The following is a 461,373-nucleotide window of genomic DNA, read 5'->3' on the forward strand; positions in this document are numbered from 1 at the left end:
ACAGGAGTCCGGCCTGCGTGACGAACATCGCGAGGACCACGACCAGGACCCAGCCCAGGATGTGCTCCAGGATGCCGGGTCCGTCGTCGGGACCGCCCGTGCGGGTGCGGGTACGGGTGCGGCCGGCGGTGGCGGAGGTCGAGGTCATGGCAGCTCGCTTGACGTCGTACGGCAGTGGACATCCCCCCGGTGATCTGTCCACCTTGCCACCGAAAAGTCCTCCTCAGGGCGCCTTACGGGCGAGACATCGGTCACGCGCCAGGGCACGCACCACGGAGGGCTCAGCGCACGCCCACCGCGGCCAGCGCCCTCACCTGCTGCGGGGTCGGCCGGGCCGGGAAGTACAGGTAGCAGACGCCGCCGGTACCGGAGACCACCTTGCCGGTGGAGTTGTACCGCTTCGCCCTCAGCCAGATATTTTCCCACTCGCGCCTGTCGTAGACGCGCCGTACCGCCTCGTCGCTCGGCGACGCCGGATCGTTGGCGATCACGTCGCCGTCGGCGGTGAAGCCGATCACCGTCATCAGATGCCCCGACGTGCCGTAACCGGCCCCCGTGAGCTCCTCCTTCAGGAACGACTGCGAGGTGATCGCCGGGATCCCCGCGCCGATCAGCGTCTCCAGGTCGGTCAGCGAGCCGAGCCGGGTGACGACGCCCTGCAGGTCCTTGTACGTCGCCGCGTAGGCCGCGTTGAACGGCCAGTTGCCGCAGCCCTCGTACTGGTAGTCGTACGTGAATCGCGCCGCGTGGCACACCTGCGGGTCGGCGTAGGAGGGGTCGACCCAGGCGAGGTCCTCGGCCGTCGGCTTCCGGCCCCAGTATTCGATGATCATCTGCGAGGAGGTGGGGCTGCACCAGGCCTCGCCGCCGTTGTCGTACTCGGGGTACTGACCGGCGTGAATGCTCTGCGAGTACCGCGGAACGATCAGCTCCCTGGCCGACCCGGGCGTCGAGGCGGGGACGGTGAAGCGGTCCGGGATGTCGGAGCCCATCGCGCCAAGTCGCCACACCGTGGGCGTGGCCTTGCTGCCGGGCGTGCGGTAGAGCGTGAGGCGCAGCCGGTACGAGACGAGGCGGAGCCCGGACGCCGGGTCGTCGATCGCGAAGGTGTCCGTCCAGATGCTGCTCTTGCCGTCGCCCTGGTCGTCGACCGAGGTGCGCTTGATGTCCTGGTCACCGGAGGCCCAGCGCCCCATCACGTACCAGGGGGTGTCCGTGCCGTCGGTGTAGGTGCCCTTCAGTTCGACCTGGAGCCAGGTGCCGGCGGGCGTGTGCGCGTTCCAGGAGGCGATGGCCTCGGTCGAGGGCACGGAGAGACGGTGGACGGGCGAGGTCCACTCGGCGTACTCCCAGGTCGCGGTCTGCCCGGTGTGGGGGTCGGTGTAGTCGATGGTGCCCGCGGGCCGGCCGATCACCACGCCGGGGCGTGCCCCGGCGACCACTCGACTGCCTGCGGATGTGCCGCTGCGCCAGTCCGTGTACGAGGTCCAGGCGCGGTTGTCGACCAGGGACGTGGCGGCGGTGGCCTGGGTGCCCCCGGCGAAGGCGGACACGTCGGCGGTGGCGGCGGACGCACTGCCGGTGCCGCCGGCCGCCGCGGCGGCGATCGCGGCGGTGAGCACGGTCCTGCGGGACATCGGGTGGGATCTGGTCATGGACGGGATTCCCCCAGTGGCGTCGGATCCGGAAGAGGTAGGTCAGGTTCACGACAGTGGCCCAACTATGGCCGGTGCCAAGCGTGTTCTGCCAGCACATCGGAGGCCGCCACGCCCACCAATATTGGCCTTGACCTCTGAACATTCCGGCGCGGGGCGGCCAGTAGCTCACCAATCGGATTGGCTATCCGTAGCAATCCCATGGCAGAGTGTCACTCGCACGCCCGGCGCCCAGGCGACGTCGGGCGCCCTCCTCGGTCGGGTCATGCGGCTTGGCCGACCAGCGTCCGGAGGGACGTGCCACGCGGGCTGACGGCTCCTGCCGTTCAGTACCAGGGCACGAAGGCGATTGGCTCACATCTCTGAGCAACACTGGGGATCACTAAGCCAATCAGAGACGCTTGAGGCGATGACCATGCAAACGCCGCTTCTCCGACTCGCCCGGACCCTTCAGGGGCTACCCCCTTCGTGTGGTCCGGTCCGGCTGGTCGGGGTGGACGGGCACGCGGGGTCCGGCAAGTCCACGTTCGCCGTGCGGCTGTCCCAGGCGCTGGGCGGAGCCCCGGTGCTCCGTCTCGACGACATCGCGACGCACGAGGAGCTGTTCAGCTGGACGGAGCGGCTCGGCGAGCAGGTGATCGAGCCGCTGTCGAGGGGCGAGACCGCGCGCTACCTCCCCTACGACTGGCACGCCCGCCGCTTCGGAGCCGCACTCCCCCTGGAGCCCGCTCCGGTGGTCCTGGTCGAGGGCGTCGGCGTGGGCCGCCGGGCGCTGCGGCCGATGCTGGCACTTCTGCTGTGGATGGAGCACCCGGCGGACGAGTCATGGGACAGGGGCCGCCGCCGGGACGGTCCGGAGCAGAGTGAGTTCTGGGCAGGATGGGTCGCCGCCGAGCGGAAGCACTTCGCCGAGGACCCGTCCCGGCCCTTCGCCGACCTTCTGGTACGACAGTGCCCTGAGGGATACAAGGTGCTGCCGGGACCTGCTGCGACCGCGGAATCCACCCGCGCCGTAACGCTTCGTGATGGCCCGTCTGCGGTGCGCTGAAGCCGCCGAAAGCCGCTTCCACGAGTTTCCGAGAGTGTCCTCAACTCGGCTTGACCGACACGTCGTACAGGACTTACGTTCTCAATGTGCGGCCTTCCGAGGCCGCCCCACAGACGCGAAGCCCCCGGTTGTTCCCCCGTGATCGGGGGCTTCGTTCTGCCCTCTTCACCCTTCGGCGCCTGCGCCGAGCCGTGATTCGATCACCCTCGGTCACCGTTCTGGTGTGCGCCCTCTCTGCTCCCACCTGCCCGATCCTCCGTTGCGCCACCCTTCGGCCCGCGATCCCCCGCAGGTACGATGCCTCTCGGTGCGACCTTCGGACGGCTGCTCATCGCACCGGGTCAACTCCCGTCCACGGCAATGCGGTTCGACGAGGGCTGTCGGCGGGCAACGGCCCGGCGGCACCACGGGGGCACGGTATGTGGGGGACGTGATGGACTTCGGTACGCAGGGGTCACCGGGCCCGGCGGACCTCGCCTGGCTGCGCGGGGTCGATGCCTACACGATGGGCGCGTATCCGCAGGCGGAGGAGGAGTTCCGGGACGCCGTACGGATGGACCCGGGCATGGCCGACAGCTGGCTCGGACTGCACGCGCTGCGCATCGACACGACGACGGCGCTGCTGCGGATGTTCCGGCACCGCGACCGCTTCGGCGAACAGCGCGCCAGGCACCGCCGGGCACTGAACTCCTGGTACTGGCTGGGCTGGTGGGTGCAGCCCGTCCTGGAGTCGCCGCGCGACCTGCTGCTGGCGCACGCCTCGCACTGGCTGGACGGCCGCCATGTGCCCGAACTGGACCGGGCCCTGGCCGGGCTGCCGCCGGTCGACGCCGATCCGCAGGTGCGCTTCCTGCACGCGTGCCGCGCCTATCTGGTCAAGGACTGGGAGCAACTGGTCCGGCACACCGACCCGCTGATCGACGACCCCATCCTGGGCATCGAGGCGGGCCTGTTCGCGGGCATGGCGCGGGTCCGGCTCGAGACGTACGCCCAGGCCGAACCGCTGCTGTCCTCCGCGCTGATGCGCTGCCGCAGCGAGCAGCCGCAGCGCAAGGAGCTGCGCTACTGGCTGGCGCGGGCGCACGAGGGCACGGGGCGCAGCGCGGCGGCGCTCCCGCTGTACCGGGCGGTGCACCGGGTCGACCCCGCCTTCATGGACACCTCGGCGCGGCTCGCGGCCATCGCGGAGGGGGACGGCTACGACGAGGCCGCCGACCTCGCGTCGATCACCCTGACCGGCCTCGGACAGGACACCGTGGACGGACCCGAAGGCACCGATTCGTTCATCGGTGGGGAGGGCCGCGACCTCAAGGTGAGCGAACCCGATCTGCCGCCGCCAGCCGGGGCGGTGCCGTCGGCCCCGTCCACGGTGCAGGACACCGACGCGGTGCGCGAGAAGGCGGTGGTGCCGGTGCAGCCCGGGCCACCGCAGCTGCCGACCGGACCCGCCGACTCCGCGCTGCTCGAGGAAGCGCTCGCCGAGCTGGAGCGCATGGTGGGTCTCGAGCCGGTGAAGCGCCAGGTGAAGGCGTTGTCGGCCCAGTTGAACATGGCGCGGCTGCGTGCCGGTAAGGGCTTGCCGGTCCAGCCTCCGAAACGGCACTTCGTCTTCTCGGGCCCCTCGGGCACCGGCAAGACCACGGTGGCCCGCATCTTAGGCAGGGTCTTCTACGCGCTCGGGCTGCTCGGCGGTGACCATCTGGTCGAGGCCCAACGCGCCGATCTGGTCGGCGAGTACCTGGGCCAGACCGCCGTGAAGGCCAACGAGCTGATCGACTCGGCGATCGGCGGCGTCCTCTTCGTCGACGAGGCGTACGCCCTGTCCAACTCGGGCTACGGCAAGGGCGACGCGTACGGCGACGAGGCCCTGCAGGTGCTCCTCAAGCGGGCCGAGGACAACCGCGACCATCTCGTCGTCATACTCGCGGGCTACCCCGAGGGCATGGACCGCCTGCTCGCCGCCAACCCAGGGCTGAGCTCCCGCTTCACCACCCGCGTCGACTTCCCGTCGTACCGCCCGCTCGAACTGACCTCCATCGGTGAGGTCCTTGCTGCCGAGAACGGCGACGTGTGGGACGAGGAGGCGCTGGAGGAGCTGCGCTCCATCAGCGGACACGTCGTCGATCAGGGCTGGATCGACGAGCTCGGCAACGGCCGCTTTCTGCGCACGCTCTACGAGAAGAGCTGCGCGTACCGGGATCTGCGGCTGTCGGGGTACGCGGCGACGCCTACCCGCGACGACCTGGCGACGCTGCGGCTGCCGGATCTTATGCAGGCGTACGGGGAGGTTCTGTCGGGCCGCGGTCCGGGCGGCCCGACAGGGGTGTGAGTCTGCGGGCCATCGGTCGGTCTGTGCCCACCCGTTCCTCCCCCAGTGCCTTAAAGGCCTGGGGGGACTCCCACCGGAACGCCTGCCCACAAACCGACCGACGGCCTACGTCAGCCCGCCAGCGCCCCCTCCGGAGCCCCCGTCCGCGGCTCCGTGACCCGGGGCGCGGGCGCCGCCTCGGCGACCGCTCTGTGCGCCGGATCCCGCACCTCGCCGACGAGCAACTCCAGTACGTCCTCGAGCGCCACAAGCCCCAGCACACGCCCCGACGCGTCGGCGACCTGCGCCAGATGCGTCGCGGCGCGCCGCATCACGGTCAGGGCGTCGTCGAGCGGCAGCTCCGCACGGAGTGTCGTCATGGGCCGCCAGATCTGCTGCGGCACGGCCCGGTCGCTGTCCTCCAGATCGAGTACGTCCTTCACATGGAGGTAGCCCATGAAGGCGCCCCCCTCCGCGACCACCGGGAAACGGGAGTAGCCGGTGGAGGCGGTGAGTGCGACGACCTGGCCGGGGGTGACCGACGGGCCCACGGTCACCAGCGAGGCGCGGTCCAGCAGAACGTCCGTCACCGGGCGAGAGCCCAGCTCCAGGGCGTCCTCCAGGCGCTCCTGCTCCTCGGGGTCGAGCAGGCCCGCCTGGCCGGCGTCCTCCACGAGCCGGCCCAGCTGCACGCTGGTGAAAACGGCCTCGACCTCGTCCCTGGGCTCGACCCGGAAGAGCTTGAGGACGAGCCGGGCGCAGGCGCCGAGGCCCACGGTGACCGGCCCGCACAGCCGAGCGAAGGCGACCAGGCCGGGGCTCAGCCACAGCGCGGTCTTCTCGGGGGCCGCCATGGCGAGGTTCTTCGGGACCATCTCGCCGATGACGAGGTGCAGGAAGACGACCACGGCGAGCGCGATGACGTAGCCGAGGGGGTGGATCATGCCCTCTGGCAGATGGATCGTCTCGAAGGCCGGTTCGAGCAGATGTGCCACGGTCGGCTCGGCGACCGCGCCCAGCGTCAGCGAGCAGATGGTGATGCCGAACTGGGCGGCCGCCATCATCTGCGGCAGATTCTCCAGGCCGTAGAGGACCTGGCGGGCCCGTGTGGACTCCAGGGGCTCGATCTGGCTCCGGCGTACGGAGACCAGCGCGAACTCGGCGCCTACGAAGAAGCCGTTGGCGAGCACGAGCAGGAGGGCGAACAGGAGTTGGAGCAGGCTCATCGGGCGGCCTCCGCCCCCGCGGCCGCGACGGACTCGGCGTCCGCGACGGACTCGGGGTCCCCGGTCCTGACGATGCGGACGCGCTCGGCGCGGTAGTGGCCGACCTGCCGCACCGACAGCCGCCAGCCGGGGAGCTCGGTGCGGTCACCGGGTACGGGGATCCGGCCGAGCAGATCGGCGACGAGTCCGGCGACGGTCTCGTACGGGCCCTCGGGGACGTCGAGTCCTATGCGCTGCAGGGTGTCGACGCGGCAGCTGCCGTCGGCGTCCCAGGCGGGGCGGCCGTCCTCGGGCGGGGCCGCGGCGAGTTCGGGCAGGTCGTGTCCGTCGTGCTCGTCGCGCACCTCGCCGACGAGCTCCTCGATGATGTCCTCGAGCGTGACGACGCCGGCCGTGCCGCCGTACTCGTCGACCACTATGGCTATCGGCTGCTCGCTGCGCAGCCGCTCCAGGAGGGGCTGCACGGGCAGGGTCTCGGGGACGAGCAGCGGTGCCTGCGCGATGCTGACCACGGGCGTGCGCCGCCGGTCGGCGGACGGCACGGCGAGGGCGTCCTTGAGGTGCACCATGCCGATGATCTCGTCGATCCGCTCGCGGTAGACCGGGAAGCGGGACAGGCCCGTGGCACGGGTGAGGTTGACCACATCCTCGGCGGTCGCGGAGGACTGCAGCGCGCTGACCTTCACGCGGGGCGTCATCACGTGCTGGGCGGTCAGGTCGGCGAGGGAGAGCGTGCGTACGAAGAGGTCGGCGGTGTCCTGTTCGAGCGCGCCTGCCTGTGCGGAGTGCCGGGCGAGGGAGACCAGTTCGTCGGGGGTGCGGGCGGAGGCCAGTTCGTCGGCGGGCTCGACGCCCAGGGCGCGCACGAGCCGGTTGGCCACCGCGTTCAGCCCGGCGATGACCGGCCTGAACAGCCGCGAGAAGACGTGCTGCGGGCCGGCGACGAACCGCGCGACCTGCAGGGGCCGTGAAACCGCCCAGTTCTTCGGTACGAGTTCGCCGATCACCATCTGCACGGCGGAGGCCAGCAGCATGCCGACGACCACGGAAACGCCGGAGACGGCACTCTCGGGCACGCCGAGGGCCGTGAACGGTCCGGAGAGGAGCTCCGCCAGGGCCGGTTCGGCGAGCATGCCGACCACCAGTGAGGTGATGGTGATGCCGAGCTGGGTGCCGGAGAGCTGGAAGGAGAGCTCCCGGAGGGCGTTCACGACGCTGTGGGCCCGTCGGTCGCCGGCGGCCGCTGCCTGCTCGGCGTCCGGCCGCTCCACGGTGACGAGGCCGAACTCGGCCGCGACGAAGAATCCGTTGGCGAGAATCAGGAGGAAGGCCGCCGCAAGGAGCAGCAGGGGGATGGTCATGCCACCGCCTCCGGACCGACGCGGACGGGGTCCGCGGGGGGTCGGGAGGGGGCGGCGCAGGTACTACAGGACGAACCGTCCATCGCCGGAGAGGGTCACTCCTCGGATAGCAGGAGCCCCCACGCGGGCCGGGCGGCCGGCGGAGGGGCAGGGCGGCATGCAGCACACCCCGTCAACAGATTAATCAAGACACGCCCCGGTACGTCAGGGTGAACCCCCCGAGTCGGCACTGATGTTCCTCACGCCACGTGTTCCCGACGCCCACCAGGGCGTCATTTTGGGCGCTTTGTCCGAATTGTCGCTACTGCTGCGAGTCGCCGACAGCCCGCGTCTCGACGAGTGCCCGCAGGGCGCGGGCGTCGCGGATCGCGTGCTCCCTGGCGATGCCCGGCTGGATGCCGAGGGCCGGCAGGCTGGTGCCGTCGCTGAGGTCGATGAACACCCAGGGGTCGCCAACCCGGAGGTTGACGTGCAGGATCTCGGCCCAGTCGAGGCGCCGCCGGGTGACGATGTTGACGACGGTGACGCCGGACTCGTCGGCGACGACCTTGGGCCTGCTGAGCAGGACCAGGACACCCGAGAGCAGCGCGGCGGTGAGGACGAAGCTGAGCCGCTCCCCCGGGCCGAGCTTCGGCAGCATCAGCGCGATCACCGTGAGGACCACGAAGATCGCGAGCGCTGCGGTCAGCAGGACGGCCCGGGTGCGGGACGGCCGGAAGGTGACGGGCAGCGCGGGCACGGCGGGCCCGGCAGGCGCATCCGGCGTGGCCGGCACATCCCGCATCTCTGTCATGGCTGTCGGGTCCTTCAGAGGCGGCAGGCGTGGATGGCCGTCGTGAGGATCGCCCGCGCCCCGAGTGCGTACAGGTCGTCCATGATCCGCTGCGCCTCCTTGGCGGGGACCATGGCGCGGACAGCGACCCAGCCCTCGTTGTGCAGCGGGGAGATGGTCGGCGATTCGAGGCCGGGGGTGAGGGCGACGGCCTTCTCCAGGTGCTCGGCGCGGCAGTCGTAGTCCATCATCACGTACGTCCGTGCGACGAGGACGCCCTGGAGGCGGCGCAGGAACTGCTGGACCTTCGGCTCGTCGGCGTCCGCGCCGGTGCGGCGGATGACGACGGCCTCCGACTTCATGATCGGCTCACCGATGACGGTGAGACCGGCGTTGCGCAGCGACGTCCCGGTCTCCACGACGTCGGCGATGACCTGTGCGACGCCGAGCTCGATGGCGGTCTCGACGGCGCCGTCCAGGTGGACCACCGATGCGTCGACGCCGTTGTCCGCGAGGTGCTTGGCGACGATTCCCTCGTACGAGGTGGCGATCGTCATGTCGCCCAGGTCCTCGACGCCCTTCGCCGTGCCCGGCTTGGTGGCGTAGCGGAAGGTGGAGCGGGCGAAGCCGAGCGGCAGGATCTCCTCGGCGCTGGCGCCGGAGTCGATCAGCAGATCACGGCCGGTGATGCCGATGTCGAGGCGGCCGGACGACACGTAGATCGCGATGTCGCGCGGGCGCAGATAGAAGAACTCGACCTCGTTGTCCGGGTCGACGATCACCAGCTCCTTGGAGTCCCTGCGCTGCTGGTATCCGGCCTCATGCAGCATCTCCGCCGCAGGGCCGGACAGTGAACCCTTGTTGGGGACGGCGATGCGCAGCATGAGGTCGGATTCCTTTGGTGCGAAGGGGCGTTCGGTACGGAGCTGGGGTGCGGGTCTGCTGGTGCTGGGTGTCTGCGGGCTACAGGTAGGCGTAGACGTCGTCGAGGGAGATACCGCGGGCGACCATCATCACCTGCACGTGGTACAGGAGCTGCGAGATCTCCTCGGCGGCCGCCTCCTTGCCCTCGTACTCGGCGGCCATCCACACTTCGGCCGCCTCCTCGACGACCTTCTTGCCGATGGCATGGACACCCTTGCCGACCAGCTCGGCGGTGCGGGAGGTGGCGGGATCGCCGTTGGCGGCCTTGTGCTGGAGCTCGGTGAAGAGCTCCTCGAACGTCTTCTTGGACATGGTGGTGCCTACTCTACGCGGCCGCGCGCTCGCCCTAGCGCCAGGGCTCGGAGACGGTACGCAGCGTCATCGCCGTGGCGACGGCAGCGGTGACCGCCTCGTGGCCCTTGTCCTCGTTGGAGCCCTCGACGCCCGCACGGTCGAGCGCCTGCTCCTCGGTGTCGCAGGTCAGCACGCCGAAGCCGACGGGCACGCCGGTGTCGATCGACACCTGTGTGAGGCCCTGGGTGACGCCCTGGCACACGTACTCGAAGTGCGGGGTACCGCCGCGGATGACCACGCCGAGCGCGACGACGGCGTCGTAGCCGCGCGAGGCGAGGACCTTGGCGACGACCGGAAGCTCGAAACTGCCCGGCACGCGCAGCAGGGTGGGCTCGTCGATGCCGAGCTCGTGCAGGGCGCGCAGGGCGCCGTCGACGAGCCCGTCCATGACCTTCTCGTGCCACTGGGCGGCGATGACCGCGACCCGCAGGTCGCTGCAGTTCTTCACGCTCAGTTCTGGTGCGCCCTTGCCGCTCACGCGCTGCTCCTCGTAGGTGTCGTAAGTGTCGATGTGGGTGTGACTGGGTGGTGCGGGATCACTGGCTGCCGCAGGGCGACGACGCCGTGGCGGTGTCGAGCCAGGGCAGGTCGTGGCCCATGCGGTCGCGCTTGGTGCGCAGATAGCGGAGGTTGTGCTCGCCGGCCTGGACGGGCATCGGCTCGCGGCCGGTGACCTTGAGCCCGTGGCGGACGAGCGCGTCGGTCTTGTCGGGGTTGTTGGTCATCAGCCGCAGGCCCCGTACGCCGAGGTCCTGGAGGATCTGCGCGCTTGCGCCGTAGTCGCGGGCGTCCGCGGGGAGGCCGAGTTCCAGGTTGGCGTCGAGCGTGTCGCTGCCGCGCTCCTGGAGCTCGTAGGCGCGCAGCTTGGACATCAGGCCGATGCCGCGGCCCTCGTGCCCGCGCAGATAGACCACGACACCGCGGCCCTCGGCTGTGATGCGCTGCATGGAGGACTGAAGCTGGGGGCCGCAGTCGCAGCGCAGCGAGTGGAAGACGTCGCCCGTGAGGCACTCGGAGTGGACGCGGACCAGGACGTCCTCGCCGTCGCCGATGTCGCCGTGGACGAGCGCGATGTGCTCGACTCCGTCGACCGTGGAGCGGTAGCCGTACGCCGTGAAGTCGCCGAAGGCGGTGGGGAGCTGGACCTCCGCCTCGCGGCGGACCGTCGGCTCGGAGCTGCGGCGGTAGGCGATCAGGTCCTCGATGGAGATGATCGACAGGCCGTGCTTGCGGGCGAACGGGATCAGTTCGGGCAGGCGCAGCATGGTGCCGTCCTCGCCGGCGATCTCGACGATCGCTCCGGCGGGGCGCAGTCCGGCGAGGCGTGCGAGGTCGACGGCGGCCTCGGTGTGGCCGTTGCGGACGAGGACGCCGCCCGGCTTGGCGCGCAGCGGGAAGATGTGCCCGGGGCGCACGAAGTCGGCCGGGCCGGCCACGCCGCCCGCCAGCAGCTGGAGGGTGGTGGCGCGGTCCGCCGCAGAGATGCCGGTCGAGACCCCGTGCGCGGCAGACGCGTCGACGGAGACCGTGAAGGCCGTCCGCATCGACTCGGTGTTGTGCTCGACCATCTGCGGCAGCTCGAGGCGGTCCAGCTCGTCGCCCTCCATGGGGGCGCAGATCAGGCCGCGGCACTCGCTCATCATGAACGCGACGATCTCGGGCGTGGCCTTCTCGGCGGCGATCACGAGGTCGCCCTCGTTCTCCCGGTCCTCGTCGTCGACGACGACGACCGGGCGGCCTGCCGCGATGTCGGCGATGGCCTTCTCGACGGGGTCGAGCGCGAAGTCCTCGACATTGTCCGTGCTGTACCAGAGAGTCGATGTCATGCCGGAGCTCCTTCCGGGATGGGCCGGCCGGCCTGACGGGAGCGCAGCCACCAGTCGCGCATGCCCCACAGGACGAGTGCGCCGTAGACGATGTAGACGAAGCCGGAGAAGGCGAAGCCGTTGGCGAAGTTGAGCGGGACGCCCACGACGTCGACGAGCAGCCAGGCGAACCAGAACTCGACCATGCCGCGCGCCTGGGCGTACATGGCGACGATCGTGCCGACGAAGATGTACGCGTCGGGCCACGGGTCCCACGACAGCGCAGGGAAGGCGGTGAAGAGGCCGCCGACCGCCAGGGTGCCGAGCGCGGCGCCGCCGGCCAGATATCCGCGCTCACGCCAGGTGGCGAACCGCACGGCGATCGAGCCGTCCTGCGCCTGCTGCTTGCCGCGGCTCCACTGCAGCCAACCGAACACGGCCACCACGATGACGACCAGCTGCTTGCCGGCGCTTCCCGAGAGGTGGGCGGAGGCGAAGGCCGCGAGGAGGATGACGCCGGACAGGAGTTGGGCGGGCCAGGTCCATATGGAGCGGCGCCAGCCGAGCGCCAGGGCGATGAGGCCGACCGTGTTGCCGATCATGTCGGACCACTTGATGTGCTGGCCGAGCACGGTGAACGCCTCGGAGTTCAGCCAGTTCACTGAGCGCGCTCCTTGCTCTCGGCGTTCTCGCCGTTCTCTGAGTCCGTGGCGTCCGTGGTGTCCTTGGCGGCCAGCAGCCGCTCGACGTACTTGGCGATGACGTCCACCTCGAGGTTGACCGGGTCGCCGGGCTGCTTGATGCCGAGCGTCGTCAGGGCGAGCGTGGTGGGGATCAGGCTGATGGTGAAGTAGTCGGGGCCGGCGTCGACGACGGTGAGGCTCACGCCGTCGACGGTGATGGAGCCCTTCTCGACGACGTACCGGGAGAGGTCCGCGGGCAGCGAGATCTTGATGATCTCCCAGTTCTCGGAGGGCTTGCGCTCGAGGATCTGCCCGGTGCCGTCGACGTGGCCCTGCACGATGTGCCCGCCGAGGCGCGCGCCGACCGCGGTGGGCCGCTCCAGGTTGACCCGGGAGCCGACGGCGAGGGCGCCGAGGCTCGACCGGTTCAGCGTCTCCGCCATCACGTCCGCGGTGAACGCGTCGCCCTCGTGCTCCACGACCGTCAGACAGACGCCGTTGACGGCGATGGAGTCGCCGTGGTTGGCGCCTTCGGTGACGACGGGGCCGCGCAGCCGGAAGCGGGAGGCGTCGCCGAGATTCTCGACGGCGGTGACCTCTCCCAGCTCTTCGACGATTCCGGTGAACACGTTCAGTGCTCCTTCGTTGCGAGGGTGGCGGTGATGCGCAGATCGGGCCCGATGCGCACGGTCTCGGTCATGTCGAGCCGCAACGCGTCGGTGATGGTGGTGATTCCGGCGGCGGCGAGGGCCGCGCTGCCCTCGCCGAGAAGTACGGGCGCGAGGTAGCCGACGATCCGGTCGACGGCGCCCGCCGCGACGAAGGCTCCGGCGAGCGTCGGGCCGCCTTCGAGGAGCACGGACCGGACGCCGCGCAGGTGCAGGTTCGTGAGCAGGTCGTGCACGCCGAGGCGCCCGTCGTGCAGGGGCAGCCGGAGCAGTTCGACGCCTGGCAGATGGCGCGTGTCGGCGTCCTCGGCGACGACGACCAGCGTGGGTGCCGCGTCATCGAGGACGCGGGCGGTCGGCAGGATCGTGGCGTGGGTGTCGAGGACGACGCGCAGCGGCTGTACGACCCCGTCGATGCCGCGCACCGCGAGGTGCGGGTCGTCGGCGCGGGAGGTCCCCGAGCCGACGACGACCGCGTCGCACTCGGCGCGCAGCCGGTGCACGTCGGCGCGGGACTCCGCGGAGGTGATCCAGCGGCTGGTGCCGTCGGCGGCGGCGATCCGGCCGTCGAGCGTGGCCGCGTACTTCCAGGTGACGTGGGGGCGGCCGAGGCGTACGGAGGTGAGCCAGGCGATGTTGCCCGCCTCCGCCTCGTCGGCGAGGAGGCCGCCTTCGACGTCGATGCCGGCGCGGCGCAGGGTCTCCGCGCCGCCCGTCGCCGAGGGGTTGGGGTCGCCGACCGCGTAGACGACGCGGGCGATCCCCGCGTCGATGAGGGCCTGGGCGCAGGGGCCCGTACGGCCCGTGTGGTTGCAGGGTTCAAGGGTGACGACGGCGGTGCCACCGCGGGCCCTGTCACCGGCCGCGCGCAGGGCGTGGATCTCGGCGTGCGGGCCGCCGGCCCGCTGGTGGAAGCCCTCGCCGACGATGTCGCCCGAGGCGTCGAGGATGACGGAGCCCACGACGGGGTTGGGGCTGGTGGAGCCGAGTCCGCGCGCGGCGAGCGCGATGGCGCGATGCATCGCTGCTGCTTCGGCTGCGGTGGGGGCCACCGGGTCCTCCTGCCTCTTCGGGCACGGACTCCGGGGCTGTCGATGACGACAGAATGTACGAGCGTGACTCCACGGGATCGCCGGACGCGGCCGTCTCGGTGGACGGACCGTCGGCGGCGTACACGTGGATGTGTTCGCCCGCCGCGCACTGCCTCCCATCCGGACTTTAACCGTCGGTCCAGGAATTTCACCTGGTCAACCGGCCACTGGATGCGGCCGGGTCGCGGACTTTAACCGCCGGTTCGGACTTTCACCGACCCCGGAGTGCGCTGCTTCTGGTACACGGACAGTGTGCCACGGCTGATCGTCGCTCATGCGATCGGTTCGCTGTGGACTGGCTCACAGCGGCGCCGCTATGGACAGTCGTGCCGCTGGGGCGGCACGGGTGGGCACAGCGGCACCCCGACGGCGGGCAACGCCTCTCACCGTCGGCAACCCCGACGCGGGGCGGCCGTACGGCCCAAGGGAACCCGCCGTCGTGGGTTGTGCCCACCCTCCCCCAGCTACCGCTGGGAGGTGCCCTAGCCCTACGGAACGCCTGCCCACAACGGTGATGCGGAACGTCTGCCCACAACGGTCACCCCGGGAACAGCTCATCCTGGGCCGCCTCCCGGGCCTTGAGGAGGGCGCCCCGCAGCACCGCCGCGCCGCCGAGCGTGCTTGCCCGCACCTCCGTGGGCAGGGGCGACATCGAGGCGAGCCGGTCCGCGACCCGGGCGGCCAGGACTTCGCCGCCCCCGTGCCCGACCTCGCCGCCAAGGACGACGCAGCCGGGGTCGAGGACGGCCGTCACCGAGGCCACGCCGATGGCGAGCCGGTCGGCGAGAGCGTCGAGGAACGCATGCTCCCGGCCGCCCGCCGCCGCCGAGGCCGCCTGCCGTACAAGTGCCGCGGCGGGTGGCTCGTGCGACACCTGGGGCGTCAACAGACCATGTGACAAGGCCAGTTCCGCGATGGCCGCCGCCCCGGCCAGCGAGTGGAAACCGCCGTCGCAGGCGGTCGCGGACGGCAGACCGGCCGTGCCGGGTACCGGCAGGAAGCCGATCTCGCCGGTGCCGCCCGAGGCGCCGCGGCGCAGGGCCCCGTCGAGCACGACGGCGGCACCGACGCCATGGCCGAGCCAGAGCAGGACGAAGGTGTCGCGGTCGGCGGCGGCGCCGTCGCGCTGTTCGGCCAGGGCGGCGAGGTTGGTCTCGTTCTCCACGAGGACGCGCGCCGCGAGCCGTTCATGGAGGGCGCCGGCGAGTCGGCGGTGCCAGGCGGGCAGCCCGGAGGAGTCGCGGAGTTCGCCGGTCGCCGGGTCGATCAGGCCGGGCGCGCCGACGCCGATGCTGTGCAGCCGCTCCGCGCCGGCCTCCTTGGCGGTGCGCTCGACGAGGGCGACGGCCTGCTCGACGGCGGGCCCGGTGCCGGTATCCCCGCCGATCGGTACGGACGCCTCGGCCAGCACGGTGCCGAGCAGGTCGGCCACGACGACGGTGAGTCCGTCGGTGCGTACGTCGAGGGCCGCGAGATGCGCGCGGTCGGCGACGATGCCGTAGAGCCGTGCGTTCGGCCCCCGGCGCTCCGCGCCCGCCTCGCCGACCACCGTGATCAGCGCGGCGCTCTGCAGCCGCTCGACGAGGTCGGCGACCGTGGGCCTGGACAGGCCGGTCAACTGTTTCAACTGACCTGCCGTGAGCGGGCCTTGCTGCTGCAGCAGGCGGAGCGCGAGCCGGTCGTTGATGGCCCGGGCGGTGCTCGGTGATGCGGGCATGCCGGGATCCTTCCAGATCACTGTTGCCTTGCCGCCGTGCGCGGGGCTTCCCTTGCCCTTAATTATCAGGCAGGGTCCCTGATAGTTCTGTTAGCTTACTGCGCGCGCCAGGCATCGAGCCGCGAGCGGGTAAACGGGGAATCGGGAACCGGGGAGGAACGACCGCATGAGTGAAGTGCTCTACGAAAAGCGCGAAGTGAGTCGCGCCCGGTACGCAGTGGCGGCCGTCTTCGCCGTGCACGGCGCGGTCACGGGCTCCTTCGCGACCCGTGTGCCGTGGATCCAGGACCATGCGTCGGTGAGCGCGGGCCAGCTCGGTGTGGCCCTCGCCTTCCCGGCGTTCGGCGCGGCCGTGGCGATGCCCGTGGCCGGCTGGGTGAGCCACCGCTTCGGCGCCCGTACCGCCCTGCGCGCCCTGCTCACGCTCTGGACGCTCGCGCTCGTGCTGCCCTCGCTCGCTCCCAACCTGCTCACGCTGTGCGTGGCCCTCTTCGTGTACGGCGCCACGGCGGGCATGGCCGACGTGGCGATGAACGCGCTGGGCGTCGAGATCGAGAACCGGCTCGGCAAGTCGATCATGTCGGGGCTCCACGGCATGTGGAGCGCGGGCGCCCTGATCGGCTCCGCGGCGGGCACGCTCGCCGCGCACCTGGGATCCGACGCCCGCGTCCACCACCTGCTGGCCGCGGCGGTCCTGACGGCGGTCGGGCTGATCGCCTGCCAGGGCGTACTGGATCTGCGGCCCGCGGAGGACGAGGAGCCGCCGCCGCGGTTCACGCTGCCGCCGAAGTCGGCGCTGCTGATCGGCGCGGTGGGGTTCTGCGCGGTGTTCGCGGAGGGCGCGAGCCTCGACTGGTCCGCGGTCTATCTGCGCGACGTGCTCGACACGTCGGCGGGTCTGGCGGCCGCGTCCACCACGGGCTTCACGCTCACCATGGCGCTCGCCCGGATCGCGGGCGACGGGGTGGTGAACCGGTTCGGCGCGGTACGCACCGTGCGCGTCGGCGGGGTGCTGGCCACGCTCGGCGGTCTGCTGGTCGTCATGGCCTCGCATCCGGCGGTGGCGATGGCCGGGTTCGGGCTGCTGGGCCTCGGCATCGCGGTCGTCGTACCGCTGGCCTTCGCCGCGGCCGGGCGCAGCGGCCCCAGCCCCAGCCAGGCCATCGCGGGCGTCGCCACCATCACGTACACGTCGGGCCTGATCGCGCCGTCGGCGATCGGTTCGCTCGCCCAGGCGACCAGCCTCGTGGTGTCCTTCGGGCTGGTGACGGTGCTGGCGCTCGGTCTGGTCGCGTTCGCGGGCGTGCTGCGTACGGGAGGCAGGGAGAGTACGCGGGCAGGTGCACCGACGAGTACGACGGCACCTGATCCGCGGCCCTGAGCGGACCCGGACCCGGCGGGCGCCTCGCGGAGACGGCGCCCCGCCACTGCGGGAGTCCCCGCTCCCCGCGCGCTGAGACGGCTCTCCCCCGCCGCGGGGAGAAGCACTACGCATGCCGCATTAGCATTGCACTGTTTGTCTCGGCGTACAGAAAGCGAAAACTCACCATGGATCTCGGCGTGCGCTGGAGGCTGCACGGCGACGGGCGGACCCCCGCTCCCGGAGCCGTCGTCCGACCCGACGAGCGGCTGTCCTGGCCGCGCACGGTCGGGCTCGGCGCCCAGCACGTGGTCGCCATGTTCGGCGCGTCGTTCGTGGCGCCCGTCCTGATGGGTCTCGACCCGAACCTCGCGATCATGATGTCGGGCGTCGCGACGGTCATCTTCCTGCTGGCCACGCGCGGCCGGGTGCCCAGCTACCTGGGCTGTTCGCTGTCCTTCGTGGGCGTGGCGGCGGTGATCAGGGCGCAGGGCGGTACGAGCGCCGTGGTGACGGGTGCGGTCTTCGTGGTCGGCATCGTGCTGTTCCTCGCCGGTCTCGCGGTGCAGCGGTTCGGGGCGCGGATCATCCACGCCACCATGCCGCCGATCGTCACCGGCGCGGTGGTCATGCTGATCGGCTTCAACCTGGCGCCGGTGACCGCCGCGACGTACTGGCCGCAGGACCAGTGGACGGCGCTGCTGGTGATGCTGTTCACCGGTTTGGCCGTGGTCTGCCTGCGCGGTTTCTGGTCGCGCATCGCGATCTTCCTGGGGCTGATCTTCGGATACGGCATCTCGTGGGTGTTCGACCGCGTCTTCGGCAAGATCCACTCGGTGAACGGCGGCGCCGAGGCCGTCGACCACTGGCGACTGGACCTCTCGGGCGTCGGCAAGGCCGACTGGATCGGGCTGCCGTCCTTCCACGCGCCGAGCTTCGAGTGGTCGGCGATCCTCGTCGCGCTGCCCGTCGTGATCGCCCTGATCGCGGAGAACGCGGGCCACGTCAAGGCCGTCGGCGAGATGACCGGCGACCCGCTGGACGACAAGCTCGGCACCGCGATCGCCGCCGACGGCGCCGCGTCGATACTCTCCACCGCGGTCGGCGGCCCGCCCAACACCACGTACTCCGAGAACATCGGCGTCATGGCCGCAACGCGCGTCTACTCGACGGCCGCGTACTGGGCCGCCGCGGGCTTCGCCCTCCTCTTCGGTCTCTGCCCGAAGTTCGGCGCGGTCGTGGCCGCCATCCCGGGCGGCGTCCTCGGCGGCATCACGGTCATCCTCTACGGCATGATCGGCCTGCTCGGCGCCCAGATCTGGATCAACGCCAAGGTGGATCTGCGCAATCCGCTGAACCTCGTCCCCGCGGCAGCGGGCATCATCATCGGCGTCGGCGGCGTCTCGCTGAAGTTCACCGACACCTTCTCGCTGAGCGGCATCGCCCTCGGCACGCTCGTCGTGATCACCGGCTACCACGCGCTGCGCGCCATGGCCCCCGCCCACCTCAAGGTGCAGGAGCCGCTGCTCGACGCCGGCACCTCCACGTACGACAAGGACGCGGAGCAGGAAGCCACCGGCCAGGAATCGGCTGGTCAGGAGGCGGGCGATGAAGCGTCGAAGGGTCAGCCGCCCGTCACCAGGTCGTAGGCGTAGTCCGGGGTGAAGGTGCCCGGCGCGCCCTTACAGCCGTCGGACTCCCCGGGGAGTTTGACCCAGAGGTAGGCGTCGATGCGGGCCTGTCCGGTGCGTAACGTCGGCGCCTGGCCGAGCTTGCGGCCCGCCGGGTCGCACCACTCGCCGTCGGCCGGGGCGCCGTTGCCGTTCCGGCTGGTGTCGATGACGGCGCCCAGGCTCGAGGGGCCGCCCAGCGCCGACAGGACCTGGCGGGCGTAGGCCGCTTCCTGGGTGGTTCGGTGGAAGTTCGAGACGTTGGTGAAGATGCCGTCGGACGAGGCGGCCGACGCCGCGCCCGCCTGCCGCAGCCTGGCCGCCTGCGTGGCGGCCGGGTTCCAGTCGGAGTGGCCCGCGTCGTAGTAGACCCTGACCCGCGAGTCCGCCGCCTTGAGGACGCGGCCCGCGCGCGCCAGCGAGGCGTACCGCCTTGCCTTGTCACCCGCCGAAAGGCAGTCGATCTGCGCGAGAGAGTCGGGTTCCAGGATCACGATGACCTCGCCGGCGCCGAGCCCGGCGGCGAACTTGTCGATCCATGCGTCGTACGCGTCGAAGTCGGGCGCCCCGCCCTGAGACGCGCCCCCGCAGTCGCGCTGCGGAATCGCGTACGGCACGACGACGGGCACCTGTCCGCTCCCGGCGGCTCTCGAAGTGACGGCACGCACGCGTGAAGTGATCGTCGCCGGCGTGTAGTCGGCGAACCACACCGCGGCAGGCTGGTCGGCGATGCGGGACTCGATGAGCGGGCGCCGCGGATCGCTGCGGTTGGCCCGGACCCACTCGAGCACCTGCGAGTCGTTGTGCCGGTACAGCCGGGTCGACACGGCGGGCGCGGCCGCAGCGGACGTCGTCGGCGCCTTGGTGGTGGCCTTGGCCTTGGGCGACGGCTTGGCCGAGGACTTGGAGGGCGACGGCGAGGCCGAGGTGGTGGACGGGGACGCGCTGGGCACCGCGGGCAGCGGCTGCAGACTCGGTGACGTGGTCACCCTCGGCCGCGCCTCGTCCGTTCCGCCGCCCTGGTCAAGGGCGTTGACCAAGCCCGTGACGGTTCCGACGGCGACCACGACCGATGCCGCCGTGGCCATGGCACCGCGGCCGGTGCGCCCGCGCCGCCTCCTGCGTTCCGCCAGGCGCTGCGCGCGTGGGCCTGACACGTGCTGTTCCCCCTTCTCCGTGGCGCTCCCCTGCGCCACGGCTTGGTCCGGCGGTCCCCTGCGCCGTGGTCGGTCGTGTCTGCCGGTGCCGGTGGCGTTCCCCCGTTCTGGGGAAGCCCGCGGCCCGGCGACACCCGCGCCAGCCTATGGCTGGGACCCTGCCCCCATGGCGCAGTTGGAGCAGTTCACACATTCGCCACCGCACGGGGTCGACGCGGTGGTGGCGCGGATGCGCGCGTTCGGCGCGGTCTGGCCGGCCCATGACGGCGTAGCGGTCTTCAACCGCGTCTACCTGGCCGTCACGGAGGAGGTCGACCGGCGCATCGACTCAGGTGGGTTCCCGGACCCGCGTGCCGCCGCCACGCTGGACGTTCGGTTCGCCGAGCGCTATCTGGCGGCGGTCGAGTCGGTGGCCGAAGAACGCCGCCCACCGTCGTGCTGGCGGCCACTGTTCGAGTACCGGCGCCATCCCGGAGTACGTCCGATGCAGTTTGCACTCGCGGGCATCAATGCGCACATCGGGCACGACCTGGCGCTCGCCGTCGTGGACACCTGTCGTACGCTCGGCTGCGAACCGGCCGAGCTGGAGGACGAGTTCGACCGCGTGGGCGACCTCCTCGTGTCGCTGGAGGAGCGCATCCGCGAAGATCTGATGCCCGGCCCCGATCTTCTGCAGATCGCCGATCCGCTGACGCATCTCCTCGGCTCCTGGAGTCTGGAACGCGCGCGGGACGGCGCATGGGCGGCGGCCCGGGCGCTGTGGGCACTGCGCGGACTCCCGGAAGTCGTCGAGGAGTTCACACAGCGGCTCGACGCGGGCGTGGGGCTGGTGGGCCGCATGCTGCTCACTCCACTGCCCAGCTGACGGGGTATCCCGGCGGGCCGCCACCGCACCGATCCGGCTGTGACGTACGTACAGATCCGGCCATGACGGATCGTCAACGCCAGGAATTCCTGTGTGTCCGCTGTACGTTGACCAGCCGGACATCGATGCGAAGGAGCGCAGGCATGGCGATTCCACTCGGACTGGCACTCCCGCAGATGAAGCAGTACGACGTCGGACGCGACGTGCCCGCGGTGGCGAAGGCCGCCGAGGACACCGGATACGAGAGCCTGTGGGTGTTCGAGCGGATCCTGTTCCCCGAGCCCGCGACGCAGGGCCTCTACGGGATTCCGGGCCTGCCCTGGCCCGACCAGTACCGCTCGGTGGCCGACCCCCTGGTGACGCTGACGCTCGCCGCGGCCGTCACCGAGCGCGCGCGGCTGGGCACCAGCGTGCTGATCGCACCGCTGCACGTGCCCTTCCAGCTGGCGCGCTCCCTCGCCACGCTGGACGCCGCGAGCGGCGGTCGGGTGGTGGCCGGGCTCGGCACGGGCTGGTCACGCGACGAGTACGCGGCCGCGTCGGTGGCCCCGTTCGAGCAGCGCGGCAAGGTCCTCGACGAACTCCTCGACGTGTGCCGCGCGGTCTGGGGCCCGGACCCCGTGTCGTACGAGGGAGCACTGACGCGTATCGCGCCGTCGGAGGTGGGGCCCAAGCCGGCCCGGCCGATTCCGGTCCTGCTCCCGGCGAACAGTCCGCGCGCGCTGCGCCGGCTCGTGGAACGCGCCGACGGCTGGATGCCGGTCGGCATGGGCGCCGGCCAGCTCGCCGAGCAGTGGCGTCAGGTGCAGGACCTGGCAGTGGAGAAGGGCCGCACGGAGCCGATTCAGAGCGCCCTCCGGGTGAACGCCCGGTACTCGGCCAAGGCGTACGAAGGCGAGGACCGCGCGCCCTTCCAGGGCAACGTCGAGCAGATCGTCGAGGATCTCGCGGCGCACGCCGAGGTCGGTCTCGACGAGATCTTCGTCGACCTCGGTGGCTCCGCCCGGGACGCGGAGGAGCTCAAGGACGTGGCGGCGGAGGTGTACGAGGCGGCGCGGGCGGCCGGGGTCTGAGTCGCGGGGCCAGGCCTGTCGGGACACCCCGGTTCAAGGAGGGCCCGGCAGATGACCCTGCTGGGGACACTCCGGCAGGTGACCGGGGTGGGATCCACAGATGCCACAGGCTCCGCGGGTTCCGCGGTTCCCGCCCCTGCTGCCCGTCAGTCCTCCGGCAGTTCGACCGGCGCGATCTCGTCGTACACGTCGCCCGGCCCGGGGTTCGTGGGATCGGTCGCCCCGCCCAGCTGGTGCATGACGCCCCACACGGCGTTGAGCGCGGTCTGGACGGCGCCCTCGGCCCAGCCCGCCGTCCAGGAGATGTCGTCACCGGCGAGGAAGATGCCGCGCTTGCCCTCGGGGAGGCGGTCCTGCATGAAGTGGGTGAACAGGCGCCGCTGGTAGCGGTAGTGGCCGGGCAGGTTGGCCTTGAACGCGCCCATGAAGTACGGCTCGTTCTCCCAGGACACGGTCACCGGGTTGCCGATGATGTGCTTCCTGATGTCGACCTTCGGATAGATCTCGCCGAGCGACTTGAGCATGACCTCCATACGCTCGTTCGCCGACAGCGGCAGCCACTTCAGGCTGTCGTCGCACCAGGTGTAGGAGAGGCAGATCACGGCGGGCTTGTCGGGACCGTTGTCGAGCAGGTACGTCCCGCGCGTCATACGGTCGGTGAGCGTCATCGACATGACGTCCCGCCCGGTCTCCTCGTCCTTGTCCAGCCAGAAGGGCCGGTCGACGGGCACGAAGAGCTTGCTGGACTCCATGTAGTGGGTGCGCTCGATCGCCGTCCAGTGGTCGATCGGGAACAGCTCGTCGTCGCACGCGATCTTGGAAAGGAGCATCCAGGACTGGGCGGTGAAGATCACGGCTCGGTAGGAGCGGATGTCGCCGGAGGCGTCCGTGACGGTGATGCGGTTGCCGGCGGTGCGGTGCAGCCGGGTCACGGCCGGACGGGGCTCGCCGTTGACGTGCAGGGACTTCAGCGAGGTGCCGTAGGGCCAGTGCACGATCTTCTCGGGCTCGCGCTCCCACAGCCGCAGCGGAAGCTGCTGGCTGCCGCCGACGATGCCGCGGTGGTGGTCGTCGGCCTCGGTGTAGACGACGCGCAGGATCTCCAGGATGGAGTTGGGGAAGTCGGTGTCCCAGCCGCCGGTGCCGAAGCCGACCTGGCCGAAGATCTCGCGGTGCCGGAACGACTTGAAGGCCTCCGAGTCGCAGAGGAAGCCGTAGAAGGTCTGGTTGTCGAGCTTCTCGACGAGCCGGGACCAGATCTCACGGATGTGCGGGACGTCGCGCTCACGCAGGGCCCGGTTCATGTCGGAGAAGTCGGCGCCCTCCTCCAGACAGGCGTTCCACGCGTTCGCCACGTCACGGTAGACCTGCGGCAGATCGTCGAGGGTCTCGGCGTAGTGCGACTCGCCCTTGAGGTCGACGACCGTGGACGGGGTGGCCTCCGCCAGCGGGTTCGGGAAGGGCTGGGTCTCCAGGCCCACCAGGTCGATGTAGTGCTGCAGCGCCGTCGAGGACGGCGGGAAGCGCATGGCTCCCATCTCGGCGGTGAGCGAGAGGTCGCAGCCGTCGAAGCCCACGGTCCGCAGCCGCCCGCCGATCCGGTCGGCCTCGTAGACGACGGGCTTGAGGCCCATTTTCATCAGCTCGTACGCCGCCACGATGCCGGACAGCCCGCCGCCGACGACGGCGACCTCGGTGCCGTGCTCGGTCGCCGGTATCTGGCCCAGGCCCGCGGGGTGCGCGAGGAAGTCGTCGTACGCGTACGGGAAGTCCGGCCCGAACATGGTGATCGGCGGCTGCGCGCCGTCGGTGTGCTGGACGGCGTTGGGCACCGTGGACGTCATGGGGTACGGACTCCTTGCGTGAAAAGAACTCGGGGGAAGGCTTGGGCGCTCAGACGAGGGACCCGTAGAGGCCGGGGCGCCGGTCCTTCAGATACGGGTTGGCTTCGCGTGAGGCCGCGAGGAAGGCGGGGTCGGCGTCGGCGAAGACGAGTTCCTCACCGCGTCCGGCGCGGGTGCGGGCGACCCCGTCGGGCCCGGCCAGCGTGGAGAGCCCGACGAAGTCGAACTCCCCTTCCGGGCCGACCCGGTTGACGTACGCGACGTACATCTGGTTCTCGAAGGCCCGCACCGGGACCACGCACTCGGCAACGAACTGGAACGGGTGCATCTGGGCCGTCGGCACCACGAGCAGGTCCGTGCCCGCGAGCGCGTGGGCACGGACGTTCTCCGGGAACTCCACGTCGTAGCAGATCATCAGGCCGACGCGGAGGCCGTTCAGCTCCGCCTGCACCACCGGCTGCTCCCCCGGCGTGAAATGGTCGCGCTCGAAGCAGCCGAAGAGGTGGGTCTTGCGGTAGTCGGCCAGGCGCGTTCCGTCGGCGGCGATGAGCTGGGCGGAGTTGAAGACCTGGTCCCCTGACCGCTCGGGGTAGCCGTAGGCGATCGCGAGGCCGTGCCGTCCGGCGACCTCCGCGACCGCGTCGGCGGAGTCGCCGTCGGCGGGCTCGGCGAGCCGGCCGATGTCGTCGCCGATCGCGTACCCGGTCAGGAACATCTCCGGCGCCACCAGCAGCCCTGCTCCCGCGGCCGCCGCCCGGCCCGCGGCCTCGTCGAGGACCTTGAGGTTCTCGACGACCGAACCGGGCCGGCCGGAGCTCTGGAGCAGGGCGGTGCGCATGCGTGATTCCTCACCGTGGGACGGGGATTGGGGGGCCGGATAGACGGTACGGGCGGCGGACCGGGCCGGACAAGCAGGAGCCGTTGCGCACCGGTGAACGAATCGTTGCGTCGTGCACGGGTCCGGCGGCGATTCGTTGCGCTAGCAGGAGCCGCAGGTCACGGACGTGCTCGGGCCGCCAGCAGCAGCGCCGTGACCAGGTACGGCACCGCGAACACCGCGAAGACGGTGCCGTGCGCGGCCGTCGATCCGATCACCGCGTACGCGCCGTACACGGCGACCGTGGTCAGGTCCGTGCCCACCCCGGCCACCGAGGTCAGGGTGGCCCGGCCGGCCCCCTCGATGCGCTGCTGGAGCCGGGCGTCGGCCAGGACGCTCACCAATTGGAAACCGCCGAAGGCGAGGGCCACCAGCGCGATGCCGGACGGGGTCCGCGCCACCGCACCCGCGGCCAGCACCAGCGCGGAGCCGGCGAGCAGCCCGGCGAGTCCGCCGGTGCCCAGCCGCCGTCCCACGCCGGCCAGCAGACCGCCGACCGTTGCCCCGGCATAGATCAGCAGCAGCAACTGCGGTACTGCGTCTTCGGATACGCCGGTGTCGCGCACGAGCAGCGGCGTGTACTCGTCGAGCGCGCCCCACACGGCGGTGACGGCTGGGACGAGCAGCAAGGCACCGCGTACGGACCGGTCGCCGCGGACCTCGGCAAGACCGGCCCGCAGGGTCCGGACCCAGCCGTCGCCGGGCTCGCCGTCCGCGGGCCCGCCCTCCGCGGACTCGCCGTCCGCGGCCTCGTGCACGGCGGTCGAGGCTGTCGGGGCCCGGTGCTCCGGGAACAGGTACGCGGCGAACGCGGCCAGCAGACAGGCCAGCAGGCTCGCGAGCCCCACCGCGGGATAGCCGCCGGCCGCGAACACCGGCCCTGCCAGCCCCATCGCCGCCATCACGGCCACCAGCCCAGCCGCCCGGGCCCGGCCCATGACGCGCGCGTACCGGTCGGCCGCGCCGAGCCGGTCGAGTTCCTCGTACACCAGCGCCTCCAGCGCGCCGGAGCTCAGCGCTCCCTTGGCGCCCCAGAGCATGAAGCCCAGGGCGAACGCCCAGTACGACGGTGTGAGCACCCACAGGGCGAAGCCGGCGGCGGTGAGCAGCGGCCCGAGCCACAGCAATACGCGCCGCGACACGGCGTCGGCCCAGGCACCGGAGGGGACCTCCAGCAGGACACCGGTCAGCGACCACAGGGCGAACAGTGAGGAGATCTGCCAGACCGTCAGACCGGTGTCGTGGAACAGCAGCGCGTACACCGGGTAGAGCAGGACGAAGTCGTCGAGGAACGCGTAGCCGTACAGCGTGGCCGTCAGCCGCCGGACACCGGTGCCGGACACACGCGCAGGTGAAAGAGTCATGAGGCCTTCCCGCAGGGACGTTTCGGACGCCGGAGGTACGGAGTCCGAGGCGGCCCTCGGGAGGCACGGCTGGTGGATCAATGTCGCCAGGTCATGGGACCGATGCTAGACGGGCTCGCCCGTCCGGCCCAGACGGCGCCCTGCGGAGCCTCTGGCTCCTACGCCGGCGAACCCGACGAGAACCGGCGCACCAGCGGCGACAGCACCAGCACGGACTTGGTGCGCTCGACGAACGGCTCGCCCGCGATCCTTTCCAGGACCCGCTCGAAGTGCCGCATGTCGGAGGCGAACACCTGCACGACGGCGTCCGCCTCACCCGTGACGGTGGAGGCGGCCACGACCTCCTGATAGCGCTCGAGACCGCGCTGGATGGTCTCGGGCGAGGTGTTGCGCCGGCAGTAGAGCTCGACGAACCCCTCGGTCTCCCAGCCGAGGGCGGCCGGGTCGACGCGCACCGTGAAGCCGGTGATGGCGCCGATGGCACGCAGCCGGTCCACGCGCCGCTTCACCGCGGGCGCGGACAGACCGACCAGCTGCCCGATGTCGGCGTAGGAGCGGCGGGCGTCCTCGGCGAGGGCGTGCACGATGCGTTCGTCGAGATCGTTCAGCACTGCGGGTGGATCACTTTTCCGGGAGAGGTCGGTCCGGCGGCCGGGTCGGTCGCGAGACGGAAGCGGAGGGACCGTACGTACAGGAGCTCAAGTAGAACACGGGCCGACGGCCCCACGGTCGGGCCGTGGGGCCGTCGCGGCATGCGCCGTGGAGAGCCGTCGGGGCGCGCCGCGGCTCAGTTCCAGCTGGCGTGCAGCGGCTTGCCCTCCGCGTAGCCCGCGGCGCTCTGGATGCCGACGATGGCCTTCTCGGCGAACTCCTCGAGCGAGTTCGCGCCCGCGTAGGTGCAGGAGGAGCGGACGCCCGCGATGATCGAGTCGATCAGGTCCTCGACGCCCGGGCGGACCGGGTCCAGGAACATGCGGGACGTCGAGATGCCCTCCTCGAAGAGCGCCTTGCGGGCGCGGTCGTACGCGGACTCCTCGCTCGTACGGTTGCGGACGGCACGCGCGGACGCCATGCCGAAGGACTCCTTGTAGAGCCGCCCGTCGGCGTCCTGCTGCAGGTCCCCGGGCGACTCGTACGTGCCCGCGAACCACGAGCCGACCATCACGTTCGACGCGCCGGCGGCCAGCGCCATCGCGACGTCGCGCGGGTGCCGCACACCGCCGTCGGCCCACACGTGCTTGCCGTACTTCCTGGCCTCCGCGGCGCACTCGAGAACGGCGGAGAACTGGGGGCGGCCGACACCGGTCATCATGCGGGTGGTGCACATGGCGCCCGGGCCCACACCCACCTTGACGATGTCCGCACCGGCCTCGATCAGGTCCCTGACGCCCTCGGCCGCGACGACGTTGCCCGCGACGACCGGCACCTGCGGGTCGAGCGCCCGCACGGCCTTGAGCGCGGTGATCATCGACTCCTGGTGGCCGTGCGCGGTGTCGACGATGAGTGTGTCGACGCCCGCGTCGAGCAGCTGCTTCGCCTTGCCCGCCACATCGCCGTTGATGCCGACGGCGGCGGCGATGCGCAGCCTGCCCTGCGTGTCCACGGCGGGCTTGTAGAGGGTCGCGCGGAGGGCGCCCTTGCGGGTCAGGATGCCGGCGAGACGGCCGTCGCCGTCCACGGCAGGGGCGTAGCGGCGGTTGGCGCCGTCCAGCGTGGTGAAGGCCTGGCGCGGCTCGATGTCGGCGTCGAGGAGGAACAGGTCCTTCGACATGACCTCGGTGAGCTGCGTGAAGCGGTCGACGCCGCTCAGGTCGGCATCGGTGACCACGCCGATGGGCTTGTGGCCGTCGTCCACCACGACACCGGCGTCGTGCGCCCGCTTGTGCAGCAGCGCCAGCGCGTCGGCGACGGTCTGGTGCGGGGCCAGCACGATCGGGGTGTCCAGCACGAGATGGCGCTGCTTGACCCAGGAGACGACCTCGGTGACGACCTCGATCGGGATGTCCTGGGGGATGACGACGAGTCCGCCGCGACGGGCCACGGTCTCGGCCATCCGGCGGCCCGCGATCGCGGTCATGTTGGCGACGACCAGTGGGATCGTCGTGCCCGAGCCGTCCAGCGATGCGAGGTCGACGTCCTGCCGCGAGCCGACCGCGGAGCGGCTGGGCACCATGAAGACGTCGTCGTACGTCAGGTCGTACGGGGGCTGGATGTCGTTGAGGAAACGCACGTGCTGCACATCCCAGTCGATCAGAGTGGCCCCCGGGCAGGTCAGCCGAGGGGAAGAAGCACGTACTTCATTGTCCCATGGGAGGGCTGCACAGCGGGCGGGACAATCATCCAGTCATGTCGGTGGAGGGCTGGTCGGATCCTCCGAGCGCCAGCACCACCGAGAGGGCCGGACCCCGCTCCCGCATATGGTCCACGGCCTCCGCGAAGACCTCCTGCGCGATGGCCCACTCCCCCGGCCGTGCCGTGGCGTACCCCTGCCAGCCCGTGACGACGACCCGCAGGCCGCGTTCGGCGGCGGACGGCCATACGGTGACGTCGGTGAGGCTGTCGGCGAGCGCGTCCCAGTTCCGCCCGAACCACTCCGGCAGCTCCAGCGCCCGCGCGCACCGGTCCATGAACTCCGCCTTCTCCTCGACCCCGGTGAGGTCGAGGAGGACGGTGGCCCAGTCGTGCTCGGTCATCTCAGCACCGTCCCGAGAATCTCAGCCCGTCCGGCGATCGAGGACCGGGGGTCCAGGGGGCTGGCCCCCTGGCTACGGGAACTGGTGGGGTGGGGGAACAGGCCCAAGGTCACGGCCCGTCCGGATCCGCCCGATCCAGGGCCGGCCGCGGCGTGGACCCCGCCGCCATCAGATAGTCCGCAGCCGCGGTGTCCGTAACGAGACTGGTGACCAGCCCCGACCGCAACACCGCGTCGATCGCCGGCGCCTTTCGCTGACCACCCGCGATGGCGACCACCTCGGGGATCCGCCGCAACCGGTCGGCCTCGACGGTGATGCACCGCTCGCCCAGATCCCGGCCGACCCGCCGCCCCTCGGCATCGAAGAGGTGCGCCGACATCTCGGCGGCGACCCCCAGCGACGCGTAGTGGGCGCGCTCCTCGTCGCTGAGCATGTCGTGGACCGTGGAGATGCCCGCCTCCCAGGAGCCGATGGACACGCAGGCCACGGTGACCTTGTCGAAGTACTCGAAGGCGCGGGCGATGCCGGTCTGGTTGCGCAGCGCCGCGGCCGTGGCCTCGTCGGGCAGCAGCATCGGCGCGTAGATCGGGTGCGCGTCCCCGCCGGACACCTGCGCGGCCCGCCGGACTGCCTCCACCGAGCCGCGCTCGGCGGTCCCGGCGTCGTACACGCCCGTGAGCTGCACGACGGTGCAGGGCGGCAGCCGGTCGAGGGCCGCCGCCATGTGGATCGTCGAGCGGCCCCAGGCGAGGCCGAGGACATCGCCCTCGTGGACGAGCTCGCCGAGTAGGTCCGCCGCGACCTCGCCGAGGTTCTCGGGGTCGGGCGACTCTTCGGCCTCCGCCGGGGACTCGACGACCACGGCGTGCCGCAGGCCGTACCGGGAGCGCAGCGCGTCGGAACGCTCGGCGTCCAGCTCGGCCGGCACCCGGATCTCGATCCGTACGAGGTCGCGCTCGAGCGCCGTCTCCAGAACCCGGGCCACCTTGAACCGGCTGACGCCGAACTCCTCGGCGATCTGGATCTTGGACTTGCCCTCGAGGTAGAAGCGACGGGCCATGGCCGCCGCCTGCACCAGCTCAGCGGGTCCCATCCGCAGGGCTGGCCGTCCCGCCGACATGCCAGTCACGGCGCTCTCCTCACTGCTGTTCACACTCTGGATTCGCCGTTCATCCTTGCAGATCCGGCGTGCTTGATCAGCCCTGATGGGCGGCGTTCACGTACTCGTCGGTCAGTGGTTGCACGCCCAACCGGCGGTGGCGGTCGCCGCCTCCGCCTGGGTGCGTAGTGCACGTACCGCCTCGGCCGGGTCGTCGGCTCCGTACACCGCGGAACCGGCGACGAAGACGTCCGCGCCGGCCTCGGCGCAACGCTCGATGGTGGAGGCCGAGACACCTCCGTCGACCTGCAGCCACAGCTCCAGGCCGTGCTTGCCGATCAGCTCACGGGTGCGGCGGATCTTCGGCAGCATGATGTCGAGGAACGCCTGCCCGCCGAAGCCCGGCTCGACGGTCATGACCAGCAGCATGTCCAGCTCGGGGAGCAGGTCCTCGTACGGCTCGATGGGCGTGGCCGGCTTGAGGGCCATGGCGGCCCGGGCGCCCTTCGCGCGGATCTCGCGGGCCAGGCGCACGGGTGCGGCCGCCGCCTCGACGTGGAAGGTGACCGAGCCGGCACCCGCTTCGACGTACTGCGGAGCCCAGCGGTCGGGATCCTCGATCATCAAATGGCAGTCCAGCGGGGTGTCCGTGGCACGGCTCAGGGACTCCACGATCGGCACCCCGAGGGTGAGGTTCGGGACGAAGTGGTTGTCCATCACGTCGACGTGGAGCCAGTCGGCGCCTTCGACCGCACGCGCCTCGTCGGCGAGGCGGGCGAAGTCTGCGGACAGGATGCTGGGGTTGATCTGCACGGCCATGCCCCAAGCCTGCCATGTCCTGCGCCGGTTGCTCTCCTCGGTCCGTACCTGAGTACGACCGGGACCGGCCGAGGGCGGCCGACTGCGACGGACGGGGCGCTCGCGGCGGCCGTGGCGAGGATCGCCCGCCGTCAGGCCGTGCGCCGCAGCAGCGCCAGGTACATCGCGTCCGTGCCGTGCAGATGCGGCCACAGCTGTACGTCCGGTCCCTCGCCCAGCGCCGGTACGCCCGGCAGCAGCGGGCGTGCGTCGATCAGCTCTGCGCCGCCGTCGTGCTTGAGCACGTCGTCGACCACCGCGCGGGTCTCGGCGAGGTGCGGCGAGCAGGTCGCGTAGCCGACGACACCGCCGACGCGGACCGAGGCGAGCGCGGTGCGCAGCAGTGCGCGCTGCAGGGGTGCGAAGCCGTCCAGGTCGTCCGGGCGGCGCCGCCACCGGGCCTCCGGGCGGCGGCGCAGGGCACCGAGCCCGGTGCAGGGCACGTCCATCAGGACGCGGTCGAAGGTGCCCGGGAGCCACGGCGGGCGCGTGCCGTCCGCGGCGATGACCTGGTACGGGCCGGGGTTGCCCGCGAGCGCCTTGGCGACGAGTCCGGCGCGGTGCGGCTGCTTCTCGGAGGCGAGGAGCACGGCGCCGCGCTGCGCGGCGAGACCAGCGAGCATCGCGGCCTTGCCGCCGGGGCCCGCGCACCCGTCGAGCCATGCCCGGTCGGGCCCGTCGAGGGGCGCGTTCGCGAGGGCGAGCGCGACGAGCTGGCTGCCCTCGTCCTGGACGCCCGCACGCCCCTCGCGGACGGCGTCCAGCGAGCCGGGATCGCCGCCCTCGGTGAGCCGTACCGCGTAGGGGGACCAGCGTCCCGGCAGGGCCGCCTCCTCGCCCAGGCCGCCGAGCAGGTCCTCGGCGGTCGAGCGGCCCGGCCGCGCGACGAGCGTGACCTCGGGCCGCTCGTTGTCGGCCTCCAGCAGGTCCTCGATCCCGGCCCGTCCCCCGCCCAGCGCGTCCCAGAGCGCCGAGACGATCCACCGCGGATGCGAGTGCACGACGGCCAGATGGTCCTCGGGGTCCTCGTCGTAGGGCGGCGCGACCCGCTCCAGCCAGCCGTCCAGATCGGTCTGCGCGACCTTGCGCAGCACGGCGTTGACGAACTTGGCGCGCCCGTCGCCGAGGACGACGCGCGCCAGTTCCACGGTCGCGGAGACCGCCGCGTGCGACGGGATACGCGTGCCGAGCAGCTGGTGCGCGCCGAGGCTGAGCACGTCCAGGACCGGCGGGTCCACCTCGCGCAGCGGCCGGTCGATGCAGGCCGCGATGATCGCGTCGTACGTCCCCTGCCGGCGCAGCGTCCCGTACACCAGCTCGGTGGCGAGCGCCGCGTCCCGCCCGTCGAAGCCGTCCTTCTCGCGGGCCTTCCGCAGCAGCGGGGGCAGGACGAGGTTGGCGTACGCATCGCGCTCGTCGACGGCGCGCAGCGCCTCGAAGGCGAGCATGCGGACGGGGTCCTTCTTGGGACGGCGGTACGGCTTGGCCCCCGGACGGGGACGACGAGGTGACTCGCTCACGAAAAAGGTGCTCCGGATCCTGGATGACGTACCTGTCAAGGGTACGTGCCCCGCGTCCTGGATCGCGGGCCGGGACTGCCCCCTCGCGGTACCGCGAGAGCTACCGCTGTCCGTGTCCCCCGAGCAGCTCGCCGGCGGGGATTCGGACCCCGCGGGCCCAGTCCGCGGCCTTCATCGGCTTCTTGCCCTGGGCCTGCACCCACAGCAGTTCCACGGCGTGCGACCCGGTTCCGACGTACACGTTGTTCTTGCCGGCGGACAGCTCCCCCGGCGCGAGGTCCTGCCGGTCGGGGGTGAGCGCGACCTGGACGAGCTTGAGCCGCTCGCCTCGGAAGACGGTCCACGCGCCGGGGGCCGGCGTGCAGCCGCGCACCACGCGGTCCACGCGCAGAGCGGGCGCCGCCCAGTCGATCTGTGCGTCCTCGACGGTGATCTTCGGCGCGATTGTGACGCCCTCGGTGGGCTGCGGAACGGCCTTCAGGGTGCCGTCCTCGATGCCGTCCATCGTCGCGGCGAGCAGCCCGGCACCCGCGAAGGCGAGCCGGGTGAGCAGATCGCCGCTGGTGTCGGTGGGGCGCACCTGCTCCGTCACGGTGCCGTAGACGGGCCCAGAGTCGAGGCCCTCCTCGATGAGGAAGGTGGACGCGCCGGTGATCTCGTCGCCCGCCATGAGGGCGTGCTGCACGGGGGCGGCGCCGCGCCAGGCGGGCAGCAGCGAGAAGTGCAGGTTGACCCAGCCGTGGACCGGGATGTCGAGCGCGGCCTTGGGCAGCAGCGCCCCGTATGCGACGACCGGGCAGCAGTCGGGCGCGATCTCCCGCAGCCGCGCCAGGAAGTCCTCGTCGCGCGGCTTCGCGGGCTTGAGCACCTCGATGCCGGCCTCCTCGGCGCGTACGGCGACCGGGCTGGCGACCAGGTGGCGGCCGCGCCCGGCGGGTGCGTCCGGCCGGGTGACGACGGCGGCCACCTCGTGCCGTCCGGAGGCGATCAGGGCGTCCAGAGCGGGAACGGCGACCTCGGGGGTGCCCGCGAAGACCAGCTTCACTCGGAAATACCTCGCATCTCTCGTGCAGGCCCACAGGTTTCCGGCCGGGGGCCGGGGTCTGTGACGGCAGCGCACCAGTCTATGGTCCGCGGGCGGGCCGGCGCGTGGCCCGGTCGGTGACGCCGGGCAGGCACGCTCCGACGTCGGGCAGGAACCGCGGGGGCGTACGCGCAGATGTGCGCCCTGCGCATATGCCCTTACGCCCTTTCAGCGTGACCACACACCGTTCGGCGCGTTGGTCAAGAGAGAGTTGACCACATGGGCCGCCGACACGGCCCGATCCCTTTCAACGCCGGTTCGAGAGGCTTGTTCATGGCCGACCATGCAACCCACGACGCCCAGGCTCGGGCCAGCCTGCACCTGCTGGTGCGGGACATCGAGCGGGTCCGCCGGCAGGTGGACGCATTGCGCACCCTCACCGCCCAGTTGGGCAACGTCTACCGCCCGCGCCGCTCCGGCCCCTCCACGGGCTTCGTCGTCTACGGACGGGCACCCGCGCCGACGGTCCGTCTCGCCCAGGAGCTGCGGGACAGCGTCGAGACCCTGGTCACGGCCGCTGTGGACTTCGACCGCTCACTGGGCTTCTCGTGGGACGCGGTGGGCTCGGCGCTCGGAGTGACGAAGCAGGCTGTGCACCGGCGGTACGGCGCCCGGCGGGCCGCGGCCCAGGCGGCGGCCAACGCCGAGCGCGCGGCGGAGCCGTCGAGCGCCCGGGCCGTGCCCCTGGGCACGGCGCTCCCGACCGTCCCCGCCGTCCCGGCCGTCCCGGCCGCACGATCCATGCCCACCCAGCCGACGGCGGGCAGCCTCGGACTCCGCGACGAAGCGCGTCCTGGGGCCTTCCCCGGCCCGCGCAACGGCTGACTCCGGCGTCTGCCTCCCGGCCAAGCGCGCCGACCGCGCGCGGGGCGGGAGGCAGACGCATGTCGCGCACGCCCGCCTGCGTGCTCGCGGACCACATAGCGCGCACGCCGCCGCTCGCTGTGGGCAGTCGTTCCTCCCCCAGTGCCTGGAGGGCCTGGGAGGTACCCCCGGGCGACGGGGGGCCGGCTCAAGGGCAGCCGAGCGCTTGGCGGAAGGTGGACACAGCGCCTCCGCAGCGCCAGGCTGCCGCATCCATCCCGGACCGCCACGGCGCGCTCCTCCCTCCGGATGCGCACCCTCCCGCCCAAGACTTCACCCGATATCCGGCGGATCGATCCGAATCCGCACCGGTTCCCCACCGCCGCGCGCCATGCGCGCAGCCTGGGCATTCTTCAGTGCGGACGCCAGTGCCGCTCCGCGGCCGGGCGGCACGCGGACAAGCGCGCGCTCCCAGTGCTCGCCGGGCGGTGGCGCGCCCGGGCGGCGCGAAGGACCGGGGCCCGTCACCGGCAGCGGCACGGGACCCAACACCTCGGCCGCAGCAGGCAGTTCGGCCCCGGCGAGGAAGGACGCCAGGGCGTCCGGCGTCCCCGACACCGATGCCATCCGGGACACCGGAGGAAAGCCCAGCTCCGCCCGCTCGGCGAGCTCGCGCGCCGCATGTCCGACGGGGTCCCACCGCACCAGCGCCTGGACGGGCCGCAGCGTCGGCTCGGCGACGACCACGACCGTCCCGCCCGCGCCCTGGTCACGTACGAGCGCTGCAGCCCCGATCCACCGGCGCAGCGCCTCCTCGCCGGCCCGCAGGTCGGGCCGCCCCAGCATCGCCCAGCCGTCGAGCAGCAGCGCCGCCGCGTAGCCGCCTTCGGCGACGGGCTCTGCGCCCGGCGTACTCACCACCAGGGCAGGGGCCGCCGGCACCGTGTCCAGCACGTGTTCGCGCCCGGACGTGCGCACCGGCACGGCGGGAAACGCGCGTCCCAGCTCCTCCGCGGTGCGCCGGGCGCCGACTATCCGGGCCCGGAGCCCGAACCCCCCGCACTCGGGGCAGTGCCAGGCGGTCTCGTCCCGCCAGCACCACGCGCACCGCAGCGGCCCGGCGTCCTTGGCCTCCAGCGGCCCGGCGCAGTGCCGGCAGCGGGCAGGCGCCCTGCACTGCGTGCACGACAGCCTCGGCACATAGCCGCGCCGCGGCACCTGCACGAGCACGGGCCCGCGCCCCAGCGCGTCCCTGACGACCTGCCAGGCGAGCGTGGGCAGACGGGCAGTCCGCGCCGCCTCGTCCCGCGCGAGGTCGGCGTCCCCCACCGTGCGTACGAGCGGAGCCGCGCGCCGTATCTGCTCGCGGTCAGCGACGAGGGGCAGTGCCCACCCGCTGTTCACCAGCTGCGCGGCCTCGACGGTGGAGCTCCAACCGCCGAGCAGGAACGCGCACTTGGTGTGCGCGGCGCGCAGCAGCAGCACCTCGCGTGCATGGGGCTGTGGCGCATGGGGCTCGCTGTGGCTGCTGTCCCCGTCGTCCCAGATCGCGACGAGCCCCAGATCGCGGACGGGAGCGAACATCGCCGCGCGCGTCCCTACGACGGCCCGCACGGACCCGCGCCGAACCGCGAGCCACTGCCGGTACCGCTTCTCGGGCCCGGCATCGGCGGTGAGGACCGCGTGCCGTCCCGTGCCGAGCAGCGCGGTCAGCGCGGCGTCGACCCGGGCGACCGCCCGGCCGTCCGGTACCACAACCAGGGCTCCGCGTCCCGAGGCGAGCGTGGCGGCGACGGCCCGCGCCAGCTCGTCGGCCCACTCCTGCCCCGGCAGGGCGTTCCACACAGCCCGCGGAGAGGCCCCCTTGGCGAGCGCGTCCACAAACCCCGGACCCTGCGCGTACCGCTCCCACGATCCGGGCTCGGGCGCCGATGGCGGCGGCAGCGGCTCCGGCGAGGGCTTGGCCTCCGCCCGTGCGTTGCGCGGCGGTACGGCTAGCTGCAGCACATCGGCGACGCTCCCCGCGTACCGGTCGGCGACGGCCCGCGTGAGCCCGAGCAGTTCCTCGCTCAGCACCGGCTCGGTGGACACGACCTGGGCAAGTGCGGCCAGCGGCCCGGAGTAGTCCGACTCGGCGACCCGTTCGACGAGGAACCCGTCGACGAGTCCGCCGCCCTCGCGCCGCCCCTCACGCACACGATGCCGCCCGGCCCCGAACCGCACCCGGACCCGCACCCCCGGCTGCGCCTGCTCGTCCAGCTCCTCCGGCACCGCATAGTCGAAGTACCGGTCGAGGTGCAGCACGCCCTTGTCGACGAGCACCCGCGCCACCGGCCGCTCCTTGGCCAGCGCGGCCCCCCGCCAGGTCCGCGGCTTGGCTCGCGGCGCCTTGGCCTTGCGCACACTCTCGCGAATCAGCGCGAGCTGCTCCGGCGGCACGCCCCCCGCGCCCGCACCCTGCCCGTTGTCGCTGCTCACAGCAGCATTCCTACCAGACCCCACCGACAACCGGCCCGGGCCGAGCTCCCGGCCGGAGGATGAGCCGGCCGCCGCCGGAAACGGCGCGAGGCCCGGCCCCCTGCTGGGGGTCCGGGCCTCGCGGCGTACTCGGTCTTGCGGGTCTGGTGGGCCTTACAGCCCCGCCGCCTTGCGCAGCGCGTCCACGCGGTCCGTCCGCTCCCAGGTGAAGTCCGGCAGGGCACGGCCGAAGTGGCCGTACGCCGCGGTCTGGGCGTAGATCGGACGCAGCAGGTCCAGGTCGCGGATGATCGCGGCCGGCCGGAGGTCGAACACGGCGCTGATGGCCGACTCGATCTTGTCCTGGTCCACGGTGTTGGTGCCGAAGGTCTCCACGAAGAGGCCCACGGGCTCGGCCTTGCCGATCGCGTAGGCGACCTGCACCTCGCAGCGGGCCGCGAGGCCCGCTGCGACGACGTTCTTGGCGACCCACCGCATCGCGTACGCGGCGGAGCGGTCGACCTTGGACGGGTCCTTGCCGGAGAAGGCACCGCCGCCGTGGCGGGCCATGCCGCCGTACGTGTCGATGATGATCTTGCGGCCGGTCAGGCCGGCGTCACCCATCGGGCCGCCGATCTCGAAGCGGCCGGTCGGGTTGACCAGCAGGCGGTAGCCCTCGGTCTCCAGCTTGATGCCGTCGTCGACCAGGGCCTTCAGCTCCGGCTCGACCACGAACTCGCGGATGTCGGGGGCGAGGAGCGAGTCCAGGTCGATGTCGCTCGCGTGCTGCGAGGAGACGACCACGGTGTCCAGACGGACCGCCTTGTCACCGTCGTACTCGATGGTGACCTGGGTCTTGCCGTCGGGGCGCAGGTAGGGGATGGTCCCGTTCTTGCGCACCTCGGTCAGCCGACGTGAGAGCCGGTGGGCGAGGTAGATCGGGAGGGGCATCAGCTCGGGCGTCTCGTCGCAGGCGTAGCCGAACATCAGGCCCTGGTCGCCCGCGCCCTGCTTGTCCAGCTCGTCGTCGTCACCCTCGACACGGGTCTCGTACGCCGTGTCGACGCCCTGTGCGATGTCCGGCGACTGCGAGCCGATGGAGACGGAGACACCACAGGAGGCGCCGTCGAAGCCCTTCTTCGAGGAGTCGTACCCGATCTCGAGGATCTTGTTGCGCACCAGCGTCGCGATGTCCGCGTACGCCTTGGTGGTGACCTCGCCGGCCACGTGCACCAGGCCGGTGGTGATCAGCGTCTCCACGGCGACCCGGGAGGTCGGGTCCTCGCGGAGAAGCGCGTCGAGAATGGTGTCGCTGATCTGGTCAGCGATCTTGTCGGGGTGACCCTCGGTGACAGACTCCGAGGTGAACAGGCGACGGGACACAACGCTCCCTGTGGTTGCAGCGGCTGCTGGCTGATCATTGACGGACCGGCCGGAGGCTGCGCCCGGCGTCGTCCGAGACCAGTTTATCGGTCGTGCCCGGCCGCCGGACCACGTGTCTCGACACATGGAAGCCCTGTGACCTGGGGCACTGGCATTCTGCGGTGCGGCGATCGGCCCGCACCAGGGCTGCGGACCCCGAAATCACGGGGTCCGCGACGTGCGGTGGAACAGTAGCGCTGTTCACCTGAACCGCAACTCGGGTCGCCGTTCGAGTGAACGATGACACGGTCGGCCGTCGGCCTTTCGGCGTGTCGCGTCACCGCACGGCGACCGCCCAGGGCAGGTGCCGCCCGGTCAGGCGAGGCGGTCTGCGACGAGGTCCCACACCGTGTCCGCGAGCGCCTCCTTGGGACCGTACGGCACGGGGGTCTCGCTGCCGTCGGCGCTGAGCACCACGGCTTCGTTCTCCTCGGAGCCGAAGGTCTTGCGCTCCCCGACCTCGTTCACGACGAGGAGGTCGCAGCCCTTGCGCTGCAGCTTGGTGCGGCCGTTCGCCAGTACGTCGTCGGTCTCGGCGGCGAACCCGACGATCACCTGGCCGGGGCGGGGCCGGTCGGCGGAGATCTCGGCGAGGATGTCCGGGTTGCGGACCAGAGCGATGGGCTCCGGGTCCTCGCCGTCCTTCTTCTTGATCTTGCCGGTGGCGTACGCCGCCGGGCGGAAGTCGGCCACGGCGGCGGCCATCACGACCGCGTCGGCATGGGCCGCGGCCTTGATCACGGCCTCGCGGAGCTGGACGGCAGTCCCCACGGGGACGACCTCCACGCCCGCCGGGTCGGGCAGCCCGGTGGTGTTGGCGGCGACGAGCGTGACGCGGGCCCCGCGCGCCGCCGCGGTACGGGCCAGGGCGTACCCCTGCTTGCCGGAGGACCGGTTTCCGAGGAAGCGGACGGGGTCGAGCGGTTCGCGGGTGCCGCCCGCGCTGACGACGACGTGGCGGCCGGCGAGGTCCGTCGCGTGCGTGCCGCGGGCCAGTGTCCGGCGGCAGACCTCGAAGATCTCCACGGGGTCCGGGAAGCGGCCCTTGCCGGTGTCGACGCCGGTGAGGCGGCCGACGGCGGGCTCGATGACGACGGCCCCGCGGCGCCGCAGCGTCGCGACGTTCTCCTGGGTGGCGGGGTGCTCCCACATCTCGGTGTGCATGGCCGGGGCGAAGATCACCGGACAGCGGGCCGTGAGCAGCGTGTTCGTGAGCAGGTCGTCGGCGAGGCCGTGGGCGGCCTTGGCGAGGATGTCCGCGGTGGCGGGCGCGACGACGACGAGGTCGGCGGTCTGCCCGATCCGTACGTGCGGGACCTCCTGCACGTCCGACCAGACCTCGGTCGCCGCGGGATGGCCGGAGAGCGCCGACCACGTGGCGGCGCCGACGAAGTGCAGCGCGGACTCGGTGGGCACGACGCGTACGTCGTGCCCCGACTCGGTCAGCTGCCGCAGCAGCTCGCATGCCTTGTAGGCGGCGATGCCACCACTGACGCCCAGAACGACCTTCGGCTTGTCCACCGTCTGCTCTTCTCCCTGCCGGCTGCCGGCCCGCTGACCTGCTGGCTGACCTGCGGACCCGGTGACGAACGCGTACCCACTCATGACACACCACAGGCCCGGCAGTCGAGCTGCCGGGCCTGTGGTGCTGCGAAACGCCCCCTTGGGCGCTTCGGAAAACGCCTTACTGCGCCGGGCCCTCGACGGCCTCGGAGGTCAGCAGTCCCGCGTTGATCTCGCGCAGGGCGATCGAGAGCGGCTTCTCGTGCACGTGCGTGTCCACGAGGGGACCCACGTACTCGAGGAGGCCCTCGCCGAGCTGCGAGTAGTACGCATTGATCTGGCGAGCACGCTTGGCCGCGTAGATCACGAGGCTGTACTTCGAGTCGGTGGCCTCGAGGAGCTCGTCGATCGGCGGGTTGATGATGCCCTCGGGCGTGGTGATGGAAGAGGACACGCTCTACCTTCCGATGGATGGGAAAAACGAGAAAGATCAAACACTGGGTCCGGGGATCCCGGGATCCGGGGTTGTTCCCCGCCGGGGCTCGTTGCCCCGCTGAGGGGCGTTCCCCGCCGGGAGTGGATCCCTATTCCCCAGAAGACACCGCCATCAAGGCTAGCAGCTCACGTGCCACGTCCTCGACGGAGGTGTTGACCAGGGTGGTGTCGAACTCGGACTCGGCCGCCAGCTCGACTTTGGCTGCTTCCAGACGGCGCTCGATGACCTCGGGCGGCTCGGTGCCCCGTCCGGTCAGCCGGCGTACCAGCTCCTCCCAGGAGGGAGGAGCCAGGAACACCAGCAGGGCGTCCGGCATGGACTCCCTGACCTGACGCGCGCCCTGGAGGTCGATCTCCAGGAGGACGGGCTCGCCGGCCTCCAGCTTCTCGAGCACGGCGCGGCGCGGGGTGCCGTAGCGGTTGCCCGCGAACTCGGCCCACTCCAGCAGCTCGCCGTTGGCGATCAGCTTGTCGAACTCCTCGTCGGTGACGAAAAAGTAGTGGACGCCGTGCCGCTCGCCGGGGCGCGGCTTGCGGGTCGTCGCCGACACCGAGAGCCACACCTCGGGGTGCTTTGCGCGCATATGAGCGACGACCGTGCTCTTGCCGACCCCGGAGGGGCCGGAGAGCACGGTCAGCCGCGGACGTACGTCCGGGGGTACGGGGGTCGCCCCCCGGGTTGTTGCAGCCATGCAGTGATTATCCAGGTTCTCAGGGGTGCCCGAGAACGTCAGGCGGCACCGCCGCCGAACTCGCGTTCAAGCGACGCGATCTGGTTGGAGCCGAGGCCGCGCACCCGACGGCTCTCGGAGATCCCGAGTCGCTCCATGATCTGCTTGGCGCGGACCTTGCCCACGCCCGGCAGGGACTCGAGGAGAGCGGAGACCTTCATCTTGCCGATGACGTCGTTCTCCTGGCCCTGCTTGATGACCTCGTGAAGGGAGGCGCCGGAGTGCTTGAGTCGATTCTTGACCTCGGCCCGCTCCCGGCGAGCCGCGGCGGCCTTTTCGAGCGCGGCTGCGCGCTGTTCGGGGGTAAGGGGCGGAAGAGCCACGCCTACGTCACCTCGGATGTCGAACTGTCGGATACGGACCGGTGAGGAACCTAGTCGCCCCACACCTGGGGAGCAACGAGCAACGCTTTGCCCGTGCGCTCTCGACGGAGACTAGCGGCCAAGTCCGCCGGAGTCAGCGAGAACAGACGAAAAGTCCTGGTCAGCCTCCATTGAACCCGACATATCGGGCATATTGCCCCGGATTTGAGGGTGTATTCGCCTCGAGCGCGGGCGGCTAGGCCCTGTGACGAGGGGCTTGGGCACCCTGCGCGGCGCATGGGAAGACCGTGGAGGAGCTAGAAGAAACGCTTCCGCGCCGCCCCGGCGCGTCGCGGGTGGGACGGGGCGGGACGGTGGCGGAGGCCTTCCGCCGGGGTGGGAGATCGCGCCACCACCGGGCGGCGGGTCACGGGCGAGGGGCCGGCGTCGGTGCCGCGCCTCAGTCGCGGGACGAGCGGCAAGCGCCCGGCCCACGGCGCGCCTGTCAGCGAGGCGCAGCACGGGAGCGCACCGCCGCCGGAGCCATGGACCGGTGCCGTGCGATGCCCGGTGCCGCGGCTTATTTCCGCGAGCGGCCTGCCAGCGCGTGGCCGATGCGGGTCAGTACCGGGAGGGGATACAGGCCGTAGTGGTAGAAGTCGACGGCGTCGGCGGTCGTGGCGAGCGCCTGTAGCTTCTCGGCGAGGTGGGTGTCCGTCGAGGTGTCGGGACGGCCTGGGCGCAGGACCGCCCGTAGCGCCGGGCCGTCGCCGACGGCGGCTCGGTAGGCGGTGAGGTCCTGGGCGATCCTGGCCGGGTCGCGGGCGTATGCCAGCACCGCGTAACCGGCGGCCGAGGCGGCCACGGCCGCCGGGTCCACGCCGCACCGCCAGGCGTCGTCCACGGCGGGACCGTCGGCAGGCAGGCCGTCCGCGTATCCCTTGGCTGCCCCGGTGAGGTCGATGAAGACCAGCCGTGAGCCCTCGTCCGCCACGGCCGACGCCACCGTCGCGACGAGCGAGCTGACCGTTTCCCGGCGGCCTGTCGCGTAGTCGGCCACAGAGCGTCCCACCTGCTCGGCCAGCGCCTCCGGGCTGAGCGGCCCGGGCAGCGGGGTCGCGCCGTCAAGCACCCGCTGCACCGCGCGGGCGGCCTCGGCGCGGGCCGATCCGGCGTCGGCGTCCGCCGCCTCCGTGCGCCGGCGGCAGTGGACGCAGAAGCACAGGCCGAGCAGGAAGTCCTCCACCGGACCGAGCCCGACGAAGTCGCGCTCGTGGTGGTAGCCGTGCCCGAACAGGCCGAAGTGGAGCGACTCGGCGACGACCGCGTCCACGCCCGTGCGTGCGACGGCGCGGGCGAGCGCCGTGGCATAGGCCCGTACGTCCGGGTGTGCGGGACACAGGTCGGCTGGGGCCGCTCGGTCGCCGAAACAGTTCTCCTGGGTGGTCTCCGGGTGGGCGAGCCCGAGCGTGGTGTTGTGCAGGAACACCGTCCAGCCGGACAGCCCGGCGCCCCGCTCGGCGGTGAGGCGGCGCACCGCCCGCAGCGGCTCCTCCTCGGCGCCATCCTGGACCGGTGGCTGGAGCCGCAGCCCGTCGAAGAGATCCGCGGGAGGGATGAAGTGGACCCCGTCCCGGCGCAGAGTCACCCGTGACGAGCCGTGCGGCGTGACGTCACGTGCCCGGTGGTAGGCGGCGGCGACGGTCAGGCCGTCACAGCCGTACTCACCGAGTACGCGGTCCAGCACCTTCTCCGGCCCCTCGCCCCGAAGATCCTCGACGAATGCGTAGAGGGATGACTCCATGTGACTTCTCCATGACTCTGGACATCGAAAAATCGATGAATCGACCAAGCGACGAGAACGGGGCACTCGATGACTCACTGAGGTGACTCGTTGACTCGAGGAGTGCAGGCGGTCACGGGGCGATGCGCTCGTCCCCGTACCGCCCACCCGTAGGGGGAAAGCGGTTCAGTGGCGTGTGTCCCGCCCCCGCGAGGAACCGAGGGCGTGAGAGATCTCGAGCCCGGTCCTCGCCACGACGGGGGCGACCTCCCGGACTCGCGACGGCGTCATCCGGGTGGTCAGTCCCGAGACGCTCAGGGCGCCCGCCACGCCGTCGGTGTGGTCGAAGATCGGCGCAGCGACGCACCGTACCTCGGGTTCGTTCTCGCGGTCGTCGATGGCGTAGCCCTGCCGCCGTATGCGTTCCAGCTCGGTTCGCAGCCGCACCGGGTCGGTGACGGTGTTCTCGGTGACGGACGGCATGCCCGCCGCCACCACCAGGCGGAATGCCTCCTCGTCCAGCCACGCGAGGATCGTCTTGCCCACGGCCGTGCGGTACGCAGGGACCCGGCTGCCCACGCGGGAGGCCATCCGTACGTTGGTCTCGTTCTCGACCTTGTCGATGTAGACGACGTCCGGGGGCTCGTAGACGACCAGATGGCAGGTCTCGCCCACGGCCTGCTGGAGCAGCCGGAGAGGTTCGGCGGCGACGGTGCGCAGGTCGAGGGAGGACAGATAGGCCTGGCCCAGCCGCAGGGTGCCATGGCCGAGCCGGAACCAGCCGGTGTCCCGGTCGCGGACCAGGAGGTCGGCCTCCACGAGGGGCGTGGCCAGGCGCAGCACGGTGCTCTTGTTGATGCCGAGGTCCTCTGCGATGCGGGTCAGGGGTATGCCCCGGCCGGATCCGGCGTGGTCGCGGACGTACGCGAGGAGGGTGAGCGCTCGGCGGAGCGACGAGGACTGGTTGCGGGGAGCCGCCGGTGTGGTGGTCATGTCGTACTCCTCGGCAGAAGGCCGTGGGCCACGGTGGCCCCCGCAGCCTGGAGGTGCCGCCCCGCACGGGCCAGGGAGATCTCGTGGTGGCCGGGGAAGAGCGCGTCGATGTCGAGCGTCGCGAGCCGCGTGAGGCTGGCTGCGTACTCCGGGACCCTGCAGTCGTGCAGGTTCTGCAGGGAGATCCGGCCGCCGGTGAAGACGCAGTCCCCGGAGAACAGGGCCCGGTGGCCGGGTGCCGTCAGCAGATAGCACAGGTGCCCGTCGGCGTGGCCTGGCGTGGCCAGCGCGCGGAGCACCACGTCGCCGCCGAGGTCGATCTCCTCGCCGTCCGCCAGCGGCGCGGCGACCGGGCAGGGCGCGAAGGTGTAGTCGGGCGGGTACACGCCGGCCGCCTTGCCCCGGTCGAGGCTGAGTCGTGTCTCGTCCCCCTCGGCGATCCACGCATGGGCCGGCGTCCCAGCCAGCACGCGCAGTGCGGGCAGCCGTGCGGCCAGCGCCGCGGCGCCGCCGGCGTGATCGGCGTGGCCGTGCGTGAGCAGCAGGTACTCCGGCTCGGGAGCTCCGGCGTCCGCCGCGTTGCGGAGGATGCCGTCGGCGGAGCGGCCGGCGCCCGCGTCGATCAGGGCGGCGCGCTGCGCTCCGCGGACGAGGTAGACGTGGCAGTCCAGCGGATCGGTGAGATCGAACCCGGCGGCCCCACTGCCCACCAGCGTCACGTACTCGTTCAGCCGCACGGCGCCCCGGGCTTGGCGGCGGCCCACCGGGTGGCGGGAACCGCCACGTGCCGGGCCGCCGCCGCTCGAGTCACCGGCCGCATCGCCGTCTGCGGCGCCGCTGCCGGCCGGGCGAGGGCCTCTACCGCCCTGGCTACCGTTGGCGGGCGCCGCAGGGTCGGTGGCGCTGTCGGCCGGGCGAGGAACCATGCCGCCGTCAGCCGTACCGCCCGTGCTGCCATCGGCCGACGCACGGCCGATGGCGCTGCCGGCCGGGCGAGGAACCATGCCGCCGTCAGCCGTACCGCCCGTGCTGCCATCGGCCGACGCACGGCCGATGGCGCTGCCGGCCGGGCGAGAGACCATGCCGCCGTCAGCCGGCGCACGGCCGGTGGCGCTGTCTGCTGTGGCAGGCGGCGTGCCGCGGCTGGCTGGGCCAGGGACCCTGCAGCCGTCAGCCGTCAGGACGGTGCCGCCGCAGGTCGGACCGGGGGCCGTACTGCCGTGGGCCCGGGCAGGGCCCGTGGCGCCCTCGGCCGGGCCCCGGGTCGCGCCGGCATCGGGCGCCGGACCGGCTTGCGGCCCAGCGCTTGGGGCGGTCCAGTGTTCCGCGTCATCCGGCTCAGTGCGGGGTCGTGCGACCGCCTCCGTGAACGCGGCCGTGCCGTCGTCCGGCTGCTCCTGCGTCGGGGCGAGGCGTCGTACCGTCGCTGCCACGATGTGGGACGCGAGGGTCACGTCGGCCAGGGCTACGGATTCGGCGGCCGAGTGGGCGTCCGTGACCGAGCCCGGGCCGAAGACCACAGACGGTATGCCCGCGCGGGCGATCTTGCTGGCGTCGGTGCCGAAGGGCATGCCGGTCGCGGTGGGCGGCAGGCCGTGGTCGGCGAGGACCCGGCACAGCGCGGCGACGACCGGGCTGGTGGGCGGGGTGTCGAGGGCGTGGTCGACGGTGAACGGGGCATCCACCTCGAGCGGGCCGCCGAGGGCCGTCAGCTCCGCGCGGTCCTGCCGCCACACCTCCATCGGCTCCTCGCCGGGCAGGGTCCGCCGGTCCACGTCGACCTCGCAGATGCCCGGGACGGTGTTCGGCCCGGTGCCGCCGCGGATCCGGGTCACGCACCGCGTGGCCGCGCCCAGCATCCGATGCGGCGGCGTGCCGGGGGCCGTGGCGTCGATGTGGGCGATCACCGGGGCCATCAGCGATACCGCGTTGGCGGCGTCCTCGGGCCGGGAGCTGTGGCCGGCCTGGCCCGTCGTACGCACGGTGTAGCGCACGACGCCCTTGTGCGCGGTCACCGGGGCCAGCCCGGTGGGCTCGCCCACGATCGCGCCGACGACCTTCCGCCCGCCCAGCTGCTCCAGCAGGCCGAGGACGCCGCGGTAGGCGTGCTCCTCGTCGCAGACCCCGGCGAGCACCACGCTGTACGCGGGTGGCTCGCCGCGCGCGAGCTCGGCGGCGGCCAGCATCAGCGCGGCGAGCGGCCCCTTGGCGTCACACGCGCCGCGCCCGTACAGGCGGCCGTCGCGCACCTCACCGGCGTACGGTTCGACGGTCATGCCGTCGGTCTCGACCGTGTCCAGGTGCGATTCGAGCAGGACCGCACGTTCGTCGCGTCCCGGAACGACGGCGACCACGTTGCACCTGCCCGGCAGCACCTCCTCCAGAGTCGCCTGTACGCCCCGCCGGGCCAGCCAGTCGCGGACGAACCGCGCGACCGCCGTCTCACCACCCTCGTCGCGGGCTCCCGCCCCGTCGTCCTCGCCCTGGGCGGACGCACCACCCACCCCCTGAGTGACCGGCGCGCCCTCGCCCTGCACGCCCGGCCCGCCGTCCCCTGTCCCGCCCCGCTCCTCCTGCCCGTCCCGGGGGTTCACGCTGGGGATCGCCACCAGGGCACGAAGCAGCGCCTCGGCGTCCTCCTCGGTGGCCGTCGAGCCCCGCGCCGTCATGCCCTGCGCTCCCTCGCGTAGACCAGCAGCAAGGCGATGATCAGCACCCCCAGGACGACCTGCCGGAGGCCCTCGGACATGTTCCAGGAGGTCAGCAGCGCGGTGAGGAGCGTCAGCAGCAGCGCCCCCGCCACGGTGCCGAGGACGTGGCCGCGCCCGCCGAGGATGGACGTGCCGCCGAGCACCACCGACGCGATGGACAGCAGTTGGTACGGGCTGCCCATGGTGAGAGAGCTGGTGCCGGTGAACCCGAGCAGCACGAGGCCGGCCACCCCGGCGAGGAGCGCGCACGCCGGGTAGGCGATGAACGTCGTCGCAGCGAGCGGCACGCCGGAGGCGCGGGAGGCCGGCTCGCTGGTGCCGAGCGCGAAGACGTACCGGCCCGTACGCGACAGATGCAGTACCCACCCGGCGACGGAGGTGATCAGCAGCCACAGGACGAAGGCCAGCGGCACGCCGAGAACCCTGCCGTTGGCGAGCGAATCGAGCAGCGGGACCTTCGCCGAGCTGGGCGAGCCGTCGGTGTAGACGAGAAGTGCGCCCGAGATGATCGTGCCCGTCGCCAGCGTCATCACCATGGGCGGCACCCGCAGCCACACCACCCCGGCGGCGTTCACGGCACCGACGAGGGCGCTGAGGGCCAGGGCCGCCGTGATGCCCGCCGCGTCGCCCGGTCCCGAGCCTGAGGCCACCTTGGCGCACACGACCGCCGACAGGGCCACCACGCCCGACACGGACAGGTCGATTCCGCTCATCATGACGACGAGTGTCTGGCCGACCGCCACGATGCCGAGGAAGGACGACGTCTGGACGAGGAAGCGGAAGCTGGAGGCGGTGTCGAAACCGGATGCGAACAGGACGGCCGCGATCCAGGTGAGAGCGAGCACGGCGAAGGCCAGTCCCGCGCGGGAGTCACGCAGCGCCGTGAGGAGGCGTGGTGCCGTGATGCCCGTGGGCGATGACGACGCGCTCATGCCAGGGCCTCCTTGTCCCTTGTGTTCCTCGTCAGAAGCGTCTTCAGGGCCAGGGCCACGATGAGGACCACGCCCTGGAGGATGAGCTGGTAGAAGGGCGAGAGCCCGGTGAACAGCAGCAGGTTGGTGAGCAGTCCGATCACCAGGGCACCGAGTACGGTGCCGCGCATCCGGCCCACGCCGCCGAAGAAGCCGATTCCGCCGAGCACGGACGCGGCGATGGAGTTCAGCGTGTACGGCGCCCCGATCGTGGGGTCGGCGGAGCCGGTCTGGATGGCCAGGCCGATCCCGGCGAACCCGGCGAACGCACCGCCCAGCGCGTATCCGGCGATCCTCACGCCTCGCGTGTGGATCCCGCTGGCGTACGCGCCGTGCTCGTTGCCGCCCACGGCGTACAGGGCAAGGCCGTGCCGGGTCGTACGGAGGAGGCGCCACAGCGCCAGGGCGACGGCGATCGCGACAGCGGGGAGCGCGATGCCGTTCCAGCCGTTGTTGTAGGCGTCCACCAGGCCCGACGGCACGCTGCCGCCGGGCTGCGGAAGGATCACCAGGGTCACGCCGGCCCAGAGGAACGACGCCGCCAGGGTGACGATGATGGGCGGTAGTCCGGCGTACGCGACCAGCACGCCGTTGACCGCGCCCGCCACGACGGCCGCGCCCAGGGCGATGACCGCGGCGGTGGCGACGGCTCCGGCGCTGTGGGCGTCGGACACGGCGAACACGGCCATGGCGATGCCGAGCACCGCACCCAGCGAAAGGTCGATGCCGCCGAGGAGCATCACTGTGGTCTGGCCCGCCGCGGCAAGGATGAGCGGCAGGAACTGGGCCGAGAGGATGGTGATGGACGCGGGGGTGAGCAGGCTGCTGTCGTAGCGCTGGTACGCGACGAGCAGGACGAGCAGCAGCCCGACCAGCGCGAGGATGTCCGTGTTGCCCCGGGCGACGGTACCTATACGGTCACGCACTGGCCACGCTCCCGGGTGCGCCCGTGGTGCGCTCGGCGGCCCCGGCCGGGGCACCGGCCGAGGGCGGGCCGGCGGGCGCCACCGCATGGGGGACGTCCGCGGCCTCCGGAGCGTCGACGGCGTCCGGCCCGTCGGCACCGTCGGCGCGACCCGCAGCCTGCAGGACGTCAACGGCGTCCGCACCCCGGGCACCACCATCGCCACCCGCGGCCCCTGGGGCGTCGACGGCGTCCGCACCATCGGCACCATCCGCGCCGTCCGAGGCCGCTAGGACGTCAACGACGTCCGCACCACCGGCACCACCCGCGTCGCCCACGGCCTCGGGAGCGACTACAGCGTCCGCGCCGCCCGAGGAGCCGTCCGCGGCCTCCACACCGTCCAGGGCATCCGCCCCAGTCCCCTGCGCGGCGCCGGCGCCCCCCGTGACAGACGCCCGAACCAGGCTCTCCTCCGTCAACTCACCGCCGGCGAGCCGCTCGACGATCGAACCCTCGTACATCACCGCGACCTCGTCGCAGAGGCCGACCAGTTCCATGGTGTCTCCCGAGGTCACGAGCACCGCCACGCCGTCGTCGGCGAGGCGGCGCAGCAGGTGGTAGATCTCCCGTTTGGTGCCCACGTCGATGCCGCGCGTCGGTTCGGCAAGCAGCAACACCCGGGGCTCGGTGGGCAGCCACTTGGCCAGGGCGACCTTCTGCTGGTTGCCGCCGGACAGGCGGCGGGCCTCCTGGTCCGGCGATGACGCCTTGATGCGCATGGTGCCGATGAGTTCGGCCACCAGCCTGGCCTCCGCGCCGCGGACGACGGTGGACAGTCGCCTCGCCGGGGCCAGTTGGCGCAGGTTGGTGAGGGCTAGGTTCGCCCGGACGCTCTGCGCGACGTGCAGGCCCTCGGTCTTGCGGTCCTCGGGCACGTACGCGATGCGGTGGCGGATCGCCTCACGCGGCGAGGCGATCCTGCAGGGCCGGCCGTCGATTTCCAGCTGCCCGGTATGGCGTTCCAGACCGAACAGGGCGCGCAGCACCTCGCGTTGGCCCTGACCCTGGAGACCGCCGAGGCCGAGGATCCGTCCGGGGCTGAGTTCGAGGTCGATGTCCGAGCAGGCGCGGGGCACGCTCAGCCCGCGTACCCGCAGGAGAGGATCCCCGGGCCTCGTCGCGGCCGCCTTCCCGGGGAAGAGGTCGGACAGCTCGCGCCCCACCATGAGCCGCACGATGTCGTCGTGGTCCGTGCGGTCACGCTTCCGCGTGGCCATGACCTCGCCGTCCTTCAGGACGGTCAGCCGGTCGCTCACCGCGAAGAGCTCGGCCATCCGGTGGCTGACGAAGACCACGGAACCGCCCTGGTCACGTAGTTCACGCACCACCCGGAAGACGGCCTGCACCTGGTCCTCGTCGAGCGCCGAGGTGGCCTCGTCGAGGATCAGCAGCCGCGGCTCGCCCGCCAGCGCCTTGGCCAGTTCGACCAGTTGCTGACGGCCCAGTGGGAGCCGCCCGACCCTGGTGCCAGGGTCGACGTCCAGGCCCACGCGCTCGAGGAGCGGCCGGGCGCGGGCCGCCAGGTCCCGGGCCCGCACCAGGCCCCGGCGGCTCGGCCAGGCGCCGAGGAACACGTTCTCCGCGACCGTCTGGTGCGGATTGAGACTCAACTCCTGGTGCACGGAGCTGATTCCGGCGGCCCGGGCGCGGTGCGGCGACCACGCCCGGACCGGTTCGCCGTCGTACACGATCCGGCCCGAGTCGGGAGAGAGCAGGCCCGTGATGAGCGAGAGCACGGTGCTCTTGCCGGCCCCGTTCTCCCCGACCAGGGCCAGCACCTCCCCCGGCCGGACGTCGAAGCTCACCTCGCGGAGGACGCGGTTCCCGGCGAACGACTTCGACACCTGATCCACGTTCAGCACTGTCACGGCTGCACTCCTCGGGGCCGGTTACTTGCCGATGAGCTTGTCGATCTCGGACTGCGGCAGTGCAGTGATCGGGTACGAGTCGTCCGGCTGGTCCGGCTTCACGTACTGGCTGAGGTTGCTGTCGTTGATCTCCGGCAGCGGGACCGTGATGTCCGACGGCACGTCCGTGCCCTCCCGCTTGGCGACGGCCGCCTCCAGGGCGATCACCGAGAGGTAGTTGGGCTGTGCCGTGGCCAGAGAGGAGAAACCTTCCTTCTGCTTGGACTGCCAGAGCTTGAGGAAGCCGTTGTAGTTCTCGCCGGTGATCGGGATCAGCTTCTTGTCCTGCTTGACCAGCGTCTGCAGGGCCGCCGCCGACAACGCGCCGCCCTGGGAGAAGACGCCGTCGATGTCGGGGTGCGCGGAGTAGGCGGAGGCGAACGCCTGCGCGGCGGGGGCGAGGTTGTACTCACTGTGCACATTGCTGACGATCTTGATCTTGGGGTACTTCTTGAAGACCGCCTCAGCTCCGGCCCACCGGTCCTCGCTGACGGCCACGCCCGCGGGGCCGTTCATGGCGATGATGCTGCCCTTGCCGCCGAGCTTGTCGGCGAGCCACTGGGCCATCATCCCGCCCCACTTCTTCTGGTCCGTACCGACCTTGACGACCTTGCTGCTCGTCACGAGCGAGTCGAACGACACCACCGTGATCCCGGCCGCGACTGCCTGCTCCAGCGCCGGGTTCAGAGCGGTGGACGAACCGGCGTCGACGAGTATGACGTCGTACTTCTGCTGGATCATCGCGCGGATCTGGGAAATCTGCTGCGATGTGTCGCCGTTGGCGTTGAACGTCTTGAACGAGGCCACCGTGCCCTTGGACTTCAGCTTGGAGACGTCGTCCTCCAGCATTTTCAGCGTCTGCTGCATCCACGACGGCGTCAGATAGATCGTGGACCAGCCGACTTTGAGGTCCTTCACCGATCCGGCGCTGCTGCCGGCGGTGGCGCCGGCGCTCTTGGAATCGTCCTTGGACTGAACGTTGCATGCGGTGGCGGTGGCCAGTGCGCTCAGCACAGCGACCGCCGCGATCCGACGTCTGAATCGTGCGCTCATCGAAGCTCCTCGGGGGAAAGGGTGCCCGACTCCGGGACAGGAACCGGCGCATGAGGGGAACTCCAGGGCGTTCCGGACGAATGGAGGCCGGACCCGTTGAAAGGGGAAGGTAGAAGGTGGCCGTCGCGCCGCGCCACGGATGCAACACAGAATTTTGTATTGCACAACAGGACCGGTCGGGGCGGGCGAAGGAACCAACGGAGAGGGGAGCGCGGCTCCCAGCGTCAGGTCGGCAGGTGTGGGCGGAAACGGAACGCGGCCCGGTCGACGAGAGACTTGCTCACGTCGACCGGGCCGCAGCAGGCCACGGCCACGGGCAGGTGCAGGCCACGGACTCGGAGGTCACCGCCCCGCCATGTGCGTCCGGCGTCTTACGCGCCCTCCACCGCCTCGCGTACCTCGTCCGCGAAACGGGCCGCAGCGTCGCGCAGAGCGGCCGCGGAGGGGCCGGCCTTCAGGACGGCCCGGCTGACGTTCGGGACGACATTGCGTACGGACTCGCCGAAGACCCGCGGAAGGTCGGCAGGGGTCGCGCCCTGGGCGCCGATGCCGGGGGCCAGGAGCGGGCCGTTGATGGCGAGATCGTACGACGAGAGGTCGCCCAGCGTCGCGCCGACGACCGCGCCGAAGGAGCCGAGCGGTTCGGCGCCCGCGTTGTCGTCGGCGAGGTGCGCGAGCATGGTCGCGCCGACGGTGCGGCCGTCCGCGCGCACCGCTTGCTGGACCTCGGCCCCCTCCGGGTTGGAGGTGAGAGCGAGGACGAAGAGCCCGGCGCCGCTCTCCCGCGCGAGATCGACGGCCGGCTTCAGCGATCCGTATCCGAGGTACGGGGAGACGGTCAGCGCGTCCGAGAACAGCGGCGCGTCCTTGCGGAGGTACGTCTCCGCGTACGCGGCCATGGTGGAGCCGATGTCGCCGCGCTTGGCGTCCATGACGACGAGGCCGCCCGCGTCGCGCAGGTCCGCCACCGCCTTCTCCAGGACGGCGATCCCGCGCGAGCCGAAGCGCTCGAAGAAGGCCGACTGCGGCTTGAAGACGGCGACCTGGTCCGCCAGGGCGTCGACCACGGTACGGGTGAAGGTCTCCAGGCCCTGGATGTCGTCGTTCAGGCCCCAGCCGGCGAGCAGCGACGCGTGCGGGTCGATGCCGACGCACAGCGGCCCGCGGGTGTCCATGGCGTGGCGCAGACGCGCGCCGAAGGGTTCCAGGGGGCTCATGCGGATGCCTTTCGGGTGTCGGCGCCGACGGCCTCGGCGAGGGTGGCGTACGGGCTGGTGCGCAGCCGCGCGGCCAGGCCCTTGTGGATGGCGCGCGCCCAGGACGGGCCCTCGTAGATGAAGGCGCTGTACCCCTGTACGAGCGTCGCGCCCGCGAGGATCCGCTGCCAGGCGTCCTCGGCGTTCTCGATGCCGCCGACGCCCACGAGGGTGATCCGGTCCCCCACGCGCGCGTAGAGGCGCCCCAGGACCTCCAGAGAGCGCTCCTTGAGGGGCGCGCCGGACAGGCCGCCGGTCTCCTTCACCAGAGTGGGGTCGGAGGCCAGGCCGAGCCCGTCGCGCGCGATGGTCGTGTTCGTCGCGATGATGCCGTCCAGACCGAGCTCGACGGCGAGGTCGGCGACGGCGTCGATGTCGTCGTCGGCCAGGTCGGGAGCGATCTTGACGAGCAGGGGTACGCGGCGGTCCGGCACGCTGCGGTCGGCGGCCTCGCGTACGGCGCTGAGCAGAGGCCGCAGCTGGTCGACGGCCTGGAGGTTGCGCAGGCCGGGAGTGTTCGGCGACGACACGTTCACCACGAGGTAGTCGGCGTGGCGGGCGAGCCGCTCGGTCGACTTCACGTAGTCGCCGACGGCCTCGGCCTCGGGCACGACCTTGGTCTTGCCGATGTTGACGCCCACGGTGGTCTTGAAGACCGGCACGCGGGAGGCGAGGCGCGCGGCGACGGCGGCCGAGCCGTCGTTGTTGAAGCCCATGCGGTTGATCAGGGCGCGGTCGGGCACCAGCCGGAACAGCCGCTTCTTCGGGTTCCCCGGCTGCGGCTCGCCCGTGACGGTGCCGATCTCGATGTGGTCGAAGCCGAGCATCGACATGCCGTCGATCGCGACGGCGTTCTTGTCGAAGCCCGCGGCGAGCCCGAACGGGCCGTGCATCCGCAGCCCGAGGGCCTCGGTGCGCAGCTCCTTGTAGCGGGGCGCGAGCGCGGCTGCGACGAAGGTGCGCAGCACCGGGATGCGGACGGCGAGGCGAATCCAGCGGAAGGCCAGGTGGTGGGCCTTCTCGGCGTCCATCCCCTGGAAGACCAGCCGGAAGAAAAACTTGTACATGGTCATGTCCTCATGAAGGGCCTCGTGAAGCCTCGTGAAGAGGCCTCACGAAGAGGGGGACACCGTTTCCGGTGTCCCCCTCCTGGGCTGCTAGTCGCGGGCCGCGGTCAGATGCTCCGCGTGTTCCTGGAGCGAGCGCACTCCCACGCCTCCGTGGTTGAGTGCGTCGATGCCCTGGACGGCCGCGGCGAGCGCCTGGACCGTCGTCAGGCACGGGACCGACCGCGCCACGGCGGCCGTACGGATGTCGTAGCCGTCGAGGCGGCCTCCCGTGCCGTACGGGGTGTTGACGATCAGGTCGACCTCGCCGTCGTGGATCATCTGGACGATGGTCTTCTCGCCGTTCGGGCCCTCGCCCTCGCTCTGCTTGCGCACGATCGTGGCGTTGATGCCGTTGCGCTTGAGGACCTCGGCCGTACCGGAGGTGGCGAGCAGTTCGAAGCCGTGGGCGACGAGTTCACGCGCCGGGAAGATCATCGAGCGCTTGTCACGGTTGGCGACGGAGATGAACGCCCGGCCCTTGGTCGGCAGCGGCCCGTACGCGCCCGCCTGCGACTTGGCGTAGGCCGTGCCGAAGACGGAGTCGATGCCCATGACCTCGCCGGTGGAGCGCATCTCCGGGCCGAGGACGGTGTCGACGCCGCGGCCGTGGATGTCGCGGAAGCGCGACCACGGCATGACGGCCTCCTTGACGGAGATCGGCGCGTCGAGCGGGAGCTCGCCGCCGTCGCCGTTCGCCGGGAGCAGGCCCTCGGCCCGCAGCTCGGCGATGGTCGCGCCCAGCGAGATACGGGCGGCGGCCTTCGCCAGCGGCACCGCGGTCGCCTTCGAGGTGAAGGGGACGGTGCGCGAGGCGCGCGGGTTGGCCTCCAGGACGTACAGGATGTCGCCCGCCAGCGCGAACTGGATGTTGATCAGTCCGCGCACGCCGACACCGCGGGCGATGGCCTCCGTGGAGGCGCGCAGCCGCTTGATGTCGAAGCCGCCGAGCGTGATCGGGGGCAGCGCGCACGCCGAGTCGCCGGAGTGGATGCCGGCCTCCTCGATGTGCTCCATGACGCCGCCGAGGTACAGCTCCTCGCCGTCGTACAGGGCGTCCACGTCGATCTCGATGGCGTCGTCGAGGAAGCGGTCGACGAGGACCGGCCGGGTCGGGCTGATCTCGGTCGACTCGGCGATGTACGCGGACAGCCGCGCCTCGTCGTAGACGATCTCCATGCCGCGCCCGCCGAGCACGTACGAGGGCCGTACGAGGACGGGGTAGCCGATCTCGTCGGCGATGGCCTTGGCCTCGGCGAAGGTGGTGGCGGTGCCGTGCTTGGGCGCCGGGAGGCCCGCCTCCGCGAGCACGCGGCCGAAGGCGCCGCGGTCCTCGGCCGCGTGGATGGCCTCCGGCGAGGTGCCCACGATCGGCACGCCGTTGTCCTTGAGCGCCTGCGACAGGCCCAGCGGGGTCTGGCCGCCGAGCTGGACGACGACGCCCGCGACCGGGCCGGCGAGCGACTCGGCGTGGACGATCTCCAGCACGTCCTCGAGCGTCAGCGGCTCGAAGTACAGGCGGTCGGAGGTGTCGTAGTCCGTCGAGACGGTCTCGGGGTTGCAGTTGACCATCACGGTCTCGTAGCCCGCGTCGCTCAGCGCGAACGAGGCGTGGACGCACGAGTAGTCGAACTCGATGCCCTGGCCGATGCGGTTCGGGCCGGAGCCCAGGATGATCACCGCGGGCTTGGTCCGGGGCGCGACCTCGGACTCCTCGTCGTAGGAGGAGTAGAAGTACGGCGTCTTCGCGGCGAACTCGGCGGCGCAGGTGTCGACCGTCTTGTAGACCGGGCGGACGCCCAGGGCGTGCCGGACCTCGCGGACGACGTCCTCGCGCAGGCCGCGGATCTCGGCGATCTGGGCATCGGAGAAGCCGTGGCGCTTGGCGTCGGCGAGCAGCTCGGGGTCGAGCCGCTCGGCGGCGGCCAGTTCGTCCGCGATCTCCTTGATCAGGAAGAGCTGGTCGACGAACCACGGGTCGATCTTCGTCGCCTCGAAGACCTCCTCGGGGGTCGCCCCGGCGCGGATGGCCTGCATGACGCAGTTGATGCGGCCGTCGGTCGGGCGGACCGCCTCGCGCAGCAGCTCGGCCTTGTCACCGGGCTCGCCGACGAACGTGAACTGGCTGCCCTTCTTCTCCAGCGAGCGCAGCGCCTTCTGCAGCGCCTCGGTGAAGTTGCGGCCGATCGCCATGGCCTCACCGACCGACTTCATGGTCGTGGTCAGCGTGGAGTCGGCGGACGGGAACTTCTCGAACGCGAATCGCGGGGCCTTCACCACGACGTAGTCGAGCGTCGGCTCGAAGGAGGCCGGGGTCTGCTCGGTGATGTCGTTGGGGATCTCGTCGAGCGTGTAGCCGACGGCCAGCTTGGCGGCGATCTTCGCGATCGGGAAGCCGGTGGCCTTGGACGCCAGAGCCGAGGACCGGGACACGCGCGGGTTCATCTCGATGACGATCACGCGACCGTCCTCGGGATTCACCGCGAACTGGATGTTGCAGCCGCCGGTGTCGACGCCGACCTCGCGGATCACGGCGATGCCGATGTCGCGCAGGATCTGGTACTCGCGGTCGGTGAGCGTCATCGCGGGCGCGACGGTGATCGAGTCACCGGTGTGCACGCCCATCGGGTCGAAGTTCTCGATGGAGCAGACGACCACGACGTTGTCGTTCTTGTCGCGCATCAGCTCCAGCTCGTACTCCTTCCAGCCGAGGATGGACTCCTCCAGGAGCACCTCGGTGGTCGGGGAGAGCGTGAGGCCCTGGCCCGCGATGCGGCGCAGCTCCTCCTCGTCGTGCGCGAAGCCGGAGCCAGCGCCGCCCATGGTGAAGGAGGGGCGGACGACGACGGGGTAGCCGCCGAGCGTCTCGACGCCCTTGAGGACGTCGTCCATCGAGTGGCAGATGACCGAACGGGCGGACTCGCCGTGCCCGATCTTGGCGTTGACGGCCTCCACGACCTCCTTGAAGAGCTCGCGGTCCTCGCCCTTGTTGATCGCCTCGACGTTGGCGCCGATGAGCTCGACGCCGTACTTCTCGAGCGTGCCCGCCTCGTGCAGGGAGATGGCCGTGTTGAGGGCCGTCTGGCCGCCCAGCGTCGGCAGAAGCGCGTCGGGGCGCTCCTTGGCGATGATCTTCTCGACGAACTCGGGAGTGATCGGCTCGACGTACGTGGCGTCGGCGATCTCCGGGTCGGTCATGATCGTCGCCGGGTTGGAGTTGACGAGGATGACCCGCAGGCCCTCGGCCCGCAGGATGCGGCACGCCTGGGTGCCGGAGTAGTCGAACTCGGCGGCCTGGCCGATGACGATCGGGCCGGAGCCGATGACCAGGACGGACTGGATATCGGTGCGCTTAGGCACGCTGGCCCTCCATCAGGGATACGAAGCGGTCGAACAGGTAGGCGGCGTCGTGCGGACCGGCTGCCGCTTCGGGGTGGTACTGGACGCTGAACGCCGGGCGGTCGAGGAGCTGCAGCCCCTCCACCACGTTGTCGTTGAGGCACACGTGGGAGACCTCGGCCCGGCCGTAGGGGGTGTCGGAGACCTTGTCGAGCGGGGCGTCGACGGCGAATCCGTGGTTGTGCGCGGTGACCTCGACCTTGCCGGTCGTACGGTCCTGCACGGGCTGGTTGATGCCGCGGTGGCCGTACTTCAGCTTGTAGGTGCCGAAGCCGAGGGCGCGGCCCAGGATCTGGTTGCCGAAGCAGATGCCGAAGAGCGGGGTACCGCGCTCCAGGACGCCCTGCATGACCGAGACGGGGTGGTCGGCGGTGGCCGGGTCGCCCGGCCCGTTGGAGAAGAACACGCCGTCGGGGCTGACCGCGTACACGTCGTCAAGCGTGGCCGTGGCGGGCAGCACATGCACCTCGATGCCGCGCTCGGCCATGCGGTGCGGGGTCATGCCCTTGATGCCGAGGTCGACCGCGGCGACGGTGAATCGCTTCTCCCCGATGGCCGGGACGACGTACGGCTCCTTGGTGGCGACCTCGGCGGAAAGGTTCGCGCCCTTCATCTCAGCGGCCTGGCGCACCTCGGCGAGCATCGTGCCCTCGTCGGGCAGAGCATTACCGGAGAAGATGCCGACGCGCATGGCGCCGCGCTCGCGCAGGTGGCGGGTGAGCGCGCGGGTGTCGATGCCAGAGATCCCGACGACGCCCTGCGCGGCGAGCTCCTCGTCCAGCGAGCGCTTGGCGCGCCAGTTGGACGGCACCCGCGCGGGGTCGCGTACGACGTAGCCGGAGACCCAGATCTTCTTCGACTCGGGGTCCTCGTCGTTGACGCCGGTGTTGCCGACGTGGGGGGCGGTCATCACGACGACCTGGCGGTGGTACGACGGGTCGGTGAGGGTCTCCTGGTAGCCGGTCATGCCGGTGGAGAACACCGCTTCGCCGAAGGTCTCCCCCACGGCCCCGTAGGCACGGCCGCGGAAGATCCGGCCGTCCTCCAGGACGAGTACGGCGGGAACCTTCGAGGCTCCCCTTGTGGAGGTGGTCATCGTGCGCCTTCCGTTTGCTTGATCATCTGGTTCAGGGTGTCGACCCACTCGGTGTGCTCGGCAGCGTGGTCGGAGCGGAATCCGGAGTCGAGCAGCTTGTCGCCGTGGGCCCAGGTGACGACGAGCAGTCCGCCCTCGGTGAGGACCTTGCCGGCGATGCCCTTGTCGAGCCTGGCCTCGCGCAGCTGCGCGGCGGGGACGAAGAAGTCGGTCGCTCCGGGGCGTACGACGTCCAGTCCCGCGTCCGTCAGCGTGAGCTCGACCCGGCTGCGGGTGCCCAGGCCGTGCGCCACGATGCGGTCGAGCCACTGTCCGGCGGTGGTGGAGCCGTGGTAGCGGCCGCTCATCGTCAGTTTCGCCGGGCCGGGCTCGGCGGGCGCGCCGGGCAGCTCGGGCAGGTCGCCCTGGAGCGTGCCGCGCCACTTCCAGCCCTCGCGCATCAGCCAGTAGACGAGGGCGATGAAGAGCAGCAGCCCGACCACCCAGCCGATGCGGGCGGCCCAGTCGGTCACTTCCGCCGACTTCTGCTCTGCGGCGGTGTACGCCGCAGAGGCGTGCGTCAGAGTTGTCAGAGCTGTCACGCGAGCTTCCCGTCGACGAGCGTGGCCCGGCCCCGCAGCCACGTGTGGGTGACGCGTCCCGGCAGCTCACGGCCCTCGTAGGGGGTGTTGCGGCTGCGGGAGGCGAAGCCCGCGGGGTCCACAGGTCCACGGTATGCGGTATCGACCAGCGTGAGGTTGGCGGGCTCACCAGCCGAGACGGGCCGGCCATGGCTCTCGGCGCGACCGATCCGCGCGGGCTTGAAGGACATCCGCTCGGCGACGCCGGCCCAGTCGAGGAGGCCCGTCTCGACCATCGTGTGCTGGACGACGGAGAGCGCGGTCTCCAGGCCGACCATGCCCATGGCGGCCGCGGCCCACTCGCAGTCCTTGTCCTCGTGCGGGTGCGGGGCGTGGTCGGTGGCGACGATGTCGATCGTGCCGTCCGCCAGGGCCTCGCGCAGCGCCATCACGTCGCGCTCGGTGCGCAGCGGCGGGTTGACCTTGTAGACCGGGTTGTACGTGCGCACCAGCTCGTCGGTGAGGAGCAGGTGGTGCGGAGTGACCTCGGCGGTCACGTCGATGCCGCGGGACTTGGCCCAGCGGACGATCTCGACCGAGCCGGCGGTCGACAGGTGGCAGATGTGCACGCGCGAGCCGACGTGCTCGGCGAGGAGGACGTCACGCGCGATGATCGACTCCTCGGCGACGGCCGGCCAGCCACCCAGGCCCAGCTCGGCGGAGACGACGCCTTCGTTCATCTCGGCGCCCTCGGTGAGCCGCGGCTCCTGCGCGTGCTGCGCGACCACGCCGCCGAACGCCTTCACGTACTCCAGCGCCCGCCGCATGATCACCGCGTCGTGGACGCACTTGCCGTCGTCCGAGAAGACCGTGACGCCGGCGGCCGACTCGTGCATCGCGCCCAGCTCTGCGAGCTTCTGGCCCTCCAGGCCGACGGTGACCGCGCCGATCGGCTGCACGTCGCAGTAGCCGTGCTCCTGGCCGAGCCGGTAGACCTGCTCGACGACACCGGCGGTGTCGGCTACGGGGAAGGTGTTGGCCATGGCGAACACCGCGGTGTAGCCGCCGCTCGCGGCGGCCCGCGTGCCGGTCAGGACGGTCTCGGAGTCCTCGCGGCCGGGCTCGCGCAGATGGGTGTGCAGGTCGACGAGGCCCGGCAGCAGCACCTGGCCGTCAGCTTCGACGACCTCGGCGCCCTCGGCGCTGAGCCCGGTGCCGACCTCCGCGATCGTCTCGCCGTCGATCAGCACGTCCTGCGGCTCGCCGCCGAGCACCTTCGCACCACGGATCAGGATCTTGCTCATCGTTCTTACTTCTCCTCGGTGCGGGTGTGGGTGACGGCGGGTTCGTTGCCGCCGAGCAGCAGGTACAGGACGGCCATGCGGATGGAGACGCCGTTGGCGACCTGCTCGACGACGGTGCAGCGCTCGGAGTCGGCCACCTCGGCGGTGATCTCCATGCCGCGGACCATCGGTCCTGGGTGCATCACGATGGCGTGCTCGGGCATCTTCGCCATGCGCTCGCCGTCGAGCCCGTACCGCCGCGAGTACTCGCGCTCGGTCGGGAAGAAGGCGGCGTTCATGCGCTCGCGCTGCACGCGCAGCATCATCACCGCGTCGGACTTGGGCAGCACGCTGTCGAGGTCGTACGCCACCTCGCACGGCCAGTGGTCGACGCCGACCGGCAGCAGCGTGGGCGGGGCGACCAGGGTGACCTCGGCGCCGAGGGTGTGCAGCAGGTCGACGTTGGAGCGGGCGACCCGGCTGTGCAGGATGTCGCCGACGATCGTGATGCGCTTGCCGCTCAGGTCCTGGCCGAGGCCGGCGTCGCGGCCGATGAGGCGGCGCCGCATGGTGAACGCGTCGAGCAGCGCCTGCGTGGGGTGCTGGTGTGTGCCGTCACCGGCGTTGATCACGGCGGCGTCGATCCAGCCGGAGGTGGCGAGCCGGTAGGGGGCGCCGGAGGCGCTGTGCCGGATGACGACGGCGTCGACACCCATGGCCTCCAGGGTCTGGGCGGTGTCCTTGAGGGACTCGCCCTTGGACACGCTCGACCCCTTGGCGGAGAAGTTGATGACGTCGGCGGAGAGCCGCTTCTCGGCGGCCTCGAAGGAGATACGGGTGCGGGTCGAGTCCTCGAAGAAGAGGTTGACGACGGTGCGGCCGCGCAGCGTCGGCAGCTTCTTGATCGGCCGGTCGGCGACGCGGGCCATCTCCTCGGCGGTGTCGAGGATGCGTACGGCGTCGTCGCGCGTGAGATCGGCGGCCGAGATGAGGTGTCGCTTCATCTTGGGAAGGCTCCGTAAGGCGGTTCAGGAGAGCGGGGCCCGGGGTGTATCCCCGGACGCGGGCATGCGGGCGCGCAGGAGCGCACTCGGCGCGGAGAGCCGAGTGCCGCTACTGCCGGCCGGCCGGGGAGGTCTGCTTGGCACCGAGCAGCACGGCGTCGCGGCCGTCCTCCTCGGCGAGCTGGACCTTGACGGTCTCCCGCAGCGACGTGGGCAGGTTCTTGCCGACGTAGTCGGCGCGGATGGGGAGTTCGCGGTGGCCGCGGTCGACGAGGACCGCGAGCTGGACCGCGCGCGGACGGCCGATGTCGTTCAGCGCGTCGAGGGCGGCGCGGATGGTGCGGCCCGAGAAGAGCACGTCGTCGAGGAGGATCACCAGGCGGCCGTCGATGCCGTCACCCGGGATCTCCGTACGGGCCAGCGCCCGCGGCGGCTGCAGGCGCAGGTCGTCGCGGTACATCGTGATGTCCAGGGAGCCGACCGGGACCTTGCGGCCGGTGATCTCCTCGAGCTTGGCGGCGAGCCGCTGGGCGAGGAACACGCCGCGGGTCGGAATGCCGAGGAGCACCACGTCGTCGGCGCCCTTGGCGCGTTCGACGATCTCGTGGGCGATGCGGGTCAGCACCCGCGCGATGTCCGGACCCTCCAGAACGGGGCGCGCGGCATCGGAGTCGACAGCGGGGCCGCTGTCGGGGGTCTTTGCGTCCATACGAAACGGACCTCCTTCTCCGCCTCACGGGACGGACCTTAAAGGACGTCGGATTTGCGCCATCAACGGTACCAGGCCGCCCAACGTCGCTGATCACACCCCCACCCCCGGCTCGAACCCCTGATGACCTGCCACACGGAAGTGTCGGTCGGGACCGTTCGGCTTGACGGAGGCCCGTAACGCTGCGTAACCTCACAGTGAGTTACCAGTCTGCGTCCGGGGAGCTATATGTCCAGCGAATACGCCAAGCAGCTCGGGGCCAAGCTCCGGGCCATCCGCACCCAGCAGGGCCTTTCCCTCCACGGTGTCGAGGAGAAGTCCCAGGGACGCTGGAAGGCGGTCGTGGTCGGGTCGTACGAGCGCGGCGACCGCGCCGTCACCGTGCAGCGCCTCGCCGAGCTGGCCGACTTCTACGGCGTGCCGGTGCAGGAGCTGCTGCCCGGCACGACCCCCGGCGGTGCCGCCGAGCCCCCGCCGAAGCTCGTCCTGGACCTGGAGCGCCTCGCCCATGTCCCGGCCGAGAAGGCAGGGCCCCTCCAGCGGTATGCCGCCACCATCCAGTCACAGCGTGGCGACTACAACGGCAAGGTGCTGTCGATCCGCCAGGACGATCTGCGCACCCTCGCCGTCATCTACGACCAGTCCCCCTCGGTCCTCACCGAGCAGCTGATCAGCTGGGGCGTGCTCGACGCGGACGCGCGCCGCGCCGTTGCCCACGAGGAAAGCTGACCCCCTGCAGAAACGTGCCGTCGGGGCGTCCGGGACCATGGACTGGTCTTGGACGCCCCGACGGCGTTTCGGCTCACCGGCGGCCGCCGCGTTCTCGGCCGCGATGGCCGCCTTTCCACTCGTGCGGACGTGCATCCGGCGCGATCTGCCTGCGGTCGGACGGTCAGCACACCCCATCCGCCCGGTAGAGCCGCCCGATCACCTCCGGCAGCAGTCTCTCGCTCAGCGCGGTCGGCAGGGCCTGGAGCACCGCGAGCACCGGGGCCATGCGCTCGGGCAGCGCGCCGTCGTCGCCGACTCCCGCCAGGGCCAGCGCTCCAGACACCTCCTCAGGCGTCAGCGCATCGAGGTCCAGGAGTCCGGCCAGGGCCACGAGTTCCGGATCCACCGACGTGGGGCCGACGGCGCGGGCGCGGGCCACGGCCTTCTCCAGCTCGGTCAGCAGCAGACGTACTGTCTCGTCGTCCGCGACCGCCGCTGTGACCGTCAGATGCAGATTCGCCGGGGAGCCGGCGAAGGCGGGCTGCGGCTGGAGGAACCAGCCCCGGAACCGCATCTCGTCGGAGACCACCAGAGGGTCCACGTCCGGATCGTCGGAGGCGACCGCGATCAGCGAGGACTCGGGCCGCCCGAGCACGCGCAGCCCATCGATCGCCGCGATGCCCTCGACCACCCCGGTCGTCGCCCGGTGCACGCGCCGCGACAGCTCGGTGTAGCCGTTGGTGCCGATGCGTTCGATGACCGCCCAGGCGGCGGCGAGCGGTGCTGCCGACTTGGTGCCCTGTAGCGTCGCGTTGACGACGGGGTAGCCGGGCCAGCCCGCGTGCGCGAACCAGCCGTGCCGCCGCAGCTCCGCGTCCCGGAACAGCAGCACCGAGGCGCCCTTGGCCGTGTACGCGTACTTGTGCAGGTCCACGGAGAGCGATGTGACGCCGGGCACCGACAGGTCGAAGTCGGGGATCGCGAGGGCGTCGTCGGCCAGCCGGAGGTGGCCCAGGTACCAGCCGCCGATGCAGGCATCCACATGGCACGGCACCCCGCGGTCGCCGGCCACCTGTGCCACCTCGGCGACCGGGTCGATGACTCCGTGTGCGTACGAGGGCGCGGAGACGACCACGAGCGCGGTGCGGTCCGTCACGGCCGCCGCGACGTCCTTGGCGCGGACCCGGTACGTCTCCGTGTCCACGGGGACGCTCACCACCCGCAGCCCGAACAGGGCGGCCGCCTTGTGGAAGGCGGCGTGCGCGGTGCTGGGCAGCACCAGCTCGAGGCCGTCCGTCAGGCCCCTGGTGCGACGGGCGTACTCCCGGGCCGTCAGCACCGCGAGCAGGCAGCTCTCCGTGCCGCCGCTGGTGAAGGTGCCCGCGGTCCGCGCGTCCCCGCCGAGCAGCCGCGCCGCGCGCGCCACGATGTCGTTCTCCAGGGCCACGACGCTGGGGAACGCCGTCATGTCGAGCCCGTTGACGCCCGCGAAGCGGGCCCCTGCCGCGGCGGCCAGCTCCTCGATGCCGTCCAGGCCGGAGTCGTAGACGTAGGCCATGGTGCGCCCGCCCCGCACGGGCAGGTCGCCCGCGCGCAGTGCGTCGAGCCTGCTGAGGATGTCGTCGTTCACCTGGCCTCCAGGGGCGATGCGGCGGCCGCGTCCCGCAGCCGGTTCAGGCGTTCCTCGGTGAGGTCGTACCGGGCGAGGAGCGGAAGGCTGAGCAGGAGCAGCAGGGCGGGAAGTGCCCCGAAGCCGGCCACGATCGCGGTCAGCGCCGAGTCCGGCTGATCGACGCGGTGGTCCGCGTCCGACGAGACGAACGAGCCGACGGCGAGCACCAGCCCGTAGAGGCCGGGTCCGATCGCCAGGCCCAGGGTCTCGCCCGCGGTCCACAGGCCGGTGAAGACTCCGGCCCGGCGGCGGCCTGAGGTGAAGGCGTCGGCGGCGATGGTGTCGCCGAGCATCGCCAGCGGCAGCATCTGCATGCCCGCGTATCCGATGCCCGCGAGTGCCACGGCGCCGTACGCGGTGGCCGGCGGCAGAGCCCGTGCGAGGGCGACCACGAGTGCGCCGGCCAGGAAGCACGCCGACGCGGTGATCGCCGCGCGCTTCTTGCCGAGGCATCGGCCCGCGGCCAGCCACAGCGGCATCGCGGCCAGTGAGGGCACGATCAGGCAGGCGAAGAGGATCGTCGTGGCGCTCGGCCGGTCCAGGATGTACGTCGCGAAGTACTGGGTGCCCGCGAGCATCAGCCCGGTCGCCGCGGCCTGCACGACGAACGCGGCGAGCAGCCAGGCGAAGGGCCGGTTGCCGCGGGCCGCGCGGAGCTGGGCGGACAGGCCGGCCTCGCTGGTGGTGTGCACGGCGCTGCGCACTCCGGCCGTCGCGGCGAAGGCGGCGAGCATGCCGGCGCACAGCACCGCGCCGATCACGACGCCCATGAGCCGATAGCCCTGGGGTGTGCCGTGGTCGTCGCCCGACGCCCCGGCCAGCAGGGGCGCGGTGGCGCCGGAGAGCAGAATCGCGGCGCCCAGGAAAGCGACGCGCCACGACATGATCCGGGCGCGTTCGTCGGCGTCCGCAGTGAGTTCGGCGGGCAGGGCGACGTACGGGACCTGGAAACACGCGTAGGCCGTCGCAGTCAGCAGGAACAGCAGGGCGACGTAGAGGGCGGCCCAGCCTCGTTCGACTCCGGGCGCGGCGAACATGGCGGCGAAGCACAGCGGCATGACGAGTGCGCCGAGCAGCATCCAGGGCCGGCGCGGGCCCCAGCGGTGCTCGGTGCGGTCGGAGCGGCTGCCTATCCAGGGATTGAGCAGCACGTCCCACGCCTTGGGCAAGAAGACGAGGAGTCCCGCGAGGCCCGCGGCGACGCCGAGGATGTCGGTGAGGTAGTAGAGCAGCAGTAGTCCGGGCACCGTGCCGAAGGTGCCGGTGGCGAAGGAGCCGAGGCCGTAGCCGACGCGGACCCGGGCAGGCAGGGAGTGGCCCTGGCCGGGGCCGTGCTCTGACATGTGCAGAACCTAAAGCACGCCCCGGGGACGCACCAGGCCCGAAGCTGAAGGAGATTCAGCTTCGGGCCTGAAGGTATATGACCGCGCGGCGCGGCAGGGACGGGTGGCCGGATCGGCTCCGGCTACTCCGCCCTGCGCAGCGTCGGCTTGAGGTCCTTGAGCCGGCCGAGCAGACCGTTGACGAACGCCGGGGACTCGTCGGTGGAGAACTCCTTGGCGAGCTCCACAGCCTCGTCCAGCACCACGGCGTCCGGCGTCCCGTCGACCCAGATCAGCTCGTACGCGCCGAGCCGCAGGATGTTGCGGTCGACGACCGGCATCCGGTCGAGCGTCCAGCCCACCGCGTACTGCGCGATCAGCTCGTCGATGCGGGCCGCCTTCTTCGCGTACCCCTCGACCAGCTCCATCGTGTACTCGCTGACCGGCGGCTGCCGGGTGTCGGTCCGGGAGTGCCGGATCCAGTCCGCGAGGACCGTGAGGACGTCGGCGTCGCGCTGGTCGCCCTCGAAGAGGATCTGGAAGGCGCGCTTGCGGGCCGTGTTACGGGCAGCCACGGTTAGCTGCTCACCCGGCCGAGGTAGTCGCTCGTGCGCGTGTCGACCTTGATCTTCTCGCCGGTTGTGATGAAGAGCGGAACCTGGATCTGGTGGCCGGTCTCCAGCGTCGCGGGCTTGGTGCCGCCGGTGGAGCGGTCGCCCTGGACGCCCGGCTCGGTCTCGGCGATGGTCAGCTCGACAGCAGCCGGCAGGTCGACGAAGAGAACCTCGCCCTCGTGCTGCGCGACGGTGGCCGTGAAGCCCTCGATGAGGAAGTTGGCGGCGTCACCGACGGCCTTGCGGTCGACGTGCAGCTGGTCGTAGGTCTCCATGTCCATGAAGACGAAGTAATCGCCGTCCATGTACGAGAACTGCATGTCGCGCTTGTCGACGGTGGCCGTCTCGACCTTGACACCGGCGTTGAACGTCTTGTCGACGACCTTGCCGGAAAGCACGTTCTTGAGCTTGGTGCGCACGAAGGCCGGGCCCTTGCCGGGCTTGACGTGCTGGAACTCGACGACGGACCAGAGCTGGCCGCCTTCGAGCTTGAGCACCATGCCGTTCTTGAGGTCGTTCGTGGAAGCCACGGTTGCGGAATCTCCTGGACTGACGTGACGACCAGGGGACACGCGCAGCTAAAGCGCGAGCAGCTCCTTGGTCGTGATGGTGAGTAGCTCGGGTCCGCCATCCGCCTCAGGGCGGACGACGAGCGTGTCATCGATCCGGACACCACCCCGGCCCGGGAGGTGGACCCCCGGTTCGACAGTGACCGGCACGCAAGCGTCCAGTTTACCCATGGCCGCGGGGGCCAGCTGCGGGTCCTCTTCGTTTTCGAGCCCCACACCGTGCCCCGTGAGGGGCGCGAGGCCCTCGGCGTAGCCGGCGGAGTCCAGCACCTGGCGGACCGCGCGGTCCACGTCACGGCAGGCCGCGCCCGGTGCCAGCATCTCCCGGCCCGCCCGCTGAGCGGCGAAGACCAGGTCGTACAGCTCGATCTGCCAGTCCGCCGGCGAGGTGCCGATCACGAACGTACGGCCGATCTCGCAGCAGTAGCCGCGGTAGGCGGCGCCGAGGCAGACGGAGAGGAAATCTCCCTCCTCGACGCGCCGGTCGGTGGGCCGGTGACCGCCGCGGCCGGAGTTCGGGCCGGTGCCGACGGAGGTAGGGAAGGCCGGCCCGTCGGCGCCGTGGTCGACCAGGCGGCGCTCCAGTTCGAGCGCGAGATGGCGTTCCGTACGGCCGACGAGGATGGACTCGAGGAGCTCGCTCAGGGCCTGGTCGGCGATCTCGGCGGCGATCCGCAGACAGCCGATCTCCTCCTCGTCCTTGACCAGGCGCAGCTGCTCGACCGCTCCGCCGAGGTCCGTGAGCCGCAGCCGGGGCGCGACGGATCCGATCGCGCGGTGCCGGGCGACGGTCAGATGGTGTTCCTCGAGGGCGAGGGAATCGACACCGTGGGACGCGGCGAGATCAGCGGCGGCCACCGCCGGGTCGCCGTCCGTGCCCGGCAGCACCTGCGTGGGCAGCGCCTCGTCCGGCCGCTCGTCCTCGGGACGGCCGGGGGGCAGGCCGGCGTACAGCAGGACGTCCGCGTCCCTGCCGAGCAGGAGCACGGCGCCGTGCGGCGCCGCGCCCGCGAGATAGCGGACGTTGGCGGGACGCGACACGAGCGCGGCCGCGCTGCCCCCCGCAGCACACCACTCCCGTAGCCGCTCCCGGCGGGCCGCGTAGACCTCTGACATACCTCGAGCGTACGAGCGGGAGCGGGCGGCGGCCCGGTGTGCGCGGCCGTCCGGGTCGACGGGGCGGTCGTCTGCGCGTCAGCTCCGGTGCGCCACCTGTCGGTGGGTGGCTCGGGGCCGCGCCGGGATGTACGTCCTCGGTCTGCGCCCCCCTTGGGCCGGAGGGCGGCTGCGGGTCAGTCCCTACCGTTGTGGGCAGGTGTTCCGCAGGGCGGAACGGGTGGGCACAACCCACGACGTACGGTCCCTGAAGCCGTGGTCCAACCCCCGGTACGGAACGGGCACCGGCCGGGGCGCCCGAGGCTAGGGCCGGCTCACCACGTCGGCGGGCTCGCTATCGAGCGGGCCAGGACGTCGTCCAGTACGCGAGCCGTCGCCGGCACGTCGAGCTGCGAGTTGTCGATGATCGGCAGCCCCGACCCGTACCAGCCGGCCATCCGCCCGTGGATGCGGGCCACCTCCTCGTCCGTGAGGCGCCGATTGCCGGTGCGCTCGGCGTTGCGCTCCAGGACGACGTCCAGGCCCGGCAGGAGCACCACCGGGAGCAGCCCGGGGCCGACGTGCCGCTTCCACCCGCCGAGGCCGACGACCGGACGGTCGGGGAAGACGGCGTCGTCGAGGATGCACGAGATGCCGTTGGCCAGGTAGTTGCGTGCGGCGAAGCCGCAGGTGCGGCGGGCCAGGCGGTACTGGGCCTCGGAGTTGTCGTTCCACCCGGACTGGGGGTTCGCGAAGCCGGAGCGGACCCATTCGCGCACGTCGTCGAGGCTGATGTGCGCGGTGGGGACGCGGCGCTGGTCCGCCCAGTAGCGGGCGACGCTCGTCTTGCCCGCGCCGGCGGGGCCGATGAGCAGCACCGCGAGCGTGATGGAGGTGGGGTCGGCGGCGCCCTGGGCGGGCGGCGCGCTCGGCATGCCCACGGGTCCGCCGGGCGGCAGCTGGACATGTCCCGTGGTGTCCGGCGTGGGAGGCACCGGGGCACGCTGAGGGGCCGCATGGTGATGCGGTGCGGGGGCGTGTGGTTGGCCCGGGGCCCCCGGCACGGGACGCCTCTGCGGATGCGCGACCGGGCCCTGGGACACGGGGGCGCCCGGCGCGGCCCGCCCGGACGGGGGCGGTACGGCCGGTCCCTGAGGTGCACGGGCCTGCGGTGCGGGCGGGGACGGTGTGGCCACCGGGCGGGCGTGGGGCGGCTGCGGGGCCGCCGGACCGATCGGCGCGGCGGCGAAGCCCGGCGGGGTGGCCGGTGGACCCGCGGGGACGGGGCCCGCAGGCGGCCCCGGCTGCTGTGCTGCCGGCGGCCGGCCGTCGGCGGGGCCCTGCCCCGGCCGGTAGGTCGGCGGCAGCGGAGCCCCCGCTGGATGCTGCATCCGGTGCCACTCCGTCTCGTACAGGCAACTGGTGCGGGCGAGCGGGGTCTTGCGGGCCCCCTCGCTACCGAACGGTACCTTCCCCGGCCGCCGTTGTGTGAACGGCCGGGGACGACACGGAGTGCCCGGGCGTACTACCCATACGCCACTGGACGGACAACTCGCTTGCTCAGCCCGCGACTTCGCCGTACGCGGCGAGCAGCACGGCCGGGTCGGGCCCCTCCAGGACAGTGGGCTTGGCGAGGCCGTCGAGGACGATGAAGCGCAGCACGTTCCCGCGGGACTTCTTGTCGACCTTCATCGTCTCGAGAAGCTTGGGCCACTGGTCGTAGCGGTAGCTGAGCGGCAGCCCCACCGATTCCAGGATGGTGCGGTGCCGGTCGGCGGTGGCGTCGTCCAACCGGCCCGCCAGACGGCCGAGTTCGGCGGCGAAGTGCATGCCGACGGAGACGGCCGCGCCGTGCCGCCACTTGTAGCGCTCGTTCTTCTCGATGGCGTGCGCCAGCGTGTGCCCGTAGTTGAGGATCTCCCGCAGGCCCGACTCCTTGAGGTCGCCGGAGACCACCTCGGCCTTGACCTTGATGGAGCGTTCGATGAGCTCGGCGGTGTGCGGTCCTGCCGGGGTGCGGGCTGCCCCCGGGTCTTCCTCGATGAGGTCGAGGATCACCGGGTCGGCGATGAAGCCGGCCTTGATGATCTCGGCGAGGCCCGACACGAAGTCGTTGACCGGCAGCGAGTCCAGCGCGGCCAGATCGCACAGCACGCCCGCGGGCGGGTGGAAGGCGCCGACGAGGTTCTTGCCCTCGGCGGTGTTGATGCCGGTCTTGCCTCCGACCGCGGCGTCGACCATGCCGAGCACGGTCGTCGGTACGGCGATCCAGCGCACCCCACGCAGCCAGGTCGCGGCCACGAACCCGGCCAGGTCCGTGGTGGCGCCGCCACCCACACCGACGATGACGTCGGTACGCGTGAACCCGGACTGCCCGAGCGCCTTCCAGCAGTACGCGGCGACCTCGGCGGTCTTGGCCTCCTCGGCGTTCGGCACCTGGATGGCGACGGCCTCGAAGCCCTGCTCGGCCAGGTCGGCGCGGAGCGCATCGCCGGTCTCGCTGAGTGCTTCGGGGTGGATGACCGCGACGCGCTGCGCCTTCGTGCCGACGAGCCCGCCGAGCTCACCCAGCAACTGCCGCCCGACGAGCACCTCGTACGGTTCGGTGCCCGCCGTGCCGCCGACCTGGATGCGCGTCACTGCCTGGTCCGTCATGCTTCTTTCAACTCCAGTGCGTCGAGGACCGCCTGGGCGACCTCTTCGGGGGTACGGCCGTCGGTGGGCACGACGGCGTCGGCGACTTCGGTGTACAGATGGCGGCGTGCCTCCATCAGCTCGCGCCACTGGCGGCGCGGGTTGACCGCCAGCAGCGGGCGCGCGGTGTTCAGGCCGGTGCGCTTGACGGCCTCCTCGACGTCCATCGACAGGTACACGACGCGGTGCGGCGCGAGCAGCCCGCGAGTGTCGGGGTCGAGGATCGCGCCGCCGCCGAGCGCCAGCACACCGTCGTGTCCGCCGATCGCGGCGTGCACCGCGCGCTTCTCGATCGCGCGGAAGTGGGGCTCGCCCTCGTCCACGAAGATGTCGGCGATCGACCTGCCCTCGGCGGCAACGATGTCGTCGTCGGTGTCCCGGTAGCCGCAGCCCAGCCGCTCGGCCAGCAACTGGCCGACCGTGGACTTGCCGACACCCATGGGACCGACCAGGACGATGACCGGCCGCCCGTTCACCGCGCTCACCGGATCTTCAGGTTCTCGAGGTACGAGGTGACGTTGCGGCGGGTCTCGCCCACGCTGTCGCCACCGAACTTCTCCGCCACCGCGTCCGCCAGGACCAGCGCGACCATGGCCTCGGCCACGATGCCGGCCGCCGGGACTGCACACACGTCCGAGCGCTGGTGGTGCGCCTTGGTGGCCTCGCCGGTGACCACGTCGATGGTGGCCAGCGCCCGCGGCACGGTCGCGATCGGCTTCATCGCGGCGCGGACACGCAGCAGCTCGCCCGTGGACAGACCGCCCTCGGTGCCGCCGGAACGGCCCGACGCGCGCCTGATGCCGTCCTCGGTGGCCACGATCTCGTCGTGCGCCTTCGAGCCCGGCACCCGCGCCAGGTCGAAGCCGTCGCCCACCTCGACGCCCTTGATGGCCTGGATGCCCATGAGCGCGGCGGCAAGCCGCGCGTCGAGACGGCGGTCCCAGTGCACGTGCGAGCCGAGGCCCACCGGCACCCCGTACGCCAGGACCTCCACGACACCACCGAGGGTGTCGCCGTCCTTGTGGGCCTGGTCGATCTCGGCGACCATCGCCTTCGACGCGTCCGCGTCCAGGCAGCGCACCGGGTCCGCGTCCAGCTTCTCGACGTCCGACGGCTTGGGGTACACGCCGTACGGAGCCTTGGCCGCGGCCAGCTCCACGACGTGCGAGACGATCTCGATGCCGGCCGTCTCCTTCAGGTACGAGCGGGCGACCGCGCCCAGCGCGACGCGGGCCGCCGTCTCGCGTGCGGAGGCGCGCTCCAGGATCGGACGGGCCTCGTCGAAGTCGTACTTCTGCATGCCCGCGAGGTCCGCGTGGCCCGGCCGCGGCCGGGTCAGGGGCGCGTTGCGGGCCAGCTCGGCGAGCTCGGCCGGGTCGACCGGGTCGGCCGACATGACCTGCTCCCACTTGGGCCACTCGGTGTTGCCGACCATGATCGCGACCGGGGAGCCGAGGGTGAGGCCGTGGCGGACGCCGCCGAGGAAGGTGACCTCGTCACGCTCGAACTTCATCCGCGCGCCGCGTCCATAGCCGAGGCGCCGCCGGGCCAGGTGGTCCGCCACCATCTCCGTGGTGATCGGCACGCCGGCGGGAAGTCCCTCCAGCGTCGCGACGAGTGCGGGTCCGTGCGACTCCCCCGCGGTCAGCCAGCGCAACCTGCTCAACGGTGCTCCTCATACTCGCGCCTGGAACTGCGTTCTGCGACGGCGCGACCGGGTGCGCGGCCCTGGCCCGCCACCCCGATCCTCCCACGTCGGGCGGCGGACCCGGCCCTCGGTCCATCAGACGGACGGCCCGGCGGCCTGAGGCGGCCGCCGGGCCGTGTCCTCTAGCGGGCCGCCATCGCCTCTTCGCCGGCCTTCCTCATGACGTCGACCGGCGCCGGCACGTGCCCGGTCATCTGCTCGACTTGGAGCACCGCCTGGTGCACGAGCAGGTCGAGCCCGCTGACGACCGCTCCGCCGTACGCCGACCAGCGGGCCGCGAGGTTGGTGGGCCACGGCTCGTACAGCACGTCGAAGAGCGTGGCCGGCCGCTCGGGGACGGCAGAGGCGAGAGCGTCCGTGGTGCCCGCCGGGGTCGTGGCGATCACCAGCGGGGCGCGCAGGGCCTCTGCCGCGTCGGCCCAGTCCCGGGTGCGCACCTCTACGTCCAGACGCTCGCCCCACTCCCTCATCTCGGCGGCACGCGCCTCGCTGCGGACGTAGGCGACGACCTCGCCCTCGCAGATCCGCGAGAGCGCGGCCAGCGCGGACGACGCGGTGGCGCCCGCGCCGAGGATGGCCGCGGACTCCACGCGATCAATGCCGCGCTCGCGCAGGGCCTCGACCATGCCGGGGATGTCGGTGTTGTCCCCGAGGCGCCGGCCGCCCTCGGTGAACACGACCGTGTTGACCGCCTCGATGGATGCCGCGGTGTCGCTGATCTCGTCGAGCAGCGGGATCACCGCGCGCTTGAGCGGCATGGTCAGCGAGAGCCCGGCCCACTCCGGCCCGAGCTTCTCGAGGAATCCGGGCAGCGCCGCCTCGTCGACCTCGAACCGGTCGTACGTCCAGTCGCCCAGGTGAAGCGCCTCGTACGCCGCGCGGTGCAGCACCGGCGAGAGGGAGTGGGCGATGGGAGAGCCGAGCACCGCGGCTCGGCACTTTTTCTCGGTGACGCTCATTGCCCGTTCTTCTGCTGTTGCTCGAGGTATTTCTGGCGGTTGCGGTTCTGCTCTTCGTTCGTCTCGGCGAACAGCGTTTCGTCCTCGCTGATCGAGACGAAGTAGTACCAGTTTCCCTTGGCGGGATCGAGTGCGGCCTTCAGTGCCACTTCACCCGGATTGTCGATCGGTCCGGGCGGCAGGCCCTTGATCTTGTAGGTGTTGTACGGATCGTCGATCTTCCGCAGCTCGTTGACCGAACCCGTGGCCAGCTTGGACTGCCCCCGCAGGTAGTTCACGGTCGAGTCGAAGTCGAGCAGGCCCCATGTCTCGGTGTTGTTCGGCTTCAGGCGGTTGTAGACGACGGTCGCGACCTTTTCGAAGTCGTGCTTGTACTTTCCTTCGGCCTGGACGAGGCTCGCCACCGTGAGGACCTGGAGCGGGTTGTCGAGGTTCAGGTCGTCGGCCTTCTCCTTGAGGCCGAGTTCCTCGTACTTCTCCGTGGCCTGCTTGACCATGCCCTTCAGTACGACTTCGGGCTTCATGCCCTTGGCGACCGGATAGGCGGACGGATAGAGGAAGCCCTCGAGGGGATCCTTGATGTCCTTGTTGTCGTTCGCCCAGTCCGGAAGTCCCAGGCTCTTCCATTCCTTCTTGGCGACGCTCGCCGTGGTGCCCTTCTTGAGCTCCAGCCGTTCGTCGATCTGCGCATAGACCCAGGAATTCCGCTGGCCCTCGGGAATGATCAGGTTGTTACGGCTCTTCGGGCTCAGCATGAGCTCGACCGCGGCCGCCGCCGACATCTTGCTGTTGAGCGTGTAGACGCCCGCCTGGATGGTGTTCCCGTTCGTATTCTCGGCCTGGGCCGCCACAAAGGCGTCCACGCTCTTGACGACGCCCGCCCTCTTCAGCGCCTGACCGATCTCGTAACCACCGGCGCCCTTGGGGATCTCGATCGTCACCTTGTCGCCGGTCCCGTTACCCGCGTAGTCCGGAGCCGGGCCGAAACGGTCCTGGTAGAACTGGTAGCCGAAATAACCGACACCGCCGATGCCGCCGCCGAATACCAGCACCACGACCAGGCACGCGCAGCCACTGCGCCGTTTCTTCGTCCCGCCACCGCGGCCGCGCCGGTCGCCGCGTCCCCTGCGGCCGGGCGCGTCGTCATCCCGGTCGTCGTCATCGTCGCCGCCCGCGAAGAAGGCGTGCTCACCTTGGTCCGGGCCCGGGTCCCAGTCGGTCTCGGGTTCGGCCGCGGGGCGCCGGCGGGCAGGCGGCTCGGGCGGAGGGTAGGCGTCGGACGTGCGGTAGTAGTCCTGCTGCTCACCGCCGTAGGCCCCGCCCTGACCACCGTACGGGTCGGTCGGATCCGCGTACGGGACTTGGCCGTGCTGACCCGTGTCCCAGCCACCGCCGTACTGCTGTCCGTCGTAGCCACCGGGGTGCTGCGCGCCGTAGCCACCCTGCTGCTGCCGGGGGTCATAGCCGGCGGACTGCTGCTGAGGCCCGCCGTAGCCAGGCTGCTGGCCGGTGCCCCAGTCGCCGTACTGCTGGTGCTGCTGCGGCTGCTGCGGATAATGCCCCGGCTGGCCGCCGTAAGGGGACTGGCCGGCGTCTGCCTGCTGTCCTCCCCATCCGCCGTCCCCGTACAACGGGTCCTCCGGATGCCACGGTTCGGAGCCTGGGCCCCGGCCATACTCAGTCATCGATCCCCTAGAGCCGCGAGGCGACGGCTGCTCGGCGCTTGTGGCACGGCTCCGGTCCCGCCTCTCTGCTGTGCGGCAGCTGTTCGAACGCTGACGCATCGCGCGGAACGTTACCGTATCGCGATCAGATGACCACTTCGACGCCCTCGCCCGGAGCTTTACCTGACGCCCGTTCGGTCTCCAGTGCGTTCTGGAGGATGATGACCGCCGCCGCCTGGTCGATGACAGAGCGACCCTTTTTGGATGTCACACCCGAGGCGCGCAGTCCCTGACTGGCGGTCACTGTGGTCATCCTCTCATCCACGAGTCTGACCGGGACGGGCGTGATCCCGCGGGCCAACTCCTGGGCGAAGGCCCGGATCTTGGCCGCGGCCGGGCCCTCGCCGCCGCGGAGGGAGCGCGGAAGGCCCACGACGACCTCGATCGGCTCGTACTCCTCGACGAGTTGGCGCAGCCGCCGGTGGGCGGCCGGGACGTCGCGTCCCGGCACGGTCTCCACCGGCGTCGCGAGGATCCCGTCGGGGTCGCACGAGGCGACCCCGATGCGGGCGTCCCCGACGTCGATCGCGAGACGACGGCCGCGGCGCATGTCCGTCGTCACGCCGTCTCGGCGACGAGGCGTTCGACGGCGGCGACGGCCTCGCCGATGGCGGCCGGGTTCTGACCGCCGCCCTGGGCGACGTCCGGCTTGCCGCCGCCACCGCCGCCGAGGGTCTTGGCGGCCGTACGGACCAGCTCGCCGGCCTTGAGGCCGCGCTCGCGGGCGGCCTCGTTGGTGGCGATGACCGTCAGCGGCTTGCCGTTCACCGTGGTGAACAGGGCCACGACGGCCGGGCGGTCACCGGGGATGCGGCCGCGTACGTCGAGGACCAGCTTGCGCAGGTCGTCGGCGGTGGTGCCGTCGGGGACCTGGCCGGTCACGAGAGCCACACCGCGTACGTCCTGGGCGCCCTGGGCGAGACCGGCGGCGGCCTGGAGGACCTTCTCCGCGCGGAACTTCTCGATCTCCTTCTCGGCGTCCTTCAGCTTGCCGAGCATGGCGGCGATCTTCTCCGGCAGCTCCTCGGCGCGGCCCTTGACCAGCTCCTGGAGCTGGGCGACGACCGTGTGCTCGCGGGCCAGGAAGTTGTAGGCGTCCACGCCGACGAGGGCCTCGATACGGCGCACGCCCGAGCCGATCGACGATTCGCCGAGCAGCTTCACCAGGCCCAGCTGGGCGGTGTTGTGGACGTGCGTACCGCCGCAGAGCTCCTTGGAGAAGTCGCCGATGGTGACGACCCGCACCCGCTCGCCGTACTTCTCGCCGAACTCGGCGATGGCGCCCTGCTTCTTGGCGTCGTCGATGCTCATCACGTCGGCCCGGACGTCCAGGTCGCGGGCGAGCACCTCGTTGATCTTCTGCTCGACGTCGGTCATCACGGCCGTCGGTACGGCGGACGGGGAGCCGAAGTCGAAGCGGAAGCGGCCGGGCTGGTTCTCGGAACCGGCCTGGGCGGCCGTCGGGCCGAGGGCGTCGCGCAGCGCCTGGTGGGTGAGGTGCGTGGCGGAGTGGGCGCGGGCGATGGCCTTGCGGCGGCGAACGTCGATGATGGCCTGGGCGGAGGCGCCGACGGTCACCTCGCCGACCTGGACGACGCCCTTGTGCACGTACACGCCGGGGACCGGCTTCTGGCAGTCGCGGACCTCGATGACGGCGCCGTTGTCGATCTTGATACGGCCGGTGTCGCCGATCTGGCCGCCGCCCTCGGCGTAGAACGGGGTGCGGTCGAGGACGATCTCGACCTCGTCGCCCTCGGTGGCGGCGGGCGAGGAGACGCCGTCGACGAGGATGCCGACGACGGTGGACTCGCCCTCGGTGTCCGAGTAGCCGATGAAGTCGGTCTCGCCGGAGGCGTCGGCGATCTCCCGGTAGGCGCCGAGGTCGGCGTGGCCGGTCTTCTTGGCCTGGGCGTCGGCCTTGGCGCGCTCCCGCTGCTCCTTCATCAGGCGGCGGAAGCCGTCCTCGTCCACGGAGAGGCCCTGCTCGGCGGCCATCTCGAGGGTGAGGTCGATCGGGAAGCCCCAGGTGTCGTGGAGCAGGAAGGCCTTGTCGCCGGCGAGCACGGCGGAGCCGGCGGACTTGGCCTCGGTCACGGCGGTGTCGAGGACGTTGGTGCCGGCCTTGAGTGTCTTGAGGAAGCGCTCCTCCTCGGCGAGGGCGACGCTCTCGATGCGCTTACGGTCCTGGACGAGCTCCGGGTACTGCTGGCCCATCGTGTTGATGACGACGTCGATGAGGTCGCCGACGACCGGCCCGGTGGCGCCGAGCAGGCGCATGTTGCGGATGGCACGGCGCATGATGCGGCGCAGGACGTAGCCGCGGCCCTCGTTGCCGGGCGTGACGCCGTCGCCGATGAGCATGACCGACGTACGGATGTGGTCGGTGACGACGCGCAGCGACACGTCGCTGCTGTGGGCCTCGCCGTAGCGGACGCCGGTGAGCTCGGTGGCCTTGTCGATCACGACACGGGAGGTGTCGATCTCGTACATGTTCTGCACGCCCTGCAGGATCATGGCGAGGCGTTCCATGCCGAGACCGGTGTCGATGTTCTTGCTCGGCAGGTCGCCGAGGATCTCGAAGTCCTCCTTGGAGGTGCCCTCGCCGCGCTCGTACTGCATGAAGACCAGGTTCCAGATCTCCACATACCGCTCGTCGTTGACGGCGGGGCCGCCCTCGACGCCGAACTCGGGGCCGCGGTCGTAGTTGATCTCGGAGCACGGTCCGCACGGGCCCGGGACGCCCATGGACCAGTAGTTGTCCTTCTTGCCCAGGCGCTGGATGCGCTCGGCCGGAACCCCGACGACGTCGCGCCAGATGCGCTCGGCCTCGTCGTCCTCAAGGTAGACGGTGATCCAGAGCTTCTCCGGCTCGAGGCCGTAGCCGCCCTGGTCCTGGGGCGTGGTGAGCAGCTCCCAGGCGTACTTGATGGCGCCTTCCTTGAAGTAGTCGCCGAAGGAGAAGTTGCCGCACATCTGGAAGAACGTGCCGTGCCGGGTGGTCTTGCCGACCTCTTCGATGTCCGGCGTGCGCACGCACTTCTGCACGCTGGTGGCGCGCGGGGCGGGCGGGGCGACCTCACCGAGGAAGTACGGCTTGAAGGGGACCATGCCCGCGTTGACGAGCAGCAGGGTCGGGTCGTCCGCGATCAGCGACGCCGACGGCACGACGGTGTGCCCGCGCTCTTCGAAGAAGCGCAACCAGCGGCGGCGGATTTCAGCCGACTCCATCAGTGGTCCTCATTCCGGTTGTACGAGTACGCCGTCCTGTCGGTGTACTTCGGGTTGTTGCGGTTTTCGATGGCGGCGATGCGCCTGGATGGGGGTACCCCCTGCTCGAGCGAAGCCGAGAGCTTGGGGGAGGGTAGTCCGGAGTCGGTCTCGGCGTTCAGCCCGAGCGCCTCGTCGAGTTCGGCTTCCCGCTGGGCCATTCCGTCGCGGACATCGAGGGCGAAGTCCTTGAGCCGGTGGCCCGCCTCGATCGCCTTGTTCGCGGCCTGCGCCGCGAGGCTCTCGGGGGTCAGCTGCCTCAGCTTGCGGTTGACCTTGGTGGTGGCCCACACACCGGCGGCTGCGCCCGCGGTGAACCAGAACGTACGGCGGAACATCGCTGCGTCAGTCCTTCTTCCGCTTTCCCCGTCGCGCGGACGGGAGGGTGCGGCCCACGATCACGGTACGCCGCGCGCGCCCGGGGGTCACCTGCGTTTCGGCGGGGCCGGTCCTGCGGCCGATGGCCCGGCGCACGCCGTAGCCGAACGCCGCGACCTTGACCAGGGGGCCGCCGAAGGTGGACGCGACGGTGGTGGAGAGCGCCGACGCGTTCGACGTGACTTCCTGGACGTCCGACGCGATGGCGTCGACCCGGTCGATCTGGGTCTGTGCGGAGTGCACCGCCGCGGAGGCGTCGGCCAGCAGCGGGACGGCCTGCTCGGTCACATCCGCCACGAGCTTGGTGGTCGCTCTGAGCGTCTGGGCCAGCCTCGCCAGCGCCACGGCGAGGAAGGAGACCAGGATCGCCCAGAAGACGGCCACCAGGATCCCGGCAACCTCTCCACCGGACACTGTGCACCGCTCTCTGATCGTCGTGCGTGAACATCCAAAAGTCGTCCCCCGAGCCTATCGCGCCGGTGGTGCCGCTCCGTACCGCATTACCGCCCAAGGCACGGCCGCCCCGGGTCCGGAAGGACCGGCGGGAGTTGTGTGAAGCGATTGTACGGACCGCGCATGCCTGAGTACGCTGCGTCCGCATGCGGCACTTAGAGCGCTTCGGCCCCGGTCCGGGCGACTCCGGCCCAAGATCATCCAAACCCGGCAATCTCGCCATCGAACTCAGCACGTTCGTGGGCCGCGCGGCCGAACTCGAGGAGCTGACGGGCGCGCTGGAGGCGGATCGGCTGGTCACCGTGACGGGGGTGGGCGGAGTCGGCAAGTCCCGACTGGCGGCGCGGGCCGCGGCGCTTGCCGAGCCGCGCGACGGCGTCTGGATGGTGGAGCTGGCCTCGCTGCAGGAGGCCGAGCTCGTCGAGTACGCGGTCGCGGAGGCGCTGGAGCTGACGGACCACACGTCCCGGCCACCCCGCCAGGTGCTCCTCGACCATCTCGCGGAGCGCCAACTCCTGCTCGTACTGGACGGGTTCGAGCACCTCGTCGACGCGAGCGGGTCTCTGGTGCGGGACCTGCTGGGCCGGGCGCCCGGACTGCGGGTGCTGGCCGCGGGACGCAGGCCGCTGGGCGTCGAGGGCGAACGGCTGTTTCCTCTGTGCCCGATGGCGGACGACGAGGCCGCCGAGCTGTTCGCGGACCGTGCTGCGACCGTGCTGCCGGATTTCGCGCTGGACGCCGGCAGCCTCCCCGACGTCCTGGAAGTGTGCCGGCGCCTGGACGGGATTCCACTCGCCGTCGAGCTGGCCGTGGGCAGGCTGCGGGCCCTGTCCCCGGCGCAGTTGCTGTCCCGCCTCGACGACCGGTTCGGGCTGCTGACCGGTGGCGGGAGCGGTGCTCTGCCGCGCCATCAGACCATGCGTACCGCCATCGGCTGGAGCCATGAGCTGTGCACGCCGGACGAGCGGCTGCTGTGGGCGCGGCTCTCCGTGTTCTCCGGGCATTTCGATCTCGAGGCGGCCGAATACGTCTGCGGTGGCCACGGGCTGTCCGACGACGCGGTGCTCGACGTGCTGGGCAGGCTGCTCGCACAGTCCCTGGTGGCCCGCGAGGAGACACCGGCCGGAGTGCGCTACCGGATGCTGGACACCGTCAGGGCATACGGCGCCGACTGGCTGGAGGCGATGGGCGACGCCGACAGGCTTCGGCGCCGTCACCGCGACTGGTACATGGGGCTGGCCACCTGGTGCGAGCTGGACTGGTTCTCACCACGGCAGCCGGAGGTCGCGGCGCGCATCGAGGCGGACCTGCCGAATCTGCGGATCGCGCTGGACCACTGCCTGTCGGAGCCGGACGGGGCGCATGTCGGCCAGTATCTGGCGGGCACTCTGTGGTTCTGCTGGGTGGGCTGCGGACGGCTGGCCGAGGGCCGGCACTGGCTGGAGCGGAGCCTCGAGCTGGGCGCCGGCCACCCGGAGTCGAGGCTGAAGGCCCTGTGGGTGCTCGCCTATGTGGCGATCCTGCAGGGCGACATGGCACCCGCCCTGGCCGCGCTGCACGAGTGCCGGGAAGGGGCGGAGTACAGCGGTCATGCGACGGCTGCCGCCTGTGCGATACACCGGACCGGCTGCCTGGCGCTGGTAACGGACGACATGCCGCGCGCGGAGCAGCTGCTGCGCGAGGCCCTCGACCGGTACCACGAGATCGGCGAGCTCAACAGCTATGTGCTGATGTGCCAGGTCGAGCTGGCGATGGCGATGGCCTTCCAGGGGAATCTGCCGGCCGCCGTCGAGCTGTGCGAGGACGTGCGGCTGGTGTGCGAGGACCATGGCGAACGCTGGGCCCGGGCGTATGCGCTGTTCGTACTGGCGTACGCGGCCTGGGCGGACGGGCGCCCGGACCGGGCGCGGGAACTGCTCGAACAGTCGCTCGCCATCCACTACGGCTTCCAGGATCTGCTGGGCACGGTGCTGACGATCGAGTTGCTCGCCCTGGTCACGGTGGCGGAGGGGGATCCCGCCGAGGCCGCCGTGCTGCAGGGGGTTGCGGGCCGGATGTGGCCTTCGGTCGGGCTGCCGCTGTTCGGCTCGAGCCACTTCAACGCGCCGCACCAGCTGTGCGAGGAGCTGGTGCGTGAGGAGCTCGGTGCCGATCGGTACGAGGCGTGCCTCGGCGCCGGGGCGCGGCTCGGTGCGGATGCCGCGGTGGCCCGTGTACTGAGCGGGCAGCGCACGGACCTGCGCGGGCTGCTGCCACAGCAGCGTGAGCCGATGCCGGACGAAGACGCCTCCGGTGACGCCCCGGACATGCGAAAGCCCGCCGCTTCCCCCACCCAGCAGGGCGGAGAGGCGGCGGGCTGAATCGCGGTGTCTACGACCGGATCAGGCGGGGCTGATCAGCGGGCGTAGTACTCGACGACGAGCTGCTCGTCGCAGATCACCGGGATCTCCTTGCGGTTCGGGTCCCGGTCCAGGCGGAACGCCAGAGCCTTCAGGTTGACCTGCAGGTAGCGCGGGGTCTCGCCGTCGAGGGCGTAGCCACCCTCACGGGCGACCTGGAAGGGGTGCTTCTCGCGGGAGCGCTCGCGGACCATCACGACGTCGTCGGGGCGGACGCGGAAGGACGGCTTGTCGACCTTCTTGCCGTTGACCTCGATGTGGCCGTGGACGACCATCTGACGGGCCTGGTAGATGGTGCGGGCGATGCCGGAGCGGAGCACCAGGGCGTCGAGACGGCGCTCGAGCTCGATGATCAGGGCCTCACCGGTCTTGCCCTGGACCTTGCTGGCACGCTCGTAGGCGCGGACCAGCTGACGCTCGGAAACGTCGTACTGCGCACGCAGACGCTGCTTCTCGAGCAGACGGACCTTGTAGTCCGAGTTCTGCTTGCGGCCACGGCCGTGCTCACCCGGCGGGTAGGGGCGGGCCTCGAAGTACTTGACGGCCTTCGGGGTCAGCGCGATACCGAGTGCACGCGACTTCTTGACCTTGGGGCGGGACTGGTTCGCCACGAACCAAACCTCTCTATCTATGTGAAATCGGCTTCACCAGGGTTAGGGGAGGTCGCATCCGCAGCCGGGGAAACCCGTCGGGGCCTGCCGGGAATCGTGGTGATCCCGGTGGACTCGGCGGGCAGCCGCTCCCTGGTCTGGGCACATACGTGCAGCACGCGAGTGGCCCACCGACCGCCGTTTTACCGGGGTGGTGGGCTGCCCGCGACACCGTTCGACGGTGCGCGACGCTCCTGGAGATCCCCGCCCGAGGGCATTGGGGGCTCCGGCTGCCTGTCCCGCTCTGGTGGTGCCAGCCGAAACCGGACACGGGACGCAGCGCTTCTGCGAAGTCTACTAGGTCACCGGGAGTGCTGCGGACCGCGGCCGTACCGCTCAGCCGTCCGCTGCCCCCACCTCTTTGCCCGCTCCGGGTGCCGCGCTTTGCTGGTCGCCCCTGAGGCGCTCGCGGACCCGCTCGACCACGTCCGCGTACCGCGCCTCCGCGCCGTACCGCGTGGGCCTGTAGTACTGCCTGCCGTCGATGGCATCCGGGGCGTACTGCTGGTGGGCGATGCCGCCCGGCACGTCGTGCGGGTACACATAGCCCTGTGCGTGGCCGAGCTTGGCCGCGCCCTTGTAGTGGCCGTCGCGCAGGTGCGGCGGGACTGGCCCTGCGAGGCCCTTGCGTACGTCTTCCATGGCCGCGCCTATCGCCAGGGTCGCCGCGTTCGACTTGGGGGCGAGGGCGAGCGCGATGGTCGCGTGGCTCAGCGTCAGCGCGGCCTCCGGGAAGCCGATCATGGCGACCGCCTGGGCGGCGGCGACCGCCGTCGGCAGGGCGGTCGGGTCGGCGAGGCCGATGTCCTCGCTGGCGGAGATCATCAGCCGACGGGCGATGAACCGGGGGTCCTCCCCCGCCTCGATCATCCGCGCCAGGTAGTGCAGCGCCGCATCGACGTCGGAGCCGCGGATGGACTTGATCAGGGCGCTCGCCACGTCGTAGTGCTGGTCGCCGTCGCGGTCGTACCTCACCGCCGCGCGGTCGACCGAGTCCTCGAGGGTCTGGAGCGTGATCTCCTGCTCGCCCTTGGCGAGGGCTGACCCGGCGCCCGCCTCCAGGGCGGTGAGGGCACGCCGCGCGTCACCGCCGGCGATGCGCAGCAGATGGGCCTCGGAGTCCTCGGGCAGGCTCACGGCTTCGCCGAGCCCACGCTCGTCGGCCAGCGCGCGGCGTAGCAGGCCCCGGATGTCGTCGTCCGTGAGCGGTTCGAGCGTGAGGAGCAGGGAGCGGGACAGCAGGGGTGAGATCACCGAGAAGTACGGGTTCTCGGTGGTGGCCGCGATCAGGGTCACCCAGCGGTTCTCCACGGCGGGCAGCAGCGAGTCCTGCTGGGCCTTGCTGAAGCGGTGGATCTCGTCGAGGAAGAGGACGGTCTCCTTGCCGAAACCGCCCGTGGCGCGACGGGCGCCGTCGATGACCGCGCGCACTTCCTTCACTCCCGCGGTGATCGCGGAAAGCTCGACGAAACGCTTGTTCGTGGCCTTGGAGACGACATACGCGAGGGTCGTCTTGCCCGTGCCAGGCGGGCCCCAGAGGATCACCGAGGAGGGTCCGGCGGGGCCTCCGCCGCCCTCGCCGACGAGTCGGCGCAGGGGCGATCCGGGCTTCAGCAGATGCCGCTGCCCCACGACTTCGTCGAGCGTGCGCGGACGCATCCGCACGGCCAGGGGGCTGCTTGCCGGGTCCTTCTCCTGGCGGGCTTCTGCGGCGGCGGTGAACAGGTCGGGCTCCACGCAGTGAACCCTATGTCACGCCACTGACAGTCCCTCCGCGGCCTTGCGCCGCAAGGCCACGGAGGGTTCGCGGGCCCTCAGGTCAGCTGGTCCAGAAGTCCCACCAGCGGGTCAGGATCAGCATCCCGATGATCCCGATGTGCAGCACCGGCACGACCCAGGTGAACTCGTCGAAGAAGCCGCGCAGCCAGCCCGGTGCGGGCAGCAGGCCGTTGCGGATGTTGAACGACGTCACGTACCAGAACATGACGATCGTGGCGACCCAGGCGAGGGAGCACCACAGGCAGAGCGCGTTGATGTTGTACAGCGACTGGTACTGCAGCCAGGTGCAGAAGCCGACGCCGAAGAGCGTCCCGGCGTTGAACGTGAGCCAGTACCAGCGCGGGAAGCGGGCCCGGCCCAGCAGGCTCATGCCGACGCAGATCACGATGCCGTACGCGACGAGGCCCAGCATCGGGTTGGGGAACCCGAAGGCCGCGGCCTGCTTGCTCTCCATCACGCTGCCGCAGGAGACGACTGGGTTCAGGCTGCAGCCCGGCGTGAAGGTCTTCCCCTCGACCTTGGCCTCGAGCAGCTTGAACTTGTCGATGGTGATGACCCAGGCCGCGAGGAGCCCCGCCGCGCCCGTGATCACCAGCAGCAGCGCGAACGCGCGGCTCCCGCCGACCGTCCGCGGGCCCTCGGGCCGGTTCTGGCCGGCGGAATCGGAGGAGGAGACGCCGTCCCTTGCTGTCATCGTCTTGCTCATCACGCCGTTCCGTCGGTCGAGTGGGGGCCTGCGGGCACCGTCATTGTGCCGCACGCGCGTGTGTATCCACCGTTCGATGGACACAATCGAGAACGACCGAGGGGCCCGGAACGTTCGGTTCGGGGGGACGCTCGTCGGCATGACTGCACACGCGAACGAAATCGCGGTGCACGTACGGGGGCTGCGCAAGCAGTACGGCGACGTGACCGCGGTCGACGGCATCGATCTCACCATCCGCCACGGGGAGGTCTTCGGCATCCTCGGACCCAATGGCGCGGGCAAGAGCACCACGGTCGAGATCCTTCAGGGCAACCGGACCCGGGACGGGGGCGAGGTCTCCGTACTCGGCGCCGACCCCGGATCCGCCACGCGCGCGTGGCGCTCCCGCGTCGGCATCGTCTGGCAGGACGAATCGGCGCCGGCCGAGCTGACGGTCCGCGAGACGGTGCGGCACTTCGCCCGGTACTACCCGAAGCCGCGCGACCCGGACGAGGTCATCGCCCTCGTCGGTCTGGAGGCGAAGGCCCGCAGCCGGATCAAGGCCCTCTCGGGCGGCCAGCGGCGCCGGCTGGATGTGGCGCTCGGCGTGATCGGCGGACCCGACCTGCTGCTCCTGGACGAGCCGACGACAGGCTTCGACCCGGCGGCCCGCCGCCAGTTCTGGGACCTCATCCGGCAGCTCGCCCACGAGGGCACCACCATCGTCCTCACGACGCACTACCTGGAGGAGGCCGAGGCGCTCGCGCACCGGCTCGCGGTGATCGCGGCCGGGAAGGTCGTCGCCGAGGGCGAGGCCGGGGCCCTGCGCGAGCAGTACGGGGCGGAGGCCACCGTCGCCTGGACGGAGCCCGACGGTTCCCCGCGCAGCGAGACCACGGGGACCCCGACGCGTACCGTCGCCGAGCTCATGCGCCGCTTCGACGGCGAGATCCCCGGGCTCCGGGTCAGCCGCCCCACTCTGGAGGACGTCTATCTGCGGCTCACCGGCCAGCTCACCCAGGACGAGCCCACCAGGAACCAGCCCGACCAGCCCGACCAGGGCCGGCCCACCCGAGAGGAGACCGGGCGATGAGCACGGCCACGGCGACCGAAGCCCGTTCCGTCGACAACCGCGGCGCCCATCGGCTTCCCGGGGCCTGGGGTCTGGGGCTCCACCAGGGCGCGATGGAGCTGCGCCAGTTCTTCCGCCAGCGCGACCAGGTGGTCTTCACCTTCGCGTTCCCCATCGTCTTCCTGTGCCTGTTCGCGTCGATCTTCAGCGACGACGTGGAGGGCGCGGGCATCTCCGCCTCGCAGCTGTACGTGCCCGCGATGATCGCCGCGGGCGTCATGTCCACCAGCTTCCAGTCCCTCGGCATCTCGATCGCCATCGAGCGGGACGAGAAGGTGCTGCGCCGGCTGAGCGGCACTCCGATGCCTCCGGCCTCGTACTTCCTCGGGAAGGTGTGGCTCGTCCTGGTCACGGGCCTACTGGAGACGGCGGCGCTGCTGCTGGTCGGCGCGACGCTGTTCGACGTCGATCTACCGTCGAGCGCCGGGAAGTGGCTGACCTTCGGCTGGATCTTCGTCCTCGGCCTCAGCGGCTGCGCGCTGCTCGGCATCGCGATCAGTTCCGTCCCGAAGACGGGCCGGAGCGCCTCCTCGGTGGTCGTCCTGCCGTTCCTGGTGCTGCAGTTCATCTCCGGGGTCTACATCTCTATCGACACCCTCCCCGACTGGATGCTGAACATCGGCGCACTCTTCCCGCTGAAGTGGATGTGCCAGGGATTCCGGGGTGTGTTCCTGCCCGAGTCCGCCAAGGTGCTGGAGCAGGCCGGGAGTTGGGAGTACGGACGTATCGCGCTGGTGCTCGGCGCCTGGTGCGTCGGAGGATTGCTGCTGTGTCTGCTGACCTTCCGGTGGAAGAACCGGCGAGACGGATGACCGATCCGGCGGGCCCCCGCGACTCCGACGTCTGGGACCGCACCTTCCGGCTCTGGGACTCCTACTTCGCGGTCGTGTGGGTGGCCACCCTGGTGTTCGTGCTCGGCACGGACTTCCCCGGGTGGCCCGTCCGCGCCGCCGCCGGCGGACTGCTCGTCCTGCTGATCCCCTGGTACGTGGGGGTGGGGCGCCCGATCCTCATGAGCGAGGGCGAGGACGAACGCCGGAGCCTCGCCTATGTCGCCGGGACGATCCTGCTCTTCCTGCCACCCGGCATCCTGGTCGGCGAGACGCGGCTGATCACCTTCGCTCTCGTCCCGCAGTGCTTCATGGCGCTGCGCATGCGCCCTGCGCTGACGGCCGTCGCCGTGATCAACATCGCGCCGGTCGTGGGGTGGGCGGTGCTGTGGCGGCCCGATTCCCACGACGTCTTCTTCAACTCGGTATTTGCGGTGGTCACCCTGGTCTTCTCCGCGGCCTTCGGCACCTGGATCATCCGCGTGATCGAGCAGAGCGCGGAACGGGCCGCGCTCATCGCCGAGTTGGACGCCAGCCGTGAGGAGGTCGCCCGGCTGTCCGCCGAACGCGGGGCACTGGCCGAGCGGGAGCGCATGTCACGCGAGATCCACGACACCCTGGCGCAGGGATTCACGAGCCTGCTCATGCTCATCCAGGCGGTCGACGCCGAACTGGAACGCGATGCACCGCAGGCCCGCCGGCACCTGGAGCTGATGGCGGAGACAGCCCGGCAGAACCTCGCGGAGGCGCGGGCCCTGGTCGCCGGAGGAGCACCCGCCGATCTGGACGGGAGTTCGCTGCCGGACGCCGTGCGCAGGCTGGCCACCCGGCATGGAACGGGCGTTTCGGTCGAGGTCACGGGTACCGCGGGGCCACTGCCCCCGGGCATCGAGGTCGTGGCCCTGCGCTCCTGCCAAGAGGCCCTCGCCAACGTACGCAAGCACGCGGGGCTCGAGGCCGCCGTGAACCTCAGCCTCCGCTATGCGCCGGGCGCCCTCACCGTCACGGTGTGCGACACGGGGCGCGGCTTCCACGCCGGCGTACCTCACCAGGGGTACGGGCTGCGCGGCCTGCGCGCCCGGGCCGCTGAAGTCGGGGGCACGGCCGAGGTCCGCAGCGCCCCCGGTGAGGGCACCACCGTCACCGTCCGGCTTCCCGTTCCCGAAGGACTTGAGAGGACATCCGCGTGATCCGCATCCTGCTGGCCGACGACCACCCCGTCGTACGGGAAGGGCTGCGCGCCATGCTGAGCGCCGAGCCCGACCTGGACGTCGTGGCCGAGGCGTCCAGTGGGCCGCAGGCGGAGGCCCTGGCCGCCGACGTGCGGCCGGACATCGTCCTGATGGATCTGCGGATGCCCGGCGGCGACGGCGTGGAGGCGATCGTACGGATGGCCGCCGCGGGCCTGCCGTGCCGGGTGATCGTACTGACGACGTACGAGACGGACCGGGACATCCTGAGAGCCGTCGAGGCGGGTGCCGCGGGCTATCTGCTCAAGGACCTGGCGCGGGCGGAACTGGCGGACGCGGTGCGCGCGGCGGCGCGCGGCGAGACCGTGCTGGCGCCGTCGGTCGCCGCCCGGCTGGTCGACCAGCTGCGCACGAAGCCCGAGCGCCCGCGCCTGTCGGAGCGCGAGACGGCGGTCCTGCGTCTGGTCGCGGAAGGCTGCACCAACGCGGAGATCGGCCGGCGCCTGTACATCGGCGAGTCGACCGTGAAGACGCACCTGCTGCGCGTCTTCGCCAAACTCGGCGTGGACGACCGCACGGCGGCGGTGACCAGCGCACTTCGGCACGGGTTGCTCGAGCCATGACCCCTACCGGCCAGCCCTGACCCGTGACCCACGAGTGACCGGTCAGAGCGGTCGGGAGTGCCGTGCCTCCCGACCGCCGTCGCGCGTCAGGCGAGCCGCGAGGTCAGCTTCTCGACGATCGCGTCGAGCGCGACCGCGTCCTGCTCCCCGGACTCCATGTCCTTGAGCTGGACGACGCCCTCGGCGAGGTCGCGCTCACCGGCGACGACCGTGTACCGGGCGCCCGACCGGTTGGCCGACTTCATCGCGCCCTTGAGGCCCCGGCCGCCGTACGCGAAGTCGGCTGCGACACCGGCCTTGCGCAGCTCGGTGACCACGCCGAAGAGGACCCTCCTGGCCTCCTCGCCGAGCGGCACCGCGTACACGCTGGTGCCGGCCGGGATGTCGAGCTCGATGCCCTCCGCCTGCAGCGCCAGCACGGTGCGGTCCACGCCGAGCGCCCAGCCGACCGACGGCAGGGAGGGGCCGCCGATCATCTCGGACAGGCCGTCGTAGCGCCCGCCGCCGCCCACCGCGGACTGCGAGCCGAGCCCGTCGTGCACGAACTCGAAGGTGGTGCGCGTGTAGTAGTCGAGGCCGCGCACGAGCTTCGGGTCGTCCTCGTACGCGACGCCCGCGGCCGTGATCAGCTCGCGGACCTCCGCGTGGTACGCCTTGCAGGAGTCGCACAGGTAGTCACCGAGGAGCGGTGCGCCCACGAGCTGCTTCTGCACCTCGTCGCGCTTGTCGTCGAGGACCCGAAGCGGGTTGATGTCGATGCGGCGCCGGGTGTCCTCGTCCAGGTCGAGGCCGCGCAGGAACTCCTGCAGCGCGGCCCGGTAGACGGGACGGCACTCCTTGTCGCCGAGGCTGTTCAGCAGGATGCGGAAGTTGCTGAGACCCAGCGAGCGGTACGCCTGGTCGGCCAGGATGATCAGCTCCGCGTCGAGCGCCGGGTCCTCGGCTCCGATGGCCTCGGCGCCGACCTGCGAGAAGTGGCGGTAGCGGCCCTTCTGCGGGCGCTCGTAGCGGTAGTACGAGCCGGAGTACCAGAGCTTGACGGGGAGGTTGCCCGCCTTGTGCAGGTTCGCCTCCAGCGCGGCGCGCAGCACGGACGCGGTGCCCTCGGGGCGCAGCGCCAGCTCGTCGCCGCCCTTGGTCGTGAAGGCGTACATCTCCTTGGTCACGATGTCGGTGGACTCGCCGACACCGCGGGCGAACAGCTCGACGTTCTCGAAGCCGGGCGTCTCGATGTAGCCGTAGCCGGAGTTCTTCAGGGGCGCCGCGATGGCCTCGCGCACGGCGAGGTAGGTCGCGCTGTCCGGCGGAATCAGGTCGTACGTGCCCTTGGGGGCCTTGAAGGTGCTCACAGAAAAAGTCTCGTCACATTCCTCGTCGGGGTGCCGCCTCGGGTGCGGCGCCCTGGCCGGCGGCCACCTGCCGCAGATACGGGTTGGTGGCGCGCTCCTGGCCGATGGTGGTCTGGGGGCCGTGGCCGGAGAGCACCACGGTCGAGTCGTCGAGCGGCAGGCACACACGGGCCAGCGACGCGAGCATCTCGTCCATGGAGCCACCGGGCAGGTCGGTGCGTCCGATGGAGCCGGCGAAGAGCAGATCGCCCGAGAAGAAGACCGACGGGATCTCGGCGGTCTCGGGCATCCGGAAGGTCACCGACCCCTTGGTATGGCCGGGCGCATGCGCGACGGAGAAATCCAGGCCCGCCAGGGTCAGCTCCGCGCCGTCGGACAGCTCCCGCACGTCGTCGGGCTCCCCCACGGTCAGCTCGCCGAGGAGCGGCATCCCGATGGAACGGCCGAGCGCCTTCCCCGGGTCGCTCATCATGTACCGGTCCCCGGGGTGGATCCAGGCCGGTACGTCATGCGCTCCGCAGACCGGGACGACCGAGGCGACATGGTCGATATGGCCATGGGTGAGGATGACCGCCACGGGCTTGAGCCGATGCTTCTTCAGTGCGTCCTCGACTCCCTGCGTGGCCTGATGGCCCGGGTCGATGATCACGCACTCCTCGCCTGCGGCGGGGGCGACCAGGTAGCAGTTGGTGCCCCAGGCTCCGGCGGGAAACCCGGCAATGAGCACGATCGTCCTTCGTTCATCTCGTCCGGCGGGAGGGCCGCCGCACCCTCCCGTACGGCTCCGGCGGATGGTCCGGAACTCTCCGGCGGGGGATGCAGCAGATCAGAGCCTACCGGCGCTGCCGATTCCACAGCGAACCCATATACGGTACGGGACACAACGAAAGGCCATTGACTCACGACGCAGGCGCCCCACAGGACGCAGGCGTCCCACCCCGACGTATGAGACGCACGAGGAGAGAACACCGGTGGTCAGCCAGGAACAGCGGCGGCGGCAGCTCGCCCGGGAGAAGTTCTTGCGGCAGCAGGAGCGACGCAGGTCCACACGGCGCAAGGCCCGCGCGCGTAACGCGGTGATCGCATCGGTGCTCGGCGTGATCCTGGTGGGCAGCGTCGTCTCGTACGCGACCGGCGTGTTCAAGAACGACGACTCGAAGGACACGGCGGCCGCCGAGGCGACCCCGAGCGCCTCCGCCGCCAGCAAGGCCCCGGACCCGTGCGAGAAGGCCGCCGCGGGCAAGGTGAAGTCGCTGAGCTACAAGAAGGAGCCGGCGATGACCATCGACACGTCGGCCAAGTACACGATGACGCTGCACACGACCTGCGGCGACATCGACATCGCGCTGAAGGCCGCCGCGGCCCCGCACACGGTGAACTCCTTCAACTTCCTGCTGAACAAGGGCTACTTGGACCACACCAAGTGCCACCGGCTCACCACCATGGGCATCTACGTGCTCCAGTGCGGCGACCCGCAGGGCACCGGCATGGGCGGCCCCGGCTACACGATCCCGGACGAGAACCTGAAGGACAAAAGCCTGAAGGGCAACGTGTACCCGGCGGGCACGGTCGCGATGGCCAACCAGTACAACTCCTCGACGAAGGAGGGCCGCGACACCGGCGGCAGCCAGTTCTTCCTCGTGTACCAGGACAGTCAGCTTCCGCCCGACTACACACCGTTCGGGACCATTTCCGATTCGGGAATGAAGGTGCTGAAGAAGATCGCGGCGGCCGGCGAGAACACCGGCCAGGGCGACGGCACCCCGAACGCAACAGTCGTGATCAACAAGGCGACCGTCAGCAAATCCTGAGGCCCGACTGCCTAATTTCGGTCGCGCGGGATGCGGACAGCCGCCCCGCCGGTCGCCTATGTTGGCCGTGACGAAACTGTGGACGATGCCCGGGGGCCGTGGAGCCCGCCGCGAGCATCATGTGGAGGAGGCGCTGTGAGCAGCGACCCGTGGGGCCGCGTCGACGAGACGGGGACCGTGTACGTGCGTACGGCCGATGGCGAGCAGGTCGTCGGCTCCTGGCAGGCCGGTTCGCCCGACGAGGCCCTGGCCTATTTCAAGCGCAAGTACGAGGGCCTGGTTGTCGAGATCGGCCTCCTCGAGCGTCGGGTGAGGACCACCGACCTGTCCGCGAAGGACGCCCAGATCGCGATCGACCATCTGCGCGAGCAGGTGGACGCGCACCACGCGGTCGGCGATCTGGACGCGCTGCGGGCCCGGCTGGACAAGCTCGTCGAGGCGGTCGACGCGCGCCGTGAGGAGCGCAAGGCGCAGAAGGCCAAGCAGTCCGACGAGGCCCGGCACGCCAAGGAGTCGCTGGTCGTCGAGGCCGAGGAGCTGGCGCAGAGTGAGCAGTGGCGGGCGGCCGGTGAGCGGCTGCGGGCCCTGGTGGACACCTGGAAGGGCCTGCCCAGGCTCGACCGGAAGTCCGACGACGAGCTGTGGCACCGCTTCTCGCACGCGCGCTCGGCGTTCTCCAAGCGGCGCAAGGCGCACTTCGCGGCGCTCGACGCGCAGCGCGAGGAGGCCCGCAAGACCAAGGAGAAGCTGGTCGCGGAGGCCGAGGCGCTGTCCGGGTCGACGGACTGGGGTCCGACGGCCGCTCGCTACCGCGACCTGATGACGGAGTGGAAGGCCGCGGGCCGCGCGCAGCGCGAGCACGAGGACGACCTGTGGAACCGCTTCCGCGGCGCCCAGGACGTCTTCTTCGCGGCCCGCAGCTCGGTCTTCGCCGAGCGGGACGCCGAGCAGTCGGAGAACCTCAAGCTCAAGGAGGAGCTGGCCGAGGAGGCCGAGAAGCTTCTGCCGGTGACGGATCTGAAGGCGGCCCGTGCGGCCTTCCGGTCCATCAACGAGCGCTGGGAGGCCATCGGCCACGTGCCGCGCGACGCCCGGCCGAGGGTCGAGGGCCGGATGCACGCGGTGGAGCGGGCCATCCAGGAGTCCGAGGAAGCCGAGTGGCGGCGGACGAACCCGGAGGCACGCGCGCGTGCCGCGGGGCTCACCGGCCAGCTCCAGGCGGCCGTCGACAAGCTGCGCGACCAGATCGACGCGGCGCGCGCGGCGGGCAACGACGCCAAGGCCGACAAGCTCCAGAAGGAGCTCGAGGGCCGCCAGGCGCTGCTTGACCAGGCGCTGAAGGGCCTGCAGGAGTTCGGCGGCTGACACCCTCGCCGGATACGTCGAAGGGGCTCCCGTACGCGATGTACGGGAGCCCCTTCCGCGTGGTGCCGGTCGGTCAGGGCCTGCGCGCCGACGTCACCCGGTACACGTCGTAGACGCCCTCCACTCCCCTGACCGCCTTCAGGACGTGTCCGAGGTGCTTGGGGTCGCCCATCTCGAAGGTGAAGCGGGAGGTCGCGACGCGGTCGCGGGAGGTCTGGACGGCCGCCGACAGGATGTTCACGTGCTGGTCGGACAGGACGCGCGTGACGTCCGAGAGGAGCCGCGAGCGGTCCAGCGCCTCGACCTGAATGGCCACCAGGAACACCGACGACTGGGTGGGCGCCCACTCGACGTCGAGGATCCGCTCGGGCTCCCTGGACAGCGACTCGATGTTGACGCAGTCGCTGCGGTGAACCGATACGCCGCTGCCGCGCGTGACGAAGCCGATGATCGGGTCGCCCGGCACCGGCGTACAGCAGCGGGCCAGCTTGACCCACACGTCGTCGACGCCCTTGACCACGACGCCCGGGTCCGCGCTGGAGCGGCGCTTGCGGCCGCGCCCGCGGGTCGGCGGTGCGCTCTCGGCGATGTCCTCGGTTGCGGCCTCCTCGCCGCCGAGCGCCTGGACGAGCTTCTGCACGACGTTCTGCGCGGCCACATGGCCCTCGCCGATCGCCGCGTACAGGGACGAGATGTCCGGGTAGCGCATCTCGTGGGCGAGCGTGACCAGCGAGTCGCCGGTGAGGATGCGCTGGATCGGCAGGTTCTGCTTGCGCATGGCGCGCGCGATGGCGTCCTTGCCCTGCTCGATCGCCTCGTCGCGGCGCTCCTTGGAGAACCAGGCGCGGATCTTGTTCCTGGCCCGCGGCGACTTGACGAAGCCCAGCCAGTCGCGCGACGGCCCGGCACCGGCCGCCTTGGAGGTGAAGACCTCCACCAGGTCGCCGTTGTCCAGGGTCGACTCGAGCGGTACGAGGCGGCCGTTGACGCGGGCGCCGATGGTGCGATGGCCGACCTCGGTGTGCACGGCGTACGCGAAGTCGACGGGGGTCGCGCCCGCGGGGAGCGCTATGACGTCGCCCTTCGGCGTGAACACGAAGACCTCGTTGCGCGACAGGTCGAAGCGCAGGGACTCGAGGAACTCGCTCGGGTCCTCGGTCTCCTTCTGCCAGTCGAGCAGCTGGCGCAGCCACGCCATGTCGTTGACGGCTGCGCTGTCCTTGCCGGACCTGCCGGCACCGCTCTTCGGGGTGTCGGTGCGCACCTTGGAGGCGCCCGCGACGGCTTCCTGCTTGTACTTCCAGTGCGCCGCGATGCCGTACTCGGCGCGGCGGTGCATGTCGAACGTACGGATCTGGAGTTCGACCGGCTTGCCGTTGGGGCCGATGACCGTCGTGTGCAGCGACTGGTACATGTTGAACTTCGGCATCGCGATGTAGTCCTTGAACCGGCCGGGGACCGGGTTCCATCGCGCATGTACGGTGCCGAGCGCCGCGTAGCAGTCGCGGACCGTGTCGACCAGGACACGGATGCCCACCAGGTCGTAGATCTCCGCGAAGTCACGGCCGCGGACGATCATCTTCTGGTAGACGCTGTAGTAGTGCTTCGGCCGACCGGTGACGGTGGCCTTGATTCGGGCGGCACGCAGGTCGGACTGGACCTCGTCGGTGACTATGGCGAGGTACTCGTCGCGCTTGGGGGCGCGCTCGGCGACGAGACGGACGATCTCGTCGTACATCTTCGGGTAGAGGATCGCGAAGGCGAGGTCCTCGAGCTCCCACTTGATGGTGTTCATGCCCAGCCGGTGCGCCAGCGGGGCGTAGATCTCCAGGGTCTCGCGGGCCTTCTTCTCCTGCTTCTCGCGCTTCAGGTAGCGCATGGTGCGCATGTTGTGCAGGCGGTCGGCGAGCTTGATGACCAGGACTCGCGGGTCCTTGGCCATGGCGACGACCATCTTGCGCACGGTCTCGGCCTGCGCGGCCTCGCCGAACTTGACCTTGTCCAGCTTGGTGACGCCGTCGACGAGCAGGGCGACCTGGTCGCCGAAGTCGCGGCGCAGCGCGTCCAGGCCGTACTCGGTGTCCTCGACCGTGTCGTGCAGCAGGCCCGCCATCAGCGTGGCCGGGTCCATGCCGAGCTCGGCGAGGATCGTCGTCACCGCGAGCGGGTGCGTGATGTACGGGTCGCCGCTCTTGCGCTTCTGGCCGCGGTGCCAGCGCTCGGCGACCTGGTAGGCGCGCTCGATCTGGCGGAGAGTCGACGTCTCGATCTTGGGGTCGTTGCTGCGGACTATACGCAGCAGCGGCTCCAGGACCGGGTTGTAGGGGTTGGACCGCTGGACGCCGAGGCGTGCGAGACGGGCGCGTACGCGGTTGGAGGAGCCGGAGCGAGCCGGCGGGCCGGCCGGCCGGGCCGCGGGCGGCGGGGTGGGGGCGGGGCGTTCAGCCGCCGGCTTGGGGCGCGGCTGTTCCGCCGGGGGCTTGGGTCGCGCCGATTCGGCCTCCCGGCCGCTCTGCGCGGCCCCAGGCCCCTGGGCGGCAGCCGGCTTCGCGTGCTCTGCGGACGCCCGGTCCTGAGCGGTGCTCCCGGTCTTCGCGGGCAAGGCTGAGGCCGCCGTGGCCTGGCCCGGCTGCGTCTGGTCGGCCTTGGCGGCTGGGGGTGCCCCCAGGCGTTCGGCACTGGGGGAGAGTGGCTGGGCCTCGTCTGGCAAGAGGGCTCCTCGTGCGCGTTCCGGGTCCCCCGGTCAGGCCCCGGAAGCCCATGGTATCGATCCCCGGCTTCCGGTTCGTCCTCGGCCGGTGAGACGGCCTCGTAGCTGTGAAACGCGAGAGGCGGGTCCCGGATTCCTCCGAGGCCCGCCCCTCCCTGCGACGACCAGGTCGACCAGGTGTTCAGACGATGAGCAGCGACTCCAGCGGTGCACCGTCCAGGGCGCTCTCCAGGCGCGCGCGGCCGCCGAGGAAGCCCAGCTCCATCAGCATGATCACGCCGGCGACCTCGGCCCCGGCGCGACGGATGAGCTGCAGCGACGCCTCGGCGGTGCCGCCGGTGGCGAGCACGTCGTCGATGACCATGACGCGGTCGCCCGCGACCAGGTCCTCGGCGTGCACCTCGATCTCGGCCGAGCCGTACTCCAGGTCGTACGCCTGGCGGAGCGTCGCGCCGGGGAGCTTGCCTGCCTTGCGCACGGGGATGAAGCCGATGCCGGCACGGACCGCTGCCGGGGCGGCCAGGATGAATCCGCGGGCCTCCAGACCGACCACCTTCGTGGCGCCGTTCTCCACGCAGAACTCGGCCAGCGTGTCGGTGAGCGCGGTGAACGCCTTCGGGTCGGCCAGGAGCGGCGTGATGTCCTTGAACATCACGCCCGGCTTCGGGTAGTCCGCCACGTCCCGGATACGACTGAGCAGCAGTTCCTTGAGTGCGGTGTTCTCGCTCATCGGCGCTTCCCCGAGGGTCGGCCGCGGCCGCGACTGCGGGAGACGGGCTGGGTGCGGGGGCCGACGACCGCGTGGGCCGCGTCCTCCGGCTCGGCGTCTCCGGGCTCCGTGGCGCCGGGCGCCGCGGCTTCCGGCGTCTCGCCCTTCTCGGCGGCCGCCTCGCGCTTGGCGAGCACCCGCTTCTTCAGGGCCTTCATCTGCGGCTCGCGCTCCTTGAGCTCGGCGACGAGCGGCGTGGCGATGAAGATCGACGAGTACGCACCGGCGGCGAGGCCGACGAACAGCGACAGCGAGATGTCGTTGAGCATGCCCGCGCCGAGGACGCCGCCGCCGATGAACAGCAGGCCCCCGACGGGCAGCAGGGCGACCACCGTGGTGTTGATGGAACGCACCAGCGTGGCGTTGATGGAGCGGTTGGCGACCTCGCTGTACGTCCAGCGGGTCTGCTTGGTGATGTCCTTCGAGCTCTCCTTCAGGGAGTCGAAGACGACGACCGTGTCGTAGAGCGAGTAACCGAGGATCGTCAGCAGACCGATCACGGTGCCCGGGGTCACCTCGAAGCCGACCAGGGCGTAGATCCCGACCGTGATGGTGATGTCGTGGATCAGCGCGACCAGTGCGGCCACGGCCATGCGCCATTCGAAGGCGATCGCCAGATAGATCACCACGAGGACCATGAAGATCCCGAGGCCGGTCCAGGCCTTGTTGGCGATCTGCTCACCCCAACTGGGGCCCACGAGGTCGGCGTTGATGTCGTCCGACTTGAGGTCGAGCTCCTTGGCGAGCTCCGCCTTGATCGCGTCGGACTTGGCGGTGTCCACGCCGCTGATCTGGATGCGCAGACCGCCGGTGCCGAGCTCCTGGACGATGGCGTCGTGCCCGGCGGCCTCCTCCGCCTTCTGCTCGGCCTGGGAGGCGGAGACGCTCGTCTTCGGGGTGGTGAAGACGGCGCCGCCCTGGAACTCGATGCCCATGTTGAGCCCCTTCACCGTGAGGCCGAGGATGGCCGCAACGGTGATCAGGAGCGAGATGCCGTACCAGATCTTGCGCTTGCCGACGAAGTCGTAGCCGACCTCGCCGCGGTGGAGCCTGGCGCCGAGAGTGCCGAGTCGCGACATCTCAGGCCTCCTTGGGGTCGACGGGGGCGGATACGCGGCGGGTGCGGCGCAGCGGGGGCTTGGCGCCGAGCCGCTTCGGGTCCAGGCCGGACCACGTGTGGCCGCTGCCGAAGAACTTGCTGCGGGCGAGGATCGTCATCAGCGGCTTGGTGAAGAGGAAGACGACGACCACGTCGAGCAGGGTGGTCAGGCCGAGCGTGAACGCGAAGCCCTGCACCTTGCCGACGGTGACGATGAAGAGCACCGCGGCGGCGAGGAACGACACGAAGTCGGAGACCAGGATGGTGCGCCGGGCGCGCGGCCAGGCCCGCTCGACGGCGGGTCGCAGCGTGCGGCCCTCGCGGATCTCGTCCCTGATGCGCTCGAAGTACACGATGAACGAGTCCGCTGTGATGCCGATCGCGACGATGGCACCGCAGACCGCCGGCAGGTTGAGCGCGAAGCCGATGGTGGGGCCGAGCAGAGCCATGAGCGTGTACGTCAGTGCGGCCGAGACCAGCAGCGACGCGATGGCGATGAGCGACAGACCGCGGTAGTAGACCACCAGGTAGATGATGACCAGCGCGAGGCCGATGGCACCGGCGATCAGGCCCGCGTGCAGCTGCTCGCCGCCGAGGGCGGCGGTGACGGTGGTGACGCTCTGCTCCTCGAAGGAGAGCGGCAGGGCACCGTAGGAAAGCACGTTGGCCAGGCTCTCCGCGGACTCCTGGTTGAAGTTGCCGGAGATCTCGGCGCTGCCGCCGGTCAGTGCCTGGCTGACGTACGGGTCGGAGACGACCTCGCCGTCGAGCACGATGGCGAACTGGTTCTGCGGGGACTGGTTCTGCGCGAGCTTGCCCGTGATGGCCGCGAACTTCTTGGCGCCCGCGTCGGTGAACTCCATCGTGACTTTCCAGCCCGCGGCGTTCTGCGTGTCGTAGACGGCCTTGGCGTCGTCCACGTCGGTGCCCTCGACCTCGGCGGGGCCGAGGACGTACTTCTGCCACTGGCCCTGCGAGTTCGTGCCGCAGGCCACGGTCGACTCGGACGGCTTGACGCCGTCACCGGCCTTGGCGCGCTGCGCGGGGTCGGTGCAGTCGAGCTTGGCGTACTGCTGCTGCAGGTCGCTGGAGGTGTCCGAGGTGCTGGTCGCGGACGGAGAGGCGCTGGCGCTTGCCGCGGCTGATGCGCTGCCGGACGGCGAGCCGCTCGCGCTCGGCGACGCGGTGGAGTCCGCCTTGAGCGCGTCGGTGACCGGGCGTCCCTGGGAGGTGGCGGCGGCCGAGGGGGTCGCGGAGGACGAGGGGCTGGCGGAGGAGTCGGACGAGGTCGCCTTGTCCTGGTCGGCCGACGGGGAAGCGCTGCCGGACGCGCTCGGCGAGGGGCTGGCCGACGCTTCGGCGCCGCTGACCTCGGTCGCGAGAACGGGGCGGAAGTAGAGCTGGGCGGTGGTGCCGACCTGCTCGCGCGCCTGCTTCTCGTTGGTGCCCCGGGGGATGTTGACGATGATGTTGTCGTTGCCCTGGGTCTGCACCTCGGCCTCGGAGACACCGAGACCGTTGACACGGCGCTCGATGATGCCCACGGCCGTGTTCATGTTGGTCTGGTTGACCGCGTTCTCCTGACCCGGCTCACTCTTCGCCTTGAGCGTGATGCTGGTGCCGCCGGCGAGGTCGATGCCGAGACGCGGAGTGGTGTGCCCGGAAAGGAACATTCCCCCGGTGAGCGCCGCGATGGCGATCAGGATGAGAACCAGCGAGCGGCCCGGCCTGCTCTGGGCGCTCGTTCTCCGGCCCTTCTTCGGTGCTGCCACCTTCTCGTTCTTCCTCTCCAACCGTCCTGCGCGCGAATCTACGCGCATACGGCCATGACATGGTGTCGAGACGTGCCGAATCCGCACGCCCCGGGGACCGCGGTGCGCAGGCGGGCGCTCCGCGGTCCCCGGTCGTGGCTACTTCGTGTCGGACTCGCCGTCGGTCTTCTTCGGCTCGGCGTCGTCGGCCTCGGCGGCCTCGTCCTTCTTGCCGAGGTCGATGCGCGAGTCGTCGGAAGCGTCGGCGGGCTCGTCGGTCTCGGTGAGGGAGGAAGCGTCGTCGGGGACGACGGGGGTGTCGACCTTCAGGTCGTCGCCGGTGCCGTGGACGATGCGGTTGTACTCGTCGTCATCGAGGACGGCGCCGATCGCGTTCTTCGCGAAGACGAGGTGGACACCGGGGGCAGCCTCGAGGAGGACGGTGTCGGTGTTGACCTCCTTGACCGTGGCGTACATGCCGCCGATCGTGCGGATGCCGGTACCGGGCTGCATCTGGTCGCGCATGTTGGCGGCCTGCTGCTGCTTCTTCTTGGCAGAGCGGGTCATCAGGAACATGGCCCCGATGAGCACGATGAACGGGAGGAGGGTCACGATATTCACGGGACGGAATTTCCTTCGCACGACCGCGCTGGTGGGGCGGCCTGATGGATGGGGGTGGGCCTGCCGCCCGCAGAGGCGGCATCGGCGGAGTCTAGGCGAGTCCGCACGGATGGAACAACGCTCAGCATGGCAGCGTAGTTCCTGACCGGCTCAGTGCCCGCGTCGTCACGCCCCGAACAGGTCCTGTTGTCCGTTTCCGCCGGTCGCCTGGCGTGGCGGGGTGAGGCCGAGATGGGCCCATGCCGCGGGCGTCGCCACCCGGCCGCGCGGTGTCCGGGCCAGCAGCCCCTCACGAACGAGGAATGGTTCGGCCACTTCTTCGACTGTCTCGCGCTCCTCCCCCACGGCCACCGCGAGGGTGGACAGGCCGACCGGTCCGCCGGCGAAAAGCTTGAGCAAAGCCTGTAGAACGGCGCGGTCGAGGCGGTCGAGGCCCCGGGCGTCGACCTCGTAGACGGCGAGGGCCGCGGCAGCGATGTCGCGGCTGATCACGCCGTCGGCCTTGACCTGGGCGTAGTCGCGGACGCGGCGCAGCAGCCGGTTGGCGATACGGGGCGTGCCACGCGAGCGGCCCGCGATCTCGGAAGCCCCGTCGGCCTCGATCTCGACGTTCAGCAGGCTCGCGGAGCGGTGGATGACGCGCTCCAGCTCGACGGGTTCGTAGAACTCCATGTGCGCGGTGAAGCCGAAGCGGTCGCGCAACGGGGGCGGCAGCAGGCCCGCGCGCGTGGTGGCGCCGACCAGGGTGAAGGGCGGCAGCTCGAGCGGGATGGCGGTGGCGCCCGGGCCCTTGCCGACGATGACGTCGACGCGGAAGTCCTCCATCGCCATGTAGAGCATCTCCTCGGCGGGCCGCGACATGCGGTGGATCTCGTCGAGGAAGAGGACCTCTCCCTCCTGGAGGGAGGAGAGGATCGCCGCGAGGTCGCCCGCGTGCTGGATGGCCGGGCCGCTGGTGATGCGGATCGGGGCGCCCATCTCCGCCGCGATGATCATGGAGAGCGTGGTCTTGCCGAGGCCCGGCGCGCCCGAGAGCAGGACGTGGTCGGCTGTGGCGCCACGCTGCCGCGCCGCCTTCAGCACGAGGTCCAGCTGCTCCCGGACCCGTTCCTGGCCGACGAACTCGCCCAGCGACTTCGGCCGCAGCGCCGCCTCGACGGCCTGGTCCTCACCGTCGGCCGCGGCTCCGACCAGTCGGCCGGCCTGGGTGTCGTCGGTGACGGGTGACGTGTCGTCCCAGTTCACGGGTGATCGCCTCACGGGTTGGTGGCGGGCATGCCGCCTGTTGTACGGGTGGTGGGGACGCACGAGGTGCGGCGGCGCGGGGAAGCGCTGGGGTCCGCAGCCGCGGGCAGGGGGCTGGGATGCGGCCGGTGCCGTTGGTGCGTGTACGGCTCCGGGACGTCGGCGGCTGAGCAGCGGTGGGGGCCGGACGACCCGTCGGCGGTGTCCAGCCCCGGGATGTGGGTGGCTGCGGGGCGGTGGGGGCCGGACGCCGCGCCGGCCACCCCGCCGGTTTTGTGTGCCGCCGTGGTGGCTCGGCGCCGGTGAAGCGGCGGGCCCACCGGGCCGCCCACGGTGTCTGCCCGGCTCATCGAGTGCGGTTCAGTGTCTGCAGCGCGGCCTTCAGCAACATGCCCACCTGCGGGTTGCCCCCGGCCGCCTCGGCCTGCGGAGTGACGGCCGTGACCGCTTCGTCGGCCTCACGCGTGGCGTAGCCGAGACCGACCAGCGCCGCGTGCAGCTGGTCGCGCCAGCCGGACGTGACGGGGGCGCCGACCCCCGTGCCCGTGCCGATGGGCTCGCCGAGGCGATCCCTGAACTCCAGGAGAAGCTTCTGGGCGCCCTTCTTGCCGATGCCCGGGACGGCGGTGAGGGCCTTCTCGTCACCGGTCGCGACGGCGCGGCGCAGCGCGTCCGGGCTGTGCACGGCGAGCATGGCCTGCGCGAGACGCGGTCCCACGCCGCTGGCCGTCTGCAGGAGCTCGAAGGTCTGACGCTCGTCGTCGTCCGCGAAGCCGTAGAGCGTGAGCGAGTCCTCCCGGACGACGAGGGAGGTGGCCAGCTTCGTCTGCTGGCCGATGCGCAGGGTGGAGAGGGTGTTCGGCGTGCACTGGACGGCCATCCCGATGCCGCCGACCTCGACCACCGCGGCGTCCGGAGCGAGGGCGGCGACCGGGCCGCTGACGAAGGCGATCATCGGGTGACCTTCCGTGCGAGTGTCTGTGCCTGTGCTTGTGCCTGTGCTTGTGCCTGGGCCCGTGTCTGCGCCTGGGCCCGGCGGGCGTCCGCGTGCGCCTGCTGGAGGCGGTTCATCGCGGGCGCGCGCCAGATGTGGCAGATGGCGAGGGCGAGGGCGTCCGCCGCGTCGGCGGGCTTCGGGGGTGCGGCGAGCCGCAGGAGGCGGGTGACCATGGCGCCGACCTGCGCCTTGTCGGCGCGGCCTGTGCCGGTGACGGCGGCCTTCACCTCGCTGGGCGTGTGCAGCGCGACGGGCAGTCCGCGGCGGGACGCGCAGAGCATGGCGACCGCGCTGGCCTGGGCGGTGCCCATGACCGTACGCACGTTGTGCTGGCTGAACACGCGCTCCACGGCGACGCATTCGGGCTGGTGCTCGTCCAGCCACTGCTCTATGCCCTGCTCGATGGCGACCAGGCGGTGGCCGATGTCGGCGTCCGCGGGCGTACGCACCACGCCGACGCCCAGCATCGTCAGCGGGCGGCCCGCGACGCCTTCCACGACGCCCACGCCGCACCGGGTCAGCCCCGGGTCCACGCCGAGTACGCGCATCGCGTATGCCCCTCCCCCTCGCGTCTGTCGGCTCTGCCGGCCATCTCTGCCTGCGTTGTTGCAGGCTAGCGGGTGGCACTGACAACGCGACGGGCCGACGGGTGGTGTCCCGTCGGCCCGTGCACGTCGGCAGTTGCGGCCGCCCGTCGGCCCTTCCGGCCGTCAGGCCTCGACCTTCTCCATGATGTCGTCGGAGACGTCGAAGTTGGCGAAGACGTTCTGCACGTCGTCGCTGTCCTCGAGCGTGTCGATCAGCTTGAAGATCTTCTTGGCGCCCTCCTCGTCCAGCTCGACCTGCATGGTCGGGACGAAGTTGGCGTCGGCGGAGTCGTAGTCGATCCCGGCGTCCTGGAGGGCGGTGCGGACCGCGACCAGGTCGGTCGCCTCGCTGATCACCTCGAAGGACTCGCCGAGGTCGTTGACCTCCTCGGCGCCCGCGTCGAGCACGGCACCCAGAACGTCGTCCTCGGTGAGGTCGCCCTTGGGGACGATCACGACGCCCTTGCGGTTGAACAGGTACGAGACGGATCCCGGGTCGGCCATGGAGCCGCCGTTGCGGGTCATGGCGACGCGGACGTCCGATGCGGCGCGGTTGCGGTTGTCGGTGAGGCACTCGATGAGCACCGCGACGCCGTTCGGGCCGTAGCCCTCGTACATGATCGTCTCGTAGTCGGCGCCGCCGGCCTCGAGACCGCCACCGCGCTTGATCGCGGAGTCGATGTTCTTGTTCGGAACCGACTGCTTCTTCGCCTTCTGTACGGCGTCGAAGAGCGTCGGGTTGCCCTCCAGGTCGACGCCGCCCATGCGGGCCGCGACCTCGATGTTCTTGATGAGCTTCGCGAAGAGCTTGCCGCGCTTGGCGTCGATCACGGCTTTCTTGTGCTTCGTCGTGGCCCATTTAGAGTGGCCGGACATCTGCCTGTCTCCTTCGCGTAACCCATCTCTGAAAACGAACTCCAGAGATCCTACAAGGCCCCGGGGTTCCGATTCTCGTGCACCATGTCCACGAACAGGGCGTGCACACGGTGGTCGCCGGTCAGTTCCGGGTGGAAGGACGTGGCGAGCGCGTTGCCCTGGCGTACGGCGACGATGTGGCCCTCGTGCTCGGCGAGCACCTCGGCGCGGGCGCCGACGGACTCCACCCAGGGGGCGCGGATGAAGACGCCCTCCACGGGGCCTCCCTCGATGCCCGCGATGTCGACCGCGGCCTCGAAGGACTCGTTCTGCCGGCCGAAGGCGTTGCGGCGCACGATCATGTCGATGCCGCCGACGGTCTCCTGGCCCGAGCGCGGGTCGAGGATCTTGTCGGCGAGCATGATCATGCCGGCGCAGGTGCCGTAGACGGGCATTCCGGCCTGCACGCGCGCGCGGAGGGGCTCCATCACGCCGAACAGGACGGCCAGCTTGGAGATGGTGGTGGACTCGCCGCCGGGGACGACCAGGCCGTCGATCTCGGCGAGCTCCTCGGGGCGCCGGACCGGCCTGGCCACGGCGTCGGCCGCGGCCAGGGCGATCAGGTGCTCCCGTACGTCGCCCTGGAGCGCCAGGACGCCGATGACAGGTGTGCCGCTCATGTGGTTACCAGCCGCGGTTCGCGTAGCGCTCGGCCTCGGGGAGGGTGTCGCAGTTGATGCCGACCATGGCCTCGCCCAGGTTGCGGGACGCGTCCGCGATGATCTTCGGGTCGTCGTAGAAGGTGGTGGCCTTCACGATGGCGGCGGCCCGCTTGGCCGGGTCGCCCGACTTGAAGATGCCGGAGCCGACGAAGACGCCCTCGGCGCCGAGCTGGCGCATCAACGCGGCGTCGGCCGGGGTGGCGACACCGCCGGCGGAGAACAGCACGACCGGCAGCTTGCCGAGCTCGGCGACCTCCTTGACCAGCTCGTACGGGGCGCGCAGCTCCTTGGCGGCGGCGTACAGCTCGTGGTTGTCGTAGCCACGGAGCCGGGCGATCTCGTTCTTGATCTGGCGCAGGTGGCGGACGGCCTCGACGACGTTGCCGGTGCCGGCCTCGCCCTTGGAGCGGATCATGGCCGCGCCCTCGGCGATACGGCGCAGGGCCTCGCCCAGGTTGGTGGCACCGCAGACGAAGGGGGTGGTGAAGGCCCACTTGTCGGAGTGGTTGACCTCGTCGGCCGGGGTGAGGACCTCGGACTCGTCGATGTAGTCCACGCCGAGGGACTGCAGGACCTGGGCCTCCACGAAGTGGCCGATACGGGACTTCGCCATGACCGGGATCGAGACGGCGTCGATGATGCCCTCGATCATGTCCGGGTCGGACATGCGGGCCACGCCGCCGTCCTTGCGGATGTCGGCCGGGACCCGCTCCAGGGCCATGACGGCGACGGCGCCCGCGTCCTCGGCGATCTTCGCCTGCTCCGGGGTGACGACGTCCATGATCACGCCACCCTTGAGCTGCTCGGCCATACCGCGCTTCACGCGCGCGGTGCCGGTCGCCGGGGTGGTGTCGGAGCCGGGCTGGGTGGTGCTGGGGAGCGTGCTGGACACGGGTGACCTCACTCGATGAAGAGAGTTTCTGCATCGTCGAGGAAACCGTCGCGATGCAGGCCACATCAAGGGCCAATGGTGACGCGGTGGCTCATTTTTCCCTTACCACTGTGGGGCAGGCGTACCGCCCGAAGCCGCGCCGCCCTAAGAAGCCGCGCGATCCGCCAGTGCCACCGGTGGCTCGTCGTCCATCTCGAAGGCCATCGGGAACGGCGCGTGACCCGCGAGCCGGAACCATCTCACCTTGCGGTGCCGGCGCAGTGCGCGAGCCGCCCGCACGGAGTCGTTGTGGAAGCGCCTGGCCATCGGGACCCGGCGTACCGCCTGGGCCAGCTCTCGGGCGGCCTCCTCGCCACCGGGCGCCTCCCGAACCGCCTCGACCTGCTCGGGCTCGCCGAAGATGGCCCGCAGCGCCTGGCTGAGCTCGCTCTCGGCCACCTCGCGCTGCTCCTCCTCCGCCTGCCGGGCCGCGTGCGCCGCCTCGTAGAGCACGATCGAGGCGGCCGGGTCGAGTACGCCCGAGGTGGCCAGCTCCTGCGCGACCGACGCACGGCGCAGCAACTGCGCGTCGAGCGCGGCACGCGCCGCGTCGATTCGCGCGTGCAGCCTGTCGAGACGGCCCGCGGTCCAGCTCAGGTAGAGGCCGACCACGACGAGGGCGACGACGATCCAGATCAGAGTGGAGGTCACGGGCGGCAAGGCTACCGGGGCGGTGGCACGCCGATCGGCGCGGGCGTCCGGGCCCGGGGCGACCTGTGCGACACGCGGCGTGGCAGTGAGTGGCAGTGAAGGGTCTGCGCGTCAGCTCACCGCGACCGCACCGCACCCGCGGAGCGGGAAGCACGCGCGCGTGCGCGCCGTGCTCCCGCCGCTCAGTCCCGCGCCAGCCCGAACCGCGCCCGCAGCCCGGTGCGTTCGTCGGCGGCCACTGAGGCGGCGCCGTCCGCGACCGTCTCGTAGACCGCGAGGATGTCCGCGCCGACCGTCGACCAGTCGAAGCGGCGCACGTGCGTGCTGCCGCGCTCCCGGAGTTCTGCGCGGCGTTCGGCGTCGCCGAGGAGGCGTACGGCCGATGCCGCCAGCGCGTCCGCGTCCTCGTTGGTGAAGAGCTCGCCCGCCTTGCCACGGTCCAGTACCTGGGCGAACGCGTCGAGGTCGGAGGCGAGGACGGGCGCGCCCGCGGACATCGCCTCGACCAGGATGATCCCGAAGCTCTCACCGCCGGTGTTGGGCGCGACGTACAGGTCGACGCTGCGCAGCAGGCGGGCCTTGTCCTCGTCGCTGACCATGCCGAGGAACTCGACGCGGTCGCGCATCCGCGCGGGCAGTGTCTCGACAGCCTCCTCCTCGTCGCCGCGCCCGGCGACGAGGAGCCGGGTCTCCGGCCGCTCCGCGAGGATCTTCGGCAGGGCCTTCATCAGCACCGGAAGCCCCTTCCGGGGCTCGTCGATACGGCCGATGAAGCCGATGGTCTGCCCCTGCCACTCGGCCTTGGGCTGCGCGTCGGCGAAGAAGTCGACGTCCACGCCGTTGGGGATGACCACCGCGTCGCCGCCGAGGTGTTCGACGAGGGTCCGGCGGGCGTACTCGCTCACCGCGATCCGCGCGCTGATCTTCTCCAGCGCCGGCTGCAGGATCGGATACGCCGCGATCATCGCCCGGGACCGCGGGTTGGACGTGTGGAAGGTGGCGACGATGGGCCCCTGCGCGGCCCAGCAGGTGAGCAGCCCCAGCGAGGGCGACGTCGGCTCGTGGATGTGGATGACGTCGAAGGTGCCGTCGTGCAGCCAGCGCCGCACCCGCGCCGCGGAGAGAAAACCGAAGTTGAGCCGCGCGACCGAGCCGTTGTACGGCACGGGGACCGCCCGGCCCGCCGACACGACGTACCCCGGGAGGGGGGTGTCGTCGTCCGCGGGGGCGAGGACGGACACCTCGTGCCCGAGTCGGATGAGGTGCTCGGCCAGGTCGCGGATGTGGAACTGGACGCCGCCCGGCACGTCCCAGGAGTACGGGCAGACGATGCCGATCCTCACGCCGGCGCCCCCGGATCCGCGGCCTTCGGCCCCTTCCCGGGCTCCAGGTCCGCGAGCCACAAACGCTGCAGCATGTGCCAGTCCTCCGGATGCTCGGCGATCCCCGTGGCGAAGGCGTCTGCCAGCGCCTGTGTCATGACAGACGTCTTCTCGGCCCGGGTACCTGTTTCCGGCACCGTAATGGGCCGGTGGACGCATCCCTTCATGGCGGTCGAGTCGTCGTACCAGAGGGTGGCCGGCAGCAGCAGCGCACCGGTCTGCTGGGCGAGCATCGCCGGGCCCGCCGGCATCCGCGCGGTGTCGCCGAAGAACCGGACCTCGACGCCCGACGCCGACAGGTCCCGGTCGGCGACGAGGCACACCAGGCCGCCGGCGCGCAGCCGCCGCGCCAGCGTGCCGAAGGCGGCGCCGCCGGTGTGGGGCAGCACCTCCATGCCGAGGCTCTCGCGGTAGGCGACGAACCGGTCGTACAGCGTCTCCGGCTTCAGCCGCTCCGCGACGGTCGTGAACGGGACGCCGAGGTGCGTGGTGACCCAGGCGCCCGCGAGGTCCCAGTTGGCCAGGTGGGGCAGGGCGAGTATGACGCCCCGGCCTTCGGCGAGGCCGTCCGTCAGGTAGTGGATGTCCTTCGCGTCGAAGGCGGCGCTCACGCGCTCCTTGCTCCAGGCAGGGAGGCGGAAGGACTCCATCCAGTAGCGCAGGTAGGAACGCATGCCCGCCTTGGAGAGCTCGGCGAGGCGCTCGGGTCCCGCGTCGGGCACCACGCGCGCGAGGTTGGCCTCGAGCCGCTGCACGCCCTTGCCGCGGCGCTTCCACGCGATGTCTGCGATGGCCCGGCCGAGCCGCACGGCGACGGGCTCGGGGAGTTGCTTGACGGTGGCCCAGCCCAGTCCGTACAGGGCGTCCGTAAGCCGCTCCTGGACAGGGCTCATGAGGCGGCCCCGCTCTCCTGCGAGTCCTGTGACGACGCGGATTCCTCGGCCTCCGCGGACTCCCTGCGGACGGTCACCACGCGCTGGATGAGAGTGACGAGGCTGCCCACGGCCACGATCCACAGGGCGATCGGCAGCAGCACCTGGATACCCGGCACACCGAACGTGTGCAGGCCCGCGAGACCGGCCGCGACCAGTGAGATCACCAGCCGCTCGGCGCGCTCGACGAGACCGTTGACCGCGACCGGCAGGCCGATCGATTCTCCACGTGCCTTGGTGTACGACACGACCTGGCCGCTGGCCAGGCAGAAGATGGCGACGGCGCAGAGGACGTTGTCGTTGCCGGTGCCCGCGTACCAGAGCGCGAAGCCACCGAAGATGGCGCCGTCGGCGACGCGGTCGAGGGTCGAGTCGAGGAAGGCTCCCCAGCGGCTGGAGCGGCCCAGCTGGCGCGCCATGTTGCCGTCGACCAGGTCCGAGAAGACGAACAGCGTGATGACGACGGTGCCCCAGAAGAACTCGCCCCGGGGGTAGAAGACCAGCGCACCCGCCACCACGCCGGCCGTACCGATGAGCGTGACCGTGTCGGGGCTCACCCCTCGGCGGATGAGAAACGCGGCGAACGGTGTGAGGACACGCGTGAAGAATGCACGCGCGTACTTGTTCAGCATGGCCTTCCAGACGGTCGGTGCGCCGCGTGGCCCCTGCTGACCACCGGCTGGCCCATCGTAGCCACGCGCGCGTGGCCGCGAGTGCCGAGCGTCGAGGCCGGGTGATCTCGTACGACGTATGGACGCACCGTTACGGGAGTGCAAAGCTCGAAAACATCGGGGCGTCGCCGGAGCCGCCACCGCTGGGGTGCCCCCGGCCCATGGCTGGAGGAAGGAAAGCCGCAGGTCCACGCCCTGACAGACCTCACCGTGCACGAAACCGGGAGGCAGGAAAATGGGCGACAAGGCGAATGCACACTCCGGAGCCGCCGGCAGGGCAGCGACGGCCGACCACCCCTCGTCCGTACGGAATGTGGTTCTGGTCGGCCACAGCGGATCGGGCAAGACGACTCTGGTGGAGGCCCTCGCGCTGACCGCGGGGGCGGTGAACCGGGCGGGCCGCGTGGAGGACGGCGGCACCGTCTCCGACTACGACGAGATCGAGCACCGCCAGCAGCGCTCGGTGCAGCTCTCGCTGGTTCCCGTCGAATGGGACGGATACAAGATCAACATCCTGGACACCCCGGGATACGCCGATTTCGTCGGGGAGTTGAGGGCCGGTCTGCGAGCGGCGGACGCGGCCCTTTTCGTCGTCTCGGCGGCCGACGGCGTCGACGGCTCGACCCGCATGGTGTGGGAGGAGTGCGCCGCGGTCGGCATGCCGCGGGCGATCGTGATCACGCACCTGGAGGCGGCGCGGGCCGACTTCGAGGAGATGACGCGTAACTGCGCTGAGACGTTCGGCGGGGACGACCCCGACGCCGTGCTGCCGCTGTACCTGCCGCTGCGCGGCGAGCCGGGACCGGACGGGCACGCGCCCGTGACGGGCCTGATCGGCCTGCTGACCCAGCGGCTGTTCGACTACTCATCCGGCGAGCGCAAGGAGTCCGAACCGGGCCCCGACCAGCTCCCGCTCATCGATGAGGCACGCAACCGGCTGATCGAGGGGGTTATCGCCGAGAGCGAGGACGAGACCCTCATGGACCGCTATCTCGGCGGCGAGGAGATCGACGTCAAGACGCTGATCGAGGACCTGGAGCGCGCCATCGCGCGCGGCAGCTTCCATCCCGTGCTGGCCGCCGCGCCCGCCGCCGATGGCGCCCGGCAGGGCCTGGGCACCGTCGAGCTCCTGGAGCTGATCACCCGCGGTTTCCCGACGCCGATGGAGCACGAGTGCCCGGCGGTCACGACACTGGACGGCAAGTCACGGGCGGAGGTCACGTGTGATCCGGACGGGCCGCTGGTGGCGGAGGTCGTCAAGACGGCATCCGATCCGTACGTCGGCCGGGTGTCCCTGGTACGCATCTTCTCGGGCACCCTGCACCCCGACCTGACCGTGCACGTCTCGGGGCACGGTCTCGCCGACCGCGGGCACGAGGATCACGACGTCGACGAACGCATCGGCGCCCTGTCGGCGCCGTTCGGCAAGCAGCAGCGGACCCTCTCGCAGGCCATCGCGGGCGATCTCGCGTGCGTCGCGAAGCTCGGCCGTGCCGAGACGGGCGACACCCTGTCGGCCAAGGACGACCCCCTGCTGATGGAGCCGTGGGACATGCCCGATCCGCTGCTGCCGGTGGCCATCCAGGCACACAGCAAGGCGGACGAGGACAAGCTCTCCCAGGGCCTCGCCCGGCTCGTCGCGGAGGACCCGACGCTGCGCCTCGAGCAGAACCAGGACACCCACCAGGTGGTGCTGTGGTGCCTGGGCGAGGCGCACGCGGACGTCGTCCTGGAGCGGCTGCGCGGGCGCTACGGCGTGCAGGTCGACGTCGTACCGCACAGGGTCTCCCTACGGGAGACGTTCGGGAGCAAGGCCTCCGCACGCGGCCGCCATGTGAAGCAGTCGGGCGGTCACGGTCAGTACGCGATCTGCGAGATCGAGGTGGAGCCGCTGCCGGGCGGCTCGGGCATCGAGTTCGTGGACAAGGTCGTCGGCGGCGCGGTGCCGCGGCAGTTCATCCCGTCGGTCGAGAAGGGCGTGCGCGCCCAGGCCGCCAAGGGGGTCGCCGCCGGCTATCCGCTCATCGACGTCCGGGTCACGCTCCTCGACGGCAAGGCGCACTCGGTGGATTCCTCCGACGCCGCGTTCCAGACGGCGGGCGCCCTCGCACTGCGGGAGGCGGCATCGGATGTGCGGATCCATCTGCTGGAACCGGTCGCCGAGGTCCAGGTGCTCGTCGGCGACGACTACGTCGGCCCGGTGATGAGCGATCTGTCGGGACGGCGCGGCCGGGTGGTCGGCACCGAGCAGGCGCCCGGCGGGCGCACGCTCGTACGGGCCGAGGTCCCCGAGATCGAGATCGACCGTTACGCGGTGGACCTGCGTTCGATCTCGCACGGCACCGCGCGGTTCAGCCGCCGGTACGCACGGCACGAACCGATGCCGCCGCAGATCGCCGACAAGGTCCGCGAACAGGCCCGCGAGGCCGCCTAGTTCCAGCAGTCCGATCAATCACACGTCCCGGCCGGGTCTCACACCGAGGCCCGGCCGGGCGGTCCGATGGCCGGGGCCATCCGCCCAATCCCCTTCTGGGCGGGCGGCCTTGGGCCTGCTCGCGCCGCACATGCCTGGCGGCCTTCGGCCTGCTCGCGCCGCACATGCCTGGCGGCCTTCGCCCTGCTCGCGCTGCACACGCCGCACTTGACGTGCTGCGTGTGCGCCCCCGTAAGCCCACTGCCGGATGTCGGTGCTCCCCGATACGCTGATGACCTGATCAAGCTGATGGGCGATCAAGCCGATGAGCCGATCAACAGGTGTGCGGGGCAAGGAAGTCGGGAAGGGCCGCAGCATCGAAGCGCGGCGGCGATGGGGGCGGCAGTGGCGGACGACGTATTCGATTTCAGGCCCGGGGCCCAGGTGCCGCTGTCGGGCTCAGCGGGCCAGACGGCGGCGACGCAGGCGCTCGCCTCGGCCGCGTACCGGGACAACGACGTCAAAGAGATCCTCAAGGCCAACAGCGACTGGCACAAGTGCGAGGTGAAGGAGGGCCTGTGGTGGGACCTCTTCAAACCGAACCTCGGCGAGGCCTTCGCGCGGGCCGTCCAGGTCCGGATGCTCGGGGGCGCCCGCAAGCCGCTGATCCAGTCCTTCGGGACCGAACCGCAGGCTGTCGTGGAGCACTGCCTCGCCGCGAACCGCCTCCGCCGTGAGCGCGACAGCTGGCTCACGGCAGTGACGGTGCTGTCCGGGCTGCTTTTCCTGCCGGGACTCGCGGTGTGGCTGCTGGTCTTCCAGATCAGAAGGACGGTCGCCAAGACCGAGGACAAACGCGCGTCCGTACTCGCAACCGCCGTCCTGTTCGCCGTGGGCGTGCTGGCCGTGATCTTCCTTCTCCGGCTGCCGTTCGACGGCTTCTGGGCCTGGTACACGCGCGCTGCGATCGTCGCTCCCGTGGCGGGCTGGTTCTGGGCGAGGCAGATATGCGAGCGCACCGCCAAGGACATGCGCGAGCGCTGGGACAGCCTGCTGGCCGGTGGGGGCGTCGGCGCCAAGATCCCCGAGGCGGTGCCGGGCAGTCCCGGCGAGACGGCGGCCGAGCGGCTCCGCCAGGGCCTGGCCCGGCTGACCGCCGAGCAGCAGTCCAACACCGTCTTCTACGCCGGGCCGAAGGGCATCCTGGGGATGGGCACCCGCTGGGGCAGCTGGCAGCTGGCCGAGGAGCTCGTGCCGCGCGAGAAGGGCACCGAGATCCACCCCTTCCGCAGCTGGGACGTCATCCGGTCCATCCACGACCAGCTGCGCATGCTGGAGCGCGGCCCGCTGCACACCGGCGGCTTCCCCACTCCCTCCATGCGGCACTGGATCGTCTCGCCCATCGGTGAGAAAGCCGACGAGGTGTCCCGGCCGACCGGCACGGACGTGGAGGCCTTCCAGATCAGGCCGCACGAGGTCCAGCGCATCTGCAACGAGCAGCAGTTCGGCGGCGGTGACCGCCACTATCTGGGCGTGCAGTTCACGCTCTGGGACGGCCAGCTGGTGATCACCATGCTGATCACCGTGACGGTGCTGCACGAGACGTTGCGCATCGAGGTCACCGGGCACGCACTGGGGCCTGTGCACTCCCTCTTCACCACGAAGCCGAAGGCGAAGGTGAAGGAGGTCGCCAAGCCGATCAGGTTCTGGGAGGTCCAGGAGAAGAAGCTGCCCCTCGTCGAGCCCGACGAGGTGGTCCGCCTCGCGGTGCGCGCCCCCTTCACCTGGTATCCGCCCCTGCTCGACTTCCTGGGCGGCAAGATCAAGCTCCCCGAGCCGTTCGGCCTGCGGCACGCCTGGGCGGACAAGCCCTGGCGCCACCGCTTCATGGCCGACGACGCACTGCGCACCGCCACACCCGTACTGCGCGTGGTGCACGCCGCGGCGATCAAGGTCCTCGCCGAGAACGGCGTCGACACGGAGAAGTTCGGCACCCGCTCGCTGCTACTGAGCAACCTGATCCAGGACCCGACGCCTACGGCAGCGGACGTGTACGAGGCGTAAACCCTCCGGGGGCGCGGAGCCCTGGCCCGTCGGCTACGCCGCAGGCCAGGCGTCCGCGATCATCTTCCGCGTATCGGCCAGCAACTGCGGCAGCACCTTCGTGTGGCCGACAACCGGCATGAAGTTCGTGTCGCCACCCCACCGCGGCACGATGTGCTGATGCAGGTGGGCCGCGATGCCGGCCCCCGCCACCGTGCCCTGGTTCATGCCGATGTTGAACCCGTGCGCCCCGGAGGCGCTGCGCAGCGCCGTCATGGCCTGCTTGGTGAGCTCGGCGAGCTCGGCGGTCTCCGGCCCGGTCAGGTCCGTGTAGTCGGCCACGTGGCGGTAGGGCACGACCATCAGGTGGCCGCCGTTGTACGGGTACAGGTTGAGCACCGCGTACACGTGCTCGCCGCGTGCGACGACGAGCCCGTCCTCGTCGGACTTGCCGGGAATCGAGCAGAAGGGGCAGCCGTCGTCCGCTCCCGGACCGGTCGGCTTGTTCTCGCCCTGGATGTAGGCCATCCGGTGGGGGGTCCACAAACGCTGGAACGCGTCCTGCGTCCCCACTCCGATCTGCTGCTCCGGCTCACTCGTCATGCTGTGCAGCATATGGCTTCGCCCGTTCGGAACGTGTCGCCGGGGCGGCCCTGCACCGCACCCCGCCAAGCTGGCCGGATGGACCACCACAGCCGCTCGTCACACACCGAGAGCAGGCAGGCACGCTGGGAGCAACGCACGGAGATCCCGCTCGGTGTGGCGTCGCTGGCGTATCTCGCCGCCTACGCGGTGTGGGTGCTCGGTGAGTCCCTGCCCGAGGACTGGCGCGACGCCTGCCTCGCAGTGACCATGGCCTCCTGGGCACTGTTCGTCGTGGACTATGCGGTGCTGTGGCGGATGAGCGGCCAAGGCCTGCGGTTCGTACGGAAGCACTGGCTGGACACCATCGTGCTCCTGCTGCCCCTGCTCCGGCCGCTGCGCTTCGTACGGCTCTACGAGGCGATGCAGCGGCGGCGCCATGAACCACGTCTGGCCGTGTACGCGCGCGTGATGGCCTACGCGAGCATGTCGGTGGTCCTGCTCGGCTTCACGGGGGCCCTCGCCGTCTACCACGCGGAACACACGGCAGCGGGCGCCAGCATCCGTACCTTCGGGGAGGCCGTCTGGTGGACGTGCTCGACGCTCGCGACCGTCGGATACGGCGACGTGGTGCCCGTGACACCCATGGGGCGTCTGGTCGCGGTGGGGCTGATGTGCTGCGGTCTGGCGCTGCTCGCCGCCGTGACGGGCTCGTTCTCGTCGTGGCTCATCCAGGTGTTCACGCGGGAGGACCAGGCACGCGCCCGAGGTACCGAGGCGCGCGTCCACGGAGAAAGGGCCCCGGGGAAGTCCCCGGGGCCCTGAACCCACGTAAGCGGGCGGCGCTCAGACCTGGATCCTGCGCTCCACCACGTCGACGATCTTGTCGAGCGCCTCGTCGCGCGGGATGCCGTTCTCCTGCGAACCGTCCCGGTAGCGGAAGGAGACCGTCCCGGCCTGCATGTCGTCGTCACCGACGATGATCATGAACGGGACCTTCTGCTTCTGCTGGTTCCGGATCTTCTTCTGCATGCGGTCCGATGAGGCGTCGACCTCCACCCGCAGGCCCCGCTTCTTCGCCTCGGCCGCGAACTCCTGGAGGTACGGCACGTGGGTGTCGCCGACGGGGATGCCGACGGCCTGCACGGGCGCCAGCCACGCCGGGAACGCACCCGCGTAGTGCTCGAGGAGCACCGCGAAGAAACGCTCGATCGAGCCGAACAGCGCGCGGTGGATCATGACCGGCCGCTGCTTGGAGCCGTCGGGCCCGGTGTACTCGAGGTTGAAGCGCTCCGGCAGGTTGAAGTCCAGCTGCACGGTGGACATCTGCCAGGTGCGGCCGATGGCGTCCTTCGCCTGGACGGAGATCTTCGGGCCGTAGAAGGCCGCGCCGCCCGGGTCCGGGACCAGCGGGAGGCCCTGCTTCTCGGCCACCTTGCGCAGCGTCTCGGTCGCCTCCTCCCAGACCTCGTCGGAGCCGACGAACTTCTCCGGGTCCTTGGTGGAAAGCTCCAAGTAGAAGTCGGTCAGACCGTAGTCGCGCAGCAGGTTCAGCACGAAGGTGAGCGTCGAGTCGAGCTCGTCCGCCATCTGCTCCTTGGTGCAGTAGATGTGCGCGTCGTCCTGGGTGAAGCCGCGGGCGCGGGTGAGGCCGTGCACGACGCCCGACTTCTCGTACCGGTACACGGTCCCGAACTCGAAGAGGCGCAGCGGCAGTTCACGGTACGAGCGGCCGCGCGCGTCGAAGATCAGGTTGTGCATCGGGCAGTTCATGGGCTTGAGGTAGTAGTCCACGCCCTCGTCGAGCTGCATGGGCGGGTACATGCCGTCGGCGTACCAGTCCAGGTGGCCCGAGGTCTCGAAGAGCTTCCCTTTGGTGGCGTGCGGGGTGTAGACGAACTCGTAGCCCTCTTCCTCGTGGCGCCGCCGCGAGTAGTCCTCCATGGTGCGGCGGATGATGCCGCCCTTGGGGTGGAAGACCGCGAGGCCGGAGCCGATCTGGTCGGGGATGGAGAACAGGTCGAGCTCGCTGCCCAGCTTGCGGTGGTCGCGCTTCTCGGCCTCGGCGAGGAAGTCGAGGTGCGCCTTCAGCGCGTCCTTGGACGGCCAGGCGGTGCCGTAGATGCGCTGCAGCATGGGGTTCTTCTCGCTGCCGCGCCAGTACGCCGCCGCGTTCCGCATCAGCTTGAACGCCGGGATGTTCCGGGTGGTGGGCAGGTGCGGGCCTCGGCAGAGGTCCTTCCAGCACAGGTCGCCGGTCTTGGCGTCGAGGTTGTCGTAGATGGTCAGCTCGCCCGCGCCGACCTCGACGTCCGCCCCGTCGTCCGAGGACGCGGAGCCCTTGAGGCCGATGAGCTCCAGCTTGTACGGCTCCGACGCCAGCTCCTCGCGTGCGGCCTCGTCGGTGACGACGCGGCGCGAGAAGCGCTGCCCGCGCTTCTGGATCTCCTGCATCTTCTTTTCGATGGCCTTGAGATCCTCGGGGGTGAACGGCCGCTCGACGTCGAAGTCGTAGTAGAAGCCGTCCCTGACCGGCGGGCCGATGCCCAGCTTGGCCTCGGGGAACAGCTCCTGCACGGCCTGCGCCATGACGTGCGCGGTCGAGTGGCGCAGGATGTTCAGGCCGTCCTCGGAGGAGATCTCGACGGGCTCGACCTTCTCGCCGTCCTTGATCGCGTACGCGAGGTCCTTGAGCTGGCCGTCCACGCGGGCCGCGACGATGGTGCGCTCACCGGCGAAGAGGTCGGCGGCCGTAGTGCCCGTCGTCACCACGCGCTCTTCCCGCTCGGAATCGCGATGGATGATCACACGGACGTCTGACACCGGTCTCTCCTGCCTGAAGGTGGATTTCGCACGCCACGAGATAAGCGACGCACTAACGGATCGTACCGACTCGCCGGGCCCGCTCGCGAAACGGTTTCCCGGGACCGCCGTCAGCGGGCCGCCCGGCGCCCTTCGCCCTAGGGTGAGCCGCATGGCACTCGACTGGAACACGCTCCTCGCCGACCAGCTCGACTGGCACTGGCAGCACCAGCTGCGACCGCGCCTGGCGGGTCTGACCGACGACGAGTACTTCTGGGAGCCGGTCCCTGACTGCTGGAACGTGCGCAGGCGCGGCACGAGCACCGCGCCGGTCGCGGCCGGCTCCGGCGACTTCACCATCGACTACGCGTACCCGGAGCCGCAGCCCGCGCCGGTGACGACGATCGCCTGGCGCCTGGGCCACATCCTCGTCGGCGTACTGGGAGCCCGTAACGCCTCGCACTTCGGGGCGGAGCCTGTGGACTACATGACGTACGCCTATCCCAGCACGGCGTCGGCGGCGCTCGACCGGCTGGACGCGGCGTACGCGGAGTGGACGGCGGGGGTGCGCGGCCTGGGCGAGAGCGGCCTCGCCGACCCGTGCGGCCCGGCCGAGGGACCGTACGCGAAGGAGCCCATGGCCGCGCTCGTCCTGCACATCAACCGCGAGATGCTGCACCACGGCGCGGAGATCGCGCTCCTGCGGGACCTGTACGCCCACCGTCCGGCGGCCTGACGCCCGGCACCGCCGGGGCGCTGGGGGTCAGTCGTCGGCGCCGCACGCCTCCTCGAGGAAGTCGAGATTCTCCTGGAGCGACTTCATCAGCCGGTCCCGCTCCGCGTCGTCCACCTGTACCGGCGCAACGCCGGACGCCCCGGTCAGCCGCCGGAAGCCGCCGCGGCTCTCCAGCCTCCCGTGCACCCGGATCGGCAGCCCGACGAGATGCGCATGCCCGGCTATCCGGTACGCCTCCTCGTCCAGCGTCAGCCGTACGTGCGGCACCTCCGCGCCCGCGATGACACGCAGCCGCACCGTACCGTCACCGCGCGGCCCCGACCTGCGCATACGCACCACGGTGCCGGTCAGACGCACCGGAACCGACGGCTCCACGCGCATGTAGCGCGCGCTCGCCTCACGCAGGACGGACAGGTCGCCGGGCGAGAACTCCACCGGCTCCGCCGGCGTCGCGCCCCCCTCGGGGACCCCGGCGGCGGGCGCCCACTCCACGGCGATGCGCGCGCCCTGTGAGCCGCGCACGAGGGCGATCAGCGCCTCCGTCAGCTCGTGGCTGACGCCCGCCTCGACGGCTCCGTCGAAGGCGTCCATGCCGCCGGTGGCCCGCCGGTAGTCGATGGCCTCGCGGGCCGCGTACAGCGCCTGGTGCAGCCGTACGGCGAGGGGGCGCACCGGGGTGACGGGCACGAACGCGGTCAGTTGCCGTCCGCCCGGTGCCGGTCCCACGAGGACGTTCTCGAGGGACGCCGCTGCAGGGCGACGGTGGCGGGCCCCGTAGTACCCGGCGCGCCCGCGCACCGCCAGGGCGGCAGCCAGAAGCATCTGCCGCGCGGCAGTCCGCAGCTCTTCCTCCGCCGTCCAGGCGGCGGCGCCCGCGGGCCCGGTCGGCACGTCGCGCCACCAGCGGATCTCGTCGCTGGGCACGGCGAGCCCGACCAGCACCTCACGGGCGGCGGGCGTGCCGCTGCGGCTCAGCGCGACCAGGGCCTCGCCGAGCAGGTCGTCGCTGTCGGGGAAAGCGCGGCTCTCCGGTACGAGCAGGCTCGTACGGCTGCTGCCCGGGCCCGGCGGGGTCCAGCGCGCGTACCGCCCGGCGGCGCCGCCGCGACGCTGCCAGCCGTGCCGGTGGAGCAGCGCGCTGAGCACCGCGGGGTCGACCTGGGCGGGCTCGGGCGGCTGCGCGCCGAGCGCCGCGGCGTCGGCGGGGTGCGGCCGCATGGCGCCGAGGGGGCGCAGGGGCTCGTCGATCGGGCGGTGCGTCACGGTTTCCCTCCCGTCCCGACCCGCGTCATGATCTCGCAGAGCGCCCGGTCGTCGAAAATGCGCGAGGTCGGTATGCGCACGGTGGTCCTGCGACGGCCGGTGATGGGGTGCCCGGCGAGGTTGATCCAGTAGCAGCAGTGCCGCAGGTCGAGCCGGTCGTGGCCGGCGCGCAGCCACTCGTCCTGTGACCTGGGCACGATCATCACGACGAGGATCTTGTGCACCGAGACCGGGGTGCGGGCGAGCTTCGCCAGGTGCGCGTTGTCGAGCGTGAAGGAGAACGCGGGCCCCGGCGGGTTCGGCGGGATCTGGTACGTGGCCTTGAGCTGCACCTTGATGGTCACCTCGTCGTCGACCGTGTGCCCGGGGGTGCTGTGGCTGACGTGCCAGTCGATGCCGTTGTCCGGAAAGGGCTGCGACAGCGAGCAGCCCGCGGCGGCCGCGACGGCATGCAGATAGCCCACCTGAAGCGTCTCCATACAGGCGGTGGTGGCGAGCGAGCCGCGCGGCGGAGCCATCCGCTCGGGCAGCAGCCCGCCCCTTTCGGGCTGCGCGAGCGCCATCTCCAACAAGCCTTCCGCAGTGGTGGATCCCCGTGACGGGCCCTGAAGTGGCATGACCCGTATCTGTGTTGTCTCCCCCCTGCGTACGCCGCAAACGGCCGGGTATCACCAGGTCGGGGCAGGGGACGCACGTCAACTGCCGAAGGGTGAACGAGGAGTTGTGTACACATGACGTGCTGGTACGAGGGACCCCTGGTTGCATTCGACACCGAGACCACCGGCGTGGACGTCGAGACCGACCGGATCGTGTCCGCCGCCGTCGTCGTGCAGGACGCCGCGGGGCTCCGCGCGCGCGTGACCCGCTGGCTGGTGAATCCGGGGGTCCCGGTGCCCGAAGCGGCCACGGCGATACACGGTCTGACGGAGGATCATCTGCAACGCAACGGCCGCTGGCCGGCCCCCGTGATGGAGGAGGTGGCCAGGACGCTCGCCGAGCATGTGGCGGCGGGCCGCCCGCTCGTGGTGATGAACGCGCCGTTCGATCTGACGATCCTTGACCGGGAGTTGAGGCGGCATCGCGCCTCCTCGCTCTCCCACTACTTGGAGAGCTCCCCGCTGTGTGTGCTCGACCCGCGGGTCCTCGACAAGCACCTGGACCGCTACCGCAAGGGCCGTCGCACGCTCACGGATCTGTGCGAGCACTACGGCGTGGTGCTGGACGGCGCCCATGACGCGGCGGCCGACGCGCTGGCCGCCCTGGATGTCGTACGGGCGATAGGCCGGCGTTTCGCAGCCCGGCTGGAGCGGCTCTCGCCGGCCGAGCTGCACACGCTGCAAGCGGTGTGGCATGCGGCACAGGCGCGCGGGCTGCAGGCCTGGTTCGCCCGGAGCGGCTCGCAGGAGGCGGTGGACCCGGCGTGGCCGTTGCGTCCGGAGCTTCCGGCGGCGGCCTGAGCACAACAGGACCCTGGCCACAACGGGAACCTGGGCACAACAGAAAACCGGTCCGCCTGCTGGCGGACCGGCCTCTCCGGGTGGGCGATACTGGGTTCGAACCAGTGACCTCTTCGGTGTGAACGAAGCGCTCTCCCACTGAGCTAATCGCCCGGGAACGCACTGAACCATACAGGCCCCGGGGGGCTCGCTTCAAACCGCATTCAGCAGGGCGGTCAGCCCTCGGCGGCCACCGCGCATCATCAGCGCGTGGTTGGCCCGGAACAGACCACGCGCGGGCACGGCGAGGCGCCGCATGACCGGCTTGCGCACCTCGACCTCCTGGTCGTAGCACGCGCGCGTGCCCCTCCCATCTGGGGCCTGTGCGAGCGTCCAGCGGGCCCAGCCCTCCAGATCACCGGACATCTCGATCTCCAGGACCCCGGCTGCCGGGTCCCGCCGCCGCTCGTGGGCGGTGACGACGAGGTCGTACGGCAGGACGGAGCGGAAGCGGGCCACGCCGACCCGGTCGCCGAGGGGCGTCACCGCGCGCACCTGCGGCCACCAGCGCGGATACTCCTCGGCCCGCTCCAGCACGGCGTACACCTCGGCCGGCTGAGCAGGCAGGTTCCAGACGCTGCGGAAGCGGTAACGGCACCAGTCCACGTACCGAGTCTGCCCGTGCGGAGCCTTCCCGTGCGCGGGATCAGTGCGTTCTGAGTACTCACACTCATGCTGAGTACCCACACTCATGCCGTACGACGTGACGGGGACCACACTCCGAGGCATGACACACATCCCGCCCCCGGCTGAAGAGCTGCGGCTCATCGACGCCGAGCTGCGGCAACTTGATGCCCGCCGGGTCCAGTTGCTGGCCCGGCGCGCCTGGCTGGTCGCCGCGCTGCAGCGGCAGCAGGTACCGCAGGCACCCGTCGAGCCCCGCCCCGAGGCCACCGCGCCGCGCGTCCAGAACGTGCTCCTCGTGCTCGGCGGCGTCCTGCTCACCGTCGCCGCGGCGGCGTTCACGCTGGTCAGCTGGGGACACCTCGGGATCGCCGGGCGGGCCCTGGTGCTCGGCTCGGTCACGCTGGCCGTGCTCGCCGCGCCGGTGCCGCTGCTGAAGCGCGGGCTGCGCTCGACGGCCGAGTCGGTGGCGGGGCTCGGACTCGCGCTGACGGTTCTCGACGCCTACGCGCTGCACGAGGCCGCGCTCGCGGCCGTGGACGGCACGGGGTACGCGGCGGTCGCGTCGGCGGTGCTGGCGGGGGTGTGGGCGGCGTACGGCCGGGGGCTCGGGCTGCTGCCCGACCTGACCTCCCCCGCCTCGGACCACCCTGCGCGGGAGGGGGTCCAACGCCTCCCGCTCCGTCTGCCTCTGCCCGCTGCTCTGGCCGCTGCCCAACTCCCCCTGCTTCTCTGGGCGATCGCGGTCGCCGCTGGTCCGTACTGGATCACGGCCGCGCTGCTGGTGACAGCCGGGTTCGACACGATCGTGGCGCTCCGGAGCACCGCCAGGTCCGTGCGTGTCGTCGCCGCCGTCGGCGCGTACGGCATGGGCGGCTCGGGCGTACTGGCTGCCGGCTGGCTCTCCTGGGACGCGGGTGGCCCGAGCACCGCCGCCCGTGCGTCGGCGCTCCTCGCCCTCGCGGCGGCCATCGGGCTGGGCGCCGCACTGCAGCTGCCGAAGCCGGGTAATGCCCTGGGCACCGCGCTCGCCGGCGGGCTCCTCCTGGTCGCGGCGTTCGGCGGGATCCTGCGCGTGGTCCTGCCCGGCGACTGGACGGTCCTCGGTTATCTGGCGGGCGGTGTCGCGCTGCTGGCGGCGGTACGCGGGCGGCTTGCCGAGCCGGTGCGCCGTGGCCTCGCGTGGGCCTCAGGCACGGTCCAGGCGCTGGCGCTGCTCTGGGCCCTGCCGCTCGTCGCGGTCGCGCTCCTCGGCCCGGTCGGCTGGGCGGCGCGGCCCTGGACCGGCGTGCCGTCGGACGCCCGCGCGGCAGTGACGGTCGACGTTCCGTGGCCGCCGCACGCGGCATCGGCCGCCGTCGTCCTGGCCGTCGTCGCCGCTGTGCTGGCAGCGATCCGGAACGCGACCTGGCGCCCGCGGGCCCTGACCGGCGTGCTGGTTCTGGCCTGGGCGACCGCGCTCGTCCTCCCGGCGGTGCTCGAACTCCCTTACGGTGTCGGTCTCCTGGCCCAGGGCATCACGACGGTGGGCGCCCTCGCGGCAGCGGCGGCTGCCGCCCAGTCCCCGGGCAGTTCGCAGCCGGTTGGTCTACTCTCGCTCGCGGCTTCTTTCGGTCGGCCGCCCGTGCAGACGACCGCCACCGTCCTCTCGCTGGTCACCTCCCTCTCCTTGGCGTTCCTCTCCCTCGCATCCGAGAGCGCGACGCTGGCGGTGCTCGTCGCCCTGACCGTGGTGTTCGCGGCGGCCTCGTGGGTCGCGCGTCTGGCTCCCGTCACGGCCCCTGCCGCGCTCGCGTACGCCGCCGCGTTGGCCTGCGCGACGGGCGCTTCCGCGGGCTGGCGGCCGGAGCACACGGCCCTGCTCGTCCTTGCGGTGCCCGTGGCCGCGGCCCTGCTCGCCTCGCGGCTCGGCGGCTCCCCGGCGACCGTGCCGGTCGAGGTGACGGGCGCCGTCGCCGGACTGCTCGCCGTCACACTGACCGTCGCCAACCCGCCTATGCTCGCCCTGGTGCTGGCCCTGTGCGGCGTGATCGCCGCAGGCACCGCGGTCCGTTCCGACCGCCGCGCCGTCGGTTACGCGGCGGCCGCCCTGTTCGTCCTGGCCACCTGGGTACGGTTGGCCTCCTGGGACGTGGATACCCCGGAGGCGTACACGCTGCCAGTGACCGTCCCGGCGCTGTTCGTCGGCGCCCTGCGTAGGCGCCGTGACCCCCAGGCCTCGTCGTGGACGGCATACGGCGCCGGACTCGCCGCCACGCTCGTGCCCAGCCTAGTCGCGGCCTGGGGCGATCCGCACTGGCTGCGTCCGCTGCTGCTCGGCGCGGCGGCGCTGCTGGTCACTCTGCTGGGCGCCCGGCACCGTCTCCAGGCGCCGCTGCTCATCGGCGGCACCGTGCTCGCCCTGGACGCGCTGCACGAACTCGCCCCGTACCTCGTCCAGATAGCGGGGGCGCTGCCCCGCTGGGTACCTCCCGCGCTCGCCGGGCTCCTGCTGCTCGCGGTCGGTGCGACGTACGAGCAGCGGATCCGGGACGCCCGGCGGGTGCGGGAGGTGCTGGACAAGATGGACTAGCCGCCGGCTACGGCATCTTGTCGCCGAGGAGCGCCAGGTTCTCGATGGCGGCGAGGCCGTACAGCGCCGTGTCGTTGGTGTAGACCCAGTTGGCCTCGCTGCCGGGCACCAGGGTGACCGGTCCGCTCACCTTCTCCGTCTTCCAGGGGGCCGATTCCTTGTAGCCGTCGGAGTTGTAGAACTTGTCCCACGCGCGCTTGGCGAGCTTCTCGTCGCCTGTCTGGACGGCCGCATAGGCGTCCAGGCGCGAGTGGCCCTGGAAGAGCAGCAGGGAGCCGAAGTTGGAGCCGTAGCGTGCCGCCTGTTCGGCCTTGGTGGCGTTGAAGTAGCGGCAGTAGTCGAAATAGGCCTCGTTGAACTTCGGCATGTCGACCAGGTCGATCAGCTCGGCGCACAGCTCGTTCAGGCCGAAGACCGCCGACAGGTGCGAGACGCCGACGACGGGCGTCTCGGCGATCGCGAACTTGCCGGTGTCGAGGTCGTACAGGCCGCTGCCCTGGACGAAGCCGTTGGGCTGGGCGGCGATGGTCTCCATGGTGGAGAGCACGCGTGCCTTGGCCTTCTCCCACTTGGGGCCCTTGCGCTCCCACTCGGTGAGCCAGGCCGACACCAGACCGCTCCAGTCGGTGCCGAAGCCGATCGACAGGGCGTGCCGGTCGGGTGTGTACGGCTCGGTGCGGATCTTCCGGATCGGGTCGAGGACGAGGAACGTCTCGTCGGAGTCGACGTTGGCGTGCATGAGGTCGCCGACCCGCTCGTCGCCGGTGAGGAAGTAGTAGTAGCGGCGGTACGTGGTGTTGGCGATGCGCTGCTGCTTGGCGCTGTCCGCGTAGTGCTGCACACCGTGGCGGGTGCCGAGGCCGGCCCACTCGCCCAGGTGGTAGACGTCGACCTCGCCGGTGTGCCGGGTCATGGCCTCGGCGAAGCGGAAGATGTCCGCCCGGCCGCTGCGCAGGTACGCGAACCAGAGCCACAGGTCGGGCGAGAGCTCGGAGTTGTCCCAGGCATAGCCGCCGACGTCGTAGCGCCACTGGTGGCGGGCCGGGTCGTACGAGTGCATGACGTCGCCGTAGTCCCAGAAGCCGTACCACCGGCGCATGTCCACCTGATCCTTGTAATAGGTGAACAGGAAGTCCAGGTGGTCCTCGATCTTCGCCTTGGCGTCCGTGGAGCGGTCGGGCTCGGAGAAGAGGCCGCCGAAGACCTTGGCCTTGATGAGGTGCTTGGGCGGCGCGGCGAGCTGCGGGAGGGTGCGGACGGCGGTGACCTGCTGGGCGAGGGTCTCGGGACTGGGCGTGGAGTCGTTGGCCCAGAACAGGAGTTCGCTGGTGCGGGCGATGCCGTAGGGGGTGCCGAAGCCCGGCTCGTAGTCCTCGTAGGTGATGTTGAGGCCCTCGAGCTGCTCGGCGTAGGTGTCCTGGCCGAGGCCGTCGTGGTAGAAGCGCAGGTCCATGGGCTGCGCCTCGGGCGACCAGAGCCAGAGCGTGACCTCGGCCTCGTCGGTGTGGGCGTCCCGGATGTCGAGCTGCGCCGGGAACTTCTCCCAGAAGTCCCGGATCCCGAAGGAGAGTCCGCCGCTCGCGCCTCCGACGTATCCGAAGCCGCTCGCCCTGCGGCCGCCGCCCGCGGCGATCCAGCCGTGGCCCGCCTTGGTGCGCTTGCGCAGCGTGAAGCCGTCGGCGGAGAGCTGCGAGAGCGTGTAGTCGCCCCAGGTGGGGATGAGGTGGAGGCGGGTGGTGACGCGCTGGTCCCAAGTGGAGGGGTCGGGAAGCTTCTTGCCCTCGAACTGGGCCGCCTGCACGGCCGCGCCGGGGTCGCGGCGCAGACCGGTGATGCCCTTGACGGCCTCGCGCAGCAGTCCGGTGTCGTCGCCGCCGATACGGATGTGCCGGTCGTACGCCTCGTCGCGCATCGGCACCGTGAAGCGCACACCGAGGCCGCGGATGAAGTCGCCGCTGGCCTTTCCGGGCTCCTGGGTGCCGTCGAAAGTGATGGTGTGCACCATGCGGAACGATTCGGCGCCCGCGTAGAAGTAGAGCCGGATGGAGAAGGGCAGCCAGGCGCGGTCGCCGCGGCGGTGCTTGCCGTCGATGCGGACGACGGCACGGACCGGGCCGTCCTGCTCGACCTCGACCTCCGAGATCGCGCTCTCGAATCGCTCGTACTTCTGCTGGCCCTGGTCGCCGTCCTCGAGTTCGCCCTGGCGCAGCAGGACGAGGCGTCCGCTCTTGGCGATCTCGGTCGAGCCGCGGGTGACGGACTTGACGAGGGTGGAGCCGCTCTTGCCGATCTTGGCGGTGATGACACCGGTCGATATGTCGATGGTGCCGCCGCTCTTGTCGACCGTGATCTTCTTCTCGGGCGCGGCGGGCGCCCCGGCGGTGAGCGTGAACTTGTCGGCGGTCGTCTGGGGACCGATGGCGTGCGCGGTCCACTTCAGCGAACCGTCGGGCCAGTACGCGAGGGGCCAGCTCTGGACGGGCACCTCCTTGCCGTCGGCGGTCGCCAGCGCGAAGGTCTGGTCCTTGTCGTACGCGCCCTTGGGCCAGGGCACGCCGACGGTGGAGCCGGGGGCGGCGCCCAGGCCGCCGTCCTCGAGCCAGTTCAGCGTCACCGGATCCGGTTCAGCAGCCGCGGCCTCGGCTCTCGTCGCGGCGGACGCGTCCTGCGTGCCCAACGCCCAGCTGAACTGGGCGGCGGCACCGGCGACGGCGGCCGCCTTGAGAAGGGACCTGCGGGGGATGGGAGACATGGCCTTTCCTTTCCGTTCGACGTGCGGGTAGGTCAGGAAGCGGGGAGGTCAGGGGCATGACAGATGAGCGGCGCGGCGCCTGGGGCGCCGGCCTGCGAAGACTCCGGTGGCCGGCCGGCGGCGACGCGGACACCAGGTGGGCCCGCCGGCCGGCGACGCAGACTCCGGGTGGGCGGTTCAGCGGCGCCGGTACCGCTCCTCGACGGCGACGGCGGCCGCCGCGACGGCCCCCAGCACGGGGACCGCGAGCGGCGGCGTGACCCAGGCGGACACGGCCACCACGACCAGTCCGCCGACGAGCAGGAAGGATCCGGCGGGGTCCAGCACGGTGCGGCGCCCGGCGGTCGCGAGGAGGGCCCGCCAGGACGCTCCGGGCTCCCAGACCGCCGCAGCGCGCATGCCCGCGACGGCCAGTCCGATCAGGGCGAAGATCCCGACGGCGGCCACGAGGCGGCCGCCGGGCAGCCCGGCGCGTACGGCCTGGACGTCCACCCAGACGACGGCCGCCGCGGCCCACCCGGCGAGACCGGCGAGCCAGCCGCGGCGCACCGCGTGGCGGAAGTCGGCCGCGAACTCCCGCAAGCCGCCGCCCTCGTGGGCGATCCGCCGGCGCAGATGCCGCGCCCCCGCGGCGAACGCGGCCGGGTACGTGACCAGCGGCAGCGCGGCCACCGCGATCCACACCCCGGTGAGCAGGCATTCGGCGAACAGCCCGAATCGCTCGGCGAAAACGGACTCGTGGGCAGCCTTACGGGGCGTACGGGCCTTACCGGCCTTGCGGGCCTGCCGGGCCGTCATCCGGCCTGCATCGGTACGGAACGCCATTGGCGTCTCAGCCCTTCAGTCCGGAGGTCGCCATGCCGTCGATCAGATAGCGCTGGAAGGCGAGGAAGAAGGCGAGCACCGGTATGAGCGCCGCCATCGCCATGGCGATCATGCCGCCGTAGTCGGAGATGCCCTGCTGGTCGCGGAACATCATGAGGGCCAGTGAGACCGTGGCCCGGTCCGGGTTGTTGAGGTAGATCAGCGGCCCCATGAAGTCGTTCCAGGCGTTGATGAAGGTGAAGATCGCCGTGGTGATGATCGCGGGCCGGGTCAGCGGCAGCACCACCGACCAGTAGATCCGCACATGGCCGCATCCGTCCAGCCGGGCCGCCTCGTCCAGCTCACGCGGCAGAGCGCGCATGAACTGCACCATCAGGAAGACGAAGAAGGCTTCCGTGGCGAGGAACTTGCCGGCCAGCAGCGGCACGTAGGTGTCGGTGAGCTGGAGCTTCTGGAACATCACGTACTGCGGGATGAGCAGTACGTGGTAGGGGAGCAGCAGCGTCCCGATCATCAGCGTGAAGAGCAGGTTCCGCCCCTTGAAGCGGATCTTCGCGAAGGCGTACGCGGTGAGCGAACTGGAGACGACCACGCCGGCCACGGCGAGCCCCGCGTACATCAACGAGTTGAGGAAGAAGGTGGAGATGGGGATGTTGGCCATGCCGTCCGCGAGCCCGGAGAAGTTGGACAGGATCGGATCGGCGGGGAACAGGTCCAGCGAGCCGATGATGTCCTCACCGGGCTTGAACGAGGCCCCGACCACCCACAGCACCGGGTAGAGGACGACGGCCAGGACCGCGACGGCGGAGACGTGCCAGACGACGGAGCCGGTGCGGCGGCGCGAACCAGTCGTACGGACGGTGGCGTTGGCGGTGCTCACTTGGCGCCCTCCTCGTAGTGCACCCACTTCTTCTGCGACCAGAACAGCACCGCGGTGACCAGCGCCACCGCGAGCAGCAGCATCCAGGCCATCGCCGACGCGAAGCCCATCTGCGTCTCCTTGAACGCCTTCTGGTACAGGTAGCAGGTGTAGACGAGCGTGCCGTCCGCCGGACCGCAGGAGGTGTCGGAGACGACGTACGCGGAGCCGAAGATCTGGAACGAGTGGATGGTCTCCAGCAGGACGTTGAAGAACAGCACCGGGGAGATCATCGGGAGCGTGATGCTCCAGAACCTGCGGAACGGGCCCGCGCCGTCCACCTCGGCCGCCTCGTACAGCTCGCGCGGGACCTGCTTGAGGCCGGCCAGGAAGATGACCATGGGGGCGCCGAACTGCCAGACGGTGAGCGCCACCAGGGAGTAGAGCACGAGGTCCGGGTCGCCGATCCAGCCGCCCAGGTTCCAGCCGAAGGCCTTCAGACCGCTGTCGACGATCGCGTTGTCGGAGAACAGCGCCCGCCACACGAAGCCGACCGAGACGCTCGCGCCGATCAGCGACGGCATGTAGAACGCCGCCCGGTACAGGGCCTGGCCGCGCCGGCTCTGCGCCAGCAGCAGCGCCACGCCGAGCGCAAGGAGCAGCTTCAACGGGGTGCCGATCACCACGTACTTCAGGGTGACCTCGACCGACTTGCGCCAGCGGGGGTCGTCGAACATCGCGGTGAAGTTGTCGAAGCCCACCCACTGTGGCGAGGTGAACAGGTTGTAGCTGGTGAAGGCGTAGTAGAACGACGCCACCATCGGACCGGCCGTGAGCAGCAGGAAGCCTGCCAGCCACGGCGACATGAACAGATAGCCGGCGAGGCTCTCCCGCCGGCCCCGCCGCTTGGCTGCGGCGGGGCCGGCGGAGCGCTCGCTCCGGGCCAGGACGGGGGCGTCCTTGACGAGCGTCATGGTGCGATGTCCCCTCAGGCCGCGAAGGCGGCCTTCGCCTCGTTGAAGAACTGCTTCACGGCGGCGTTCACCTTGGTCTTGCCCTGGCCGATGTCGCCCGCGATGCGCAGGAAGGCGGCCTCGGCGACGTCGGCGCCGGACGGGTGCGGGGTGATCTTGCCCAGCACGCCCTCCTTCTTGCACTCCTCCTCGAACGCGGCGATCGCCTTGTTCTGGTCGTCGGACGGCGTGAAGGCCTCGTACTGCTCGTCGGTGGGCAGGATGCCGCGGTCGTACCCCATGATCTTGCCGACCTCGGGGTCGTGGACCATGAAGTTCACGAACTGGGCGGCTTCCTTGGGGTGCTTGGTCTTGTTGGATATCGACAGCATCAGGGAGCCGAGGTACTGGCCGGTGTCCTTGCCGTCCACGCTCGGGATCGGCGCGAGGCCGATGTTGGGGTGGCCCTCGCCGGCGTAGCGGACGGAGAAGTTGTCCCACGTGAACTCGGACGCCGCGAGCCCGGCCGACAGCGCGGACTTGGGCGCGACCTGGGCGACCTTCTTCGGGTCGCAGATCACACCGGACTTGACGCGCTTGTAGCCGTCCTCCCACCACGGGATGAGGTCGTCCTCGGTGAACCCGAGGCCGGTGTCGGTGAAGAACGCCTTGCCGTTCTGACGCAGGTACAGGTCGTAGAGGTACATGATCCCGAAGTAGCCGGTGTCTCCGGCGATCTTCTGGGTGTCCTTGATGTGCTGGAGCGCGTCGAAGTACTCGTCCCAGGTCCAGCCGAACTCCGGCTTGATTCCGGCCTTCTCGAAGACCTTGTTGTCGATGACGAGCGACATGGTGTTGGCACCGACCGGGATGCCGAGCTGCTTGCCGTCCACCTGGCCGTTGGCCTCCACGCCGTTGCGGAAGCCGTCGAGGCTCAGGTTCCCGGCCTTGATCTGGGAGTTGAGGTCCATCAGCACGCCGCGCTTGTCGTACTTACGCAGGAATCCGACGGCGTTCTGGAAGACGTCCGGCGGGTTGCCGCCGGCGGCCTGGGTCTGGAACTTCTCCCAGAACGCGGCGTAGTCGGTGAACTCCGGCTGAATCTTGATCTTCGGGTACTTCTTCTCGAACAGGGCGATGCACTTCTTGATCGCCACCGCCCGCGGCTCGCCGCCCCACCAGGCGTGGCGGAGGGTGACGGTCCCGCCGCCGCCCGAGCCGCTCTCTCCCCCGCAGCCGGCTGCCATCAGCCCCACCGTGGCCAAGGAAGCACCCCCCGCCTTGAGGAGCTTCCGCCTCCCAATAGACTCGTCGGCACGCACAGTTGGGCCTCCCCGCCACATCATGACTTGTCGTGAATCGTTTCAAGCAAGCGCTTGCTGGCACAAGGTACGGAGAGGGTGAGGCCCCGTCAACGATTCGGACAGGATTTACTCGAAGCGTTTCAATAACGGCGAGCGCTTCGGAACACCGCGCCTGGTGGGGGCCCTTGGTGGGGTGGGGCGGGGATGCGGCGCCGTCGCGGGATGGTTGGGCCTGGTACGGCCGTGGGGTGCGCGGATCGGGCGGACTGTCAGGCATGCGGGCGCGGGGGCCGCGGGTCGTGTGCCGTACCCCCTGCCCCTGCCCCTGTCCTGTGTCCGTGGACATGGCTGGGACGGTCAGGCCGAGCCGGGCACCGTGCTCGTCGCCATAGGTCGTCGTCCGTGGACACGACTGCGGCCCGGAGGCTGGGAGCCTCCGGGCCGCAGATCCGGGGTGGGCGATACTGGGTTCGAACCAGTGACCTCTTCGGTGTGAACGAAGCGCTCTCCCACTGAGCTAATCGCCCGGGCGCACAGAGAACATTACCGCATGTCAGGAGGTGCCTCCGACCAGGCGGCCGGCCGTGGAGGCTGCGATAGGGGGCGCCGCCGTGAGAGCCGCAGCCGGGCCGAGCCGGTGCGGCGGCCGCCGAGCGGCTGGGCGGCTCGGCGTCGGCCCGATGGCCGGGGGCGCCCACGGGCAGACCGAGGGTCGGAGGCAGCGTCAGGGGGCAGGCCGCGGGTCGTACGCGGTGCGCCGAACGGAGGCAGATCCCGGGCCATACGGGCGCCGAGGCAGCAGGCCCCGTCGGAGGACCGGATTCAGGCAGGGATCTTCCGTGAGCCGCCTCCTGGCCCGAGCCGATGCAGCGTCCGCGGGCACACCGCCAGGCGGCACCGAGTCGGCGCGACCGAGGGCCGGGGCGCCGAACGGAGGCCGACCGCGGGCCGTACGCGCGGACAGGGCCGCTGGCGCAGCCTGAGGACCGGACACAGCCACGGACGCCCCGCGAGCCGCCCCCCGGCCCGGCACGGTGCAGCGTCCGCCGGCACGCGCCCCGGCGGCACGCAGTCGACCCGGAGGACCGGAGGGGCAGGGCCGCCCAGCGGGCAGGTCGGGGGCGGGCGCACGGCGCCGCAGGGGGCACGTCGGCGGCCACACCCGCACCGAGGGCCGCGGGCCCGGGAGGAGCCGGAGGGGGCCAGCCGCGCGCCACAGGTGGACGCGGGCGGGCCCGCCCGCGGTCACCTTCCGCCGGTCACTGCTCGATGTTCCACGGCATCTCGAGGCCGAACTTCCAGGCGTAGATCCCGCCCAGCACGGCGATGATCACCAGCCCGACGGTCGTCAGGATGATGTTGCGGCGCCGGACGCTCGGGTCGAGCGCACGCTGTGCCGCCTCGGTGACCTTGCGTTTCGTCCAGCGCAGCACCAGCTGGGCCCAGACGAACTCGGTCGCCCAGACCGCCATGCCGCCGAAGATCACCAGCCAGCCCGGTCCCGGCAGGGGAAGCATGACCACGCCCGCCACGACCACCGCGAGCCCCACGACGAAGACGCCGACCTGCCAGCTCAGGTGCAGCGCGCGGCGCGCCTTGATGAATTCCGGCGCCTTCGAGCCCAGCTCGGGCTCGTGGGACTCCGCCCCTGCGTCGGCTACCACGGCGACCTCCCCCGGTTCGTCACTCCCCGTATTCATACGGCCAAACCCTACCGGACGGGAAACGTCAATCACCGGAATGGCTCTTGCCGACGAACTCATACTCGGCCGGACGAGCTACCTAAACACACGCAAAACACTCAGAGGGGTTTACAACGGCACCGTAGGTGGCATGTCGATTTCGCCGACGTGCGAATCCCCGAGCGCACACTGAGCGAAAGGCCCTGGCGCTTATGAACACCACGGTCAGCTGCGAGCTGCACCTGCGCCTCGTTGTGTCGAGCGAGTCCTCACTGCCTGTTCCCGCAGGACTGCGGTATGACACGGCCGATCCGTATGCCGTGCACGCCACCTTCCACACCGGTGCCGAGGAGACCGTCGAGTGGGTGTTCGCCCGCGACCTCCTCGCCGAGGGCCTGCACAGGCCCACGGGCACCGGCGACGTCCGTGTCTGGCCGTCGCGCAGCCACGGTCAGGGCGTCGTCTGCATCGCCCTGAGCTCGCCGGAGGGCGAGGCCCTGCTCGAGGCCCCGGCGCGGGCCCTGGAGTCCTTCCTGAAGCGAACGGACGCCGCGGTTCCGCCTGGCACGGAGCATCGCCATTTCGATCTCGACACAGAGCTCTCTCACATCCTGGCGGAGAGTTAGCGAGGCCAGGCCCAGAGCAGCCCGGCGCCGTCCACTCGGGGAGACGGCTCGGGCCACGACAACCGCATAGGGCAGGCGCCGGCGCCGCTGCCGTGGGGTTCCGCGGGGCGGCGCCGACGCGTACGCGGGTGCGCGATGCGGGCGGGGCCCCGCCCCCGGGTCGGGCCTGGTCCGGGGCGACCCCCGTGCCGGGTCACCCCCCGTGTCTGGTCATGGCCCCCGTGTCTGGTCGGGCCCCATGCCGGGGCCAGGCGCCGCCCCTCCCTCGCCACCATGCCGTCCCGTCTGCCCCGCTCGGTGGCGCCGGCGGGCCGTTGGTTGCGCCAGCCTGCGCGCTGCACCGTGGGCCGCGCGTCGGGCCAATGCCCTCGCCCACTACGTCGGGCCGGAGACTGCCGGTCGCCTCAAACGGAGTGGGCGGGCGGCGGCACCGGGCCGCGGCCGGTCGGGCCCGTACGGGACTAGGCGGCGGGCCGACCGGCGCCAGATGGCCTGCGCCCGGGTACGGCCTCGGCGTCCCGGAGCGACTGTCCGCAACAGGGAGCCGCTAGCATCGGCCTGCATCGGCGGGCTCTGCCCGATCCCCCCAGGCCAGGGAGCGACTCGTGCTGATCACCCACGACACCCGGTGTGCCCTCGATACCGTGGTCGATCTGGTGAACACCGCACCGGAGAACGACGAGGCCGACGGGCTCGCGGACGTCGCGGCCCTGGCCGATTTCGTACGGAAGCACGAGATCAGCGACGTCGGGGTCCTGACCGATCACGACCTGGCCGCCGTGCGGCGCGTACGAGCCCGCTTCGCGGGGATCTTCGCCGCCGACGACGCCCGTACCGCCGCCGGCGTGATCAACGAGCTGGTCGCCGCGGCAGGCACGACCCCTCGGCTCACCGATCACGACGGCTACGACTGGCATGTGCACTACTTCGCGCCCGGCGCGTCCGTCGCGGACCATCTGGCGGCCGACTGCGGCATGGCCCTCGCCTTCTTCGTCGTGGCCGGGGAGCAGGACCGGCTGCGCCGCTGCGAGGCGCCCGACTGCCGGCACGCGTTCGTGGACCTGTCCCGGAACCGCTCACGCCGCTACTGCGACAGCCGCACCTGCGGCAACCGGCTGCACGTCGCGGCGTACCGGGCACGCCGCAAGGAAGCCGCACGCTGAGACACCCTGCGACGCCGCCAGGACATCCTGTTCAGGGACGGTCCCGCCCGCCATCGCCGCGTCACAGCAGAAACAGATCATGCACCGATGCCATGAGCAGCAGAATGCCGATCACCGCCAAGAAGATCATCAGGGGCGGCTGGGAGAGCGCGAAGAGGCACCCGCGACGCTCCTCGGCCGGAGTCGGAGGGGCGGCATCGCCCTGTGATGTGTCCAGCATCTCGGGGCGATGATGACGCAGCCCACGCCTGCTACGCGATCAACACGCCCAAATGAAGCGGTAGTTCGCCGAAATCCTTGACTTGGAGGAGGTAGCGGCTTCCCTGACGGCCGATGTCAGATGCCGTGCTTCTTCAGGATGGCTTCGATGTCGCTGAAGTCGTCCGTGGCGTCGGCGCCGCCGGACCTGGTCCCGGGCCGGACGGCCGGGGGTGCACCCTGGCCGAGGGACGGGGCCGAAGCCGCCGGGGCCACGGCTGCTCCCCGTGCGGCGGTCTTCGCCGCCTTGCGCTCCTTACGGGTTCCACCGCCGCGCCGCTCGACCGCGCGGGTCGTCATGAACAGCAGCCAGGCGCAGCCGAGCACCCCGAAGCCCGCCCAGGACACCGGGCTGAACGCGGTGTGCACCATCCACTGCACGGCACCGGTCATGACCAGACCGATCGGAACCAGCGAGTACGCAGCGATGCGGGCCGCCGCCAGGAAGCGCTTGCGGTACGCGGTGATCGCGGCAATGCCCAGGCCGGCCGCGGAGACGGCGGAACAGACGGTCTCGGCAATCATCCGGGCCTCCAGGCATGGCAGGGAGTCGGGCTGGGACGATTCGTCCCCTCCATCGTGCACCGCTCCGAGCCCCAGGGCCACGGTGTGTCCGGACCTCAGGGACATCTCCGGGTACGGCATCCTTCCCAGGTCCCAGACAAGCCCACTCCAGGTCCCAGAGAAGCCCCGCTCCAGGTCTCAGACCAGGCCTCCGGTTGGGGCGGCCTGCGCCCGGCTGGGAGACTGGACCCATGAGCGACTCCTCCCCCGCCGGCACCACGGCCCGCCCCGTCCTTGACGTCTGGTGCGAGCTTCAGTGCCCCGACTGCCGCAGCGCCCTCGACGACCTCCGCGCACTCCGCGCCCGTTACGGCGATCGCCTGGAGCTGCGGCTGCGGCACTTCCCCCTCGAGAAGCACAAGTACGCGTTCGCCGGCGCCCAGGCGGCCGAGGAGGCCGCGGTACAGGGCCAGGGCTGGGCCTACGTGGAAGCCGTGCTCGGCCGGGTCGAGGAGCTGGAGCGCAAGGGCGATCCGTTCCTGGTGGAGGTCGCGCATGAACTGGGTCTGGACGCCGAGGAGTTCGACACCGCCCTGATCGACGGCAGGCACATCCTGATCGTCGACGCCGACCAGGCGGAGGGCAAGGCGATCGGTGTGACGGGAACGCCCACGTACGTCATCGGCGACGAGCGCCTGGACGGCGGCAAGAGCCAGGCAGGGCTGCGCGAGCGCATCGAGGAGATCGCCGACCGGTTGCTGGGCGAGCGGGAAGCGTAGCCTTCCGGCGATTCCCTCCCCGCGGTGCCTTCCGCCCTGCGCCCCTGCCGGAGCTGCGCGTCCCTTACTGCAGCTGCTTGTACATGGCGTACACCGTCGGTGCGTACCCCAGTGACTCGTAGAGCCGCTCGGCGGGCGTGTTGCCCGCGAAGACGTTGAGGGCGATGCGGGGCTTTCCGGCGGCGATGGCCTGCGCCTCGGCCAGCAGCATCAGGGAGCGGCCGTGGCCCCGGCCGCGGTACCGCTCGTCGGCCTGCACGTCGAACACGTACGCACCCTCGTCACGCAGCGCCACCCACAGGGTGCCGACGACGGTGCCCTGGTGTTCCAGGACGCTCAGGAGCATGTCCGGGGTTGCCGGGCCGTCGGGCAGGAGGGCCGCATGGTCCTTCTCGGACTTGGCCCGGGCCTCGGTCTCGGTGACGCCCCGTCGGATCCAGCTCTGCGCGTACTGCGCCTTGCCGTGCTCCAGCCACGGACCGTATTCGGCCTCCGTCATGGGCCGGCCCAGGCTGCCCTCGGGCAGTTCGGGCGGGGCGGTGCCGAGCGGTTTCTCCATGCCGCGGTTGCGCTGGACGTAGCCGAGCGCCGTGACCAGCCGGAGTGCCGCCTCGGCGTCGGCGGGCACCGAGACCTCCATGCGCCTGCAGCCCCAGCCGCGCGCCACCTCCTCCGCCGCGAGTCCGGCGACGGTTCCCCGGCCTCGCCTACGGTCGCGCTCGTCGATGTGCAGCTCACGGATCTCGGCCGCGCCGGGTCCGAAGACGGGATGCGTCCCGAGATGTACCGCGCCCACGGGGCGGCTGTTCACACACACTTGGTAGCGGCGTGAACGCGCACCGTCGGCATCGTGCTGGAGCGGCTCGATCGGCCGCAGGGTCGTCGTCATCGTGGCTGTTCTACCCGCCTCCGGGCCCCGGTTCATCCGAATTCCGGCGCCGACCAGGACACCGCCGAGAGCCCGGGGCCAGGAGGCAAGGGACCTACGGGTCGAGGTCGTCCCCCGCCCGCTCGTCGAAGATCCGCATCGCCTTCGCGGTCACCGGGCCGGGTCCGCCCAGGAGTTCGCGGCCGCCGACGCGGTGGACGGCCTGCACGTCGCGCAGCGTGGACGTCAGGAAGACCTCGTCCGCGCGGTCCAGGACGTCGAGCGGCAGATCGGTCTCGTGGGCGCCCGTCCACTCGACCGTCAACGCGCGCGTGATGCCCGCCAGGCATCCGGAGGCGACCGGAGGCGTGTGGATCTCACCGTCCAGGACGACGAACACGTTCGATCCCGTGCCCTCGCACAGCTGCCCCACCGTGTTGCCGAACAGCGCCTCGGAAGCGCCCTGTTCATGGGCGCGGGCGAGGGCCACGACGTTCTCGGCGTAGGAGGTGGTCTTGAGTCCGGCGAGCGCGCCGCGCTCGTTGCGGGTCCAGGGGACGGTGATCACGGCCGTCGTGTCCGGGCGCCGGGCCGCCTCGCCGAGGGCCACGACCAGGGTCGGGCCGCGGTCGCCGCGGTCCGAGCCGAGCGGTGACAGGCCACCGGTGTACGTGATGCGGAGCCGGCCCAGCGGCATGGGATTGGCCTCGAGTACGGCGGCGCAGGCCCTGCGCACCTCGTCCAGATCCGGGTCCGGCAGCCCGAGGCCGCGCGCCGAGCGGGCGAGCCGGTCGAGGTGGCGGGTCAGCGCGAAGGGCCGCCCGTCGACCGACTTCACCGTCTCGAAGATGCCGTCGCCGACCGTCAGACCGTGATCGAACACGGAGACGCGGGCGGCATCGTGGTCCTGCAGCCCTCCGTCGAGCCAGATCTTCACGTGGGTCTTCCTCCGCTCGCCTCGTACGTCTGTGCGTACGTCCCACATCCCCGGACTACACGCCCGGGTACTCCCCCGACGCTACCGCGAGCAGCCGTGACGCCTTCAGTTCGGTCTCCCGCCACTCGTGCTCGGGGTCCGAGCCCCACGTGATGCCCGCGCCGGTGCCGAAGCGGAGGACGCCCTCCGCGCGGTCGATCCAGAAGGTCCGGATGCCCACGGCGAGCTCGCCGGTGCGCCGGTCGGCGTCGATCCAGCCGATGCCCCCGCAGTACGGTCCGCGCGGAGCCGTCTCCAGCGCATCGATGATCCGCAGGGCGCTGGACTTGGGGGCGCCCGTGACCGAACCGGGCGGGAAGGTCGCGGCCAGCAGCTCCGGCCAGCCGGCATCCTCGCGCAGTTCGCCCCGGACGGTGGAGACGAGATGGACGAGACCGGGGTGCTTCTCGACCACGCAGAGCTCCGGAACGCTCACGGAACCGGTCTCGCAGACGCGCCCGAGATCGTTCCGGACGAGATCCACGATCATCACGTTCTCGGCGTGGTCCTTCTCGAGCAGATCCGCCTCCGTGCGGCCGGTGCCCTTGATCGGCCCCGACTCGACGACACGGCCGTTGCGGCGGAGGAAGAGCTCGGGCGAGGCGCTGGCGATCTCGACGCCGTGTCCGGGCAGCCGGATCGTTCCGGCATACGGAGCGGGGTTGCCGCGCGCCAGCAGCGAGGTGAGCGCGTCCACGTCGGCGTCCGGCGCGACGGGCGCGGACAGGACGCGGCAGAGATTGGCCTGGTACACCTCCCCGGCCGCGATGTACTCGCGGATACGACGCACACCCGCCGTGTACGCGTCATGGTCGAGCGACGACGTCCAGTCGCCGGTCGCCGGGCCGCGCCATGCCCCCGGCACCGGTGCGGGCACGGCCTCCCTGCGTACGTCCCCGAAGCGGGCGCAGACGAGCCGTCCCTCGAAGTCGGCGGTCACGGCCCAGAAGCCGGTGGAGTCCAGCGCCGCTGGGTCGCTGGTGACATCGAGCAGACCGCGGGCGACGAGGCCGCCGAAGCGAGCCATCGGCGCCGTCGAGGCCGTCGGGGAGGAAGGCGGAGGCGGGCTTTGCACGGCTGAGAGTCTAGGTCGGGCGCCATGGGGCGGTGGCGCGGGAATGCCTTGACCCACGCCTGGTGGGCGCCCTGCGCCGACCATGCAGATGCTCTCGCGGACGCCCTTCCGGTGCCCTGTGACCGCGTCGGGGGCGCCACGGCGCAGCACGCTGCGCAAACGCGTTTTTGTGCTGGCCCAGGAATCCGCTAAAGTTCAACACGTCGCCGGGACGCGAGAGCGGACCGAAACGACAGGCGGACGTAGCTCAGTTGGTAGAGCGCAACCTTGCCAAGGTTGAGGTCGCGAGTTCGAGCCTCGTCGTCCGCTCGAAGTGGAGGGTCTTCCCGACCCCCTACACTCCAGGTGGAGTGGCCGAGAGGCGAGGCAACGGCCTGCAAAGCCGTCTACACGGGTTCAAATCCCGTCTCCACCTCCAAGGACGATTAGCTCAGCGGGAGAGCGCTTCCCTGACACGGAAGAGGTCACTGGTTCAATCCCAGTATCGTCCACTGGTCTGCAAGGACTTGATCCGCGAGGATCGGTCTCCGACGACCTGATCCCATGGATCTTGACGGATCCGTACGGATCTTCCCGCGCGATTAGCTCAGCGGGAGAGCGCTTCCCTGACACGGAAGAGGTCACTGGTTCAATCCCAGTATCGCGCACGCAGTGCACACGGCCCCGGCCGTGATCCCGGACGATTAGCTCAGCGGGAGAGCGCTTCCCTGACACGGAAGAGGTCACTGGTTCAATCCCAGTATCGTCCACACCCCCCGAAGCCCCCGGTCATGCGACCGGGGGCTTCGTCGTGCTTCTCTGGGCTCAGGAAGAAAAGAGCATGTGGCCGAAGCTCTTGTTCCGGTGGTGCCCGTAGTGACCGTGGCCGCCGTGACCACCGTGACCACCGTGCGGGGCGCCCCAGGCGGGCGCGGCCGGCGGATACGCCTGGGGAGCGGCCGGGGGCGGCGGGGCCGGCTGCGACCACTGGGACTCGAGGCGGGTCAGAGCCTCCAGCTCGCCGTAGTCGAGAAATATCCCGCGGCAACCGCTGCACTGCTCGATCTGGACGCCATTGCGGTTGTAGGTGTGCATCGGTGCATGGCACTTCGGACACTGCATGGTCGGCTCAACTCCTCGCCGGTCGGTACGGCTTCGCCGGAACACTGCCCGGCTTCGGTCGATTGCACCCTACTTGGCGTCGCCCGGCTTCAACTGCGGCGGTACCGCCGCCATTCGATCACACGCGTCGACGACGGCCTGCTGCACCTCGTCGAGCGGGCGATCAGCGGCTACGGACTTCGCGATGGCCAGGGCAGCGGTCTGAACGGTCAGCGCGCGGGCCGGGACGTCGAGCGCCGCCCACGGGTCGCCTTCTGGCGGGACCGCGGGGCCGCCTACCTGCTGGTAGGCGGTCAGGAAGCGGGTCCACTCGTCCGGCGGAAGGAGGCCGCAGGCGTACCAGGCGGCCGGGCGGGCGAGGTCCCAGGCGGGCACGCCCAGACCCATGTCGTCCACATCGATGAGCAGCCAGGGCCCTTCGAGAGCCGGGTGGCGTACGAGCTGGCCGAGATGCAGATCACCGTGGCACAGGGCCCCGGCGCCCGGCATCGGTGCCTCGGCTCGGGCCCAGGCGGGAAGGCCGGACCAGGCGCGGAGCACCGGGGCGGCGGCGGGATGCGGGCCCGCCGCCCGGAGTCTGGCGATGGCGCGGGCCGCCTTGGCGGGGCCCCGCATCGGCGGGAGCCCGGCCGGGAGCGTGGACGGCGGGGTCGTGTGGAGGCGGGCCAGGAGCGTGGCGGCCGCTTCCCACGGGGCGTCTTCGGGGACCTCGGGGTCCACCGGGGTGCCGTACGGCCAGCAGGTGACCAGGCGGCCGTGCAGGTCGACGGGCGTCGGGCTGAGCGGGGGCAGGAGGACGCCGCTCAGGTCCGCGTGCGCGGCGACTGCCAGGCGACGTGAGAGCTCGACGGGGTCCGTGCCCGGGGCGTGGGCCTTGGCCACGGTGCCGCCGTGGCGGACAACCGTGCCGTCGGGTCGGTCGGCCAGCACCCTGTCCGGGGTTGCGCAGGTGCAGACGGCGCTCGGCGGGTGGGTCGCGGCTCGCGCCCTGACGGTCAGCGCGGGGAGTACGTCTGCGGGCAACGGTTCCTCTTGGTGTGCGGTGATCGGGCTGCTGGCATGAGCGTACGCAGGCCCTGCGTCGGACGAGTGGGCAATCTTGGCCCAAGACCACCGCAACCATCAATTGCGGAACCACAGCGGCGATCAACCACGTCCGCGAGAGCGGCGCCGGCTTAGGCGCAAAAAAGGGCGCAACCAGCTACGCGAGAGCGGCGCCGATTTAGGCGCAAAAAAGAGTGCCCGCGCAGCTCCCCAGCTGCGCGGGCATCTGTGCCGTCCGCCGCACCCCCGTCCCCACGGGGTTTCATGGCCGGATGTCCCCGCCCGGACCGCTCTTCCGGGCCTGGGGCGCCTCTCAACGCCCCAGCATCACGCCCACGGACGACGCCTGTGTGACCACCGCCTCCCAGCCGCCGAAGACGACCACGAGGAGGGTCGCCAGGGGAAGGACCATGGCGGTCGCCACCAGCGGGTGGCGCCGGCCGGACCGGCTGGTGCCGAACGCGGCGAGATACGCCCTGCGCCCCTGCCTGCGGATCATGGTCCGCGGTGCCGTGTCCGCCATGGTCCCTCCCCTGACCAAATCTGTGTGAGCCGCAGTGTCACCGACTCTCGTGCCTGGCAGCGGCGGGTGCTTGACCTCGGGGGACGAGTGCTGCACCCGCCGCTTGACCTCAAATCTAGGCGCGCGGGCGACGCCTGGCGTCATGCCCTCGTACCGATTGCCGGGCCTCCCGCAGGATGAGCGGTCCCCGGCCGCATACTCCCCTGGGTGGAGACGCGGACCTAGGACTCCGGGTCTTCCCGGAGGGAACGCCCTGTCTGCTCCGAACTGTCCTCCCTCGGCACGGGCTGCTCGACCAGGGCCAGCACTCGATTCGCCATGAACCGGGCCGTACGGACCACTGAACCGTTGCGCGTCACCTCGCTCACCTCGACCACGCCCCGGCGCACAGCCGTCTCCACGCGGCGGCCTGCACGGCTTGCCACCACCTCGTATGTACGCGTCGTGTCCCCCGCGTCCACGACTATCTCCACGCGATCACCCTTCACCGGTCCAATCCCCCTTCGACGACGGACGGTTGGGTATCCGGGCGGTGCCGAGCGGCCCGGATCCCCCTTCCCCTGGCCACTCTTCAAGTCTCCCACCCGGCACTGACAATCGATCGGGCCGTGAAGGCGCGGCCTGTGAGCGCACTCGGCCGCGGAAACGTAAGCTGTGGCTCGTCAGACGGACCGGCAGCGGGGATGGACATGGCGATGATGCGCCTGAGGCGCGAGGACCCGCGTGTCGTCGGCTCGTTCAGGCTGCACAGGCGGCTCGGTGCCGGCGGGATGGGTGTGGTCTATCTCGGTTCCGACCGGCGTGGCCAGCGGGTCGCGCTCAAGGTGATCCGGCCCGATCTGGCCGAGGACCAGGAGTTCCGCTCGCGGTTCGCGCGCGAGGTGTCGGCCGCGCGCCGCATCCGCGGCGGCTGCACCGCGCGGCTCGTCGCCGCCGATCTCGAGGCGGACCGGCCGTGGTTCGCCACGCAGTACGTTCCGGGGCCGTCGCTGCACGACAAGGTCGCCGAGGAGGGTCCGCTGACGGCCGCCGACGTGGCCGCCATCGGCGCCGCCCTCTCGGAGGGGCTGGTCGCCGTGCACGAGGCGGGTGTCGTGCACCGGGACCTCAAGCCCTCCAACATCCTGCTGTCCCCCAAGGGGCCGCGGATCATCGACTTCGGCATCGCCTGGGCGACGGGCGCGAGCACGCTCACACACGTCGGTACGGCGGTGGGGTCGCCGGGCTTCCTCGCGCCCGAGCAGGTGCGGGGCGCGGCCGTCACGCCCGCCACGGACGTCTTCGCTCTGGGTGCCACCCTCGCGTACGCGGCGACCGCCGACTCGCCCTTCGGGCATGGCAGTTCGGAGGTCATGCTCTACCGGGTGGTGCACGAGGAGCCGCAGCTCGACGGGGTGCACGATGCGCTGGCCCCGCTGGTCCGGGCGTGCCTCGCGAAGGACCCGGAGGAGCGCCCGAGCACGCTGCAGCTGTCGCTGAGGCTCAAGGAGATCGCGGCCAGGGAGGCCCAGAGTCTTACGGACACCCGGTCGCCGGCGCCGCGCGGGGCGGGCGACCGGCCGACGGGCCGGCTCACCGAGCAGTACACGGAACAGCGCACCGAGCGGGGTGTCCAGGGCGCTCCGCCGCAGGGCTCCAACGGCGGTTCACGCTCCGGGGGCCGCCCCTCCTCGGCGCGGAACACTCCTTCGCCTCGGAATACTCCGGCGTCCCGGAACACTCCGGCGTCCCGCAGCACCGCGTCGCGCAATGCCTCCTCCCGGAGCACCGCGCCCAGGCCCACGCCGTCCCGCAGCGCGACCCGCTCCGGGAGCCGTCCGGCGCCGCGCAGTGGTGCCGGACGGCCGGCGCCGAGGACGACGGGGACCGGTCGCCGGCCGGCCAATCCGCGGCTGCTCAGGCAGCGGCTCTTCGTGTTCGTGGTCGTGACGCTGCTGGTGGCGCTCGGTATCGCCGCGGCGCAGGGCTGCCAGGGGCCGGACCGCGGGCTCGGCGGCGTGGGTGACGTGCCGCACGGGGCGTCGCAGGCCCTGGCCGCCGGAGGGACGGGAGGCACCGGAGGTGCCGGAGCCGACGGAGCTGATGCAGGCGGCGCAGCTGCCGGAGGCGGCGCAGCTGCCGGAGGCGGCAACGCGCCGCACTAGTCCGTGCGGCTCCCGGTCGTCGCGGCGCCCGGACCCGGCGGATCTCAGTCCTGAGGGCGCCCCGTCGCCACCGCATAGAAGGCGACGGCGGCGGCCGCGCCCACGTTGAGCGAGTCGACGCCGTGGGCCATCGGGATGCGGACCCATTCGTCGGCGGCCACGAGCGCCTGCGTGGACAGGCCGTCGCCCTCCGCGCCGAGCATCAGGGCCACACGCTCCATCCGGTGCGGCGCGGCCTCGTCCAGGCTCTTCGCCTTCTCGCTGGGGGTGAGTGCGAGGAGGTTGAAGCCCGCCTCGCGGACCGCCTCCAGGCCCTTGGGCCAGGATTCGAGCCGCGCGTAGGGGACCGAGAAGACGGCACCCATGGATACCTTCACCGAGCGGCGGTAGAGCGGGTCCGCGCAGTCGGGCGACAGCAGCACCGCGTCCATGCCGAGAGCCGCGGCGGAGCGGAAGATCGCGCCGATGTTGGTGTGGTCGTTGACCGACTCCATGACGACGACCCGGCGGGCCGTCTGAAGGAGTTCCTCGGCCGTCGGCAGCGGCTTGCGCTGCATCGAGGCCAGCGCGCCGCGGTGCACGTGGTAGCCCGTGACCTGCTCGGCGAGGTCCGGGCTGACCGCGTAGACCGGGGCCGGGACCTCGTCGATGACGTCACGCATGACGTCGACCCACTTCGCGGACAGCAGCATCGAGCGCATCTCGTAACCCGCGTGCCTGGCGCGCCGGATGACCTTCTCGCCCTCGGCGATGAACAGGCCTTCGGCGGGCTCGCGCTTGCGGCGCAGCTCGACGTCGGTCAGGCCCGTGTAGTCGCGCAGGCGCGGATCGGCGGGATCCTCAACGGTGATGAGATCGGCCACAGGGTGATACTGCCTTGTCCTGGGAGTGGTGCCAACGGCTTGGAACGACTTCTGTTACCCGGGGTTACTCGGCCCCGCCCGGCGCCCTGCCGTCCGAGACCTTCACGACCTCGCCGATGACGATCACGGCCGGGGGCTTCACCTCGTGGGTCCGTACGGTCTCGGCGACCGTGGCGAGCGTGGCGTCGACCCGGCGCTGCGCGGCCGTCGTGCCCTCCTGGACCAGGGCGACCGGCGTGTCCGCGGGCTTGCCGTGCGCCACCAGCGTCTCGGCGATCCTGCCGATCTTGTCGACGCCCATCAGGACGACGAGGGTGCCGCGCAGCTTCGCGAGCGCCGCCCAGTCGACCAGCGACCGCTCGTCGTCCGGCGCGACATGCCCGCTGACGACGGTGAACTCGTGAGCGACTCCGCGGTGCGTGACCGGGATGCCCGCGGCACCGGGCACGGAGATCGAGCTGGAGATGCCGGGCACGACGGTGTACGGGATGCCCGCCTCGACGAGCGCCTGAGCCTCCTCCATGCCGCGCCCGAAGACGAACGGGTCGCCGCCCTTGAGCCGTACGACCGACTTGCCGGCCTTGGCGTGCTCGATGAGGGCGTTGTTGATGGCCTCCTGGGCCATGTAGCGGCCGTACGGGATCTTTGCCGCGTCGATGACCTCGACGTGCGGCGGGAGTTCGGCGAGCAGGTCGCGCGGGCCGAGCCGGTCGGCGATCACCACGTCGGCCTCGGCGAGCAGCCGGCGGCCGCGCACCGTGATCAGGTCCGGGTCGCCCGGGCCGCCGCCGACGAGGGCCACGCCCGGGGTGCGCGTGCGGTGGTGCGGGGCGACCAGCGTGCCGTCGCGCAGTCCCTCGACCACGGCGTCGCGGATGGCGGCCGTGTGGCGCGGGTCGCGGCCCTGGGCGTCCGTGGTGAGCACGGCGACGGTGACGCCTTCGCTGCGGCCCGTCGCGGGGGTCCAGGCGGTGGCGGCGTCGGCGTTGTCGGAGCGGACGCACCAGACACGGTGGGCTTCCGCCTCGGCTGATGCGGCGGTGTTCGCCTCGGTGTCGCCGGTGGCGATCAGCGCGTACCAGGCTGCGGCCAGGTCTCCGTCCTCGTACCGGCGGCGGTGCCAGGTGATCTCGCCCGCGTCTGCCATCGCCTCCACGGAGGGGGTCGCTTCCGGGGATACCAGGTGGACGTCTGCGCCGGCCGCGATGAGCGCCGGGAGGCGGCGCTGGGCCACCTGGCCGCCGCCCAGGACGACGACTCGGCGACCGGTCAGGCGGAGGCCTACGGGGTAGGCGGGGTTTTCGGCCATGGGAGGTGCGGCTCCTCTTGCGGGCGGCGGTGCGAGGGGGGCGCTGCGGCTTTGGAGCGGCCCTTGACGTGCGGATTTTAGGTGCGGGTCCACGATACGGCGGGGGCGGGGCGGTTTTCTTTCCCCAAGCCCGCCCCTTCCCGAGACCGGGGGCACCCGCCCCCGGACCCCCCACCCGCCGGTGCGGGTACGTCGGTGGGGCTGTGCCCACCCGTTCCTCCCCCCAGTGCCCTTAAAAGGCCTGGGGGACCCCCAGCGGAACGCCTGCCCACAGCCGCAGAACGCTACTTTTCGGTGACCCCCGCCGAGTCGAACGTCGCCACCTCGTGCATTGCTCTTGCTGCGCTCTGGACCAGGGGGAGGGCCAGGAGGGCGCCTGTGCCCTCGCCGAGGCGGAGGTCGAGGTCGACCAGGGGGCGGAGGCCCAGTTTGTTGAGGGCTGCCATGTGGCCGGGCTCGGCGCTGCGGTGGCCCGCGATGCAGGCGGCCAGCACCTCGGGGGCGATGGCCCGGGCCACCAGGGCGGCGGCGCCCGCGCTCACGCCGTCGAGGATGACGGGCGTACGCAGTGACGCGCCGCCGAGCAACAGGCCTGCCATCGCGGCGTGTTCGAGTCCGCCGACCTCCGCGAGGACGCCGATCGGGTCGGTGGGGTCGGGCTGGTGGAGCTCCAGCGCGCGACGGACGACCTCGGTCTTGCGGGCCAGCGTCTCATCGTTGATGCCGGTGCCGCGGCCGGTCACCTCGGCCGGGTCGGCGCCCGTGAAGACCGAGATCAGCGCGGCGGACGCCGTGGTGTTGGCGATGCCCATCTCGCCGGTGAGCAGCGCCTTGTTACCGGCGGCCACCAGGTCGCGAGCCGTCTCGATGCCCACCTCGATGGCCGCCTTGACCTCCTCGCGGGTCAGCGCGGGGCCTGTCGTCATGTCGGCGGTGCCGGCGCGCACCTTGCGGGGCAGCAGACCGGGCGTCGAGGGCAGGTCGGATGCGACGCCCACGTCGATGACGCAGACCTCGGCGCCCACCTGGTTGGCGAAGGCGTTGCAGACCGCACCGCCACCCAGGAAGTTGGCCACCATCTGGCCGGTGACCTCCTGCGGCCAGGGGGTGACGCCCTGGGCGTGCACGCCGTGGTCGCCGGCGAAGATCGCGACGGCTGCGGGCTCCGGGATCGGCGGCGGGCACATCCGGGACAGACCGCACAGCTGGGCGGAGATGATCTCCAGCATGCCGAGCGCGCCCGCGGGCTTCGTCATGCGCTTCTGGCGCTCCCACGCCTCGCCGAGCGCCTTGGCGTCCAGCGGACGGATGCCCGCGACGGTCTCCGCGAGCAGGTCGTGCGGCTGCTCACCGGGCAGGGCGCGACGGCCGTACGTCTCCTCGTGGACGACCCACGACAGCGGGCGGCGCTTGGACCAGCCGGCCTGCATCAACTCCGGCTCCTCCGGGAACTCCTCGACGTATCCGACACAGAGGTACGCGACGACCTCCAGGTGTTCGGGCAGATCCAGCGCCCGCACCATTTCGCGCTCGTCGAAGAAGCTGACCCAGCCGACTCCGAGGCCCTCGGCCCGCGCGGCCAGCCACAGGTTCTCGACGGCGAGTGCCGAGGAGTACGGGGCCATCTGCGGTTGCGTGTGGCGGCCGAGGGTGTGGCGGCCGCCACGGGTCGGGTCGGCGGTGACGACGATGTTCACCGGGGTCTCGAGGATGGCCTCGATCTTCAGTTCCTTGAACTGCTTGGCGCGGCCCTTGGGCAGCGACTTCGCGTACGCCTCGCGCTGGCGCATGGCCAGTTCGTGCATCGCCTGCCGGGTCTCGGCGGAGCGGATGACGACGAAGTCCCAGGGCTGGGAGTGGCCGACGGACGGCGCGGTGTGCGCCGCTTCCAGGACGCGGAGCAGCACCTCGTGCGGGATGGGGTCGCTACGGAAGCCGTTGCGGATGTCGCGGCGCTCGCGCATGACGCGCAGGACCGCCTCGCGTTCGGCCTCGTCGTATCCGGGGGCCGGGGGGCCGGCCTGCTGCCCGGGGATCCCCGCCGGGGCGGCGGTCTCTGCCGCGGCCTCGGGGGCCTCCTGTGTGTCGAGGCTGTCCGCGTTCTGCGCGACGAGTGGCTCGGGGTCCTGGACGTCCCTGTCCGGCACGGGTGCTGCCTCCGCGGTGGGAACGGGTGTGGGCTGTTGGCCGTCGCGCGGCGCGGGCACGATGCCGACGGGCTCGTGGTCGGATACGACCGGGGCGCTGACCGGGGCGGTCCCCTGTTCGGGGACCGGTACGACGTCAGGCGCGGGCTCGGACTCGGCGTCGGAGTCGGACTCGGGTGCCGGTGAAGGCGCTTCTGTGGCGACCTCGCCGGCGGGCACGGCCACGGCGTCCTCAACCGGTGCGGCAGGGGTCTCCGCCGAGGCGATGGTCGTCTCGCCGCCCTGCGGTGCCACCGGCGTGTCCGGGGCCGATGCGACCTGCGCGTCCCCAGCCAGGGCGGCGGGAATCTCCTCGGCTGGTCCAGCAGGGATCTCCTCCACCGGTGCGGCAGGGATCTCCTCCGCCGGTGCGGCGACGGTGCCGTCCGCTTCCTGCACGGCGGACGGCGCTTCTACGGTGACGACGGCGGACTCATCCACCGGCACGGCGGCGGGGCCACCGTCCTGGATGCCCACCGTGACGGCGGTGGGCCCGGCGATGGGCTCCACCGCCTCGGCGACCGGCTGCGATGCCTCCTCGGCGGGCTCCGCCGCCTCGGCGTTCGCGACAGCGGCGGCCTCGGCCTGCTCATCGAGCGGCGGCACCGGCGGTACGTGCAGTGCGTGCGGAGGCGTGGGCGCCAGGTGCGGCGTGGTCGGCACCGACCCCTCGACCGGCACGAACTGGCCGATCGGCTGGGCGCCCTGGTCCTCGAGGGCCGACGCGACCGGCACCTCGCCGAAGCCGTCGGGCAGTACGCCAGATCCATCGGGCAGAGCAACGCCGGCCCCGTCGGGCAGAACAGCGCCACTCCCGTCGGGCAGCGCAACGCCGGTCCCGTCCGGCAGTGCAACGCCGGTCCCGTCCGGCAGCGTGCCGGACGTCTCCAGCTGCGTGCTGGCGCCCTCGGCGTGCGGGGCGACGCCGGTCGGTGCGGCAGGGGTCTCGGCGGCCGTCTGGACATCGGCGGCCTCGGGCGCGAGTCCCGCCTGGCCGGCGTCGTCCGCGGTCGGAACCTGCTGAGCCTGCTCGACGTAGCCCAGCGGATCACCGTCAGCCACCGGCGCGGCGTCGTTCACCGGCGTTCCCGGATACGACTGCCCATCAGCGCCGGAGAAGCCGGCGGGCTGCTCCGCCTGCGCCGCGTCCGAGGCGAACCCCGGTGCCGGGATCTGCGCCTCGTGCAATGCGTGCAGCGGCTCCGCGTCGTGCGTGAGGTCGAGGGAGAACTGCTCACCGACGGACGGCGGGCCCGTCGGGGCGGACTCGTCCGCGTACACGAACTGGCCGGATTCCGCGGTCGGTACGGGGGCCGACGGCGGCGCCGTGACGGGGAACGCGTGCGCCCCGGCATCCGGAGCGGGCGCCTGGCCCGGCTGGTATGCATCCCCCGCGTGCGCGAACTGGGCGGGGTCCGCGGCCTGCTGAGCGACGTACCCGTCGTGTGCGGCCACGCCCGCGTGCTGCCCCTGCACGGCCTCTACGCCGTGCTGAGCGTGCGCGAACTCTGCGGCGCCCTGCTGCACATGTGCGGCGTCTCCGCCCTGCAGCGCCTCCATCGCCTCTGCACCGCGCTGGAACTGCCCCGCCATGTGCTGGATCAGCCCCGCATCGGCGCCAGGAGCAAGCGGCCCGGCGTCCATGGTGTGCGCCGGCTGCCCGGCGTCCGCTGCGGACGGGGCGAGGACCCCGTCCGCGGGATCCGGCGCAGGCTGCGCGGCAGCGTCCGGACCGACCGTTTCTGCGGAGGTTCCATGGATGGCCGCAAATGCCTCTGAATGAGGCTGGGGCGCCCACGCGGTAGCGGCGCCCGGCGTGGTCTCGCCGGTTCCCGCCGCCACGGAGGAGTCCGCATCGCCACGCGGAATGTCGAGGTATTCGGGGCCGCTCGTCGGCGGACCCGCGTGCCGTACGTACACCGGGTTCGGCGGCGTACTGGCCGGGCCCCGGTCGGCGAGCGAACGCACAGGGCTCGCGCTGCTGTCCGGCACGGGCGGGCCGAGGTGCAGCGGGCGGCGCACCGGCGCGGGCGAGGGTGCCGGGACGCGGACGCCGCTCAGGTCGACCGAGCCGCTGTCTCTGCCCGCCATCTCGTGCGGCCCTGGCTCGTGGGCGACGGCGGCGGGCACAGCGGTCTGCCCCTCGCTCCACGCGCCCTGGGCACCCGGCATCAGCAGCAGGTCGTCGTCATCGGCGGGGTTCTCGGAGGGGTCGAGGTAGGTGTACGCACCGGGCGCGGGGACGCCCGGCTGCTCCACCATGCCTGCGCTCTCCGGCAGTCCCTCGCCCGGGCCCTGGCCGGTGTCGGTCATGCGTAACCCCTCGCCCATCGGTTAGTGCTTCTTCGACCGGTCCCGGCCTTCGGCCGGGGCGGCCCCTGTGCCCGGAGCGGCGCACCGACCGCCCGTCATGAGAACGAGCGTGCGCGCCACGCGGCACGAACGGGCCGCCGGCAATGCCGTAACCGGCATTGTTCCGGTCAGACCGCCACCGCGGCAGCTGGATGCGTCCACGGCCCGCTGTGGACTGCGCCACGTCGCGCGCCCTCCGGTCCTGCCGTACCACACACACCCCCAAAACGGGCGCGCTTTCCGGACATTGACCAACGAAACATCAGCCACCCGAGTGCAGTACAACGATCGGCCAGCCTACCGCGCACCGTGTGGCGGCAGGTTCACGGGGCGCCCGTTCGGCCCCATCCGTCACAAGACCGACACTCTTCAGCGAGGCGGTTCGATTCGCCCTTCCCGGACTCCCGCGAGCAGGAAGGCAACGGTCCGTTTCTTCTCGGTCCATGCACGTGTGTCGAGTTCGACGGACTGCAGGAGGGCGCACTCGACGGCGTATCCGTGCTCCGTCAGGTCACGGCCGATGAGTTCGGCCTCGTCGCGGGTCGCGGCGTGTGTGACGATCCGCTCGGGGCGGCGGTCGGCGACGGCGGAGACCACCGCCACTCCCCCGCCTCCGACGCGTACGACGTCGGGTTCGGGGAGGTCCTCCAGGATGTGCGGGGCGGTGCCGTGCACGATCTGCAGCTGGACGCCGAAGCGGCGGGCGGCGGCGAGGGTGCGGGCGCATGCGTCGCTGTCTCGGTCGACGGCGATGACGGCTGCGCCGAAGCGTGCGGCCTCCGTGGCGAAGGCGCCGCTGCCGGAGCCGATGTCCCAGACGAGGTCTCCGACGCGCGGTCCGAGGCGGGCGAGTTGGGCGGCGCGCATACGGTCCGTCTCGCCCTCGTCGGGCTCGCTGCCGTACTCCTCGGCGGGCAGCGCCCAGCCTCGCGACGGGGGTCCACCGTGGCCCTCGGCTGCGGGGACGGCCGTCTGGTCGCGTCCGGCGATCCAGCCGCCGTTCTCCGGCGCGGCGACGGGGCCGCCGATGACGATGACGACGTTGGGGTCGCGCCAGGTGTGGTCGGCGGCCTTGTCGGAGGTGACGACGGTGACCTGTTCGCGGCCGGTGCCGAGCTCCTCGCAGATGACGAAGGTGCGGTGGACGCCTTCGAGGAGGAGGCCGAGTTCGGCGGGGCCCGCTCCGGGGGAGGTGAGGACGGCGACCTTGCTGTGGGCGCGGCACACGTTCACGGCGCGCCGCAGGGTGCGGGGGTGGGCGACCACGATCTGCGCGTCGTCCCAGGGCATCCCGGCGCGGGCGAACGCAGTGGCCACGGAGGAGACGGCGGGCACCACTTCCACCTCGAGGCCGAACTCGGGGGCCCGCAGGGTGCGTACGACGCCGAAGAAGCCCGGGTCGCCGTCGGCCAGTACGACGGCGGTGCCGCGGTGGGCGGCGATACGGCGGGCGGCGAGGGAGACGCTGCCGAGACGGATACGCTCGGCGGCCGCGGGCACTTCGGGCAGCGCCAGATGGTGTCCCGCGCCGGCCACGAGCGTGGTCGCCGCGAGCGCGGAGCGCGCCGCGTCGGTCAGCGGCGAACCGTCCCAGCCGATCACCGTGACCCGGTCGGCCATCGTCGTCAGTCTCCCGAGGGTTCTCGCAGGTCGTCAGGGGGCGCACGCGGCGCCCGAGGGCACCGTGAGCGTACCTGGTGAACCTGGCCGGCGGCTCCTCGGAGGTGGCGCCCGCGACTCTGGGCGGTTGTCGCCCTCCCTCATCGCCCAGCATGGGGGAGGAACGATTGCCCACGACGCGAGCGGCGACGCCCCGGGTCAGGACCAGTCGGAGAACGCCGTGAAGCCGCTGCTTTCGGAGAGCTGGTCGATGACGCCGTCGAGGTCCTCGGGGAGCAGGCTCCACACGATGAAGTCGGTGCGTACGTCGGTCCAGGTGCCGTCCTCCGCCCGGACGTGCGCTATGCACGCGTTGCGCAGGACGCCCTCGCTGATGCAGCCGATCTTCTGGGCGACCTGCTGGGAGGCGGTGTTGTCGGCGGCCGTGCGCAGCTCGATGCGTTCGAACTTCTGGTCGCTGAACAGCCATTGGGCGGTGGCGAGCGCTGCCTCGGCGGCGTAGCCCTCGCCGCGGGCCCAGGGGGCGATGACGTACGACAGTTCGGTGGCCCGAACGTGCCAGTTGGTCTTGGTCAGCTGGACGATGCCGACCAGGCGCTGGGTGAGGAACTCCGTGACGGCGAGGTCCAGCCCGCGGCCCGCCGCGCGTTCGGTGGGGGCGTACTCGGTGATCCAGGTGCGGGCCCCGTCCTCGGTGTAGGGCTGCGGGACGTCGGTCCAGGCGCCGACCTGCTCGTCGTTCATCATCTCGGCCAGGGCGGGCACGTCGTCCTCGTCGAGGGGACGCAGCACCAACCGCTCCGTGCTGATGGAGATGTTGGGGAAGGTGCTAGTCATGCGCTGCTCCGTAACCGTCAGGAACCGTAAGCCCGGCAGGCCATAAGGCCGGTGGACCGTAAGGCCGGTGGCCCGTAAGCCCTGTTGACCGTAAGCCCAGGTGTGAATGCCCCAGCATGCAGCATCGCGGCGCGGAACTGCACCATGGGGTCCGCTCCTGTTCGCGAGCGGACCCCATGGCGGCCGAAAGGGTGTCAGGCGCCGGTGACCGGCAGGACCGAGCCCTTGTACTTGTCCTCGATGAACTTCTTCACCTCGGACGACTGGAGGAGCTTGACCAGCTTCTCGACCCGCGGGTCGTCCTCGTTGCCCTTCTTGACGGCGAGGATGTTGGCGTACGGGTTGTTCTTCGCGGACTCCAGGTGGATGGCGTCCTCGGTGGGGCTGAGGCCCGCGTCCTGGGCGAAGTTGTTGTTGATGACGGACGCGCCGACGTCGTCCAGGGAGCGGGGCAGCTGGGCCGGCTCCAGCTCCTTGATGACGAGCTTCTTGGGGTTCGACACGATGTCCGCCGGCGATGCGTCGGCCCCCGCGTCCTTCTTGAGCTCGATGACGCCCTGGGCGGCGAGGAGCTTCAGCGCCCGGCCCTCGTTGGTCGTGTCGTTGGGCACGGTGACGGTGGCGCCTTCGGGGAGGCCGGCGACGTCCTTGACCTTCTTGGAGTACACGCCCATGGGGGGCAGGTATGCCTGCACGACGGGGACCAGGTCCGTGCCCTTGGACTTGTTGAAGTCGTCCAGGAACGGCTTGTTCTGGTACAGGTTGGCGTCGAGCGAGCCCTCGTTGAGCGCGGTGTTCGGCAGGACGTAGTCCGTGAACTCCTTGATCTCCAGGTCGAGGCCGGCCTTCTCCGCGAGGTTGTCCTTGACGTACGTGAGGACCTCGCCGGCCGGGACCGCGGTGGCGCCGACGATCAGCGTGCCCTCGTCGTCACCGCCCGCGGACGAGGAGCCCGAGCCGCAGGCCGTCAGGCCCAGGGCCAGAGCGATCCCTGCGGCCGCGGTGGATATGGCTGTCTTGCGCATGGTGCGACTGTCTCCGTTGCTCGGGCCGGCTCAGAACGACGGGATGACGGAGCCGTCGTACTTGTCCTCGATGAACTTCTTCACCTCGTCGGACGTGAGCAGCTTGGCGAGCTTCTTCACGCGCGGGTCGTCCTCGTTGCCGTCCTTGACGGCGAGGAAGTTGCCGTACGGGCTGTTGTCCGCGGACTCCAGCACCAGGGCGTCCTCGGAGGGCTTGAGGTCCGCCTCGATGGCGTAGTTGCCGTTGACCACCGCGGCGTCGACGTCGTCCAGGGAGCGCGGGGTCTGGGCCGCCTCCAGCTCCTTGAACTGCAGGTTCTTCGGGTTCTTGGCGATGTCCTTGGGGGTCGCCTCGCTGCCCACGCCGTCCTTGAGCGTGATGATCCCGTTGGCGTCGAGGAGCTTGAGCGCCCGCGCCTCGTTGACCGTGTCGTTCGGGACGGCGATGGTGGCACCGCTCTTGAGGTCGTCGGCCGACTTGATCTTGTTCGAGTAGAGGCCGAGCGGCTCCAGGTGGACCGTCACGACGGGCACGATGTGGGTGCCGTTCTTCTTGTTGAAGTCGTCGAGGTACGGCTTGTTCTGGAAGTAGTTGGCGTCGACAGACCCGTCCTCGGTCGCCGTGTTCGGCGTGACGTAGTCGGTGAACTCCTTGACCTCGAGGTTGAGGCCCGCGTCCTTCGCCAGGTTGTCCTTGACGTAGTTCAGGATCGCGGCGTGCGGGGTCGGGCTCGCGGCGACGACCAGCGGGTCGGAGGCGTCGGCCTTGGCGCCCGAGCCGGAGTCCGAACCGCAGGCGGTCAGCCCGAAGGTGAGGGCTCCGGCGGCGAGGACGGCGGTGGTGATCTTGGCGGTGTTACGCACGAAAAGTGCCTTTCTCCATGGGTGGTGCGACCCCGTCGTGGGTGGGCGGGGAGATTCGGGGAGGAATGCGTGTCCGGGTCCGGGACTCAGGGGACCTTGGTCACCTCGGCGGCCGGGGCCCTGCCGGCCTCCGTGGCCTGGGCGGGGATGGTGCCGGTCCCGGCAGCGGTGTCGGCGCCGGACGCGGCCTCGGCCTTGAGGAACCTCAGCTTCGGTGCGGCTCCGGAGCGACCGCCCCGCCGGTGCAGTCCGCGTGCGGCGTAGTCGCCGGCGAACTGGATGACGGAGATGACCACGGCGAGGATCGCCACGGTGATCCACATCAGACCGGTCTCGAACCGCTGGTAGCCGTAGCGGATGGCGATGTCGCCGAGGCCGCCCGCGCCGACGGTGCCCGCCATCGCCGAGTACCCGATGAGCGCGACGATGGTCGTGGTGGCGCTGGAGATCAGCGACGGCAGTGATTCGGGGACGAGGACCTTGCGTACGACGGTCCAGGTGTTGCCGCCCATCGCCTGCACGGCCTCGACGAGGCCGCCGTCCACCTCGCGGACGGCCGTTTCGACGAGCCGCGCGAAGAACGGGATCGCGCCGATCGCGAGCGGCACGATCGCGGCCTCGCGACCGATGGTGGTGCCGGTGATCCAGCGGGTGAAGCTCATCAGAGCCACCATCAGGATGATGAACGGCAGCGAGCGGGCGACGTTCACGATCTGCCCGATCACCTTGTTCAGGACGGTGTTCTGCAGCAGCCCGCCCCGGTCCGTGAGGACCAGCAGGATGCCGAGCGGCAGACCGCCGACGACCGCGATGAGGGTCGACCAGCCGACCATGTAGAGCGTGTCCCAACACGCCTGGGACAGCAGCGGCTGCATCTCCGACCAGGTCACTTGGCACCTTCCTTCAGCAGCACGGGCTCCTGGCCCAGGACGTCGATCTGCAGCCCCTGTTCGCGCAGGAAGCCGATGGGCACGACGTTCTCCTCGTAGCGGCCGGGCAGTTCGATGCGCATACGGCCGACCTGCTTGCCCGCGACGGTGTCCATCGCGGCGCCGAGGATCGAGATGTCGATGTTGTACGTGCGGGAGAGCTGCGAGATCACGGGCTGGGTCGCGGCCTCGCCGTGGAAGGTCACGTCGACGACGGTGCGGTCGTCACCGGAGGCGTCGCCGCTCACCGGGAAGAGGGCCGCGGCCAGCTCCGAGCCGGGGGTGGCCAGGAGCTCGGTGACGGTGCCGGACTCGACGATCCGGCCCTTCTCCATGAGGGCGGCCGAGTCGCAGATGGTCTTGACAACGTCCATCTCGTGCGTGATGAGCAGGACGGTCAGGCCGAGCTGCTGGTTGAGGTCGCGCAGCAGCTGGAGGATGGAGCGGGTGGTCTCGGGGTCGAGGGCGCTGGTGGCCTCGTCCGAGAGCAGCACCTTCGGGTCGCCGGCGAGGGCGCGGGCGATGCCGACGCGCTGCTTCTGGCCGCCGGAGAGCTGGGCCGGGTAGGCCTTCGACTTGTCGGAGAGGCCGACCAGGTCGAGGAGTTCCAGGGCCTTGCGCGAGCGCTCCTTGCCGGAGACGCCGAGGATCTCCAGGGGCAGCTCGACGTTGGCCTGGACGGTGCGCGACGACAGCAGGTTGAAGTGCTGGAAGACCATGCCGATGCGGCTGCGGGCCTCGCGCAGCTCCCTGCCGGCGCGCGGGCCGCTTCCGGCCAGGGCGGTGAGGTCCTGGCCGCCGACGGTCACGGTGCCGGCGGTGGGGCGCTCCAGGAGGTTGATGCAGCGGATCAGCGAGGACTTTCCGGCGCCGCTCTGGCCGATGACGCCGTACACCTCGCCTTCGCGGACGTGGAGGTCGACGCCGTCGAGGGCGGTCACCTCGCGGCCGCGCGAGCGGTAGACCTTGGTCAGGCCCGATGTGGTGATCACGTGTGTTTCCGTCACTGTCGAGTGCGCGGCGCGAATGGCGGCCGGCACGGGGCATTCATGGTCGGAACGCGGCACGGTTCTCGCTCATGGCGATGGGAACCGGGGAGAAGCGTGTGCGCGGGGCAGGCTCAGTCCGTGCGTGGTGGGCAGGCAGCTGTCAGGACGTGCGGATCAGCGTGTGCAGTCACCTACGGACATGGCTGGGCAAGTCTCGCTTCGGGGCGCGAGTCTCTTGGCGGTACTGGGGCCCTCAGAAGGCGCACATTCGACACATACAACGAGCACCGGGCGTCGTGATCGCCTCGGTCGCGGATACGCGGTAGCTCGTCGTGGTCATGCATCAAGTAAAGCAGACGTCATGTCGGACCCAGCCACCCGCTGTCCGAATACCGGACACTCCTGGACGCCACCTCGCCCGGCAACGTTCCCCTGGCCCCTCGTATGACCTGCACGGACGGACAGGAGGATCGTTCGCGGAGAAGTCCCCAACCCGGCTTGAAGCGCCCTGTGCTGTGGCCAATGCCACGGCGGTCGCGACCGACGTCCCGGCCGTACGGGACGAACGCCCTGGCCACCGAGGGCGTGAACGGCCCGGCACCGGGGCCGGACGGCCCGGGTCCTTTGGCCCGTATTAGGGTCTCAGCATGCTTGATGCCCTGACGGTCGCGACCAGCGTCGCCGCGCTCGTGCTGGCCGCTTGGTGCGGTTTCGCCGCCTACCGTGACCAGCCGACGAAGGACTGGCACTTCATCGGCATGGCCGTGGTGTCGCTGCTCGTCGTGGTCCAGCTGGTGGTCGGCATCGTCCAGCTGGCGCGCGGCGAGAAGCCGGAGCAGGGCACGGCGATCTTCGTGGCGTATCTGCTGGGTGCCTTCGCCTGCATTCCGGCCGTGGGTTTCATGTCGCTGGCGGAGCGCACCCGCTGGGGTTCGGTGACGGTCGCGGCGGGCGGCGTGGTGCTGGCCGTGCTCGAGGTGCGGCTCTACGACATCTGGGGAGGCTGAGGTGGCCGTGTCCGAGGAGAACGGGACCGTGACCGGTCAGCGCAGGCCCCGCACCCGGCTGATCAGCGGTCCGGGCATGCTGCTGGTGTGGCTGTACGGCGTGATGGTGGTCGGCGCCGTGTCGCGCTCGATCGTCCAGATCGCGACCGAGTTCGACCACGCCCCGCTCGCCTACTCGCTGTCCGCGGTCGCGGGCGTCGTGTACGGCTTCATCACGTACTCGCTCGTACGGGGTGGGGAGACGGCCCGCAGGGCGGCGCTGGTGTGCTGCGCCGCCGAGCTCGCGGGCGTGCTGATCGTGGGGACGTGGACGCTGGCGGAGCCGTCCGCCTTCCCGGACGCCACGGTCTGGTCGGACTACGGCATGGGCTATCTGTTCATCCCGGTGATCCTGCCGGTGACCGCGATGTTCTGGCTGCGCAGGGCCCGCGGGGCTACGGCCGCCGAAGGCTAGCCGCCTCGCGGGCTTCCCGCGGGTCGGCCTCGGCGCGATGGTCGTCACGGTGCCGCGGCAGCGGGCCGGGCTCTCTGCGGAACCCGGCCCACCCGTGATCAGCGAGACGAATTGTCAGGCGCTGGCGACGAAGGCATTCGCCTCGGCGTCCTTGGACAGGGTCACCATCGTGAGCCGGTCATGGACGCGTTCGGTGCCGACGGTGGCGTATCCATGCTTGCGGTACAGCCGCAGGTTGCCCTCGCTGCGGTGGCCGGTGAAGAGCTCGAAGCGCCGCGCCGTGCCCTCCGCGCCAAGCCGTTCCTCTATGGCGTTCAGCAACCGCCCGCCCAGGCCGTGCCGCTGCATCCGCGGATGGACGATCAGCTTGTTGATGCGGGCCGTGCCGTCGGAGGTCACGGTGCCGCGCACCGATGCCACCACCTCGTCGCCGAGCCGCGCCACCAGCACGCTGCCGCCGCGCAGTTCGGCCTTGATGGAATCGAGGGGCTGGGTGAGCGGCTCGATGGAGTAGTCGCCGTACAGCTCGGCCTCGCCCTGATAGCACAGGTACTGCAGTTTGAGGATCTGTTCGGCGTCCTGCTCGGTCGCCTCCGAGATGGTCACACTCATGCCCATGTGTGCATGCCTCCCGCTCACCTGCTCCGCCGGTTGTCCCTCACTCTTTTCCCTGAGCGCTGTGAGCTGCAACCTCCGCGGCGAGCAATCTCCGCAGACATCCCAGACATCGAGAACGTTCCGGGCCAAGACTGCCCTGTGAGATACCCAACTCCGCCGCTATCTCCCGGTACGTGAGGTCCCGGGGCGACAGCAGCGCCGCGACCAGTCGCGCGCAGCGGCCGGGCAGTCCCCGCGCGGCTGCGTGCAGCGCCCGGCGCCGGGTGGCGGTCAGGGCGAGTTGTTCGGGGCCGGCTGTGTCGTCGGCCGGCTCGGCGGTGTACGGGAGTTCGTACCGGGTCGCGCGCCGCAGCCGACGCGCCTCGGCGCGGACGGCGTCGACCAGCCAGGACGCGGGGTTCCCGGGCGGGCCTTCGCTGTGCACGTGCTCCAGCAGGCGCAGCCACACGGCCTGTTCGAGGTCGCCGGGCTCGGTACCGGCACCGGCCTCAGCCGATACCTCGGCGGCCAGCAGGGGGCGGAGGGCGCCGACCATGTCGTACGGCGTGCTGGGGATCACGTCGGGCAGAACGCGCCCGCCCCGGCGCGAGGTTGCCGGGGCGGGCGTCTGTCACCCCATCCGGGGCGGCGGCTTCAGCCGTTGACGAAGTCGGCGCGGGCCAGCAGGCCGGTGTCGGCGTTGTCGGTGAAGACCCCGTCGATGCCGGTGGCGAAGTAGGTCTTGAAGGCGCCGAAGGCGTCGCCGTAGGCCGTCGGGTCGGTGCCCTTCCTGAAGTCCGCGGGCAGGAAGGGGTTCTCGTTGCGCATCGTGTACGGGTGGAGGATCAGCCCCGCCGCGTGTGCGTCCGCCACCAGGGTGGTCGGCGTGGTGAGCTTGCCGCTCGCGTCCTTCGGGATGACCAGGTCGAGGGTCGGGCCGATGCCCTGAGCGTAGGAGGCGATCCACTTCAGGCCCTCGGGCTTGACCAGGTCGGCGACCGTGCGCGGGTCGCCCGCCTCGACGAAGTCCCAGGGGCGGCTGTTCGCCGAGGACAGCAGCACGACGAGCGGGTTGTCGACGAGCTTGTTCAGGCGCTGGATGCTGCTCGGCTCGAAGGACTGGAGGATGACCGGCGAGTTCTTCTTGTCCTTGCCGTACTTGCGCAGCAGCTTGGCGACCCGCTCCTCCAGGCCGAGGCCGAGCTTGCGGAAGTAGGTGGGGTGCTTGGTCTCGGGGTAGATCCAGACCTGCCTGCCGCGCTTGCGGGTCTGCTCGTCCTGCCACTGGAGCACCTCTTCGAAGGTGGGGATCTCCCAGCGGCCGTTGTACAGGGTGTTGTGCGGGCGGTTGGCCGGGATGCGCTCGATCGCGCGCAGGGTCTTCAGCTCGGCGAGCGTGAAGTCCTCGGTGAACCAGCCGGTGGTGGAGACGCCGTCGAGCACCTTGGTGGTCTTGCGGTCGGCGAACTCGGGGTGGTCCGCGACGTCCGTGGTGCCGCCGATCTCCGGCTCGTGGCGGCAGACGATGTGGCCGTCCTTGGTGGGCACGAGGTCGCCCGCCTCGACGACGTGGGCGCCCAGGTCGAGGGCCAGCTCGTACGAGCCGAAGGTGTGCTCCGGGCGGTAACCGCTGGCGCCGCGGTGCCCGATGATGGTGGGCACCGGCAGGTCCTTGTAGCCCCTGCCGCCGTACTGTTCGGCGGCTTGTTCTGCGGCGGCAGCCGTGCCGGGCAGTCCGATGACGGCTCCGCCCGCGCCGAGGACCGCGGCCCCCAGTACGGCGCGCCGGCCAAGGCTCGCTCCCGGCCGCTGCTCTTCCGACCCCTGCGTCCGCTGCGTCGCCATTGAGCGCTCCTCCCGTTGTGGTGCCCTGCACCTGTCAAACCGGGACTGATCGTAGGTGTCCTCAAGTGACGGGTGGGAGACCTTGGACGGAACACACGGGTGATGCTGGATGTCGTACGAGGGCTGCCAGTTGACGGAGGGTCGGGTGGCGGAGGCGGGAGCCGCTATGCCGACCGCAGCGTGTCGTCCGGATGTCGGCCGTGCAACGGCACGCCACTCCAGGTAAACATGGGTCAACAGTGAGTATCCAGTCGGTGAACCCGGTGTGCAACCACCCGGGGCCCGCGAGTATCGTCCTCACCTGCAGAGACTCACCCTCGACCCTTGACACCGGAGGACCCGTTGTCCCGCTTCGCGCTCATCAAGGCAGTGCTCGGACCGATCATGCGCCTGATGTTCCGCCCACGGGTCGAGGGCGCCGAGCACATCCCCGGCACCGGCCCGGTCATCCTCGCCGGGAACCACCTCACCTTCATCGACTCGATCGTCCTGCCGCTGGTCTGCGACCGCCAGGTCGTCTTCATCGGCAAGGACGAGTACGTCACCGGCAAGGGCCTCAAGGGCCGCCTGATGGCCTGGTTCTTCACCGGCGTCGGCATGATTCCTGTGGACCGGGACGGCGCGAACGGCGGCGTCGCGGCGCTGATGACCGGCCGACGCGTACTCGAGGAGGGCAGGATCTTCGGCATCTACCCGGAGGGCACCCGCTCCCCCGACGGCCGGCTCTACCGCGGCCGTACGGGTATCGCGCGGCTGACCCTGATGACCGGCGCGCCGGTGGTGCCGTTCGCGATGATCGGCACGGATAAGCTGCAGCCGGGGGGTGCGGGGATGCCGCGGCCGGGGCGGGTGACGGTCCGGTTCGGTGAGGCCATGGAGTTCTCGCGGTACGAGGGCATGGACCGGGATCGGTACGTCCTGCGGGCTGTGACGGACTCGGTGATGGCTGAGGTCATGCGGCTTTCGGGGCAGGAGTACGTGGACATGTACGCCACCAAGGCGAAGGCGGCGTAGCGCCTGCGGCGGGGTTCGGCTCGGCCTCGTCTTTGGGTGCTGTACGACGGGGGCGGGCTTCGCTCGACCAGGGGGACCCACATCGCCCGTGCGGAACGCCTGCCCACAGCGAGGCACGCGGGGATGCTGGTTCCATGAAGCCGTTGCTCTTCGTGGATATCGACGGGCCGCTTAATCCGTACATGGCGCTGCTTGGGCCCGTGCCCGAGGGGTATGCGGTGCATCTGACGCGGCCGGAGGGGTGGACTGCGTCGCCGTATCTGCCCGTGCTGCTGCATGCCGGGCATGGTGCGGAGCTGCTCAAGCTGTCCGGGGCGTACGACCTGATCTGGGCGACCACGTGGATGGACGAGGCCAACGAGTGGATCGGCCCTCATCTGGGGCTGCCCCGGCTGCCGTACGTTGACTGGGGCGATCTGCACGGCGGTTCGCCGGACGGCACGTACTGGAAGACGCGGGACATCGTGGCGTACGCGGCGGGGCGGCCCTTCGCCTGGGTCGACGACGAGGTCACGGACGCTGACCGGGACTGGATCGAGCGCCATCACCCGGCGGCCGCGATGCTGCTGTGGATCGACCCGCGGACCGGCCTGGCCCGCAAGGACTTCACCGCGCTGGCCTCCTGGGCGGAGGCCCTCACGGCGTGACCGGGCACCCCGGGGCCGTCAGCTCCAGGGCAGCCCGGCCCTGTGCTGCCAGTACGTCTCGGGGTCCTCTGCCAGCTCGTCGAGCCTGGCCGTCTGGTCCGTATCCAGGTCGACGGCCGCGGCGTGCAGGTTCGAGGCGAGCTGGTTCGTCGTGGCCGCTCCCGAGAGGACGACTCCGGCCCAGGGCTGCTGAAGGATGAGCGCGAGGGCGACCGCGTCGGGGCCGAGGCCCGTCTCCTCAGAGATCGCGCGCAGGGCCGCGGGGGCGTGCGGACCTGCCAGGCGTCCGTTGGCCATGCCCTCCTTGATGATCACCGTGAGCCCCGCCTCGTGCGCCTCGGCGAGTGCGGGACCGGCCGAGGTCTCCAGCGCGTTGTACGTCGCCTGGACGGTGCGGAAGAGCGGCTCGCCGTCGTACTCGACCGCGAGGGCCGCGCGGATGGCCTCCGCCTGGGCCGGGCCGCTGGTGGACAGGCCCACCGTCACGCCCTCGGCGGCCAGCTCGGCCAGGCGCGCGTGCAGCTCCTTGTCCTCGAGGGCCGGGCTGTCCGGGGTCACCGAATGGATCTGGTAGAGGTCGAGCCGGCCGCCGAGCAGTGCGGCGGTCTCGGCGCGCTGCCGGTCGTACGTGGCGACGCTGTGGTCCTTGACCTCGTGTGCCTCGGCGTCGGTGCGCCAGCCCGCCGTGTACGTGTAGCCCCACTTGCTGCCGACGACGACGTCCGTGATGTCGGGGCGGGCCAGCAGCCAGTCGGCGAGGAACTCCTCGGAGCGGCCGTAGGACCGGGCCGCGTCGAAGTAGCGGACGCCCTGTGCGTAGGCGGCGTCGAGGAGTTCGTGGGTGCGGGCGCGCATCGCGTCGACGCTGCGTACGGGCGGGAGGTCCTGGTCGCGGCCGAGGTTGATGTAGCCCGGGCGGCCGACGGCGGCGAGGCCGAGGCCGATGTGGCAGGTGGGAGTCGTCGCTGCGGCCAGACGGGAAATGGGCATCGCGGGCTCCGTTCGGTCGGCTCCTTGCGGCTGTCGACCAACGTAACCCGCGATGCCCTTGCGGCTCCCGGATGGGTTCTTCGGTACCCCGTACGGCCTACTTGCGGGCGGCGGCCCACTCCTGCTGCGCGGCCACGTCGGCCTTGATCTCGGCGAGCTGGACGGCGACCGCGGAGGGGGCGGTGCCGCCGCGGCCGTTGCGGGACGCCAGCGCGCCCGGCACGTTCAGCACGGTCCGCACCTCGGGGGTCAGATGCGGGGAGATCTTGGCGAACTGCTCGTCGGTGAGCTGGTCGAGCTCGATGGCGCCCGCCTCGCACTCCTTGACGCACTCACCGGCGACCTCGTGTGCGACACGGAACGGCACACCCTGCTTGACCAGCCACTCGGCGATGTCGGTGGCGAGCGAGAAACCGGCCGGGGCCAGTTCCTCCATGCGCTCCCGGTTGACGGTGAGGGTCGCCATCATGCCGGTGAAGGCGGGCAGCAGGACCGCGAGCTGGTCGCAGGAGTCGAAGACCGGCTCCTTGTCCTCCTGCAGGTCGCGGTTGTACGCGAGGGGCAGGGCCTTCAGGGTCGCGAGGAGGCCCGTGAGGTTGCCGATGAGGCGGCCGGACTTGCCGCGCGCGAGCTCGGCGATGTCCGGGTTCTTCTTCTGCGGCATGATCGACGAGCCGGTGGAGAAGGAGTCGTGGAGCGTGACGAAGGAGAACTCCTTCGTGTTCCAGATGATGACCTCCTCCGCGATCCGGGAGAGGTTGACCCCGATCATCGCGGTGATGAACACGAACTCGGCGACGAAGTCGCGCGAGGCCGTGCCGTCGATGGAGTTGGCGACGGAACCGTGCTCGAAGCCGAGGTCCTTCGCCACCGCCTCCGGGTCGAGGCCCAGCGAGGAGCCGGCGAGCGCGCCCGAGCCGTACGGGGACACGGCGGTCCGGTCGTCCCACTGGCGAAGCCGCTCGGCGTCCCGCGAGAGCGACTGCACGTGGGCGAGCACATGGTGCGCGAAGAGCACCGGCTGGGCGTGCTGGAGGTGCGTACGGCCCGGCATGGCGACGTCCGGGTGGGCCTCGGCCAGGCCGATCAGCGCCTCCTGGAGGTCGGCGATCAGGCCGCCGATGATCCGGGCGTGGTCGCGCAGGTACATCCGGAAGAGGGTCGCCACCTGGTCGTTGCGGGACCGGCCGGCGCGCAGCTTGCCGCCGAGGTCCGGGCCGAGACGCTCCAGCAGGCCGCGCTCGAGGGCGGTGTGGACGTCCTCGTCGGCGATGGTGCCCACGAAGTCGCCGGAGGCCACGTCCGCCTCGAGCTGGTCGAGGCCCGCGATCATACGCTCCAGCTCGTCGGCTGTGAGCAGCCCCGCCTTGTGCAGCACGCGCGCGTGGGCGCGCGAACCGGCGATGTCGTAGGGCGCGAGCCGCCAGTCGAAGTGGACGGACGCGGACAGCTTGGCGAGGGCCTCGGCGGGGCCGTCGGCGAAACGGGCGCCCCAGAGCCGGACGTCACCGGTGTTGCTGCTCACTTGCTGTGCTCCTCGGAGATGGTCGATGTGCGACCGCCTCCCTGCCGACCGGCGGTCAGGGAGGCGGTCATCACGCTACTGCTTAGGCACGGTCCACGTCGGGCTACGCCCGCAGATGACGCTGTGCGGCGATCTTCGACGACAGGCTGTAGATGTCGATGAAGCCCTTGGCCGCGGCCTGGTCGAACGTGTCGCCCGTGTCGTAGGTGGCGAGGTTGAAGTCGTACAGCGACGACTCGGAGCGCCGGCCGGTGACGACGGCGCGGCCGCCGTGCAGGGTCATCCGGATGTCGCCGTTGACGTGCTGGTTGGCCTCGTTGATGAAGCCGTCCAGAGCGCTCTTGAGCGGGGAGAACCACTGGCCGTCGTAGACGAGCTCGCCCCAGCGCTGCTCGACCTGCCGCTTGTAGCGGGCCAGCTCGCGCTCGACGGTGACGTTCTCGAGCTCCTGGTGAGCGGTGATCAGTGCGATCGCGCCCGGGGCCTCGTAGACCTCGCGAGACTTGATGCCGACCAGGCGGTCCTCGACCATGTCGATCCGGCCGATGCCCTGGGCGCCGGCGCGCTCGTTGAGCTGCTGGATCGCCTGGAGGACGGTGACGGGCTTGCCGTCGACGGCGACCGGGACGCCCTCCTTGAAGGAGATGATCACCTCGTCGGCCTCGCGGGGCGTGGCCGGGTTCTGGGTGTACTCGTAGATGTCCTCGATCGGCGCGTTCCAGATGTCCTCGAGGAAGCCGGTCTCGACGGCGCGGCCGAAGACGTTCTGGTCGATGGAGTACGGGGACTTCTTGCTGGTCGCGATCGGGAGGTTCTTCTCCTCGCAGAACGCGATGGCCTTGTCACGGGTCATCGCGTAGTCACGGACCGGGGCGATGCACTTGAGGTCGGGGGCGAGGGCGACGATGCCGGCCTCGAACCGCACCTGGTCGTTGCCCTTGCCGGTGCAGCCGTGGGCGACCGTGGTGGCGCCGTGCTTCTTGGCGGCGGCCACGAGGTGCTTCACGATCGTCGGCCGGGAGAGGGCGGAGACCAGCGGGTAGCGGTCCATGTAGAGGGCGTTGGCCTTGATCGCCGGGAGGCAGTACTCGTCGGCGAACTCGTCCTTGGCGTCGGCGACCTCGGCCTCGACGGCACCGCAGGCGAGCGCGCGCTTGCGGATGACGTCCAGGTCCTCGCCGCCCTGGCCGACGTCCACGGCGACGGCGATGACCTCGGCGCCCGTCTCCTCGGCGATCCAGCCGATGGCGACGGAGGTGTCCAGACCGCCCGAGTAGGCGAGTACGACGCGCTCGGTCACGGGTTTCTCCTCACAGTGCATTCGCTGACATGCATGAGTATGCACTGCTCCGTATGTTTCGTCAATCGGCCTCCTTCAAGGTTTGCCTCCAGGCGCTCGACCAGGGCCTCAGTCGCTCATCGCCTCGACGATCACCGGGAGGTGGCTGAGCAGAAGCTCCTTCGTCGACGACAGGAGGGTCACCGGGCCGGACGCCGCCAGGTCCCGCAGCCGCTCCAGGGCAGCGGTTCGCTCGGGGTCCGCGAGCTCGGCCCGGTAGCGCTCGACGAACTCCTCGTGCAGGCCGGGATCGTGCCCGTACCACTTCCGGAGCTCGTCGGAGGGGGCCACCTCCTTGAGCCAGGCGTCGAGCCGGGCCGCATCCTTCGACAGACCGCGGGGCCAGAGCCGGTCGACCAGGACCCGGGTGCCGTCGTCGGCCTCGACGGGGTCGTAGACGCGTCGCATCCGCACCGCGCCGGACTTGCTGGATTTCCGCACCATGTCTCCATCGTCCAGGTGCGGGCAGCCATCGCGAGCCGAAACGGAGCCTCTCATTTCGTTAGACACTCGAAGTATCCAGGACGATACTCACTGGGTATGGGAAAGACCTATGACCGCATCGACGGCAGGCTCCGCTCCTTCATAGAGGCTCAGCCTCTGTTCTTCACCGCGACCGCTCCGCTCTCGGGCGACGGCACGGTCAACCTCTCCCCCAAGGGCCTCACCGGTTCCCTCGCCGTGATCGACGAACGGACCGTGGCGTATCTCGACTTCGCGGGCAGCGGCGCCGAGACCATCGCCCACCTCCGCGAGAACGGCCGCATCACCCTCATGTGGTGCGCCTTCCAGGGACCGCCGAACATCGTCCGGGTGCACGGCCGCGGCGAGGCCGTGTTCCGCGACGACCCGCGCTTCCCCGAACTGCTCACGCACTTCCCCGACATCGATCACGGACAGCACGGGCTGCGCGCGATCATCGTGGTGACGGCGGACCTCGTCCGCGACTCGTGCGGATTCGCAGTGCCCCTCATGACGTACGACGCCGACCGCGAGCTGCACGGCAAGCGCTTCGCGCGCGAGGACGACGCATCGCTCAGCGAGTACTTCGCGAAGAAGGACCATGTGACGACTAGTCTGGACGGCCTACCAGGGCTGCCGTTGCCCTTGCCGCCCAGTACGGTCTGAGGCATGCGCCCCGGTGTCGTCGCTCTCGCGTCCGCTGCCCTGCTCACCCTCGTCGCCATCGGCGCAACGCCGCGCGGCGGTGGTGCCGTGCCTCTTCCCGAGCGGATGGCGGACACGGGCGGCGGCACCCAGCTGATCACCGCCCAGGCCGCACGCACCGGCTCGACGACCGGGACCGTCATCTGGTGGGAGCGGCGCAACGGGCGCTGGGTGCAGGCCGGTTCCGCTCCGGCCCGGTTCGGAGCGAAGGGCCTGGCCGAGGGCACCTCGCGCAGGCAGGGCACTTACACCACGCCCACCGGCCTGTACGGCCTGCCGTACGCCTTCGGGATCAGGAGCGCGCCCGTCGGCACCACCACCGCGTACCGCCGTGTGCGCCAGAACTCCTGGTGGTGCCAGGACAACGGGTCGCGGTCCTACAACCGCTGGACCGAGCCGCGTGCCGCCGACTGCCGCGCCGCGGAGGCGGAGCACCTCATCGAGTACGACCCGGAGTACGCGTACGCGCTCGTCATCGGGTTCAACTACGACCGGCCGGTGCGCGGGCGCGGCGCGGGGATCTTCCTGCACGTCAACGGGCGTGGCGCGACGGCTGGTTGTGTGTCCGTCCCCACGGATGCGATGCGCCGGATCCTGGACTGGGCCGAGCCGGCGCGCCGGCCGCACATCGCGATCGGGACGGAGAGCGGGCCGACCGCGATCACTCGCTACTAAGGGTGACACGCTAGCTGCTAGGGCGACTCGCTGCTCGCGGGCAGCCGAACCGTGAACGTCGTCGATCCCGGGGTGCTGTCGAGCGTGACGCTTCCGCCGTGGGCCTCGGCCACCGCCGCCACGATCGACAGTCCGAGGCCGGCGCCGCCGCCCGCGCCCTCGGTGCGGCGGCGGTCCGCACGCGTGAAGCGTTCGAAGACTCCGGGCTGGACCTCCGCGGCGACGCCGGGGCCGTCGTCGTGGACCTTCAGTACGGCCGTCCCCTTGTCGGACCCCTCGGACCCCTCGGACTCCTCGGATTCCAGGGAGACGGTCACCGTGGTGCCGGCGGGTGTGTGCAGACGTGCGTTGGCCAGCAGGTTGGCCAGGACCTGCTGGAGCCGGTGGGCGTCGCCCACCACCGTCACCGGCTCCTCGGAGAGCTCCAGCGTCCAGCGGTGTCCGCGTCCCGCGGCCTGCGCGTCCGTGACCGCGTCCAGGACCAGGCGGGTGAGGTCGACGGGGAGACGTTCCAGGGGGCGGCCCGCGTCGAGGCGGGCGAGGAGCAGCAGGTCGTCGACCATCTCGCCCATACGGGCCGACTCGGCCGCGATGCGCTCCAGGGCCCGCACCACCTTCGGGGGCACCTCGCCCGGGTGCAGCAGCGCCAGTTCGGCGTGGCCGCGGACCGACGCCACCGGTGTGCGCAGCTCATGGCTGGCGTCGGCGGCGAAACTGCGCAGCCGCTCCTCGCTCGCGTGCCGTTTGGTCAGCGCGTCCTCGACATGGCCGAGCATCCGGTTGAAGGCGCCGGCGACTCGGCCCACTTCGCTGCGCGGGTCGGGCTCGGGGGCGCGCGGGGGAAGGGCCACCTCACCGCTGGCGAGCGGCAGTTCGCTGACGCGGGTCGCGGTCGCGGCCACCCTGCTGAGCGGCCGCAGCGACCATCGCACCCACAGGGCTCCGGCGACGCCGGTGATGGCGAGTGCCGCGCCGAAGACGACCCCGGCGACGAGTTCCAGGCGGTGGACGGTGGCCTCGACGGGCTCCATCGGCAGTCCGGTGATCAGAACGTCGCCGTCCTTGCCCTCGACCGCCATCAGGCGGTAGGCGCCGAGCGACGACAGGTCGACGGTGTGACCTTGGCCGTCGGTCTGCACCGCGGCGAGCTCCTTCTTGTCCCCGGCGTTCAGCGGAGCGGACAGATCGCCCGTGCCGCTGCTGGAGCCCACCACCGCGGCTTGGGTGACCGTGTCGCGGAGCAGCCGGGCGCCGAAGGTGCCGGCGGCCTGCCGGCGGGTGTCGGCGTGCTCGTCGCCGTCGTGGTCCGACTGCAGGCGCCCACCGTGCTCCAGGCTCGCCGGGAACCGTACGCCGACGTCGCGCAGCTGCTGGTCGAGGCGGCCGGTGAGGAAGCCGTCCAGCTCGACCACCGCTGCAACGCCGACGGCCGCGCAGCTGACCGCGAGCAGCACGACGAGGCCAGCGGTGAGCCGCGCCCGGAGCGTGTGGGGCCAGGACAGGGCCGACAGCCGGCGGGGCAGACGCGACAGCCGACGCCGCAGGCCCGTGCTCACGGGACCACGGGTTCTCACGGGACCACCGGCTTGAGCACGTACCCGGCGCCCCGCACCGTGTGGATCATGGGCGCGCGGCCCGCGTCCACCTTTTTGCGCAGGTAGGAGATGTACAGCTCGACGACATGCGCCTGGCCGCCGAAGTCGTACGACCACACGCGGTCGAGTATCTGCGCCTTGCTGAGCACGCGCCGCGGGTTGCGCATGAGGAAGCGCAGCAGCTCGAACTCGGTCGGGGACAGCTCGATGAGCTCGCCGCCGCGGGTGACCTCGCGGGCCTCCTCGTCCATGACCAGGTCGCCGACGGTCAGCCGCGGCCCGTCCTCCTGCTGCCGGGCCATGCCGGCGCGGCGCAGCAGTCCGCGCAGCCGGGCGACGACCTCCTCCAGGCTGAACGGTTTCGTCACGTAGTCGTCGCCGCCCGCCGTGATCCCCGCGATGCGGTCCTCGACGGCGTCCCGTGCGGTCAGGAAGAGAACGCACACATCGGGCCGCACGGTGTGCAGCGAGCGCAGCACGGCGAAGCCGTCGGTGTCCGGGAGCATCACGTCGAGGACGACGGCGTCGGGGAGCAGCTCGCGCGCCTCGGTGACGGCCGAGGCGCCGTCACCGGCCGTCCGCACCTCCCAGCCCTCGTAGCGCAGGGCGCCGGACAGGACCTCGGCCAGGTCGGGGTCGTCGTCGACGACGAGGACGCGGAGGGGGGTGCCGTCGGGTCGGGTGAGGGCGGGGCGGCCGGTGCCGCGGGAGCGGGGAGTGTTCATCGCACGTACCAGGATGCGGCCTCTCCGGGCCGGGGTCTGCCGCCTCGGGCTCTGAGTTTCCTCTGAGTCCGCCGTGCCGCCGATCCGGCGGCACGGCGGCACGGCGGCCCGCCGATCCGGCCTTTCCGGGCCGCGCCACCCCGTCCGACCTGCGGCGAAGGCTGTGCCGCCCGCCGTGAGCTCAGAGCTTGCTCAGAGGTTCCCTCGGCACAGTTGCATCCCGGACGGCCGCGGGGTGCGTCCCGGACAGCCGAGAGGACGAGCAGATGACGACGGTGTACGAGCAGCGGACGGTGGCCCTTGCGCCTCCCGAGCCCCGGCGCTCCCCCGCCGGCCCGGTGCTCGCCATCCTGTGGGGCGGTGCCGCCGCGGTGGTCGCTTTGTGGTGGCAGGACACAGGGTCGGTCGTGGGCACGGCGGGCTGGCTGACCGGGGCCGGGCGGATCGCGGGGCTGCTCTGCGGCTACGCCTGCGCCGTACTCGTCGGGCTGATGGCCCGCGTCCCGCTCCTCGAGCGGCGGATCGGCTCCGACCGGGTGGCGCGCTGGCACGCGATGGGGGGCCGCTACACGATCTGCCTGCTGGTCGCCCACGTCGTACTGATCCTCTTCGGGTACGCCGCCCAGGACGGCTCCTCGGTCGTGCACGAGACGCTCACGGTGGTCCTGGACTACCCGGAGATGCTCAAGGCCACCGCCGGCACGGTGATCCTGCTCGCGGTCGGGATCACCTCGGCCCGCGCCGTGCGCCGCCGGGTCAGCCACGAGTTCTGGTACTACGTGCACCTACTCACGTACGCCGCGGTCTTCCTCGCCTTCGGCCACCAGCTCGCCCTGGGATCCGACTTCACCGGCAACGGGGCGGCGCAGGCGGCCTGGTACGCGCTGTACCTGGGTGTCGCCGCCCTGGTGGTGTGGTTCCGGGTCCTCGCGCCGGTGCGGCTGAACCTGCGTCACCGGCTGCGGGTCGAGTCCGTACACCGGGAGGCGCCGGGCGTGTACTCGGTCGTCATGCGCGGCCGGCGGCTGCACGAGATGGGTGCGCAACCGGGGCAGTTCTTCCGCTGGCGGTTCCTCACGGACAGCATGCGCTGGACCTCCACGCCGTACTCCCTGTCCGCGCCGCCCCGCCAGGACCTGCTGCGGATCACGATCAAGGCGCTCGGCGACCACAGCGCCGCCGTACCCATGCTGCGGCCCGGCACGCGGGTGTGGGCGGAGGGGCCCTACGGGTCGCTGACCGCCGACCGGAGCACCGCGCACAAGTCCCTGCTGATCGCGGGCGGTGTCGGCATCACCCCGCTGCGGGCCCTGTTCGAGACGCTGCCCGGCGAGGTCACCCTCCTCTACCGGGCGCGCACGGCCGAGGACCTCGCGCTGGGCGGGGAACTGGAGGCCATCGCGCGGTGGCGCGGGGCGAAGGTGCTGTACGCGCTCAACGGTCCGCACGGGCAGCGCCCCAGCTTCACGGCCGAGTCCCTGCGCACGGCCGTGCCCGACCTCGCCGGGCACGACGTGTACCTGTGCGGGCCGCACGGCTTCGCCCAGGACCTGTACGAGGCGCTGCGCGCCGCCGGGGTCCCGGACCGTCGCATCCACCACGAGTCGTTCGAACTGTGAGGCCGTAGAAGTGCACGCGTTGAAGAAGAACCGTCCGCTGCGCCGCATCGTGCTGGCGAGCGCCGCCACCGTCTCCGGGATGGTGCTGCTGCTGTCGCTGAAGCCGCACACGACGCCGAGCGTGGCCTTGGGCGCGACGTCTCCCGCCCCGTCCAGCAGCGCGAGCGCATCGAGCGGATCGAGCGGCTCGACCACGGGCACGAAGACCGTCACCGGGGACTCGGTCCAGACCCGCTGGGGCCCCGTCCAGGTCCGCGTCACGCTGAAGAACGGCAAGATCACCGACGTCACCGCGGTCACGTACCCCCAGGAGAACCCGAAGGACCAGCAGATCAACAGCTACGCGATACCCCAGCTGACGAGGGAGGCGCTGGCCGCGCAGAGCGCCGACATCGACACGGTCTCCGGAGCCACGTACACCAGCGACGGGTACCGCCAGTCGCTCCAGTCCGCACTGGACTCCGCCGGCAACTGAACGCACAGCGCTCCGCGGACGACTGAACGCACGGCACTTCGCGGATCACTGAACGCTCGGCGGTCGCGGCGCGTATGAGTGAGCCAAGGGCCCCGTCCCCACGGAGGAACCGTGACCACCACGATCGCAGGCGGTCGTGCCGCCCGGCGCCAGACGATGCGCCGTATCCGCCCGCGCCGCTCCCCGGCCGTACCGCTACTGGTCGCCGTCGGGGCGGGCGCGGCGGGCGTGTTGTGGTTGTGGTGGCACAACACCCCGTCCATCGCGGACGACAACAGCAGGATCCTCAACGCGGGCCGGATCACCGGCCTGCTCGCCGGGTACATGATGGCGCTCGTCGTACTGCAGATGGCCCGGGTGCCCGCCCTGGAGCGACGCGTGGGCTCGGACCGTGTCGCGCGCTGGCACGCGATGAGCGGCCGCTACACGCTCTGCCTGGTCGTCGCCCACCTGTTCCTCACCATGTGGGGCTACGCCCTGCAGGCCGGCAAGGGCCTCGGCGACATCGTCCAGCAGACGATCGACTCCATCAACCAACTGCCGGACATGGGCAAGGCCGCCATCGGCGCCGGTCTGCTGCTGCTCGTCGGGCTGGTCTCGATCGGCGGGATCCGCCGCAGATTGCCGTACGACACCTGGTACCACGTGCACCTGCTCACGTACGCGGCGGTGTTCCTGACGTTCTGGCACCAGCTTTCCACCGGCAACGACTTCGCCGTCGAGCCCACCGCGAAGACCGCCTGGTACGGGCTGTACGGGTCGGTGACCGCGCTGGTGATCTGGTACCGGATCCTCACCCCCGTCCGGCTGAACCTGCGGCACCGAATGCGGGTCGAGGCGGTGGTCGAGGAGACGCCCGGCATCGTGTCGGTGCTGATCCGCGGGCGGAAGCTGCACCGCATGGGCGCGGAGGCCGGCCAGTTCTTCCGCTGGCGGTTCCTGGCGCAGGGGATGCGGTTCAGCTCCCACCCGTACTCGCTGTCGGCGGCGCCCCGCCCGGACATGCTGCGCATCACGGTGAAGGCGATCGGCGACCACAGCGCCGCACTGCGCGACCTCGAGCCGGGAACGCGCGTGTGGGCCGAGGGCCCGTACGGGGCGCTCACGGCGTCCCGGCGCAGCCGCGGCAAGGTGCTGCTGGTGGCCGGTGGCGTCGGGATCACGCCGATGCGGGCGCTGTTCGAGACGCTGCCCGGCGCGGGCGGCGACCTGACACTGCTCTACCGGGCCGACAGCACCCAGGACCTCGCCCTCTGGGACGAGCTGTCGGACATCGCCGAGGAGCGGGGCGCCCGACTGATGTACGCGGTCAACAGCCCGGACGGCGAGCGCCCGGACATCTCGGCGGAGACGCTGCGCCGGAAGCTGCCGGACATCGACCGCCACGACGTCTTCCTGTGCGGGCCGCCCGGCTTCGCGCGGTCGGTCTACGAAGCACTGCGCGGCGCGGGGGTGCCCGCCCGCCGCATCCATCACGAGTCGTTCGAGATGTGAGCGACGGGAGATCAGGAGCCCAGGAACGATGAGGAAGAGCCACCCCGTTCGGCGTGTGGTGCTCGCCACCGCCGCCACCGTGTCCGGGATCGTGCTGCTGCTGTCGCTGAAGCCGGCGTCCGATCCGGCCGCCGCCTCGGCGCAGGGGGCTGCGCCGCCGTCTCAGGTCGCCGTCGCGCCTACGGCATCGGGCGGTCCGTCGGCGGCCGGTGGCGCATCAGCGACCGCCGATCCGTCCGCGGGCTCCTCAGCCCCCGGTTCGGCGCCGGGCGCCTCAAAGCCGGGCGCCTCGAAGCCGGGCGCCTCGAAGCCGGGCGCCTCCGCTCAGGGCGCGGCGCCGACCGCCTCCTCCGAGCCGGGCAGCGCCGCCTCCTCCCGTACGGCCCGCACGGTCACCGGCAGCGTGGCGGACACCCCGTACGGACCGGTCCAGGTGCGGATCACGGTCACAAGCGGTCGCATCACCGCGGCCCAAGCCGTGCAGTCGCCGAGCGGCGGACGAAGCTCCCAGATCTCCGGCGACGCGGTGCCCAAGCTCAACCAGGCCGCTGTGGCCGCCCAGAGCGCGGACATCGACACCGTCTCGGGCGCCAGCTACACGAGCAAGGGCTACCGCACGTCCTTGCAGTCCGCCCTGGACCAGGCCGATGGCTGAGCCGTGGCGGCATGTCGAGGAGGCCATGGGCACGGTCTTCTCCTTCGATATCCGCGGCGGCCGGCCGAGCGGTGTCCGGGAAGCGCTGGATGCGGCGGTGGCCGAACTCCACCGCGTGGACGAGGTGTTCAGCACCTACCGCGAAGGCAGCCAGGTTTCCCGGCTGGCGCGCGGCGAGCTGACCGCGGCGGACTGCGATCCGGAGGTCGGCGCGGTGCTGGCGCTGTGCGGGGAGGCGGAGCGGCTCAGCGGGGGCTGGTTCAGCGCGACGTACGCGGGGTCGGTCGACCCGACGGGCCTGGTGAAGGGGTGGGCGACCGAGCATGCGGCACGGCGGATCGCCGAGGCGGGTGTGGAGGGCGTGAGCGTGAACGGGGGCGGCGATGCGCAGCTGTACGGCATGCCGGGACGGGACCGGCCATGGCGGATCGGGGTGGCCGACCCGCTGCGGTCCGGCCGTCTGGCGGCGGTCGTCTCGGGCTCGGGCGAGGTGGCCGTGGCGTCGTCCGGGACGGCCGAGCGCGGCCGTCACATCGTGGATCCGCACACAGGTCTGGCCGCCGAGACGGACCTCGCCGCCGTCACCGTGGTGGGCCCGAGCCTGACCTGGGCGGACACGTGGGCGACTGCGGCCTTCGCGATGGGGTCGGAACGGGCTCTGCCGTGGCTGGAGTCGCTGGACGGCATGGAGGCGCTGCTGATCCTCGAGAACGGAGCAGTGCGGTGCACCAAGGGGCTCGGGGTGTACCTCCGGTAGAGCCGACGCACCTGTGGATGGTCCCTGTCCGGGGTGGCCGTGCAGTCCGGGAAGCGAACAGGCCTGCTCACATCGCGAGACGGTGTTGCAGCCCCCGCACCCCCGACGTTTGCATAACTCGGTGCATACTGAACATGTCATGACCGCGGACGCCTCCGGCGCCGATCGTGCCGCCCGGCGGGCCGTCACCGTCTTCCCCGTACTCGTGCTGCTCGCCGGTGCCATCGGCCTCGCCGTGCCCGACGCCCTCGCCGGCTGGAAGACGAACGTGCCGTACCTCCTCGGTGTCGTCATGTTCTGCATGGGCCTGACGATGTCGGTCGCCGACTTCCAGGGTGTCGCGAAGCGGCCGTGGGCGGTGGCGCTCGGCCTGGTGGCGCACTACGTGATCATGCCGGGCCTCGGATGGCTGATCGCCCACGCACTCGACCTCTCCCCGCAGCTGGCCGCCGGCGTGATCCTGGTCGGCTGCGCGCCGAGCGGCACCGCGTCCAATGTGGTGGCCTATCTGGCCCGCGGCGACGTGGCCCTGTCGGTGTCCGTCGCCACCGTCTCGACCTTGGTCGCCCCGCTGGTCACGCCTCCGCTGACGCTGCTGCTCGCGGGCGAGTACCTGCCGGTGGAGGCGGGTGCGATGGTCACCGACATCCTGAAGACGGTGCTCCTGCCGGTGCTCGGCGGTCTCGTCGTGCGGCTGCTGCTCGGCCGGTACGTGAACCGGGTGCTCGGCCTGCTGCCGTGGCTGTCGGCCGCGACGGTCGCGCTGATCGTGGCAGTCGTCGTGGCGGGCAGCGCGGCGGCGATCAAGTCGGCGGCGCTGGTGGTGTTCGCGGCCGTCGTGCTCCACAACGGCCTGGGTCTGGCGCTCGGTTACGGCGCCGGGAAGCTCGCCCGGCTCGGCGCGCCCGCCTCGCGGGCCATGGCCTTCGAGGTCGGCATGCAGAACTCCGGCCTCGCCGCGTCCCTCGCCACCGCCCACTTCACCCCGCTGGCCGCACTGCCCGCCGCGGTGTTCTCCGTGTGGCACAACGTCTCGGGCGCGCTCGTCGCGGCCTGGATGTCGCACCGGGCGCGGCGGGCCGAGCGGGTGTGACGGCGAGGCCGTGGCGCTGAGCCACCACGACGAGGGGCCGGCGGTCTGCGAAGACCGCCGGCCCCTGCTTTCCGACCGAAAACCGCCCCACCGGGCCTAGTGATGGTTCTGCGCGAGCCGCAGCAGATGGTCCGCCAGCGCCTGACCACCCGTCGGATTACGGCTGATCAAGAGCAGCGTGTCGTCACCCGCGATGGTGCCCAGGATGTCGTGGAGCTCGGCCTGGTCGATGGCCGAGGCCAGGAACTGGGCGGCGCCCGGCGGGGTGCGCAGGACGACGAGGTTGGCCGAGGCCTCCGCGGAGATCAGCAGCTCAGCGGAGAGCCGCCGCATCCGCTCCTCCTTCGCCGACTCGCCCAGCGGAGCCCGCGGGGTGCGGAAACCGCCCTCGCTGGGCACCGCGTAGATGAGGTCGCCGTCGGTGTTGCGGATCTTCACCGCGTTGAGCTCGTCCAGATCGCGGGAGAGCGTCGCCTGAGTGACGCTCAGCCCGTCGTCGGCGAGGAGCTTCGCCAACTGGCTCTGGGAACGCACCGGTTGCCGGTTGAGGATGTCCACGATCCGGCGGTGGCGGGCGGTGCGCGTCTGCGGCACGGCAGGCCCGGCCTGGGGCTCGTTGTCCTGTGCCTGACTCATCGTCGTCTCATTCTCCGGATCGTCCGTCCCCGTAAACGTCGTCGAGGACACCGGGCAGCGCCCGCAGGAAGGCGTCCACTTCGTCATCGCCGAGGTTCAGCGGCGGCATGAGCCGTACGACGTTGGGAGCGGGCGCGTTCACCAGGAGGCCGGCGTCCTGAGCCGCCTGCTGCACCTTCGGCGCAAGCGGCTCGGAGAGCACGATACCCAGCAGCAGCCCCGCACCCCTGACATGTTCGATCAACGGGTGGCGAGAACCGCCCTCGGCGCCCTCGATTCCTTCGCGCAGCTTCTCGCCCGCCCGCTTCACGTTCTCAAGGAGGCCCTCGGAGGCGATCGTGTCGAGCACGGCGAGTCCGGCGGCGCACGCCACCGGGTTGCCGCCGAAGGTCGTGCCGTGGTGGCCCGGCTTCAGCAGCTCGGCGGTCTCGCCGAAGGCGACGGTCGCGCCGAGGGCCAGACCACCGCCGAGCCCCTTCGCGAGTGTGACGATGTCGGGCTCGACGCCCTCGTGCGCCTGGTACGCGAACCAGTGCCCGGTCCGGCCGATGCCGGTCTGCACCTCGTCGAGGACGAGGAGCGTCCCGGTGGCCCGGGTGATCTCGCGAGCCGCCTTCAGATAGCCGGCGGGCGGCACGACGACACCGTTCTCACCCTGGATGGGCTCGATGATCACGAGCGCCGTCTCCTCGGTGACGGCGGCCCGCAGGGCTTCCACATCGCCGTACGGCACGTGCGTGACGTCGCCGGGCAGCGGCAGGAAGGGCTCCTGCTTGCCGGGCTGGCCGGTCAGCGCCAGGGCGCCCATGGTGCGGCCGTGGAAGCCGCCCTGCGTGGCGACCATGTGCTTGCGACCGGTCAGCCGCCCGATCTTGAAGGCGCCCTCGTTGGCCTCGGCCCCGGAGTTGCAGAAGTACACGCGGCCCTTGCGCCCGAAGAGCTGCAGCAGCCGTTCGGCGAGCGCGACGGGCGGCTCGGCGATGAAGAGGTTGGAGACATGGCCGAGGGACGCGATCTGCTTGCTGACGGCCTCGACGATCGCGGGATGGGCGTGGCCCAGCGCGTTCACCGCGATGCCACCGACGAAGTCCAGGTACTCCTTGCCGTCGGCGTCCCACAGCCGGGTGCCCTCGCCGCGGACCAGGGGCAGCCGCGGCGTGCCGTAGTTGTCCATGAGCGCGCCCTGCCAGCGCTGGGTCAACTCCTGGTTGTGCGTCACTGCTCCCCCTCGGTTGACGTATCCGCTTCGTCGGGCACGACCATCGTGCCGATGCCCTCGTCGGTGAAGATCTCCAGCAGGATCGAGTGCTGGACACGGCCGTCGATGACACGGGCGGTGTGGACGCCGTTGCGTACGGCGTGCAGACAGCCCTCCATCTTCGGCACCATGCCGCTGGACAGGTCCGGCAGCAGCTTCTCCAGCTCGCTCGCGGTGAGCCGGCTGATGACCTCGTCGGAGTTGGGCCAGTCCTCGTAGAGGCCCTCGACGTCGGTCAGGACCATCAGGGTCTCGGCACCCAGCGCCGCAGCGAGAGCCGCAGCCGCCGTATCAGCATTGACGTTGTAGACATGTCCGTCGTCCTGGGAGCGGGCGATCGAAGAGATGACGGGGATGCGGCCGTCGGCCAGCAGCGCCTCGATCGCGCCAGTGTCGATCTCGGTGATCTCGCCGACCCGCCCGATGTCGACGAGCTCGCCGTCGATCTCGGGCAGGTGCTTGGTGGCGGTGATGGTGTGCGCGTCCTCGCCGGTCATGCCGACCGCGAACGGCCCGTGCTGGTTGAGCAGCCCCACGAGCTCGCGCTGGACCTGGCCGGCGAGGACCATGCGTACGACGTCCATCGCCTCGGGCGTCGTGACCCGCAGCCCGGCCTTGAACTCGCTGACCAGGCCGTGTCTGTCGAGCTGGGCGCTGATCTGCGGGCCGCCACCGTGCACGACGACCGGCTTGAGCCCGGCGTGCCGCAGGAAGACGACGTCCTGGGCGAAGGCCGCCTTCAGGTCCTCGTTCACCATCGCGTTGCCGCCGAACTTGATGACGACGGTCTTGCCGTGGTGCCGGGTCAGCCAGGGCAGCGCCTCGATGAGGATCTGCGCCTTGGGGAGTGCGGTGTGCTTCCGCGTCGTATTGGTCATGACGAGTAGGCGCTGTTCTCGTGGACGTAGTCGGCCGTCAGGTCGTTCGTCCAGATCGTCGCGGACTCCGACCCGGCGGCCAGGTCTGCGGTGACGACGACCTCCCGGTAGCGCATGTCGACGAGCTCACGGTCCTCGCCGACGCCGCCGTTCTTGCAGACCCAGACGCCGTTGATGGCGACGTTCAGCTGGTCCGGCTCGAAGGCCGCCTTGGTCGTGCCGATGGCGGAGAGGACACGGCCCCAGTTGGGGTCCTCGCCGTGGATGGCGCACTTGAGGAGGTTGTTGCGGGCGATGGAGCGGCCCACCTCGACGGCGTCGTCCTCGGTCGCCGCGTTGATCACCTCGACCTTGATGTCCTTGCTGGCGCCCTCGGCGTCGCCAATCAGCTGCCGGCCGAGGTCGTCGCAGACCTTCCGTACGGCCTCGGCGAACTCGTCGTACTCCGGGGTGACGCCGGAGGCGCCCGAGGCGAGCAGCAGGACGGTGTCGTTGGTGGACATGCAGCCGTCGGAGTCGACCCGGTCGAAGGTGACCTTCGTGGCGGCGCGCAGCGCCTTGTCGAGGGTCTCGCTGTCCAGGTCGACGTCCGTGGTGAGGACGACGAGCATGGTGGCGAGGCCCGGGGCGAGCATGCCCGCGCCCTTGGCCATGCCGCCGACGGTCCAGCCCTCGCCGCCGGCGACGGAGGTCTTGTGGACGGTGTCGGTGGTCTTGATGGCGATGGCGGCCTTCTCACCGCCGTGCTCGCTCAGCGCCGCGGCGGCCTGCTCGACGCCGGGCAGCAGCTTGTCCATGGGCAGCAGTACGCCGATGAGGCCGGTCGAGCAGACAGCGACCTCGCCCGCGCTGTGCGCTTCGAGGACCTCGGCGACCTTCTCGGCGGTGGCGTGCGTGTCCTGGAAGCCCTTCGGGCCCGTACAGGCGTTGGCGCCACCGGAGTTGAGGATGACGGCGGACACCTGCCCGCCCTTGAGGACCTGCTCGGACCACAGCACCGGGGCGGCCTTGACGCGGTTGGAGGTGAAGACGCCCGCGGCGGTCAGGCGGGGCCCGTTGTTGACCACGAGGGCCAGGTCCGGGTTGCCGTTCTGCTTGATCCCGGCAGCGACGCCCGCCGCCGTGAATCCCTTTGCTGCCGTGACACTCACGGTGCGACTCCGATCGTGGAAAGACCCGTTTCCTCGGCGAACCCGAGGGCGATGTTCATGCTCTGGACGGCACCGCCGGCGGTGCCCTTGGCGAGATTGTCGATGGCGCAGATGGCGATCACGCGCCCTGCCGCCTCGTCGTACGCGACCTGCACCTGAACGGCGTTCGAGCCGTACACGGAGGCGGTCGCGGGCCACTGCCCCTCGGGCAGCAGGTAGACGAACGGCTCGTCGGCGTAGACCTTCTCGTACGCGGCCCGGACGGACTCGGCGGTCGTGCCCGGCTTCGCCTTGGCGGTGCACGTGGCGAGGATGCCGCGGGGCATGGGCGCGAGGGTCGGCGTGAAGGAGACGGTGACCGGCTCGCCCGCGGCCGCGCTGAGGTTCTGGATCATCTCGGGGGTGTGCCGGTGGACACCGCCCACGCCGTAGGGCGACATGGAGCCCATGACCTCGGAGCCGAGCAGATGCGGCTTGGGCGCCTTGCCTGCGCCGGAGGTGCCGGAGGCGGCGACGACCACCGCGTCGGGTTCGGCGAGCCCCGCCGCGTACGCCGGGAAGAGCGCGAGCGAGGCGGCCGTGGGGTAGCAACCGGGCACCGCGATGCGCTTGGACCCCTCCAGCGCTGCGCGGGCGCCCGGCAGTTCGGGGAGGCCGTAGGGCCAGGTCCCGGCGTGCGCGGAGCCGTAGAACTTCTCCCAGTCGGCCGCGTTCTTCAGCCGGAAGTCGGCGCCCATGTCCACGACGAGCACGTCCGGGCCGAGCTGCTCGGCGACGGCGGCGGACTGGCCGTGCGGCAGGGCGAGGAAGACCACGTCGTGACCTGCGAGGACCTCGGCAGTCGTCGGCTCCAGGACCCGGTCGGCGAGCGGGAGCAGGTGCGGCTGCAGCGCACCGAGCCGCTGACCGGCGTTGGAGTTGCCGGTCAGGGCGCCGATCTCCACTTCCGGGTGCACGAGAAGCAGACGCAGCAGTTCCCCGCCCGCGTATCCACTCGCTCCTGCCACTGCTGCGCGTACCGCCATGGAACCCTCCTCTTGGATGGCATGACTATACGCTGCGCTGCACTTTTATGCAATCAGATCAGGGTGGCGGTGGGCCCTGGCTGCGGATACGGAACCGCCCCGGCTGGTCCGAGGAACCAGCCGGGGCGATGGGGGTACCTCCCATGCCCTTAAGGCAATGGGGGAGGGTGCGAACAGAGGGCCGTCGTCAGGCGAGCGACGCGACCGCCTCATTGAAGGTCGTCGACGGACGCATGACCGCCGAGGCCTTGGCCGGGTCGGGCTGGTAGTAGCCGCCGATGTCGGCCGGCTTGCCCTGGACGGCGTTCAGCTCGTCGACGATCGTCTGCTCCTGCGCGGTCAGCGTCTCGGCGAGCGGGGCGAAGGCCTTGGCCAGGTCCGCGTCGTCGGTCTGCTTGGCCAGCTCCTGCGCCCAGTACAGGGCCAGGTAGAAGTGGCTGCCGCGGTTGTCGATGCCGCCGACGCGACGGGTCGGGGACTTGTCCTCGTTGAGGAAGGTCGCCGTGGCGCGGTCGAGGGTGTCGGCGAGGACCTGGGCGCGCGCGTTGCCGGTGGTCTTCGCGTACTGCTCGAACGACGGAACGAGGGCGAAGAACTCACCCAGGCTGTCCCAGCGCAGGTAGTTCTCCTTGACCAGCTGCTGGACGTGCTTCGGGGCGGAGCCGCCGGCGCCCGTCTCGAAGAGGCCGCCGCCCGCCATCAGCGGGACGACCGACAGCATCTTGGCGCTGGTGCCCAGCTCCAGGATCGGGAACAGGTCGGTCAGGTAGTCACGCAGGACGTTGCCGGTGACGGAGATGGTGTTCTCGCCGCGGCGGATGCGCTCCACCGACAGCTTGGTCGCCTCGACCGGGGACAGGACACGGATGTCCAGGCCCTCGGTGTCGTGCTCCGGCAGGTACTGCTTGACCTTGGCGATCAGGTTGGCGTCGTGGGCGCGGGTCTCGTCCAGCCAGAACACGGCCGGGTCGCCGGTGGCGCGGGCGCGGGTGACGGCCAGCTTCACCCAGTCCTTGATCGGGGCGTCCTTGGTCTGGCAGGCGCGGAAGATGTCGCCGGCGGAGACGGTCTGCTCCAGGACGACGTTGCCGGCCTGGTCGACGAGGCGGACGGTACCCGTGGTCGGGATCTCGAAGGTCTTGTCGTGGCTGCCGTACTCCTCGGCCTTCTGCGCCATGAGGCCGACGTTCGGGACGGAGCCCATGGTCGACGGGTCGTAGGCGCCGTTGGCGCGGCAGTCGTCGATGGCGGCCTGGTAGACGCCCGCGTAGCTGCTGTCCGGCAGGACCGCGAGGGTGTCGGCCTCCTGGCCGTCCGGGCCCCACATGTGGCCGGAGGTGCGGATCATCGCCGGCATGGAGGCGTCGACGATCACGTCGGACGGGACGTGCAGGTTGGTGATGCCCTTGTCGGAGTCGACCATCGCCAGGGCCGGGCCCTCGGCGAGCTCGGCGTCGAAGGACGCCTTGATCTCGGCGCCCTCGGGCAGGGACTCGAGGCCCTTGAAGATGCCGCCGAGGCCGTCGTTCGGGGTCAGGCCGGCCGCCGCGAAGACCTCGCCGTACTTGGCGAACGTCTTCGGGAAGAAGGCGCGCACGACGTGGCCGAAGACGATCGGGTCGGAGACCTTCATCATCGTGGCCTTGAGGTGCACGGAGAAGAGGACGCCCTCCTCCTTGGCACGGGCGACCTGCGCGGCGAGGAACTCGCGCAGCGCGGCCACGCGCATGACGGACGCGTCGACGACCTCGCCCTCGAGGACCGGTACGGACTCGCGCAGGACGGTGGTGGAGCCGTCGTCGCCCTTCAGCTCGATACGGAGCGCGCCGGCCTCCGAGATCACCGTGGACTTCTCGGTGGAACGGAAGTCGTCCACGCCCATCGTCGCGACGTTCGTCTTGGACTCGGAAGTCCAGGCGCCCATGCGGTGCGGGTGGGTCTTGGCGTAGTTCTTGACCGAGGCGGGGGCGCGGCGGTCGGAGTTGCCCTCACGCAGGACCGGGTTCACGGCGGAACCCTTGATCTTGTCGTAGCGGGCGCGGATCTCGCGCTCCTCGTCGGTCTTCGGGTCGTCCGGGTACTCCGGCAGCGCGTAGCCCTGGCCCTGGAGCTCGGCGATCGCGGCCTTGAGCTGCGGGATGGACGCCGAGATGTTCGGCAGCTTGATGATGTTGGCCTCGGGCGTCTTGGCGAGCTCGCCGAGCTCCGCGAGGGCGTCCGGGATGCGCTGGTCCTCGGTCAGGTACTCCGGGAACACGGCGATGATGCGGCCGGCCAGCGAGATGTCACGGGTCTCCACAGTGACACCGGCCTGCGAGGCGTACGCCTGGATCACCGGCAGGAACGAATACGTCGCCAGGGCCGGGGCCTCGTCAGTGTGCGTATAGATGATGGTCGAGTCAGTCACCGGGTGCTCCGCTCCACGTCTGCAACATTGCTCGACATCAAGATATCTCGTGAGCGGGTTCCTGCCGAAAGGGCCCTGTCTCCGCTGGCGGCGGAAATCACACCATGGGGCGGGACGGGCCGGTCCCGCCCTGCCTTCGCAGCGCGGGACCGGCCCTCCTCGATCCTCGGAGATCAGCCCTCCTTGATCCTCAGAAAGGTGATCGAGTTGGCCGGGAAGGTGTACGTGAACTTGTCGGCGACCCCGTCGAAGGTGGACCTGACGGGCGCGACCGGCGTGGCCGTCTCGGTGTTCACGGCGTCGGGCGCGGCCTGCAGCGTGGTGACGGCCGCCTTGCTGCCGACCTTGGCCCCGCCGAGGTCGATCGCGGTGCGGGCGTCGGCGGACTGGGCGTTGACGACCTTGACGATCAGGTCGCCGGTCTTCGCGTCGCGCGTGACGACCTGGCGGAACGGCTCGGCGGGCTTGTCGTCGGTGAAGCTGCCCCACTCCTGGCCGTCGAGGTACAGGGTGACCTGGCGGCCGCGCACCTTGACGTGGACGTCGTAGGTGCGGCCCGTCTCGATCGACCCGGCCTTCGAGATCAGCGTGGACTTGCCGCCGTCCACGGCCTGCTCGACCGCCGAGGAGGTGTTGTTCCAGCCGCCCAGGTTCCACCAGTAGTAGTTGCCGGTGTCCTTCACACCGAAGGCGACGAGGAAGCCCTCCTTGCCGGACTTCTTGGTGGCCTTCACGTTCAGGTCGTAGTCGTGCCAGGCCGTGTCGCCCGCGGAGACCATGGTGTTCTCGGCGGCCACGTCGGTCTGCACGTACTGCCCGTCCTGGATGCTCCAGCTTCCGCCACCCGTGTGGGTCCACTTCGAGGCGTCGCCCGAGAAGTCGTCGCTGAGCAGCGTGGCGCCGTCCTCCCCGGTGACCTTGACGTCGTCGTACGCGGCGGTGGTCGCCCAGGTCGAGAGGCCGACGGCACCCGAGATGGGGCCGCTGACGTTCGGCGTGGTGGTGGACGTGCTGGGCACGACGCGGTCACCGACGTTGTTCATGAAGAGCTTCTGGACCTCGTAGTTCGCCGAACCCCAGGAGGCGTGGTTGTTGAACCAGACCAGGTCCGGCCGCCACTGCACGTAGTCCTCGTTGGCGAACAGCGGGGCGTACGAGGCCAGCTTGACGACGTCCGCGTTGCGCTCCAGGCCCGTCATGTACGCGGCTTCGGCGAGGCCGTTCTTGAAGGCGTTGCCCCCGGAGGCGTACTCGCCGAGGAAGACCTTGGGGCCATTCCTGTCGTACGAGTCGTAGCGGTCGTTGTTCTGCAGGAACCACTGCGGGCTGTTGTAGTAGTGCTCGTCGACCATGGCGACGTTGGCGTCGCGGTTGAGCTTCCAGGCCGTGTCGAAGGTGGTGCCCGCGTCATCGGGGCCGGAGTTCGAGATCACCGTGATGCCGGGGTACTTGGCCTCGATCGCGGCGCGGAACTGCTTGAAGCGGGCGAAGAACTCGTTCGGCAGGTTCTCCTCGTTGCCGACCTCGATGTGCGTGAGGTGGAAGGGCTTCGGGTGGCCCATCTGCGCCCGCTTCTTGCCCCACTCGCTCGTCACGGGCCCGTTGGCGAACTCGATCAGGTCGAGGGTGTCCTGGATGTGCCGCTTGAGCAGCGCGTCGTCGTCGACGGCCTTGTTCTGCCCGCAGCCGGTCACCAGGGCCGGGACGACGGGCAACGGCATCGCGCCGATGTCCTCGGAGAACTGGAAGTACTCGTAGTAGCCGAGACCGTAACTCTGGTTGTAGCCCCAGAAGTTGGAGTTGGTCGCGCGCTGCTCGACCGGGCCGATGGTGTCCTTCCACTGGTACGAGCGCTTGCGTTCGTAGCCCGACGCCTCGTCGTACCCCTTCATGCTCCCCGTGTTGACCAGGCAGCCGCCGGGGAAGCGGACGAAGCCCGGGTGCAGGGCGGCGACCTTCTCGGCCAGGTCTTTGCGCAGGCCGTTCGGGCGGCCCTTGTAGGTGTCGCGCGGGAAGAGCGAGACCATGTCGAGGCGGGCGGTGCCGCTGCCGTGCGCGGTGACGGCGAGGCGGCCGGCGGTGCTGTCGGTGACCGCGGTCACCGTGCCCGTGTACTTCGCCCAGGTGTCGCCCTTGGCGGTGAGCTGGAGGGAGGGGGCCAGCGTGGTGCCGTCGCTGCTCGCGAGGGACACGGTGAGGGGAGTTCCGTCGGCACTGTCGGTGCGGGCCCACACGGAGAAGTCGTACTTCTTGCCCTTCTCGACCCTGATGCCGGTGTTGTAGCCGGAGTTGACGACGCCCGTGCCGGCGGCCGAGCCGTCGAGGTCCAGGCGGAGGTAGTTGCGGTTCCGCTCGTTCAGCCGGCCGTCGTCGTCGACGACCTGCGCAGTGCCCGAACCGGCGGTCTTCCAGGAGGTCAGCGGCGTGTAGGAGCCGTTGTCCGCGGTGCTGTACTCAAAGGACCGATTCTGCACGAGCTCTGCGTAGAGCCCGCCGTCCGCTGCTCGGTTGATGTCCTCGAAGAAGACTCCGTACATCGTGTCGTCGATCTTCGCGCCCGAGCCCTTCGGGTCGACGGTGATCGAGTAGTCGGTGGCGTCGGCGGCGTTGACGGTGGGGGCCGGGACGACGGCGGTGGCGGTCAGGAGAGCGGTGGCCGTGAGGCCGAGTCTCCAGCGGTTGCGGGTGTGGGTGCGGCTGGGTGACATGGATACTCCGCGGCTCGTTTGTTCGGAATATCGGACGATGGTCAATAGCTCGAACGGCAAGATAGGGAGGGGGCGGGGGTGCGTCAATGGTTCGCGCAGGGACTGTTGTGGCGGAGGACGGCCCCAAGTCTGGGTTGACAGACCTGGATTGACCGGACGTCATGGCCACCTCGGCAGCGGCCTGACCTGCCTGAATCCGGCGCAGGTAGGCTCGGAGCCGGTCCAGCTGACAGGGAGGCGGCAGGCGATGGGCGACTTCTGGCCGGTGCCGGACGTACTGGCCTACCTGGCCGGGAGCTGGGAGGTCGACCGAACCGTACGGGACCTCGCGAGCGGCGCCGAGGGCACCTTCAGCGGTACGACCGTGTTCGGGCCACTGGAGAGCGGCGGCCACGACGGAAACCCCGAGGGCGGCCTGCACCACGCGGACGACGGGCTGCTGCACCACGAGTCGGGCACCTTCGTCTGGCAGGGCACGCCCCGCCCCGCCGAACGCACCCTCCGGTTCCTCCCCGGCCGCCCGCCCGGCACGGCCCTGGTCCAGTTCTCGGACGGCCGCCCGTTCCACGACCTGGACCTGACCTCGGGCCACCATGCGGCGGACCACCCGTGCTCCGCGGACTTCTACCGGGGCGAGTTCACCGTGCAGGGCCCTGATCGGTGGCGGACGGTGTGGCGGGTGACCGGTCCTGCGAAGGATCTGTTCCTCGTCACGGAGTACACCCGGCGGTAGCTGCCAGACGACGCCGAGGCGGGAACCGTGGTCAGGCCCCGCCCCGCATCACCCGCGAAAGCCCCAGCGCAGCCGTCCGCACCGCCGGCGCGAGCTGGGCGGGGCGGTACCGGGCCCTCGGCACGGCCACCGACAGCGCGGCGACGGCCACGGCTCCGTCGAAGACGGGGGCGGCGATGCAGCTGACCCCGAGGGCGGCCTCCTGCTCCTCGTATGCCAGGCCCGACACCTGGGCCTGCTCGATCGCCGTGCGCAGGCGGGCCGGGTCGGTGATCGAGTACGGGGTGAGGCTGGGCAGGGGCTGGGCGAGCACTTCCTCGGTGAGTTCGGTGCCGGAGAAGGCCAGCAGTGCCTTGCCCACGCCAGTGCAGGTGAGCGGGAGCCGGCCGCCGATGCGGGAGGGCAGCGGCAGCACGTCGTGCCCGTGGATCCGCTCGACGTAGACGACCTCGTGGCCCTCGCGGACGCCGAGATGCACGGTCTCGCGGGTGGCCTCGAAGAGGTCCTGCAGGAACGGCAGCGCCGCATCGCGGAGGTCCTGCCTGCGCGGCACCAGCGAGCCGAGTTCGAAGAGCTTCCCGCCGAGCCGGTAGCTGTCGCCCGTGCGCTCCAGGAGACCTAGCCGTACAAGGTCCGCGGCGAGCCGGAAGGCGGTGGTCTTGGTCAGGCCGGTGCGCTCGGCGAGTTCCGTCAGGCGGTACGTCCCGCCGTCCGGACGGAAGGATTCGAGGATAGTGGCGGCCTTGTCCAACATGCTGCCGCCCGAGCTGTTCCGTGTCACGGAACAAACTTTGGCGCATGAACGGCGCCCCGTCTATACCGGAGGTGTCGCAGGGCACGTGCCGCCACCCCGGCTGCCGTATCCCGCACTCGTATCCCGCACCCGTTCCGTCCCCGGAGGTGTCGCATGTCAGCGCCCCGCACCACGTCCAGCACCCCCCGGCGGTGCTCATGAGCGCCGGCGCCGTCTCCCCGGCGGTGACCAAGGCCGCCGACGCTCTGGTGGAAGCCACCCGGACGGGCGTCGCGTGCCCGCCGCTGCGCACCCTCTTCGCCGACGGCGACGTCGAGTCCGCCTACGCCGTGCAGCGGCTGAACGTCGAGCGCGGTGTGGCCGCCGGCCGCCGTATCGTCGGCCGCAAGATCGGCCTGACCTCGCCGGCCGTCCAGGCCCAGCTCGGCGTCGGCCAGCCGGACTTCGGCGCGCTGTTCGCGGACATGGCCGTCGCCGACGGCGGCACGGTCGAGGCCGGGCGGCTGCTGCAGCCCAAGGTGGAGGCCGAGGTCGCCCTCGTCCTCGGCGCGGACCTGCCGCACCGCGACTGCACCGTCGCCGACGTGCTGCGCGCGACCGACTTCGCACTGCCGGCCCTGGAGCTCGTCGACAGCCGTATCGCGGGCTGGGACATCACCATCGTCGACACCGTCGCCGACAACGCCTCGTCGGGCCTGTTCGTGCTCGGCGGCACGCCCGTACCGCTGACGCAGGTGGACCTGCGCGGCGTCCGGATGTCGATGACCAGCGGCGACAAGGTGGTCTCGGAGGGCACCGGCGCCGACTGCCTGGGCGGCCCGCTCAACGCCGCCGTGTGGCTCGCCTCCACGCTCGCGGCCATGGGCGACCCGCTGCGCGCAGGCGACGTCGTCCTGACCGGTGCGCTCGGCCCGATGGCCGTCGCGGCTCCCGGCGACGCGTTCGAGGCTTCCATCTCCGGCCTGGGCACGGTCCAGGTCGCGTTCGCCCCCGAAGGAGACAACCGGTGAGCACCACCACACCCAGCGCCCGCACCAAGGTGGCCGTCATCGGCTCGGGCAACATCGGCACCGACCTGATGATCAAGGTGCTGCGCCTGTCCGAGACCCTCGAGATGGGCGTGATGGTCGGTATCGACCCCGAGTCCGACGGTCTGGCCCGCGCCCGCCGCTTCAAGGTGGCCACCACCCACGAGGGCGTCGACGGGCTGGTGAAGATGGACGAGTTCGCCGATGTGGAGATCGTCTTCGACGCCACGTCGGCCGGTGCCCACCGCTACAACGACAAGGTGCTGCGCGACCTCGGCCGCACCGTCATCGACCTCACCCCGGCCGCCATCGGCCCGTACGTGGTGCCGCCGGTGAACCTCGAGGACAACCTGGACGCCGCCAACGTCAACATGGTCACCTGCGGCGGGCAGGCCACCATCCCGATCGTCGCCGCCATCTCGGCCGTGACCCCCGTGCACTACGGCGAGATCGTCGCCTCCATCTCGTCCCGCTCCGCGGGTCCCGGCACGCGCGCCAACATCGACGAGTTCACCGAGACCACCTCCTCGGCCATCGAGAAGGTCGGCGGCGCCGCCCGCGGCAAGGCGATCATCATCCTCAACCCGGCCGAGCCGCCGCTGATCATGCGCGACACCGTGCACTGCCTGGTCTCGCAGTGCGACCAGGAGGCGGTCACCGCCTCCATCGAGGAGATGGTCGGCCGCGTCCAGGGCTATGTGCCCGGCTACCGCCTAAAGCAGAAGGTGCAGTTCGACCGCGTCCCGGCCGACGACCCGCTGCGCGGACTGCTGCCCGCCGACGCCGCCGGCACGGACGCGGTGAAGGTGTCGGTGTTCCTCGAGGTCGAGGGCGCCGCCCACTACCTGCCGTCGTACGCCGGAAACCTCGACATCATGACCTCGGCCGCGCTGCGCACCGCGGAGCGCATGGCCGCACACAGCAAGGTGGCAACCCGATGACCGCGACCGACACCACCGCCCCCGCCCTGTACATCCAGGACGTGACCCTGCGCGACGGCATGCACGCCGTCCGGCACCGCTACACCGTCGAGCAGGCCCGTACGATCGCCGCCGCCCTGGACGCCGCGGGCGTCGCGGCCATCGAGATCGCCCACGGTGACGGCCTGTCCGGCTCGAGCATCAACTACGGTGTCGGCGCCCACACCGACTGGGAGTGGATCGAGGCCGTCGCCGACGTCTCTCGCAGCGCGATCCCCACCACCCTGCTGCTGCCCGGCATCGGCACCCTGCACGACCTCAAGCAGGCCCACGCGCTCGGCATCCGCTCGGTGCGCGTCGCCACCCACTGCACCGAGGCCGACATCTCCGCCCAGCACATCGCCGCCGCCCGCGAGCTGGGCATGGACGTCGCCGGGTTCCTGATGATGTCCCACATGGCCGACCCGGCCGAGCTGGCCCGTCAGGCCAAGCTCATGGAGTCCTACGGCGCGAACTGCGTGTACGTCACCGACTCCGGCGGCCGCCTGACCATGGACGGCGTTCGCGAGCGCTTCCAGGCCTACCGCGACGTACTGGACCCGGCCACCGAGCTGGGCATCCACGCCCACCACAACCTGGCCCTCGGCGTGGCCAACAGCGTGGTCGCCGTGGAGAACGGCTGCACGCGTGTCGACGCTTCGCTGGCCGGCCAGGGCGCGGGCGCGGGCAACTGCCCGCTGGAGGCGTTCATCGCCGTCGCCGACCTCATGGGCTGGAAGCACGGCTGCGAGCTGTTCCCGCTGATGGACGCGGCCGACGACATCGTCCGCCCGCTGCAGGACCGCGAGGTCCGCGTGGACCGCGAGACGCTGAGCCTCGGCTACGCCGGCGTGTACTCCAGCTTCCTGCGCCACGCCGAGGCCGCGGCCGCCCGCTACGGTCTCGACACCCGCGCCATCCTGGTCGAGATCGGCCGGCGCGGCATGGTCGGCGGCCAGGAGGACATGATCACGGACGTCGCGCTCGACCTGGCTGCGCGCCAGACCGCGCAGGTCTGACCCGGCAGGTCCGATCCGTTGGGCGGGCCGGTGGACGTCATGGCGTCCACCGGCCCGCCGTCGTGTTCAGGCCTGCCCGCTCTCGCGGTCCAGTCGCAGGTTCCACCGCCCGGCGCGGCCGGTGAGCGTGGCCGTCGACAGCGGGCGGACGTCGATGTTCCAGTACGTCGACGGGGGCGCCTTCAGCGCGTAGACGAGGGCCGCGCGGACGACCGCGGGCTCGGCCACCGCGACGATTCTGCCGCCGTCGTCCGCGGGCCGGGTGTCCAGCCAGCGGCCCACACGGGAGATGAACGCGAGAAGGGACTCGCCGCCGTGCGGTGCGGAGCGCGGGTCGGCGAGCCATGCGTCGACGGCGACCGGTTCCCGCGCCGTCACCTCGGAGAGGGTGAGACCGCGCCATCTGCCCATGTCGCAGTCGCGCAGTGCGGGCTGGGCCAGTGGCGTGAGGCCGAGGACGTCGCCCGTGGTCCGGCTGCGTGGGGTCGGTGAGCAGTACCGCAGCTCCGCCGCCGCTAGCGGCATCAAGGCGGGAGCGGCGCGCTGCACCTCGTACCAGCCCTCCCGGTCGAGCGGCCGGTCGTCGTCGAAGCGCTCCGCGAGCAGCGCGGAACTGCGTGCGGCAGCGATGAGCGTGACCCGAACCTGCATGCGGTGATCGTGGTGGGCCGGAATCCCCAGGTCAAGGCTTTACTTTCCGTGCGCACCCGTGCGCCCGCCGGTACACCCGCTCGCGCCTCCCACCGGGTCGCGCGCTGTTCTACCGCAGTTGGAGCACCATCGCTCTACGGCAGCCCGAGCGCCATCCACTTCTCCGGCTTGTCCAGCGCCGCGAAGCCGACCCTTTCGTATACGGCGTGTGCGTCCTGCGTGATGAGCAGGATCCGCCGCAGCCCGTGCGGCCGGAGGTGGTCGCGGACGGCGGCGACGAGTGCCGTGCCCAGGCCCTTGCCGCGGACGGACGGGCGACGTACACGTCGCAGAGCCACGCGAAGGTCGCCTCGTCGGTCACCACGCGCGCGTACGCCACCTGTATCCCCGACACCGCGTCGTACACGCCGAAGTTGAGCGAGCCCGCGACCGCCCCGCTCGTGCTTCTCGAACTCGTAGCCGTCGGGCAGGCCGGGCGCGGCGGGGTTGTCTGTCATGGCGGGAGATTCACAGGCCGGGAACCGCCATGTCGAATCGTTTTGCTGCGTAAACCTGGTGAAGCGCCGTTCGGGGTAAGGGCCGGTGTCGCGGAGAGGGTCCCCGAGGCGCGGCTCGTACCTTCGGCTGGCATGACGCACGTATCGAGTGATCATCCATCCGGCCCCGGCCGCCGCACCGCGCTGGCCGGGCTCGTCGGCACGGCGGGTGCCGTGCTGGCCGCCGGGTGCACGCCCTCGGGCGCGTCGCCCGCGAATGCGCCCACTCCCAGTCCGACGGCGTCGGGCTCCGTCCCGGCGGGCGGTCCAACGCCCGGCGCGATGACGCTCTTCAAGGACCCGGCCTTCAACTTCAGCGGGCTCCTCGCGCTCGGTGGGTCCGGTTACGGCGCCGGTGAGGTGGGCGAGGTACTCACTGCCGTGAACGCGATCAACAAGGCCGGCCTGTCCGAGCAGACGTACACCGAGACGTTCAGGAACCTCGGCGACCAGCTGATGGAGGCGCCCCAGGGCAGCAAGCCCGGGAAAGAGACCAGGCGCTTCCGTGCGCTGCGGGCCGCCCAGTACTACGGCCAGGCGCTGTTCTTCGTTCTCGGCTCCGACGACCCCGGCAGCGAGGAGCAGTTGTACAAGGCCGGGCGCGGCGCCTGGGACAGGTTCTGCGAGCTGTGCGACCCGGCACCGGTGACCGCGGACGTCCCGTACGGCAGGACCCCGCTGCCCGTGTGGTTCTTCCGGCCGGACACCTCGGGCGAGCGGCGCCCCACCGTGATCCTCACGAACGGCAGCGACGGGCAGAACGTCGACATGTGGACCTACGGCGTCCAGGCCGCTCTGGAGCGCGGCTGGAACGCACTCGTGTACGACGGCCCCGGCCAGGGACAACTCCTCTTCGTGGACCGGGTGGTCTTCACACCGCGCTGGGAGACGGTGGTCACGCCGCTCGTCGACTGGCTGGCCGCCCGCTCAGACGTCGACACCGGCAAGATCGCCCTGACCGGGCTGAGCATGGGCGGGTGCCTGGCCCCGAGGGCCGCCGCCTTCGAGAACAGGATCGCCGCCCTGGTGGCGATGCCCGGCGTGCTCGCGCCGTGGCTGGGCTTTCCTCCGGAGATCCGTAAGATCCTCACCCCCGACAAGGCGGAGACCAACGACATCTGGAACAAGGACGTCGTACCCGAGCTGCCTCCGTCCGCGGCCGCGACGCTGAAGAAGCGCATCGAGCCCTTCTCGGCGCCGGCGATGCTCGACGCCCGCGAGGGCAAGATGTTCACCGACTTCTACACCCCCGCCAGACTCATCGAGTCGCTCGACGTCACGAGCGTCGTGGGCCGCATCAAATCGTCCACGCTGGTCCTCGACTACGACGACGAGCAGTTCTATCCGGGCCAGCCGCGCCAGTTGTTCGACAAGCTGACGGCTCCGAAGGACTATGTGAAGCTCACCGCGGCCACCGGGGCCCAGCTGCACTGCTCCCCGATGGCCCCGCAGCAGCACTGCGAGGTCGTGTTCGACTGGCTGCAGGAGAAGCTGTCAGGCAGCTGACCCCTGCGGCGGCCTCGCGGCCTTGAGCTCGCGGTGCACTAGAGCACCTCGTCACAGGCGGTCCGCAGCCTACGCACCCCCTCGGTGATCTCCGCCGTCCCCGCGACGCCCGCGAAGCTCAACCGCAGGTGGGCGGCGGGGGGTTCGGCGCAGAAGTAGGGGCGGCCGGGCGTGACGGCGACGCCCGCGCGGAGGGCTCCCGCGACCAGGGCGGCCTCGTCCGTGCCGTCGGGCAGGCGGAGCCACAGGTGGTAGCCGCCGGACGGGATGTGCGGCACGGCGAGTTCGGGCAGGTGCAGGCGCAGCGCGGCGGTCATCGTGTCGCGGCGGCTCTTCAGCTCGGCGGCCACGGACCGCAGATGACGGGGCCACGCGGGCGAGCCGACGAGCTCCAGCGCCGCCTCCTGCATCGGGCCCGGTACGAAGAACGTGTCGACGACCTGGATGGCGCGCAGCCGCTCCAGGACCGGGCCCCGGGCGGCGAGGGCGCTGACGCGGAAGCTCGGCGAGGTGGCCTTGGTCAGCGAACAGACGTGCACGACGACTCCGTCCGGATCGTCTGCGGCCAGCGGCCGGGGCAGCGGTCCCGCGTCCTCGTGGACGAGGCGGCGTGCGAAGTCGTCCTCGACGACGAACGCGCCCGCGTCCCGGGCGATGCGCAGCACCTCGCCGCGCCGTTCGGGGGCGAGCACCGCGCCCGTCGGGTTCTGGAACAGCGGCTGGCAGACGAACACGCGCGCGCCCGTCGCCCGGAACGCATCGGCGAGCAGCCGCGGCTTCACACCGCCGGAGTCCACCGGGACCGGCACCGGCCGCAGTCCGGCCGCGCGGGCGATGGCCAGCATGCCGGGGTAGGTGGGCGACTCCACGAGGACCGGTGCGCCGGGTGGGGCGAGCGCCCGCAGTGCGGTGGTCAGCGCGGACTGCCCGCCCGCGGTGATCAGTACGTCGGCCGCGCCGACGGCGCCTCCTATGCCGCGCGCGAACCATTCCCGCAGCTCGGCGATGCCGTCGACGGGCGGCCGGCTCCACACCCCGGGCCGCCGCCCGGCCCGCGCCAGTGCCGCCGCCATCGCCCGCTCGGGCTGCAGGGATGCGTGCAGATAGCCGCCAGTGAACTCGACGACTCCGGACGGCTGCGCGGCAAGGCTGACGAGGACGCCCGAGGCGTCGACAGTACGCGGTACCGCTTCGGCGGTCGCGTCGGCGCTGAGCGACACCTCCTGCCAGGACGTGTCGCCGACGGATGCGGGGGCGGTGCGGGGTTGTGCGCGGAAGGCGCCAGCTCCCGGGCGGGTGACGACCAGCCCCTCGGCTGCCAGCTGCGCCAGAGCACGGGACACGGTCACCGGGCTCACACGGAACCGCTCGACGAGTACGCGACTCGACGGCAGCTTTCCACCTGGAGAGTAGCGGTCAAGCTCCTCCCGCAGCCGTTTCGCCAGTTCACCCACACTGCTACGCTCATGCATGAGAGCACACGATAGCGCTACTGCGGCATCCTCGATAGCGGTGGACGGTGGCGTCCCGGAACATCCGGGCCCCGGACCCGGACTTGCTCAGGCTGCCTCCGGACCGCGTACCGGCACAGGTCCGCGTACGAACGGCCCCCGGAGCGCCACCCGTTCGGCCCGCCGCGCCGGAACCCTGCAGGCCGCGCTCGGCGTCACCGCCTTCTCGCTGACCTTCCCCGCCACCGCCTGGGGCCTGGAAGGCTTCGGCCCCTGGTCGCTGGTGACCGTGCGCAGCGTACTGGCGGCCCTGATCGCGGGCGGCTGTCTGCTGGCCCTGCGCATCCCGCTGCCCGAGCGGCGGCACTGGCCGGGACTCGCCGTCGTCGCCGCCGGTGTCGTCCTCGGGTTCCCCCTGCTCACCACGCTTGCCCTGGAGACGTCCACCACCTCCCACGCGGCCGTCGTCGTAGGACTGCTGCCGCTGACGACGGCCCTGTTCTCGGCACTGCGGACCGGCGCTCGACCGTCCCGCAGCTTCTGGGTGGCCGCCCTCGCGGGTGCCGCCGCGGTGATCGCGTTCACCGTGCAGCAGAGCGGCGGCGCACTCACCACCGCCGACCTGTATCTCTTCGGGGCCCTGCTGATCTGCGCCGCCGGCTACACCGAGGGCGGCCGTCTGGCCGGCGTCATGCCCGGCTGGCAGGTCATCGGCTGGGCGCTGATCCTCTGCCTGCCGCTCGCCGTGCCCGGCGCGCTGGCCGCGCTGGCGTACGAGCCCGTCCACCTCACGGCCCACAGCGTGGCAGGGGTGCTGTGGGTGGCGGCCGGATCGCAGTTCGTCGGCCTGGTGGTCTGGTACCGGGGCATGGCGGCGATCGGCATCCCCAAGGCCAGCCAGCTGCAGCTCGCGCAGCCGCTGCTCACCCTCGTCTGGTCGGTGTTCCTGCTCGGCGAGGCGCTCACACCGGCCGCCCCGCTCACGGCTGTCGCCGTACTCGTGTGCATCGCCGTCACTCAATGGGCCCCTGCTCGAGAGGTCCAAGCGCCGCCACCGGTCGTAGACTGACGACCACGGACACGCCACGGAACGCTGGCCCCGGACGGGACACTCGACGGGCCGCCCGGCTTTCGACGGGCCGCCCGAGGGGGTTCCCGACGGGACAAGGAGGTCACTCCTATGCGCGCAACTCAGGGCGACCATCTGCTGGTGCACGGCAGGATCGTCGGCCAGCACGACAAAGTCGCGGAGATTGTCGAAGTACTGGGCACGGACGGCAACCCGCCCTTCCGTGTCCGGTTCGAGGACGGGCACGAGGCCGTGATGTCGCCGGGCCCCGACTCCGTCGTACAGCACAAGGACCCGAACAAGCAGTAGCGCCGGGCTCGGCACTGCGCAGGACCCGGCGCGGTGGCTCAGCGCGGTGCGCGGGCCCGCGTGGGGTAGTGGTCGCGGACGACGCGCGCCATGGCGCCGATCCTGTCCACGGCCACTCCCTTCGCCGAGAAGAAGACGTGCCCGCCCACCTCGCGGAAGCCGTTGGCGAAGGTCACGTGCCGGGAGAGTTCCGCCGGGTCCTGCCATGCCGCGGGCTGCGCCGGGTCACCCGCCTTGTACAGGGCCTCCCCCAGGTACAGCCGTACGCCCGTGCCGCGGACCACCGAGGCCCACCACGGCACCAGCTTGGCGTAGTCGGCGGCGGCGAAGCCGATGTGCCAGTACAGCTGGGGGCAGATGTAGTCGATCCAGCCGCTGCGCACCCATTTCCGGGTGTCCGCGTGCAGATCGTCGTACGTCTGGATACCCGCCCGGGTGTCCGAGCCGAGCCGGTCGGTGCTGCGGTTGCGCCACACCCCGAACGGGCTGATCCCGAAGCGCACACCCGGCCGGACCTGCTTGATCCGAGCCGCCATCCCGCGGACGAGCTGGTCGGTGTTGTCGCGCCGCCAGGCCGCACGGTTGGGGAAACCGGAGCCGTAGCGCCGGTACGCCGCGGCGTCGTCGAAGACCTCACCGGCCACCGGATACGGGTAGAAGTAGTCGTCCCAGTGCACGGCGTCGACGGGGTAGCGGCGTACGGCGTCGAGCATCGCGGTCTGGACGAAGTCCCGGACCTCGGGCAGCCCCGGGTTGTAGACGAGCTTCCCGCCGTACTTCACGACCCACTCGGGGTGCCGGCGCGCGGGGTGCCTCGAGGACAGGCGGGACAGGTCCCCGTGATTCGCCACCCGGTAGGGGTTGAACCAGGCGTGCAGCTCGAGGCCGCGCCGGTGCGCCTCCGTGACGGCGGTGCCGAGCGGGTCCCAGCCGGGGTGCCTGCCCTGGATGCCGGTGAGGGATGCGGACCAGGGCTCGTACGGCGACGGCCAGAAGGCGTCCGCGGTGGGCCGCACCTGGAGGATCACGGTGTTGAGCTGGCGGCTCACGGCCCTGTCGAGATGCCTCAGCAGCTCGGTACGCTGCTGGGCGGCGCTGAGGCCGGGGCGCGAGGGCCAGTCGATGTTCGCGATCGTCGCCAGCCACATGCCCCGCATCTCGGCGGACGCCTGCGCCGACGAACCCGGCGCCGCCGCCGCGTCCCCCGCGGTCCCCGCCACGTCCCCCGCGGTCGCCAGACCCGTGAGAGCCGCCGCGGCACCGGCCGCGAATCCTCTGCGTGTCATACGTCGCATCTGCCCGCCCTCTGTGCAGTGTGTCGGCCGTCCCGCTGGTCCACCCGGCCCGGGGCCCGGACCCCGGCCCGCCGGGCAGCGGCGGATCCGGAGTAACGTGCATGGCCGAGGCAGGCCCCAAAGTATGGAGGCGCTGCCGCCCGAAGATGAGCGAAAGGCACAAGGTGACGGACCCTATGGGGGATATTGCACGCGTCGGTGTGGTGGGCTGCGGCCAGATGGGGGCGGGCATCGCCGAGGTGTGCGCGCGCGCCGGGCTGGACGTCAAGGTCGCGGAGACCACGGGCGAGGCCCTCGAGATCGGCCGCACCCGGCTGTACAACTCGCTCTCCAAGGCGGCCGAGCGCGGCAAGATCACCGAGGAGGAGCGGGACGCCACCCAGGCGCGGCTGAGCTTCACCACGGACCTCGGCGAGTTCGCCGACCGGGACCTGGTGATCGAGGCGGTCGTCGAGAACGAGCAGGTGAAGACGGAGATCTTCCAGGTGCTCGACCAGGTGGTGACCCGCCAGGACGCCATCCTCGCGTCCAACACCTCGTCGATCCCGCTGGTCAAGCTGGCCGTCGCGACCTCGCGGCCCGACCAGGTCGTCGGCATCCACTTCTTCAACCCGGCACCCGTGCAGCAGCTCGTCGAGCTGATCCCCGCGCTCACCACCTCCGAGGGCACCCTCAGCCGGGCGCAGGTCCTGGTCGAGAAGGTGCTGGGCAAGCACGCGATCCGCGCCCAGGACCGCTCGGGCTTCGTGGTGAACGCCCTGCTCATCCCGTATCTGCTCTCCGCGATCCGGATGTTCGAGTCGGGCATCGCCAGCCGTGAGGACATCGACAACGGCATGGAGCTGGGCTGCGCCCACCCCATGGGCCCGCTCAAGCTCTCCGATCTGATCGGCCTCGACACCGTGGCCTCGGTGGCCGATTCGATGTACGAGGAGTACAAGGAGCCGCTGTACGCCGCTCCCCCGCTGCTGCAGCGGATGGTCGACGCGGGCCGGCTGGGGCGCAAGACGGGGTCGGGCTTCTACCAGTACTGACCGTCATGTGCGCATGATCACCATGCCACAGCGTTACTTTCACGCTCCGTAACGATTTCGGGCCCGGCACTCTTCGGAGTGCCGGGCCCGAACCGTTCACACACCGTGTGCGCACCGGGCCCGCATATGCCGCTCGCACACTCTCCCGCCGCGTCCACCAGGCCGGTTGACTTTCCGTGCGCTTGCAAGGGATGTGCCGACTATGGAAAGGAGCGCACTCGTGACCACCGACCCCGAGCATCTCGTGGTCCCGGAAGAACTCGCGGAGTTACGCCGCAGCCTCGAGGTGGGCCTGGCCCGCATCGATGGCGGACTGGCGTTGCTCACGCAGCGTGACGAACAGAGCGCCAAGGATATGGACGACCTGGCCGCCCGGGTCGCCGCCCTCGAACACGCCCGCTGGCCCGTGCCCGCCGTCGCCGCCCTCGCCGCGGTCGCGGCAGTGGCCGTGGCGGTCTGGCAGGCCCTCGGCCACTAGGACCTGTCCCGGCTGTCCCGGCGGTCCCGGGGCACATGGGGTGGACCGTCCTGACCGAGCCTGAGGTGGTGCAGGAGCATCAGCGCCGCCGCCATGTTGGCGGCCGGGACCTCGCCGCGGGCGACCATGTCGGGGACGAGTTTGAGCGGGACCCATTCACGCCGGTCCGACTCGAAGGCGTCCACGGGATGCCCGGTGTACTCGCCCTCGTCGGCCCAGTAGACGTGGTGCACGGCGTCGGTGAGCCCGTTGGAGGGCTCGACGCTCATCAGGTGCCGCAACGGGCCCGGCCGCCACCCGGTCTCCTCCTCGAGTTCGCGGGCGGCCGCGTGGGCGATGTCCTCGCCGTCCTCGACGACGCCCGCGGCGAGTTCCCACCCCCAGCTGTCGGTGATGAAGCGGTGCCGCCACAGTAAAAGGACCTCGTTGGCCTCGTTGACGACCGTGGCCACGGCCACGGGCCGCAGCCGGATCAGGAAGTGGTCGAGGTGCCGACCGTCCGGCAGCTCGACATCCGCGAGATTGACCCTGAACCATGGGTTTTCATAGACAGTCTGTTCGCTCTGTTTCGTCCACTGCACGGTTCTGCCACCTTCCGCCGAGTAGATGGCAATATCGCAGCAGGAGCGTGCTCACAGCAGGTGCTCACAGCAGGGCCGATGGAGCGCTCCTTGGGGCGGCACGCGCGCCGGTGAGGCCGCGCCTAGAGCGGTACGCGCAGTGCGCCGTCGATGAGTTCGGCTGCTTCGGCGGTGCCCGCGCAGCCGCTGCTCATCAACTGTTCGCGTACCGCGCGGAGTCTGTCGCGCAGCCGCTGGGACTCCATTCCCCTGGCCCGTTCGGCCATTTCCACCGCTGTGGCGGCCGCCCGGTCGGCGTTGCCCTGGCGCAGTTCGATGTGGCTCAGCATGGCCAGCCGGTGGACCCGACCGCGGTCGTGGGCGGGGTTCTCGACCGCGGCCGCCGCGTGCTCCCACGCCGCGGCGATGTCACCGAGGCTGAGGAGCGCCTCCGCCACCTGTACGTTGACCAGCCCCGGCTGGACGTAGCCGGTCTCGTCCGGCTCGTGGCCGCGGTGGATGCGTTCGGCCGCAGATTCGGCACGACGGATGCAGGCCAGCGCGCTGCTGCCGTCGCCGAGGTGGGCGTACGCCTTGGCCTGCATCGCATACAGGTCGGATGCGAGCGCCGGGGTGATGTGCCGGCCCGCCGCGCGCAGCGCGGCCTCCGCGAAGGCCACGGCCTGGCGGTACTCGCGCATGAACAGCGACTGGTTGACGAGCAGGGCGATCACATAGGCGCCGAGCCCCCGGTCCCCGCTCGCCTTCGCAAGACGCAGGGCCTGGTGGAAGTAGCGCTGGGCGAGACCGTGCGCATCCGAGTCGTAGGCACAGATGCCCGCGATCGCCACCAACCCGCCGGTGGCGCGGTGCAGTTGGCGCCCGGTGGCGTCCGTGTACCTGCCGCGCAGCAGCGGCGCGGCCTCGGCGTTGAGGAAGCCGACGATACGGGCGCGGGTCGCGACGCCGCCCGCCTTGCGGTACATCTGCTCGTAGTGCGCCCGGGCCGCGCGCAGCATCTCGATGTCGGCCGTGCTGACCGGGTGCATGCCGCCCCTGGAGACGTCGACGTCCTCGGGCGGGTTCTCCCATTCCCATACGGGCATGACCGCGGGCGTGCCGGTGACGGCGGGCGCGCCGAGTATGTGCGGCCGCTGCTGTTCGTCGGAGCGCCACAGGGCGGTGGCCCGCTCGACGAACCCGGAGAGCGTGGTGCCGTTCACCGCGGCCGGTCTGCCCGGTACGCCGAGCCCGATGTCGTCGAGGGTGACAGGGCGCCGCAGCCGGGCCGCGAGGACCTCGCAGATCAGGTCGGGCACCTGGCCGCGCGGTCGCTGGCCCTTCAACCAGCGGGCGACGGCGGTGTGTTCGTATCGCAGGGCGATGCCGCGCGCCTTGCCCGCCTGGTTGACGTGGGCGGCGAGCCCCGCATGGGAGATGCCGGCCTCGTCGAGAATCGCGTCGAGCAGGGTGTTGGGCTGCATCGATGCCCTCCGGTGGCTCGGTGCCGACAGCGCTGCGTCTGCCCGGGGAGCCCGTCACCGGCGGCGCGCCGCGGGCCCCGGACCCCCCAGCCCGACAGCAGGGCGTCCGTCTTGCGTCCGTCTTGCACGGCAGGTTAGCGCGCTGCCGCCGTTCGTGACCCGGGCGGAGTCCGGACTCGGTCCCCGGACTTCACACGGGGTGTGAACGGAGTGCCCGCATCCGGGGTGATGCGCGCTCTGTTCCGGCCACTTTCCACTCGCTTGACTGGAATGCCTCGAAAGAGGCCGGCCGGGCCGCCGGCTCCCCCTCGTACAGTGCGGCGGCCCGCCTTCGCGCCGTCCGCCCGTGCCGACTGCCCGACACTCCGCGGCAGGGCGGACGGCGCGCGCCGTGCCAGACGGCCCTCGGCCCGTGGCGCACGGCACGGGTGCGTGGCGGCGGCTGTTCGGCGTCTTACGCCTCTCACCTGGCGGGGCCCGCATGGGCGCGGCTCCCGGCAGAGCGGCCGGGCCGGGGCGTGCCTGAAGGGCCTTCCTCGGAAGCGGGTGCGCAGGGGGCCCGCTCGCCGGAGACGCCTGCGCCCGAGGCCGATGAGTCGGAAGCAGCTTCGCGGAGAGCACCCGCACCGGGAAGGCGGCGACCGGGGGACGGCTCGCCGGAACGGCCTGCGCCGGGAGCCGATTCGCCGGAACGGCCTGCCCCCGGAGCCGATTCGCCCGAACGGCCTGCCCCCGGAGCCGGTTCGCCCGAACGGCCTGCCCCCGGAGCCGGTTCGCCCGAGGCGGCTTCCCCAAAAGCCTCGTCCTCCGAGGCCGAGTGACCGGAAGCAGCTACGCGGAGAGCGCCCGCGCCAGGAAGGAGACGACCGGAAGACCCGTCGCCGGAACGGCCTGCCCCAGGAGCCCCTTCGTCCGAGGCCGACCGGCCGGAAGCCTCGTCCTCCGAGGCCGAGCGGCCGGAACCAGCTCCGCGGAGAACGCCCACGCCAGGAAGAAGACGACCGGAAGACTGCTCGCCGGAACGGCCTGCCTCAGGAGCCGCTTCGCCCGCGGCCGAGTGCCCGGAAGACTGCTCGCCGGAACGGCCTCCCCCGGGAGCCGGTTCGCCCGCGGCCGACCGGCCCGAGGCCGCTTCCCCGGAAGCCGCGTCCTCCGAGGCCGAGTGGCCGGAGGCCTCGCGGCCGGGAGCGCTGCGGCCCGATGTCGGGCTGCCGCACGCAGGCCGGCCCGAGGCAGGCCGGCCCGGGGCCGGATGCCCGGGCGCCCGGCCGCGCTCGTTGCGTACCACCAGAAACGCCGCGTCGTCGGCCGGTCCCCCTCGTGTGTACTGCAGCAGCCGCGTGTACACCGAGCGGATCACGGCCTGCGGCGAGACCTGGCCCGCCTGCACGGCTTCGGTGAGCACGGTCCGCAGGGGGAAGAACCGGCCGGCGGCGTCGCGTGCGTCCTCCACACCGTCGGTGTGCAGGAACAACATTTCGCCCTGCAGCAGCCGTCCGCAGCGCTGCAAGGGCAGCTCGTCGGGCAGCGGGAACGGCCCGAGCGGCGGCATCGGCTCCCCACCGACGACGAGTTCCACGCAGTTGCCGGCTCCGCCGACGAGCTCCACACAACCCCCCGCGCCGACGCCATGTTCCGGGGAGCGGCCCGTCGCGCCCGCCGCCGTTCCCTCGGAGTCGCACGCCGCTTCCGAGTGCGCGACATGGCCGGATTCGGCCCGGAGGTCGTTCCCGGCCCCCGCCCGCCCGGCCGGACCCGGTCCGGCAGGCGTCGGCGCGGTCGCGGACGCCGCCTCCGCGCATGTCTTCTCCGTCTCCGCCCCGCATGCATGCTCGCCCCCGGCCCCCTGATCCCCGCTCCGCAGCAGATACGGCCATGGATGGCCGCAGTTGAGGGCGAGGATCTCGCCGTCCCGGCCGATCTCCAGGAGCAGCACGGTGACGAACTCCTCGGCGGCCGGGCCGTCCGGCTCCATCGCGCCGGGGGTGCCGAAGCCCGGGGCTGCGGTGGGCCCGGACGAGGGGTGTTCGGCCCGCGCCCGCTCGCGCAGGTGCCGGGCCATCGCCCGTTCCAGGCGGCGCAGTACGGAGGCGAGTTCGGGCTCGTCGTGCGCCGCCTCACGGAAGCTGCCGAGCAGCGCGGCGACGGTTCCGATCGCGCCAAGGCCGTGTCCTCGTACGTCGCCCATGATGACCCGGACTCCGTGCTCGGTCGCCATGACCTCGTACAGGTCGCCGCCGATCATGGCGCCGCGGTCCGCGCAGAGCCGGCCTGCCGCGAGGGCGAGGCCGTCGATACGGGGCGGCAGGGGGCGCAGCAGCACGTTCTGCGCGGCACCCGCCACCTTGCGGACCTGGCGCAACTCGCGCACCAGTGCGCGGCGGACGTGCGCAATCAGCGCGGTGCCGATGGTGAAGAACACGGCGCTGGAGACGATCCGCGCTCCCAGGCCGCTCTGTTGGGCGAGCGGGCAGGTGAGTTTGTACAGGATCGCGAGAGTGCCCCACATCATCGGCAGCCCGAGCGTGAGGGTCCGGCGGCACCAGTGCGGGCAGCCGTGCGGCAGGCAGGCCCGGCTCTTGGCCCAGGAGACCGCCAGGGGCCTTGCCGCGGAGGGAGCTCCAGCCTTGACACGGATCATGGCGCCCCCTAGGCCTAGGACCTTGTTCCCGCGGTCTGCCTCACGATGACCTGCCGTGCCCCGGAGGCGGCACGTCTGTGCGCTCGGCCCGGGGATCGCCTGGGAAGAGCGCAGCAGCGAGCAGGTCGTCTCCGCGGCCGGACAGATTCTTTCGACCGGCCGCCGGGATCGAGACCCATCGCCCCGACTTCCCACCCGAATGAGTGAGGGGCACATCCAGTCTCTGGATGCGCCCCTCACCAGGGACTATGCACGTGGCACTGCCCACGTGCGCAGTGCCTACGCCCCGCGCAGCACCGCCCCGGTGCGCTCGGCCGCCAGCACGACCGCCGCGTCGCGGGCCGCGGAGGCCTCCTCGACGGTCAGCGTGCGGTCGGCGGCGCGGAAGCGCAGCGCGTATGCCAGGGACTTCTTGCCCTCGCCGATCTGCTCGCCGGTGAAGACGTCGAACAGCCGGATGGACTCGAGGAGTTCGCCCGCGCCCTCGCGCAGCGTCTTCTCGACCTCGGCAGCCGGGACGGACTGGTCGACAACGAGAGCGACGTCCTGCGTGGCGACCGGGAAGGTGGAGATGCTCGGCCCGCGCACCGGACCGGTGCCCGCCGCCTCCAGGGCGTCCAGGTCGATCTCCATCGCGCAGGTACGCGCGGGCAGGCCCAGGGTCTTCAGGACGCCCGGGTGCAGCTCGCCCGCGTATCCGACGACGCGCTCGGCGCCGTCGATGACGACGGCGAGCTCGGCGCAGCGACCCGGGTGCCACGGCCCGTACTGACCATTGCGGACGATGAGGTCGGCGCCGGCCTGACGGGCCACCGTGCGGGCGGCCTCGACGGCGTCGGCCCACTCGGCCGGACGGCCCTTGCCCCACCAGCCGGCCTGCTCACGGGCGCCCGCGAGCACCACGGCGACGTGCCGCGGCTGGACGGGGAGGGCGCCGGTCAGGCCCGCGATCTCCTCGTCGGTGGGGCGCCGGTGCACGGCGAGCCGTACCGCCACGCTCTGCTCGTCGCGCGGGTGGAAGACCAGGCCGGTCTCGAACAGCGCGAGGTCGTGCGAGCCACGGCCGTCGTTACGGCGCAGCGCGCCGAGCAGGCCCGGCAGCAGCGTCGTACGGAGCGCGGGCTCCTCGTCGGAGAGCGGGTTGACGAGCTTGACGACGCGGCGCTTCGGGTCGTCCGCCGCAAGGCCCAGTTGGTCGAAGACGTGCTCGCCGACGAACGGGTAGTTCGGCGCCTCGACGTACCCGGCACCGGCCAGCGCGCGGCCGACTCGACGATGCAGCCGCTGGCGCTCGGTGAGGCCGCGGCCGGACGGGGGCTTCGGCAGGGTCGAGGGCAGGTTCTCGTAACCCTCGAGCCGGATGACCTCTTCGGCCAGGTCGTTCGGGTCGGCCAGGTCGGGCCGCCAGGACGGCACGGTGACGACCAGCTCGTCCTGCCCGTACACATCGCAGCCGACCTCCTGCAGGCGGCGTACGACGGTCTCGCGGCCGTAGGTCACGCCCGCGACCTTGTCCGGGTGGTCGGCCGGGATGGTGATGGTGCGGGGCGCAGCGGGCGCGACGACCTCGGTGACGCCGGCCTCGGCGGTGCCGCCGGCGAGCAGCACGAGGAGGTCGACGGTGCGCTGTGCCGCGGCGGACGCGGCCAGCGGGTCGACGCCGCGCTCGAAGCGCTTGGACGCCTCGGAGGCCAGCTTGTGGCGGCGCGCGGTGCGGGCGATGGAGATGGCGTCGAAGTGAGCGGCCTCGATGACCACATCGGTGGTGCCCTGGACCTCACCGGTCTCGGGGTCCCGGACCGAGTCGGCGATCTCGGTGTTGGCGCCGCCCATGACGCCCGCGAGGCCGATGGGGCCGCGGTCGTCCGTGATGACGAGGTCACCGGCGTCGAGCACGCGGTTCACGCCGTCGAGGGTGGTGAACTTCTCACCCTGCTCGGCCCGGCGCACGCCGATGGTGCCCTGGACGCGGGAGCGGTCGTACGCGTGCAGCGGCTGACCCAGCTCCAGCATCACGTAGTTGGTGATGTCGACGGCGAGCGAGACCGGGCGCATCCCGGCCTTCTGCAGGCGGCGCTTGAGCCAGATCGGCGACACGGCCTCCGGGTCGAGACCGGTGACAGTGCGGGCGGTGAAGCGGTCGCAGCCAGTGGGGTCGGCGACCTGGACCGGGTAGCCGAAGGCGTTCGGGCCCGGGACGTCGAGCAGCGCCGGGTCACGCAGCGGCAGGCCGTACGCGGTGGCGGCCTCGCGGGCCACGCCGCGCAGGGACAGGCAGTAGCCGCGGTCGGGCGTGACGGCGATGTCGAGGACCTCGTCGACCAGCTCGAGCAGCTCGACGGCGTCCTTGCCGATCTCGGTCTCGGGCGGCAGCACGATGATGCCCTTGCTGCCGTCGTCGCCCATGTTCAGCTCGTCGCTGGAGCAGATCATGCCGCGCGACATCCGGCCGTACGTCTTGCGCTCGGCGATCTGGAAGTCGCCGGGCAGCACGGCGCCCGGGAGGGCCACGACGACCTTGTCGCCCTCGGCGAAGTTGCGGGCGCCGCAGATGATCTCCTGGGGCTCGCCGGTGCCGTTGGCCTGGCCGACGTCGACGGTGCAGTGGCGGATGGGCTTCTTGAACTCGGTCAGCTCCTCGATGGTGAGGACCTGGCCGACGACCAGCGGGCCCTTGAGGTCGGCGCCGAGCTGCTCGACGGTCTCGACCTCGAGGCCGGCCGAAATCAGCTTGGCCTGCACCTCACGGCCGGTCTCGGTGGCGGGGAGGTCGACATACTCCCGCAGCCAGGAAAGCGGGACCCGCATCAGATCTCCATCCCGAAAGGCCGGGTGAAGCGGACGTCACCCTCGACCATGTCTCGCATGTCTTCGACGTTGTGGCGGAACATCAGCATCCGCTCGATGCCGAACCCGAAGGCGAAGCCGCTGTACTTCTCCGGGTCGACGCCGCAGGCGGTCAGCACCTTGGGGTTGACCATGCCGCAGCCGCCGAGCTCGATCCAGCCCTCGCTGGAACAGGTGCGGCAGGGCCGGTCGGGGTTGCCCACGGACTCGCCCTTGCACACGTAGCAGAGCATGTCCATCTCGGCGGACGGCTCGGTGAAGGGGAAGTAGTTGGGGCGCAGCCGGGTCTTCATGTCCGGGCCGAAGAGCGCCTGGACCATGTGGTCGAGGGTGCCCTTGAGGTCGGCCATGGTCAGGCCCTCGTCGACGGCCAGCAGCTCGATCTGGTGGAAGACCGGGGTGTGCGTGGCATCCAGCTCGTCGGTGCGGTACACGCGGCCGGGGGCGACGACGTAGACGGGCAGCTCGCGGTCGAGCATCGCGCGGGCCTGCACCGGCGAGGTGTGCGTGCGCAGGACGACACCGGAGTCGACGCCCTCGAAGCCCTTGGGGCCCTGGACGAAGAAGGTGTCCTGCATCTGCCGGGCAGGGTGGTCGGGCGTGAAGTTGAGCGCGTCGAAGTTGAACCACTCGGCCTCGACCTCGGGGCCCTCGGCGATCTCGTAGCCCATGGCGACGAAGACGTCCGCTACACGGTCCATGAAGGTCGTCAGCGGGTGGCGGGCGCCGGCCGGTACGCGGTCGTAGGGCAGCGTGACGTCCACGGCCTCCTCGACCAGCACGCGCGCGTCGCGCTCGGCCTCGAGCTCGGCCTGGCGGGCGGTGAGCGCCTTGCTGACGGCGCCGCGGGCCTGCCCGACGCGCTTGCCGGCGTCGGCCTTGGCGTGCGGGGGAAGCGCGCCGATCTCGCGGTTGGCGAGGGCCAGCGGGGAGGTGCCGCCGGTGTGGGCGACCTTGGCCTCCTGGAGCTGCTCGAGGTCGCCGGCGGCCGCGAAGGCGGCGAGCGCCTCGTCCCGCATGCGCTCGATCTCTTCCGGTTTCAGTGCCTCGACCTCGACTGGGTCGTACGACTTGTTCGGTGCCGACATCTCTTCCCGTGCTTCCGATTGGCTGGCTGAGGTCCCGTCCCGACTCGGGGGACGAATCGTCCCAGGAACGCGGACACAAACGTGCCAATGGCCGAGTCTAACGGGGGTGAGGTGTGCGAATGAGCCCGCGGGCGGCTGGATCCGGCTCAGGTGAGATAGGCCGGGGCGCCCACGGGCAACGTAAATCGGAACTCGGCGCCGCCGCCGGGCGCGCGCCCGACCGTGATGGTCCCGCCGTGGACCTCGACGATGCCCTTGACGATGTACAGGCCCAGGCCGGTCCCGCCGCGCTTGCTGCCCCGCCAGAAGCGGGTGAAGACGCGGCCCATCGACTCCTCGGGGATGCCGGGACCTTCGTCGCTCACGGTGACTGCCGTTCCTGCCGACTGGTTCTTGAGGGGCGCGGACGCCACCTCGATGGTGACGGTTCCCTCCCCGTGCCGCACCGCATTTTCCAGCAGGTTGCTGAGCACTTGGTCGATCTTATCGGGGTCGGCCCACAGATCGGGCAGCGGGTGTTCGATCCGTACGAGGAAGCGGTCGGCGGACTGCCCGGCTGCCACGTGCGACTGGATGTGGCGGGCCACCGCCGCCCCGATGTCGACGGGCTGCCGACGCAGCTCCATCCGGCCGGAGTCGATACGGGAGATGTCGAGGAGTTCGGCGATCAGCCGGGTGACGCGGTTGGCGTCGGCGTCGACGGTCTCCAGCATCAGCCGCTTCTGGTCGTCCGTGAACCGTTCCCACTTGGCGAGGAGGGTCGCCGTGAAGCCCTTCACGGAGGTGAGCGGCGAGCGCAGCTCGTGGGCGACGGTCGCTATCAGCTCGGCGTGGCTGCGCTCGGTGCGGCGGCGGGCCTCGGTGTCGCGCAGCGAGACGACGACGCGGCGCACGGGTCCGGTGGGCGCGGTGCGCACGTACCGCGCGCAGACCAGGACCTCGCGGCCGCCCGGCAGCAGCAGGTTGCGCTCGGGTTGTCCGACGCGGGTGGCGAGGCCGCCGTACGGATCGGTGAGCTGCCACCAGCGGCGGCCTTTGAGGTCCTCCAGCGGGAGGACACGCTCGAGGGGGCGGCCGATGGCATCGGAGCGGCGGACTGCGGTGATACGGGACGCGGCGCGGTTGAAGCAGATGACGCGGCCGTTCTCGTCGGCGACGACCAAGCCGTCGGGCAGGTCGTCGGGGGCGATACCCAGGTTCTCCAGGTCGTCCAGATTGTGCAGGTCGTCCGGGCCGCCCGGGCCGCACGAAGGAGGGGCGAAGGCACTGCCTGCCTCCGCGGTCCTGCCTGTGCCGACAACCATCCCCGTACCCCACCTCTCGAACCGGCAGTGGGCCCCCGAGTGCGTCACCCTACTAGGCGTCGGTTACGCGGCGACACCCTGTGAGGGCGCGCCGTGCGGTCGAGTCGCCGGCGCACCGTTCCTCACTGGCCGGGTGCCGTGGCGCGGCACCCTCCGGCGGCCCGCTGGGCACGGGCGGAGGCGTAGAGACATACGGCGGCGGCGGTCGCCAGGTTCAGGCTCTCGGCCTTTCCGTGGATCGGCACACGTACGACGGCGTCGGCGAGGGCGCGGGTCTCCTCCGGCAGGCCCCAGGCCTCGTTGCCGAAGACCCAGGCGGTGGGCCCGCCCATCGTGCCGTGGTCGAGCTCGGTGTCGAGGTCGTGCTCGCCTGCGCCATCGGCGGCGAGGATGCGTACGCCTGCGTCCTTGAGGCCCTGGACGGCCCGGTCGACGGGGACGCCGACCGCGACGGGCAGATGGAACAGCGAACCGACCGAGGCTCGCACCGCCTTGGGGTTGTACAGGTCCACGGAGGCGTCGGTCAGGATCACGGCGTCGGCTCCGGCGGCGTCGGCGCACCGCAGCACGGTGCCGGCGTTGCCGGGGTCGCGGACGTGCGCGAGAACGGCGACCAGGCGGGGACGGGCCGCGAGGATGTCGTCGAAGTCCGTGTCGAGGAACCGGCACACGCCTACGAGGCCCTGCGGGGTGACCGTCGTCGAGATCTCGCCGATCACCTCGTCGGCGGCCAGATGCACCCGGGCCCCGGCGGCCTGGGCGTCGGCGACGATGTCGGCGTACCGCTCGGCGGCCTCGACGGTCGCGAAGAGCTCGACGAGCGTGCCCTCACCGCCGCCCCGATACCGCACGGCCTCCCTGACCGCCTGTGGCCCCTCGGCGAGAAACCGGCGCTCCTTCCCACGGAAGTTGCGCCTCGCCAGCCGCTTGGCAGCGGCGACACGCGGCGAACGCGGGGAGATCAGCTCGGCGGCGGACATGGACTCACTTTCGCGTACGGAATCTGTGGATACCGTTGTGGGCAATCGTTCCGCTGGGGCGGAACGGGTGGGCACAACCCACGACGGACGGTGGCCCTCATAGTTGGGCGACCCCGTCGCGCTGACGGGCGGGCGTGGCCCGGACACGCACGGACCCGCAGGCCCAAGGCCTGCGGGTCCGTTAGAGCGCTGGGCTCGGCGAGCCGTCAGGCCGCCGTCTTCGGCGCGTTGACGTCACTCGGCAGCGCCTTCTGCGCAACCTCGACGAGCGCGGCGAACGCACCGGCGTCGTTGACGGCCAGCTCGGCGAGGATCTTGCGGTCCACCTCGACGCCGGCGGCCTTCAGGCCCTGGATGAAGCGGTTGTAGGTGATGCCGTTGGCGCGGGCAGCGGCGTTGATGCGCTGGATCCACAGCTGACGGAAGTCGCCCTTGCGCTTCTTGCGGTCGTTGTAGTTGTAGACGAGGGAGTGGGTGACCTGCTCCTTCGCCTTGCGGTAGAGGCGCGAACGCTGACCGCGGTAGCCGCTGGCCTGCTCGAGGATCGCCCGGCGCTTCTTGTGGGCGTTCACTGCCCGCTTGACGCGTGCCACTTTTTAACTCCTTGTAGCGGGGCCGTGGTGTGTCGTCACACGGCCCGGTATCGAATGGGTCCCGGTCCTGGCGTCATACGGCCCCCGGTCATCGGGGGCCACGACGTCACTTGCCGAGAAGCTTCTTGATCTTCTTGGCGTCGCCCGGGGCCATCTCGGCGTTGCCGGTGAGGCGACGCGTCAGACGGGACGTCTTGTGCTCGAGATAGTGGCGCTTGCCGGCGCGCTCACGGAGCACCTTGCCGGAGCCGGTGACCTTGAAGCGCTTGCTGGCACCGCTGTGCGACTTGTTCTTCGGCATAGCGCCGTTCTCTCCTCGTCAGTGGCGCTCCGATGCCCGGTCTTTCAACCGGGCATACGGGAGCGTCAGATGTATCGGTTGACATCCCTGGACTTGCGTCCCGGGACCCTTGGACCCCCGGGACTGGCGTCCTGGGATCAGGCCTCGGCGGGAGCCTCGGCCGGGGCCTCGGCGGTCTCCTCGGCTGCGTTCTGCGAACGACCGGGGTGAGCCTTCGCCTCCGCCTTGCGGGCCGCCTGGGCCTCACGGGCCTCGGCCATCGCCTCGGTCTTCTTCTTGTGCGGACCGAGGACCATGATCATGTTGCGGCCGTCCTGCTTCGGGTTCGACTCGACGAAACCGAGGTCCTGGACGTCCTCCGCGAGCCGCTGCAGCAGCCGGTAGCCCAGCTCCGGCCGGGACTGCTCGCGACCACGGAACATGATCGTGATCTTGACCTTGTCGCCCTGCTTGAGGAACCGGACGACGTGACCCTTCTTGGTGTCATAGTCGTGCGGGTCGATCTTCGGCCGGAGCTTCATCTCCTTGATGACCGTGTGCGCCTGGTTCTTGCGCGCCTCACGGGCCTTCATGGCCGACTCGTACTTGAACTTCCCGTAGTCCATGAGCTTGCACACGGGCGGACGGGCGTTCGCCGCGACCTCGACCAGGTCCAGGTCGTACTCCTGCGCAAGCTCCAGGGCCTTGGCAAGCGGGACAATCCCGACCTGCTCGCCACTGGGACCGACAAGTCGCACCTCGGGAACGCGAATCCGGTCGTTGATGCGGGGCTCGGCGCTGATGGATCCTCCTCGGTAGCACCGCGCGGCGGTCTGGCGGACAGCCGCGTAACGTCTGTGTTCGTTGGACCTAACCGCGCCGGTGCATGAAAAATGCCCCGGACGATCACATGCGGGGCTCCTTGCACTACCGGAGCACCGTCGCGAGACCGCGGGGCGCATCGGACGGACATCGCCTCTGGGGCGAACCGTCTGACCGGTGACCCGCCGCCCCGCTGGGGCGGTCAGGTGGGAGTTCGGAGCCTCCACTTGTGGGCCGGACACGTCGATGTCCGACCGGTCATTACGCAAGGCTAGCAGCTCTCCGGGTACGGGGCTAATCACCGCGCACCGGACTTCCGCGGACGCACTCCAGGCGCCCGCGGATCTCACTGTGGGCTTCCGCGGTCTCACCGTGGGCTCCCCCGGACTGGGGCCGGCGCGGCTGGGCCTATCGTGTGGGGCATGAACGACGCGACCCCCACGACCGAGACGCCCGACTTCGACGCCATGACCCGCGACATCGCGGAGGTTCCCGCGGTCGAGGTGATCGTGACGGTCGCGGTCAACCTGATGAGCGCCGCCGCCGTGAAGCTCGGCCTGACCGAGGACGGCGACGAGCACAAGGACCTGGACGAGGCCCGCAAGCTGGTGCACGCGCTGGCCGGTCTGCTCGACGCGAGCGCGACGGAGATCAGCTCCTTCCACGCGGCTCCGCTGCGTGACGGGCTGAAGTCGCTGCAGCTGGCGTTCCGCGAGGCGTCGCTGGTGCCGGACGAGCCGGGCCAGGGCCCTGGCGAGAAGTACACGGGCCCGGTCTTCGGCTGAGTCGTCGTTGGTACGGGGCACTCGGCGCGCGGAGGTCCGCGCGCCGAGTGCCCCGTAAGACGGGCACGTCAGACACAACCACGCATACGCGCGTCAGGAACGCACGAAGAGGGGCTCGCCCGGTGGCGTCGTCCCGGTCGGCAGCACTGCCAGATCGAGGCCGCGGACCAGGCGGGCCCTCAGTGTGTCGTCGGCTGCCATGCGCTCGGCGACGCGCCGGACCGCCTCGGCCGGGGTGTCGGAGGGATCGAGGACGAGGGCGAGGGTGCCGTCGGCGCTGCCGGGGCCGAGGTGGGCGCGGAGGACCGCGGGCTCGGCGGCGACGGCGGTGCGCACCGCTTCGGTGACGGCGGGGTCGGTGAGCGGATCGGTGCTGGTGCGGCCCTCGGCGAGGGCGAGCAGGGCGGCTCCGGTGAGCTCGTACGGTACGGGCCCTGCGAGGTCCAGCACGAGCGTGTCGGCCTTCTCGTGGGCCGCGGCCTGGAGCGCCTGGTGCAGGGGGACGGCGACGGGGCGGGCGGCCGGGTCCCATCGGGCCAGGGACTCGGTGGACGTGAAGGCGGGCAGCGCGGTGCGCGCGCCCGCCTTGAGCGTGGGCACGGCCATGTCGCTGGTCTTCTCGCGGCGCAGCCCGTTCTCGTCCTCCTCGACCTCACCGAGAACGGCGACGACGGGGACCAGCAGCCGGGCGCCCTTGAGCGCCGCCAGCACCGGCTGCTCGGCCGTCCGGTCCTCGGCCCAGGCGGCGAGCGCGGCGCTCAGCGCGGGGTCGGCCGAGCCGTCGTCGTCGGAGAAGCCGGGGTCCGGGATGTTCTTGTTCGCCACAATCACCGACCCTATCGAGCCGTCGGACGACACCAGCAGGCGGCATGTCGCCGGCCTCCTCTGCGTCGGCAGACGATCTTCCAGGCGGTCCTCCAGGCGGTCTTCATGGTCTTCTCAGTGCACGCTGAGACTCGTCTTACCGTCCGCACAGGACGACCGCAGAGCATCCGGGCATGCATCGGCACATACGCATGGTCTGCGCCATCACCGTCCTGGTCGGATCGCTGGCGGGCTGCAGCTCGGTACTCGACGCGGTCGGCGTCGCGCACTCCGTGGCTGTCACGTCGTCGGCGACGGCGACCGCGACCAGGACGGCGTCGGCTGATCCTTCGCCGTCGGACACCCCGACCGAGGAGGCCACCGTCGACCCCGACGACAGGCTCGCCGAGGCGCTCGCGGACGTGCTGCCGGACCCGGACGGGGACGCGCGGCTGTCCGTCGCCGTCTTCGCGCTGGACAGCGGCGACGCCCAGGTGTCGCAGGACGACGACGATGACGCCGGCAGCGGCACGGGCAGCAGTACCGCTGTGTACGGGAACGGCTCGACGTTCGACACCGCGAGCATCGTCAAGGTCGACATTCTGGCGGCGCTGCTGCTGCAGGCGCAGGACGAGGGGCGGCACCTGACGGCGCAGGAGCGCACGTACGCGACGGCGATGATCGAGAACAGCGACAACGCGTCGGCGACGGCACTGTGGCAGGCGATCGGCGGCGCCGACGGTCTGAACGCGGCGAACGAGCGACTGGGACTGACCTCGACGGAGGCCGGGGAAAACGGCCGCTGGGGTCTTACGCAGACGACGGCCGAGGACCAACTGACGCTGCTGCGGGCGGTGTTCGGGACGACGGAGTCGACGTCGTCCGGCGACACCTCGTCAGGTTCCTCGTCGGAGCTGACCGAGTCGTCACGCGCGTATATCCAGGAGCTGATGGGGCACATCGCCACGGATCAGGACTGGGGCGTCTCGGCCGCGGCCGGCTCCGGGTGGGCGCTGAAGAACGGCTGGCTGCAGCGCAGCACGACCGCGCTGTGGGACATCAACAGCATCGGGCGGGTCACGGTGGACGGCCGGCAGTACTTGGTCGCTGTCCTCTCCGGCGGCAACGCGTCCAAGGAGAAGGGCGTCTCCCTGGTCGAACGGGCGGCAAAGGCGGCGGTTTCGGCGCTCGCGCAGCTGGACGCATAGCGCCTGCGGCCCGCCTGCCCCAACGGCGGAGTACCCGCGGCATGACCGGCCCAGCCGCGAGGCGCATGCGGCGGTTGCGGGCCCAGCCGCAAAAGACCCGGTACGCCTGGCCCAACTGAAAGGCGCACGCGGCATGCCCGGGGCTGCCGGGCGCACGCATGGCGCGGCGGGTCAGCCGACCGCCCTGCCGCCCTGCCGCCCGGGCTCAGCTGATGGGCGCACGCAGGCCCCCGCACTGGCGGCATGCCCCCGACAAGCCCGGCCCAGCTGCCGGGCGCACGCACGTGCAGGGGGTCGTCAGCCGGACACCCTGCGGCCCGGGCGGACGCCTCCCCGTCCCCGCCACAGCACCACCGCTGCCGCCAGCAGCACGGCGCCCAGGCCGCCTGCGAGCGGGCCGACCCAGTCAGACGAGTCGGCGCCGGAGTCGGAGTTGGTCGGGCCCGGGCCGAAGTACTTGCTGCCGTAGGCCGCCGCGCGCAGGTCGTCCTGCGGGACGTCGGCGCCCTTGCGGATGGCGACTGCGGGGTCGACGAGGCCGAAGCCGCGGGAGTCGTCGCGGCCGCCGGCCGGGGAGTTGCGGGCGGTGTCCTCGAGGAGCTGTTTGATCTGGGCGGGGTCGAGTCCGGGGTGGGCGGCGCGGACGAGCGCGACGGCGCCGGAGACGAAGGCCGACGCGGCGCTCGTGCCCCAGCCGTTGTAGTAGTCGCGGTCCGGGTTGGCGATGACGACGTCCACGCCGGGCGCGCTGACGGTCGCGTACCAGCGGCGGGTGGAGAAGGACGCGCGCGTCCCATACCGGTCGACAGCGGTCACGGCGATCACGCCGGGGTAGGCGGCGGGATACGAGATGTGGTCGCCCTCCTCGCCGCCGTTGCCGGCTGAGGCGACGACGACGGCACCCTTCTTCAGCGCGTACTGGACGGCGGCGTCCTCGGCGGGCTCCGGGTGGGCCGACCTGGAGTCGTCGCCGAGCGAGAGGTTGATGACGTCGGCGCCGTGGTCGGCGGCCCAGCGTATGCCCTCGGCGAGGGCGTTGCCGCGGGTGGCGCGGGCCCTCTTCCGGGCCGGGTCGCCGTCCTCCAGGATCACCCGGACCGGAAGGATCTTGGCCTCCGGAGCGACGCCGAGCACGCCGTCGGCGTTACCCGCGCCGTGTCCGTGGCCTGCGATGATCCCGGCCATGGCGGTGCCGTGCTGCGCCCAGGACTTGTCGCCTCGCTGTGCGCCGAAGCCGACCAGGTCCTTTCCCTTCAGGACGTTCCCCGCGAGGTCGGGGTGGGTGGCGTCCACACCGGTGTCCAGTACGGCGACGGTGATGCCCTTGCCCTTCGTCGTACGCCATGCCTGCTGGGTGTGGAGCGCGTCCAGGCCCCACTGCTGTGCGCGGATGGCGTCGGCGTGGGCCGCGGTGGCGGGGAGCAGGGCGAGCACGAAGGCAAGGGGGGCGGCCAGGAGGGTGGCGGCGAGGCGGGCGGGTCCCGTCACGCTCCTGGGCGCGATGCGCTTCATGAGGGTTTCTCCGTGGCCGCGGTGACGGTTTTGCGCAGGCTCCGCTCGATACGGTCGGCGAGGCCCTTCGCCTCGTAGCCGAGGCCTGCCTGGGCGGGGGCGGTGGTGGCGCCGGCCTTCATGGCGTCGGCGGCGGGCTGCGGTTCCTCGACGGTGCGGCCGTCGGCGAAGCCGGAGACCGCGTAGACGACGACCGGGGCGTCGGTGAGCACCGAGACGGTCCAGGACGCCCGCTGGTCGTCGCCGAAGTCGTCGGCGACGGTGCCCTTCGCCCCGTACGGCCGGGGCATCAGGTCCTCGCGCCGGTCGAGCCCCTCGTCCTCGAAACGGGTGTGCAGCGCGCGCATGCCGTCGGCGTCGGCCTTGGTGAACAGCAGGCCGACGGTCGTGACATCGCTGCGGGTGGCGTCCGTGTACGTGGCGCGCAGCAGGCGCAGACAGCCGACGGGGGCGAGCGCCTTGCGCAGCAGCGGGTCGAAGGCGGTCTTGCAGCCGGTGTCCGGGGCGACGGCGATCCGCGTCCAGACGCGGTCGGCTCCGCCCGGGCCCGCGCCGTCGCCCTTGACGACGGGCGGGAAGAGCCGGTCGACGGGGACGCTGTGCCACAGGTCGCCGGCCGCCGCGAAGGAGTTCTCGCTGCCGGCCGCCGCCGAGCTGTCGCCGGTCAGCCAGCTCCCCGTCACGGCACCGCCTATGAGCCCGAGACCGAGCACGGCGCAGACCGCGGCGGCCGCGGCCCTCGGCCGGCTCCGCGCCCTGATCGGCCGCAGCCGCGTGGTGTCGTCGTCGTACACGTCCGGGTGGTACGCGTCGTGGTTGTACGCGTCGTGCTGAGCGAAGCCCGTGAACGGCCGGCCGGCTCCCGGCCCCGGCGTCCGATCGACGGTGTGGGTGGCGGTTGCAGCGGTACTGGTGGTCCCGGTGGGACCCGGGAACGCGGCGATGGGCACACCGGCGGCCGGCGTCATGGCCGAGGACGCGGCCGCCCTGGCCGGGCCGCTCCCCGGGCGGCTGTCGTCCTTGATGGGGCGCAGACGGGCGGTGGTCTCGGCGGGCCGCTCCTCGCAGACCGCGGACGGCCCCGAACCGGGCGACCCACCCGTCGGCCCGTCTGCCCCGGACATGGGGCCTGGCGTGACAGGTCCGGCCACGTCGTCCCCCGCGCGGCCGGGCAGCACAGGCCGATCCAGCGGCCCGGGCCGAGCAGACGGCCGGGCCGGAGGAACCGGAGGCGGAGGAACCGCCGGACGCACAGGCGGAGTTGACGGCGGGCACCGCGGGGGCGGGGGAACGGCTGCGTCCCGGGCACCGGCGCTCGGGGGTGCGGCGGGCTGCGGCGGTACGACGGGGCGTACGCCGGCGGCGGGCGCCGCGCCGTCGGCCCCAACGGGGGCGCTCCACTCGGCGGCCCGCGGGGCGACAGCCGGTCGCGGCGGAACCACGGGACCGGCGGCGTCAGGGGGCTGCACCGAACCGGCCGGGGCGGACGCCGCCTCCGGAAGGCGCGCTGATCCGGTCGGCGCGGGCGCGGCATCCGGAAGCCGCACGGAACCCGCTGACGCTGACGGCGCATCCGGAAGGCCCACCGAACCGGTCGACGCGGACGCCGCCTCCGGAGGGCGCAACGATGCCGCCGACCCAGACGACGCATCCGGAAGCCGTACCGAACCCGTCGGTTCCGGCGGTGCGTCGGGAAAGCGCGCCGAGGCCGCCGGGGGCGGCGGCCCCGCAGGTGCGGTCCCCTCCCATACGGCTGAGGTGGGCAGCGGTCGCGGCAAGCGGGCTCCGGCTCGCGCCGACTGCGCCTGCTCGCCACTGCGCCCGGCCGCCTGGCCGCCCTCGTCGGCGTGCGTCACGGGGGCGCGGCGGGCGGCCGGGAGGCTGCCGGAAGCGGACGCGGCCGCCCACGCACCCTCCGCGAGGCCGCCGGCCAGCTGTCCCTGCCCACCGCTACGCACCGCCTGTGGATCGGTCACAGGGCCGTCCGAACCAGACGCGGACGCCGCAGCGCCCGCCTCCACCAAGCGCCCGCCGGCCGTCGAACCCTGCCCCTCGGCCGGAGGCCGGTCCGCAGCGGCCGCCCGGGACCGGCCCGTCTCCGATGCCCAGGCCTCGCCCCGCACCAGATGGTCGTCCGAAGCGTCCGAAGCCCAGGAACCGACACCGTCCCGGCCCCCCTGCGACGCTCGCGGCCCGCCCTGCCCCGGCACCCCCGGCACCACAGGCAACCGGTCAGTGTCCTGCGCCGAACCTCGCTCCGCCGCCTGCTCAGGTATCCGGCCCGGGTCCTCCTCCACCGGACTCCGGCCTATGCCGCGTCCCGAAGACCGGTCCAGGTCGTCCAGGTCCGGTTCCTGCCTCGTCTCCGCCTCTCGGGTGCGGTCCTCGGCCACGCGCGGAACCGGTTCACCGGCGGCCTTCCTCTGCAGGCGTTCGCCGCCGTCCGGGCGTTCGGTCAAAGGCGTCGAAGGCCGGGGGCTGCCCTCGTCCAGAGCCCGCGCCAGGCGGCCCGCCGCCGTCCGTTCCTCGCCTCCGGCAGGCGCACTCGTCGACCTCGGCGTCGGCGTCGGCGTCGGCGTCGGCGTCGGAAAACCGTTATCCGTGGCACGCGACGGAGACGGGCCGCTCGCCAGGGGCGCCGCGTCCGCGGCGGACCCTGTGCCCTCCGGAGGCGATGCGTCCGCCGGAGACGTCGCGTCGTCCGCGAACGTACGGGGAGGTGTCGTCGGGCGTGGCGGGGTAGGGGCGCGTCGTGGTTCGGCGCTCATGCACCCCCCGTTTCCTGGTGCCCGGCCACGGTGCCCGGGCGGACCGGCCGGGGGCCGGCCTGTCGCCCCTCAGGCACAGGCGCGTCGCGTTCTTTCCTGCGTTCGCGTCACTCTACGGGCTGACGCGGCTCGAACGGGAACCAGTCCACAGGCCGGGGTGATCTGCCCGGAACAGGCCGGGGCGATCTGCCCGGAACATCCCCCTACCCTGCGGTAATTCAGTCTGGCAGGCTTCGGCCATGACTGCCCGCGCCACCGACCGAGCCCGGTACGACCGGGCCACAGCCCACCTCGAGGCCCCTCTCGCGATCGTGGACCTGGACGCCTTCGACGCCAACGCCGCGGATCTCGTACGCCGGGCGGGAGGCAAGCCGATCCGGGTCGCCAGCAAGTCCGTTCGCTGCCGGGCCCTGCTCGAACGCGTGCTGGCCCGCGAGGGGTTCGCCGGGATCATGTCGTTCACGCTCGCCGAGTCGCTCTGGCTCGCGCGTTCCGGGTTCGACGACGTCCTGCTCGCCTACCCGTCCGCTGACCGGAAGGCGTTCGCCGAGCTGACGAGCGACCCCAAGCTCGCGGCCGCCGTGACCGTGATGATCGACGACCCGGCGCAGCTCCACCTCATCGACGACGCCCGGGACGGCGGCCGCGAGGAGGTGCGGGTGTGTCTGGAACTGGACACATCGCTGCGGCTGCTCGGCGGACGGATACGAGTCGGAGCGCGGCGCTCACCCCTGCACTCCCCCGCCCAACTCGCCGAACTGGCACGCGTGGTGGCCCGTCGGCCGGGGTTCAGGCTGGTCGGCGTGATGGGCTACGAAGGCCATATCGCGGGCGTCGGCGACTCCGTCGCCGGACGGCCGCTGCGGTCGCGCGCGGTCCGGCTGATGCAGGCGGCGGGCCGCCGTGAGCTCGCCGAGCGCCGTGCCGAGGCGATACGCGCCGTGCGCGCCGTGGCGCCCGACCTGGAGTTCGTGAACGGCGGCGGCACGGGCAGCGTGCAGCACACCGCGGCCGAGGACGCGGTCACGGAGATCGCCGCCGGCTCGGGCCTCTACGTGCCACGGCTCTTCGACAACTACACGTCGTTCAGCGGGCGTCCGGCCGCGCTCTTCGCGCAGCCCGTGGTCCGCAGGCCGGGTGTGGGTGTGGTGACCGTGCTGGGCGGCGGCTACCCGGCGTCGGGGGTCGCGGGCGCAGACCGGCTGCCGGTGCCGTATCTGCCGGAGGGCCTGCGGTACGACCCCCAGGAAGGGCCCGGCGAGGTGCAGACCCCGCTGCTGGGCGGGCCCGCGGACGATCTGCTGATCGGCGACAAGGTGTGGTTCCGGCACGCCAAGGCCGGCGAGCTGTGCGAACGGTTCGACGAGCTGCACCTGGTCCAGGGGGAGACCGTGACGGCGACCGCCCCGACGTACCGGGGCGAGGGGCGCACGTTCCTCTGAGCCACGAGGCACCCTGCCGACGACTCGCCCTCGCCGTCGCCCTCGCCCTCGCCCTCGCCCTCGTCGGCTAACGACCCGATCGCCGCCCCTGCGGCCCAGGCACCGGCACGGTCACTGCGTCGGGCCGATGCTGCTCCCGACGCCGCCGCCCGTGTCGGCGTCGTTGATGGGCCGGATCCCCTTGGTGATCCTGTCCATGTCGCCGAGCGGCGGCCCGTCCTCACCCGCGTCGAAGGCGAAGCGGACGATGACCATGGACTCGGACCCGACGCTCGACGGGAACGCCAGCGACTGGACGTACCCGCCGGGCCCCACCTCGGTCCTGACCCGCCACCGCACGAAGTACCCGGTGCGGCCCGCGACCGCGACCGGTCCGGCCTTGACCTGCTGGTGCGACACGATGCCGTTGAACGGCCTGCTGTTGACCGCGTCCCGGTCGTAGGCACGGTCCGCGGCGTCGTCGATGTCCTCCTTGGCCAGCGCTTCGGGGGACTTCTCGTCGTTCGCGGTCACCGTGCGGGACACGACGGTGCCGTGGCGGCAGACGCCGCTGTCGCCCGGGCAGTCGTATGTGCCGTCCGTCGTCATGACGACGTCGTCGTCGACGGTGTACTGCGGCCGTACCCAGCCGTCGAGCAGGGGGAACGTGATGCCGTTGAGCTCGTCCACGACCATGGACGGGTCGTCGGCGGACGGCTCGGACGCGGACTCGGACGGGGTACCGGAGGGTGTCCCACCGGACTCCTCGGCCGAGTGCGCGGATCCCGAGGCCGTCGGTGAGACCGCGGCCTCCGGGTCGCCGTCGCCCGTGCCTAGGACGACGACGCCCGTGACGATCGCCGCGATGAGGACGGCCCCGGCCACGATGATCGCCAGAGCCTTGGCCCGGGGGCCACCGGAGCCGCCCTGGTCAGACGTCCCGTTCTGGAGTACCGGTGGGCCGAACCCCTGCTGGGCCGGGGCTCCTTGGGGTGTGCTGGGCCAGAACCCCGATTGCTCCGGGACCGCTTGGGGAAGCTGGGCCGCACGCCGGTGGTCGGTCCACGCGGTCCCGTCCCACCAGCGCTCGGTGTACGGGTCCGAAGGATCGCGGTACCAGCCGGGCGGAGGCGTCATGCTCATCCCGGAACTGTAGGACGTGGCGCGAACGCCAGTACACCGCGCCCGCCGCCCGTCCTGCGAAGCCCTTCCCCCAGGCACCCGGCGCCCGGCACCCTGCACAGACGCCAGAGCTCCCCGCGGGGACTAGAGAGGCGTGACGTACGCCCCCGAAATCCCCCCGTCGACAAGGAAGTCCGTGGCGTTGACGAACGACGAGTCGTCGCTCGCCAGGAAAGCCACGGCGGCCGCGATCTCGTCCGCCTCGGCGAACCGGCCCACCGGGATGTGGACGAGGCGGCGCGCGGCACGCTCCGGGTCCTTTGCGAACAGCTCCTGCAGCAGCGGGGTGTTGACCGGCCCCGGGCAGAGCGCGTTGACGCGGATGCCCTCCCGGGCGAACTGCACGCCGAGCTCGCGCGACATCGCGAGCACGCCGCCCTTGGACGCGGTGTACGAGATCTGCGAGGTCGCCGCGCCCATCCTGGCCACGAACGACGCGGTGTTGATGATGGAGCCCCTGCCCTGGCGCCGCATGTAGGGGATGGCGGCCTTGCAGCACAGGTAGACGGAGGTGAGGTTGACCTCCTGGACCCGCTTCCACGCCTCCAGTCCGGTCTCCAGGATGGAGTCGTCGTCGGGGGGTGAGATGCCCGCGTTGTTGAAGGCGACGTCGACGCTGCCGTAGGTGTCGTACGCGGTCTTGAAGAGCGCCTCGACCTGCTCGGGGTCGGTGACGTCGACCTTTACGAAGGTTCCGCCGACTTCCTCGGCGGCGGCCTTGCCGCGCTGCTCGTCGACGTCGCCGCAGACGACGTTCGCGCCCTCGGAGGCGAGCCGGCGCGCGGTGGCGAGGCCGATGCCGCTGCCGGCTCCGGTGATGACGGCGGTACGGCCGACGAGGCGGCGGCAGATGGGCTGCTCGGTCTGCTCGGTCATGAGTGGCTCAGGCCTCCGTGCTGATGAAGACGTTCTTGGTCTCGGTGAAGGCGGTGAGGGCGTCGGGTCCGAGCTCGCGGCCGAGCCCCGACTGCTTGTAGCCGCCGAAGGGGGTCCAGTAGCGGACGCTGGAGTGGGAGTTGACGGACAGGTTGCCTGCCCGCACCGCCTGGGAGACGCGGAGCGCCCTGCCCACGTCGCGCGTCCAGATCGAGCCCGAGAGGCCGTACTCGGTGGCGTTGGCGAGCCGGATCGCGTCATCCTCGTCCTCGAAGGGCAGGACGACCGCGACGGGCCCGAAGACCTCCTCGACGGCCACGCGCGCGTGCGGGTCGACATCGGTGAGGACGGTGGGCGGGAACCAGAAGCCAGGGCCTTGGGGCGCGGTGCCTCGGATTCCGGGCGCGTCCCCAGCGACGTACGAGGTGACCCGCTCCAGCTGGGCCTTGGAGATCAGCGGGCCCATCTGCGTCTTCTCGTCGGCGGGGTCACCGACCACGACGGACTCGACGGCCGGGGCGAGGAGTTCCAGGAAGCGGTCGTACGCGGTGCGCTGGACGAGGATGCGGGTGCGGGCGCAGCAGTCCTGGCCGGAGTTGTCGAGGAACGACATCGGCGCGCTGAGGGCGGCCGCCTCGATGTCCGCGTCGGCGAAGACGATGTTGGGGCTCTTGCCGCCGAGTTCGAGGGTCACGCGCTTCACTCGGTCGGCGCACTTCGCCATGATCTGCTTGCCCACCCGCGTCGATCCGGTGAAGACGATCTTCGCGACTCCCGGGTGTTCGACGAGGGCGTTCCCGGCCACCGGGCCGTCCCCCGGCAGCACCTGGAAGAGGTGCTCGGGAAGTCCCGCCTCCAGGCCGAGTTCGGCCAGCCGGAGCGCGGTCAGGGGCGTGGTCTCGGCGGGCTTGAGTATGACCGCGTTGCCCGCCGCGAGCGCGGGGGCGGTGCCCCAGGCGGCGATCGGCATCGGGAAGTTCCAGGGCGCGATGACGCCGACCACGCCGAGCGGCTCGAGGAGCGTGACGTCGAGCCCGCCGGGGACGGGGATCTGGCGGCCGTTCAGCCGCTCCACTCCCCCGGCCGCGTAGTCCAGCAGATCGCGGACGTTGCCCGCCTCCCAGCGAGCGTTGCCGATGGTGTGGCCCGCCTCGATGACCTCCAACCGGGCCAGTTCTTCGAGGTGTTCGTCGACGACGACGGCGAAGCGGCGCAGCGCACGCGCCCGGTCGGCGGGAGCGAGGGCGGCCCACCGCGACTGGGCTGCCGTGGCGCGTACCACCGCCGCGTCCACGTCCTGAGCGGTGGCCGCCGGGACGGTCGCGACGGTCTCCTCGGTGGCCGGATTGAGTACCTGGAGCTCGTAGGACTCGTACGACAAGAAGGGCCTCACATGCGTTCGAAGGAGCGGCGGAGCTCCCAGTCGGTCACCGCGGCGTCAAAGGCGTCCAGCTCGACGCGCGCCATGTTGCGGTAGTGCGCGACCACCTCGTCGCCGAAGGCGGCCTTGGCGATGGGGCTGGTCTCCCAGAGCTCGGCGGCCTCGCGGAGGGTGGTGGGGACGTGCTCGTAGTCGGAGGCGTACGCGTTCCCGGCGCAGGGCTCGGGCAGCTCCAGCTTCTGTTCGATGCCGTACAGGCCGGCCGCTACCAGGCCCGCGACGGCGAGGTGCGGGTTGACGTCGCCGCCCGGCAGCCGGTTCTCGAAGCGCATCGAGCGGCCGTGGCCGACTACGCGCAGGGCGCAGGTGCGGTTGTCGTAACCCCAGGCGACGGCGGTGGGCGCGAAGGAGCCCGGCTGGAACCGCTTGTACGAGTTGATGTTGGGGGCGTAGAGCAACGAGAAGTCGCGCAGGGCGGCCAGCTGCCCGGCGAGGAAGTGGCGCATGACCTCGGACATGCCGCCAGGACCGGCACCGGCCATGACGTTGGTTCCGTCAGCATCGGCGAGCGAGAGGTGGATGTGGCAGGAGTTGCCCTCGCGCTCGTTGTACTTGGCCATGAAGGTGAGCGAGACGCCCTCCTGGGCGGCGATCTCCTTGGCGCCGGTCTTGTAGATGGCGTGCTGGTCGCAGGTGACCAGGGCCTCGTCGTACTTGAACGCGATCTCGTGCTGGCCGGGATTGCACTCGCCCTTGGCGGACTCGACGGTCAGGCCCGCGCCCGCCATGTCGTTGCGGATCCGGCGCAGCAGGGGCTCGATGCGGCCCGTGCCGAGCACCGAGTAGTCGATGTTGTACTGGTTGGCCGGGGTCAGGCCGCGGTAGTTCGCGTCCCAGGCTTGCTCGTACGTGTCCTTGAAGACGATGAACTCGAGTTCGGTGCCGACCTGGGCGGTGAAGCCGTGCTCGGCGAGCCGCTCGAGCTGGCGGCGGAGGATCTGCCGGGGTGCGGCGACCACCGGCGCGCCGTCGTTCCAGGCCAGGTCGGCGATGAGCATCGCCGTGCCCTCGTTCCAGGGAACGCGGCGCAGCGTGGCCAGGTCCGGGTGCATGGCGAAGTCGCCGTAGCCGCGGTCCCAGGAGGACATGTCGTAGCCGTCGACCGTGTTCATCTCCGTGTCGACCGCGAGGAGGTAGTTGCAGCCCTCGGTGCCGTGGTCGAGTACCTCGTCGAGGAAGAAGCGGGCCGCGAACCGCTTGCCCTGGAGTCGGCCCTGCATGTCGGGGAAGGCCAGGACGACGGTGTCGATCTCGCCGCTCGCGACGAGGGCGTGCAGCTCCTCGACGCTGAGCGGGGGTGTGCGGTTTGCTGTGCCGTCTGCCACGGAAGGGCCTCCTTCGGTCAGCCGAGGCCACTTAAGGTATTACTGAGAACCATTGCTTGGGAAGGGCTCGGGAAGGGGGTACGCCCGTATGTCAGGGGCCGATGCCGACGACCGGCTGACACCGGTGCTCCGGCCGGTGCGGGCCGGCAACGGCTTCGAGGAGGCACTGGAGCAGATCCTCCAGGTGGTCCGGCTCGGCCTGGTGCCCGGCGGCGGACGGCTGCCCGCGGAGCGCGAGCTGGCCGACCGGCTCGGCATCAGCCGGGTGACGCTGCGGGAGGTGCTGAAGGTCCTGCAGGACGAGGGCCTGGTGGAGTCCCGGCGCGGGCGCTACGGCGGCACGTTCGTCGTGGCGCGGACCGGCGTACCCGGCGAGGACGAGCTGCGGCGGCGCATCGAGAAGACCGACGTCGAGGACGTGCTGCGGTTCCGCGAGGTGCTGGAGGTCGGGGCCGCCGGGCTGTGCGCGGCGCACGGACTGACGGGCGAACAGGCCCGGCGGCTGCGGGACGCCCTCGCCGGGACCCACGACGCAGCGCTGGCCGACTACCGGCGGCGCGACACCCTGTTCCACCTGACGCTGGCGGAGCTGTGCGGCTCGCCGTCACTGTCCGCCCAGTACGCGGGCGTACGCGCGCAGGTCAACGATCTCCTGGACTGCATTCCGCTGCTGGTACGAAACCTCGAGCACTCGCAGCGCCAGCACACCGCGCTGGTGGAGGCCGTGCTCGACGGGGACGCCGACGGGGCGCGCGAGATCATGCGCGAGCACTGCGCGGGCACGGCGGCTCTGCTCCGGGGCTTTCTGACGTGAGGTTGCGCGTGTCGTGAGGCGGGGTTGATTTCGACGGCACGGCCCAGCAAAGGTATGACTCTGTTCCATTGGACGCGCCAGGGTCGGCACCAAGGCGCCGCGTACGTCGAAGGGGTGCATGGTGAGCAGCAGGCCGCTGATCGGTGTCAGTACGTATCTGGAGTCCGGGGCCCGCTGGGGTGCCTGGGAGCTGGACGCGGCGCTGCTGCCGGTCGGCTATCCGCGGCTCGTGCAGGCCGCGGGCGGTCTCGCCGCGATGCTGCCGCCGGACGACCCGGCACACGCCGAATCGGCGCTCGCACGGCTGGACGGGCTCGTCATCGCGGGCGGTCCGGACGTCGAGCCGGTGCGGTACGGGGCGGAACGCGACGCGCGCACCGGGCCGCCCGCCCGCGAACGGGACGCGTGGGAACTCGCCCTGATCGACGCGGCCTTGGCGTCCGGGACGCCGGTGCTCGGCATCTGCCGCGGTATGCAGTTGCTCAACGTGGCGCTCGGCGGCACCCTCGTCCAGCACCTCGAAGGACACACCAAGGACGTGGGCGTGTTCGGGCGGCACCCGGTTACGCCGGTGCCGGGCACGCGGTACGCGGACGCCGTCCCGGAGGAGACGTCCGTGCCCACGTACCACCACCAGGCGGTGGACCGGCTCGGCGAGGGCCTGCGGGTCTGCGCGCACGCCCAGGACGGCACCGTCGAGGCCGTGGAGCTCCCCGGTCCGCACTGGGTGCTGGGCGTGCAGTGGCATCCGGAGATGGGCGAGGACCTGCGGGTGATGCGGGCGCTGGTCAGCGCTGCGGCTTCCGCTGCATAGCGCTTCGGCTTCCGCTGCCTTAGCGCTGTTTCCTCCGCCTCTTCCGCAGGCGCTTCCTGAGCCACTCGAGGGCCGCGGCGCCCTGCGCGTACTGGAAGGCCCTGATCGTCGGCAGCCCGGCCGGGGCGGGCCTGCGCGCGTTCTGCACGAAGAAGCCGGCGAGGGCCGCGAGCACCGAGGTGACGCCCCTCGGGTCGGCGTCCCGGCCCAGCGGATGGCTGGTGAACACGTCCTCGGGGTCCGGGCCGCCCTGGGCGCGTACGCACGGCAGCATGACGAGGAGGTCGAACCACGGCGCGGCGAGCGACGCGTGGGGCCAGTCGACGAAGACGACGCGGTCGTCGGCCGTGAGCAACATGTTGTCCGCGCGCAGATCGCCGTGCGCGAGGGTGTCGCCCGCGGCGAAGTCGACCCAGGGAGCGGCCAGTTCGGCGAGCTCGTGCAGATGGCGGCGGGCCCACGGGTCGAGGGCGTGGGTGTCCCCCGCCGCGATCAGCTGCTCCCAGCCCCGGAAGGCCTCCGCCTCCCGCTCGGCGACGGTCGGGGCCTCGAAGGGCGACGGGCTCAGGGCGTGCGCGAGGTCGTGCACCGCGTCGAGGACCCGTCGCAACTCGTCCTCGCGCCAGGGCACGTGGGGCTGGTGTCCGACGATGTCCTCGTAGACGAGGGCCACCCAGGTGCCGTCGTCGTACGAGCCGAGGAGGCGGGGCGCCGCTATCGTCTCGGGCAGGGCGGCGGCGTTCCGGGCCTCGGTGCGGTGCATCTCGGGGCTGTCGGGGTTGGCCTCGGCGCTCACCGCCTTCACGAAGGCGCGGCGGCCGTCGGCGAGGCGGACGCGGGCGGCGACGCCCGGCGAGAAGCCGCCGCGCTGGGTGGCCGCGTCGATCACGGGGGCGCCGAGCACGTTGGCGACGGCGCCGCGCACGTGGACCGGGAGGTGCTCCCAGGGGGTGCGGACTCCGCCGGCCGGAGGGGCGGTGAGAGTCATGTCCGCCATGATTCGCGCCCTTCTGGTCGCGCGCTACCTCATTTTCGCCCGCGGGGCGGCGCTTGGCGGCCGCGTGGTCGGCGGCCGCCGGGGGCTGCGAGGGCCTTTGCGCGGCGGGGCCGTCCGGCCGGGCGGTTACGCCGTTAGGGGTACTGGACGGCGAGGGGCCGCCCGCCGTCGTGGGCTGTGCCCACCCTCCCCCAAGCTCTTGGCTTCGCGCGAGCAGGGGGACCCCCATCGCCCTGCGGAACGATTGCCCACAGCGGTCAGGGCACGGTACTGACGGCGGGAGCGGCACGGTGACCGCGGCGATAGCGGTGCGGTACCCGCAGCGGGAGAGACGCGATACCCACCAGCGGGAGCGGCGCGGTGCCCACGGCGGGAGCGGCCCGGTGCCCGCGCCGGGAGCACGCTGCCCACGGCGCGAGCGGGCGCAGTCCCCACGGCGACAGCGGCACCCACCCCACGGACACAGCGGCACGGTCCCGACCATCTGGAGCAGCACGCACCCCACGGCGGCAGCGCGCGGTGCCCACGGCCGGAGCGGCACGCTGGTCGCAGCGGTAGCGGGCGTGGTGCCCGCCGGCGGATGCCTCGGCGGTCGGCTCCACGCTGCCGCAGGCGGCCCCGTACGTCTCCGGCGGAGGCACCCGGCACCGCGCGCCACGGACCGCGGAGACCAGCGGCTCCATGCCGATCGGTCGGCCGCGGGGCGGGCATGACCACCCCGCTTGGTCCACTCCATCGGATGACGGCATCCGGTCCTCCGGAGAGGACCGGATGAACCGGTCAGCGGCGCGGGTCCTCCGCTGCCTCGATGTACTCCGCGACCGAGACGACGAGCACGCGCGTGTCCGGGACGGTGGCCCGCCAGCGGTGCCTGGCGCCGCCGGTCAGATACAGGGTGTCGCCGCGGCCGAGCCGGTAGGCCCTGCCTTCCGCCTCTACCTCGACCGCACCGTCAGCCACGTACATCAACTTGTCGTTGCGGTGATGGAACTCCCGGCCGGCGTCGTGGTCGCCGGTGAACTCCAGGGCGTGCATCTGGTGGCGGCCGGTCACCAGGGGACGTACGGCGGCCTCGCCCGCGGGCCCGGGTGCCCCCTCGGCCCGTACGACGGCGACGCTGCGCGCCGGGTCGGCGGCAGCGAGCAGCTCCACGGCTGTGGTGCCCAGCGCGTCCGCGACCCGCTGGAGGGAGCGCATGCTGGGGCGCGCACGCTCGTTCTCCACCTGGCTCAGGAACGGCACAGAGAGACCGCTGCGCTCGGCCACGACGGCGAGGGTGAGCTCCAGTGCCCTGCGCCGCCGCCGGACGGCCGCGCCTACCCGAAGGGTCTCTTTGCTGTCGTCCATCGCTTCGGCTCCCTCCTGTGCATCGTCATGGTCGGGCCTTTCAGGGCCTTCGGGCACCGGCGGATTCTCCGAGCCGGCCCGGGTGGCCCCACGAGCCCGGTGCAGACTCCGGGCCCTGTTGAGTTCTCTGCACCCTACGCACGTTCGGCAAACGGTTTCATCTGCCCGTCACATCCTTGTCAACACAATGGCGGGTCGTTCCCACTCGCCCTGCCGTCGACCGAGGCCTCAGAGGGCGCGCCAGTACAGCAGCTGGCCCGACTCGCCGGGCGCCGCTCCCTCCCGAGGAACGAACAAGCTCATCAGCAGTGCCGGACGGCCGTTCGGAGCAGTGAGCAGGGTCGCCGAGGGATTGGCGAAGGCGCGGCTGCCTCCGTGGGTGCGGATGGCGAGCCGGTCGGCGCGGCCGGTGACGGGATCGTATGCAAAGGTTCCCCAGCTCGCGAAGTCGTTCCGCCACCTCTGTCCCTCTATGAGCACCACGCGCATGCCATGGAGCCGCAGCAGGGCGCGGTCGCCTATGTTCCCGGTGTTGCCCCACGACTGGACGGCACGGTCCAGGCGGTGGTCGGGCTCGGCGTGCCAGCGGCTGAAACCCGTCAGCGTGGCGCGCAGTTGGCGGTCGGTGTCGCAGTTCGCCCGGTAGTGCCCGGTGAGCCGGATCGTGTCGCCCTCGACGGCGGTGATGCTCGGCGTGCCCTCGGCGCAGCGCGAAAGGGTGCGGGGCGCGTCGTACGCCCGGTCGGCCCGCCCGGCGAGCAGCGCGGAGAGGTCCTCATAACCCCGTATCGCGATGTGGTTGGCCGGGTCCTTCTCGTAGGCGAGGACGTAGCCGCCCGTGCCGTCGTGGGCGAGCGAGGCCTGGTGGGTGCCGGGGCCGAAGTCGTGGCGGCGGTGCCAGTGCAGCAGGTCCGTGGAGGTGGCGACGGACGCGTGGAAGCGCCCGTCGCCGAGGAGCGTGTGGTAGACGGCGAGGTAGGTGCCGTCGGGCGCCTGCAGGATCTGCGCGGCGTCCATGGAGCGGCCGGTGTCGTCGGCCAGGCCGTAGCGGTACCCGTCCGCGGTCCGTACGTCCCCGGCCAGCTGCGCGAGGCGGGCGGTGGCGACGGAGGCGGGCGCCGCGCTGGCCTGGGGTATCTGCGCCAGCAGCAGCACCACGGCGACGATGACGGCCACTGCGGCGGCGAGGCGCACGGGCCGGAGGGGGCTGCGGGCAGCGGCGGTCACGGATGTCGTCTTACGGTCGGCGGGACGGGGTGGGCTGGGACTCACGGGGCTGATGAGGCGCGACTATCGAGCGTACGAACGACCGAGGGGCCGCGGGAACGCCGTGAGGGGTGGGCTTCGCCACAAAAGCGAAGCCCACCCCTCACACGAGGTCCACCAGGTTCGGCCGGACTACTGCGGAGCCATCCGCTCCACGATCCCCGGGTTCTCCTTCACCCAGGCGGCGACCGCCTCTTCCTCATGGCCATTGCCGCGCTTCTTGATCTCGTTCTCCAGGCCGGCGAGTTCCTTCTCGGTCATCCTGAAGTTCTTGATCCACTTCGTGAGCTGCGGGTACTGCTGCGGGAACGCCTTGCTGGCGACGGTGCGGATCGTGTCACCCTTGCCGAACAGGCCCTTGTCGTCCTTGAGCTTGGTCAGGTCGTACTCGCTGTACGCCCAGTGCGGCGTCCAGAGCATGACCGCGATCGGCTCCTTCTTGGCGTACGCGCGCTTCAGCTCGGCCAGCATGCCGGGCGTGGAGCCGTCGACGACCTCGTACTCCTTGTCCAGGCCGTAGCCGGGCAGCACCTTGGTCTTGAGCAGGTTCATCGTGCCCGTGCCGGGCTCAATGCCGATGATCTTGCCGTTGAAGGTGTCGCCCTTGCCCTTGAGGTCCTCGAGGGTCTTCACGTCCTTGACGTACGAGGGGACGGCGATCTCCAGTGACGTCGGCGAGTACCAGGTACCGAGGTCGGTCAGATCCTTGCCGTACTTGTCCCAGTACGACTTCTGCGTGTACGGCAGCCAGCCGTCGAACTGGACGTCCAGCTGGCCCTGGGACAGGGCCGTGTACATGGGGCCGATGGCGAACTGCTTGAGGTTCATCGTGTAGCCGCGGTCCTCGAGGACGTGCTTCCACAGGTAAGTGACGGCGATGTCCTCCTCCCACGGGAACCAGGCGACGTTCAGCGGCCGGGCCGCCTCGCCCTGACCCTTCGCGCCCTTGGCGGACTTCGCGACCGGGGCCCACTTGTCGACCAGGCCCGGGTTCTTCTTCAGCCAGGTCTGAACGGCCTGCTGCTCCTTGCCCTTGCCGGCCTTCTGGATCTGCGCCTCGAGACCGGTGAGCTGCTCCTCGGTCATCTTGAAGTCACTGAGCCACTTGCCGACCTCGGGGTTCTCCGAGGCGAAGCCCTTGCGGGCGATTGTATGCACGCCGTCGCCCTCGCCCCAGGCGCCCTTCGGGTCCTTGAGCTTCTTCAGGTCGTAGTCGCTGTAGGCCCAGTGGGGCGACCACAGCGTGACGACGATGGGCTCCTTCTTGGCGTACGCGCGCTTGAGCTCGGCGAGCATCGCGGGCGTGGAGCCGTCCACGACCTCGTACTCGCCCTCCAGGCCGTACTCCTTCAGGACCTTGTCCTTGAGCAGGCCCATCATTCCGGCGCTGGGCTCGATACCGATGATCTTGCCCTTGAACTCGCCGCTCTTGCCCTTGAGGTCGTCGAGGGAGTCGATGCCCTTCATGTACGAGGGCACGGTGAGCTCCAGCGAGGTGGGGCCGTACCACTTGCCCAGGTCGTCGAGCTTGTTGCCGTACTTCTTCCAGTACTCGGCGTGCGTCGTCGGCAGCCAGGAGTCGGTCTGGAAGTCGATCTGCCCCTGGGCGAGGCCGGTGTAGAGGGGCCCGGCCGCGTACTGCTTGGTTTCGACCTCGAAGCCGCGCTGCTCGAGGATCTCCTGCCACAGGTACGTGGAGGCGATGCCCTCGTCCCACGGGATGTAGCCGATGCTGACCTGCTTGCCCTTGCCGACGTCCGTGGACGCCGAGGCGGTGTCGGTGCCCGAGCCGGAGCCGAAGACGCCCATGCCGCCCGCGACGAGCGCGAGGACGACGACGCCGACGACCGCTACCGCGGGGCGCGGGCGGTGGTCCCAGATCTTCAGGCCGCCCACGGCGACGCGCGCCTTGGCGGCGGTGCGGCGGCCCAGCGGTGAGAGCTGACGGCCGAGGGCGCCGGTCATGCGGTCCAGGTAGATCGCCAGGATGACGATGCCGATGCCCGCCTCGAAGCCGAGACCGACGTCGAGGTTGCCGATCGCCTCGTTGACGGCGCCGCCGAGGCCGCCGGTGCCGACCATGCCCGCGATGACCACCATCGACAGGCCCAGCATGATCACCTGGTTCACGCCGGCCATGATCGTGGGCAGCGCGAGCGGCAGCTGGACGCGCAGCAGGGTGTTGCGCGGCGTGGTGCCGAAGGCGTCCGCCGCCTCCACGAGCTCCTTGTCGACCTGGCGAATGCCGAGCTCGGTCATCCGTACGCCCGGAGCCAGCGCGAAGATCAGCGTGGCGACGATGCCGGAGGGCACGCCCATGCCGAAGAAGAGGATGGCGGGAATGAGGTAGACCATCGCCGGCATCGTCTGCATAAGGTCCAGGACGGGCCGTACGAGGGCGCTGACGGTATTGGAGCGAGCCGCCCAGATGCCCACCGGCACCGAGATGACCAGCGCGATGATGGTCGCCACCAGCACGAGCGACAGGGTCGACATGGCGTCGTCCCACAGCTCGAGCGAGTCGATCAACGCGAAGCCGGCGAAGGTGAGAATGCCCGGCACGAGGCCGCGCAGCCACCAGGCGATCACCGCGAGGATGCCCACGAGCAGCAGCGGCTCGGGCGCGGACAGGACGGCGTTGATGCCGTCGTACATGCCGTCGACGACCGCCTTGATCGCGTCGAACAGCCAGGCCATGTGGTTCACGAGCCAGTCGACGCCGTCGTTGACCCAGTCGCCGAGACGGATCCTAGGCACTGGCGATCACCTTGCCCTCGGCGTCGTCGCCGACCGGGGCGGGGGCGGGGACAGCCTCCCGCGCCTGGTCGGCGGGCGTCATCGGCTCGCCGAGCACGGCGAGCAGCCGCGCCCGCGGTACGACGCCGACGAGCTCGCCGTCATCGTCGACGACTGCGACCGCCACGCCGCTCGTGGAGCAGGGCGTGAAGAGCTCGATGACCGGGGTGTCCTCGGAGACGATGGCGGGCGCCGCGTCGATCACCTCCTGTGCGGTGCGCAGCTCCGTGCCGTCGGGCGTCTTCGTGCCGTACGCGGTCTCCGGGTCGGCCATGATGGCGCCCGCGGTCAGGACGCGGGAGCGGTCGACGTCCTGGGTGAACGCGGCGACGTAGTCGTTGGCCGGGGTGACCAGGATGTCCTCGGCCGTGCCGATCTGGACGATGCGGCCGTCGCGCATGACGGCGATCCGGTCGCCGAGGCGCATGGCCTCGTTGAGGTCGTGGGTGATGAAGACGATGGTCTTCTTCAGGGTCTTCTGCAGCTGGAGGAGCTGGTCCTGCATGTCACGGCGGATCAGCGGGTCGAGCGCACTGAACGACTCGTCCATGAGCAGCAGGTCGGCGTCCGTGGCGAGCGCGCGGGCGAGGCCCACACGCTGCTGCATACCGCCGGACAGCTCGTCGGGCCAGGACTGCTCCCAGCCGTTGAGGCCCGCGAGCTCCAGCGCCTCGGTGGCGCGCTTCTCGCGCTCCGCGCGCGGGACCCCCTGCACCTCCAGGCCGTAAGCGGCGTTGTCGAGGACGCTGCGGTGGGGGAACAGCGCGAAGTGCTGGAAGACCATGCTGATCTTCTTGGAGCGGACCTCGCGCAGCTCGCGCGCGCTCAGCCCGGTGAGGTCCTGGCCGTCGAAGCGCACCTGTCCGGCCGTCGGCTCCAGGAGCCCGTTGAGCATGCGCAGCAGCGTGGACTTCCCGGATCCCGACAGACCCATGACTACGAAGATCTGGCCGGGTTCGACCGTGAAGGACGCGTCGATGACCGCGGCGGTCGTGCCGTCGGCACGCAGCTCCTCACGGTCGGCTCCCTGGCGGAGCCTCTCCACCGCGGCATCGGGTCGTCTGCCGAACACTTTGTACAGGTGCTCTGCTTGCAGCCTGGACACATAAACCTCTCGCGTAGAACGAACACGGCCCGCCTCCCCCGCCGGCGGGCCGTGGAGCGGCGCGGGGTCCGCCCGCCTGACCGATCAAGTTCGACCGAGTTGGTTGAAAATGTGACCGGGTCCGCTCCGGCTGCGCGCCTGCCCGGATCGGTGCAGGCCAAACGCAGGAGTGGCTCAGTTCACAGTCGGTTCACTTCTGCGATGCGGAAGTCTGCGATGCCGAAGCAAACCCGATGGCACCGGCGCACGTCGTGACTGTCAGTGCCCTGCGGCATGATGCGAACGTGACTCAGCGAACGCGACGGCTCATGCTCCTCGACACCGCATCCCTGTACTTCCGGGCCTATTTCGGGGTCCCGGACTCGGTGAAGGCCCCGGACGGCACACCGGTGAACGCCGTGCGCGGCCTGCTCGACTTCATCGACCGCCTGGTCCGCGACCATCAGCCGGACGACCTGGTGGCCTGCATGGACGCGGACTGGCGCCCGCAGTGGCGCGTCGAGCTCATCCCCTCGTACAAGGCGCATCGCGTCGCGGAGGAGGTCGAGGTCGGCCCGGACGTGGAGGAGGTGCCGGACACGCTCTCGCCGCAGGTGCCGGTCATCGAGGCCGTCCTGGACGCACTGGGCATCGCGCGCGCGGGCGTCGAGGGGTACGAGGCGGACGACGTGATCGGCACCTACGCCACGCATGCCCCCGGCCCCGTCGACATCGTCACCGGCGACCGCGACCTCTATCAGCTCGTCGACGACAAGCGCGGGGTGCGCGTGCTGTATCCGCTGAAGGGCGTCGGCACCCTGCAGGCCACGGACGAGGCGTGGCTGCGCGAGAAGTACGGCGTGGACGGCCCCGGGTACGCGGATCTGGCGCTGCTGCGCGGGGACCCCAGCGACGGGCTGCCCGGCGTGCCCGGGGTCGGCGAGAAGACAGCCGCGAAGCTGCTCGCGCAGTACGGCGACCTCGCCGGGATCATGGCCGCGGTCGACGACCCGCGGTCGGCACTCACCCCGGCGCAGCGCAAGAGGCTGGACGAGGCACGGCCGTATCTCGCCGTGGCACCGACGGTCGTCCGGGTCGCCGCGGACGTCCCGCTGCCCGATGTGCCGGTCGCGCTGCCGCGCGTCCCCCGCGACCCGTCCGGGCTGGACGCACTCGCGGCGCGATGGGGTCTTGGCGGTTCGTTGCAGCGGCTGCTGTCGACCTTGCAGGAGGGCCCTGAGGACTGAGAAACAACAAAGGTGAGAGCGAAGTCGTGGCGCACGACGTGGGCAAATCCCGGGACGGGGTGTTAACTTAGGCTAGCCTAAGCACGTCATTTTGGAGGCCGTCATGGCAGAGCGTCCGGCACGCCGGGCCCCGAAGCCCCACTCCGCCCGCGTGGTCCGCACCGAGCGGCTGACCCCGCACATGCAGCGTGTGGTGCTCGGCGGCGAAGGGCTGGCCGGGTTCACGGCGGGCACCTGTACCGACCACTACGTGAAGCTGCTGTTCGGGCCCGAGGGCGTGACGTACCCGGAGCCCTTCGACATGGAGCGGATCCGCGCCGAGTTCCCGCGCGACCAGTGGCCGGTGACGCGTACGTACACGGTGCGCGCATGGGACCCGGAGCACCGCGAGCTGACGCTCGACTTCGTGATCCACGGCGACGAGGGGCTTGCCGGGCCCTGGGCCATGCGCGCCCAGCCGGGCGAGCTCGTGCGTTTCCTCGGCCCGGGCGGCGCGTACGCACCGGACGAGGCCGCGGACTGGCATCTGCTGGTGGGCGACGAGAGCGCGCTGCCCGCGATCGCCGCCGCCCTCGAGGCTCTGCCCGAGGGCACCGACACCCGCGCGTTCCTGGAGGTCGCGGGCCCGGAGGAGGAGCAGAAGATCGCCACCGACGTGGAGGTCGTCTGGCTGCACCGCGGGGACCGCCCCGTCGGCGAGGCGCTGGTCGAGGCCGTACGGGAGCTGGAGTTCCCGGAGGGCCGGATGCATGCCTTCGTGCACGGGGAGGCGGCCTTCGTGAAGGAACTGCGCCGTCTGCTGCGGGTCGAGCGCGCCATCCCGCGCGAGGACCTGTCGATCTCCGGTTACTGGCGGCTCGGCCACAACGAGGACGGCTGGCAGGCCTCCAAGCGCGAGTGGAACGCCCGCATCGAGGCCGAGCAGGAGTCGGCCGGAACGGCCGCCTCCTGAGGGAGCCCACGCGCCGGGTCCGGGCTTGAGCCATGGGTTCTGAGAAACAACCCTCGGGGTGCTGAGCAACGATCTCCGATGTTCAGCACGGTCAGTGCAGGATCTTCTCCTTGGCCCGGCGGAACTCCTCGTCGGAGATGTCGCCCCTGGCGCGGATCTCCGAGAGTTTCGCCAGTTCTTCGACCTCGCTGGTTCGTCCTGCACCCCGGGCGGTCTCACGCACGTAGGTGTCGAACGCCTGCTGCTGGGCCCGGGCCTGCTCCATCTCGCGCTTCCCCATGCCCTTGCCGCGGGCGAGGACGTACACGAAGACGCCGAGGAACGGAACAACGACCACGAGGACGAGCCACCCGGCCTTGCCCCAGCCGCTCATGGTGTCGTCGCGGAAGATGTCGGCGATGATCCGGAAGAGCAGGACGAGCCACAGGATCCACAGGAAGATCCACATCATGGTCCAGAATGCGCCCAGAACCGGATAGTCGTACGCCATGTACGCGGAACTGTCCATTGCCTTCTCCCATCCATGCCGTCCCCCGGCGGTGTCCGACTGTGCGCGCTACGAGGGCTGGATGCTTCACCCGGCGCGGGTGAGCTTCCCTGACGCGCCCCGGGCGACGTGACCGACGCGGTCCGCTGCCGCCACGGGGGGCCGCCGGCTCTCGCGGCGCCTGCGCCGCCATCCTCGGAGCCTGGGCGCGGCCTGTCGGCCATGCGGCGAGCCGGTGCCGTAATCAGTCAGTGTTGTGAGCGGCCCGTTCGCGCCGTCAGTGAGCCGGTCCTGGAGGTGCTGTCTGCGTACGAAGTCGCGGGCGACAGTCGGGACCGAGAACTTCGCGGCAAGGAGCGGGTCCCCGGACGGATCCAGCGCTGCTCCGGCCGCGCCGAAGGACGAAACGACGGTTTTCTCGCCGCGCTCTGCGGCTGAGGCACGGGCTGGAAGCATGCGCACCTCCCCCAGGAGGCGATGGACGGCTCGCCGGGCACGGACTCCGGTCCCGCCGCTGCGTGAGCCGGGCCGTGTCGGGGACCCACCATCCCCATGGTCATGTGCTCCGCCGTTGATCGCCACGCGACAGCCCGGGGACGCGTCGCCCGCGCCGGGTGATGCGCTTCGCCTGCCGGGCACCTGCAATGGAAGGTGGGGGCGGCGGCATCGACGGGAGGTGCGATCGCGTGAAAAGGCGCTGGGCCGCTCGCCTGGCACTGACGGCGGCGACGGCGGCGATTGTGGTCCTGCTGGTGGTCGCCGGGCTTCGGAGCGTCGCCCTGGTGGGGGTGGGTGCGGCCGGGCTGGCCGTCACGGCGGCCGGCGTCTGGTGGGTGCTGGCGCGCGAAGGTGCGGCCAGGGCGCTCGCTCTCATGCTGGCGACAGCCGCACCGGTCGCCGTCCTGGCGCTCTACGCGCTCGCCGGGCTGCTGTGGGTGGTGCTCGTCTCGCTCGCCCTGTGGGCGCTGGCTGTCTCCCTGGGCAGAACAGCACTGGCACAGGACACGGGCCCGGCACACGTGCCGGAACGCCCGGCCGCGCCTCCGCGACGCCCCTTCCTGATCATGAACCCGCGCTCGGGCGGCGGGAAGGTCGGGAGGTTCCACTTGGCGGACAAGGCCAGGGCCGTCGGCGCCGAGGTCGTGGTACTGGACCCCGCGCATCCGCAGGACGTGGCCGAGCTGGCGAGGCGGGCCGTCGACGACGGCGCCGACCTGCTCGGTGTCGCGGGCGGCGACGGTACGCAGGCCCTGGTCGCGGACGTGGCGGCGGAGCACGGCGTTCCGTTCGTCGTCATCTGCGCAGGGACCCGCAACCATTTCGCCATGGACCTCGGGCTCGACCGCGAGGACCCCTCGGCGTGCCTTGAGGCGCTCACCGACGGCGTCGAGCTGCGCGTCGACCTCGGATTCATAGGCTCTGGGGTGTCCCCGGCAGAAGGCCGGGGGCGCGTCTTCGTCAACAACGCCTCATTCGGCGCGTACGCGGCCGTGGTACAGAGCCCGGCCTATCGCGGCGACAAGGCCCGTACGACCCTTCAGATGCTGCCGGACCTGCTGACCCACCACAGCGGCCCGCGCCTGAAGGTGCGCGCTGGTTCCGTGACCATCGACGCGCCCCAAGCCGTCCTGGTGAGCAACAACCCCTACCGGATGGGAGATCCCGCGGGCCTGGGGCGCCGGGAGCGGCTGGACTCAGGCGTCCTGGGCGTGCTCGGTGTCAAGGTCGACAACGCGGTCCAGGCGGCCTCGATGCTTCGCGGCAGGCACGGGCCCGGGCTGACCTCGGCCAGCGCCCAGGAGGTCGTCATCGACGCGGACGCACCCGTCATCCCGGCGGGTGTCGACGGCGAGGCCCTCAGCTTGGCCGCCCCCGTACGCTGCCGGATCGAACCGGGTGCCCTGCGCGTACGGCTGCCCCGCCACCGTCCCGGCGTGCCGCGCGGCAAGCCGCCGATGAACTGGCGCAGGGTGCGCAGACTGGCCCTGACGGTGGGACGGGCCGCGGCGGGGCGGGACACCGGCTGATCGGCGTCGACCGCTTCCGCCCGCCGCCGCACGGCGAGCCTGCTGATCACGCGGCGTGACCATGCGAAGCGCGGCCTGCTCGGCGAACCTGGGGGTGTGACACATCGGAGCCGCGCGCAGAACTCGGGGACTCGGCCGCCGACCGGTGCGGCTCACGTCGACTACAGCGGCGCGGTGTACGGCTCTCTGCTCGCCGCATCCGTAGTGGTCGGCGCCGGAGCACTCGGCTCGTTTCCGCGGGTGGAGCTCGTTCTGCTGCTGCTCTGCACCGGTGTGGTGTTCTGGGCCGCGCACGTCTTCTCGCGTCTCTTCGGGGCCCAGATGGTGCACCAGCGCCTGAGCTGGGAGGAAGTTCGCCGCGTGTGCGCCGACGAGCGGCCGATCCTCGAGGCGGCCGTCCCACCGGCGGTTGCGGTGGCGATCGGTCCGCTCTTCGGACTGGGAGTCCGGGGGTCGGCATGGCTGGCGCTCATCGTCGCGCTGGCGGGGCAGGTCGGCTGGGCGACTCTGGCCGCCTTCCGCGCCGGTGCCTCACGCCGTCTGATCCTGGTCGCAGGCGCGGTCAACCTGCTCCTCGGGTTGGTCATCGTGGCCTTCAAGGCCGCGCTCCAGCACTGACGCAGACCGCGCGCCGGCACGTACGCAGACCGCGCTCCAGCCAGCACTGACGCAGACTGAGCGGCTAACCTTCGCGATCAGCGTCGGACCGAGCGGTGAGCCGGCGGGTCGCCGACCGCAGGGCGAACGCCATCGCCAACTCGACAACGCCCAGCAGGACGAGCCACAGGCCCAGCAGCCGGGCCAGCGCCACCGCCGACTCCACGGGATAGGCGAGGACCACGACCCCGGCCACGACGGCGAGCGCGCCGCCGGCGAAGGCCAGACCCCGGTGGGTGAGGTCACGGTCCGCGATCGCGGCGAACACGGTCAGCAGGCCCGACACCAGCCAGCAGACCCCGACGATCAAGGACAGAGCGGCGATCGTCTGCAGCGGATGCCGCAGAGACAGCACCCCCGCCAGGACGAACACGACCGCGACGAGCACTGCGGCCACCCTGCCGCCGCCGCGATCACCGTCCCGGGAGAAGGCCGTCACAAAACGGAACGCTCCCGCCGCCAGCAGCTGCAGCCCGACGATGACGGCCAGCACGTGCAGCGTCTCGTCGGGCCAGACCAGCACCAGGATGCCCGGCAGCAGAGTCGCCAGGGCGAAGCCGAGTGCCCAGAGCCATGAGCCGCCGATACCGGCGAGGATCTCCTGGGGATCAGCGGGCTCGCGCGCCGGTGCGGGACCGGAAGGTACGGCCATTGCGCCTCCTTCGAAACGGGCGGGCACCGGGCTTGCGCGGACACGAACGCCGAGCAGTAGACCCTTCCGCGGTGGCGGCCCCTGACTGCAGGCGTTCAGCAGACCGGTCGTCGCGTGCGGCACCCGTACGGGTGACTCGACGCCACCGAGGACGCCAAATGCCCCGTACAGGACAAATCTATCTCCGGGGACTTGATGCCGCTCCCGGCCGGTGAGGCCCCGCGGAGCAGGGAGGAGACATGAACGACCCAGGTCCAGCCCGCAACGACGCCGCAGGCGACGAGGCCACGAGCCCCCGGGCAGCCCGGCATCGCGTGCCACTGCGCGCAGCCGTCCGGCCGCTCCTCACCGCGACCGGACTCGTCGTGGCGTACTACCTGCTGCCCATGGACGAACGGGTCACCGGCGGCATGCTCGCGGGCCTCGTCGGGGGCCTGGCGGCCGTAGTGGTGCTCCTCGCCCTGCAGATCCGGTCGATCCTCCGTTCTCCCCACCCGCGTCTGCGGGCCGTCGAAGCACTCGCGACCACCGTCCCGCTGTTCCTGCTGCTCTTCGCGGCGGCCTATTACCTCCTCGAACGCGCCGCTCCCGGAAGCTTCACGGAACCGCTCACCCGGACCGACGCGCTGTACTTCACGCTCACCGTGTTCAGCACCGTCGGCTTCGGCGACATCACCGCTCGAACCGAGCCCGCCCGCATCGTGACGATGACGCAGATGACCGCCAACGTCCTCCTCGTCGGCGTGGCGGCCCGGATCGTGGTCGGCGCCGTCCAGGCCGCCCTCCGTCGGCAGCCGGCCGATGGCGCACCCCCACCAAGGCGACACCCTGGAAGACCGTAGGGAATGCCAGGCCCTGCCCCGTCGGCCGCAACGCGTGGCGCGTGCCGGGAGCCGTAGGCACTGGTTGCGCGCTGCCGGGAGCCCTGGGCACTGGGCGGCGTGAGGAGTTCGGCCCCCAGCAGATACGGCTGCGTCACGCCCGTGAAACAGGCCGTCCCTAATTTCTGTCACCCGACAGGAATTGATGCAGGCCGACAGGAACGTCGCCGTACGGAATGGCGCCCGCCCCGGCCGGCCCTCGACCGGGATGTCGCCCGACAGAACTCCCGGGCCGCCTCCGCGAAAGCAGGTTGCCGCCATGACAAGCTCCGCCCCTGCCGACCTCCGTCCCGATCCGCCGGCGCCCACGGACGCCGGCGGCGACTCCTCCCTCGCCGAGTTCGGCTACCGCCAGGAGCTGCACCGCAGCCTCGGCCGCTACGCCTCGTTCGCCGCCGGGTTCTCCTTCATCTCCGTGCTGACCACTGTCTTCCAGTTCTTCGCGTTCGGCTACGCCTTCGGCGGCCCCGTCTTCTTCTGGACCTGGCCGGCAGTCCTGCTCGGCCAGCTGATGGTGGCCGCGTGCTTCGCCGAACTCGCCGCCCGCTACCCCATCTCGGGCGCGATCTACCAGTGGTCCTCGCGCCTGTCGACGCTGACCTTCGGCTGGTTCGCCGGCTGGATCATGGTGATCGGGCAGATCGTGGTGGTCGCGGCGGCGGCGCTCGCCCTGCAGATGGTGATGCCGGCGATCTGGTCCGGCTTCCAGCTGGTGGGCGGCGACCCCGCGCCCACCTCGCCCACCGGTGCGGCGAACGCGGCGGTGCTCGGTGTGATCCTGCTGGCCCTCACCACGCTCGTGAACATCGTCGACAACCGCGTGATGTCCGTGGTCAACCGGGTCGGCGTCACCGCCGAGATCATCGGGGCCGTCCTCATCATCGTGCTGCTGCTGACCCACTCCGAGCGCTCGCCGGGCATCACGTTCCACACAGGTGATGGCGCCCAGGGCGGGTTGTTGGGTGCCCTGCTCGTGGGGTCCTTCATGGCGGCGTACGTGATGATCGGTTTCGACAGCGCGGGCGAGATGAGCGAGGAGACCCGCAACCCGCGGCGCACCGCGCCCCGCACGATCCTCACGGCGCTCGGTGCCGCGGGCCTCCTCGGGGGCCTGATCGTCCTCGGTGGTCTGCTCGCCGCGCCCAGCCTCACGGACGGGCACCTGGCCGTCGACGGCCTGAGCTACGTCCTGACCAGCAGCCTGGGCGACGGCGTCGGCCGGTTCCTGCTCGCCGACGTGGTGGTGGCCATCGCGGTGGCGACCCTCGCGATCCAGACAGCGGCCTGCCGCATGCTCTTCTCGATGGCTCGCGACGGACAGCTCCCCGGTTCGAGGCTGCTGTCCAAGGTCAATTCGCGCACAGGCATGCCGAGCGCGCCCGCACTCGTCGTTGGCATCCTCGCCGCGGCCCTGCTCCTGCTCAACTTCGCGTCGCCCGATGCGTTCCTGGCGATCGGCACCACCTGCATCGTGATGCTGTACCTCGCGTACGCCATGGTCACCGGTCCACTGCTGGTACGACGGCTGCGCGGACAGTTCCCCGGCGCCGCGGCCGACGCGGTGGACGAGGCGGGCCGGCCGCTGTTCTCCCTCGGCCGCTGGGGCGTACCGGTCAACGGACTCGCCCTCGTCTACGGCCTGTTCATGACGGTCAACCTGGCGTGGCCCCGCGCGGACGTGTACGACCCGGCGGGCGGGCACTGGTACTTCCAGTGGTTCACCGTGCTGTTCCTCGGCGTGACGCTCGCCGCCGGTGCGGGCTACCGGCTCTACCGGAGCCGCGCCGGCCGGCGGACGCCCGCCGCGGAGCCCCAGCCGGCCGCCGCGACGTCGGGCGCCTAGGAGGGCCGGCCGGCGAGTACGGGGGCCGGGTCGCCCTGGATGCGTGCGTGCAGGTGCATGTCGTGCCAGCCGTCGGCGTGCAGCGCCGCGCTGCGCTTCGTACCCTCCAGGGCGAAACCGGTCTTGTTCGCCACTCGGCAGGAGGCCTGGTTGCCGGTGGCGTGGGTGAGCTCGAGGCGGTGGATGCCGATCTCGTCGAACGCCCAGCGGGTTAGTGCGGTGACGGCGCGCGCGGCGACACCGCGGCCGCGTGCCTTCGGCAGCGTCCAGTACGCGATCTCGGCGGTGCCGTCGGCGAGCTCGATGCAGCGGAGGGCCACCCGGCCCAGCAACTCGTCGGTGTCCGCGTCGGCCACCGCCCAGAACGCGTTCCGCTCCTCCCACCATGCCGTGCGCCATTCCTCTATCCAGGCGGTGGTTTCGGCGGTCGAGTCTGCGCTGCGGGCGTGCCACTGGTGGATGGCGGGGTCCTGGAACGCCGTGAGCACGGCGGGCGCGTCCCGTTCCGCCCAGGGGCGGATGGTCAGGCCGCCTACCGCTGGCAGCGTCGGCTGCGGGCGTCCGGCCAGGGTTCCTGGGGCCACCACGTCGTGGATCAGGGAGGGCATGGGGGCATCCTCCCAACCGGGCTGCCGCCCGCCCACCGAATTTCTGACGCAGGCACCCGCCGTCGCGGGTTGTGCCCACCCTTCCCCACTGCCTTGAGGGCGTGGGAGGTGCCCCGGCCCAGCGGAACGATTGCCCGCAACAGTTACGCTCGAGCTGATGAGACGCAGGCCCCGCATTCCCTCCGCCCCCCTGCCCCAGCGCGACGGAGTCGACCCCGTTCGGGTTCGGTTGCCCATGGATGGGAGCTGGGGCACCGTGCGGGATCATCTCGTGGAGCGGCTGGCGGCCGGGCCTGGGGTGATCGACCGGATGCTGCACGACGGGCTGATCGTCGGGGCGGACGGGCGTGCCGTGGCGCACGACGCGCCGTACGAGCCCGGGCTGTTCGTCTGGTTCCACCGGGAGCTCGAAGCCGAGGTACCCGTGCCCTTCGACGTCGACGTCGTGTACCGCGACGAGCACATCGTCATCGCCGACAAACCGCACTTTCTCGCCACCACCCCGCGCGGCAGCCACGTCTCCGAGACGGCGCTGGCACGGCTCCGACGCGACCTGGGGATCCCCCCTCTCGGCGCCGCTCACCGGCTGGACCGTCTGACGGCCGGTCTCGTGCTGTTCACGGTGCGGCCGCAGGAGCGCGGCGCGTATCAGACGCTGTTCCGCGACAAGCGAGTGCACAAGGAGTACGAGGCCGTGGCCGCGTACGATCCGGGGCTCGCACTGCCCCGTACCGTCCGCAGCCGTATCGAGAAGGAGCGCGGGGTCATGGCCGCCCGCGAGGTGGCGGGCGAGCCAAACGCCGAGAGCCGGGTCGAGCTCGTGGAGCACCGGGACGGGCTCGGACGGTACCGGCTGGTGCCGACGACCGGCCGCACCCATCAGCTACGGGTGCACATGAACGCACTGGGGGTGCCGATCCTCGGCGATCCCGTCTATCCGGTGGTGGCCGACCCCGTGCCGGACGGTGACTTCCGGCGGCCGTTGCAACTCCTGGCCCGGTTGCTGGAGTTCACGGATCCGGTCACGGGGCGGTCGCACCGGTTCGTCAGCGAGCGTGTCCTGGGGGCATGGTCGGACCCCGACGCCTGGTGTAGCGGACTGGCCGGTCAGAACACGGGCGACGGCCGGTCGCAGCCCGGTCGGTAGGCGCTGGGCGACCACGGAACGATGGGCCACCCAGTCACCCTTCGCGGAACGCCCGAGCCACCCCTCAGGCCCCCCGCCACCACCGAAGCAGGCGTTGCAGCGCGCCCTTGGGCTGCTCCCCCTGGTCTGCGGGCGAGGTCGGCGGCGTCGGCACCGGCCGCTGCTCGGACCGGTCCGACGCCGAGGCCTGCGCCGGGACACCGACGGCCGGGCGCTCGGCCTGGTCCCGCGGCGGCGGGGACGACACCTCCCACTCCGTGCGCGGCGCGGGCACCCTGCCCATGGTGGGCCGGAGCATCACGTCCTGCGGGGGGCGCGGCGTGAACGTCACCGGCAGGTCGACGAGGTGCCGGGCCGGGATCGTCTGCCGCCAGCGCAGCTCCTTCTCGTCCACGGCGAGCTCCGCATCGGGCAGGCGCATCAGCAGGGCGTCGACGCCGACGTCCGCGATGGCTCGGGCGATGTCCTGGCCAGGGCACTCGTGGGCCCCGCTGCCGAAGGAGAGATGGGCGCGGTTGCCCGCCATGCTGGCCTTGAGGTCGGGACGGACCACCGGATCGACGTTGCCTGCCGCGGCGACGAAGATGAGCGCGTCGCCGGCCTTGATCTGCTGCCCACCCAACTCTGCGTCCTGAGTGGCGGCGTAGCCCAGCTGGGCGCTGAACGGAGGTTCGTCCCACAGGGACTGCTCGATCGCCTCCGGCACCGTCATCTGACCGCCGTTGAGCTGGGCCCGGAAGCGAGGGTCGGTGAGCACCATGCGCAGCACGTTGGCCATGAGGTTGGCGGTTCCCTCGTACGCCGCGATGAGCACGACCCGCAGGTTCTGGGCGACCTCGTCGTCGCTGAGCTGCGCGGGATGGGCGAGGAGCCGGCTGGTGAAGTCCTCCTCGGGCTGGGCCCGGCGCCGTGCCGTGTGCCGGTACAGAACCGACACGACGTACTCGTTGCTCTCGACCGCCGTTTCGGTGCCCTTGGTCATGTCGCGACCGGCCTGGACCAGGCGCTCGTTGCACTCGTCGGGCATGCCGAGGACTTCGCACATCACCGCCATCGGCAGATGCTCGGCGAACTGGCTGACCAGGTCGGCCGTGCCCGTCTCGCAGAACTCGTTGACCAGGCGCTGGCTGCTGCGGTGGATGAAGCGCCTGAGGCCGCGGTCGTCGATGGTCGCCAGGGCGTCGGTGATCGCACCGCGCACCCTCTGGTGTTCGGCGCCTTCGGCAAAGGAGATGAGAGGCGCCCACGCCATCACCGGCGCCAGTGGATTGTCAGGCCCGAGCGTGCCGTCCTGCACCACGCGCAGCCGGCGCGAGTCACGCGTGAAGTGCGAGCCGGTGCGGAGCATGTGGAGCGCCTCGGTATGGCCGATGACCGCCCACATGGGTACGTCGTCGTGCACCAGGGCAGGCGCGACCGAGCCGTGTTCGGCGCGCAGTTTCTCGTAGATGCCCGCGAGGTCGCTGTCGGCCTCGGGTCCGTACAGACGGCGCAGGCCGCCGGGGCCGAGGCCGTGGGCCGGGCAGCCCGGTGGCGGGGAGATCGGTTCGTCCGCGCCGCGAGGGAAGTGGGATGGGGTCGTCACGGTGTCGCTTTCGGATCGGTCGGGTCAGGCGGGGGACATGGTCAGGGAGTGCAGGTAGCGCATCAGGGTCATCAGGACGTCCCGGCTGGAGGCCCTGCGGCGGGCGTCGCACTTGATCATCGGCACCTCCGGGCGGAGGTCGAGTGCGGTGCGCAGGTCGTCCATCGGATAGCGGGGCGCGTCGGGGAAGTCGTTGATCGCGACCACGAAGGGCACGCCGCGCTCTTCCAGGCGCCCCATCACGTCGAAACTGACTTCCAGACGCCGGGTGTCGACGAGCACGACGGCGCCCAGAGCACCCTCGAAGAGGCCGTTCCAGAGGAACCAGAACCGCTCCTGCCCGGGCGTGCCGAACAGGTAGAGCACCAGCTCGTCCGTGATGCTGATACGGCCGAAGTCCATGGCGACGGTGGTGGCCGTCTTCGTCTCCGAGCCGTAGTTGTCGTCGACTCCGACACCGGCCTGGGTCATCGTCTCCTCGGTGGTGAGCGGCCGGATCTCACTCACCGACCCCACCATCGTGGTCTTGCCGACCCCGAAGCCACCGACGATCACGATCTTGACCGCGGTCGTGGCCGTGTCCGGCAGATGGTCCTCGGCGCGTGGGCCCACGATCGTGTCAGAGTTTTTGAAGTCCATGCATCACCGCTTCGAGGAGGGAACGTTCGGGGAGTGCGGAGCGGACGACCGGAGCGCGGGACTCCACCAGGTCGGCCGCCAGGAGCTCGGTCACCAGCACGGTGACCACGCTGAACGGCAGGCCGAGATAGGCCGAGATCTCGGCGACGGACAGGGGCGTCCTGCACAGCCGCAGCAGTGCGGTCTGCTCCGGCGGGGCGGTGGGCGGCGCTTCCGACCGGGCGACGATCAGGGCCACCAGGTCGAGTGGCGCCCGCTGGCTTCCGTCGGTGCCGCCCGTGATGACATAGAGCCGTCCCGGGTCCTGCTCCGTTCCTGCCTGTGGTGCGCGTCGTTCGCGTTGCGGAGGAGTCATACGGCCTGCCCGTCGCGCCGTGGCGGACTTGTCAGATGGGCCCCGATGCGGACGACGAGGTCGCGCATGCGGCTGCTCAGGAGCCCCGCGTCCACGGTCTCGCCCGCGAGCACCGCCAGGTAGGCGTTGGGCCCGGCGGCCATCATGTAGAAGAAGCCTCCTCGGACTTCGATGATGACCATGCGCATCTGGCCGTCGCTGTCGGGGATTTCGGTGGCCACTGCGCCGGCCAGACTCTGCAGACCGGCGCAGGCCGCCGCGAGCCGGTCGGCGGCGTCCGCGTCGCCGCCGTGGCGGGCGATGCGCAGCCCGTCCGCGGAGAGCACGACGATCTGCCGGATCCCCCCTACGCCGTCGGCCAGGTCCTTGAGCATCCAGTCGAAATTGGCCCGTTGCTGAATCACTTAGAGGTCCCCCTCGTCCTCGGTGCTGTCGTCGTCCGCCCGGGCCTTCGACTCGACTGCGCCGGGCGTGCCCTGCTGGTCGCCGCCGCCCTTGAGGCCGTTCATGAACGCCTCGACCCAGAGACCGGGCGCGGGCTCCTCCTTCTCCGGCTCGCGCGGCGGCGGCGCCTGCCGCTGGCCGGGGATGGCGGCCTTGGCCTCGGCGGCCCGTGCCGCTTCGGCCTCCCGTTCCTTGGCGGCGCGGGCCTCGGCGTACCGCTCGGCCAGCGGCGTCTTGACCCGGCTGCGGCGCTGCGGCAGGCCGGTGGCCGTCCACTCGGTGACGACGGGGATGTCGTCTTCCAGGGCGGAGAGAGGAGTCGGCGGGCCCGAGGTCGGGCGGCGCTTCTTGGGTGCGCGCTCAAGCTCCTCGATGGGCTTGCCGTCGTTGTCCACCCGGGGCACGGCGGATGCGCCGATGCCGTGCGCGAGGGCCGGTGCGGGGGCGGTGGTCAGCATGTTGCGCGGGACGATCAGTACCGCTCGTACGCCGCCGTACGCGGACTGCCGCAGGGAGACCTGCATGCCGTACATCGCCGAGAGGCGGCCGACGACGGCCAGGCCGAGCCTCGGGGTCTCGTTGAGGCTGTTGAGGTCCATGCCCTCCTGTGCCTCGGCGAGCATGGTCTCGGCCCGCTTCCTGGCCTCCTCGCTGAGGCTGACGCCACCGTCCTCGATCTCGATGGCGATGCCGGTCTGCACCTCGACGGCGGTGACATGGACGTGTGTCTGCGGCGGCGAGTAACGCGTGGCGTTGTCGAGCAGTTCGGCGCAGGCGTGGATGACCGGTTCGACGGAGACGCCGTTGACGGCGACCTTGGCGATCGAGTCCAGGTCGATGCGGTGGTAGTCGAGGATGCGGGACATCGCGCCCCGCAGAACGCTGTACAGCTGGACCGGCTTGGGCCACTGACGGCCCGGGCGGGAACCGCCGAGCACCGCGACGCTGTCGGAGAGCCGGCCGATCAGCGCGGTGCCGTGGTCGAGGCGGAGCAGGTCGTCGAAGACCTCGGGCGTGCGGCCGTGGTCCTCCTCCATCTCGCGGAGTTCGACGGACTGCTGGTGGACGATGGCCTGGACGCGCCGTGCGATGTGGACGAAGGCGCTCGCCGTCGCGTCGCGCATGGCTTCGCCGCGGTCCAGGATCTGCAGCACGGCGTGCAGCAGCTTGCGCTGGGCCTGGGGGAGGTCGCGGTAGTCGGGGTCCTCGTCGATGACGACGCGCATGGCCTCCGCGGGGGACTCGCCCTGCCGCACCCGGTAGAGCGTGTCCGGCAGGAGCTGCTTGCCCAGGTGTTCGGTCTGCGCGTCGTACAGGGCGACGCGCCGCTCGAGGTACGCGAGCCGGTCCGTGTACTGCCGGTGCAGCCGCTTGACGGTACGCCCGCGGCGGACCGCCTCGAGGGCGACACCGAGCACCATGAGGGCCCCGATCCCGCCGCACCAGCCGACGGCCATCCGGGCCGGTTCCGGCACGGCGGCGACGGCGGCCCCGGTCGCCGCGGCCATGAGTATGGCGGGCAGCAACAGCACGCGCGCGTAGGGGACTTCTCGGCCACCGGGAGGCGATTGAACACTCACCATGTATGCCCTCTAAAAACAGTCGACTCAGAGTGGTCTGTACAGACTTGCCATGAGTTGCGGCGGATTACGGAGACACCTGGGGTGATATTCGAACTACCAGGAATCTTTGGGAACAAGCGCACGAATACGCCGCAACTCGGTGCGCTGTGGGCGAGCTTAGTCCGACCGGATCATCGCCATGTCATATTCCGCAAGCACCTGAAACGCCCTGCCGCACGGGCATACACTCGATCCCATTTGCACGCTGGGCAGCCATTCAAACACGTGCCGTAATCATGGGCCGGTATGCGAATTACGCACCCTCATAGGGCGAAGGCGGACCGTTTCTGCAGGCTGAGGGCCACATGGGGCGCCCGGGCCCCGGCCGGCGGTCAGACTCCGGCGATGCGCAGTGCCGCGTCCGCAGTCGCCTCGGCGAAGGCCGACACGGGCCGTTCGGGATCGGAGCGGTGGATCAGGATGACACCTTCGATCAACCCGAAGAGCAGATCGGTGCGGAGTGCGAGCTCACTCTTTCCGAGGGTTTTCCCGAACTCCGTGGCGGCAAGCAACTGCCGGTAGGCGTCCTTGAGTTCGGCTCGCACCGCATGGAATCCGGCGAACCGTTCGGACCGCACCTCGGGCAGGAGGTAGAGCCCCCCGAGATTGTGCGGGCCGCCGCACAGCAGCTCCACGTCGGAGCGGCACAGCCCCCACAGCCGGCGCTCGGCGGGAGCCGCGTCGTCCGCGAGGAGCCGGCGGGCGAGGGTCAGCGAGGGCGTGACGGTGGACTCGAGGAGCTCGGCGAGGAGGTCCTCCTTGCCGGACACGTAGTGGTACATGGTCGCCTGGCGCATGCCCGCGCGCTCGGCGACGGCACGGGTGGTCGTGGCGGCGTATCCACGGGTGGTGAACAACTCGGCCGCCGCCGCGAGGAGTTCGTCGCGCGCGGACAGCCCGCTGTCCGGCCGCTGAGCGGCGCGCGGCCTGCCGACCCGTCCCCGTGATCCTCCCGTGGTGCCCATGGCGTCGATCGTCGCACACCGCCGTACAACCCCAGCAAGGCCGGTTCGCGTGAGGGATCGGTAACCGGGGCGCAACAGTCGGGCAATCGCCGTGACGCCTCCCGCTCGTAATTTCTGTCGCGCGACAGAAACACTTAGGCCGAGCCGGAAGGTCCCGCGATGGCGACAGCGACCACTTACGGAGCCCGCGACCATGCCCGCGCCCAGGAGGGCGCCCACGCCGACGCCATGCCCGTCGTGCCCGCGAGCGCCTGGCCCGCACCGCCCTGTGAGGCGGGACATCTGGTGTGGGCGGAGACGGTGGCGGGCGGCAACTACACCCACCGGGTGCTGGCCCGCGGCACCGAGCTGCGCCTCACCGACCTGGCGGGCGAGGCCTGCGCCCACCTCCTGCTGTATGCGGCGGACCGGCCGTGGGAGCGGCTGAACGTCGCCGACACGGTCAAGGTCCAGTGGAACGCCTACCTCGGCGAGGGACAGCTGCTCCTGTCCGACCAGGGCCGGGTCCTCGCCTCGATCACCGCGGACACCTCCGGGCGGCACGACGCCCTGTGCGGTACCTCCACGCTCGTACGGAACACGGAGCGGTACGGAGACGGGACGCCGCAGTCGGCGTCGCCCGCGGGCCGTGAGCTGTTCAAGCTGGCCGCCGCGAAGAACGGCCTGTCCGCGCGGGACCTGCCGCCGTCCCTCTCCTTCTTCCAGGGCGTGGAGGTCCGCGAGGACGGCGCGCTCGACTTCACGGGGTCCGTCGGCCCCGGCGCCGGCGTGACGCTCCGCACTGAGCAGGACGTCACCGTGCTGATCGCGAACGTGCCGCACCCCGCCGACCCGCGCGAGACGTACACCAGCAGCCCGCTGGAGGTGCTCGCCTGGCGGGCCGCCCCGACACAGCCGGGCGACCCGCTCTGGGACGCGACCCCCGAGGGCCGCCGCGCCTTCCTCAACACCGCCGAATTCCTTGCCGCGAGGGGGCTCGCATGACCCACAGCACCGTTGTCCCGGCCCGGTCCGCCTGGTCGGCCGTGCTCGCCCCGGGCGAGACGCTCACGATCACCGATCTGCACGGCAACCAGGCCGTGGACTTCCTCGTCTACGACGCCCAGGACACGTCCGTCCGCTACAGCGCCCCCGACACCATCCACGCGCAGGGCAACATCTTCCTGACCACGGGCAGCGTGCTGATGTCGAACGAGCACACCGCGCTGATGACGGTGGTGGACGACGAGGTCGGCCGCCACGACACGGTCGGCGGCGCCTGCTCCAAGGAGTCCAACACGCTCCGCTACGGGCACCACACCTGGTCTCAGCACGCGTGCGTGGAGAACTTCCTCGCCGAGGGCCACAAGTACGGCCTCGGTAAGCGCGATCTGGTCTCCAACGTCAACTGGTACATGAATGTGCCGGTGGAGAAGGACGGCACCCTCGGCATCGTCGACGGCATCTCCGCACCCGGCCTGAAGCTGACGCTGCGCGCCGAGCGCGAGGTGATCGTGCTCGTCTCCAACTGCCCCCAGATCAACAACCCGTGCAACGGTTTCGAGCCGACGGCGGTCGAGATGACGATCGGGGATCCGGGAACCCCCGGCGGGGCGGGCGCCGCATGAGCTTCGACGCCCTGCTGGTCGCCAACCGCGGCGAGATCGCGGTCCGCATCATCCGCACGGCCAGGGAGCTGGGCCTGCGCACGGTCGCGGTCTACTCCGACCCGGACCGCGGCGCGCCCCACGTCCGGCTCGCCGACGAGGCCGTACGCCTGGGTCCCGCGCCCGCCAAGGAGTCGTACCTCGACGCGGACCTCGTCCTGAAGGCGGCCAAGGACTCGGGCGCGGGCGCGATCCATCCCGGGTACGGGTTCCTGTCCGAGGACGCCGAGTTCGCGCGGCGGTGCGAGGACGCCGGGATCGCCTTCGTCGGGCCGACGCCCGCGCAGCTGGAGCTGTTCGGCGCCAAGCACACCGCGCGGGCGGCGGCCGAGGCGGCGGGCGTGCCGCTGGCGCCCGGGACGGGCCTGCTCGCGGATCTCGCGGAGGCCCTGCAGGAGGCCGAGCGCATCGGCTATCCGGTCATGCTGAAGGCGACCGGCGGCGGGGGCGGCATCGGCATGTCGGCCTGCCGCTCGGCAGCCGAGCTGACCGACGCGTGGGAGCGGGTGCAGCGGGTGGCCGCGGCCTCGTTCTCGTCCGCGGGAGTGTTCCTGGAGCGGCTCGTCGAGCGCGCCCGCCATGTCGAGGTGCAGGTGTTCGGCGACGGCGAGGGCCGCGTCGTGACCTTCGGCGACCGTGACTGCTCGCTTCAGCGCCGCAACCAGAAGGTGGTGGAGGAGGCCCCGGCACCGGGCCTGCCCGAGCGGGTGCGTGAGCAACTGGCCGCCTCCGCCCGGGACTTGTGCGCGAGCGTCGGCTACCGATCCGCGGGCACCGTGGAGTTCGTCTACGACGCCGCTCGCGAGGAGGCGTACTTCCTGGAGGTCAACACCCGTCTCCAGGTCGAACACCCGGTCACCGAGGAGATCTACGGCGCCGATCTGGTCGCCTGGATGCTGCGCCTCGCGCAGGGTGAGACCGGCGTCGTCCAGGAGCCGGGTCCGCCGCGCGGCCACGCCGTGGAGGCCCGCGTCTATGCCGAGGACCCCTCGCGCGACCACCGGCCGAGCTCCGGCCTCCTCACGCGCGTGTCGTTCCCCGAGGGCGTACGCGTGGACGGCTGGATCGAGACGGGCACGGAGGTCACCACCTCGTACGACCCGATGCTCGCCAAGGTCATCGCGTACGGCGACGACCGGGCGGACGCGCTCGCCAAGCTGGACGCCGCGCTGACGGCCAGCCGCGTCGACGGCATCGAGACGAATCTCGGTCTTGTGCGGGCCGCGCTGGCCGAGGACTCCTTCCGGTCGGCCACTCACTCGACGGCGACGCTTGCGGGGGTGAGCGACCCGACGCCGCGGACCGAGGTGGTGTCCGGCGGCACGCTCACCACCGTCCAGGACTGGCCGGGCCGCACCGGCTACTGGCAGGTGGGTGTGCCTCCGTGCGGCCCGATGGACGACCTGTCGTTCCGGCTGGGCAACCGGGCACTGGGAAACGAGGAGGGCGCGCCGGGCCTGGAGTGCACTCTCCAGGGGCCCTCGCTGCGGTTCACGCACGCGACGACGGTGTGCGTCACGGGCGCACCGGCACCGGTGACCGTGGACGGCGAGCCGGTCGCGCAGTGGGAGCCGGTGACCGTGCCGGGCGGGGCCCTCCTTGAGATCGGGGCGCCGACGGAGCACGGCCTGCGGACGTACGTGCTGTTCGCGGGCGGCGGCCTGGACGTGCCGGACTTCCTCGGCAGCGCGTCGACGTTCACGCTGGGCCGCTTCGGCGGGCACGGCGGCCGGGCGCTGCGCACGGGGGATGTACTGCACGGCGGTACGGTCACGACCGCCGGCGCACCGGTGGCGCCGGCCGAGCGCCCGGTCTTCGGGTCCGAGTGGCGCATCGGCGCCGTCGAGGGCCCACATGCTGCGCCCGAGTTCTTCACCGAGGACGACATCCACGACTTCTACGCCGCCGGCTGGAAGGTCCACTTCAACTCGGCACGCACCGGCGTACGGCTGGTCGGCCCGAAGCCGCGCTGGGCGCGCACGGACGGCGGCGAGGCGGGCCTGCACCCGTCCAACATCCACGACACGCCCTACTCGGTCGGTGCCGTCGACTACACCGGTGACATGCCGGTGCTGCTCGGCCCCGACGGCCCGTCGCTCGGTGGGTTCGTCTGCCCGGCCACGGTGGCGAAGGGGCAGCGCTGGAAGCTGGGGCAGCTCCGGCCGGGGGACGTGGTGCACTTCGTGCCGGTGACGGTCGAGACGGCGGCACGCCTTCGCCGGACGCCTGCGCTCGCCCCGGTCGCGGACCGCGCGGCGATCACCGACGGCGGCGTCCTGGCCCGGCACGGCGACGTGACGTACCGCCGCAGCGGCGACGACAACCTGCTCGTCGAGTTCGGCCCGATGCAGCTGGATCTCGCGCTGCGGATGCGGGTGCACGCGCTGATGGAGGCGGTGGTCGCGGCCGGTCTGCGCGGCATCATGGACATCACGCCCGGCATCCGCTCGCTCCAGATCCAGACGGATCCGGACGTGCTGCCCCAGAACGAACTGCTCGAGAAGGTACGGGAGATCGAGTCCGCGCTCCCGCCCGCCGACGAGCTGGTCGTCCCGTCCAGGACCGTGCACCTTCCCCTCTCCTGGGACGACCCGGCGACCCGCGAGGCCATCGCCCGCTATATGGCGGGCGTCCGCGACGACGCCCCCTGGTGCCCCTGGAACATCGAGTTCATCCGCCGCGTCAACGGCCTGGACTCGGTCGACGACGTGTACCGGACGGTCTTCGACGCGGAGTACCTGGTCATGGGCCTGGGCGACGTGTACTTGGGCGCGCCGGTGGCGACCCCGCTGGACCCCCGCCACCGCCTGGTCACGACCAAGTACAACCCGGCCCGCACCTGGACGGCGGAGAACTCCGTCGGCATCGGCGGCGCATACCTGTGCATCTACGGCATGGAGGGACCGGGCGGCTACCAGTTCGTGGGCCGTACGACGCAAGTGTGGTCGGGCTGGCAGCAGCGCGGCGCCTTCGAGCCCGGCTCGCCGTGGCTGCTGCGCTTCTTCGACCGCATCAAGTGGTACCCGGTCGAGGCGGACGAGCTGCTGGACCTCCGCGCGGACATCGCCTCGGGCCGCTTCGTACCGCGGATCGAGGAGGGCGTCTTCTCGCTCGCGGAGTACGAGCGGTTCCTCGCCGACAACGCCGACTCCATCGCCGAGTTCCGCACCCGCCAGGGCGCCGCCTTCGCCGCGGAACGGGACGCCTGGGAGGCCGCGGGCGAGTTCACCCGCGCCGAGGCGGCAGCGGCCCCGGCCGCGGCACCCGCGGAGGTGACGGTTCCCGAGGGCGGCCGCCTAGTTGAGGCCGAATTCGCCGCGTCGGTATGGCAGGTGCACGTACAGCCGGGCGACGAGGTGACAGCCGGCCAGCCCCTGCTGGCCCTGGAGGCAATGAAGATGGAGTCCCGAGTGCACTCCCCCATGGAGGGCGTGATCCTGGAGCTGCTGGCAAAGCCGGGAGACCAGGTGGAGGCGGGAACGGCCTTGGTGGTCGTAGGCCCAGCGAGTTCAACGGGACGCTGAACGTTCCGCGGGTTGTGGGCAGGCGTTCCGCAGGGCTGGGGGCACCTCCCACGCCCTTAAGGCAGTGGGGGGCACAAACCGCCCACGGCCCGCACCCGACAACCCACCTCAGCGCAAGGAGCACAGATGTCGTCCCCAACCGTGACGAGAGTCCGCGCGGCCTACGCCCGCATAGAGGCGGTGGACCGCCCGGAGGTCTGGATCGACCTACGCACCCAGGCGGAGGTCGAACAGGAAGCCCACGCGCTGGACGCCCGAGCCGCCGCAGGCGAACACCTCCCCCTCGCGGGGAGGCTGTTCGCGGTGAAGGGCAACATCGACGTCGAGGGCCTCCCAACGACGGCAGGCTGCCCCTCATACGCGTACAACCCCCCGGCGGACGCCCCCGCGGTAGCCCGCCTCCGCGCAGCAGGCGCGATCGTCCTGGGCACGACGAACCTGGACCAGTTCGCCACAGGCCTGGTAGGCACCCGCTCCCCCTACGGCGCCGTGCGCAACGCCCACGCCCCGGAACGGGTGAGCGGCGGCTCCAGCGCCGGCTCAGCCGTAGCGGTAGCCCTCGGCATCGCGGACTTCGCCCTCGGCACGGACACCGCCGGCTCAGGCCGCGTCCCCGCGGCCTTCAACGGCATCGTCGGCCTCAAGCCGACCCGCGGCCTCGTCCCCACTGACGGCGTCGTCCCGGCCTGCGCCTCGCTCGACTGCGTCACCGTCTTCGCCCCTACGCTCCCGGAGGCCGAGCAGGCCCTCGCATACATGGCATCGCCCTCCGCCCGCGACCTGCCTCCCCTCCCGCAACGCCCGCCGGGCCCGTGGCGCATCGCCGTCCCAGACCGCGCCCAACTCGGCGAGCTGGACCCGGGCTGGGCCGAGGCATACGAAGCCGCAGCCGCCCAACTTGCCGAAGCGGGAGCCGAACTACGACCCGTCGACCTCACGCCGTTCACCGAGGCAGCCGCGATGCTCTACGAGGGCGCCTTCGTAGCCGAGCGCTACACGGCCGTGGGGAGCTTTATCGACAAGTCCACAGACGCAGGAGCGGACGACCTCGACCCGACGGTCGCGGGCATCATCACCCGCGCCCGCGACATCCCCGCCCACCGCCTCTACGCCGACCAGGAGCGGCTCGCCGCACTGCATACGAAGGCGCAGGCCTCCCTGGGTGACACCGACGCCCTGCTGCTGCCGACGACCCCCGGCCACCCCACGCTCGCCGAGGTCGCCGCGGACCCGCTCGGCGCCAACGCCCGCCTCGGCCGGTTCACCAACTCCACGAACCTCTTCGACCTCGCGGCCGTCGCGGTCCCGGCCGGCGAGGTGAGCGGCCTGCCGTTCGGAGTCATGCTGATCGGCCCGGCGTTCACGGACGAACGGCTGGCGCGGATCGCGCGTCTCCTCACCCCGCCGGCGCGTGTGGCCGTCGTCGGCGCCCATCTGTCGGGCCAGCCGCTCAACCCCCAACTCCTCACTCTGGGCGCACAGTTGGAGCGTACGACCGCGACGGCGCCCGTCTACCGGCTGCACGCCCTGCGGACCACCCCGCCCAAACCGGGCCTCGTCCACGTCGGCGAGGGCGGCGCCACCATCGAGACGGAGGTGTGGCGGATGCCGGCCGAGGGCCTCGGCCACCTGCTCGCCGCCTTGCCCCGGCCCATGACCCTGGGCCGCGTGGAACTCGCCGACGGCACCTCCGTACCGGGCTTCCTGTGTGAACCCGGCGCGCTCGACGGGGCATCGGACATCACGGAATACGGCGGCTGGCGAGCGTATCTTTCGGGGGCCGCCGACTGACACAGACGCCGAAACAGCCAGCGTCTGGCCGGGCGCCGACAGGACCGAGGCACCTGTCGGCGCAGCCGCCGCTTTAGCCACCTCCCCGACGATCGTTCCCGGTTCGCGAACCGTGCCGTCAGGGAGGACAGGTCCGATGACAGCGCCGAACACCTCAGCGCCGCAGACATCGACGTCACCAGCACATGAGGAATCACCACCACATGGGGAAGGGGAACCGCGCACCCGGGGGCGCTGGGCCCGGGTCGTCACATCACGGCCGCGGCTGACGCTCGTGTTCGTCCTGCTGCTGACGGCGGCCGCCGTCCTGCTCGGCAGCGGCGTCGCCGACCGCATGAGCAGCGGCGGCTCGCAGATCCCGGGTTCCGAATCGTCGTACGCCACGAAGGAGCTGGAGAAGCGATGGCCCGCATCGCAGCCGAATCTGCTGCTCCTGGTGTCGCCGTCGAAGACGTCGGGACCATCGGACGGTGAGCGGTCCCGGAGCATCGACGACCCCGCGGTCGCGGCCGAGGCCCGTGCACTCGCACGGCGGCTGGCGAACGAGTCCACCGTGCGGGGCGTCGTCTCGTACTGGGACACCAGGGATGCGGCGCTGCGCGCGCGGGACGGGCGCGAGGCGCTGATCACCGCGCACATCCGGGGCGACGAGGACGCCGTGGATGCGGCACTGGAGCGGCTGGAGGCGAAGTACCGGGGCGAACAGGGCACCATCGACGTGCAGTTCGGCGGGCCCGCCGCCGTGCGGCATGCCTCGCAACAGGTGATCGCCGACGACCTGGTGCGGGCCGAGGCCATCGCGCTGCCGGTGACGCTCGTGCTGCTCGTGGTCGTCTTCGGCAGTGCCGTCGCCGCGCTGCTGCCGCTGCTGGTGGGCATCGTCGCGATCGTCGGTACGAACGCGGTGCTGCGAGTGATCACCGAGTTCACCGATGTGTCGGTGTACGCGCAGAACCTGACGACGGCACTGGGCCTCGGACTCGCCATCGACTACGCCCTGTTCATCGTGCGCCGCCACCGCGAGGAGCTCGCCGCGGGCCGGGAGCCGCGGGCCGCCGTCGCGGCGACGTTGCGTACGGCGGGGCGCACGGTGCTCTTCTCGGCGCTCACCGTCGCGGTGTCCCTGGCGTCGATGTTCGTGTTCGAGCAGTACTTCCTGCGGTCGTTCGCGTACGCCGGAATCGCCGTCGTACTCATTGCGGCCGCGGCCTCGCTGATCGCGCTGCCCGCCGCCCTCGTCCTGCTCGGTCATCGGGTCGACGCGCTGCGGCTGCCCCTGCGCAGGCGCGCCGGCACCGCACGGGACCCGGGCGCGGGCTGGGCGCGCCTCGCCGGTGTGGTGATGCGGCGCGCACCGCTGTTCGTAGTGGGCACCGTGGCAGTGCTGGTCGCTCTTGGACTGCCCTTCAAGGACGTGCAGTTCGGCACGGCGGACGACCGTCAGCTGCCCGCCTCGGCCGAGCCGCGGGTGGTGCAGCAGCACCTGCGCGACGAGTTCCCCGGCAGCCCGGGCAGCTCGCTCGCCGTGCTCGTCGAGGGCCAGGCGACACGGCAGGACCTGGCCGCGTACAGCGGGTCCGTGTCGAGGCTTCCGCACGTCGTACAGGTCACCGGGCCCACCGGACGGTACGTGCACGGGCAGCGGGTCGGCGCGGGGATGCCGGCCGGGGCGAGCTATCTCACCGTGCTCCACTCCGGCGAGTCCACGTCACGCTCGAGCCTGGACCTGGTGAGCGGAATCCGGTCACTGTCGGCCCCCTTCCACACATCCGTCACAGGACCCGCCGCCGTGCTCGCCGACACCCAGCACGGCACGGCACAACGCCTGCCGTGGGCGCTGGGCATCATCGCGGGAGCCACACTCGTACTGGTCTTCCTGTTCACCGGAAGTGTGCTGCTGCCGGTCCTCGCGGTGCTGGTCAACGCCCTGAGCCTGACCGCGATGTTCGGTGCGATGGTGTGGGTCTTCCAGGAGGGCCATCTCGCCGGCGTGCTGGGCTTCACGCCCACCGGTGACATCGAGACGGCTCTGCCCGTGCTGATGTTCTGCGTCGCGTTCGGACTGTCCATGGACTACGGGGTGTTCCTGATATCCCGCATCAAGGAGGAGTACGAGCGCAGCGGCGACCACCTCGCCGCGGTCGTGCTCGGCATACGGCGCACCGGCGGACTGATCACCGCGGCCGCCCTGATCCTGGCGGTGGTGATGGCGGCGATCGGTACGTCACGGGTCACGAACATCAAGATGCTGGGCCTCGGCGTGGGGCTCGCGGTGCTGATGGACGCCATGGTCGTGCGAAGCCTGCTGGTGCCTGCGGTACTGCGGCTCACCGGGCGTGCAACGTGGTGGGCTCCGGGTCCGCTACGACGGCTGCAGCAGCGAGCGGGTCTGCACGAGGCCCGGCCGGACTCCTCGTTCCAGCCATCGCGTCGCACCGAACGCCCGGTCAGTGGCCGAACATGATCGCTCGGTGACCCTCCGCCACACACTCCTCACATTTGAGTCATTTGACGTGGCTACACTCCCGCCACGTGGAACGGCGGATCTTCGGTCCGTGTGAAGTGTGGGGGCGGGTTGATACGGATTCTGCTGGCCGAGGACGTCTCGATGGTCCGCGGCGCGCTCGTGGCGCTGCTCAACCTCGAGGAGGACCTCGAGGTTGTGGCTGAGGTGGCCAGCGGGGACGCGATCGTGACGGCAGCGCTCGACCTCCGGCCGGACGTCGCGATCATCGACATCGACCTTCCCCGTATGGACGGGATCACCGCCGCCGCCGAGCTGCACGAGCGGATGCCCGAGTGCCGCACCGTGATCCTCACCAGCCTCGGCAGCCCTGGCACGTTACGGCGGGCGCTGGCACACCAGGTCACCTGCTTCGTACTGAAGGACTCGCCCGCGGCCCACCTCGCCGAGGTGGTGCGCAGGGCCGCCGCGGGCGAGCGGGTCTTCGACCAGCAGCTGGCCCTGGCGGCGTTCGCGGACGGCGGTTCACCGCTCACCGACCGCGAGACGGACATCCTCCAGCGCGCGGCCCTGGGCGCGGACGCGCCGGAGATCGCCGAGGCGCTGCATCTGTCGGTCGGCACCGTGCGGAACTATCTGACCTCCGTCGTCACGAAGTTGAACGCTCGCAACCGGGTGGATGCGATACGGATCGCGAAGGAGTCCGGCTGGCTGGCCTGAGGACAGCCGGCAGGGGCGCGGCAGGCGCCTCGCGGTCAACTCGGAGAGTCCGGGGCCTCGGCCACGACGCGGTACCAGCCGCGTTCGTCCCTGTCGACGGTGAGGCGGCCGCCCACCGCTTCCATGCGTTCGGCGAGGTTGACCAGGCCCGCGCCCCCGCCCTGGCAGAGCCTCGGCTGCTCTGTGCGGATGCCGTCGTTGGCCAGGGTGAGCCGGACGAAGCCGCCTTCCGCGCGACGTATCTCGATGCGGCACTCGGTGGCCTTGCTGTGCCGGATCAAATTGGTGACCCCTTCACGGAGCACCGTGGCAAGCACGGTGCCGACCGAGCCCGAGCACTCGTGGCGTATGTCGACGACCGCGCGGACGTCGGCGGCGGCCAGCACGGAGCGGGCAGACTCCGCTTCGCCGGTGAGCGACAGTGTGCTGTATCCGTGTGCCACCGCTCGTACGTCCGTGAGCGCTGCCCGGGCGACGCCGAGGAGGCCGTCGAGCTCCTCGCGGGTCCGCTCCGGATGGACGTGCACCAGCCGCTGTGCGAGATCGCCCTTGAGCGAGATCGCGGAGAGGCTGTAGCCGAGCAGGTCGTGCAGGTCGCGGGCGTAGCGACGACGCTCCTGGTCGACCGCCTTCCAGGCGAGGGTCTCCCGCTGATGGTGGGCGCGCGCCACGAGCTCGGCGAGACGCGCGACCCCGTACACCGCGAGCGCCATCACACCGGTGGCGCCGCCCGCGTACAGCGAGCGCGTCCAGGGGTCGCCGCGCCCGAGCCCTGCCGCGCTCACCCCGGCCGCGGTGAGGGCGGCCAATATCCGGCCGCTCGTACCGCGCACCATCAGCAGCAGCGAACCGGCGAAGTAGCCCGCCATACCCGGCCAGACGATCCCCGCCAGGGGCACGGGCAGGAACCCGAGCACGCCCTGCGCGGCGAGCGTCCACCCGCGCCAGCGCTCTCGCGACCACCTCAGCGCGGGAAGGCTGTGCAGCACATGCAGCCCAAAGGTGCCGAGGAACGCGGCAACCGACGTTGCCGCGGCCATCGGGCGCGGATGCCCTGCAGCGATCGCCACGACACCCAGCGGCACGAAGCCGACGGTGACCGCGACCGCGATCCCGACGGCACGCCGCGTGACCGTCGTGGCGTCGTAGCTCTGGCCGGCAACGCCGTTGAACTGGCGTGCCCACAGTAGGGACTGCCGCTCATCCACACCGGACATCGAATCCCCCAGTACTCCTCGGTGCCCGTTCCCGGATGCTAGGCGCTGGCGGACCGCGGCGGACAGAGGGCCTTGCGGGCGGCGCCTAGGACAGACCGCTGGATTCCGGACGTGACGGATTCATATTGACTTCGTGGCCACATCACTGGTGCCGGTGCACCGCGGGCTGTCAGGGTCGTCATGGATTCAAGTACCGCACCGGCAGGGGGCAAGTGATGGAGATTGCCGTACTCGGGCCGCTGAGCGCGCGGGTGGGGCAGGCATCCGTGGTGCCCAGCGCCGCCAAACCGCGGCAGGTTCTGGCGCTGCTGGCGCTCAACTGCGGTCACCCCGTGAGCGTTTCGTCGCTGGTGGACGAGTTGTGGGGGGACAGGCCGCCACGGTCCGCCGAGGCCACGCTGCACACCTACGTCAAACAACTACGCCGGATGATCGGGGCCGCGCTGGCCCCGGATGATCCGCGGGGCCCGCGCGACGTGCTGCGCCGGGTCCACACCGGCTACCGGCTGGACGGCGCGGCGGGCGGTACGGACGCCGCGCAGTTCGAACGGCTCACCCTGGCGGGCCGTTCGGCGCTGGAACGGGGCGCCGAAGCCGCCGCCTCGACCCTGTTGATCCGTGCGCTGGGGCTGTGGCGCGGCCCGGTCCTCGCCGACGTGGCGCTGGGTCCCGTGCTGCGCGCTGAAGCGTTACGGCTTGAGGAGCTGCGCCTCATGGCCCTGGAGGAACGTTTCGGCGCGGAGCTTCGGCGCGGCCGCCACCGGACGCTCATCGGCGAACTGGCCGCGCTCACCTCACGGTTCCCGTTGCACGAGAATCTGCACGCCCAGCTGATGCTGGCGCTGTACCGCAGCGGCCGGACCGGACAGGCCCTCGAGGTGTACCGCCGGCTGCGTCACGTCCTGGCCGACGAACTCGGCCTCGAACCGTCCACCCAGGTACGCCGACTGCACGAGGCCCTACTGCGCGGGGACCCGGTCCTGGACAGCCCGGCGGCCGCCCCCCGGGGTGACCTCGCGCCACCGGCCGGGCCCGGGCGAGGACGGGAGGACGTGCCCATGCCGACCGTGCCGGGCTCGCCCCTTCCGGTGGCCGCCCGATGACGGCGTATCTGCCGCGTCCGCCGCAACCGGGCGCCCGGGTCCGCCTGGTGTGCTTCCCGTACGCCGGCGGGGGCGCCTCGGCGTACGCGCGATGGCAGCGGGGGCTGACCGACCGGGGTGCCGCGGTGGACGTCCTGCCGATACGGCTGCCGGGCCGTGAGGGTCGCGCCGGCGAGCCGCGGATCACCGAACTGGCCGCACTGACGGCGGAGCTGGACGAGAGCCTCAGCGAGGTGCTCGACCGGCCGCACCTGCTGTACGGACACAGCATGGGCGCGCTCATCGCGTACGAGCTGATACGCCGCCGTCAGCAGCGCGGCGCTCGTCTGCCCCGCGCGGCGCTGCTGGCCGCCTACCGCGCACCGCACCTGCCACCGCCCCGCATCGGCACGACGGTCGCCGGGGACGTGGACGGGGGCGGGAACACGGACGCGGAACTGGCTCAGGCGCTGGCAGACCTCGGCGGGCTGCCACCGCTACTGCTCGACCATCCGGAGTGGCTGCGGGCCCTGCTGCCCGTGGTGCGGGACGACCTGGCGCTCTGCGCGGGCCCTGTGAGCCGCCCGGTCCCTGTGCCCGTACCGCTGCATCTGTTCGCCGGACGGGACGACGAGTTGGCCGGGGAGGCGGAGGTCGGGGCCTGGCGCAGATACGGCGCCCGCGGCTGCGAGCTGCGCACCGTGCCGGGCGGTCACTTCTTCCTGCGCACGCACGAGGAGGCGCTGCTCGACGAGGTGGCGCGGGTGGTACGCCGCTACGAGGCCGAGGAGCACACAGCGCACCCGAGCCGCACGGCACCGTGCAGCGCACCCGCCGCGACGCGGGCGTAGGCGAAGGCTCCATTCCGGCCTCACCAGCGCCGGCGTGAACCCCTGGCCCGCCCGACGCGTCGGGCGGGCCCAGCTGCCGGCGCAGGAGCCGCGGCACAACCGGTCGCTCTGCGACGCTCGCTGCGCCCGGCTCCCCGGGTCACGCCGCCGCGTCCCGCGGCTCCGCGTCACGCGGTACCGGTCCGGGAACGGTCTGCGGCTTCCGTACGTGCACGTGCCGCTGGGCGCGCAGCCGGCGCACCGTCGTGAGGCCGCCGGCGGCCGTCGGCGGAATGGTGGCCCACAGGGCCCAGCGCCAGTCGGGGCCCGTGAGGACGGCCCCGGCCGTCAGACCCGCGCCGAGGCCGGCGAGGACGACCGCGTCCCAGCCGAGGAGCAGCCGGTCCGAGCGCACGGGGACGAGGGCGAGCGCCACGGCGGTGAGCGCGGCGCCGCCTGTGCCCTGCACGCCGCGCAGGACCAGGAAAGCGACCTGCCCAGGGACGACGGTGCAGGCCACCGAGGCCTGCACGAACAGCCACAGTCCTGCGATGAGCACCGCGAGCGGACCCGTACGGCGGATCAGCCGCCGCAGCGGCAGCACGAGGCCGCCCAGTGGAAGCAGGTAGGCCAGCACTGCCCACGGCAGCCATGCGGGTGGCAGCCCGTGGGCGGCGTGCAGCGCGGGCCCCATCGGGGCCACGACGCCTGCGGCCGCCGCCACGGCGAACTGGTTCAGGCCCAGCGCGCCGAGCAGGAGGCGCGGCGCCTCGCCCGGCGCACTGCCGCGCGGACCATCGTGCCGCCGTGGCTCCCGCGGATCGCCGTCCTGGAGAGCCTCCCGCGGACTGCCGTCCTGCCGAGGCTCCCGCAGACCACCGTCCCGGCGGGAAGCCCGCAGACCACCGCCCCGCCAAAACCCCCGCGGACCACCGTCCCGCCACCTCCCACGCTCCCGCGGAGCGCCCTCTCCACCCATGCCGTCAACCCCGCGCATCCCGCTGCACCTCGGCCACCCGCTCCCCCGGCTGCTGAAGCTGGAAGTACGCCCCGGCCAGCACCCGCTGGGTGAGGAACTCGCTGCGGTTCACCGCACGATAGAGCGTCCTGCGCCAGGACCCGCCCACGCGGCCGCCGAGGGCGAACAGCCGCTCCTGGCGCAGTTGCAGGGCTCGGGAGCGAGCCACGGAGGGCTCGCGGGTGCGTTGGAACTCCGCGGTCGCGGCCCCCAGCGCGGACGTGCCGCCGCCGTCGCGCAGCGCCTGCTCGACGAGCGGCGCCAGGGTGACGGCGTCGATGATCGCGTGGTTGACGCCCTGCCCGAGTATGGGCGTGAGGGTGTGCGCGGCGTCCCCCATCAGGACGAGGCCGGGCGCCGACCAGCGCGGCACGACGGTCGTGAAGATGTCCAGCATCGAGGTGTCGGCCCAGCCCCGGACATGCTCGCGCACGGTCTTGGACAGCTCGGGGGCAAGCTGGTCGAGGCGCTCGTACAGCAGGGGCAGACCCTGGCTACGCATCTCCTTGAGTCCGCCCTTGGGAATGTTGAACCCGACGCGGACGCTGTCGGGCCGGGTCGGGATGAACAGCCCGTGCTGGTCGCCGCGGATCCGGATGCGATACGTCCGGTCGTCCCAGTCGGCATACGGGAAGGGCAGCTTGAGCCAGATGACGTCCCGGTTCAGCGGCAGTGTCCGGTACGGCAGCCCCGACATCTCGCGGACCTTGCTGAACCGCCCGTCGGCGGCGACGGTGAGCGCGGCGCGGATCTCCCGCGTTCCTTCGGCGGTACGGGCCCGCACCCCCGTCACCTGGCCCGTGTCGTCGCGCAGCAGACCGGTGGCGGAAGCGCCCTGGAGCAGCGTGAAGCCGGGGTACTGAGCGCCGGTTTCGGCGAGCGCGGAGAGCAGGGCGGGCTGCGGCAGTTCGACCGGGAAGGGGTGCGGATAGCGGAACCGGTCGAAGTCGGCGGCCAGCACGGTGTGTCCCGAGTCGTTGATCTCCATCCGGTGCATCTGGACGCATTCACCGTCCAGCCGCTGCAGCAGGCCGAGCCGGTCGAGGAGCCATACCGAGTCGGGCGAGACGGACTCACCGCGGAACGACCGGTTGAAGTGGCGGCTCGCCTCCACCACGACCACCCGCACGGATCGCCGGGCGAGCTCCACGGCGAGGGTGAGCCCCGCCGGTCCCCCGCCCACCACACACACCTGGGTCGATACGTCGGGAACGTCCATCGTCCTGCCTCCCGGGCACTCGCGCAGAGGGGCCCGCACGCACAGCTGTCCGCACGGTCGCCCCAGGCTCTGAGCGTGTCCTTAAGCGCGGCTTGCGGCGGTGCGGGCCGCACAAGCGACCGTTAAGGCAGCTGCCACACGCTGCCCGTCATGACCACCGAGACGACGGCGGCGACCGGTCCACTCGACCGGCTGCGCCTGATGCACTCCGACGGCACCCTGGCGGAGCAGTGGCCCGCACTGCCGGGGCTGCTGGCCGAGCTCACCGCGGGCGACAACCCCTTGTCCGCGCTGCAGTCGGCAGGGCGGCTGCTGGCCCGGATCGATCCCGGGGCGCTCCCGGACGCCGAGCAGGTCACCGTCGCGGTGTGCGGCAGCTCCACCCTGGACGGGCTGGTGCCCTCGCTCACCGCGGAGCTGGCCCGGCACCGTCTGCTGCTGCGCCCGCGCATGGCCGACTTCGGCTCCTGGGAGCGTGAGCTGCTGGACACGAAAAGCCTGGTGTACGCGTCCGGGACGCGGCTCGCCCTCTGTGTGCTCGACGCCTCGGTGGTCTTCGACGCCCTGTCCCCGCCGTGGACGGTCGCGGACGCCGGGGACGCCGCGGACGCGCTGCTCGCCCGCCTCGACCGGCTCGCCGCGCACCACGCCGAGCACGGCCACGCCACTCTCGTACTGAACACGCTCCCGCTGCTGCGCGAGCACACGCACCAGCTCGTGGACCACCGCTCACGCACCGAACTGGGCGCTCTGTGGCGGGACTTCAACGCCCGGCTGCTGCGCCTCGGGCTGCGCCATCCGCGCACGCACGTCGTCGACCTGGAGCCGCTCGTCGCGGCCGGCGGCCCGGTGCGCGACGCGCGCCTCGCCGCCTACGCCCAGGCCCGCCTGGGCACGGGACTGCTCGCCGCGTACGCGCGCGAGGTGGCCCATCTGACCCGCACCCTGCACGGACGTACGAAAAAGGTGCTGGTCCTGGACGCCGACAACACCTTGTGGGACGGGGTGCTCGGCGACCTGGGCGCCGAGGGCGTCGCTGCGGCATCCACGTACCGAGGTGAGGCCTTCGGGCGCTTCCAGCGCGTCGTCAAGCAGCTGGGCGCGCAGGGCGTGCTGCTCGCGGTGTGCTCCAAGAACGATCCCGAGCCGCTGCTCGACGTGTTGCGCACACACCCCGACATGGCGCTGCGCGAGGAGGACTTCGTCGCGGTGCATGCCGGCTGGGGCCCGAAGGACGCCGCGCTGCGGGACCTCGCGAAGCGGCTGGACCTCGGCGAGGACAGCTTCGTCTTCGCCGACGACTCGTCTTTCGAGCGTGCTCAGGTGGCCGGGGCACTGCCCGGCGTGGACCTGGTGGCGCTGGACGACGAACCGGCGCTGCACGGCGAACGGCTGCTGGCCGAGGGCTGGTTCGACGTGCCGGAGCTGACGGACGCGGACCGGCGGCGGGCCGCCCAGTACCGCAGCGAGGGCGAGCGCAGGCAGCTGCGGGAGAGCGCCGAGTCGTACGAGGAGTTCCTCGCAGGGCTGGACGTCACGGTGGAGCTCGCCCCGGCACGGCCGCACGAAATGGCGCGGGTCGCCCAACTCACCCAGCGGACCAACCAGTTCAACCTCACCACGCGCCGGATGTCGGCCGACGAGGTGCGTCAGGCCGCCGACCGGGGCCTGGTGCTGACCGTCGCGGTGCGCGACAGGTTCGGCGACAGCGGCCTGGTGGGCGCGGTGTTCGTGAGGGCCGACGACACGGACTGGCACATCGACAACGCCCTGCTGAGCTGCCGTGTCTTCGGGCGCGGCATCGAGCAGGCGGTGTTCGCGGCGCTCCTGGCGCACGCCCGCGACACGGGCACCGGGGCGGTGCACGGCCGCTTCCGGGCGACGGCGAAGAACCAGCGGTTCCGGGACCTTTATCCGTCGCTGGGCTTCGAGCGCACGCAGGCCCTGCCGGACGGGTCGGTGGCGTACCGGCACCTGCTGCGCGGCGTGCCGGAGTCACCGGCGCACATCACGGTCACCGGCGGCCCCGGTGCCATCGACAGCAGCGGCCCCGCCGCGGGAACTCTCACAGGGGGACGGCCTTGACCAGCGCACTCGCCAAGACCCGCACCGGCACCTTCACGGAGGTCGTCCTGGAGCGCACCGCGGCGCACGCGGAGCGGGACGCGTTCGTGTTCCTTCCGGACGACTCGGCCGGTTCGGCACCCGTGCACCTGACGTATGCAGGGCTCGACTCCCGGGCCCGGCGCATCGCGTCCTGGCTCCAGGAGCACGGGGCGGCCGGACGGCCCGTGCTCCTGCTGCATCCGCCGGGCACCGCGTTCGTCGCCGCCTTCGCGGGCTGTCTGTACGCGGGCGCGGTGGCTGTGCCCGCGCCGCTGCCCACCGATCAGGGGGAGCAACTGGCGCGCGTGGCCGGCATCCTGCGGGACTCGCACGCGGTGGCCGTACTCACCACGACGGACCATGTGCCGCCCCTTGAAGCCTGGCTGGACTCCGTCTCATTGCCCCAGGTGCGCTGTCTGGCCACCGACCGCGACGACTTCGGTGACCCCGCACAGTGGCGTCCGCCCGCCACCGGCCCGGACGACCTGGCATTTCTCCAGTACACCTCGGGTTCGACGAGCGAGCCCAAGGGCGTCATGGTGACCCATGCCAACCTCGTCGCGAACGAGGCCGCGATCCAGCGCTGGGCGGGTACCTCTGAGGGCATGGTGGTGGGCGGCTGGCTGCCGCACTACCACGACCTGGGGCTCATCGGGCATGTGCTGCACCCCTTGTACGTCGGCGGGGTCGCGGTGCAGATGTCCCCGCTGTCGTTCCTGAAGCGGCCGCGCCGTTGGCTGGAGATGATCGGCACCTATCGGGTCGAGGGCTCGGGGGCGCCCGACTTCGCCTTCGACCTGTGCACGCGTCGCATCACCGACGAGCAGCTGGCGCAGCTCGACCTGTCCAGCTGGCGGGTCGCGCCGAACGGCGCCGAGCCGGTGCGGGCCGACACCCTGCGCGCCTTCGCCGAGCGGTTCGCCCCGGCGGGGTTCCGCGCGGAGGCGTTCACCCCCTGCTACGGCCTCGCGGAGACGACACTGCTGGTGACCGGCACGGACGCGGCGGCCCCGCCCACCGTGCGCAGCATCGACGCCGACGCCCTGGAACAGGGCACGCTGGCACCGCCGTCCACGACGGAGGGCGCCCGGACGCTGGCGGGCAGCGGCACCCCCCGGGACACCGAGATACGGATCACCGACCCCGGCACGGGCGAGGAGCTGCCGGACGGACGGGTCGGCGAGGTCTGGGTGCGCGGGCCGAGCGTGGCGCTCGGCTACTACGGCAACCCGACGGCCACCGCCGCGTGCTTCCGCCCCGACGGCTGGCTGCGCACCGGGGACCTGGGCGTGCTGGACGGCGGCGAACTCTTCGTCACCGGGCGGATCAAGGAGGTCGTCGTCCTGGCCGGGCGCAATCTCTACCCCCACGACGTGGAGCAGGCCGCACAGTCCGCCGACCCCTCGCTCACCCGGGGCGCCGGCGCAGCGTTCGCCGTGCAGACGGACCGCGAACACCTGGTGCTCGTCCAGGAGGTGCGGCCGGCCGCCGTGCGCGACGGCGACCTGCGGGCGGTGGCGACGGCGGCACAGCGGGAGATCGGGCGTCGGTTCGCGGTGCCCGCGGGCAATGTGGTCCTGGTCCGTGCCGGCACCGTGCGGCGCACGACGAGTGGCAAGGTCCGGCGCACCACGATGCGCGATCTGTTCCTGCGGGGCGCGGTGACCCCGCTGTACGAGGCTCTGGAACCGGCAGTGAGGGCGCTGGTGAGTGAGGCGGCGGACCGGGCAGCGGACACGGACGGCAGGGGCGCACCGGTGGCAGTTCCGGCCCAGGCACCGGCCGCACCGGCCGCACCGGCATCGTCTCCGGCGACCGCTCCGGAAGGGACGGCGCCCCGATGACCAGGGAACACTCCCCCTACCGGCTCGCCGAAGAGCTCGAGCACGCGCTCGGCGACCCCGCGGACGCCCGCACCCCCTTCTCGTACGCGGCCTGTCTGGAGCTCGATGCGCGCGAGGAGTTTCCGGCCGCTGTCTGCCGGATTCTCGACGACTGGGGCCTGCCCGACTACTACGTGCCGGTGCGGCACGGCGGGCGGCTGCGTGACTACGAGCACGCGCTGCACCTCGTACGGACGGTGGCCCGGCGCGATCTGACGGTCGCGGTGGCGCACGGCAAGACGTATCTGGGCGGCGTGTGCGTGTGGGTCGCGGGCACCGCGGAGCAGGCGGCGCGGCTGGGTTCGGACATCCGGGCCGGTGTGCCGGTGGCGCTGGCACTCACGGAACGGGCGCACGGCAGCGACCTGCTCGCGGGCGAGGTCGAGGCGGTACCGGACACGGGCCATGCAGCCGCCGGATCCCCCGGCTTCCGCCTCAGCGGCGAGAAGTGGCTGATCAACAACGCCACGCGGGGTGCCGTCCTGTCGCTGCTGGCCCGCACCGACCCGGCGGGCGGCCCGCGCGCCTTCTCTGTGCTGCTGACCGACAAACGGGAGCTGGCGCCCGGGAGTTGGCGCTCCTTGCCCAAGGTGTCGACACACGGTATCCGCGGCGCAGACATCTCCGGGATCGCCCTCGACGGCGCCCGGGTGCCGCGTTCGGCGCTCGTCGGACCGGAGGGCTCCGGCATCGAGACGGTGCTCAAGGCGCTGCAGCTCACCCGCACGATGTGCGCCGCGCTCTCGCTGGGCGCCGCCGACCACGGGTTGCGCATCGCACTGGACTTCGCCTGGGAGAGGCGGTTGTACGGGCGTCGGCTCGCCGAGCTGCCGCAGGCGCGCCGGATCCTGGCGGAGGCGGCAGCGGATGTACTGACGCACGAGGCGCTGGCGCTCGTGGCCTCCCGCATGGTGCACACGGCTACGGGGGAATTGTCGGTCGTCGCGGCGGTCACCAAGTATCTGCTGCCGACCGGCACCGAGGCCGTGCTCGACGCTCTCGCCGGACTGCTGGGGGCTCGGGCCTTCCTCGTGGCGGGGCAGGGCGTCGGCGCGTACGGGATGTTCCAGAAGGTGGAACGCGACCACCGGATCGTGGGGCTCTTCGACGGCAACACGCTGGTGAACCTGAACTCGCTGATCCTCCAGTTCCGTTCGCTGGTCCGGCACTGGCGTCGCGGCCGTACGGACACGGCAGGGGCGCGGGCGGCCTGCGATCTTGCGGAGCCGCTGCAGGAGTTCGCGCCGGAGCGGCTGTCGCTGGTCGCCCGGCACGGCAGCTCCCTCACCGCCGCGCTGCCGGAGTGGACGGCGGCCGTGCGGGCCCATGCCGACGCGGACCCGGCGCTGAAGGGCGCGGCGGAGGCGGCGGAACGGCTGCTGGCCGTGACCGAGCGGGTGCACGAGGAGATGGCGGGTTTCGCCGACGTCGTCGCGGACGTTCCGGAGGACGCGTTCGACGTGGCGCGCCGCTACTGCCTGTGCTGCGCGGGTGCGGCCTGTCTGGGCCTGTGGGTACAGGCCCGCACCGGGTCGGTCGAGGGCTTGTGGCGGGACGGGTTGTGGCTGCGTGCCGCCCTGGACCGCCTGCTGGAGCGGCTCGGCGAGCCGTCCGCGGGCGATGCCTACGAGGAGTTCCTGGAGGAGGCGTTCGCGCTGCGCGAGCAGGGGCGGTTGTTCTCGTTGCTGCGGCTCGATCTGGCAGGAAGCGACGACCTGGCAGGAAGCAGCGACGCGAGGGAGGGGGGACCACGATGACACGGGCGCGGGCGGCTGTGACGGACAGCGATATGACCGGAGCGGGTGGCACGCCGTCAGGCGGTGGCCGGGCTGGTGGCGCGCGAGCCTGGGCCGCCGGGCCGGACGCGGCACAGGCAGAGGCGGTACATGCAGAAGCGGCGCAGCCCGGCACAGCAGCCGACGCCGCCGCCCGGGCCGCCGAACTCTCCCGCGCTTTCGGCGCCCCGGACGACCCCGACAACCCCCTGGGCTCCGCCCGGCTGCTGGAAGCCGACGAGCGCGGCGTCCTCAGCGCGGACGGGGAGGCGCTGCTGGACGGATTCGGGCTGGGCGCCGAGTATGTCCCGGCCGAGCTGGGTGGGCGACTGACGCGCCTGGACGACCTGGTGCGCGTCGCCCGCGAGGTGTTCCGCCGGGACGTGGGACTGGGGCTCGGGCACGGCATCACCTCGTTCATGGCTGCGGTCAACGTGTGGACGGCGGGCTCCGCCGCACAGCGTCGGCGTCTGGCGGACATCCTGCTGGACGGGGGCAAGGTCTCGGTCGCGTACCACGAACTGGCACACGGGAACGACTTCCTGCGCAACGAGTTCGCGGCCCACCCGGCGCCCGGCGGCTATCGGCTCGACGGCGCCAAGCACGTCATCAACAACGCCGACCGGGCCCGCGCCTGGGTGCTGTTCGCGCGCACGGATCCCCGCCCGGGCAGCCGCAGCCACTCCGTCCTGCTGGCCGCCCCCGGCGACGTACCCGCCGACCACTGGCAGCCGCTGCCCCGCTATCGCACAGCGGGGGTGCGCGGCTGCCGCCTCACCGGCCTCGCCTTCCACGACTGCCCCCTGCCCGCGTCGGCGCTCGTCGGCGCGGAGGGGCGGGGCGGCGAGGTGGCACTGCGGTCGTTCCAGGTGACGCGCAGCGCGCTGCCCGGCATGGCGGTCGGCACGGTGGACCACTGCCTTCGTACGGTTCTGCGCTTCGCGCTGGAGCGGCGGCTGTACCGGCGCCAGGTGGTGGAACTGCCGCATGCGGCAGCCGTGCTGACCGGTGCGTTCGCCGATCTGCTGCTGTGCGACAGCATGTCGCTCGCGGCCGCACGCACCGTGCAGATCCTGCCCGAGCAGGCGAGTGTGACAGCGGCCGCCGTCAAGTACCTGGTGCCCCGGCTGCTCGCACAGAGTGTGCGCGAGCAGTCCGTGGTGCTGGGCGCCCGCTTCTACGTACGCGAGGGCGACCACGCCGTCTTCGGCAAGCATCTGCGGGACCTGCCGGTGCTCAGCCTCGGCCATGCCGGCCCGACGGCCTGCCTGGCCACGCTGGTGCCCCAGCTACGGCGGCTGTCGTCCGCGCATCAACTTCCGCCGCCTCAGGACCTCTTCACACCGGGGACGGACACCCTGCCGGATCTGGCGCTCGACCGGCTGACGCTCGCCGCGACGGGAGACCCGCTGAGTGGTGCGCTCACCGAGGCGGCGGCCCGTGCCAACGACATCCCCGATCCCCTCCTGGGCTCCCTGTTGCGCGATCTCGCCGCCGACCTCGAGGACGTACGCCGCCGGGGCCGCACCCTGCCGCCCGCCGACCGCACGCCACTGGCCTCCCCCGGCGCCTTCGCGCTCGCCGGGCGGTACGCGCACCTGCTGGCCGCGTCGGCGGCCGTCGGAGTGTGGCGGTCCGCGGTCGGCGGTTTCCTCGCCGACCCGGCGTGGCTGGTCGCCGCCCTGCACCGCACCGCACGCCGCCTGGGCCTGCGCACGACCGGCGTTCCGGAACCGTATGCGACCCGGCTGGGCACCGAACTGCTCGCCCGCTACGAGGAGTCGCGCCCCTTCGACCTGTACGGCCACGTGTAAGACCGCGAGAGAGACAGGAACCGACATGTCCGTGCCGACCGTCCCCACCGAACAGTCGCTGACCGCCTGGCTCACCGACCGCGTCGCCGAGTACCTGAGGCGTCCGGCGTCCGACATCGACCCGGGCGTGCCCCTCGCCGAGTACGGCCTGGACTCGGTGGCCGCTCTGAGCCTGTGCGGCGATGTCGAGGACCACTTCGGCCTGGCCGTCGATCCCACAGCCGCGTGGGACTTCCCCACCGTGCGGGCGCTGGCCGGGCATTTGCTCACCGAGCTGGCCGCGCAGCCGCCCATAACCGAGAACCAGGAGGGTGAGGCGTGAGTGCGGACGCGGTCGCCATCACGGGACTCGACTGCCGGTTCCCTGCCGCCCGGGACGCACACGGGTTCTGGGAGCTGCTGACGCGATCCGGGGACGGCATCGGTCCCGTACCGCCGCAGCGCTGGGACCCTCAGGTCTCGGGCGGCCCCGCCGAGGGGGGATTCCTCTCGGACGCGGACGCCTTCGACAACGGCTTCTTCACCGTCTCTCCGCGCGAGGCCGCCTCGATGGACCCGCAGCAGCGGCTGATGCTCCAGTCCGCGTGGCGGGCCGTCGAGGACGCGGGCACCGCGCCGCACCGCCTCGCCGGGTCGGCAACGGGCGTGTTCGTCGGGGTGATGGGCAGCGAATGGGCGCAGTTGACGATGACGGATCTGCCCGGTATCACCCCGCAGATCGGCTCGGGCAACGGATACTGCATGATCGCCAACCGGATCTCGTACCACCTCGATCTGAAGGGCCCGTGCCTGGCCGTCGACACGGCGTGCTCGTCGTCACTGGTCGCCGTGCATCTGGCCGCGAACGCGCTGCTGTCGGGCGAATGCGACCGGGCGATCGCGGGCGGCATCAACATCGCGCTGACGCCGGCGCTCGGCTTGTTCTACGAGCGGGCCGGTCTGGCCGCGCCGGACGGGCGCTGCAAGCCGTTCAGCGCGGGCGCCGACGGGATCGGGCGCGGCGAAGGCGTGGGCACGGTCGTGCTGCGGCGCCTCGCGGACGCGGTCGCGGAGGGTGAGCCGGTGTACGCGGTGATCCGGGGCACGGCGGTCAACCAGGACGGCCGCAGCAACGGCATCACGGCTCCCAGCCGCTGGTCTCAGCAGGAGGTGCTGGCGGCGGCGTACCGGAGGGCCGGTGTCGAGCCGTTCGATGTGGCCTTCACGGAGGGGCACGGCACCGGCACGGCACTGGGCGACATGATCGAGGTCAAGGCGCTGGGCCGACTGCACGCCGGCCGGGCCCGGCCCATGGCTCTCGGATCCGTCAAGGGCAACATCGGCCACACGGAGGGCGCGGCCGGCATCGCGGGCCTGATCAAGGTGGCGCTGTCCCTGCACCACCGGACAGTCCCGGTGAGCCGCTTCGCCGCCCGTGAGAACGCCCGGCTCCGCCTCGCCGAGCACGGCGTGAGACTCCTCAAAGCTCCGCTGCGACTACCTGCCGGGCAGCCGGTGCTCGCGGGCCTGAGCAGCTTCGGCATGGGTGGCACGAACGCCCATGCGGTGCTGGAGTCGGCACCCGCACGCCGGCCGTCGGACCGGCGCACTCCACGTCCGGCCGACGTCACGTCACGTCCGGCCGACGTCACGTCACGTCCGGCCGACGTCACGTCACGTCCGGCCGACGTCACTTCACATCCGGCCGACGTCACTTCACATCCGGCCGACGTCACTTCACATCCGGCCGATGTCACTTCACATCCGGTCGACGCCACGTCGGACCCCGGCTTCCCGGGGACCGGCCTCGGTGCCCCCGTCTTCGTCCTCACCGCGCCCGACGGGCCTGCTCTGCGCCGCAACCTGCTCGCGCAGGCCGAGGCGATCGGGCGGCGCCCGCTGCCCATAGGGCCGCTGTGCCGGGCCTCGCACCGAGTGAAGGACGGGCACGCACACCGCGGCGCGATCGTCGCCGCCGACAGCGCGGAACTGGCCGCGCGCCTTCGGGAGGAGGCGGCACGCCTTCCCCGGACAGCTCTGTCACCGGCAGATCTCTCGCCGACAGGTACGCCGCAAGTGGAGCTGCCGCAGACAGGTATGCCGCGGGTGGATCTCCGGACAGGTACGCCGCAGGTGGACCTGCCGCAGACGGTTCTCTCCGAGGCCGAGGCGGCCAAGGGCCCCGCGGCGCCCCGCTCCGGGGCCCCCGGCGAAGCGCGGGTCACCGCCTGGCTGTTCACCGGCCAGGGCTCCCAGTACCCGAAGATGGGCGCACGCCTGTACCGCGAGTCGTCGCTGTTCCGCCGCCACCTGGACGCCGCCGATGCGGCTCTGGCCCCCCACACCGGGGGCTCCGTGCGCGACCTACTGCTCGGCGGCGACGCGGCCGTCCACCGGACCGGCTGGGCCCAGCCGGCCCTGTTCGCCGTGGGCCACGCGCTGGGCGCCACGCTGACCGAAGTCGGTATACGTCCCGGGCTGCTGCTCGGCCACAGCGTGGGCGAGTACGCGGCCGCGGTGCTGGCGGGCGCGCTGTCCCTGGAGAATGCGGCACGCCTGGTCGCCGCACGCGGGGCGTTGATGGAACAACTCCCCGACGGTGGCGGCATGCTCGCCGTCCAGGCACCGGCGGCCCGCCTGCGGGAGCTGGTCGAGCGGGAACCCCTGGTCGGCTTCGCTGCGCTCAACGGCCCGGCGGCCACAGTGCTCTCGGGAGATCTGGGCGCCCTGGGACGCATCGCCGCGTCCCCCGCGCTCGACGGCATACGCACGCGCCGGCTGCCGGTGTCCCACGCCTTCCACTCGCCGCTCATGCAGCCCGTACTGGAACCGTTCCGGCGCATCGCCGAGGAGTGCGCCGGCCATGCACCCACCCTGCCGTTCTACTCGACGCTGCGTGGCAAGCGGCTGGAGTCCGAACCACTGGACGCCGCGTACTGGACGGAACACATCAGCGCCCCCGTGCTGTTCGCCGACGCCGCGGCCCAGCTGCTGGACGAGCGGCCCGGACAGCTGCTGGAGCTGGGCCCAGGCCCGGTCCTGACCGGGCTCGTCCGGCGCCTCGGCGACCGGCCGACCGGCGCCGAAGCCCTGCACCCGCTGCCGGGTGAACACGGGGGCGGGCGTGAGCTGGCAGAGGTGGTGGCCGCGCTCTACCGCTCGGGCGCCGAGGTCGACTGGGCGGCCGCCCACCCGGCAGACGACGCCCCCGCCGTGCGGCTCGCCCCGTACGCCTTCTCGACCGAGACGCGCTACTGGCGCAGCGGCGGCCCGCGGCCCTCGGCGGCGGATCCCCGGACCACCGCATCGGCCTCTGCCACACAGCCCGCCCGACGGGCTGCGCAGGACACGGAACCCGTCCCACCGGCAGTCCAGGATCGCGACGCGCCACCCCTCGTACCGGAGACGGGGCCTCTTGCTGCTTCTCGGCCCGCGGACCGCGCCGAGCCCGAAGCCACGGACGGGCCCGGCCTCGGTCCCGCCCCGGGCTCCGGCTCCGGCCCCGATCCCGACCCTGGGCAGGATGCGGTGTCGTCCGCCGTCCTGGAAGCCGTCGCCCATGTCGGAGGCTTCGCGGCCGGCGACCTGTCCGAGCGGTCCCGGTTCCACGAGGATCTCGGCCTCGATTCGGTGGCGCTGATCGAGCTCAAGGCCCGCCTGGAGGAGCGACTCCCGGCCCTGGCCCATGTCCCGGTGCAGGACCTGCTCCCGCGCCTGACGTCCGTCGGCGAACTCATCAGTTATCTGCGGCAGGAGACAGCCCTGTGAACGTCCCCGTGAGCGCACCCGTCCATATCACCGCCGCGGGATCCGCGCTGCCCGGCGAACCGGTCGACAACGCGACGCTGTCCCACGCCCTCGGAGTCAACGCGGAGTGGATCGACGTCTTCATCGGCACCCGCACCCGCCACTTCGCCCGTGATCTGACGACCGGCGAAGTGCGCTGGTCCCTGGCCGACCTGTGCGCCCGGGCCGCGGCGGACGCGCTGGAGGCCGGCGGGACCGATCCGGCCGAGGTGGAGTTCCTGGTGCTCGGCACCGCCACCCCCGACCATCTGATGCCGGCCACCGTGAACCAGGTCGCCGACCGGCTCGGCCTCGACCATCTGCCCACGTACCAGCTGCAGTCGGGCTGTGCGGGCGCCGTACAGGCGCTGTCGGTGGCTCGGCATCTGATCGGCAGTGGCGAGTTCACCACCGGCCTCGCGATCGGCGGCGACGTGTGCACCAAGCACCTGGATCTGCGCCGCAACCTCGCCGAGGCGGCGCCCGGCGACCTCGTCAACTGCGTGCTGTTCGGAGACGGTGCGGGCGCCGCCGTCCTCAGCTCGCAGCCACGCGAGGAGGCCGTGGCGCTGCGCAGCGTCCTCAACCGATGCACGGGGCTGGGCCGCGAACCGGGCCAGATCATCGACTGGTTCGGGCTCGCCGATCGCCACGAATCGCGCCAGGCCCTCACCGAGGACTACAAGGCCATCGAGGAATCAGTCCCGGTGATGGCCGTGGAGATCCTGTGGGAGCTGCTCGACGACCTGCGCTGGTCGCCGGACGACCTGGACTTTCTGCTGCCGCCGCAGCTGTCGGGACGTATGACACAGCTGATCACCGAGCAGCTGGGGGTGCCCGGCGCCCGCGAGATCTCCTGCGTGGCGGACACCGGCAACAACGGCAACGCTCTGCCGTTCCTGCAGGTCGAGCAGTTGCTCAAGGAGATCACGAGCGGGCAGAAGGCGCTCGCCGTCGCGGTCGAGTCCAGTAAGTGGATCAAAGCCGGTTTCGCACTGGAGAGGCTCTGACATGCTCCAAGACACCTTCCCCCTCGCCGAGTTCGCGCGACTGGTCAGGGACGAGACCGGCCTGCCGCTCCCGGACGGCACGACCCACCTCGACACGGACTTCGACGATCTCCCGGAGTGGGACTCGCTGTACCTCCTGAAGCTGGTGACCGCGCTGGAGCAGGCACTCGGCCGCACGGTGCCCGTCGGCCGGGTGCTGGAGGCACGCAGCCTGCGGCAGATCTACGACCTGGTGGTGAGCCCGTGACCGGCACACGCATCGACACCAACACCGGCACCGGCACACAGCCCGTACGCGACCGTCGTCACACCCTGTACTTCCTGGAGTACGCGGCCAGGCAGCGGCCCGTCCACCTGGACACCGAGATCGACATGAGCGCCATCCATGCTCATCGGGACTCCGTCGGTGGTGACCGTGCCCGCCGCTACTCCACGGTGACGTACGTCCTGCACGCCGCGGGCCGCGTACTGCACCGGCACCCGGAAGCGAATGCCGTCCTGGCGCGAGGATGGCCGCGCCTGCTGCGGCGGCCCCGGATCGTGCGGTTTCCCTCGGTCACCGGCAAGCTGGCGCTGGACGCGACAGGGCCGCACGGACAGCGGATCGTGCTGTCGGCCCTCGTACCGGAGCTGGAGACGGCGTCGCTGGACGACATCCAGGATCAGGTGGACCGCTACCGCACCCGAAGCGATCGCGGGGCCGACCCGCGCACCCGCAGCGTCGGCGATGCGAACACCCGAGGCGACGCCCGCGTGACGGACGGCGTCAGTGAGGCCGGAGGAGCGGCCCCCATCCCCGACGGCTCGACCCCGCCCTCCGTCGCCGGACTCCCCGAGTTCCGGGGTGTCCGTATGCTCACCCGGCTCCCCGTCTGGCTGGGCCGCCTCGCGTTCGCCGCCGCGCTGCGCGACGCCCGGCGCCGGCCCGCAGTGCTCGGCACGGTGTCCGTCAGTTCGCTCGGCCACCGGCCCGTCGACGGGTTCCACTCCGTCGGCGGCACCGCCGTCACGCTCACCTGCGGACGCACCGTGCCGCGCCCCGTCGTGCGCGAGGACGGCCGGATCGAGGCGGCCCCGCTGATGCGGCTCGGCCTGACCTTCGACCATCGCGTCCTGGACGGCGCGGCGGCGGCAGACGTGCTCGGCGACCTCAAGTACGCGCTGGAGCAGGGTTGTTGGAACGACGAGACGGATCGGCCGGACGACGAGGCGGGACAGGCGGACCATCAGGATGGCAACGCACATGACGACGCCACCACAACCGGCGCAGGCGCGGACGCAACCGGCGCGGAGCTGTGGCGCACCCCTGCGGATCGGCGGGCCGTCCGGCCCGTGGCAGCTGATCAGGGATGAGCTCGCGGCACACGGCGCCGTACTGGTGCACTCCCGGGTGCCGGACTGGCCGTGCGGGGCCCCCGGCGGCCCCGGCACGCTGCCGGATCTGCTGGGCGAGGACGCGGCGCGGTACGACGCGCTCGTCCACCCTGCCGCGCGGGCCAGGTTCGCCGCGTCACGCGCGCTCCTCAAGTACACGGTCGCTGCCGCCCTCGGCCCCGCCGTACCGCCGCACAGCGTCGAACTCGGCTACCGGCGCGGCGGCCGCCCCTTCGTGCGGGGGCCGGGCGGACGCTACACGGTCAGCCTCAGTCACACCGAGAACGAACTGCTGGTCGGGATCTGCGAACGGAGCGCTGACGCGCAGGTGATCGGCGTCGACGTGGAGCGCGCCGACCGCGAGTTGTACGGCGCGGGGCTGGCCCGCCTGATGTGTACACCCGGCGAGCTGGCACGGCTCGAGCGCACGGCGCCCGCGTCCCGCAATCCGCTGCTGGTGCGCTGGTGGACGCGCAAGGAGGCGTACAGCAAGGCGATCGGGCAGGGGCTGGGACTGCGCTTCACCGGGTTCGACGCGGACGCGCCCGCGCACACCGGCTGGCTCTGCCGCACGTTCACGCTCACGGGCAACCCGGGAGCCCCCACGTACACCGCCGCCGTGGCCATCGGCTTCGATCAGGAAGGCACACGATGACACAGCACCACCCCACCCGTCTGAACGACCGGGACCACCCCGCTCGTCCCGGCCCTCCGGATCAGCCGCGCCACCTGGACCACCTGGCCGAGCTGAAGGAGTACGCCCGGCTGCACGCACGCAACCAGGGCCTGAGTGCCCGGGACACCGCGCGCGTCCTGAGCCGGATCGGCAGCGACACGCCGGACGCAGACGACTCCTGGGCGCGGGTCTGGGAGCTGCGCGGGGACCGACTGGCCGGACGCGGCAAGCTCCTGGACGCCTGCCGCCACTACACGCTGGCCCGCTTCCCGTATCCGGCGGACGCCCCTCGGCAGCGTGCTCAGGAGGCTGCTGTTGCCGTGTTCGACCGCTGGCGCCGGGGACACGGCGGCATCGACCGGCTCGAACTCGCGCACCCCGAGGGTGCGTTCCGTTGCTGGGCCGCCGGGCTCGACCGGGATCGCCCGTTGCTGGTGGTGATGGGCGGCATCGTCAGCGTCAAGGAGCAGTGGGCACCGCTGCTGCCCCGGCTCGCCCGCCTCGGCCACGCCGTCGTGGTCACCGAACTGCCCGGCGTCGGCGAGAACACGCAGCGCTACACGGCCGAGTCCTGGCGGCTGATCCCCTGGCTCCTCGACGAGCTGTCCGGCCGGGCCCGCACAGATGCGGCCTCCCTGCTGTGTCTGAGCTTCAGCGGGCACATGGCGCTGCGTGCCGCCGCCGAGGATCCGCGGATACGCCGGGTGCTGACGGTCGGCGCGCCCGTCGCCGACTTCTTCACGGACCCCCGGTGGTGGGAAGGCCTGCCAGGCATCACCACGGACACGCTGCGCCGCCTGACAGGAAGCGCCGACGACTCCGAACTCCGAGCAGTGCTCAAGGACTTCGCCCTCTCCCCCGACCAGCTGCGCGCGATCCGGGCCGGCGTGCGCTGTGTGGCGAGCGCCCGCGACGAGATCATCCCGCCGGGCGACCCCGAACTGCTGCGCAGCGCCGTACCGGACGTCCGCGTCAAGCTGATCGACGATGTGCACGGCTCGCCAGGGCATCCGGGGACGGTGCGGCGCTGGCTCGCCTGGAATCTGCGCGGTAATCCCCTCGGGGGCGCCCGGGGCGGGGCCGGGCGGCGGGCGGCTGCCCGCTGAGTATGCGGGCGTGGACGCGGGCGATGGCCGGGCCCGGCACGACTCCGAGTTCGTCGTGGAGCGAACGGCGTACGGTGCGGTAGGCACGCAGCGCGTCCGCGGTCCGCCCTGCACGGCGCAGCGCCTCCATGAGGTGACCGTGCAGTTGCTCGCGCAGCGGGTGCGCGCGTGCCAGCTCCATCAGTTCACCGGTGACCTCCTGGTGCCGGCCGAGCCGCAGATCGGCCTCGATGCGCAGCTCCAGTGCTTCGAGGCGCAGTTCGTCGAGGCGTACGGCAGTCGCCGCCAGTACCTCGCCGTGTTCGACCCCGGACAGCGCGGGTCCCGTCCACAGGTCGAGGGCCTGGCTCAGCAGCACGGATGCGGAGGGGAAGTCGCCCTGTGCGCAGGCCGCTCGGCCCTGCCCGTGCAGCTCGTCGAAGCGGTGCATGTCGAGTTCACCGGCGGCCACCTGCAGCAGGTAGCCGGGCGACCGGGTCACCAGCGGCGCCGCCTGCCCGGCGCTCCCTTCGGCGAGCGCCTTGCGCAGATGCGATACGTACACCTGCAGGGTGGTCGGCGCGGTGCGAGGCGGCCCGTCGGGCCACAGTTCGTCGTAGAGCGTGGACGCGGGCACGACTGTCCCCGCGCGGACGAGCAAGGTGGCCAGCACAGCGCGCTGTTTGGATGCCGAGGGCGTACGGGGTGCGAGGCGGACGGGACCGAGCAGACGGAAGCGCATGACGGCGGCAACTCCTCTCACTCACCTGTGGCCCGTAAGAGTGCCGCAGCACGTGGGTGCGCGACGGGAGGACCGCTGCGGCAGCACGGGACAGCGCCTGGAGCGGCAGGGAACTGTCCCTGACTTCGCACTGGAGCCCCGCTGGAGCCGGTGCGCGGAGGAGCGGCCCGAGCAAGAACGGGTCCCCGACCGCCGGCGTTGAACGCCGCCGCTCGCTCTCCACGCCCGGGCCTTGCTCGCGCCGACGGCACATGCGACGGCGCCGACACGTACGACAACTCCGAGAGGGTCGAAGCCAGGGACCGGGCGTCACCCCACCGACGAGTACGCCACGACACCCCGCAGCAACGCGTCCACCGCCTTGCGCGCGTTCTTCGGCACCGTCGACCCCTCGACCGGTGCTGCGGCCGAGATCTGGCCCAGTACGTCGATGACCTGCTTGCACCAGCGCACGAAGTCGCCGGCCGGCATCTCCGCTTCGCTCAGCACCTCGTCGAGGCCCTTGCCGGAGGCCCACATGTACGCGGCCCAGGCGAAGCCGAGGTCGGGCTCGCGCTGGCCGACACCTTCGGTCTGGTTGATCCGGAAGTCCTCCTCCAGGGCGTCGAGCCGACCCCAGATGCGGACCATCTCGCCGAGCGCCGCCTTGGCCTTCCCTGACGGCAGCTTGGGAGCGAGCGCGTCGTCACTGACCCGCGCCTCATACACCAACGCCGAGACACATGCGGCCAGTTCTGCCGGGTCCAGTCCCTCCCACACGCCTTCGCGCAGGCATTCGCTCGCCAGCAGGTCCAGCTCGCCGTAGAGCCGTGCGAGGCGCTTGCCGTGCTCGGTGACCTCGTCGCCGCGCAGGTAGTCGAGCTCGGTGAGCAGGGCGACGATGCGGTCGAAGGTCCGCGCGATGGTGTTCGTACGGCCTTCTATCCGCCGCTCGAGCTGCTTGGTGTCCCGCAGCAGCCGGTGGTAGCGCTCGGCCCAGCGGGCGTGGTCCTCGCGCTCGTCGCAGCCGTGGCACGGGTGCGCGCGGAGCTCGGTGCGCAGACGGGCTATTTCCCGGTCGTCCGCGGCCGCCGACCGCTTCTTGCGGTGGCGGTCCGGCACGATGTGCCCGGCCTTCGTGCGGAGCGCCGACGCGAGGTCGCGGCGGGACTGGGGGCTGCGCGGGTTGAACGACTTGGGGATGCGCATCCGCTCCAGCGCCTCGACGGGCACCGGGAAATCAATCGTCGCGAGCCGCTTGACCTGCCGCTCGGCGGTGAGCACGAGCGGGCGCGGCCCGTCGTGGTGCTCGAAGCCGCGGTGGCCGTTGGTCCGCCCGGCGGGCAGGCCGGGGTCCAGGACGAGCGCAAGGCCGGCGAACTTGCCGGTCGGGACGTGGATGACGTCACCGGGCTTGAGCTTCTCCAGCGCGACCGCCGCCTCGGCCCGGCGCTGCGAGGCGCCTTGCTTGGCCAGCTCGGTCTCGCGGTCCTTCAGCTCGCGGCGCAGGCGCGCGTACTCCTCGAAGTCGCCGAGGTGGCAGGTCATCGAGGCCTTGTAGCCCTCCAGGCCCTCCTCGTTGCGCTGCACCTGGCGTGAGATGCCCACGACCGACTTGTCGGCCTGGAACTGCGCGAACGACGTCTCGAGGAGTTCGCGCGAGGTGTGCCGGCCGAACTGCTCGACCAGGTTGACCGCCATGTTGTACGACGGCTTGAAGCTGGACCGCAGCGGATACGTGCGCGTGCCGGCGAGGCCCGCGACCTGCTCGGGGTTCATGCCGCGCTGCCAGAGCACCACGGCGTGGCCCTCGACGTCGATGCCGCGGCGTCCCGCACGGCCCGTCAACTGCGTGTACTCACCGGGCGTGATGTCGGCGTGCTGCTCGCCGTTCCACTTGACGAGCTTCTCCAACACCACCGACCTGGCAGGCATGTTGATGCCCAGGGCGAGTGTCTCCGTGGCGAACACGGCCTTCACAAGGCCGCGTACGAACAGCTCCTCGACGACCTCCTTGAAGGTGGGCAGCATGCCCGCGTGGTGCGCCGCGATGCCGCGCTCGAGGCCCTCCAGCCACTCGTAGTAGCCCAGGACGTGCAGGTCCTCGCCGGGGATGGAGGCGGTGCGCTCCTCGACGATCTCGCGGACCTTGGCCCGCGCCTCCTCGTCGTTGAGTCGCAGCCCCGCGTACAGGCACTGCTGGACGGCCGCCTCGCACGCGGCGCGGCTGAAGATGAACGTGATGGCGGGCAGCAGCCCTTCGGCGTCGAGCCGCTCGATGACCTCGGGCCGGCCCGGTGTCCAGATCCGCGACCTCTGCCGCCGCTCCCGCTCACGGTCGGCCTCGCGCATGTTGTTCCGCCCGCGGCGCCGGTCACGTCCGAAGGACTGGCGGCTGTCCTCCATGCGCGCCATACGCGTCAGATCGGGGTTGACGGCCTTCTTGTGGCCCTCGCCCTCCTCGAAGAGGTCGTACATCCGGCGCCCGGCCAGGACGTGCTGGAACAGCGGCACGGGACGGTGCTCGGAGACGATCACCTCGGTGTCGCCGCGCACGGTGTCGAGCCAGTCGCCGAACTCCTCCGCGTTCGACACGGTGGCCGACAGTGACACCAGCGTCACCGACTCGGGGAGGTGGATGATCACTTCCTCCCAGACGGCGCCGCGGAATCGGTCCGAGAGGTAGTGCACCTCGTCCATCACGACATAGCCGAGGCCGCGGAGCGACTGCGAGCCCGAGTACAGCATGTTGCGCAGCACCTCGGTGGTCATGACCACGATCGGTGCGTCGGAGTTGATGCTGTTGTCGCCGGTCAGCAGGCCGACCTTGCCGGGGCCGTAGCGCTTGGTCAGGTCGGTGTACTTCTGGTTGGAGAGCGCCTTGATGGGCGTCGTGTAGAAGCACTTCTTGCCCTGCTGGAGCGCGAGGTGCACGGCGAACTCGCCGACGACTGTCTTGCCGGAGCCGGTCGGCGCGGCTACCAGCACACCCTTGCCCGCCTCGAGCGCCTGGCAGGCCTCTATCTGGTAGGGATCGAGGCCGAAGTCGTACATCTCGCGGAAGGAGGCGAGCGCGGTGGCCTGCTCGGCAGCGCGCTTACGTGCTGCCGCGTACCGCTCGGCCGGTGAGAGGTCCTCTGTCATCGTGCTTTCGAGACTACCGGGACGCACTGACAACCGACGATCATTAACCGTATCGTCACGTAACCGCTGGTCAGCGCGGGGAGCTTCATGGTCCGACGGTTAGCCCACGGACCGTCATGGTCCGAGGACGCGGGCGGCCCCCGCCACGCACTCGGCGGCAAGCGGCAGCGGTCCCAGCGGCTCCCCGTCCGCGTACCCCGTGACACCCTCCGCCACCAGCTCGACCCGGGCGGCCCGGTGCACGGTGACCTTGGGATGCTCGAGGTGCGTGCCCTTGTACACACGCGGAAAGACCCGCAGCAGCGTCCTGCGGCTGCAGTCCCCCACCACCGTGACGTCGAAGAGCCCGTCGGTCAGGTCGGCCCCGGCGCAGATCTTCATGCCCCCGCCGTACGAGGACCCGTTCCCGACGGCGACGAGGGTCGCCTCGACCTCGTGGACGGCCCCGCCGTCCAGCGTGATCTTGTACGGGACGGGCCGGAAGGCGGCGAGTTCGGCGACCATCGCGAGGTCGTACTTGAAGCGCCCGGCCGGCAGCCGCATCCGGTTGCCCCGGTCGTTCACCCGCGAGTCGAAGCCGGAGGCTAGCACGGTGCCGAACCAGGTCCCGTCGACCCGCCCCAGGTCGATGTCGCGCACCCGGTTCTCCTTGAGTGCCTCCGCGACGACCCGGCCCGCGGCCGCGGGGTCGCGCACGGGCAGCCCCAGGGCCCGCGCGAAGTCGTTGCCGGTGCCCACGGCGACAATCCCGAGTGGTGTCCGCGTCCCGGCAACGGCCTGCAGGGCGAGGTTCGCCATGCCGTCGCCGCCGACGGCTATCAGCGCGCCGGTGCCGTCGTCGACGGCTTCCCGGGCCCTGTGCAGCCCGTCGGCGGCGTCCGCGCCGAGGATCGTACGCACGGAGAAGCCGGCCGTACGCAAAGCCGAAGCGGCCGGCTGCGCTGCATGAGCGCCCCGGCCGCGTCCCGCGGTGGGATTGACGAAGAGGGTGATCTCGCTGGTCACCGGGGGACCCTACAGCGAGCCACCCTCCTCACGTCAGGTGACGTCGTCGAACCCGTTGATCCGCTCCCGGTCCGAGCTGGCCTGCTCGGGCAGGGCAGGGGTGGCGGAGACGGCTTCGATCTCGCCGACGTCCTCGGGGGTGAGATCCAGATCGGAGGCCTCGTCGTCGTCAGGGCCCTCGGCCGCGATCTTCGCCCGGCGCCGGTCGTTCAGCAGCGAGAAGGCAGTCGCCACGAAGTACAGCACCCAGATCGGTCCGGCGAGCGCCAGCATCGTCAGCGGGTCGGTGCTCGGCGTGGCGACGGCCGCGAAGACCGTGATGCCCATGATCATGCCGCGCCACCAGCCGAGCATGCGCTTGCCGCTGATCGCCCCGGTGAGGTTGAGCATCACCAGCAGCAGCGGCAGCTCGAAGGAGAGCCCGAAGACGACCACCATGCGCGTGATCAGATCGAGCAGGTCGTCGAGCGGCAGCTGGTTGTCGAGATCCGCGGGCGAGAACTCGATCAACACGGTCGCCATGGTGGGCAGCGTCTTGTACGCGAAGAATGCACCGCCGAGGAAGAGCGGGGCGCCGGTGGCCACGAACCACACGGCGTACTTCTTCTCGTGCCGGTGCAGGCCCGGGGCCACGAAGCCCCACAGCTGGTACAGCCAGATCGGAGAGGCCAGCACCAAGCCGGACATGAGCGACACCTTGAGCGCGAGCGTGAACGGTGTCAGCAGACCGTTCAGCACGATGCGGGCGCAATTGCCGCTCTCCTGCTGGGCCAGCTCCGAGAAGGTGGAATCGCACCCGATCGCTTGCAGGATCGGGTTCGTGAAGAACTCGATGATGTCCTTGTAGAAGAAGGCAGCGGCGATCGTGACGACGACGATGGCCAGCATCGCCTTCGCGAGCCGGTTGCGGAGCTCACGCAGGTGTTCCGCGAGGGGCATCCGCCCCTCGGGATCCTTCTCCTCTTGGCGGGCAGACTTGAGCAACCCACGTCCTCATCTCGTGCGGCAGGCCGACCATCGTCGGCCCTGTGTCAGCGCTTGGTCGAGTCCGTCGGCTCGGTGACCGGCCGGGAGCTGGTCACATCGCCGGGCGCGGCCTGGATGGTGCGCTGAGCCGGGGGCTGCTCGTCGTTCGGCGGGTCGGCCGGGGCCGTCTGCTGCCCTTCCGACTTCATCGCCTTGGCCTCGCTCTTGAGGATGCGCGCGGACTTGCCGAGGGAGCGAGCCATGTCCGGAAGCTTCTTCGCGCCGAACAGCAGGATGATGACGACGAGGATGAGAATGATCTCGGGTGCGCCGAGCCTTCCGAACATATGCGTTTACCTTCTCACCGAGGCGGCAGGGGCGGGGTTGCTGCCCGACTGGTCGGACAGCTGTCCGACCACCGTGCTGGCAGCGATCGTAACGCTCAGGGGTGAACGCGGGGCAATCCCTGTGCGTACTCCCGGTCTGCGGCCCACGCCTCGTTCTCCGGGCCGCGATTCAGCAGCGTACCTGTCGAACCTGGGAAGTAGACAGGGAGAAGCTGTCCGAGAAGCTTTCGAAAAGTCAAAGAACATCCCTGGTCGTGCGCGCGGCACCGACCGCCGCGCGCTCCAGGTCCTCGGCGGCGCGATGGATACGACGTGCGGAATCGGTGACCTGGCGCCCCAGCCGCTGGGCCTCGATGAAGACCCGGACGGCCAGTACTCCGAGGACAGCAAGCCCACAGAAACCCACAGCAATCGCCAGCATCGGCCAGAACATGTCGGTCAGCCTAGACGGTCGAGTGGAGGCGCAACGTCCGCACTCCACCGCCGGTGAGGAGTTCCACAATGCGTTCACCCGCGGGCTTGCGCACCGCAGCTCCGCATTCTGGGCAGGTGAACGAGTAGAAGGTGGTGCGGCGGCTGGCACCGATGGCGAGCCGCAGCGCACCGGCGGCGAGCTCGAAGCGGGCGCGACAGTCGGGGCATGCGGCCCGGAAGACCACAGGAGCCTGACCGGGCGCCGCGGCTATGGCCGACGCCCCCTGCATTTCGGACGTCGCCGAACTGCTCACAGCGCATGCTCCTGCCTGTCGTAGGGCCGGTCTGCGGAGGCCGTCGGGTGCCCGGCCGATGCAGCCGCCCGGGCGTCCGGGCCTCCGGCCGAGGCATCGGCCGCCCCTCCATCCCGCCCGCCCGGCAGCTGCCCACCCGGCGTGTCGGCGCGCCCAGCGCGCGGCACGCGCGGCGCTTCGGTCCGTCCACCGGTGGGCTCGCCGGCAGGCGGACGCGGCTGGTGCGGGCCCGGGCCTGTGCCGACCGGCTCGTCATAGGCCGCGAGCGCCTCGCGTGCCGCCCGCTGGGCGCTCTCCGCGAGGTCCTGCGGGGACACGATCCGGCCATCCCGCCCGAGCCGCAGCGCGAGCCGGCGCAGGCTGGCGGGGTCGGGCGTGCGCAGTGTGATGCGCAGGCCGCCCTCGGGCAGCTCCTCGGCGCTGTCGTGCGGGTAGTACTCGGCGACCCAGCGGCCGCCCGGCCCGACCTCGACGACCACCTCGGGATCCTCGGCAGCGGGCTGCACCAAGCCCTCGGAGAGGTCGCGCAGCTCGACCTCGGGTGGCGCGGACGGCTCGTCGAGGATCCGGATCTCCGCGACCCGGTCGAGCCGGAAGGTCCGCCGGGCCTCGGAGCGGCGGCACCACGCCTCCACGTACGTGTGCCCGACGCTCACCAGCCGGATGGGGTCGATCTCCCGCTCGGTGAGTTCGTCGCGGGAGGGCGAGTAGTAGCGGATCCACAGCCGTCGCCGCTCGGAGATCGCCCGGTCGACGTCCGCGAAGACACCGCCCTCGGACTCGAAGGTGACCGAGAGCCGGGAGCTGGCGCCGGCCGCCTCGCCCGCCGCGGCCTCCAGCTTCGCGGTGGCGCGCAGCAGCGCCTGCCGGTCGCTCTCGCGTAGCCCCGGCAGCGTCGCGACGGCACGCGCGGCGACCAGCAGCGCGGTGGCCTCGTCGGCGGCGATCCGCAGCGGCTCGGCAGCTTCTGCGGCGAGGGCGCCTGGGTTGCGCCACCAGATCCGCTCGCCGTCGGTGTCGATGTCGAGCAGGTCGCCGCCGCGGAAGCTCGTCCCGCACAGCGGCAGCACGTCGAGGTCGGAGATCAGCTCGTCCTCGGTGATCCCGAAGGCGCGGGCGACGTCGGCGACGCGCGCGCCGGGGCGCTCGCGGAGATACGTCACCAGGGAGAGCATCCGCCGGGTCTGGTCGATGGCGTTGGCTGCCATTTCGGTTACGTCCCTCTCAGCCCTTGGCCACGGCGCGCAGCCGGTCCACGACGTCCGCCCGCAGCTCGGCGGGCTCTAGGACCACCACGTCGGGCCCGAACTCCACCAGCCAGGCGTCCAGGCCGTGCCCGTACGGAATCTCCAACTCGTCCCAGCCGTCGCCGAGTTCCCGTACGGAGACGGCCTTGGCGCGCAGCGGGTAGCCCGCGCCCGCCCGCAGTCTGATCAGGGCGCTGCGGTCGGCGGTCTCGCCTGCCCAGCTCGCGACGGTCTCGCGGACGGTGACGACGTCGGGCACGGCGGCGGTGAACTTCCCGGGGCGGTTGCGCACCTTCCCGGTGATCCGGGAGAGGCGGAAGACGCGCTCGGCGCCGCGCTCGCGGTCCCAGCCGGCCAGGTACCAGTGGCCGCGCCAGCACTCCAGCGCCCAGGGCTCGACCTGGCGCAGCTCGGGGCGGGCAGCGGTTGCCTTGCGGTACTCGAAGGCGACGGGGCGGCGGTCGCGGCAGGCGAGCATCAGCGGTTCGAAGGCCGCCTCGTGGACGGGGATGTGCGGCTCCAGCGCGCCATGGGCCTCGTACGGGTCGACGTTCTCGGGGAGGCCCGCGGCGCGCAGCTTCTGCAGGGCGCCGCTGGCGGCTCCGGCGAGCCGCGCCTGCTGCCAGACCTTGGCGGCGAGGCCGAGGGCGGCGGCTTCCTCGGCGTCGAGCGTGATAGGCGGCAGCCGGTTGCTGTCGCGGCGGGCCAGGTAGCCCACCTCGCCGTCGAGGTTCTCCACGGTCTCGATGACCAGGCCGAGCTCACGCAGATCGTCCTTGTCCCGCTCGAACATGCGGTTGAAGGAGTCGTCGGAGCCGGCTTCCAGGTAGGCCTCGATGGAGCCGCGCAGCTCGCGCTTGCTGAGCGGCCGCCGCGTCCCGAGCAGACACAGCGCCAGATTCATCAGCCGCTCGGCCTTGGAGATGGCCATCGACGCCCTTCCCTATGATGCTTCGATCGTCGACCGTACCGCTCCGCGGTGTCGCGGCAAAAGCCGAGGGCCCATGCCAGAAGGCATGGGCCCCACTCCTGACCGGTTGTGATCAGGGCTGCTGACCGGATGTGATCAGCACTCCCGACTCACCGGATGTGATCAGTCAGGTGTTCCGACCAGTCGGCCAGGGCGTCGACTCAGACCCCGACCAGGTCGCAGACGAAGATCAGGGTCTCGCCCGGCTTGATGCGGCCGCCGCCGGCGCCGCGGTCGCCGTAGGCGAGGTGCGCCGGGATGGTCAGCTGGCGGCGCCCGCCGACCTTCATGCCCTGCACGCCCCGGTCCCATCCGGCGATGACCTGGCCGACGCCCAGCTGGAACTGCAGCGGCGTGCCGCGGTTCCAGGACGCGTCGAACTCCTCACCGGTGGAGAAGGCCACGCCCACGTAGTGGACCGAGACGGTGTCGCCCGCCTTGGCCTCCGGGCCGTCGCCCTCCCAGATGTCCTTGATCTCGAGGTCCGCCGGCGGCTCGCCGCCCGGGAAGTCGATCTCGGGCTTCTCGATGCTCACGTCTATTGCTCCTGCTTGGTACGGATGGGCAACGCGGACAGTCTTACATCTTCGCCAGGATGTCGACGGAGAAGACCAGCGTGGAGTCCTTCTTGATGTCGCTGCCGCTCGGCGGGTTGTCGCCGTAGCCCAGGGCCGGCGGGACGACGACGAGGACACGGCTGCCGACCTTCTTGCCGGTCAGCCCCTGCGACCAGCCCTTGACGACCTGCTGCAGCGAGAATGAGGCGAGCTGGCCGCGCGAGTACGTGGAGTCGAACTCCTTCCCACCGTCCCACAGCACACCCTTGTACTGCACCAGGAGACTGTCGGTGGCCTTCACCTCCTCGCCGTCGCCCTCGATCACGTAGTTCGACACAAGGTCCTTCGGAGCGTCCTTCTTGGGGACGTCGATGGACGGGGCGTTGCCGTCGGTGTTCGTGCCGACCTTCGGCAGGTCGATGTTGTCCTGCGCGACGACCTTGCCCTTCGCGGAGCTCTTGGGGCCGAACGCGTTCACGATGTCGACGACGAAGACGAGGGTGTCCGTCCCCTTGATGCCTGCCTGCGCGTTGCCCTCCGAGCCATAGCCCATGGACGGCGGAATGGCCAGCTCCACGCGGCTGCCGACCTTCTTGCCGACCAGCGCCTGGTCCCATCCGGGAATGACCTGGCCGACCCCGATCGGGAACGCCGAGGGCGCACCGCGGTCGTAGGAGTTGTCGAAGACCTTGGCCGTGCTCCAGATCTGGCCGAGGTAGTTGGCCTGCAGATAGTCGCCCTTGGCAACCTCCGCGCCCGTGCCCTCGATCAGGACCTTCACCGCGAGGTCCTTCGACGGCTCACCCGAGCCCTTGGCGACGGTCGGCTTCTGGCCGAACTCCGTACCCGCCGTGACCGCGGGCACCGGCCCGGACACGATCTTCGCGGTGGGCTCCGCCGAGGCGGAAGGAGACGGGCTGGACTCGGCCTTGTCGGCCTTCTTGTCGTCACCACAGCCGGCAAGCGTGAGTAGGCCGGCGGGAACGGCAAGGAGCAGGGAACGTCGGCGCACGGTGGGGGCCTCGTATCGGTCGATCTTGTAGTTGACGTGCGCGCAACTCTACGGGCAGACGAGGGCGCCGTACGAGGAACGTACGGCGCCCCGCGTTGCGTACTGCTGTTCCCGGTCACATACCGGCGATCAGCTTCTCCACCCTGTCGTCGACCGAACGGAACGGGTCCTTGCACAGCACGGTGCGCTGCGCCTGGTCGTTGAGCTTGAGGTGCACCCAGTCCACCGTGAAGTCCCGGCGCTGCTCCTGGGCGCGGCGGATGAAGTCGCCGCGCAGCCGGGCACGAGTGGTCTGCGGGGGCACCGACTTGCCCTCGAAGATCTTCAAGTCGTTGCAGATACGGGCGGCTTGTCCCTTCTTCTCGAGCAGGTAGTACAGGCCCCGGCGGCGGTGGATGTCGTGATACGCGAGGTCTATCTGCGCGACCCGCGGATGCGACATCGTCATGTTGTGCTTGGCCCGGTACCGCTCGATGAGCTTGTACTTCATCACCCAGTCGATCTCGGTGCCGATCCGGTCGAGGTCCTCCTGCTCGATCGCGTCCAGCGTGCGGCCCCACAGCTCCAGGACCTGCGCGACCGTGCCCGTGCGGATGCCGCGGCGCTCGCAGAAGTCCAGGGCCTTCTCGTAGTACTCCCGCTGCACCTCGAGCGCGGAGGCCTCCCGGCCGCTGGCCAGCCGCACCTTGCGGCGGCCCGTGATGTCGTGGCTGACCTCGCGGATCGCCCGGATGGGGTTCTCCAGCGTGAGGTCCCGCATGACCGTGCCCGCCTCGATCATGCGCAGCACCAGGTCGGTGGCGCCGACCTTCAGCAGCATCGTCGTCTCGGACATGTTCGAGTCGCCGACGATGACGTGCAGCCTGCGGTAGCGCTCGGCGTCCGCGTGCGGCTCGTCGCGGGTGTTGATGATGGGCCGGGAGCGGGTCGTGGCGGAGCTGACGCCCTCCCAGATGTGCTCGGCACGCTGACTCACGCAGTACACGGCGCCGCGCGGCGTCTGCAGCACCTTGCCCGCACCACACAGCAGCTGCCTGGTGACCAGGAACGGAATGAGGATGTCCGCGAGCCGGGAGAACTCCCCGTGCCGTGCCACCAGATAGTTCTCATGGCAGCCGTAGGAGTTGCCCGCCGAGTCGGTGTTGTTCTTGAAGAGATAGACGTCGCCCGCGATTCCCTCCTCGTGCAGGCGGCGTTCGGCGTCCACGAGCAGGCCTTCCAGAATGCGCTCGCCTGCCTTGTCGTGCGTGACAAGTTCGGTCACATTGTCACATTCCGGAGTTGCATATTCCGGATGTGATCCGACGTCGAGATAGAGGCGGGCGCCGTTGCGCAGAAACACATTGCTGCTGCGGCCCCATGACACGACACGGCGGAAGAGGTACCGCGCCACCTCGTCGGGAGACAGGCGGCGCTGTCCCCTGAACGTACACGTGACGCCGTACTCGTTCTCCAGCCCGAAAATGCGGCGGTCCATGAGTGAACATTACGCCTGATGCCCAGCAGTGAAACCGGGTTCGACAGCACCGTTTCGATCATTTTCCGAAGTGCCCGCCAACTTCCTGGTGCCGCCGGGAGCTGCGAGGACGCGCCCACCGGCCAGCAGAACAAGCAGCGCGGCGCCCGCCACGGCCCCCGGAACCGCGAACCCCCACACCGCTCCGCCCCACTCGACGACCGGCCCCGCGGCGGCAGTTCCCACCGACGCACCGACCGTGAACGTGGTCACCAGCCACGAGAACGCCTCTGTCACCGTGCCGCTCGGCGCATGCCGGTCCACGATGATGAACGCACACGCGATGCACGGCGCGAGGAACACACCCGCAAGGGCCGTCAGCGCCGTCATCGCGACGGGACCGGGCATCATTATCAGCGGCAGATAAAACAGCGCGAGCAGCGCCACCAGGCCGCGCAGCCGCCTCTCGGGCGCCCCACTCCACTGCCGCGCACCGTACACGGCACCACCGGCCAGGGCACCCAGCCCGATCGCCGCCATCAGCCAGCCGTACACCGCATCGCCCCCGTGCCCATCGGCGTACGACACCGCGGCCACCGTGATGGAGCCGAGCGCCATACCCACGAAGAGAAGCGAGGCCAGCAGGACCAGAAGCCCCGGCGAGCGCAGTGCGCCCAGCCAGTGCGCCTCCCGAGGCGCCGAACGCCACGTGCGCGACGGCTCGGACACCACCACGGACAGCGCGCCGAACAGCCCGACGGCATTGACGATCAGCAGCGCGGCCTGCGCGGACCACAGCGACACGCACACCGTGACGAGCAGAGGCCCGACCGTGAACATGACCTCCTGGGCCACGGCATCCATCGCGTACGCCGTGTGCAGCTGGTCCTCACGCCGCAGGATCCTCGGCCACAAGGCCCGCAGGCCGCCCTCCAGGGGCGGCGCGAACAGGCCGGCGACGATCATCGAGGCATGGGCGAGCCAGAGCCGGTCGGTGCCGGCGAACGAGAAGACCGCCGCCCCCAGAGCGGACACGACCGCCGCGGGCAGCTGCACACGCGGCTGCCCGTACAGGTCCACGAGCCGCCCGAGCACCGGCTGCCCGACGGCGTTCGCCACCCCGTACACCGCCGCCAGCGCCCCGGCGAGGCTGTAGGAACCGCCCTCCGCCCGCACGAACAGCACGATCGCGATCGCCGCTGTGGCATTCGGCAGACGGCCCACCAGGGTGCCCACGAGCAGCCGCGCCGCGTGTCTCGTCCGGAGAATCTCCGCATATCCCGCGGCCATGCCCAGCCCCACCCTCTCCCCCGCACCAGGGCGCCCGCCGCCCGTTCGAGGTGATCGAAGTTTTACGTATAACGTCGTCCGTCATACGTACCATGAGCCCAGTTCGCCGGTCTACTTCATTGCGCCGGATTCCGCCGGGCCGGCAAGGGGCGAAGGCACACGGCACAGCACGGAAGGAGTCCCCCGTGGCGCGGACCACGAGCAAGGACGTGGCCCGGGCGGCCGGAGTATCCCAGGCCGCCGTCTCCCTCGTCCTCGGCGACAAATGGCGCGGCCGCGTATCCGAACCCACCGCCCAACGCGTCCGCGACGCCGCCCGGCAACTCGGCTACCGGCCCAACCTCGCCGCCCGCAACCTCCGCCTCGGCCGCACCCGAACCGCACTCCTCGTCGTACCGGCCCTCACCAACGAGTTCTTCGCCCGCGCCTACACCGGCGCCGCCCGCATCGCCGCCGAACACGGCTTCGGCGTCGTCCTCTACCCCTCGCCCGAGGGCATCGGCCCCGCCCGCGACCCCTTCGACTCCGCGGCAGCCGCCCTCGACGGCGTCATCGCCTCCTCCATGGCCGCCGACGCCCTCGCCGCCATCCGCGGCGACGAACTCCCCCTCGTCATGCTCGACAGCAACCCCGACGACAGCCCGGGCGCCGCCACCGTCAACCTCGACCTCGCCGACGGCATGCGCCAGATCACCGACCACCTCCTCGCCCTCGGCCATCGGCGCTTCCTGCACATCGCCTCGGCCATCAGCTCCTGGACCTTCGAGGTACGCGCCCAAGCCCTCACCGCCGCACTCAGGGACGTACCCGGCGCCGATCTGCGCACCGTGACCACCGAGCTGAGCATCGACGCCTCACGGGCGGCCACCGAAGCCGCGCTCACCGCCCCGGGCCCTCGGCCCACCGCCCTCATCTGCGACGACGACTTCCTCGCCGTCGGCGCCTGCAAAGCCGCACGACGACTCGGCCTACGAGTCCCGGAAGACCTCTCCGTGACCGGCTTCGACGATCTGACTCTCGCCACCGCCGTCGACCCGGAACTCACCACCGTGCGGCTACCCGCGGAACACGTGGGTGAGCGAGGCATGACCGCGCTCCTCGCCGTACTCGACGGCCGGCCCGTAAGCGCCGCCGACCTGCCGGTCCAGCTGGTCATGCGCGACTCGACAGCGCCACCACCTGCACAGCCGTGACCCAGGACTGCGCCCCGCACACGACCGCGCCCCCGGCCGAAAGGCAACGGGGGCGCGACGTACAAGCAGGGCGAGCGCGGGCTACTCGTCCTCGGAATCCTCAACATCGTCCGGCGACACCTTCGTGACCGCCGACGAACCATCGCCCTCAAGCAGACGCGACAGCTGACGCCCCACAATCCGCTTGAACTTCCGCTTCTGCGGGCGCGTACGGTCCAGAACCGCCACCTCGAGCCGCTCCGCGGGAATCTCCCGCTCACTGCCGTTGGTGTCCCGCGACAGCGCCTGCACAGCCAGCTTCAAGGCCTCAGCAAGCGACATACCGTCCCGGTGACGCTGATCCAGATAGCTGCTGATCTGCTCCGCGTTGCCACCGACCGCGACCGAGCCGTGCTCGTCCACGATCGACCCGTCATGCGGCAGACGATAGATCTGATCGCCCTCGGGGGTCTCCCCCACCTCCGCGACCACCAGCTCCACCTCGTACGGCTTCTCCGCCGCACTGGAGAAGATCGTGCCGAGCGTCTGAGCGTAGACATTCGCCAGACCACGCGCCGTCACATCATCACGGTCATAGGTGTAACCACGCAGATCGGCATAGCGCACACCGCCGATCCGCAGATTCTCGTACTCGTTGTACTTGCCGGCGGCCGCAAAACCGATCCGGTCATAGATCTCGCTGAACTTGTGCAGCGCACGGGACGGGTTCTCACCGACGAACACGATGCCGTCGGTGTACTGCAGCACGACCAGGCTGCGACCGCGGGCAATGCCCTTCCGGGCATACTCGGCCCGGTCGGCCATCGCCTGCTGGGGTGAGACATAGAACGGCGTCGACACCGGCTGTCCGTCCCTTTCTGTCAGTGGTTCTGTCGGTCACGCAAAAGGACCCGCAAACGGATCCGACAGGTACGGATCAAAGCAGAGCGGCCCGCGGACCGTCAGGCTGCTCCAGGCGCCGCTCCAGGATCGACCGCGCGATCTGAGAGGACTCATCGGCGGTCAGCTTCCGGAACCCGTCATCGGTGATCACAGTCACAATCGGATAGATCCGGCGAGCAACATCCGGACCACCGGTCGCCGAATCGTCATCGGCCGCGTCATACAGAGCCTGCACCACAAGCGTCGTGGCCTGCTCCTCGGTCAGATCCTCGCGGTACAGCTTCTTCATCGCCCCACGCGCGAAGAGCGAACCCGAACCCGTGGCCGCATAGCCGTGCTCCTCGGAACGGCCACCCGTCACGTCGTACGAGAAGATCCGGCCCTTCTCACGATCCACGTCATAACCCGCGAAGAGCGGCACCACCGCCAGCCCCTGCATGGCCATACCCAGGTTGGAACGGATCATCGTGGAGAGCCGGTTCGCCTTGCCCTCGAGCGAGAGCTGCGCCCCCTCAACCTTCTCGAAATGCTCCAGCTCCAGCTGGAAGAGCTTCACCATCTCGACAGCGAGACCGGCCGTGCCGGCGATACCCACCGCCGAATACTCATCGGCCGGGAACACCTTCTCGATGTCCCGCTGCGCGATGACATTACCCATCGTCGCCCGCCGGTCACCGGCGAGCACCACACCACCGGGGAACGTCACGGCGACGATCGTCGTGCCGTGCGGCGCCTCGATCACACCCTGCACGGGCGGCAGCGACCGCTTGCCCGGCAGCAGCTCCGGCTGATGCTCGGACAGGAAGTCCATGAAGGACGAGGATCCGGGCGTCAGGAAGGCAGCTGGTAGACGCCCGGTGCTACGAGTATTGGCTTCCACGAGGTTCCTTCCAGATAGGCGGCAGCCCGACGAACAGTGTCGGGATCATCTCCCAACTTGCCGATGGCCGAATTGCAGTTGAAGCACAGTACGTCACGGACCCTACCCGTGTTGTGGCAGTGATCCACATGTACAGCCGAGGCCTTTAGAGACAGATCACACAGGGCCGACAGAGGGCCCGCGACCCTTCACGGGAGGCCTTTTTGCGCGCGAAGGCCGTCCGCGGTTGCACTTCCCGGCACCGCGAACAGCGCTTCACGCCATGCTCTTCAGACGCTAGAGCCGCCCCCGCCCTTCACCTTCCATTCGAAGGTAAAGAGGTCTTACTCCCCGCCCTTCTGGACGAACGAGCGCACGAAGTCCTCGGCATTCTCCTCGAGTACGTCGTCGATTTCGTCCAGAACGGAGTCCACGTCGTCGCTGAGCTTCTCCTGGCGCTCCTTGAGGTCCTCCGAAGCCTGCGCGTCCTGCGCCTGCTCCTCGACCTCCTCCGTGGAGCGCGTCGCCTTCTGCTGGCCGCCGCCGGTGTCCTTGGTCGCCATAACCCTCACCCCGCTCGATTCGCCCGACTCGGTTCGATCGGTCAAGATCAGACCCTACAAGCAGGGTCCGACATCGGCCCCGCCGTTGTTACAACGTCCGGGGACCACCTCGATGATTCCCACACGCAGTCCTTTTCAGCCCCGGCAGCCAGGTCCGGGCTACCAGGGGTGGTCAGCCCCCGTCAGCCGCCGGAGAGGACCCTGACCAGGTCCTCCGCCGTGCGGCACCGGTCCAACAGTTCCTTGACGTGATTACGCGTTCCGCGAAGCGGCTCCAGGGTGGGCACCCGCTGGAGCGAGTCGCGGCCCGGCAGGTCGAAGATCACGGAGTCCCAGGAGGCGGCGGCGACGTCGTCGGCGTACTGCTCGAGGCAGCGGCCGCGGAAGTACGCGCGTGTGTCCTCCGGGGGCTTCGCCTCGGCCCGCTCGACCGTCTCCTCGTCCAAGAGCCGCTTCATCTTGCCGCGGGCGACGAGACGGTTGTAGAGGCCCTTGTCGGGGCGTACGTCGGCGTACTGCAGGTCGATGAGCTGCAGGCGTGCGGCATCCCAGTCGAGGCTGTCGCGGCGTCGGTAGCCCTCCATGAGCTCTCGTTTGGTGACCCAGTCGAGTTCGCCGGAGAGGCTCATGGGGTCGTGTTCGAGGCGGCCCAGGACGTCTTCCCAGCGGGTGAGGACGTCTTTGGTCTGGTCGTCGGCGTCGGCGCCGAAGCGTTCCTCGACGTATTTGCGGGCGAGCTCGTAGTACTCCATTTGCAGCTGGACCGCGGTGAGCGTGCGGCCGCTGCGGAGGGTGACGAGGCGCTGCAGTGTGGGGTCGTGGGAGACCTGGTGCAGGGTGCGTACCGGCTGGTCGACGGCGAGGTCGACGGCGATGAAGCCGTCTTCGATCATCGACAGGACCAGTGCGGTGGTGCCGAGCTTGAGGTAGGTGGAGATCTCCGACAGGTTGGCGTCGCCGATGATGACGTGCAGCCTGCGGTATTTCTCCGCGTCGGCGTGGGGTTCGTCGCGGGTGTTGATGATGGGGCGTTTGAGTGTGGTCTCGAGGCCGACTTCGACTTCGAAGTAGTCGGCTCGCTGGCTGATCTGGAAGCCGTGTTCGTGGCCGTCCTGGCCGATGCCGACGCGGCCGGCGCCGGTGACGACCTGGCGGCTGACGAAGAACGGGGTGAGGTGGCGCACGATGTCGGAGAAGGGGGTTTCCCGCTTCATCAGGTAGTTCTCGTGCGTGCCGTAGCTGGCGCCCTTGTTGTCGGTGTTGTTTTTGTACAGGTGGATGGGCTGGGCGCCTGGGAGCTGGGCGGCGCGTTCGGCGGCTTCGGCCATGATGCGCTCGCCGGCCTTGTCCCAGAGGACGGCGTCCAGGGGGTTGGTGACTTCGGGGGCGCTGTATTCGGGGTGTGCGTGGTCGACGTAGAGGCGTGCCCCGTTGGTGAGGATGACGTTGGCGAGGCCGATGTCCTCGTCGGTGAGCTGGCTGGCGTCGGCGGCCTCGCGGGCGAGGTCGAAGCCTCGCGCGTCGCGCAGCGGGTTCTCCTCTTCGAAGTCCCATCGGGCGCGGCGCGCCCGGTGCATCGCCGCCGCGTATGCGTTGACGATCTGGGACGAGGTGAGCATGGCATTGGCGTTGGGGTGGCCGGGGACGGAGATTCCGTACTCCGTCTCGATGCCCATTACTCGCCGTACGGTCATGCGGCCCTCCTTGCCCGGCGGCGCCCTCGGTCGGGGGCGGCGCTCAAGTACCGCTGGTGCTCCGGTGCGTGTGCGGTGCCCGTCCCCGCACTGCGCGACTCGGCGGTACCGAAGAGCCTAGAACGCCTTTGCGCTGGTGGGGAGATCATTTTCGTCTTTGCTCTCGCTCGGGTGTCGCCACGGTGAGGAGCTGTGTGCGGTCTGTCAGTATCAAGAAAGCAGTCGGCTGCGGGTACCCGTGGAGGACACCCGCAGCCGTCCTGTCTTTTACAGGTACTGACCGGTGTTCGCCACCGTGTCGATGGAGCGTCCGGTGTCTGCGCCCTGCTTTCCGGTGACGAGGGTGCGGATGTAGACGATCCGTTCGCCCTTCTTTCCGGAGATGCGTGCCCAGTCGTCCGGGTTTGTGGTGTTCGGCAGGTCTTCGTTCTCCTTGAACTCGTCCACGCATGCCTGGAGGAGGTGGGAGACGCGGAGGCCCTTCTGGTTCTGTTCGAGGAAGGCCTTGATGGCCATCTTCTTCGCGCGTCCGACGATGTTCTCGATCATGGCGCCGGAGTTGAAGTCCTTGAAGTAGAGGACTTCCTTGTCGCCGTTGGCGTACGTGACCTCGAGGAAGCGGTTTTCCTCTGATTCGGCGTACATCTGCTCGACGACGGACTGGATCATGCCGTGCACGGTGGCGGCCTTGTCATGGCCGTGCTCGGTCAGGTCGTCGCTGTGCAGCGGAAGCCGCTCGGTCAGGTACTTGGCGAAGATGTCCTTCGCCGCTTCGGCGTCCGGGCGCTCGATCTTGATCTTCACGTCCAGGCGCCCTGGGCGCAGGATCGCGGGGTCGATCATGTCCTCGCGGTTGGAGGCACCGATGACGATGACGTTCTCGAGGCCTTCCACGCCGTCGATCTCGGCGAGCAGCTGGGGGACGATGGTGTTCTCCACGTCCGAGCTGACGCCGGAACCCCGGGTGCGGAAGAGGGACTCCATCTCGTCGAAGAAGACGATGACGGGTGTGCCCTCGCTGGCCTTCTCGCGGGCTCGCTGGAAGACCAGGCGGATGTGGCGCTCGGTCTCGCCGACGTACTTGTTGAGGAGCTCGGGGCCCTTGATGTTCAGGAAGTACGACTTCCCGGCGGGCTGGCCGGTCACCTCGGCGACCTTCTTGGCAAGGGAGTTGGCGACGGCCTTGGCGATCAGTGTCTTGCCGCAGCCGGGCGGGCCGTAGAGCAGCACACCCTTGGGGGGCCGCAGCTCGTGCTCCTTGAAGAGGTCGGGGTAGAGGTAGGGGAGCTCCACCGCGTCCCGGATCAGCTCGATCTGGCCGCCGAGACCGCCGATCTTCTCGTAGGTGATGTCCGGGACCTCTTCGAGGACCAGCTCTTCGACCTCGCTCTTGGGCACGACCTCGTAGACGTAGCCGGAGCGGGGTTCGAGCAGCAGGGCGTCGCCGGGGCGGATGGTGACGTCCAGCAGCGGCTCGGCGAGCCGTACCACCCGTTCCTCGTCGGTGTGCCCGAGCACCAGGGCGCGCTCGCCGTCCTCGAGGATCTCCTTGAGGGTGACGATGTCCCCGACCCGCTCGAACTCCATGGCCTCGACCACGTTGAGCGCTTCGTTGAGCATGACTTCCTGGCCGCGCCTGAGCTCGTCGAGCTCGACGCTGGGGCTGACGTTCACCCGGAGCTTGCGGCCCCCGGTGAAGATGTCAGCGGTGCCGTCCTCGTTCGCCGTGAGGAAGACACCGAAGCCGGCCGGCGGCTGTGCGAGCCGGTCGACCTCCTCCTTGAGGGCCACGATCTGGTCTCGGGCCTCACGGAGCGTGTTCGCGAGCCGCTCGTTCTGTGCGGACACGCCGGCCAGGTTGGTCTGCAGCTCGACGATCCGCTCTTCGAGAATTCTCGTATGGCGCGGAGAGTCGGCGAGCTTGCGGCGCAGGACGGCGATTTCCTGCTCGAGATAGGCAATCTGACCGGCAGGGTCGTCGGACCCTCGACCCGGGCGGATGCCGCGGTTGATGTCGTCGTCGTGGGCTGCCACGGTCCTCACCTCCTCCAAAGGGAGCTGGACGCTTCCAGACCCTACCTGGGTGGGTGTCGATTGAAACCCCTAGATCACAAAGACGGTCGGGGTGTGTCCGATCTTCACCCTTGCGCTGCCCTTCACGCCAGGGGAATACCCACCCAACAACATCGGAAAGCGGGCGGTTGTATCGTCGAAGCGTTCAACACCCGTCAGACCTGGCCCGACTTGCGAGTGGGGCCGGTGGTCTCGGCGAAGGGAAATGGCAGGAGATATGACCGTGCAGGACGAGGCCGGCGCCGACAGTGAGGCTCTGGAGGTCTGGATCGACCAGGACCTGTGCACCGGCGACGGGATCTGCGCCCAGTATGCACCGGAGGTCTTCGAGCTGGACATCGACGGTCTGGCCTATGTGAAGAGCCCTGCCGACGAGCTTCTGCAGACTCCGGGGGCCACAACGCCCGTTCCACTGCCGCTTCTGCGGGATGTGGCCGACTCGGCCAAGGAATGCCCGGGCGAGTGCATCCATGTACGTCGCATTTCGGACAGGGTCGAGGTGCACGGACCGGACGCTGAGTGACCGCGCTGCTGCGCAGCGCCATGAAAAGCAGGGGCCCGGGCGGGAATATCTCCGCCCGGGCCCCTTGCCGTGTCTGATGCGTCACATTTTCTTTGCCGGTGCCTGTGTGTGCCGCGGGCTGGACGGCTGTGTCTGTCGCCGTCCGGGCGGCTGTGGGGTGCGCTGCTGTGCGCCGGAGCGTGTCAGACGCCGAGTGCCCCGGCGGGTGTGGAGCGCACGAACGTGCCGTTCTTCCACTGCCACTTGACCTTCTGCTGCAGGTCCGGGCAGCAACTGGGTACGTCGGGCGACGAGTAGCCGAGCAGGGTGGCGGTGACGGCTCCGTGCTCGACGGCGAAGTCGGAGACCGTGAGGCGGTCCTTGGGGGCGACGAGTGTGGCCACGACGCGGGGGGCGGCGTCCCGGTCGGTGGGCTGCGTGATCACGTAGACGCCGTTCGGCGGGGTGCCCGAGCCCGCATCGCAGCGCACGACGGCGACGGTCTCGGGTCTGCCGTCGCCGTCGAGGTCCCCGGAAGCCTTCTTCTGCACCACGGTCTTGGCGGAGCCGCAGTTGAGGCCGAAGTCGACGGCAGCCGGGTCCGGGGCGTCGGCCACAGCGGAGTGGCGGGTTTCCGGCTGGGCGGCGGTGGCGGCTTCGGACTGGAAGATGGACGAGCCCGCGACCACGGCGGCGAGCGCGGTGGCGGTGGCCACCCAGTGGATCGGGCGGGTCTGGGTGTGTGCCAGTTCCGGGACGGCGGATTGCTGCACTAGGAGCGTCTCCTGCGAGGGCTGTGCCGGTGGGGGTGGCCAGCATGGTGCCATACCTCACACTGAGGCGGAACGGCGGGGTCCGGTGGAGCTGGCGGTACGTCAAGGAAACAGCGCCGTTGAGTAGTTCTCGGGTGGCTTCCGGGAACTGGGCGGGGAGATTTGTCCGTTGAAGTGCCGTTGGGCGGCTGGTGTGTGGGCTCTTCCTTACGGCACTTCTTCGCGGCGCTTCTTCACGCGGGGCACGCCGCGCTGTTGGGCTTGGTTCGCTGCAGTCGGCAGGTCGGGCAGGACGAGTCCTCCGCGCCTGTCGTGAAAAGGGGGGCGGGCCAGGCCACTCGGTCCAGGGGCTCGCGGCGGGCGGAGGACCGACGAAGGGCCGCCGGCGGGGTCAGCGCGGCGGCCCTTTGAGTCGTGCGGTCGACGGCCCGCGCGTCAGCGGGGCGTGCCTCCGTCGGCGTTCGGTCCGGAGTAGTCCTCGCCGTAGGCGCCCTTCGCGGGGCGGCGCCGGCGCGTGGGGGGCTCAACGCCGTCCGCGAGGCGGCGGGCGGTGAGCAGGAAGCCGGTGTGGCCGATCATCCGGTGGTCGGGCCGGACGGCGAGACCCTCGATGTGCCAGTTGCGGATCATCGTCTCCCAGGAGGTCGGCTCGTTGAAGGAGCCGATCTCGCGGATGGACTCGACGGTCCGCGCGAGCTGGGTGGTGGTCGCCACGTAGCAGCAGAGGATGCCGCCGGGGACGAGCGCCTTGGAGACGGCCTCCAGGCACTCCCAGGGGGCGAGCATGTCGAGGATGACGCGGTCGACGTCGGTGTCCGACAGGTTGTCCTGCAGGTCGCCGACGGTGAGCTGCCAGGCGGGGTGCGGACCGCCGAAGTAGCGCTCCACGTTCTGCCGGGCGATGTCGGCGAAGTCCTCACGGCGCTCGTAGCTGTGCAGCATGCCGTGGTCGCCGACGGCGCGCAGCAGGAAGGTGCTGAGCGAGCCGGAGCCGACGCCCGCCTCGACGACGCGTGCGCCGGGGAAGATGTCGGCGAAGGCCAGGATCTGCCCCGCGTCCTTGGGGTAGACCACGGCGGCGCCGCGGGGCATGGACAGTACGTAGTCGGGGAGCAGGGGGCGCAGCGCGAGATAGGCGACGTTCCCCGTGGTGCGGACAACGCTGCCCTCGGGAGCGCCGATCAGCTCGTCGTGCGGGAAGGACCCCTTGTGGGTGTGGAAGTTCTTCCCGGCCTCGAGCGTGAACGTGTAGTGGCGGCCCTTGGGGTCGGTCAGCTGTACCTGGTCCCCGACCTTGAAGGGCCCGCGCCTGCGGGCGGCACCGGTCGGTTCGGACATGTGACCAGCCTACCGGTCCTGGCCGGGGCCGCTGACCACGTGGGCGGTGCCCTCGGCGGGTGAAAGCTCTCGGCACAGGGCGCGCCTCGGAGACGATCCCAGCCCTAAGAAGCGGGCCGGGCCATCGCCTTGACGAAGGCGCGCTCCACGTCGGCCGCGGACAGCACTCCGTAGATCTCTCCGGTGTCCTCGACCACCAGGTACTCGGTGGCGGGCGTCGCGCGCAGCACGTCGAGGAGCTCCTCGCCGGCTAGCTCGGCGGAGACCCGCATGCCGTCGGTCAGCTCCTGCGCGAGACCGCTGACCGCGACCCAGGGCCTGCGGTGCTCGGGCACGCCGACGATGGCGGCCTCGCGCACCACCGAGAGCGGGTCGCCGTGTGCGTCGACGACGACGAGGGCGCGGGCTCCGGCCTCGTTCGCGCGACGCAGCGCCTCGGACAGCGGGGTGTCGGTGGTGACCGGGACGGCCCGCCGGGTGAGGGTGCGGGCCCGCAGCTCGGGCAGGTGTTCGCGGAGCCGGGCCATACGGAGGCTGTTGCCTGCGCCGGTCCAGATGATCGCCGCGAGGATCGCCGCGAGCAGGGCGTCAGTGACGGTGTCCATGCCGCTGATCTGCTCGGCGCCGGAGCCCAGGGCTCCGGACTGGGTGAGCATCGGCAGCCCGACGAGTACGGAGATCGCAAGGGCGCGGCCGACCCAGGCCGCGGCGACCGTGCCGCTCATGGGCTTGCCGGTGATCTTCCAGATGACGGCGCGCAGCATGCGGCCGCCGTCCAGCGGCAGCCCGGGGAGGAGGTTGAAGGCGGCCACGATCAGGTTGGAGATCATCAGGCCCGCGAGGAGCACGCCGGGCACGGTGTCCCGCTCGACGACCTGCATGCCGGCGTAGAAGGCCCCGGCCAGTACGAGCGAGAGCAGCGGCCCGACGAAGGCCAGCACGAACTCGCGCCCGGGTGTCTCCGACTCCTTCTCGATCTCGGAGACGCCGCCGAAGAACTGCAGCTGGATACGGCGTACGGGCAGCTTGAAGCGGAGTGCCGCGACGGTGTGGGCGAGCTCATGGACGAGGACGGACGCGTAGAAGGCGACCACGAAGAAGAGGGAGGCGAGATAGCGGGCGGCGCCGAGCTCCGGCAGCACGCGGTCGAGCTGTCCGGCGAAGACCCAGGTGATCAGCGCCGCGACGAGGAACCAGCTGGGCGCGACGTAGACGGGCACACCGAAGGGCCGTCCCATGAGCAGCCCGCCGCCGGGCCCCCGCGGCGGCTTGCCCGGCCCGCCCGGGCCGGGCCCCGTCTGCGGGCCTTGCCCTCCCGGCCCTCCCGCGGACCCGCCGGACGAGGATCCGCCAGCGCCACCGGCGTGACCCCCGCCGCCTCCACTGCCACCGGCCTGACGCTCCGCAGCCGTGCCGCCCCAAGGCCCTGCAGATCCGACGACCGACGGTTCGCTGGGCCGCTCGCCGCGCGAAGGCCCTGCCGGCCCGTCGGCCGGGCGTCCTCCGGGCGCGCTGGCGTGCTGTGCCGCGGAAGCCTCGTTCCGCCGCTCGGCCGTGTCGGCTGTTGCCTGTACCCCGGAGCCATCCGGGCCGCCCTCGCCGGCGCCGCCGTTCGGTCGGCTCGCGGGCGCGTCTACGGACTGGACCTTCGCGGCATCGGATCGCTGCGTCGCGGAAGCATCCACCGGACGGTCCTCGGGGCCACCGCTCGGCCGCTCTGCGGTGGTGTCGCGCCCCGTCTGCGCCGCGGTGGCGTTGCTTGGCGTCTCAGCGCCGGAATGGGAGGACGGGACTGAAGGCGCGGCCGGATCCGAAGGGGCCGGCCGAGTCGACGGTGCGGGCGGACTCGTAGGTGCGGACGGCCCAGACGGGTGGGCCGGCTGGGCGTGGGGGTCCGGTTCGGCGGAGTCCGGCACATTCGGGTCGGGGCGCTCCGGCGCGAGCCCGGCGCGGTCCCCGTTCGCGAGCGGGGCGTCGTCCCCGGAGCCCGCGGGCGGTGCCGTCCGCTCGGACGGGGCATCGGCGCCGTCCGAGCGTGACGGAACGATGCGGCGCTCGTCCGCTTCGCTGTTGCCCGACCGCGGCTGTCCGCGCCCGCCGCTCTCGTCCACGGTGTCCCCTCGTTCGAAGCGTCCCTCGCCCCTGCTGTCGCCTGTCGCGGTCATGCAGGGCGAGTGGGTCTGCTCGTCGATGGTATGCGGCCGCTCCCTCGCGTTCCGCCCCGACTCCCCCTCTCTCCGCCCGGGTTGCCTGCCCGTACGGATGCGGGTACAGAGCTGTATGCGTACGGCATTGTCAGTGGCGGGCCGTAAGGTCGTCGTCATGGAAACCAGCTCCGACGGTGCCGCGGCGGCCGCGCCTTCTGCCGTGGCTGCCGCGCCTCCGGCGTCGCTGTCGCCCTCACGTGCCGGCGACTTCATGCAGTGCCCGCTGCTCTACCGGTTCCGGGTGATCGACAGGCTGCCCGAGAAGCCGAGCGAGGCGGCCACCCGCGGCACCCTGGTGCACGCCGTACTGGAGCGGCTGTTCGACGCCCCTGCAGCCGAGCGTACGGCGCCGCGCGCGAAGTCGCTGATCCCCGGCCAGTGGGACCGGCTGCGCACGGCGAAACCGGAGCTGGCGGAGCTCTTCGCCGATGCCGACGAGGAAGCGGCTGGCGAGCGGCTGGCCCGGTGGCTGGCCGAGGCCGAGGCGCTCGTGGAGCGCTGGTTCTCGCTGGAGGACCCGACCCGGCTCGAACCCGCGGATCGGGAACTGTTCGTGGAGGCCTCCCTGGACTCGGGGCTGAAGCTGCGCGGCATCATCGACCGCGTCGACGTGGCGCCCACGGGCGAGGTCCGGATCGTCGACTACAAGACGGGCAAGGCCCCGCGCCCCGAGTACGCGGAGGGCGCCCTGTTCCAGATGAAGTTCTACGCCCTGGTGGTGTGGCGTCTCAAAGGCGTCGTGCCGCGCCGCCTGCAGCTGGTCTACCTGGGCAGCGGTGACGTCCTGACGTACGACCCGGTCATGGCGGATCTGGAGCGCGTGGAGCGCAAGCTGCTGGCGCTGTGGGACGCCATCAGGCTCGCAACGGACACGGGCGACTGGCGGCCGCGCCCGACCAAGCTGTGCGGCTGGTGCGATCACCAGGCGTTCTGTCCGGAATTCGGCGGGACTCCCCCGCCGTATCCGCTTCCGATCAGAACGCGCGCGTCCGGCGGTGACCGCCTCCCGGTCGATCCGGTCGGCCCCATCGGTGATGAGCTCCCGGTTGCCGCGGCTGGATCCGCCGGCGGATCCGAGGCCGAGGGCCGCGGCACGGCCGGATCCGGCGGCACGTCCGAGGCCGAATAGCCGCGCCGCGGCCGGATCCGGCGGCACTTCACCCGAGGCCGATGGCCGCCCGCTCCCCGCCGGTACTGCCCACCGTCGGCCATCACCCCCCGTGCGCGGCGACGGGCGCCGACAGCAATCAGCCACCCTCCAGGGCGCCCGGGGAAGGCGGTGCCGCGCAGGGCAGAATGGGCCCGGCCTAGCGAAGGAGAATTACGTGGCGATCCGCGTCCTACTGGTCGACGACCAGCCGCTGCTGCGCACGGGGTTCCGGATGATTCTGGAGGCCGAGCAGGACATCGCGGTCGTCGGCGAGGCCGGGGACGGCCTGCAGGCGCTCGACCAGGTCCGTGCTCTCCAGCCCGATGTCGTCCTGATGGACATCCGCATGCCGCGCATGGACGGGGTCGAGGCGACCCGGCAGATCACCGGGCCCGGCCGGGACGGTCCGGCGAAGGTCCTCGTGCTCACCACCTTCGACCTCGACGAGTACGTGGTGGAGGCGCTGCGGGCGGGCGCCAGCGGCTTCCTGCTCAAGGACGCCCCGGCGAACGAGCTGGTCCAGGCGATCCGGGTGGTCGCGGCGGGTGAGGCGATGCTCGCGCCGAGCATCACGCGCCGGCTGCTCGACAAGTACGCGGGTCATCTGCCGTCCGGTGACGAGCCGGTGCCGGACACGCTGCACACGTTGACCGAGCGCGAGGTCGAGGTGCTGAAGCTGGTGGCCCGCGGCCTGTCCAACGCCGAGATCGCCGCGGAGCTGTTCGTGAGCGAGACCACCGTCAAGACGCATGTGGGGCATGTGCTCACCAAGCTGGGCCTGCGCGACCGGGTCCAGGCCGCGGTGTACGCGTACGAGAGCGGTCTGGTGCGGCCGGGCGCCCAGTAGGCTCCCGGACATTCCCGGTCTTCCAGGCCTTCCCGGTCCTCCCGGACTCGCCGGGTCCAGCTACCGGGAACACTAGCCACCCCGAACACCAGCCACCGATAACAGCGGAAACGCCGAGGGCCGCCCTCTCGAGAGCGGCCCTCGTTGCACAGCACCCGCTGGGTCCCCGGTGCGCGGCACGCGAGCCCCACGCGGCTCGGTGCCGGCTCAGCCCTTGCTGATCTCCCAGAACCGGAAGACCGTCGACGCGTCGAGGCAGTTCTCCAGGCCGTACACGCGCTCGTGGACGACCGCGTACTGCTTGGCCTGCCACACGGGGACGACAGGCAGCTGGTTGGCCACGATGTCCTGGAGCTGTGCGTACTGCCTGTCGGTCGCGGTGCGGTTGCTCTGGGCGGCCGTGCGGGGAATGATCTTCCCGGTGATCGTGCTGTTCTCGTAGCGGTTGTCGAGGACGTTGCCGTCGCCGAAGAAGGGCTGCGTGAAGTTGTCGGGGTCGGGGTAGTCCGGCACCCATCCCTTCACATAGACGCCGTACTTGCCGGCCTGAATGTCCTTCTCGTACTCGTCGAACTCGACCGACTTGACGTCGGCGTCGAACAGTCCGCTGGCGTTGAGCTGCTTGGCGATCGCCTTGAACTCCTGCACGGTGGCCGGGCCGTAGCGCGACGGGGTCGCCCACAGCGTCAGCTTCACCTTGCCCGTGATGCCCTCGGCGCGCAGCGCCTCCTCGGCCTTCTCGGGCTGCGGCCGGGCGCCATAGGTGTCGAAGAAGGCGGTGTTGTGGCCGCCGATGCCGGCCGGGATGATCGAGTAGAGCGGCGTGGCGGTGTCCTCGTACACCTCGTTGACGAGCGCCTCCCGGTCGAGGAGGTAAGCGATCGCCTTGCGCACGCCGAGCTTGCCGACGACCGGGTCCTCCATGTTGAAGACCAGGTGCTGTACTTCGGCGCTGGAGCCCTCGACGACGTCGATGCCGTCGCTCTTGCCGGAGGTGTTCTGCTGGATGTCGGCGATGTCCTGCGCGGCGAGTCCGCGGTAGGCAAGGTCGATCTTGTCGTTCAGCAGCGCGTTCTTCAGGGCGGTCTGGTCGCCGTGGAAGAACTTGATGGTCATCCCGGAGTTCTTGACCTCGGCGGTGCCCTTGTACTCCGGGTTGACGGAGAAGACCGCCTCCTTCTTGTTGAAGGAGTCGAGCTTGTAGGGCCCGGAGCCGACCGCCTTGCCGTCGGTGCGCAGCCCGTTCCTGCCGTACTCGCGGTGGTCCACGATCGAGCCGGCGCCGGAGGCGATCTTGCTGGGGAAGGTGGCGTCGGCGTACTTGAGCTTGAAGACGACGGTCTTGGCGTCCGGGGTCTCGACCTTGTCGAGCATGGGGAACATGATCGCCGGACCGGCGTCGTCGTCGATCTTCATCATGCGGTCGAAGGAGAACTTGACGTCCTTCGAGGTGAGCGCGTGGCCGTTGCTGAACTTCAGGCCGTCGCGCAGGGTGCACTCGTAGATCTTGGTGCCGGCGTCGGTGAAGCCGCACTCCTCGGCGGCCTCCGGAGAGGGCTCCGTGGCGCCCTTGGGGAAGCTCAGCAGCGACTGGAAGACGTTGTTGAACAGCAGCCACGAGCCGGGGTCGTAGCCGGACGCCGGGTCGGTGGCGAGGACGTCGTCCGACATTCCCATCACGACGGCCTCGCCCTCGTCGGCCGAGGCGCCGTCCTGGGAGCTGCCGCAGCCGGCCAACAGGGCGGCGGCCAGCCCCGCGCTGAGGGGCGGGACCAGCCACTGGTTGCGCATTTTCACCTACGTGTGCCTTGTCGTCGTTCTCCGAAGGGGCTCTGGCCTGCGATTCGGGCCAGGTCAGCCGCTCATGCCGCGGCTGAGCTCCCACAGCTGAAGGGTCGAGGAGGAGTTGAGGGCCCACTCCGTGCCCGTGATGTCGTCGCGGGCCGCGATGTACTGCTTCCCCTGCCACAGCGGCAGCACCGGGACGTCGTCGGCGACGATGTTCTGGATCTCCTGGAGACTGCCGGACGCGGCGAGGCGGTCGGCCTCCCGGCGCGAGTCCGGGATCAGCTCCTTGCGGATCGTGGAGTTGGCGTACGGGGAGCCGAGGAAGTTGTCCTTGTCGAGGAACGGCGCAAGGAAGTTGTCGGGGTCGGGGAAGTCCGGGAACCAGCCCATGCCGTAGACCGCGTACTTGCCCTTGGACTCGTTCGGGCGGAAGGTCGCCCACTTCTCGCCCTTGATGTCGACGTCGAACAGGCCGCTGTCGTTCAGCTGCTTCTGCAGCAGCTCGAACTCCTTCTTGGTGGCGGGGCCGTAGTGGTCGGTCGTGTAGTCCAGCGTCAGCTTCACCGGCGTCGTGATGTTGGCCCTGGCCAGAATCGAGCGGGCCTTGGCGGTGCTCGGGTCGCCGTACTTGTTGAAGAACGAGTTGGCGTGGCCGGTGATGGTGGCCGGTACGAGCGAGTACAGCGGCTCGGCGGCCGTGCCGTAGACCTCCGACGCGATCTCACCGCGGTCGACGATCTGCGCCATCGCCTGCCGGACGGCCTTGCTCCTGACCTGCGGGGCGTCGGTGTTGAAGCCCAGGTAGCGGATCTCCAGGCCGGGCATCTCGATGAGCTCGATGTCGCTGCGCGCTCCGCCGTTGGAGTACTTCTCGATCTGCTCGGGGGACATGGTGCGGGTCATGATGTCGATGTCGCCCTTGTCGAGCGCCGCGCCCATGGCGTCGGCACTGGAGAACGACTCCATCTCGACCTTCTCGTTCTTCGGGGTCAACTCGCCCTGGTACTCGGGGTTCTTGGTGAAGACCGCCTTGACGAGCTCGTTGTTCTTCGTCTCGACCTCGACGGTGTAGGGACCGGAGCCGTCGACGTGGAATCCGTCACGCAGCTTGTTCTTGGAGTAGTCCTTCGGGTTGACGATGCCCGCGGCCGGCGTGGCCAGTTTGTACGGGAAGGTGGCGTCCGCGGTGTTGAGGTGGAAGATGACCTCGCGGTCGCCCTTGGTCTCGACGGTGTCGATGCTGGACAGCAGACCGGCCACTCCGCTGTCGCTCTTGATGGCGCGGACGCGGTCGATGGAGTACTTCACGTCCTCGGCCGTGACGGCGCTGCCGTCGGCGAACTTCAGGCCCTTGCGCAGGGTGCAGGCGTAGCGCTCGTTGCCGTTGTCGCTGAATCCGCACTTCTCCGCGGCCTCCGGCTCCGGCTCCCCGTCGCCGCGCGGCAGGGCCATCAGGGTCTGCAGCGTCTGCCGCAGGATGTTCCAGGTGCCGACGTCGTAGGCGTACGCCGGGTCGAGGGGCGCGGGGGCATCGGCCGATGCACTGAACCGGTCGGTGGTGCCGACGACGATCGCCTTACCGTCGTCGCCTCCGCTGTCGGAGCCGCCGCAGGCGGCGAGGGCGGGGGCGAGCAGGCCGGTGACGGCCGCCAGAACCAGGATCTTGCGGTTCATGCTCGAAGTTCTCCAGAGCTTTAGATGCCCGTGCCACCCGGCAGCGGGGGGTGGGTGCTGACGGGGCACAGACCGGTACGGCGATGTTCTCGCGTCGACATTAGTGCGCAGCGCAGGGCGGCCCGCCGGGGCTGGAGTTGAGGGTTCATCACGCAGTGACACCGGGCGTGGACACACCGAAAACCCGCCAGAGGGAGCTTTCATCCGGTGCTGAACAAATGGGACACAACGCTTCCTGCGCCCCTACTGCATTCAGGGCTTCGGCACAACGGGAGGGACCTGTCGACCCCTGCGTCGCGTGGGAAACGTCACAGACTCAAGGGTGCTGGTGGGAGTCTGTTTTCGGCCAGCCGACATCACGGTTCGGCTTCATCGACGGTGAGCGGGCTCCGGGACGGTCAGTTGAGTGTCACCAGACCCTGGAGGAAGGGCAGGTCGACCTCTTCGAGCGAGGTGACCACGGTGCGTCCCGCCACCGGTGCGATCGGGGCGACCGAGGGGACAACCACCACCCTGCAGCCCGCGGCCTCGGCGGCGGCGACGCCGGTCGCGGTGTCCTCGACGACGGCGCATCGGGCCGGGTCCGCTCCGAGGCCGGCGGCGGCGAGCAGATACGGGTCCGGGTACGGCTTGGTGCGCTCCACCTCGTCCCCCGCGATGGTCAGGGCGAAGTTCTCCCGCCCGAGCGAGTCCAGGACGCGGTCGATGATGCGCCGGTGGGACGCGGAGACCAGAGCCGTCGGCACCTCGTGCGCGGCCAGTTCGGCGAGCAGCCGGGCGGCGCCCGGCATCAGCGGCAGTCTGCCGTTCAGGCGCTCCTCGAACACGTCGTTGAGCAGCACCGTGAGCTCCGGGAGCATGATGTCGGCGCCGGTGGCCTCGATGAGGAATCCGGCGCTGCGCGTCATGGGCCCGCCGACCACCACGTGGCGCCATGACTCGTCGAGCACATGGCCGAGACCGGCGAAGACCTCGACCTCGGCGTCCCACCAGAAGCCCTCGGTGTCCACCAGGGTTCCGTCCATGTCCAGGAGTACGGCCTGCAGGGCGGAGCCATCGGCCGAACGGGTACCGACTACGGGGACCGTACTCGTCATCCGCGCACACCTCCGTGAGGGACGAGAAGGCCGGTTCCCAGAGGGGAACCGGCCTGCACTGGATCGACCAGTGTACGACTCGTCCGCGGTGCGCGCTCTGTGAGTTTCTTCGCGCGTGTCACGGCATGTCCTGCGGGTACCGGCAGGGGGCGCGAGTACCCGCGGGAGGTGCGGGTGCTGCCATGACGTGCGGGCTTCCGCAGGAGGTAGCGGTTCCCGCAGGAGGCAGCGGGTACCTGCGCTACCGCGCGTTGAAGTACTTCGCCTCCGGGTGGTGGATGACGATGGCGTCGGTGGACTGCTCGGGGTGGAGCTGGAACTCCTCCGACAGCTGCACACCGATGCGCTCGGGCTCGAGGAGCTGGGCGATCTTGGCGCGGTCCTCGAGGTCGGGGCAGGCCCCGTAACCGAGGGAGAAACGGGCCCCGCGGTACTTCAGCGCGAACATGTCCTCCATGTCGGCCGGATCCTCACCGGCGAAGCCCAGCTCCGAGCGCACGCGCGCGTGCCAGTACTCCGCCAGCGCCTCAGCCAACTGAACGGACAAGCCGTGCAGTTCGAGGTAGTCGCGGTAGGAGTCCGACGCGAACAACTTCGCCGTCTCCTCCCCGATCCGCGAGCCGACGGTGACGACCTGCAGGCCCACGACGTCTGTCTCGCCGGACTCCTCCGGACGGAAGAAGTCCGCCAGGCACAGGCGCCGGCCGCGGCGCTGTCGCGGGAAGGTGAACCGGGTGCGCTCGTTGCCCTGCTCGTCGAGGATGATCAGGTCCTCGCCCTTGGACACGCACGGGAAGTAGCCGTGGACCACGGCCGCCTCGAGGAGGCTCTTGGTCTGCAGCTCGTCCAGCCACCCCCGCAGCCGCGGCCGTCCCTCGGTCTCGACCAGCTCCTCGTAGGTGGGGCCGTCGCCGGTGCGGGCCTGCTTCAGACCCCACTGGCCCTTGAACAGGGCGCCTTCGTCGAGCCAGGAGGCGTACTCCTTGAGCTGGATGCCCTTGACGACCCGGGTGCCCCAGAACGGCGGCGCGGGGACGGGGTTGTCGACGGCGACGTCGGAGCGGACGGCGCCCTCTTCGGGACGCTCCTCGACCTGGACGGTGGCCGCCCGCACCCGGCGCTGCTTCAGCTCCGGCAGGGCCGCTCCGGGCACGCCCCGCTTGACCGCGATCAGGGCGTCCATCAGGCGCAGGCCCTCGAAGGCGTCGCGCGCGTAGCGGACCTCGCCCTCGTAGATCTCGTGCAGGTCCTGCTCCACGTAGGCGCGGGTGAGCGCGGCGCCGCCGAGGATGACCGGGTACTGGGCGGCCAGCTTGCGCTGGTTCAGCTCCTCCAGGTTCTCCTTCATGATCACCGTGGACTTCACCAGGAGGCCGGACATGCCGATGACGTCGGCCCGGTGCTCCTCAGCGGCCTCCAGGATCGCGGAGACGGGCTGCTTGATGCCCAGGTTCACGACGTTGTAGCCGTTGTTCGACAGGATGATGTCGACCAGGTTCTTGCCGATGTCGTGGACATCGCCGCGCACGGTGGCCAGGACGATGGTGCCCTTGCCCTCCGCGTCCGACTTCTCCATGTGCGGCTCGAGGTAGGCCACGGCTGCCTTCATGACCTCGGCGGACTGCAGTACGAAGGGCAGCTGCATCTGGCCGGAGCCGAACAGCTCGCCGACGACCTTCATGCCGTCCAGCAGGGTCTCGTTGACGATGTCGAGGGCCGGCCGGGTCTGCAGGGCCTCGTCGAGGTCGGCTTCCAGGCCGTTGCGCTCGCCGTCGATGATGCGGCGCTTGAGGCGCTCCTCCAGCGGCAGGGCCGCCAGCTCCTCGGCCTTCCCGGCCTTCAGCGACTTCGCCGTGGCGCCCTCGAACAGCTGCATGAGCTTCTGCAGCGGGTCGTAGCCCTCGGAGCGGCGGTCGTAGATCAGGTCGAGGGCGGTGGTGACCTGCTCCTCGTCGAACCGGGCGATCGGCAGGATCTTCGACGCGTGCACGATCGCCGAGTCGAGGCCCGCCTTGACGCACTCGTCCAGGAAGACGGAGTTCAGCAGGATGCGGGCCGCCGGGTTCAGGCCGAAGGAGATGTTCGACAGACCCAGCGTGGTCTGTACGTCCGGGTGGCGGCGCTTGAGCTCGCGGATCGCCTCGATCGTGGCGATGCCGTCCTTGCGGGACTCCTCCTGACCGGTGCAGATGGTGAAGGTCAGGGTGTCGATGAGGATGTCCGACTCGTGGATGCCCCAGTTGCCGGTCAGATCGTCGATCAGCCGCTCGGCGATCTCGACCTTCTTCTCCGGCGTGCGGGCCTGGCCCACCTCGTCGATGGTCAGTGCGATCAGCGCCGCGCCGTGCTCCTTGGCCAGCGCCGTGACCTTGGCGAACCGCGACTCGGGACCGTCGCCGTCCTCGTAGTTGACGGAGTTGATCACCGCACGGCCGCCGAGCTTCTCCAGACCCGCCCGGATCACGTCGACCTCGGTGGAGTCCAGCACGATGGGCAGCGTGGAGGCGGTCGCGAAGCGTCCGGCCAGCTCCTCCATGTCGGCGACACCGTCGCGGCCCACGTAGTCGACGCACAGGTCGAGCATGTGCGCGCCCTCGCGGATCTGGTCCCGGGCCATCTCCACGCAGTCGTCCCAGCGGCCGTCCAGCATGGCCTCACGGAACTTCTTCGACCCGTTGGCGTTGGTCCGCTCGCCGATCGCCAGGTACGAGGTGTCCTGGCGGAACGGCACCGTCTGGTACAGCGAAGCCGCACCCGGCTCCGGCTGCGGCTGCCGCTCGGTCGGCGTGAGTTCCCGGACACGCTCGACGACCTGGCGCAGGTGCTCCGGCGTCGTACCGCAGCAGCCGCCGACGAGGGAGAGGCCGTACTCGTGGACGAAGGTCTCCTGGGCGGCGGCGAGCTCCGGGGCCGTCAGCGGGTAGTGGGCACCGTCCTTGGTGAGGACCGGGAGGCCCGCGTTCGGCATGCAGGACAGCGGGATGCGGGAGTGGCGGGCCAGGTAGCGCAGGTGCTCGCTCATCTCGGCCGGGCCGGTGGCGCAGTTCAGGCCGATCATGTCGATGCCGAGCGGCTCGAGCGCGGTGAGCGCGGCGCCGATCTCGGAACCGAGCAGCATGGTGCCGGTGGTCTCGACGGTCACCGAGACGATCACCGGCAGGTCCAGGCCTGCGACCTCCAGCGCACGGCGGGCGCCGAGGACGGCCGCCTTGGTCTGCAGCAGGTCCTGTGTCGTCTCGACGAGCAGCGCGTCGGCACCGCCCGCGATCATGCCCTCGGCGTTCTGCTGGTAGGCGTCGCGCAGCGTGGTGTACGGCGCGTGGCCCAGCGTGGGCAGCTTGGTGCCGGGGCCCATCGAACCGAGGACCCAGCGCTGACGGCCGTCGCGGGCGAGGAACTCGTCCGCGACCTCGCGGGCCACCCGAGCCCCCGCCTCGGACAGCTCGTACACACGATCGGAGATCTCGTATTCGGCCATGGCCGAGTGGTTCGCCCCGAACGTGTTCGTCTCCACGCAGTCGACGCCCACGGCGAAGTACGCCTCGTGGACGGAGCGGACGATGTCCGGGCGGGTGACGTTCAGGATCTCGTTGCAGCCCTCGAGGTTCTCGAAGTCGTCGAGGGTCGGGTCCTGGGCCTGGAGCATCGTGCCCATCGCACCGTCGGCCACCACGACACGGGTGGCGAGGGCTTCGCGCAGGGCCCCGGCCCGGGCGCGGCTGTCGGACGGGACGGTGGAAGGGGTCGGCAACGAGGCCATGTAGTGCTCCCTGGAGTGCGACGGCTGTCGGCTTTGCGCCCTTCTCATGGAAGGCGCACTCCGTCAGGGTAGCCGGGACGGCCGTCCAGCCGTACGAACGTCCACGGTCCGGACGGCCCGCCTGATCAGGCAGGCTTCGGGATTACGCTCCCGGCCCGGCGGGCAGCCCGGTGCAGGGCTGCTCGCGGAGTTCGGCATGGACCGATAATGTTCAGCATTGTCGAACGGTGTTGGTCGAGGGTTGGGAGGGAGCGCTGCGATGGCGAAGAACATCCAGTCGCTGGAGAGGGCGGCCGCGATGCTGCGTCTGCTCGCGGGTGGCGAGCGCCGGCTGGGCCTCTCCGACATCGCCTCCTCCCTGGGCCTCGCCAAGGGTACGGCGCACGGCATCCTGCGCACCCTGCAGCACGAGGGTTTCGTCGAGCAGGACGGCGCCTCGGGCCGCTACCAGCTGGGCGCGGAGCTGCTCCGGCTCGGCACCACGTATCTGGACGTCCACGAGCTGCGGGCGCGTGCCCTGGTGTGGACGGACGACCTGGCCCGGTCCAGCGGCGAGAGCGTCTACCTGGGCGTTCTGCACCAGCAGGGCGTGCTGATCGTGCACCACGTATTCCGCCCCGACGACAGCCGGCAGGTGCTGGAGATCGGCGCCATGCAGCCACTGCACTCCACGGCGCTGGGCAAGGTCATCACCGCGTACGACCCCGTGGCGCACAGCGAGGCCCTGGACGCCGAGCGCAAGGAGTTCACCGCACGGACCATCAGCGACCCGGAGGGCTTCGAGGGCGTGCTCGACCTGACCCGCGCGCGCGGGTACGCCGCCGACGTCGAGGAGACCTGGGAGGGCGTCGCGTCGATCGCCGCCCCGATCCACGACCGGCGGCGCATGCCCGTCGGCGCGGTAGGGATCACCGGGGCCGTCGAGCGGGTCTGCCTGGACGGGCAGCTGCGCCAGGAGCTCATCGCGGCGGTGCGGGACTGCGCCCGTGCCGTATCCCGGGATCTGGGCGCGACACGGTTCTGACGGTTCGCCGCCGGTCCGTACGACGACACCACGCAGGACTACCACCACGAGGGCCCGCGCAGCGACTGCGCGGGCCCTCGTCGCACACGCCGCCCACACCAGATGCCTGGTGAAGGCACTCCGCACGCGCCGCCCCCGTCGATCAAGGACGGGGTAACGATCGGATTTTTCGCAGACAGAACCTCTTGACGTTCCTGGAGCCCGAGGCAAGACTCCCGTCCATCGGTCGGCATTGTCGAACACCTACCGGCAAAAGCGTTAGAGTGTGACGACGCCAGGGCCGCCCCCAAACGCCCTCACCTGAGGGCGCGAACCACCGGACGGACCCGGGGTTCGCCTTCCCCTGGACGAAGGACAAAGGAGTCGCGGGTGTCCAGCTCCGACATCTTCATCGGCGAGACGATAGGTACCGCCGTACTCATCCTGCTCGGCGGTGGCGTGTGCGCCGCCGTCACCCTGAAGGCCTCCAAGGCGCGCAACGCCGGCTGGCTCGCCATCACCTTCGGGTGGGGCTTCGCGGTCCTCACCGCGGTGTACATCTCGGCCCCGCTCTCCGGCGCCCACCTCAACCCGGCCGTCACCCTCGCCCTCGCGATCAAGGACAACGACTGGAGCAACGTCCCCACCTACTGGGCGGGGCAGCTGCTCGGGGCCATGATCGGTGCCGCTCTGGTCTGGGTCGCGTACTACGGGCAGTTCCTCGCCCACCTCACCGACCGGGAGATCGTCGGCGGCCCGGGCGCGCAGGACACCAAGTCCGTCGAGGCGCAGGAGGCCCAGGCCGGCCCCGTGCTCGGCATCTTCTCCACCGGTCCCGAGATCCGGAACGCGGCGCAGAACCTGGCCACCGAGATCGTCGGCACCGTCGTGCTGGTCCTCGCGGTCCTCACCCAGGGCCTCAACGACAGCGGCAAGGGCCTCGGCACCCTGGGCGCGCTGATCACCGCGCTCGTGGTCGTCAGCATCGGCCTCTCTCTGGGCGGCCCGACCGGCTACGCGATCAACCCGGCCCGTGACCTCGGCCCGCGTATCGTCCACGCCCTTCTGCCCCTGCCCAACAAGGGCGGCTCGGACTGGGGCTACGCCTGGATCCCGGTCGTCGGCCCCCTGGTCGGCGGCGCGATCGCCGCGGGCATCTACAACGTCGCTTTCGCATAGAGACGTCTCTTTCGCACAGAGCCGCAGCCCCGACAGATACGGACTTCCAGGAGCACACCGTGACCGACGCACACACCGCCGGCCCCCTCTCCCACGGCGCAGGGCCGTTCATTGCGGCCATCGACCAGGGCACCACGTCCAGCCGCTGCATCGTCTTCGACCGGGACGGCCGCATCGTCTCCGTCGACCAGAAGGAGCACGAGCAGATCTTCCCCAAGCCGGGCTGGGTCGAGCACGACGCCGCCGAGATCTGGACCAACGTCCAGGAGGTCGTCGCCGGAGCCATCGAGAAGGCCGGCATCACCCGGGACGACATCAAGGCGATCGGCATCACCAACCAGCGCGAGACGACGCTGCTGTGGGACAAGAACACCGGTGAGCCGGTGCACAACGCCATCGTCTGGCAGGACACCCGCACCGACACCCTGTGCAAGGAGCTCGGCCGCAACGTCGGCCAGGACCGCTTCCGCCGCGAGACGGGCCTCCCCCTCGCCTCGTACTTCGCCGGCCCGAAGGCCCGCTGGCTGCTCGACAACGTCGACGGCCTGCGCGAGCGCGCCGAAGCCGGCGACATCCTCTTCGGCACGATGGACACCTGGGTCATCTGGAACCTGACCGGCGGTGTCAACGGCGGCAAGCACGTCACCGACGTCACCAACGCCTCCCGCACCCTCCTCATGAACCTGCACACCCTGCAGTGGGACGAGAAGATCGCCGAGTCCATCGGCGTGCCGACGCAGATGCTGCCCGAGATCCGCTCCTCCGCCGAGGTCTACGGGGAGATCACCGGCGGCAAGCTCGGCGATCTCCTCGGCGGCATCCCCGTCGCCTCCGCGCTCGGTGACCAGCAGGCGGCGCTGTTCGGCCAGACCTGTTTCAGCGAGGGCGAGGCCAAGTCGACGTACGGCACCGGCACCTTCATGCTGATGAACACCGGCGACAAGATCATCAACTCGTACAGCGGGCTGCTCACGACCGTCGGCTACCGGATCGGCGACGACGCCCCGGTGTACGCGCTCGAGGGCTCGATCGCCGTCACCGGCTCCCTGGTGCAGTGGATGCGCGACCAGATGGGCCTGATCAGCACCGCGGCCGAGATCGAGACCCTGGCCCTGACGGTCGAGGACAACGGCGGCGCCTACTTCGTGCCGGCCTTCTCCGGCCTGTTCGCCCCGTACTGGCGCTCCGACGCCCGCGGTGTGCTGGCCGGTCTGACCCGGTACGTCACCAAGGCGCACCTCGCGCGCGCCGTCCTCGAGGCCACCGCCTGGCAGACCCGTGAGATCACCGACGCCATGACCAAGGACTCCGGCGTCGAGCTCGCGGCGCTCAAGGTCGACGGCGGCATGACCTCCAACAACCTGCTGATGCAGACGCTCTCGGACTTCCTGGACGCACCGGTCGTGCGCCCCATGGTCGCCGAGACCACCTGCCTCGGCGCCGCCTACGCCGCCGGCCTGGCCGTCGGCTTCTGGCCGGACACCGACGCGCTGCGCGCCAACTGGCGCCGGGCCGCCGAGTGGACCCCCCGTATGGACGCGGACAAGCGGGACCGCGAGTACAAGAGCTGGCTCAAGGCCGTCGAGCGGACCATGGGCTGGCTCGAAGACGAGAACTGACGAGGAGCAAGAAACACCATGAGCAGCCAGCCCACCCTGCAGACCGCGCCTGCCCTCGGGACGCACCCGGTCTCCGGCTCCCTCCCCAGCCGTGCCGAGACCCGGGAGCAGCTTTCCAGGGCGACGTACGACCTCCTCGTCATCGGCGGCGGAATCCTGGGCATCTCCACCGCCTGGCATGCCGCGCAGTCGGGTCTGCGGGTGGCGCTGGTCGACGCCGGTGACTTCGCCGGCGCCACCTCCTCCGCCTCCTCCAAGCTGCTCCACGGCGGTCTGCGCTATCTACAGACCGGCGCGGTGAAGCTGGTCGCGGAGAACCACTTCGAGCGGCGTGCGGTGTCCCGCCAGGTGGCACCGCACCTGTCCAACCCCCTCACCTTCTACCTGCCGGTCTACAAGGGCGGCCCGCACGGCGCCGCCAAGCTGGGCGCGGGCGTCTTCGCGTACTCGGCGCTGTCCGCGTTCGGCGACGGCGTCGGGCATGTGATCAGCCCGGCGAAGGCGCAGCGCGACGTGCCGGAGCTGCGCACCGAGAACCTCAGGGCCGTGGCCGTGTACGGCGACGACCAGATGAACGACTCGCGTATGGCGCTGATGACGGTGCGCGCGGCGGTCGAGGCGGGTGCGGCCGTCCTCAACCACGCAGAGGTCACCAGTCTGCGCTTCACCAAGGGCCGGGTGACGGGCGCGGAGCTCAAGGACCGCCTGGACGGCACCGAGTTCGGCGTCACCGCCCGTCTCGTACTGAACGCGACCGGCCCGTGGGTCGACCACCTGCGCAGGATGGAGGACCCGAACGCGGCTCCGTCCATCCGTCTGTCGAAGGGCGCGCACCTGGTCCTCAAGCGCACCTCGCCGTGGAAGGCCGCCCTTGCGACGCCGATCGACAAGTACCGCATCACCTTCGCCCTCCCCTGGGAGGACATGCTGCTGCTCGGCACGACCGACGAGGAGTACGAGGGCGACCCTGCGGACGTCGCGGTCAACGAGAAGGACATCGCCCAGATACTCGACGAGGCGGCCTTCTCCGTCCGTGACCAGCAGCTGAAGCGGGAACTGATCACGTACGCCTTCGCGGGTCTGCGCGTCCTGCCGGGTGGCCCCGGCGACACGTCGAAGGCCAGGCGCGAGACGGTGGTGACCGAGGGCAAGGGCGGCATGCTGTCCGTCGCGGGCGGCAAGTGGACCACTTTCCGCCACATCGGCCGTACGGTCATGAACAAGCTGGCGGCCCTGCCCGGGCACCCGCTCGCCGACGACATGGAGCCCATGTCCCACCTGCCGAAGAAGCTTCCGCTGCCGGGCATCTCCAACCCGCAGGCGGTGGCGCACCGGCTGCTGGTCGACGGCGGCACCCCGGGCCCGCGCATGGCCGCGGACACCGCGAAGCACCTCGCCACGCACTACGGCTCGCTCTCCTTCGACATCGCGCGCCTGGCGAACGAGAACCCGGAGCTGGGCGAGCGCATCCACCCCGACGCCCCGGAGATCTGGGCCCAGGTCGTCTACGCCCGCGACCACGAGTGGGCCGAGACGGCGGACGACGTGCTGCGCCGGCGGACGACGCTGACGATCCGGGGCCTGGACACGGAAGACGTACGGGCCAGGGTGAAGGAACTGCTGAACGACAGCACCGGGAAGTAGGCGACAAGACCCGGCAAGTAGCGACAGGGCCGGCACGTAGCAGCGCAGACCGAGGGGTGGCTTCCACGGGGGGAGCCGCCCCTCCGCCCTGCCCATGGTCCGCCATGGCACGGCCTTCGTGCGGGCCTGCCAGGCACGTTCCCGTACCGTGGCATCCCCTCGCACTCCGGACCCGCATAATGGGGCGCAGACATCGGATGTCTGAACGGGAGGCGGGTCCATGGCAGTCACGGACGAGGCGATCGAGAAGATCAAGGGCATGATCGTCTCCGGCGCGCTGCGCCCCGGCGACCGTCTCCCCAAGGAGAGCGAGCTCGCGGCCGAGCTGGGCCTGTCCCGGAACTCGCTGCGCGAGGCGGTGCGCGCACTGTCGCTGATCCGCATCCTCGACGTCCGGCAGGGCGACGGAACGTACGTGACGAGCCTGGACCCCCAACTCCTGCTGGAGGCCCTGAGCTTCGTCGTGGACTTCCATCGCGACGACACCGTGCTGGAGTTCCTGGCCGTCCGCCGCATACTGGAACCGGCCGCGACGGCGATGGCCAGCACCCGTATCAGCGAGGCGGAACTGGACGCGCTGACGGCCCAGCTGGACGCGCTCGGCAACTCGCCCTCGGTGGAGGAACTCGTCGCGTGCGATCTCGAGTTCCACCGGAGCATCGTGCAGAGCTCCGGGAACTCGGTGCTGTGCTCCCTGCTCGACGGCCTGTCGGGACCCACGACGCGGGCGCGGATCTGGCGCGGCCTGACCCAGGAGGACGCGGTCAGCCGCACGCTCCACGAGCACCGCGCCATCCTCGCCGCCCTGCGCGACCGCGACGCGGAGGCGGCCAGGTCCTGGGCGACGGTGCACATCGCGAGCGTGGAGCAGTGGCTGCGGTCGACGCTGTAGCCCGGACCCGGTCCGTGGCGCACGTCGAGGCCTCCGGGCCGGTGGCGGCCTCGCGCATACATTGCCGCAGCGGTGGACATCGGACCTCTCATGGTCCTCCGACGTATACCGCAGCACGAGACGAACACCCCGGCTTCCGGGTGAAGTTGGCGCGAAACAGCTCGGATGACTGCGGGGTGTTCGAAGGTCGCTACCGGGGCAGTGATCCGTTCACTCCCCCGTGCAAGGGGGCTGCGGAGGGCCCCCGCGGACGCCGTAAGGTTGGTCCGTAAGCGAGGGCACGTCGGAAGGAGGCGCTGGGTGATCGAGCTCGAGGGGGTTCCCGAGCTGGTCGACCCGGTCATGGTGGCCGCGTTCGAGGGCTGGAACGACGCCGGCGACGCCGCCTCCACCGCGGTCGCGCATCTCGACAAGGAGTGGAAGGGCGAGGTCTTCGCGGCGCTCGACGCGGAGGACTACTACGACTTCCAGGTGAACCGCCCCACCGTGTGGCTGGACGGCGGCGTCCGCAAGATCACATGGCCGACGACCAGGCTCTCGGTGATCCGCATCGGCGGCGAGAAGCCGCGAGACCTCGTGCTGGTCCGCGGCATCGAGCCGTCCATGCGCTGGCGGTCGTTCTGCAACGAGCTGCTGGGCTTCGCGCACGAGCTCGGCGTGGAGCTCGTGGTCATCCTGGGCGCGCTGCTCGGCGACACCCCGCACACGCGTCCCGTCCCGATCAGCGGGACCACGTCCGACCCGGACCTGGCCCGCAGGATGGACCTGGAGGAGACCAAGTACGAGGGCCCGACGGGCATCGTCGGCATCCTCCAGGAAGCGTGCACGCACGCGGGCGTACCGGCCGTGTCGCTGTGGGCGGCCGTCCCGCACTACGTGTCGCAGCCGCCGAACCCGAAGGCCACGCTCGCCCTGCTGAACCGGCTTGAGGACCTCATCGACCTCCGCATCCCGCTGGGCGACCTGCCCGATGACGCGCGTGCGTGGCAGCTGGGCGTGGACCAGCTGGCGGCCGAGGACAGCGAGGTCGCCGAGTACGTGCAGACGCTGGAGGAGGCGCGGGACACCGCCGAGCTTCCGGAGGCGTCGGGCGAGGCCATCGCCCGCGAGTTCGAACGCTATCTGCGCAGACGGGACGGTGGCGGCCCGGCCTCGGGCCAGGCCGGCGGTCATGCCGCGGACGGCGGCGACGGTGCCCCGTATCTGCGCGAGGGTCCGGCGGACCGCACGCGGCCGCCCAAGCCGCAGCGGCCGGGCAGCGACGACGAGGGCGGCGGGAGCGCGGGAGGAAGCTCCGAGGACTCGCCGGAGGAGTGAGCCGGCGGGTACCGGGGAGTGCGCCGGCCTGAGCAGCGACGGCGCCTCGGCGGAAGTGACGGTCCCAGGACAAGAGAACCGTTCCAGGACAAGAGAGGGGCGGTGCGCCCGGTGGCGCACCGCCCCTCTCCCGTGTGTGGCCTCGTCGGCGTCCGGCTAGAGAGCGACGCCGAGCAGTGCGTCGACGGCGCGCGACACGACGCCGGGCGCCCCCTCGTCCGTACCGCCCTGTTCCTCCTGGAGCACCGCCCAGCGGTCGGCCGCGGCGAGCGCGGCCGGCGCGTCCAGGTCGTTGGCGAGGGCGTCGCGGATCTCCTCGACCAGGGCCTCGGCGGGCGGGCCGTCGGGACGCGAGACGGCGGACCTCCACCGTCCGAGCCTGGCGACGGCCTCCTCGAGGACCTCGTCGGTCCACTCCCAGTCGGACCGGTAGTGGTGGGCGAGCAGCGCGAGCCGTATGGCGGCGGGGTCGACCCCGTCGCGCCGCAGCTTCGACACGAAGACGAGGTTGCCCTTCGACTTCGACATCTTCTCGCCGTCCAGCGCCACCATGCCCGCGTGCACGTACGCCTTGGCGAACGGGTGCTCGCCGGTCAGCGCCTGCGCGTGCGACGCGCCCATCTCGTGGTGCGGGAAGGCGAGGTCCGAGCCGCCGCCCTGCACGTCGAAGCCCATCCCGAGGTGGTCCAGGGCGATGGCCACACACTCGATGTGCCAGCCGGGCCGGCCACGGCCGAGCGAACCGCCGTCCCAGCTCGGCTCGCCCTCACGGGCGGCCATCCACAGCATCGGGTCGAGCGGGTTCTTCTTGCCCGGCCGGTCGGGGTCGCCGCCGCGCTCGGCGGACAGCAGCCGCATGGCGGCGGCGTCGAGGTTCGACACCTCGCCGAAGTGCGGATCGGCCTCGACGGAGAAGTAGACGTCCCCTTCGAGCTCGTACGCGGCACCGGCGTCCCGCAGCCGCTCGACCAGCGGGACGATGCCCGGTATGGCCTCGACGGCGCCGATGTAGTGCTGCGGCGGGAGCATCCGCAGCGCGGTCATGTCCTCGCGGAAGAGGGTGGTCTCCCGCTCGGCGAGCCCGACCCAGTCGACACCGTCGCGCTCGGCGCGCTCGAGCAGCGGGTCGTCGACGTCGGTCACGTTCTGGACGTAGTGAACCTGCCGCTTGGTGTCGAGCCACACGCGCTGCACGAGGTCGAACGCGTTGTAGGTCGCCGCGTGACCCATGTGGGTCGCGTCGTACGGGGTGATCCCGCAGACGTAGATACGGGCGACGGGACCGGGGTCGAGTGTGACGAGGCCGCCGGTCGCGGTGTCGTGGATCCGGAGGTCGCGGCCCTTGCCAGGCAGGGCGGGGACCTCAGAAGCGGGCCAGGCATGCATGACCTGAGCCTAACCGGACGGATGTTCCACATACGAACCGGACCACCGCCGACGACCGGAAAAGCCCTCTTGCACGACGGCGCCGCCTGTGCGAAAGCCGAGGCGGCAGCAAGCCCTAGACCGGCGGCCAGGGAATGGCCGGCCACTCCCCCGACGGCTCCGGATGCCGCCCCGACGTCAGCAACGCCTCGACACGCGCGCGTAGCGCCTCGACCTCGTCCGAGGTGATCAGCTCACGAAGCCGCACCGCAAGCCCCCCACCGTCCATGAGCGCATCCCGCAGGGACCCGAGCACCGCCACCGCTTCGGCGGTCAGCGCCTCCCCCGCCCACCCCCACAGGAGGGTCCGCAACTTGTCCTCGGCATGAAACGTGACCCCGTGGTCGATGCCGTACAGCCGCCCCTCGGCAGTCGGCAGCAGATGACTCCCCTTGCGGTCGGCGTTGTTGATCACCGCGTCGAGCACCGCGAGCCGCCGCAGCCGCTCGTCGTCCGCGTGCACGAGGAGCGCCGTCCGCCCGCCGCCGACCTCCGCGAAACCGATGGCCTTCCAGCCGTCCTCGGGCTCGTCGGCCTCCACGAGCGCCAGGAGCTCCGCACCGTCCTCGACCAACGCCTCGATCCACAGCTGGCACATGCCCTCGCCGTAGGGGCCGTCCCGCAGCACGGTGGTCGGTACGAGCCCCCATCCGGTGGCCTCGGACACCTCGTACGCGGCGACCTCGCGCTCCGCCAGGGTGCCCTCCGGGAAGTCCCACAGGGGCCGCTCCCCGGCAACGGGCTTGTAGACGCAGTTGGCCTCCTGCCCTTCGTACGACACGGTGCAGAACAGCGCCGCGTTGGAGGCGTCGCGGATGCGGCCGCGCACCGTCAGCTCGCCCTTGGCGAGCAGCTCGGTCGCGGTCACGCTCCGCGGCGGTATCCGTTCTGGCGCGGACATACATGTCCTTCCGGGTCGAGCGGGAGGCTGCACAGCGGGCATGGCGGGCGGCCCGCGTTGACGACGTCCAGGGCCCGTTTGGCGAAGGCCCTGGCCTGGGCGCCGGTGAGGAGGACGCGGAGCATCGGGGGGCCGTGCTCCTCGTCCTGCAGCAGCCGCTCCTCGGCGGCAGCGAGGTCCTCTTCGGACTCGGCGTCCAGTTCGACCAGCGCCTGGGCTTCGACGATCATGCGCTGCTCTTCACCGTCCCAGGCCAGCGCCATGGTGCCCACCCGGAACTCCTCCTCGATGGGGGTTTCGAGCGGCGCGCTGTCCGAGACCTCCGTGGGGGCGACGGCCGGCACGGCTGCGCTGCCCCCGCTGCGCCGTACGACCTCGTCGAGAAGCTCGTCCATGCGCTCGGCGAGCGCGGCCACCTGGGTCTTCTCCAGGGCGACGCTCGTCACGCGGGTTCCGGAGGAGGCCTGGAGGAAGAAGGTGCGGCGCCCTGGAAGCCCGACCGTACCGGCCACGAAGCGGTCCGGCGGGTTGTAGAGGAACACCTGACGGGACACGTCCTGTCTCCATTGGATCGACTCGGGGCGTTACTTCGATCGCTTCACCCTACTGCGGCCGACGATCACGGTGCTCCCGCACCGCCTCCCACCGGGGCATCGCCTCCGTTCTCCGGCTCCGCTCGCGGTGCCAGTGAGGCGAAGTCCCCGGTGTCGCCGAGGCGCAGCAGGAAGGGGCGCAGCCGTGTGTAGCGGATCGCGGTGACGGAACAGGGTTCCACGCTGATGCGCTGGAAGAGGTCCAGGTGAAGGCCGAGTGCGTCCGCGACGAGCGACTTGATGATGTCGCCGTGCGAGCACATGACATAGACCGCGTCGGCGCCGTGTTCGCGCTCCACGCGCGCGTTCCACTCGCGTACGGCCTCGGCGGCCCGGGTGGCCATCTCGCGCATGGACTCGCCGCCGGGGAAGGCGGCCGCCGTCGGGTGCTGCTGGACCACCTCCATCAGCGGCTCGTCCTTGAGCTCGGCGAGCTTGCGGCCGGACCAGTCTCCGTAACGGCACTCGCCGATGCGGTCGTCAGTGTGGAGGGTGAGTTCGGGGCGGGCGGCGAGCAGCGGCTCCAGCGTTTCCCGGCAGCGCTGCAGGGGACTCGTGACGGCCGTGGCGAGCGGCAGACCGGCCAGCCGGGCGGGCAGGGCGTCCGCCTGGGCCGCGCCCCGCTCGTCAAGGGCGACTCCGGGAGTCCACCCGGCGAGCAGACCCGCGGTGTTGGCGGTGGAACGTCCGTGCCGGACGAGGATCAGCGTGGGCATGCCGCAAGCCTAGGGGGATGGAGGTGGTGTGCCTTCGGCCGCCTCAAAGAATGTGCCTTCGGCTGCCTCAGGGGGTGTGCCTCCGGCTGCCTCCGGGAAGGAGACGCTGCGTGATCGTGGACTGCGCCATCTACCGCGAAGGGCGCCGGACCGAGGGGCCCGCCGACTTCTCCGACGCGCTGGACGAGGCGCGGGCCAGCGGCGACGCGTTCGTCTGGATCGGACTGCACGAGCCCACTGAAGGCGAATTCGACCACGTCACGAAGGAGTTCGGGCTGCACCCGCTGGCGGTCGAGGATGCCTTGAAGGCTCATCAGCGCCCGAAGCTCGAGGTGTACGACGACTCGCTGTTCCTCGTCCTCAAGCCGGTGGTGTACGAGCCACAGAGTGACACCGTGACCTCGGGCGAGGTGATGCTGTTCCTCGGCGACTCCTTCGTGGTGAGCGTCCGGCACGGCGAAGGGGCCCCACTGCGGGCGGTGCGGCAGCGGCTGGAGTCGGAGCCGGACCTGCTCAAACAGGGCCCGACGGCGGTGCTGTACGCGGTCGCCGACGCGATCGTGGACCGCTATCTGGAGGTCGCGATGGAGCTCCAGACGGACCTCGAGGAGCTGGAGACGGAGGTGTTCTCGCCTGACCCGAGCGAGTCGCGCCACACCGCGTCCCGGATCTACGGGTTCAAGCGGCAGGTGCTCGAGTTCCGCCGGGCCACGGGTCCGCTGACCCTTCCGCTGACCCGGCTCGCCGGTGCGGGCCCCTACTCGGCGGCCGTGCCGTTCGTCAGCGACGCCGCGCAGCCGTTCTTCCGTGACGTGAGCGACCATCTGACCCGCGTGAACGAGTCCGTGGAGGGCCTCGACCGGCTGGTCTCGGACATCCTGTCGGCGCATCTGGCGCAGATGAGCGTCCGGCAGAACGACGACATGCGGAAGATCTCGTCGTGGGCGGCCATGGCCGCGGTCCCCACGATGATCGCGGGGATCTACGGCATGAACTTCGAGCACATGCCCGAGCTCACGTGGACGTGGGGGTACCCGGCGGTGATCCTGCTGATGGCCGTGCTGGAGATCGGCCTGTACAGGCTGTTCAAGAGCCGCGGCTGGCTCTAGCCACACGAGCCTGCACGCGCGCCCCACGGCCACATGAGCCTGCACGCGCGCGTGGCCTACGCGCGCGTGCCTTACGCGAATTCGGGTGCCGATGTCGCGGGGCCGCCCAGGGCGTTGCGCCGATCGGGCATCTTCAGGGACACCATCCGGTGCCAGCCGCCGAGCCGCTCGTACACGTACAGGGCGTGGATGCCCGCGGCGAGCAGCGCCGCCTTGGCCCGGGGCCAGCCGAGGATGCCGCCCATGTGGTCCATCACGGCCAGGCTCACGTCGCGGTAGATGCGGATCTCGGCGAGGGCGCTCTCGCGCAGGATCCGCTGGATGGCGCGGCCGTGTCCGGCACGCGCGAAGCGGAGCAGCTCCTCGTGGCAGTACGCCAGGTGGTTGTCCTCGTCGCTCGAGATCATCCTGACCGCGCGGCCGATGTCGGGTTGGTCGGCGAAGTGCTTGCGCAGCAGTTCCATCTGCTCGGAGGCGCGCTGCTCGGTGACGCGGCTGTGGGCGAGATACGTGACGATGTCCTGCACGGTGAGCGGCTGGTCGCGCTTGAGCTGTTCGTGCGCGAGCCCGATGCCGTGCTTCTCGAGGAGCATCGTGTAGTCCGTCTCGTGCGGGACCTCGACCGGCTCGAGGCCGCGCTTCTTCAGCAGGGCGTTGAAGATCCGCCCGTGCTTGTCCTCGTCGGCACCGTGGCGCGCGACCTTGGGCGCCAGTTCCCGCTCGCTCTCGGGGACGAGCGCAGCGATGCGGCCGTTCTCCCAGCCGCCCTGGGCCTCCCCGCTGGCGGCGATGGAACAGAACAGCCGGAAGGACTCGTCGTTGTCGAGGATCTCCTGGAAAAGGCTCTTCGCTGAAAGCATCACTGCCACCTCCGTGCAGGGTCCGCAAAGAACGAGTCAAATGCGGTGGCAGGCGCGGGGCAACAGCTGTGTCGGACAACTCCGCCGAAAGGGGGACGCCGACACCGGAAGGGCCGTGCAGGGGCCGGAGGACCGCGTAACCGTGGAGGCCTTGACGCGTTGTTCCGGAAGACGGCCGTGGCGGGGAAGACCCCCGAGCCCCCACCACGGCCGCAGAAAATCCTCTGCCGCGAGCGCGCGGCCTCGGTTGCCCCGGTTACGTGGGTTACGCCAGCCCGGCACGCTCGAGTGCGTCGATGCCGGCCCGCAGGGACGCGACCCGCTCGTCCAGCGTGAAGCCCGCGGGGGCCAGCGTGAGAGTGGTGACCCCGGCCTCGGCGTAGGCCCGCATCCGCTCGGCGATGCGGTCCACAGAGCCGAGCAGAGTGGTCTGGTCGATCAGCTGCTGCGGGACGGCGGCGGCCGCGCCCTCCTTGTCGCCGGCCAGGTACTTGTCCTGGATCTCGGCAGCCTCCTTCTCGTACCCCATGCGCTGCGCGAGCTGGTTGTAGAAGTTCTGCTTGCGGCTGCCCATGCCGCCGACGTAGAGCGCGGTGTACGGCCGGAACATGTCGGCCAGCGCGGACACGTCCTTGTCCGACCCGTCCGGGCTCACGGCGATCGGCAGAGTCGGGGCGACGTCGAAGCCCTCCATCGTCAGGCCCGCCTTCTCACGGCCGGCCCGCAGGTAGCGGATCGCCGTCTCCTCCAGGTGCTCGGCCGACGGGAAGATCAGCAGCGCGCCGTCGGCGATCTCGCCGGTCTGCTCCAGGTTCTTCGGGCCGATCGCCGCGATGTACAGCGGGATGTGCTCGCGCTGCGGGTGCACGGTGAGCTTGATCGGCTTGCCCGGGCCGCCCGGCAGCGGCAGCGTCCAGTGCTGGCCCTCGTACGACAGGCGCTCGCGCGTCATGGCCTTGCGGACGATCTCGACGTACTCACGCGTGCGTGCCAGCGGCTTGTCGAACTTCACGCCGTACCAGCCCTCGGAGACCTGCGGTCCTGAGACGCCGAGGCCGAGCCGGAACCGGCCGCCGGAAAGGGAGTCCAGGGTCGCCGCCGTCATCGCGGTCATGGCGGGCTGGCGGGCCGGGATCTGGAAGATCGCGGATCCGACGTCGATGCGCCCGGTGTGGGCGGCTACCCAGGTCAGCACCGTGGCAGCGTCGGAGCCGTAGGCCTCGGCGGCCCAGCAGACCGCGTAGCCCAGCCGGTCGGCCTCCTGGGCGACGGCCAGATTGTCCGCGTCCATCCCGGCGCCCCAGTAGCCGAGGTTGATACCGAGCTTCATGGCCGAATCCCCTTACCCATCAGTAACGTCCCTTGTGCCGGAGACCCTAGCGCGCTGGTGCGGCCCGCGTCAGCGACGGGTGGAGCAACCCGTGCGCGGGGTCGTCCACGGGCCATGTTGACAGGGCAGTCCACGGTCCCTGTTGTCCACAGACGGTTGTCCACAGGGCCCCACACGCCGACGTCCGGCCAGTAATGTCAGCGCCCATGGAGCAGAGGCATCTCGGCCGTACCGGCCTGCGTGTGTCCCGCATCGGACTCGGCACCCTGACCTGGGGGCGGGACACCGACGAGCGCGACGCCGCGGACCTGTTGAAGGTCTTCTGGGAGGCGGGCGGCACGCTCGTCGACACCGCCGATGTGTACGGCGACGGGGAGGCCGAGTATCTGCTCGGACAGCTCATGGAAGGGCTCGTTCCGCGGCGCGATCTGGTGATCGCGACCAAGGCGGGCAGCGTGCCGGACCCGGACCGGCGCTTCGACGGTTCGCGTGGCCATCTGCTGGCGGCGCTTGACGCCTCGCTCAGCCGCCTCGGGACGGACTACGTCGACCTGTGGCAGGTGCACGCGTTCGACCCCGAGACGCCGCTGGAGGAGACGATGCAGGCCCTGGACATCGCCGTCAGCAGCGGCCGTGCGCGCTATGCCGGGGTGTCCAACTTCTGCGGCTGGCAGCTCGCCAAGGCGGCGACGTGGCAGCTCGCGGCGCCCGGTGCCAGGACGCGGCTGGCCAGTACGCAGATGGAGTACTCGCTGCTGCAGCGCGGTGTCGAGCGGGAGGTGCTGCCCGCCGCGCTCGACCTCGGCGTCGGGTTGCTGCCGTCGTCGCCCCTCGGCCGGGGCGTGCTCACCGGCAAGTACCGGCACTCGACCCCGGCCGACTCCCGCGGCGCATCCGAGCACCTCGCCCCGTTCGTCGCCCCCTACCTCGACGACGCCGCGAGCCGCATCGTCGACGCGGTGTCGACGGCGGCCGACGGGCTCGCCGCGACGCCCCTGCAGGTGGCTCTCGTCTGGGTGCGCGACCGTCCCGGAGTCGTCGCACCGATCGTCGGCGCCCGGACGGCACAGCAGCTCACGGCGGCATTGTCAGTGGAGGCGCTTAGTCTTCCTGACGAGATCTGCCAGGCGCTCGACGACGTGTCGGCGCCGGTGCACCACTATCCCGATCAGGACTGGAGCACGCTGTGAGTACGGAGCGGGAGTCCGCTGCCGCGGTCGGAGCCGAGCCGGGGGGTTCCCCGGGAGGCCCGGGGAACCCCGAGGGTGCGGGGGTCCCGGGCGCCGGGGGTTCGGGGGCCGCCGGCGTCGGCGGCCGGGCTGACGGGCCCGGCGAGGCCGCCGACTCCGGCGCCGCCTCCGCCGGAGGCGGCGCGGCTGCCGGTGTCGGGGGGCCTGAGGACCCGGGGGCCGGAGGGCCGCCTGCAGGCGCGGGTTCCGCCGAGGGCGCGGCAGAGGGTTCGGGTCCTGCTGAGGGCCGCGGGGAGGACTCTGCGGAGGCCGGGGGCGGTGGCCGCAGCGGCGGCGAGGCCGAGCCCTCGGAGGAGGGATCAGCTCGGTCCGGCGGGGACACTGCTGCGCCGGCACAGCCCGCAGCCCTGGGCGACGGCGGGGCCGAGAGTCGCGCCCTAGCCGGGGCAGCGGAGGACGGCGCTTCGGGGGCCGGGGAGCACGACCGGACCCCGGCTGAAGACCGAAGCGGATCGGGAGCCGACGGCGACGAGGCCGAGAAGCCCAGCCCAGCCGGGGACACTGGGGGCGGTGCGGGCGCGGATGGTGATGCGGCCGTGGATGCTGAGGGTGGCGCGGGTCCTGGTGGGAATGACGGCGCGGGCGTCGGTGGGGAGACGTCCGAGGCCGAGGCCGAGTTGGAGGCGCAGCGGGCCCTTCGGGAGCGGATCGAGAAGCGGAAGGCCGAGAAGCAGGGGCCGATCGCCGGTGGGGCGAAGCTCACCGGGAAGGCAGCTGATCTGCTGGCCGCGGTGCGAGCCGTGGAGAGCGGCGAGCGTCCCGCCGTCCATGTCTTCGACGAGCCCGAGCCGGCGCCGCGCAAGCCGTCCCGGGAACCGGTGCGCAGGCCCGAGCCCGCGGCCGCCCCGGCACCCACAGCCGGTGCGGCGCCCACGCCAGAGACCGTAGAGACGGTGCGGGAAGTGCTGGCCGAGGGAGGCGCCCCCACCGCACTCGCCGTACCGGCTGCCGCGACGCTGGGTGACGGCGCGGCCGGTCAACTGCGGGAGGACCCCTGGCAGTTGCTCCGGGTCGCCGGTGTGCGGCCAGAGCAGGCCGACGGATTCGCCCGCGCTCTGCTCGGTGCCGAGTGCGGCCCGGACGACGAGCGCAGGGGCCGCGCGATCACCGTGTGGCTCCTGGAGCAGGCGGCGCTGGCCGGGCACACGGCCCTCGACGCCGACGAACTCCGCACCGCGCTCGCGCAACGCTCGGTGCCCGATCCGGACGCCGCCATGCAGAACGCCATCACGGACGGCGACGTGCTCGTCTTTCAGGACGCGCTCGATGCGTCCCCGTCCACACCCGCGCCTTCGGGCGAGGACGCGGGCGCGGGCGATGGCGGCGAGAGTGCCGAAGGTGAGCGGCCGGTCCGGGTCCTCATCGGCCTCGAGCGCTGCGCGCTGGCCGAGGAGAGTCTGGCCGACGGTCTGGCGCGCGTGGTCAATTCCCTGGTGAAGGGCGATGAGCCGGGCGTCGCAGCCTGGGAGCGCGCCGCCGGTGCCGAATCCGGCTCCGCCGCGGAGCTGATCCGCGCGGTGGCCGGGCACGGCCTGGTGCTGCACACCGGAGGCGAGGCGGCGCGGGCCGAACCGGCCGCGCTGGTCGCCGCCGCCCGGGCCATGGGCCTGCGCGTATGCGCTGCCGCCCACACCCCGGATGGGCGGCTCCGTTTCGCCGCTCTCCTCGCCGCCGCGGAGGGCGCTGCGGCGGCCGACTCGGGGACGACGCACGGCGCAGCCGAAGAGGCCGGTGCGGCCGAAGCCGTCGCCACCGTGCCCGGGCTCCTGTCCGGTGCGGAAGGTCCCGGGCGGGACGTCGACGGAGCGCTGGCGCTCGATCTGCTGGTGGTGCTGGACGCGCCTCAGCTTGACGTCGAGACCGCGGCCATGGTCGTCGAGTCGCTGCCGGACGGTGCGCGGCTGGTGCTCAGTGGTGATCCGTGCGTGCTGTGGTCGGCCGGCCCGGGCCGCGTGTTCGGGGATCTGCTGGCCGCCCGCATCTGCCCGCAGGTCGCCTCGCGTACGCCCGATCCCGGTCCCATCGGAGAGTTGGTCTCCGGAATCGGCATCGGGGAGCTCAACGAGGTCGCGGCCCCGGGCAAGGAAGTCGTGATCGTGCCGGCGCGGGACGCCGGCGAGGCGGTGCACCGCGCAGTGCAGCTGGTCGCCGACTCGGTGCCGAGGGCGATCGGGGTGCCCTCCGAGCACACCCAGGTGATCACGCCAGTGCATGGCGGTGCGGCCGGGACGCGCGCGTTGAACGCGGCCCTGAAGGAGCGGCTGAACCCCGGCCCCGGCCGGTTCGGCGGCTTCGACCCCGGCGACCGGGTCGCCTACTCGCCGGCACTCGGCCGTACGGTGCCGGGCCGCGTCGTGAAGGCCGATGCGGACGGGCTACACCTGGACTGCGACGGCACGCCCGTGGTCGTACCGAAGGAGCAGGTCGAGCGCGTCGTGCGGCACGGATGGGCGCTGACCGCGCACCAGGCGGTGGGACAGCGGTGGCCCGCAGCGGTGGTCGTGCTCCCCGGCGATGCGGCAGGGGCCCTGACCCGTGCCTGGGTGTACACCGCCTTCGGGCGCGCCGAGCGGCATCTGTCCGTGGTGCACGGCGCGGATCAGGCCCTGCCGCGGGCGGTGGCGGAGATCCCGGCGAAGACACGGACGACACGGCTGCAGACGCTGATGCGGATACAGGTTCCTGCCGGGGGGCAGGCCGGATAGCCGGATGAAGGCGGGCGTGGGCCCGGTCCCCCGGCCCACGCCCACACTTCAGCGCTCGGCCCGAAGATCCCCCTCCTCAAGGTCGAGGTCGTCCTGGGAGCGCAGCGGTTCCAGGTCGTCGTCCTCGTCGTCCTCCGAATCGTCAGGCTCGTCGTCGAAGACCGCGCTGACGTCGAAGCGGCACACGACCCGCTGCGGGTCGATCTGGTCGAAGGGGGAGTCCAGCCACTCCCCCGGCTCCGGCGGCTCGTCGGTGACGGTCACCCACAGTGTCGAGTCGCCTTCGTCGAGACCGAACTCCTTGTGCCGTGATGCGATCTCGTCCGGTTCGTACTCGCCGAAGAGGATGCCCAGCGCACCATGGGTGGTGCCGTTCGCCGCGCCCCCGGCGGTTTCGTCCTCCGCGGCCGCCACCCGCTGGGCCTGGGCCAGCAGTCGCTGCGGCTCCACCACGGTGTAGTCCCGGCGGATCAGCACGCTGAGCGCGTTCGGTTCCTCGGGGCCCGTGTACGGCGGCAGCGTGTCCTCCGTGCCGGGGATCTCGAAGGGGGTGACCTCGTCGTAGCGGTCGTAGAGGAGCTCGTCGTACTCCTCGGCCGCCGCGGCCAGCTCGTTGAACGCTTCGTAGACGGCCGGGTCGTCCTCTCCCGACCTGCGCTCGACCGCGGCCAGGTGGCGGTCGAGCGCAGCCTTGACCGCCTCGGCGGCGGCGCGTACCTCGGCAGCGGTGGGCTGCGCAGCATCAGACATAGTGCAGACGCTATCCGTACCGGGCCTCTGCCCGCACAATAGATGCGATGCCGGAATACGAATTTGTCGACGTGTACGTACCGCGCGGGGTGTCCCGCAAGGAGACCACACGCCTGCTGACCGACCATGCCGAGTACGGACACTGGGAGCTGGACCGTCTCAGGCTCCACCCGGACGGCAGCCGCAGAGTGCGGTTGCGCCGGCGGATCATCCGCCAGGTGCGGGCAACGTGGTGACCTGAGACGGGGAATGGAGCGGGCCCCGCGGATGCGGGGCCCGCTCCATTCCGTTGCGTGCACCACCTCGGTGCCATTGCTCACTGGAGCCATTGCCCACCTTGGTGATCTTCGGTGTTCTGTGCAGGTGCGTGCACACTCACCGTGATGTGCGTGCTCCGTGCCGTTACGCTGCGGCCGATCGGGCCTTGCGGTAGAGCACGGCGCCCGCGAGCAGCGCGCCCGCGCCCACCGGAAGGACCATGCCCAGCGGCAGCGAGCTGCCGGTCTCGGCGAGCTGCTCGGTGCCCTCCGGCGCCGCCACGGTGTGCGTGGAGGGATGGTTCGTCCCGGAGTCGCCCGGGTTGTCGTCGACCGGCGCCTGCGGCTCGTCAGGGTGCACCGGGTCGGCGGGCGTATGGCCGCGCGGCGGCGTCGCCTGGTTGCCGTCCGAGGAGTTGCCGCAGTCGTTGTCCGCCGCCCCGTTGCCGAGGCCGCCGATGGTGACGCTGTTGCCGCAGACGTTGACCGGTACGTCGACCGGCACCTGCACGTGGTTGCCGGAGCCGATGCCGGGCGAGTCGCTCGCGTGACCGCCGGCCTCCGAACCGCCGCCGGACGGCTGGTCGTTGCCGTTGTCGCCGTTGTCGTCGGAGACGTTGCCGCAGTCGTTGTCCGCCGCGGGGTTGAGGGCCCCGATGACGTTCACCGTGTTGCCGCACACGTTCACCGGGATGTCCACGGGAACTTGGACGCTGTTGCCCGAGAGCACGCCGGGTGAGTCGGAAGCAGCGCCGCTCGCTCCCGAGTCGGCGTGTGCGTAGCCGCCGGTCATGGCGAGTACGCCGGTCGCGGCCGCCAGAGTGAGGCGCTTGCGCGTGACCTGTCGCATAGGTTTTCCCTGCCTTGTACCTTCCGGAAGCGCACGGGCCCGCTTGCCCGTGCGCGGAAGATCCGTCGGCCCCGGAGCTCATCCCGCGAACTCCGGGGCCGAGGACTCAGACCCTCATGGGGTGGTGCACAACGTCAGTCGTTGATGCAGGTGTTGCCGAAGGCGGGGTTCAGCAGCCCGATCACGTTGACGGTGTTGCCACAGACGTTCACCGGCACGTGGATCGGGGCCTGAATGACGTTGCCCGAGAGCACGCCGGGGGAGTTCACAGCGGCACCCTGAGCACCGGCGTCGGCAGCGGCAACTCCCGCACCAGCGAGTACGAGACCACTCGTGGCAGCCACGGCAGCGACGACCTTCTTGATCATTCTTCCTCCTCATTGGCAATGCGGCCCCGGTCTCGGACCGCATCATCAGTAACGAGGAGCCGGTAATCGGGCTACGTCCTTATCGTTCCATTCACTCTTTCTGATAACTGCGCACGTATGGACGAATATTGGGGCGGCAATTCGGCAGCGATGGCCTGATCGAGTCAGCCGAATTACCCACAAGCAGCCGCGAGTTGAGCCGTCGACGTCAGGACGCGTCGATGAACCTGTCCAGCACACGCACGCCGAACTTGAGCCCCTCGACCGGCACCCGCTCGTCGACGCCGTGGAACATGCCCGCGAAGTCCAGCTCGGGCGGCAGCTGCAGCGGCGCGAAGCCGAAGCAGCGGATGCCGAGGTCGTCGAAGGACTTGGCGTCCGTACCGCCGGAGAGCATGTACGGAACGGCGCGCGCGATCGGGTCCTCGGCGCGCAGGGCCGACTGCATGGCGTCGACGAGCGAACCGTCGAAGTCGGTCTCCAGGGCCTTGTCGCCGTGCACGTCCTCGCGCCGGACGCGCGGCCCGAGGATCCGGTCGAGGTCGGCCAGGAACTCCTCCTCGTGTCCCGGCAGGAAGCGCCCGTCGACGTGCGCGGTGGCCTGGCCGGGGATCACGTTGACCTTGTAGCCGGCGCCGAGCATGGTCGGGGCCGCCGAGTTGCGCAGCGTGGCGCCGATCATCTTCGCGATGCCGCCGAGCTTGGCGAGCGTCGCGTCCATGTCCTCGGGGTCGAGCTCGGTGCCGAGCGCGTCCGAGAGTTCGTCGAGGAAGGACCGTACGGTCTTGGTGACGCGCACCGGCCACTTGTGCCGGCCGAGACGGCCGACCGCCTCGCAGAGCTCCGTGATGGCGTTGTCGTCGTTGGTCATCGAGCCGTGGCCTGCCGTGCCGTCCACGGTGAGCCGCATCCAGTGCATGCCCTTCTGGGCGGTCTCGACGAGGTACAGCCGCAGCTGCTCGTTCACGGTGAACGAGAAGCCGCCGACCTCGCCGATCGCCTCGGTGACGCCCTCGAAGAGATCGGGGTGCTTGTCCACGAGGTGACGCGCGCCGTACACGCCGCCCGCCTCCTCGTCGGCGAGGAAGGCCAGCACGATGTCGCGGGGAGGCTTGCGGCCGCTGCGCAGCCGGTCGCGTACGACCGCGAGGGTCATCGCGTCCATGTCCTTCATGTCGACGGCGCCGCGGCCCCACACGCAGCCGTCGGCGATCTCGCCGGAGAACGGGTGGTGGGTCCAGTCGTGGGCGTTGGCCGGTACGACGTCGGTGTGGCCGTGGATGAGGAGCGCGGGCCGCGAGGGGTCCTCGCCCTGGATACGGGCCACCGTGGAGGCGCGGCCGGGGTGGGACTCGAAGATCTGCGGCTCGAGCCCGACCTCGGCCAGCTTCTCGGCCACGTACTCGGCGGCCTTGCGCTCACCCGGCCCCGAGTGGTCTCCGTAGTTGCTGGTGTCGATCCGGATGAGGTCGCGGCAGAGGCCGACGACCTCGTCCTCGCCGGAGACGGACCCGGCCCTGCTGGCGCCGCTCGACTCGCTCACGCTGCTTCCTCCCGCTGTCGCTGCTGGTGGTCCCCGTGCTTGGTGCTATCCCATCCTCCCCCTCGGGCGGGTGCGGCCCAAGGCCGGGCCCGGCCCGGTCATACAGCGTTAACAGCGGGACGGCGGTCCGATCCCTCGGTCTCCGGCCTGGACACCGGCTTGATCAGCCGGGTGATCAGTCGGGTGATCAGGCACCTCCGAATGTTTGCTATGGTTTTCCACGTCGCCGCGGGAAACCGCGAGAGACCACCAAGTCCGGGTGGCGGAATGGCAGACGCGCTAGCTTGAGGTGCTAGTGCCCTTTATCGGGCGTGGGGGTTCAAGTCCCCCCTCGGACACATCGGCGAACTGCCGGTCACTTCGGTGACCGGCAGTTTTCGTGTGATCGGCTCTCACGGGCGGGCGGGCACAATGGCCGCATGGTCCGACGCAAGCCCCGTCCCTCCGTTCCCCCGGCGGCCCCCGCCGTGTGCCCCTGCGGTTCCGGCGCCGCGTACCCCGAGTGCTGCGGCCGCCGCCACTCCGGGGCCGCTGCCGCGCCGACCGCCGAGGCCCTGATGCGGTCGCGGTACAGCGCGTTCGCGGTGCGGGACGAGGGGTATCTGCTGCGGACCTGGCATCCGGAGACGCGGCCGCCACGGGTGGACTTCGATCCGGGGACGCGCTGGACGGGCCTGGAGATCCTCGGGACGACCGATGGGTCGGCCTTCCACGCCACGGGCACGGTGACCTTCCGGGCGCACTACACGGACGGTGGCAGGCCGGGCGTGCTTCACGAGCGCAGCCGCTTCACGCGGGTCGACGGGGCGTGGGTCTACGTCGACGGGGACTTCGTCGAGTAGCGGGGGCCGACTGCCCTGCGGGTCGTGGCGGGCGTCAGGGCGCCAGGATGTCCAGTTCCTGGAGGGCGCCCACCGCGATCTCGCGGGTGAGCCGCTCCGCGCGGTCCGCGTCGCCCTCCCGTACGGCCTCCGCGACCTGTACGTGCAGCCGGACGGCCGGTGGATCGGGGTCCTCGAACATCACCTGGTGGTGGGTGCGGCCGGCCAGCACCTCGGCCACGAGGTCGCCGAGGTGCGCAAACATCTCGTTGCCGGAGGCGTTGAGGATCACCCGATGGAAGGCGATGTCGTGCACCAGATACGCCTCCAGCTGCTGGCCGCGTGAGGTGGCGACCATGCCGAGGGCGCACTCGGTGAGTTCCGCGCACTGCTCCGGGGTGGCGTTGCGCGCGGCGAGTCCCGCGGCGACGGGTTCGACGGCCGAGCGCAGCACGGTCAGGGAGCGCAGCTGGCGGGGGCGGTCGGCGCCGGCCAGGCGCCAGCGGATGACCTGGGGGTCGTAGACGTTCCACTCCGCGACGGGGAGCACGGTCACGCCCACGCGGCGGCGGGACTCCACCAGGTGCATGGACTCCAGGACGCGCACCGCCTCGCGCATCACCGAGCGCGACACCTCGAGGCGCTCGGCCAGCTCGTCGGTGCGCAGCACGCTACCGGGCGGATGCTCCCCGGCGGTGATGGCGGGCCCAAGGGTCTCCAGTACGCGGGCGTGCAGCCCCCGGGCCTGTGTCGTCATGCGGTCAGCGTACGAGGCACCGCTCCGCACTCAAAAGTCAGACTTTTAGATCACACTCCCTTGAATTAATCAGACGTTTGAGTTTCAGTGACGTGACACAGCGATGTCGACGAAGACAGCGAGGCACTTGATGAGCACCCCCCACGTCGTCGTGGTCATGGGCGTGGCAGGGACCGGCAAGACGACGATCGGCCCCCTGCTCGCCGCCCGGCTCGGCGTTCCCTACGCCGAGGGCGACGACTTCCACCCCGAGTCCAACATCGCCAAGATGTCGGCCGGGACGCCGTTGACGGACGACGACCGCTGGCCCTGGCTCGACGCCATCGGCGCCTGGGCGCACAGCAGGGACGGTCTCGGTGGTGTCGTCAGCAGCTCGGCGCTGAAGCGGAGCTACCGCGACCGCCTGCGCGCCGCCGCTCCCGGCATCGCCTTCGTCCATCTGAGCGGTGACCGCGAGCTCATCGAGGACCGCATGTCGCATCGCGAAGGCCACTTCATGCCGACCGCCCTGCTGGACTCCCAGTTCGCCACGCTCCAGCCGCTGGAGCCCGACGAGGCGGGCGTCGCCGTCGATGTGTCGGGCAGCCCGGACGAGATCACCGACCGGGCGGTCGAGGCGCTCCGCGCCCTCTCGCGGCAGCAGCCGGCCGAGTAGCAGCAGCCCTCACCCCGTGTCCGGTGCGGCGAGCGGGCGGGCGCGACTGCCTGCTCGCACCGCCGCACCTCGGGCCACACCCCTCAATCCGCAACCCCAACCCATGCAAGGAAACAGACCGTGACCAGTCTCAGCGCCGAGACGCTGGCAGCGGACGCTGTCGAGCCGATCACCTCGGCGGGCCACGCCCAACTCGGGATAGCCGTCCTCGCGGGCATCGCCGTCATCGTCCTGCTCATCACGAAGTTCAAGCTCCATGCGTTCCTGGCGCTGACCATCGGGTCCCTCGCGCTCGGTGCCTTCGCGGGCGCCCCGCTCGACAAGGCCATCGCGAGCTTCACCAGCGGCCTCGGCTCCACGGTGGCGGGCGTCGGCGTACTGATCGCGCTTGGCGCGATCCTCGGCAAGCTGCTGGCCGACTCCGGCGGCGCCGACCAGATCGTCGACACGATCCTCGCCAAGGCGGGCGGGCGCGCCATGCCGTGGGCGATGGTGCTGATCGCCTCCGTGATCGGGCTTCCGCTGTTCTTCGAGGTCGGCATCGTGCTGCTGATCCCGGTGGTGCTGATGGTCGCCAAGCGCGGCAACTACTCGCTGATGCGCATCGGCATCCCGGCGCTGGCCGGTCTGTCCGTGATGCACGGCCTCATCCCGCCGCACCCCGGCCCGCTCGTCGCGATCGACACGGTCAAGGCCGACCTCGGTGTGACGCTGGCGCTCGGCGTGCTCGTCGCCATCCCCACCGTGATCATCGCGGGTCCGGTGTTCTCCCGGTTCGCGGCCCGCTGGGTGGACGTACCGGCTCCGGAGCGGATGATTCCGCAGCGGCCGTCCGAGGACCTCGAGAAGCGTCCCGGCTTCGGCGTCACCCTCGCCACGGTGCTGCTGCCCGTCGTACTGATGCTGGTCAAGGCGCTCGTGGACATCGTGGTGGATGACGCCGAGGCCCCCGTGCAGCGGGTCTTCGACGTGATCGGCTCGCCGCTGATCGCGCTGCTCGCCGCGGTGATCGTCGGTATCTTCACGCTCGGCCGGGCCGCCGGATTCACCAAGGAGCGGATCTCGTCGACCGTCGAGAAGTCGCTCGCCCCCATCGCGGGAGTACTGCTCATCGTCGGTGCCGGCGGCGGCTTCAAGCAGACGCTGATCGACTCCGGCGTGGGCCAGATGGTCCTGGACGTCTCCAAGGACTGGTCGATCCCGGCGCTGCTCCTCGCCTGGCTGATCGCGGTGGTGATCCGCCTCGCGACCGGCTCGGCGACCGTGGCGACGATCTCCGCGGCCGGACTGGTGGCGCCGCTCGCCGCCGACATGTCGAGCACGCACGCGGCCCTGCTGGTGCTGGCGATCGGCGCGGGTTCGCTCTTCTTCAGCCATGTCAACGACGCCGGATTCTGGCTGGTCAAGGAGTACTTCGGACTGAGCGTCGGACAGACCGTCAAGACCTGGTCCGTGATGGAGACGATCATCTCGGTGGTCGCGGGCGCTCTGGTCCTGCTGCTGTCCTTGATCATCTAGCGCGGGACGGCACGGCTTTCACGACGACGGTGAGAATCCCGCTACAGGGGTTCTCACCGTCGTCGCTTTCAGACGCGCGGTGCGGGTTACGGCCGCCACAGCGGATGTTCGCGTTTCGCCCACTCCCGGTCCACAGAGCCCGTACGCAGGCCGCGGCGGGCCTCCGGGTCGGCGAGGGCCATGCCGATGTGGCCGGCCAGGACGATGCCGATCGTCAGGGCGAGCCAGTCGTGGACGAAGGTCGCGCCGGTGCGCCAGACCAGCGGGGCAAGGTGCGTGAACCACATCAGCAGGCCGGTGCCGAGCATCACGAGCACGGCTCCGGCGATCCACGCGGCGTAGGTCTTCTGCCCGGCGTTGAACTTGCCGGCCGGCCGCGACGCGGGGCGTTTGTCGCGGTGTACGGCCGCGCGCAGCCACCGTCGGTCGTGCGCGTGGAAGCGGTTGAGGAGCCGCAGATCCGCGCGGAAGGCGCGGGAGGCGAGGCCCACAAGGACCGGGACGGGCAGCAGCAGTCCCGACCACTCGTGGAGGGTGACCACGAGGGCGCGGCGGCCGACGAGTTCGGCGAGCTGAGGCACGTAGAGACAGGCGGCCGTGACCACGCAGACGCCCATCAGGGCCGCCGTGGTGCGGTGCACCCAGCGCTCGGCGTGGGTGAAGCGGCGGACTCGCGGCGGCAGTTCGGCGCCGGGGCCGGCGACAGGTCCGTGGGCGTGTCGGTCCTGTCCGCCCCGCAGTTCAGGTCGTAGGGGCATCATCGCGTCCGTTCGAGCGGCCCACCCACGCGTCCACGTCATAGCCCCGCTCTTCCCAGTAACCGGGCCGGACGTCCTCGGTGAGGGTGATGCCGGAGAGCCACTTCGCGGACTTGTAGAAGTACATCGGTGCCACATAGAGGCGGACGGGACCGCCGTGCGAGTGGCTCACCGGCTTGTCCTGCATACGCAGGGCCACCAGGACGTCGTCCCTGCGGGCCTGCCGCAGAGTGAGGCTCTCGGTGTACGTGCCGTCGAAGCACGTGAAGCGGACCGCCGTCGCCGTCGGGCGCACTCCCGCGGCGTCGAGCAGCTTGGACAGCAGTACGCCCTCGAAGGGGGTGTCCGGCACCCGCCATCCGGTGACGCACTGGACGTCGTGGACGAGCCTCGTCTGCGGCATTGCGCGCAGTTCAGCGAGCGTGTAGGTGGCGGGGCGGTCGACCAGTCCGCCGACGGTCAGGCGGTAGTCGTCGGCGCCCTTCTGCGGTACGGAGGAGGCGACGGAGTAGTAGCGGAAGCCGCCGCCGTTGGGGAGCAGGCCGGTCAGGCCGGTCGGGTCCTTGTCCGCCGCGTTGCCCAGGAAGGACTCGAGGCCGCTCTGGAGCCCGGGGGCGGCGGCCACACCCAGCGCGCCGAGCCCGAGCATGCCGAGCACGAGACGGCGGCCCACCGGTGTTCCCTGCCCCTCTTCCTGGGGCTCAGCGGGTTGTTCTGAGGTCACCCATCGATTCGAACACCCACAGCGCCCGGAGACCAGAGGCCGCGGGTGTTCGTCAGACTTCTGTCATCTCAAGACTTCGCAATCCGCGCCATCGCAAGACTCGCAATCCGCTCTCATCTCGAGACTTCGTAGTCCGCTCTCATCTCGACACTTCGTGCTCCGCCGCCTTCTCGAGCTGGAACGCCTCGTTGCCCAGGCCGATGCGCGCATGCGCCTCCGGACTCCGGGCACGCAGCACCGCGCCCTGGACCAGGCCGGTCACGGCGGCCAGCGCGATGATGCCGGGCAGCACCCAGCTGAGCGCCGAATCCGGGCCGGAGCCGACGAGGACGTCGAAGTCCTTCACGGTGTAGACCGCGATGACGAGCAGGGCGATCCCTGCGACCGCGGAGGCAGCCAGACGCCAGGCCTGGGCGCGGGCGGCGCCGCGACGGGCGAAGAACACGATGACGGCCAGCGATGCGAGGGCCATCAGCAGGATGACGCCGAGCGCACCGATGTTGCCCATCCAGGTGAAGAGGTGCAGCACGGGCGCCGTCGGATCACCGGTCGCGCCCTCGTCGGTCACCGCAAAGGCTCCGACGACCACCACCGAGATCACGGTCTGCAGCAGCGAGCCGACGCCGGGCGCACCGCTGGCGTTGTTGGTACGGCCGAAGGCGGCGGGCAGCAGTCCCTCCCGGCCCATGGCGAAGGCGTACCGGGCGACGACGTTGTGGAAGCTGAGCATCGCGGCGAACATGCCGGTGACGAACAGGACGTGCAGGACGTCCGTGAAGGTCGTGCCCAGGCTGTTCTCGGTCAGGAAGAACAGCAGGCCGGCGCTCTGCTTCTGGGCGGCGGCGACGATGCCGGACGGACCCGCGGCGACGGTGAGCGCCCAGCAGCTGAAGGCGAAGAAGACGGCGACGAACCCGACGGCGAGGAACATCACGCGGGCCACGACGACCTGGGGCCGGCTGGTCTCCTCGGCGTAGACCGGGGCCTGTTCGAAGCCGAGGAAGGCCGCGACGCAGAAGCACAGCGCGGTACCGAGGCCCGCACCGGTCAGCGTCTCGGGATTGAACGCCTGGAGGGACAGGCCCTCCTTGGCGGGGTCGGCGACGGCCGCGATGTCGAAGATGACGACGAGCGCGACCTCGACGATCAGCAGCACACCGAGCACGCGCGCGTTGAGGTCGATCTTCAGCCAGCCCAGGGCGCCCACGACGAGCACGGCCGCGAGGGCCGGGATCCACCAGGCGACCTCCGTGTCCAGGTAGGTGGCGAAGAGTCCGGACACCTCGAAGCCGAAGATGCCGTAGACGCCGACCTGCAGCGCACTGTAGGCGACGAGTGCGACCAGGGCCGCGCCCGAGCCGGCCGTGCCGCCCAGGCCGCGCGATATGTACGCGTAGAAGGCGCCGGCGTTGTGGACGTGGCGGCTCATCTCGGCGTACCCGACGCTGAACAGCGCCAGCACGACGCCGAGCATGACGAAGAGCAGGGGCTGCCCGACGATGCCCATCACGCCGAATGTGGTGGGCATGACACCCGCAACGACCATGAGGGGGGCCGTGGCGGCGAGCACGGACAGCAGCAGCCCTGCCGTGCCGAGGCGGTCGGAGCGCAGGGCACGCTCCTGCCCCTTGTAGGTTCTGATCTCGCTCGTGCTCGAACTGCCCGTGGTCATGACGGGGGTTGTCCTTTCGCAGCGGATGAGGTGCGGACGAACAGCGGTGAAGGCGGGCGGGCTAAGCGGTGCCGAGTGCGGTGTTGCGTGCGGTGCGGAAGGCGTCGTACGGGTCCCGGTCCGGGTACGACCAGGGGGCCGGGGTCGCATGCGGTCCGATGCGGTGGAACAGCGCGGCCGCCTCGGCCGGGCGGCCCTCGCAGACCTTCGCATGGGCGAGGAAGTTGAGGTCGACGCGGTTGCGGGGGTGGGCCTCGTGGCCCCACTCCAGCCACCAGTCGAAGGCCGCCTTCATGACCTGGCGGGCCCTGCGTCCCGTCCAGTGCCCTGAGGACGCCGCGTCGCGGGCTTCGCTGCCGGCGGCGGCCAGGACGCGGTAGCGCTCGGCGTGCGCGACGACGGGCAGGATGGCCAGGGGCGAGTGCGCGGGGGCCTGTTCGGCGGCCCAGGACGCGAAGTCGTACACCTCGTGCATCGGGTCCTGGCCGGCTTGCGCGTGCCGCTCCGCGAGGCGGGCCACCATCAGATGGTGGGCGTGGTGGTGGTCCGGGTGGCGGTGGCGGACCTCGTCGAAGAGCCGCACGACGTCCTCGTCGCGGCCCGTCGCGCACTCGAGGATCAGCAGCGACAGCCAGGGGGTCGGGTCGTCCGGGACGAGTGCGGCAGCGGCGTTGCAGGCCTTGCGCGCGTGGTCGGGGCGCTCCTTGCCGTTCAGGGCGCGGAAGACCATGGCGCAGGCCTGCAGTACGGCCGCGTCGGCCGACTCCGGCTCGGCCAGCCGCCATTCGCGTGACCAGGCGGCGGTGCCGGGTTCCTGGGCGAGCACGGTGATGCGGTGGCCGCGGCTGTCCCAGTCGTCGCCGGTCGCCGCGAGCAGCGAACGGACGGCGGTCCAGCGGCCCTGGGCAAGGGCGGTACGGGCGGAGGCGAGTTCCGTGTCGTCCAGCGCCGGGTCGAATGCGTGCGGCGCCCGCCGGTTGCGGGCACGGCCGAAGGGGGGTGGGGGCACCGCAGGGTCCTTTATGACACGGCTGGCTATGGCACGGTCATGGCACGGTGTGCCAGCGGGTGATCACGGACAGCAAAGCGGAGGGGGTTCTTTCCGTCAAGGCCGTGTTGGGGCCTACTCGTGTCAACTGGGCGGTTTGCCCCGCCCGTTGACACGAGTTCCCCAGGCCTCCCTGGGTGGCCCTCCGATTTTCAGGTACCCGCCGTCGTGGTGCTGTGCCCACCTCCCCCAGCTACCGCCGGAAGGTTCCCCCAGCCCTGCGGAACATGCCCACAGCCAGGCAGCGGTGCTACGCCACCGCCCTCGCCGCCGCGCGGCCCGCCGTGCGGCCTGAGAAGAGGCAGCCGCCGAGGAACGTGCCCTCCAGGGAGCGGTAGCCGTGGACTCCGCCGCCGCCGAAGCCGGCGGCCTCCCCCGCGGCGTACACGCCGGGCAGGGGGTCGCCGCCCTCCGTCAGCACCCGCGACGACAGGTCCGTCTCGAGGCCGCCGAGCGTCTTGCGGGTGAGGATGTTCAGGCGTACGGCGATCAGCGGGCCCGCCTTGGGGTCGAGGATCCGGTGCGGGGTGGCCGTACGGATGAGCTTGTCGCCGAGGTAGTTGCGGGCGCCGCGGATCGCGGTCACCTGGAGGTCCTTGGTGAAGGGGTTGGTGATCTCGCGGTCGCGTGCGGTGAGGGTGCGCCGCAGGTGGGCCTCGTCGATCAGCGGTTCATCGGTGAGCGCGTTCATGCCGCGCACCAGCGCGCCGAGGTCCTTCTCGACGACGAAGTCGACGCCGTGGTCCATGAACGCCTTGACCGGTCCTGGGACGTCGGCGCGTGCCCGCCCGATGACGTCGCGGACGGACTTGCCGGTCAGGTCCGGGTTCTGCTCGGAGCCGGAGAGCGCGAACTCCTTGCCGATGATCTTCTGGTCGAGGACGAACCAGGTGTGGTCGTACCCGGTCTGCATGATGTGCTCGAGCGTGCCGAGCGTGTCGAAGCCGGGGAAGAGCGGCACGGGGAGCCGGTTGCCGCGCGCGTCGAGCCAGAGAGACGACGGGCCGGGCAGGATGCGTATGCCGTGCTTGCTCCAGATGGGGTTCCAGTTCTCGATGCCCTCGGTGTAGTGCCACATGCGGTCGCGGTTGATGAGGCGGGCGCCCGCCTTCTCGGCGATGCCGAGCATCAGGCCGTCGACGTGCGCGGGCACGCCGGAGAGCAGCTTCGCGGGCGGCTCGCCGAGCCGCTTCGGCCAGTTCGCACGTACGAGATCGTGGTTGCCGCCGATGCCGCCCGAGGTGACGATCACCGCCTGCGCCCGGAGCTCGAAGGAGCCGGTGACCGTGCGGCTGCTGGCCTGGCCGCGCTCGATGTCCGAGGGCTCCAGGATCTCGCCGCTGACCGTGTCCACCGCTCCGGCACTGCGTGACAGGCCCGTGACGCGGTGGCGGAACTTCAGCTGCACCAGCCCCCGCGCGACACCTTCCCGTACCCGCCGCTCGAACGGCGCGACGATGCCGGGGCCCGTGCCCCAGGTGATGTGGAAGCGCGGTACGGAGTTGCCGTGGCCGTTGGCGTCGTAGCCGCCGCGCTCCGCCCAGCCCACGACCGGGAAGAAGCGCACGCCCTGGCCGTGCAGCCAGGCCCGCTTCTCGCCGGCCGCGAAGTCGACGTACGCCTCGGCCCACTTCCGCGGCCAGTGGTCCTCGTCGCGGTCGAAGGCGGCCGTGCCCATCCAGTCCTGGAGCGCGAGCTCATGGCTGTCCCTGATGCGCAGGCGGCGCTGCTCGGGCGAGTCGACGAAGAAGAGGCCGCCGAAGGACCAGTGCGCCTGGCCGCCGATCGACTGTTCCGGTTCCTGGTCGAGGAGGATGACCTTGCGGCCCGCGTCGACGAGCTCCGCGGTCGCCGCGAGCCCGGCGAGACCCGCACCGATCACGATCACATCTGCGTCGTAGGCCATGAGCCCCGTTCCCTCCTCGATTGTCAGTCGGCGACATTCTTACTGGTCGGTCGGATCTTCGGGAACGGGCGTGACCGAATCTTGGTACGGGCATCCCGGAGTCCTGGCGCGGGATGTGCGGTTCCGGGACTGTACCTGCCGGGACCGGGCACTCGACGTGACGGAGCTGACTGCGGGGTGCGCGGAGGGGCGCTATCGTCAGGCTGGTACCCCGGCCGTGGCGCGCCCGTGGCCGGACCCAAGTCTTGAGGTGCTCTGCGTGTCGGTTCTGGTTCTCGTTCTCGCCGTGTCCGCTGCCTGCTGCCTGGGCCTCGGCTACGTCCTGCAGCAGAACGCGGCGCAGCACGCCCCGCTGAGCGACTTCCTCTCGCCCCGCCTCCTGCTCGACCTGGTGCGGATGCCACGGTGGCTGGCCGGGATCGGGCTCATGGTGTGCGGCATGGCGCTGGGCGCCGTCGCCCTGGGCAACGGCGAGCTGTCGCTGGTCGAGCCACTGCTCGCGACGAACCTGCTCTTCGCGATGGCCCTGTCCCGCCGGCAGACCAGACAGCCGCTGGGCCGTCAGGGCTGGGTGGGGCTCGCGCTGCTCGCGGGCGGCGTGACCGCGTTCATCCTGGCGGGGCAGCCGACGGGCGGTGGCGACGTCGCCGGTCCGCTGCGGCACTGGCTGATCATCGGCGTGATGGTGGGCAGCGCGCTGGCGCTGACGGCGTTCGCCAAGCGGTCGCGGCTCAGTGCGGGACCGGCGCTGCTGGCGACGGCGGCCGGTCTGCTGTACGGCGTACAGGACGCGCTGACCCGGGTGAGCGGGCAGCGGTTCACGGCGGGCGGCTGGCTCGTGCTCTTCACGGGCTGGCAGCCGTACGCCGTGCTGGTGCTGGGTGTCGTGGGGCTCATCATCGTCCAGAGCGCCTTCGAGACGGCTTCGCTGCGGATGTCCCTGCCCGCGCTGACGGCCGCCCAGCCGCTGGCCGGCATCATCTGCGGCGTCGGCTTCCTCGGCGACCAGCTGCGCACGGACGCCGGCGCGCTGGCCTGGGAGTCGGCGGGCCTGGCGGCGATCGTGGGAGGCATCGTGCTGCTCGGCGTCCATCCGGCCATGCCGCGGGGCGGGGCGCCGGTGGAGCGCGTACCGGACGTACAACCCAGCTGAGTGACCGTCCCTGGAGAAGAGCCCCGGTGAGTGACGCCATGAGTGCCGCGGACGAGCTGCTGGACATCGTCGACGAGAACGACCGGGTCGTGGGGCAGGCCCCGCGCGGCGAGGCGTATGCGCGTGGGCTGCGGCACCGCTGCGTGTTCATCCAGGCACGGGACGCCGACGGCCGGATCTTCGTGCACCGCCGTCCGCCGACGAAGCTGGTCTTCCCGTCGGTGTACGACATGTTCGTGGGCGGGGTCGTGGGGGCGGGCGAGTCGTATGACGCCGCGGCGCTGCGCGAGGCCGAGGAGGAGCTCGGCGTCGCAGGGCTGCCGCGCCCTGTGCCGCTGTTCAAGTTCCTCTACGACGGCGGCGACGGGCAGAGCTGGTGGTCGTCCGTGTACGAGGTCCGCTGCGAGCTGCCGGTCAGCCCGCAGGTCGAGGAGGTCGCCTGGCACGGCTTCCTGTCCGACGCCGAGGTGGAGCGGCGGCTCACCGAGTGGTCATGGGTGCCGGACGGCCTGGCGGCGTACGAGCGGCTGAAGGCGTATCGGGCGGGTCGCGCGGGCTGAGTGAGCTACCGGAGCGCCGATGCCCGGTCCGCTCCCCGGTAGGGTCCTGGCGTGATCGAGTTCGTACGGAACCTCCGGCTCTGGTTCGCGCCCCAGGCCGTCCGGGAGGAGGGCCGGACGCCCGACTACCGGTTCTCGCTGGCCAACGAGCGCACCTTCCTCGCCTGGCTGCGCACCGCGCTCGCCCTCATCGGCGGTGGCTTCGCCGTGGACCAGTTCCTGCCGGACCTGCGATGGGGATGGCGCGTCGGGCTCGCCCTCGCGCTGCTCGCCGCGGGCGTGCTGTGCTCGCTGCGGGCCGTGAACCACTGGATTCGCTGCGAGCGGGCCATGCGGCGCGGCGAGGACCTGCCGGTGTCGCGGTTCCCCGCCCTGCTGAGCCTCGCCGTCGCGGTCGTCGCGGTCGCGATGGTGATGGTCGTGCTGGTCGGCTGGGACGGATGACCGGCCCCGCCGGTGCACGGGACCGGGACCCGGGCCTGCAGCCGGAGCGTACGCGGCTCGCGTGGCGGCGTACGACGCTGGCCTGCACGGTCGCCGCAGTGCTGGCGGCCCGGACGACCCTGCACGGCGGTCCGACCACGGTCGGCGTGGTGGCCTGTGCCCTCTGCTTCCTGGCCTGGCTGGGGTTCCTGGCCGTGGCCCATCGCCGGATCAGCGCGCTGACCGGCGCGTCCGCGGCGCCGCTGACGCTCCGGCACGCGCTCGCGGCAACGGCGTGCGCGCTGGCCCTGGCGGTGTTCGCGGCGGCGGTCGTCTACTGATGCGGCTGCCTTGCGGCATCGCCGCGTCTCACGACTCCGCCTTACCGGAGCGAGACGGATCACGTTCCGGCCCACCCCTGGACTACATACCGACCGGTCGGCATCATGCTGTGGTGTCCTCGGGAACGCATCCCGCCAGCCGCGCACGGAGGAGCGAACGATGAGCTCAGACCACCCCCCAGGCCTCGACCTCGACCGGCTGCGCCAGCGGCTGGACCGGGAGCGGCCCGGCCTGGTGAGCGGTCCGCTGACCGGCCGGCTCATCGAGGGCGGGCGGTCGAACCTCACGTACGCGGTCTCGGACGGGGCGGCGAAGTGGGTCGTGCGCCGCCCGCCGCTGGGCCATGTGCTGGCCACTGCGCACGACATGAAGCGCGAGCACCGGGTGATCAGCGCGCTGCACCCCACCGCGGTGCCGGTGCCGCGGCCAGTGCTGCTGTGCGAGGACGAGGACGTGGTGGGCGCGCCCTTCTACGTCATGGAGTTCGTGGACGGCACCCCGTACCGCACCGCCGAGCAGCTCGCCCCGCTCGGCCCCGACCGGACCCGTGCCGCGGTGCTCGGGCTCGTCGACACCCTCGTCGAACTGCACGCCGTGGACCCGGCCGAGGTGGGCCTCGAGGACTTCGGGCGGCCGGAGGGCTTCCTGGACCGGCAGCTGCGCCGCTGGGGCAAGCAGCTGGACGCCTCCCGCAATCGCGAGCTGCCCGGCATCGAGGAGCTGCAGGCCGCACTGAGCCGCGCGCTGCCCGAATCGCCCGCCCCGGCGGTCGTCCACGGCGACTACCGGCTGGACAACGTACTGATCGGCACGGACGACGAGATCAAGGCGATCCTCGACTGGGAGATGTCCACGCTCGGCGACCCGCTCACCGACCTGGGCCTGCTGGTGATGTACAGCGTCCCGCTCGAGACCCCCGACTCCCCTGTCAGCACGACCGCGGCGGCGGCCGGTCATCCGGACCCCGCCGAGCTGATCGAACGGTACGCCGCACGCTCGGGGCGCGACGTGTCCGACGTCTCCTGGTACACGGCGTTCGCGTGGTTCAAGCTCGCCGTGATCCTCGAGGGCATCCACTACCGCTACACGCTGGGCCAGACGGTCGGCGCCGGGTTCGACCGCATCGGCGACCTCGTCCCCGTCTTCATCGAGCACGGCCTGACCACCCTCCAGGAAGGCTGATCCACATGGACTTCGCATTCGACGCGCGCACGGAAGAGCTGCGCGGCAAGCTGCTGGCCTTCATGGACGAGTTCGTCTATCCGGCCGAGGCGATCGCACACGAGCAGCACGCGCGGCTCGCCTCGCCGTGGGACACCCCCGCGGTCGTCGAGGACCTCAAGGCCGAGGCCCGCAGGCGCGGGCTGTGGAATCTGTTCCTGCCGGACGAGGAGTACGGCGCCGGGCTCACCAACCTCCAGTACGCACCGCTCGCCGAGATCACCGGCCGGTCGCCCCAGCTGGCGCCGACCGCGCTGAACTGCGCCGCACCCGACACCGGCAACATGGAGGTGCTCGCCCAGTTCGGCGACGAGCGGCAGAGGAAGCAGTGGCTGGAGCCGCTGCTCGCGGGCGAGATCCGGTCCGCTTTCGCGATGACCGAGCCCGAGGTTGCCTCCTCCGACGCCACCAACATCACCACGCGTATCGAGCGGGACGGCGACGAGTACGTCATCACCGGCCGCAAGTGGTACATCTCCGGCGCGATGAACCCCGACTGCAAGATCTTCATCGTGATGGGCAAGACCGACCCGGACGGCCCTGACATCCGCCGCCAGCAGTCCATGGTTCTGGTGCCGCGCGACACCCCGGGCCTCGAGGTCCGCCGCGCGATGCAGGTGTACGGGTACGAGGATCACTACCACGGAGGCCATGCGGAGGTCGTCTTCGACCACGCGCGCGTGCCGGTGTCGAACCTCATCGGCGAGGAGGGCGGCGGCTTCGCGATCGCCCAGGCGCGGCTCGGCCCCGGCCGTATCCACCACTGCATGCGGCTGATCGGCATGGCCGAGCGGGCGATCGAGCTGATGTGCAAGCGTGCGGTGGCGCGCACGGCGTTCGGCAAGCCGCTCGCCCAGCAGGGCGTCGTCCAGGAGTGGATCGCTGACGCGCGGGTCGCCGTGGAGCAGCTGCGGCTGCTCGTGCTGAAGACGGCCTGGCTGATGGACACGGTCGGCAACAAGGGCGCCCACACCGAGATCCAGGCCATCAAGATCGCGACCCCGCGGGCCGTCGTGGACATCATCGACCAGGCGGTGCAGCTGCACGGCGCGGGCGGCGTGAGCCAGGACTTCCCGCTGGCCGAACTCTGGGCGGCCGCGCGGACGTTGCGGCTCGCGGACGGGCCCGACGAGGTGCACCAGCGGTCGCTGGCGCGACGCGAGCTGAAGCGGTACCTCTAGCCACACGCACCTGAGCCCCCAGCCGAAGTCCGGCTGGGGGCTCATGCGTGGGGGCGTCTCAAGGCCGCAGCGCCCGCAGCAGCAGGTCCGCGAGATGGTCGGCGACCTCCTGCGGGCTGAGCGGCCCGTCCGGCCGGTACCACGTGGACAGGTGGTGCACGGACCCGAAGTGGTAGTCCACGACGAGGTCGGCCGGTGTCGCGGTGGAGAACACGCCGGTCATCTGGCCCTCCTCGACCAGCGCCCGGAACCGCTCGTGGTAGTGGCGCCGCTCGGCCCGCACCTGCTTGTTCTTCTCGGGGCTGAGGTGGTGCATGGAGCGGAAGAAGATCGCCGCGTCGTCGAGGTTCTCGATGGTCGTGACGACGACGTCGGCCGCGGCGTCGCGCAGCCGCTTCTCGACGGGCGCGTCGGTGTCCGCCACGGCGTCGAGGCGCTCCTGCTGGACGCGGAGCACGCGCGCGTACACCTCGTGCAGCAGGTCGTCCTTGGATCCGAAGTAGTGGTAGAGCGCGCCCTTGGTGACCCCGGCCGCCTCGACGATCTCCTGCACCGACGTACGGTCGTAGCCGCGCTCGGCGAAGAGCCGGGTGGCGGCGGCGAGCAGCCGCTGCGGGACGGGCGTGCCGTCTCCGTTCGTCGTCCTGGGCACTGCCGCCACCTGCCTTCCGTTCCGTGTCATCACGTGTAGTCACGCGTGGTGCGTCACGTCCGGTGCGTCACGCGTCCTGTGGTCGGGAACACACATCCCGCGGGAGGATCTTCCCACTTGCCGTCTCCGGCGTTTCGGGCAGGACCCACCGCACGCGGGCGGACCGCGCCGTCGCACGCGGACCGACGGTCACTGCCCGGTCTCCTCCCACTTCTGCTGGATGTGGTTCATGCTCGTCAGCCAGCGGTCGGGCTCGGTGGCCCGCACCCGGTAGTACTCGGCGACCTCGGGGTGCGGCAGGATCAGGAAGCGGTCCTCGGCCATGCCCGCGAAGAGCGCGTCCGCGACGTCCTCGGGTTCGATCGCCGTAGGCGCCAGCACGAGTTCCCCGGCCGAGCCCGATGCGGTGAGCATGTCGGTGCGTACGCCCTGCGGGCAGATCGCGTGGACCTTGATGCCGCGGTGGCGGTACGTGAGCGAGAGCCACTCGGCGAAGGCGTACGCGCCGTGCTTGGTGACGCTGTAGGGCGCGGCGCCGACCATGGTGAGCAGTCCGGCGGCGGAGACGGTGGAGACGAAGCGGCCGCTGCCGCGCTCCAGCCACTCGGGGAGCAGCTCGCGGGCGGCTCGCACATGGGCCATGACGTTGACGTCCCAGGCGGCGGCCCACACCTCCTCGTCGGCACTCTCCGTGCCGCCGGAGGCGAGCCCGGCGTTGGCGCAGTAGACGTCGACGGTGCCGCCAAGGGCTTCGCGCGCTTCGGCCACGATCGCGGAGGCGTCGCCCGGCAGCGCGATGCCGCCGAACTCGTCGGCCACGGCTTTGGCCTTCCCGGGATCCAGGTCGTTGACCACGACGCGCGCCCCGGAGGCGGCGAACTTGCGTGCCAGCGCCGCCCCGATGCCGCCTCCGGCTCCGGTGACGACGACTCCCGTCCCTTGCAGGGTGTCCACCATCGGTCTCCCTCGACTCGACTGCAGATAACAGACTAAGCAGTCGGTCAGGAGGAGGGGAAGAGGAAACGGAGGAGGGAAACCGAAGAGACCACGGAAGGTGGAACGCCTCTTCCCGCCGCGAGGAACGCCCGCTTCCCCACCGCCGGGAACGCCCGGTTCCCGCCGAGCGCCACGCGCGCTAGCGTGCGAGGCCATGCGATCTTCCGCGATCAATCAGAACACGGAGGGAGCACCATGAATCTGTCCGGACCCAACCTGTCCAGACGCACCCTGCTCGCAGCCGGCTCGGCCATGGGAGCCGCGGCCGTCGCAGGACCGGTGTCCGCGGGACCGGCCGCCGCGGCGGAGGGCCGCCGCCGGCTGCGCACCGGCTTCGAACGGCTGGCCGCGGACGGCTACGCGCTGCTCGACGGCCAACGGGTCGGCATCGTGACCAACCCGACCGGGGTCACCCGCGGCGGCGCCGGGAGCGGGGGCGTACGCCACATCGTCGATGTCATGCACGAGGACGAGCGCCTCGACCTGGCCGCCGTCTTCGGGCCCGAGCACGGCTTCCGCGGCACGGCGCAGGCGGGCGGCTCGGAGGGCCGGTACGACGACCCGGCGACCGGGCTCCCGGTGTACGACACGTATCTGAAGAGCGGGCAGCCGCTGGCCGATGTCTTCACCGCGTCCGGTGTGGACACGGTCGTCTTCGACATCCAGGACGTGGGCGCCCGCTTCTACACGTACATCTGGACCCTCTACGACTGCATGGAGGCCGCGCAGCTCGCGGGCAAGCGGTTCGTGGTCCTGGACCGCCCGAACCCGGTGACGGGCCGCAGCGCCGAAGGACCGGTCCTGCACAAGGAGTTCGCGACGTTCGTCGGGCGGCAGCCGATCTCGCAGGCGCACGGAATGACGGTCGCGGAGCTCGCGCGCCTGTTCAACGGCGAGTTCCTGGAGGCTCCGGTTCCGCTGGAGACCGTGCTGATGACCGGCTGGAAGCGCACGGAGTTCTACGACACCTCGGAGCTGCCCTGGGTCCCGCCGAGCCCGAACATGCCGACGCCCGACACCGCGCTCGTCTACTCGGGGACCTGCCTCTTCGAGGGCACCAATCTCTCCGAAGGGCGGGGCACCACACGGCCCTTCGAGCTGCTCGGCGCCGAGGGTATCGACCGCCGCTGGGCCGAGGCCGCGAACGCGCTCGAGCTGCCCGGCGTGGACTTCCGCGAGGCGTACTTCGCGCCCACGTTCTCCAAGTTCCAGGGCAAGACGGTGGGCGGCGTGCAGATCCATGTCCAGGACCGCGCGGCGTACGACCCGGTGCGCACCGGCATCGCGCTGCTGGTCACGGCGAAGCAGGTGTGGAGCGGCTTCGCCTGGCGCTCCGACAACTGGATCGACAAGTTGACGGGCAGTACGCAGGTCCGGACGCTGATCGATGCGGGGGCGACCGCGGACGAGGTGGTGGCGGCCTGGCAGGGCGAGCTCGAGGCGTTCCGCCGGACGCGTGACGGTTATCTGCTCTACCGCTGACGCGCCCGTACGGGGCCGGGCTCACTCGCGCGCGGCCGGGCGGGGGACGTCCGGCGGCGTATGCCGTGCGGCGGCGGACCGTACCTCCCCGGCCCGCCGCCCCACGTGCGCTACCGGTGCGCCGGGAACTCCACGACCTGCTGGTACGTCGGCCGGTTCTGCCACTGGATCGCGCGGTGCTTGATGCCGCCGAGGGGCCGGTGGACGATCGCGTCCGAGCACCACTGGTCGCCCGCGTCGCAGGTGTCGTCGCCGGGATAGACCTCGGTGGCGGGCTTGGCGGCGGCCTGCGTGAGCGTGTCGAGCAGGACGTCCCGGCAGGCGTCGAGTGAGCCGTCGCCGCAGTACGCGCGGCCGAGCGCCCCCTCCACCGGCTCCCCGATGACCTTCCGCAGGTCCTTGTCGACGTTGCCCCACCAGCCGTACTGGAAGGAGGAGCCCGCATGCCCGCCCGTGGGACCGTGGCTGGCGGACGGTGACTCGTCGACCGTGAGCTGCGCGGTCAGCGCGTCCCACAGGTCGTCGCCCAGGCCCGGCCTGAACTCGGCCTCCACCAGCAGCGGCCACCAGGCGTCCATGATCCGGACCGCATCGGTGTGGGCGTACGTCTGCGAGCCCGCCGAGGTCTCCTTGCGCTGTGCTCCCGCCGCCTGCCAGGACTCCAGCTGCTGCACCGCCTTGGCGAGCGCGGGATCGCCGACCGGCTTGGAGCGCAGCACCTTCAGCAGCTCGGGCAGCACCTGTTCGCCCCGCAGATCGGTGACCGCCGCATCGGCCATCGCCCGGGTGAGCGAGGCCCTGGTGACCCCGCCCTTCTCGACGAGCTTCTTCACGCGCCCGTCGAGGAGATCGCCGCGCTGGACGGCCCCCAGGCTGGAGTTGGCGGCGCTGTAGTCCTTGGCCTGCTTGTTGTTCCAGGAGATGTAGTAGTCCTGGTCGACGGAGTTGGGGTGCTGGTCGGGCGGGGTGTACGCGGCCGTGTTGTGCGTGGGGTCGAAGTCCCGCCATTCGTACGCCTTCTCGGCCTTCACCGGGAACGACGGATCGACGTTCGCCGCGCGCACCGGGTTGGCGCCGCTGTTGTAGTACGCGATGTCGCGCGAGTCGGCGTAGAACCAGTTGAAGGCGTAGCTGATGTGCTGCGCGGCCTGCTGGAAGGTCTTGGCGTCCGCGACGTAGGACGGGTCGTTCAGCATCTGGAAGCCGATGATCGAGTCGGCCTCGTGGCGGTAGGTGGAGCGCAGCGAGGTGTAGGCGACGGGCTCGCCGTCGACCGTGGCGCGGTGCGTGACGATGCCGTAGTTCGTGCGGAAGACCTGCATCCGGTACGAGCCTGCGGCCGTGGAGTCGGCCACCGTCGGCTTCCAGGAGTTGCGCCTCTCCAGCTTCTCCATGGGTGTGCAGGTGCCGCGGTAGAGGTAGTACGCGGACTGCTTGGTGGGGGTGCCGCCGCCCGGTTCGCAGAGCTCGACGGCGTACGTGTCGGTGATGTCCTGCCCCGCGGAGGTGGCCGACCAGGCGTAGTCCTGGCCGCGGCCCAGCTGGACGTACATGCCGACGCCCGCGAACGAGACGCCGTGCGCGCTGATGCCGGGCCCCTGGAGTTCCTGCATCATCAGCAGCTGCGGCGCGAAGTAGCCGGTCTGCGGGCCGAAGACCGCCACCGGGTGGCCGCTGGCGGTGTGCTCGCCGGACACGAGGAGGGCGTTGGACATGCCCTTCCCGCTCGCTCCGCCGGAGAAGAGGTCGGCGGGCAGCACACCGTCGTCGAAGATGCCCTGGAGGGGCTTGAGGCGGCCGGTCACCTTCACGGGGTCCTTGACGCTCTGGATGCTCTCGGTGCTCTTGGCGCTCTCGGTGCTCTGGACACCTGTGGCGCTCGTCGCCGCCGAGCCCTCACGGTCGTAGACGAGTTGCTCGGGCTCGACCGATCCGGGGTCGGGCAGGGCCATGCCGCGCGGATTGTCGGGCTTGCCGGCGTACGGGAAGCTGCTGCCGTCGTGGAGGGTCAGCACCGTCTCGGGGTCGTTGCGCTGGCGGAAGGACTCCCAGATCCTGGTGCCCTCCTCGACGCCGTATTTCTGCTGGGCCGTGAGCAGGGAGAGCGCGGCGTCGACCTCTCCCCCGCCGCCGTTGCCGAAGAGGCCGCCGACGACCGAGGCGAGCGCGATCATGTCGGTGATCTTGAAGGGCTCTATCTCGCCGACGTTGGTGATCGCGTCGATCTTGCCGGTGAGGACGTACTCGCCGGGGAAGTACCGGCCCTTCTTGGCCTGTTCGCGATAGGCGTTGAGGCCGTCGATGTAGGCCTGCGCGTCGGCCATGGCCTGCTCGCCGCGCGCCCCTGAGGACCCGCGGAGGTAGTCGACCTGCTTCTGCAGGTCCTCCTCGGTGTACGGGGCCTGCGGCCAGAACTCCTGCTCGAGGCCCTGGTTGGCGGGTGCGCCGCCCGCGAACGAGCTGAGCTCGCCGCGTCCGATGTGCCGGAACAGGTCGATGACCCAGAGCCGGTCCTGCCCGGCGGCGTAGCCGGCGCCGAACTCGGTTCCGTAGCGGGTGGTCCCCTTGATGTGCGGAATGCCGTACTTCTTGTCGCGGGTGATCGTCACGTCGTCGCGGGGGCTCGTGACGGAGGCGACCTGGCCGTCGGGGACACCGAACGAGGCGTCGTTGAAGTACTGGGCGAGGGTGTCGTCGGTGAGAGTCGGGTACCCGGAGGAGAGCGCGTCGTAGGGGCCCAACTGATCATCGGCGTGCGCGGGCTGAGTGCCCAGCAGCTGGTTGGCGAGGATCTCGGCGAGCGTGGCACTGCCGTTCGCACCGGGCGACAGGATGTCCGCGCACTGGCCCTCGCAGTAGTCGGCAGCGGCCGGCTCCACAACGGCGGACGCCGGAATGGGGGCCAACAGGCCACCGGTAAAGACGAATACAGCCGTGACGGCCAGTGAGCCCGCGGATCTGCACAGGGATCTGTCGCGGGTGCGATGTGGGGTACGCCGTGGCATTCCTGCTCCTCCCGACGATGGTGAGCCGGAGGTTACCGCCGGTACAGCGACGAAATGAAGATGAACATGCGTCATGTTTTCCGAATCGCCACAGGGCCCGATTGCCGAGGGACCAGAACGCGTGTTGTCAGCCTGAAGAGACCGCAGAGGCCCCTCGTTGACGGTCTCTTGACGGCCCGTCCGGGACCCTCGAGAGCAACTGATGGATGCCATCGGAATTCGGATGGAGCCGAATGGCGTGTCGATACGTCTATTCGGCGACGTCCGTACGACGACGCCGAATCAGCCGGAGTACATGTGACGGAGGTGCAGAGCGATGGCCGGATTCCGGAGTCTCGCGAGACAGGTGCGTGACCCCCGCAACGACCTGGCACTGCGACGGTACTCACTGCGCAAGTGCCTCGAGCGGTTCGCCCCTTACGGCCACCGGGCCACCTGGGACCATCTCTGCTCCCGGGCGGGCTTCGGTCAGGAGGACCGCTCACCCGATCCGGCGCGGCTGGTGGCCGCGCTCGACGAACTCGAGGAGGCACGGGCGGTCTGGCTAGCCTACGAGGCCCAGTTCGCCGAGCGGCGCAGGAGGGAGAAGCACGACGGACTGCGCAGGCCGGGCAGCGTGGACGACTGGCACCGGCGCACCTGGGGCGGCTTCGGCGTCGCGTGGTGCGACGACCCCCGGGTCCATCCCGCCGGGCCGCTGGCCGAAACGCTGCGTCGGCTGATAACGGCCCTGGAGCGCGAACCGGGAGAGCTGTGCCCGGTCTGCTCGGGCTCGCGCCTCGTCTGGAAACACGATCTGGCCCATGAGCCGTCGTCGGGTCCGGTCTGCACGGGCTGCGGGATAGTGGTGCCGCGGCCCGTTCTGACGTCCGCGGCCCTGGCGGAGGCGAGACGAGCGCGGATGCTGGTGTCGGCCTGAGCACGACGGGGGTGCGACATCCCGCCGCACCCCCGTGCGCGAACAGCGCCGAACCGTTTCTGCACTCGTTACGGAGTGATCACATCCGTGTGGATGGCGAGCTTGAACTCGGCCAGGAGCAGCGGCGTGGCCAGCTTCTTGTCCCCCGCGCCGCGCGCCGAGACCTTCAGCCCCAGCGGCGTGCCCTTGTGCACGAATATCTGCCACATATAGGTGCGGTACTGACCGCCGCGGGTGGTGGCGCCGTCGGTCGTGGCGGTCGAGTCGTAGCCCGTGGACGCGCCGAGCGGATCGCGCACGAACCGGGCCCGGTACTCGGTGGGCCCGGCGGCCGCGTCCCAGAAGACCATCGCGGACAGCACACCCCAGCCGTCGTGGCTGGGCCATATCAGCCCGGAGCGGAGGTCGGGGAACGCGGACGCCTTGTCGCCGCCGTTGCTCGGGTCGTGCATCTTCCAGCGGTCGTACGACTCGTCGCCCGTCGTGTAGGGGAAGCGCACCAGGTGATAGCCGTCGCTGTCGTACGAGATCTTCTGCTGGCCGCTGCGTTCTGCGTCCCACTTGAGTGAGCAGATGGCGAGGCTCATGGGTGACTCCTCCTCGATGCCCGGTCTTCGATGTCGGTGGCGACCGGGTTGTCAGTGGCGGCTGGCACCATCGGTGACATGGACTTCGTGCTCCAGGTGTGTCTCAACGGCCCGCGCGGTGCGGGCGATGGTGCAGCCGTGCCGGTTTCTCCGGGGGCGATGGCCGAGTCCGCGGCGGAGGCCGTCGCGGTCGGCGCCCAGGATGTACATGCACATCCCAAGTCCCCCTGTGGTCAGGACACTCTGTCACCGCGCGCGGTTGCGGCGACGCTCGAAGCGATACGTTCCGCGGTCCGCGTCCCGGTCGGCGTGACGACGGGCGCGTGGGCCGAGCCGGACCCGCGGGCCCGGGCCGCGCGCATCCGCGAGTGGACCGTGCTGCCCGACCACGCCTCGGTCAACTGGCATGAACCGGGAGCCGAGGAGGTCGCGGCGGCCCTCCTCGACCGGGGCGTGGACGTGGAGGCCGGGCTGTGGTCGGGCACGGACGGCCCGGCGCGGTTCGCCGCGTCGCACCTCGCGCCGCGGGTCCTACGAGTCCTGGCCGAGGTGACAGACCGGGATCCGGGCACCGCCGAGGCCACCGCCCGGAAGTTGCTCGACGCAATCGGCACGGCTCACGAGCGCCCGGTGCTGCTGCACGGTGAAGAGGGCGGCGCCTGGCCGGTGTTGCGGCTGGCCCGGCGGCTGGGACTGGCGACCCGGATCGGCCTGGAGGACACGCTGGTCCTGCCGGATGGGCAACGGGCGGGGTCCAACGCCGCGTTGGTTGCGGCGGCGCTGGGTGTGGGGGCGGGGCCGTAGCGGCCGGTGCGTTCGGTCGGCGGCCCTCATCGGCAGCCGGTGGCCGTACCAGACTTAAATCGCTGGCTGTAGGGATTTGCCGCCGGGACAGTAGGGGCTGCGAAGCTCGGCTGAGGTCCGACCGGGGCAACCAGGGCAACCGAAGGACAACGGGACCAGAGCCAGGGGTTCGCCATGTGCTCCGCCCTGCCGCACAGGGGACGGCAGGGCGGGTTCGCGGAGGCCGGGAGCGGCGCGCGGAGGGGGCGCGCCGCCTCCGGCTCACCGGGGGCGCCGCCTCCGGCTCGCTCCCTTCACACCCATCGTGCCCTTCGTGTCAACGGCAGGAGCCTTTGGTCCCGTTGGGCTCCGGCTCACCGGAGCCCAAGGTCCCGCCCGGCTTCCTCCCCTTGCGGCCGCGTTCGGGAAGCAGGCGGGAGCCCGTCAGCCGATCGCCGAAGACGTCGTCGGGGTTGGAGAGCACACACGTCTCCAGGGACAGGCAGCCGCAGCCGATGCAGTCGGTCAGATGGTCGCGTAGGCGGCTGAGCTGCCTGATGCGTTCGTCGAGTTCGGAGCGCCAGGCCTCGGACAGGCGGGCCCAGTCCTCGCGGTTGGGCGTGCGCCCCTCGGGGAGTTCGGCGAGCGCCTCGCGGATCGTCGCGAGCGGGATGCCGACCCGCTGGGCGGCGCGGACGAATGCGACGCGGCGCAGCGCGTCGCGCTGGTAGCGACGCTGGTTGCCCGCCGTGCGGCGGCTGCTGATCAGCCCCTTGGACTCGTAGAAGTGCAGCGCCGAGACGGCGGCGCCGCTGCGGGCCGACAGCTGGCCGACCGTGAGCTCGTGGATCTTCTCCGGAATCTGCGGCACCCTTCGAACCCTACCGGCCCCCGCTCCCCCTCCTCGTTGACAGAGACGTCCCGCCGGACCATGCTGAGCAAGCGCTTAGAAGACGATGCCCGGGAGGGTCAGGGACAATGGCAGAGCCGAGGATCTTCACGTCCGCCGACGAGCTGAAGGCAGCTGTGGGCGAGCAGCTTGGCCACAGCGACTGGCTGGAGGTCGACCAGAAGCGGATCGACCTGTTCGCGGAGGCCACGGGCGACCACCAGTGGATCCACGTCGACCCCGAGAAGGCGGCTGCCGGCCCGTTCGGCAAGACCATCGCCCACGGCTACCTGACGCTGTCGCTGCTGCCCGCGCTGGTTCCGCAGGTCATCCAGGTCGAGGGGATGAAGATGGGCGTCAACTACGGCACGAACAAGGTGCGTTTCCCCGCCCCCGTGCCGGTGGGCTCGCGGCTGCGCGCCACGGCCGTTCTCACGGAGGTCACCGAGGCGGGCGGCGGCGTGCAGATGACGACGGCCGTCACCGTCGAGCGCGAGGGCGGCGACAAGCCGGTGTGCGTGGCGGAGTCGGTGTCCCGCTACTACTTCTGATCCGCTTCACACGCACCGTGAAGCCGGGGGCTTACCGCTTCGCCCCCACCATCCGCAGCACGAGGTCGGCGTAGAGCGCGCCGACCTCGTCGGGCGTCTGGCGGCCGGCCACGTTGAACCAGCGTGCGACATCGATGCAGAGGGACAGCACCGCGACGGTGGTGCCCCGCACGTCGGGCACGTCGAACTCCCCCGCCTGCACCCCGTCGTTGATGATGCCGCGCACCACCTCGTCGGTCCTGCGGCGCAGGGCGACGATCTCCGCGCGCGCCTCGGGGCCGAGCGCGTCCAGTTCGTACTGCACCACACGCGCGGTGGTGTGCTGCGAGGCATGCCAGCGGACGAAGGACCGTACGGCGTCGGAGAGCCGCTCCGCGGGGGTGCCCTCGTGGGCGGACGCCGTCTGCAGGATCTCGAGGGCCTTCTCGTGGCCGATCCTGCTGATGCGGTGGAGCAGCTCTTCCTTGGTCTTGTAGTGGATGTAGAGCGCGGCCGGGCTCATGCCGGCGCGGCCCGCGATGTCGCGGGTCGTCGTCGCGTGGTAGCCCCGCTCGGCGAAGGCCTCGACGGCGGCGACGAGCAGCCGCCGGGCCGCATCCGGGGTGACCTCACCCCACGGCTCGTTCTCGACCTCGTCCGTCTGCGCCGCCGCACCCATCGCTCGCCCCTTCCGCCTGTCGCCTGCCACCATCCTCGGCGAAAACGACCCTGCGGGCCGCGCCCGAAGTGGCATGACGCACCACGATACCGGAATGCTGAGCGGGCGCTTAGAGCTTCTCGAAGGGGTCGTGCTCGGCGAGGAGCTTCTCGAGGCGGGCCTGGTCGACGCGGCTGACCAGCTGCCCTGCCTCCTGCCGGTCCCTGATCACCTTGGCCAGCGTGAACGCCGAGGTGACCAGATAGAGGACGGCGATGCCGAGGAAGCCGCGGACCCAGGCGTCGGCGTGCAGATTGAAGATCCCGACGGCCGTCGCTGCCAGGGCGACGACGAAGGAGGCGACGGCCTGACCGTAGAACGCAGCGGTGCTCTGCTGTTTGACGGATGTCTCACTCATGCGGTCCAGCGTCGTGGCCCGCGACCCGGGCCGCATCCGCGCGGATACTCACCTTCGTACTCATGCCCTCGCCCGCAGGACCTGCGTGCTCCCTGCGGCCTCAGAAGGCGGATACGCCCGTCAGCGCGCGGCCGATCACCAGCTTCTGGATCTGGCTGGTGCCCTCGTAGAGCGTCATGACGCGTGCGTCGCGCAGCAGCTTCCCGACCGGGTACTCGTCGATGTAGCCGTAGCCGCCGAAGACCTGAAGGGCGTTGTTCGCGGCGCGTACCGCGGCCTCCGATGCGAACAGCTTGGCCTTGGAGGACTCGGTGGCGAAGGGCTGCCCGCGGTCGATCAGGTCGGCGACCCGCCAGGTCAGCAGCCGCGCGGCGTCGACGTCCACGGCGATGTCGCTGATCAGCTCCTGGACCAGCTGATGGTGCGCGATGGTCCTGCCGAACTGCTCGCGCTCGGTCGCGTAGCGCACGGCCGCGTCCAGCGCGGCCTGCGCGATGCCGACGCAGCCGGCGGCGACCGACATACGCCCCTTGGCGAGGGCGGACATGGCGACCGCGAAGCCCCTGCCCTCGGGGGCGAGCATGGCCGACGCCGGGACGCGTACGTCCTCGAGGACGAGCTCGGCGGTGGCCTGGCCGCGCAGGCCGAGCTTTCCGTGGACGGTGCGGCGTGTCAGGCCGGGCGAGGCGGTGGGCACCAGGAAGGCGGAGACGCCCTTGTGGCCGGGGGTGTCGTTGGTGCGGGCGAAGAGGAGCACGACATCGGCCCAGGTGCCGTTCGTGATGAACATCTTGGTGCCGTTGACGACGTACTCGTCGCCGTGGCGCACCGCCCGCGTCGTGAGGCTGCCCGCGTCGGAGCCGGTGCCGGGCTCGGTGAGGCCGAAGCAGCCGACGTACTCGCCGGAGGTCAGCCCCGGCAGCCACTGCCGCTTCTGCTCCTCGCTTCCCCAGTGCGCGATGGTCTTCGCGACCAGGCCGAGCGAGACGGAGACGATGCCGCGCACGGAGGAGTCGCCGCGGCCGAGCTCCTCCGTCACCAGGCAGTACGCGAGGTGGTCGCCGCCCGAGCCGCCGTACTCCTCGTCGACGGTCAGGCCCAGGAAGCCGACCTCGCCCAGCTTCTTCACGATGTCCCGGTCCACGCTCTCGGCGCGGTCCCACTCCACGACGTGCGGGGCGATCTCGCGCTCCACGAACTCCTTGGCGAGCCGGCGGACGGCGGCCTGCTCCTCACTGAGCTCCAGGTTCATCGGCGGACGCTCCACATTCGGATCGGCTTCGGACCGACTTCGGATCGGCCGGATCCCACTTTAACTATCACTGCTAGTTTCCGTTCGGCAGCCCTACTATGTGCCGCATGGCCCGACCGCGCAAGCCCCTGCTGAGCACCGACCGCATCGTCGAGACGGCGCGTGCGCTGGTGGACGCCGAGGGACTCACGGCCGTGTCGACACGCCGCCTCGCCGCCGAGCTCGGGGTGAGCGGACCATCGCTCTACAACCACTTCCGCACGAAGGACGAGATCCTCGAGGCGGTCGCCGACTCGGTCAGCGCGCAGGTCGATCTGTCGATGTTCGAGGACGGCCGGGACTGGCGGACGGCGCTGCACGACTGGGCCGTGTCCTACCGTGCGGCCATCTCCGACCACCCGAACATCGTGCCGGTACTCGCCCAGGGGCCCGGGCGACGGCCTGCCGGGCTGCGCCTCGCGGACGCCGTGTTCGGTGCGATGGTCGCCGCCGGCTGGCCACCGGCGCAGGCGACATCGATCGGGGCCCTGATGCGGTACTTCGTCATGGGCTCCGCGCTGGGCTCCTTCGCCGGAGGCTTCGTCGACGACGAGTCGGCGTACGACCCGTCCGACTATCCGCACCTCGGCCAGGCGCATCTGCTCGCCGATCGCCAGCAGAAGATCGACGAGCGCGCCTTCGAGACGGGGCTTCAGGCGCTGTTGGACGGGCTGGCGATGCAGTACGAGCAGCTGACGTCGGCAACGCAGTCGTCAAAAGCCAGTGCCCCGTGACCGGCTGCGTCCGAACCGACCCGCGGACGCTTCGGTCCCTGCCGAACATTCCCTGCCGCATGCTGGACGCATGAGAGGCACGAGGCCGTCCAGGGAGTCCGCCGCACCGCAGCTCGCCGCGCTCGCCGGGCTGTTCGCCGACGAGACGCGCGCCGCCTGTCTGCTCGCGCTCCTCGACGGGCGGGCGTGGACCGCCGGTGAGCTGGCGCGCTGCGCCGGCGTGGCGGCGTCGACCGCGAGTGAGCACCTCGGAAAGCTGGTCGCGGGCGGGCTGCTGGCCGAGGAGCGGCAGGGCCGGCACCGCTATGTGCGGCTGGCCGACGACCGCGTGGCGCAGCTCGTGGAGGATCTGGCGGCGCATGCCGCGCCGCGCGTCGATCGGCCCCGGACGCTGCGGGCGTCGAGCGCCGGCTCCGCGATGGCGCGTGGGCGGACCTGCTACGACCACCTCGCCGGACGACTCGGCATCGCGATCACGGACGCACTGACGGGGCGCGGTCTGCTGCGCCAGGACACCGGGTTCGCCCTGACCGACGCGGGGCTGCGCTGGTTCGACGGCCTGGGGATCCGCCTCGAACGCACGGGCCGCCGCCCGCTGGCCCGCGCCTGCCTGGACTGGACGGAACGCAAGCCGCATCTCGCCGGCGCCGCGGGCGCGGCCCTGTGCCGGCACGCACTGGACGCCGGCTGGTGCGTACGGATCGGCTCGGAGCGCGCGGTGCAGGTCACGGACAGCGGCACGCGAGCGCTGACCGACCTGCTGGGCATCGACTCGGCGGCGCTGCGGTGACCGGCACCCCGGATATTGCGGTGACTGCCGAACTGTGCGGCACCTAGCCTCGGGGCATGGCGAACCTCCGGCTCATGGAAGCCCTCGCCGGGACGCGGCCGCGGCCTCGTATCCGGAGAGCGGGACCACGTCAGGACGGCGTCCGGAAACCGCGAGCCACCGCGCCCTGCCCCTCCCTAGCCTCAGGAGCATGATGATCTCTCCCCCGCCCGCCCGGCGCCCCGAACTCCTCGCCGCAGCCGCGGCGACGGTGACCGTGGTGCTGTGGGCCTCCGCCTTCGTGTCGATCCGCAGCGCCGGGGCCGCGTACTCCCCGGGGGCGCTGGCTCTCGGCCGGCTGCTGGCCGGGGCGCTGACGCTGGGCGTCATCTGTCTCATACGGAGAGAGGGGTGGCCGCCGCGGGCGGCCTGGCCGGGGATCGCCGTGTCGGGGCTGCTGTGGTTCGGGCTTTACATGGTGGTGCTCAACTGGGGCGAGCAGCTGGTCGACGCGGGTACGGCGGCCCTGCTGGTGAACATCGGCCCGATCCTCGTCGCGGTGCTCGGATGGCGGCTGCTGGGCGATCCGATGCCGCCGCGCCTGCTCGCGGGGATGGCGGTGTCGTTCGCGGGCGCCGTCGCTGTCGGGTTCTCCATGTCGGGCGACGGCAGCGCGTCCATCCTCGGGGTCGTGCTGTGCGTCCTCGCCGCGATCGGGTACGCGAGCGGAGTCGTGGGGCAGAAGCCCGCCCTGGGAAGCGCCACCCCACTGCAGGTCACGACGTTCGGATGCCTCGTCGGGGCCGTCGCGTGTCTGCCGTTCGCGGGGCAGCTCGTCCATGACGCGGCCCGGGCGCCCGCGTCGGCGACCCTCAACATGCTGTATCTGGGCGTGTTCCCGACCGCACTGGCCTTCACGACCTGGGCGTACGCCCTGGCCCGTACGACCGCGAGCCGGATGGGCGCGACCACGTACGCCGTGCCGGCACTGGTCGTCCTGATGTCGTGGCTCGCTCTCGACGAGGTGCCGGGGCTGCTGACGCTGGGCGGCGGGGTGCTGTGCCTCGCGGGCGTCGCGGTGTCACGCTCCCGGCCACGCGCAGGGAGGACTTCGGTTCCGGCCACGGCGACAGCCGCTCCCGAGCCGGAACCGGAGCCGGAGCCGGAGAGCAGATGATCGCGCGCCGGCCCGATCCGGACGGCTAGAAGACGACCAGCGCCCGGCCGCCCTTGCCCGCAAGCATGTTGTCGAACGCGGCCGGGATGCCGTCGAGGGCGATGTGCTCGGTCACGAGAGCACCGAGGTCGAGGCGGCCCGCCCGGACATGCTCCGCCAGCACAGGCAGGTCCTCGGCCGGGTCGGAGTTGCCGTAGACGCAGCCGGACAGAGTGCGGCCCCAGTGGAAGATCTCCAGGGCGTTGAAGGAGACCTGCTGGTCCTTGCCGCCGATGCCGACGACCGTGGTGCGGCCGCCGCGCCGCGTCGACTCCCAAGCGGTACGGATGGTCACTGCGCGGCCCACGCACTCCACGGCGACGTCCACGCCCTGCTTGCCCGTGAGTCCGCGAATTTCGCGGGCGGTGTTCTCGGAGGCGACGATGTAGTCCGTGGCGCCCGCCCGGCGGGCCAGTTCCTCCTTCGCTGGGGACACGTCGACGGCCACGATCTTCGAGGCACCCGCGATCCGGGCGGCCTGGAGCGTGGCCAGGCCGACGCCGCCGACTCCGAAGACCGCCACGGACTCGCCCTCGCGGACCCGCGCCGAGTGGTGGACGGCGCCGTACCCGGTGAGCACGGCGCAGCCGAGCAGGGCCGCGTCGGTGAGCGGCACTCCGTCCGGCACGGGCAGTACGCAGCCGGCCGCGACGACGGTCTCCTCGGCGAACGCGGCGACGTTCAGGCCGGGGTGGAGGTCTGCGCCGTCGTGGGCCCTCTTCGCGTACACATCACCTGCACCCGTCAGCGCATTGGCGCACAGCCACACCTCACCGAGGGAGCACGCATGGCAACTACCGCAGGAGGGAGCCCAGTTGAGGACGACGCCGTCGCCGGGAGCGACGTGCGTGACGCCCTCGCCGACGGCGACGACCGTGCCCGCGCCCTCATGGCCGAGCACGGCGGGTACGGGCACCCGCATGGTGCCGTTGGACAGCGACAGATCGGAGTGGCAGACACCGGCGGCGGCGAGGCGTACCCGTACCTGGCCGGGTCCGGGTTCGGGCAGCTCGATCTCGGTGATCTCGAGGGGAGAGCCGATGGCAGGCAGGACGGCGGCGCGGACCATGACGGGCGGACGCTCCTCGGAACTCGGAACTCGGAACTCGGAACTTGGAACTTGGAACTTGGAACTTGGAACTTCGGAACTCAGAACTGGAGGGACTTGGTCTGGAGGTACTCGGCCAGGCCGTGCGTACCGAGCTCGCGCCCGACGCCCGACTGCTTGTATCCGCCGAAGGGGGCCAGCGGGTTGAAGGGGCCGCCGTTGATGTGGACCTGCCCGGTGTCCAGGCGCCGCGCGAAGGCCACCGCCTCCGCGTTGTCGCCCGCCCAGACGGCGCCCGCGAGGCCGTACACGGTGCCGTTGGCGATACGCAGCGCGTCGTCCTCGTCCTCGTACTTCAGGATCGACAGGACCGGCCCGAAGATCTCCTCCTGCGCGATGGTCATGTCCGGGGTGACGTCGGCGAAGACGGTGGGGCTGACGAAGTAGCCGTGCTCGCGGGGCGCTTCGGGGCCGCCCGCGACGAGCCGCGCGCCCTCCGCGACGCCCTTCTCGATGTAGCCGCGCACGCGGTCGTGCTGCTTGGCGTTGACGACGGGGCCGATGCGGTCGCCGTACTTGGCGGCGGCCTCCGCGGCGAGCTGCACCGCCTCGTCGTACTGGTCGCGGTGGACGAGCATGCGGGTCCAGGCGCTGCAGGTCTGCCCGGAGTTGGACATGACGTTGGCGACGCCGGCGCCGACCGCCTTGGCGAGGTCGGCGCTGGGCAGGATGACGTTGGCCGACTTGCCGCCGAGCTCCAGTGCGACGCGCTTGACGGCCGCGCCGGCCACCGCACCGATCTGCTTTCCGACGGCGGTGGACCCCGTGAAGGACACCAGGTCGACGCCCTCGTGCTCGGCGAGCGCCTGGCCCGCGACCGGACCGAGGCCCGTGACCAGGTTGAACACACCCGCCGGCACACCGGCTTCATCCACCGCCTCGGCGAAGAGCTGGGCCGTCAACGGCGTGTCCTCGGCGGGCTTGAGGACGACCGTGCAGCCTGCCGCGAGGGCGGGGGCCACCTTGGCCACGATCTGGTGCAGCGGGTAGTTCCAGGGCGTGATCGCCCCGACGACTCCGACCGGTTCGAGCAGCACCGTGGAGTTGCCGGCCTTCTCCTCGAAGGCGTACGTCGCCGCCAGCTCGGCGTACGAGCCGGCGATCGTGATCGGCAGCGCCGTGTGCACCTTCTGCGAGAACGGCAGCGGCGAGCCGAGCTCTGCGGTGACGGTCTCGGCGATCTCGTCCTTGCGGGCGACGAGGGCGTCGTGCAACGCGGCGATACGGGCGGCGCGCTCGGCGGGCGGGGTCGCGGCCCAGGCGGGGAGCGCGGCGCGGGCGGCGCGCACCGCGGTGTCGACGTCCTCGGCCGTTGCGGCCGGGACGTGGGCGATGACCTGCTCGTCGGCGGGGTTCACGACCTCGATCGTGCCGGGGCCTGCGGCGGGCCGCCAGGCTCCGTCGATGTACAGGGCGTCGTGGGCCTTCATGTGGCGTACCTCCGTGCTGGCGTCCCGTCCCGTCGTCCGGCGCCCAAACTAGCGCCGTTAGTTTTTGGGCGCCAGGGGGGCACAGGCCGTACTCGACGCACTGTACGTCGTGGGTTGTGCCCACCCTCCCCCACTGCCTTCAGGGCGTGGGAGGTGCCGTCAGCCCTGAGGAACGCCTGCCCACAACGGTGAGCGGCGCGCCCGCCCGCAACAGTGACCCCGCCCGGCCCGCAGGCGCGATGCGGCCCAAGGGGACATGGCGGGATGTGCGCCCGCAGCGGCTGGCGCAAAGTGTGGGCTCGCCCGACGACGTAGGGCTCGGCGCCAGACCGACGTACATCCCGGCCCGGCAGGTGGCGCACCAGCCGCCGCGTAGGCGAACCGCTCAGACGTCCAGCCCCGGCACCACCGAAGGCGCCGGACAGATCCGTCGCCCCTCCACGTCGAAGACATACAGGTGCGCGAGATCGACGAGCAGCGGCACCTGCGCTCCCCTGTGCAGCTGGACATCTGGACTGGTGCGCACGACCAGGTCACTCGCGCCGGCGTCGGGGCCACCGGCCCCCGACCTCTCCCAGACATAGGGCTCCGGGTCGTCCACGGCCACCACCGGACCCATCACACGGTCCGACGCCGGATCCGACGCCGAGCCCGCCGCGCGGGAACTTGCCGGCTCCATCCACCGGCTCAGCACGCCGGCCCCGGGCGCCCTGCGCCGCCGCCGCGGGGCGGACACCGGCCGGGGCGCCTCGAGGTCGGCCACCACGGCGGGCCGGGAGCCGGTGTTGAAGTGGACCAGCGCCTCATGCCCCTGGTACTCCATGTGCTCGACGAGCCCGCTGATCGGCACCTCACCGGGGCGCGCCTCGGCAGGGGTCGCGATCCGCACCGCCTCGGAGCGCAGACCGACGACGATCCGCCGCCCCTGCTGGATACGCAGCAACTGGTGGTCGCGGCTGAGCGGTTCGGGCAGGGGCAGCCGCTGCCGCCGCAGGTCGATCGACATACGGCCGTCGAGCGGGGCGTGAACCGTGGCCTCGAGCAGATTGATGCGCGGCGTGCCGATGAACGCCGCCACGAAGATGTTCTCGGGGACGGCGTAGACGTCGCGCGGCGTGCTCACCTGCTGCAGCACACCGCCCCGCATGATCGCGACGCGATCGCCGAGCGACATGGCTTCGGCCTGGTCGTGCGTCACATAGACCGTGGTCACGCCCAACTCCCTGGTGAGCCGGGCGATTTCGGCCCGCAGGTGGTTGCGGAGCTTGGCGTCGAGGTTGGACAGCGGCTCGTCCATCAGAAAGCACGAGGGCCGGCGGCTGACGGCCCGGCCCATCGCGACCCGCTGCCGCTCGCCGCCGGAGAGCTGGCTCGGGTAGCGGTCGAGGATGTCCTCGATGCCCAGCATGCGCGCGGTCGCCTCGACGCGGGGACGGGGATCCGAGCCCGAGTTCTCCATCCGCAGCGGAAAGCCGATGTTGTCGCGGTTCGTCATGCTCGGGTACAGCGCGAAGTTCTGGAAGACCATGGCCATGTCACGCTCGCCGGGTGCCACATCGTCGACGGGCTCGCCGTCCAGCAGCAGTTCGCCCTCGGTGACGTCCTCGAGTCCGGCGATCATCCGCAGTACGGTCGACTTTCCGCAGCCCGAGGGCCCGAGAAGGACCACGAACTCCCCCGGCGAGATGTCGAGCGTGAAACGGTCGACGGCCCGTACGTTCCGGCCGTACGTCTTTGTGACGTTGCGAAGCGATATGGCGCGAGTCATTGGGTCCCGCCCAAGTGTTCGAGATGCGGCTGCGACGTAAGTGCTTGGGTACCGCACGAGTGAACGTGTGGTGCCGGAACGTTAGCCGGTTACTCACCGAGAGGGAACGACTGCGGCACGAACGGACCGATAACCAGGCGACGTTACGGACAGAACGTCCGCCACGCGCAACGCTGACCGCGAGCAACGCCCACCGCGACGCCGGCTGCAAGCAATGTTGTACCGCCCTTGCAAGGGCGCGGTGGTGCACCTCCCACCGCGCAAGCAAGGGGCCGCAGCGGGCAAGGGATCCCGCGCCCGCACCGCCGATCACCGCGCCCGGCTAGCCGCCCCCTCCGCCGGCGCATCCCGCGGCGTTCGCCTGCCCCCGCCCGCGACCGGGCCCTGACGGCGGAGCCCCAACCCGGACGCCACCAGCAGCAGTACACCGAGCATCACGAACGGCGCCGCCGTCCCCGCGACGCCGGCGACGAGGCCGGCGGCCGCGGGCGTGGCGGCCTGTCCGAGCCGGTTGCCGGTGAGGCGCAGGGCGAGAGCGGTGGAACGGGCGTCCTCGGGGGCGGCCTGGACGACCGTCGTCATGGACAGCGGCTGCCCGACACCGAGGCAGAAGCCGAGCACGGCGAGCATCACGGCGAGCGCCCAGACCGGGACGGGCAGCGCCATGCCCGCGCACATCAGGCCCCCGACCAGGCATGTCACGGCGAGCAGCATGGCCCGGCCGAGCAACCGCAGCATCGCGGGCAGCGCCAGCCGGCACGCGATGGTCGCCCCGGCGCGCAGGCTGAGCAGCAGACCGACCACAGACGGCGCGATGCCCCGGTGCTCGCCGACGACGGGCAGATACGCGGTGAGAATGTCGGTCGCCGACAGCACGGCGAGGCTGATGAAGATGCCGGCGGGCACGCCACGGGTGCGCAGAATGCGTTGCACGGGAACGCGCCGGCCCTCCGCCTTGCGCGAGCCAGGCGGCGTACCCCGCTCGATGCGCCACAGCGAGGTGAAAGAAGCCGCGGCCACCACGGCCGCGACGATCAGCGCGAGGGCGCTGGTGTGCGCCATTGCGCCCACCGGCCCGGAGGCCGCACCGCCCTGGCCCGACACCACATACCCCGCAGCGATGGGCCCGACGAGCTGGCCGAGCGACGCGCCGATGGTGAAGTGGCCGAAATTGCGGTCCTGTTCGGCGGGCGCGGACTGCCTCGCGACGATCGACTGGGCGCCGATGACGAAGCAGAGATGGCCGAGACCCATCACACCGCTCCAGGCCGCCATGGCGAGCAGCGAGTCCGCCGTACCGCTGAGCGCGCATCCGCCGGCGATCAGGGCTACGCCGACGGGCAGGAGGGGCGCGCACCGGCCGTGGTCGGTCCTGCGTCCCAGCGGTACGGCGGCGAACAGCGGAAGAAGCGCGTACACACCGGCGATCACACCGATCGCCCGTTCGTCCGCGCCCAGCGCGAGGGCCCGGTAGGAGACGGCGGGCCGGGCCATCGACACGGCCCCCTGCGCGAAGGCGAAGGCGATGACGAGGCGGAGCAGCCAGCCGCGGTTCCCACCGGGCCCGGGTATGTCGGTGTCAGTCATGGATCAGATGATGCCGAACAGGATTCCGGCGCCGAGCACCACCAGCGAGGTGAGCGCGGCCCACTTCACCACGAACCGGGTGTGGTCGCCGAATTCGACCTTGGCCATGCCGACGAGGACGTACACGGCGGGGACCAGCGGGCTCGACATGTGCAGCGGCTGGCCGACGAGCGAGGCCCGCGCGATCTCCAGCGAGGTCACACCGTGGGCGGCGCCGGCCTCGGCGAGGACGGGCAGCACACCGAAGTAGAAGCCGTCGTTGGACATGAAGTAGGTGAGCGGCAGGCTCAGGATGCCGGTGACGAGTGCCATGTGCGGGCCCATCGCGTCCGGGATGACGCCGACGAGCCACTTGGCCATGTGGTCGACCATGCCGGTGCCCTGCAGGACGCCGGTGAAGACGGCGGCGGCGAAGACCATGCCGGCGACGTTGAGGACGTTGTCGGCGTGGGCGGCGAGCCGGGCCCTCTGGTCTTTCATGTGCGGGAAGTTGACGGTGAGGGCGAGCGCGGCACCGAGGATGAACAGCACCGGGATCGGCAGCCACTCCATGATCATGGCGGTGAGCAGCAGCACGGTCAGCGCGGCGTTGAACCAGTACAGCTTCGGGCGCAGCGTGGGCCGGTTCGGGTCGAGGCCCTTGAAGTCGTCGTCCGCCTCGTCCGGCGTCGCGTCCGCGTCGGTGCCGGAGCCGGAGCCGCCGGTGGCCTTGGCGGTACGCACCTTGTCGTCACCCGAGCCGCCCACGCCGGCACCGACGAGCACCGTCTCGGACTCCTGCTCCTTCTCCTCCGTCAGCACCTCGTCGAGCGTGAGGACGCCGAGCCGCTTGCGCTCGCGCAGACCGAGGACGTACGCGAGGACGAGCACGAAGAGCAGGCCGACCGCGAGCGCCGGGATCATCGGGACGAAGATGTCGCCGGCGTCGAGCTTGAGGGCGGTGGCGGCGCGGGCGGTCGGGCCGCCCCAGGGCAGGGTGTTCATGACGCCGTTGGCGGTGGCGGCGACACCGGTCATCACGACCAGGCTCATCTTCAGGCGCTTGTACAGCGGGTACATGGCCGAGACGGTGATCATGAAGGTGGTCGAGCCGTCGCCGTCGAGCGAGACGATCGCGGCGAGCACGGCCGTACCGACGACGATGCGCAGGGGGTCCGCCTTGCAGAAGCGGAGGATGCCCCGGACGATCGGGTCGAAGAGGCCGACGTCGATCATCACACCGAAGTAGACGATGGCGAACATCAGCATCGCCGCGGTGGGCGCGAGGTTGCCCACCCCTTCGATGACGTAGTCGCCGAGCTTCGCTCCCTTTCCGACGAACACACAGAACAGTGCGGGGATCAGAACCAGCGCCGCTATCGGCGACATCTTCTTCATCATGATCAGGACCAGGAAGGTCGCGATCATGGCGAAGCCGAGGATGGTCAGCATGAGTGGGATACCTAACGTTCGCCCTTGAACACCCCTCGGGGGGCCGGGGGTGGCACGACGTTAGGTCGCCCAAGTTGGGCTTAACAAGATGTTGACGTGCGAGCAATAAGCGCAAAACTCCTGGTCACGGCGTTGGTGTTATGCCAACGGGGATCCCGTTGAGCACGGCGTTGCCGGACAGCGGGTCCAAAAGGGTGCCGTCGAGGAGCTGGTTGACGTTGACGCCGGGGTCGGCCGCGGCGGCCCGCAGGCGGGTGCCGGGGCGGTCGTGGCCCCAGCCGTGCGGGAGGCTGACGACACCGGGGCGCACCGCGTCCGTGATCTCCACGGGTGCTGTCACCTCTCCCCCAGCGCCCTTGACGATCGCATGCGCACCGCCGGTGAGGCCGAGCCGCGCCGCGTCGTCGGGGTGGACGTGCAGGGTGCAGCGGTTGGAGCCGCCGGTGAGGGCCGGGACGTTGTGCAGCCAGCTGTTGTTGGAGCGCAGATGGCGGCGGCCGACGAGGACGAGGTCCGCGGGACGCTCGGCGAGGCTTTTCTTCAGCCGGGGCAGGTCGTCGGCGATCGGCGCGGGCAGCAGCTCGATGCGGCCGCTGCGGGTCTTGAGCGGCCCCGGAAGGCGCGGCTGAAGCGGCCCGAGGTCGATGCCGTGCGGGTGGGCGAGCAGCCGGTCCAGGCTGAGGCCGTCGGGGTCGGCGCCGAACCCGTCGCCGTACGGGCCTAGGCGCAGCATCATGTCCAGCCGCCGCTCGGGGCCGTTCTCGCCGGTGAGCTGTGCGGCGAGCTCCTTCGGATCGCGGCCGTGGACCGGCGAGTGCGGTTCGGTGACGGCCTTGCCGAGGGTCCGGTCGATGACCATGGCGTCGACGGCGTCCGGTTCCGCACCGTGCATGCCCCCGGCCGCGAGCACCAGCCGGGCGTGGATCTCGGTCTCGGCCATCCGGCCCGGTCCGAGCGGTACGGCGGCCCGGGTGTAGCGGACCTGGTTGTGTACGGCGAACGCGTTGAAGGCGAAGTCATGGTGCGCGCTCTGCGCGGGCGGGGGCGGAGGCAGTACGACGTGCGCGTGCCGGGAGGTCTCGTTCAGATACGGGTCGACGCTGACCATGAAGTCGAGAGGCTCGAGGGCCTTGTCGAGGCGGTCGCCGTCGGGCGCGGAGAGGACGGGGTTGGCGGCGATGGCGATGACGGCGCGGATCGGGCCGCCGTCCGACTCGCCGGAACCGCGGCCGTCCGGCGCGTCGGCGGAGACGCGGCCGCCCGGCGTGTCGATCTCCTCCGCCAGCGCCGCCAAGGGCAGCTCCCCCTTGGCCTCGGGGTACCCGCTCACCCGGCTGCGCCAGCGACCCAGCGCGAACCCCCTGCCGGGACCGGCGGGACGCGGTGCCCGATCGGTCGCGGCGAGAGGGAAGAGGGCGCCGCCGGGCCGGTCCAGGTTCCCGGTGAGGATGTTCAGGACGTCGACCAGCCAGCTGCCCAGGGTCCCGAAGGCGACAGTGCAGGTGCCGATGCGGCCGTAGACGGCGGCGGTCGGGGCGGCGGCCAGTTCACGGGCCATGGCACGGATGTCCTCGGCCGGCACATCGCAGGCGGCGGCGACGGCTTCGGGGGTGAACTCCCATACGGCCTCGGCGACTTCCTCGACACCTTCCACATGGTCCGCGAGCGCGTCGAGACTGATCAGCCGCTCCTCGAAGAGGACGTGCACCATGGCCGCCAGCAGCAGCGCGTCCGTGCCGGGCCGGATGGCGACGTGCCGGTCGGCGAGCTTCGCCGTACGCGTACGCCGCGGGTCGACCACCGTGAGCGTGCCGCCCCGGGCACGCAGCGCCTTGAGTTTGCCCGGGAAGTCGGGTGCGGTGCACAGGCTCCCGTTGGACTCGAAGGGATTGGCGCCGATGAGCAGCAGATGGTCGGTGCGGTCCAGATCGGGCACGGGTATCGCGAGCGCGTCGCCGTACAGCAGTCCGCTGGAGACGTGCTTGGGCATCTGGTCGACGGTGCTGGCCGTGAAGATGTTGCGGGTACCGATCGCGCCGATCAGTACGGGTGGGTAGAGGGCCCCGGCCATGGTGTGCACATTGGGGTTGCCGAGGACGACGCCCACGCTGTTCGGCCCATATGCCTCGATCAGCGGCCGCAGCCCGGCGGCGACGGCGTCGAGCGCCTCCTCCCAGCTCGCCTCCTGGAGCCTGCCGTCCTTCCGTACGAGCGGCGTACGCAGCCGGTCCGGGTCGCCGTCGACCGCCCCGAAGGAGGCGCCCTTGGGGCAGATGAACCCCCGGCTGAAGACATCGTCCCGGTCACCGCGGGCCCTGGTCACCCGCTCGCCGTCGGGGGTCTCCTCGATGGTGAGGACGAGACCGCAGGTCGCTTCGCAGAGCGGGCAGATACGCAGGGCGGTACGGGACATGAGTCCTCCCCGGGGCGGCGGCGGTGGCGCGCGGGATCGGTGACACACGGGCGGCGGCTTGCAAGGCGCAGCCGCCGCGGGCACAGGCGAGCATACCGACCGGTATGCATGGAAAGCGATGCCCGGCCGCGAACAAATCCGGGAACGGACAGCGAACAGCGCATGCCACGCCTGAGCGGCAGGCGTGACGTACACCGGACGTCAGTCGAAGGTCCGCGCCAGATAGGCGCGCAGCAGTTCCCGCGTCTCCTCGATGACCCGTTCGTCCCCGCATCCCGGCGGGCCCAGCCGGAAGGCGAGCTGGACCAGGGCGTCGGCCGACTCGACGGCCACCAGGAACGTGCGGCGCAGGGCCTCGTCGGGGTCGCGGCCCAGATGGGCGGCGAGCAGATCCGTGAGGCGGTCGGCGACACGGTGGTTGGGTTCGCCGCCCCGCGTGCCGACCGGGATCTGATTGCCGAAGTCGACGAGCGAGAAGCCCGGGGCGGTCCGCTTCATGGCGAGGTACTCGTCGAGTACGGCGTCCATGGCCGAGCGCCAGTCGCCGGCCGGGATCGCGGTCAGCCGCTCGGTGATCCGCTCCGCGTAGTGCTCCAGATTGCGCTGGGCCAGGGCATCGGCCATGGCGCGCTTGTTGGAGAAGAAGCGGTAGACGGAGCCGATGGGCACGCCCGCGCGTTCGGCCACCGCGCGCGTACTCAGGTCGTCGTATCCGACCTCGTCCAGCAGCTCCGCGCAGGCGTCGAGGATCCGGGTCAGCCGCTCGGCACTGCGCCGCTGAACGGGTGCACGGCGAAGCGAGGTGGGAAGAGACACGGGCTTCATCATGCCTTTTCCGTACGGGTTTTCGTGTCCCTACGACGAACTCCGCCCGTCCAGGGACACCTGCGGACGCCTGCCCGCGCCACGCCGACGGCTCTTGCACAGCCCCTCCCCGAATCCTATGGTCAAGCATAGAAATCAAGGGATCCTGACCGCGTACGCAGAACCAAGCCCACCGACCGCATTGGCGAGGGGGCCGAGGGAGCCGAGATGAGCGGGGACGACGCCAGGAAGACCGCCGAGGGCCTGACCTATCTCTCGGGTTTCGGCAACGAGCACAGCTCGGAGGCCCTGCCGGGCGCCCTGCCGCTCGGCCGCAACGCACCGCAGCGCGCCCCGCTCGGGCTGTACGCGGAGCAGCTGAGCGGCACCGCGTTCACCGAGCCGCGGGCCGGCAACCGCCGCTCGTGGCTGTACCGGATCCGCCCCTCGGCCGCGCACCCCGCCTTCGTGCGCATCGGCAACGGCGCGATCGGCACGGCACCGTTCACGGAGAGAATCCCGGACCCCAACCGGCTGCGCTGGGACCCGCTGCCGGAGCCCCCGGCCGGTACGGACTTCGTCGCGGGCCTGTGGACGCTCGGCGGCAACGGCGACGCGACGCAGCGCACGGGCATGGCCGTGCACCTCTACCAGGCCGACTCCTCCATGCGCCGGGTGTTCAGCGACGCCGACGGCGAGCTGCTGATCGTCCCGGAGCGCGGCGGACTGCTGCTGCACACCGAGTTCGGCCTGCTGCACGCCGAGCCGGGCGAGGTGGCGCTGATCCCGCGCGGCGTGCGCTTCCGCGTGGAGCTGCTCGACGCCACGCAGGCGGACGGGCAGAAGGCGACTGCCCGCGGCTACGTCTGCGAGAACTACGGAGCCCCCTTCCGCCTCCCGGACCTGGGCCCGATCGGCGCCAACGGCCTCGCGAACCCTCGGGACTTCAGGGCGCCGGTCGCCGCGTACGAGGACGTCGAGAGCCCGGTGGAGGTGGTGAACAAGTTCTGCGGGCACCTTTGGGAGGCGACGTACGACCACTCGCCGCTGGATGTCGTCGCCTGGCACGGCAACCATGTGCCGTATATCTACGACCTGCGTCTGTTCAATGTGCTCGGCACCATCAGCTACGACCATCCGGACCCGTCGATCTTCACGGTGCTCACGTCGCCGTCGGACACCCCTGGCCTCGCGGGCGTCGACTTCGTGGTCTTCGCGCCGCGCTGGCTGGTGGGCGAGGACACCTTCCGGCCGCCGTACTTCCACCGCAACGTGATGAGCGAGTACATGGGCCTGATCGAGGGCGCGTACGACGCGAAGACCTCCGGCCCGGGCGGCTTCGTGCCGGGCGGCGGCTCGCTGCACAACATGATGTCGGCGCACGGTCCCGACCGTGAGACCTTCGACCGGGCGAGCGCGGCCGAGCTGAAGCCGCAGAAGCTCGACGACGGTCTTGCGTTCATGTTCGAGACGCGCTGGCCGGTGACGCTCACCGCGCAGGCGGCGGAGGCGGACCACCTGCAGCAGCGCTACGACGACGTGTGGCAGGGTCTGGAGCGCCATTTCACCGAGGGCAGCCCGCGCACCCTTTGAGTCGCCGGCGGCGGGTAGAGCTGGATAGAGCCCCCTGCAGAGCCCTTCAGGAAACCGACGTCGGAGATACCGTGACCGCTTTTGCCCCGGACTCGATCGTCCTGAACCGCAAACTGCCGTTGTGGTATCAGGTGTCGCAGTCGCTACGGGCATCGATACTGAGCCGGGCAGAGGACGCCCCGCTGCGGCTGCCCACCGAGGAGCAGCTCGCCGGCCACTACGGCGTGAGCGTGCTGACCATGCGGCAGGCCCTGAAGGAACTCGAGGACGAGGGCCTGATCAGCCGGCACCGGCGGCGCGGCACCTTCATAGAGCCGACCGCGCAGCGCGCCGCGCCCGTACGGCTCCTTGGCTCCGTCGACGCGATCGTCGCCCAGCAGTCGGGCATGAGCACCCGGCTCCTCGGCCACGGCACCTCACCGGTCCCGCCCGAACTCGCCGAACACTTTCCGGACGGCGCCGACGTGATGACGTACCACCGGCTGCGCTGCGACGAGGGGACAGGCGAGCCCACCAACCACGCCCGCAACTACGTACGGCCCGACATCGCCGCACGCATCGACCCCGCTGATCTGGAGCGCTGGCCGATGACGAGGGTCCTGCGGGACGTGGTGGGCGTCCGGATCAGCCGGATCACCGACACCGTCCAGGCCCGCCTGGCGGATCCGGAGACCGCCCGACTGCTGCAGGTGCCGCTGCTCAGCCCGATCCTGCACTACACGGGCATCAGCTACGACGAGGACGGCCGCGCCCTGGACGTGGCCCGCATCCACTACCGGGGTGACCGTTTCTCCTTCACGGTCACCCTCGACGCCGACTGACCACGACGTACGATGCCGAGCGTGACGCACGACGACGCTCCGCTGCTCGCGGACCTCATGCCGTGGGCCGTCGCACCCCTGCGGCTGGGCCGCGCCTGGCCCATGGCGCCGGACGCCCCGTCCCTGAAGGCCCGTTGGGACGCCTTCGTACGGACCGAGGGAGCCGCCCGCGAGGCGCTGCTGGAGCCGACACGGGCCCGCACCCTGCACACCGCCGTGGCGCAGTTGCCCGGACACCGGGGCGGCACCGGTCGGCTGGCCCGCGAGTCGGGCCCCTGTCCCGAGCCGGTACGCGTCCTGCATGGCCCGTTCGACGAGCAGTGGCTCATACCGGACCACCGGCTGATCGATTCGGCGCGCCCGGAGCTGTGGCGGGTCGCCGACGAGCACCAGCTGTTCGCCGTCGAACAAGGGCATGTCCCGGACGCCTCCGGGCCCTCTCTGCTGGCCACGGCCCTGCTGCCCGACGGTCGCTCCCCCGGGGGCCGCCCCGGCCGCATCAGCCCGCTGTACCGCCGTCCCGGCGGCCTCGAACCGAACCTCGTGCCGGGCCTGCTCGACCATCTCGCACGCCGCCTAGGTGACCGTCCTGAACCGGTCGACGTCCTGGCCTGGACATTGGCCGTCGCGCAGCCGACCGCCTCAGGATGCCGGGTCCCGCTGACCGCCGACCCCGACGTCTGGGCGCACGGCACCGGCCTCGGCCACCGGATGCTGTGGCTGATGCTGCGGAGCGGCATCAAGGACGGCCGCGTCGCACACGGCACCGGTGAGCGGCCCAAACTCCCCGGCGGCCGCCGCCCCTACGTCCGCGCCCCGCTCCCCGCCCGGCCCGCCGAGCTGCTCTACGACCGCGAAGAGGAGACCCTGCACATCGGCGAGGGCCGCATCGCACCCGTACCCGCCGAGGCCTGGGACTTCCAGGTGAGCGGCGCCCGCGTACTGGAGCTGTGGTTCGGGCGGAGGACCGGACAGCCCGAGCCGGGCACGCTGGAGGCGATCCGGCCCACCGCATGGCCCCAGACCTGGACGTCGGAGCTCCTGGAACTCATCACGGTCCTCGCGCTGCTCGCCGAACTCGCACCTGAGCAGGCCGAATTGGCAGAGGCACTGGACTCGGCCGTCACGGCGGCCGAACTGCACCGGTCCGGCGTCCTCCCCGTGCCCGCCACGGCCCGCCAACCCGCGTCCGTACTGGACCATCTCGAGGAGGGACCGGAGGGGCAGTTCGCCCTGCTCTGACCAGTCCAGCGCCGCTTGCCGCCCGCCGCGTGCACGGTGGGCGGTGAGCGACCTGCGTACGGCTACTTCTGAGCGGCGAGCTCAGGGCCCAGGGAGGCGAACTTCTCCTGGGACACGACCCTCTTGGGCGGCCACGTGATGTTCTCCGGAGGCCACGACTGGCCGGTCTTGCGCAGGAACCACTCCGGCGGCTCGTACATCGGCGGCTCGTAGCCGTCGGGCAGGGCCGTCTTCCACTCGACGCCCTTCGTACGCTCCGCGAACTCGTCCTTGATCGCCTTCAGCCGCTCCGGCTGGGTGATGAGGTCGACGGCGGTGGCGGCCAGATACTTGGCAGCGGCGATCACGGCGGCCTGGCCGGGCGCGGCAGCCGCGCACGCGGCGGTGGACCACGTGTGCATCTTGGTGCCGATCGGGGCGAGCGCGGCGCCCATCGACACGGTCGGCACATTCCAGCTGATGTCGGCGACGTCCGTCGAACCGCCGCCCATGAAGACCGGGTTGGGCGCGGTCAGGTCGGCGATCGTGTCGTGCATGCCCTTCGTCGGCAGGCCCAGCGACTCCTGCAGCTCCTTGGCCAGCTGGTGCGCCTCGTCGCTGAACTGGGGCGGCCCGATCTGCCGCATGTTCTCGTGCAGCAGTTCCGCGAAGGACTTGGACGGCAGCTGGTTCCAGCAGGCGGAGGTGATGCGGTGCTGCACCTTGGTCTGGCTGGCCTTGGCCGCCGCCTCGGAGACGGCGATCACCTTGTCGAGGAGCACCTGAACGCGGGCGGGGCTGCCTTCTCGCACGTAGTACGAGATCTCGGCTATCTCGGGCGTGACGTTCGGTATGTCGCCGCCGTTGTTGATCACCCAGTGGAGGCGGCCCGAGGGCGCGAGGTTCTCCTCGCGGAGGAACTCGGACAGGGTCGCCATCATCACGGCCGCGTCCAGAGCGCTCTTGTTGCCGAGCGGGGTGCCGCCGTGGCCGGCCACGCCGAGGAAGGTGAAGGTCACGGCGGTCATCGCGGTACTGGTGCCCCAGCCGGTCGCGTTGGCCGTCGAGGGGTGCCAGTCGAGGAAGGCGTCGAGACCCTCGTAGACGCCCTTGCTGACCGCGTACGTCTTGCCGATCAGCGTCTCCTCGGCGGTGGAGCCGAAGAACTTCACCGTCACCGGCAGCTTGTGCTTCGCCGCCGCCTGCGCGACCGCGGCCGCCGCGGCTGCCGCCGCCGTGCCGAGCGCGCTGTGGCCACAGCCGTGCCCGGGCCCATAGCTGGGCGCGAAGGGGTCGTGGATGTACTCGCGCGGATCGTGGTGTCCGACGCCCTTGTTCTGCGAGAGGCCGGGCAGCGCGTCGTACTCGCCGCTGAATCCCAGCACCGGGCCGCCCTTGCCGTACGAGTACGTGGCGGTGAACGCGGTCGGGAAGCCCGCCGTGCCGAACTCGACCTCGAATCCGGCCTTTTCCAGGAATTCGGCCTCGGCGATCGAGGACTTCCACTCGCGGAGGCTGAGCTCGGCGTTCTCCCAGATCTCGGCGTTCAGGCCGGTGATGCGGCCGCTGTTGGCCTTGATCCAGTCGAGCGCCGCGGACTTGGCGGGGCTGTCCTCGGCGAGGCCCTCCGGTGCCTGGTACTCGGCCGGGCTGCTGTCGTCCGCCGCGGCGGCCATCGCCGGGTCGGCCTCGGCGGCCATCACGGCCGTGGTCACTCCGGCCGCTCCCAGCATCTGCATGATGCGGCGCCGGCTCAGGGTCGTGCCGCCCGCGGGCTGGGACTCGTGCTCATGCTGATCGTGCAGGTCACACACGCGCGCGCCTCCGGGGTGAGGTTGAGTGTAATGGCCAAACGATCAGCCACCCTGGCCTCACCACATTGCTGCGTCAACAGCGCCGTATGACAAAGGTGTTACGCGCGGGGCAGGTTGGGGACACATCCCGGATGGTTACGGCACTGGGGACGGTGCCGTGTGAAAGCCGGTGCCCGCGCGGGCGAACACACCGGGGCGCTGCCGCATGCCGTGGGGATGACGGACGCGGAGATCGCAGCGGGGCGCCGGAAGGTGTGTCCGCCTGCGCGCGGAACGTATCTGCGGCCGGAAGCCGCTGACGGCGCCCTCTCAGCGGCCGCCGAACAGCGAACGCCGCAGACGACGCAGCGGTGCGAAGAGCGAGAGACGACTGAAGCGCGCCCCCCTGCTGCTGCGGTCGTGCGCGATGTCCCGCTTGGTTATCTCGCGCATCAGCGACGTCGCCTCGGCCGCCTCGCGCTGCGGGACGGCGGGGCCGCCCAGCACCGAGAGATGGCGGTCCAGGCGCGCGCTGGTCGCGCTGCTCCCGCACGTGATCGCAGGGACACGAGCCCTGCTGCGCACTGTTATCTGCTCCATGACACTCCCCACGCGTCAACCCACCCATACGGCGGGCACCCGGCCCGGGCAGGTTAACCCTATCGCCCCGTCAGGACACCCGTGTATCCCGGTCAATGGATTCACTTCCCCCATAAGGGGGTTGGAAGTCACTGTCCGAATCCGACTTATTTCAGGGTGAGTTGGACAAGAGGGGCGCTGGTGGGCTGGCGTGAACCGCCCGCGGGTTCTGTCGTGACGGCAAGTGAAGTAGCCGATTTGTTCAAGTCGGCGACGACCTTCGGCGTGTCGCCGTCGAGCAGGCCCAGGGACCGCGGCGTACCGGACTCCTCCATGGCCCATAGCTGGTGGACCCGGTCGCCCGGCGGAGCGCCGAGGCCCGTGACGGTCACCACCGCCCGGCGTTGCGTAGCGGAGGCGACGACGTTGATGCCGCGGCCTTGCGCGTCCTGCTGACCGGTGGACCGCGCGTCGGGCGCCGCCAGAACGTGGGCGATCTCACTCACGACGGCCCGCTCCTGCTCGAGTCGGTCCTGGGCGCGGTCGAGCTGGACGCCGAAGAGGGCGGCCACGACGAGGGCCGCGGCGGCTGTGGCGGTCGCGAAGGGGACGAACAACGCACGTGCGCGTGGCGGGCGTTCAGGGCCACGCGCGCGTGGCTGCTGCCGTGCCGCCTCCGGCCGTGGTGTCTCCTGGGGTGTCGTGCGTACGGCGGTCAGGACCCGCTGCCGCAGGGCGGGCGGTGCCGGGGCCGCGGCCGACCAGGCCAGGCGGACCGCGTCCTCCGTCAGCGCGCGCACCTCTCCCGCGCAACGGTCGCAACGCCCCAGATGCCTCTCGAAGCGGCGCCGTTCCCGGCCGTCCAGCGCGTTGAGCGCGTAGGGGGCGGCGAGCGAATGGAGGTCACGCCTCATACCGCGCCCCCCAGGCATTCGCGCAGCCGCGTCAGTCCGTCGCGCATGCGCGTCTTGACGGTGCCGAGCGGTACGGACAGCCGCTGGGCCACCTCACGGTACGTGTAGCCCTCGTAGTAGGCCAGGGTGACGGACTGGCGCTGCAACTGCGTGAGTCCGTCGAGGCAGCGGCGTACCCAGTCGCGTTCCAGGCCGGCCTCCACCGCCTCCGCGACCTGGTCGAAGGCGGGCCCGTCGGCGCGTCCGCCGATGCGCTGGTCCCGCTCGCTCGCGGCGCGGGCGCTGCGCACCCGGTCGACGGCCCTGCGGTGGGCGAGGGTGAGGATCCAGGCGAGGGCGCTGCCCCGCTCGGGGTCGAACCGCGCGGCGGAGCGCCACAGTTCGAGCAGTACCTCCTGGGCGACCTCCTCGGACTGGGCGGGGTCGCGCACCACCCGCCGTACGAGGCCGTAGACGGGTCCGGACACCACGCCGTACAGCTCCTCGAAGGCCTGCTGGTCGCCATGGGCCACCAGCACCAGCAACTCCTCCGGCTCCACTCGTCCCCCCTCTCCGGCCGCCCACCACGGCCTCCCCGGTCGCCCGGACGCCGAGTCCGAAGTCCACGTCTGTCATTCGGAGCCCGGTGGCTTCCGGATGGGAGTACGGGCGGGCGGCCCGAAAACGCGGGCGGAAGTCCGACCAATCCGCCCCGCCGACCGCTCCGAATGGCGTGCATCAGGCAACGGACACGGCGCGTGCCGGCGGGCCCCTCCCCACGAGGGCCCCGCCGGGGACACCGCCCGGGACGTGAGGACGGACGGCATGACAGCTTTCGCCAGGAGCGGCGTGGGGCGCAGGAGTCTTGCGGCCCTCGTGTGCGGTGCGCTGGCCGCGGGGGGACTCGTGGCCGCCGGCGTGACCGCGCTCGAACTGGAGGCGGCCCGCGCCTCCAGCCACCGGGAGGCCCCGCTGATCTCGGGGCAGCCGCAGTACGACAACACGGACCTGTACGCGTTCGTGAGCCCCGACCACCCCGACACGACGACGATCGTGGCCAACTGGATCCCCTTCGAGGAGCCGGCGGGCGGGCCGAACTTCTACCAGTTCGCGGAGGACGCCCAGTACGACATCCACATCGACAGCGACGGGGACGCACAGGGCGATCTGCTGTACCGGTGGACGTTCAGGACCCATGTGAAGAACGGCAACACCTTCCTGTACAACACCGGGCCCGTCGAGAGCCTGGACGACCCGGACCTCAACGTCACGCAGACGTACGACATCGACCTGCTGCAGCTGCACCAGCAGAAGCTCGTCTCGAAGACGAAGCTCGCCGACGACGTGCCGGTCGCGCCGTCCAACGTCGGCAAGGCGTCGATGCCCGACTACCAGAAGCTGCGCGACCGGGCCGTGCGGGAACTCACCGGCGGCGCCAAGGCGTTCGCGGGCCAGGCCGACGACCCGTTCTTCCTGGATCTTCGGGTGTTCGACCTGCTGTACGGCGGTGATCTGTCGGAGGTCGGCCGGGACACGCTGAAGGGCTACAACGTCAACACCGTGGCCCTGCAGCTGCCGAGCAAGTGGATCCGGCAGTCCGACGAGCAGCCGGTCGTCGGGATCTGGTCCACGACGCAGCGCAAGAACGCCCAGGGGCACTGGACGCAGGTGTCGCGGCTCGGCATGCCGCTGGTCAACGAGGTCGTCGTTCCGCAGAAGGCCAAGGACAGGTTCAACGCGTCCTCGCCGTGGAACGACGCGCAGTTCCTGCCGTTCGTGACCAAGCCCGAGCTGCCCAAGCTCATCGAGGCCATCTACAAGATCAAGGCTCCGGCCGAGCCGCGGAACGACCTGGTCGACGTCTTCCTGAAGGGCGTGCAGGGCCTCAACCAGCCGCCGAACGTCCGCCCGGCGGAGGCACTGCGGCTCAACACCTCGATCCAGCCCACCGCGCAGCCCAAGCGGCTCGGGGTGCTCGACGGCGACAACGCGGGATTCCCCAACGGGCGCCGGCTCACCGACGACGTCATCGACATCTCGCTGCAGGTCGTCGAGGGCGAGCTGGTCGGGCAGAAGAACGACCTGGGCGACGCGGTCGACGCGAACGACAAGAAGTTCGGCTCGTCCTTCCCGTACGTCGCCAATCCGACCGCGGGCTCGCGGGGCAAGACGGCCAAGCCGGCCGGCGGTACGAACGGCGATGTGCGTACCCAGCTGGGCGCCGGCCCCGCGGGCACGTCCGGCGCATCGGACGACACGCTGCTCGTGGTCTCGGCGGCCTCGGCCGGGGCGGGGTTCCTGCTGATCGGTACGGGCCTGCTGTGGTGGCGCAGGCGGCAGCGGAACCGCGGCTTCTGACGCCGCACACATGTGCCGCGGCGCGGCCCGCGCTTCCTGTCCCCCACGCCCCGCGGGCCGCGCCGCTCCACCGACCCGACTAATGACCAGCCCTGACCGCATACGGACGAAGGAGGGGGCATGCCCCCGCGCAGTACGCCCCACGGAGGGGAAACCGAACGCGCCGGTACCGCCCGGCGACGAGCGGGACGCCTGGCGGCCTGTGCCGCCGCACTGGCCGTCGCGTTCACCGCGGGCGCCGTCGTTCTGGGCACCGGGTCCGGCGATCCGGCGACGACGGCGTCCGTGCCCGCGACGGCGCCGCAGCTGCTCGCCGGCGGTGACCTGACGGCACAGATCAGCGGTGACCTGACGGCACGGATCTCGGCGCTCCAGTCCCATCTGCGCGCCCAGCCCAAGGACTTCACGTCCTGGGCCACGCTCGGCGTCGCGTACGTGGAGCAGGCACGGACCGAAGGCGACCCGTCCCGTTATCCGCAGGCCGAGCGGGCCCTGGACCGCTCGCTGTCCCTGCGGCCCGGCAACGACCCGGCGCTCGCGGGCCGCGCCGCCCTGGCGGCCGCCCGGCACGACTTCCGCGGCGCCCTGCGCCACGCCGAGCGGGCACTCGCCGAGAACCCGTACAACGAGCGTGCGCTGTCGTCGCGTATCGACGCCCTCGTCGAACTCGGCCGCTACGACAAGGCCCTGCGCGACGCCGACGAGGCGGACGCGCGGCGGCCGGGCATCCCGGTTTTCACGCGGTACGCGTACGTGCAGGAGCTGCGCGGCGACGTACCGGCGGCGCGGCGCGTCCTTCGGCGCGCGCTCGCCTCGGCGACGGCGCCCGGTGACGTGGCGTACGTGGCGACGGCGCTGGCGCGGCTCGCCTGGCAGCAGGGCGAGTACGGGACCGCGCTGAAGCACTTCGCGCGAGCGCTGGGCGCCGACCCCGCGTACGTCCCGGCGCTGGAGGGTCGCGCGCGGGCACAGGCGGCGGGCGGCGAGACGGCGGAGGCGATCCGGGGCCTGGAGCAGGTCGTGGCCCGGTATCCGCTGCCCGGCCCGCTCGTGGAGCTGGGCGAGCTGTACGAGGCCGAGGGCGAGCAGGGCAAGGCCCGTGAGCAGTACGACCTGATCGACGCCTGGACCGGGCTCGCGCGCGCGAACGGCGTCAACGCGGACCTGGACACCGCGCTGGCGGCCGCCGACCACGGCGACCGGAAGGCGGCGCTGCGTGCGGCCCGCGCCGAGTGGTCGCGCCGCCACACGGTCCACACGGCCGACGCCCTCGCCTGGGCCCTGCACGTCAACGGCCGCGACAAGGAGGCCCTCCCGTACGCCCGGCGGGCGGCGTCCACCGGCTTCCGCGACGCGACGTTCCTGTACCACCGCGGCCTGATCGAACACGCCACGGGCGACACGGCAGCGGCCCGCCGCTCACTCGAGTCCGCCCTGCGGCTCAACCCCGGCTTTTCGCCCGTGGGTTCGCGGGTGGCACGGGAGATGCTGGCGGGACTCGGGGGTGCGAGGTGAACGCAGAGCGGACGCCGATAGCCCGCCGCAGGTCTGTGCCCACCCACCGGGCCGCACCAGGACACGCACCGGCGGGCGCTACCCGCGAGACCCGCACCTGTCCCACAGGGGGAACCGTGATCCGTCGTAATCCGCTCGCCGCCGGCGCGGCGCTGCTCGCGGCTGTAGCCGCACTCGTGCTGCTGTCCGCGCCGGGGGCCAGCGCCCATCCGCTGGGGAACTTCACCGTCAACCGGTACGACGGACTGGTCGCGGCACCTGACATGCTGCGGGTCGATCACGTCGAGGATCTCGCGGAGATCCCGGCCACGCAGGCCCAGCCGCGGATCAAGGAGCTGGGGATGGCGGGCTGGGCCCGCGAGCGATGCCGGGCGGCCGCCGACGAGAGCCGGGTCGAGGTGGGCGGGCATGCCGTCCGACTCGCCGTCGAGGCGAGCCACGCGCGCGTGCGGCCCGGCCAGGCCGGGCTCTCCACGCTCCGGCTGGAGTGCCGGCTCACTGCTCCCCTGCCGGAGGGGAGGGCCGCCACCGTCGGCTTCCGGGCGGCCGATGACGGTGGCCCGGGCTGGCGGGAGATCACGGCTCGCGGTGACCGCAGGACGCTCGCCCCGTCCGACGTGCCGGAGGGGTCGGTGTCCGGTCGGCTGACCCGTTATCCGCAGCGACTGCTGTCCTCGCCCCCGGACCGGACGTCCGCATCGCTGCGCGCCGTTCCCGGCGGCCCGGCGATCGCCGACGAGCGGGCCGCTCCGCCCACCCTCTCCGTACTGCCGCGCGGCGCGGACCGCTGGACGCAGGCTCTGACCGGCCTGGTCGCCCGGCACGACCTCACGCCCGCCTTCGCGGCCCTGGCTCTCGGCATCGCGGTCGTACTCGGCGCCATGCACGCCCTTGCCCCGGGCCACGGCAAAACCCTGATGGCCGCGACCGCGGCGGCCAGGGGCCGCGCCACCCTCCGTGACGTCCTCCCGCTCGCCGCCTCCGTGACGGTCACTCACACGCTCGGCGTGATCGTGCTCGGCCTCCTCATCGCCGCCGGCTCGGCCGCGGCCCCGTCGGTGATCTCGTGGCTGGGCGTGGCGAGCGGCGCCCTCGTCACGGTGGCGGGAGCGGGACTCCTGCGGAGGGCTTGGCGACAACGGGGGCATACGCATGCGCACGGCCACGCACATGACCACTCACATGACCACTCACACGGCCACGCGCATCCCCACGGACACATGCCCGCGAGCCCGCAGCGCCCCTCGCACGATCACGAGACCGCGCACGCACGCGCTCGCGAGCATCCACTCGCGGACAGCTGGACGGACGGCGACACCGCTGCAGCAGCGGAGTCCGACCCGCGTACGCGTGCCGGTTCAAGTCCGCACGCCCCCACGGGCGGACCCACCGAGTCGGGCGGACAGGCCCACGCACACCCATGCGCAGACGCGCACTCGCCCGCGCTCGGGCACGAGCGCACGGACGGGCACGCCCACCCGGACGGACACCCGCGAGCGGACCGACGCGCCGGCTCCGAAAAGGCGGACGCGGACGCCGGGGCCCCCACCCTCCGCGGCACCCTCTTCCTCGGCTTCGCCGGTGGCCTCGTGCCGAGTCCGTCCGCGGTCGTCGTGCTCGTCGGGGCGGCCGCGCTGGGGCAGGCGTGGTTCGGGTTTCTGCTCGTGCTGGCGTACGGCGCCGGGCTTGCCGTGACGCTCACGGCGGCCGGGTTCGCGGTGGTGCGGGTCGGGGGCCGGTTGGTGCAGGCGCTCGTCGACCGTCCCCACCGAAGGCGCGGACGTCTCGGCGGGCGCCTCTCGGCGGGCGTACGCCGCGTCGTCCCGCTCGGCTCGGCCTGCCTCGTGGTGGCGGTCGGCTGCGGATTGGTGCTGAAGGGGGCGGCAACGGCGCTCGGTTGAGCTACTTTTGTGGAGAATCGCACCACTGCGAATGGGGGGCGCCCGTGAGTGCACAGCCGGGCATCGACGGGGTGGGCGGGCCCCGGCGGATCGCGGGCCGCTACCGCCTTCTCGCGCCGCTGGGCGAGGGCGGCATGGGCACGGTGTGGCGGGCCCGCGACGAGGTCCTGGGCCGCGAAGTCGCGGTCAAGGAGGTACGCGCACCAGCGGGGCTCCCGGCAAGCGACGTCGACCGGCTGTACGCCCGGCTCGAGCGCGAGGCCTGGGCGGCCGCCCGTATCCCGCACCGCAACGTCGTGACGGTCTACGACGTGGCGACCGAAGAGGGCCGCCCCTGGATCGTGATGGAGCTGGTCCGCGGGCTCTCGCTCTCCGACGTGCTGGAGGCGGAGGGCCCCATGTCCCCGCGCCGCGCCGCGCAGGTGGGCGCCGAGGTGCTGGCCGCCCTGCGCGCCGCCCACGAGGCGGGGGTGCTCCACCGCGACGTCAAGCCCGGCAACGTACTGATCGCGAACGACGGGCGCATCGTGCTGACCGACTTCGGCATCGCGACAGTGGAGGGCAGTTCGGCGCTCACGATGACCGGGGAGGTCGTCGGGTCGCCCGAGTTCCTGGCCCCGGAGCGGGCGCTGGGGCGCCGGCCGGGGCCGGAGTCCGACCTGTGGTCGCTCGGCGTGCTGCTGTACGCGGCGGTGGAGGGCGTCTCGCCGTTCCGGCAGGACACCCCGCTGAGCACGCTGCGGGCGGTCGTGGACGACGAGTTGCCGCCGCCGCGCCGCGCGGGTCCGCTGGCGCCCGTCATCGAGGCGCTGCTGCGCAAGGATCCGGCGGAGCGCGTCTCCGCAGCCGCCGCCGAGCGCGATCTGCGGACCGTGGCCGCGGGCGGCACCCCGCGCGCGGGCGCGACGCAGTCGTCCGCGCTGTCATCGCTGCCGACGGCCACGGCGCTCCGGCAACCCGGCCCGGCGCCCACACCACCGCGCCCCGTCCCGGTTCCCGACGGATCATCCTCGTACGCCTCATCGCCCGCGAGCCCCGCGACGACGACCACGACGGCACCGGCACATCCACGCCGCACCGTCGTGGTGCTGGTCGCGGGCATGGTCGCCCTCGCCCTGGCCCTCGCAGGCCTCACCTACGCACTGGTCAACCGGGACGACTCAGGCGACGGCTCCGGGAACGGCAGCACCACGGCCGGAGGCGGCACGGGAGGAAACGACGGCGGCAGCGGCAACGGCGGAAACAGCAGTACGACCGGCGGCAGCACCACGGACGGCAGCAGCTCCGCAAGTCCGAGCAGCGGCTACACGAACGGAGGGTCCACAAACGGCGGGTCCACCAACGGCGGGTCCACGACCGGCGGCCACGGCGGTACGACGTCCCCGCCGGCCCAGTCCGTGAAGGTCACCGTCGCAGCCGTCCGCGGCAGCTACACCGGCACCTGCCCGCCGCCGGAGGCCGAGGCGCCCACGTTCACGGCCACGTTCACGGTGGGCCAGGTCCCGGCGGAGGTCGACTACCGCTGGGTCACCAAGACCGGCGAGTCGTCCGACCCGGGCTGGAAGACACTGTCGTTCCCCTCCGGCGGCGGAAAGACAAAGCAGGTGAACCACGTGGAGCTGACATACGAGGCGGACGGGACGTACCACAACGAGATCAGTGTGGAGGTCCGCAGCCCGGTGGAGACGCACTCCAACTCCGTGGCATTCTCGGTGACCTGCCAGACGGAGACCACTCCTGAGCAGTGAGTGCGAGTCCCGGATCACGGTGATCGGGCAGTCGGCCTGCGGGGGGCTGCTGTGCAACAGCTGGTGCGTCTACCGGGGAGTCCCGACCCGGCGGCGGCGCGCAAGGGACTGGTCTTCCTGGTGGTGGGGCTGGTCCTCGTCCTGCTGGGACAGCTGGTCGAGTGGTACCAGGAACGGGACGTGGTCACCGGCGCCCACGGCGCCCTCCCCACCGCGTTCGGCACCGCGGCTCCCTCCGCACCGTCCCACGTCACACGCCACTCCACGGGCGCCGAAGCCCTCGTCCACGGTCTGTCCATCGAGTCCACCAACTCCGGCGTACGGGTGCTGAACCTGCGTACGGAGAACGAGTACTGGCGCTACGAGCGGCGTGACGACGGGGCCGACATGCCCGTGGTCGCGGTGTCGGCCGGCACGGTGGTGGCCTGGTTCGGGGACGGGAGGCTCGTGGGCATCGACCTGCGCAGCGGGAAGGTGCGGTGGCGTACGGACTTCTCGCGCGACGGCTTCCAGAGTGTCCACCTGGGCGACGGCCAGGTCGTCGCCCAGAGCCCGGGCGGCGTGGCCGCCTTCTCGGAGCGTGACGGGAAGCAGCTGTGGACGCTCAAGGTCCCTCGCTCCTGCGCGCACCCCCTCCCCTGGGCCGTCCACGACCTGCCGGAGCATCTGACCGCCGTCGAGCTGGGCTGCAGGTCCTCTGACGGCGAGGACGTGGTGATCGGCGTCGACAACCGCACCGGCCGCGTGCTGTGGAAGCGCGCCGTCCAGCAAGAGCTTTTCAAGGCAGACGACGACACGCTGGTCGCCGTCGCCCCGGGCGCCCGGACCGGGAGGGGCAGACCGGCCACCGTCCAGGTACTGGACGTCGGCCGGAAGGGAGCCAGGCTGCGCGCCGAGTTCTCCAGCGACTCCTGGGCCCCGGACGACGCGGGGGACGGCGTCATCGTCTCGAGCACCGACCCCGAGGACCCGCTGAACGGCGACCCCACCGTCCTGACCGCCTACGACACGCAGTCCGGCAAGCGCGCTTGGGAGCACCCGGCTGCGTCGGGTCATGTGTTCGGCTTCTCCGAGATCGCCGACGGCCGGGTCTACGTCGTCCAGTTCCCGGCGGTCTCCGAAGGGGACAGGGGCCGCGTCCTCCATCCCGAGCTGCTCGTCCTGGACGCCCGCAGCGGGGACCTGCTGCACACGCTGCGGTTGCCGAAGATGACCGTTCCGCTCAACACGGACCTCGCCACATTCGTGGTCAACGCGGCCGCCGACGGCGTGATCAGCGTCAGTTGGCTCGAGGAGCGGCACGGCGTACTGCTTGTGACCTGAGCGCCACTCAGCCCGGACGGCGTCTTCTGCCACGTATCGCGGCACGCCCGGTCACCGCCGTCCACTGCGGCAACCGGGCTGCCTGCACCCGAGACCGGCAAACCAGTCGGGGGTACTGCTCGCGGAAATCAGGCCGCTGAGGTGAACACCGGCAGGTAACCGCTGGACTGTCCGGTGGCCGTCGGGTGGTACGACTCGCCGATGTTGACCCAGTTGACGCTGTGGAGCCACGCGCTGCCGGAGCAGATCTCGTGGCCCGCGAACGTCGTGTTGGCGTCGCCGAAGGTGAATCCGTGATCGACGGCCCGTTTCGCGATCACGCTGTTGAGATGGTCCGCGGCGTTGTTTATGGCGGACCGCTCCGTCTCGGAGAGGCCCGCCACGCAAGAGCCGTTGAGTCTGTAGAAGCGCGGATAGCCGAGCACCACGACGTGGGCGGCCGGGGCTCTGCCGCGGACGGCCGTGTAGACGTTGTCGAGGTTGCCGGGCAGCGTCGAGTCCATGTACGCCTCCGCGCGGGCGATGGCCGCGAGGCACGCGCTCTCGGACTGGAGCACACAGGTCGTCATGACGTCCGCGAAACCGGCGTCGTTGCCGCCGACAGTGATGCTGACGAGGCCCGTGCCGGAGCCGAGCGGGCCGAGCTGGTTCGCCACGACATCACTCGTACGAGCTCCGGAGCAGGCGGTGAAGGCGAACGTCGAGGGTGAATGGGCCGCTGCCCAGAGGACGGGGTACGCGCGCGTGCTGCGCTTGCAGGAGCCGGAGGAGCTGTCGTAGCTGCCGGCTCCGACACCGGAGGAGTAGGAGTCGCCGAGGGCCACATAGCCGGTGGCCGCCGCCAGTTGGGACGCGTTCGCCGTCGCGGCCCCGGTGAGGGTGCAGACGACGGCGAGGAATAACGAGGCAACATATGCCGCGGGTCGGGAACGTCTCATGAAACCTCCCTTAGCAGGATCTCTGCCTCAACCGTCATAGCACGCCACATAACTGACGGGTAGTGCTCATGACAAGAACTTTTGGCACAGACCCCCTCGCGACTGACGCGGTTTCAGTTTCACTCTCATGTCAGGGATATGACATTCACTCAAGACCCTTGATCTACGCCCGTAGAGCCGCCACGCTTGCTGATCGCCCGGGAACGGAACGCCCAGTTCCTGGGCACGTGTGCGATCCCGCACACCACCCCCACAGTTGCGCGCCCGCCGGGCGCGCACCGCCTAGAGGAGGACTCCCTCGTAATGGCACAGCAGCGCAGCAAGAAGAGGATCCGGATCGCCGCCGCGATCTCCGTCGCCACCGCCGCCACCCTGATCGGCGGAGTGACCGCTCTCCCCGCCCAGGCCGCTCCGGCCGAGGGCACCGTGCTCGCGGCCGGTTCGCCGGAGGCGATCCCGGGCAGCTACATCGTCACGCTGAAGAAGAGCGCGGGCCTGAAGGCCGCCTCGGCCACGGGCAAGGGCCTGATATCGAAGTACGGCGGCACTGTGAAGAAGACCTTCGGCACCGCGCTCAACGGCTACGCGGCCGGCCTCTCGGAGACCGAGGCGAAGAGACTCGCCGCCGACCCGGCGGTGGCCTCGGTCGAGCAGAACCAGCGCGTGCACGTCGACGCCACCCAGACCAGCGCCCCCTGGGGCCTGGACCGCATCGACCAGGCGGCCCTCCCGCTGTCCGGCACGTACACCTACCCGGACACGGCGGGCGCGGGCGTCACGGCGTACGTCATCGACACCGGCGTACGGATCACGCACTCGCAGATCAGCGGGCGGGCCTCGTACGGCTACGACGCCGTCGACGGCGACACCACCGCCTCGGACGGCAACGGCCACGGCACCCATGTGGCCACCACCATCGCGGGCTCCACGTACGGCGTGGCCAAGGCCGCGAAGATCGTGGCCGTCCGGGTGCTGGACGACTCCGGCTCCGGCACGACCGCGGGCGTCATCGCGGGCATCGACTGGGTGACCGCGAACCACAGCGGTCCCTCGGTCGCCAACATGTCGCTGGGCGGCGGCGCCAGCACCGCGCTGGACACGGCGGTGTCGAACTCCATCGCGAGCGGCGTGACCTACGCGGTGGCGGCCGGCAACAACGGCGCCAACGCCTCCGCGTACTCGCCCGCCCGTGTCTCCGCCGCCATCACCGTGGGCGCCACCAGCAGCACGGATGCCAAGGCCAGCTGGTCCAACTACGGCTCCCGCCTCGACCTCTTCGCGCCCGGCGTCTCCATCACGGCCGGCTGGAACACCAGCGACACGGCGACCAACACGATCTCGGGCACCTCGATGGCCACCCCGCACGTCGCGGGCGCAGCGGCCGTCTACCTGGCGGGCCACACCTCCGCCACGCCCGCACAGGTCGCCTCGGCCCTCGTGAACGGCGCCACCACCGGTGTGGTCACCAGCGCGGGCAGCGGCTCGCCGAACAGGCTGCTCAAGCTCGTCCAGTAGCCCAACTGCGCTCAGCTGTCAGTGAGTTCCCCGTGTTCCCCGGAGACGCACCGTGGTCTCCGGGGAACACCTGCTCCGTCCATTTCCCGTCTTGACGCGCCGCAGGGGACTGCGCGACATTGAAGCCCGGCATCCGGCGCTTCGGGGGGAAACGTCGCCAATGCAGACCATCGGTATGAAGCGCAGTGCCTGGGGGAGGCCGCGGCAGACTCAGGGGAGAGATCTGCTGCCGCTGCTCGCAGGCGTGGCCGTCGCCATCGGAGGAGTGGGCGCGGCTCTCGCACTCATCGACGTGGACGCGCCGCTGCGCGGCCCGTTCACGCTCTTCTTCCTTCTCGCGGCACCCGCAGCCGCCATCGGGACCGCTCTACGCGGTCTGGAACCGGCGGGCCGCGTCATCGCGTCGTCGGCAGGAGCGGTCGCGGTCAACCTGCTCGTGGCCCAGGCGATGCTCGCGGTGCACAGCTGGTCGGTCCGCGGCGGGATCGTGGCCGTCGCAGCGCTCAGTTCCCTGATCTTCCTGCTGGTTCTGGTACAGCGGTTGCGCGGGCGCCCGGCGGGAAGGCGGACTTCCTGACGTGGACATCAGCGTGTACCGCCCCGGCGAGCTGACCGCCGCCGACCGGGCGGCATGGACGGCCCTGCAGTCAAAGGCCCACTTCGACGGTTCGCCCGAGCTGGCCAACCCTTTCCTGTCTCCGGAGTTCGCGATCGCGGTGGGCCGGTGCCGGCGCGGGGTGCGTGTCGCGGTCGTCCGCGAGGACGGCGAGCCGGTGGCGTTCTTCCCGTTCCAGAGATCCGCCACCGGCGTCGGCCGCGCCGTGGGTCTCGGCGTCTCCGACTGCCAGGGTCTGGTGCACGGGCCCGGCTTCACCTGGGACGCACAGGAGCTGCTGCGGGCCTGCGGGCTCGCGGTGTGGGAGTTCGACCACCTGGTGGAGGGCCAGGCGCCGTTCGAGACGGCGGCCTCCGGCACCTTCCCCTCGCCCGTCATGGACATCGACCAGGGCTACGAGGCGTATCTGAGCCGGCTGCGGCAGCAGTCCCCGAAGTTCACGCGGACGACGCTCGCCAAGGAGCGCAAACTCGGCCGGGAGCATGAAGGCGTGCGATACGTGCACGACGAGCGCGACCCGGCTGCGCTGCGGGCGCTGATGGCCTGGAAGTCCGCGCAGTACCGCAGGACCGGGCGCAGCGACCGCTTCGCGCACGAATGGATCAACCGGCTCGTGCAGCATCTCTTCCACAGCCGTTCGGAGTCGTTCGCCGGCGTGCTGTCGGTGCTCTACGCCGACGGCCGGCCCGTCGCGGCGCACTTCGGGCTGCGCTCCGAGCGCGTCCTTGCGTGCTGGTTCCCGGCGTACGACCCGGCGTTCGCCAAGTACTCCCCCGGACTGATCCTGCATCTGCGGATGGCCGAGGCGGCCGCCGCCGACGGCATCGCGTATCTGGATCTGGGCCGGGGTCAGAAGGAGTACAAGGACTCCCTCAAGACGCGTGAGATCTCCGTGTCCGAGGGCTGGGTGGCGCGCCGTCACCCGGTGGCGGTCGGACACCGGGCGCGGCGCGCCCCCGTCCGGGCGCTGCGCAACGCCGTTCTCGCCCGGCCCGAACTCTTCGAGCCGGCTGATCGACTCCTCAAACGGATCGGGAAAATCCGCTCGAGGGACTGAGTAACAACAGGAATTCGGAATTCCGGACTCCAGATAAACCCGCGAAAATGCGGGACGAAAACAACAAAAACGTGAGACCTGGTTCCAGGTCTTGCCATACGGTGTCAATCATCAATACCGTCGTACATCCACCCGCATCGGTCCATCTTCAATGCGGCTCCAGGGGAGGGCTCAGGACCGCAGATGTCTCCGGCGCGGGGCGCGGTAGGGGGGTGCCGTGTCCGGTGACCAGTGATCACGGGTCTGCCGGGACGCGGGCCGCGCGACCGACCTTGCCAGTCGGCCAGTTTTGCCAGCTCACTCGGCCTGCACGAAGATCGATTTCGCCATGGCCGTAAGTGAGAACCCCCCTTTCGAACCGGGCACAGCACCGGACCGCCCAGGGGCGGGCGGTCCACCGGACGAGAGGGAACAGACTCATGAGTGCTTTTCTGCGCCCGGTGATACCGGGCGAAGATCCGCTGATCAAGCCGTCCACGAACGGCAGTAGCGCCGAGACGGCGACGGCGAGAATTCCGAGGCAGTACCGCCCGGTGTCCTCGCATCTCGCGATTGCACCGCCGGTGAGTGTGGTGATCCCCGCCATGAACGAGGCGGAGAATCTCCCGCACGTCTTCAAGACCCTTCCCGAATGGATCCACGAAGTCGTTCTGGTCGACGGCAATTCCACGGACAACACCGTGGAAGTCGCCCGTGAACTGTGGCCGGACGTCAAGGTCGTCAAGCAGCTCGGCAAGGGCAAGGGCGACGCTCTGATCACCGGCTTCGAGGCGTGCACGGGCGACATCATCGTGATGGTCGACGCGGACGGCTCGGCCGACGGCCAGGAGATCGTGTCGTACGTCTCCGCGCTGGTGTCCGGCGCCGACTTCGCCAAGGGCTCGCGGTTCGCCAACGGGGGCGGCACGGACGACATGACGCCGATCCGCAAGCTCGGCAACTGGGCGCTGTGCGCCGTCGTCAACGCCAAGTTCGGCGCCCGCTACACGGATCTGTGCTACGGCTACAACGCGTTCTGGCGGCACTGCCTCGACGAGATCGACCTCGACTGCACGGGCTTCGAGGTCGAGACCCTGATGAACATCCGGGTGGTCAAGGCCGGGCTCAAGGTGCAGGAGATCCCCAGCCACGAGTATCTCCGGATCCACGGCGCGAGCAATCTGCGCGCCGTACGGGACGGGCTGCGCGTGCTCAAGGTGATCCTCAAGGAGCGTTCCAACCGGCGTGCGCTGCGGCGCCGTGCGCATGCGCTGCGGCTCAAGGCCAGACTCAACACCGGGACCGGCACCGGGATCGACTCGGGGCTCAACTCCGCCCGGGGTGAGGCGTCTTGAGCACGTACGGCCTTCAGGAGGGCGGGGGCCGGGAGCGCGGCGGCGCGGAGAGCCGCGCCGCCGCCCTCCCCACCGTCTCCGTCGTCATCTGCGTCTACACCGAGGACCGCTGGGAGGACATCCTCGCGGCGGTCGCCTCGGTGCGGGCGCAGTCGCTGCCGGCCCTGGAGACGCTGCTGGTGGTGGACCACAACCCGCCGCTGCTCGAGCGCCTGACGAAGGAGTACAAGGAGACCGACGGGGTCCGTGTTCTGGCGAACGCGGGCCCCCGCGGCCTGTCCGCCGGCCGCAACACCGGCATCGCGGCCTCCAGCGGCGAGGTCATCGCCTTCCTCGACGACGACGCCGTCGCGGAGCGCGACTGGCTGCGCCACTTCGCCGCCGGATACGAGGACCCGCGGGTCATGGCTGTCGGCGGCCGCACCATGCCCATCTGGGCGTCAGGACGTCGGCCGGCCTGGTTCCCCGAGGAGTTCGACTGGGTCGTCGGCTGTACGTACAGGGGGCTGCCGCCGGGCCGGGTCCCGGTACGCAACGTACTGGGCGGGAACGCGTCGTTCCGGCGGACGGCGTTCGACGCGGCGGGCGGTTTCGCCACCGGCATCGGCCGCGACGGCGACAAGCGGCCGCTGGGCTGCGAGGAGACCGAGCTGTGCATCCGGCTCAGCCGCGCCAGGCCCGACGCGGTCCTGCTGATCGACGACCGCGCGGTGATCCACCATCGGGTACCGGCCGGCCGCGAGCAGTTCCGCTACTTCCGGACCCGCACGTACGCCGAGGGCCTGTCCAAGGCCCTGGTGGCCCGCAGTGTCGGCGCCGGCAAGGGCCTCGAGTCGGAACGCCGCTACACCACGCGCGTCCTGCCCGCCGGAGTCGCCCGCGGCCTGCGCGACGCCCTGCTGGCCCGCCCCGGCGGAGCGGGCCGCGCGGGCGCCATCGTGGCCGGAGTGGCGGCCGCGGCCGGTGGGTACGTACTCGGCAGCGTCCGTGCGCGCAGGGGTGGCGCCACGTTCTCCGTCGCGGAGATCGGGGGGAGCACGGACAGCGAGGGGGCGGGGATATGAGCAGGGGATCCGTGCCGGGTCATGCGCGTCAGGGGGGCGCATGGTGGGTGCGCGGGGGCGCACTGGTGGCGCACCACGCCGTACGGCATACGGCTGCGGTCGCGCTGAACGCGCACGGCCCAGGACCGCACAAGCACGGAGGGGGTCCTGCATGAACACCCCCGTGCCCATCCTCATGTACCACTCCGTCGCGCACGCGCCCAACGACGCCACCAGGGCGCTGTCCGTGGCGCCCCAGGCGTTCGCCGAGCAGATGGCGCTGATCGGGGACGGCGGGTTCACGCCGCTCACCACGGCGCAACTGGCGGACGTCTGGCGGTCCGGGCAGCCGCTGCCCGAGCGCCCGGTGCTGATCACCTTCGACGACGGCTACGAGGGCGTGCACCGGCATGCGCTGCCCGTGCTCGCCGAGCACGGCTTCGCGGCCACCGTGTTCGTCTCGACGGGCTGGCTGCGCGGGGCGCACGACACCGGGGGCGCTCTGGACACCATGCTCGACTGGGACCAGGTGCGCGAACTGGCCGACGGCGGCGTGGAGATCGGCGGCCACAGCCACACGCATCCGCAGCTGGACCAGATCCCGGACGACGCGCTCCGGTCGGAGCTGCTGCGCTGCAAGGAGATCGTGGCCGAGGAGCTCGGCACCCGGCCCGCCTCGTTCGCGTATCCGTACGGCTACTCGAGCCGCCGCGTGCGCCGGGCCGTGCGCGAGGCGGGGTTCGCGCAGTCCCTCGCGGTCGGCAACGCCCTGGCGCGGCGCCGCCAGGGACCGTACGCACTGCAGCGCGTGACAGTGCGCCGCAGCACCGGAATCGACGAGTTCGCGCGGCTGGTCGAAGGCCGCTCCATCGCCCGTACGTTCGCCAGGGACCGCGCCCTCACCAAGGGGTACGCCGTGGTCCGAAGAGCCCGACAGGCCAGCCGGAAGGCAGCACGTACCCGTGTCTGACACGACGACCACAGCGCAGGTCGACACCTCCGCGACTCCCCCGGCCAAGGCGCAGCCGACGGCCGGCCGCAGGCTGCGCCTGCCCGGACGGGGCAAGGGCTCCGGCGGCAACCCGCTGTTCCGCAACGCCTATGCGCTGATGCTCAACACCGGTATCAGCGCGGTCCTCGGCCTCGGCTTCTGGCTGGCCGCCGCGCGGTACTACACGGAGGACGCGGTCGGCCAGGGCTCCGCGGCGATCGCCGCGATGAAGCTGCTGGCCGGGCTCACCGCGGTGACGCTCACGGGGGCGCTGGCCCGTTTCATCCCGGTGGCGGGCCGCGCCACCGGGCGTCTCATCTTCCGTACGTACGCGGGCAGTTCGGTGGTCGTGGCGCTCGCCGCAGTCGTCTTCCTGCTGACCCTCGACGTGTGGGGGCCCTCGTACCGCTTTCTGCACGGCACCGTCAACGGCCTGGGGTTCATCGCGGCCGTCGTCGCCTGGTCGCTGCTGACCCTGCAGGACGGGGTGCTGACCGGGCTGCGCAGCGCGCTGTGGGTGCCCGTCGGGAACACGGTGTTCTCCGCGGTGAAGCTCGGGCTGCTGGTCGCGTTCGCCGTGGCCATCCCGACCACCGGCGTCTTCGTGTCGTGGGTGGCCGCGATCGCCGCGTCCGTGGTGCCGCTCGGCTGGCTGGTGTTCCGCCGTCTCGTGCCGCGGCATGTGAAGGCGACCGAGGACCACGCCCAGCCGCCGAAGCTGCGCGAGCTGGGCCGTTTCCTCGCCGGCGACTACACGGGCTCGCTGTTCTCGCTCGCCGTGGTCTACCTGGTCCCGGTGATCGTCGCCTCGCAGGTCAGCTCCACCGACAACGCGTACTTCTACATCACCACCACCATCGGCGGCACCGTCAATCTGCTCGCCATCAACATGGGCGCGTCCCTGACCGTCGAGGGCTCGCACGACCCGGCGCAGCTGGCGGCCAACACCCGCGCGGCGCTGCGCCGCATGGCGCGGATCATGCTGCCGGTGGCCGGGGTGCTGTTCGTCGCCGCGCCGTTCGTCCTGCGGGTGTTCGGCGAGGGGTACGCGGACGCGGCGACCCCGCTGCTGCGCTGGTTCGCGGTCGGTGCGGTGCTGCGCGTCGTCATGGAGACGTACTTCGCGGTGCTCCGCGCCCAGAGCCGTACCTCCGGACTCGCCTATCTGCAGGGCCTGCTGTGCATCCTGGTGCTGGGCCTGACGCTGCTGCTGCTCCCGCGGATGGGCCTGACCGGTGCGGGTGTCGCGGAGATCTCCAGCCTTGCGGTGATCGTGGCGATCGCCGCGCCCAAGCTGTACCGGATCGTCAGGACCGCACCGGCCGAGCAGCCCGCCGGCGCGTCGGCGGCGCCGGACGGTGATCTGGCCGATCTGGGCACGCCCGACGTGGCGGAGCTGCCGCGCGACGAGAAGAGGCTTCACGGGCCGGCCTTGGCGCTGCGCGACTCCCTCGAATCGGACACCCTGGCGCTCGGCGTCCAGCTCAACCTGGACCACCAGGAGCGCAGACCGGACGTACGGCCGGGGCCGACGTGGGCCCTGAGACCGCCGCTGGCACTGCCCGGTCCTCGGACGGAGGCGCATGCGCAGGCCGCTCTCGGACACAAGCCGGGCGGCGGTGAGGAGAAGGTGCCACCGGCGCCGGAGGGCACCGATTCCGCGGAGAAGGCGCCTGCAGCGGAGAGCTCGGAGGGCTGTCCGACGGCGAGTTCGGAGAGCTCGCGTACGGAGGTGTCGCGGGCCACGGAGGTTTCGGACACACCGCCGTCCCGGACGGACTCCGGGGCCGGTCGCACGCACGACGAGCCGCGGGCACAGGAATCGCGCAAGGAGCCGTCGACGGAGCCGGCTGCGGAACAGCCGGCGCGGAACGGGCAGCCGGAACGGGATGGCCGGGACGCCCGGAACGGCAAGAAGGCCGCGAGTTGGCGCAACGCCCGGTCGGCCTCACCGCAAGGGACCGACGTGCAAGAGGCCACCCCGCAACCCGCACGGCACGCACGCGTGACGCCCGGTGTCGTCATCCTGGCCATGCTGCTGGTCAGCGCGCTCGGGCTGTACTGGGTGCCCGCGTCGGCCCTGGACGACCGGGACCTCGACCGCATGGGCGGGCTCGGGCTGATCTCCGTACTGCCCCAGACCACGCTCCTTGGCGCCGCGCTGCTGGTCGTCGTCTTCGCCTCGCTGCTCTGGGCGAATCGGCAGCACCGGGTGCTGCTGCTGGTCACGCTCCTCGCCACCGTGGTGTCGCTGCACGCGCTGCCCGCGGTCATCGAGACCGAGCCGCGCTTCGCGACGGCCTGGCAGCACCTCGGCTTCATGGACTACATCGACAGGACGGGCTCCGCCGTGCCCGACCTGGACGCGCGCTGGAGCTGGCCCGGCTTCTTCGCCGCGGCCACCTTCGTCGCCCAGGCGTGCGGCGTCACGGACATGACCGAGGTCATCCGCTGGTGGCCGCTCACCATGCAACTGCTCTACCTCGCACCGATGTTCCTGCTCATGCGGTCGATGCGGGCGGGCTGGCGCGCCAAGTGGGCCGGCGCCTGGATCTTCGTGCTGAGCGGCTGGGTCGGCCAGGACTACTTCTCCCCGCAAGGCTTCACCTACCTGCTCTACCTGGTCTTCGTCGCCGTACTGCTGGTGTGGTTCCGCGCCCCGCGCGTGCTGTGGACCAAGCGGCGGCCGGGCGAGCTGGAGGTCGAGCCGACCGACCGCCGTCAGCGTGCCGTGCTGCTGCTCGTCCTGATCGGCCTGTTCGCGGCGACCGTCCCGGCCCACCAGCTCACGCCCTTCGTGATGCTGGGCGTCCTCGCGGTACTGGTACTGGTAGGCCGCAGCGAGCTGCGCGGGCTGCCGATGCTGTTCGCGGTGCTGGTCGCCGTATGGGTGGGCTTCTTCGCCGAGCCGTACTGGTCGGGGCACTTCGACGAGTTGTTCGGCGGGGTCGGCGGCGTCGGCAGCAATGTGTCCTCGTCCGTGTCCGGACGCATCCAGGGCGGCAGCTCGACCCACCAACTCGTGCTGTACGCGCGCGTGGCGCTCGCCGGCGGCGTGATGGCGATGGCCTGCTGGGGCTGGTGGCGCCGGCGCGACGCCAAGTACCGCGAGCGGTCGCTGCTCGTGCTCGCCTTCGTGCCGTTCCTCGGCTTCGGCATGCAGTCGTACGGCGGCGAGATGGCGCTGCGTGTCTTCATGTTCGCCCTGCCCGGCGCGGCGCTGCTCGCCGGTCTGGCGCTGTTCCCGCGCGCGGGCGTCACCGCGGAGGAACGGGACCGCGACCGCGTCAGCCTGGCGCCGCTGGCGTTCCTCATGGCGGGCCTGGTGCTGATGGGCGGCTTCCTGGTGGCACGCTGGGGCAACGAGCCGTTCGAACGCATCAGGACGGGCGAGGTCGCGGCCATGGAGTACGTGTACGCCCACGACGACCCGACGGTCCGCCTGCTGTGGCTGAGCAACGACACCCTCGAGAACGTCACGCCCGCCATGCCGTGGGGCGCCCGCGACATGGAGAAGGTGGAGTACGTTCCGACGCTCGCGCCGTCCGATCCGGTGCTGGTGTCAGGACTGGTGAAGTCTCTGAAGGACGCCGGCCCGAACTCGTATCTGATGGTCAACGAGAGCCAGGTCGTCTATCTCCAGATGGACGTGGGCTATTCGAACACCTGGGAGACGCGGCTCATCCGGAACCTGGACCAGCGGCCGGAGCTGAAGAAGGTCTTCGCCAACGACGACGCGACCATCTACACGCTGAGCCGGCAGCCGGACGGCAAGCCGGCGAAGGCAGATCCGGGCCCGATCGGTCCGCAGGTGACCTGGACGCCGTGGTCGGTGGTCGGTGCGCTGGCGGCGGTGGCACTGATCCTGCTGCTGGCGGCGCGCGAGGTGGTACGGGTCGCGGTGGCCCCGAGCGTGCGGCAGCTGCGCTGGCTGCAGAGCAGCTTCTGGTTCTCGCTGCCGCTGCTGGCGGTGCTGGTGGCCTCGCTGGTGCAGCGGTTCATGACGATGGCGTAGGGCGCCTACGACGCAGACGGGTGAAGTGGCTCAGCGCCTGAGCCACTTCACCTCGTAGGCCCCCATGTCGAACCGCTTGCCGTCGACCTTCACGCTGATCTGCCGGTCCTGGGTGTTCACCACGAGGACCGCCTTGTCGTCGGCGAGCACCCGCACATTGGGTACGTCGTCGGCGGCGACGGACACCTTTTCGTACGTCGTGCCGGGTGGGAACTCCTTGGCGAACCGGGAGAGCAGGCCGAGCATCGGCAGGGCGGTGCCGCCGTCGGACAGTTGGGTGGAGCGCCACAGGCAGCCGGGGCAGGTGGCACTCTTCTTCTGCGGGTTCCAGTAGAAGGCTGAGGTGGCGCCGCCGCGGGCCATCGCGATCAGGCCGGAGGCGTGGACGGCGACCCGGTGCGGCTCGGACCAGCCGTCTCGCTCGTCATCGTCGTCTCCCGGCTCGACGTAGTACTCGGCCCACCACAGGGGCAGGTCGCCGGTCTGCTGCCGCACCCAGCGGCTGACGGCGGTCAGCTTGTCCGTGGCCTTGAACTCGTCCGGGACCAGCTCGTCGTCGACCGTGTAGCTGGAGCCGTCGACGACGACGAAGTCGGCACCCACCTTGTTCTTGTTCCAGTAGTCGAAGGCGTCGAGGGCGCGCTGGTCCGCGGCGCCCCAGTCGCCCTTGAGCGCGGTCGACGCGTACTCCTTCTGGCGGGGGTCGACGCTGTCCATGACGAGGTAGGGGCCGCCGACGAGGATGTCCTTGTCGACCTTCTTGAGCTCCTTGTAGACGAGGTTGTAGAGCTCGGTGTACCCCTCGTAGTCCCAGCGGCCCTGGGAGTTGTTCCAGAAGCCCTTGAACTCGTTCCAGACGATGAAGTGCCGTACGTCCGGGTAGCGCTTGGCGACGGTCGCGGCGAGCTTCGCGAAGTCCTTGTAGTGGGCGCGGTCGGGTGCCGTCTCGAGGGCCTGCTTGCTCCAGTCCGTGTTGCCTGCGCCGGGCTTGCCGCCCTTCATCCAGTCGGGGGCGCAGCAGAGGGTGACGACCGGGGTTCCGCCCGTGGCGCGGATGAAGTCCAGCCGCTCGTCCATCTCGTCGAAGTCGTAACGCCCCTTGGTGGGCTCTGGGTTGCCCGCGCCCCAGCCCATGAGGTGCTGGATCTGCGGCATCGGCTGCCGGGAGAGCAGCTTCTCGGCGCGTTCGACCGCCGCCGGGTCGCCGTGGTCGGCGCTGTACTGGGTGTGGGTGAAGCCCCAGCCCACCTCCGGCTCCGCCCTGCCGGACGGGACGGCGGGGGTGCCGTGCACCTTGTCGCCGTCGGGGGTGGTTCCGATGGTGCTGCCGCGGCTCTCGCCGGGCAGCGTGCTGATCAGAGTCAGCACCAGGGCCAGAGCGGCCGCACCGACGCCGAGCAGTGCGGTGAGCCGCCACCGCCGTGCCCCCGAATTCCACCCATGACGTCCCATCAGGGGCAAGAGTAATGGCGTGAGTCGGCGGTGGCACCGATTCCGGCGCCACAGGTCGGTAACGGGGCGCGTGGGACTCGTTACGGAGGGGACGCGCGGCCCCCGGTGGATCAGGCGCCCGTCCCGTGGCGTACCGGACGCGCGGCTCGCCGCTCACCGGACTCGCCGCCCGCCGCTCACCGGAGGTGCGGCTCGCTGCGGAAACCGGGTGCACGTGGCGCCGGGGTGGCGGATCATGTCGGCATGTCTGCGAACCCACACGACGCTCTGCCGATCCGGCTCAACGTCGACGACAGCGACTCGCCGTCGGACGTCGTCGACGCGCTGTTCCTCGGCCGCTTCGCGACGGGCGAGCAGCCTTTCTCGCACAGCCTGAACATCGACCGGGTGCGGTCGGGCGCCACGCTGCTGCCGGCGGGCGCCACGGTGCTGCGCGGCGCCCGCGACGACGACCGCAGCGCGACGCTCGCCGAGGGCGACGGCTGGACGCTGCTGATCTCGCGGTGGAACCGCGGCGCGGACGTCACCGTGACGGCGACCAGCGCGGACTTGGCGGAGAAGATCCTCAAGCAGGCCACGGACGGCGCGCAGGACGAGCCGGAACCGCAGCCGGACAACGTCACGATGGGCTTCTGGTACGTGTCGCCGCGGCGCGGCCCGCACCGTACGACCCGGCAGATCACGGCCGGTACGTGGGAGGAGGTGCGGCCCAACTACACCGCACCGGTCGCCGACGCCATGGACCGGCTGATGAAGACCACGCCGGAGGACATCGCGGGCCGGCTGCTCCTGCTGCACGGCCCGCCGGGCACCGGCAAGACGTCGGCACTGCGCACGCTGGCGCGCTCGTGGCGCGACTGGTGCCAGGTGGACTGCGTCCTGGACCCCGAGCGGCTGTTCTCCGATGTCGGTTATCTGATGGACATCGCCATCGGCGAGGACGACGGCACGGCGAAGGGCCGCTGGCGGCTGCTCCTGCTGGAGGACTGCGACGAACTGATCCGCGGCGAGGCCAAGCACACGGCGGGTCAGGCGCTGTCGCGCCTGCTCAACCTCACGGACGGGCTGCTCGGCCAGGGCCGCAACGTTCTCGTCGGCGTCACCACCAACGAGGACTTGGAGCGGCTCCACCCGGCGGTCGTCCGCCCCGGCCGCTGCCTGGCCCGCATCGAGGTCGGGCCCCTGACCCGCCCCGAGGCGGTCAACTGGCTCGGCCAGGACGCCCCCGACCTCGAATCGAGCGTCGGCCGCGACGGCGCGACGCTCGCCGAGCTCTACGCACTGCGGCGTGGCACGACACCGGCGTCGGTCCCGGACCAGCGTGCTGGTGCGGATGCGGGGCTTTACCTGTAGCGCAGGGGCACCCGTCAAACGCCGGACGGGCTGAAATTTCAGCCCGTCTGGGGGCACCTCCCGGACGAAGTCTGGGGGAGTTTGAGGACGAGCCCGAAGGGCGATTTCGGGTTCCAGGGGCGGACACCTGGTTACGGGAAGGGGCGGGGTGGGGGAAAAACCCTCGGGGCGAGGGTCACCCCGAACCGCCGTAAGCCGCGCGCAGCGCATCCCGTACCGCGTCCAGTGCCGCGGCCTCCGTGAGGCCGAGGCGCTGGACGCGCTCGGCGTACGCCTGCGCGGCCGCGGCGGCGCCCTTCGACGCGGCGTCCCCGGCGGCGGCGACGAACGTCCCGTGGCGGCCGCGGGTCTCGATCACCCCGTCCGACTCCAGTGCGCGGTACGCCTTGGCCACCGTGTTCGCGGCGAGCCCCAGGTCCTCCGCGAGCCCTCGTACCGTCGGCAGCTTGTAGCCCACCGGCAGTACGCCCGAGCGGGCCTGCTCGGAGATCTGCGCGCGCAGTTGCTCGTAGGGCGCGGTGGCGGCGCCCTGGTCGATGTCGATCTTCAAGGTCACATGCCGATTGTCCCGCACCGGGCGGTAATTCGGAGGCGAGGACGACGCCTCACGCGTACCGTGCGGCCCCATGACTGTGATCGTCCGTACCTTCCGCACCGAAGACGCCGAAGGCTTCGCCCGGGTGCGGCGCGCCGCCCTCCCGTTCATGCTCTCCACCGCCGAGTCCGTCCGCTTCGATGTGGCGCACGCCCACCCGGACGCCCACTACCGGCCGCTGGTCGCCGAGGAGGACGGCGAGATCATCGGTACGGCGCAGCTGGGCGTCGCCCATGACAGCCCCGAGCCCGGCCAGGGGTACGCCAACGTGTACGTACAGCCGGAGCGGCTCCGCCGCGGCGCGGGTTCGCTGATCGTGCGTGCGGCGGAGGAGTTCCTGGCCGGGCACGGCGTCACGACGCTCTACAGCTGGGCCCTGGACGCGCCCGGCAACCGCGCCTTCGCCGAGAAGCACGGCTACCGCGCGAGCCGGTCGGCTCACTTCCTCCGCCTGGACCTGGCGGGAGGCACCCTGCCGCCGCTACAGCGGCCGCCGGCGGGCGTCGAGCTTCGCACCGCCGCCGACTTCGCGGACGACCCGCACCCCCTGTTCCACCTGGACGCGGAGACCGTGCAGGACGAGCCCGGGGACATCGACACGGAGTTCACGGACTACGAGCAGTGGCTGTCCGAGACATGGGGCCATCCGCTGCTTGACCGCGAACTGACCACGGTGGCCGTGGTGGACGGCCGCCCCGTGGCGTTCAGCATGGCCCGTACGGACGGCGCGTCTCGGTACGCGACGGGCATGACCGGAACAGCGCGTGCGTACCGCGGCCGGGGCCTGGCCAAGCTCGCCAAGAACGACTCCCTCCACCGTGCCCGCGCCGCCGGCTACACGGAGGCCTTCACCGGAAACGACACCGAGAACGGCCCCATGCTGGCGATCAACAAGTGGTTCGGCTACGAGATCTGCGCGACGGAGGTCCGGTATGTCCGCGAACTCGGCTGACGACGCCCGCCGCCTCCGGTCTGCGAGTCCGTCGGACGCCGCAGGCCGCATCGAGGTGGTTCTGGTCAAGTCCGGCCGCACCAAGATCCGTTACCCTGCCCGGCTGCTCCACGACGACGGCACCCGCATCACCGTCCAGGCCCCCTGGGCGGGCGGGACCGTCCGCGACTTCGGCTTCGTACGCTTCGAGCCGGGTGACGTCTTCACCGAGCACTACTGGCGCGACCGGTGGTACTCGGTGAAGGAGGTCCGGGCCGCGGACGGCACCCTCAAGGGCTGGTACTGCGACGTGACCCGCCCCGCCGTCCTGTCGGGCGGCGAGCTGGTCGTCGAGGACCTGGACCTCGACCTGTGGGTGTCCGGCGACGGGACGGAGGTGCTGCGGCTGGACGAGGACGAGTTCGCCGCGAGCGGCCTGGCCGAGTCCGACCCGACCGCCGCGAACGCCGCCCGCGAGGCCCTGGACGAGCTCGAGCGCCTGGCCCGCGCGGCCGGTTCCGACGACCGCGCGAGCCTCGCCGACGTGGTCGGCCCCTGACCGGCGGCCTGCGCACGGTCCAGCCTGGTCAGCCCCTGAGCGGCCACCGGCCCGCACACCATCCGGCCAGCCACCGCCCCGTGCCGGCCTGCTCAGGCCTCCCTCAGCACCCGCACCCGGCTCACCCCTCCCGCGTCGTACGCGATGGCGTCACCGTCCTCGTGCCAGTGCAGGACGAAGCGCTGCCCGGCCCGGTACGCCTCGAGGCCCGCACGGCAGTACGCCACCATGTCATCGGGGAGCGCGGACAGCGGGTGCCAGCCGATCCCGGAGCACTTGTCCGGCTCGCTGTTCACCGGCTCGCCGCCCGCCCCGTACTCGGCCTCGAAGAACCAGCCGATGCGCGGCTGTCCGCCCGGCCCGCGATGCTGCATGACGAGCGCGACGCGCAGGTCGTCGGGCGCGAGGTCGAGGCCGACCTCCTCAGCGGCCTCGCGGATCATGGCGGCGCGGACGTCCTCGCCGTCCTCGACGTGCCCGGACGGTCCGTTCAGCAGGCCGTCCCCGTATCCCGTGCCGGCGCGGCGGGCGAGCAGTACCTCGTCGCCGCGGCGGAGGATCAGATGGACGTCGACGACCTCGGTGTGGCGGGCCGTCGGCCGGGGATCCGGGAACGTGGCCACCACCGCGTACCGCTCGTCGTGCACCGCTCGGCCCCACAGGCGGGCGTCTCCCGACAGCCGCTCGGTGTGGATACGGGCGGCGAGCGGCGCGAGCATCTCCACGAGGCGGTGGGCGGGGATACCGACCGGGGACGTCTCACCCCAGACGCCCTCGACCAGGACGAGCCGGCCCCCTGGCCGCAGCAGCCCGTACCAGTGGCGCAGGACCGCCTCCGGGTCGGGCAGCGACCACAGCACATGGCGGACCAGCACCACGTCGAACCTGCGGTCCCCCACCGGGGGCGCCGCCGCATCCCCGACCAGGATCTCCGCGTCGTGCCCCGCGAGCTTGGCGCGGGCGCGCTCGGCCATACGAGGCGACAGGTCGACCCCCGTGACCCGGTGCCCCTGCGCGGCGGCGAGCAGCGAGAGGCTGCCGGTGCCGCACCCGATGTCCAGGATGTGAGATCTCGCCGAGGGAAGCCATTCCTTCATCCGCCCCGCCCAGGCGTCCCGCACATCCGGGTCCCGCAGGCCGTGATCCGGCTCATCGTCGAAGGTGGCGGCCTCGGCGTCCCAGTCGACGGCGGTGCGCACGGTGCTCTCCTGCTCGGAGCTCAGGTCCGAATTCATGCCCCTCAGCGTGACAGCCGCCACTGACAATCCTGCCGCCGATGAGACACCCTCCCTCAACGGGTCTACCTCCGCACACCTCTGCGGAACCCGGTAGGCACAAGGAGGCAGCCATGCGCCGTGTGACCGTGCAGAAGCCCCTGGGAAAGACCACCGTCCGCCGCCGCGCGCGGGAAGAGGCCGAAGAACAGCAGCCCCGCGAGCGTCCCGAGGTCCGCAAGGACATCCAGCGGACCTGGTGGCCGGACGGCTGACCGGAACGAGCCCCGGCTCCCGGCGCCGGTCTCGACGTTGTTGACGGCCCCTCACTCCAGCAGCGGGAACCGCCCGGACTGCAGCAGTGCCAGTACCGCTTCGGTCCTGGCCTGCGGAGCGGCATAGTCCGGGTGTGCGCGCAGCACGGCGGCGGCGTCGTGCAGGCGGTGCATCTGTGCGGCGGCCTCCGCCACACCGCGTCCGCCCGGGCTGACGGGATGGGTGGCCAGCACCGGCCGCCGCGGGTCGACACGGCCGCTCGCGACCGCCGTCTCCACCCGACGCGCGCAGCGGCAGAACGCCTTCGGGTTGACGATGCCGCACGTCGACCCCATGAACGCGCGGATCCGCTGCCGGGCACGCTCGAGACGCTTGCGGTACGCGGCCGGGGTGACGTCCAGGATCCACGCGGCGTCCGGGGACGGCAGTTCGAAGACCTCACCGAGCACGAAGGCGACCCGCTCCTCGCGCTGCAGGCACTGCAGCAGCGCCTGCGAGCAGCTGAGACGTACCTCGTGGGCCAGCAGCTGGGCCTCGGGGCCCGCGTAGTCGGCCGCCGCGAGCCCGTCGGCCAGGTTCTCGCGGAACTCCTCCAGGCTGAGCTGCTTCACCTCCTGCGGGGTCCTGCGGCGCAGGTTGAGCAAGTAGTTGACGCCGATCCGGTACGCCCAGGTGAGGAGTCTCGCCTCGGCACGCCAGGTGGCGAGCCGGGTGATGACCCGGATCAGGATCTCCTGGGTCGCGTCCTCCGCGTCCGCCGGCCGCCACACCATGCGCAGGGCCAGCCGGTAGAGCGGGTCCTGGAGGAGGTGGACCACCTCCTCCAGGGCCGCCTTGTCGCCGTCGACCGCCCGCGCGACCAGTTCCTCTTCGGCGCTGATCGCTTCTTCGGTGCTGATCGATTCTTCGCTGCTCACCGCTGCATCGTCACCTCGTGTCGGCGCAGCCAGCGGGCGACTGCGGATCCGATGGCGTCCGGCTGGTCCTCCGGGGCGTGGTGCCCGCCCGGTCCCACCGACTCGACCTCGACACTCGCAAAGGTCTCCTTGACCCACGCGGCCGTCTCCGGCGACCCCATCCCCACGCCGGACTCGACGGTCATCACAAGCTTCGGCACCTCAGGAGTGTCCGCCATCCAGCGGCCGTAGGCCAGCATGCGCTCGTGCACGTCGGCCGGTTCGCCGTCGATGGGGATCTCGCGCGGCCACGCCAGGAGCGGCTTACGCGAGGCCGGGTCGGGATACGGCGCCCGGTAGACGTCATGGTCCTCGGCCGCGAGCCCGCTGGTCACCCCGAAGGGGAGGTTGAACTCGATGAACATGTTGTTCTCGAGGATCTTCACCTCTCCCTCCGGGGAGCGGAACGACCGGAACAACTCGGCGCCCTGCGGCGGGAACTCCTCCCAGCGCAACGGCCGCAGAAACGTCTCGATCACCGCCACACCCCGTACCCGCCCCGGATGCCGGGCGGCCCAGTCCATGCCCAGCGCCCCGCCCCAGTCATGACCGACGATCACGACCTCCTCCAGGCCGAGCGCGTCGAACCAGGCGTCCAGATACCGGACGTGGTCGGCGAAGCGGTAGCCGATGTCGGGCTTCCCCGACTCGCCCATCCCGATCAGGTCCGGTGCCAGGCAGCGGGCCTGGTCGGCCACGTGCGGGATCACGTTGCGCCACAGGTACGACGACGTGGGGTTCCCGTGCAGGAACACCACCGGTACATCCCCGGCGCCGGCCTCGACGTAGGCCATGAACGAATCGTTGACCTCGACACTCTTCTTGATCACTGTGTCCTCCCGATGTGAACCGCGTCTGCTTTCACTTGGTTGGACACAGCCGCCCCGGTCGCTGTGACATCCGCGCCGAGAAATTTTTTGCGCGGCACCGGATTCGCCGGGGGCCGGGTGTCATCGCCCGTCACGCAGCCACGGCACGACCCCGCCCCACCAGCTTCCTCACCACCGGCCAGGCGACGATGAGCACGACCACCGCGTACACCGTCACCGAGAAAGGCGTGTTGACCAGGCCCGTCACACTGCCGTCACTGATCTGCAGCGCGCGCCGCAGCTGCTGTTCGGCGTTGGGGCCGAGGATGACGCCGATGACGGCGGGCAGCACGGGGAGCCCGTAGCGCCGCATGCCGAAGCCGATCAGGCCGATGACCAGCAGGATCACCAGGTCCAGCGCCTCGCCGCCCACCGCGTAGGCGCCCACCGCGGCGAAGAACAGGATTCCCGCGTACAGATACGGCCTCGGGATGCGCAGCAGCTTCGCCCAGAGCGGGGCCAGCGGCAGGTTCAGGGCGAGCAGCAGCACCATGCCGACGAACAGCGATGCGATCAGGCCCCATACGAGCTCGGGTTCGCGTTCGAAGAGCAGCGGTCCGGGCTGGATGCCGTACTGCTGGAAGGCGGCGAGCATCACGGCGGCGACGGCGGTGGTGGGCAGGCCGAGGGTCAGCATGGATACGAGCGTTCCGGCCGCGGAGGCCGACGACGCCGACTCCGGTCCGGCGACGCCTTCGATCGCGCCCTTGCCCCACTCCTCCTTGTGCTTCGACAGCCGCTTCTCCGTCACGTACGACAGGAACGTCGGGATCTCCGCGCCGCCCGCCGGGATCGCGCCGAACGGGAAGCCGATGAGCGGGCCGCGCAGCCAGGACTTCCAGGTGCGCCGGACGTCGTCGCGGCCGAGCCAGGGGCGGCCGACCGGGATGGCTTCGCCGGGCGTGCGGCGCAGATGGGCGGCGACCCACAGGGCCTCGCCGATCGCGAAGAGGCCGACTGCGACGATCACCACGTCGATGCCGTCGGCGAGTTGGAGCGAGCCGAAGGTGAGGCGCTGCTGGCCGGTCATCTGGTCGAGGCCGACGAGGCCGAGGGTGAGGCCGATCAGCAGGGACGCCAGCCCGCGGATGCGGGACGAGCCGAGCACGGACGTCACCGCGATGAACGCAAGGACCATGATGGCGAAGTAGTCGGGCGCGCCGATGTCGACAGCGAGGTCGGCGACGGTCGGGGCGAGCGCGACGAGCAGGATCGTGCCGATCATGCCGCCCGCGAAGTGTCCGATGGCGGCGGCCGCGAGCGCCTGCGCGCCGCGCCCGGCCTTGGCCATCGGGTTGCCCTCCATCGCGGCGACGACGGCGGCGCTCTCGCCGGGCGTGTTGAGGAGGATGGAGGTGGTCGAGCCGCCGAACATCGCTCCGTAGTAGATGCCCGCGAACATGATGAACGCGCCGGTCGGGTCGAGGCCGTACGTCACCGGGAGCAGCAGTGCGACCGCCATGGCCGGGCCGATGCCGGGCAGTACGCCGATCGCCGTGCCGAGGAGCACGCCGATGGCGGCCCACAGCAGGTTCAGCGGGGTGAGGGCCGTGCCGAAGCCGTCGAGAAGGGAGTTGAGGGCGTCCATGTCACAGCACTCCCATCAGCGGGCCGCCGGGCAGCGGCACTCCGAGCAGGTTGTTGAAGACGACGTACGTGACGAGTGACAGTCCGGCGGCGATCAGCGGGTCGCGGTCGATACGCCGGCTGCCGAGCGCGAAGGCGGCGCCCCAGAAGAGCAGCGCACCCGCGACGGGGAAGCCGAGCGGCTCGATGAGGACGGCGGTGGCGAGGAAGACCCCGGCGAGGAGCAGGACCGTGCGCCAGTCGGCGGGCTCGGACAGGTCGATGTCCTCGCCGGCCTCGGCCTGTCCGCGGCCGCCGCGCAGCACGTCGACGGCGAGGAGGGCGGCGATGACGAGCAGGCCGGTGCCGACCACGACGGGTACGGTCTTCGGGCCGATGGGTCCGCGCTGGGCGATGTCGACGTCCATCGTCAGGGCGTCGGTGAGGACGAGTACGCCCAGTGCGAGCAGCAGGACGCACACGCCGAGTTCGGAGTGCTCGCGCAGCCAGGAGCGGCGCGCCCCCGCCTCCGTACGTTCCTGTGTCCCCGAGGTCGTCGTCACAGTCCCAGCTCCTTCAGCACGGAGACCACGCGCTTGTCCTGGGCGTCCAGGAAGGCGCCGAACTTGTCGCCGGTCAGGAAGGCGTCGTCCCAGCCGTTCTTCTTGAGGGAGTCCTCCCATTCGGGAGAGTCGTGCAGCTTGGTGATGAGGTTGGTGAGCTTGTCGCGTTCGGCGTCGGAGAGGCCGGGCGGAGCGACGATGCCGCGCCAGTTGGTGAACTCGACGTCGTATCCGGACTCCTTGAGCGTGGGCGCGTCCAGGCCCTCGACCCGTTCGGGCCCGGTGACGGCGAGCAGCCGCAGCTCCCCCGACCTGATCTGGTCGAGGTACTCGCCGACGCCCGAGACGCCGAAGGCGACCTTGTTTCCGAGGATCGAGGCGAGGAGTTCGCCACCGCCGTCGAAGGGCACGTAGTTGACCTTCTTCGGTTCGATCCCGGCCGCCCGCGCCATCAGCATCGGCGCCAGATGGTCCGGTCCGCCGGGCGAGGAGCCGCCGCCGACGGGCAGTTTGCCGGGGTTCTCCTTCCAGGCGTCGATCAGCTGGTCGATGGTCTTGTACGGGGAGTCCTTGGCGACCACGACGACGTCCTGCTCCTCGGTGAGCCGGGCGATCGGCGTGGTGTCGGCGAGCGTCTTCGGCGCGTGGTTGGAGCGCGCGGCTCCTACGACGCCGAGGCCCATGGACATGGCGAGTTTGCCGTTGCCGTGCTCGCCGACGAGCCGGGTGAGGCCGACTGTGCCGCCGGCGCCGGGCAGGTTGAAGACCTCGATGTTGTGGGTGAGCCCGGCGTCCTCGGCGTTCTTGGCGGCGGTGCGGGCCGTGATGTCGTAGCCGCCGCCGGGCGTGTTGGGGACCATGAAGCGCAGGCCGGGGATCTGTGTGCCGGTCTCGGCGCCGCTGCCGGTCGTGAGCAGCGGCGGTCCCGCGAGCACGAGCACCGCGGCCCCGAGCAGGGCGAGCGGAGTACGCAGCCGCATGTGCCACCACCTGTCGGTACGTCGGATCGGTACGGGAAGCCTTGCGGTGGGGTGTGAGGTGGCCCACATGTTGCCCGCGTGTTAACGAGCTGTCTCCCTTACGCAAGCAAGGAACGTTGTGGTCCTTGTGGTCGGCCCCATAGCCTGCGGTTGATGACGAAGGTGCTGGTGGTGGACGACGACTTCATGGTCGCAAAGCTGCACAGCCGGTATGTGTCCGCGACGGACGGGTTCACGGTCGTCGGCGTCGCGCACAGCGGCGTGGAGGCACTGCATGCCGTGCAGCGGCTGAGCCCTGACCTCGTACTCCTGGACGTCTATCTGCCCGACATGGACGGGATCGGCGTGCTGCGCGAGCTGCGCGCCGCCGAGGAGCGCGATCCGCAACGGGCGGCGGTGGACGTCCTGTTCATCACGGCGGCGCGGGATGCGGAGATCGTGCGGGCCGCGTTGCGCGCCGGGGCGCTGCACTATCTGATCAAGCCGTTCAACCAGGCGGCGCTGCAGGAGCAGTTGCGGCACGTGGCGGCGTTGCGGGCCCGCCTCGAGGGCCTCGACGAGGCGCGCCAGGAGGATGTCGACCAGATCTTCGGCGCCCGCCCGCCCGGCTCCCGCGAGCTGCCGAAGGGGCTCGCGGCGCACACCGCGGAGCTCGTCGAACGCACCCTGCGGGCCCACCCGGACGGCCTCTCCGCCTCGGAGTGCGCCCGCGCGGGCAGCCTGTCCCGGGTCAGCGCCCGCCGCTACCTCGAGTACTTCGCGGATACGGGCCGGGCGCAGGTGACGCTCAAGTACGGGAGGACGGGACGGCCCGAGCGGCGCTACCGGTGGGTGGGCTGAGGCCGTACACGCGCCGCGGGCACGGCCACCGACGGCCGGAGAGCCGCTGGCGTCCGTGCCCGCGGCAGCCTCCGCCCTGCGACGGCGTCAGCTGGGACGAACGGCCGTGCTCCACAGCCTAGTTGAGAGCTGAGGCGCAAGTGGTCGGGGTGGCGTGGGCGGGGTCGAGTGCGTTCGCCACCTCGTGGAAGGCGACGCGGTCCAGGAGCCCGATCGCGACATGCTCGGACAGATCGGCGGGACACAGGTCCTGCACCACCACGTTGCGTACGTCCGGCCCGTCCAGGAACTGCGAGCGGTACGGCGTCGCGACCTCGTCGTACTTGGTGGCGATGACGGTGTAGCGGACGCCGGGGACGGTGTCGCCGCCTTCGTTGAGCCTGGTCAGGAAGGGGGATCCGGCGATCTGGTCGGCGAGCCCGGGGGTGGCCGCGGAGAGCAGGTCCTCCGCGCCCGGGAAATACGGCAGGAGCTTGGTGAGGCCCGACAGGGTGGTGCCGTGGTTGTCGGGGGCGAGGCCGACGAGGGCGTTCACCTTGGCGGCACCGCCGAGGAACTTGAGGTAGTAGCGCGGCATCATTCCGCCCTGCGAGTGCCCGACGAGGTCGGCCTCGGCGGCACCCGTCGAGGCGAGCACGGTGTCGACGAAGGCGGCTAATTGACTCGCCGACTTGTCGATGGGGCCGAGGCCGTGGAAGAGCGGCACGCCGGGTAGCTGCCCGTAGTCGAGGGAGTAGACGCAGTAGCCGCGGCCCGCCAGATAGGGCGCGAGGGCGAGCCAGTTGTCGACAGAGTTCCCGAAGGTTCCGTGGACGAGGACGACGGGCCGCGGGTGCGCGGCGGACGGCTTGCAGGAGCAGTTGTTCCAGCCGCTGCTCGGGGCCTGGGCCTGTGCGGTGGCGGCCGGCGCGGCGAAGGTGAGGGCAGCGGCGAGCAGCAGCGCTGCGGACCGGGGTCTGAACGTACGTCTCCAGGGACGCTTCCAGGGCAGCATCGGGCGATCTCCTTGCGGCTCAAGGGAATTGCGGATGACAGTTCGCCCTGCGGCCCGGACCACAAGAAGGTGGCGCTCATAACAAATTACGGGCGAGTAACCCGGCGGTGAAGTGGTGCGACAGCAAAAACTGAGCCGCCGTCAAGGGCGCCTCGGAGGAGGGCCGTCACCCTGGTCCGACCTGCGCGTCACCAGACGGGTCTGATCGGCCCCCGTGGCGCGAGCCGCAGCAGATCGCCGCACAGAGCCCGGACTTTGCGTTCGCCGAGCGCCTCCACCCAGGGGCGTACCGCCTCCGCCGCGGCTTCCTCGGCGGCGCGGGTGCAGGACCAGCCCAGCTCCGTGAGTACGACCAGCCGGGCGCGCGCGTCACGGGGATGCGGCTCGCGCCGTGCGTACCCCTTCCGTACGAGCTCGTCCACGAGCTGGCTCGCCGCCTGCTTGGTGACCCCGAGGTGTTCGGCGACCTCGGTGACGGTCGCACCGCCCGGGGCGATCCGGGTGAAGGCGAAGCCGTGCGCCGGGCGCAGCCCTTCGAAGCCACGGGCGACGACGCCGTCGTGGATGCGCTGGGTGAGCTCGCCCGCGATGGCGAGGAGGGCGGTGGACAGGGCCAAGGCTTCGGAGTTCTGCACGGACGCATTGAAGCACCCTTGACGAACTGGTCAATTAGCTTGACCATATGGTCAATCTTCTTGACTACCTGGAGGTCTGCCATGCCCGTCATCCGTTCGTCCGAAGCCGTCGTCCATGAGATGCACGGCACCCGCTTCGTGTCCCATGCCTCGCCCGCGAGCGGCAGCAAAGAGCTGTGCGCCTGGCGGGGCGAGATCCCCGCGGGGACGGACGCCCCCGCGCACACCGTCACCCGGGAGGAGATCTTCCATCTGCTCAGCGGGGCGCTGCTCATCACGCTCGACGGGCACACCGAGCCGCTGGCCGCGGGTGACACCGCGATCATCAATCCCGGCGCGACCCTGCGCGTACGGAATCCGTCCGACGAGCCCGCCGTCGCGTGGGTCGCCACGTCCATCGGCCTGGAGGCGGAACTCGCCGACGGCACGCGCATCAGCCCTCCGTGGACGCGCTGACACGCCGCTCCCCGACGCGTCGAAAACGCGCCGGGGCGCCGGCGCCCTAAGCCGCCAGTGCCCCCGGGATGACCGCGCCCGGGCCGAACCGGGCGCGGGCCTTGTCCGCGGCCTCCTCGAGGCGGCGGGCCTTCTCGTCCACCGGGTCGAAACTGAGCTGGTGGGCGGTGCCTTCGGCCGGGCCCAGGCCCTCGGCGCGCAGCGCGACGGCGCGCACCCGGGCCCGCTGCAGGCCGAGCGCCTCGTACATCCGGTACGCGGCGTCGGTGAGCGCGGACGAGTGGGCGGTCGGCTCGGGGAGCGTCCGGCTGCGCGTGGTCGTCGAGCGGTCCGCGTAGCGCACGGTGAGGGCCAGCGCGCGGCACACCTGCTTCTCGGCGCGCAGCCGGGCGCCCAGCTCCTCGGTGATCGAGAGCAGGGCGCGCCGGTGCTGGAACGGGTCCAGCTCGTCGCGCGGGAAGGTCCGTTCGGAGGCCAGCGAGCGAGCTGCGGCGTTCGGGACTACGCGGCTCCGGTCGATGCCGTGCGCCTTCTCGTGCAGCTCCCGCCCGGCGCGCGCGCCGACGAGCCGCTGCACGGTGGACAGGGGCGCGGCCGCGAGCCTGCCGATGGTGTCGAGCCCGTACGAGCCGAGAGTGCGGGCGGTCGCGGCACCGACCCCGGGGAGCGCCGAGACGTGCTTGTCGGCGAGGAACTCGGCGATGGCGTCCGGGTCCTCGGGCACGACCCGGGTCACCCCCGGCGCGGCGTCGCGGGCGGCCATCCGCGCCAGCATCGGCCCGGGCCCGGCCCCGATCGCGCAGTCAACGCCGTACAGGGCGAGTGCACGCACCCGTATCACCGCGGCCAGCTCGACCGCCTCCCGTCCGAAGTACCGTTCCGCTCCGCCCAGATCGGCGAGCGCCGCGTCGGGTGGGGCCGCCTCGACGACGGGGGTGAACTCTCCGAGCAGCGTGAGGAGCCCCGGCAGGACGGCCTCACCCGCCGACGGCAGCTGGAAACGCAGACAGAGGATGGTCATCCCGCACTCCCTGGACTCTGGTGCCACAACTTCCGTCCGCTCGCCGGGCCTTCGCCCGCCGGACGCAGGTCCGCCCACGGATGCATCTCGTATCCGGTGGGCATCCGGATGCGGCGGCCGTCCGCACCCTCCTCACGGCCGCCTTCCGCCTCTCCCCCGCCGCCCTCTCCGGGCTCCTCCGGTGACGGCGCCGCCGCCGGCTCGGCCAGCCGCTGCGCCACCGCGTCGAGGCCGCCCTCGCGGCGCAGCTCCAGCAGGTCGGCGAGGTTCCAGGCGGCGGAGCCGACCATGCTGAGGCTGCGGGGTCCGCGGCGCTGCACCACACCGCGTACGAGCAGCAGCCAGGAGTGGAAGACCGTGTGCGCGCACGCGGCGTGGGCGTCGTCGAAGAAGGCGAGGTCGACCAGGCCCGTGCCGTCGTCGAGGGTGGTGAAGATGACCCGCTTGCCGGAGCGGATCGGCGGTGTCTGGGTGGCCGCCTTCGCCCCCGCGACCAGGACCGTTTCGCCGTGCCTGGCCGTCCGCAGCCGACGCGCCGGCACCACGCCCAGCTCGTCCAGGAACTGCTGGTAGTCGCCCATGAGATGGCGCGACGCGTCCATGCCGAGGACGCCTAGCTCGGCGCTGAGCCGCTCCGCGGCGCCCAGGTCGGGCAGCCCGGCCGGGGCGGTCCTGCGACCGCCGGCGAGAGGCAGCTGGGAGGTACCGGAGGCGTGCGCGCCGCGGTGCAGCTCCGACAGGTGCAGCTGCAGATCCCGGCGGTTGGCGCCGAACTCGTCCAGCGCGCCGACCTGCGCGAGCCGTTGTGCGACCGGCCGGCTGGGCCTCGCCCGCTCCCAGAAGTCGAGCAGCGAGGAGTACGGCTGCCCGTCGGCGATCCGCTGCGCCTCGGCCTTGCTGATGCCGTGAACGTCGGAGAGGGCGAGCCGGAGACCCCACCGGCCGCGGCCGTCACCACCGGAGCGGCCGTCGTCAGAACCGCCTGAACCCCCAGAACCAGACACCAGTTCGATCCGATGATCGACCCCGGACCGGTTCACATCCAACGGCAGGATCGGCACCCCCTGCCGCCGCGCATCCGCGAGCAGCAGCCGCTTCGGGTACATCCCGGGATCATGGGTGAGCAACCCCGCGTAGAAAGCGGCCGGATGATGGGCCTTCAGCCACGCCGACTGGTACGTCGGCACGGCGAAGGCGACGGCATGCGCCTTGCAGAAGCCGTACGAGCCGAAGGCCTCCACGATCTCCCACGTCCGGGCGATCGTCTCGGCGTCGTACCCCTTCGCCGTCGCCTCCTGCGCGAACCAGGCGCGGACCCGTCCCTGCGACTCGACGTCGGACAGCGCGCGGCGCACCTGGTCGGCCTCGTCGCGCCCGCAGCCGGTCATGATGCGCACGATCTCGATGATCTGCTCGTGGAAGACCACGACTCCGTAGGTCTCCTTGAGCGGTTCCTCCAGGTCCGGGTGCGGATAGCGGACCGGCGCCCGGCCGTGCCGCGCCGCGATGAACGGCCGCACCATGTCGGCCGCGACAGGGCCCGGCCGGAAGAGCGATATGTCGACGACGAGGTCGTGGAAGGTCTCCGGCTGCAGCCGCCCGATCAGGTCGCGCTGGCCCGGCGACTCGATCTGGAAGCAGCCCAGTGTCTCGGTGGAGCGGATGAGTCGATACGTCGACGGATCACCTTCGGGCACGGCGTCGATGTCGACATGGACACCCGTCACCCGCTCGACCTCGGCGATCGCGTGCGCCATCGCCGACTGCATCCGCACACCCAGCACGTCGAGCTTGAGCAGTCCCAGGCCCTCGACGTCGTCCTTGTCGAACTGCGACATGGGGAAGCCCTCGCCGCTGGTCGGCATGGTGGGCGTACGGGAGAGCAGCGAGGCGTCGGAGAGCAGCACTCCGCACGGGTGCATGGCGACCCCGCGCGGCAACGCGTCCAGCGCCTCGACCAGCTCCCACAGGCGTCCGTGCCGGTCCCGTTCCCCCGCCACCTCGCGCAGTTCGGGCAGCTCGTCCATGGCCGCGCGGGCGTCGCGCGCGCGGATGTGCGGGAAGGACTTGGCGATCCGGTCGATGTCCGCCGGGTCCATGGACAGGGCGGCGCCCACGTCGCGGATGGCGTGCCGCACCCGGTAGGTCTCGGGCATGGCGACGGTCGCGACCCGCTCGCTGCCGAACCGGCCGATGATCGCGCGGTAGACGTCGAGCCGGCGTGCGGACTCCACATCGATGTCGATGTCGGGCAGCGCGATCCGCTTCTTGGACAGGAAGCGCTCCATCAGCAGGTTCTGCTCCACCGGGTCGGCGTGCGCGATGCCGAGGAGGTGGTTGACGAGGGACCCGGCACCCGAGCCGCGCGCGGCAACGCGGATACCCATCCGCCGGACGTCGTCGACGACCTCGGCCACCGTGAGGAAGTACGTGGCGAAGTGGTGGTGGGCGATGATGTCCAGCTCGTGGTGCATCCGCTCCCAGTACAGGCGGGCGTCGGGGCGGCGGTCGTAGCCGCGGAGCACCATGCCCGCCGCGGCGCGCGACGCCAGGACGCGCTGAGCGGTCCGGCGCCCGGCGCCGACGAGGTGCGGCTCGGGAAAGTGGACGGAGCCGATACCGAGATCGTCCCCGGGGTCGACGACGCATTCGGCGGCGGTGGCCTGCGTCTGATCGAGCAGGCGGTACGCGGTGTCGCGGCGGTAGCCCGCGGCCTCGACGATCCGCTCGGCGATGCGCAGCATGTCGTCGGCGCCCTTGAGCCAGCGCTCGCCGCCGTCCAGCTCCTTGCGGGGGTCGATGGGGACGAGGCGGCGGGCCGCGTCGAGGACGTCGGCGACCGGGCCGAGGCCCGGGTCGGCATAGCGGACGTCGTTGGTCAGTACGGGGCGGATGCCCTGCTCGGCGGCGAAGCCCACGGTGCGGGCGGCGAGCCGGAGCGAGCCGGGGCCCGCGCCCTGCCGGCCGTGGTGGACGGCTTCCAGGCGCAGCGCGTCGCCGTAGATCTCACGCCAGGGCGCGAGCAGCACGGCGGCCCGGTCCGGTCGGCCCGCGGCGAGCGCGAGTCCCACGTCGGATGCGGGGCCGAGCAGCACGGTCAGGCCTTCGCCGCGGTTCTCCTGCCACGGCAGGACCGGGCGGTCCTCAGGGATGCGGCGGCCCTCGGCGTTGTGGGCGGTGGTGATCAAACGGCACAGGGCGGCCCAGCCGCGGGCGCCGTCCCGGGCGAGGTAGGTGACGCGCGGTGTCGACTCGTCGATGAAGGCACCCCCGCGTACGGGGGTACGTGCATGGGCACGCCCCGGGCGAGGCGGTACGGGCGCGGCGACCGCGAGCTCCGCCCCGAACAGCGGCCGCACTCCGGCCTGCGCACAGGCCTTGGCGAAGCGGACCGTGCCTGCCACGGTGTCCCGGTCGGTGAGCGCGAGGGCGTCCATGCCCCGCTCGGCGGCACGCTCGGCCAGCCGCTCCGGGTGCGAGGCCCCGTACCGCACGGAGAACCCCGAAACGGTGTGCAGATGCGTGAATCCTGGCACACGCACCTCCTGATCACACCTGCTCTCGCCACCCCCAGCTCCACCATAGACCATTTTCGAACAGACGTACGAGATAGACTCGCGCAGCCCCAGCTCGGGGTACACGAAGGGCCAGCCCGGCTCGGGACACACGAAGGGGCCGGCCCGCCACCATGGCGGGCCGGCCCTCGTTCCGCGCCCCACATGAAGCCGGGGCGTCCGCGCCGTCAGCCGATCTCGGCCCCGTACGCGCTCAGCGCCTCGGTGACCGGCTGGAAGAACGTCTCGCCGCCCGAGGTGCAGTCGCCGCTGCCGCCCGAGGTGAGGCCGATCGCGGTACTGCCGGAGAAGAGCGAGCCTCCGGAGTCGCCGGGCTCGGCGCAGACCGTGGTCTGGATGAGCCCCTCGACGACGTCGCCGCTGCCGTAGTTCACGGTCGCGTCGAGCCCGGTGACCTCGCCGTCGTGCACCTGGGTCGTGGAGCCGCTGCGCGTCACCTGCATGCCGACGGTCGCCTCGCCCGCCCCGGTGATCTCCTGCGCGCTGCCGTCGTAGAGATCGACCTCACTGGGGTGGTCCACATCGGCGGTGTACTTCACCAGGCCGTAGTCGTTGCCCGGGAAGCTGGAGTCCTCGTTCTCGCCGATCACGTTGCCGTCCGAGTCCGACCAGGTGGAGATCGCCTCGGTGCAGTGCCCGGCGGTCAGGAAGTACGGCTCCCCGTCCTTGACCACGTTGAAGCCGAGCGAGCAGCGGCCGCCGTCACCGGTGATCGCGTCGCCGCCGGCGATGAAGGGCTTGAACTCGCCCTTGGTGTACTTGAGTTCGGCCGTGCCGCCCAGGCCCTTGACGACCTCGGTCAGCTTGTCCAGCTCAGCGCCCTTGACCGTCCGGTCCGCTGTGACGACGACCTTGTTGGACGCCGGGTCGACCGCCCAGGCTGTGCCGGGGATGGTCGCCTTGCCCTTCAGCGTGGTACGGGCGCTCTTCAGCTCGGCCAGCGAGTTCTCGACGATTCTCGCCTGGGCGCCGGCCGCCTCAGCGGTCCCCGCGGCGTCCTCGTCGAGGACGTTCACGACGAGGTGCCTGGCCTTCGCGTCGTAGTACGTGCCCGCCGCGTCGGCGCCGAGCTGCTTGGTGAGCGACGAGGCGAGCTTTCCGGCCGTCGCCACGGAGAGGGTTTCCGGGGTGGGAGTGGGGGTGTCCGTGCTCGCGTTCGCGGTCTGGAAGGTGACGCCCGCGGCGACCAGTGCGGCGATGCCCGCACCTGCCACGGCGGCACGCCGCCTGGGTATGCGTCGGTGCTTCAACTCACGTCCTCCTGTGGGGGGTTGGTCCCGGTTGTCGTGGGGACGCGCGGGACCGGAAGGCGTACGGGCATGGACCCGGCAGACGCCAAAAAAGCCGCGTCCATGCCAATCGTGGCGCCCACTATTCCGAGACCGTCAGGTCGGACACAAGGTCGACTTCTGGACGCGCACGCAGCAAGGGGCAGGCGATCTACCCGCGTTGAGCGTCGCCCCCATGTCCGTAGCACCGCTGATCGCGCCACATGCGGGCCGCATCGGTTCCCGGTGCAAACACGGCGTGCAAGCGGCGGGTGGGCAGCGCGTGAGGACTAGTCCTGTCTGGATTCCGCCGTTCGCCGCACCGTGCACGAACAACGGCGAGCCCCCGCACGGCAGTTCGTGCGGGGGCTCCCTGCTGCTGGCTGCAGGTCTTCCGGTGGTGCTTGTGGTGCTGTGGTACGCGCGCGTGCTACGTGTCGCCGGTGCGCGGGTCAGTAGACGCTGACTCCGTATGCGCTCAGGGCCTCGGTGACGGGCTGGAAGAAGGTCGTGCCGCCGGAGGTGCAGTCACCGCTGCCGCCGGAGGTCAGACCGTACGCGACGCCGCCGCTGGAGTAGAGCGGACCGCCGGAGTCGCCGGGCTCGGCGCAGACCGTGGTCTGGATCATGCCGTAGACGATGTCGCCGCCGCCGTAGTTGACGGTGGCGTTGAGGGCGGTGACTCGGCCGCTGTGCGTGCCGGTGGTGGAGCCGCGGCGGTAGACGGTGGCGCCGACGCTCGGGGTGGCGGCGCTGGTGATGTCCACACTGCCGACGGTGCCCGACTTGGTCACCGAAGTGTTGGTGTACCGCACGATGCCGTAGTCGTTGCCCGGGAAGCTGGAACCCGCGGTGGTGCCGAGCGTCGTGGTGTGCGCGGAGTTGGACCACCACGTGCCGGCGCCGTCGGTGCAGTGGCCGGCGGTCAGGAAGTAGTACGTGCTGCCGCTGCGCACGTTGAAGCCGAGGGAGCAGCGCCAGCTACTCGCATAGATTGCGTCGCCGCCGGAGATCAGCTTGTTGAACGTGCCCGGGGTGCGCTTGATCTGAATGGCGCCGGCGGTGCTGCCCGCCGTCTCCTTGATCTTCGCGATCTCCGCCTTGGAGACCGTGCTGTCGACGGTGACCACAAGTCGCTTCGTCGTCTGGTCGACCGCCCAAGCCGTGCCCGGCACGTCTGCCTTGAGCACGGAGCCGCTCGCCTTGGTCAGCTGGGACGCGCTGTAGGTCTGCACTTCGCCCGCGTTCGCGGTGGGTACGGCGAAAGCGGCCACGGCCACGAGTCCGGTGGCCACGGCGATCAGCCGGGTCCGTCTCGCGATACCGCTGCGGGGGGTAGTGCGCTTGATCCTCACTGTTCGTTCCTCCCGAGGGGAAGTCGGGGGCCCCTGTGGGGTCGGGGCCCGTGAGGCGCAGCCAAAGGGCCCGGCCGTTCCGGATTCCGGACAAGCCGTGCCCCTGACAAGCGCTGCTCGGGAGTATTCGGCGCGAGGACTGCCGGGCACAAGGGCGCCTTTCGGCCGTCTGTGCATACACGCCAACCGGCCCCGGTGGCTGTGCGCTCCTGCAACACGCCACCGGGGCTTGGTCATCGGCAACAGTTCTGACGTACAGGCGGCCGAAGGGGTTCCCGCCCGAACGGGTTCCACCCGAACGAGGGACACTGCCTGAATGGGCGTCATCCTTTCGGATTCTCACGGCCCTCGGTGAACGAGGCCCGAGGAGGGGCGAGTCCGTGCACGCCTTCAGTCGTCGGCGAGCCGGTCTCCTCGACCGCCGCATGGAGGGCACGGCCCTGTCCGTCGTGGCCGGAATTCGTTCTCCGAAAAATCGGCGTGCCGGTGAGCGAGAGCGGGTCGGGTTCCGTCCCGCACGTCCACACGGACGTACGGGACGGAACCCGGCACGGCTACCGCGTCAGCACCGCAGTCCGCCCTGCGCGGCGCGCCGTGCGAGCTCCGATGACCTGGTCCATCAGTGCGGCCAGCACGTCGCGCACGGAGGATCTGACCCGAGCGTCGCACGCCAGCACCGGCACATCGCCGCCCAGGCCGAGGGCCTCGCGGACCTCGTCGAGCTCGTAGCACTGCGCCCCCTCGAACCGGTTGACCGCGAGGACGAACGGAGCCCCGTGCGCCTCGAAGTAGTCCAGCGCCGGGAAGCAGTCCTCGATCCGCCGGGTGTCCACGAGGACCACCGTGCCGAGTGCCCCTTCGACCAGGTCGTCCCAGAGGAAGGAGAACCGGTCCTGGCCAGGGGTGCCGAACAGGTACAGCGCGATCGACGGGTCGAGCGTGATCCGCCCGAAGTCGAGCGCGACGGTCGTGGTGGTCTTGGACTCGACCCCGTCGAGCGAGTCCACGCCCACCGACACCTGTGTGATGGCCGCCTCCGTGTCCAACGGCTCGATCTCCGACACGGCACCGATGAAGGTCGTCTTGCCGACCCCGAGCCCGCCGCTGACCACGATCTTCACCGCCAGCGGAGCGGTCTTGTCAGAGCGCCCGGACATGGTCCCTGATCCTCTCGAGCGTGTGGAGCGGCAGCTCCGTCGGTTGCTGACACGTCAGTCGCCCGAGCACGACGAGGTCGGCGATGAGCACCTTGGCGACACCGAGCGGTACGCCGACCCCCGCTGCCACCTGCGCCACCGTCGTGGGCTGCTCGCACAACGCCACGATCCTCGCCCGTACGTCGTCCGGGGGCACCCCCACCCGCTCGAAGCCTGGCGGCGCCGTCTCATCGGACGCCTCGACGGCGACGACCAGGGTCTCCAGGCGGAGATCCGCCTGTGCGGGTTCGACACGACCGCCGGTGATGATGAACGGCCGTACGAACGTCGTGTCCTCGTCGGACGAGCCTGTGCCTGCCCCGCTCATCGTGGCAGCGCCTTTCGTAGATCCACGATGAGCGCCGGAGTGAGCAGATCGCCCGCGCGCTCCGCCAGCACGGCCATCTCGTACCCGACCAGGCCGAGTTCACCGCTGCTGTCGGCGAGGACGCCGAGGCAGCTGCCGTCCCGGATCGCGGAGACGAGCAGAAAGCCCCGGCCCATCTCGATCATGATCAGCTTTACGCCGTCGAAGGTGTAGCGGCGCGAGGCGCTGCGGGCCAGGCTCGACAGGCCCGACACGATCGCGGCGAGATGGTCCGCCTCGGTACGTCCCAGGCCGTCCGAGACGGCGATCAGGAGGCCATCGGACGAGACGGCGACGGCGTCGCGCACTCCGTCGGTGTTGCGGACGAAGTTGGCGAGCAGCCAGTTGAAGGCCTTCGAGTCGTTGTGCACGTCGACAGTGGTCACTTGTCCCGGCCCTTCTCGGCGCCGGCCTCGGCACCCTTGTCCGCCTGCTCGGCCTTCTCCATCTGCTCCGGCTCAGCCGGAGCCCTCCCCTGCTGATCCTTCGGGTCCTTCGGGTCCTTCCGGTCCTGCCGCCGGGCCTTCTTCTCCTGATCGCGCTCCTTCTCGACGCTGATCCCGCCCCGCATATGGGCGCTGCGCAGCGACGTGAGCATCCCGGAGATCTCCTCGGGACTGCGGTCGGAAGTCGGCCCGGACGGCGCCGGGCGGTCAGGCCGGTCGCTCTCGCTGACGGCGTCGGCGATGGCGCTGCGCCGCGGCCGTTTGACGAGCCCGTTGCGGGTACGGGCGGCGGAGGGGCCGCGCGCGGCAGAAGCCGCCGAGGCCGGCTGCCGTCCGGCTGCCGCCCGCGGCGCCGTCTCCCCCGTCCCCGCGGTTGCCCCGACGGAGACGAGCTGTCCGGCGTGCTCCGCTGCGACGGGGTCGGATCCGGCCTGCTCCGGAGCGACGGTCTCGGAACCGGCGGACTCCACGACACCAGCGGCAGCGGGGGATTCGGTGCGCTGGGCCGGCAGCGCCGGCAGTGCCTCCGTGGCCTCGACGGCCGGGTCCGCCGCAGCGCCGGGCGGCCGGGTGCCGGCCTCCGTGAGCAGGGTGGTGGGGATCAGTACGCGGGCGACGACGCCCTCGGCCGGACCCTCCCCGAGACGCACCTCGATGCCGCGCTTGCGGGCGAGGGCGCCGACCACGAAGTGGCCGAGGAACCGGGTCGGTTCCGCCATGAAGCTGGCCGTGCCGGAGAGACGTACGTTCGCCTCCGCGAGCGCCCGGGGGTCCATGCCGAGACCGTGGTCGACGATGGCGATGAGATAGCCCGCGCTCGTACTCCGCCCCTCGATCTCGACCTCGGACGTGGGAGGCGAGAAGCTGAGCGCGTTCTCGACGAGCTCGGCGAGCAGGTGGGCGACCTCGGCCACCACGGATCCGGTGATCTGCGCGGGTTCGATCCTGCGCAGGGTGACCCGGCGGTACTCCTCGACCTCGGACAGCGCGGCGCGCAGCACGTCGGTGACGGACAGCGGCGTGGACCACGACCGCGGGCTGGACTCCCCGGCGAGTACGAGGAGGCTCTCGGCGTTGCGGCGCATACGGGTCGCCAGGTGGTCCAGTTCGAAGAGGTTGGCGAGCGTCGCGGGGTCGGCGTCCTCGTGCTCCAGCTTGTTGATGAAGCTGATCTGACGGCGCACCAGGTTCTGGTTGCGGCGGCCGAGGCTGACCAGCGAGTCGGTGGCGTTGCGGCGCAGCACGGCCTGCTCGGTCGCGAGGTCGAAGGCTGCGCGCTGCACCCGGTCGAAGGCCTCGGCGACCTCGCGCACCTCGGCACCCGCCCGTTCGGGCACGTCCAGCCGCCCGGGCGGCTCCGGTTCGTCGCCGGGGGCGGCCTGGATCCGGGCGACGGCCCCGGGCAGCCGCTCGCGGGCGATGTCGCGGGCCTGCTCGGCGAGGTTGCTCAGGGGAGCGGAGACGGACCGTACGCAGTCCAGCGCCAGGGCGCCGAGCACGGCCGTGGCGGCGAGCGCGAGCAGCAGGAAGAGCAGCAGGTCGCGCTGCGCCTCACCGCTGAGCTGCCCGGCCCGCTCCTCGACGTCGGCGCCGAGAGAGATCTGCACCTCGCGCAGCCCGTTGATAGTCGAGGTCATGCTGTCCCACCAGGCCATCGGCGGGACGTCGGACTCGGTGAGGTGGCCGTCGCCGCGCACCGCCACCGTCTCGTACGACAGTGCACGTTCGGCGTCGGGCGTGCCGAGGGCCGCTGCGAGTCGCCGTTCCTGGGCGCTGGTCGCGGTGTGCGGGAAGGCGTCGAGGGCGGCGAGCCGTCCGGCGCGGATCTCCATGAAGCGGCTGTAGTCGTCGTCGCGGAAGTGCCCTGCGCGCACCGAGCCGAGCACGATGGCGCGCTCCTCGCCCGTGAACTCCTTGGCGGTGCCGAGCGTTTGAAGTGCCTGGTAGGAGGCGCGCAGCCGGGTGTCGTGGACGTCGTCGAGGCCCATTTCGAGCCGGTCCAGGACGGTGATGGTGGTGGTGAAGTAGTCGAAGGTGCTCTTGACCCGGCCGGTGCCGTCGTCGGCGTTCTCGCGGATGCGGGCGAGTCCGGCGAGCCGGCCCAGCGATTCCCGCACGGATTCGGACGCGCCGGTGTCCTTGCCGGCCAGCGTCCTGTCGAGCTCGGCGCGCGCCTTGTCGGTCGCCTCGCGCTGGGCGGGCAGCTTGGCGCGGAACTGGCGTACGCCGCCCACGTAGCCGGTGGTGAGGCCGCGCTCCTTCTGGAGTTCGTGGATGAGGCCCTGCAGGGTGATCTCCAGCCGGGCGTTCTGCGCTGTGTCCTTGGCGTTGCGGTAGTCGGAGATCTGCCGGCCCGCCATGGTGCCGAGCAACGTCAGCAGGATGGCCAGGGAGAGGACGAGAATCCTGAGGAGCCTGGTGCGGATGGTGCGGGGGGCTTTGCGGACCGGCCCGCCGCGGGCGCCGGGAATGCGCCCGCCTGCGGGAGTCGCTGTGACGTCTTCCACTGATGAAGTGCCTTACAAGGATGGGTAGTTGACGGAGAACAGAAGTGGTTCTGCGCTCGACCAACGAGGCCCATCGGCACCAGTTACCAGATCATGTGTTTGTTTTACTGATCAGAAACACGCGCCAGGAAACCCACAGCTGGGTCGGGTGGCGGCGGAGGCCCGTATACGACGCCTGACGGCCCTTACCGTCAGCAGTCACAGCCGCAGTCGCAGCTGTCGCATCCATCGCAGCAGTTGCCGCAGCAGTCACAGCAATCGCAGCAGTCACTGCAGTTGCTGCAATCGCATTGGCTGCAGAGTCCGTCTTTGCGCTCCCGCGTCCAGGGATCCTCGTACGTTCCGCAGCACACCTGGCACGTGCAGGCCAGGCCCGCCCACACCGCACAGCCCGCGAGGAGGCCGCGCCGGTCGCGGTGCGGCGGTTCGGGCGGAAGCGGCGGCCCGCCCGGTCCGCTGGGGGCGTACGGTCCGCCGGGCGGCGGCCCGTATGCCTCCGCGTGGTGCGAGCAGCTGCTCGTACCGAATGCGCGGTCCACGGAGAGCCGTAGCTCATGGGCGAGCAGCACATGCGCCAGCCGGCCCTCCACGAAGTCGACCTCGCGCAGCGCGAGCCGTATGCCGTGCAGGGCGTCGTCGGCGAGGCGGCGTGCCTCGGAGAGGTCCGTGCCCGTGACGGTCAGCGGGTTCCAGGCATCCGACGCGGCGTCAGCTTCCCTGTCCTCGACGGCGTCCAGCAGATGCGCGAGCCGACCGAAGAAGCGGCCGGCCTCGGCGAGCGGCTCGGCATTGCCCGGCCGGCCGGCCAGGACGGCCGTGTGCGCGAAGGCCGCGGCGGTCGCCGTCTCGGTCGGTTCCGTGACCGCCAACAAGGAGGTGCCGGGCCCGGCGAGGGCCTCGATCCCGGTCTGCCGGTCGACGGCGTCGACGAGGATCGCCGTGTCGAAGCCGACGTCGGCGCCGATGCGCTGTCCGGCCCGCCCCCAGTTCGCGGCGACGCGCTGCGCGGCGGCCGCCATCGGCCTGCGCGCCAACAGCCCGTCCCTGTCGGCGACGTGGTCGCGAACCTTGGCCGAGGCGAGCACGAGCGAGACGGCCGCGGCAAGACGCGCACCCTCGCCCTGTGCGACGGAGGCGGTACGCATACCGCGCAGCGGGCAGGGGCCCGCCGTTCGCCGCCATCCGGTGGTGTGCTCGGCCTGAGCCTCCGTCAGGACCGAGATGAGCAGCCCGTCGTAGTTTGTGACGACCCTGGCGAACTGCCCGTGGTCACCGCGCAGCGCGAGACACAGCCCGCACAGATGCGCCATCCACTGCGTCTTCAGTCCCTCACCGAGACGGTGTGCGCAGGGCCTGACTATGCCGAACACGACGGTCCCCCCGTGAGCCGTACCGAGCCGAGTCGCCGCAGCCTATCGAACGCGCCGTTCACCCGGACGCTCCGACGTCACCCATACGCCGAGAAGAATATTATTTCACTCTCAGTCAGCAGCCTTACACAGCAAGACCCTTGGGAATCAAGGTCACCAACGGGTTTGCTGTGCACCAGAACCGTCACGAAAGACCCGCGCGGCGACTATCCCCTTGGCGCACAGTCAGCATCATGGACGACCATAGGGGTGCGGCACACAGAATGACCGCTGTGAGAGGAGGCGTCCATGGGATCGGTGCGCAAGGCGAGTGCCTGGCTTGGCCTCGTCGACGACAACAACAATGACGAGCGTTACTACGACGGCTATGACGACGACTCGGCCGAGGGCCACGAGCCCGGTGACGTCTGGGTGACCGATCCTCGCGTGAAGGTGGCGACGGAGGAGGCCGAGGAGAAGGGCCGCCGGATCGGCACGATCACGCCGGACAGCTTCCGTGACGCGCGCACCATCGGTGAGCTCTACCGGGAGGGCGTCCCGGTCATCGTCAACCTCACGGCCATGGAGGCCTCCGACGCCAAGCGCATCGTGGACTTCGCGGCCGGGCTGATCTTCGGCCTCCGCGGCTCGATCGACCGCGTCGCGCACCGTGTCTTCCTGCTCACGCCCGCGCACACGCAGATCGTCAGCGAGGCGATGGGCCGCCCGGAGGATGGTTTCTTCAACCAGAGCTGAGGCAAGGCACGCTTGGCGTGCCTTGCCTTCCGGCCACCGGGCAGCAGCCGCGAACGTGCAACCGACCACCGGCAGGCGGCGCACCAGCCACGGCCCAGCAGCCGACAGCCCGCAACCGGCCACTGGCCGGCAGCCGCATACGTGTCGAAGGGGACGTGCCGGGATGTGCGCCCGCAGCGGCTGATGCAACCGTTCGGCACCGTCAACGACAAGGGCTCGGCGCCCGACGCGGCCCCGACCCAGCCACCATCAGGTGGCGCACCGAAGCGGACCTGCAGACGCGTACGCCCCGACCCACCCGCCGACAGACTGCGCACCGGCGCGGACCCGCAGACGGATACGACGCGCACTCGTCAGCCGCGAGCCTCCGCATCTGCCAGCGCCCCCGCCGCATCCTGCGCCGCCGCCACATTCCGGACCGCTGTACTGCGAGGTGCCGCATGGCGTGGCCCCGCGCGATGGGGTCCCCCATTACGTGGTGCGGCCCCCAGGGGCGCCGCACCACCGGACGCCCCCTCGCGACCCGACGCACCACCAGGCACCGCCTCAGGATGGACCGCCGCCGCAGGCCCCGGCACTGCCGCCGGAGGTGGCTCCGCGATCGTCTCCTCCGCGGCCCCCGCCGGCTCCCCGCACTCCATGACCCGCGGCAGCCGCAGCGCCATCAGCGCACCGAGCAGCAGCAGACCCCCGCTGACCAGCAGCGTCACATGGAGGCCGTGTACGAACGCGGTGCGGGCCGCGTCGCGCAGGGTCAGGCCCGCGATACCGCCGAGGTGGCCGGACACCTCGTACGCCTCGCCGAGCGAGTGGCTCGCGGCGTCGCTCGCGGCGGCCGGGACGCCCGGAACTGCCGAGAGACCGGGCGCATACGCGGCGTTCATCACACTGCCCAGCAGCGCGATGCCGATCCCCGCGCCCAGTTGGTACGACGTCTCGCCGATCGCGGCCGCCCCGCCCGCCTGCTCCTGGGGTGCCTCGCTGAGCATGGACTCGTAGGCGCCGAAGAGCGTCGTCTCGAGGCCGAAGCCGAGCAGGACGAACCCTGCGAGCAGCAGCCCGGGGTTGTCGTGGCCGCCCATCGCGGTGAGCGTGAGCACGGCCGCCGCGGTGAGGACGAAGCCGGAGCAGACCATCCGGCGCGGCCCGAAGCGGTGCAGCAGCTTCGAGCCCGCGAGGCCCGCGGCCATCGCGGCGACGGTGAGCGGCAGCAGCCGCAGCCCGGTCTCCAGCGGGGACAGTCCGAGGACGAGCTGCAGATACTGCGCGGCGATCAGCTCGAGCCCGACGAGGGCGAGCATCGCCAGGACGATGCAGCCGACAGACGTCGAGAACGCGGGCCGGGCGAACATCTTCAGATCGACGAGCGGGTGCGCCCGCCGCCGCTGTCTGCGGACGAACCAGACGAGCAGTGCGGCACCCACCACCAGCGGCAGCACGGTCAGCGGGCTGATCAGCGGCTCGCCGCCGCCCGCGCGCTTCACGCCGAACACGACGCCGAAGAGGCCGACCGCGGCCATCAGCGCGCCGGCCACGTCCCACGGCCCGTTGCGGTCGCCGGTGGACTCCGGCAGCAGCCAGCGGCCGACGGGCAGGCTGACCAGCATCAGCGGGATGTTGACGAGGAAGACCGAGCCCCACCAGAAGTGTTCGAGGAGGAAGCCGCCGAGCAGCGGTCCGACGGCGGCGCCCACGGCGGCCACCGCGCTCCAGATGCCGATCGCGAGGGCTCTCTCCCGACGGTCGGGGAAGACCTGCCGGAGGATCGACAGCGTGGCCGGCATGATCATGGCGCCGCCGACGCCGAGCAGCGCGCGGGCCGCTATGAGGATCTCCGGCGTGTGGGCGAGCGCCGCCGCCCCGGAGGCCACGCCGAACAGCGCGTACCCGAGGAGGAGGACGCGTCTGCGGCCGACGCGGTCGCCGAGCGTGCCGAAGAGGATCAGCAGCGAGGCGCAGACGAGCGGATAGACGTCGACTATCCACAGCAGCTCTATGGCACCGGGCCTCAGGTCCTCGGTCACGGCCGGGACCGCGACGTGCAGGACGGTCGCGTCGACGGCGACCAGCAACAGGCTGACGCAGAGGACGACGAGGACGAGCCAGCGGTTGGTGTCCTGCGCCCGGTGGTGATGTCGGGGGGCGCCCGCGGGACCGCGCGCAGCGGCCGTGGTCGTCCCGGACATGGCGTACCTCCCAGATGTTCCCTCGCGCTGGGCGGGCCTGCGGGTGGGGGACGGATCCCGCAGCTTCGGCGCGGGAGGAGCGGCTCCCGGGCCCCGGCTACACAACACGAGTGAGCCGCCAGAGTACGCGAGATCCCACCGATGGCACGTGGCGGACCTCTCATGGATGTACGCGACGGAGTGTGGCGTACGCCACTCTTCTGCCTGACATCACGCCCCCGGGGGCGGCCCGGTTCCCCGGGTAGTCGATAATCGGTCGCATGGCTTGATCTTGTCGCGCCTGTTCGCCGGCCCCGGATCCGGACCGTACGGACGGGAGCCGGCTGCGTGTGCCGTGCGTACGCGGTGACCGGCCGCCGCCCCTCCGAGGCGCCCCAGGACCCGGTGAGCGTCGGGGAAATTCCCCGCCAGCACTCGGTGAACAGAATTCAGCCCGTCATAAAACCGCTGCAGCACAACCCTTGGCGGAATTGAAGGAGAAACGCCGGACGGGTTCCCCAAATGCACTGAATAAAGCCCTCGTTGAGAGCAATCCCACATCACATCGTCATCACAAAAGCGAGGATTCGACCAGGTCGGCACCTCACTCGCTGTAACGTCGATTGGGTGCGTACCGAACAAAACCTGACCCGCGTGGACCGGGTCTTCGCCCGGCTGGACCGGGAGCCGGAACGGCCGGCCCATCTCGACATGCCGCATATGAGCCGGCACCGGGTCGTGCTGTTCGGGCTAACCCTGGCCTTCTACGCCGCCATCGTGTGGGCCGTGGTGACCACGTCGTGGCTGGTCCGGTTCGACTGGCAGGTCATGTTCTTCCGCCCGTACCAGCAGTGGCCGGAGATCCACGCCTTCCTCGACTACTACGTGGTCCTGGGCCAGCGCGGCCCGACCGCCGTCATGGTCGCGGCCTGGCTGGGCTGGCGCTCCTGGCGACAGCACACGCTGCGCCCGCTGCTGACGCTCGGCACGTCGCTGCTGCTGCTCAATGTGACCGTGGGCGCAGCCAAGCTCGGCATGGGCAGACTCGGCCCGCACTACGCGACGGTGATCGGCTCGAACGAGATGTGGCGCGGCGGCGATATATTTCCCTCAGGGCACACCGCGAACGCCGTCGTGACCTGGGGAATCCTGGCCTACATGGCGTCGACGCCGCGGGCCAGGCGCTGGCTTTCGGCCGTGTCGGCCGTGATCGCCCTCGGCGTCGGTCTGACCACCGTCTACCTCGGTACGCACTGGCTGAGCGACGTCCTGCTCGGCTGGGCCGCGGGTCTGCTGATCCTGCTGGCGCTGCCCTGGTTCGAGCCGCTGATCGGCGGGGCCGAGGCGTGGATCTTCGCCCTGCGGGACACCTGGCGCAGCCGTCGGGCCGGCACGGCGCCGGTTCCCGCCCCGGTCGGCGCCCCGACGCTGGTCACGCAGCGTCCCCAGGCGGACGAGGAGACGCCGATGCCGGATCCGGTCGGGGCCCCGCGGGTCGGCGCCCCGCGCGGCCCGGTCCACCTGGCGCCCGGACCCCACTCGGCACGGTCGGAGCGCACTCCGGTCACCCCGGCGGGCAGTCGCCGCCCGCCGCACCCGGACCGGGTGGCGCGCGGCGCGAGCCCGGCCCGCCCGTTGACGGGCAACTGACAGACAGCGGCGGGGTTCCGGTACGCACACCCGCTCGCCGCACCACGAAGGCCCCGGCTCCCGCCCTTTCGGGCAGGTCCGGGGCCTTCGCCATGCCGGTGGCAGTGGGGGTCAACCCTTCCAGCAGCGGGTCACGGTGCCGTTCTTGACCTCGAAATTCAGACGTCCCGCACGGTACTCCATGGTGATGATCGCGCCCGGCGGCAGCGACCTGACCGTGGTCCAGCCGCGTGCGCGGGCGTGCCGTTCTGCGGACTCGGCGTCAAGGCCCACGTACGACGCGGGGCTGTCCTGGGGCTCTGCGGGCGGTTTGGGAATGGGTGCCATGACCGCCACGTTAGGCGGCCGGGCGCCCCGGCGAAAGGCCGGTCAGGACCACCCGGTTCCCGGGACCACGCGGTTCGGCGGCCGAACTCCACCAGTCCCCACCTGTCACACTTGTGTCACAGGATCACGACGGGCGTTTCCGTGAACTCCCTTACGCACAGCGGCGGAATCCGAGTTGCTCCGGCTCGCCTCCGGGCTTCCTTCCGGCATAATCCCGGGGGCCCTTGCCTCTTACGGAAATAGGCCACCGGGAAATGTCACCGAGGGCACCGGCAGCGGCCCGTTCCCTTTTCCGTGTCAGGTGCTCTTCAGGATCATTGACCGCTCACGGGAATTGCGCGTCCGCCAATCGGAACGGCGGATGCCCGTCGTCGGACCGCGGACGCCCCCTGTCGGGGCAGGGGGCGAGCGAGCATCATGGCGTCACCTTCGACGACGGCTCCCGGGGGCAGCGATGGGGACGACGACCGCGCAGGCGACCGCTCCGCAGGTGCGGACGAAGCGGCCGGGGCGGCTGATCGTGGACTGGCTGACCACCACCGACCACAAGAAGATCGGCCATCTCTATCTGATCACGTCGTTCGCGTTCTTCCTGATCGCCGGGGTGATGGCGCTGCTGATGCGGGCCGAGCTCGCCCGTCCCGGGCTGCAGCTGATCGACAACGAGCAGTTCAACCAGATGTTCACCATGCACGGCACGATCATGCTGCTGCTCTTCGCGACACCGACCTTCGCGGGCTTCGCCAACGAGATCATGCCGCTGCAGATCGGCTCCCCCGACGTGGCCTTCCCCCGGCTGAACATGCTCTCGTACTGGCTGTTCCTCTTCGGCGGGCTGATCGTGCTCGGCTCGCTGCTGGTGCCCAGTGGTCCGGCCGACTTCGGCTGGTTCGCGTACGCGCCGCTCAACGGCCTGGAGCGCTCCCCCGGCATCGGCGCCGACATGTGGATCATGGGGCTCGCGCTGTCCGGTTTCGGCACGATCCTCGGTGCGGTCAACTTCCTGACCACGATCATCGGGATGCGGGCGCCCGGCATGACCATGTTCCGGATGCCGGTCTTCACCTGGAACGTGCTGTTCACGTCGATCCTGGTGCTGATGGCCTTCCCCGTGCTGGCCGCGGCGCTGCTGGTCCTCGAGGCCGACCGGCGCTTCGGCTCGGTGGTCTTCGACGCGGCGAACGGCGGTGCGCTTCTGTGGCAGCACCTCTTCTGGTTCTTCGGCCATCCGGAGGTGTACATCATCGCGCTGCCGTTCTTCGGCATCATCACGGAGATCCTGCCGGTCTTCAGCCGGAAGCCGATCTTCGGCTATGTGATGCTCGTCGGCGCGACGATGGCCATCACGGGTCTGTCGGTGGTCGTATGGGCGCACCACATGTTCGCCACCGGCGCCGTGCTGCTGCCGTTCTTCTCGTTCATGTCGTTCCTGATCGCCGTGCCGACAGGCGTGAAGTTCTTCAACTGGACGGGGACGATGCTCAAGGGCTCGCTGTCCTTCGAGACGCCCATGCTGTGGTCGATCGGCTTCCTGGTGTCGTTCCTGTTCGGCGGGTTGAGCGGGGTCATCCTGGCCTCGCCGCCGCTGGACTTCCACGTCACGGACTCGTACTTCGTGGTGGCGCACTTCCACTACGTGGTGTTCGGCACGGTCGTGTTCGCGACCTTCGCTGGCTTCTACTTCTGGTGGCCGAAGTTCACGGGGAAGATGCTCGACGAGCGGCTGGGCAGGGTGCATTTCTGGACGCTCTTCATCGGGTTCCACACGACGTTCCTGGTGCAGCACTGGCTGGGCGCGGAGGGCATGCCCCGGCGGTACGCGGACTATCTGGCCGCGGACGGCTTCACCGTGCTCAACACCGTCTCGACGATCGGCGCGTTCCTGCTCGGCCTGTCGACGCTGCCGTTCCTCTACAACCTCTGGAAGACGGCCAAATACGGTACGAAGGTCGACGTGGACGACCCCTGGGGCTATGGCCGTTCCCTGGAGTGGGCCACGTCCTGCCCGCCGCCCCGGCACAACTTCGTCACTCTCCCCCGGATCCGCTCGGAGTCCCCTGCCTTCGATCTTCACCATCCCGAGTATGCGGCGGTCCGGCTGGAGAGCCCGGCCGTTGCAGAGCCCGGTCGAGGCGGTCGCGGACCGTCCTGATGTGGTCGGTGAGTTCGGCCGGTTCGACGGCCTCGAAGTCGAAGCCCAGCATCATCACATGCACCACCATCACGTCGAGGCTCGCGGCCCCGGTGCGCAGCAGGCAGGTGCCCTCGCTCTCGGCCTCCAGCACACCGGCCGACGGTGAGATACGCCGGCCGGCCTCCTCGACCGGTACCAGCAGTCTGATGACGGCCTGCGCTGCGTACGCGCGCGTGGAGACACCCTGGGAGACATAGGCGGCGAGGTCCGCGGCGGGCGGGGTGCGCGGTTCAAAGCGCGGTCCGTGCGGTGGCTTGGGCGTGATCCGGTCCACGCGGAACGTGCGCCAGTCGTCGCGGTCCAGGTCCCAGGCCACCAGGTACCAGAGGCGCTCGGTGCACACCAGGCGGTGCGGTTCGACGGTACGACGGGACAAAGAGCCGCCGTGGTCGCGGTACTCGAAGCGCAGCAGCTCGGAGTCGCGGCAGACAGCCGCCAGTTCGGTGAGGAGCGACGGGTCCACGGCGGAGGCCCCGGGCCCGCGCAGCATGGGCACGGTGAAGGCGTTGAGGGCGCCGACACGGCGGCGCAGCCGGCTGGGCAGCACCTGTTCGAGCTTGGCCAGGGCGCGTACGGAGGTCTCGCCGATGCCCTCGACGCCGTGTCCGGCGGCGGTGCGCAGGCCCACCGCGACGGCCACGGCCTCGTCGTCGTCGAGGAGCAGCGGCGGCAGTTCGGCGCCCGCGCCGAGCTGGTAGCCGCCGCCGGTGCCGCGGCTCGCGTTGACGGGATAGCCGAGTTCGCGCAGCCGGTCCACGTCCCGGCGGACCGTGCGGGGCGTGACACGGAGGCGCTCGGCCAGGTCGGCGCCTGACCATTCGCGGTGGGTCTGCAGGAGGGAGAGCAGACGCAGCAGTCGTGCCGAGGTCTCCAGCATGGGTCCGAGTCTGCCAGCCCTTGCGGACAGCCGCTGTCCGCAAAGGCTCTCAGCCGTCCTTGCCGGGTCCGGCCGCCCGCACGCGCACCGACAGATCGTTGTCCAAGGTGTAGTACGGGCCGGTCTCGACCGGCCCGTACTCCGTATCGGTGCGCACGAACGGGTAAGTGAAGATCGCCTTCTTGTCCGGCACGTCGTCCAGCAGCCGCGCGATCCGTACACGCGGACCGCTCTCACCGGCCGGGCGCAGCCACAGGTTCAACCGGCCGGGGCCGGTGCCGGCCAGCAGTCCGTGGTGGAGGATGACGGTGAAATCCGCTCCATCGGTGGTGACCTGGGACCGCTGGATACGGTCGGTCTCGGTGCGCGGGACCGCCTCGGCGTATGCCTCCGCGGTGAGCGGTGTCCCGTATACGCGGCCCCGGATGCCGATCGACGCCTCGCTGATGAGGATCTCGCCCGCTTCGGCGTGCGGGGAGCGCAGCCAGCTGCGCACGGTGAGGTTGCCGTGCTTCGTCGCGTAGGGGATGCGCACGGCGATGTGTTCGCCGGTGCCGTCGAGGACACGGTCGACGAGCGAGCGCAGGTCGTTGACGCCGGGCGCCAGGCGCTGCGGCTCCTCGTCCGCGTGCTGTGCGTAGACGTCCCAGCGACCCTCCGCCAGCCGGACGCTGCTGGGCAGGGCGGCCCGCAGCCGGCCGTCCGCCGCCGGGGTCAGTGGCAGCCGCACCTCCTCGGCGGGATGCCCGGAGTCCCGGCGCCGCAGCACCAGATGGGCCGGGCCCGGCATGCCGGGGTCGCTGATGTCGAAGGTCAGTCCGCCCGCGGAGTCGGCCTGGCAGTCGGCGCGGGCCACAGTGACGTCGTCCGCCTCGGAGTGTCGGTCCCCGGCGGGGGTCGGTGCCAGGGTGGTCATACGGCGTGCCCTCTCTTCGGTGCCTCAGTCGTGGTCCCGTCCATGCCGGTCATGCCGGGCGCCCCTTCTTCAGCGCCGTACGTCCGGCGTCCCGAACGGCGTACGCACCACCGAGCAGCGCTCCGCGGGCACGGTGCATGGAGCCGCGCATCCGGCCCGTCCGGCCGGCGCCGCCGCCGCGTGCGACGAGCGCCGAGAACATCGACTCGTACCGCTCAGCGATCCGGTCCGGGTCGAAGCGCTGCGAGTCCTCGAGCGCGGCATGGGCCATCTGACGGCGCAGTGCGTCGTTGTTGATCAGTTCGAGGAGGCCTTCTGCGATGGCGTCGGCGTTGCCGACCTCGACGAGCCGTCCGTCCACTCCGTTGGCGATGATCTCGCCCGGCCCGTGCGGGCAGTCCGTGGAGACCACGGGCAGGCCGCAGCGCATCGCCTCGACGATGGTCATGCCGAAGGACTCGAGGCTGGAGGTGACGGCGGCGATGGAGCCCTTGGCCCACTCCGGCTCGATAGGCGTGGCGGGACCCATCAGATAGACGTGGTTGTAGAGACCGAGTTCGTCTATCAGGGCCCGCAGCACCTCCTTCTCCTTGCCGCCGCCGTAGATCCTGAGGCGCCAGTCGGGCCGTTGGGCGCGCACCTTGTCGAAGGCCCTGATCAGCAGGTCGTACCGTTTGACGGGGACGAGCCGGCCGGCTGCGACGACCCATTTGTGCGAGCCGTCCGCGGGCTCTATGCCGGGCTCCGGCACGGGGTTCGGCACGGCCTGGATGCGCACTCCGGGCAGCCGCATCTTCCCGCGGTACGCACCGGCGTCCGCCTCCGTGGTCGTCGTCAGCGCGTCGAGCCGCGGGTACACCCCGCGCAGTTGCGTGCGGAGGGCCGTCGAGTGGCTGTCGAGCGTGAGGTGTTCCTGACCCGCCCGTACGGGACCGCGCCTGGTCTCCAGGGCGAGGTGCACATTCAGCCCGGGCCTGGTACCGATGACCACATCGGACTCGAGCGTGGCGAGATGGCCGGCGATGCGCCGGTCGGTGAGGGCGCTGTACTGCTCGTAACGGCCCTCCGCACGCGGGAACCTGCGCGACGGACGCGCATGCTCGGGGTCGTCGCCGTCGTATCCCGGGGCGTCCTCGCGGAGGTCGACGAGATGACGGACCCGGACGCCCTCTCCGGGAGTGAAGACCGGCTCGTCGCGGTGACGGAAGACGGAGACGATCTCCACGTCGTGCTGCTGGGCGAGGGCGCCCGCGAGATTGTACGTCGTCCGGATCGTCCCTCCGATTCCGTAGGCGTTGTGAATCAGGAAAGAGATGTGCATACGGCCCCGTATCCCACGCTTCCTCGCGGACAGTCCCGTCTCGTCCGCCTACCGCAGGGTTAGACCCGGGGTGCGGTGCATGGGTTGGGCACCATCATCATCTTGTGCCCGAACAGTTGCGCCATCGGTAGCCGGATCGGGGAACTATTCGGCGACTTCTGAAATACGTGCTGGTGAAGCGCAACTCAACAGCGGGGCACGGCACTTGTGTCGATCGTGGCGATCCCAGCAAACGGCCCCGCCGGGCCGGAGGGCCAAGCGGGGCCACGCGCGCGTGCGTCCACGCGAAGGGCTCAGAGGTCGAGCTTCTGGCCCGGCACGATCAGGTTCGGATCGTCTCCGATGACCGCCTTGTTGGCGGCGTAGACCGCACGCCAGGACGTGTCGTGCTTCGCGGCGATGGAGCTCAGGGTGTCGCCGCGCTTCACGGTGTAGTCCGCGCGTCCGGAGCCCCGGTCCGCGTGTTCAGAGGAGCGAGCCGGCGCCTTCGACGGCTGCTTCGAGGGCGCTGCCTTGGTGGTGGGGGTCGATGCAGCGGGCGCGCTGCCCGTCGCCCCGGCACGCGCCGAGCAGGTGGGCCAGGCGCCCCACCCCTGTGCCTGCTGGACCTTCGTGGCGACAGCGATCTGCTGCGCCTTGGACGCCTTGTCGGCGGTGGCCCCATAGGCGCCACCACCGTATGCGCGCCAGGTGCCGGCGGAGAACTGCAGTCCGCCGTAGTAACCGTTGCCGGTGTTGATGTGCCAGTTCCCGCCGCTCTCGCACTGGGCGATGCGGTCCCACACTCCGCTGTCCGCCGCCTGGGCGGTGCCTGTGGCGGCGGCGAGCAGTGCCAGCGGGGCGAGCAGGGCGGCCCCGGCGAGTACTGCCGTCGTGCGGGTGGACTCGGGACGTGCGGACATGAAGATCCCTCTCTGCGGACCCGGGCTCCCCCAAGGCGTCGCGGCGGCCCGGCGCATACGGCGCCGGGCTGTGCCGCTCCGCCTCGTCCGCCGGCGGCCGTACTGCGATCTGGCTGGTGCGGCCGGTGGACGTACCCGAGCGGTGCTCGATGCACACGGCGGAGGAATCTAGGCAGCCGTTCGCCCCGACATCAACCAACTCCTTATTGTTCGAGGTCAGTTGCCCATTACCGGCGGTATCAACGTTTTTCAGCCACCCACTTCATTCGCTGATTTCCGGATTTGTCGACCACGCGCCACGAGAATCTGTGACTCACTTCACCGATCCAACTCCCTTGCCGATTCCGGCAGTTGGCATGGAGTGACCGATTCCGGGCGTCGCGTCACGCTGCGCTTCGGATGGTTCGATTCCGTTCAGGTCCGTGCGTGACTCCGGCCACAGATCGTCCGTTGTTCCTTCATGAGCCGGGAACCGCCCGGCCCGAGCCGGGAAGCGCCCGGTGTCCGTACCAAGCGAATTCCGAGGAGCCACCCGTGCCGCGCATGCTCGACGTCAGCGACGACGTACGCGCCGAGATCGGCGACGAAGAAGCCAACCGGCTGCTCGCCGGAGAGAACACCCCGGGCAGTTACGACTGCACGTCCTGCCGCACCCCGGGCAACTCGGAGCAGGAACGCACCAGCACCGTCCTGTTCGTCGGCGAGGAGACCGCCGTGCTCGCCTTCGCTCACGCCACCTGCCTGCCGTCCCAGGTCGTGCAGGTGAGCGAGGAGCAGCTGCAGGGCGCCGTGCGCTCGATCACCACCGGCGACGACCCCCTCGCCCCCCAGTCCGTGGCCGAGCCGGCCGTCCTGGGTGTTACCAGCGGCCTGGTCCTCATCGAGGGCGAGCTCCACCCGGCGCTCGTCGTCGAGCCGACCGGCCCCATCGCCCGGCCCGGCGCGACGGGGGGCGGCGACGACTTCCTGCCGCTGCTGATCGAGCAGGGCTTCATGCCGGTCTCCGACGTGAACAGCATGCCGCCCGTGCAGCACGGCTGGTCGGTGCTGCTCGCCATGGGCCAGCTGCACGCCGTGCTCCAGCCGGGCACCGGCGGCGGCTCCCCCGTCGCCTGGTGGCAGGCGCACCAGCCGCTCCAGGTCACGGACGGCTGGCGGACGGCGGCCAACAAGCTCCAGCAGGTGCTGGTCTTCGCAGCCCCGGTCGGCACGATCGGCCGCCAGCCCCGCGAGGACCTGATGCGCGAGGCCCTGGACCGTGCCGCGGCCACGGGCAGACTGGTGGCGGCCGCGATGCCGCTTGCAGGCACCTGACGAATCCGCCCGATCCGCCCCGGTCCGGGCATAAAAGGCAGTATCTGTGCGGCTAGGGAGTCGTTGGCACGTACGTGCACACTTACAACCCCTCCCGCCAGCCGTACCACACCATCCCGTCCATGCGCCCTCCGCAGGACGCGACGGTCAGCCACTCGGCCACGCCGATCTACGACACGCTGTACGCCGAGTACCGCAGGTCCTTCAGGACACTGCCGGGCGACCGGAGCGGCGAGGAGAACCTGGTGTTCACCGGTTTCGGGACGGGCGCGGGCGCAGGGCGCCACGACACCCGGGGCGCCGGCGGCCACGCCGGACCGACCAGCCCGACGACCGGCGTCTGGCAAGCAGTCGGGCGGCAGCACGGCTTCGGGAGTCTCTTCCCGGCCGCGCTGCCGCCCGCTCCGCGCAGAGAGCGCTGATCGCGCCTACTTCTTCCTGCCGCGCTTCTCCCGCACCCGCACGGAGATGTGGATCGGCGTCCCCTCGAACCCGAACTCCTCACGCAGCCGGCGCTCCACGAAGCGCCGGTAGCCGTGCTCGATGAAGCCGGAGGCGAAGAGCACGAACCGCGGCGGCTTGGTCCCGGCCTGCGTACCGAACAGGATGCGCGGCTGCTTGCCACCGCGGACCGGGTGCGGGTGGGAGGCGACCAGCTCGCCGAGGAAGGCGTTCAGCCGGCCCGTCGGGACGCGGGTCTCCCAGCCCTCAAGGGCCGTCTCGATCGCCGGGACGAGCTTCTCCATGTGGCGGCCGGTGAGCGCCGAGACGTTGACCCGCGGTGCCCAGGCGACCTGTCCGAGCTCGGTCTCGATCTCCCGCTCCAGGTAGTAGCGGCGCTCCTCGTCGAGGGTGTCCCACTTGTTGTACGCAAGGACGAGCGCGCGGCCCGCTTCGACGGCCATCGTGACGATGCGCTGGTCCTGGACGCTGATGGTGTCGGCCGCGTCGATGAGGACGACGGCGACCTCGGCCTTCTCGACGGCCGCGGCGGTGCGCAGCGAGGCGTAGTAGTCGGCGCCCTGCTGGAGGTGCACGCGCTTGCGGATGCCCGCGGTGTCGACGAACTTCCAGGTCTTGCCGCCGAGTTCGATCATCTCGTCGACCGGGTCGCGGGTGGTGCCTGCGAGCTCGTTGACGACCACGCGCTCTTCCCTCGCGACCTTGTTGAGCAGCGAGGACTTGCCGACGTTCGGGCGGCCGATGAGCGCGATACGGCGGGGGCCGCCGACCGCGGTGCCGAAGGTCTGAGCCGGGGCCTCGGGCAGCGCCTCCAGGACGGCGTCCAGCATGTCGCCGGTGCCGCGGCCGTGCAGCGCGGAGACAGGGTGCGGCTCGCCGAGGCCGAGCGACCACAGCATCGCCGCGTCGGCCTCGCCACTCGGGCCGTCGACCTTGTTGGCGCAGAGCACGACGGGCTTGCCCGCCTTGCGCAGCAACCGTACGACAGCCTCGTCGGTGTCCGTGGCGCCGACCGTCGAGTCGACGACGAAGACGACCGCGTCGGCCGCGTCGATCGCGTACTCGGCCTGCGCGGCGACGGATGCGTCGATGCCGAGGACGTCCTGCTCCCAGCCGCCGGTGTCGACGACCTTGAAGCGGCGGCCCGCCCACTCCGCCTCGTACGTCACACGGTCCCGCGTGACGCCCGGCTTGTCCTCGACGACCGCCTCACGGCGGCCGATGATGCGGTTCACCAGGGTCGACTTGCCGACATTCGGGCGGCCGATGACGGCCAGGACCGGCAGCGGGCCATGACCGGCCGCCTCGATCGCGCCCTCGACATCCTCGATGTCGAAGCCCTCTTCCGCGGCGAGCTCCATGAACTCCGCGTACTCGGCGTCGCCAAGCGCCCCGTGCTCGTGCTCCGCCGAGCCCTCGGGCTGGATCTGGTCGTTCATGAAGTCCGTACCTCGTCGTTCATCGTGGTGATCGGTGGAGTCACCGGGTGATCGACTGCTCGATTCCCCGGGCTGATCCACTACTCAAGTGTCGCCCGGCGTCCGGTCAGACGCCTGGCGTTTTCCAAGTGGGCTGTGAGCTGTCCCTGGATGCGCACAGTCGCCTCGTCGAGCGCCTTGCGCGTACGCCGCCCGCTGCCGTCGCCCGCCTCGAACGGGTCGCCGAAGACGACGTCGACGCGACTGCGCAGCGGCGGCAGCCCTCGTATCAACCGTCCGCGCCGCTCGTCGCTTCCCAGCACCGCGACCGGCACGATCGGCGCTCCGCTGCGCACCGCGAAGTACGCCAGGCCGGCGCGGAGCGAGGCGAAGTCACCGTCGCCCCGGGTGCCCTCCGGGAAGATGCCGAGGACGCCGCCGGACTCCAGGACTCCGAGGGCCTGGGTGATCGCGGTGCGGTCGGCGCTCGTGCGGTCCACCTTCAGCTGGCCGATTCCGCGCAGGAACGGGTCGAGCGGGCCGACGAACGCCTCTTTCTTGATCAGGAAGTGCGTGGGCCGGGGCGCGACGCCCATGACCATCGGCCCGTCGATGTTGTGGGAGTGGTTCACGGCCAGGATCGCCGGGCCGGTCGCGGGGACCTTCCAGGCGCCCAGGACGCGCGGCTTCCACAGGCCGTACATGAGTCCGACGCCGATGCGGCGCCCGACCTCGGCGCCCTGCCGGGACGGCGTCCCGCTCACCGCGGTGGTCACTTCCCGGCCCGCTTCTCCTCGACGAGGGTGACGACGCACTCGATGACCTGCTGCAGCGTGAGGTCGGAGGTGTCCACCTCGATCGCGTCGTCGGACTTGGCGAGCGGCGAGGTCTTGCGGCTGGAGTCGGCCGCGTCCCGCTTGATCAGCGCCGCCTTGGTGGCGGCGAGGTCGGCGGACTCCTTGCCCTTGAGCTCGCCGTTGCGGCGGGCGGCACGTGCCTCGGCGGAGGCGGTGAGGAAGACCTTGAGGTCCGCGTCGGGCAGCACGGTCGTGCCGATGTCGCGGCCCTCCACGACGATGCCGTTCTCGGCCGCTGCGGCGATGGACCGCTGCAGCTCGGTGATGCGGGCGCGGACCTCCGGAACCGCGCTGACCGCGCTCACCTTGGAGGTGACCTCCTGGGTGCGGATCGGGCCGGCGACGTCGGTGCCGTCGACGGAGATCGACGGCGCGGACGGATCCGTACCCGAGATGATCTCGGGCTTGCCGGCCGCGGCGGCTATCGCGCCGGGGTCGGTGATGTCGATCCCGTTGTTCACCATCCACCAGGTGATCGCCCGGTACTGGGCGCCGGTGTCCAGATAGCTGAGGCCGAGCTGCGCGGCGACGGCTTTGGACGTGCTCGACTTGCCCGTGCCGGAGGGCCCGTCGATGGCGACGATCACGGCCTGGGCAGTCCGGGCGGCGGTTTCCACGGCGAAGGACACCTTCCTGGTACGGGGTGGTGGGCAGGCACGGGACACGACCGCGCCCCGCACAAGGTTACTGGCTCCCCGGACCCCGTATTACGGACCGCCCTGGGAGCCCGGTCACCCCTGCGGGGCGGGCCACCGCTGTGGGCAATCGTGCCGCTGGGGCGATGGGGGTCCCCCCTGCTCGAGCGAAGCCGAGAGCTTGGGGGAGGGTGGGCACAGCGGCACCCCTCTGCGTCGGCAACGCCACGGCCGCAGGCCGCCAGGCCGCCAGGGGCGAGCCGCTACTGGCGGATCGCCCAGCCCCTTTCCCGCAGCGCAGCGGTCAGCACCGGCGCCGCCTTCGGCTCCACCATCAGCTCCACCAGTCCCGCCTGCTGGCCCGTCGCGTGCTCGATCCGCACGTCCTCGATGTTGACCCCGGCCATCCCCGCGTCCGCGAAGATCCGGGCCAGCTGCCCCGGCTGGTCGTTGATGAGGACGACGACGCTCTCGTACTGGGCCGGGGCGGCGCCGTGCTTGCCGGGGACGCGGATCTGGCCGCTGTTGCCGCGGCGCAGCATGCCCTGGATGCCCGTGACGCCCTCGCGGCGCTTGGCCTCGTCCGAGGACTGGAGCGCGCGCAGCGCCTGCACCGTCTCGTCGAGATCGGTGGCGACGTCCGCGAGCAGGTCGGCGACCGGCCCGGGGTTCGCGGAAAGGATGTCGATCCACATCCGGGGGTCGGAGGCGGCGATGCGCGTGACGTCGCGGATTCCCTGGCCGCACAGGCGTACCGCGGTCTCCTCGGCGTGCTCCAGGCGGGCCGCGACCATGCTGGACACGAGATGGGGCATGTGCGAGACGAGCGCAACAGCGCGGTCGTGGGAGTCGGCGTCCATCACCACCGGGACGGCGCGGCAGAGCGCGACCAGCTCCAGAGCGAGGTTGAGCACCTCGGTGTCCGTCTCGCGGGTCGGCGTGAGGACCCACGGGCGCCCCTCGAAGAGGTCCCCGGTGGCGGCGAGCGGCCCGGACTTCTCCCGACCGGACATGGGGTGCGTACCGATGTACGCGGACAGGTCCAGGCCCAGCGCCTCCAGGTCGCGGCGCGGGCCGCCCTTGACGCTGGCCACGTCGAGGTAGCCGCGGGCCGCGCCCCTGCGCATCGCGTCGGCGAGCGTCGCGGCGACGTGCGCGGGCGGTACGGCCACGATCGCGAGGTCGACGGGGCCCTCGGGCGCATCGTCCGTGCCGGCGCCCAGCGCGGCGGCGGTGTGGGCCTGCTCCGGGTCGTGGTCGGCGAGGTGGACGGTGACGCCGCGGCCCGAGAGCGCGAGGGCGGCGGAGGTGCCGATCAGGCCGGTTCCGATGACGAGGGCGGTTCTCACTGGGCGATGTCCTTGCGGAGTGCGGCCGCGGCGCCGAGGTAGACGTGCGCGATCTCGGACCGGGGCTTGTCGGACTCGATGTGTGCGAGGACACGGACGACGCGGGGCATGGCCCCGTCGATGTCGAGCTCCTGCGCGCAGATCAGCGGCACGTCCACGATGCCCAGCTTGCGGGCGGCGGCCGCCGGGAAGTCGCTGTGCAGATCCGGGGTGGCCGTGAACCAGACGCTGATCAGGTCGTCGGCGGTCAGTTCGTTCCGCTCCAGGATGGCGGTGAGCAGCTCGCTGACCTGCTCGTCCATGTGGCCGGCCTCGTCCCGCTCGAGTTGGACGGCGCCCCGGACCGCTCGTACCGCCACGGTGTTGCTCCTTGTTCGCGTACGTACTGCATGCCTGCTGCATGCGTCTGCATGCTGGTGCCGCCAGCCTAGTCAGCACCGCACGCGCGCGTGCGCGGCGCCCGCGTGCCGAGACGGGTGCCGCGCGAATGATCACCCTGGAAGGAAAATCCGATCCGCCTCGCACAGCCGCGCGCGTACGCTCCCCGCATGCTCCCCGAGGACCTCGTACGCCATCACACGGTCTACGCCTGTGTGATGGGTTCGCGCGCCTTCGGGCTCGCCACGGACGGCAGCGACACCGACCGCCGTGGCGTCTTCCTGGCACCGACGCGGCTGTTCTGGCGTTTCGAGAAGCCGCCGACCCATGTCGACGGCCCCGCGGAGGAACAGTTCTCGTGGGAGCTGGAGCGCTTCTGCGAGCTGGCGCTGCGCGCCAATCCCAACATCCTGGAGTGCCTGCACTCCCCGCTCGTCGAGTACGTGGACGAGACCGGCCGCGAGCTCCTGGCCCTACGCGGCGCGTTCCTGTCCCGCCGGGCTCATGAGACATTCACCGGTTATGCGGTCGCCCAGCGCAGGAAGCTGGAGGCGGACATACGACAGCACGGCGCGCCCCGCTGGAAGCACGCCATGCATCTCCTCCGGCTGCTGACGAGCTGCCGCGACCTCCTCCGCACGGGCGAGCTGACGATCGATGTCGGCGACGAGCGCGAGCCGCTGCTCGCGGTGAAGCGCGGCGAGGTCCCCTGGCCGCGGGTCGAGTCCAGCATGGCCCGCCTGGCGTCCGAGGCGGACGAGGCGGCCGCCCGCAGCCCGCTCCCGCCTGAGCCGGACCGGGCACGTGTCGAGGACTTCCTGATACGCGTGCGCCGCACTTCAGCACTCCGGTCGGACCCGGGCGACGAGTTCGTGCAGGGCGTGGGGCGCCATCGGGGTGTCCCACAGCGCTAACGGACATCAGGCATCCCAGAGCGCCCCCAGCGTCACCAACTCGCTCCGGTACTCGATCCGGTCCGCCCACTCCCGGGGCCAGGCGTCGGCGCCCAGATGCGCGCCCGCGAACGCCCCCGCCAGGCAGGCGATCGAGTCCGAGTCGCCGGACGTGCAGGCGGCCCGGCGCAGGGCGGTGACCGGCTCGTCGACGAAGAGCAGGAAGCACAGCAGGCCGGTGGCGAGCGCCTCTTCGGCGATCCAGCCCTCGCCGGTGGCCAGGCACGGGTCGGTCTCGGGCGAGGCGGTACGCAGGGCGTGCTGCAGACGCTCCAGGGCCGCCAGGCACTCGTCCCAGCCGCGCGCGATGAAGTGCTCGGGGCTCGGGTCCTGGCTCCGGGTCCACAGCCCGCCGAGCCAGCGCTCGTGGTAGCGGGTGCGGTTCTCGTACGCGTACGAACGCAGCAGCCCGACCAGGCCCGTCGGCTCGGCGCCCTGAGCCAGCAGCCGCACGGCGTGCGCGGTGAGGTCGGACGCGGCGAGCGCGGTGGGGTGGCCGTGGGTGAGAGCCGACTGCAACTGGGCGGCGCCCGCGCGCTGTTCGTCGCTGAGCCCCGGTATGAGCCCGATGGGCGCGACCCGCATGTTGGCGCCGCAGCCCTTGGAGTGGATCTGGCTCGCCTCTTGCCAGATACGGTCGTCCGCCCCCAGCAGGCCGCAGGCGACCAGGCACGTGTTGCCCGGGGCGCGGTTGTTCTCCGGCGACCGGTACCAGTCCACGAATTCCTCGCGCACCGGCCGCTCCATCCGCTGCGGAGCGAGCGGGCCGCGGTCCATGGCGGTGCGCAGGCCGCGCCCGAGGGCCAGCGTCATCTGGGTGTCGTCGGTGACGATCGCGGGCTTCGGGAGTTCCATCCCACGCCACGGGCCGCACTTGGCGAGGATCGACGGTACGTCGTTGAACTCCGTCGGGAAGCCGAGCGCGTCCCCGAGGGCGAGCCCGATGAGGGAGCCGGTGGCGGCGCGCTTCATGCCGGTCCTCCGTACCGAGGGCGTGGCTGAGGTCATGACGGTCGTCCTTCCGGTCGCAGCAGCGGTGGGTGCAGCGTGGTGGCGGTGCCGGCGCGGTAGAGGGCGGCGGGTTTGCCGCGGCCTCCGGTCAGCCGTGCGGCACCGGGGACCGGCTCCACGAAGCCGGGTGTGGCAAGGACCTTGCGCCGGAAGTTGGGCCGGTCGAGCGCGGTGCCCCAGACCGTCTCGTAGATCTGCTGCAACTCGCCGAGTGTGAACTCGGGCGGGCAGAACGACGTGGCGAGGCAGGTGTACTCGAGCTTGGCGCCGACGCGCTCGCGGGCGTCGGCGAGGATCCGGTCGTGGTCGAAGGCGAGTGGCCCCGCGCCGCCGTAGGGCAGCCACCGGGCCTGTGCCGCGTCGCCGCCGCCGCGCGGCTCCGGCACGTCGGGCACGAGCGCGGTGTATGCGACGGAGACGACGCGCATCCGGGGGTCGCGGTCGGGCTCGCTGTACGTACGCAGCTGCTCCAGGTGGAGCCCGGACGCGTCCGCGAGCCCGGTCTCCTCGGCGAGCTCGCGCCGGGCGGCCGTCTCTGCGGCCTCATGGGGCAGGACGAAGCCGCCGGGCAGCGCCCACCGGCCCGCGTACGGCGCCTGCCCGCGCTCGACGAGCAGCACTTGGAGCTCACCCGCGCAGACGGTGAGCACGGCGAGGTCGACGGTGACGGCGAAGGGCTCGAAGGCGTGTTTGTCGTAGCCCCGCATCACCCGCCCACCCCTTTAATAGTCGTAACGACTATAAACAGCGGGGTGTGCAGGCACAAGAAGGCGGCTGGCTCCCGTCGCTACGGGAACCAGCCGCCACATGACCGAACGTGGAGGATCTACAGGTCGACTTCCTTCATCAGCATGCCGACCTCGGTGTTCGACAGGCGCCGCAGCCAGCCCGACTTCTGGTCGCCCAGCGTGATGGGCCCGAAGGACACGCGGACGAGCTTGTCGACGGGGAAGCCCGCCTCGGCGAGCATGCGGCGCACGATGTGCTTGCGGCCCTCGTGGAGGGTCACCTCGACCAGGTAGTTCTTGCCGGTCTGCTCGACGACGCGGAAGTGGTCCGCGCGCGCGTACCCGTCCTCCAGCTGGATGCCGTCCTTGAGCTGCTTGCCCAGGTCACGCGGGATCGGACCCACGATGTGCGCGAGGTAGGTCTTCTTCACGCCGTACTTCGGGTGCGTGAGGCGGTGGGCCAGCTCGCCGTGGTTGGTGAGCAGGATGACGCCCTCGGTCTCCGTGTCGAGCCGCCCGACGTGGAAGAGGCGCGTCTCGCGGTTCGTGACGTAGTCCCCGAGGCACTGGCGGCCCTCCGGGTCCTCCATCGTCGACACGACGCCGGCCGGCTTGTTGAGGGAGAAGAACTGGTACGACTGCGTGGCCACGGTCAGCCCGTCGACCTTGATCTCATCGTTCTCCGGGTCGACGCGCAGGCCCTGCTCGAGGACGATCTCGCCGTTGACCTCGACGCGCGCCTGCTCGATCAGCTCCTCGCACGCGCGCCGCGAACCGTAGCCCGCCCGCGCGAGGACCTTCTGAAGCCGCTCGCCCTCCTGCTCGGCGCCCGGGAAGGTCTTGGGCAGCTTGATGTCCTTCTTGCCCGCGTACCGCTCGCGGTTCCGCTCCTCGGCACGGGCCTCGTACTCGCGGGAGCGCGCCGGAGCCGTACGGCCGCCGCGCTGCGGCTGCCCCTGCTTGGGGCCGCCCTTGGCGCCTCCGCGGGCCGCCGCGCCCCGGCCCTTCTTGGGCCCGTCGCCGCCCGCGCCGCCGGAACCCCCCACGTCGTAGCGGCGCTCCTCGGGACGGGGGCGGCCCGCGCGCTTCTGCTTGTCGTCGCGCTCGTTACCGGCCCCCCGGTAGTTACCGCGTCCGCTGCTGTTCCTGCCGCTGCTTCGCATCAAAGTTCCGTCGTCGTCGTGTCGCGTGCGTCTGAATCCGGATCCGGTGCATCCGGATCGAATGACGGAACCCCTTCCTGCGTCTCGGCCTCGATCGCCTCCGCCTCCGGGAGGAAGGGCGCGAGCTCCGGGAGCTCGTCCAGGCCGCGCAGGCCCATCCGCTCCAGAAAGTAGTTCGTCGTCCTGTACAGGATCGCACCTGTTTCGGGTTCCGCGCCCGCCTCCTCCACGAGACCGCGCTGGAGCAGGGTCCGCATCACACCGTCACAGTTCACTCCGCGCACCGCGGAGACCCGGGAACGGCTGACCGGCTGGCGGTACGCGACGACGGCGAGCGTCTCCAGCGCGGCCTGCGTGAGGCGCGCCTGCTGGCCATCCAGGACGAAGCCCTCGACGGCCGCGGCGTACTCGGGGCGCGTGTAGAAACGCCAGCCGCCGGCCACGAGCCGCAGCTCGAAGCCGCGTCCCTGCACGGTGTACTCGTCGGCCAGCTCGCGCAGTGCGTCGGCGACCGCCCGCCGGGGCCGCTCCAGGATCTTGGCCAGGTGCTCCTCGGTCGCGGGCTCGTCGACGACCATGAGGACGGCCTCGAGGGCGGGCTTGAGGTCGAGATCCGCGACGGTGCGCAGGCCGGCCGGGCTCTCGGTCGTCTCCTCGATCACGCCTTCTCCTCCTTGGCTTCCGCGTCTCCGGCTTCCCGGCCCTTGGCTTCCGCGTCCTTGGCTTCCGCGTCCTTGGGTTCCTCGGGTGGTCGGTCGAACTCGTCCGTCACCCTCGGCTGCTCGTCGCCGTCCCCACCGGTCCAGCGCACCAGCAGCTCGCCGAGGGCGGTCTCCTGTTCCAGCGCCACGGCCTTCTCCCGGTACAGCTCCAGCAGGGCCAGAAAGCGGGCGACGACGGTGAGCGTGTCGTCGGTGTCCTCCACGAGGGTGCGGAAGCTGGCCTCGCCGAGCTCCCGCAGCCGCGCCACGACGATCCCGGCCTGCTCCTGCACGCTCACCAGCGGGGCGTGGATGTGGTCGACGTACACCTGCGGCTTGGGCTTGGGCTGCATCGCCTTCACGGCGAGCTTGGCGAAGCCCTCGGCGCCGATGCTGATGACGACGTCGGGCAGCAGCTCGGCGTGGTGCGGCTCGAGACCGACGGTACGCGGGTAGCGCCGCGCCTCGTCGTCGAGGCGCCCGCTGAAGATGTCCGCGATCCGTTTGTACGCGCGGTACTGCAGCAGCCGCGCGAACAGCAGGTCACGTGCCTCGAGCAGCGCGAGATCGGCCTCGTCCTCGACCTCCGCGGTGGGCAGCAGCCGCGCCGCCTTCAGATCGAGCAGCGTGGCCGCAACGACGAGGAACTCGGTCGTCTGGTCGAGATCCCAGTCCGGCCCCATGGCCCGGATGTGCGCCATGAACTCATCGGTCACCTTGGACAACGCGACCTCGGTGACATCGAGCTTGTGCTTGGCGATCAACTGCAGAAGCAGATCAAAGGGCCCCTCAAAGTTCGCCAGCCGAACTTTGAACTTCCCGTCCGACGGCTCGTTGGCGGGCGCCGCCACAGGGTTGTGGGCAGGCGTTCCGCTGGGCGATGGGGGTCCCCCCTGCTCGAGCGAGGCCGAGAGCTTGGGAGAGGGTGGGCACACCCCCCCACGGTCCGCACCGGACCCAGCAACCTCAGCTACAGCCGGACCCTCCGCCGAAGGCGGCGCAGCCTCCGCAGGAGGAGCAGCACCCTCCGCAGGAGGAGCAGCACCCTCCGCAGATGGCGCCAACGGCGCCTCGCCCGGCGCCGCCCCCGGCCCCCGCCCCAACGCCCGCCTACGGGCAGCCCGAGGCGACGGAACAGAGTCGTCAGAGGTCGGCGGCATCACGGTCCAGGGCAGAGAGTACGCAGCGTACGAAGGAAGCGCGGGCCAAGGCCCGCGTACGAACTCGCAGGCTACCGCCTACCCCCTACCGCCCCCGAAGCCGCCGCACAAGAATGCTGGCGTCCCCACGCGACTCAAGATCCGCGAGGACGACCGCGACAGCCTCCCGCACGATCCGCCCGCGATCCACCGCAAGACCATGCTCCCCGCGCAGCACCAGCCGCGCATGCTCGAGGTCCATCAGCTCCTCGGCGGAGACGTACACCGTGATCTTCTCGTCGTGGCGCTCGCGCCCACTGGGCCTGCGCGCCGCGGCCCGGCCGCGCCGCCGAGCTGCCGCAGACCCGGAGGACGCCCCGGATCCGGCAGATGCACCCGCCGCCGCCCCGGCAGCCCCCGGACCCGCAGAGGAGGACCCCTCCTTCAGCGCCCGGCGGCGCCCCGCCGCCCTCTCGCCCTCCGCCGCAGCCGACCGGCTGCGGGACTCGCCCGCCTCGGACTCGATGTCCGCGGCGGCGTGCTCGGCGCTCTCGCGGTCGTCGCCGCCCAGCGCTGCCGCACCCGCCGACTGCGACTGCGCGTCCTCCGCGGCGACGGCGTCGCTCTCGCCCGCCGGACCAGGCACCCTGGCCTCGCCGTTGACCGGTCGCCTCGGGGTGGACGCCTGGAGCGCCGTTCCCCCGGTCGTACGGAACAGTTCGTCGGCCCCCGGCAGACTCACTCGGCGTGACACCGGGCGAGCACCTCCCTGGCGAGCTGGCGATAGGCGGCGGCACCGACGGAGTTGGAGGCGTACGTGGTGATCGGCTCACCGGCGACCGTGGTCTCCGGGAAGCGGACCGTGCGTCCGATGACCGTGTGGTACACGTGATCGTCGAAGGCCTCGACCACGCGGGCCAGGACCTCACGGCTGTGCACGGTCCGGGAGTCGTACATCGTGGCGAGGATGCCGTCGAGCTCGAGCTCCGGGTTGAGCCGCTCCTGGACCTTCTCGATGGTCTCGGTGAGCAGCGCGACACCGCGCAGCGCGAAGAACTCGCACTCGAGCGGCACGATCACCTTGTGGGCCGCGGTCAGGGCGTTGACGGTCAGCAGGCCGAGCGAGGGCTGGCAGTCGATCACGATGTAGTCGTAGTCGGCCATGAGCGGCTTCAGGGCGCGCTGGAGCGTCGACTCGCGCGCGACCTCGCTCACCAGCTGCACCTCGGCGGCCGAGAGGTCGATGTTGCTGGGCAGCAGGTCCATGTTCGGGACCGCTGTCTTCAGCAGGACCTCGTCCGCGGACATCCCCCGCTCCATGAGCAGGTTGTAGACCGTGAGGTCGAGCTCCATCGGGTTCACGCCGAGGCCCACGGAGAGTGCGCCCTGCGGGTCGAAGTCGACGAGCAGCACCCGGCGTCCGTATTCGGCGAGCGCGGCGCCCAGGTTGATGGTCGACGTCGTCTTGCCGACGCCGCCCTTCTGGTTGCACATCGCGATGATCTTCGCGGGACCGTGATCGGTCAGCGGGCCCGGGATCGGGAAGTAGGGCAGGGGGCGGCCGGTCGGGCCGATGCGCTCGCGGCGCTGGCGAGCGGCATCGGGCGCGAGCGTGGCCGCGTACTCGGGATCGGGCTCGTATTCGGCGTCCGGGTCGTAGAAGTGCCCGTCGGGCAGTTCGTCGTAGTCGGCGAAGTGGTTGTGGACCTCGCCGCTTCCGTTGCCGGCCATGGCGTTCACGTGATGGCCATCCATGCTCTGGTGTGCTGTCTGAGTCATCCGGGGACTCTGGTGGGCTGCGAAGGTACGGACAGCGACGGAGCCGACAGCCTCGAGCCCCGTGGGCCCTTGGCCCTGCGCAGGCATTCCTGGTTGACCACCCCCGGGAGAAAATGTCGACTCATTCACAAGTCGTCTTACCTCCTTGGTGACCAGGAAACTTCTAGATAGGTCAGCGTGGCACCATGCCGACGGTTGGCGACTCTATGGCGTGTCACCGGTCCGCAGCAACACAATCCACCGGACCCGGCACGATGTGTCGGCAACCGAACACCCCTCTGTCAAGGGCGTACAGCAGCCATTGGCCGCGTTTCCCGGGTGTACGAATCGGTTGAACCGCTACGTTCGAGGCAAGTTGAGCGAGTCTCGCAAAGTGAGCCGACACACATCCGGCCGGACCTTGTCGGGCAAGGTCCGGCCGGGTGAGCGGTGTTGACGTACGCCGTTGACGGTCAGCCGAGCAGGGACTCGAGTTCGACGTGGTCCAGGCCGTGCGCCTCGGCCACCTCGCGGTAAACCACCTTGCCGTCATGCGTGTTGAGGCCCTTGGCCAGCGCCGCGTCGCGGCGCAGGGCCTCGGCCCAGCCGCGGTTCGCGACCTCCACGATGTACGGCAGCGTGGCATTCGTCAGCGCGTACGTCGAGGTGTTCGGGACGGCGCCGGGCATGTTGGCGACGCAGTAGAAGACCGAGTTGTGCACCCGGAAGGTCGGCTCGGCGTGCGTGGTCGGACGCGAGTCCTCGAAGCAGCCACCCTGATCGATCGCGATGTCGACAAGGACACTTCCCGGCTTCATCCGCGAGACGAGCTCGTTGGTGACCAACTTCGGGGCCTTGGCGCCCGGGATGAGCACGGCACCGATGACCAGGTCGGCGTCGAGGCACGCCTTCTCGAGCTCGAAGGCGTTGGAGACGACAGTCTGGATCTTCGTACCGAAGATCTTGTCGGCCTCCTTGAGCTTGTTGATGTCCTTGTCGAGCAGGGTCACGTGGAAGCCCATGCCGATGGCGATCTGCGCGGCGTTCCAGCCGGAGACACCGCCGCCGATGACGACGGCCTTCGCGGCCGGCACACCGGGGACGCCGCCCGGCAGCACACCGCGGCCGCCGTTCGCGGCCATCAGGTGGTACGCGCCGACCTGCGGGGCCAGGCGCCCGGCGACCTCGGACATCGGGGCGAGCAGCGGCAGCGCCCGGCTGGGCAGCTCGACGGTCTCGTACGCGATCGCGGTGGTGCCCGACTCGAGGAGTGCGTCGGTGCACTCCTTGGACGCGGCCAGATGCAGGTAGGTGAAGAGCGTCTGGTCCTTGCGGAGGCGGTGGTACTCCTCCGCGATGGGCTCCTTGACCTTGAGCAGCAGGTCGGCGGCGGCCCAGACCTGGTCTGCGGTCTCCAGGATCTGCGCCCCGGCCGCCACGTACTCGTCGTCCGGGATCGAGGAGCCGACACCGGCGTTCCGCTCAACGACGACCTGGTGGCCGTTGCGCACGAGCTCATGCACGCCGGCCGGAGTGATGGCGACGCGGAACTCGTTGTTCTTGACCTCGCGGGGGATGCCGACCTTCATCGTCGATCACGGTCCTTGGCTCAGGGATTTTTCTGGCAATGCAACACATACCCGGATGCACAGGGGTGCATCGGGAGGCACCGCAAAAGTACGCGGCAGAGCCAGTCTAATGAAGGATTTCCGGCTGTCTAGCCTTTCAATGCATCCGTCTCTCGCAGATGTACTACGGATTTCGTAGGCGTTAGAGGTCTGTGCCATTGATGCCCAGGCCTGCCGGGCTCTCAGCCCGTCGTCCTGCAGGCCTCCTGCTCCGCGTCCTGCGGCTCCTCCGCGCCCGCCGAAGCGTCCACGTCGGCCGAGGCGTCCGCGCCTGCCGGGCCCTCCGTGCCTGCCGGGCCGTCCGCGCCTGCCAGGCCCTGCTCGTCGGCCCGCTCCGCCGGCTCCGGCCCTTCGCCGTCTCGCCGGACCTCGTGGCGCTCCGGCCCTTCGTGACGCTCGAGACGCTCCCGGCGCTCCGGCCCCTCACGCCGCTCCCGGCCGCTCCCCTGGAGGTCCGGCCCCAGCATCCGTTCGGCCACACCGCGGTGCAGCCGCGCCGCGGCGGGATCCCCGAGGCGTTCCAGCGTGTCGGCGAGGCGGAGCTGCAGCGCGCCCTGCAGCCGCAGGTCACGTGCGTGCCGCGCCCGCTCCACGGCCTCCTGGCAGGTACGCAGCGACTCCTCCGGCCGCCCCGCGTACTCCTGCACCCGTGCCATCTCGCTCAACGCCCTGGCCAGGGCGGGCACATCGCCCGCCCTGCGGTACGCGGCGACCGCCGACCGCCAGTTGCGCAGCGCCTCGCCGTAGCGGCCCGCGTAGGTGTAGACGGTGCCGATACGGCCGTACAGCCGGGCCGCGTCGCCGCGCTCGCCGTTGGCGAGCCGCTGCGCCAGGGCGCGCCCGTACCAGTCGGCGGCCCGGTGCCAGTCCCCCAGCTCCTGGTGGGCACCGCCTACGGATTCCATCGCGCGGCCGGTCGCATACGGGTCGTTCGCCTGCCGCCCGGCGTCCAGCGCCGCCCGGTAGCGGGCCAGCGCCTGCTGCGTACGGCCTGTCCGGGCGTCGAGGTCCGCGAGGTTCAGCAGCGCCGCGGCCTGCTCGCGGTGGAGGTCACGGCGCTCGGCGACGTCGAGTACGAGCCCGTGGATGCCATACAGCTCGGGGGCGGCCGCCTCAGTGCCGCGGTGTGCGACCAGTGCCCGGACCAGGGCCGCCATGAGCCGGCGGGCGAGGGTGTCCAGTTCGCCGTCGGCGACCGCGAGCCGGGCCGCGGCGAGCAGCGCGGGCTGCCGGACCCGCAGCCACTCGGCGGCGGCCGCGGGGCTCGGGAAGCGCAGGGCGCGGGGCAGCCCGGCGAGCTTCTTGCGGGCGGGTGAGCCGTCCGGTTCGGTGGTGGCGCGGCACGACTGCAGGAGCCGTACGGTCCGCTCCAGCATCCGGGCGCGGGCCAGCTGGACCTCGGCGGGGCGGTCCAGCGACTCGGTCAGGCCGCGCAGCAGCGGCATCAGGCAGCCGGGCACCTCGTACTGCGGCAGCGGCGAGTCGACGGGCCGCAGCAGTCCGAGTGCGGCGAACTCGTCCAGCCGCGCCTGGGCCGTGGAGACCGAGCAGCCCGCGAGCGCCGACGCGGTGTGCGGATCGATGAGGCCGGCGGGGGCGAGTGACAGCAGACGAAGAGTCCGCGCGGCGACCAGCGGGAGCGCCACGTACGCGTGCCGGAAGGCCCGCTCCAGTGCCGGGCCTTCGTCGGTCTCGC

At 71.1% G+C, this 461,373-nt stretch carries 396 protein-coding genes, 8 tRNA genes, 4 pseudogenes and 1 riboswitch (2 of these 409 running past the window's edge); of the genes and pseudogenes, 140 read left to right on the forward strand and 268 right to left on the reverse strand.

Annotated features, from left to right (window positions below):
* Together ABT009_RS04935 and ABT009_RS04940 are read right to left on the reverse strand one after the other, a co-directional pair.
* Window positions 1-148, reverse strand: the 5' portion of a protein-coding gene (locus ABT009_RS04935) for an SCO1431 family membrane protein (RefSeq protein ID WP_351289651.1). Its footprint begins 2 nt before the window's first position; the window shows 148 of its 150 coding nt (coding positions 1-148); its start codon is at window positions 146-148; the stop codon is cut by the window's left edge — 1 of its three bases falls inside, at window position 1.
* A gap of 133 nt (window positions 149-281) precedes the next feature.
* Window positions 282-1,655: a C39 family peptidase gene (locus ABT009_RS04940; protein ID WP_351289653.1), complete on the reverse strand. Its 1,374-nt coding sequence runs from the start codon at window positions 1,653-1,655 to the stop codon at window positions 282-284.
* 409 nt (window positions 1,656-2,064) lie between these two features.
* Here ABT009_RS04940 and ABT009_RS04945 point away from each other — a divergent pair, with 409 nt between their 5' ends.
* Together ABT009_RS04945 and ABT009_RS04950 are read left to right on the forward strand one after the other, a co-directional pair.
* The gene (locus tag ABT009_RS04945) at window positions 2,065-2,703 is read left to right on the forward strand and encodes a uridine kinase family protein (RefSeq protein ID WP_351289655.1); all 639 of its coding nucleotides are present in this window, start codon (window positions 2,065-2,067) and stop codon (window positions 2,701-2,703) included.
* A 433-nt stretch (window positions 2,704-3,136) separates the two neighbouring features.
* On the forward strand, window positions 3,137-5,032 hold the full coding sequence (locus ABT009_RS04950; protein WP_351289657.1) for an AAA family ATPase: 1,896 nt from the start codon (window positions 3,137-3,139) through the stop codon (window positions 5,030-5,032).
* A gap of 110 nt (window positions 5,033-5,142) precedes the next feature.
* On the opposite strand, the gene ABT009_RS04955 is transcribed toward ABT009_RS04950, so the two are convergent.
* From ABT009_RS04955 to ABT009_RS05005, 11 genes are all read right to left on the reverse strand, one after another.
* Window positions 5,143-6,237: a hemolysin family protein gene (locus ABT009_RS04955; RefSeq protein ID WP_351289658.1), complete on the reverse strand. Its 1,095-nt coding sequence runs from the start codon at window positions 6,235-6,237 to the stop codon at window positions 5,143-5,145.
* Complete coding sequence (locus ABT009_RS04960) at window positions 6,234-7,598, reverse strand: hemolysin family protein (RefSeq protein WP_351289660.1); 1,365 nt, start codon at window positions 7,596-7,598, stop codon at window positions 6,234-6,236. Before ABT009_RS04960 ends, ABT009_RS04955 begins: the two co-directional genes overlap by 4 nt.
* A 301-nt stretch (window positions 7,599-7,899) precedes the next feature.
* On the reverse strand, window positions 7,900-8,391 hold the full coding sequence (locus tag ABT009_RS04965; RefSeq protein ID WP_502989819.1) for a PH domain-containing protein: 492 nt from the start codon (window positions 8,389-8,391) through the stop codon (window positions 7,900-7,902).
* Between the two features lie 14 nt (window positions 8,392-8,405).
* On the reverse strand, window positions 8,406-9,254 hold the full coding sequence (hisG, locus tag ABT009_RS04970) for an ATP phosphoribosyltransferase (protein ID WP_351289662.1): 849 nt from the start codon (window positions 9,252-9,254) through the stop codon (window positions 8,406-8,408).
* Window positions 9,255-9,333: 79 nt separating this feature from the next.
* On the reverse strand, window positions 9,334-9,606 hold the full coding sequence (locus ABT009_RS04975) for a phosphoribosyl-ATP diphosphatase (protein ID WP_351289664.1): 273 nt from the start codon (window positions 9,604-9,606) through the stop codon (window positions 9,334-9,336).
* 34 nt (window positions 9,607-9,640) lie between these two features.
* Complete coding sequence (gene ribH, locus ABT009_RS04980; RefSeq protein ID WP_351289666.1) at window positions 9,641-10,126, reverse strand: 6,7-dimethyl-8-ribityllumazine synthase; 486 nt, start codon at window positions 10,124-10,126, stop codon at window positions 9,641-9,643.
* A 58-nt stretch (window positions 10,127-10,184) separates the two neighbouring features.
* Entirely contained in the window at window positions 10,185-11,474 is a 1,290-nt protein-coding gene (locus tag ABT009_RS04985; RefSeq protein ID WP_351289668.1) for a bifunctional 3,4-dihydroxy-2-butanone-4-phosphate synthase/GTP cyclohydrolase II, read from the reverse strand.
* Window positions 11,471-12,115 (reverse strand): nicotinamide mononucleotide transporter family protein, encoded by a 645-nt coding sequence (locus tag ABT009_RS04990; protein WP_351289670.1) that lies wholly within the window; start codon window positions 12,113-12,115, stop codon window positions 11,471-11,473. Before ABT009_RS04990 ends, ABT009_RS04985 begins: the two co-directional genes overlap by 4 nt.
* On the reverse strand, window positions 12,112-12,765 hold the full coding sequence (locus tag ABT009_RS04995) for a riboflavin synthase (RefSeq protein WP_351289672.1): 654 nt from the start codon (window positions 12,763-12,765) through the stop codon (window positions 12,112-12,114). The genes ABT009_RS04990 and ABT009_RS04995 overlap by 4 nt, the downstream gene beginning before the upstream one ends.
* A 2-nt stretch (window positions 12,766-12,767) precedes the next feature.
* A complete protein-coding gene (gene ribD / locus ABT009_RS05000) occupies window positions 12,768-13,826 on the reverse strand; it encodes a bifunctional diaminohydroxyphosphoribosylaminopyrimidine deaminase/5-amino-6-(5-phosphoribosylamino)uracil reductase RibD (RefSeq protein WP_351290410.1) in 1,059 nt (352 codons plus the stop codon).
* A 171-nt stretch (window positions 13,827-13,997) separates the two neighbouring features.
* A riboswitch (FMN riboswitch) is annotated at window positions 13,998-14,128 on the reverse strand.
* Between the two features lie 305 nt (window positions 14,129-14,433).
* Complete coding sequence (locus ABT009_RS05005; RefSeq protein ID WP_351289674.1) at window positions 14,434-15,612, reverse strand: ROK family transcriptional regulator; 1,179 nt, start codon at window positions 15,610-15,612, stop codon at window positions 14,434-14,436.
* A 166-nt stretch (window positions 15,613-15,778) separates the two neighbouring features.
* Between ABT009_RS05005 and ABT009_RS05010 the strand changes: the two genes are divergently transcribed.
* Both ABT009_RS05010 and ABT009_RS05015 read left to right on the forward strand, forming a co-directional pair.
* A complete protein-coding gene (locus ABT009_RS05010) occupies window positions 15,779-16,993 on the forward strand; it encodes an MFS transporter (protein WP_351289676.1) in 1,215 nt (404 codons plus the stop codon).
* A 167-nt stretch (window positions 16,994-17,160) separates the two neighbouring features.
* Window positions 17,161-18,621, forward strand: coding sequence for a uracil-xanthine permease family protein (locus tag ABT009_RS05015; protein WP_351289678.1), 1,461 nt, complete (start codon window positions 17,161-17,163; stop codon window positions 18,619-18,621).
* Here ABT009_RS05015 and ABT009_RS05020 read toward each other — a convergent pair.
* Window positions 18,597-19,730, reverse strand: coding sequence for a glycoside hydrolase family 6 protein (locus ABT009_RS05020; RefSeq protein WP_351290412.1), 1,134 nt, complete (start codon window positions 19,728-19,730; stop codon window positions 18,597-18,599). The two genes, ABT009_RS05015 and ABT009_RS05020, sit on opposite strands and share 25 nt — an antisense overlap.
* A 235-nt stretch (window positions 19,731-19,965) precedes the next feature.
* On the opposite strand from ABT009_RS05020, the gene ABT009_RS05025 reads away from it, so the two are divergent.
* Entirely contained in the window at window positions 19,966-20,664 is a 699-nt protein-coding gene (locus ABT009_RS05025) for a DUF5995 family protein (RefSeq protein ID WP_351289680.1), read from the forward strand.
* 143 nt (window positions 20,665-20,807) lie between these two features.
* On the forward strand, window positions 20,808-21,737 hold the full coding sequence (locus ABT009_RS05030; protein WP_351289682.1) for an LLM class F420-dependent oxidoreductase: 930 nt from the start codon (window positions 20,808-20,810) through the stop codon (window positions 21,735-21,737).
* A gap of 146 nt (window positions 21,738-21,883) precedes the next feature.
* Here the strand turns inward: ABT009_RS05030 and ABT009_RS05035 are convergent, their stop codons facing one another.
* The 10 genes from ABT009_RS05035 to fmt form a co-directional block, all read right to left on the reverse strand.
* On the reverse strand, window positions 21,884-23,581 hold the full coding sequence (locus tag ABT009_RS05035; protein WP_351289684.1) for a flavin monoamine oxidase family protein: 1,698 nt from the start codon (window positions 23,579-23,581) through the stop codon (window positions 21,884-21,886).
* A 49-nt stretch (window positions 23,582-23,630) separates the two neighbouring features.
* The gene (locus ABT009_RS05040) at window positions 23,631-24,419 is read right to left on the reverse strand and encodes a carbon-nitrogen hydrolase family protein (protein ID WP_351289686.1); all 789 of its coding nucleotides are present in this window, start codon (window positions 24,417-24,419) and stop codon (window positions 23,631-23,633) included.
* Window positions 24,420-24,577: 158 nt separating this feature from the next.
* Window positions 24,578-25,822 (reverse strand): MFS transporter, encoded by a 1,245-nt coding sequence (locus ABT009_RS05045; RefSeq protein WP_351289688.1) that lies wholly within the window; start codon window positions 25,820-25,822, stop codon window positions 24,578-24,580.
* A gap of 158 nt (window positions 25,823-25,980) precedes the next feature.
* The gene (locus ABT009_RS05050; RefSeq protein WP_351289690.1) at window positions 25,981-26,433 is read right to left on the reverse strand and encodes an Lrp/AsnC family transcriptional regulator; all 453 of its coding nucleotides are present in this window, start codon (window positions 26,431-26,433) and stop codon (window positions 25,981-25,983) included.
* A gap of 176 nt (window positions 26,434-26,609) precedes the next feature.
* A complete protein-coding gene (locus tag ABT009_RS05055) occupies window positions 26,610-28,052 on the reverse strand; it encodes a GuaB1 family IMP dehydrogenase-related protein (RefSeq protein ID WP_351290414.1) in 1,443 nt (480 codons plus the stop codon).
* A 106-nt stretch (window positions 28,053-28,158) separates the two neighbouring features.
* On the reverse strand, window positions 28,159-28,515 hold the full coding sequence (locus tag ABT009_RS05060; protein WP_351289692.1) for a barstar family protein: 357 nt from the start codon (window positions 28,513-28,515) through the stop codon (window positions 28,159-28,161).
* Between the two features lie 109 nt (window positions 28,516-28,624).
* Complete coding sequence (locus ABT009_RS05065; protein WP_351289694.1) at window positions 28,625-29,668, reverse strand: sugar-binding transcriptional regulator; 1,044 nt, start codon at window positions 29,666-29,668, stop codon at window positions 28,625-28,627.
* A gap of 78 nt (window positions 29,669-29,746) precedes the next feature.
* Window positions 29,747-30,433 (reverse strand): ribulose-phosphate 3-epimerase, encoded by a 687-nt coding sequence (rpe, locus tag ABT009_RS05070; RefSeq protein WP_351289696.1) that lies wholly within the window; start codon window positions 30,431-30,433, stop codon window positions 29,747-29,749.
* A 131-nt stretch (window positions 30,434-30,564) separates the two neighbouring features.
* Complete coding sequence (locus tag ABT009_RS05075) at window positions 30,565-31,992, reverse strand: RsmB/NOP family class I SAM-dependent RNA methyltransferase (RefSeq protein WP_351289698.1); 1,428 nt, start codon at window positions 31,990-31,992, stop codon at window positions 30,565-30,567.
* Window positions 31,993-32,092: 100 nt separating this feature from the next.
* Window positions 32,093-33,037 (reverse strand): methionyl-tRNA formyltransferase, encoded by a 945-nt coding sequence (fmt, locus tag ABT009_RS05080; RefSeq protein WP_351289700.1) that lies wholly within the window; start codon window positions 33,035-33,037, stop codon window positions 32,093-32,095.
* Window positions 33,038-33,349: 312 nt separating this feature from the next.
* Here fmt and ABT009_RS05085 point away from each other — a divergent pair, with 312 nt between their 5' ends.
* The gene (locus ABT009_RS05085; protein ID WP_351289702.1) at window positions 33,350-33,901 is read left to right on the forward strand and encodes a hypothetical protein; all 552 of its coding nucleotides are present in this window, start codon (window positions 33,350-33,352) and stop codon (window positions 33,899-33,901) included.
* Window positions 33,902-34,213: 312 nt separating this feature from the next.
* Here ABT009_RS05085 and ABT009_RS05090 read toward each other — a convergent pair whose 3' ends face one another.
* From ABT009_RS05090 to pyrR, 21 genes are all read right to left on the reverse strand, one after another.
* Window positions 34,214-36,358 (reverse strand): primosomal protein N', encoded by a 2,145-nt coding sequence (locus ABT009_RS05090; protein ID WP_351289704.1) that lies wholly within the window; start codon window positions 36,356-36,358, stop codon window positions 34,214-34,216.
* Window positions 36,359-36,511: 153 nt separating this feature from the next.
* The gene (metK, locus tag ABT009_RS05095) at window positions 36,512-37,720 is read right to left on the reverse strand and encodes a methionine adenosyltransferase (protein WP_351289706.1); all 1,209 of its coding nucleotides are present in this window, start codon (window positions 37,718-37,720) and stop codon (window positions 36,512-36,514) included.
* A gap of 354 nt (window positions 37,721-38,074) precedes the next feature.
* Window positions 38,075-39,280, reverse strand: a complete 1,206-nt coding sequence (gene coaBC, locus ABT009_RS05100) for a bifunctional phosphopantothenoylcysteine decarboxylase/phosphopantothenate--cysteine ligase CoaBC (RefSeq protein ID WP_351289708.1) — start codon at window positions 39,278-39,280, stop codon at window positions 38,075-38,077.
* A 163-nt stretch (window positions 39,281-39,443) separates the two neighbouring features.
* A complete protein-coding gene (gene rpoZ, locus ABT009_RS05105; protein WP_030610454.1) occupies window positions 39,444-39,716 on the reverse strand; it encodes a DNA-directed RNA polymerase subunit omega in 273 nt (90 codons plus the stop codon).
* A 130-nt stretch (window positions 39,717-39,846) separates the two neighbouring features.
* A complete protein-coding gene (gene gmk, locus ABT009_RS05110) occupies window positions 39,847-40,449 on the reverse strand; it encodes a guanylate kinase (RefSeq protein WP_351289711.1) in 603 nt (200 codons plus the stop codon).
* Window positions 40,450-40,487: 38 nt separating this feature from the next.
* Complete coding sequence (locus ABT009_RS05115) at window positions 40,488-40,811, reverse strand: integration host factor (protein ID WP_005319887.1); 324 nt, start codon at window positions 40,809-40,811, stop codon at window positions 40,488-40,490.
* A 559-nt stretch (window positions 40,812-41,370) separates the two neighbouring features.
* Complete coding sequence (locus tag ABT009_RS05120; protein WP_351289713.1) at window positions 41,371-42,594, reverse strand: DUF1152 domain-containing protein; 1,224 nt, start codon at window positions 42,592-42,594, stop codon at window positions 41,371-41,373.
* Between the two features lie 165 nt (window positions 42,595-42,759).
* The gene (locus ABT009_RS05125; protein WP_351289715.1) at window positions 42,760-43,566 is read right to left on the reverse strand and encodes an IclR family transcriptional regulator; all 807 of its coding nucleotides are present in this window, start codon (window positions 43,564-43,566) and stop codon (window positions 42,760-42,762) included.
* The gene (locus ABT009_RS05130) at window positions 43,563-46,235 is read right to left on the reverse strand and encodes a M20/M25/M40 family metallo-hydrolase (RefSeq protein ID WP_351289717.1); all 2,673 of its coding nucleotides are present in this window, start codon (window positions 46,233-46,235) and stop codon (window positions 43,563-43,565) included. The genes ABT009_RS05125 and ABT009_RS05130 overlap by 4 nt, the downstream gene beginning before the upstream one ends.
* The gene (locus ABT009_RS05135; protein ID WP_351289719.1) at window positions 46,232-47,209 is read right to left on the reverse strand and encodes an ABC transporter permease; all 978 of its coding nucleotides are present in this window, start codon (window positions 47,207-47,209) and stop codon (window positions 46,232-46,234) included. The genes ABT009_RS05130 and ABT009_RS05135 overlap by 4 nt, the downstream gene beginning before the upstream one ends.
* Window positions 47,206-48,174, reverse strand: a complete 969-nt coding sequence (locus tag ABT009_RS05140) for an ABC transporter permease (RefSeq protein WP_351289721.1) — start codon at window positions 48,172-48,174, stop codon at window positions 47,206-47,208. Before ABT009_RS05140 ends, ABT009_RS05135 begins: the two co-directional genes overlap by 4 nt.
* Window positions 48,167-50,080 carry a sugar ABC transporter ATP-binding protein gene (locus tag ABT009_RS05145; RefSeq protein WP_351289722.1) on the reverse strand — a complete coding sequence of 638 codons (1,914 nt, stop codon included), beginning with the start codon at window positions 50,078-50,080 and terminating at the stop codon, window positions 48,167-48,169. The genes ABT009_RS05140 and ABT009_RS05145 overlap by 8 nt, the downstream gene beginning before the upstream one ends.
* 21 nt (window positions 50,081-50,101) lie before the next feature.
* Complete coding sequence (locus ABT009_RS05150) at window positions 50,102-51,172, reverse strand: ABC transporter substrate-binding protein (RefSeq protein ID WP_351289724.1); 1,071 nt, start codon at window positions 51,170-51,172, stop codon at window positions 50,102-50,104.
* A gap of 371 nt (window positions 51,173-51,543) precedes the next feature.
* Entirely contained in the window at window positions 51,544-52,389 is an 846-nt protein-coding gene (pyrF, locus tag ABT009_RS05155; RefSeq protein WP_351289726.1) for an orotidine-5'-phosphate decarboxylase, read from the reverse strand.
* Window positions 52,386-53,495, reverse strand: coding sequence for a quinone-dependent dihydroorotate dehydrogenase (locus tag ABT009_RS05160; protein WP_351289728.1), 1,110 nt, complete (start codon window positions 53,493-53,495; stop codon window positions 52,386-52,388). Before ABT009_RS05160 ends, pyrF begins: the two co-directional genes overlap by 4 nt.
* 90 nt (window positions 53,496-53,585) lie before the next feature.
* Complete coding sequence (carB, locus tag ABT009_RS05165; RefSeq protein ID WP_351289730.1) at window positions 53,586-56,894, reverse strand: carbamoyl-phosphate synthase large subunit; 3,309 nt, start codon at window positions 56,892-56,894, stop codon at window positions 53,586-53,588.
* Complete coding sequence (carA, locus tag ABT009_RS05170) at window positions 56,887-58,029, reverse strand: glutamine-hydrolyzing carbamoyl-phosphate synthase small subunit (protein WP_351289732.1); 1,143 nt, start codon at window positions 58,027-58,029, stop codon at window positions 56,887-56,889. The genes carB and carA overlap by 8 nt, the downstream gene beginning before the upstream one ends.
* Window positions 58,026-58,601, reverse strand: a complete 576-nt coding sequence (locus ABT009_RS05175; protein WP_351290416.1) for a PH-like domain-containing protein — start codon at window positions 58,599-58,601, stop codon at window positions 58,026-58,028. Before ABT009_RS05175 ends, carA begins: the two co-directional genes overlap by 4 nt.
* Before the next feature lie 5 nt (window positions 58,602-58,606).
* A complete protein-coding gene (locus ABT009_RS05180; RefSeq protein ID WP_351289734.1) occupies window positions 58,607-59,893 on the reverse strand; it encodes a dihydroorotase in 1,287 nt (428 codons plus the stop codon).
* A 5-nt stretch (window positions 59,894-59,898) separates the two neighbouring features.
* Window positions 59,899-60,876, reverse strand: a complete 978-nt coding sequence (locus ABT009_RS05185; protein ID WP_351289736.1) for an aspartate carbamoyltransferase catalytic subunit — start codon at window positions 60,874-60,876, stop codon at window positions 59,899-59,901.
* A gap of 109 nt (window positions 60,877-60,985) precedes the next feature.
* Window positions 60,986-61,585, reverse strand: coding sequence for a bifunctional pyr operon transcriptional regulator/uracil phosphoribosyltransferase PyrR (gene pyrR, locus ABT009_RS05190; protein WP_351289738.1), 600 nt, complete (start codon window positions 61,583-61,585; stop codon window positions 60,986-60,988).
* A 228-nt stretch (window positions 61,586-61,813) separates the two neighbouring features.
* Between pyrR and bldD the strand changes: the two genes are divergently transcribed.
* The gene (gene bldD / locus ABT009_RS05195; protein WP_030607052.1) at window positions 61,814-62,314 is read left to right on the forward strand and encodes a transcriptional regulator BldD; all 501 of its coding nucleotides are present in this window, start codon (window positions 61,814-61,816) and stop codon (window positions 62,312-62,314) included.
* A 163-nt stretch (window positions 62,315-62,477) separates the two neighbouring features.
* On the opposite strand, the gene ABT009_RS05200 is transcribed toward bldD, so the two are convergent.
* The 15 genes from ABT009_RS05200 to ABT009_RS05270 all read right to left on the reverse strand — a co-directional run bounded on the left by ABT009_RS05200 (window position 62,478) and on the right by ABT009_RS05270 (window position 78,712).
* On the reverse strand, window positions 62,478-63,926 hold the full coding sequence (locus ABT009_RS05200) for a pyridoxal phosphate-dependent decarboxylase family protein (protein ID WP_351289740.1): 1,449 nt from the start codon (window positions 63,924-63,926) through the stop codon (window positions 62,478-62,480).
* Window positions 63,923-65,311, reverse strand: coding sequence for an MFS transporter (locus ABT009_RS05205; protein WP_351289742.1), 1,389 nt, complete (start codon window positions 65,309-65,311; stop codon window positions 63,923-63,925). The genes ABT009_RS05200 and ABT009_RS05205 overlap by 4 nt, the downstream gene beginning before the upstream one ends.
* Before the next feature lie 122 nt (window positions 65,312-65,433).
* Window positions 65,434-65,865 (reverse strand): transcription antitermination factor NusB, encoded by a 432-nt coding sequence (nusB, locus tag ABT009_RS05210; RefSeq protein WP_351289744.1) that lies wholly within the window; start codon window positions 65,863-65,865, stop codon window positions 65,434-65,436.
* Window positions 65,866-65,867: 2 nt separating this feature from the next.
* A complete protein-coding gene (efp, locus tag ABT009_RS05215; protein WP_181657183.1) occupies window positions 65,868-66,434 on the reverse strand; it encodes an elongation factor P in 567 nt (188 codons plus the stop codon).
* Window positions 66,435-66,482: 48 nt separating this feature from the next.
* Window positions 66,483-67,589 carry an aminopeptidase P family protein gene (locus ABT009_RS05220; protein ID WP_351289746.1) on the reverse strand — a complete coding sequence of 369 codons (1,107 nt, stop codon included), beginning with the start codon at window positions 67,587-67,589 and terminating at the stop codon, window positions 66,483-66,485.
* Window positions 67,590-67,903: 314 nt separating this feature from the next.
* Window positions 67,904-68,959 (reverse strand): AAA family ATPase, encoded by a 1,056-nt coding sequence (locus tag ABT009_RS05225; protein ID WP_351289748.1) that lies wholly within the window; start codon window positions 68,957-68,959, stop codon window positions 67,904-67,906.
* A 169-nt stretch (window positions 68,960-69,128) separates the two neighbouring features.
* Entirely contained in the window at window positions 69,129-70,223 is a 1,095-nt protein-coding gene (gene aroB / locus ABT009_RS05230) for a 3-dehydroquinate synthase (RefSeq protein WP_351289750.1), read from the reverse strand.
* On the reverse strand, window positions 70,220-70,702 hold the full coding sequence (locus ABT009_RS05235; RefSeq protein WP_502989826.1) for a shikimate kinase: 483 nt from the start codon (window positions 70,700-70,702) through the stop codon (window positions 70,220-70,222). The genes aroB and ABT009_RS05235 overlap by 4 nt, the downstream gene beginning before the upstream one ends.
* Window positions 70,703-70,743: 41 nt before the next feature.
* Window positions 70,744-71,928: a chorismate synthase gene (aroC, locus tag ABT009_RS05240; RefSeq protein ID WP_351289752.1), complete on the reverse strand. Its 1,185-nt coding sequence runs from the start codon at window positions 71,926-71,928 to the stop codon at window positions 70,744-70,746.
* Window positions 71,929-72,092: 164 nt separating this feature from the next.
* The gene (locus ABT009_RS05245) at window positions 72,093-72,929 is read right to left on the reverse strand and encodes a shikimate dehydrogenase (protein ID WP_351289754.1); all 837 of its coding nucleotides are present in this window, start codon (window positions 72,927-72,929) and stop codon (window positions 72,093-72,095) included.
* The gene (gene mltG / locus ABT009_RS05250; RefSeq protein ID WP_351289756.1) at window positions 72,926-74,614 is read right to left on the reverse strand and encodes an endolytic transglycosylase MltG; all 1,689 of its coding nucleotides are present in this window, start codon (window positions 74,612-74,614) and stop codon (window positions 72,926-72,928) included. The genes ABT009_RS05245 and mltG overlap by 4 nt, the downstream gene beginning before the upstream one ends.
* A 124-nt stretch (window positions 74,615-74,738) precedes the next feature.
* Window positions 74,739-75,203 (reverse strand): Holliday junction resolvase RuvX, encoded by a 465-nt coding sequence (gene ruvX, locus ABT009_RS05255; protein ID WP_351290420.1) that lies wholly within the window; start codon window positions 75,201-75,203, stop codon window positions 74,739-74,741.
* 8 nt (window positions 75,204-75,211) lie between these two features.
* Complete coding sequence (gene alaS / locus ABT009_RS05260; RefSeq protein WP_351289758.1) at window positions 75,212-77,881, reverse strand: alanine--tRNA ligase; 2,670 nt, start codon at window positions 77,879-77,881, stop codon at window positions 75,212-75,214.
* Window positions 77,881-78,258 (reverse strand): DUF6167 family protein, encoded by a 378-nt coding sequence (locus ABT009_RS05265; RefSeq protein WP_351289760.1) that lies wholly within the window; start codon window positions 78,256-78,258, stop codon window positions 77,881-77,883. The genes alaS and ABT009_RS05265 overlap by 1 nt, the downstream gene beginning before the upstream one ends.
* Window positions 78,259-78,265: 7 nt before the next feature.
* The gene (locus ABT009_RS05270; protein ID WP_351289762.1) at window positions 78,266-78,712 is read right to left on the reverse strand and encodes a DUF948 domain-containing protein; all 447 of its coding nucleotides are present in this window, start codon (window positions 78,710-78,712) and stop codon (window positions 78,266-78,268) included.
* Between the two features lie 185 nt (window positions 78,713-78,897).
* On the opposite strand from ABT009_RS05270, the gene ABT009_RS05275 reads away from it, so the two are divergent.
* Window positions 78,898-81,111 carry an ATP-binding protein gene (locus tag ABT009_RS05275; RefSeq protein WP_351289764.1) on the forward strand — a complete coding sequence of 738 codons (2,214 nt, stop codon included), beginning with the start codon at window positions 78,898-78,900 and terminating at the stop codon, window positions 81,109-81,111.
* 35 nt (window positions 81,112-81,146) lie between these two features.
* Here the strand turns inward: ABT009_RS05275 and rpsD are convergent, their stop codons facing one another.
* The 3 genes from rpsD to ABT009_RS05290 form a co-directional block, all read right to left on the reverse strand.
* A complete protein-coding gene (rpsD, locus tag ABT009_RS05280) occupies window positions 81,147-81,761 on the reverse strand; it encodes a 30S ribosomal protein S4 (protein ID WP_351289766.1) in 615 nt (204 codons plus the stop codon).
* A gap of 375 nt (window positions 81,762-82,136) precedes the next feature.
* Window positions 82,137-83,537 (reverse strand): replication-associated recombination protein A, encoded by a 1,401-nt coding sequence (locus ABT009_RS05285; protein ID WP_351289768.1) that lies wholly within the window; start codon window positions 83,535-83,537, stop codon window positions 82,137-82,139.
* Window positions 83,538-83,619: 82 nt separating this feature from the next.
* Window positions 83,620-84,285 (reverse strand): vitamin K epoxide reductase family protein, encoded by a 666-nt coding sequence (locus ABT009_RS05290; protein WP_351289770.1) that lies wholly within the window; start codon window positions 84,283-84,285, stop codon window positions 83,620-83,622.
* A gap of 139 nt (window positions 84,286-84,424) precedes the next feature.
* Here ABT009_RS05290 and ABT009_RS05295 point away from each other — a divergent pair, with 139 nt between their 5' ends.
* The 4 genes from ABT009_RS05295 to ABT009_RS05310 are packed head-to-tail and all read left to right on the forward strand — an operon-like array spanning window position 84,425 to window position 88,039.
* Complete coding sequence (locus tag ABT009_RS05295) at window positions 84,425-85,357, forward strand: ABC transporter ATP-binding protein (protein WP_351289772.1); 933 nt, start codon at window positions 84,425-84,427, stop codon at window positions 85,355-85,357.
* Window positions 85,354-86,208 carry an ABC transporter permease gene (locus tag ABT009_RS05300; protein WP_351289774.1) on the forward strand — a complete coding sequence of 285 codons (855 nt, stop codon included), beginning with the start codon at window positions 85,354-85,356 and terminating at the stop codon, window positions 86,206-86,208. Before ABT009_RS05295 ends, ABT009_RS05300 begins: the two co-directional genes overlap by 4 nt.
* Window positions 86,205-87,416 carry a sensor histidine kinase gene (locus ABT009_RS05305; protein WP_351289776.1) on the forward strand — a complete coding sequence of 404 codons (1,212 nt, stop codon included), beginning with the start codon at window positions 86,205-86,207 and terminating at the stop codon, window positions 87,414-87,416. Before ABT009_RS05300 ends, ABT009_RS05305 begins: the two co-directional genes overlap by 4 nt.
* Window positions 87,413-88,039, forward strand: a complete 627-nt coding sequence (locus tag ABT009_RS05310; protein ID WP_351289778.1) for a response regulator — start codon at window positions 87,413-87,415, stop codon at window positions 88,037-88,039. The genes ABT009_RS05305 and ABT009_RS05310 overlap by 4 nt, the downstream gene beginning before the upstream one ends.
* Before the next feature lie 86 nt (window positions 88,040-88,125).
* On the opposite strand, the gene hisS is transcribed toward ABT009_RS05310, so the two are convergent.
* Together hisS and ABT009_RS05320 are read right to left on the reverse strand one after the other, a co-directional pair.
* A complete protein-coding gene (gene hisS / locus ABT009_RS05315) occupies window positions 88,126-89,388 on the reverse strand; it encodes a histidine--tRNA ligase (RefSeq protein WP_351289780.1) in 1,263 nt (420 codons plus the stop codon).
* Window positions 89,389-89,401: 13 nt separating this feature from the next.
* Window positions 89,402-90,115, reverse strand: coding sequence for an MBL fold metallo-hydrolase (locus ABT009_RS05320; RefSeq protein WP_351289782.1), 714 nt, complete (start codon window positions 90,113-90,115; stop codon window positions 89,402-89,404).
* A 244-nt stretch (window positions 90,116-90,359) separates the two neighbouring features.
* On the opposite strand from ABT009_RS05320, the gene ABT009_RS05325 reads away from it, so the two are divergent.
* The gene (locus ABT009_RS05325) at window positions 90,360-91,199 is read left to right on the forward strand and encodes a peptidylprolyl isomerase (RefSeq protein WP_351289784.1); all 840 of its coding nucleotides are present in this window, start codon (window positions 90,360-90,362) and stop codon (window positions 91,197-91,199) included.
* A gap of 135 nt (window positions 91,200-91,334) precedes the next feature.
* Window positions 91,335-92,564 (forward strand): DUF349 domain-containing protein, encoded by a 1,230-nt coding sequence (locus ABT009_RS05330; RefSeq protein WP_351289786.1) that lies wholly within the window; start codon window positions 91,335-91,337, stop codon window positions 92,562-92,564.
* 73 nt (window positions 92,565-92,637) lie between these two features.
* Here ABT009_RS05330 and ABT009_RS05335 read toward each other — a convergent pair whose 3' ends face one another.
* The 16 genes from ABT009_RS05335 to pgsA form a co-directional block, all read right to left on the reverse strand.
* Window positions 92,638-95,274: a RelA/SpoT family protein gene (locus ABT009_RS05335; protein ID WP_502989820.1), complete on the reverse strand. Its 2,637-nt coding sequence runs from the start codon at window positions 95,272-95,274 to the stop codon at window positions 92,638-92,640.
* Window positions 95,275-95,455: 181 nt separating this feature from the next.
* Complete coding sequence (locus ABT009_RS05340) at window positions 95,456-96,004, reverse strand: adenine phosphoribosyltransferase (RefSeq protein ID WP_351289788.1); 549 nt, start codon at window positions 96,002-96,004, stop codon at window positions 95,456-95,458.
* Window positions 96,001-97,122: a protein translocase subunit SecF gene (gene secF / locus ABT009_RS05345; protein ID WP_351289790.1), complete on the reverse strand. Its 1,122-nt coding sequence runs from the start codon at window positions 97,120-97,122 to the stop codon at window positions 96,001-96,003. The genes ABT009_RS05340 and secF overlap by 4 nt, the downstream gene beginning before the upstream one ends.
* Before the next feature lies 1 nt (window position 97,123).
* Window positions 97,124-98,914 carry a protein translocase subunit SecD gene (secD, locus tag ABT009_RS05350; protein ID WP_351289792.1) on the reverse strand — a complete coding sequence of 597 codons (1,791 nt, stop codon included), beginning with the start codon at window positions 98,912-98,914 and terminating at the stop codon, window positions 97,124-97,126.
* A 138-nt stretch (window positions 98,915-99,052) separates the two neighbouring features.
* Window positions 99,053-99,514: a preprotein translocase subunit YajC gene (gene yajC, locus ABT009_RS05355; RefSeq protein WP_351289794.1), complete on the reverse strand. Its 462-nt coding sequence runs from the start codon at window positions 99,512-99,514 to the stop codon at window positions 99,053-99,055.
* 165 nt (window positions 99,515-99,679) lie between these two features.
* Entirely contained in the window at window positions 99,680-100,759 is a 1,080-nt protein-coding gene (gene ruvB / locus ABT009_RS05360; RefSeq protein WP_351289796.1) for a Holliday junction branch migration DNA helicase RuvB, read from the reverse strand.
* 11 nt (window positions 100,760-100,770) lie between these two features.
* Window positions 100,771-101,109: a hypothetical protein gene (locus ABT009_RS05365; protein WP_351289798.1), complete on the reverse strand. Its 339-nt coding sequence runs from the start codon at window positions 101,107-101,109 to the stop codon at window positions 100,771-100,773.
* A complete protein-coding gene (gene ruvA, locus ABT009_RS05370; protein WP_351289800.1) occupies window positions 101,106-101,714 on the reverse strand; it encodes a Holliday junction branch migration protein RuvA in 609 nt (202 codons plus the stop codon). The genes ABT009_RS05365 and ruvA overlap by 4 nt, the downstream gene beginning before the upstream one ends.
* Window positions 101,711-102,304, reverse strand: coding sequence for a crossover junction endodeoxyribonuclease RuvC (ruvC, locus tag ABT009_RS05375; RefSeq protein ID WP_351289802.1), 594 nt, complete (start codon window positions 102,302-102,304; stop codon window positions 101,711-101,713). The genes ruvA and ruvC overlap by 4 nt, the downstream gene beginning before the upstream one ends.
* Before the next feature lie 162 nt (window positions 102,305-102,466).
* Window positions 102,467-103,219, reverse strand: coding sequence for a YebC/PmpR family DNA-binding transcriptional regulator (locus tag ABT009_RS05380; RefSeq protein WP_351289804.1), 753 nt, complete (start codon window positions 103,217-103,219; stop codon window positions 102,467-102,469).
* Window positions 103,220-103,269: 50 nt separating this feature from the next.
* Window positions 103,270-103,878 (reverse strand): pyridoxal 5'-phosphate synthase glutaminase subunit PdxT, encoded by a 609-nt coding sequence (gene pdxT, locus ABT009_RS05385; RefSeq protein ID WP_351289806.1) that lies wholly within the window; start codon window positions 103,876-103,878, stop codon window positions 103,270-103,272.
* Window positions 103,879-103,882: 4 nt separating this feature from the next.
* A complete protein-coding gene (pdxS, locus tag ABT009_RS05390) occupies window positions 103,883-104,812 on the reverse strand; it encodes a pyridoxal 5'-phosphate synthase lyase subunit PdxS (protein WP_351289808.1) in 930 nt (309 codons plus the stop codon).
* Between the two features lie 144 nt (window positions 104,813-104,956).
* On the reverse strand, window positions 104,957-105,502 hold the full coding sequence (locus ABT009_RS05395; protein ID WP_351289810.1) for a hypothetical protein: 546 nt from the start codon (window positions 105,500-105,502) through the stop codon (window positions 104,957-104,959).
* Between the two features lie 182 nt (window positions 105,503-105,684).
* Window positions 105,685-106,845, reverse strand: a complete 1,161-nt coding sequence (locus ABT009_RS05400) for a glycosyltransferase family 4 protein (RefSeq protein WP_351289812.1) — start codon at window positions 106,843-106,845, stop codon at window positions 105,685-105,687.
* Window positions 106,842-107,777 carry a phosphatidylinositol mannoside acyltransferase gene (locus ABT009_RS05405; protein ID WP_351289814.1) on the reverse strand — a complete coding sequence of 312 codons (936 nt, stop codon included), beginning with the start codon at window positions 107,775-107,777 and terminating at the stop codon, window positions 106,842-106,844. Before ABT009_RS05405 ends, ABT009_RS05400 begins: the two co-directional genes overlap by 4 nt.
* Window positions 107,774-108,448 (reverse strand): phosphatidylinositol phosphate synthase, encoded by a 675-nt coding sequence (pgsA, locus tag ABT009_RS05410; protein WP_351289815.1) that lies wholly within the window; start codon window positions 108,446-108,448, stop codon window positions 107,774-107,776. Before pgsA ends, ABT009_RS05405 begins: the two co-directional genes overlap by 4 nt.
* 274 nt (window positions 108,449-108,722) lie before the next feature.
* On the opposite strand from pgsA, the gene ABT009_RS05415 reads away from it, so the two are divergent.
* Window positions 108,723-110,921, forward strand: a complete 2,199-nt coding sequence (locus tag ABT009_RS05415; RefSeq protein ID WP_351289817.1) for an elongation factor G-like protein EF-G2 — start codon at window positions 108,723-108,725, stop codon at window positions 110,919-110,921.
* A 372-nt stretch (window positions 110,922-111,293) separates the two neighbouring features.
* Window positions 111,294-112,964 (forward strand): AbeC-like domain-containing protein, encoded by a 1,671-nt coding sequence (locus tag ABT009_RS05420; protein ID WP_351289819.1) that lies wholly within the window; start codon window positions 111,294-111,296, stop codon window positions 112,962-112,964.
* Window positions 112,965-112,997: 33 nt separating this feature from the next.
* On the opposite strand, the gene ABT009_RS05425 is transcribed toward ABT009_RS05420, so the two are convergent.
* Complete coding sequence (locus tag ABT009_RS05425; protein WP_351289821.1) at window positions 112,998-113,558, reverse strand: HIT family protein; 561 nt, start codon at window positions 113,556-113,558, stop codon at window positions 112,998-113,000.
* A gap of 66 nt (window positions 113,559-113,624) precedes the next feature.
* Here ABT009_RS05425 and ABT009_RS05430 point away from each other — a divergent pair, with 66 nt between their 5' ends.
* Complete coding sequence (locus ABT009_RS05430) at window positions 113,625-114,350, forward strand: potassium channel family protein (protein WP_351289823.1); 726 nt, start codon at window positions 113,625-113,627, stop codon at window positions 114,348-114,350.
* Window positions 114,351-114,371: 21 nt separating this feature from the next.
* Here ABT009_RS05430 and thrS read toward each other — a convergent pair whose 3' ends face one another.
* Window positions 114,372-116,348, reverse strand: a complete 1,977-nt coding sequence (gene thrS, locus ABT009_RS05435) for a threonine--tRNA ligase (protein ID WP_351289825.1) — start codon at window positions 116,346-116,348, stop codon at window positions 114,372-114,374.
* 151 nt (window positions 116,349-116,499) lie between these two features.
* Between thrS and ABT009_RS05440 the strand changes: the two genes are divergently transcribed.
* Entirely contained in the window at window positions 116,500-117,063 is a 564-nt protein-coding gene (locus ABT009_RS05440) for a DinB family protein (RefSeq protein ID WP_351289827.1), read from the forward strand.
* Between the two features lie 27 nt (window positions 117,064-117,090).
* Here the strand turns inward: ABT009_RS05440 and ABT009_RS05445 are convergent, their stop codons facing one another.
* A complete protein-coding gene (locus ABT009_RS05445; RefSeq protein WP_351289829.1) occupies window positions 117,091-118,326 on the reverse strand; it encodes a hypothetical protein in 1,236 nt (411 codons plus the stop codon).
* Window positions 118,323-118,889, reverse strand: a complete 567-nt coding sequence (locus ABT009_RS05450) for a DUF4365 domain-containing protein (RefSeq protein ID WP_351289831.1) — start codon at window positions 118,887-118,889, stop codon at window positions 118,323-118,325. The genes ABT009_RS05445 and ABT009_RS05450 overlap by 4 nt, the downstream gene beginning before the upstream one ends.
* A 168-nt stretch (window positions 118,890-119,057) precedes the next feature.
* Here ABT009_RS05450 and ABT009_RS05455 point away from each other — a divergent pair, with 168 nt between their 5' ends.
* Window positions 119,058-119,783: a 3'-5' exonuclease gene (locus tag ABT009_RS05455; protein WP_351289833.1), complete on the forward strand. Its 726-nt coding sequence runs from the start codon at window positions 119,058-119,060 to the stop codon at window positions 119,781-119,783.
* An 81-nt stretch (window positions 119,784-119,864) separates the two neighbouring features.
* Here ABT009_RS05455 and ABT009_RS05460 read toward each other — a convergent pair.
* Window positions 119,865-119,936, reverse strand: a tRNA-Val gene (locus ABT009_RS05460).
* 39 nt (window positions 119,937-119,975) lie between these two features.
* Window positions 119,976-120,428, reverse strand: coding sequence for an SRPBCC family protein (locus ABT009_RS05465; protein ID WP_351289835.1), 453 nt, complete (start codon window positions 120,426-120,428; stop codon window positions 119,976-119,978).
* 121 nt (window positions 120,429-120,549) lie between these two features.
* Here ABT009_RS05465 and ABT009_RS05470 point away from each other — a divergent pair, with 121 nt between their 5' ends.
* Window positions 120,550-123,018, forward strand: coding sequence for an SCO7613 C-terminal domain-containing membrane protein (locus tag ABT009_RS05470; RefSeq protein ID WP_351289837.1), 2,469 nt, complete (start codon window positions 120,550-120,552; stop codon window positions 123,016-123,018).
* A gap of 7 nt (window positions 123,019-123,025) precedes the next feature.
* On the opposite strand, the gene ABT009_RS05475 is transcribed toward ABT009_RS05470, so the two are convergent.
* The 7 genes from ABT009_RS05475 to ABT009_RS05505 form a co-directional block, all read right to left on the reverse strand.
* Window positions 123,026-125,770 carry an exo-rhamnogalacturonan lyase family protein gene (locus tag ABT009_RS05475; protein ID WP_351289839.1) on the reverse strand — a complete coding sequence of 915 codons (2,745 nt, stop codon included), beginning with the start codon at window positions 125,768-125,770 and terminating at the stop codon, window positions 123,026-123,028.
* A gap of 177 nt (window positions 125,771-125,947) precedes the next feature.
* Complete coding sequence (locus ABT009_RS05480) at window positions 125,948-126,568, reverse strand: hypothetical protein (protein WP_351290424.1); 621 nt, start codon at window positions 126,566-126,568, stop codon at window positions 125,948-125,950.
* Window positions 126,569-126,602: 34 nt separating this feature from the next.
* A complete protein-coding gene (locus ABT009_RS05485) occupies window positions 126,603-127,475 on the reverse strand; it encodes a carbohydrate ABC transporter permease (protein ID WP_351289841.1) in 873 nt (290 codons plus the stop codon).
* A complete protein-coding gene (locus tag ABT009_RS05490) occupies window positions 127,472-128,428 on the reverse strand; it encodes a carbohydrate ABC transporter permease (RefSeq protein ID WP_351289843.1) in 957 nt (318 codons plus the stop codon). The genes ABT009_RS05485 and ABT009_RS05490 overlap by 4 nt, the downstream gene beginning before the upstream one ends.
* A gap of 14 nt (window positions 128,429-128,442) precedes the next feature.
* Entirely contained in the window at window positions 128,443-129,654 is a 1,212-nt protein-coding gene (locus ABT009_RS05495; RefSeq protein ID WP_351289845.1) for an ABC transporter substrate-binding protein, read from the reverse strand.
* Between the two features lie 512 nt (window positions 129,655-130,166).
* Window positions 130,167-130,238, reverse strand: a tRNA-Val gene (locus ABT009_RS05500).
* Window positions 130,239-130,970: 732 nt separating this feature from the next.
* Complete coding sequence (locus ABT009_RS05505) at window positions 130,971-131,411, reverse strand: TIGR02611 family protein (protein WP_351289847.1); 441 nt, start codon at window positions 131,409-131,411, stop codon at window positions 130,971-130,973.
* Between the two features lie 194 nt (window positions 131,412-131,605).
* On the opposite strand from ABT009_RS05505, the gene ABT009_RS05510 reads away from it, so the two are divergent.
* The gene (locus tag ABT009_RS05510) at window positions 131,606-132,019 is read left to right on the forward strand and encodes an SsgA family sporulation/cell division regulator (protein ID WP_003959770.1); all 414 of its coding nucleotides are present in this window, start codon (window positions 131,606-131,608) and stop codon (window positions 132,017-132,019) included.
* Window positions 132,020-132,624: 605 nt separating this feature from the next.
* Complete coding sequence (locus ABT009_RS05515) at window positions 132,625-133,182, forward strand: CGNR zinc finger domain-containing protein (RefSeq protein WP_351289849.1); 558 nt, start codon at window positions 132,625-132,627, stop codon at window positions 133,180-133,182.
* Window positions 133,183-133,243: 61 nt separating this feature from the next.
* On the opposite strand, the gene ABT009_RS05520 is transcribed toward ABT009_RS05515, so the two are convergent.
* Window positions 133,244-133,402, reverse strand: coding sequence for a hypothetical protein (locus ABT009_RS05520; protein WP_351289851.1), 159 nt, complete (start codon window positions 133,400-133,402; stop codon window positions 133,244-133,246).
* Window positions 133,403-133,518: 116 nt separating this feature from the next.
* Complete coding sequence (locus tag ABT009_RS05525; RefSeq protein ID WP_351289853.1) at window positions 133,519-133,965, reverse strand: hypothetical protein; 447 nt, start codon at window positions 133,963-133,965, stop codon at window positions 133,519-133,521.
* A 230-nt stretch (window positions 133,966-134,195) separates the two neighbouring features.
* On the opposite strand from ABT009_RS05525, the gene ABT009_RS05530 reads away from it, so the two are divergent.
* On the forward strand, window positions 134,196-134,723 hold the full coding sequence (locus ABT009_RS05530; protein ID WP_351289854.1) for a DsbA family protein: 528 nt from the start codon (window positions 134,196-134,198) through the stop codon (window positions 134,721-134,723).
* Window positions 134,724-134,787: 64 nt separating this feature from the next.
* On the opposite strand, the gene ABT009_RS05535 is transcribed toward ABT009_RS05530, so the two are convergent.
* From ABT009_RS05535 to ABT009_RS05545, 3 genes are all read right to left on the reverse strand, one after another.
* Entirely contained in the window at window positions 134,788-135,612 is an 825-nt protein-coding gene (locus ABT009_RS05535) for a GNAT family N-acetyltransferase (RefSeq protein ID WP_351289856.1), read from the reverse strand.
* Between the two features lie 94 nt (window positions 135,613-135,706).
* Entirely contained in the window at window positions 135,707-136,528 is an 822-nt protein-coding gene (locus tag ABT009_RS05540; protein WP_351289858.1) for an aminotransferase class IV, read from the reverse strand.
* Window positions 136,529-136,583: 55 nt separating this feature from the next.
* A complete protein-coding gene (locus tag ABT009_RS05545; RefSeq protein WP_351290426.1) occupies window positions 136,584-137,594 on the reverse strand; it encodes a chorismate-binding protein in 1,011 nt (336 codons plus the stop codon).
* A gap of 284 nt (window positions 137,595-137,878) precedes the next feature.
* On the opposite strand from ABT009_RS05545, the gene ABT009_RS05550 reads away from it, so the two are divergent.
* The 5 genes from ABT009_RS05550 (at window position 137,879) to ABT009_RS05570 (ending at window position 138,391) form a co-directional block, all read left to right on the forward strand.
* Window positions 137,879-137,951: transfer RNA gene (locus ABT009_RS05550), tRNA-Gly, on the forward strand.
* Window positions 137,952-137,986: 35 nt separating this feature from the next.
* A tRNA-Cys gene (locus ABT009_RS05555) sits at window positions 137,987-138,060 on the forward strand.
* A 1-nt stretch (window position 138,061) separates the two neighbouring features.
* Window positions 138,062-138,133: transfer RNA gene (locus ABT009_RS05560), tRNA-Val, on the forward strand.
* Window positions 138,134-138,217: 84 nt separating this feature from the next.
* Window positions 138,218-138,289 (forward strand) — tRNA-Val (locus ABT009_RS05565).
* Between the two features lie 30 nt (window positions 138,290-138,319).
* A tRNA-Val gene (locus tag ABT009_RS05570) sits at window positions 138,320-138,391 on the forward strand.
* Between the two features lie 55 nt (window positions 138,392-138,446).
* Here the strand turns inward: ABT009_RS05570 and ABT009_RS05575 are convergent.
* The 4 genes from ABT009_RS05575 to ABT009_RS05590 form a co-directional block, all read right to left on the reverse strand.
* On the reverse strand, window positions 138,447-138,743 hold the full coding sequence (locus ABT009_RS05575; RefSeq protein ID WP_351289860.1) for a TFIIB-type zinc ribbon-containing protein: 297 nt from the start codon (window positions 138,741-138,743) through the stop codon (window positions 138,447-138,449).
* A 69-nt stretch (window positions 138,744-138,812) separates the two neighbouring features.
* Window positions 138,813-139,766 (reverse strand): aminoglycoside phosphotransferase family protein, encoded by a 954-nt coding sequence (locus tag ABT009_RS05580; RefSeq protein WP_351289862.1) that lies wholly within the window; start codon window positions 139,764-139,766, stop codon window positions 138,813-138,815.
* Window positions 139,767-140,100: 334 nt separating this feature from the next.
* Window positions 140,101-140,310, reverse strand: a complete 210-nt coding sequence (locus ABT009_RS05585) for a hypothetical protein (RefSeq protein ID WP_351289864.1) — start codon at window positions 140,308-140,310, stop codon at window positions 140,101-140,103.
* Window positions 140,311-140,531: 221 nt separating this feature from the next.
* Window positions 140,532-140,798 (reverse strand): DUF8836 family protein, encoded by a 267-nt coding sequence (locus tag ABT009_RS05590; RefSeq protein WP_351289866.1) that lies wholly within the window; start codon window positions 140,796-140,798, stop codon window positions 140,532-140,534.
* 195 nt (window positions 140,799-140,993) lie between these two features.
* Between ABT009_RS05590 and ABT009_RS05595 the strand changes: the two genes are divergently transcribed.
* Window positions 140,994-142,454 (forward strand): serine/threonine-protein kinase, encoded by a 1,461-nt coding sequence (locus tag ABT009_RS05595; protein ID WP_351289868.1) that lies wholly within the window; start codon window positions 140,994-140,996, stop codon window positions 142,452-142,454.
* Between the two features lie 44 nt (window positions 142,455-142,498).
* On the opposite strand, the gene ABT009_RS05600 is transcribed toward ABT009_RS05595, so the two are convergent.
* The 9 genes from ABT009_RS05600 to ABT009_RS05640 all read right to left on the reverse strand — a co-directional run bounded on the left by ABT009_RS05600 (window position 142,499) and on the right by ABT009_RS05640 (window position 155,431).
* Window positions 142,499-143,317, reverse strand: coding sequence for a TrmH family RNA methyltransferase (locus tag ABT009_RS05600; RefSeq protein ID WP_351289870.1), 819 nt, complete (start codon window positions 143,315-143,317; stop codon window positions 142,499-142,501).
* Between the two features lie 64 nt (window positions 143,318-143,381).
* Window positions 143,382-144,626, reverse strand: a complete 1,245-nt coding sequence (gene cobA, locus ABT009_RS05605; protein WP_351289872.1) for a uroporphyrinogen-III C-methyltransferase — start codon at window positions 144,624-144,626, stop codon at window positions 143,382-143,384.
* Between the two features lie 284 nt (window positions 144,627-144,910).
* Window positions 144,911-149,125 carry a nicotinate-nucleotide--dimethylbenzimidazole phosphoribosyltransferase gene (gene cobT, locus ABT009_RS05610; RefSeq protein ID WP_351289874.1) on the reverse strand — a complete coding sequence of 1,405 codons (4,215 nt, stop codon included), beginning with the start codon at window positions 149,123-149,125 and terminating at the stop codon, window positions 144,911-144,913.
* A 408-nt stretch (window positions 149,126-149,533) separates the two neighbouring features.
* Entirely contained in the window at window positions 149,534-150,784 is a 1,251-nt protein-coding gene (gene cbiE, locus ABT009_RS05615) for a precorrin-6y C5,15-methyltransferase (decarboxylating) subunit CbiE (RefSeq protein ID WP_351289876.1), read from the reverse strand.
* A 198-nt stretch (window positions 150,785-150,982) separates the two neighbouring features.
* The gene (locus ABT009_RS05620) at window positions 150,983-151,621 is read right to left on the reverse strand and encodes a GNAT family N-acetyltransferase (RefSeq protein ID WP_351289878.1); all 639 of its coding nucleotides are present in this window, start codon (window positions 151,619-151,621) and stop codon (window positions 150,983-150,985) included.
* Window positions 151,622-151,815: 194 nt separating this feature from the next.
* Complete coding sequence (locus tag ABT009_RS05625) at window positions 151,816-152,646, reverse strand: MetQ/NlpA family ABC transporter substrate-binding protein (RefSeq protein WP_351289880.1); 831 nt, start codon at window positions 152,644-152,646, stop codon at window positions 151,816-151,818.
* Window positions 152,647-152,676: 30 nt separating this feature from the next.
* Entirely contained in the window at window positions 152,677-153,510 is an 834-nt protein-coding gene (locus ABT009_RS05630; protein WP_351289882.1) for a MetQ/NlpA family ABC transporter substrate-binding protein, read from the reverse strand.
* Between the two features lie 86 nt (window positions 153,511-153,596).
* Window positions 153,597-154,400, reverse strand: coding sequence for a methionine ABC transporter permease (locus tag ABT009_RS05635; RefSeq protein ID WP_351289884.1), 804 nt, complete (start codon window positions 154,398-154,400; stop codon window positions 153,597-153,599).
* Entirely contained in the window at window positions 154,397-155,431 is a 1,035-nt protein-coding gene (locus ABT009_RS05640; protein WP_351289886.1) for a methionine ABC transporter ATP-binding protein, read from the reverse strand. Before ABT009_RS05640 ends, ABT009_RS05635 begins: the two co-directional genes overlap by 4 nt.
* A 644-nt stretch (window positions 155,432-156,075) precedes the next feature.
* Between ABT009_RS05640 and ABT009_RS05645 the strand changes: the two genes are divergently transcribed.
* Both ABT009_RS05645 and ABT009_RS05650 read left to right on the forward strand, forming a co-directional pair.
* Window positions 156,076-156,435, forward strand: a complete 360-nt coding sequence (locus tag ABT009_RS05645) for a hypothetical protein (protein WP_351289888.1) — start codon at window positions 156,076-156,078, stop codon at window positions 156,433-156,435.
* A gap of 76 nt (window positions 156,436-156,511) precedes the next feature.
* Window positions 156,512-156,889: a hypothetical protein gene (locus ABT009_RS05650; RefSeq protein ID WP_351290428.1), complete on the forward strand. Its 378-nt coding sequence runs from the start codon at window positions 156,512-156,514 to the stop codon at window positions 156,887-156,889.
* Between the two features lie 114 nt (window positions 156,890-157,003).
* On the opposite strand, the gene ABT009_RS05655 is transcribed toward ABT009_RS05650, so the two are convergent.
* The 3 genes from ABT009_RS05655 to ABT009_RS05665 all read right to left on the reverse strand — a co-directional run bounded on the left by ABT009_RS05655 (window position 157,004) and on the right by ABT009_RS05665 (window position 159,331).
* The gene (locus ABT009_RS05655; protein ID WP_351289890.1) at window positions 157,004-157,507 is read right to left on the reverse strand and encodes a GNAT family N-acetyltransferase; all 504 of its coding nucleotides are present in this window, start codon (window positions 157,505-157,507) and stop codon (window positions 157,004-157,006) included.
* A 40-nt stretch (window positions 157,508-157,547) separates the two neighbouring features.
* Window positions 157,548-158,042, reverse strand: a complete 495-nt coding sequence (locus ABT009_RS05660; RefSeq protein WP_351290430.1) for a sigma-70 family RNA polymerase sigma factor — start codon at window positions 158,040-158,042, stop codon at window positions 157,548-157,550.
* 98 nt (window positions 158,043-158,140) lie between these two features.
* On the reverse strand, window positions 158,141-159,331 hold the full coding sequence (locus tag ABT009_RS05665; RefSeq protein WP_351289892.1) for a glycerophosphodiester phosphodiesterase: 1,191 nt from the start codon (window positions 159,329-159,331) through the stop codon (window positions 158,141-158,143).
* A 342-nt stretch (window positions 159,332-159,673) separates the two neighbouring features.
* Here ABT009_RS05665 and ABT009_RS05670 point away from each other — a divergent pair, with 342 nt between their 5' ends.
* Together ABT009_RS05670 and ABT009_RS05675 are read left to right on the forward strand one after the other, a co-directional pair.
* On the forward strand, window positions 159,674-160,345 hold the full coding sequence (locus ABT009_RS05670) for a lysophospholipid acyltransferase family protein (RefSeq protein WP_351290432.1): 672 nt from the start codon (window positions 159,674-159,676) through the stop codon (window positions 160,343-160,345).
* A 134-nt stretch (window positions 160,346-160,479) separates the two neighbouring features.
* On the forward strand, window positions 160,480-160,992 hold the full coding sequence (locus tag ABT009_RS05675) for an HAD domain-containing protein (protein ID WP_351289894.1): 513 nt from the start codon (window positions 160,480-160,482) through the stop codon (window positions 160,990-160,992).
* 18 nt (window positions 160,993-161,010) lie between these two features.
* On the opposite strand, the gene ABT009_RS05680 is transcribed toward ABT009_RS05675, so the two are convergent.
* The 4 genes from ABT009_RS05680 to ABT009_RS05695 all read right to left on the reverse strand — a co-directional run bounded on the left by ABT009_RS05680 (window position 161,011) and on the right by ABT009_RS05695 (window position 165,290).
* Entirely contained in the window at window positions 161,011-161,982 is a 972-nt protein-coding gene (locus tag ABT009_RS05680) for an aldo/keto reductase (protein ID WP_351289896.1), read from the reverse strand.
* A gap of 97 nt (window positions 161,983-162,079) precedes the next feature.
* A complete protein-coding gene (gene argH / locus ABT009_RS05685; RefSeq protein WP_351289898.1) occupies window positions 162,080-163,507 on the reverse strand; it encodes an argininosuccinate lyase in 1,428 nt (475 codons plus the stop codon).
* Window positions 163,508-163,610: 103 nt separating this feature from the next.
* Window positions 163,611-164,807: an argininosuccinate synthase gene (locus ABT009_RS05690; protein WP_351289900.1), complete on the reverse strand. Its 1,197-nt coding sequence runs from the start codon at window positions 164,805-164,807 to the stop codon at window positions 163,611-163,613.
* A 108-nt stretch (window positions 164,808-164,915) separates the two neighbouring features.
* On the reverse strand, window positions 164,916-165,290 hold the full coding sequence (locus tag ABT009_RS05695; RefSeq protein WP_351289902.1) for a DUF488 domain-containing protein: 375 nt from the start codon (window positions 165,288-165,290) through the stop codon (window positions 164,916-164,918).
* Between the two features lie 96 nt (window positions 165,291-165,386).
* On the opposite strand from ABT009_RS05695, the gene ABT009_RS05700 reads away from it, so the two are divergent.
* Together ABT009_RS05700 and ABT009_RS05705 are read left to right on the forward strand one after the other, a co-directional pair.
* Window positions 165,387-165,974, forward strand: coding sequence for a pyridoxamine 5'-phosphate oxidase family protein (locus ABT009_RS05700; protein ID WP_351289904.1), 588 nt, complete (start codon window positions 165,387-165,389; stop codon window positions 165,972-165,974).
* 3 nt (window positions 165,975-165,977) lie between these two features.
* Window positions 165,978-166,688 (forward strand): L,D-transpeptidase family protein, encoded by a 711-nt coding sequence (locus ABT009_RS05705; RefSeq protein WP_351289906.1) that lies wholly within the window; start codon window positions 165,978-165,980, stop codon window positions 166,686-166,688.
* Between the two features lie 17 nt (window positions 166,689-166,705).
* Here ABT009_RS05705 and ABT009_RS05710 read toward each other — a convergent pair whose 3' ends face one another.
* Window positions 166,706-168,244 (reverse strand): sensor histidine kinase, encoded by a 1,539-nt coding sequence (locus tag ABT009_RS05710; RefSeq protein WP_502989821.1) that lies wholly within the window; start codon window positions 168,242-168,244, stop codon window positions 166,706-166,708.
* Between the two features lie 14 nt (window positions 168,245-168,258).
* Window positions 168,259-169,008 carry a response regulator transcription factor gene (locus ABT009_RS05715; protein ID WP_351289908.1) on the reverse strand — a complete coding sequence of 250 codons (750 nt, stop codon included), beginning with the start codon at window positions 169,006-169,008 and terminating at the stop codon, window positions 168,259-168,261.
* 266 nt (window positions 169,009-169,274) lie between these two features.
* On the opposite strand from ABT009_RS05715, the gene ABT009_RS05720 reads away from it, so the two are divergent.
* From ABT009_RS05720 to ABT009_RS05745, 6 genes are all read left to right on the forward strand, one after another.
* Complete coding sequence (locus ABT009_RS05720; protein ID WP_351289910.1) at window positions 169,275-170,627, forward strand: ferredoxin reductase family protein; 1,353 nt, start codon at window positions 169,275-169,277, stop codon at window positions 170,625-170,627.
* A gap of 10 nt (window positions 170,628-170,637) precedes the next feature.
* Complete coding sequence (locus tag ABT009_RS05725; protein ID WP_351289912.1) at window positions 170,638-171,102, forward strand: FMN-binding protein; 465 nt, start codon at window positions 170,638-170,640, stop codon at window positions 171,100-171,102.
* A gap of 111 nt (window positions 171,103-171,213) precedes the next feature.
* Window positions 171,214-172,596, forward strand: a complete 1,383-nt coding sequence (locus tag ABT009_RS05730; RefSeq protein WP_351289913.1) for a ferredoxin reductase family protein — start codon at window positions 171,214-171,216, stop codon at window positions 172,594-172,596.
* 28 nt (window positions 172,597-172,624) lie between these two features.
* Window positions 172,625-173,251, forward strand: a complete 627-nt coding sequence (locus tag ABT009_RS05735; protein ID WP_351289915.1) for an FMN-binding protein — start codon at window positions 172,625-172,627, stop codon at window positions 173,249-173,251.
* Window positions 173,244-174,008, forward strand: a complete 765-nt coding sequence (locus ABT009_RS05740; protein WP_351289917.1) for an FAD:protein FMN transferase — start codon at window positions 173,244-173,246, stop codon at window positions 174,006-174,008. Before ABT009_RS05735 ends, ABT009_RS05740 begins: the two co-directional genes overlap by 8 nt.
* Before the next feature lie 139 nt (window positions 174,009-174,147).
* Window positions 174,148-175,101 (forward strand): bile acid:sodium symporter family protein, encoded by a 954-nt coding sequence (locus ABT009_RS05745; RefSeq protein ID WP_351289919.1) that lies wholly within the window; start codon window positions 174,148-174,150, stop codon window positions 175,099-175,101.
* Window positions 175,102-175,197: 96 nt separating this feature from the next.
* On the opposite strand, the gene ABT009_RS05750 is transcribed toward ABT009_RS05745, so the two are convergent.
* The 7 genes from ABT009_RS05750 to ABT009_RS05780 all read right to left on the reverse strand — a co-directional run bounded on the left by ABT009_RS05750 (window position 175,198) and on the right by ABT009_RS05780 (window position 185,164).
* A complete protein-coding gene (locus ABT009_RS05750) occupies window positions 175,198-175,737 on the reverse strand; it encodes an arginine repressor (protein ID WP_067281338.1) in 540 nt (179 codons plus the stop codon).
* Window positions 175,738-175,744: 7 nt separating this feature from the next.
* Window positions 175,745-176,956, reverse strand: coding sequence for an acetylornithine transaminase (locus tag ABT009_RS05755; RefSeq protein ID WP_351289921.1), 1,212 nt, complete (start codon window positions 176,954-176,956; stop codon window positions 175,745-175,747).
* Window positions 176,953-177,873: an acetylglutamate kinase gene (argB, locus tag ABT009_RS05760; RefSeq protein ID WP_351289923.1), complete on the reverse strand. Its 921-nt coding sequence runs from the start codon at window positions 177,871-177,873 to the stop codon at window positions 176,953-176,955. The genes ABT009_RS05755 and argB overlap by 4 nt, the downstream gene beginning before the upstream one ends.
* Complete coding sequence (argJ, locus tag ABT009_RS05765; RefSeq protein WP_351289925.1) at window positions 177,870-179,024, reverse strand: bifunctional glutamate N-acetyltransferase/amino-acid acetyltransferase ArgJ; 1,155 nt, start codon at window positions 179,022-179,024, stop codon at window positions 177,870-177,872. The genes argB and argJ overlap by 4 nt, the downstream gene beginning before the upstream one ends.
* Window positions 179,021-180,049, reverse strand: a complete 1,029-nt coding sequence (gene argC / locus ABT009_RS05770) for an N-acetyl-gamma-glutamyl-phosphate reductase (protein WP_351289927.1) — start codon at window positions 180,047-180,049, stop codon at window positions 179,021-179,023. The genes argJ and argC overlap by 4 nt, the downstream gene beginning before the upstream one ends.
* Window positions 180,050-180,236: 187 nt before the next feature.
* A complete protein-coding gene (locus ABT009_RS05775; protein WP_351289929.1) occupies window positions 180,237-182,456 on the reverse strand; it encodes an NADP-dependent isocitrate dehydrogenase in 2,220 nt (739 codons plus the stop codon).
* A gap of 173 nt (window positions 182,457-182,629) precedes the next feature.
* The gene (locus ABT009_RS05780) at window positions 182,630-185,164 is read right to left on the reverse strand and encodes an alpha-L-arabinofuranosidase family protein (protein WP_351289931.1); all 2,535 of its coding nucleotides are present in this window, start codon (window positions 185,162-185,164) and stop codon (window positions 182,630-182,632) included.
* Between the two features lie 247 nt (window positions 185,165-185,411).
* Between ABT009_RS05780 and ABT009_RS05785 the strand changes: the two genes are divergently transcribed.
* Window positions 185,412-185,897, forward strand: a complete 486-nt coding sequence (locus ABT009_RS05785) for a DUF6314 family protein (RefSeq protein WP_351289933.1) — start codon at window positions 185,412-185,414, stop codon at window positions 185,895-185,897.
* Between the two features lie 31 nt (window positions 185,898-185,928).
* Here ABT009_RS05785 and ABT009_RS05790 read toward each other — a convergent pair whose 3' ends face one another.
* Window positions 185,929-186,651 (reverse strand): IclR family transcriptional regulator, encoded by a 723-nt coding sequence (locus ABT009_RS05790; RefSeq protein ID WP_351290436.1) that lies wholly within the window; start codon window positions 186,649-186,651, stop codon window positions 185,929-185,931.
* 197 nt (window positions 186,652-186,848) lie between these two features.
* Here ABT009_RS05790 and ABT009_RS05795 point away from each other — a divergent pair, with 197 nt between their 5' ends.
* The 3 genes from ABT009_RS05795 to dmpG are packed head-to-tail and all read left to right on the forward strand — an operon-like array spanning window position 186,849 to window position 189,657.
* Window positions 186,849-187,661: a 2-keto-4-pentenoate hydratase gene (locus ABT009_RS05795; protein ID WP_351290438.1), complete on the forward strand. Its 813-nt coding sequence runs from the start codon at window positions 186,849-186,851 to the stop codon at window positions 187,659-187,661.
* On the forward strand, window positions 187,658-188,620 hold the full coding sequence (locus tag ABT009_RS05800; protein WP_351289935.1) for an acetaldehyde dehydrogenase (acetylating): 963 nt from the start codon (window positions 187,658-187,660) through the stop codon (window positions 188,618-188,620). Before ABT009_RS05795 ends, ABT009_RS05800 begins: the two co-directional genes overlap by 4 nt.
* Entirely contained in the window at window positions 188,617-189,657 is a 1,041-nt protein-coding gene (gene dmpG / locus ABT009_RS05805; RefSeq protein ID WP_351289937.1) for a 4-hydroxy-2-oxovalerate aldolase, read from the forward strand. Before ABT009_RS05800 ends, dmpG begins: the two co-directional genes overlap by 4 nt.
* Before the next feature lie 66 nt (window positions 189,658-189,723).
* On the opposite strand, the gene ABT009_RS05810 is transcribed toward dmpG, so the two are convergent.
* Window positions 189,724-190,308, reverse strand: coding sequence for a histidine phosphatase family protein (locus tag ABT009_RS05810; RefSeq protein ID WP_351289939.1), 585 nt, complete (start codon window positions 190,306-190,308; stop codon window positions 189,724-189,726).
* Window positions 190,309-190,442: 134 nt separating this feature from the next.
* Window positions 190,443-190,741 (reverse strand): annotated as a pseudogene (locus ABT009_RS05815) (GNAT family N-acetyltransferase); the annotation flags it as partial.
* A gap of 196 nt (window positions 190,742-190,937) precedes the next feature.
* Here ABT009_RS05815 and ABT009_RS05820 point away from each other — a divergent pair.
* Window positions 190,938-192,350, forward strand: coding sequence for an alpha/beta hydrolase family protein (locus ABT009_RS05820; RefSeq protein ID WP_351289941.1), 1,413 nt, complete (start codon window positions 190,938-190,940; stop codon window positions 192,348-192,350).
* A 38-nt stretch (window positions 192,351-192,388) separates the two neighbouring features.
* Here ABT009_RS05820 and ABT009_RS05825 read toward each other — a convergent pair whose 3' ends face one another.
* Entirely contained in the window at window positions 192,389-193,822 is a 1,434-nt protein-coding gene (locus ABT009_RS05825; RefSeq protein ID WP_351289943.1) for an aminotransferase-like domain-containing protein, read from the reverse strand.
* On the opposite strand from ABT009_RS05825, the gene ABT009_RS05830 reads away from it, so the two are divergent.
* Together ABT009_RS05830 and ABT009_RS05835 are read left to right on the forward strand one after the other, a co-directional pair.
* Complete coding sequence (locus ABT009_RS05830) at window positions 193,821-194,870, forward strand: DMT family transporter (RefSeq protein ID WP_351289945.1); 1,050 nt, start codon at window positions 193,821-193,823, stop codon at window positions 194,868-194,870. The genes ABT009_RS05825 and ABT009_RS05830 overlap by 2 nt on opposite strands.
* 111 nt (window positions 194,871-194,981) lie before the next feature.
* A complete protein-coding gene (locus ABT009_RS05835; protein WP_351289947.1) occupies window positions 194,982-195,179 on the forward strand; it encodes a DUF1918 domain-containing protein in 198 nt (65 codons plus the stop codon).
* Window positions 195,180-195,217: 38 nt separating this feature from the next.
* Here the strand turns inward: ABT009_RS05835 and ABT009_RS05840 are convergent, their stop codons facing one another.
* Window positions 195,218-196,474 carry a glycoside hydrolase family 10-like protein gene (locus tag ABT009_RS05840; protein ID WP_351289949.1) on the reverse strand — a complete coding sequence of 419 codons (1,257 nt, stop codon included), beginning with the start codon at window positions 196,472-196,474 and terminating at the stop codon, window positions 195,218-195,220.
* A 164-nt stretch (window positions 196,475-196,638) separates the two neighbouring features.
* Between ABT009_RS05840 and ABT009_RS05845 the strand changes: the two genes are divergently transcribed.
* Together ABT009_RS05845 and ABT009_RS05850 are read left to right on the forward strand one after the other, a co-directional pair.
* Window positions 196,639-197,508 carry a 3-hydroxybutyryl-CoA dehydrogenase gene (locus ABT009_RS05845; RefSeq protein WP_351290440.1) on the forward strand — a complete coding sequence of 290 codons (870 nt, stop codon included), beginning with the start codon at window positions 196,639-196,641 and terminating at the stop codon, window positions 197,506-197,508.
* Between the two features lie 220 nt (window positions 197,509-197,728).
* Window positions 197,729-197,986, forward strand: a complete 258-nt coding sequence (locus tag ABT009_RS05850) for a hypothetical protein (RefSeq protein WP_351289950.1) — start codon at window positions 197,729-197,731, stop codon at window positions 197,984-197,986.
* Here ABT009_RS05850 and ABT009_RS05855 read toward each other — a convergent pair.
* From ABT009_RS05855 to infC, 10 genes are all read right to left on the reverse strand, one after another.
* Window positions 197,983-198,567: an NUDIX hydrolase gene (locus ABT009_RS05855; RefSeq protein WP_351289951.1), complete on the reverse strand. Its 585-nt coding sequence runs from the start codon at window positions 198,565-198,567 to the stop codon at window positions 197,983-197,985. The genes ABT009_RS05850 and ABT009_RS05855 overlap by 4 nt on opposite strands.
* A 122-nt stretch (window positions 198,568-198,689) precedes the next feature.
* A complete protein-coding gene (locus ABT009_RS05860; protein ID WP_351289953.1) occupies window positions 198,690-200,030 on the reverse strand; it encodes an NsdA family TPR-like regulatory protein in 1,341 nt (446 codons plus the stop codon).
* Between the two features lie 463 nt (window positions 200,031-200,493).
* The gene (locus tag ABT009_RS47400; RefSeq protein WP_502989827.1) at window positions 200,494-202,539 is read right to left on the reverse strand and encodes a PP2C family protein-serine/threonine phosphatase; all 2,046 of its coding nucleotides are present in this window, start codon (window positions 202,537-202,539) and stop codon (window positions 200,494-200,496) included.
* A 411-nt stretch (window positions 202,540-202,950) separates the two neighbouring features.
* A complete protein-coding gene (gene pheT, locus ABT009_RS05875) occupies window positions 202,951-205,479 on the reverse strand; it encodes a phenylalanine--tRNA ligase subunit beta (RefSeq protein ID WP_351289955.1) in 2,529 nt (842 codons plus the stop codon).
* Window positions 205,479-206,606, reverse strand: a complete 1,128-nt coding sequence (pheS, locus tag ABT009_RS05880; protein WP_351289957.1) for a phenylalanine--tRNA ligase subunit alpha — start codon at window positions 206,604-206,606, stop codon at window positions 205,479-205,481. Before pheS ends, pheT begins: the two co-directional genes overlap by 1 nt.
* A 146-nt stretch (window positions 206,607-206,752) precedes the next feature.
* The gene (locus ABT009_RS05885) at window positions 206,753-207,910 is read right to left on the reverse strand and encodes a sensor histidine kinase (protein ID WP_351289959.1); all 1,158 of its coding nucleotides are present in this window, start codon (window positions 207,908-207,910) and stop codon (window positions 206,753-206,755) included.
* A 122-nt stretch (window positions 207,911-208,032) separates the two neighbouring features.
* A complete protein-coding gene (locus ABT009_RS05890) occupies window positions 208,033-208,890 on the reverse strand; it encodes a TrmH family RNA methyltransferase (RefSeq protein ID WP_351289961.1) in 858 nt (285 codons plus the stop codon).
* A 206-nt stretch (window positions 208,891-209,096) separates the two neighbouring features.
* Window positions 209,097-209,483 (reverse strand): 50S ribosomal protein L20, encoded by a 387-nt coding sequence (gene rplT, locus ABT009_RS05895; protein ID WP_351289963.1) that lies wholly within the window; start codon window positions 209,481-209,483, stop codon window positions 209,097-209,099.
* Window positions 209,484-209,589: 106 nt separating this feature from the next.
* Window positions 209,590-209,784, reverse strand: a complete 195-nt coding sequence (gene rpmI / locus ABT009_RS05900; RefSeq protein WP_062715530.1) for a 50S ribosomal protein L35 — start codon at window positions 209,782-209,784, stop codon at window positions 209,590-209,592.
* Window positions 209,785-209,921: 137 nt separating this feature from the next.
* Window positions 209,922-210,566, reverse strand: coding sequence for a translation initiation factor IF-3 (gene infC / locus ABT009_RS05905; protein ID WP_351290442.1), 645 nt, complete (start codon window positions 210,564-210,566; stop codon window positions 209,922-209,924).
* Between the two features lie 441 nt (window positions 210,567-211,007).
* Here infC and ABT009_RS05910 point away from each other — a divergent pair, with 441 nt between their 5' ends.
* Entirely contained in the window at window positions 211,008-211,370 is a 363-nt protein-coding gene (locus ABT009_RS05910) for a DUF1844 domain-containing protein (protein WP_351289966.1), read from the forward strand.
* A 93-nt stretch (window positions 211,371-211,463) separates the two neighbouring features.
* Here the strand turns inward: ABT009_RS05910 and ABT009_RS05915 are convergent, their stop codons facing one another.
* Complete coding sequence (locus tag ABT009_RS05915) at window positions 211,464-212,195, reverse strand: SseB family protein (RefSeq protein WP_351289968.1); 732 nt, start codon at window positions 212,193-212,195, stop codon at window positions 211,464-211,466.
* Between the two features lie 173 nt (window positions 212,196-212,368).
* Here ABT009_RS05915 and ABT009_RS05920 point away from each other — a divergent pair, with 173 nt between their 5' ends.
* Window positions 212,369-213,382, forward strand: a complete 1,014-nt coding sequence (locus tag ABT009_RS05920; RefSeq protein WP_351289970.1) for a serine hydrolase — start codon at window positions 212,369-212,371, stop codon at window positions 213,380-213,382.
* Between the two features lie 297 nt (window positions 213,383-213,679).
* On the opposite strand, the gene mycP is transcribed toward ABT009_RS05920, so the two are convergent.
* Both mycP and ABT009_RS05930 read right to left on the reverse strand, forming a co-directional pair.
* The gene (gene mycP, locus ABT009_RS05925) at window positions 213,680-214,894 is read right to left on the reverse strand and encodes a type VII secretion-associated serine protease mycosin (protein ID WP_351289972.1); all 1,215 of its coding nucleotides are present in this window, start codon (window positions 214,892-214,894) and stop codon (window positions 213,680-213,682) included.
* Complete coding sequence (locus tag ABT009_RS05930; protein ID WP_351289974.1) at window positions 214,891-216,018, reverse strand: hypothetical protein; 1,128 nt, start codon at window positions 216,016-216,018, stop codon at window positions 214,891-214,893. The genes mycP and ABT009_RS05930 overlap by 4 nt, the downstream gene beginning before the upstream one ends.
* 1,883 nt (window positions 216,019-217,901) lie before the next feature.
* Here ABT009_RS05930 and ABT009_RS05935 point away from each other — a divergent pair.
* Window positions 217,902-219,104: an amino acid deaminase/aldolase gene (locus tag ABT009_RS05935; RefSeq protein ID WP_351289976.1), complete on the forward strand. Its 1,203-nt coding sequence runs from the start codon at window positions 217,902-217,904 to the stop codon at window positions 219,102-219,104.
* Window positions 219,105-219,215: 111 nt separating this feature from the next.
* Here the strand turns inward: ABT009_RS05935 and ABT009_RS05940 are convergent, their stop codons facing one another.
* From ABT009_RS05940 to ABT009_RS05955, 4 genes are all read right to left on the reverse strand, one after another.
* Window positions 219,216-220,220 (reverse strand): DUF2510 domain-containing protein, encoded by a 1,005-nt coding sequence (locus tag ABT009_RS05940; RefSeq protein WP_351290444.1) that lies wholly within the window; start codon window positions 220,218-220,220, stop codon window positions 219,216-219,218.
* A 129-nt stretch (window positions 220,221-220,349) separates the two neighbouring features.
* The gene (locus tag ABT009_RS05945; protein WP_351289978.1) at window positions 220,350-221,141 is read right to left on the reverse strand and encodes a 3-oxoacyl-ACP reductase; all 792 of its coding nucleotides are present in this window, start codon (window positions 221,139-221,141) and stop codon (window positions 220,350-220,352) included.
* Window positions 221,142-221,148: 7 nt separating this feature from the next.
* Window positions 221,149-222,522 carry an aldehyde dehydrogenase family protein gene (locus ABT009_RS05950; protein WP_351289980.1) on the reverse strand — a complete coding sequence of 458 codons (1,374 nt, stop codon included), beginning with the start codon at window positions 222,520-222,522 and terminating at the stop codon, window positions 221,149-221,151.
* 8 nt (window positions 222,523-222,530) lie between these two features.
* A complete protein-coding gene (locus ABT009_RS05955; protein ID WP_351289982.1) occupies window positions 222,531-223,907 on the reverse strand; it encodes a glutamine synthetase family protein in 1,377 nt (458 codons plus the stop codon).
* An 88-nt stretch (window positions 223,908-223,995) separates the two neighbouring features.
* Here ABT009_RS05955 and ABT009_RS05960 point away from each other — a divergent pair, with 88 nt between their 5' ends.
* Both ABT009_RS05960 and ABT009_RS05965 read left to right on the forward strand, forming a co-directional pair.
* Window positions 223,996-224,721, forward strand: coding sequence for a FadR/GntR family transcriptional regulator (locus ABT009_RS05960; protein ID WP_351289985.1), 726 nt, complete (start codon window positions 223,996-223,998; stop codon window positions 224,719-224,721).
* A 118-nt stretch (window positions 224,722-224,839) separates the two neighbouring features.
* Window positions 224,840-225,535: a gamma-glutamyl-gamma-aminobutyrate hydrolase family protein gene (locus ABT009_RS05965; RefSeq protein ID WP_351289987.1), complete on the forward strand. Its 696-nt coding sequence runs from the start codon at window positions 224,840-224,842 to the stop codon at window positions 225,533-225,535.
* 19 nt (window positions 225,536-225,554) lie between these two features.
* Here the strand turns inward: ABT009_RS05965 and ABT009_RS05970 are convergent, their stop codons facing one another.
* From ABT009_RS05970 to ABT009_RS05990, 5 genes are all read right to left on the reverse strand, one after another.
* Window positions 225,555-226,523: an aminoglycoside phosphotransferase family protein gene (locus ABT009_RS05970; RefSeq protein ID WP_351289989.1), complete on the reverse strand. Its 969-nt coding sequence runs from the start codon at window positions 226,521-226,523 to the stop codon at window positions 225,555-225,557.
* A gap of 789 nt (window positions 226,524-227,312) precedes the next feature.
* The gene (locus tag ABT009_RS05975) at window positions 227,313-227,879 is read right to left on the reverse strand and encodes a helix-turn-helix domain-containing protein (protein WP_351289991.1); all 567 of its coding nucleotides are present in this window, start codon (window positions 227,877-227,879) and stop codon (window positions 227,313-227,315) included.
* Between the two features lie 228 nt (window positions 227,880-228,107).
* Entirely contained in the window at window positions 228,108-229,106 is a 999-nt protein-coding gene (locus ABT009_RS05980) for a hypothetical protein (protein WP_351289993.1), read from the reverse strand.
* Window positions 229,107-229,277: 171 nt separating this feature from the next.
* The gene (locus ABT009_RS05985) at window positions 229,278-231,902 is read right to left on the reverse strand and encodes an ABC transporter permease/substrate binding protein (protein ID WP_351289995.1); all 2,625 of its coding nucleotides are present in this window, start codon (window positions 231,900-231,902) and stop codon (window positions 229,278-229,280) included.
* Window positions 231,895-233,046 carry a quaternary amine ABC transporter ATP-binding protein gene (locus ABT009_RS05990; RefSeq protein ID WP_351289997.1) on the reverse strand — a complete coding sequence of 384 codons (1,152 nt, stop codon included), beginning with the start codon at window positions 233,044-233,046 and terminating at the stop codon, window positions 231,895-231,897. The genes ABT009_RS05985 and ABT009_RS05990 overlap by 8 nt, the downstream gene beginning before the upstream one ends.
* A gap of 308 nt (window positions 233,047-233,354) precedes the next feature.
* Between ABT009_RS05990 and ABT009_RS05995 the strand changes: the two genes are divergently transcribed.
* Window positions 233,355-234,272 carry a 5'-3' exonuclease gene (locus tag ABT009_RS05995; RefSeq protein WP_351290446.1) on the forward strand — a complete coding sequence of 306 codons (918 nt, stop codon included), beginning with the start codon at window positions 233,355-233,357 and terminating at the stop codon, window positions 234,270-234,272.
* Between the two features lie 103 nt (window positions 234,273-234,375).
* Complete coding sequence (locus ABT009_RS06000) at window positions 234,376-235,224, forward strand: siderophore-interacting protein (RefSeq protein ID WP_351289999.1); 849 nt, start codon at window positions 234,376-234,378, stop codon at window positions 235,222-235,224.
* A 91-nt stretch (window positions 235,225-235,315) separates the two neighbouring features.
* On the opposite strand, the gene ABT009_RS06005 is transcribed toward ABT009_RS06000, so the two are convergent.
* On the reverse strand, window positions 235,316-235,732 hold the full coding sequence (locus ABT009_RS06005) for an SHOCT domain-containing protein (RefSeq protein ID WP_351290001.1): 417 nt from the start codon (window positions 235,730-235,732) through the stop codon (window positions 235,316-235,318).
* 665 nt (window positions 235,733-236,397) lie between these two features.
* Between ABT009_RS06005 and ABT009_RS06010 the strand changes: the two genes are divergently transcribed.
* Window positions 236,398-237,738 carry a diacylglycerol/lipid kinase family protein gene (locus ABT009_RS06010; protein ID WP_351290003.1) on the forward strand — a complete coding sequence of 447 codons (1,341 nt, stop codon included), beginning with the start codon at window positions 236,398-236,400 and terminating at the stop codon, window positions 237,736-237,738.
* Window positions 237,739-237,834: 96 nt separating this feature from the next.
* On the forward strand, window positions 237,835-238,356 hold the full coding sequence (locus ABT009_RS06015) for a hypothetical protein (protein WP_502989822.1): 522 nt from the start codon (window positions 237,835-237,837) through the stop codon (window positions 238,354-238,356).
* A 64-nt stretch (window positions 238,357-238,420) separates the two neighbouring features.
* Here the strand turns inward: ABT009_RS06015 and ABT009_RS06020 are convergent, their stop codons facing one another.
* Window positions 238,421-239,047 carry an HdeD family acid-resistance protein gene (locus ABT009_RS06020; RefSeq protein WP_351290004.1) on the reverse strand — a complete coding sequence of 209 codons (627 nt, stop codon included), beginning with the start codon at window positions 239,045-239,047 and terminating at the stop codon, window positions 238,421-238,423.
* 239 nt (window positions 239,048-239,286) lie between these two features.
* Between ABT009_RS06020 and ABT009_RS06025 the strand changes: the two genes are divergently transcribed.
* Window positions 239,287-239,889: a potassium channel family protein gene (locus ABT009_RS06025; protein ID WP_351290006.1), complete on the forward strand. Its 603-nt coding sequence runs from the start codon at window positions 239,287-239,289 to the stop codon at window positions 239,887-239,889.
* Between the two features lie 298 nt (window positions 239,890-240,187).
* Window positions 240,188-241,771, forward strand: coding sequence for an amino acid permease (locus ABT009_RS06030; protein WP_351290008.1), 1,584 nt, complete (start codon window positions 240,188-240,190; stop codon window positions 241,769-241,771).
* On the opposite strand, the gene ABT009_RS06035 is transcribed toward ABT009_RS06030, so the two are convergent.
* Window positions 241,768-242,379, reverse strand: a complete 612-nt coding sequence (locus ABT009_RS06035; RefSeq protein ID WP_351290010.1) for a GNAT family N-acetyltransferase — start codon at window positions 242,377-242,379, stop codon at window positions 241,768-241,770. The two genes, ABT009_RS06030 and ABT009_RS06035, sit on opposite strands and share 4 nt — an antisense overlap.
* Before the next feature lie 157 nt (window positions 242,380-242,536).
* Here ABT009_RS06035 and ABT009_RS06040 point away from each other — a divergent pair, with 157 nt between their 5' ends.
* Window positions 242,537-243,526 (forward strand): RluA family pseudouridine synthase, encoded by a 990-nt coding sequence (locus tag ABT009_RS06040; RefSeq protein WP_351290012.1) that lies wholly within the window; start codon window positions 242,537-242,539, stop codon window positions 243,524-243,526.
* A 64-nt stretch (window positions 243,527-243,590) separates the two neighbouring features.
* Here the strand turns inward: ABT009_RS06040 and ABT009_RS06045 are convergent, their stop codons facing one another.
* The 6 genes from ABT009_RS06045 to ABT009_RS06070 all read right to left on the reverse strand — a co-directional run bounded on the left by ABT009_RS06045 (window position 243,591) and on the right by ABT009_RS06070 (window position 249,136).
* The gene (locus tag ABT009_RS06045; protein ID WP_351290014.1) at window positions 243,591-245,111 is read right to left on the reverse strand and encodes a cytochrome P450 family protein; all 1,521 of its coding nucleotides are present in this window, start codon (window positions 245,109-245,111) and stop codon (window positions 243,591-243,593) included.
* Window positions 245,112-245,135: 24 nt separating this feature from the next.
* Window positions 245,136-245,750, reverse strand: a complete 615-nt coding sequence (locus ABT009_RS06050) for a GTP-binding protein (protein ID WP_351290016.1) — start codon at window positions 245,748-245,750, stop codon at window positions 245,136-245,138.
* On the reverse strand, window positions 245,731-246,105 hold the full coding sequence (locus ABT009_RS06055; protein ID WP_351290018.1) for a DUF742 domain-containing protein: 375 nt from the start codon (window positions 246,103-246,105) through the stop codon (window positions 245,731-245,733). Before ABT009_RS06055 ends, ABT009_RS06050 begins: the two co-directional genes overlap by 20 nt.
* Window positions 246,102-246,509 carry a roadblock/LC7 domain-containing protein gene (locus ABT009_RS06060; protein ID WP_351290020.1) on the reverse strand — a complete coding sequence of 136 codons (408 nt, stop codon included), beginning with the start codon at window positions 246,507-246,509 and terminating at the stop codon, window positions 246,102-246,104. The genes ABT009_RS06055 and ABT009_RS06060 overlap by 4 nt, the downstream gene beginning before the upstream one ends.
* On the reverse strand, window positions 246,510-248,132 hold the full coding sequence (locus ABT009_RS06065; protein ID WP_351290021.1) for an ATP-binding protein: 1,623 nt from the start codon (window positions 248,130-248,132) through the stop codon (window positions 246,510-246,512). It abuts the gene before it with no gap.
* A gap of 371 nt (window positions 248,133-248,503) precedes the next feature.
* Window positions 248,504-249,136 carry a TetR/AcrR family transcriptional regulator gene (locus ABT009_RS06070; protein ID WP_351290023.1) on the reverse strand — a complete coding sequence of 211 codons (633 nt, stop codon included), beginning with the start codon at window positions 249,134-249,136 and terminating at the stop codon, window positions 248,504-248,506.
* A 159-nt stretch (window positions 249,137-249,295) separates the two neighbouring features.
* Here ABT009_RS06070 and ABT009_RS06075 point away from each other — a divergent pair, with 159 nt between their 5' ends.
* The 6 genes from ABT009_RS06075 (at window position 249,296) to ABT009_RS06100 (ending at window position 259,281) form a co-directional block, all read left to right on the forward strand.
* Window positions 249,296-250,120, forward strand: a complete 825-nt coding sequence (locus ABT009_RS06075; RefSeq protein ID WP_351290025.1) for an urea amidolyase associated protein UAAP1 — start codon at window positions 249,296-249,298, stop codon at window positions 250,118-250,120.
* Window positions 250,117-250,743, forward strand: coding sequence for an urea amidolyase associated protein UAAP2 (locus ABT009_RS06080; protein ID WP_351290027.1), 627 nt, complete (start codon window positions 250,117-250,119; stop codon window positions 250,741-250,743). Before ABT009_RS06075 ends, ABT009_RS06080 begins: the two co-directional genes overlap by 4 nt.
* Window positions 250,740-254,306: an urea carboxylase gene (gene uca / locus ABT009_RS06085; protein WP_351290029.1), complete on the forward strand. Its 3,567-nt coding sequence runs from the start codon at window positions 250,740-250,742 to the stop codon at window positions 254,304-254,306. The genes ABT009_RS06080 and uca overlap by 4 nt, the downstream gene beginning before the upstream one ends.
* A 126-nt stretch (window positions 254,307-254,432) precedes the next feature.
* Window positions 254,433-256,097, forward strand: a complete 1,665-nt coding sequence (gene atzF, locus ABT009_RS06090) for an allophanate hydrolase (protein WP_351290031.1) — start codon at window positions 254,433-254,435, stop codon at window positions 256,095-256,097.
* A 274-nt stretch (window positions 256,098-256,371) separates the two neighbouring features.
* Complete coding sequence (locus tag ABT009_RS06095) at window positions 256,372-258,561, forward strand: MMPL family transporter (protein ID WP_351290033.1); 2,190 nt, start codon at window positions 256,372-256,374, stop codon at window positions 258,559-258,561.
* 111 nt (window positions 258,562-258,672) lie between these two features.
* Window positions 258,673-259,281, forward strand: a complete 609-nt coding sequence (locus tag ABT009_RS06100) for a response regulator transcription factor (protein WP_351290035.1) — start codon at window positions 258,673-258,675, stop codon at window positions 259,279-259,281.
* Window positions 259,282-259,316: 35 nt separating this feature from the next.
* Here ABT009_RS06100 and ABT009_RS06105 read toward each other — a convergent pair whose 3' ends face one another.
* Window positions 259,317-260,498, reverse strand: a complete 1,182-nt coding sequence (locus tag ABT009_RS06105; RefSeq protein ID WP_351290037.1) for a sensor histidine kinase — start codon at window positions 260,496-260,498, stop codon at window positions 259,317-259,319.
* 215 nt (window positions 260,499-260,713) lie between these two features.
* Here ABT009_RS06105 and ABT009_RS06110 point away from each other — a divergent pair, with 215 nt between their 5' ends.
* On the forward strand, window positions 260,714-261,601 hold the full coding sequence (locus ABT009_RS06110) for an AfsR/SARP family transcriptional regulator (protein WP_351290039.1): 888 nt from the start codon (window positions 260,714-260,716) through the stop codon (window positions 261,599-261,601).
* Window positions 261,598-262,431: a thioesterase II family protein gene (locus tag ABT009_RS06115; RefSeq protein WP_351290041.1), complete on the forward strand. Its 834-nt coding sequence runs from the start codon at window positions 261,598-261,600 to the stop codon at window positions 262,429-262,431. Before ABT009_RS06110 ends, ABT009_RS06115 begins: the two co-directional genes overlap by 4 nt.
* Before the next feature lie 139 nt (window positions 262,432-262,570).
* Here ABT009_RS06115 and ABT009_RS06120 read toward each other — a convergent pair whose 3' ends face one another.
* Entirely contained in the window at window positions 262,571-263,407 is an 837-nt protein-coding gene (locus tag ABT009_RS06120; protein WP_351290043.1) for an MFS transporter, read from the reverse strand.
* Window positions 263,394-264,647 (reverse strand): FAD-dependent oxidoreductase, encoded by a 1,254-nt coding sequence (locus ABT009_RS06125; protein ID WP_351290045.1) that lies wholly within the window; start codon window positions 264,645-264,647, stop codon window positions 263,394-263,396. The genes ABT009_RS06120 and ABT009_RS06125 overlap by 14 nt, the downstream gene beginning before the upstream one ends.
* Window positions 264,648-264,797: 150 nt before the next feature.
* Here ABT009_RS06125 and ABT009_RS06130 point away from each other — a divergent pair, with 150 nt between their 5' ends.
* Genes ABT009_RS06130 through ABT009_RS06180 form a run of 11 tightly spaced genes read left to right on the forward strand, consistent with a single transcriptional unit; the run spans window position 264,798 to window position 280,156 of the window.
* Entirely contained in the window at window positions 264,798-266,732 is a 1,935-nt protein-coding gene (locus tag ABT009_RS06130; RefSeq protein WP_351290047.1) for an HAD-IIIC family phosphatase, read from the forward strand.
* A complete protein-coding gene (locus ABT009_RS06135; protein WP_351290049.1) occupies window positions 266,729-268,597 on the forward strand; it encodes a fatty acyl-AMP ligase in 1,869 nt (622 codons plus the stop codon). Before ABT009_RS06130 ends, ABT009_RS06135 begins: the two co-directional genes overlap by 4 nt.
* The gene (locus tag ABT009_RS06140) at window positions 268,594-270,393 is read left to right on the forward strand and encodes an acyl-CoA dehydrogenase family protein (protein ID WP_351290051.1); all 1,800 of its coding nucleotides are present in this window, start codon (window positions 268,594-268,596) and stop codon (window positions 270,391-270,393) included. Before ABT009_RS06135 ends, ABT009_RS06140 begins: the two co-directional genes overlap by 4 nt.
* Before the next feature lie 32 nt (window positions 270,394-270,425).
* Complete coding sequence (locus tag ABT009_RS06145) at window positions 270,426-272,225, forward strand: acyl-CoA dehydrogenase family protein (RefSeq protein WP_351290053.1); 1,800 nt, start codon at window positions 270,426-270,428, stop codon at window positions 272,223-272,225.
* Window positions 272,226-272,250: 25 nt separating this feature from the next.
* Window positions 272,251-272,547, forward strand: coding sequence for an acyl carrier protein (locus ABT009_RS06150; protein WP_351290055.1), 297 nt, complete (start codon window positions 272,251-272,253; stop codon window positions 272,545-272,547).
* Window positions 272,544-275,972: a type I polyketide synthase gene (locus tag ABT009_RS06155; RefSeq protein WP_351290057.1), complete on the forward strand. Its 3,429-nt coding sequence runs from the start codon at window positions 272,544-272,546 to the stop codon at window positions 275,970-275,972. Before ABT009_RS06150 ends, ABT009_RS06155 begins: the two co-directional genes overlap by 4 nt.
* A complete protein-coding gene (locus ABT009_RS06160; RefSeq protein ID WP_351290059.1) occupies window positions 275,969-277,000 on the forward strand; it encodes a 3-oxoacyl-ACP synthase III family protein in 1,032 nt (343 codons plus the stop codon). Before ABT009_RS06155 ends, ABT009_RS06160 begins: the two co-directional genes overlap by 4 nt.
* A 1-nt stretch (window position 277,001) precedes the next feature.
* Window positions 277,002-277,247 carry an acyl carrier protein gene (locus tag ABT009_RS06165; RefSeq protein ID WP_351290061.1) on the forward strand — a complete coding sequence of 82 codons (246 nt, stop codon included), beginning with the start codon at window positions 277,002-277,004 and terminating at the stop codon, window positions 277,245-277,247.
* Complete coding sequence (locus tag ABT009_RS06170; protein WP_351290063.1) at window positions 277,244-278,353, forward strand: 2-oxo acid dehydrogenase subunit E2; 1,110 nt, start codon at window positions 277,244-277,246, stop codon at window positions 278,351-278,353. Before ABT009_RS06165 ends, ABT009_RS06170 begins: the two co-directional genes overlap by 4 nt.
* Window positions 278,354-278,390: 37 nt before the next feature.
* Window positions 278,391-279,029, forward strand: coding sequence for a 4'-phosphopantetheinyl transferase family protein (locus ABT009_RS06175; RefSeq protein ID WP_351290065.1), 639 nt, complete (start codon window positions 278,391-278,393; stop codon window positions 279,027-279,029).
* The gene (locus ABT009_RS06180) at window positions 279,026-280,156 is read left to right on the forward strand and encodes an alpha/beta hydrolase (RefSeq protein ID WP_351290067.1); all 1,131 of its coding nucleotides are present in this window, start codon (window positions 279,026-279,028) and stop codon (window positions 280,154-280,156) included. The genes ABT009_RS06175 and ABT009_RS06180 overlap by 4 nt, the downstream gene beginning before the upstream one ends.
* 10 nt (window positions 280,157-280,166) lie before the next feature.
* Here the strand turns inward: ABT009_RS06180 and ABT009_RS06185 are convergent.
* The 13 genes and pseudogenes from ABT009_RS06185 to ABT009_RS06245 all read right to left on the reverse strand — a co-directional run.
* Window positions 280,167-280,877 (reverse strand): annotated as a pseudogene (locus ABT009_RS06185) (AfsR/SARP family transcriptional regulator); the annotation flags it as partial.
* 309 nt (window positions 280,878-281,186) lie between these two features.
* Window positions 281,187-284,000, reverse strand: coding sequence for a DEAD/DEAH box helicase (locus tag ABT009_RS06190; RefSeq protein WP_351290068.1), 2,814 nt, complete (start codon window positions 283,998-284,000; stop codon window positions 281,187-281,189).
* A 114-nt stretch (window positions 284,001-284,114) separates the two neighbouring features.
* A complete protein-coding gene (locus tag ABT009_RS06195; RefSeq protein WP_351290070.1) occupies window positions 284,115-285,005 on the reverse strand; it encodes a diacylglycerol kinase in 891 nt (296 codons plus the stop codon).
* Between the two features lie 33 nt (window positions 285,006-285,038).
* A complete protein-coding gene (gene tatC / locus ABT009_RS06200) occupies window positions 285,039-285,989 on the reverse strand; it encodes a twin-arginine translocase subunit TatC (RefSeq protein WP_351290072.1) in 951 nt (316 codons plus the stop codon).
* 47 nt (window positions 285,990-286,036) lie between these two features.
* Window positions 286,037-286,318, reverse strand: coding sequence for a Sec-independent protein translocase subunit TatA (tatA, locus tag ABT009_RS06205; protein WP_351290074.1), 282 nt, complete (start codon window positions 286,316-286,318; stop codon window positions 286,037-286,039).
* 235 nt (window positions 286,319-286,553) lie between these two features.
* Complete coding sequence (locus ABT009_RS06210; RefSeq protein ID WP_351290076.1) at window positions 286,554-286,751, reverse strand: hypothetical protein; 198 nt, start codon at window positions 286,749-286,751, stop codon at window positions 286,554-286,556.
* Between the two features lie 10 nt (window positions 286,752-286,761).
* The gene (locus ABT009_RS06215) at window positions 286,762-287,022 is read right to left on the reverse strand and encodes a CpXC domain-containing protein (protein ID WP_351290450.1); all 261 of its coding nucleotides are present in this window, start codon (window positions 287,020-287,022) and stop codon (window positions 286,762-286,764) included.
* A gap of 20 nt (window positions 287,023-287,042) precedes the next feature.
* On the reverse strand, window positions 287,043-288,254 hold the full coding sequence (locus ABT009_RS06220) for a helix-turn-helix transcriptional regulator (RefSeq protein ID WP_351290078.1): 1,212 nt from the start codon (window positions 288,252-288,254) through the stop codon (window positions 287,043-287,045).
* A 16-nt stretch (window positions 288,255-288,270) separates the two neighbouring features.
* Window positions 288,271-289,224: a helix-turn-helix transcriptional regulator gene (locus tag ABT009_RS06225; RefSeq protein WP_351290080.1), complete on the reverse strand. Its 954-nt coding sequence runs from the start codon at window positions 289,222-289,224 to the stop codon at window positions 288,271-288,273.
* Between the two features lie 200 nt (window positions 289,225-289,424).
* The gene (locus ABT009_RS06230) at window positions 289,425-289,799 is read right to left on the reverse strand and encodes an FKBP-type peptidyl-prolyl cis-trans isomerase (RefSeq protein ID WP_351290082.1); all 375 of its coding nucleotides are present in this window, start codon (window positions 289,797-289,799) and stop codon (window positions 289,425-289,427) included.
* 43 nt (window positions 289,800-289,842) lie between these two features.
* Window positions 289,843-290,832 (reverse strand): FKBP-type peptidyl-prolyl cis-trans isomerase, encoded by a 990-nt coding sequence (locus ABT009_RS06235; protein WP_351290083.1) that lies wholly within the window; start codon window positions 290,830-290,832, stop codon window positions 289,843-289,845.
* A gap of 115 nt (window positions 290,833-290,947) precedes the next feature.
* Window positions 290,948-292,309: a Pup--protein ligase gene (pafA, locus tag ABT009_RS06240; RefSeq protein ID WP_351290085.1), complete on the reverse strand. Its 1,362-nt coding sequence runs from the start codon at window positions 292,307-292,309 to the stop codon at window positions 290,948-290,950.
* A gap of 9 nt (window positions 292,310-292,318) precedes the next feature.
* Window positions 292,319-293,578: an MFS transporter gene (locus ABT009_RS06245; protein ID WP_351290087.1), complete on the reverse strand. Its 1,260-nt coding sequence runs from the start codon at window positions 293,576-293,578 to the stop codon at window positions 292,319-292,321.
* Between the two features lie 92 nt (window positions 293,579-293,670).
* Between ABT009_RS06245 and ABT009_RS06250 the strand changes: the two genes are divergently transcribed.
* The gene (locus ABT009_RS06250) at window positions 293,671-294,771 is read left to right on the forward strand and encodes a LacI family DNA-binding transcriptional regulator (RefSeq protein WP_502989823.1); all 1,101 of its coding nucleotides are present in this window, start codon (window positions 293,671-293,673) and stop codon (window positions 294,769-294,771) included.
* Between the two features lie 81 nt (window positions 294,772-294,852).
* On the opposite strand, the gene prcA is transcribed toward ABT009_RS06250, so the two are convergent.
* The 6 genes from prcA to arc form a co-directional block, all read right to left on the reverse strand.
* Window positions 294,853-295,611: a proteasome subunit alpha gene (gene prcA / locus ABT009_RS06255; RefSeq protein ID WP_351290091.1), complete on the reverse strand. Its 759-nt coding sequence runs from the start codon at window positions 295,609-295,611 to the stop codon at window positions 294,853-294,855.
* Between the two features lie 76 nt (window positions 295,612-295,687).
* Window positions 295,688-296,533, reverse strand: a complete 846-nt coding sequence (prcB, locus tag ABT009_RS06260; RefSeq protein ID WP_351290093.1) for a proteasome subunit beta — start codon at window positions 296,531-296,533, stop codon at window positions 295,688-295,690.
* Complete coding sequence (locus tag ABT009_RS06265) at window positions 296,485-296,661, reverse strand: endonuclease domain-containing protein (protein WP_351290095.1); 177 nt, start codon at window positions 296,659-296,661, stop codon at window positions 296,485-296,487. The genes prcB and ABT009_RS06265 overlap by 49 nt, the downstream gene beginning before the upstream one ends.
* Before the next feature lie 195 nt (window positions 296,662-296,856).
* A complete protein-coding gene (locus tag ABT009_RS06270) occupies window positions 296,857-297,075 on the reverse strand; it encodes a ubiquitin-like protein Pup (RefSeq protein ID WP_011027899.1) in 219 nt (72 codons plus the stop codon).
* 182 nt (window positions 297,076-297,257) lie between these two features.
* Window positions 297,258-298,769, reverse strand: a complete 1,512-nt coding sequence (dop, locus tag ABT009_RS06275) for a depupylase/deamidase Dop (RefSeq protein ID WP_351290097.1) — start codon at window positions 298,767-298,769, stop codon at window positions 297,258-297,260.
* A 267-nt stretch (window positions 298,770-299,036) separates the two neighbouring features.
* Window positions 299,037-300,803 carry a proteasome ATPase gene (gene arc, locus ABT009_RS06280; RefSeq protein WP_351290099.1) on the reverse strand — a complete coding sequence of 589 codons (1,767 nt, stop codon included), beginning with the start codon at window positions 300,801-300,803 and terminating at the stop codon, window positions 299,037-299,039.
* A 256-nt stretch (window positions 300,804-301,059) separates the two neighbouring features.
* Here arc and ABT009_RS06285 point away from each other — a divergent pair, with 256 nt between their 5' ends.
* Window positions 301,060-301,365 (forward strand): ferredoxin, encoded by a 306-nt coding sequence (locus ABT009_RS06285; protein ID WP_351290101.1) that lies wholly within the window; start codon window positions 301,060-301,062, stop codon window positions 301,363-301,365.
* 182 nt (window positions 301,366-301,547) lie between these two features.
* Here the strand turns inward: ABT009_RS06285 and ABT009_RS06290 are convergent, their stop codons facing one another.
* From ABT009_RS06290 to ABT009_RS06300, 3 genes are all read right to left on the reverse strand, one after another.
* Window positions 301,548-302,117, reverse strand: coding sequence for a hypothetical protein (locus tag ABT009_RS06290; RefSeq protein WP_351290103.1), 570 nt, complete (start codon window positions 302,115-302,117; stop codon window positions 301,548-301,550).
* A 435-nt stretch (window positions 302,118-302,552) separates the two neighbouring features.
* Entirely contained in the window at window positions 302,553-303,455 is a 903-nt protein-coding gene (locus ABT009_RS06295; protein ID WP_351290105.1) for a tRNA (adenine-N1)-methyltransferase, read from the reverse strand.
* A gap of 104 nt (window positions 303,456-303,559) precedes the next feature.
* Window positions 303,560-305,140 carry a site-2 protease family protein gene (locus tag ABT009_RS06300; RefSeq protein WP_502989824.1) on the reverse strand — a complete coding sequence of 527 codons (1,581 nt, stop codon included), beginning with the start codon at window positions 305,138-305,140 and terminating at the stop codon, window positions 303,560-303,562.
* 637 nt (window positions 305,141-305,777) lie between these two features.
* Between ABT009_RS06300 and ABT009_RS06305 the strand changes: the two genes are divergently transcribed.
* Window positions 305,778-306,791: a RecB family exonuclease gene (locus ABT009_RS06305; RefSeq protein ID WP_351290109.1), complete on the forward strand. Its 1,014-nt coding sequence runs from the start codon at window positions 305,778-305,780 to the stop codon at window positions 306,789-306,791.
* Between the two features lie 196 nt (window positions 306,792-306,987).
* The gene (locus ABT009_RS06310; protein WP_351290111.1) at window positions 306,988-307,659 is read left to right on the forward strand and encodes a response regulator; all 672 of its coding nucleotides are present in this window, start codon (window positions 306,988-306,990) and stop codon (window positions 307,657-307,659) included.
* Between the two features lie 207 nt (window positions 307,660-307,866).
* Here ABT009_RS06310 and ABT009_RS06315 read toward each other — a convergent pair whose 3' ends face one another.
* The 4 genes from ABT009_RS06315 to metH form a co-directional block, all read right to left on the reverse strand.
* On the reverse strand, window positions 307,867-309,456 hold the full coding sequence (locus ABT009_RS06315) for an ABC transporter substrate-binding protein (protein WP_351290113.1): 1,590 nt from the start codon (window positions 309,454-309,456) through the stop codon (window positions 307,867-307,869).
* 57 nt (window positions 309,457-309,513) lie between these two features.
* Entirely contained in the window at window positions 309,514-311,121 is a 1,608-nt protein-coding gene (locus ABT009_RS06320) for an ABC transporter substrate-binding protein (protein ID WP_351290115.1), read from the reverse strand.
* A 398-nt stretch (window positions 311,122-311,519) separates the two neighbouring features.
* Complete coding sequence (locus ABT009_RS06325) at window positions 311,520-312,218, reverse strand: HAD family hydrolase (protein WP_351290117.1); 699 nt, start codon at window positions 312,216-312,218, stop codon at window positions 311,520-311,522.
* Between the two features lie 241 nt (window positions 312,219-312,459).
* Window positions 312,460-315,978, reverse strand: coding sequence for a methionine synthase (metH, locus tag ABT009_RS06330; protein WP_351290120.1), 3,519 nt, complete (start codon window positions 315,976-315,978; stop codon window positions 312,460-312,462).
* A 259-nt stretch (window positions 315,979-316,237) separates the two neighbouring features.
* Between metH and ABT009_RS06335 the strand changes: the two genes are divergently transcribed.
* The 6 genes from ABT009_RS06335 (at window position 316,238) to ABT009_RS06360 (ending at window position 323,632) form a co-directional block, all read left to right on the forward strand.
* Window positions 316,238-317,002, forward strand: coding sequence for an IclR family transcriptional regulator (locus ABT009_RS06335; protein ID WP_351290122.1), 765 nt, complete (start codon window positions 316,238-316,240; stop codon window positions 317,000-317,002).
* A gap of 369 nt (window positions 317,003-317,371) precedes the next feature.
* Window positions 317,372-318,160 carry an MIP/aquaporin family protein gene (locus tag ABT009_RS06340; RefSeq protein WP_351290124.1) on the forward strand — a complete coding sequence of 263 codons (789 nt, stop codon included), beginning with the start codon at window positions 317,372-317,374 and terminating at the stop codon, window positions 318,158-318,160.
* 59 nt (window positions 318,161-318,219) lie between these two features.
* A complete protein-coding gene (gene glpK / locus ABT009_RS06345) occupies window positions 318,220-319,779 on the forward strand; it encodes a glycerol kinase GlpK (protein WP_351290126.1) in 1,560 nt (519 codons plus the stop codon).
* A gap of 18 nt (window positions 319,780-319,797) precedes the next feature.
* Complete coding sequence (locus ABT009_RS06350; RefSeq protein ID WP_351290128.1) at window positions 319,798-321,423, forward strand: glycerol-3-phosphate dehydrogenase/oxidase; 1,626 nt, start codon at window positions 319,798-319,800, stop codon at window positions 321,421-321,423.
* A 220-nt stretch (window positions 321,424-321,643) separates the two neighbouring features.
* Entirely contained in the window at window positions 321,644-322,315 is a 672-nt protein-coding gene (locus ABT009_RS06355) for a FadR/GntR family transcriptional regulator (RefSeq protein ID WP_351290130.1), read from the forward strand.
* Between the two features lie 300 nt (window positions 322,316-322,615).
* A complete protein-coding gene (locus ABT009_RS06360; RefSeq protein ID WP_351290132.1) occupies window positions 322,616-323,632 on the forward strand; it encodes a PAC2 family protein in 1,017 nt (338 codons plus the stop codon).
* 156 nt (window positions 323,633-323,788) lie between these two features.
* Here the strand turns inward: ABT009_RS06360 and mshC are convergent, their stop codons facing one another.
* The 4 genes from mshC to ABT009_RS06380 form a co-directional block, all read right to left on the reverse strand.
* Window positions 323,789-325,018 carry a cysteine--1-D-myo-inosityl 2-amino-2-deoxy-alpha-D-glucopyranoside ligase gene (gene mshC / locus ABT009_RS06365; protein ID WP_351290134.1) on the reverse strand — a complete coding sequence of 410 codons (1,230 nt, stop codon included), beginning with the start codon at window positions 325,016-325,018 and terminating at the stop codon, window positions 323,789-323,791.
* 115 nt (window positions 325,019-325,133) lie between these two features.
* Complete coding sequence (locus ABT009_RS06370) at window positions 325,134-325,958, reverse strand: SCO1664 family protein (protein WP_351290136.1); 825 nt, start codon at window positions 325,956-325,958, stop codon at window positions 325,134-325,136.
* Window positions 325,922-326,512, reverse strand: coding sequence for a DUF3090 domain-containing protein (locus ABT009_RS06375; RefSeq protein ID WP_351290138.1), 591 nt, complete (start codon window positions 326,510-326,512; stop codon window positions 325,922-325,924). Before ABT009_RS06375 ends, ABT009_RS06370 begins: the two co-directional genes overlap by 37 nt.
* Window positions 326,513-326,577: 65 nt before the next feature.
* The gene (locus ABT009_RS06380) at window positions 326,578-327,267 is read right to left on the reverse strand and encodes a histidine phosphatase family protein (protein WP_351290140.1); all 690 of its coding nucleotides are present in this window, start codon (window positions 327,265-327,267) and stop codon (window positions 326,578-326,580) included.
* Between the two features lie 110 nt (window positions 327,268-327,377).
* Between ABT009_RS06380 and corA the strand changes: the two genes are divergently transcribed.
* Window positions 327,378-328,376 carry a magnesium/cobalt transporter CorA gene (gene corA, locus ABT009_RS06385; RefSeq protein WP_351290142.1) on the forward strand — a complete coding sequence of 333 codons (999 nt, stop codon included), beginning with the start codon at window positions 327,378-327,380 and terminating at the stop codon, window positions 328,374-328,376.
* 71 nt (window positions 328,377-328,447) lie between these two features.
* Here corA and ABT009_RS06390 read toward each other — a convergent pair whose 3' ends face one another.
* On the reverse strand, window positions 328,448-329,236 hold the full coding sequence (locus ABT009_RS06390; RefSeq protein ID WP_351290144.1) for a ferritin-like domain-containing protein: 789 nt from the start codon (window positions 329,234-329,236) through the stop codon (window positions 328,448-328,450).
* Between the two features lie 265 nt (window positions 329,237-329,501).
* The gene (locus tag ABT009_RS06395; protein WP_351290146.1) at window positions 329,502-330,566 is read right to left on the reverse strand and encodes an LLM class F420-dependent oxidoreductase; all 1,065 of its coding nucleotides are present in this window, start codon (window positions 330,564-330,566) and stop codon (window positions 329,502-329,504) included.
* A gap of 206 nt (window positions 330,567-330,772) precedes the next feature.
* Between ABT009_RS06395 and ABT009_RS06400 the strand changes: the two genes are divergently transcribed.
* Together ABT009_RS06400 and ABT009_RS06405 are read left to right on the forward strand one after the other, a co-directional pair.
* Window positions 330,773-331,756, forward strand: a complete 984-nt coding sequence (locus tag ABT009_RS06400; protein ID WP_351290148.1) for an aldo/keto reductase — start codon at window positions 330,773-330,775, stop codon at window positions 331,754-331,756.
* A 407-nt stretch (window positions 331,757-332,163) separates the two neighbouring features.
* Window positions 332,164-334,521, forward strand: a complete 2,358-nt coding sequence (locus ABT009_RS06405; protein ID WP_502989828.1) for a helix-hairpin-helix domain-containing protein — start codon at window positions 332,164-332,166, stop codon at window positions 334,519-334,521.
* Between the two features lie 48 nt (window positions 334,522-334,569).
* Here the strand turns inward: ABT009_RS06405 and ABT009_RS06410 are convergent, their stop codons facing one another.
* Entirely contained in the window at window positions 334,570-335,271 is a 702-nt protein-coding gene (locus ABT009_RS06410; protein ID WP_351290152.1) for a hypothetical protein, read from the reverse strand.
* A gap of 47 nt (window positions 335,272-335,318) precedes the next feature.
* On the opposite strand from ABT009_RS06410, the gene ABT009_RS06415 reads away from it, so the two are divergent.
* Entirely contained in the window at window positions 335,319-335,507 is a 189-nt protein-coding gene (locus ABT009_RS06415) for a DUF5703 family protein (RefSeq protein WP_067272272.1), read from the forward strand.
* A gap of 166 nt (window positions 335,508-335,673) precedes the next feature.
* Here ABT009_RS06415 and ABT009_RS06420 read toward each other — a convergent pair whose 3' ends face one another.
* The 3 genes from ABT009_RS06420 to ABT009_RS06430 form a co-directional block, all read right to left on the reverse strand.
* Window positions 335,674-336,378 (reverse strand): chaplin, encoded by a 705-nt coding sequence (locus tag ABT009_RS06420; RefSeq protein WP_351290155.1) that lies wholly within the window; start codon window positions 336,376-336,378, stop codon window positions 335,674-335,676.
* A gap of 134 nt (window positions 336,379-336,512) precedes the next feature.
* Entirely contained in the window at window positions 336,513-336,746 is a 234-nt protein-coding gene (locus ABT009_RS06425) for a chaplin (RefSeq protein WP_351290157.1), read from the reverse strand.
* 208 nt (window positions 336,747-336,954) lie between these two features.
* Window positions 336,955-338,289, reverse strand: a complete 1,335-nt coding sequence (locus ABT009_RS06430; protein WP_351290159.1) for a M20/M25/M40 family metallo-hydrolase — start codon at window positions 338,287-338,289, stop codon at window positions 336,955-336,957.
* A 253-nt stretch (window positions 338,290-338,542) separates the two neighbouring features.
* Here ABT009_RS06430 and ABT009_RS06435 point away from each other — a divergent pair.
* Window positions 338,543-338,627, forward strand: a tRNA-Leu gene (locus tag ABT009_RS06435).
* Between the two features lie 81 nt (window positions 338,628-338,708).
* Complete coding sequence (locus tag ABT009_RS06440) at window positions 338,709-339,131, forward strand: YchJ family protein (RefSeq protein ID WP_351290160.1); 423 nt, start codon at window positions 338,709-338,711, stop codon at window positions 339,129-339,131.
* Between the two features lie 34 nt (window positions 339,132-339,165).
* On the opposite strand, the gene ABT009_RS06445 is transcribed toward ABT009_RS06440, so the two are convergent.
* Entirely contained in the window at window positions 339,166-339,867 is a 702-nt protein-coding gene (locus ABT009_RS06445; RefSeq protein WP_351290162.1) for a FadR/GntR family transcriptional regulator, read from the reverse strand.
* 130 nt (window positions 339,868-339,997) lie between these two features.
* On the opposite strand from ABT009_RS06445, the gene ABT009_RS06450 reads away from it, so the two are divergent.
* Complete coding sequence (locus tag ABT009_RS06450) at window positions 339,998-340,522, forward strand: gluconokinase (protein ID WP_351290164.1); 525 nt, start codon at window positions 339,998-340,000, stop codon at window positions 340,520-340,522.
* A gap of 120 nt (window positions 340,523-340,642) precedes the next feature.
* On the forward strand, window positions 340,643-342,040 hold the full coding sequence (locus ABT009_RS06455) for a GntT/GntP/DsdX family permease (RefSeq protein WP_351290166.1): 1,398 nt from the start codon (window positions 340,643-340,645) through the stop codon (window positions 342,038-342,040).
* A gap of 86 nt (window positions 342,041-342,126) precedes the next feature.
* Here ABT009_RS06455 and ABT009_RS06460 read toward each other — a convergent pair whose 3' ends face one another.
* The 5 genes from ABT009_RS06460 to ABT009_RS06480 all read right to left on the reverse strand — a co-directional run bounded on the left by ABT009_RS06460 (window position 342,127) and on the right by ABT009_RS06480 (window position 348,148).
* Window positions 342,127-342,798, reverse strand: a complete 672-nt coding sequence (locus ABT009_RS06460) for a cytochrome b/b6 domain-containing protein (RefSeq protein ID WP_351290168.1) — start codon at window positions 342,796-342,798, stop codon at window positions 342,127-342,129.
* The gene (locus ABT009_RS06465; protein ID WP_351290170.1) at window positions 342,782-343,522 is read right to left on the reverse strand and encodes a molybdopterin-dependent oxidoreductase; all 741 of its coding nucleotides are present in this window, start codon (window positions 343,520-343,522) and stop codon (window positions 342,782-342,784) included. The genes ABT009_RS06460 and ABT009_RS06465 overlap by 17 nt, the downstream gene beginning before the upstream one ends.
* Window positions 343,523-343,661: 139 nt before the next feature.
* Window positions 343,662-345,194, reverse strand: coding sequence for an APC family permease (locus tag ABT009_RS06470; RefSeq protein WP_351290172.1), 1,533 nt, complete (start codon window positions 345,192-345,194; stop codon window positions 343,662-343,664).
* A gap of 61 nt (window positions 345,195-345,255) precedes the next feature.
* Window positions 345,256-346,203, reverse strand: coding sequence for a hypothetical protein (locus ABT009_RS06475; protein ID WP_351290174.1), 948 nt, complete (start codon window positions 346,201-346,203; stop codon window positions 345,256-345,258).
* Between the two features lie 289 nt (window positions 346,204-346,492).
* Window positions 346,493-348,148, reverse strand: a complete 1,656-nt coding sequence (locus tag ABT009_RS06480; protein ID WP_351290176.1) for an FAD-binding dehydrogenase — start codon at window positions 348,146-348,148, stop codon at window positions 346,493-346,495.
* A gap of 259 nt (window positions 348,149-348,407) precedes the next feature.
* Between ABT009_RS06480 and ABT009_RS06485 the strand changes: the two genes are divergently transcribed.
* The 6 genes from ABT009_RS06485 (at window position 348,408) to ABT009_RS06510 (ending at window position 353,028) form a co-directional block, all read left to right on the forward strand.
* The gene (locus ABT009_RS06485) at window positions 348,408-349,301 is read left to right on the forward strand and encodes a DMT family transporter (RefSeq protein WP_351290177.1); all 894 of its coding nucleotides are present in this window, start codon (window positions 348,408-348,410) and stop codon (window positions 349,299-349,301) included.
* A 38-nt stretch (window positions 349,302-349,339) separates the two neighbouring features.
* Window positions 349,340-349,861 carry an NUDIX domain-containing protein gene (locus tag ABT009_RS06490; RefSeq protein WP_351290453.1) on the forward strand — a complete coding sequence of 174 codons (522 nt, stop codon included), beginning with the start codon at window positions 349,340-349,342 and terminating at the stop codon, window positions 349,859-349,861.
* 51 nt (window positions 349,862-349,912) lie between these two features.
* Window positions 349,913-350,305 (forward strand): YidH family protein, encoded by a 393-nt coding sequence (locus ABT009_RS06495; RefSeq protein WP_351290179.1) that lies wholly within the window; start codon window positions 349,913-349,915, stop codon window positions 350,303-350,305.
* Complete coding sequence (locus ABT009_RS06500) at window positions 350,302-350,625, forward strand: DUF202 domain-containing protein (protein WP_351290181.1); 324 nt, start codon at window positions 350,302-350,304, stop codon at window positions 350,623-350,625. Before ABT009_RS06495 ends, ABT009_RS06500 begins: the two co-directional genes overlap by 4 nt.
* 160 nt (window positions 350,626-350,785) lie before the next feature.
* Window positions 350,786-351,808, forward strand: coding sequence for a phosphotransferase family protein (locus tag ABT009_RS06505; protein ID WP_351290183.1), 1,023 nt, complete (start codon window positions 350,786-350,788; stop codon window positions 351,806-351,808).
* 5 nt (window positions 351,809-351,813) lie between these two features.
* Window positions 351,814-353,028, forward strand: coding sequence for an acyl-CoA dehydrogenase family protein (locus tag ABT009_RS06510; RefSeq protein ID WP_351290185.1), 1,215 nt, complete (start codon window positions 351,814-351,816; stop codon window positions 353,026-353,028).
* Window positions 353,029-353,086: 58 nt separating this feature from the next.
* Here ABT009_RS06510 and ABT009_RS06515 read toward each other — a convergent pair whose 3' ends face one another.
* The gene (locus ABT009_RS06515; protein ID WP_351290187.1) at window positions 353,087-353,680 is read right to left on the reverse strand and encodes a TetR/AcrR family transcriptional regulator; all 594 of its coding nucleotides are present in this window, start codon (window positions 353,678-353,680) and stop codon (window positions 353,087-353,089) included.
* Between the two features lie 189 nt (window positions 353,681-353,869).
* Window positions 353,870-354,637, reverse strand: coding sequence for an SDR family oxidoreductase (locus ABT009_RS06520; protein ID WP_351290189.1), 768 nt, complete (start codon window positions 354,635-354,637; stop codon window positions 353,870-353,872).
* A gap of 234 nt (window positions 354,638-354,871) precedes the next feature.
* Between ABT009_RS06520 and ABT009_RS06525 the strand changes: the two genes are divergently transcribed.
* A complete protein-coding gene (locus tag ABT009_RS06525; protein WP_351290191.1) occupies window positions 354,872-356,158 on the forward strand; it encodes an exo-beta-N-acetylmuramidase NamZ family protein in 1,287 nt (428 codons plus the stop codon).
* Between the two features lie 110 nt (window positions 356,159-356,268).
* Here the strand turns inward: ABT009_RS06525 and ABT009_RS06530 are convergent, their stop codons facing one another.
* Window positions 356,269-359,163 carry a penicillin acylase family protein gene (locus ABT009_RS06530; protein WP_351290193.1) on the reverse strand — a complete coding sequence of 965 codons (2,895 nt, stop codon included), beginning with the start codon at window positions 359,161-359,163 and terminating at the stop codon, window positions 356,269-356,271.
* Window positions 359,164-359,479: 316 nt separating this feature from the next.
* On the opposite strand from ABT009_RS06530, the gene ABT009_RS06535 reads away from it, so the two are divergent.
* Complete coding sequence (locus tag ABT009_RS06535; protein ID WP_351290195.1) at window positions 359,480-360,082, forward strand: hypothetical protein; 603 nt, start codon at window positions 359,480-359,482, stop codon at window positions 360,080-360,082.
* 68 nt (window positions 360,083-360,150) lie between these two features.
* Here ABT009_RS06535 and ABT009_RS06540 read toward each other — a convergent pair whose 3' ends face one another.
* A complete protein-coding gene (locus ABT009_RS06540) occupies window positions 360,151-360,669 on the reverse strand; it encodes a hypothetical protein (protein WP_351290197.1) in 519 nt (172 codons plus the stop codon).
* Window positions 360,670-360,756: 87 nt separating this feature from the next.
* On the opposite strand from ABT009_RS06540, the gene ABT009_RS06545 reads away from it, so the two are divergent.
* A complete protein-coding gene (locus tag ABT009_RS06545) occupies window positions 360,757-361,473 on the forward strand; it encodes a 3-keto-5-aminohexanoate cleavage protein (protein ID WP_351290455.1) in 717 nt (238 codons plus the stop codon).
* Window positions 361,474-361,789: 316 nt separating this feature from the next.
* Here the strand turns inward: ABT009_RS06545 and soxR are convergent, their stop codons facing one another.
* Window positions 361,790-362,323 (reverse strand): redox-sensitive transcriptional activator SoxR, encoded by a 534-nt coding sequence (soxR, locus tag ABT009_RS06550; protein ID WP_351290199.1) that lies wholly within the window; start codon window positions 362,321-362,323, stop codon window positions 361,790-361,792.
* A 107-nt stretch (window positions 362,324-362,430) separates the two neighbouring features.
* On the opposite strand from soxR, the gene ABT009_RS06555 reads away from it, so the two are divergent.
* Window positions 362,431-362,892 carry a MaoC family dehydratase gene (locus tag ABT009_RS06555; protein WP_351290201.1) on the forward strand — a complete coding sequence of 154 codons (462 nt, stop codon included), beginning with the start codon at window positions 362,431-362,433 and terminating at the stop codon, window positions 362,890-362,892.
* A 31-nt stretch (window positions 362,893-362,923) separates the two neighbouring features.
* On the opposite strand, the gene ABT009_RS06560 is transcribed toward ABT009_RS06555, so the two are convergent.
* The 3 genes from ABT009_RS06560 to ABT009_RS06570 form a co-directional block, all read right to left on the reverse strand.
* Window positions 362,924-363,550 (reverse strand): TetR/AcrR family transcriptional regulator, encoded by a 627-nt coding sequence (locus ABT009_RS06560; RefSeq protein ID WP_351290203.1) that lies wholly within the window; start codon window positions 363,548-363,550, stop codon window positions 362,924-362,926.
* 109 nt (window positions 363,551-363,659) lie between these two features.
* On the reverse strand, window positions 363,660-363,947 hold the full coding sequence (locus tag ABT009_RS06565) for a YiaA/YiaB family inner membrane protein (protein ID WP_351290205.1): 288 nt from the start codon (window positions 363,945-363,947) through the stop codon (window positions 363,660-363,662).
* A gap of 100 nt (window positions 363,948-364,047) precedes the next feature.
* Window positions 364,048-365,199, reverse strand: coding sequence for an acyl-CoA dehydrogenase family protein (locus ABT009_RS06570; RefSeq protein ID WP_351290208.1), 1,152 nt, complete (start codon window positions 365,197-365,199; stop codon window positions 364,048-364,050).
* Between the two features lie 107 nt (window positions 365,200-365,306).
* On the opposite strand from ABT009_RS06570, the gene ABT009_RS06575 reads away from it, so the two are divergent.
* From ABT009_RS06575 to ABT009_RS06585, 3 genes are all read left to right on the forward strand, one after another.
* A complete protein-coding gene (locus ABT009_RS06575; protein ID WP_351290210.1) occupies window positions 365,307-365,972 on the forward strand; it encodes a TetR/AcrR family transcriptional regulator in 666 nt (221 codons plus the stop codon).
* 70 nt (window positions 365,973-366,042) lie between these two features.
* Window positions 366,043-366,762: an ArsR/SmtB family transcription factor gene (locus ABT009_RS06580; RefSeq protein ID WP_351290212.1), complete on the forward strand. Its 720-nt coding sequence runs from the start codon at window positions 366,043-366,045 to the stop codon at window positions 366,760-366,762.
* 190 nt (window positions 366,763-366,952) lie between these two features.
* The gene (locus tag ABT009_RS06585) at window positions 366,953-367,918 is read left to right on the forward strand and encodes a DMT family transporter (protein WP_351290214.1); all 966 of its coding nucleotides are present in this window, start codon (window positions 366,953-366,955) and stop codon (window positions 367,916-367,918) included.
* A 25-nt stretch (window positions 367,919-367,943) separates the two neighbouring features.
* Here ABT009_RS06585 and ABT009_RS06590 read toward each other — a convergent pair whose 3' ends face one another.
* The 7 genes from ABT009_RS06590 to ABT009_RS06620 all read right to left on the reverse strand — a co-directional run bounded on the left by ABT009_RS06590 (window position 367,944) and on the right by ABT009_RS06620 (window position 378,519).
* Window positions 367,944-369,026 (reverse strand): Zn-dependent alcohol dehydrogenase, encoded by a 1,083-nt coding sequence (locus tag ABT009_RS06590; protein ID WP_351290216.1) that lies wholly within the window; start codon window positions 369,024-369,026, stop codon window positions 367,944-367,946.
* Between the two features lie 80 nt (window positions 369,027-369,106).
* Window positions 369,107-370,495 (reverse strand): aldehyde dehydrogenase family protein, encoded by a 1,389-nt coding sequence (locus ABT009_RS06595; RefSeq protein WP_351290218.1) that lies wholly within the window; start codon window positions 370,493-370,495, stop codon window positions 369,107-369,109.
* Between the two features lie 385 nt (window positions 370,496-370,880).
* On the reverse strand, window positions 370,881-372,263 hold the full coding sequence (locus ABT009_RS06600) for an ABC transporter ATP-binding protein (protein WP_351290220.1): 1,383 nt from the start codon (window positions 372,261-372,263) through the stop codon (window positions 370,881-370,883).
* 309 nt (window positions 372,264-372,572) lie between these two features.
* Window positions 372,573-373,850: an MFS transporter gene (locus tag ABT009_RS06605; protein WP_351290222.1), complete on the reverse strand. Its 1,278-nt coding sequence runs from the start codon at window positions 373,848-373,850 to the stop codon at window positions 372,573-372,575.
* Between the two features lie 3 nt (window positions 373,851-373,853).
* Complete coding sequence (locus ABT009_RS06610) at window positions 373,854-375,281, reverse strand: CitMHS family transporter (protein ID WP_351290224.1); 1,428 nt, start codon at window positions 375,279-375,281, stop codon at window positions 373,854-373,856.
* 124 nt (window positions 375,282-375,405) lie between these two features.
* Complete coding sequence (locus ABT009_RS06615; RefSeq protein ID WP_351290226.1) at window positions 375,406-377,694, reverse strand: molybdopterin oxidoreductase family protein; 2,289 nt, start codon at window positions 377,692-377,694, stop codon at window positions 375,406-375,408.
* A 201-nt stretch (window positions 377,695-377,895) separates the two neighbouring features.
* Window positions 377,896-378,519: a TetR/AcrR family transcriptional regulator gene (locus ABT009_RS06620; protein ID WP_351290457.1), complete on the reverse strand. Its 624-nt coding sequence runs from the start codon at window positions 378,517-378,519 to the stop codon at window positions 377,896-377,898.
* A 207-nt stretch (window positions 378,520-378,726) separates the two neighbouring features.
* Here ABT009_RS06620 and hmgA point away from each other — a divergent pair, with 207 nt between their 5' ends.
* The 3 genes from hmgA to ABT009_RS06635 all read left to right on the forward strand — a co-directional run bounded on the left by hmgA (window position 378,727) and on the right by ABT009_RS06635 (window position 382,154).
* A complete protein-coding gene (gene hmgA / locus ABT009_RS06625) occupies window positions 378,727-380,091 on the forward strand; it encodes a homogentisate 1,2-dioxygenase (RefSeq protein WP_351290228.1) in 1,365 nt (454 codons plus the stop codon).
* Window positions 380,092-380,162: 71 nt separating this feature from the next.
* Window positions 380,163-380,912 carry a GntR family transcriptional regulator gene (locus tag ABT009_RS06630; protein ID WP_351290230.1) on the forward strand — a complete coding sequence of 250 codons (750 nt, stop codon included), beginning with the start codon at window positions 380,163-380,165 and terminating at the stop codon, window positions 380,910-380,912.
* Window positions 380,913-380,924: 12 nt separating this feature from the next.
* Window positions 380,925-382,154, forward strand: a complete 1,230-nt coding sequence (locus ABT009_RS06635) for a type ISP restriction/modification enzyme (RefSeq protein WP_351290232.1) — start codon at window positions 380,925-380,927, stop codon at window positions 382,152-382,154.
* 62 nt (window positions 382,155-382,216) lie between these two features.
* Here ABT009_RS06635 and ABT009_RS06640 read toward each other — a convergent pair whose 3' ends face one another.
* The 4 genes from ABT009_RS06640 to ABT009_RS06655 form a co-directional block, all read right to left on the reverse strand.
* A complete protein-coding gene (locus ABT009_RS06640) occupies window positions 382,217-383,947 on the reverse strand; it encodes an amidohydrolase (RefSeq protein WP_351290234.1) in 1,731 nt (576 codons plus the stop codon).
* Window positions 383,948-384,256: 309 nt separating this feature from the next.
* A complete protein-coding gene (locus tag ABT009_RS06645) occupies window positions 384,257-384,526 on the reverse strand; it encodes a hypothetical protein (protein WP_351290236.1) in 270 nt (89 codons plus the stop codon).
* A 146-nt stretch (window positions 384,527-384,672) separates the two neighbouring features.
* A complete protein-coding gene (locus tag ABT009_RS06650) occupies window positions 384,673-385,419 on the reverse strand; it encodes an anti-sigma factor (protein ID WP_351290238.1) in 747 nt (248 codons plus the stop codon).
* Window positions 385,416-385,958 (reverse strand): sigma-70 family RNA polymerase sigma factor, encoded by a 543-nt coding sequence (locus ABT009_RS06655; RefSeq protein WP_351290240.1) that lies wholly within the window; start codon window positions 385,956-385,958, stop codon window positions 385,416-385,418. Before ABT009_RS06655 ends, ABT009_RS06650 begins: the two co-directional genes overlap by 4 nt.
* A 265-nt stretch (window positions 385,959-386,223) precedes the next feature.
* On the opposite strand from ABT009_RS06655, the gene ABT009_RS06660 reads away from it, so the two are divergent.
* The 5 genes and pseudogenes from ABT009_RS06660 (at window position 386,224) to ABT009_RS06680 (ending at window position 394,243) form a co-directional block, all read left to right on the forward strand.
* Complete coding sequence (locus tag ABT009_RS06660; RefSeq protein WP_351290242.1) at window positions 386,224-387,756, forward strand: DUF4331 domain-containing protein; 1,533 nt, start codon at window positions 386,224-386,226, stop codon at window positions 387,754-387,756.
* A 105-nt stretch (window positions 387,757-387,861) separates the two neighbouring features.
* Window positions 387,862-389,271 (forward strand): annotated as a pseudogene (locus ABT009_RS06665) (tetratricopeptide repeat protein); the annotation flags it as partial.
* 116 nt (window positions 389,272-389,387) lie between these two features.
* Window positions 389,388-391,172 carry a nickel transporter gene (locus tag ABT009_RS06670; RefSeq protein WP_351290246.1) on the forward strand — a complete coding sequence of 595 codons (1,785 nt, stop codon included), beginning with the start codon at window positions 389,388-389,390 and terminating at the stop codon, window positions 391,170-391,172.
* 44 nt (window positions 391,173-391,216) lie between these two features.
* Window positions 391,217-392,920: a serine/threonine-protein kinase gene (locus ABT009_RS06675; RefSeq protein ID WP_351290248.1), complete on the forward strand. Its 1,704-nt coding sequence runs from the start codon at window positions 391,217-391,219 to the stop codon at window positions 392,918-392,920.
* 51 nt (window positions 392,921-392,971) lie between these two features.
* A complete protein-coding gene (locus tag ABT009_RS06680; RefSeq protein ID WP_351290250.1) occupies window positions 392,972-394,243 on the forward strand; it encodes an outer membrane protein assembly factor BamB family protein in 1,272 nt (423 codons plus the stop codon).
* Between the two features lie 128 nt (window positions 394,244-394,371).
* Here the strand turns inward: ABT009_RS06680 and ABT009_RS06685 are convergent, their stop codons facing one another.
* Window positions 394,372-395,181: an SGNH/GDSL hydrolase family protein gene (locus ABT009_RS06685; RefSeq protein WP_351290252.1), complete on the reverse strand. Its 810-nt coding sequence runs from the start codon at window positions 395,179-395,181 to the stop codon at window positions 394,372-394,374.
* Window positions 395,182-395,484: 303 nt separating this feature from the next.
* Between ABT009_RS06685 and ABT009_RS06690 the strand changes: the two genes are divergently transcribed.
* The 7 genes from ABT009_RS06690 to ABT009_RS06720 all read left to right on the forward strand — a co-directional run bounded on the left by ABT009_RS06690 (window position 395,485) and on the right by ABT009_RS06720 (window position 405,752).
* On the forward strand, window positions 395,485-396,696 hold the full coding sequence (locus tag ABT009_RS06690) for a S8 family peptidase (protein ID WP_351290254.1): 1,212 nt from the start codon (window positions 395,485-395,487) through the stop codon (window positions 396,694-396,696).
* 160 nt (window positions 396,697-396,856) lie between these two features.
* Window positions 396,857-397,273 carry a hypothetical protein gene (locus ABT009_RS06695; RefSeq protein WP_351290256.1) on the forward strand — a complete coding sequence of 139 codons (417 nt, stop codon included), beginning with the start codon at window positions 396,857-396,859 and terminating at the stop codon, window positions 397,271-397,273.
* Window position 397,274: 1 nt separating this feature from the next.
* The gene (locus ABT009_RS06700; RefSeq protein WP_351290258.1) at window positions 397,275-398,369 is read left to right on the forward strand and encodes a GNAT family N-acetyltransferase; all 1,095 of its coding nucleotides are present in this window, start codon (window positions 397,275-397,277) and stop codon (window positions 398,367-398,369) included.
* A gap of 419 nt (window positions 398,370-398,788) precedes the next feature.
* Entirely contained in the window at window positions 398,789-399,703 is a 915-nt protein-coding gene (locus ABT009_RS06705) for a glycosyltransferase family 2 protein (protein WP_351290260.1), read from the forward strand.
* A complete protein-coding gene (locus tag ABT009_RS06710) occupies window positions 399,700-400,767 on the forward strand; it encodes a glycosyltransferase family 2 protein (RefSeq protein WP_351290262.1) in 1,068 nt (355 codons plus the stop codon). The genes ABT009_RS06705 and ABT009_RS06710 overlap by 4 nt, the downstream gene beginning before the upstream one ends.
* Window positions 400,768-400,918: 151 nt before the next feature.
* Window positions 400,919-401,716 carry a polysaccharide deacetylase family protein gene (locus ABT009_RS06715; protein WP_351290264.1) on the forward strand — a complete coding sequence of 266 codons (798 nt, stop codon included), beginning with the start codon at window positions 400,919-400,921 and terminating at the stop codon, window positions 401,714-401,716.
* On the forward strand, window positions 401,709-405,752 hold the full coding sequence (locus tag ABT009_RS06720; RefSeq protein WP_351290266.1) for a lipopolysaccharide biosynthesis protein: 4,044 nt from the start codon (window positions 401,709-401,711) through the stop codon (window positions 405,750-405,752). The genes ABT009_RS06715 and ABT009_RS06720 overlap by 8 nt, the downstream gene beginning before the upstream one ends.
* Before the next feature lie 30 nt (window positions 405,753-405,782).
* Here ABT009_RS06720 and ABT009_RS06725 read toward each other — a convergent pair whose 3' ends face one another.
* Window positions 405,783-407,204 carry a GH39 family glycosyl hydrolase gene (locus ABT009_RS06725; protein WP_351290268.1) on the reverse strand — a complete coding sequence of 474 codons (1,422 nt, stop codon included), beginning with the start codon at window positions 407,202-407,204 and terminating at the stop codon, window positions 405,783-405,785.
* Window positions 407,205-407,447: 243 nt separating this feature from the next.
* On the opposite strand from ABT009_RS06725, the gene ABT009_RS06730 reads away from it, so the two are divergent.
* On the forward strand, window positions 407,448-408,557 hold the full coding sequence (locus tag ABT009_RS06730) for a DUF5925 domain-containing protein (protein WP_351290270.1): 1,110 nt from the start codon (window positions 407,448-407,450) through the stop codon (window positions 408,555-408,557).
* Between the two features lie 175 nt (window positions 408,558-408,732).
* Here the strand turns inward: ABT009_RS06730 and ABT009_RS06735 are convergent, their stop codons facing one another.
* On the reverse strand, window positions 408,733-409,113 hold the full coding sequence (locus ABT009_RS06735) for a GntR family transcriptional regulator (protein WP_351290272.1): 381 nt from the start codon (window positions 409,111-409,113) through the stop codon (window positions 408,733-408,735).
* A 70-nt stretch (window positions 409,114-409,183) separates the two neighbouring features.
* Here ABT009_RS06735 and ABT009_RS06740 point away from each other — a divergent pair, with 70 nt between their 5' ends.
* Both ABT009_RS06740 and ABT009_RS06745 read left to right on the forward strand, forming a co-directional pair.
* A complete protein-coding gene (locus ABT009_RS06740; RefSeq protein ID WP_351290274.1) occupies window positions 409,184-410,104 on the forward strand; it encodes a GNAT family N-acetyltransferase in 921 nt (306 codons plus the stop codon).
* Complete coding sequence (locus ABT009_RS06745) at window positions 410,085-410,642, forward strand: ribonuclease FAU-1 family protein (RefSeq protein WP_351290276.1); 558 nt, start codon at window positions 410,085-410,087, stop codon at window positions 410,640-410,642. Before ABT009_RS06740 ends, ABT009_RS06745 begins: the two co-directional genes overlap by 20 nt.
* Before the next feature lie 92 nt (window positions 410,643-410,734).
* Here the strand turns inward: ABT009_RS06745 and ABT009_RS06750 are convergent, their stop codons facing one another.
* Complete coding sequence (locus ABT009_RS06750) at window positions 410,735-411,877, reverse strand: methyltransferase domain-containing protein (RefSeq protein ID WP_351290278.1); 1,143 nt, start codon at window positions 411,875-411,877, stop codon at window positions 410,735-410,737.
* A 113-nt stretch (window positions 411,878-411,990) separates the two neighbouring features.
* Between ABT009_RS06750 and ABT009_RS06755 the strand changes: the two genes are divergently transcribed.
* Complete coding sequence (locus tag ABT009_RS06755; protein WP_181660909.1) at window positions 411,991-412,131, forward strand: hypothetical protein; 141 nt, start codon at window positions 411,991-411,993, stop codon at window positions 412,129-412,131.
* Between the two features lie 51 nt (window positions 412,132-412,182).
* Here the strand turns inward: ABT009_RS06755 and ABT009_RS06760 are convergent, their stop codons facing one another.
* From ABT009_RS06760 to ABT009_RS06780, 5 genes are all read right to left on the reverse strand, one after another.
* Window positions 412,183-413,049: an RNA polymerase sigma factor gene (locus ABT009_RS06760; RefSeq protein WP_351290281.1), complete on the reverse strand. Its 867-nt coding sequence runs from the start codon at window positions 413,047-413,049 to the stop codon at window positions 412,183-412,185.
* Window positions 413,046-413,918 carry a haloalkane dehalogenase gene (locus ABT009_RS06765; protein WP_351290283.1) on the reverse strand — a complete coding sequence of 291 codons (873 nt, stop codon included), beginning with the start codon at window positions 413,916-413,918 and terminating at the stop codon, window positions 413,046-413,048. Before ABT009_RS06765 ends, ABT009_RS06760 begins: the two co-directional genes overlap by 4 nt.
* A gap of 130 nt (window positions 413,919-414,048) precedes the next feature.
* Window positions 414,049-415,545: a tripartite tricarboxylate transporter permease gene (locus ABT009_RS06770; RefSeq protein ID WP_351290285.1), complete on the reverse strand. Its 1,497-nt coding sequence runs from the start codon at window positions 415,543-415,545 to the stop codon at window positions 414,049-414,051.
* A gap of 1 nt (window position 415,546) precedes the next feature.
* Complete coding sequence (locus tag ABT009_RS06775) at window positions 415,547-416,086, reverse strand: tripartite tricarboxylate transporter TctB family protein (RefSeq protein WP_351290287.1); 540 nt, start codon at window positions 416,084-416,086, stop codon at window positions 415,547-415,549.
* The gene (locus ABT009_RS06780) at window positions 416,083-417,066 is read right to left on the reverse strand and encodes a Bug family tripartite tricarboxylate transporter substrate binding protein (protein ID WP_351290288.1); all 984 of its coding nucleotides are present in this window, start codon (window positions 417,064-417,066) and stop codon (window positions 416,083-416,085) included. The genes ABT009_RS06775 and ABT009_RS06780 overlap by 4 nt, the downstream gene beginning before the upstream one ends.
* Before the next feature lie 153 nt (window positions 417,067-417,219).
* Between ABT009_RS06780 and ABT009_RS06785 the strand changes: the two genes are divergently transcribed.
* Window positions 417,220-417,906 carry a response regulator gene (locus ABT009_RS06785; protein WP_351290290.1) on the forward strand — a complete coding sequence of 229 codons (687 nt, stop codon included), beginning with the start codon at window positions 417,220-417,222 and terminating at the stop codon, window positions 417,904-417,906.
* A gap of 118 nt (window positions 417,907-418,024) precedes the next feature.
* On the opposite strand, the gene ABT009_RS06790 is transcribed toward ABT009_RS06785, so the two are convergent.
* On the reverse strand, window positions 418,025-418,900 hold the full coding sequence (locus tag ABT009_RS06790) for an esterase/lipase family protein (RefSeq protein ID WP_351290292.1): 876 nt from the start codon (window positions 418,898-418,900) through the stop codon (window positions 418,025-418,027).
* Window positions 418,901-419,088: 188 nt separating this feature from the next.
* Window positions 419,089-419,535, reverse strand: coding sequence for a MarR family winged helix-turn-helix transcriptional regulator (locus tag ABT009_RS06795; protein ID WP_351290294.1), 447 nt, complete (start codon window positions 419,533-419,535; stop codon window positions 419,089-419,091).
* A gap of 81 nt (window positions 419,536-419,616) precedes the next feature.
* Between ABT009_RS06795 and ABT009_RS06800 the strand changes: the two genes are divergently transcribed.
* Window positions 419,617-419,991: a cupin domain-containing protein gene (locus tag ABT009_RS06800; RefSeq protein WP_351290296.1), complete on the forward strand. Its 375-nt coding sequence runs from the start codon at window positions 419,617-419,619 to the stop codon at window positions 419,989-419,991.
* 46 nt (window positions 419,992-420,037) lie between these two features.
* Here the strand turns inward: ABT009_RS06800 and ABT009_RS06805 are convergent, their stop codons facing one another.
* The 9 genes from ABT009_RS06805 to ABT009_RS06845 form a co-directional block, all read right to left on the reverse strand.
* Window positions 420,038-421,012, reverse strand: coding sequence for a DNA polymerase Y family protein (locus tag ABT009_RS06805; RefSeq protein ID WP_351290298.1), 975 nt, complete (start codon window positions 421,010-421,012; stop codon window positions 420,038-420,040).
* Window positions 421,009-424,548, reverse strand: coding sequence for a DNA polymerase III subunit alpha (locus ABT009_RS06810; protein WP_351290300.1), 3,540 nt, complete (start codon window positions 424,546-424,548; stop codon window positions 421,009-421,011). The genes ABT009_RS06805 and ABT009_RS06810 overlap by 4 nt, the downstream gene beginning before the upstream one ends.
* A 206-nt stretch (window positions 424,549-424,754) precedes the next feature.
* Window positions 424,755-425,837: a S1 family peptidase gene (locus tag ABT009_RS06815; protein ID WP_351290302.1), complete on the reverse strand. Its 1,083-nt coding sequence runs from the start codon at window positions 425,835-425,837 to the stop codon at window positions 424,755-424,757.
* Window positions 425,838-426,307: 470 nt separating this feature from the next.
* Entirely contained in the window at window positions 426,308-427,210 is a 903-nt protein-coding gene (locus ABT009_RS06820) for a S1 family peptidase (protein ID WP_351290304.1), read from the reverse strand.
* A 554-nt stretch (window positions 427,211-427,764) separates the two neighbouring features.
* Complete coding sequence (locus ABT009_RS06825) at window positions 427,765-428,367, reverse strand: GTP-binding protein (RefSeq protein WP_351290306.1); 603 nt, start codon at window positions 428,365-428,367, stop codon at window positions 427,765-427,767.
* Window positions 428,351-428,734: a DUF742 domain-containing protein gene (locus ABT009_RS06830; RefSeq protein WP_351290308.1), complete on the reverse strand. Its 384-nt coding sequence runs from the start codon at window positions 428,732-428,734 to the stop codon at window positions 428,351-428,353. The genes ABT009_RS06825 and ABT009_RS06830 overlap by 17 nt, the downstream gene beginning before the upstream one ends.
* Entirely contained in the window at window positions 428,731-429,159 is a 429-nt protein-coding gene (locus ABT009_RS06835; protein ID WP_351290310.1) for a roadblock/LC7 domain-containing protein, read from the reverse strand. The genes ABT009_RS06830 and ABT009_RS06835 overlap by 4 nt, the downstream gene beginning before the upstream one ends.
* On the reverse strand, window positions 429,156-431,726 hold the full coding sequence (locus tag ABT009_RS06840; RefSeq protein ID WP_351290312.1) for a nitrate- and nitrite sensing domain-containing protein: 2,571 nt from the start codon (window positions 431,724-431,726) through the stop codon (window positions 429,156-429,158). Before ABT009_RS06840 ends, ABT009_RS06835 begins: the two co-directional genes overlap by 4 nt.
* A 191-nt stretch (window positions 431,727-431,917) precedes the next feature.
* Complete coding sequence (locus ABT009_RS06845) at window positions 431,918-433,096, reverse strand: DUF5685 family protein (RefSeq protein ID WP_351290314.1); 1,179 nt, start codon at window positions 433,094-433,096, stop codon at window positions 431,918-431,920.
* A gap of 288 nt (window positions 433,097-433,384) precedes the next feature.
* Between ABT009_RS06845 and ABT009_RS06850 the strand changes: the two genes are divergently transcribed.
* Entirely contained in the window at window positions 433,385-433,831 is a 447-nt protein-coding gene (locus ABT009_RS06850; RefSeq protein WP_351290316.1) for a cell division protein SepF, read from the forward strand.
* A gap of 353 nt (window positions 433,832-434,184) precedes the next feature.
* Here the strand turns inward: ABT009_RS06850 and ABT009_RS06855 are convergent, their stop codons facing one another.
* Window positions 434,185-436,017: an MFS transporter gene (locus tag ABT009_RS06855; protein WP_351290318.1), complete on the reverse strand. Its 1,833-nt coding sequence runs from the start codon at window positions 436,015-436,017 to the stop codon at window positions 434,185-434,187.
* A gap of 606 nt (window positions 436,018-436,623) precedes the next feature.
* Here ABT009_RS06855 and ABT009_RS06860 point away from each other — a divergent pair.
* Window positions 436,624-437,646, forward strand: a complete 1,023-nt coding sequence (locus tag ABT009_RS06860; RefSeq protein ID WP_351290320.1) for a phosphatase PAP2 family protein — start codon at window positions 436,624-436,626, stop codon at window positions 437,644-437,646.
* A 111-nt stretch (window positions 437,647-437,757) separates the two neighbouring features.
* Here the strand turns inward: ABT009_RS06860 and ABT009_RS06865 are convergent, their stop codons facing one another.
* The gene (locus tag ABT009_RS06865; RefSeq protein ID WP_351290322.1) at window positions 437,758-437,973 is read right to left on the reverse strand and encodes an I78 family peptidase inhibitor; all 216 of its coding nucleotides are present in this window, start codon (window positions 437,971-437,973) and stop codon (window positions 437,758-437,760) included.
* Window positions 437,974-438,427: 454 nt separating this feature from the next.
* Here ABT009_RS06865 and ctaD point away from each other — a divergent pair.
* Window positions 438,428-439,999 (forward strand): annotated as a pseudogene (ctaD, locus tag ABT009_RS06870) (aa3-type cytochrome oxidase subunit I); the annotation flags it as partial.
* Window position 440,000: 1 nt separating this feature from the next.
* Here the strand turns inward: ctaD and ABT009_RS06875 are convergent.
* The 4 genes from ABT009_RS06875 to ABT009_RS06890 form a co-directional block, all read right to left on the reverse strand.
* Entirely contained in the window at window positions 440,001-441,044 is a 1,044-nt protein-coding gene (locus tag ABT009_RS06875) for a helix-turn-helix transcriptional regulator (RefSeq protein ID WP_351290324.1), read from the reverse strand.
* A gap of 49 nt (window positions 441,045-441,093) precedes the next feature.
* Window positions 441,094-441,960 (reverse strand): hypothetical protein, encoded by an 867-nt coding sequence (locus tag ABT009_RS06880; RefSeq protein WP_351290326.1) that lies wholly within the window; start codon window positions 441,958-441,960, stop codon window positions 441,094-441,096.
* A gap of 49 nt (window positions 441,961-442,009) precedes the next feature.
* The gene (locus ABT009_RS06885; protein ID WP_351290328.1) at window positions 442,010-443,281 is read right to left on the reverse strand and encodes a glycosyltransferase family 4 protein; all 1,272 of its coding nucleotides are present in this window, start codon (window positions 443,279-443,281) and stop codon (window positions 442,010-442,012) included.
* 293 nt (window positions 443,282-443,574) lie between these two features.
* A complete protein-coding gene (locus ABT009_RS06890) occupies window positions 443,575-444,183 on the reverse strand; it encodes a transglycosylase family protein (RefSeq protein ID WP_351290330.1) in 609 nt (202 codons plus the stop codon).
* Window positions 444,184-444,717: 534 nt separating this feature from the next.
* On the opposite strand from ABT009_RS06890, the gene ABT009_RS06895 reads away from it, so the two are divergent.
* Both ABT009_RS06895 and ABT009_RS06900 read left to right on the forward strand, forming a co-directional pair.
* On the forward strand, window positions 444,718-445,497 hold the full coding sequence (locus ABT009_RS06895; protein ID WP_351290332.1) for a DUF8842 C-terminal domain-containing protein: 780 nt from the start codon (window positions 444,718-444,720) through the stop codon (window positions 445,495-445,497).
* A gap of 122 nt (window positions 445,498-445,619) precedes the next feature.
* Window positions 445,620-445,919, forward strand: coding sequence for a hypothetical protein (locus tag ABT009_RS06900; protein WP_351290334.1), 300 nt, complete (start codon window positions 445,620-445,622; stop codon window positions 445,917-445,919).
* 6 nt (window positions 445,920-445,925) lie between these two features.
* Here the strand turns inward: ABT009_RS06900 and der are convergent, their stop codons facing one another.
* The 5 genes from der to aroH all read right to left on the reverse strand — a co-directional run bounded on the left by der (window position 445,926) and on the right by aroH (window position 450,577).
* Entirely contained in the window at window positions 445,926-447,398 is a 1,473-nt protein-coding gene (gene der, locus ABT009_RS06905) for a ribosome biogenesis GTPase Der (protein WP_351290336.1), read from the reverse strand.
* Window positions 447,399-447,478: 80 nt separating this feature from the next.
* Window positions 447,479-448,192, reverse strand: coding sequence for a lysophospholipid acyltransferase family protein (locus ABT009_RS06910; RefSeq protein WP_351290338.1), 714 nt, complete (start codon window positions 448,190-448,192; stop codon window positions 447,479-447,481).
* Entirely contained in the window at window positions 448,150-448,851 is a 702-nt protein-coding gene (cmk, locus tag ABT009_RS06915) for a (d)CMP kinase (RefSeq protein ID WP_351290340.1), read from the reverse strand. The genes ABT009_RS06910 and cmk overlap by 43 nt, the downstream gene beginning before the upstream one ends.
* 281 nt (window positions 448,852-449,132) lie before the next feature.
* On the reverse strand, window positions 449,133-450,218 hold the full coding sequence (locus ABT009_RS06920) for a prephenate dehydrogenase (protein ID WP_351290342.1): 1,086 nt from the start codon (window positions 450,216-450,218) through the stop codon (window positions 449,133-449,135).
* Window positions 450,215-450,577, reverse strand: a complete 363-nt coding sequence (aroH, locus tag ABT009_RS06925) for a chorismate mutase (protein ID WP_351290344.1) — start codon at window positions 450,575-450,577, stop codon at window positions 450,215-450,217. Before aroH ends, ABT009_RS06920 begins: the two co-directional genes overlap by 4 nt.
* A 189-nt stretch (window positions 450,578-450,766) precedes the next feature.
* On the opposite strand from aroH, the gene ABT009_RS06930 reads away from it, so the two are divergent.
* On the forward strand, window positions 450,767-451,510 hold the full coding sequence (locus ABT009_RS06930) for a nucleotidyltransferase domain-containing protein (RefSeq protein ID WP_351290346.1): 744 nt from the start codon (window positions 450,767-450,769) through the stop codon (window positions 451,508-451,510).
* 6 nt (window positions 451,511-451,516) lie between these two features.
* Here ABT009_RS06930 and ABT009_RS06935 read toward each other — a convergent pair whose 3' ends face one another.
* From ABT009_RS06935 to ABT009_RS06975, 9 genes are all read right to left on the reverse strand, one after another.
* On the reverse strand, window positions 451,517-452,557 hold the full coding sequence (locus tag ABT009_RS06935) for an ADP-ribosylglycohydrolase family protein (protein WP_351290348.1): 1,041 nt from the start codon (window positions 452,555-452,557) through the stop codon (window positions 451,517-451,519).
* Window positions 452,554-453,267 carry an NUDIX hydrolase gene (locus tag ABT009_RS06940; RefSeq protein WP_351290350.1) on the reverse strand — a complete coding sequence of 238 codons (714 nt, stop codon included), beginning with the start codon at window positions 453,265-453,267 and terminating at the stop codon, window positions 452,554-452,556. The genes ABT009_RS06935 and ABT009_RS06940 overlap by 4 nt, the downstream gene beginning before the upstream one ends.
* Before the next feature lie 119 nt (window positions 453,268-453,386).
* Complete coding sequence (locus ABT009_RS06945) at window positions 453,387-454,451, reverse strand: pseudouridine synthase (protein ID WP_351290352.1); 1,065 nt, start codon at window positions 454,449-454,451, stop codon at window positions 453,387-453,389.
* Window positions 454,451-455,113 (reverse strand): SMC-Scp complex subunit ScpB, encoded by a 663-nt coding sequence (gene scpB, locus ABT009_RS06950; RefSeq protein ID WP_351290354.1) that lies wholly within the window; start codon window positions 455,111-455,113, stop codon window positions 454,451-454,453. Before scpB ends, ABT009_RS06945 begins: the two co-directional genes overlap by 1 nt.
* Window positions 455,110-456,312, reverse strand: a complete 1,203-nt coding sequence (locus ABT009_RS06955) for a segregation and condensation protein A (protein WP_351290356.1) — start codon at window positions 456,310-456,312, stop codon at window positions 455,110-455,112. Before ABT009_RS06955 ends, scpB begins: the two co-directional genes overlap by 4 nt.
* Window positions 456,313-456,397: 85 nt before the next feature.
* Complete coding sequence (locus ABT009_RS06960) at window positions 456,398-457,045, reverse strand: hypothetical protein (RefSeq protein WP_351290358.1); 648 nt, start codon at window positions 457,043-457,045, stop codon at window positions 456,398-456,400.
* Window positions 457,030-458,157, reverse strand: a complete 1,128-nt coding sequence (locus tag ABT009_RS06965) for a ParA family protein (protein ID WP_351290360.1) — start codon at window positions 458,155-458,157, stop codon at window positions 457,030-457,032. The genes ABT009_RS06960 and ABT009_RS06965 overlap by 16 nt, the downstream gene beginning before the upstream one ends.
* A 365-nt stretch (window positions 458,158-458,522) precedes the next feature.
* Window positions 458,523-459,638, reverse strand: coding sequence for an alanine dehydrogenase (gene ald / locus ABT009_RS06970; RefSeq protein ID WP_351290362.1), 1,116 nt, complete (start codon window positions 459,636-459,638; stop codon window positions 458,523-458,525).
* Between the two features lie 221 nt (window positions 459,639-459,859).
* On the reverse strand, window positions 459,860-461,373 hold the 3' portion of the coding sequence (locus ABT009_RS06975; RefSeq protein ID WP_502989825.1) for a tetratricopeptide repeat protein. 796 nt of this gene lie beyond the right edge of the window; the window shows 1,514 of its 2,310 coding nt (coding positions 797-2,310); its start codon lies beyond the right edge, outside the window; the stop codon is at window positions 459,860-459,862.

The organism is Streptomyces sp. NPDC002896 (genome assembly GCF_040295225.1).
Taxonomy (GTDB): Bacteria; Actinomycetota; Actinomycetes; order Streptomycetales; family Streptomycetaceae; genus Streptomyces.

Coding starts and splice junctions, on each gene's coding strand:
- ABT009_RS05340 (WP_351289788.1), bottom strand. CDS start 96,004: ATGAGCGAGAACACCGCACTCAAGGAACTGCTGCTCAGTCGTATCCGG.
- ABT009_RS05535 (WP_351289856.1), bottom strand. CDS start 135,612: ATGACGACGACCCTGCGGCCGATCGAGCCGCTCCAGCACGATGCCGAC.
- ABT009_RS06140 (WP_351290051.1), top strand. CDS start 268,594: ATGACCAGGGAACACTCCCCCTACCGGCTCGCCGAAGAGCTCGAGCAC.
- ABT009_RS05035 (WP_351289684.1), bottom strand. CDS start 23,581: ATGACGTCCACGGTGCCCAACGCCGTCCAGCACACCGACGGCGCGCAG.
- ABT009_RS06035 (WP_351290010.1), bottom strand. CDS start 242,379: ATGCCCTCCCTGATCCACGACGTGGTGGCCCCAGGAACCCTGGCCGGA.
- ABT009_RS05470 (WP_351289837.1), top strand. CDS start 120,550: ATGACACACATCCCGCCCCCGGCTGAAGAGCTGCGGCTCATCGACGCC.
- ABT009_RS06415 (WP_067272272.1), top strand. CDS start 335,319: ATGCCGGAATACGAATTTGTCGACGTGTACGTACCGCGCGGGGTGTCC.
- pyrR (WP_351289738.1), bottom strand. CDS start 61,585: ATGGACGCAAAGACCCCCGACAGCGGCCCCGCTGTCGACTCCGATGCC.
- ABT009_RS06770 (WP_351290285.1), bottom strand. CDS start 415,545: ATGGACGCCCTCAACTCCCTTCTCGACGGCTTCGGCACGGCCCTCACC.
- ABT009_RS05160 (WP_351289728.1), bottom strand. CDS start 53,495: ATGTACAAGTTTTTCTTCCGGCTGGTCTTCCAGGGGATGGACGCCGAG.
- ABT009_RS05780 (WP_351289931.1), bottom strand. CDS start 185,164: ATGTCACCCAGCCGCACCCACACCCGCAACCGCTGGAGACTCGGCCTC.
- ABT009_RS05440 (WP_351289827.1), top strand. CDS start 116,500: ATGGCACTCGACTGGAACACGCTCCTCGCCGACCAGCTCGACTGGCAC.
- ald (WP_351290362.1), bottom strand. CDS start 459,638: ATGAAGGTCGGCATCCCCCGCGAGGTCAAGAACAACGAGTTCCGCGTC.
- ABT009_RS06715 (WP_351290264.1), top strand. CDS start 400,919: ATGAACACCCCCGTGCCCATCCTCATGTACCACTCCGTCGCGCACGCG.
- ABT009_RS06690 (WP_351290254.1), top strand. CDS start 395,485: ATGGCACAGCAGCGCAGCAAGAAGAGGATCCGGATCGCCGCCGCGATC.
- ABT009_RS06210 (WP_351290076.1), bottom strand. CDS start 286,751: ATGTTCTGGCCGATGCTGGCGATTGCTGTGGGTTTCTGTGGGCTTGCT.
- pgsA (WP_351289815.1), bottom strand. CDS start 108,448: ATGCTGAACAAGTACGCGCGTGCATTCTTCACGCGTGTCCTCACACCG.
- ABT009_RS05045 (WP_351289688.1), bottom strand. CDS start 25,822: ATGACTCTTTCACCTGCGCGTGTGTCCGGCACCGGTGTCCGGCGGCTG.
- ABT009_RS06890 (WP_351290330.1), bottom strand. CDS start 444,183: ATGTCCGCACGTCCCGAGTCCACCCGCACGACGGCAGTACTCGCCGGG.
- tatA (WP_351290074.1), bottom strand. CDS start 286,318: ATGTTCGGAAGGCTCGGCGCACCCGAGATCATTCTCATCCTCGTCGTC.
- rpe (WP_351289696.1), bottom strand. CDS start 30,433: ATGGCCGTGCAGATCAACCCCAGCATCCTGTCCGCAGACTTCGCCCGC.
- ABT009_RS05010 (WP_351289676.1), top strand. CDS start 15,779: ATGAGTGAAGTGCTCTACGAAAAGCGCGAAGTGAGTCGCGCCCGGTAC.
- ABT009_RS06935 (WP_351290348.1), bottom strand. CDS start 452,557: ATGACCTCAGCCACGCCCTCGGTACGGAGGACCGGCATGAAGCGCGCC.
- ABT009_RS06825 (WP_351290306.1), bottom strand. CDS start 428,367: ATGTCCGGGCGCTCTGACAAGACCGCTCCGCTGGCGGTGAAGATCGTG.
- ABT009_RS06190 (WP_351290068.1), bottom strand. CDS start 284,000: ATGACAGAGGACCTCTCACCGGCCGAGCGGTACGCGGCAGCACGTAAG.
- dop (WP_351290097.1), bottom strand. CDS start 298,769: ATGACCGTACGGCGAGTAATGGGCATCGAGACGGAGTACGGAATCTCC.
- ABT009_RS05785 (WP_351289933.1), top strand. CDS start 185,412: ATGGGCGACTTCTGGCCGGTGCCGGACGTACTGGCCTACCTGGCCGGG.
- ABT009_RS06490 (WP_351290453.1), top strand. CDS start 349,340: ATGAGTGCCGCGGACGAGCTGCTGGACATCGTCGACGAGAACGACCGG.
- ABT009_RS06600 (WP_351290220.1), bottom strand. CDS start 372,263: ATGACTCGCGCCATATCGCTTCGCAACGTCACAAAGACGTACGGCCGG.
- ABT009_RS05015 (WP_351289678.1), top strand. CDS start 17,161: ATGGATCTCGGCGTGCGCTGGAGGCTGCACGGCGACGGGCGGACCCCC.
- ABT009_RS05405 (WP_351289814.1), bottom strand. CDS start 107,777: ATGAGCCCTGTCCAGGAGCGGCTTACGGACGCCCTGTACGGACTGGGC.
- ABT009_RS06565 (WP_351290205.1), bottom strand. CDS start 363,947: ATGAGTGAGACATCCGTCAAACAGCAGAGCACCGCTGCGTTCTACGGT.
- ABT009_RS05820 (WP_351289941.1), top strand. CDS start 190,938: ATGACGCACGTATCGAGTGATCATCCATCCGGCCCCGGCCGCCGCACC.
- ABT009_RS05275 (WP_351289764.1), top strand. CDS start 78,898: ATGCGGCACTTAGAGCGCTTCGGCCCCGGTCCGGGCGACTCCGGCCCA.
- ABT009_RS04955 (WP_351289658.1), bottom strand. CDS start 6,237: ATGAGCCTGCTCCAACTCCTGTTCGCCCTCCTGCTCGTGCTCGCCAAC.
- ABT009_RS05305 (WP_351289776.1), top strand. CDS start 86,205: ATGACCGATCCGGCGGGCCCCCGCGACTCCGACGTCTGGGACCGCACC.
- ABT009_RS06480 (WP_351290176.1), bottom strand. CDS start 348,148: ATGGCCTACGACGCAGATGTGATCGTGATCGGTGCGGGTCTCGCCGGG.
- ABT009_RS06575 (WP_351290210.1), top strand. CDS start 365,307: ATGGCCCGACCGCGCAAGCCCCTGCTGAGCACCGACCGCATCGTCGAG.
- ABT009_RS06585 (WP_351290214.1), top strand. CDS start 366,953: ATGATGATCTCTCCCCCGCCCGCCCGGCGCCCCGAACTCCTCGCCGCA.
- ABT009_RS05425 (WP_351289821.1), bottom strand. CDS start 113,558: ATGCTGCACAGCATGACGAGTGAGCCGGAGCAGCAGATCGGAGTGGGG.
- ABT009_RS06150 (WP_351290055.1), top strand. CDS start 272,251: ATGTCCGTGCCGACCGTCCCCACCGAACAGTCGCTGACCGCCTGGCTC.
- ABT009_RS06245 (WP_351290087.1), bottom strand. CDS start 293,578: ATGGCCGCGGGATATGCGGAGATTCTCCGGACGAGACACGCGGCGCGG.
- ABT009_RS05740 (WP_351289917.1), top strand. CDS start 173,244: ATGGCTGAGCCGTGGCGGCATGTCGAGGAGGCCATGGGCACGGTCTTC.
- ABT009_RS06080 (WP_351290027.1), top strand. CDS start 250,117: ATGACCCACAGCACCGTTGTCCCGGCCCGGTCCGCCTGGTCGGCCGTG.
- ABT009_RS06120 (WP_351290043.1), bottom strand. CDS start 263,407: ATGCGCGGGGTTGACGGCATGGGTGGAGAGGGCGCTCCGCGGGAGCGT.
- ABT009_RS06865 (WP_351290322.1), bottom strand. CDS start 437,973: ATGGCACCCATTCCCAAACCGCCCGCAGAGCCCCAGGACAGCCCCGCG.
- ABT009_RS06965 (WP_351290360.1), bottom strand. CDS start 458,157: ATGCCTGCGCAGGGCCAAGGGCCCACGGGGCTCGAGGCTGTCGGCTCC.
- pheT (WP_351289955.1), bottom strand. CDS start 205,479: ATGCGGGTCCCGCTTTCCTGGCTGCGGGAGTATGTCGACCTCCCCGCC.
- ABT009_RS04960 (WP_351289660.1), bottom strand. CDS start 7,598: ATGACCATCCCCCTGCTGCTCCTTGCGGCGGCCTTCCTCCTGATTCTC.
- ABT009_RS06130 (WP_351290047.1), top strand. CDS start 264,798: ATGACCACCGAGACGACGGCGGCGACCGGTCCACTCGACCGGCTGCGC.
- ABT009_RS06025 (WP_351290006.1), top strand. CDS start 239,287: ATGAACGACCCAGGTCCAGCCCGCAACGACGCCGCAGGCGACGAGGCC.
- argC (WP_351289927.1), bottom strand. CDS start 180,049: ATGGCGGTACGCGCAGCAGTGGCAGGAGCGAGTGGATACGCGGGCGGG.
- ABT009_RS05040 (WP_351289686.1), bottom strand. CDS start 24,419: ATGCGCACCGCCCTGCTCCAGAGCTCCGGCCGGCCCGGTTCGGTCGTC.
- ruvA (WP_351289800.1), bottom strand. CDS start 101,714: ATGATCGCCTTCGTCAGCGGCCCGGTCGCCGCCCTCGCTCCGGACGCC.
- ABT009_RS05025 (WP_351289680.1), top strand. CDS start 19,966: ATGGCGCAGTTGGAGCAGTTCACACATTCGCCACCGCACGGGGTCGAC.
- ABT009_RS05185 (WP_351289736.1), bottom strand. CDS start 60,876: ATGAAGCGACACCTCATCTCGGCCGCCGATCTCACGCGCGACGACGCC.
- ABT009_RS06390 (WP_351290144.1), bottom strand. CDS start 329,236: ATGCTTTCAGCGAAGAGCCTTTTCCAGGAGATCCTCGACAACGACGAG.
- ABT009_RS05930 (WP_351289974.1), bottom strand. CDS start 216,018: ATGTCCGGGGCAGACGGGCCGACGGGTGGGTCGCCCGGTTCGGGGCCG.
- ABT009_RS06000 (WP_351289999.1), top strand. CDS start 234,376: ATGGCAGAGCGTCCGGCACGCCGGGCCCCGAAGCCCCACTCCGCCCGC.
- ABT009_RS05910 (WP_351289966.1), top strand. CDS start 211,008: ATGAACGACGCGACCCCCACGACCGAGACGCCCGACTTCGACGCCATG.
- ABT009_RS06325 (WP_351290117.1), bottom strand. CDS start 312,218: ATGACGAGTACGGTCCCCGTAGTCGGTACCCGTTCGGCCGATGGCTCC.
- ABT009_RS06945 (WP_351290352.1), bottom strand. CDS start 454,451: ATGCGAAGCAGCGGCAGGAACAGCAGCGGACGCGGTAACTACCGGGGG.
- atzF (WP_351290031.1), top strand. CDS start 254,433: ATGTCGTCCCCAACCGTGACGAGAGTCCGCGCGGCCTACGCCCGCATA.
- ABT009_RS06070 (WP_351290023.1), bottom strand. CDS start 249,136: ATGGGCACCACGGGAGGATCACGGGGACGGGTCGGCAGGCCGCGCGCC.
- ABT009_RS05300 (WP_351289774.1), top strand. CDS start 85,354: ATGAGCACGGCCACGGCGACCGAAGCCCGTTCCGTCGACAACCGCGGC.
- ABT009_RS05235 (WP_502989826.1), bottom strand. CDS start 70,702: ATGGGTGTCGGCAAGTCCACGGTCGGCCAGTTGCTGGCCGAGCGGCTG.
- ABT009_RS05060 (WP_351289692.1), bottom strand. CDS start 28,515: ATGACCGAGCACGACTGGGCCACCGTCCTCCTCGACCTCACCGGGGTC.
- ABT009_RS06595 (WP_351290218.1), bottom strand. CDS start 370,495: ATGAAGGCCCACGACGCCCTGTACATCGACGGAGCCTGGCGGCCCGCC.
- ABT009_RS06115 (WP_351290041.1), top strand. CDS start 261,598: ATGACGGCGTATCTGCCGCGTCCGCCGCAACCGGGCGCCCGGGTCCGC.
- ABT009_RS05180 (WP_351289734.1), bottom strand. CDS start 59,893: ATGAGCAAGATCCTGATCCGTGGTGCGAAGGTGCTCGGCGGCGAGCCG.
- ABT009_RS05530 (WP_351289854.1), top strand. CDS start 134,196: ATGAGCGACTCCTCCCCCGCCGGCACCACGGCCCGCCCCGTCCTTGAC.
- ABT009_RS05450 (WP_351289831.1), bottom strand. CDS start 118,889: ATGGCGCTCGCGCAGCCCGAAAGGGGCGGGCTGCTGCCCGAGCGGATG.
- ABT009_RS05585 (WP_351289864.1), bottom strand. CDS start 140,310: ATGGCGGACACGGCACCGCGGACCATGATCCGCAGGCAGGGGCGCAGG.
- ABT009_RS05505 (WP_351289847.1), bottom strand. CDS start 131,411: ATGAATACGGGGAGTGACGAACCGGGGGAGGTCGCCGTGGTAGCCGAC.
- hisG (WP_351289662.1), bottom strand. CDS start 9,254: ATGCTGCGCATCGCCGTCCCCAACAAGGGTTCACTGTCCGGCCCTGCG.
- secF (WP_351289790.1), bottom strand. CDS start 97,122: ATGTCGCGACTCGGCACTCTCGGCGCCAGGCTCCACCGCGGCGAGGTC.
- ABT009_RS06500 (WP_351290181.1), top strand. CDS start 350,302: ATGACCGGCCCCGCCGGTGCACGGGACCGGGACCCGGGCCTGCAGCCG.
- ABT009_RS04985 (WP_351289668.1), bottom strand. CDS start 11,474: ATGACATCGACTCTCTGGTACAGCACGGACAATGTCGAGGACTTCGCG.
- ABT009_RS04940 (WP_351289653.1), bottom strand. CDS start 1,655: ATGACCAGATCCCACCCGATGTCCCGCAGGACCGTGCTCACCGCCGCG.
- ABT009_RS05510 (WP_003959770.1), top strand. CDS start 131,606: ATGAACACCACGGTCAGCTGCGAGCTGCACCTGCGCCTCGTTGTGTCG.
- ABT009_RS05030 (WP_351289682.1), top strand. CDS start 20,808: ATGGCGATTCCACTCGGACTGGCACTCCCGCAGATGAAGCAGTACGAC.
- ABT009_RS05365 (WP_351289798.1), bottom strand. CDS start 101,109: ATGAGCCGGGCAGACACCGTGGGCGGCCCGGTGGGCCCGCCGCTTCAC.
- ABT009_RS47400 (WP_502989827.1), bottom strand. CDS start 202,539: ATGTGGGGCACTCTCGCGATCCTGTACAAACTCACCTGCCCGCTCGCC.
- pafA (WP_351290085.1), bottom strand. CDS start 292,309: ATGGACCGCCGCATTTTCGGGCTGGAGAACGAGTACGGCGTCACGTGT.
- cbiE (WP_351289876.1), bottom strand. CDS start 150,784: ATGGCCGACCGGGTCACGGTGATCGGCTGGGACGGTTCGCCGCTGACC.
- der (WP_351290336.1), bottom strand. CDS start 447,398: ATGAACGACCAGATCCAGCCCGAGGGCTCGGCGGAGCACGAGCACGGG.
- ABT009_RS06635 (WP_351290232.1), top strand. CDS start 380,925: ATGCCGAGCGTGACGCACGACGACGCTCCGCTGCTCGCGGACCTCATG.
- ABT009_RS06535 (WP_351290195.1), top strand. CDS start 359,480: ATGGCCGGATTCCGGAGTCTCGCGAGACAGGTGCGTGACCCCCGCAAC.
- ABT009_RS06040 (WP_351290012.1), top strand. CDS start 242,537: ATGAGACGCAGGCCCCGCATTCCCTCCGCCCCCCTGCCCCAGCGCGAC.
- ABT009_RS05655 (WP_351289890.1), bottom strand. CDS start 157,507: ATGGGCATGAGTGTGACCATCTCGGAGGCGACCGAGCAGGACGCCGAA.
- ABT009_RS05735 (WP_351289915.1), top strand. CDS start 172,625: ATGAGGAAGAGCCACCCCGTTCGGCGTGTGGTGCTCGCCACCGCCGCC.
- ABT009_RS06880 (WP_351290326.1), bottom strand. CDS start 441,960: ATGACCACCCTGGCACCGACCCCCGCCGGGGACCGACACTCCGAGGCG.
- ABT009_RS06940 (WP_351290350.1), bottom strand. CDS start 453,267: ATGCGGGGCTACGACAAACACGCCTTCGAGCCCTTCGCCGTCACCGTC.
- ABT009_RS06305 (WP_351290109.1), top strand. CDS start 305,778: ATGGAAACCAGCTCCGACGGTGCCGCGGCGGCCGCGCCTTCTGCCGTG.
- ABT009_RS05835 (WP_351289947.1), top strand. CDS start 194,982: ATGCGCGCAACTCAGGGCGACCATCTGCTGGTGCACGGCAGGATCGTC.
- ABT009_RS06215 (WP_351290450.1), bottom strand. CDS start 287,022: ATGCAGGGGGCGTCGGCCATAGCCGCGGCGCCCGGTCAGGCTCCTGTG.
- ABT009_RS06320 (WP_351290115.1), bottom strand. CDS start 311,121: ATGAACCGCAAGATCCTGGTTCTGGCGGCCGTCACCGGCCTGCTCGCC.
- alaS (WP_351289758.1), bottom strand. CDS start 77,881: ATGGAGTCGGCTGAAATCCGCCGCCGCTGGTTGCGCTTCTTCGAAGAG.
- ABT009_RS06660 (WP_351290242.1), top strand. CDS start 386,224: ATGACAGCTTTCGCCAGGAGCGGCGTGGGGCGCAGGAGTCTTGCGGCC.
- ABT009_RS06505 (WP_351290183.1), top strand. CDS start 350,786: ATGAGCTCAGACCACCCCCCAGGCCTCGACCTCGACCGGCTGCGCCAG.
- ABT009_RS05625 (WP_351289880.1), bottom strand. CDS start 152,646: ATGCGCAAGACAGCCATATCCACCGCGGCCGCAGGGATCGCTCTGGCC.
- ribD (WP_351290410.1), bottom strand. CDS start 13,826: ATGCATCGCGCCATCGCGCTCGCCGCGCGCGGACTCGGCTCCACCAGC.
- ABT009_RS06050 (WP_351290016.1), bottom strand. CDS start 245,750: ATGGACTTCAAAAACTCTGACACGATCGTGGGCCCACGCGCCGAGGAC.
- ABT009_RS06750 (WP_351290278.1), bottom strand. CDS start 411,877: ATGAATTCGGACCTGAGCTCCGAGCAGGAGAGCACCGTGCGCACCGCC.
- ruvC (WP_351289802.1), bottom strand. CDS start 102,304: ATGCGCGTACTCGGCGTGGACCCGGGGCTGACCCGGTGCGGCGTGGGC.
- ABT009_RS05700 (WP_351289904.1), top strand. CDS start 165,387: ATGGGAAAGACCTATGACCGCATCGACGGCAGGCTCCGCTCCTTCATA.
- ABT009_RS06055 (WP_351290018.1), bottom strand. CDS start 246,105: ATGACTCCTCCGCAACGCGAACGACGCGCACCACAGGCAGGAACGGAG.
- ABT009_RS06005 (WP_351290001.1), bottom strand. CDS start 235,732: ATGGACAGTTCCGCGTACATGGCGTACGACTATCCGGTTCTGGGCGCA.
- ABT009_RS06685 (WP_351290252.1), bottom strand. CDS start 395,181: ATGAGACGTTCCCGACCCGCGGCATATGTTGCCTCGTTATTCCTCGCC.
- pheS (WP_351289957.1), bottom strand. CDS start 206,606: ATGTCGGCACCGAACAAGTCGTACGACCCAGTCGAGGTCGAGGCACTG.
- ABT009_RS06165 (WP_351290061.1), top strand. CDS start 277,002: ATGCTCCAAGACACCTTCCCCCTCGCCGAGTTCGCGCGACTGGTCAGG.
- ABT009_RS05920 (WP_351289970.1), top strand. CDS start 212,369: ATGCATCGGCACATACGCATGGTCTGCGCCATCACCGTCCTGGTCGGA.
- ABT009_RS05680 (WP_351289896.1), bottom strand. CDS start 161,982: ATGCCCATTTCCCGTCTGGCCGCAGCGACGACTCCCACCTGCCACATC.
- ABT009_RS06780 (WP_351290288.1), bottom strand. CDS start 417,066: ATGCGGCTGCGTACTCCGCTCGCCCTGCTCGGGGCCGCGGTGCTCGTG.
- ABT009_RS06410 (WP_351290152.1), bottom strand. CDS start 335,271: ATGTCTGATGCTGCGCAGCCCACCGCTGCCGAGGTACGCGCCGCCGCC.
- ABT009_RS06285 (WP_351290101.1), top strand. CDS start 301,060: ATGACCGTGCAGGACGAGGCCGGCGCCGACAGTGAGGCTCTGGAGGTC.
- ABT009_RS06530 (WP_351290193.1), bottom strand. CDS start 359,163: ATGCCACGGCGTACCCCACATCGCACCCGCGACAGATCCCTGTGCAGA.
- ABT009_RS06850 (WP_351290316.1), top strand. CDS start 433,385: ATGGGATCGGTGCGCAAGGCGAGTGCCTGGCTTGGCCTCGTCGACGAC.
- ABT009_RS06855 (WP_351290318.1), bottom strand. CDS start 436,017: ATGTCCGGGACGACCACGGCCGCTGCGCGCGGTCCCGCGGGCGCCCCC.
- ABT009_RS06875 (WP_351290324.1), bottom strand. CDS start 441,044: ATGCTGGAGACCTCGGCACGACTGCTGCGTCTGCTCTCCCTCCTGCAG.
- ABT009_RS06250 (WP_502989823.1), top strand. CDS start 293,671: ATGAGCCCAGTTCGCCGGTCTACTTCATTGCGCCGGATTCCGCCGGGC.
- ABT009_RS05575 (WP_351289860.1), bottom strand. CDS start 138,743: ATGCAGTGTCCGAAGTGCCATGCACCGATGCACACCTACAACCGCAAT.
- cobA (WP_351289872.1), bottom strand. CDS start 144,626: ATGGCCGAAAACCCCGCCTACCCCGTAGGCCTCCGCCTGACCGGTCGC.
- ABT009_RS06105 (WP_351290037.1), bottom strand. CDS start 260,498: ATGTCCGGTGTGGATGAGCGGCAGTCCCTACTGTGGGCACGCCAGTTC.
- ABT009_RS05495 (WP_351289845.1), bottom strand. CDS start 129,654: ATGGCAGCCGGCTGCGGGGGAGAGAGCGGCTCGGGCGGCGGCGGGACC.
- ABT009_RS06590 (WP_351290216.1), bottom strand. CDS start 369,026: ATGGTCCGCGCCGCCGTCCTGCCTGCCATCGGCTCTCCCCTCGAGATC.
- carA (WP_351289732.1), bottom strand. CDS start 58,029: ATGACCACCTCCACAAGGGGAGCCTCGAAGGTTCCCGCCGTACTCGTC.
- ABT009_RS05490 (WP_351289843.1), bottom strand. CDS start 128,428: ATGACGCTCGTCAAGGACGCCCCCGTCCTGGCCCGGAGCGAGCGCTCC.
- ABT009_RS05135 (WP_351289719.1), bottom strand. CDS start 47,209: ATGAGCGCGTCGTCATCGCCCACGGGCATCACGGCACCACGCCTCCTC.
- ABT009_RS06225 (WP_351290080.1), bottom strand. CDS start 289,224: ATGGCCATCTCCAAGGCCGAGCGGCTGATGAATCTGGCGCTGTGTCTG.
- ABT009_RS06110 (WP_351290039.1), top strand. CDS start 260,714: ATGGAGATTGCCGTACTCGGGCCGCTGAGCGCGCGGGTGGGGCAGGCA.
- ABT009_RS06560 (WP_351290203.1), bottom strand. CDS start 363,550: ATGGGTGCGGCGGCGCAGACGGACGAGGTCGAGAACGAGCCGTGGGGT.
- ABT009_RS05970 (WP_351289989.1), bottom strand. CDS start 226,523: ATGACTCTCACCGCCCCTCCGGCCGGCGGAGTCCGCACCCCCTGGGAG.
- ABT009_RS05840 (WP_351289949.1), bottom strand. CDS start 196,474: ATGCGACGTATGACACGCAGAGGATTCGCGGCCGGTGCCGCGGCGGCT.
- ABT009_RS04950 (WP_351289657.1), top strand. CDS start 3,137: ATGGACTTCGGTACGCAGGGGTCACCGGGCCCGGCGGACCTCGCCTGG.
- ABT009_RS06350 (WP_351290128.1), top strand. CDS start 319,798: ATGAGCAGCCAGCCCACCCTGCAGACCGCGCCTGCCCTCGGGACGCAC.
- ABT009_RS05245 (WP_351289754.1), bottom strand. CDS start 72,929: ATGAGCGTCACCGAGAAAAAGTGCCGAGCCGCGGTGCTCGGCTCTCCC.
- ABT009_RS06885 (WP_351290328.1), bottom strand. CDS start 443,281: ATGCACATCTCTTTCCTGATTCACAACGCCTACGGAATCGGAGGGACG.
- ABT009_RS05020 (WP_351290412.1), bottom strand. CDS start 19,730: ATGGCCACGGCGGCATCGGTCGTGGTCGCCGTCGGAACCGTCACGGGC.
- ABT009_RS06355 (WP_351290130.1), top strand. CDS start 321,644: ATGGCAGTCACGGACGAGGCGATCGAGAAGATCAAGGGCATGATCGTC.
- ABT009_RS05825 (WP_351289943.1), bottom strand. CDS start 193,822: ATGCATGAGCGTAGCAGTGTGGGTGAACTGGCGAAACGGCTGCGGGAG.
- ABT009_RS06790 (WP_351290292.1), bottom strand. CDS start 418,900: ATGCTGCCCTGGAAGCGTCCCTGGAGACGTACGTTCAGACCCCGGTCC.
- ABT009_RS05005 (WP_351289674.1), bottom strand. CDS start 15,612: ATGCCCGCATCACCGAGCACCGCCCGGGCCATCAACGACCGGCTCGCG.
- ABT009_RS05810 (WP_351289939.1), bottom strand. CDS start 190,308: ATGCAGGTTCGGGTCACGCTCATCGCTGCCGCACGCAGTTCCGCGCTG.
- ABT009_RS05295 (WP_351289772.1), top strand. CDS start 84,425: ATGACTGCACACGCGAACGAAATCGCGGTGCACGTACGGGGGCTGCGC.
- ABT009_RS05430 (WP_351289823.1), top strand. CDS start 113,625: ATGGACCACCACAGCCGCTCGTCACACACCGAGAGCAGGCAGGCACGC.
- ABT009_RS05290 (WP_351289770.1), bottom strand. CDS start 84,285: ATGAGCAAGACGATGACAGCAAGGGACGGCGTCTCCTCCTCCGATTCC.
- ABT009_RS06520 (WP_351290189.1), bottom strand. CDS start 354,637: ATGGTGGACACCCTGCAAGGGACGGGAGTCGTCGTCACCGGAGCCGGA.
- ABT009_RS06580 (WP_351290212.1), top strand. CDS start 366,043: ATGAGAGGCACGAGGCCGTCCAGGGAGTCCGCCGCACCGCAGCTCGCC.
- ABT009_RS06370 (WP_351290136.1), bottom strand. CDS start 325,958: ATGTCCGCGCCAGAACGGATACCGCCGCGGAGCGTGACCGCGACCGAG.
- ABT009_RS05715 (WP_351289908.1), bottom strand. CDS start 169,008: ATGAACACTCCCCGCTCCCGCGGCACCGGCCGCCCCGCCCTCACCCGA.
- ABT009_RS06525 (WP_351290191.1), top strand. CDS start 354,872: ATGAATCTGTCCGGACCCAACCTGTCCAGACGCACCCTGCTCGCAGCC.
- ABT009_RS06510 (WP_351290185.1), top strand. CDS start 351,814: ATGGACTTCGCATTCGACGCGCGCACGGAAGAGCTGCGCGGCAAGCTG.
- ABT009_RS05830 (WP_351289945.1), top strand. CDS start 193,821: ATGAGAGCACACGATAGCGCTACTGCGGCATCCTCGATAGCGGTGGAC.
- ABT009_RS06445 (WP_351290162.1), bottom strand. CDS start 339,867: ATGACGACACAGGCCCGGGGGCTGCACGCCCGCGTACTGGAGACCCTT.
- ABT009_RS06955 (WP_351290356.1), bottom strand. CDS start 456,312: ATGCCGCCGACCTCTGACGACTCTGTTCCGTCGCCTCGGGCTGCCCGT.
- dmpG (WP_351289937.1), top strand. CDS start 188,617: ATGACCGCGACCGACACCACCGCCCCCGCCCTGTACATCCAGGACGTG.
- ABT009_RS06615 (WP_351290226.1), bottom strand. CDS start 377,694: ATGTCCCGTACCGCCCTGCGTATCTGCCCGCTCTGCGAAGCGACCTGC.
- ABT009_RS06420 (WP_351290155.1), bottom strand. CDS start 336,378: ATGCGACAGGTCACGCGCAAGCGCCTCACTCTGGCGGCCGCGACCGGC.
- ABT009_RS05750 (WP_067281338.1), bottom strand. CDS start 175,737: ATGAGTCAGGCACAGGACAACGAGCCCCAGGCCGGGCCTGCCGTGCCG.
- ABT009_RS06295 (WP_351290105.1), bottom strand. CDS start 303,455: ATGTCCGAACCGACCGGTGCCGCCCGCAGGCGCGGGCCCTTCAAGGTC.
- ABT009_RS06335 (WP_351290122.1), top strand. CDS start 316,238: ATGGCGAAGAACATCCAGTCGCTGGAGAGGGCGGCCGCGATGCTGCGT.
- ABT009_RS05475 (WP_351289839.1), bottom strand. CDS start 125,770: ATGTCTCCCATCCCCCGCAGGTCCCTTCTCAAGGCGGCCGCCGTCGCC.
- ABT009_RS06740 (WP_351290274.1), top strand. CDS start 409,184: ATGACTGTGATCGTCCGTACCTTCCGCACCGAAGACGCCGAAGGCTTC.
- ABT009_RS05975 (WP_351289991.1), bottom strand. CDS start 227,879: ATGGACGACAGCAAAGAGACCCTTCGGGTAGGCGCGGCCGTCCGGCGG.
- ABT009_RS06725 (WP_351290268.1), bottom strand. CDS start 407,204: ATGGGACGTCATGGGTGGAATTCGGGGGCACGGCGGTGGCGGCTCACC.
- ABT009_RS05940 (WP_351290444.1), bottom strand. CDS start 220,220: ATGACGCCTCCGCCCGGCTGGTACCGCGATCCTTCGGACCCGTACACC.
- ABT009_RS06800 (WP_351290296.1), top strand. CDS start 419,617: ATGCCCGTCATCCGTTCGTCCGAAGCCGTCGTCCATGAGATGCACGGC.
- ABT009_RS05125 (WP_351289715.1), bottom strand. CDS start 43,566: ATGACCACCACACCGGCGGCTCCCCGCAACCAGTCCTCGTCGCTCCGC.
- ABT009_RS05545 (WP_351290426.1), bottom strand. CDS start 137,594: ATGGCTCGCTTCGGCGGCCTCGTCGCCCGCGGTCTGCTCGATGTCACC.
- ABT009_RS05960 (WP_351289985.1), top strand. CDS start 223,996: ATGTCAGGGGCCGATGCCGACGACCGGCTGACACCGGTGCTCCGGCCG.
- ABT009_RS06075 (WP_351290025.1), top strand. CDS start 249,296: ATGGCGACAGCGACCACTTACGGAGCCCGCGACCATGCCCGCGCCCAG.
- ABT009_RS06450 (WP_351290164.1), top strand. CDS start 339,998: ATGAGCACCCCCCACGTCGTCGTGGTCATGGGCGTGGCAGGGACCGGC.
- ruvX (WP_351290420.1), bottom strand. CDS start 75,203: ATGCGCCGCGGCCGTCGTCTCGCGATCGACGTCGGGGACGCCCGCATC.
- mshC (WP_351290134.1), bottom strand. CDS start 325,018: ATGCATGCCTGGCCCGCTTCTGAGGTCCCCGCCCTGCCTGGCAAGGGC.
- ABT009_RS05890 (WP_351289961.1), bottom strand. CDS start 208,890: ATGTCCGCCGCCGAGCTGATCTCCCCGCGTTCGCCGCGTGTCGCCGCT.
- ABT009_RS05420 (WP_351289819.1), top strand. CDS start 111,294: ATGGGGGCGGCAGTGGCGGACGACGTATTCGATTTCAGGCCCGGGGCC.
- pdxT (WP_351289806.1), bottom strand. CDS start 103,878: ATGAGCGGCACACCTGTCATCGGCGTCCTGGCGCTCCAGGGCGACGTA.
- ABT009_RS05720 (WP_351289910.1), top strand. CDS start 169,275: ATGACGACGGTGTACGAGCAGCGGACGGTGGCCCTTGCGCCTCCCGAG.
- ABT009_RS05995 (WP_351290446.1), top strand. CDS start 233,355: ATGCTCCTCGACACCGCATCCCTGTACTTCCGGGCCTATTTCGGGGTC.
- ABT009_RS05150 (WP_351289724.1), bottom strand. CDS start 51,172: ATGAGCGCACGATTCAGACGTCGGATCGCGGCGGTCGCTGTGCTGAGC.
- ABT009_RS06805 (WP_351290298.1), bottom strand. CDS start 421,012: ATGACCATCCTCTGTCTGCGTTTCCAGCTGCCGTCGGCGGGTGAGGCC.
- ABT009_RS05595 (WP_351289868.1), top strand. CDS start 140,994: ATGGACATGGCGATGATGCGCCTGAGGCGCGAGGACCCGCGTGTCGTC.
- ABT009_RS06380 (WP_351290140.1), bottom strand. CDS start 327,267: ATGCCCACGCTGATCCTCGTCCGGCACGGACGTTCCACCGCCAACACC.
- mltG (WP_351289756.1), bottom strand. CDS start 74,614: ATGACTGAGTATGGCCGGGGCCCAGGCTCCGAACCGTGGCATCCGGAG.
- ABT009_RS05520 (WP_351289851.1), bottom strand. CDS start 133,402: ATGCTGGACACATCACAGGGCGATGCCGCCCCTCCGACTCCGGCCGAG.
- ABT009_RS06440 (WP_351290160.1), top strand. CDS start 338,709: ATGGTCCGACGCAAGCCCCGTCCCTCCGTTCCCCCGGCGGCCCCCGCC.
- ABT009_RS05415 (WP_351289817.1), top strand. CDS start 108,723: ATGGGCGACAAGGCGAATGCACACTCCGGAGCCGCCGGCAGGGCAGCG.
- ABT009_RS06540 (WP_351290197.1), bottom strand. CDS start 360,669: ATGAGCCTCGCCATCTGCTCACTCAAGTGGGACGCAGAACGCAGCGGC.
- ABT009_RS06125 (WP_351290045.1), bottom strand. CDS start 264,647: ATGGACGTTCCCGACGTATCGACCCAGGTGTGTGTGGTGGGCGGGGGA.
- mycP (WP_351289972.1), bottom strand. CDS start 214,894: ATGAAGCGCATCGCGCCCAGGAGCGTGACGGGACCCGCCCGCCTCGCC.
- ABT009_RS06755 (WP_181660909.1), top strand. CDS start 411,991: ATGCGCCGTGTGACCGTGCAGAAGCCCCTGGGAAAGACCACCGTCCGC.
- ABT009_RS05935 (WP_351289976.1), top strand. CDS start 217,902: ATGACTGCCCGCGCCACCGACCGAGCCCGGTACGACCGGGCCACAGCC.
- ABT009_RS05795 (WP_351290438.1), top strand. CDS start 186,849: ATGAGCGCCGGCGCCGTCTCCCCGGCGGTGACCAAGGCCGCCGACGCT.
- ABT009_RS06645 (WP_351290236.1), bottom strand. CDS start 384,526: ATGGAGCAGATAACAGTGCGCAGCAGGGCTCGTGTCCCTGCGATCACG.
- ABT009_RS06395 (WP_351290146.1), bottom strand. CDS start 330,566: ATGAAGCTCGGTATCAACCTCGGCTACTGGGGCGCCGGGATGGACGCG.
- ABT009_RS05220 (WP_351289746.1), bottom strand. CDS start 67,589: ATGTCAGAGGTCTACGCGGCCCGCCGGGAGCGGCTACGGGAGTGGTGT.
- ABT009_RS06270 (WP_011027899.1), bottom strand. CDS start 297,075: ATGGCGACCAAGGACACCGGCGGCGGCCAGCAGAAGGCGACGCGCTCC.
- ABT009_RS06425 (WP_351290157.1), bottom strand. CDS start 336,746: ATGATCAAGAAGGTCGTCGCTGCCGTGGCTGCCACGAGTGGTCTCGTA.
- ABT009_RS06145 (WP_351290053.1), top strand. CDS start 270,426: ATGACCGGAGCGGGTGGCACGCCGTCAGGCGGTGGCCGGGCTGGTGGC.
- ABT009_RS06460 (WP_351290168.1), bottom strand. CDS start 342,798: ATGCCCCTACGACCTGAACTGCGGGGCGGACAGGACCGACACGCCCAC.
- ABT009_RS06830 (WP_351290308.1), bottom strand. CDS start 428,734: ATGAGCGGGGCAGGCACAGGCTCGTCCGACGAGGACACGACGTTCGTA.
- ABT009_RS05525 (WP_351289853.1), bottom strand. CDS start 133,965: ATGATTGCCGAGACCGTCTGTTCCGCCGTCTCCGCGGCCGGCCTGGGC.
- cobT (WP_351289874.1), bottom strand. CDS start 149,125: ATGACCGACACCGGCCAGGGCCCGGGCGAGGGACTGCCGGAGAGCGCA.
- ABT009_RS06900 (WP_351290334.1), top strand. CDS start 445,620: ATGCGCCCTCCGCAGGACGCGACGGTCAGCCACTCGGCCACGCCGATC.
- ABT009_RS06785 (WP_351290290.1), top strand. CDS start 417,220: ATGACGAAGGTGCTGGTGGTGGACGACGACTTCATGGTCGCAAAGCTG.
- ABT009_RS05225 (WP_351289748.1), bottom strand. CDS start 68,959: ATGCAGCATCCAGCGGGGGCTCCGCTGCCGCCGACCTACCGGCCGGGG.
- ABT009_RS05130 (WP_351289717.1), bottom strand. CDS start 46,235: ATGACGGCGCGGGGCTCGACGGCCACCGAGGAGGACGCCGAGGCGCTG.
- ABT009_RS05620 (WP_351289878.1), bottom strand. CDS start 151,621: ATGACTAGCACCTTCCCCAACATCTCCATCAGCACGGAGCGGTTGGTG.
- ABT009_RS06570 (WP_351290208.1), bottom strand. CDS start 365,199: ATGAACCTGGAGCTCAGTGAGGAGCAGGCCGCCGTCCGCCGGCTCGCC.
- ABT009_RS05085 (WP_351289702.1), top strand. CDS start 33,350: ATGGCCGACCATGCAACCCACGACGCCCAGGCTCGGGCCAGCCTGCAC.
- ABT009_RS06610 (WP_351290224.1), bottom strand. CDS start 375,281: ATGCTGACCATCCTCGGCTTCGCCATGATCGCGACCTTCCTGGTCCTG.
- ABT009_RS04965 (WP_502989819.1), bottom strand. CDS start 8,391: ATGACAGAGATGCGGGATGTGCCGGCCACGCCGGATGCGCCTGCCGGG.
- uca (WP_351290029.1), top strand. CDS start 250,740: ATGAGCTTCGACGCCCTGCTGGTCGCCAACCGCGGCGAGATCGCGGTC.
- ABT009_RS05650 (WP_351290428.1), top strand. CDS start 156,512: ATGCTGCTGGTGTGGCTGTACGGCGTGATGGTGGTCGGCGCCGTGTCG.
- gmk (WP_351289711.1), bottom strand. CDS start 40,449: ATGGCTGCAACAACCCGGGGGGCGACCCCCGTACCCCCGGACGTACGT.
- ABT009_RS04975 (WP_351289664.1), bottom strand. CDS start 9,606: ATGTCCAAGAAGACGTTCGAGGAGCTCTTCACCGAGCTCCAGCACAAG.
- ABT009_RS06030 (WP_351290008.1), top strand. CDS start 240,188: ATGACAAGCTCCGCCCCTGCCGACCTCCGTCCCGATCCGCCGGCGCCC.
- ABT009_RS06605 (WP_351290222.1), bottom strand. CDS start 373,850: ATGACTGACACCGACATACCCGGGCCCGGTGGGAACCGCGGCTGGCTG.
- ABT009_RS05885 (WP_351289959.1), bottom strand. CDS start 207,910: ATGGTTGTCGGCACAGGCAGGACCGCGGAGGCAGGCAGTGCCTTCGCC.
- ABT009_RS05675 (WP_351289894.1), top strand. CDS start 160,480: ATGAAGCCGTTGCTCTTCGTGGATATCGACGGGCCGCTTAATCCGTAC.
- ABT009_RS05380 (WP_351289804.1), bottom strand. CDS start 103,219: ATGTCCGGCCACTCTAAATGGGCCACGACGAAGCACAAGAAAGCCGTG.
- ABT009_RS05790 (WP_351290436.1), bottom strand. CDS start 186,651: ATGTTGGACAAGGCCGCCACTATCCTCGAATCCTTCCGTCCGGACGGC.
- ABT009_RS05205 (WP_351289742.1), bottom strand. CDS start 65,311: ATGTCAGAGCACGGCCCCGGCCAGGGCCACTCCCTGCCTGCCCGGGTC.
- rpmI (WP_062715530.1), bottom strand. CDS start 209,784: ATGCCGAAGAACAAGTCGCACAGCGGTGCCAGCAAGCGCTTCAAGGTC.
- ABT009_RS05695 (WP_351289902.1), bottom strand. CDS start 165,290: ATGGTGCGGAAATCCAGCAAGTCCGGCGCGGTGCGGATGCGACGCGTC.
- ABT009_RS06065 (WP_351290021.1), bottom strand. CDS start 248,132: ATGGTGAGTGTTCAATCGCCTCCCGGTGGCCGAGAAGTCCCCTACGCG.
- ABT009_RS06705 (WP_351290260.1), top strand. CDS start 398,789: ATGAGTGCTTTTCTGCGCCCGGTGATACCGGGCGAAGATCCGCTGATC.
- aroB (WP_351289750.1), bottom strand. CDS start 70,223: ATGACGGACCAGGCAGTGACGCGCATCCAGGTCGGCGGCACGGCGGGC.
- metH (WP_351290120.1), bottom strand. CDS start 315,978: ATGGCCTCGTTGCCGACCCCTTCCACCGTCCCGTCCGACAGCCGCGCC.
- ABT009_RS05860 (WP_351289953.1), bottom strand. CDS start 200,030: ATGCAGCCCAACACCCTGCTCGACGCGATTCTCGACGAGGCCGGCATC.
- ABT009_RS05455 (WP_351289833.1), top strand. CDS start 119,058: ATGACGTGCTGGTACGAGGGACCCCTGGTTGCATTCGACACCGAGACC.
- ABT009_RS05265 (WP_351289760.1), bottom strand. CDS start 78,258: ATGTTCCGCCGTACGTTCTGGTTCACCGCGGGCGCAGCCGCCGGTGTG.
- ABT009_RS05945 (WP_351289978.1), bottom strand. CDS start 221,141: ATGACCGAGCAGACCGAGCAGCCCATCTGCCGCCGCCTCGTCGGCCGT.
- ABT009_RS05665 (WP_351289892.1), bottom strand. CDS start 159,331: ATGGCGACGCAGCGGACGCAGGGGTCGGAAGAGCAGCGGCCGGGAGCG.
- ABT009_RS06555 (WP_351290201.1), top strand. CDS start 362,431: ATGGCAGAGCCGAGGATCTTCACGTCCGCCGACGAGCTGAAGGCAGCT.
- ABT009_RS05660 (WP_351290430.1), bottom strand. CDS start 158,042: ATGGTCGGCGCCCTCCGCCCCCTGCTGGCCGCCGAGGTATCGGCTGAG.
- ABT009_RS05480 (WP_351290424.1), bottom strand. CDS start 126,568: ATGACGGCCCGGCAGGCCCGCAAGGCCGGTAAGGCCCGTACGCCCCGT.
- ABT009_RS05965 (WP_351289987.1), top strand. CDS start 224,840: ATGGTGAGCAGCAGGCCGCTGATCGGTGTCAGTACGTATCTGGAGTCC.
- ABT009_RS06470 (WP_351290172.1), bottom strand. CDS start 345,194: ATGACCACGGGCAGTTCGAGCACGAGCGAGATCAGAACCTACAAGGGG.
- ABT009_RS06745 (WP_351290276.1), top strand. CDS start 410,085: ATGTCCGCGAACTCGGCTGACGACGCCCGCCGCCTCCGGTCTGCGAGT.
- ABT009_RS05120 (WP_351289713.1), bottom strand. CDS start 42,594: ATGGAGTCATCCCTCTACGCATTCGTCGAGGATCTTCGGGGCGAGGGG.
- ABT009_RS05645 (WP_351289888.1), top strand. CDS start 156,076: ATGCTTGATGCCCTGACGGTCGCGACCAGCGTCGCCGCGCTCGTGCTG.
- ABT009_RS06650 (WP_351290238.1), bottom strand. CDS start 385,419: ATGAGGCGTGACCTCCATTCGCTCGCCGCCCCCTACGCGCTCAACGCG.
- ABT009_RS06180 (WP_351290067.1), top strand. CDS start 279,026: ATGACACAGCACCACCCCACCCGTCTGAACGACCGGGACCACCCCGCT.
- bldD (WP_030607052.1), top strand. CDS start 61,814: ATGTCCAGCGAATACGCCAAGCAGCTCGGGGCCAAGCTCCGGGCCATC.
- argB (WP_351289923.1), bottom strand. CDS start 177,873: ATGACCAATACGACGCGGAAGCACACCGCACTCCCCAAGGCGCAGATC.
- pyrF (WP_351289726.1), bottom strand. CDS start 52,389: ATGAGCCCCCTGGAACCCTTCGGCGCGCGTCTGCGCCACGCCATGGAC.
- ABT009_RS05745 (WP_351289919.1), top strand. CDS start 174,148: ATGACCGCGGACGCCTCCGGCGCCGATCGTGCCGCCCGGCGGGCCGTC.
- ABT009_RS04945 (WP_351289655.1), top strand. CDS start 2,065: ATGACCATGCAAACGCCGCTTCTCCGACTCGCCCGGACCCTTCAGGGG.
- ABT009_RS06930 (WP_351290346.1), top strand. CDS start 450,767: ATGCTCCCCGAGGACCTCGTACGCCATCACACGGTCTACGCCTGTGTG.
- hmgA (WP_351290228.1), top strand. CDS start 378,727: ATGAGCGGGGACGACGCCAGGAAGACCGCCGAGGGCCTGACCTATCTC.
- ABT009_RS06020 (WP_351290004.1), bottom strand. CDS start 239,047: ATGGCCGTACCTTCCGGTCCCGCACCGGCGCGCGAGCCCGCTGATCCC.
- ABT009_RS06730 (WP_351290270.1), top strand. CDS start 407,448: ATGTCTGCGAACCCACACGACGCTCTGCCGATCCGGCTCAACGTCGAC.
- ABT009_RS05705 (WP_351289906.1), top strand. CDS start 165,978: ATGCGCCCCGGTGTCGTCGCTCTCGCGTCCGCTGCCCTGCTCACCCTC.
- ABT009_RS06220 (WP_351290078.1), bottom strand. CDS start 288,254: ATGGCAGCCAACGCCATCGACCAGACCCGGCGGATGCTCTCCCTGGTG.
- ABT009_RS06400 (WP_351290148.1), top strand. CDS start 330,773: ATGGAGCAGAGGCATCTCGGCCGTACCGGCCTGCGTGTGTCCCGCATC.
- ABT009_RS06620 (WP_351290457.1), bottom strand. CDS start 378,519: ATGAAGCCCGTGTCTCTTCCCACCTCGCTTCGCCGTGCACCCGTTCAG.
- ABT009_RS06695 (WP_351290256.1), top strand. CDS start 396,857: ATGCAGACCATCGGTATGAAGCGCAGTGCCTGGGGGAGGCCGCGGCAG.